Annotated in this window: 432 protein-coding genes, 19 pseudogenes, 1 riboswitch and 1 other annotated feature (2 of these 453 cut by a window edge); of the genes and pseudogenes, 69 read left to right on the top strand and 382 right to left on the bottom strand. The window is 44.7% G+C overall.

Annotated elements, in window-relative coordinates; translation table 11 throughout:
• The 4 genes in view from HT574_RS04850 to HT574_RS04835 are tightly spaced (at most 60 nt apart) and all read right to left on the bottom strand, a layout consistent with a single transcriptional unit that may run on beyond the window.
• Window positions 1-190, bottom strand: partial view of a fumarylacetoacetate hydrolase family protein gene (locus HT574_RS04850; protein WP_375154087.1) — the 5' end (the start) only. The gene continues 749 nt to the left of window position 1, outside the view; 190 of the gene's 939 nt are visible here — the first part of the coding sequence; it begins with the start codon at window positions 188-190; the stop codon falls past the left edge of the window.
• Window positions 187-618 (bottom strand): acyl-CoA thioesterase, encoded by a 432-nt coding sequence (locus HT574_RS04845; protein ID WP_175243654.1) that lies wholly within the window; start codon window positions 616-618, stop codon window positions 187-189. The genes HT574_RS04850 and HT574_RS04845 overlap by 4 nt, the downstream gene beginning before the upstream one ends.
• Window positions 619-632: 14 nt before the next feature.
• A complete protein-coding gene (locus tag HT574_RS04840) occupies window positions 633-1,859 on the bottom strand; it encodes an FAD-dependent monooxygenase (protein WP_175243801.1) in 1,227 nt (408 codons plus the stop codon).
• A gap of 60 nt (window positions 1,860-1,919) precedes the next feature.
• Window positions 1,920-3,197 (bottom strand): phenylacetate--CoA ligase family protein, encoded by a 1,278-nt coding sequence (locus HT574_RS04835; protein ID WP_175243653.1) that lies wholly within the window; start codon window positions 3,195-3,197, stop codon window positions 1,920-1,922.
• Between the two features lie 192 nt (window positions 3,198-3,389).
• Here HT574_RS04835 and HT574_RS04830 point away from each other — a divergent pair, with 192 nt between their 5' ends.
• Window positions 3,390-4,151 (top strand): IclR family transcriptional regulator, encoded by a 762-nt coding sequence (locus HT574_RS04830; protein WP_175243652.1) that lies wholly within the window; start codon window positions 3,390-3,392, stop codon window positions 4,149-4,151.
• Between the two features lie 19 nt (window positions 4,152-4,170).
• The gene (locus tag HT574_RS04825) at window positions 4,171-4,941 is read left to right on the top strand and encodes an IclR family transcriptional regulator (protein ID WP_217499372.1); all 771 of its coding nucleotides are present in this window, start codon (window positions 4,171-4,173) and stop codon (window positions 4,939-4,941) included.
• A gap of 391 nt (window positions 4,942-5,332) precedes the next feature.
• Here the strand turns inward: HT574_RS04825 and HT574_RS20430 are convergent, their stop codons facing one another.
• The 7 genes and pseudogenes from HT574_RS20430 to HT574_RS04790 all read right to left on the bottom strand — a co-directional run bounded on the left by HT574_RS20430 (window position 5,333) and on the right by HT574_RS04790 (window position 12,617).
• Window positions 5,333-5,614: an ATP-binding cassette domain-containing protein gene (locus HT574_RS20430; protein ID WP_375154083.1), complete on the bottom strand. Its 282-nt coding sequence runs from the start codon at window positions 5,612-5,614 to the stop codon at window positions 5,333-5,335.
• Window positions 5,575-6,042 (bottom strand): acyl-CoA thioesterase, encoded by a 468-nt coding sequence (locus HT574_RS04815; protein WP_175243799.1) that lies wholly within the window; start codon window positions 6,040-6,042, stop codon window positions 5,575-5,577. Before HT574_RS04815 ends, HT574_RS20430 begins: the two co-directional genes overlap by 40 nt.
• Window positions 6,043-6,069: 27 nt before the next feature.
• A pseudogene (locus HT574_RS04810) lies at window positions 6,070-7,307 on the bottom strand (FAD-dependent monooxygenase).
• On the bottom strand, window positions 7,303-8,754 hold the full coding sequence (locus tag HT574_RS04805; RefSeq protein WP_175243651.1) for an MFS transporter: 1,452 nt from the start codon (window positions 8,752-8,754) through the stop codon (window positions 7,303-7,305). Before HT574_RS04805 ends, HT574_RS04810 begins: the two are co-directional and overlap by 5 nt.
• A gap of 28 nt (window positions 8,755-8,782) precedes the next feature.
• Window positions 8,783-9,646, bottom strand: coding sequence for a fumarylacetoacetate hydrolase family protein (locus HT574_RS04800; protein WP_017437573.1), 864 nt, complete (start codon window positions 9,644-9,646; stop codon window positions 8,783-8,785).
• Between the two features lie 22 nt (window positions 9,647-9,668).
• Window positions 9,669-11,255, bottom strand: coding sequence for a class I adenylate-forming enzyme family protein (locus HT574_RS04795; RefSeq protein ID WP_254698561.1), 1,587 nt, complete (start codon window positions 11,253-11,255; stop codon window positions 9,669-9,671).
• Between the two features lie 273 nt (window positions 11,256-11,528).
• Window positions 11,529-12,617 (bottom strand): cupin domain-containing protein, encoded by a 1,089-nt coding sequence (locus HT574_RS04790; RefSeq protein WP_175243797.1) that lies wholly within the window; start codon window positions 12,615-12,617, stop codon window positions 11,529-11,531.
• 220 nt (window positions 12,618-12,837) lie between these two features.
• Between HT574_RS04790 and HT574_RS04785 the strand changes: the two genes are divergently transcribed.
• Window positions 12,838-13,617 carry an IclR family transcriptional regulator gene (locus tag HT574_RS04785; protein WP_175243650.1) on the top strand — a complete coding sequence of 260 codons (780 nt, stop codon included), beginning with the start codon at window positions 12,838-12,840 and terminating at the stop codon, window positions 13,615-13,617.
• 174 nt (window positions 13,618-13,791) lie between these two features.
• Here the strand turns inward: HT574_RS04785 and HT574_RS04780 are convergent, their stop codons facing one another.
• The 7 genes from HT574_RS04780 to HT574_RS04750 form a co-directional block, all read right to left on the bottom strand.
• The gene (locus tag HT574_RS04780) at window positions 13,792-14,970 is read right to left on the bottom strand and encodes an acetyl-CoA C-acetyltransferase (RefSeq protein ID WP_175243649.1); all 1,179 of its coding nucleotides are present in this window, start codon (window positions 14,968-14,970) and stop codon (window positions 13,792-13,794) included.
• A 20-nt stretch (window positions 14,971-14,990) separates the two neighbouring features.
• The gene (locus HT574_RS04775) at window positions 14,991-16,532 is read right to left on the bottom strand and encodes a class I adenylate-forming enzyme family protein (protein ID WP_175243648.1); all 1,542 of its coding nucleotides are present in this window, start codon (window positions 16,530-16,532) and stop codon (window positions 14,991-14,993) included.
• 221 nt (window positions 16,533-16,753) lie between these two features.
• On the bottom strand, window positions 16,754-18,106 hold the full coding sequence (locus tag HT574_RS04770; protein WP_175243647.1) for an MFS transporter: 1,353 nt from the start codon (window positions 18,104-18,106) through the stop codon (window positions 16,754-16,756).
• Between the two features lie 167 nt (window positions 18,107-18,273).
• The gene (locus HT574_RS04765; protein WP_175243796.1) at window positions 18,274-19,053 is read right to left on the bottom strand and encodes an enoyl-CoA hydratase/isomerase family protein; all 780 of its coding nucleotides are present in this window, start codon (window positions 19,051-19,053) and stop codon (window positions 18,274-18,276) included.
• Window positions 19,054-19,135: 82 nt separating this feature from the next.
• Window positions 19,136-19,996 carry a 3-hydroxyacyl-CoA dehydrogenase family protein gene (locus HT574_RS04760; RefSeq protein WP_175243646.1) on the bottom strand — a complete coding sequence of 287 codons (861 nt, stop codon included), beginning with the start codon at window positions 19,994-19,996 and terminating at the stop codon, window positions 19,136-19,138.
• Between the two features lie 101 nt (window positions 19,997-20,097).
• Window positions 20,098-22,320, bottom strand: a complete 2,223-nt coding sequence (locus HT574_RS04755) for a helix-turn-helix domain-containing protein (RefSeq protein ID WP_175243645.1) — start codon at window positions 22,318-22,320, stop codon at window positions 20,098-20,100.
• A gap of 124 nt (window positions 22,321-22,444) precedes the next feature.
• Window positions 22,445-24,433: an acetoacetate--CoA ligase gene (locus HT574_RS04750; protein ID WP_175243644.1), complete on the bottom strand. Its 1,989-nt coding sequence runs from the start codon at window positions 24,431-24,433 to the stop codon at window positions 22,445-22,447.
• Between the two features lie 278 nt (window positions 24,434-24,711).
• Between HT574_RS04750 and HT574_RS04745 the strand changes: the two genes are divergently transcribed.
• Genes HT574_RS04745 through HT574_RS04735 form a run of 3 tightly spaced genes read left to right on the top strand, consistent with a single transcriptional unit; the run spans window position 24,712 to window position 27,056 of the window.
• Complete coding sequence (locus HT574_RS04745; protein ID WP_175243643.1) at window positions 24,712-24,972, top strand: FeoA family protein; 261 nt, start codon at window positions 24,712-24,714, stop codon at window positions 24,970-24,972.
• On the top strand, window positions 24,959-25,693 hold the full coding sequence (locus tag HT574_RS04740) for a FeoB small GTPase domain-containing protein (RefSeq protein ID WP_175243795.1): 735 nt from the start codon (window positions 24,959-24,961) through the stop codon (window positions 25,691-25,693). The genes HT574_RS04745 and HT574_RS04740 overlap by 14 nt, the downstream gene beginning before the upstream one ends.
• Entirely contained in the window at window positions 25,662-27,056 is a 1,395-nt protein-coding gene (locus tag HT574_RS04735) for a ferrous iron transporter B (RefSeq protein WP_175243642.1), read from the top strand. The genes HT574_RS04740 and HT574_RS04735 overlap by 32 nt, the downstream gene beginning before the upstream one ends.
• 160 nt (window positions 27,057-27,216) lie before the next feature.
• On the opposite strand, the gene HT574_RS04730 is transcribed toward HT574_RS04735, so the two are convergent.
• The 12 genes and pseudogenes from HT574_RS04730 to HT574_RS04675 form a co-directional block, all read right to left on the bottom strand.
• Window positions 27,217-27,891 (bottom strand): sensor domain-containing diguanylate cyclase, encoded by a 675-nt coding sequence (locus HT574_RS04730; protein WP_254698560.1) that lies wholly within the window; start codon window positions 27,889-27,891, stop codon window positions 27,217-27,219.
• 130 nt (window positions 27,892-28,021) lie between these two features.
• Window positions 28,022-28,201 carry a hypothetical protein gene (locus HT574_RS04725; protein WP_175243641.1) on the bottom strand — a complete coding sequence of 60 codons (180 nt, stop codon included), beginning with the start codon at window positions 28,199-28,201 and terminating at the stop codon, window positions 28,022-28,024.
• A gap of 173 nt (window positions 28,202-28,374) precedes the next feature.
• Window positions 28,375-28,998: a histidine phosphatase family protein gene (locus tag HT574_RS04720; RefSeq protein WP_175243640.1), complete on the bottom strand. Its 624-nt coding sequence runs from the start codon at window positions 28,996-28,998 to the stop codon at window positions 28,375-28,377.
• A 202-nt stretch (window positions 28,999-29,200) separates the two neighbouring features.
• Window positions 29,201-29,296, bottom strand: a pseudogene (locus tag HT574_RS04715) (peptidase E); the annotation flags it as partial.
• Between the two features lies 1 nt (window position 29,297).
• Window positions 29,298-29,777, bottom strand: coding sequence for a GNAT family N-acetyltransferase (locus HT574_RS04710; protein WP_254698559.1), 480 nt, complete (start codon window positions 29,775-29,777; stop codon window positions 29,298-29,300).
• A gap of 99 nt (window positions 29,778-29,876) precedes the next feature.
• On the bottom strand, window positions 29,877-30,182 hold the full coding sequence (locus HT574_RS04705) for a DUF5634 family protein (protein WP_017437605.1): 306 nt from the start codon (window positions 30,180-30,182) through the stop codon (window positions 29,877-29,879).
• Between the two features lie 15 nt (window positions 30,183-30,197).
• Window positions 30,198-30,809: a sporulation-specific diadenylate cyclase CdaS gene (cdaS, locus tag HT574_RS04700; RefSeq protein WP_175243639.1), complete on the bottom strand. Its 612-nt coding sequence runs from the start codon at window positions 30,807-30,809 to the stop codon at window positions 30,198-30,200.
• Window positions 30,810-30,904: 95 nt separating this feature from the next.
• Window positions 30,905-32,917 (bottom strand): putative bifunctional diguanylate cyclase/phosphodiesterase, encoded by a 2,013-nt coding sequence (locus HT574_RS04695; RefSeq protein WP_175243638.1) that lies wholly within the window; start codon window positions 32,915-32,917, stop codon window positions 30,905-30,907.
• Window positions 32,918-33,060: 143 nt separating this feature from the next.
• Window positions 33,061-33,807, bottom strand: coding sequence for an IucA/IucC family C-terminal-domain containing protein (locus HT574_RS04690; RefSeq protein ID WP_175243637.1), 747 nt, complete (start codon window positions 33,805-33,807; stop codon window positions 33,061-33,063).
• Complete coding sequence (locus HT574_RS04685; RefSeq protein ID WP_042410469.1) at window positions 33,804-34,619, bottom strand: ABC transporter ATP-binding protein; 816 nt, start codon at window positions 34,617-34,619, stop codon at window positions 33,804-33,806. The genes HT574_RS04690 and HT574_RS04685 overlap by 4 nt, the downstream gene beginning before the upstream one ends.
• A 15-nt stretch (window positions 34,620-34,634) precedes the next feature.
• Entirely contained in the window at window positions 34,635-35,687 is a 1,053-nt protein-coding gene (locus tag HT574_RS04680; RefSeq protein WP_175243636.1) for a FecCD family ABC transporter permease, read from the bottom strand.
• On the bottom strand, window positions 35,684-36,685 hold the full coding sequence (locus HT574_RS04675) for a FecCD family ABC transporter permease (RefSeq protein ID WP_175243635.1): 1,002 nt from the start codon (window positions 36,683-36,685) through the stop codon (window positions 35,684-35,686). Before HT574_RS04675 ends, HT574_RS04680 begins: the two co-directional genes overlap by 4 nt.
• A 191-nt stretch (window positions 36,686-36,876) precedes the next feature.
• Between HT574_RS04675 and HT574_RS04670 the strand changes: the two genes are divergently transcribed.
• Both HT574_RS04670 and HT574_RS04665 read left to right on the top strand, forming a co-directional pair.
• Window positions 36,877-37,848 carry an ABC transporter substrate-binding protein gene (locus tag HT574_RS04670; protein WP_175243634.1) on the top strand — a complete coding sequence of 324 codons (972 nt, stop codon included), beginning with the start codon at window positions 36,877-36,879 and terminating at the stop codon, window positions 37,846-37,848.
• A gap of 145 nt (window positions 37,849-37,993) precedes the next feature.
• Window positions 37,994-38,488 carry a PCYCGC domain-containing protein gene (locus tag HT574_RS04665; protein WP_175243633.1) on the top strand — a complete coding sequence of 165 codons (495 nt, stop codon included), beginning with the start codon at window positions 37,994-37,996 and terminating at the stop codon, window positions 38,486-38,488.
• 35 nt (window positions 38,489-38,523) lie between these two features.
• On the opposite strand, the gene HT574_RS04660 is transcribed toward HT574_RS04665, so the two are convergent.
• The 6 genes from HT574_RS04660 to HT574_RS04635 form a co-directional block, all read right to left on the bottom strand.
• The gene (locus HT574_RS04660) at window positions 38,524-39,252 is read right to left on the bottom strand and encodes an exonuclease domain-containing protein (RefSeq protein ID WP_175243632.1); all 729 of its coding nucleotides are present in this window, start codon (window positions 39,250-39,252) and stop codon (window positions 38,524-38,526) included.
• A complete protein-coding gene (locus HT574_RS04655) occupies window positions 39,249-40,295 on the bottom strand; it encodes a DUF294 nucleotidyltransferase-like domain-containing protein (RefSeq protein ID WP_175243631.1) in 1,047 nt (348 codons plus the stop codon). The genes HT574_RS04660 and HT574_RS04655 overlap by 4 nt, the downstream gene beginning before the upstream one ends.
• Before the next feature lie 21 nt (window positions 40,296-40,316).
• Window positions 40,317-41,618 carry an ammonium transporter gene (locus HT574_RS04650; RefSeq protein WP_175243630.1) on the bottom strand — a complete coding sequence of 434 codons (1,302 nt, stop codon included), beginning with the start codon at window positions 41,616-41,618 and terminating at the stop codon, window positions 40,317-40,319.
• A gap of 187 nt (window positions 41,619-41,805) precedes the next feature.
• Window positions 41,806-42,213: a VWA-like domain-containing protein gene (locus HT574_RS04645; protein WP_026078681.1), complete on the bottom strand. Its 408-nt coding sequence runs from the start codon at window positions 42,211-42,213 to the stop codon at window positions 41,806-41,808.
• Window positions 42,214-42,307: 94 nt separating this feature from the next.
• Window positions 42,308-43,141, bottom strand: a complete 834-nt coding sequence (locus tag HT574_RS04640) for a DMT family transporter (RefSeq protein ID WP_175243629.1) — start codon at window positions 43,139-43,141, stop codon at window positions 42,308-42,310.
• 98 nt (window positions 43,142-43,239) lie between these two features.
• Window positions 43,240-43,437, bottom strand: a complete 198-nt coding sequence (locus tag HT574_RS04635) for a YozQ family protein (RefSeq protein WP_017437620.1) — start codon at window positions 43,435-43,437, stop codon at window positions 43,240-43,242.
• 152 nt (window positions 43,438-43,589) lie between these two features.
• On the opposite strand from HT574_RS04635, the gene HT574_RS20190 reads away from it, so the two are divergent.
• Window positions 43,590-43,718: a hypothetical protein gene (locus HT574_RS20190; protein ID WP_256410131.1), complete on the top strand. Its 129-nt coding sequence runs from the start codon at window positions 43,590-43,592 to the stop codon at window positions 43,716-43,718.
• Between the two features lie 27 nt (window positions 43,719-43,745).
• Window positions 43,746-44,207 carry a YndM family protein gene (locus HT574_RS04630; protein WP_175243628.1) on the top strand — a complete coding sequence of 154 codons (462 nt, stop codon included), beginning with the start codon at window positions 43,746-43,748 and terminating at the stop codon, window positions 44,205-44,207.
• Window positions 44,208-44,237: 30 nt separating this feature from the next.
• On the opposite strand, the gene HT574_RS04625 is transcribed toward HT574_RS04630, so the two are convergent.
• Together HT574_RS04625 and HT574_RS04620 are read right to left on the bottom strand one after the other, a co-directional pair.
• Window positions 44,238-45,428, bottom strand: coding sequence for a toxic anion resistance protein (locus tag HT574_RS04625; RefSeq protein ID WP_175243627.1), 1,191 nt, complete (start codon window positions 45,426-45,428; stop codon window positions 44,238-44,240).
• The gene (locus HT574_RS04620) at window positions 45,412-46,077 is read right to left on the bottom strand and encodes a 5-bromo-4-chloroindolyl phosphate hydrolysis family protein (RefSeq protein ID WP_175243626.1); all 666 of its coding nucleotides are present in this window, start codon (window positions 46,075-46,077) and stop codon (window positions 45,412-45,414) included. The genes HT574_RS04625 and HT574_RS04620 overlap by 17 nt, the downstream gene beginning before the upstream one ends.
• A 186-nt stretch (window positions 46,078-46,263) precedes the next feature.
• Between HT574_RS04620 and HT574_RS20185 the strand changes: the two genes are divergently transcribed.
• Window positions 46,264-46,395: a hypothetical protein gene (locus tag HT574_RS20185; RefSeq protein WP_017437625.1), complete on the top strand. Its 132-nt coding sequence runs from the start codon at window positions 46,264-46,266 to the stop codon at window positions 46,393-46,395.
• Between the two features lie 21 nt (window positions 46,396-46,416).
• Window positions 46,417-47,079 carry an SIMPL domain-containing protein gene (locus HT574_RS04615; protein ID WP_175243625.1) on the top strand — a complete coding sequence of 221 codons (663 nt, stop codon included), beginning with the start codon at window positions 46,417-46,419 and terminating at the stop codon, window positions 47,077-47,079.
• Window positions 47,080-47,109: 30 nt separating this feature from the next.
• Here the strand turns inward: HT574_RS04615 and HT574_RS04610 are convergent, their stop codons facing one another.
• The 7 genes from HT574_RS04610 to HT574_RS04580 form a co-directional block, all read right to left on the bottom strand.
• Window positions 47,110-47,880 (bottom strand): TcaA second domain-containing protein, encoded by a 771-nt coding sequence (locus HT574_RS04610; RefSeq protein ID WP_175243624.1) that lies wholly within the window; start codon window positions 47,878-47,880, stop codon window positions 47,110-47,112.
• Window positions 47,881-48,081: 201 nt separating this feature from the next.
• Window positions 48,082-49,362 (bottom strand): MDR family MFS transporter, encoded by a 1,281-nt coding sequence (locus HT574_RS04605; protein ID WP_175243623.1) that lies wholly within the window; start codon window positions 49,360-49,362, stop codon window positions 48,082-48,084.
• A gap of 468 nt (window positions 49,363-49,830) precedes the next feature.
• A complete protein-coding gene (gene mngB, locus HT574_RS04600) occupies window positions 49,831-52,467 on the bottom strand; it encodes a mannosylglycerate hydrolase (protein WP_309138271.1) in 2,637 nt (878 codons plus the stop codon).
• A gap of 4 nt (window positions 52,468-52,471) precedes the next feature.
• Window positions 52,472-54,379, bottom strand: coding sequence for a PTS 2-O-a-mannosyl-D-glycerate transporter subunit IIABC (gene mngA, locus HT574_RS04595; RefSeq protein ID WP_175243621.1), 1,908 nt, complete (start codon window positions 54,377-54,379; stop codon window positions 52,472-52,474).
• Between the two features lie 130 nt (window positions 54,380-54,509).
• Window positions 54,510-55,238 carry a MurR/RpiR family transcriptional regulator gene (locus HT574_RS04590; RefSeq protein ID WP_175243620.1) on the bottom strand — a complete coding sequence of 243 codons (729 nt, stop codon included), beginning with the start codon at window positions 55,236-55,238 and terminating at the stop codon, window positions 54,510-54,512.
• 413 nt (window positions 55,239-55,651) lie between these two features.
• Window positions 55,652-57,094, bottom strand: coding sequence for an NAD-dependent malic enzyme (locus HT574_RS04585; RefSeq protein WP_061579279.1), 1,443 nt, complete (start codon window positions 57,092-57,094; stop codon window positions 55,652-55,654).
• A 112-nt stretch (window positions 57,095-57,206) separates the two neighbouring features.
• On the bottom strand, window positions 57,207-57,857 hold the full coding sequence (locus tag HT574_RS04580) for a DsbA family oxidoreductase (RefSeq protein ID WP_175243619.1): 651 nt from the start codon (window positions 57,855-57,857) through the stop codon (window positions 57,207-57,209).
• A 258-nt stretch (window positions 57,858-58,115) separates the two neighbouring features.
• On the opposite strand from HT574_RS04580, the gene HT574_RS04575 reads away from it, so the two are divergent.
• Window positions 58,116-59,012 carry a DMT family transporter gene (locus HT574_RS04575; RefSeq protein WP_175243618.1) on the top strand — a complete coding sequence of 299 codons (897 nt, stop codon included), beginning with the start codon at window positions 58,116-58,118 and terminating at the stop codon, window positions 59,010-59,012.
• Window positions 59,013-59,051: 39 nt separating this feature from the next.
• On the opposite strand, the gene HT574_RS04570 is transcribed toward HT574_RS04575, so the two are convergent.
• Window positions 59,052-59,606, bottom strand: coding sequence for a DJ-1/PfpI family protein (locus HT574_RS04570; protein ID WP_042411903.1), 555 nt, complete (start codon window positions 59,604-59,606; stop codon window positions 59,052-59,054).
• 156 nt (window positions 59,607-59,762) lie between these two features.
• Here HT574_RS04570 and HT574_RS04565 point away from each other — a divergent pair, with 156 nt between their 5' ends.
• Both HT574_RS04565 and HT574_RS04560 read left to right on the top strand, forming a co-directional pair.
• Entirely contained in the window at window positions 59,763-60,491 is a 729-nt protein-coding gene (locus HT574_RS04565; RefSeq protein WP_061579281.1) for an NAD-dependent deacylase, read from the top strand.
• Complete coding sequence (locus tag HT574_RS04560) at window positions 60,467-61,360, top strand: fructosamine kinase family protein (protein WP_217499371.1); 894 nt, start codon at window positions 60,467-60,469, stop codon at window positions 61,358-61,360. Before HT574_RS04565 ends, HT574_RS04560 begins: the two co-directional genes overlap by 25 nt.
• Before the next feature lie 65 nt (window positions 61,361-61,425).
• Here HT574_RS04560 and HT574_RS04555 read toward each other — a convergent pair whose 3' ends face one another.
• From HT574_RS04555 to HT574_RS04515, 9 genes and pseudogenes are all read right to left on the bottom strand, one after another.
• Window positions 61,426-61,971 carry a DUF4871 domain-containing protein gene (locus tag HT574_RS04555; RefSeq protein WP_254698558.1) on the bottom strand — a complete coding sequence of 182 codons (546 nt, stop codon included), beginning with the start codon at window positions 61,969-61,971 and terminating at the stop codon, window positions 61,426-61,428.
• A gap of 138 nt (window positions 61,972-62,109) precedes the next feature.
• Window positions 62,110-62,622 (bottom strand): annotated as a pseudogene (locus tag HT574_RS04550) (penicillin acylase family protein); the annotation flags it as partial.
• A gap of 265 nt (window positions 62,623-62,887) precedes the next feature.
• Window positions 62,888-64,144 carry an exo-beta-N-acetylmuramidase NamZ family protein gene (locus tag HT574_RS04545; RefSeq protein ID WP_175243614.1) on the bottom strand — a complete coding sequence of 419 codons (1,257 nt, stop codon included), beginning with the start codon at window positions 64,142-64,144 and terminating at the stop codon, window positions 62,888-62,890.
• Between the two features lie 15 nt (window positions 64,145-64,159).
• Window positions 64,160-66,256: a beta-N-acetylhexosaminidase gene (gene nagZ / locus HT574_RS04540; protein ID WP_175243613.1), complete on the bottom strand. Its 2,097-nt coding sequence runs from the start codon at window positions 66,254-66,256 to the stop codon at window positions 64,160-64,162.
• 18 nt (window positions 66,257-66,274) lie between these two features.
• Complete coding sequence (locus HT574_RS04535; RefSeq protein WP_175243612.1) at window positions 66,275-67,993, bottom strand: serine hydrolase domain-containing protein; 1,719 nt, start codon at window positions 67,991-67,993, stop codon at window positions 66,275-66,277.
• 287 nt (window positions 67,994-68,280) lie between these two features.
• The gene (locus HT574_RS04530) at window positions 68,281-70,395 is read right to left on the bottom strand and encodes a GDYXXLXY domain-containing protein (protein WP_175243611.1); all 2,115 of its coding nucleotides are present in this window, start codon (window positions 70,393-70,395) and stop codon (window positions 68,281-68,283) included.
• Between the two features lie 409 nt (window positions 70,396-70,804).
• Entirely contained in the window at window positions 70,805-71,437 is a 633-nt protein-coding gene (locus HT574_RS04525; protein ID WP_175243610.1) for a phosphatase PAP2 family protein, read from the bottom strand.
• A 231-nt stretch (window positions 71,438-71,668) separates the two neighbouring features.
• Window positions 71,669-72,643: a carbon-nitrogen hydrolase family protein gene (locus HT574_RS04520; protein ID WP_175243609.1), complete on the bottom strand. Its 975-nt coding sequence runs from the start codon at window positions 72,641-72,643 to the stop codon at window positions 71,669-71,671.
• 795 nt (window positions 72,644-73,438) lie between these two features.
• Window positions 73,439-73,615, bottom strand: coding sequence for a hypothetical protein (locus tag HT574_RS04515; RefSeq protein WP_175243608.1), 177 nt, complete (start codon window positions 73,613-73,615; stop codon window positions 73,439-73,441).
• Window positions 73,616-73,772: 157 nt separating this feature from the next.
• Between HT574_RS04515 and HT574_RS04510 the strand changes: the two genes are divergently transcribed.
• Together HT574_RS04510 and HT574_RS20425 are read left to right on the top strand one after the other, a co-directional pair.
• Window positions 73,773-75,176 carry an amino acid permease gene (locus HT574_RS04510; protein ID WP_175243607.1) on the top strand — a complete coding sequence of 468 codons (1,404 nt, stop codon included), beginning with the start codon at window positions 73,773-73,775 and terminating at the stop codon, window positions 75,174-75,176.
• Window positions 75,177-75,197: 21 nt separating this feature from the next.
• Window positions 75,198-75,630 (top strand): annotated as a pseudogene (locus HT574_RS20425) (DDE-type integrase/transposase/recombinase); the annotation flags it as partial.
• A gap of 277 nt (window positions 75,631-75,907) precedes the next feature.
• Here HT574_RS20425 and HT574_RS04495 read toward each other — a convergent pair.
• Window positions 75,908-76,693 (bottom strand): enoyl-CoA hydratase-related protein, encoded by a 786-nt coding sequence (locus HT574_RS04495; RefSeq protein WP_175243605.1) that lies wholly within the window; start codon window positions 76,691-76,693, stop codon window positions 75,908-75,910.
• A 656-nt stretch (window positions 76,694-77,349) separates the two neighbouring features.
• On the opposite strand from HT574_RS04495, the pseudogene HT574_RS20325 reads away from it, so the two are divergent.
• Window positions 77,350-77,474 (top strand): annotated as a pseudogene (locus HT574_RS20325) (ISNCY family transposase); the annotation flags it as partial.
• Between the two features lie 48 nt (window positions 77,475-77,522).
• Here the strand turns inward: HT574_RS20325 and HT574_RS04490 are convergent.
• The 6 genes from HT574_RS04490 to HT574_RS04465 form a co-directional block, all read right to left on the bottom strand.
• Entirely contained in the window at window positions 77,523-78,797 is a 1,275-nt protein-coding gene (locus HT574_RS04490) for an MFS transporter (protein ID WP_175243604.1), read from the bottom strand.
• 143 nt (window positions 78,798-78,940) lie between these two features.
• Window positions 78,941-79,960 carry a 4-hydroxythreonine-4-phosphate dehydrogenase PdxA gene (gene pdxA, locus HT574_RS04485; RefSeq protein ID WP_017437669.1) on the bottom strand — a complete coding sequence of 340 codons (1,020 nt, stop codon included), beginning with the start codon at window positions 79,958-79,960 and terminating at the stop codon, window positions 78,941-78,943.
• The gene (locus HT574_RS04480) at window positions 79,944-81,266 is read right to left on the bottom strand and encodes a four-carbon acid sugar kinase family protein (RefSeq protein WP_175243603.1); all 1,323 of its coding nucleotides are present in this window, start codon (window positions 81,264-81,266) and stop codon (window positions 79,944-79,946) included. Before HT574_RS04480 ends, pdxA begins: the two co-directional genes overlap by 17 nt.
• Before the next feature lie 252 nt (window positions 81,267-81,518).
• A complete protein-coding gene (locus tag HT574_RS04475) occupies window positions 81,519-82,283 on the bottom strand; it encodes a DeoR/GlpR family DNA-binding transcription regulator (protein WP_017437671.1) in 765 nt (254 codons plus the stop codon).
• A 1,844-nt stretch (window positions 82,284-84,127) separates the two neighbouring features.
• Window positions 84,128-84,637: an FUSC family protein gene (locus HT574_RS04470; protein ID WP_175243602.1), complete on the bottom strand. Its 510-nt coding sequence runs from the start codon at window positions 84,635-84,637 to the stop codon at window positions 84,128-84,130.
• Between the two features lie 43 nt (window positions 84,638-84,680).
• Window positions 84,681-86,108, bottom strand: coding sequence for an NAD-dependent succinate-semialdehyde dehydrogenase (locus tag HT574_RS04465; RefSeq protein WP_175243601.1), 1,428 nt, complete (start codon window positions 86,106-86,108; stop codon window positions 84,681-84,683).
• Window positions 86,109-86,230: 122 nt separating this feature from the next.
• Between HT574_RS04465 and HT574_RS04460 the strand changes: the two genes are divergently transcribed.
• Entirely contained in the window at window positions 86,231-87,085 is an 855-nt protein-coding gene (locus HT574_RS04460) for a LysR family transcriptional regulator (protein WP_175243600.1), read from the top strand.
• 480 nt (window positions 87,086-87,565) lie between these two features.
• Here HT574_RS04460 and HT574_RS04455 read toward each other — a convergent pair.
• From HT574_RS04455 to HT574_RS04445, 3 genes and pseudogenes are all read right to left on the bottom strand, one after another.
• Window positions 87,566-87,706 (bottom strand): annotated as a pseudogene (locus HT574_RS04455) (MFS transporter); the annotation flags it as partial.
• Window positions 87,707-87,864: 158 nt separating this feature from the next.
• Window positions 87,865-88,635 (bottom strand): carbon-nitrogen family hydrolase, encoded by a 771-nt coding sequence (locus tag HT574_RS04450; protein ID WP_175243599.1) that lies wholly within the window; start codon window positions 88,633-88,635, stop codon window positions 87,865-87,867.
• Between the two features lie 248 nt (window positions 88,636-88,883).
• A complete protein-coding gene (locus HT574_RS04445; RefSeq protein ID WP_175243598.1) occupies window positions 88,884-89,546 on the bottom strand; it encodes a GntR family transcriptional regulator in 663 nt (220 codons plus the stop codon).
• A 573-nt stretch (window positions 89,547-90,119) separates the two neighbouring features.
• On the opposite strand from HT574_RS04445, the gene HT574_RS04440 reads away from it, so the two are divergent.
• Entirely contained in the window at window positions 90,120-90,902 is a 783-nt protein-coding gene (locus HT574_RS04440; RefSeq protein WP_175243597.1) for a putative hydro-lyase, read from the top strand.
• A gap of 286 nt (window positions 90,903-91,188) precedes the next feature.
• Here the strand turns inward: HT574_RS04440 and HT574_RS04435 are convergent, their stop codons facing one another.
• The 8 genes from HT574_RS04435 to HT574_RS04400 all read right to left on the bottom strand — a co-directional run bounded on the left by HT574_RS04435 (window position 91,189) and on the right by HT574_RS04400 (window position 97,777).
• Window positions 91,189-91,635 (bottom strand): hypothetical protein, encoded by a 447-nt coding sequence (locus HT574_RS04435; protein ID WP_254698557.1) that lies wholly within the window; start codon window positions 91,633-91,635, stop codon window positions 91,189-91,191.
• A 514-nt stretch (window positions 91,636-92,149) separates the two neighbouring features.
• Complete coding sequence (locus HT574_RS04430) at window positions 92,150-93,124, bottom strand: S8 family peptidase (RefSeq protein ID WP_175243596.1); 975 nt, start codon at window positions 93,122-93,124, stop codon at window positions 92,150-92,152.
• Window positions 93,125-93,610: 486 nt separating this feature from the next.
• Entirely contained in the window at window positions 93,611-93,844 is a 234-nt protein-coding gene (locus tag HT574_RS19650; RefSeq protein WP_217499369.1) for an ABC transporter permease subunit, read from the bottom strand.
• A gap of 199 nt (window positions 93,845-94,043) precedes the next feature.
• The gene (locus HT574_RS04420; protein WP_175243594.1) at window positions 94,044-94,346 is read right to left on the bottom strand and encodes a hypothetical protein; all 303 of its coding nucleotides are present in this window, start codon (window positions 94,344-94,346) and stop codon (window positions 94,044-94,046) included.
• Window positions 94,347-94,876: 530 nt separating this feature from the next.
• A complete protein-coding gene (locus tag HT574_RS04415; RefSeq protein ID WP_175243593.1) occupies window positions 94,877-95,278 on the bottom strand; it encodes a disulfide oxidoreductase in 402 nt (133 codons plus the stop codon).
• Window positions 95,271-95,984 (bottom strand): DsbA family protein, encoded by a 714-nt coding sequence (locus tag HT574_RS04410; RefSeq protein ID WP_175243592.1) that lies wholly within the window; start codon window positions 95,982-95,984, stop codon window positions 95,271-95,273. The genes HT574_RS04415 and HT574_RS04410 overlap by 8 nt, the downstream gene beginning before the upstream one ends.
• A 100-nt stretch (window positions 95,985-96,084) precedes the next feature.
• A complete protein-coding gene (locus HT574_RS04405) occupies window positions 96,085-96,429 on the bottom strand; it encodes a DoxX family protein (RefSeq protein WP_217499367.1) in 345 nt (114 codons plus the stop codon).
• Window positions 96,430-97,363: 934 nt separating this feature from the next.
• Window positions 97,364-97,777 (bottom strand): BlaI/MecI/CopY family transcriptional regulator, encoded by a 414-nt coding sequence (locus tag HT574_RS04400; protein ID WP_175243591.1) that lies wholly within the window; start codon window positions 97,775-97,777, stop codon window positions 97,364-97,366.
• Window positions 97,778-98,010: 233 nt separating this feature from the next.
• Between HT574_RS04400 and HT574_RS04395 the strand changes: the two are divergent.
• Window positions 98,011-98,890, top strand: a pseudogene (locus HT574_RS04395) (IS982 family transposase).
• 28 nt (window positions 98,891-98,918) lie between these two features.
• Here the strand turns inward: HT574_RS04395 and HT574_RS04390 are convergent.
• Together HT574_RS04390 and HT574_RS04385 are read right to left on the bottom strand one after the other, a co-directional pair.
• Window positions 98,919-99,536, bottom strand: a pseudogene (locus HT574_RS04390) (DUF2238 domain-containing protein).
• A 261-nt stretch (window positions 99,537-99,797) separates the two neighbouring features.
• Window positions 99,798-100,139, bottom strand: a complete 342-nt coding sequence (locus HT574_RS04385; RefSeq protein ID WP_052351449.1) for a hypothetical protein — start codon at window positions 100,137-100,139, stop codon at window positions 99,798-99,800.
• A gap of 632 nt (window positions 100,140-100,771) precedes the next feature.
• Here HT574_RS04385 and HT574_RS04380 point away from each other — a divergent pair.
• The gene (locus HT574_RS04380; RefSeq protein WP_175243590.1) at window positions 100,772-101,254 is read left to right on the top strand and encodes a hypothetical protein; all 483 of its coding nucleotides are present in this window, start codon (window positions 100,772-100,774) and stop codon (window positions 101,252-101,254) included.
• Window positions 101,255-101,541: 287 nt separating this feature from the next.
• Here HT574_RS04380 and HT574_RS04375 read toward each other — a convergent pair whose 3' ends face one another.
• Window positions 101,542-101,682: a hypothetical protein gene (locus tag HT574_RS04375; protein ID WP_160299171.1), complete on the bottom strand. Its 141-nt coding sequence runs from the start codon at window positions 101,680-101,682 to the stop codon at window positions 101,542-101,544.
• 244 nt (window positions 101,683-101,926) lie between these two features.
• Here HT574_RS04375 and HT574_RS20180 point away from each other — a divergent pair, with 244 nt between their 5' ends.
• The gene (locus HT574_RS20180; protein ID WP_256410093.1) at window positions 101,927-102,052 is read left to right on the top strand and encodes a hypothetical protein; all 126 of its coding nucleotides are present in this window, start codon (window positions 101,927-101,929) and stop codon (window positions 102,050-102,052) included.
• Between the two features lie 462 nt (window positions 102,053-102,514).
• On the opposite strand, the gene HT574_RS04370 is transcribed toward HT574_RS20180, so the two are convergent.
• The 7 genes from HT574_RS04370 to gltB form a co-directional block, all read right to left on the bottom strand.
• The gene (locus HT574_RS04370; RefSeq protein WP_175243589.1) at window positions 102,515-102,970 is read right to left on the bottom strand and encodes an OsmC family protein; all 456 of its coding nucleotides are present in this window, start codon (window positions 102,968-102,970) and stop codon (window positions 102,515-102,517) included.
• Window positions 102,971-103,304: 334 nt separating this feature from the next.
• Complete coding sequence (locus tag HT574_RS04365) at window positions 103,305-104,534, bottom strand: dihydrolipoamide acetyltransferase family protein (protein WP_175243588.1); 1,230 nt, start codon at window positions 104,532-104,534, stop codon at window positions 103,305-103,307.
• 91 nt (window positions 104,535-104,625) lie between these two features.
• Entirely contained in the window at window positions 104,626-105,660 is a 1,035-nt protein-coding gene (locus tag HT574_RS04360) for an alpha-ketoacid dehydrogenase subunit beta (RefSeq protein ID WP_175243587.1), read from the bottom strand.
• Window positions 105,661-105,689: 29 nt separating this feature from the next.
• Window positions 105,690-106,682 carry a thiamine pyrophosphate-dependent dehydrogenase E1 component subunit alpha gene (locus HT574_RS04355; RefSeq protein ID WP_175243586.1) on the bottom strand — a complete coding sequence of 331 codons (993 nt, stop codon included), beginning with the start codon at window positions 106,680-106,682 and terminating at the stop codon, window positions 105,690-105,692.
• A gap of 180 nt (window positions 106,683-106,862) precedes the next feature.
• Window positions 106,863-108,380, bottom strand: a complete 1,518-nt coding sequence (locus HT574_RS04350; RefSeq protein ID WP_375154082.1) for a sigma-54-dependent Fis family transcriptional regulator — start codon at window positions 108,378-108,380, stop codon at window positions 106,863-106,865.
• Window positions 108,381-108,807: 427 nt separating this feature from the next.
• Complete coding sequence (locus HT574_RS04345; RefSeq protein WP_175243584.1) at window positions 108,808-110,289, bottom strand: glutamate synthase subunit beta; 1,482 nt, start codon at window positions 110,287-110,289, stop codon at window positions 108,808-108,810.
• A 54-nt stretch (window positions 110,290-110,343) separates the two neighbouring features.
• Window positions 110,344-114,903, bottom strand: coding sequence for a glutamate synthase large subunit (gltB, locus tag HT574_RS04340; RefSeq protein WP_175243583.1), 4,560 nt, complete (start codon window positions 114,901-114,903; stop codon window positions 110,344-110,346).
• A 126-nt stretch (window positions 114,904-115,029) separates the two neighbouring features.
• Here gltB and gltC point away from each other — a divergent pair, with 126 nt between their 5' ends.
• Window positions 115,030-115,932, top strand: coding sequence for a glutamate biosynthesis transcriptional regulator GltC (gene gltC / locus HT574_RS04335; protein WP_175243582.1), 903 nt, complete (start codon window positions 115,030-115,032; stop codon window positions 115,930-115,932).
• A gap of 50 nt (window positions 115,933-115,982) precedes the next feature.
• Here gltC and HT574_RS04330 read toward each other — a convergent pair whose 3' ends face one another.
• The 7 genes from HT574_RS04330 to HT574_RS04300 all read right to left on the bottom strand — a co-directional run bounded on the left by HT574_RS04330 (window position 115,983) and on the right by HT574_RS04300 (window position 122,719).
• On the bottom strand, window positions 115,983-117,035 hold the full coding sequence (locus HT574_RS04330) for a galactitol-1-phosphate 5-dehydrogenase (RefSeq protein WP_175243581.1): 1,053 nt from the start codon (window positions 117,033-117,035) through the stop codon (window positions 115,983-115,985).
• Between the two features lie 26 nt (window positions 117,036-117,061).
• On the bottom strand, window positions 117,062-117,256 hold the full coding sequence (locus tag HT574_RS04325; protein ID WP_061580377.1) for a hypothetical protein: 195 nt from the start codon (window positions 117,254-117,256) through the stop codon (window positions 117,062-117,064).
• Window positions 117,257-117,388: 132 nt separating this feature from the next.
• Complete coding sequence (locus HT574_RS04320; RefSeq protein WP_175243580.1) at window positions 117,389-118,420, bottom strand: zinc-binding dehydrogenase; 1,032 nt, start codon at window positions 118,418-118,420, stop codon at window positions 117,389-117,391.
• Between the two features lie 63 nt (window positions 118,421-118,483).
• On the bottom strand, window positions 118,484-119,746 hold the full coding sequence (locus tag HT574_RS04315) for a PTS galactitol transporter subunit IIC (protein ID WP_175243579.1): 1,263 nt from the start codon (window positions 119,744-119,746) through the stop codon (window positions 118,484-118,486).
• A gap of 95 nt (window positions 119,747-119,841) precedes the next feature.
• Window positions 119,842-120,126, bottom strand: a complete 285-nt coding sequence (locus HT574_RS04310; RefSeq protein ID WP_175243578.1) for a PTS sugar transporter subunit IIB — start codon at window positions 120,124-120,126, stop codon at window positions 119,842-119,844.
• A gap of 14 nt (window positions 120,127-120,140) precedes the next feature.
• A complete protein-coding gene (locus HT574_RS04305; RefSeq protein ID WP_175243577.1) occupies window positions 120,141-120,608 on the bottom strand; it encodes a PTS sugar transporter subunit IIA in 468 nt (155 codons plus the stop codon).
• Between the two features lie 32 nt (window positions 120,609-120,640).
• A complete protein-coding gene (locus HT574_RS04300; RefSeq protein ID WP_175243576.1) occupies window positions 120,641-122,719 on the bottom strand; it encodes a BglG family transcription antiterminator in 2,079 nt (692 codons plus the stop codon).
• A 263-nt stretch (window positions 122,720-122,982) separates the two neighbouring features.
• Between HT574_RS04300 and HT574_RS20420 the strand changes: the two genes are divergently transcribed.
• The gene (locus tag HT574_RS20420; RefSeq protein WP_375154086.1) at window positions 122,983-123,189 is read left to right on the top strand and encodes a helix-turn-helix domain-containing protein; all 207 of its coding nucleotides are present in this window, start codon (window positions 122,983-122,985) and stop codon (window positions 123,187-123,189) included.
• A 157-nt stretch (window positions 123,190-123,346) separates the two neighbouring features.
• Window positions 123,347-123,586: a DDE-type integrase/transposase/recombinase gene (locus tag HT574_RS20415; RefSeq protein WP_375154085.1), complete on the top strand. Its 240-nt coding sequence runs from the start codon at window positions 123,347-123,349 to the stop codon at window positions 123,584-123,586.
• 88 nt (window positions 123,587-123,674) lie between these two features.
• On the opposite strand, the gene dhaM is transcribed toward HT574_RS20415, so the two are convergent.
• From dhaM to HT574_RS04260, 7 genes and pseudogenes are all read right to left on the bottom strand, one after another.
• A complete protein-coding gene (gene dhaM, locus HT574_RS04285) occupies window positions 123,675-124,079 on the bottom strand; it encodes a dihydroxyacetone kinase phosphoryl donor subunit DhaM (RefSeq protein WP_175243574.1) in 405 nt (134 codons plus the stop codon).
• A 15-nt stretch (window positions 124,080-124,094) separates the two neighbouring features.
• Window positions 124,095-124,709 (bottom strand): dihydroxyacetone kinase subunit DhaL, encoded by a 615-nt coding sequence (dhaL, locus tag HT574_RS04280; protein WP_175243573.1) that lies wholly within the window; start codon window positions 124,707-124,709, stop codon window positions 124,095-124,097.
• Between the two features lie 20 nt (window positions 124,710-124,729).
• Window positions 124,730-125,725 carry a dihydroxyacetone kinase subunit DhaK gene (dhaK, locus tag HT574_RS04275; protein WP_175243791.1) on the bottom strand — a complete coding sequence of 332 codons (996 nt, stop codon included), beginning with the start codon at window positions 125,723-125,725 and terminating at the stop codon, window positions 124,730-124,732.
• Window positions 125,726-126,101: 376 nt separating this feature from the next.
• Complete coding sequence (locus tag HT574_RS04270) at window positions 126,102-127,094, bottom strand: NADPH:quinone oxidoreductase family protein (protein WP_017437707.1); 993 nt, start codon at window positions 127,092-127,094, stop codon at window positions 126,102-126,104.
• Window positions 127,095-127,472: 378 nt separating this feature from the next.
• A pseudogene (locus tag HT574_RS04265) lies at window positions 127,473-128,336 on the bottom strand (amidase); the annotation flags it as partial.
• Entirely contained in the window at window positions 128,306-128,440 is a 135-nt protein-coding gene (locus tag HT574_RS20175) for a hypothetical protein (RefSeq protein ID WP_256410083.1), read from the bottom strand. The gene HT574_RS20175 and the pseudogene HT574_RS04265, both read right to left, overlap by 31 nt.
• Window positions 128,421-128,648, bottom strand: coding sequence for a hypothetical protein (locus tag HT574_RS04260; RefSeq protein ID WP_175243029.1), 228 nt, complete (start codon window positions 128,646-128,648; stop codon window positions 128,421-128,423). The genes HT574_RS20175 and HT574_RS04260 overlap by 20 nt, the downstream gene beginning before the upstream one ends.
• 185 nt (window positions 128,649-128,833) lie before the next feature.
• Here HT574_RS04260 and HT574_RS04255 point away from each other — a divergent pair, with 185 nt between their 5' ends.
• The gene (locus HT574_RS04255; RefSeq protein ID WP_175243572.1) at window positions 128,834-130,138 is read left to right on the top strand and encodes an acetamidase/formamidase family protein; all 1,305 of its coding nucleotides are present in this window, start codon (window positions 128,834-128,836) and stop codon (window positions 130,136-130,138) included.
• A 271-nt stretch (window positions 130,139-130,409) separates the two neighbouring features.
• Complete coding sequence (locus HT574_RS04250) at window positions 130,410-130,697, top strand: hypothetical protein (RefSeq protein ID WP_042411371.1); 288 nt, start codon at window positions 130,410-130,412, stop codon at window positions 130,695-130,697.
• 221 nt (window positions 130,698-130,918) lie between these two features.
• Here the strand turns inward: HT574_RS04250 and HT574_RS04245 are convergent, their stop codons facing one another.
• The 8 genes from HT574_RS04245 to HT574_RS19765 form a co-directional block, all read right to left on the bottom strand.
• Entirely contained in the window at window positions 130,919-132,124 is a 1,206-nt protein-coding gene (locus tag HT574_RS04245) for a trans-sulfuration enzyme family protein (RefSeq protein ID WP_175243571.1), read from the bottom strand.
• A 649-nt stretch (window positions 132,125-132,773) separates the two neighbouring features.
• The gene (locus tag HT574_RS04240) at window positions 132,774-134,126 is read right to left on the bottom strand and encodes an aspartate aminotransferase family protein (protein WP_081162663.1); all 1,353 of its coding nucleotides are present in this window, start codon (window positions 134,124-134,126) and stop codon (window positions 132,774-132,776) included.
• Window positions 134,127-134,252: 126 nt separating this feature from the next.
• Window positions 134,253-135,719, bottom strand: coding sequence for a CoA-acylating methylmalonate-semialdehyde dehydrogenase (locus tag HT574_RS04235; protein WP_175243790.1), 1,467 nt, complete (start codon window positions 135,717-135,719; stop codon window positions 134,253-134,255).
• Window positions 135,720-135,915: 196 nt separating this feature from the next.
• Complete coding sequence (locus HT574_RS04230) at window positions 135,916-137,526, bottom strand: PucR family transcriptional regulator (RefSeq protein ID WP_175243570.1); 1,611 nt, start codon at window positions 137,524-137,526, stop codon at window positions 135,916-135,918.
• Between the two features lie 401 nt (window positions 137,527-137,927).
• Window positions 137,928-138,353 carry an enoyl-CoA hydratase/isomerase family protein gene (locus HT574_RS20410; protein ID WP_254698556.1) on the bottom strand — a complete coding sequence of 142 codons (426 nt, stop codon included), beginning with the start codon at window positions 138,351-138,353 and terminating at the stop codon, window positions 137,928-137,930.
• Window positions 138,354-138,434: 81 nt separating this feature from the next.
• Window positions 138,435-140,009: an acyl-CoA synthetase gene (locus HT574_RS04220; RefSeq protein WP_175243569.1), complete on the bottom strand. Its 1,575-nt coding sequence runs from the start codon at window positions 140,007-140,009 to the stop codon at window positions 138,435-138,437.
• Window positions 140,010-140,656: 647 nt separating this feature from the next.
• The gene (locus HT574_RS20630; protein ID WP_175243567.1) at window positions 140,657-140,794 is read right to left on the bottom strand and encodes a hypothetical protein; all 138 of its coding nucleotides are present in this window, start codon (window positions 140,792-140,794) and stop codon (window positions 140,657-140,659) included.
• A 42-nt stretch (window positions 140,795-140,836) separates the two neighbouring features.
• Entirely contained in the window at window positions 140,837-141,163 is a 327-nt protein-coding gene (locus tag HT574_RS19765) for a hypothetical protein (RefSeq protein WP_175243566.1), read from the bottom strand.
• A gap of 39 nt (window positions 141,164-141,202) precedes the next feature.
• Here HT574_RS19765 and HT574_RS19760 point away from each other — a divergent pair, with 39 nt between their 5' ends.
• From HT574_RS19760 to HT574_RS04185, 4 genes and pseudogenes are all read left to right on the top strand, one after another.
• A complete protein-coding gene (locus HT574_RS19760; protein ID WP_175243565.1) occupies window positions 141,203-141,367 on the top strand; it encodes a hypothetical protein in 165 nt (54 codons plus the stop codon).
• Between the two features lie 444 nt (window positions 141,368-141,811).
• A complete protein-coding gene (helD, locus tag HT574_RS04195; protein ID WP_175243564.1) occupies window positions 141,812-144,142 on the top strand; it encodes an RNA polymerase recycling motor HelD in 2,331 nt (776 codons plus the stop codon).
• A gap of 366 nt (window positions 144,143-144,508) precedes the next feature.
• Window positions 144,509-144,824 (top strand): annotated as a pseudogene (locus HT574_RS04190) (tyrosine-type recombinase/integrase); the annotation flags it as partial.
• Between the two features lie 630 nt (window positions 144,825-145,454).
• A complete protein-coding gene (locus HT574_RS04185) occupies window positions 145,455-145,847 on the top strand; it encodes a phosphate-starvation-inducible PsiE family protein (RefSeq protein ID WP_175243563.1) in 393 nt (130 codons plus the stop codon).
• Between the two features lie 392 nt (window positions 145,848-146,239).
• Here the strand turns inward: HT574_RS04185 and HT574_RS04180 are convergent, their stop codons facing one another.
• Window positions 146,240-147,295, bottom strand: coding sequence for a zinc-dependent alcohol dehydrogenase family protein (locus tag HT574_RS04180; protein ID WP_175243562.1), 1,056 nt, complete (start codon window positions 147,293-147,295; stop codon window positions 146,240-146,242).
• Window positions 147,296-147,588: 293 nt separating this feature from the next.
• Here HT574_RS04180 and HT574_RS19755 point away from each other — a divergent pair, with 293 nt between their 5' ends.
• Complete coding sequence (locus HT574_RS19755) at window positions 147,589-147,828, top strand: Y-family DNA polymerase (protein WP_309138270.1); 240 nt, start codon at window positions 147,589-147,591, stop codon at window positions 147,826-147,828.
• Entirely contained in the window at window positions 147,791-148,363 is a 573-nt protein-coding gene (locus HT574_RS04175) for a Y-family DNA polymerase (protein WP_254698555.1), read from the top strand. The genes HT574_RS19755 and HT574_RS04175 overlap by 38 nt, the downstream gene beginning before the upstream one ends.
• 175 nt (window positions 148,364-148,538) lie before the next feature.
• Here HT574_RS04175 and HT574_RS04170 read toward each other — a convergent pair whose 3' ends face one another.
• From HT574_RS04170 to HT574_RS04145, 6 genes are all read right to left on the bottom strand, one after another.
• Complete coding sequence (locus tag HT574_RS04170) at window positions 148,539-148,772, bottom strand: hypothetical protein (RefSeq protein WP_017436163.1); 234 nt, start codon at window positions 148,770-148,772, stop codon at window positions 148,539-148,541.
• 93 nt (window positions 148,773-148,865) lie between these two features.
• The gene (locus tag HT574_RS04165; protein WP_081162288.1) at window positions 148,866-149,099 is read right to left on the bottom strand and encodes a hypothetical protein; all 234 of its coding nucleotides are present in this window, start codon (window positions 149,097-149,099) and stop codon (window positions 148,866-148,868) included.
• Window positions 149,100-149,295: 196 nt separating this feature from the next.
• Window positions 149,296-150,714 carry a dihydropyrimidinase gene (gene hydA, locus HT574_RS04160; RefSeq protein WP_175243561.1) on the bottom strand — a complete coding sequence of 473 codons (1,419 nt, stop codon included), beginning with the start codon at window positions 150,712-150,714 and terminating at the stop codon, window positions 149,296-149,298.
• Between the two features lie 27 nt (window positions 150,715-150,741).
• Window positions 150,742-152,025 carry an NAD-dependent dihydropyrimidine dehydrogenase subunit PreA gene (preA, locus tag HT574_RS04155; protein ID WP_175243560.1) on the bottom strand — a complete coding sequence of 428 codons (1,284 nt, stop codon included), beginning with the start codon at window positions 152,023-152,025 and terminating at the stop codon, window positions 150,742-150,744.
• A 32-nt stretch (window positions 152,026-152,057) separates the two neighbouring features.
• A complete protein-coding gene (locus tag HT574_RS04150; RefSeq protein WP_175243559.1) occupies window positions 152,058-153,413 on the bottom strand; it encodes an NAD(P)-dependent oxidoreductase in 1,356 nt (451 codons plus the stop codon).
• A 66-nt stretch (window positions 153,414-153,479) separates the two neighbouring features.
• On the bottom strand, window positions 153,480-154,370 hold the full coding sequence (locus tag HT574_RS04145) for a nitrilase-related carbon-nitrogen hydrolase (protein WP_175243558.1): 891 nt from the start codon (window positions 154,368-154,370) through the stop codon (window positions 153,480-153,482).
• Between the two features lie 631 nt (window positions 154,371-155,001).
• Here HT574_RS04145 and gabP point away from each other — a divergent pair.
• Both gabP and HT574_RS04135 read left to right on the top strand, forming a co-directional pair.
• A complete protein-coding gene (gene gabP / locus HT574_RS04140; protein WP_081162780.1) occupies window positions 155,002-156,399 on the top strand; it encodes a GABA permease in 1,398 nt (465 codons plus the stop codon).
• A gap of 225 nt (window positions 156,400-156,624) precedes the next feature.
• Window positions 156,625-156,759: pseudogene (locus HT574_RS04135) on the top strand (IS3 family transposase); the annotation flags it as partial.
• An 850-nt stretch (window positions 156,760-157,609) separates the two neighbouring features.
• Here the strand turns inward: HT574_RS04135 and HT574_RS04130 are convergent.
• The 18 genes from HT574_RS04130 to HT574_RS04045 all read right to left on the bottom strand — a co-directional run bounded on the left by HT574_RS04130 (window position 157,610) and on the right by HT574_RS04045 (window position 178,143).
• Window positions 157,610-159,055, bottom strand: coding sequence for an aldehyde dehydrogenase family protein (locus HT574_RS04130; RefSeq protein WP_175243557.1), 1,446 nt, complete (start codon window positions 159,053-159,055; stop codon window positions 157,610-157,612).
• A gap of 221 nt (window positions 159,056-159,276) precedes the next feature.
• Window positions 159,277-160,023, bottom strand: coding sequence for an SDR family NAD(P)-dependent oxidoreductase (locus HT574_RS04125; protein WP_175243789.1), 747 nt, complete (start codon window positions 160,021-160,023; stop codon window positions 159,277-159,279).
• Between the two features lie 26 nt (window positions 160,024-160,049).
• Window positions 160,050-161,123: a tartrate dehydrogenase gene (locus tag HT574_RS04120; protein WP_175243556.1), complete on the bottom strand. Its 1,074-nt coding sequence runs from the start codon at window positions 161,121-161,123 to the stop codon at window positions 160,050-160,052.
• A gap of 3 nt (window positions 161,124-161,126) precedes the next feature.
• Window positions 161,127-162,356 (bottom strand): M20 family metallopeptidase, encoded by a 1,230-nt coding sequence (locus HT574_RS04115; protein ID WP_175243555.1) that lies wholly within the window; start codon window positions 162,354-162,356, stop codon window positions 161,127-161,129.
• A 72-nt stretch (window positions 162,357-162,428) separates the two neighbouring features.
• Window positions 162,429-163,847, bottom strand: coding sequence for a sodium:solute symporter family protein (locus tag HT574_RS04110; protein ID WP_061579475.1), 1,419 nt, complete (start codon window positions 163,845-163,847; stop codon window positions 162,429-162,431).
• On the bottom strand, window positions 163,847-164,080 hold the full coding sequence (locus HT574_RS04105; protein WP_061579476.1) for a DUF3311 domain-containing protein: 234 nt from the start codon (window positions 164,078-164,080) through the stop codon (window positions 163,847-163,849). Before HT574_RS04105 ends, HT574_RS04110 begins: the two co-directional genes overlap by 1 nt.
• A gap of 1,121 nt (window positions 164,081-165,201) precedes the next feature.
• A complete protein-coding gene (locus tag HT574_RS04100) occupies window positions 165,202-165,720 on the bottom strand; it encodes a hypothetical protein (protein ID WP_175243554.1) in 519 nt (172 codons plus the stop codon).
• A gap of 396 nt (window positions 165,721-166,116) precedes the next feature.
• Window positions 166,117-168,051 (bottom strand): DUF2075 domain-containing protein, encoded by a 1,935-nt coding sequence (locus HT574_RS04095; protein WP_175243553.1) that lies wholly within the window; start codon window positions 168,049-168,051, stop codon window positions 166,117-166,119.
• Between the two features lie 71 nt (window positions 168,052-168,122).
• A complete protein-coding gene (locus tag HT574_RS04090; RefSeq protein WP_175243552.1) occupies window positions 168,123-168,452 on the bottom strand; it encodes a nucleotide pyrophosphohydrolase in 330 nt (109 codons plus the stop codon).
• Window positions 168,453-168,982: 530 nt separating this feature from the next.
• Window positions 168,983-170,176, bottom strand: a complete 1,194-nt coding sequence (locus HT574_RS04085) for a phosphopentomutase (protein WP_175243551.1) — start codon at window positions 170,174-170,176, stop codon at window positions 168,983-168,985.
• 4 nt (window positions 170,177-170,180) lie between these two features.
• A complete protein-coding gene (locus tag HT574_RS04080) occupies window positions 170,181-171,332 on the bottom strand; it encodes a YhfX family PLP-dependent enzyme (protein ID WP_309138269.1) in 1,152 nt (383 codons plus the stop codon).
• Window positions 171,333-171,334: 2 nt separating this feature from the next.
• The gene (locus HT574_RS04075) at window positions 171,335-172,465 is read right to left on the bottom strand and encodes an aminotransferase class V-fold PLP-dependent enzyme (protein ID WP_175243550.1); all 1,131 of its coding nucleotides are present in this window, start codon (window positions 172,463-172,465) and stop codon (window positions 171,335-171,337) included.
• 3 nt (window positions 172,466-172,468) lie between these two features.
• Complete coding sequence (locus tag HT574_RS04070) at window positions 172,469-173,389, bottom strand: phosphotriesterase family protein (RefSeq protein WP_175243549.1); 921 nt, start codon at window positions 173,387-173,389, stop codon at window positions 172,469-172,471.
• A 15-nt stretch (window positions 173,390-173,404) separates the two neighbouring features.
• The gene (locus tag HT574_RS04065; RefSeq protein WP_061578826.1) at window positions 173,405-174,703 is read right to left on the bottom strand and encodes a YhfT family protein; all 1,299 of its coding nucleotides are present in this window, start codon (window positions 174,701-174,703) and stop codon (window positions 173,405-173,407) included.
• Window positions 174,704-174,720: 17 nt separating this feature from the next.
• Entirely contained in the window at window positions 174,721-175,080 is a 360-nt protein-coding gene (locus HT574_RS04060; RefSeq protein ID WP_309138279.1) for a DUF2620 domain-containing protein, read from the bottom strand.
• A gap of 25 nt (window positions 175,081-175,105) precedes the next feature.
• Window positions 175,106-175,453, bottom strand: coding sequence for a PRD domain-containing protein (locus tag HT574_RS04055; RefSeq protein WP_042410274.1), 348 nt, complete (start codon window positions 175,451-175,453; stop codon window positions 175,106-175,108).
• Between the two features lie 53 nt (window positions 175,454-175,506).
• Complete coding sequence (gene yhfZ, locus HT574_RS04050; protein ID WP_175243548.1) at window positions 175,507-176,427, bottom strand: GntR family transcriptional regulator YhfZ; 921 nt, start codon at window positions 176,425-176,427, stop codon at window positions 175,507-175,509.
• A gap of 489 nt (window positions 176,428-176,916) precedes the next feature.
• Entirely contained in the window at window positions 176,917-178,143 is a 1,227-nt protein-coding gene (locus tag HT574_RS04045; protein WP_175243547.1) for a YeeE/YedE family protein, read from the bottom strand.
• 179 nt (window positions 178,144-178,322) lie between these two features.
• Here HT574_RS04045 and mscL point away from each other — a divergent pair, with 179 nt between their 5' ends.
• Entirely contained in the window at window positions 178,323-178,718 is a 396-nt protein-coding gene (mscL, locus tag HT574_RS04040) for a large conductance mechanosensitive channel protein MscL (RefSeq protein WP_017436170.1), read from the top strand.
• 52 nt (window positions 178,719-178,770) lie between these two features.
• Here the strand turns inward: mscL and HT574_RS04035 are convergent, their stop codons facing one another.
• From HT574_RS04035 to hutG, 5 genes and pseudogenes are all read right to left on the bottom strand, one after another.
• Entirely contained in the window at window positions 178,771-180,099 is a 1,329-nt protein-coding gene (locus tag HT574_RS04035; protein ID WP_175243546.1) for a YjiH family protein, read from the bottom strand.
• Between the two features lie 92 nt (window positions 180,100-180,191).
• Window positions 180,192-181,466: an imidazolonepropionase gene (gene hutI / locus HT574_RS04030; RefSeq protein WP_175243545.1), complete on the bottom strand. Its 1,275-nt coding sequence runs from the start codon at window positions 181,464-181,466 to the stop codon at window positions 180,192-180,194.
• Between the two features lie 18 nt (window positions 181,467-181,484).
• Window positions 181,485-183,143 (bottom strand): urocanate hydratase, encoded by a 1,659-nt coding sequence (gene hutU, locus HT574_RS04025; protein ID WP_175243544.1) that lies wholly within the window; start codon window positions 183,141-183,143, stop codon window positions 181,485-181,487.
• 261 nt (window positions 183,144-183,404) lie between these two features.
• Window positions 183,405-184,884 (bottom strand): annotated as a pseudogene (locus tag HT574_RS04020) (helix-turn-helix domain-containing protein).
• A gap of 5 nt (window positions 184,885-184,889) precedes the next feature.
• A complete protein-coding gene (gene hutG, locus HT574_RS04015; RefSeq protein ID WP_175243543.1) occupies window positions 184,890-185,867 on the bottom strand; it encodes a formimidoylglutamase in 978 nt (325 codons plus the stop codon).
• 373 nt (window positions 185,868-186,240) lie between these two features.
• Between hutG and HT574_RS04010 the strand changes: the two genes are divergently transcribed.
• Window positions 186,241-186,657 carry a PaaI family thioesterase gene (locus tag HT574_RS04010; RefSeq protein WP_175243542.1) on the top strand — a complete coding sequence of 139 codons (417 nt, stop codon included), beginning with the start codon at window positions 186,241-186,243 and terminating at the stop codon, window positions 186,655-186,657.
• A gap of 42 nt (window positions 186,658-186,699) precedes the next feature.
• Here HT574_RS04010 and HT574_RS04005 read toward each other — a convergent pair whose 3' ends face one another.
• Complete coding sequence (locus tag HT574_RS04005; protein WP_175243541.1) at window positions 186,700-187,182, bottom strand: PaaI family thioesterase; 483 nt, start codon at window positions 187,180-187,182, stop codon at window positions 186,700-186,702.
• 114 nt (window positions 187,183-187,296) lie between these two features.
• Here HT574_RS04005 and HT574_RS04000 point away from each other — a divergent pair, with 114 nt between their 5' ends.
• Window positions 187,297-188,340: an AbrB family transcriptional regulator gene (locus HT574_RS04000; protein WP_042410301.1), complete on the top strand. Its 1,044-nt coding sequence runs from the start codon at window positions 187,297-187,299 to the stop codon at window positions 188,338-188,340.
• A gap of 41 nt (window positions 188,341-188,381) precedes the next feature.
• Here HT574_RS04000 and HT574_RS03995 read toward each other — a convergent pair whose 3' ends face one another.
• From HT574_RS03995 to HT574_RS03965, 7 genes are all read right to left on the bottom strand, one after another.
• Window positions 188,382-188,765, bottom strand: a complete 384-nt coding sequence (locus HT574_RS03995) for a VOC family protein (protein ID WP_175243540.1) — start codon at window positions 188,763-188,765, stop codon at window positions 188,382-188,384.
• A gap of 28 nt (window positions 188,766-188,793) precedes the next feature.
• Window positions 188,794-189,126 carry a hypothetical protein gene (locus HT574_RS03990; RefSeq protein WP_042410306.1) on the bottom strand — a complete coding sequence of 111 codons (333 nt, stop codon included), beginning with the start codon at window positions 189,124-189,126 and terminating at the stop codon, window positions 188,794-188,796.
• Window positions 189,127-189,203: 77 nt separating this feature from the next.
• Window positions 189,204-189,308: riboswitch (SAM riboswitch) on the bottom strand.
• A gap of 110 nt (window positions 189,309-189,418) precedes the next feature.
• Complete coding sequence (gene opp4A, locus HT574_RS03985; protein ID WP_175243539.1) at window positions 189,419-191,206, bottom strand: oligopeptide ABC transporter substrate-binding protein; 1,788 nt, start codon at window positions 191,204-191,206, stop codon at window positions 189,419-189,421.
• Window positions 191,207-191,220: 14 nt separating this feature from the next.
• Window positions 191,221-192,129 (bottom strand): ABC transporter permease, encoded by a 909-nt coding sequence (locus tag HT574_RS03980; RefSeq protein ID WP_175243788.1) that lies wholly within the window; start codon window positions 192,127-192,129, stop codon window positions 191,221-191,223.
• A gap of 20 nt (window positions 192,130-192,149) precedes the next feature.
• Entirely contained in the window at window positions 192,150-193,118 is a 969-nt protein-coding gene (gene opp4B, locus HT574_RS03975; RefSeq protein ID WP_175243538.1) for an oligopeptide ABC transporter permease, read from the bottom strand.
• Window positions 193,119-193,136: 18 nt separating this feature from the next.
• On the bottom strand, window positions 193,137-194,063 hold the full coding sequence (locus tag HT574_RS03970) for an ABC transporter ATP-binding protein (RefSeq protein ID WP_017436184.1): 927 nt from the start codon (window positions 194,061-194,063) through the stop codon (window positions 193,137-193,139).
• A complete protein-coding gene (locus HT574_RS03965) occupies window positions 194,050-195,072 on the bottom strand; it encodes an ABC transporter ATP-binding protein (RefSeq protein WP_175243537.1) in 1,023 nt (340 codons plus the stop codon). The genes HT574_RS03970 and HT574_RS03965 overlap by 14 nt, the downstream gene beginning before the upstream one ends.
• 336 nt (window positions 195,073-195,408) lie before the next feature.
• On the opposite strand from HT574_RS03965, the gene HT574_RS03960 reads away from it, so the two are divergent.
• Window positions 195,409-197,976, top strand: a complete 2,568-nt coding sequence (locus HT574_RS03960; protein WP_175243536.1) for an EAL domain-containing protein — start codon at window positions 195,409-195,411, stop codon at window positions 197,974-197,976.
• 261 nt (window positions 197,977-198,237) lie between these two features.
• Here the strand turns inward: HT574_RS03960 and glpK are convergent, their stop codons facing one another.
• The 4 genes from glpK to HT574_RS03940 all read right to left on the bottom strand — a co-directional run bounded on the left by glpK (window position 198,238) and on the right by HT574_RS03940 (window position 201,685).
• Window positions 198,238-199,728, bottom strand: coding sequence for a glycerol kinase GlpK (glpK, locus tag HT574_RS03955; protein ID WP_175243535.1), 1,491 nt, complete (start codon window positions 199,726-199,728; stop codon window positions 198,238-198,240).
• 19 nt (window positions 199,729-199,747) lie between these two features.
• Complete coding sequence (locus tag HT574_RS03950; protein WP_175243534.1) at window positions 199,748-200,575, bottom strand: MIP/aquaporin family protein; 828 nt, start codon at window positions 200,573-200,575, stop codon at window positions 199,748-199,750.
• 233 nt (window positions 200,576-200,808) lie between these two features.
• Window positions 200,809-201,219, bottom strand: coding sequence for a sporulation protein (locus tag HT574_RS03945; protein ID WP_042410324.1), 411 nt, complete (start codon window positions 201,217-201,219; stop codon window positions 200,809-200,811).
• Window positions 201,220-201,433: 214 nt separating this feature from the next.
• On the bottom strand, window positions 201,434-201,685 hold the full coding sequence (locus HT574_RS03940; RefSeq protein ID WP_017436190.1) for a hypothetical protein: 252 nt from the start codon (window positions 201,683-201,685) through the stop codon (window positions 201,434-201,436).
• 330 nt (window positions 201,686-202,015) lie between these two features.
• On the opposite strand from HT574_RS03940, the gene cspD reads away from it, so the two are divergent.
• On the top strand, window positions 202,016-202,216 hold the full coding sequence (gene cspD, locus HT574_RS03935; protein ID WP_003251474.1) for a cold-shock protein CspD: 201 nt from the start codon (window positions 202,016-202,018) through the stop codon (window positions 202,214-202,216).
• Window positions 202,217-202,355: 139 nt separating this feature from the next.
• Window positions 202,356-202,622: a DUF2564 family protein gene (locus tag HT574_RS03930; protein WP_052510042.1), complete on the top strand. Its 267-nt coding sequence runs from the start codon at window positions 202,356-202,358 to the stop codon at window positions 202,620-202,622.
• A gap of 53 nt (window positions 202,623-202,675) precedes the next feature.
• Here HT574_RS03930 and HT574_RS03925 read toward each other — a convergent pair whose 3' ends face one another.
• On the bottom strand, window positions 202,676-202,894 hold the full coding sequence (locus HT574_RS03925) for a zinc-finger domain-containing protein (protein WP_175243533.1): 219 nt from the start codon (window positions 202,892-202,894) through the stop codon (window positions 202,676-202,678).
• A gap of 7 nt (window positions 202,895-202,901) precedes the next feature.
• On the bottom strand, window positions 202,902-203,567 hold the full coding sequence (locus HT574_RS03920; RefSeq protein ID WP_175243532.1) for a ribonuclease H family protein: 666 nt from the start codon (window positions 203,565-203,567) through the stop codon (window positions 202,902-202,904).
• A gap of 272 nt (window positions 203,568-203,839) precedes the next feature.
• Between HT574_RS03920 and HT574_RS03915 the strand changes: the two genes are divergently transcribed.
• Entirely contained in the window at window positions 203,840-204,769 is a 930-nt protein-coding gene (locus HT574_RS03915; RefSeq protein WP_175243531.1) for a DMT family transporter, read from the top strand.
• Between the two features lie 99 nt (window positions 204,770-204,868).
• The gene (gene sspL / locus HT574_RS03910; protein ID WP_175243530.1) at window positions 204,869-205,006 is read left to right on the top strand and encodes a small, acid-soluble spore protein L; all 138 of its coding nucleotides are present in this window, start codon (window positions 204,869-204,871) and stop codon (window positions 205,004-205,006) included.
• 42 nt (window positions 205,007-205,048) lie between these two features.
• On the opposite strand, the gene acnA is transcribed toward sspL, so the two are convergent.
• Complete coding sequence (acnA, locus tag HT574_RS03905; RefSeq protein ID WP_175243529.1) at window positions 205,049-207,769, bottom strand: aconitate hydratase AcnA; 2,721 nt, start codon at window positions 207,767-207,769, stop codon at window positions 205,049-205,051.
• Between the two features lie 219 nt (window positions 207,770-207,988).
• Between acnA and sspO the strand changes: the two genes are divergently transcribed.
• On the top strand, window positions 207,989-208,138 hold the full coding sequence (gene sspO, locus HT574_RS03900) for a small acid-soluble spore protein O (RefSeq protein WP_175243528.1): 150 nt from the start codon (window positions 207,989-207,991) through the stop codon (window positions 208,136-208,138).
• Between the two features lie 77 nt (window positions 208,139-208,215).
• Here the strand turns inward: sspO and HT574_RS03895 are convergent, their stop codons facing one another.
• Window positions 208,216-208,476, bottom strand: a complete 261-nt coding sequence (locus tag HT574_RS03895) for a hypothetical protein (protein ID WP_175243527.1) — start codon at window positions 208,474-208,476, stop codon at window positions 208,216-208,218.
• Between the two features lie 124 nt (window positions 208,477-208,600).
• Between HT574_RS03895 and HT574_RS03890 the strand changes: the two genes are divergently transcribed.
• Both HT574_RS03890 and HT574_RS03885 read left to right on the top strand, forming a co-directional pair.
• Complete coding sequence (locus HT574_RS03890; protein ID WP_017434999.1) at window positions 208,601-208,747, top strand: small acid-soluble spore protein P; 147 nt, start codon at window positions 208,601-208,603, stop codon at window positions 208,745-208,747.
• Between the two features lie 99 nt (window positions 208,748-208,846).
• Window positions 208,847-209,230 (top strand): Hsp20/alpha crystallin family protein, encoded by a 384-nt coding sequence (locus HT574_RS03885; RefSeq protein WP_309138268.1) that lies wholly within the window; start codon window positions 208,847-208,849, stop codon window positions 209,228-209,230.
• Window positions 209,231-209,340: 110 nt separating this feature from the next.
• Here HT574_RS03885 and HT574_RS03880 read toward each other — a convergent pair whose 3' ends face one another.
• From HT574_RS03880 to HT574_RS03840, 9 genes are all read right to left on the bottom strand, one after another.
• Window positions 209,341-210,678 (bottom strand): 6-phospho-beta-glucosidase, encoded by a 1,338-nt coding sequence (locus tag HT574_RS03880; protein WP_175243525.1) that lies wholly within the window; start codon window positions 210,676-210,678, stop codon window positions 209,341-209,343.
• On the bottom strand, window positions 210,675-211,004 hold the full coding sequence (locus HT574_RS03875) for a PTS sugar transporter subunit IIA (protein ID WP_175243524.1): 330 nt from the start codon (window positions 211,002-211,004) through the stop codon (window positions 210,675-210,677). Before HT574_RS03875 ends, HT574_RS03880 begins: the two co-directional genes overlap by 4 nt.
• A gap of 11 nt (window positions 211,005-211,015) precedes the next feature.
• Complete coding sequence (gene chbG, locus HT574_RS03870; protein ID WP_217499365.1) at window positions 211,016-211,756, bottom strand: chitin disaccharide deacetylase; 741 nt, start codon at window positions 211,754-211,756, stop codon at window positions 211,016-211,018.
• 10 nt (window positions 211,757-211,766) lie between these two features.
• On the bottom strand, window positions 211,767-213,122 hold the full coding sequence (celB, locus tag HT574_RS03865) for a PTS cellobiose transporter subunit IIC (RefSeq protein ID WP_175243523.1): 1,356 nt from the start codon (window positions 213,120-213,122) through the stop codon (window positions 211,767-211,769).
• Between the two features lie 15 nt (window positions 213,123-213,137).
• A complete protein-coding gene (locus tag HT574_RS03860) occupies window positions 213,138-213,473 on the bottom strand; it encodes a PTS sugar transporter subunit IIB (RefSeq protein ID WP_268801772.1) in 336 nt (111 codons plus the stop codon).
• Window positions 213,474-213,666: 193 nt separating this feature from the next.
• Window positions 213,667-214,989 (bottom strand): PTS cellobiose transporter subunit IIC, encoded by a 1,323-nt coding sequence (gene celB, locus HT574_RS03855; RefSeq protein WP_175243522.1) that lies wholly within the window; start codon window positions 214,987-214,989, stop codon window positions 213,667-213,669.
• Window positions 214,990-215,190: 201 nt separating this feature from the next.
• Window positions 215,191-216,627: a glycoside hydrolase family 1 protein gene (locus HT574_RS03850; protein ID WP_175243521.1), complete on the bottom strand. Its 1,437-nt coding sequence runs from the start codon at window positions 216,625-216,627 to the stop codon at window positions 215,191-215,193.
• Between the two features lie 14 nt (window positions 216,628-216,641).
• Window positions 216,642-216,980 (bottom strand): PTS sugar transporter subunit IIB, encoded by a 339-nt coding sequence (locus HT574_RS03845; RefSeq protein WP_256409990.1) that lies wholly within the window; start codon window positions 216,978-216,980, stop codon window positions 216,642-216,644.
• 531 nt (window positions 216,981-217,511) lie between these two features.
• Window positions 217,512-218,180: a cell wall hydrolase gene (locus tag HT574_RS03840; RefSeq protein ID WP_254698551.1), complete on the bottom strand. Its 669-nt coding sequence runs from the start codon at window positions 218,178-218,180 to the stop codon at window positions 217,512-217,514.
• Window positions 218,181-218,437: 257 nt separating this feature from the next.
• Between HT574_RS03840 and HT574_RS03835 the strand changes: the two genes are divergently transcribed.
• A complete protein-coding gene (locus HT574_RS03835; protein WP_175243519.1) occupies window positions 218,438-218,872 on the top strand; it encodes a DUF2621 domain-containing protein in 435 nt (144 codons plus the stop codon).
• A 78-nt stretch (window positions 218,873-218,950) separates the two neighbouring features.
• On the opposite strand, the gene HT574_RS03830 is transcribed toward HT574_RS03835, so the two are convergent.
• The 3 genes from HT574_RS03830 to HT574_RS03820 all read right to left on the bottom strand — a co-directional run bounded on the left by HT574_RS03830 (window position 218,951) and on the right by HT574_RS03820 (window position 220,613).
• Window positions 218,951-219,433: a CcdC family protein gene (locus HT574_RS03830; RefSeq protein WP_175243518.1), complete on the bottom strand. Its 483-nt coding sequence runs from the start codon at window positions 219,431-219,433 to the stop codon at window positions 218,951-218,953.
• Window positions 219,434-219,518: 85 nt separating this feature from the next.
• Complete coding sequence (locus HT574_RS03825) at window positions 219,519-219,875, bottom strand: response regulator (protein WP_175243517.1); 357 nt, start codon at window positions 219,873-219,875, stop codon at window positions 219,519-219,521.
• A gap of 30 nt (window positions 219,876-219,905) precedes the next feature.
• Window positions 219,906-220,613 carry a cytochrome c biogenesis CcdA family protein gene (locus HT574_RS03820; protein WP_042412050.1) on the bottom strand — a complete coding sequence of 236 codons (708 nt, stop codon included), beginning with the start codon at window positions 220,611-220,613 and terminating at the stop codon, window positions 219,906-219,908.
• Between the two features lie 180 nt (window positions 220,614-220,793).
• Here HT574_RS03820 and HT574_RS03815 point away from each other — a divergent pair, with 180 nt between their 5' ends.
• Window positions 220,794-220,967, top strand: a complete 174-nt coding sequence (locus HT574_RS03815) for an aspartyl-phosphate phosphatase Spo0E family protein (RefSeq protein ID WP_017435015.1) — start codon at window positions 220,794-220,796, stop codon at window positions 220,965-220,967.
• A 26-nt stretch (window positions 220,968-220,993) separates the two neighbouring features.
• On the opposite strand, the gene HT574_RS03810 is transcribed toward HT574_RS03815, so the two are convergent.
• On the bottom strand, window positions 220,994-222,778 hold the full coding sequence (locus HT574_RS03810) for an ABC transporter ATP-binding protein (RefSeq protein WP_175243516.1): 1,785 nt from the start codon (window positions 222,776-222,778) through the stop codon (window positions 220,994-220,996).
• Window positions 222,775-224,529, bottom strand: coding sequence for an ABC transporter transmembrane domain-containing protein (locus HT574_RS03805; RefSeq protein ID WP_175243515.1), 1,755 nt, complete (start codon window positions 224,527-224,529; stop codon window positions 222,775-222,777). The genes HT574_RS03810 and HT574_RS03805 overlap by 4 nt, the downstream gene beginning before the upstream one ends.
• A gap of 168 nt (window positions 224,530-224,697) precedes the next feature.
• On the opposite strand from HT574_RS03805, the gene HT574_RS03800 reads away from it, so the two are divergent.
• From HT574_RS03800 to HT574_RS03780, 5 genes and pseudogenes are all read left to right on the top strand, one after another.
• Complete coding sequence (locus tag HT574_RS03800; protein WP_175243514.1) at window positions 224,698-225,036, top strand: hypothetical protein; 339 nt, start codon at window positions 224,698-224,700, stop codon at window positions 225,034-225,036.
• A 192-nt stretch (window positions 225,037-225,228) separates the two neighbouring features.
• Window positions 225,229-225,594 (top strand): annotated as a pseudogene (locus tag HT574_RS03795) (ATP-binding protein); the annotation flags it as partial.
• Between the two features lie 531 nt (window positions 225,595-226,125).
• Window positions 226,126-226,542: a hypothetical protein gene (locus HT574_RS03790; protein WP_175243513.1), complete on the top strand. Its 417-nt coding sequence runs from the start codon at window positions 226,126-226,128 to the stop codon at window positions 226,540-226,542.
• Window positions 226,543-226,560: 18 nt separating this feature from the next.
• Window positions 226,561-226,752 carry a hypothetical protein gene (locus HT574_RS03785; RefSeq protein WP_175243512.1) on the top strand — a complete coding sequence of 64 codons (192 nt, stop codon included), beginning with the start codon at window positions 226,561-226,563 and terminating at the stop codon, window positions 226,750-226,752.
• A 443-nt stretch (window positions 226,753-227,195) separates the two neighbouring features.
• A pseudogene (locus HT574_RS03780) lies at window positions 227,196-228,067 on the top strand (transposase).
• On the opposite strand, the gene HT574_RS03775 reads toward HT574_RS03780, so the two are convergent.
• The 7 genes from HT574_RS03775 to yneA form a co-directional block, all read right to left on the bottom strand.
• The gene (locus HT574_RS03775) at window positions 228,064-228,321 is read right to left on the bottom strand and encodes a site-specific integrase (protein WP_175243511.1); all 258 of its coding nucleotides are present in this window, start codon (window positions 228,319-228,321) and stop codon (window positions 228,064-228,066) included. The pseudogene HT574_RS03780 and the gene HT574_RS03775 sit on opposite strands and share 4 nt — an antisense overlap.
• A gap of 183 nt (window positions 228,322-228,504) precedes the next feature.
• The gene (locus HT574_RS03770) at window positions 228,505-228,717 is read right to left on the bottom strand and encodes a YneF family protein (protein WP_017435018.1); all 213 of its coding nucleotides are present in this window, start codon (window positions 228,715-228,717) and stop codon (window positions 228,505-228,507) included.
• An 87-nt stretch (window positions 228,718-228,804) separates the two neighbouring features.
• Window positions 228,805-229,242 (bottom strand): sporulation inhibitor of replication protein SirA, encoded by a 438-nt coding sequence (gene sirA / locus HT574_RS03765; protein WP_017435019.1) that lies wholly within the window; start codon window positions 229,240-229,242, stop codon window positions 228,805-228,807.
• A gap of 156 nt (window positions 229,243-229,398) precedes the next feature.
• Window positions 229,399-231,405, bottom strand: coding sequence for a transketolase (gene tkt, locus HT574_RS03760; RefSeq protein WP_175243510.1), 2,007 nt, complete (start codon window positions 231,403-231,405; stop codon window positions 229,399-229,401).
• 134 nt (window positions 231,406-231,539) lie between these two features.
• Window positions 231,540-231,770 carry a DUF896 domain-containing protein gene (locus HT574_RS03755; protein WP_017435021.1) on the bottom strand — a complete coding sequence of 77 codons (231 nt, stop codon included), beginning with the start codon at window positions 231,768-231,770 and terminating at the stop codon, window positions 231,540-231,542.
• Window positions 231,771-231,943: 173 nt separating this feature from the next.
• A complete protein-coding gene (locus HT574_RS03750) occupies window positions 231,944-232,603 on the bottom strand; it encodes a YneB family resolvase-like protein (protein WP_175243509.1) in 660 nt (219 codons plus the stop codon).
• 22 nt (window positions 232,604-232,625) lie between these two features.
• Entirely contained in the window at window positions 232,626-232,931 is a 306-nt protein-coding gene (yneA, locus tag HT574_RS03745) for a cell division suppressor protein YneA (protein WP_175243508.1), read from the bottom strand.
• 151 nt (window positions 232,932-233,082) lie between these two features.
• Here yneA and lexA point away from each other — a divergent pair, with 151 nt between their 5' ends.
• Window positions 233,083-233,706 carry a transcriptional repressor LexA gene (gene lexA, locus HT574_RS03740; RefSeq protein ID WP_175243507.1) on the top strand — a complete coding sequence of 208 codons (624 nt, stop codon included), beginning with the start codon at window positions 233,083-233,085 and terminating at the stop codon, window positions 233,704-233,706.
• A gap of 92 nt (window positions 233,707-233,798) precedes the next feature.
• On the opposite strand, the gene glnA is transcribed toward lexA, so the two are convergent.
• The 4 genes from glnA to hflX form a co-directional block, all read right to left on the bottom strand.
• Window positions 233,799-235,133, bottom strand: a complete 1,335-nt coding sequence (gene glnA, locus HT574_RS03735; RefSeq protein ID WP_175243506.1) for a type I glutamate--ammonia ligase — start codon at window positions 235,131-235,133, stop codon at window positions 233,799-233,801.
• 45 nt (window positions 235,134-235,178) lie between these two features.
• Entirely contained in the window at window positions 235,179-235,580 is a 402-nt protein-coding gene (locus tag HT574_RS03730) for a MerR family transcriptional regulator (RefSeq protein WP_017435026.1), read from the bottom strand.
• A gap of 75 nt (window positions 235,581-235,655) precedes the next feature.
• The gene (locus HT574_RS03725) at window positions 235,656-236,924 is read right to left on the bottom strand and encodes a methionine gamma-lyase family protein (RefSeq protein WP_175243505.1); all 1,269 of its coding nucleotides are present in this window, start codon (window positions 236,922-236,924) and stop codon (window positions 235,656-235,658) included.
• Between the two features lie 13 nt (window positions 236,925-236,937).
• Window positions 236,938-238,188: a GTPase HflX gene (hflX, locus tag HT574_RS03720; protein WP_175243504.1), complete on the bottom strand. Its 1,251-nt coding sequence runs from the start codon at window positions 238,186-238,188 to the stop codon at window positions 236,938-236,940.
• A gap of 166 nt (window positions 238,189-238,354) precedes the next feature.
• Here hflX and HT574_RS03715 point away from each other — a divergent pair, with 166 nt between their 5' ends.
• A complete protein-coding gene (locus tag HT574_RS03715; RefSeq protein ID WP_175243503.1) occupies window positions 238,355-238,990 on the top strand; it encodes a trimeric intracellular cation channel family protein in 636 nt (211 codons plus the stop codon).
• Between the two features lie 18 nt (window positions 238,991-239,008).
• Here HT574_RS03715 and HT574_RS03710 read toward each other — a convergent pair whose 3' ends face one another.
• From HT574_RS03710 to HT574_RS03660, 11 genes and pseudogenes are all read right to left on the bottom strand, one after another.
• Window positions 239,009-240,157, bottom strand: coding sequence for a thiolase family protein (locus HT574_RS03710; RefSeq protein WP_042410813.1), 1,149 nt, complete (start codon window positions 240,155-240,157; stop codon window positions 239,009-239,011).
• Window positions 240,158-240,176: 19 nt separating this feature from the next.
• The gene (locus tag HT574_RS03705) at window positions 240,177-241,028 is read right to left on the bottom strand and encodes a 3-hydroxyacyl-CoA dehydrogenase family protein (protein ID WP_175243502.1); all 852 of its coding nucleotides are present in this window, start codon (window positions 241,026-241,028) and stop codon (window positions 240,177-240,179) included.
• A gap of 47 nt (window positions 241,029-241,075) precedes the next feature.
• Complete coding sequence (locus HT574_RS03700; RefSeq protein ID WP_175243501.1) at window positions 241,076-242,695, bottom strand: long-chain fatty acid--CoA ligase; 1,620 nt, start codon at window positions 242,693-242,695, stop codon at window positions 241,076-241,078.
• A complete protein-coding gene (locus HT574_RS03695; protein ID WP_175243500.1) occupies window positions 242,692-243,780 on the bottom strand; it encodes a CaiB/BaiF CoA transferase family protein in 1,089 nt (362 codons plus the stop codon). Before HT574_RS03695 ends, HT574_RS03700 begins: the two co-directional genes overlap by 4 nt.
• A gap of 15 nt (window positions 243,781-243,795) precedes the next feature.
• Window positions 243,796-244,941, bottom strand: a complete 1,146-nt coding sequence (locus HT574_RS03690; RefSeq protein ID WP_175243499.1) for an acyl-CoA dehydrogenase family protein — start codon at window positions 244,939-244,941, stop codon at window positions 243,796-243,798.
• 3 nt (window positions 244,942-244,944) lie between these two features.
• Window positions 244,945-246,553, bottom strand: a pseudogene (locus HT574_RS03685) (fatty acid--CoA ligase).
• Between the two features lie 196 nt (window positions 246,554-246,749).
• Entirely contained in the window at window positions 246,750-247,682 is a 933-nt protein-coding gene (gene spoVK, locus HT574_RS03680) for a stage V sporulation protein K (RefSeq protein WP_017435036.1), read from the bottom strand.
• Between the two features lie 244 nt (window positions 247,683-247,926).
• Complete coding sequence (hfq, locus tag HT574_RS03675) at window positions 247,927-248,151, bottom strand: RNA chaperone Hfq (protein WP_017435037.1); 225 nt, start codon at window positions 248,149-248,151, stop codon at window positions 247,927-247,929.
• 33 nt (window positions 248,152-248,184) lie between these two features.
• The gene (gene miaA / locus HT574_RS03670; RefSeq protein ID WP_175243498.1) at window positions 248,185-249,132 is read right to left on the bottom strand and encodes a tRNA (adenosine(37)-N6)-dimethylallyltransferase MiaA; all 948 of its coding nucleotides are present in this window, start codon (window positions 249,130-249,132) and stop codon (window positions 248,185-248,187) included.
• A 125-nt stretch (window positions 249,133-249,257) separates the two neighbouring features.
• The gene (locus HT574_RS03665; RefSeq protein WP_175243785.1) at window positions 249,258-250,949 is read right to left on the bottom strand and encodes a methyl-accepting chemotaxis protein; all 1,692 of its coding nucleotides are present in this window, start codon (window positions 250,947-250,949) and stop codon (window positions 249,258-249,260) included.
• Between the two features lie 105 nt (window positions 250,950-251,054).
• Window positions 251,055-252,407 carry an MDR family MFS transporter gene (locus tag HT574_RS03660; protein WP_175243784.1) on the bottom strand — a complete coding sequence of 451 codons (1,353 nt, stop codon included), beginning with the start codon at window positions 252,405-252,407 and terminating at the stop codon, window positions 251,055-251,057.
• Between the two features lie 228 nt (window positions 252,408-252,635).
• Here HT574_RS03660 and HT574_RS03655 point away from each other — a divergent pair, with 228 nt between their 5' ends.
• Window positions 252,636-254,147, top strand: a complete 1,512-nt coding sequence (locus HT574_RS03655; RefSeq protein WP_175243497.1) for a glycine betaine uptake BCCT transporter — start codon at window positions 252,636-252,638, stop codon at window positions 254,145-254,147.
• Between the two features lie 52 nt (window positions 254,148-254,199).
• On the opposite strand, the gene HT574_RS03650 is transcribed toward HT574_RS03655, so the two are convergent.
• From HT574_RS03650 to HT574_RS03630, 6 genes and pseudogenes are all read right to left on the bottom strand, one after another.
• Window positions 254,200-254,355: a hypothetical protein gene (locus HT574_RS03650; protein WP_175243496.1), complete on the bottom strand. Its 156-nt coding sequence runs from the start codon at window positions 254,353-254,355 to the stop codon at window positions 254,200-254,202.
• Window positions 254,312-254,545 (bottom strand): annotated as a pseudogene (locus HT574_RS19745) (MFS transporter); the annotation flags it as partial. The gene HT574_RS03650 and the pseudogene HT574_RS19745, both read right to left, overlap by 44 nt.
• A 13-nt stretch (window positions 254,546-254,558) precedes the next feature.
• Window positions 254,559-255,290, bottom strand: a complete 732-nt coding sequence (locus HT574_RS03645; RefSeq protein WP_175243495.1) for a bactofilin family protein — start codon at window positions 255,288-255,290, stop codon at window positions 254,559-254,561.
• A gap of 13 nt (window positions 255,291-255,303) precedes the next feature.
• On the bottom strand, window positions 255,304-256,008 hold the full coding sequence (locus tag HT574_RS03640) for a polymer-forming cytoskeletal protein (protein WP_175243494.1): 705 nt from the start codon (window positions 256,006-256,008) through the stop codon (window positions 255,304-255,306).
• Window positions 256,009-256,012: 4 nt separating this feature from the next.
• Window positions 256,013-256,642: a YhbD family protein gene (locus tag HT574_RS03635; RefSeq protein ID WP_061580189.1), complete on the bottom strand. Its 630-nt coding sequence runs from the start codon at window positions 256,640-256,642 to the stop codon at window positions 256,013-256,015.
• Window positions 256,643-256,654: 12 nt separating this feature from the next.
• The gene (locus tag HT574_RS03630) at window positions 256,655-256,924 is read right to left on the bottom strand and encodes a hypothetical protein (RefSeq protein WP_175243493.1); all 270 of its coding nucleotides are present in this window, start codon (window positions 256,922-256,924) and stop codon (window positions 256,655-256,657) included.
• A 415-nt stretch (window positions 256,925-257,339) separates the two neighbouring features.
• Between HT574_RS03630 and HT574_RS03625 the strand changes: the two genes are divergently transcribed.
• Window positions 257,340-259,061, top strand: a complete 1,722-nt coding sequence (locus HT574_RS03625) for a GMC family oxidoreductase (protein ID WP_175243492.1) — start codon at window positions 257,340-257,342, stop codon at window positions 259,059-259,061.
• A 247-nt stretch (window positions 259,062-259,308) separates the two neighbouring features.
• Here HT574_RS03625 and HT574_RS03620 read toward each other — a convergent pair whose 3' ends face one another.
• On the bottom strand, window positions 259,309-260,334 hold the full coding sequence (locus tag HT574_RS03620; RefSeq protein ID WP_175243491.1) for a C40 family peptidase: 1,026 nt from the start codon (window positions 260,332-260,334) through the stop codon (window positions 259,309-259,311).
• Between the two features lie 334 nt (window positions 260,335-260,668).
• Between HT574_RS03620 and HT574_RS03615 the strand changes: the two genes are divergently transcribed.
• Window positions 260,669-261,508, top strand: coding sequence for a zeta toxin family protein (locus tag HT574_RS03615; RefSeq protein ID WP_175243490.1), 840 nt, complete (start codon window positions 260,669-260,671; stop codon window positions 261,506-261,508).
• 21 nt (window positions 261,509-261,529) lie between these two features.
• Here HT574_RS03615 and HT574_RS03610 read toward each other — a convergent pair whose 3' ends face one another.
• Window positions 261,530-262,393 (bottom strand): DUF3990 domain-containing protein, encoded by an 864-nt coding sequence (locus HT574_RS03610; protein WP_175243489.1) that lies wholly within the window; start codon window positions 262,391-262,393, stop codon window positions 261,530-261,532.
• A 291-nt stretch (window positions 262,394-262,684) separates the two neighbouring features.
• Here HT574_RS03610 and HT574_RS03605 point away from each other — a divergent pair.
• Window positions 262,685-262,805: pseudogene (locus tag HT574_RS03605) on the top strand (DUF1572 family protein); the annotation flags it as partial.
• Between the two features lie 163 nt (window positions 262,806-262,968).
• On the opposite strand, the gene HT574_RS03600 reads toward HT574_RS03605, so the two are convergent.
• A complete protein-coding gene (locus tag HT574_RS03600) occupies window positions 262,969-264,792 on the bottom strand; it encodes an APC family permease (RefSeq protein ID WP_175243488.1) in 1,824 nt (607 codons plus the stop codon).
• 710 nt (window positions 264,793-265,502) lie between these two features.
• On the opposite strand from HT574_RS03600, the gene HT574_RS03595 reads away from it, so the two are divergent.
• Window positions 265,503-266,861 carry an arsenic transporter gene (locus tag HT574_RS03595; RefSeq protein WP_175243487.1) on the top strand — a complete coding sequence of 453 codons (1,359 nt, stop codon included), beginning with the start codon at window positions 265,503-265,505 and terminating at the stop codon, window positions 266,859-266,861.
• Window positions 266,862-267,394: 533 nt separating this feature from the next.
• Here the strand turns inward: HT574_RS03595 and HT574_RS03590 are convergent.
• Window positions 267,395-268,279 carry a YitT family protein gene (locus HT574_RS03590; RefSeq protein WP_175243486.1) on the bottom strand — a complete coding sequence of 295 codons (885 nt, stop codon included), beginning with the start codon at window positions 268,277-268,279 and terminating at the stop codon, window positions 267,395-267,397.
• Window positions 268,280-268,722: 443 nt separating this feature from the next.
• Here HT574_RS03590 and HT574_RS03585 point away from each other — a divergent pair, with 443 nt between their 5' ends.
• Together HT574_RS03585 and HT574_RS03580 are read left to right on the top strand one after the other, a co-directional pair.
• Window positions 268,723-268,860: a hypothetical protein gene (locus tag HT574_RS03585; protein ID WP_175243485.1), complete on the top strand. Its 138-nt coding sequence runs from the start codon at window positions 268,723-268,725 to the stop codon at window positions 268,858-268,860.
• Between the two features lie 419 nt (window positions 268,861-269,279).
• Window positions 269,280-269,423 (top strand): hypothetical protein, encoded by a 144-nt coding sequence (locus HT574_RS03580; protein ID WP_175243484.1) that lies wholly within the window; start codon window positions 269,280-269,282, stop codon window positions 269,421-269,423.
• Between the two features lie 30 nt (window positions 269,424-269,453).
• On the opposite strand, the gene HT574_RS03575 is transcribed toward HT574_RS03580, so the two are convergent.
• The 4 genes and pseudogenes from HT574_RS03575 to HT574_RS20400 all read right to left on the bottom strand — a co-directional run bounded on the left by HT574_RS03575 (window position 269,454) and on the right by HT574_RS20400 (window position 271,472).
• The gene (locus tag HT574_RS03575) at window positions 269,454-269,789 is read right to left on the bottom strand and encodes a hypothetical protein (RefSeq protein WP_175243483.1); all 336 of its coding nucleotides are present in this window, start codon (window positions 269,787-269,789) and stop codon (window positions 269,454-269,456) included.
• A gap of 472 nt (window positions 269,790-270,261) precedes the next feature.
• Window positions 270,262-270,462 carry a hypothetical protein gene (locus tag HT574_RS03570; protein WP_175243482.1) on the bottom strand — a complete coding sequence of 67 codons (201 nt, stop codon included), beginning with the start codon at window positions 270,460-270,462 and terminating at the stop codon, window positions 270,262-270,264.
• A 285-nt stretch (window positions 270,463-270,747) separates the two neighbouring features.
• Window positions 270,748-270,951, bottom strand: a pseudogene (locus HT574_RS03560) (YjcZ family sporulation protein).
• A gap of 299 nt (window positions 270,952-271,250) precedes the next feature.
• On the bottom strand, window positions 271,251-271,472 hold the full coding sequence (locus tag HT574_RS20400; protein ID WP_375154081.1) for an IS3 family transposase: 222 nt from the start codon (window positions 271,470-271,472) through the stop codon (window positions 271,251-271,253).
• 416 nt (window positions 271,473-271,888) lie between these two features.
• Between HT574_RS20400 and HT574_RS03550 the strand changes: the two genes are divergently transcribed.
• Together HT574_RS03550 and HT574_RS03545 are read left to right on the top strand one after the other, a co-directional pair.
• Window positions 271,889-272,686, top strand: a complete 798-nt coding sequence (locus HT574_RS03550) for an FTR1 family iron permease (RefSeq protein ID WP_175243480.1) — start codon at window positions 271,889-271,891, stop codon at window positions 272,684-272,686.
• A 1,377-nt stretch (window positions 272,687-274,063) separates the two neighbouring features.
• Window positions 274,064-274,720: a cupin domain-containing protein gene (locus HT574_RS03545; protein WP_175243479.1), complete on the top strand. Its 657-nt coding sequence runs from the start codon at window positions 274,064-274,066 to the stop codon at window positions 274,718-274,720.
• Between the two features lie 538 nt (window positions 274,721-275,258).
• Here the strand turns inward: HT574_RS03545 and HT574_RS03540 are convergent.
• Together HT574_RS03540 and HT574_RS03535 are read right to left on the bottom strand one after the other, a co-directional pair.
• Window positions 275,259-275,519: a metallophosphoesterase family protein gene (locus HT574_RS03540; RefSeq protein ID WP_175243478.1), complete on the bottom strand. Its 261-nt coding sequence runs from the start codon at window positions 275,517-275,519 to the stop codon at window positions 275,259-275,261.
• A 146-nt stretch (window positions 275,520-275,665) separates the two neighbouring features.
• On the bottom strand, window positions 275,666-276,100 hold the full coding sequence (locus tag HT574_RS03535) for a hypothetical protein (protein WP_175243477.1): 435 nt from the start codon (window positions 276,098-276,100) through the stop codon (window positions 275,666-275,668).
• 89 nt (window positions 276,101-276,189) lie between these two features.
• Between HT574_RS03535 and HT574_RS03530 the strand changes: the two genes are divergently transcribed.
• On the top strand, window positions 276,190-276,372 hold the full coding sequence (locus HT574_RS03530; protein WP_175243476.1) for a KTSC domain-containing protein: 183 nt from the start codon (window positions 276,190-276,192) through the stop codon (window positions 276,370-276,372).
• Here HT574_RS03530 and HT574_RS03525 read toward each other — a convergent pair.
• Window positions 276,297-276,464: a hypothetical protein gene (locus tag HT574_RS03525; protein ID WP_175243475.1), complete on the bottom strand. Its 168-nt coding sequence runs from the start codon at window positions 276,462-276,464 to the stop codon at window positions 276,297-276,299. The genes HT574_RS03530 and HT574_RS03525 overlap by 76 nt on opposite strands.
• Window positions 276,465-276,779: 315 nt before the next feature.
• On the opposite strand from HT574_RS03525, the gene HT574_RS20395 reads away from it, so the two are divergent.
• Window positions 276,780-277,082, top strand: coding sequence for a tyrosine-type recombinase/integrase (locus HT574_RS20395; protein WP_175243782.1), 303 nt, complete (start codon window positions 276,780-276,782; stop codon window positions 277,080-277,082).
• Here the strand turns inward: HT574_RS20395 and mutL are convergent.
• From mutL to HT574_RS02875, 129 genes and pseudogenes are all read right to left on the bottom strand, one after another.
• Complete coding sequence (gene mutL, locus HT574_RS03515; RefSeq protein ID WP_175243474.1) at window positions 277,066-278,916, bottom strand: DNA mismatch repair endonuclease MutL; 1,851 nt, start codon at window positions 278,914-278,916, stop codon at window positions 277,066-277,068. The two genes, HT574_RS20395 and mutL, sit on opposite strands and share 17 nt — an antisense overlap.
• Window positions 278,917-278,929: 13 nt before the next feature.
• Window positions 278,930-281,512 (bottom strand): DNA mismatch repair protein MutS, encoded by a 2,583-nt coding sequence (mutS, locus tag HT574_RS03510; protein WP_175243473.1) that lies wholly within the window; start codon window positions 281,510-281,512, stop codon window positions 278,930-278,932.
• A gap of 455 nt (window positions 281,513-281,967) precedes the next feature.
• On the bottom strand, window positions 281,968-282,477 hold the full coding sequence (locus tag HT574_RS03505) for an acetone carboxylase subunit gamma (protein WP_175243472.1): 510 nt from the start codon (window positions 282,475-282,477) through the stop codon (window positions 281,968-281,970).
• 9 nt (window positions 282,478-282,486) lie between these two features.
• Window positions 282,487-284,757 (bottom strand): hydantoinase B/oxoprolinase family protein, encoded by a 2,271-nt coding sequence (locus HT574_RS03500; RefSeq protein WP_175243471.1) that lies wholly within the window; start codon window positions 284,755-284,757, stop codon window positions 282,487-282,489.
• A gap of 17 nt (window positions 284,758-284,774) precedes the next feature.
• Complete coding sequence (locus HT574_RS03495; RefSeq protein ID WP_175243470.1) at window positions 284,775-286,922, bottom strand: hydantoinase/oxoprolinase family protein; 2,148 nt, start codon at window positions 286,920-286,922, stop codon at window positions 284,775-284,777.
• A gap of 1,118 nt (window positions 286,923-288,040) precedes the next feature.
• Window positions 288,041-288,592 carry an outer spore coat protein CotE gene (locus tag HT574_RS03490; RefSeq protein ID WP_017437005.1) on the bottom strand — a complete coding sequence of 184 codons (552 nt, stop codon included), beginning with the start codon at window positions 288,590-288,592 and terminating at the stop codon, window positions 288,041-288,043.
• Window positions 288,593-288,766: 174 nt separating this feature from the next.
• Entirely contained in the window at window positions 288,767-289,204 is a 438-nt protein-coding gene (locus HT574_RS03485; RefSeq protein ID WP_017437006.1) for a YlbF/YmcA family competence regulator, read from the bottom strand.
• A gap of 1 nt (window position 289,205) precedes the next feature.
• Entirely contained in the window at window positions 289,206-290,777 is a 1,572-nt protein-coding gene (gene miaB / locus HT574_RS03480) for a tRNA (N6-isopentenyl adenosine(37)-C2)-methylthiotransferase MiaB (RefSeq protein ID WP_017437007.1), read from the bottom strand.
• A gap of 188 nt (window positions 290,778-290,965) precedes the next feature.
• Window positions 290,966-291,832 (bottom strand): 2-oxoacid:ferredoxin oxidoreductase subunit beta, encoded by an 867-nt coding sequence (locus tag HT574_RS03475; protein WP_175243469.1) that lies wholly within the window; start codon window positions 291,830-291,832, stop codon window positions 290,966-290,968.
• A 2-nt stretch (window positions 291,833-291,834) separates the two neighbouring features.
• Window positions 291,835-293,571 (bottom strand): 2-oxoacid:acceptor oxidoreductase subunit alpha, encoded by a 1,737-nt coding sequence (locus HT574_RS03470; protein ID WP_175243468.1) that lies wholly within the window; start codon window positions 293,569-293,571, stop codon window positions 291,835-291,837.
• A gap of 231 nt (window positions 293,572-293,802) precedes the next feature.
• Window positions 293,803-294,720 carry a dipeptidase gene (locus tag HT574_RS03465; RefSeq protein WP_042411968.1) on the bottom strand — a complete coding sequence of 306 codons (918 nt, stop codon included), beginning with the start codon at window positions 294,718-294,720 and terminating at the stop codon, window positions 293,803-293,805.
• Between the two features lie 93 nt (window positions 294,721-294,813).
• Window positions 294,814-295,074 carry a stage V sporulation protein SpoVS gene (gene spoVS / locus HT574_RS03460; RefSeq protein ID WP_003251598.1) on the bottom strand — a complete coding sequence of 87 codons (261 nt, stop codon included), beginning with the start codon at window positions 295,072-295,074 and terminating at the stop codon, window positions 294,814-294,816.
• Window positions 295,075-295,203: 129 nt separating this feature from the next.
• The gene (locus HT574_RS03455; RefSeq protein ID WP_175243467.1) at window positions 295,204-295,998 is read right to left on the bottom strand and encodes a TIGR00282 family metallophosphoesterase; all 795 of its coding nucleotides are present in this window, start codon (window positions 295,996-295,998) and stop codon (window positions 295,204-295,206) included.
• A gap of 86 nt (window positions 295,999-296,084) precedes the next feature.
• Window positions 296,085-297,641, bottom strand: coding sequence for a ribonuclease Y (rny, locus tag HT574_RS03450; RefSeq protein ID WP_175243466.1), 1,557 nt, complete (start codon window positions 297,639-297,641; stop codon window positions 296,085-296,087).
• A 459-nt stretch (window positions 297,642-298,100) separates the two neighbouring features.
• Window positions 298,101-299,150 (bottom strand): recombinase RecA, encoded by a 1,050-nt coding sequence (recA, locus tag HT574_RS03445; protein WP_175243465.1) that lies wholly within the window; start codon window positions 299,148-299,150, stop codon window positions 298,101-298,103.
• A 164-nt stretch (window positions 299,151-299,314) separates the two neighbouring features.
• A pseudogene (locus HT574_RS03440) lies at window positions 299,315-300,559 on the bottom strand (competence/damage-inducible protein A).
• Between the two features lie 36 nt (window positions 300,560-300,595).
• Window positions 300,596-301,174, bottom strand: coding sequence for a CDP-diacylglycerol--glycerol-3-phosphate 3-phosphatidyltransferase (pgsA, locus tag HT574_RS03435; RefSeq protein ID WP_017437015.1), 579 nt, complete (start codon window positions 301,172-301,174; stop codon window positions 300,596-300,598).
• A 50-nt stretch (window positions 301,175-301,224) separates the two neighbouring features.
• Entirely contained in the window at window positions 301,225-302,103 is an 879-nt protein-coding gene (locus tag HT574_RS03430; protein ID WP_175243464.1) for a RodZ domain-containing protein, read from the bottom strand.
• 24 nt (window positions 302,104-302,127) lie between these two features.
• A complete protein-coding gene (locus HT574_RS03425; RefSeq protein ID WP_175243463.1) occupies window positions 302,128-302,919 on the bottom strand; it encodes a DUF3388 domain-containing protein in 792 nt (263 codons plus the stop codon).
• 142 nt (window positions 302,920-303,061) lie between these two features.
• The gene (locus tag HT574_RS03420) at window positions 303,062-303,313 is read right to left on the bottom strand and encodes a DUF3243 domain-containing protein (protein WP_017437018.1); all 252 of its coding nucleotides are present in this window, start codon (window positions 303,311-303,313) and stop codon (window positions 303,062-303,064) included.
• A 61-nt stretch (window positions 303,314-303,374) separates the two neighbouring features.
• Entirely contained in the window at window positions 303,375-304,091 is a 717-nt protein-coding gene (gene ymfI, locus HT574_RS03415) for an elongation factor P 5-aminopentanone reductase (RefSeq protein WP_175243462.1), read from the bottom strand.
• A gap of 38 nt (window positions 304,092-304,129) precedes the next feature.
• On the bottom strand, window positions 304,130-305,422 hold the full coding sequence (yfmH, locus tag HT574_RS03410) for an EF-P 5-aminopentanol modification-associated protein YfmH (protein ID WP_175243461.1): 1,293 nt from the start codon (window positions 305,420-305,422) through the stop codon (window positions 304,130-304,132).
• Window position 305,423: 1 nt separating this feature from the next.
• The gene (gene yfmF, locus HT574_RS03405) at window positions 305,424-306,704 is read right to left on the bottom strand and encodes an EF-P 5-aminopentanol modification-associated protein YfmF (protein WP_175243460.1); all 1,281 of its coding nucleotides are present in this window, start codon (window positions 306,702-306,704) and stop codon (window positions 305,424-305,426) included.
• A 143-nt stretch (window positions 306,705-306,847) separates the two neighbouring features.
• Complete coding sequence (locus HT574_RS03400; protein ID WP_017437022.1) at window positions 306,848-307,807, bottom strand: ABC transporter permease; 960 nt, start codon at window positions 307,805-307,807, stop codon at window positions 306,848-306,850.
• Window positions 307,808-308,854 carry an ABC transporter permease gene (locus HT574_RS03395; protein WP_175243459.1) on the bottom strand — a complete coding sequence of 349 codons (1,047 nt, stop codon included), beginning with the start codon at window positions 308,852-308,854 and terminating at the stop codon, window positions 307,808-307,810.
• Window positions 308,851-310,380 (bottom strand): ABC transporter ATP-binding protein, encoded by a 1,530-nt coding sequence (locus tag HT574_RS03390; RefSeq protein WP_175243458.1) that lies wholly within the window; start codon window positions 310,378-310,380, stop codon window positions 308,851-308,853. The genes HT574_RS03395 and HT574_RS03390 overlap by 4 nt, the downstream gene beginning before the upstream one ends.
• Before the next feature lie 128 nt (window positions 310,381-310,508).
• Entirely contained in the window at window positions 310,509-311,597 is a 1,089-nt protein-coding gene (locus tag HT574_RS03385) for a BMP family lipoprotein (RefSeq protein ID WP_175243457.1), read from the bottom strand.
• 92 nt (window positions 311,598-311,689) lie between these two features.
• On the bottom strand, window positions 311,690-312,421 hold the full coding sequence (locus HT574_RS03380) for a GntR family transcriptional regulator (protein ID WP_017437026.1): 732 nt from the start codon (window positions 312,419-312,421) through the stop codon (window positions 311,690-311,692).
• 211 nt (window positions 312,422-312,632) lie between these two features.
• Window positions 312,633-314,927, bottom strand: coding sequence for a DNA translocase FtsK (locus HT574_RS03375; protein WP_175243456.1), 2,295 nt, complete (start codon window positions 314,925-314,927; stop codon window positions 312,633-312,635).
• A gap of 107 nt (window positions 314,928-315,034) precedes the next feature.
• Window positions 315,035-315,259 (bottom strand): YlzJ-like family protein, encoded by a 225-nt coding sequence (locus tag HT574_RS03370; protein WP_175243455.1) that lies wholly within the window; start codon window positions 315,257-315,259, stop codon window positions 315,035-315,037.
• Window positions 315,256-315,993: a ClpP family protease gene (locus HT574_RS03365; RefSeq protein WP_017437029.1), complete on the bottom strand. Its 738-nt coding sequence runs from the start codon at window positions 315,991-315,993 to the stop codon at window positions 315,256-315,258. Before HT574_RS03365 ends, HT574_RS03370 begins: the two co-directional genes overlap by 4 nt.
• Before the next feature lie 115 nt (window positions 315,994-316,108).
• The gene (locus HT574_RS03360; protein ID WP_175243454.1) at window positions 316,109-317,773 is read right to left on the bottom strand and encodes a ribonuclease J; all 1,665 of its coding nucleotides are present in this window, start codon (window positions 317,771-317,773) and stop codon (window positions 316,109-316,111) included.
• A 146-nt stretch (window positions 317,774-317,919) separates the two neighbouring features.
• Window positions 317,920-318,792 carry a 4-hydroxy-tetrahydrodipicolinate synthase gene (dapA, locus tag HT574_RS03355; RefSeq protein WP_175243453.1) on the bottom strand — a complete coding sequence of 291 codons (873 nt, stop codon included), beginning with the start codon at window positions 318,790-318,792 and terminating at the stop codon, window positions 317,920-317,922.
• A gap of 5 nt (window positions 318,793-318,797) precedes the next feature.
• Entirely contained in the window at window positions 318,798-320,051 is a 1,254-nt protein-coding gene (dapG, locus tag HT574_RS03350; protein WP_175243452.1) for an aspartate kinase, read from the bottom strand.
• A gap of 33 nt (window positions 320,052-320,084) precedes the next feature.
• Entirely contained in the window at window positions 320,085-321,131 is a 1,047-nt protein-coding gene (asd, locus tag HT574_RS03345; RefSeq protein ID WP_175243451.1) for an aspartate-semialdehyde dehydrogenase, read from the bottom strand.
• A gap of 339 nt (window positions 321,132-321,470) precedes the next feature.
• Window positions 321,471-322,076 (bottom strand): dipicolinate synthase subunit B, encoded by a 606-nt coding sequence (locus tag HT574_RS03340; RefSeq protein ID WP_017437034.1) that lies wholly within the window; start codon window positions 322,074-322,076, stop codon window positions 321,471-321,473.
• Window positions 322,077-322,979: a dipicolinic acid synthetase subunit A gene (dpaA, locus tag HT574_RS03335; protein WP_175243450.1), complete on the bottom strand. Its 903-nt coding sequence runs from the start codon at window positions 322,977-322,979 to the stop codon at window positions 322,077-322,079.
• 142 nt (window positions 322,980-323,121) lie between these two features.
• The gene (locus tag HT574_RS03330; RefSeq protein WP_017437036.1) at window positions 323,122-323,361 is read right to left on the bottom strand and encodes a YlmC/YmxH family sporulation protein; all 240 of its coding nucleotides are present in this window, start codon (window positions 323,359-323,361) and stop codon (window positions 323,122-323,124) included.
• Window positions 323,362-323,444: 83 nt separating this feature from the next.
• Complete coding sequence (locus HT574_RS03325) at window positions 323,445-324,686, bottom strand: M16 family metallopeptidase (protein WP_017437037.1); 1,242 nt, start codon at window positions 324,684-324,686, stop codon at window positions 323,445-323,447.
• Window positions 324,687-324,699: 13 nt separating this feature from the next.
• On the bottom strand, window positions 324,700-325,662 hold the full coding sequence (locus HT574_RS03320; protein WP_309138267.1) for a polysaccharide deacetylase family protein: 963 nt from the start codon (window positions 325,660-325,662) through the stop codon (window positions 324,700-324,702).
• A gap of 94 nt (window positions 325,663-325,756) precedes the next feature.
• Window positions 325,757-327,898, bottom strand: a complete 2,142-nt coding sequence (gene pnp / locus HT574_RS03315) for a polyribonucleotide nucleotidyltransferase (protein ID WP_175243449.1) — start codon at window positions 327,896-327,898, stop codon at window positions 325,757-325,759.
• A 158-nt stretch (window positions 327,899-328,056) separates the two neighbouring features.
• Window positions 328,057-328,326 (bottom strand): 30S ribosomal protein S15, encoded by a 270-nt coding sequence (gene rpsO, locus HT574_RS03310; protein WP_017437040.1) that lies wholly within the window; start codon window positions 328,324-328,326, stop codon window positions 328,057-328,059.
• Between the two features lie 92 nt (window positions 328,327-328,418).
• Window positions 328,419-329,402 (bottom strand): bifunctional riboflavin kinase/FAD synthetase, encoded by a 984-nt coding sequence (gene ribF, locus HT574_RS03305; RefSeq protein WP_175243448.1) that lies wholly within the window; start codon window positions 329,400-329,402, stop codon window positions 328,419-328,421.
• A gap of 36 nt (window positions 329,403-329,438) precedes the next feature.
• The gene (truB, locus tag HT574_RS03300; protein WP_175243447.1) at window positions 329,439-330,347 is read right to left on the bottom strand and encodes a tRNA pseudouridine(55) synthase TruB; all 909 of its coding nucleotides are present in this window, start codon (window positions 330,345-330,347) and stop codon (window positions 329,439-329,441) included.
• Window positions 330,348-330,405: 58 nt separating this feature from the next.
• Window positions 330,406-330,786 carry a 30S ribosome-binding factor RbfA gene (gene rbfA / locus HT574_RS03295; RefSeq protein WP_017437043.1) on the bottom strand — a complete coding sequence of 127 codons (381 nt, stop codon included), beginning with the start codon at window positions 330,784-330,786 and terminating at the stop codon, window positions 330,406-330,408.
• Window positions 330,787-330,801: 15 nt separating this feature from the next.
• On the bottom strand, window positions 330,802-331,080 hold the full coding sequence (locus HT574_RS03290) for a DUF503 domain-containing protein (RefSeq protein ID WP_017437044.1): 279 nt from the start codon (window positions 331,078-331,080) through the stop codon (window positions 330,802-330,804).
• The gene (infB, locus tag HT574_RS03285; RefSeq protein ID WP_175243446.1) at window positions 331,077-333,275 is read right to left on the bottom strand and encodes a translation initiation factor IF-2; all 2,199 of its coding nucleotides are present in this window, start codon (window positions 333,273-333,275) and stop codon (window positions 331,077-331,079) included. Before infB ends, HT574_RS03290 begins: the two co-directional genes overlap by 4 nt.
• A 4-nt stretch (window positions 333,276-333,279) precedes the next feature.
• Window positions 333,280-333,597 (bottom strand): YlxQ family RNA-binding protein, encoded by a 318-nt coding sequence (locus tag HT574_RS03280; protein ID WP_175243445.1) that lies wholly within the window; start codon window positions 333,595-333,597, stop codon window positions 333,280-333,282.
• A complete protein-coding gene (gene rnpM, locus HT574_RS03275; protein ID WP_175243444.1) occupies window positions 333,587-333,877 on the bottom strand; it encodes an RNase P modulator RnpM in 291 nt (96 codons plus the stop codon). Before rnpM ends, HT574_RS03280 begins: the two co-directional genes overlap by 11 nt.
• Before the next feature lie 12 nt (window positions 333,878-333,889).
• Complete coding sequence (gene nusA, locus HT574_RS03270; RefSeq protein WP_017437048.1) at window positions 333,890-335,035, bottom strand: transcription termination factor NusA; 1,146 nt, start codon at window positions 335,033-335,035, stop codon at window positions 333,890-333,892.
• A 24-nt stretch (window positions 335,036-335,059) separates the two neighbouring features.
• Window positions 335,060-335,533 (bottom strand): ribosome maturation factor RimP, encoded by a 474-nt coding sequence (gene rimP / locus HT574_RS03265; RefSeq protein WP_175243443.1) that lies wholly within the window; start codon window positions 335,531-335,533, stop codon window positions 335,060-335,062.
• Between the two features lie 263 nt (window positions 335,534-335,796).
• Window positions 335,797-340,104: a PolC-type DNA polymerase III gene (locus HT574_RS03260; protein ID WP_175243780.1), complete on the bottom strand. Its 4,308-nt coding sequence runs from the start codon at window positions 340,102-340,104 to the stop codon at window positions 335,797-335,799.
• 122 nt (window positions 340,105-340,226) lie between these two features.
• On the bottom strand, window positions 340,227-341,927 hold the full coding sequence (locus tag HT574_RS03255) for a proline--tRNA ligase (protein WP_175243442.1): 1,701 nt from the start codon (window positions 341,925-341,927) through the stop codon (window positions 340,227-340,229).
• A gap of 77 nt (window positions 341,928-342,004) precedes the next feature.
• Window positions 342,005-343,264, bottom strand: coding sequence for an RIP metalloprotease RseP (gene rseP, locus HT574_RS03250; RefSeq protein WP_175243441.1), 1,260 nt, complete (start codon window positions 343,262-343,264; stop codon window positions 342,005-342,007).
• Window positions 343,265-343,281: 17 nt separating this feature from the next.
• Window positions 343,282-344,424, bottom strand: a complete 1,143-nt coding sequence (gene dxr, locus HT574_RS03245; protein WP_175243440.1) for a 1-deoxy-D-xylulose-5-phosphate reductoisomerase — start codon at window positions 344,422-344,424, stop codon at window positions 343,282-343,284.
• 20 nt (window positions 344,425-344,444) lie between these two features.
• A complete protein-coding gene (locus HT574_RS03240) occupies window positions 344,445-345,239 on the bottom strand; it encodes a phosphatidate cytidylyltransferase (protein ID WP_175243439.1) in 795 nt (264 codons plus the stop codon).
• A 5-nt stretch (window positions 345,240-345,244) separates the two neighbouring features.
• Complete coding sequence (locus HT574_RS03235) at window positions 345,245-346,021, bottom strand: undecaprenyl pyrophosphate synthase (protein WP_175243438.1); 777 nt, start codon at window positions 346,019-346,021, stop codon at window positions 345,245-345,247.
• A 156-nt stretch (window positions 346,022-346,177) separates the two neighbouring features.
• Window positions 346,178-346,735 (bottom strand): ribosome recycling factor, encoded by a 558-nt coding sequence (gene frr / locus HT574_RS03230; protein ID WP_017437056.1) that lies wholly within the window; start codon window positions 346,733-346,735, stop codon window positions 346,178-346,180.
• A 2-nt stretch (window positions 346,736-346,737) separates the two neighbouring features.
• Window positions 346,738-347,460 (bottom strand): UMP kinase, encoded by a 723-nt coding sequence (gene pyrH, locus HT574_RS03225; protein WP_017437057.1) that lies wholly within the window; start codon window positions 347,458-347,460, stop codon window positions 346,738-346,740.
• Between the two features lie 120 nt (window positions 347,461-347,580).
• A complete protein-coding gene (gene tsf / locus HT574_RS03220) occupies window positions 347,581-348,465 on the bottom strand; it encodes a translation elongation factor Ts (RefSeq protein WP_175243437.1) in 885 nt (294 codons plus the stop codon).
• Window positions 348,466-348,629: 164 nt separating this feature from the next.
• Window positions 348,630-349,337, bottom strand: a complete 708-nt coding sequence (gene rpsB, locus HT574_RS03215; protein WP_017437059.1) for a 30S ribosomal protein S2 — start codon at window positions 349,335-349,337, stop codon at window positions 348,630-348,632.
• Between the two features lie 163 nt (window positions 349,338-349,500).
• Window positions 349,501-350,004, bottom strand: a complete 504-nt coding sequence (locus HT574_RS03210; protein WP_175243436.1) for a hypothetical protein — start codon at window positions 350,002-350,004, stop codon at window positions 349,501-349,503.
• Between the two features lie 9 nt (window positions 350,005-350,013).
• Complete coding sequence (locus HT574_RS03205; protein ID WP_254698550.1) at window positions 350,014-350,277, bottom strand: hypothetical protein; 264 nt, start codon at window positions 350,275-350,277, stop codon at window positions 350,014-350,016.
• A 1-nt stretch (window position 350,278) separates the two neighbouring features.
• Entirely contained in the window at window positions 350,279-351,040 is a 762-nt protein-coding gene (locus HT574_RS03200; protein ID WP_175243435.1) for a FliA/WhiG family RNA polymerase sigma factor, read from the bottom strand.
• A gap of 43 nt (window positions 351,041-351,083) precedes the next feature.
• Complete coding sequence (locus tag HT574_RS03195; RefSeq protein ID WP_175243434.1) at window positions 351,084-351,584, bottom strand: chemotaxis protein CheD; 501 nt, start codon at window positions 351,582-351,584, stop codon at window positions 351,084-351,086.
• Complete coding sequence (locus HT574_RS03190; protein ID WP_175243433.1) at window positions 351,581-352,213, bottom strand: chemotaxis protein CheC; 633 nt, start codon at window positions 352,211-352,213, stop codon at window positions 351,581-351,583. The genes HT574_RS03195 and HT574_RS03190 overlap by 4 nt, the downstream gene beginning before the upstream one ends.
• 49 nt (window positions 352,214-352,262) lie before the next feature.
• Entirely contained in the window at window positions 352,263-352,700 is a 438-nt protein-coding gene (locus HT574_RS03185) for a chemotaxis protein CheW (RefSeq protein ID WP_175243432.1), read from the bottom strand.
• A 28-nt stretch (window positions 352,701-352,728) separates the two neighbouring features.
• Window positions 352,729-354,750, bottom strand: coding sequence for a chemotaxis protein CheA (locus HT574_RS03180; protein WP_175243431.1), 2,022 nt, complete (start codon window positions 354,748-354,750; stop codon window positions 352,729-352,731).
• A 13-nt stretch (window positions 354,751-354,763) separates the two neighbouring features.
• On the bottom strand, window positions 354,764-355,825 hold the full coding sequence (locus tag HT574_RS03175) for a protein-glutamate methylesterase/protein-glutamine glutaminase (RefSeq protein WP_175243430.1): 1,062 nt from the start codon (window positions 355,823-355,825) through the stop codon (window positions 354,764-354,766).
• An 8-nt stretch (window positions 355,826-355,833) separates the two neighbouring features.
• Window positions 355,834-356,706, bottom strand: coding sequence for a MinD/ParA family protein (locus tag HT574_RS03170; RefSeq protein ID WP_175243429.1), 873 nt, complete (start codon window positions 356,704-356,706; stop codon window positions 355,834-355,836).
• Complete coding sequence (flhF, locus tag HT574_RS03165) at window positions 356,703-357,833, bottom strand: flagellar biosynthesis GTPase FlhF (protein ID WP_175243428.1); 1,131 nt, start codon at window positions 357,831-357,833, stop codon at window positions 356,703-356,705. The genes HT574_RS03170 and flhF overlap by 4 nt, the downstream gene beginning before the upstream one ends.
• Entirely contained in the window at window positions 357,830-359,869 is a 2,040-nt protein-coding gene (gene flhA, locus HT574_RS03160) for a flagellar biosynthesis protein FlhA (protein ID WP_175243427.1), read from the bottom strand. Before flhA ends, flhF begins: the two co-directional genes overlap by 4 nt.
• Before the next feature lie 19 nt (window positions 359,870-359,888).
• Complete coding sequence (gene flhB / locus HT574_RS03155; RefSeq protein ID WP_175243426.1) at window positions 359,889-360,971, bottom strand: flagellar biosynthesis protein FlhB; 1,083 nt, start codon at window positions 360,969-360,971, stop codon at window positions 359,889-359,891.
• On the bottom strand, window positions 360,972-361,745 hold the full coding sequence (gene fliR, locus HT574_RS03150) for a flagellar biosynthetic protein FliR (RefSeq protein WP_175243425.1): 774 nt from the start codon (window positions 361,743-361,745) through the stop codon (window positions 360,972-360,974).
• A 6-nt stretch (window positions 361,746-361,751) separates the two neighbouring features.
• On the bottom strand, window positions 361,752-362,021 hold the full coding sequence (gene fliQ, locus HT574_RS03145; RefSeq protein WP_175243779.1) for a flagellar biosynthesis protein FliQ: 270 nt from the start codon (window positions 362,019-362,021) through the stop codon (window positions 361,752-361,754).
• A gap of 14 nt (window positions 362,022-362,035) precedes the next feature.
• Window positions 362,036-362,704 carry a flagellar type III secretion system pore protein FliP gene (fliP, locus tag HT574_RS03140; RefSeq protein WP_175243424.1) on the bottom strand — a complete coding sequence of 223 codons (669 nt, stop codon included), beginning with the start codon at window positions 362,702-362,704 and terminating at the stop codon, window positions 362,036-362,038.
• A complete protein-coding gene (gene fliZ, locus HT574_RS03135; RefSeq protein ID WP_175243423.1) occupies window positions 362,697-363,368 on the bottom strand; it encodes a flagella biosynthesis regulatory protein FliZ in 672 nt (223 codons plus the stop codon). The genes fliP and fliZ overlap by 8 nt, the downstream gene beginning before the upstream one ends.
• 19 nt (window positions 363,369-363,387) lie before the next feature.
• Window positions 363,388-363,747, bottom strand: a complete 360-nt coding sequence (locus HT574_RS03130) for a response regulator (protein ID WP_017437076.1) — start codon at window positions 363,745-363,747, stop codon at window positions 363,388-363,390.
• Between the two features lie 22 nt (window positions 363,748-363,769).
• A complete protein-coding gene (gene fliY / locus HT574_RS03125; protein ID WP_175243778.1) occupies window positions 363,770-364,987 on the bottom strand; it encodes a flagellar motor switch phosphatase FliY in 1,218 nt (405 codons plus the stop codon).
• Entirely contained in the window at window positions 364,977-365,981 is a 1,005-nt protein-coding gene (gene fliM / locus HT574_RS03120) for a flagellar motor switch protein FliM (RefSeq protein WP_175243422.1), read from the bottom strand. Before fliM ends, fliY begins: the two co-directional genes overlap by 11 nt.
• A gap of 28 nt (window positions 365,982-366,009) precedes the next feature.
• Window positions 366,010-366,438 carry a flagellar basal body-associated protein FliL gene (fliL, locus tag HT574_RS03115; protein WP_175243421.1) on the bottom strand — a complete coding sequence of 143 codons (429 nt, stop codon included), beginning with the start codon at window positions 366,436-366,438 and terminating at the stop codon, window positions 366,010-366,012.
• A complete protein-coding gene (locus HT574_RS03110; protein ID WP_017437080.1) occupies window positions 366,425-366,652 on the bottom strand; it encodes a flagellar FlbD family protein in 228 nt (75 codons plus the stop codon). The genes fliL and HT574_RS03110 overlap by 14 nt, the downstream gene beginning before the upstream one ends.
• Before the next feature lie 46 nt (window positions 366,653-366,698).
• A complete protein-coding gene (locus HT574_RS03105; protein WP_175243420.1) occupies window positions 366,699-367,748 on the bottom strand; it encodes a flagellar basal-body rod protein FlgG in 1,050 nt (349 codons plus the stop codon).
• 20 nt (window positions 367,749-367,768) lie between these two features.
• Window positions 367,769-368,194, bottom strand: a complete 426-nt coding sequence (flgD, locus tag HT574_RS03100; RefSeq protein ID WP_175243419.1) for a flagellar hook assembly protein FlgD — start codon at window positions 368,192-368,194, stop codon at window positions 367,769-367,771.
• 12 nt (window positions 368,195-368,206) lie between these two features.
• A complete protein-coding gene (locus HT574_RS20315; protein WP_175243418.1) occupies window positions 368,207-369,400 on the bottom strand; it encodes a flagellar hook-length control protein FliK in 1,194 nt (397 codons plus the stop codon).
• Window positions 369,397-370,014: a MotE family protein gene (locus tag HT574_RS03090; RefSeq protein ID WP_175243417.1), complete on the bottom strand. Its 618-nt coding sequence runs from the start codon at window positions 370,012-370,014 to the stop codon at window positions 369,397-369,399. The genes HT574_RS20315 and HT574_RS03090 overlap by 4 nt, the downstream gene beginning before the upstream one ends.
• A gap of 4 nt (window positions 370,015-370,018) precedes the next feature.
• Window positions 370,019-370,462: a flagellar export protein FliJ gene (fliJ, locus tag HT574_RS03085; RefSeq protein WP_175243416.1), complete on the bottom strand. Its 444-nt coding sequence runs from the start codon at window positions 370,460-370,462 to the stop codon at window positions 370,019-370,021.
• 5 nt (window positions 370,463-370,467) lie between these two features.
• Complete coding sequence (gene fliI, locus HT574_RS03080; RefSeq protein WP_175243777.1) at window positions 370,468-371,784, bottom strand: flagellar protein export ATPase FliI; 1,317 nt, start codon at window positions 371,782-371,784, stop codon at window positions 370,468-370,470.
• A complete protein-coding gene (fliH, locus tag HT574_RS03075; protein ID WP_175243415.1) occupies window positions 371,762-372,544 on the bottom strand; it encodes a flagellar assembly protein FliH in 783 nt (260 codons plus the stop codon). The genes fliI and fliH overlap by 23 nt, the downstream gene beginning before the upstream one ends.
• Window positions 372,528-373,547 (bottom strand): flagellar motor switch protein FliG, encoded by a 1,020-nt coding sequence (gene fliG / locus HT574_RS03070; RefSeq protein WP_175243414.1) that lies wholly within the window; start codon window positions 373,545-373,547, stop codon window positions 372,528-372,530. The genes fliH and fliG overlap by 17 nt, the downstream gene beginning before the upstream one ends.
• Window positions 373,548-373,559: 12 nt before the next feature.
• On the bottom strand, window positions 373,560-375,137 hold the full coding sequence (gene fliF / locus HT574_RS03065) for a flagellar basal-body MS-ring/collar protein FliF (RefSeq protein ID WP_175243413.1): 1,578 nt from the start codon (window positions 375,135-375,137) through the stop codon (window positions 373,560-373,562).
• Window positions 375,138-375,169: 32 nt separating this feature from the next.
• Window positions 375,170-375,466 carry a flagellar hook-basal body complex protein FliE gene (gene fliE, locus HT574_RS03060; protein ID WP_175243412.1) on the bottom strand — a complete coding sequence of 99 codons (297 nt, stop codon included), beginning with the start codon at window positions 375,464-375,466 and terminating at the stop codon, window positions 375,170-375,172.
• A 14-nt stretch (window positions 375,467-375,480) separates the two neighbouring features.
• On the bottom strand, window positions 375,481-375,939 hold the full coding sequence (gene flgC / locus HT574_RS03055) for a flagellar basal body rod protein FlgC (RefSeq protein ID WP_175243411.1): 459 nt from the start codon (window positions 375,937-375,939) through the stop codon (window positions 375,481-375,483).
• A 3-nt stretch (window positions 375,940-375,942) separates the two neighbouring features.
• The gene (gene flgB, locus HT574_RS03050) at window positions 375,943-376,335 is read right to left on the bottom strand and encodes a flagellar basal body rod protein FlgB (protein WP_175243410.1); all 393 of its coding nucleotides are present in this window, start codon (window positions 376,333-376,335) and stop codon (window positions 375,943-375,945) included.
• 203 nt (window positions 376,336-376,538) lie between these two features.
• Window positions 376,539-377,318, bottom strand: a complete 780-nt coding sequence (gene codY, locus HT574_RS03045; RefSeq protein ID WP_017437093.1) for a GTP-sensing pleiotropic transcriptional regulator CodY — start codon at window positions 377,316-377,318, stop codon at window positions 376,539-376,541.
• Between the two features lie 36 nt (window positions 377,319-377,354).
• On the bottom strand, window positions 377,355-378,752 hold the full coding sequence (hslU, locus tag HT574_RS03040) for an ATP-dependent protease ATPase subunit HslU (RefSeq protein WP_175243409.1): 1,398 nt from the start codon (window positions 378,750-378,752) through the stop codon (window positions 377,355-377,357).
• 19 nt (window positions 378,753-378,771) lie between these two features.
• Complete coding sequence (gene hslV, locus HT574_RS03035) at window positions 378,772-379,314, bottom strand: ATP-dependent protease subunit HslV (RefSeq protein WP_175243408.1); 543 nt, start codon at window positions 379,312-379,314, stop codon at window positions 378,772-378,774.
• 28 nt (window positions 379,315-379,342) lie between these two features.
• On the bottom strand, window positions 379,343-380,245 hold the full coding sequence (gene xerC, locus HT574_RS03030) for a tyrosine recombinase XerC (protein WP_017437096.1): 903 nt from the start codon (window positions 380,243-380,245) through the stop codon (window positions 379,343-379,345).
• A 39-nt stretch (window positions 380,246-380,284) separates the two neighbouring features.
• Window positions 380,285-381,604, bottom strand: a complete 1,320-nt coding sequence (gene trmFO, locus HT574_RS03025; RefSeq protein WP_017437097.1) for an FADH(2)-oxidizing methylenetetrahydrofolate--tRNA-(uracil(54)-C(5))-methyltransferase TrmFO — start codon at window positions 381,602-381,604, stop codon at window positions 380,285-380,287.
• Between the two features lie 21 nt (window positions 381,605-381,625).
• Window positions 381,626-383,701 carry a type I DNA topoisomerase gene (topA, locus tag HT574_RS03020; RefSeq protein ID WP_017437098.1) on the bottom strand — a complete coding sequence of 692 codons (2,076 nt, stop codon included), beginning with the start codon at window positions 383,699-383,701 and terminating at the stop codon, window positions 381,626-381,628.
• Between the two features lie 102 nt (window positions 383,702-383,803).
• Complete coding sequence (gene dprA / locus HT574_RS03015) at window positions 383,804-384,685, bottom strand: DNA-processing protein DprA (protein ID WP_175243407.1); 882 nt, start codon at window positions 384,683-384,685, stop codon at window positions 383,804-383,806.
• A gap of 76 nt (window positions 384,686-384,761) precedes the next feature.
• Window positions 384,762-385,664: a succinate--CoA ligase subunit alpha gene (gene sucD, locus HT574_RS03010; protein WP_017437100.1), complete on the bottom strand. Its 903-nt coding sequence runs from the start codon at window positions 385,662-385,664 to the stop codon at window positions 384,762-384,764.
• A gap of 17 nt (window positions 385,665-385,681) precedes the next feature.
• On the bottom strand, window positions 385,682-386,842 hold the full coding sequence (gene sucC, locus HT574_RS03005; protein ID WP_017437101.1) for an ADP-forming succinate--CoA ligase subunit beta: 1,161 nt from the start codon (window positions 386,840-386,842) through the stop codon (window positions 385,682-385,684).
• A 141-nt stretch (window positions 386,843-386,983) separates the two neighbouring features.
• On the bottom strand, window positions 386,984-387,256 hold the full coding sequence (locus HT574_RS03000; RefSeq protein ID WP_175243406.1) for an EscU/YscU/HrcU family type III secretion system export apparatus switch protein: 273 nt from the start codon (window positions 387,254-387,256) through the stop codon (window positions 386,984-386,986).
• Window positions 387,253-388,842, bottom strand: coding sequence for a hypothetical protein (locus HT574_RS02995; RefSeq protein ID WP_175243405.1), 1,590 nt, complete (start codon window positions 388,840-388,842; stop codon window positions 387,253-387,255). The genes HT574_RS03000 and HT574_RS02995 overlap by 4 nt, the downstream gene beginning before the upstream one ends.
• A gap of 18 nt (window positions 388,843-388,860) precedes the next feature.
• Window positions 388,861-389,643, bottom strand: a complete 783-nt coding sequence (locus HT574_RS02990) for a ribonuclease HII (protein WP_175243404.1) — start codon at window positions 389,641-389,643, stop codon at window positions 388,861-388,863.
• Between the two features lie 79 nt (window positions 389,644-389,722).
• Window positions 389,723-390,580 (bottom strand): ribosome biogenesis GTPase YlqF, encoded by an 858-nt coding sequence (gene ylqF, locus HT574_RS02985; RefSeq protein WP_375154080.1) that lies wholly within the window; start codon window positions 390,578-390,580, stop codon window positions 389,723-389,725.
• A gap of 15 nt (window positions 390,581-390,595) precedes the next feature.
• On the bottom strand, window positions 390,596-391,147 hold the full coding sequence (lepB, locus tag HT574_RS02980; protein ID WP_175243402.1) for a signal peptidase I: 552 nt from the start codon (window positions 391,145-391,147) through the stop codon (window positions 390,596-390,598).
• Between the two features lie 123 nt (window positions 391,148-391,270).
• The gene (gene rplS, locus HT574_RS02975) at window positions 391,271-391,618 is read right to left on the bottom strand and encodes a 50S ribosomal protein L19 (RefSeq protein WP_017437107.1); all 348 of its coding nucleotides are present in this window, start codon (window positions 391,616-391,618) and stop codon (window positions 391,271-391,273) included.
• A gap of 137 nt (window positions 391,619-391,755) precedes the next feature.
• Window positions 391,756-392,490 carry a tRNA (guanosine(37)-N1)-methyltransferase TrmD gene (gene trmD / locus HT574_RS02970; protein WP_026078627.1) on the bottom strand — a complete coding sequence of 245 codons (735 nt, stop codon included), beginning with the start codon at window positions 392,488-392,490 and terminating at the stop codon, window positions 391,756-391,758.
• Complete coding sequence (gene rimM, locus HT574_RS02965; protein ID WP_017437109.1) at window positions 392,490-393,008, bottom strand: ribosome maturation factor RimM; 519 nt, start codon at window positions 393,006-393,008, stop codon at window positions 392,490-392,492. Before rimM ends, trmD begins: the two co-directional genes overlap by 1 nt.
• Before the next feature lie 15 nt (window positions 393,009-393,023).
• A complete protein-coding gene (locus tag HT574_RS02960; RefSeq protein WP_017437110.1) occupies window positions 393,024-393,410 on the bottom strand; it encodes a YlqD family protein in 387 nt (128 codons plus the stop codon).
• Window positions 393,411-393,459: 49 nt separating this feature from the next.
• Window positions 393,460-393,696, bottom strand: a complete 237-nt coding sequence (locus tag HT574_RS02955; RefSeq protein WP_175243401.1) for a KH domain-containing protein — start codon at window positions 393,694-393,696, stop codon at window positions 393,460-393,462.
• Between the two features lie 14 nt (window positions 393,697-393,710).
• Window positions 393,711-393,983: a 30S ribosomal protein S16 gene (gene rpsP / locus HT574_RS02950; RefSeq protein WP_017437112.1), complete on the bottom strand. Its 273-nt coding sequence runs from the start codon at window positions 393,981-393,983 to the stop codon at window positions 393,711-393,713.
• Between the two features lie 95 nt (window positions 393,984-394,078).
• Entirely contained in the window at window positions 394,079-395,419 is a 1,341-nt protein-coding gene (gene ffh, locus HT574_RS02945) for a signal recognition particle protein (RefSeq protein ID WP_017437113.1), read from the bottom strand.
• 14 nt (window positions 395,420-395,433) lie between these two features.
• A complete protein-coding gene (locus tag HT574_RS02940; RefSeq protein WP_175243400.1) occupies window positions 395,434-395,766 on the bottom strand; it encodes a putative DNA-binding protein in 333 nt (110 codons plus the stop codon).
• Between the two features lie 167 nt (window positions 395,767-395,933).
• Entirely contained in the window at window positions 395,934-396,935 is a 1,002-nt protein-coding gene (gene ftsY / locus HT574_RS02935; protein ID WP_175243399.1) for a signal recognition particle-docking protein FtsY, read from the bottom strand.
• A gap of 20 nt (window positions 396,936-396,955) precedes the next feature.
• Window positions 396,956-400,519, bottom strand: a complete 3,564-nt coding sequence (gene smc / locus HT574_RS02930) for a chromosome segregation protein SMC (protein WP_175243398.1) — start codon at window positions 400,517-400,519, stop codon at window positions 396,956-396,958.
• Between the two features lie 81 nt (window positions 400,520-400,600).
• On the bottom strand, window positions 400,601-401,341 hold the full coding sequence (gene rnc, locus HT574_RS02925; protein ID WP_026078628.1) for a ribonuclease III: 741 nt from the start codon (window positions 401,339-401,341) through the stop codon (window positions 400,601-400,603).
• A 131-nt stretch (window positions 401,342-401,472) separates the two neighbouring features.
• On the bottom strand, window positions 401,473-401,706 hold the full coding sequence (locus tag HT574_RS02920; protein ID WP_003251806.1) for an acyl carrier protein: 234 nt from the start codon (window positions 401,704-401,706) through the stop codon (window positions 401,473-401,475).
• A 64-nt stretch (window positions 401,707-401,770) separates the two neighbouring features.
• Window positions 401,771-402,511, bottom strand: a complete 741-nt coding sequence (gene fabG / locus HT574_RS02915) for a 3-oxoacyl-[acyl-carrier-protein] reductase (protein ID WP_175243397.1) — start codon at window positions 402,509-402,511, stop codon at window positions 401,771-401,773.
• Between the two features lie 4 nt (window positions 402,512-402,515).
• Window positions 402,516-403,457, bottom strand: coding sequence for an ACP S-malonyltransferase (gene fabD / locus HT574_RS02910; RefSeq protein ID WP_017437119.1), 942 nt, complete (start codon window positions 403,455-403,457; stop codon window positions 402,516-402,518).
• 15 nt (window positions 403,458-403,472) lie between these two features.
• The gene (plsX, locus tag HT574_RS02905; RefSeq protein ID WP_175243396.1) at window positions 403,473-404,462 is read right to left on the bottom strand and encodes a phosphate acyltransferase PlsX; all 990 of its coding nucleotides are present in this window, start codon (window positions 404,460-404,462) and stop codon (window positions 403,473-403,475) included.
• Window positions 404,446-405,042 (bottom strand): transcription factor FapR, encoded by a 597-nt coding sequence (gene fapR / locus HT574_RS02900; protein ID WP_017437121.1) that lies wholly within the window; start codon window positions 405,040-405,042, stop codon window positions 404,446-404,448. The genes plsX and fapR overlap by 17 nt, the downstream gene beginning before the upstream one ends.
• A gap of 120 nt (window positions 405,043-405,162) precedes the next feature.
• A complete protein-coding gene (gene recG / locus HT574_RS02895) occupies window positions 405,163-407,211 on the bottom strand; it encodes an ATP-dependent DNA helicase RecG (protein ID WP_175243395.1) in 2,049 nt (682 codons plus the stop codon).
• Window positions 407,212-407,213: 2 nt separating this feature from the next.
• A complete protein-coding gene (sdaAA, locus tag HT574_RS02890) occupies window positions 407,214-408,092 on the bottom strand; it encodes an L-serine ammonia-lyase, iron-sulfur-dependent, subunit alpha (RefSeq protein WP_175243394.1) in 879 nt (292 codons plus the stop codon).
• 32 nt (window positions 408,093-408,124) lie between these two features.
• Window positions 408,125-408,787: an L-serine ammonia-lyase, iron-sulfur-dependent subunit beta gene (sdaAB, locus tag HT574_RS02885; protein WP_017437124.1), complete on the bottom strand. Its 663-nt coding sequence runs from the start codon at window positions 408,785-408,787 to the stop codon at window positions 408,125-408,127.
• Window positions 408,788-408,851: 64 nt separating this feature from the next.
• Window positions 408,852-410,528 carry a DAK2 domain-containing protein gene (locus tag HT574_RS02880; RefSeq protein WP_175243776.1) on the bottom strand — a complete coding sequence of 559 codons (1,677 nt, stop codon included), beginning with the start codon at window positions 410,526-410,528 and terminating at the stop codon, window positions 408,852-408,854.
• A gap of 17 nt (window positions 410,529-410,545) precedes the next feature.
• The gene (locus tag HT574_RS02875; protein ID WP_017437126.1) at window positions 410,546-410,908 is read right to left on the bottom strand and encodes an Asp23/Gls24 family envelope stress response protein; all 363 of its coding nucleotides are present in this window, start codon (window positions 410,906-410,908) and stop codon (window positions 410,546-410,548) included.
• Window positions 410,909-411,146: 238 nt separating this feature from the next.
• Here HT574_RS02875 and rpmB point away from each other — a divergent pair, with 238 nt between their 5' ends.
• On the top strand, window positions 411,147-411,332 hold the full coding sequence (gene rpmB, locus HT574_RS02870; RefSeq protein ID WP_015863405.1) for a 50S ribosomal protein L28: 186 nt from the start codon (window positions 411,147-411,149) through the stop codon (window positions 411,330-411,332).
• A gap of 45 nt (window positions 411,333-411,377) precedes the next feature.
• On the opposite strand, the gene spoVM is transcribed toward rpmB, so the two are convergent.
• The 17 genes from spoVM to HT574_RS02785 all read right to left on the bottom strand — a co-directional run bounded on the left by spoVM (window position 411,378) and on the right by HT574_RS02785 (window position 428,858).
• Window positions 411,378-411,458, bottom strand: a complete 81-nt coding sequence (gene spoVM, locus HT574_RS02865; RefSeq protein WP_017437127.1) for a stage V sporulation protein SpoVM — start codon at window positions 411,456-411,458, stop codon at window positions 411,378-411,380.
• A gap of 80 nt (window positions 411,459-411,538) precedes the next feature.
• Entirely contained in the window at window positions 411,539-412,189 is a 651-nt protein-coding gene (locus HT574_RS02860; RefSeq protein ID WP_175243393.1) for a thiamine diphosphokinase, read from the bottom strand.
• A 44-nt stretch (window positions 412,190-412,233) separates the two neighbouring features.
• Window positions 412,234-412,896 (bottom strand): ribulose-phosphate 3-epimerase, encoded by a 663-nt coding sequence (gene rpe, locus HT574_RS02855; RefSeq protein ID WP_017437129.1) that lies wholly within the window; start codon window positions 412,894-412,896, stop codon window positions 412,234-412,236.
• Window positions 412,893-413,780, bottom strand: a complete 888-nt coding sequence (gene rsgA / locus HT574_RS02850; RefSeq protein WP_175243392.1) for a ribosome small subunit-dependent GTPase A — start codon at window positions 413,778-413,780, stop codon at window positions 412,893-412,895. The genes rpe and rsgA overlap by 4 nt, the downstream gene beginning before the upstream one ends.
• A gap of 4 nt (window positions 413,781-413,784) precedes the next feature.
• Window positions 413,785-415,746, bottom strand: coding sequence for a Stk1 family PASTA domain-containing Ser/Thr kinase (pknB, locus tag HT574_RS02845; RefSeq protein ID WP_175243775.1), 1,962 nt, complete (start codon window positions 415,744-415,746; stop codon window positions 413,785-413,787).
• Window positions 415,747-415,751: 5 nt separating this feature from the next.
• Window positions 415,752-416,501, bottom strand: coding sequence for a Stp1/IreP family PP2C-type Ser/Thr phosphatase (locus tag HT574_RS02840; RefSeq protein ID WP_017437132.1), 750 nt, complete (start codon window positions 416,499-416,501; stop codon window positions 415,752-415,754).
• Between the two features lie 4 nt (window positions 416,502-416,505).
• Window positions 416,506-417,600: a dual-specificity RNA methyltransferase RlmN gene (gene rlmN, locus HT574_RS02835; protein ID WP_175243391.1), complete on the bottom strand. Its 1,095-nt coding sequence runs from the start codon at window positions 417,598-417,600 to the stop codon at window positions 416,506-416,508.
• A 5-nt stretch (window positions 417,601-417,605) separates the two neighbouring features.
• On the bottom strand, window positions 417,606-418,949 hold the full coding sequence (gene rsmB / locus HT574_RS02830) for a 16S rRNA (cytosine(967)-C(5))-methyltransferase RsmB (protein ID WP_175243390.1): 1,344 nt from the start codon (window positions 418,947-418,949) through the stop codon (window positions 417,606-417,608).
• Window positions 418,927-419,895 carry a methionyl-tRNA formyltransferase gene (gene fmt / locus HT574_RS02825; RefSeq protein ID WP_061580217.1) on the bottom strand — a complete coding sequence of 323 codons (969 nt, stop codon included), beginning with the start codon at window positions 419,893-419,895 and terminating at the stop codon, window positions 418,927-418,929. The genes rsmB and fmt overlap by 23 nt, the downstream gene beginning before the upstream one ends.
• A 10-nt stretch (window positions 419,896-419,905) precedes the next feature.
• On the bottom strand, window positions 419,906-420,379 hold the full coding sequence (gene def, locus HT574_RS02820) for a peptide deformylase (protein ID WP_061580218.1): 474 nt from the start codon (window positions 420,377-420,379) through the stop codon (window positions 419,906-419,908).
• Window positions 420,380-420,394: 15 nt separating this feature from the next.
• Window positions 420,395-422,809 carry a primosomal protein N' gene (gene priA, locus HT574_RS02815; protein WP_175243389.1) on the bottom strand — a complete coding sequence of 805 codons (2,415 nt, stop codon included), beginning with the start codon at window positions 422,807-422,809 and terminating at the stop codon, window positions 420,395-420,397.
• Window positions 422,806-424,011, bottom strand: a complete 1,206-nt coding sequence (coaBC, locus tag HT574_RS02810; protein WP_175243388.1) for a bifunctional phosphopantothenoylcysteine decarboxylase/phosphopantothenate--cysteine ligase CoaBC — start codon at window positions 424,009-424,011, stop codon at window positions 422,806-422,808. Before coaBC ends, priA begins: the two co-directional genes overlap by 4 nt.
• A 57-nt stretch (window positions 424,012-424,068) precedes the next feature.
• Complete coding sequence (gene rpoZ / locus HT574_RS02805) at window positions 424,069-424,269, bottom strand: DNA-directed RNA polymerase subunit omega (protein ID WP_017437139.1); 201 nt, start codon at window positions 424,267-424,269, stop codon at window positions 424,069-424,071.
• A gap of 3 nt (window positions 424,270-424,272) precedes the next feature.
• Window positions 424,273-424,887 carry a guanylate kinase gene (gmk, locus tag HT574_RS02800; RefSeq protein WP_017437140.1) on the bottom strand — a complete coding sequence of 205 codons (615 nt, stop codon included), beginning with the start codon at window positions 424,885-424,887 and terminating at the stop codon, window positions 424,273-424,275.
• Between the two features lie 14 nt (window positions 424,888-424,901).
• Window positions 424,902-425,165 (bottom strand): extracellular matrix/biofilm regulator RemA, encoded by a 264-nt coding sequence (remA, locus tag HT574_RS02795; protein WP_017437141.1) that lies wholly within the window; start codon window positions 425,163-425,165, stop codon window positions 424,902-424,904.
• A gap of 56 nt (window positions 425,166-425,221) precedes the next feature.
• A complete protein-coding gene (locus HT574_RS02790; protein WP_175243387.1) occupies window positions 425,222-426,097 on the bottom strand; it encodes a YicC/YloC family endoribonuclease in 876 nt (291 codons plus the stop codon).
• 88 nt (window positions 426,098-426,185) lie between these two features.
• Entirely contained in the window at window positions 426,186-428,858 is a 2,673-nt protein-coding gene (locus tag HT574_RS02785; RefSeq protein ID WP_175243386.1) for a cation-translocating P-type ATPase, read from the bottom strand.
• Window positions 428,859-428,970: 112 nt separating this feature from the next.
• Here HT574_RS02785 and HT574_RS02780 point away from each other — a divergent pair, with 112 nt between their 5' ends.
• Window positions 428,971-430,683 carry an Rqc2 family fibronectin-binding protein gene (locus HT574_RS02780; RefSeq protein WP_175243385.1) on the top strand — a complete coding sequence of 571 codons (1,713 nt, stop codon included), beginning with the start codon at window positions 428,971-428,973 and terminating at the stop codon, window positions 430,681-430,683.
• A gap of 133 nt (window positions 430,684-430,816) precedes the next feature.
• Here HT574_RS02780 and pyrE read toward each other — a convergent pair whose 3' ends face one another.
• From pyrE to murB, 32 genes are all read right to left on the bottom strand, one after another.
• Complete coding sequence (pyrE, locus tag HT574_RS02775; protein ID WP_175243384.1) at window positions 430,817-431,440, bottom strand: orotate phosphoribosyltransferase; 624 nt, start codon at window positions 431,438-431,440, stop codon at window positions 430,817-430,819.
• A complete protein-coding gene (gene pyrF, locus HT574_RS02770; protein WP_175243383.1) occupies window positions 431,437-432,156 on the bottom strand; it encodes an orotidine-5'-phosphate decarboxylase in 720 nt (239 codons plus the stop codon). Before pyrF ends, pyrE begins: the two co-directional genes overlap by 4 nt.
• Window positions 432,128-433,069 (bottom strand): dihydroorotate dehydrogenase, encoded by a 942-nt coding sequence (locus HT574_RS02765; protein WP_175243382.1) that lies wholly within the window; start codon window positions 433,067-433,069, stop codon window positions 432,128-432,130. Before HT574_RS02765 ends, pyrF begins: the two co-directional genes overlap by 29 nt.
• On the bottom strand, window positions 433,066-433,839 hold the full coding sequence (locus tag HT574_RS02760) for a dihydroorotate dehydrogenase electron transfer subunit (protein ID WP_175243381.1): 774 nt from the start codon (window positions 433,837-433,839) through the stop codon (window positions 433,066-433,068). Before HT574_RS02760 ends, HT574_RS02765 begins: the two co-directional genes overlap by 4 nt.
• A complete protein-coding gene (carB, locus tag HT574_RS02755; RefSeq protein ID WP_175243380.1) occupies window positions 433,836-437,033 on the bottom strand; it encodes a carbamoyl-phosphate synthase large subunit in 3,198 nt (1,065 codons plus the stop codon). The genes HT574_RS02760 and carB overlap by 4 nt, the downstream gene beginning before the upstream one ends.
• Complete coding sequence (locus HT574_RS02750) at window positions 437,026-438,120, bottom strand: carbamoyl phosphate synthase small subunit (RefSeq protein ID WP_175243379.1); 1,095 nt, start codon at window positions 438,118-438,120, stop codon at window positions 437,026-437,028. The genes carB and HT574_RS02750 overlap by 8 nt, the downstream gene beginning before the upstream one ends.
• Window positions 438,121-439,404 (bottom strand): dihydroorotase, encoded by a 1,284-nt coding sequence (locus HT574_RS02745; RefSeq protein ID WP_175243378.1) that lies wholly within the window; start codon window positions 439,402-439,404, stop codon window positions 438,121-438,123.
• Window positions 439,367-440,293, bottom strand: a complete 927-nt coding sequence (locus tag HT574_RS02740) for an aspartate carbamoyltransferase catalytic subunit (RefSeq protein ID WP_175243377.1) — start codon at window positions 440,291-440,293, stop codon at window positions 439,367-439,369. Before HT574_RS02740 ends, HT574_RS02745 begins: the two co-directional genes overlap by 38 nt.
• Window positions 440,294-440,471: 178 nt before the next feature.
• Window positions 440,472-441,779 (bottom strand): solute carrier family 23 protein, encoded by a 1,308-nt coding sequence (locus HT574_RS02735; RefSeq protein WP_305798064.1) that lies wholly within the window; start codon window positions 441,777-441,779, stop codon window positions 440,472-440,474.
• Window positions 441,780-441,916: 137 nt separating this feature from the next.
• Window positions 441,917-442,456, bottom strand: coding sequence for a bifunctional pyr operon transcriptional regulator/uracil phosphoribosyltransferase PyrR (gene pyrR / locus HT574_RS02730; RefSeq protein ID WP_175243375.1), 540 nt, complete (start codon window positions 442,454-442,456; stop codon window positions 441,917-441,919).
• 181 nt (window positions 442,457-442,637) lie between these two features.
• Window positions 442,638-443,552, bottom strand: a complete 915-nt coding sequence (locus HT574_RS02725) for an RluA family pseudouridine synthase (RefSeq protein WP_175243374.1) — start codon at window positions 443,550-443,552, stop codon at window positions 442,638-442,640.
• On the bottom strand, window positions 443,553-444,020 hold the full coding sequence (gene lspA / locus HT574_RS02720) for a signal peptidase II (RefSeq protein WP_175243373.1): 468 nt from the start codon (window positions 444,018-444,020) through the stop codon (window positions 443,553-443,555).
• A 330-nt stretch (window positions 444,021-444,350) separates the two neighbouring features.
• A complete protein-coding gene (locus HT574_RS20170) occupies window positions 444,351-444,479 on the bottom strand; it encodes a hypothetical protein (RefSeq protein ID WP_256409837.1) in 129 nt (42 codons plus the stop codon).
• 25 nt (window positions 444,480-444,504) lie between these two features.
• Window positions 444,505-444,834, bottom strand: a complete 330-nt coding sequence (locus tag HT574_RS19735) for an IS200/IS605 family accessory protein TnpB-related protein (RefSeq protein ID WP_254698549.1) — start codon at window positions 444,832-444,834, stop codon at window positions 444,505-444,507.
• A gap of 543 nt (window positions 444,835-445,377) precedes the next feature.
• Complete coding sequence (gene ileS, locus HT574_RS02710) at window positions 445,378-448,149, bottom strand: isoleucine--tRNA ligase (RefSeq protein WP_175243372.1); 2,772 nt, start codon at window positions 448,147-448,149, stop codon at window positions 445,378-445,380.
• Window positions 448,150-448,327: 178 nt separating this feature from the next.
• Window positions 448,328-448,548: a binding site (T-box leader), on the bottom strand.
• A gap of 46 nt (window positions 448,549-448,594) precedes the next feature.
• Window positions 448,595-449,107 carry a DivIVA domain-containing protein gene (locus HT574_RS02705; protein WP_174407472.1) on the bottom strand — a complete coding sequence of 171 codons (513 nt, stop codon included), beginning with the start codon at window positions 449,105-449,107 and terminating at the stop codon, window positions 448,595-448,597.
• A 74-nt stretch (window positions 449,108-449,181) separates the two neighbouring features.
• Window positions 449,182-449,955, bottom strand: coding sequence for a YlmH family RNA-binding protein (locus HT574_RS02700; protein ID WP_175243371.1), 774 nt, complete (start codon window positions 449,953-449,955; stop codon window positions 449,182-449,184).
• A gap of 50 nt (window positions 449,956-450,005) precedes the next feature.
• Window positions 450,006-450,275, bottom strand: coding sequence for a YggT family protein (locus tag HT574_RS02695; protein ID WP_017434718.1), 270 nt, complete (start codon window positions 450,273-450,275; stop codon window positions 450,006-450,008).
• Between the two features lie 6 nt (window positions 450,276-450,281).
• Window positions 450,282-450,719, bottom strand: coding sequence for a cell division protein SepF (locus HT574_RS02690; protein ID WP_017434717.1), 438 nt, complete (start codon window positions 450,717-450,719; stop codon window positions 450,282-450,284).
• A 12-nt stretch (window positions 450,720-450,731) separates the two neighbouring features.
• Window positions 450,732-451,409 carry a YggS family pyridoxal phosphate-dependent enzyme gene (locus tag HT574_RS02685; RefSeq protein ID WP_175243774.1) on the bottom strand — a complete coding sequence of 226 codons (678 nt, stop codon included), beginning with the start codon at window positions 451,407-451,409 and terminating at the stop codon, window positions 450,732-450,734.
• Window positions 451,409-452,233: a peptidoglycan editing factor PgeF gene (pgeF, locus tag HT574_RS02680; protein ID WP_175243370.1), complete on the bottom strand. Its 825-nt coding sequence runs from the start codon at window positions 452,231-452,233 to the stop codon at window positions 451,409-451,411. The genes HT574_RS02685 and pgeF overlap by 1 nt, the downstream gene beginning before the upstream one ends.
• Before the next feature lie 104 nt (window positions 452,234-452,337).
• The gene (locus tag HT574_RS02675; RefSeq protein WP_017434714.1) at window positions 452,338-452,580 is read right to left on the bottom strand and encodes a YlmC/YmxH family sporulation protein; all 243 of its coding nucleotides are present in this window, start codon (window positions 452,578-452,580) and stop codon (window positions 452,338-452,340) included.
• Window positions 452,581-452,671: 91 nt separating this feature from the next.
• Complete coding sequence (gene sigG / locus HT574_RS02670) at window positions 452,672-453,451, bottom strand: RNA polymerase sporulation sigma factor SigG (RefSeq protein WP_017434713.1); 780 nt, start codon at window positions 453,449-453,451, stop codon at window positions 452,672-452,674.
• Window positions 453,452-453,569: 118 nt separating this feature from the next.
• The gene (sigE, locus tag HT574_RS02665; protein WP_017434712.1) at window positions 453,570-454,289 is read right to left on the bottom strand and encodes an RNA polymerase sporulation sigma factor SigE; all 720 of its coding nucleotides are present in this window, start codon (window positions 454,287-454,289) and stop codon (window positions 453,570-453,572) included.
• Window positions 454,290-454,339: 50 nt separating this feature from the next.
• Complete coding sequence (gene spoIIGA / locus HT574_RS02660; RefSeq protein WP_175243369.1) at window positions 454,340-455,266, bottom strand: sigma-E processing peptidase SpoIIGA; 927 nt, start codon at window positions 455,264-455,266, stop codon at window positions 454,340-454,342.
• 338 nt (window positions 455,267-455,604) lie between these two features.
• Window positions 455,605-456,738, bottom strand: coding sequence for a cell division protein FtsZ (gene ftsZ / locus HT574_RS02655; RefSeq protein ID WP_017434709.1), 1,134 nt, complete (start codon window positions 456,736-456,738; stop codon window positions 455,605-455,607).
• A gap of 26 nt (window positions 456,739-456,764) precedes the next feature.
• Window positions 456,765-458,036: a cell division protein FtsA gene (gene ftsA, locus HT574_RS02650; RefSeq protein ID WP_175243368.1), complete on the bottom strand. Its 1,272-nt coding sequence runs from the start codon at window positions 458,034-458,036 to the stop codon at window positions 456,765-456,767.
• Between the two features lie 250 nt (window positions 458,037-458,286).
• Window positions 458,287-458,649, bottom strand: a complete 363-nt coding sequence (locus HT574_RS02645) for a small basic family protein (protein ID WP_017434707.1) — start codon at window positions 458,647-458,649, stop codon at window positions 458,287-458,289.
• 1 nt (window position 458,650) lies between these two features.
• Window positions 458,651-459,370 carry a DUF881 domain-containing protein gene (locus HT574_RS02640; protein WP_042407217.1) on the bottom strand — a complete coding sequence of 240 codons (720 nt, stop codon included), beginning with the start codon at window positions 459,368-459,370 and terminating at the stop codon, window positions 458,651-458,653.
• A 31-nt stretch (window positions 459,371-459,401) separates the two neighbouring features.
• Complete coding sequence (locus HT574_RS02635) at window positions 459,402-460,109, bottom strand: DUF881 domain-containing protein (RefSeq protein ID WP_175243367.1); 708 nt, start codon at window positions 460,107-460,109, stop codon at window positions 459,402-459,404.
• The gene (locus tag HT574_RS02630) at window positions 460,090-460,875 is read right to left on the bottom strand and encodes a cell division protein FtsQ/DivIB (protein ID WP_217499358.1); all 786 of its coding nucleotides are present in this window, start codon (window positions 460,873-460,875) and stop codon (window positions 460,090-460,092) included. Before HT574_RS02630 ends, HT574_RS02635 begins: the two co-directional genes overlap by 20 nt.
• 140 nt (window positions 460,876-461,015) lie before the next feature.
• Window positions 461,016-461,373: the end of a UDP-N-acetylmuramate dehydrogenase gene (gene murB / locus HT574_RS02625; RefSeq protein WP_175243366.1), read on the bottom strand. Its footprint extends 554 nt past the window's final position; only the last 358 of its 912 coding nucleotides appear in the window; its start codon lies beyond the right edge, outside the window; the stop codon is at window positions 461,016-461,018.

The following is a 461,373-nucleotide window of genomic DNA, read 5'->3' as shown; positions in this document are numbered from 1 at the left end:
AACTTTTTTCCCCGCCTTCAAGCAGCTCGATTGTATTGGTTGGGACAAGCGCAGCGGCCAGCTGTTCTGCCCGCAGATATCCTTTTGCTTTTAACCGTGCAAGATACGCTTGATGAAGATCGATGACTTGGTCTTCCACGATGCACCCGGCACGTATCGCGTCTCCTAACCGGTAGTTAATGATTTTCACCATGATCCCTCCTCACGTGTGATCGTCACGGCCTCCCGTTGCATTTTCTCGCGAAGTTCAGCAGGAATCGGAGCCGCTTTCGGCCTGTCGCCGCCAAACTTTGTCCAAACCCGCACCTCATATCCTTCCGCGACCAGCTGTTCCCCGCGGAAAAACTGGTGCTGAATGCGAAACGACTTTTCCCGCAGTTCGGCAATGGTCGACTTCACACATACTTGATCCTCAAAAAAGAGCGGGGAATGAAACTGGCATTTTGCTTCAACAATTGGCATTCCAATTTTCTCCTCTTGAAACAACCTCCACGTCGAATGCCCAATGGTGGCAAAAAAGTGATGGGAAGCTGCATCCATCCACTTATAAAAGTTCGGGTAAAAGACAATGCCGGCAGCGTCTGTATCTCCCCAATGGACTTGGAAGCTGTACTCCATCTATTTTCCTCCTATCAATATTTAGTCGACAGTTGCGGCGGCCCCGATTTCGGACCATATGGCCCTTCATCAAGCCATTTGCCTAGGCGTGGCAAAATCGGGGCCAGTGAAGCAGCCACTTCCCTCTTCATATTGATGGCTGGAGCGCTGCCTTGAATGTGCTCTAAGGCGATGCCAGCACAGTCGCGGTTGTATCTTGCCGCGATCAGCCGCTCGTTGGCAGCCGCGGCAATGGCTGCTTTCGCTTCTTCGCGATTGGCCGCATCAAGTGCTTCCCGAATCGCTTTCGCCGCCATGATCGCATCCGGCACACCGGAGTTCATGCCGCGCGCGCCGAACGGAGCAAATAAGTGCGCCGCTTCACCGGCTAACAACACGCGATGATGACGATCGGTCAACGACTCGGCAACGACTTGGAAAAAGCGGTACGTCGATACCCATGTGATGCGATCCGCATATTTTTCTGGCATCACTTTCGGCAGCCATTGTTTCACGCCTTCCACACTGCCGAATTGTTCCGGATCATCCCCGTCAAATAGCTGCAAATCAATTCTCCACCCTCCGGCAAACGGCACAAATAAGACGTTGCGTCCGTCTACGGCTGGGTGTTGATAATGAAACACCCGCTCTAGCGGCAGCGGATCTGTTTCATCTTCCTTTACATCGACAACAACAAAGTAATCTTTCGTCCGCGGCCCTTCCATGTCAATGCCGACCGACTTGCGTACGGTTGAACGCGCACCATCGGCTCCAATCATATAATCGCACGCCCACTGTTCACCGGATTCGGTAATCATGGTGACTCCTTCCTCATCGGTATGGACCTCACGAACCGGTGTCTCCCAGATAAATTCGACTCCTGCCTCAAGGCAGGCGTTATACAGAAATTTTTCCGCTTCCACTTGCGGCAAACTTGTAAATGGAGGAAGCTCCTTCGGATCAGGAGACGGATACCGTTTGACATACACTTCTTTGCCGCGGAATAACGTGCGCTTGACCGGCCAGACAACCCCATGTTTAGCAAACATCTCCCCTAACCCTGGATAAATGTCTTCCAAATGTTTTAATGTAGCTTTATGGAAATAAATCGCCCGGCTTCCTGGACGGAGACGGTCTTTTGATTCTGCTTCAATGACCGTCGCCGGAAGCCCAAAACGGCGCAATGCCAATGCCGCGGTTAACCCGATTGGTCCAGCTCCGACAACGAGGACCGGACGCCGCTTTACATTTGCTTGACCCATCATCAACTCTCTCCTTTCCATTTTCGATATCCATAGCTCGGTTCCCATCTATCCAGCACTCTACCCCACTTGCTTTTTGTGATTCCGTTGGTCAACAACCCGTTTCGCTTTCATTGAAAAACGGGGCAGTGATCCTTGGGCGACCCGTTCGACATCGATCCGGATGCCGATCCGTTCCCTTAAGCGATCAGCCAGCCGTCGTTCCACGTCCGTTTCTGACTCTACTTGCACTTTGACTTGGTCCATTTCATTTTCCGTATAATAAACGATGCGAAACTCTTTGATTTCCGCAAACTCTCTGACAATCGTCTCAATGGACGACGGAAAAATGTTGACACCGCGGACCACGACCATGTCGTCGACTCGTCCAATAATCCCGCCTGGCAAAAATCGATACGGATTGCCACAAGAACACGGCGTCGAAGAACAAAGCACGATATCTTTCGTACGGTAGCGAATGAGCGGATAGCCGTAACGGCTGAAATTGGTGAGCACTAGCTCGCCACGTTCCCCTTCCTTAACTGGCTGCAGCGTTTCCGGGTCGATAATTTCCGCCAAAAATTGCGTTTCGTTAACGTGAAGCCCGTTTCGTGCCGAACATGAGTAGCCGTACGCCCCCATTTCCGTCATCCCGGCATGATCGTACACGGCCGCTCCCCATCGCGTTTCAATCTGCTGCCGCGTTGACGGAACAGACCCGCCAGGTTCCCCTGCTGTAATGATGGCCCTAACAGGAGTCGAGGGCAAATCGATTCCCATTTCTTCCGCTACTTCAGCTAAGTGAAGGGCGTAGCTCGGCGTGCAAAGCAATACTGTCGCCCGGTTTTCCATCATGCTATATAGCCGCTCTTTTGACGATTGCCCACCCCCGGGGATCACGAGCGCTCCCATTTTTTTAGCTGCCTCATATGCGGACCAAAAACCGATAAACGGCCCGAACGAGAAGGCGAGGAACAAGCGGTCGCGGTTCGTCACCCCGCTCGATTTCAACACTTCAAACCAGCAATCTCGCCACCAGTTCCAGCTCTCCTCCGTATCCAAAATTTTAAGCGGTTTACCTGAAGTGCCTGACGTTTGATGGTAGCGAACATAACTCGTTTCCGGATAGCAATGGTTTCGACCAAACGGCGGGTATAGCTGCTGGTCTTGAACGAGCTCTTCTTTCGTCGTAAACGGCAATTTTCGGAATTCTTCCATCGACCGCAATGGCAAACAAAGGTGTCGAAATTTTTCCTTATAAAACTCGTTAAACTGTGTGACAAATACAAGCAGTTCATTAATTTTTTGCAGCTGGTATTGTTGCAGCTCCAACTCCATCTCCCGAATCGACAATGTCATCCTGCTTTCCCTCCCCTCTTCCCTACTCTTTTTTACTATATTTCAATTTTAAATATTTAAAACGTTCTGAATGTTATGTTATATTATAATTGTCCCGTATAAAAGTTTGATATTCCTCTATGTGAAACAAAAGCAAAAATTATGCTGTTTTTTGAAAGCGATTTCTTATCAAAACGAGGAGGGGAGGATGCAATGAAAGCACGCAAAGGACGAACGTCGTTTTCATCATTGGAAAACGCTTTACGGCTGCTCCATCTATTTTCAATGGATGAGACAGAGCTTAGCATCGCTGATATTGCGGAGAGGCTAAACATCGGCAAGAGCACCGCCCATCGGCTGCTGCAAACGTTAAAAAGCGAAGGCTTTGTCAAAAAAGATCCAAAGACAAACCTTTATTCTCTCGGTACTTCATTGCTGGCGATGAAAAAAATTATTCATTCCCGTTTTCCCATTTGTCAAATCGCGCTTCCTTTTTTGCAGGAACTCGTCGCTTTATCAGGAGAAAGTGCGCATATCGCCACGTTATATGGCGCTGACGTCATCTATTTATACAAAGTAGAATGCGATCATCCTGTTCGTCTTCTTTCTTACGTCGGCAAAAAAAATCCCGCATTTTGCACCAGCACAGGCCAAGCCATTCTTGCCTATCAGCCGAAAGAAACGATCGACCGCATCATCGCCCAAGGACTTCCCGCCTTCACACCAAGAACGATCACCACACCGTCAGCACTTCTGGAAAAACTAATGCAAGTGAAACAACAAGGGTATGCCATCAGCAGTGAAGAACTGCACGAAGGGGTAACATCCATCAGCGCCCCTATTCGAAACCGCAACGGAAACGTTCGCTACTCCGTCTCCATTGCCGGACCGATCCAACGCGTTAACAATCGTTCTCTTCCGTATTTAACACAGCTTGTCGTGCAAACGGCACAAGCCATTTCAGCGAAACTGTAAAAACAAAGGGGGCACAAAGATGGTGGAAAAAATAGAAAGCACTCTCTCGTCGGTGAAAAACGGACTACGCATTTTGCGCTTATTTTCTGTTGAGGCGCCAGAGTTAGGAATTACAGAAATATCAAAACAACTGGGATTACACAAGACAACGGTTCACCGGCTGCTCACTGTATTGGAAAAAGAGGGATTTGTGGAAAAAAACAAAAAAAACCGCAAATACCGTCTTGGCCTTTCCGTATTGCATTTGAGCGGAGTGGTTGACCTGCATACCGAAATATTTAAAGACGCCCTTCCCGTCTTGCATGCTCTGATGAACGAATCAGGGGAGGCGGTGCATTTATCGGTGCTAGAGGATAACCGGGTCGTTTATCTTTACAAAATCGAGTGCCCACACCCTGTGCGTCTTCTCTCTTACATCGGCCGGAGCAATCCATGCACCTGCACAAGTTCCGGAAAAGTGATGCTCGCCTTTCGCCCGAAAGCAACGGTCGAGAACATTCTTCGCCGCGGATTGCCAAAATACGGGCCGAACTCAGTCACCGATCCAAAAGAGTTTGTCAGCCAGTTAGCGGCTATCCGCCAAAAAGGCTATGCCGTTTGCATTGACGAACTGCACGAAGGGGCAACGAGCATTGCCGCCCCTATTCGCGACTATTCCGGAGAGGTTGTCGCTGCCGTAAGCATCGTCGGGCCGAATCAGCGAATCACTCCAGCGTCCATTCCTCGGCTCATCGCGCTTACTTGCCAAGCGGCGCACGAAATTTCGTCATTGCTCGGATATTGTGATTAAGCATCTTCTCCTTACTCGTTACTAAATGAATCTGAGGATCACTCAAAAGGTTGTCTACGTTCAAACAAAGCATAACATCGTTATAACAAAACCTATATAAATAAGGATGTCCCGCTCCGTTTGGGACATCCTCGCTCTTGGATACAGCGTAATTTTGCAACCCCCGGTCATGTTCCCCAAAACTTTCATGGACAAGCTCCAATACGGTGCTCATTGTCCTCGCGCCCGATTCAAGGCACTAAACATATTCATAATTTATTAAACACCTAAATATTTGTGTTGTATTTCTTCATTCGTCATTAATTGATCCGAGGCGCCGTGCCATACAATTTTGCCCTTGTTCATAATCAATACCTCATCTGCCACCTTGCAAGCAAGTGCGATATTTTGTTCAACCATCAATATGAGACAGTCCTGCCTCTTTTAATTTAATGACGATCTCACCCACTTGATCAATAATCACCGGGGCAAGTCCTTCGAATGATTCGTCCATCGGCAAAAACTCAGGATTCGTCATAAGTGCCCGACCAATCGCTAACATTTGCTGCTGTCCGCCGGATAACTGTGTGCCCAAGTTTTTTTCCTGTTCTTTTAATACAGGAAATGACTCATAAATTTTTTCCAAATCCCAATTTATGCTCCCGTCATTTGCTTTTCTTTTTCGCGCCGGCATCGCTCCGTCTGAAACGCCGCCGAACGGGACGGCTGCCGCTCGGCCAACACCCGTTTCACCTCCGCCGGAATCGGGACGGCCTTTGGCCTTTCATCGGCAAATGACGCCCATGCTTTCGTCTCATATCCGGCAGCGGCAACCGTTTCATGTTTATAAAACTCATGGACAATTTGAAACACTTTATCCCGCAATTCCGTGATTGTTGAGCAAACACGGACTTCATCGCCAAACAATAACGGAGAACGAAATTGGCATTCGGCTTCCAAAATCGGCAACCCTATCTTTTGTTCAAACAGCGCTGCTGTCGGGTAACCTAGTTCGGCAAAAAAGTGGTGTGTCGCTTCGTCCATCCATTTATAAAAATTTGGGTAAAAGACAATTCCCGCCGCATCTGTGTCTCCCCATTGCACTTGAAAACGGTACTCGATTTTTTCATCGCTTCTTCTCCTTCTTTCTCAATACTTGGTAGCTAATTGCGGCGGGCCGGATTTCGGTCCATATGATCCTTCATCCAGCCATTTTCCTAAGCTCGGTATGATCGAAGAAAGAGAGGCAGCCAGTTCCCGTTTCATACTCATCACCGGGGAGCGTCCTTGAATATGCTCTAACGCAAGGCTCGCACAGTCCCGATTGTATTGGGCCGCTGTTTTTCTCTCTTGTGCCGCTTCGGCAATGATCTGCTTTGCTTTCCCTGGAAGGCGGCATGAATCGCCTTGACCTCCACGATGGCATCTGCCACACCGGAATTCATTCCACGCGCTCCAAACGTGGCAAAAAGGTGGGCAGCCTCTCCCGCTAAAACAACGCGGCAATATTCATCTGTAAACGAGCGGGCCACAGCTTGATGGAACTGATACATCGACACCCATGTAATGCGATCAGCGTACTTTTTATCCATGACTTTTGAAATCCACTGCCTCACCCCTTCGATGCTCCCGTACTGCTGGGCGTCATCTTCGGCAAACAATTGCAAATCAACCCGCCATCCGCCGGCAAACGGCACAAACAATACATTTCTTCCTTCCATAGCCGGATGTTGATAATGAAACACCCTTTCTAACGGAAGCGGGGCGGACGGGTCTTCCTCGATATCAACAGCGATAAAACGGTCGCGGGAACGGGGACCCTCTAGCTCGATGCCTAGTGACTGCCGAACGACAGACCTGGCTCCATCGGCACCAATCACGTAATCGGCCTGCCATACTTCCCCGGACTCCGTTGTTACAATCACCCCATTTTCATTCGTCTCCACCTGCCGGACAGGCGAATTCCAAATAAACTCCACCCCTGCTTCTATGCACGCCTCATACAAAAATTTTTCCGCTTCCACTTGAGGCAAGCTCGTAAACGGCGGCAACTCATTACGATTCGGGGCCGGATAGCGCTTTATATATACTTCCTTGCCGCCGAACAGCGTCCGCTTGACAGGCCAGACAACCCCGTGCTTCGCAAAAGTAAAGACAAGCCCTGGATAAATGTCCTCCCAATGTTTCAGCGTCGCTTTATGGAAATAAATCGCGCGGCTCCCTGGACGAATGCGCTCCTTTGGCTCCGCTTCGATGATCGTCGCCGGAATCTCAAAACGGCGCAACGCTAATGCGGCAGTCAGTCCGATCGGGCCCGCCCCGATCACGAGGACGGGCCGTTGATTCGTTTTTCCTTCATGCGAATATCTCCTTTCGACAACTTTAATGGCTTACATCCGTTTCTTTAGCTTTTATTGCAGCAGTTAGTCCGCCTTCTAAAGCAGGTTTTACGGCGATGACAAGCAATAAGCTCGCTGCCATTAAAATGCCATCAAGCAACAACGCACTTCCCCAACTCCCTGAATGATCGCGCATGGCCCCCGAAATCACCGGCGCTAATAACGCTCCAATTTCGGAAAACAAATTCAGCATCCCAAACGCCGCTCCTTTATGCTTCGGCGGGGCAAAATCGGCTGTAATGGCATGGTTGACCGGCTGAAGCGCGAAAAAGAACACCCCGGAAGTAAACAAAATAAGAGACATGATTGCCGGATTGTTGCCCCCTGACATGACATAAAAAGCAAAGATGAAAATGAAGATTGTCAACAGCCCCGTCAACACCGCCAATACATTTCGTTTCCCATTGGCCGTGTTAGCAAATCGGTCGGCTAATCTTCCCCCAAGCGGAAAACCGATCAGACCCGCAACGGCATTAAATGAAGCGATGAGCGCCGCCGAAACGAGCGTGCCGCCCCCGAAGTCTTGAACAATGGCAACAGACCAGAAGCCGTAAAACCACAAATGCCATAAAACTGGAATAAACGAAAGATATAAAAGCAACAAGTTACGGCTTTTTAAGATCGGTCCGACTTCCTCACTCTTTGTTTTATAAATATAAATGATATACAAAACGGCCAATACTGTTAAAACCAAGCCGATCGCTGTCGGCGATAATTGCATGGCATTGGTAGCATAATACAAGGCCATGATGATGACCAAGAACAAAATGGAAGTTTGCATCAATTTGCCTACCGGTGGGCCATACGACTCCGATTGGGCCGTAAAACCGGCTGGTCTCATCCATTTGTACATCATCGTGCCAACGAGCAAAGTAATGATCCCCATGAACAAAAACGGTGCTTTCCATGCATGCGTCCCCATCGATGGCTGAAACAGTTGAATAACATATGGAGTAGCAATCGTCGCAATCGTTAACCCAAGCGTAAGGCCGGTCAGCACAACGCCCATTCCCAGCCCGACTTTTTCTGGCGGCGTCACTTGGGTAATCAAGGAACGATCGTTGGAATAAAAGACGCCTTCCCCTAATCCGGTAAGCACACGCAAGGCGATAAATACTGTCAATCCGCCGACCAAACCGGTCAATAACGTCGTCACGCCGGCCCACAAAATGCTAATGATGACAATCACTCGATAACTAAATTTGTCGCCAAAATACCCGCCGGGAAATTGCGTTAGCATGTAGCCGGCAAAGAACAGGCTGCCAAGCAATCCCCCAAGCGCGTGCGGGTTGGGCGATTCGGCCAAAAATTCGACCTTGTTTTCAATCATCCATGTGACGACAGGCCCTGTTAACGTCCTGTCAATATAAGAAACGACCCAGCCTAAAAAGAGCATCAACCATATTGTGTGATATCTCTTCCAGCCTTTCTCCATGAACCATTTCTCTCCTTCCCCTTCTCATTTACCGCAATACAGCCGCGTTAGGCGCTAAGGAAACTCGAACGGAATAGCTCCCGATCCCCTCGATTTCCATGCTGACAACATCCCCGTCATGAATCGGCCCGACGCCATCCGGCGTTCCTGTCGTAATGACATCACCCGGCTCAAGAGTCATAATATGGGAATAAATTTCCACGAGCTCAGCGACAGAACAGACCATTTCCTTTGTATTCACCCGTTGGCGGACTTCGCCATTTACTGTTAGCACCATGTTTATATTGTTTGGATCCGCAATCTCCTCTTTTGTCACGATCCATGGCCCCATCGGTGTAAACGTATCAAATGACTTGCGCAAACACCGTTCCTCGTGGTGCGTTTCATCCGGACGCAACGTCACATCCATAAGCCCGGTATAGCCGAATATATAATCATAAGCGTTTTCCGCCTTGACATTTTTCGCTGTTTTTCCAATGACAAAGGCCAACTCTAATTCATGATCAAAACGGCGGTTTGGATCAGGCAAAACAATTGTGTCGTTCGGCCCAATGATCGAAGATGGCGCCTTTAAGAAAAAACCTAGCCCCCTTGCCGTATGTTCCACTTTCATTTCTTTTTGGTGGGACACATAGTTAACAGGAGCGGCCACAATTTTCCCCGGCTTCTTCACCGGCTGGCGCAGCCGGACATCCGCTAAGGCATAAGCGGGATATTCATGCAGCCTCTTTTCAATTTCCGAGCGATATGCGTCAAATTCAGCAATAAGCTGAACCATCGGACAAAAGCCGATTCCTTGATGAAAGCGGCCAAATAAATGGCTCCCAATCTCATAAATGACATCGTCTACAATCACTCCGAGCTGAAAGTCGTTAAATAATGCCAGTTTCATCGGCTGTTCTCTCCCTTTCTCTTTATTTCACTTCTAACTGTACGTACTGTTTCCGCAAAACTCCCTTGCTCACTTTTCCTGACGCAGTAGTCGGCAATTCGTCCAATATTTTTAAATATTCAGGTAATTTGTATTTAGCCATCCCTGTTTCAAGCAAGTATTGTTGCATTTCTTCCAATGAAAACGTTGTTCCTTCTTTCAATGAGACAATCGCACAGCCGCGTTCCCCAAGCCGTTCATCTGGAATCCCAATAACAGCGGCCTGACGGATATGCGGATGCATAAGAAGCGCTTCCTCAATTTCCGCTGCGTGCACTTTCAATCCGCCGCGATTAATAATATCCTTTTTCCGGCTAACGTAGTGAATGTAACCATCGTCATCTTTCCACCCTAAATCTCCGGTGAGGAAAAACCCATCTTCCGTCATTGATTGCCGGGTGGCTGTTTCATTTTTATAATATCCTTTGAATAGCGACTGACCGCGGAAACCGATTTCTCCTACTTTTCCGTTTGGCAGCAGCTGATGGTTCTCATCAAAAATGCAAATTTCCCCCGTCGGGCACGCCCGGCCAACCGTATCTGAAGCAAGATGGGCTGCGTCATTCGGTCGCGTGAACGATCCCGCCCCAATTTCCGTCATTCCCCATTGGGCGGCAACGTCACAGCAGAAACGCTGCCGGAATGATTTCACCATCCAGGACGGAATTTTTGTTCCCCCGGTTAAGACAAGGCGCAGTTTTGACGGATATTCTTTTGTGTCATCCGTTCCTTTTAACATATCAATCAAATGGGCCGGCGCAGCTACGCAAAACGTCACTCTATGCTGGCTGAAAGCATCTAAAACACGTTCAACCGAAAATTGCGATAGCATCACTTGAGCAGCACCGCTATAAAGGCCCATTAAAATCATCGGCAAGGAAAACATATGGCTCATAGGCGTCAAGCAAAGCATGACATCGTCAGCCGTTAATCCGTATTCCTGCCCATTATGCAAATGGGCAGGAATAAATGTCCGATACGTATGGATCACCGCTTTAGGGTCGGACTCCGTTCCGGACGTAAACATAATCAACATCGGATCGTCCGGAGAAGGGAATGGCTTCTTCCCCTCTCTATCTACCGAATACAAGCCGCTATCGTTTAACAACGTTTGAAAACTATATTGACGCGGTCCTTTACTTTCCCCAACGACGATTATATAATCTAAAGTCGGGACAACCTGCTGGAGGGACTCCATCATCTCTGCATGGTTAAATCCTCTCCAGCGGTCGATGGTAACGACGGCTTTCACATTGGCAAACGAAAATATAAACAATAACTCTTTTTGCCGGTACATTAAGTTCACAGGCACCATTACGATTCCGAGACGGGCTAAAGCTAAATGGGTCACAACAAATTCCCAGCTGTTTGGCAATTGCACCGCCACTGCATCGCCTTTCCGAAGACCTAAACCGCTCAACCGCTCGGCGAGCCACAAAGATAGCTCGTTCACTTTCTCAAAAGACAGCATTTTCTCACCGTCAATAATCGCTGTTTTCTTTCCATAGCGGGCGACAGCATGATGAAGTACCTCTTGCGCCGTACTAGGCATTTTGTTATTCAACCGCATAACCCCCTCCTTCTTAACTAGTGCCTGCCAATAAGGAACGTTTACAAAAGAAAATCGCTGAAAGCCCCTTCTTTTAAGCATGGGGATGAAGGCGAAAAAACTTTCTATTTCGCTTTTGTAATGATAAAAGATACATGTAGTGTCTGGAACCGGGCGCACAGGACGATAAGCACCGTATCGGTGTTGGTCCATGAAAATCTTGGAGAACGTGATGAGTGCATTTAGCAAAATCATGCAGCATCCAAGAACCCAGCGACTCGAGTCGTGGGGGATTTAGAAGGCCGGCTGAAATACATCAATAATGGACTGATGACCGCCATTTTTTTTGTAAGCTTCTTCCCTTTCAAGATCAAGCAGCTCCATGATCGGCAAATCATTAATTGAGAACAGGTAGGCGTCGGCTTCCCCAGTGTTGACATGCTCATGCCAGCTCCAAGGCGGCAAAATAAAGAAATCGCCTTTCGACCATTCAAATTTGACCCCATCAATAACGGTGTATCCCTCTCCGTCAAGGATGTGGTACACTGCGCTATGGACATGGCGGTGCGCCTTTGTGTGCATACCAGGTGGTAATTTTTGCATCGTTGTTCCGATTCGCAAATCCGCCGATCCCCCTGTCAACGGGTTAATATAATCGACCGCATATCCGTCATACGGATCTGGATCGAGCTTGGACAAATTCTCCAACACTTGTTTGGTTGTTTTCCACTTATAAGCGATCAATGGAGAAGGATATCCTCTTCGCTTCCGGTCAGTGACCGGACGAAATGCGCCCGCTGAATATTTGAAAGTTGAACCGTTGTGAGGGCCGGTAACAGGGAATACATCTTCGGAATACGGCTCAAAGAACGAGCCAGCAAAGTTTCTCACCAATCCGACATCGAGGCCATCCATCCAAATGACTGGTTCAGTTCCTTCATGGCCGTGATCATGCCAAGTCCACGCTGGAGTCAAAATCAAATCTCCCCGCTCCATATACGTTCTTTCGCCATCGACTGACGTATAGGCTCCCTCGCCTTCAATAATAAACCGAATGGCCGATTGGCTATGGCGATGCGCAGGCGCTACTTCACCCGGCAACAACAGCTGCACCCCTACATAAAGCGTATTGGTCGAGTAGCCGATCAAGTCATGCTTCAACAGGGACGGATTTTGCAAATAAACAACCCGGCGCTCGCTTTCCCTTCCTAAACGAAGCAGTTCTCCGGCTTCCAGCAAATGTTTGCGGATCGTCTCCCATTTCCATAAATACGGAACAACTTCGTGGTCAGGCTCCGGCGTCACCATTTTTCCGAGCTTTTCCCATAATGGGCCTAAATACACTTTCTCTAAATCTTCGTTCAGCCTTTCAAGCGCTTTCATTTTTGTGTCCGCCAATGTTCTCTTCCCCCTCTAATTCATATAGTGAATTAATAATTCACTTTTACAACTTAAATATATAACAAACCTTATTATTTGTCAAAATTTTTTAAATATAACGAATTATATATCCCTTCCTTCATCAAACGTATACATTTGTTATCGCTTTATGCTACAATACTTTTAAAAAACGGAGACTAGAAAGTAACAGAGGGGCACAACAATGAGAAATGTAAATGTGGAAACGATTCGTTCAGTAGAAAGAGCGGTTCATATTTTAAACTGTTTTAGTTTCGAACGCCCAAGCCTCTCCATCGAGGAAATCGTCGCCAAAACGAAGCTGGCGAAAGCAACTGTCTACCGCCTGCTATGGACTTTAGAGACACAAGGGCTTATTCATTATGACCAAAAAGAGAATTTGTACCGCCTCGGCTATAAAATGCTCGAATATGGGGGAATTGTCCTCGAAAACTTAGACATGCGGCGCGAGGCGGAGCCGTTTTTGCACGAATTGCAAGCACAAACAGGATATACCGTTTTATTTGCCGTGCGCCAACAAGACAGTTTGCAATATTTAATTCGCCTCGATAGCGACGACAGTTTCCAGCCGCGCTCGTATATCGGCCGCCGGCGTGTATTGCATTACGGGGCGCTCGGGACGACGATCATGGCTTATTTGCCTGAAGAAGAAGTGAAAGCCATTATTGAGAAACATCCGCTAGAAGCCCACACCCCAAATACGATCGTTGACGAGCGCGAGTTTATGGAACGTTTGTACACGATTCGGAACGATGGATTTTTTGTCGATAAAGATGAGACATTTATCGGCTTTACGGCTGTCGCCGCCCCTGTTTTTGACCGAAACGGCATTATCGGCGCCATCGGACTCGCCGGCGCAACATTTAAGATGATGGAATCGCTGTCCGAACTCGTCCATCAAACGGTCAGCACCGCCCAACATATATCGAAACGGCTCGGACATATCGCGCACTATCCGTCATAAAATGACACGTGACCGAACCGTTGAGATGGAAATCTCCTACGCCTTCCTCGTTTTAGTACAGCAAATTTTACCCTTGAGACACCGGCCGTGCCGATTGTAGAAATAAAATAAGGCGGTTTTCCCTGCTAAACAGGAAAGACCGCCGCTATGCCCGTTTTCGACTCGTATGGAAGATTATAGTCTCTCCCAAATCGCAGCGATTCCTTGGCCGCCGCCTATGCATAAGGAGGAAACGCCGTATTTCTTGCCTCTTCTCGCCAGCTCATACACAAGTGTCAACGTAACCCGCGTTCCCGAGGCGGCCAATGGATGGCCAATAGCGACGGCGCCGCCGTTTACATTTCCTTTTTCATCGTCAAACCCTAACTCCTTCTGGCACGCTAAATATTGAGCCGAGAACGCCTCGTTAATTTCGATTAAATCTAAGTCATCCATAGACAGATTGGCTTTTTCCAACGCTTGGCGAATGGCCGGAACAGGGCCGATTCCCATGTACTGTGGTTCAACCCCGGCGATCCCCCAGGAAACAAGCCGGGCGAGCGGTTTCAACCCTCGTTTCGCCGCATACTCTCCTGAAGCGACGACCACCGCCGCCGCCCCGTCGTTCATCCCGCTTGCATTGCCGGCCGTCACGACACCGTTTTCAATGAATCGCGGTTTTAGGGCTCCTAACTGTTCCATGCTCGTTTGGCGCGGATGTTCATCCGTATCAATCACTTTTTCTCCTTTTTTCTCCTGAATGGTCACTGGGACAATTTCTTGTTGAAAATACCTCCGCTCAATCGCCGCCAAAGCCCGCTGATGGCTTCGGAGTGCATGGCGGTCGGCTTCCTCGCGGGTAATATGGTATTTTTTCGCCAAATTTTCCGCCGTCATCGCCATGCTGCAACCGCCGACGGTGTCGTACAGCCCATCCCACAGCCAGTCTTCCACGGTCGGGCTGCCTAACGCCGTTCCCCAGCGCATGCCGCGGATGACGTGCGGCACTTGGCTCATGTTTTCTGTCCCCCCTGCCAGCACAACTTCCGCTTCTCCGCTTAAAATGAATCTCGCGGCCATTAAAATGGCCTCTAATCCCGTCCCACATAAGCGGTTGACTGTCACAGCCGGCACATCGATCGGCACCCCCGCCTTCAAGCCAACATGACGGGCCAGCAAATGGGCGTCCCGGCTAGACTGTTGCACATTTCCAAACACCACATGATCAATTTCTTCCGGCTCCACTTTTGCCTTCTTCATCGCCTCCCGTGCTGCAATCACCCCCAAATCGGTCGCCGAAATATCCCGGAACGAACCGCAAAATTTAGCAAACGCCGTACGTGCTCCTTCAAGCAACACAATGTCTGTACGCATCTTCTTACCCCTCCCAATGTTCAAAAATCTTTTAACATATCTTTTAATTTTCCTTTTTGGATTTTCCCGCTTGCCGTCATGGGGAATTGTGTAACAAAAACAACCTTATTCGGAAGTTTGTAGTCGGCTAGCAACGGGCGCAAAAACTCAAGAATTTCTGTTTCAGTTACGTGAACTCCTCCCTTAGGCTGGATAACTGCACAAACAGATTCGCCTAAGACTGGGGCAGGCAAACCAATAACGGCAGATGTGAGAACGCTTGGGTGCTGCTGTAAAACGTTTTCGATTTCTTTTGGATATATATTGTATCCGCCGCGAATAATTAGCTCTTTCTTTCGTCCCACGAATTGAATATAACCGTGTTCATCCATGACCCCGAGATCCCCGGTATAATACCAGCCGTCTTGGTCAAGGACTTCGGCTGTCTGTTTAGGCATGTTATAATACCCTTTCATAACGCCAAACCCCCGGCAGGCAATTTCCCCAATTTGCCCTGGAGGAAGCACCTCTCTTTGGTCGTTGACAATTTTCACTTCGTTTCCTTCCAATGCTTTGCCGACCGTCTCAAAAATTCGGTCCTCTGTCGCTTCAAACGGCGTAATCGTGACAGATCCGGTTTCCGTTGTGCCAAACGATATACATAACACCATTCCCATTTTTTCGCGTATGGCTTTCACTGTATCTAACGGACAGACGTCAGCCCCTGTTATGCCCGCACGCAAGGAAGATAAATCAAATGATTCAAAATTCAGAATATTTAATTCCATCTTAAACATAGCCGGAACGGCGTGATGGATCGTCACCTTTTCTCTTTCGATCAATTGTAACGCTTCTTTTGGACTGTATCTTTCTTGCAGTACCATTTTCGCTCGGCTGTATACAGCCGACATTAAGTTGCACGCCATGCCAAATATATGGAAAATTGGTGTGCAAATGAGAAAAACATCGTTCGCATTACACTTTAAACTGTCCGCAATGGCAATACCGGATTGGACTACGCTGCGATGGGTGATCATTGCCCCTTTTGGAGAGCCGGTCGTGCCTGAAGTATATAAAATGCAAAATAAGTCACGATACGAATCGAGCGTAACAGCTGGCAACGGTTGTCCTGGTGAACGGGCGATGAGTTGCTCAAAGGAATCAATCCCCGCTTTTGTAAAACGAACTGTAATCACTTTGCCCACTCTCGCTTGAATTAGATCCAAATCGGTATTTTTCGCTAGCTCCTCGCATATAAAAACGACTTTCATCCCGGAATTTTTCATAATATGTTCTACTTCATGCTGTCGGTATTTTGGATTAAAAGGAACGACAATGGCTCCGATTGTGGCGATGGCAAAAAATAATTGGACCGTTTCAAGCCAATTCGGCAAACAAACCCCGACCCGATCCCCTTGTTTGATGCCAAGTGAAACTAACGCAGACGCTAAGCGTTGAACTTCTTTATGCAAATCGCCATATGTGATTCTGCGTCGAAGGTCATAAACCGCCTCTTTGTGCGGATTTTCCATTGCTGCTTTTTCTAACAGCTGAGGAACGGACAACACGCTAATAGCCTCCATATTTCCCATCCCTCCATCTCAAAACAAGTTAAAGAATCTGATAAAGTGTAACTTCTACTTTTGTCGGTTTTCTGACTCCTTCCCCAATAAACATCATTTTGTTAAGAAAGTCTATTGGTCTCCCTATTTCAATGTGAGCCGTAAATAAGTGTTCAAATTTTATGGTTGCTTCCCCTTGCAATTGAATTGGATACCCTACGGTGACGAAAAACAGCAAATATTTATGAAACAGTAATTCTCTCACTAGTTGATCCAACTTGTTCTTTATGATAAACAGCATATTTTTCTTGTACTAATAACATAGCCAAGCCGCCTAGTACAGCTGCGCTCGCAATCGCCGCAAAATTATACTGGGGTAATAAATTAAAGGATAATAAAATCCCTACAAATGTCGGAGCAACAATTCCGCCAATTCGTCCAAACGCCATCGTACTTCCTAAAGCAGTGGAGCGCATTATTTCCGGATAGTATTGGGAAACAAACGCATTCGCAATATTTTGAACGCCGACCGAGGCAGCACCAATAATCGCAATTAGAGCAAAAGCGACTAGCATACTGTTCATAAAGCCGATGAGCGACAAGGCGATCGCTCCGCAGAAGAATAAAGGAACAAGGACTTTCTTAAATCCCCATTTATTGACTAACGGACCGAAAACAACCGTACCGATGATCGCTCCCATTTGCATCACGGCGGTAAACGCAAGGCTAGAGCTCAAATCATAACCCGCTTTCATCATCAGGCGGGGAAGCCATGTATTCATCGAGTAAATCAATACAAATGCACTGAAACAAGAAATCCAAAACATGACTGTGCTAAAAGCTCTTTTCTCTTCGAATAATTTAACAATAGGCAAAGAGTCTTGAACTTTGCTTTCGGGCTTCACTAGTTCAACTGCGCCATCACTGCCGATATTAGGATCAAGCAACCAAAGAACTTTTCTTGCTTCTTCTTCCCTTCCCTTTTCTAAAAGAAACCCTATTGATTCTGGAACACCTTTCATTAGAAATGGGAGAAACAGCAGCGGAACACCCCCGATCCAGTAGACGGCTTCCCACCCAACCGTCGGCAAAAGCGCCCGGCTCGTCAATGCTGCAGCAATGGCTCCGACAGAATAACCGCAAAAAATAGAGGCGATGATCGCTGTACGAATTCGCTTTGGAAAAATTTCTGTCGCCAACGCGATGACATTGGGCATAACGCCGCCGAGGCCAATCCCAGCGATTATACGAGAGATGGTGAATAAAATCGGGGTTGGGGCAAAACCAGAGAGCAATGTGAAAAAACCAAATAAGAATGTCGTTAATAAAATAATTTTCTTACGCCCCATTTTATCAGCTAACATTCCAAACAATACCGCGCCAATGGCAGTTCCGATTACCGTATAGCTGCCAATGGCGCCTGCGGTAACGTCTGAAATTCCCCATTCTTGAATAAGCAAAGGAACAGAAGCGCCATAAATGACAACATCATACCCATCGAATGTGATAACAAGGAACAGCCAAAAAATGAGCCAAATATGAAAAGCATGGACTCGGCTATTGTCGATCACATCGATGGGATTAATTTGTTTCATACTAACTCCCTCCTCATATATTCACTTTTTGTCCTCGTCATACGCCACCTTTGGGTTGCTAGTTGTTAAGGACAAATCCACCTCCCAAAGGTAGTTAATCTATGTCCAAGTTGATAGGGCAGCGGACCTTCCTAACCATCTCTGATACCAACTGCATACCCTGATGTTTATTTTCCGCTAAACACCGGCTTTCTCTTTTCTGCAAAGGCACGCATTCCTTCTTTCCGGTCTTCTGTCGCAAAGGCGTTTCCGAAGCAGGCGCTTTCCACCGTGAGTCCGGACTGCAAGTCAATGTTGGCTCCTGCGTTGACCGCTTCTTTGAGCATGCGCATCGCAATTGCAGGTTTTTGCGCTAATTTTCCGGCCCATTCTTTCGCTGTCGGCAATAGCTGATCAGATGGGACAACTTTATTCACTAAATGAATGTCGAGCGCCCGTTGTGCATCGATCATCTCCCCGAAATACAGCAGCTCTTTTGCCACCCCTTGGCCGACGATGCGCTGCAGGCGCTGCGTCCCCCCGCCGCCTGGGATAATGCCGAGGTTGACTTCTGGAAAAGCAAACTTGGCTTTATCGGAACAAATGCGCAGATCGCACACGAGCGCCAATTCACATCCCCCACCAAGCGCAAGCCCATTAATGGCGGCGATGATCGGTTTGCAAGCGTTTTCAATTTTTGAAAAAGCAGCCCGTGAAACTTTGTTCATTTCCATCATTCCCACTAAATCCAAGTTCAGCATTTCATGAATATCGGCCCCGGCTACAAACGCTTTTTCCCCTTTTCCGGTAATTACAATGGCACCGACATTGCGGTTTGCTTCCAACTCATCGATGAGAGCGTATAGCTCATGAAACACTTTTGTATTCAATGGGTTTAATGGAGGGCGGTTAATGTATACGACCGCCACTTGATTTTCCACTTCACATTGTAAAAATTCGTAGTTCATCATAACTCCCTCCAAAAGTTTGCTAGTGTTATTCAAAACGAATGATAGACGTCACTGGCTGTGCACGTTCCGATTGTGATGTTTATTGGACATCGTCATAGTCATAAAAGCCGGCTCCCGTTTTTCTTCCTAACCTTCCTGCCCGAACAAGCTGTCTCAGCAGCAAGGGGGCGGCAAACCGGTCGTCCTTAAATTCTTGATAAAAATAATCCATGACGTGAAGGCCGATATCGACTCCGGCAAAATCTTGCAGCGTAAACGGCCCCATCGGATAGTTCAAACCGAGTGTCACTGCTTTATCAATGTCTTCCATCGAGGCAACTCCTTCTTCAACTAGGCGGATCGCTTCGATAAATTGTGGGATCATAATGCGGTTGACAATGAACCCTGGGGAGTCTTTCTTGACCTCAACCGGCTCTTTTTTCAGCTTTCGAGCTAATTCTTTCGCTTGTCCGACTGTTTCATCACTCGTTTTATATCCTCGAACAACTTCAACGAGTTTCATCAGTTGCGGGGGATTGAAAAAATGCATACCAACAACTTGGTTAGGACGATTGGTTGCGGAAGCTATCTCGGTGATGGACATCGATGAAGTATTCGTTGCTAGAATGGCGTGTTCAGGAGCAATTTGATCCAATTTTGAAAACACTTCTTTTTTCACGTCCATGTTTTCAATGACCGCTTCAATGACGACATCGGCATGTTTCATTTCACGCAAATCCGTAGATCCTCTCACCTTTTCCATCGCTTCGTGTTTTTGCTTGGGGGTTATTTTTCCTTTCGCGATACTCTTGTCCATAAATGATTCCATTCGCGATCGCGCCTTTTGTAGCACATGGTCTTCGACATCTACTAAAATGACATTAAACCCTGATAAAGCGGCTAAATTGGCGATGCCACTTCCCATTGTTCCAGCCCCAACAACTCCAATGGTCGAAATCATCGTGCAAATCCTCCTCTTTTTTGAATTTTCTTTTTATATTTGCTAATTATTATAAAAAAGGTGAATATAAAAAAATACCTGCATGATGCAGGAAAACAAGCTTATCTTTTCATCATTTTTGCGGAGTCAAGACCATATAAATCGTATAATTTTAACGCCATCATCAGGTTAAATCGTTGCTCCGACTCGCTTAAAGGAAAGCCAAGCATTTCTTCGATTTTTTCCATCCGATATTGAAGGGTGCTGCGGTGGATATACAGCTTTTCTGCAGCCTCTGTCAAATTGCCGTTGCAATGGAGGAAGACGCGGATCGTTTGCAGCAAATCAACGTGTCTTTCCGATGAATATCGAATCACCGGGCCAAGATATTTCTCCACAAACAGTTTTGCTGCCGAGATTTCTTTTAAATGGTGCAATACCGTATACGCCCCCAGCTCATCAAAAAATGCCAAACTCGTTCCTTGAAAATTATGGACAATGACTTGCAATGCTTGTACCGCCTGTCGGTAGCAAAAATAATAATCGCTGATCGATTTGGTAATTCCCCCGATGCCAAAAAACGCGCGGCAGGACACTCCTTCCGCCTCAATCCATCCATTGATCCGCCGATGCCACTCGTTCCAATATTTCGCTGGCTGTTTTTTTTCTTTGCTTGCCGGAACGATCAAAATATATTTATCTTCTATGGCGCCGTATAAAACAGCCGAATCCTCCATGGCAATCCGCGCTTTTAATTGGTCCCATAATGCGGATCTCTCCGCGTTCAGCTTTAACAAATCGGCATGTTGCTGCTCGAGGGCGGGAAATTGCAGATGCAATACAGCGATTCGATGCTCGTCAAAAATATTCCATTGAAATACATTGGCATACTGGATAATGCTCTCTTCATCCTGAATTTCTGCTGTCAACAATTTATGTAAAAAGCTATCTTTAAGCTGTTCCTTTGTATCAAAAACGAGCTTCTGTTTAATAAACTGGATAGAGAAAATATTGAGGGCTAATTCGACACTCAAGCGAAAAAAATCATCTATTTCTTGCGGATATGATTCAATGGCTAAATAGCCGACCACATCTCCCCCACTGTTAATTGGCCAAACAGCAACCGAAACATCTAGGGGGCAATCAAGTTGAAAATATCCGCCCATACTGCTCTGCCGCGTTACTTGACTTGACGCTTGTTTCACAATTTCCCGAAATTGTTGCTCGTTCAAGCGCCCCAATTCATACGCGATCGGCCGCATAAACCGGTCAAATAAAATGACGTCCTTGGCAAACATTTTACTCAATTTTTTTGTGATGCCGTGAAAATCCTCATGCCGAATCGTTTCCTTCATCAACGTTTGTTGATATTGAAGCAGAAAGCGTAAGCGATGGGTATGGTCCCGCTCCTGCTGGTATAGCCGGACATTTTCCAGCATCACGGCAACATAGTTCGCAAGCATGTCCAAAATCTCCAGGTCTTCTTTGGTGAATCTTCCTTCGTTTTTCCTCTCGACATGCAATACGCCGATCGTTTTGAAATTGACGACTAGCGGAACAGTTAATTGATCTCCGCCCGGTTTCTCTAAGAAAGGAAAATAGTCGCTTACCCGGTAGTTATTTTTCATTATAATTTGATCCGGGCTGTTCACTCTTCCGTATGAAGGGGGATGAAAAACAAAACTATTCTCCTCTTCCCGGTATAAATACATACAGGCACCGGCCGCATTTGTCCCTTTTCCTGCCCGTTCGACAATTTTTTCAACAAACTGCTCAATCGGCATATCTAAAGAAAAATGTTGTGCAATCCACTCGATGCCGACCATCTTTCTCTGCTGTATTTCTTTTTTCCTGGCCACCGTAATCGCAAGGGCGACATCTTCGCCAAAATCGTCAAAAAGCTGCTTTGCCTCAGCGAGCAAAGATACATGGCGTTGAAAACCAATCATGCAAATGCCATATTCGCTTTCCTCATCTTTAATTGGGACACTAAACCATGTCGTGATATCATTCCTTCTTAATAAATCAATTAATGGGCACGTGTCGTTGCCTTCCATCTCCTGAAACGTTACACTTCCTTCAAACAATCGGGGCGAGCAGCTGGCAATCTCAATAGGAGGATATGTCGTTCCGTATAGAAAGTCGCCTTGATACAATGTAGGGACTACATCATTTCCTTCTTTTAATACAATGGCAATTAAATCGCATTCGAGCTCCGCCCGAAACGAATTGACCAAGTATTGCAACGCTTCTCCTTCCGTATCAAACTTCACTAATTTTCTCGCCGTCGTCCGCAAATGGTTTTCAATTTTTTTCATTAGTTTTTGCCGCTTGCTTGGCTCCATGCCCCGTTTCTCCTTTATTTGTAATCAAATCTCATCGTCGACATGCATTGAGGTTGTTATTAAGCGATGGCACTTAATAACAACCTCTCGTTAATCCTCCCCATGAAGGAGGAGATCTGATCCGTCAGCTCGTATGCGCCTTCGTTTCGATCGTCTTTGCCAGCTCAATGAAGAAGTCAAGCGCCTCCGGATTCGCCATCGATCCTGGATTGACCGCTTTTTCGAGCGGGAAGCCGAGAAGCAGTTTGCGGATTGGGATTTCCATTTTCTTTCCGTTTAATGTTTTTGGAATTTGCTTCACTTCGTAAATTTCATCCGGGACAAAGCGCGGCGACACGTTTTGCCGGATGGCTTGCTTGATTTTCTCTTTCAACGCCTCATCGAGCACCGCTCCCGGCTTCAATACGACAAAAAGCGGCATAAACGAGGTTCTGCCCATCATTTCCAAATCGATGATCAGGCTTTCGAGCACTTCGTCGATCACTTCCACGGCGCGGTAAATCTCGCTTGTGCCCATGCGAACGCCAGCGCGGTTAATGGTGGAATCAGAGCGTCCGTAAATGACGCAGCCGCCTTCCTCATCGATTTTAATCCAGTCGCCATGCTTCCAAACCCCTGGATACGTATCGAAATAGCTGCTGATATAGCGCTCATGATTGCTGTCGTTCCAGAAAAACAGCGGCATCGATGGCATCGGTTCGGTAATCACGAGCTCCCCGACTTCATTAATTAATGGCTTGCCATTTTCATCAAATGCCTGCACATTTACTCCTAACGCGCGGCAGGAAATGATGCCGGCGCGAACCGGCAAAACCGGCGAGCCGCCGACAAAAGCGGTGCATACATCCGTCCCCCCGCTGCACGAGGCTAAATTAATATCTTCCTTGACGTTTTCGTATACCCAGGCAAATCCTTCAACAGTGAGTGGAGACCCGGTAGAAAGAACCGTTTGCAAATGGGACAAATCGTACGATTCTTTCGGCTTCAGTCCAAGTTTCATGCATATGTTGATAAACGCTGCGCTCGTTCCAAAATGGGTAATCTTCGCTTTTTCGGCTAGATCCCATAATACGTTTCCGTCCGGATAAGTTGGGCTGCCGTCATAAAGCACCACTGTTGTCCCGGCCAGCAAGCCGCCAATGAGAAAATTCCACATCATCCATCCCGTTGTCGTAAACCAGAAAAACGTGCTCTCCTTTGTCATATTTTCCGCAATCATGAACATCTTTAAATGCTCCAGCAAAATGCCGCCATGCCCTTGGACAATTGGTTTTGGCAGTCCGGTTGTGCCTGAAGAGTATAAAATCCAGAGCGGATGGTCAAACGGCACATATTCGTAGAAAAGCTCTCCTTTTTCCTGAATAATATCCTCCCATAATAACACGGAATCATCCGGTGCTTGCACCTGTTCGCGCCAATACGGAAGCAAAATCGTCTTTTTCAGCGATGGCAGTTTTTCGCGTAATTCATGGACAATCGGCATCTTATCAAATTCTTTGCCGTTATATTGGCAGCCGTCGATCGCAAACAGCACGGTCGGCTCGATTTGCCGGAAGCGGTCAATGACGCTGCCCGCGCCAAAATCCGGCGAACAGCACGACCAAATTGCGCCAATGCTGGCGCACGCCAAAAAGGCGATTACCGTTTCTGGAATGTTCGGCATATACCCAACAACACGGTCTCCCGGCTTGACGCCGATTTTTTTGAGAGCGTTTGCCACAGCCGCCGTTTTTTCCTTTAATTCCTGCCAAGATACTTCCCGATAAGGGATGCGCTCCGAACGGAAAATAAGCGCCGGGCGGTCATCGCGTACATGTCGGAATACATGCTCCGCATAATTTAACGTTGCCCCCGGGAACCATTTTGCGCCAGGCATTTTGTGTTCTTCTAGCACACATTGATATGGAGTCGCTGATTTGACGCCGCAATATTCCCACACTGTTTCCCAAAAGTCTTCTAGCTGCTCGACTGACCATGTCCATAATTGCCGATATGTTTCAAAAGAAAGCCCCTTTTTTTCTTTGAGCCAGTCCATATAACGTTGAATGTTGGATTTCCTTATTTGCTCTTTTGTTGGTTTCCAAAGCACTGTTCCTTCCGTAATCGCTTTCATGATGATCTGCGTTTCAAAACGCAGACGTCACCACCTTTCCTTAGACTTTTGGTGTTTATGATACAGAATTATTAGACTATTTATATAATACCATCTCTTCTTACTATTGAGAATATAATTTGTGAATGATAAGAAACTGATCTACATAGGGAAATTCGTCATAAAACGGCGAAACAAAATGATTGACAAAAATTCAAAGCAGGAATAAGATAAAACAAAAGTTGGTCTAGGCAAAAAAAATAATACAAAGGAAACTTATTAACAGGAGGGAAATTATTGTGGTACGAGCAAAAATTTCTCGCTTATCCGACTCTGAACCGGGAGAACGTTTCCGCATTGCGAAACTGGATATAAATGATGACATCATGAAGCGAAGATTGCTAGATTTAGGATTTGTGCCCGGCTGTGAAGTCGCAGTGCTGCAAAAAAGCCCGCTGGGAGACCCGACCGCATATCGTGTATGCAATACGACGATTGCGTTGCGGAAAGAAGAAAGTGACCATATTTATGGGGAGAGAATATATGATGGCAATAAATGAATATACCATTGCGCTTGCCGGAAATCCAAACACCGGAAAAAGCACATTGTTTAATGTTCTGACTGGATTGCGCCAGCATACCGGAAATTGGCCAGGAAAAACGGTCGTTCATGCGGAAGGATTTTTTACGTACAATAACAACCGCTACAGAATGATTGATTTGCCCGGAACTTATTCGCTTTATTCAAATTCAGCGGATGAAGAAGTGGCACGGGATTTTATTATTTTTGAAAAGCCCGATATTACGATAGTAGTACTCGATGCTACCGCTTTGGAACGGAATTTAAATCTCGCCTTGCAAGTGTTGGAGATGACAAGCAACGTCATCGTCTGTGTGAACTTAATGGACGAAGCCAAAAAGAAAGGGATCCGCATCGATACCAAGAAACTAGCGGCAACATTAGGAGTGCCGGTCATCCCGATTTCCGCGCGCAATAAAGAAGGAATCGACACGTTATTAAAGACAATCGATTCCATGGTGCGCAGAAAAATCAAAACAAACCCGATTACCGTCCGGTACAGTCCAGAAATTGAACAATGTATTGAAAAGCTCATTCCGCGCGTGAAAGAAGTCATTGGAGATGCGTACCCTGCCCGCTGGGTCGCGCTTCGATTGCTTGACGGAGATATGTCTTTGCTTCGCGCTTTCCAGCAGCAACCACTTCCATCTGTAAAGGAGGTGTCTATATATGCATGCCACGGTCCCGCAAAATCGATTTGAAGAGCTGATGAACGAAGCGCGAGCGCTAACGCCTGCGGATACGCGCGAACAAATCGTAGCGGCGATTTTTCGCACCTCCCAAGCAATCTGCAATGAAACGGTTACCTATACAAATCAAGCAAAACAATATGAAACGGAGAAGTTAGACCGCATTTTTACTTCAAAATTATGGGGATTTCCGATCATGCTCGTGATGCTGGCCATCGTCATCTATATCACCGTTGCCGGTGCGAATATTCCGTCGAGTATGTTAGCAAGCTTTTTCGGTTGGGTGGAAGGCTATTTAACGCTGTTCTTTCAAGCGATCCATGCGCCTGACTGGCTATATGGACTGCTTGTGTTAGGCTTATACCGGGGCACAGCCTGGGTGGTGAGTGTCATGCTGCCGCCGATGGCGATCTTCTTTCCAATTTTCGCGCTGCTTGAAAATTACGGCTATCTGCCGCGTGTCGCTTTCAATATGGACCGCTTGTTTAAAAAGGCAGGCGCACATGGAAAACAATCGCTCACGATGGCAATGGGATTCGGCTGCAACGCCGCTGCCGTTATGTCGACTCGCATCATCGAATCGCCGCGCGAGCGAATGCTGGCGATTTTAACGAACAATTTCGTCCCTTGCAACGGACGCTGGCCGACATTGATCCTACTATCTTCTCTATTTATGGCGGCAAGCTACACAGGCGGATGGAAAACATTCGTCACCGCTAGTGTTGTCGTCGCAATGGTGCTGTTTGGCATCGTCGTTACGCTGACGGTTTCATGGGTGTTGTCAAAAACGGCATTGCGCGGCATCCCGACCCATTACACATTAGAACTGCCGCCGTACCGGCGCCCGAAAATATGGGATACCATTCTTCGTGCTACATTGGACAAATCCATTTATGTGCTAAAACGAGCCATTGTAGTTGCCGCTCCGGCTGGGGTCATCACATGGGTGCTCGGAAATATTCATATCGGCGACACGACGATTCTCGCTTATTTGGCAAACTGGCTCGATCCTTTTGCCAAAGCGCTTGGACTTGATGGCTATATTTTAATGGCGTTTATTTTAGGGCTGCCTGCGAATGAAATCGTCCTGCCGATTTTATTAATGGGCTATTTATCCACCGGTTCCTTGACGGAAGTCGATGGCCTCCGCTCGCTCAAACAAATTTTCGTCGACAACGGCTGGACGTGGCTGACCGCGCTCAATATGATGCTGTTTTCCTTGCTTCATTATCCGTGCGGCACCACGCTCGTTAATATTTATAAAGAGACCAAAAGCAAAAAATGGACGTTTGTTGCGTTTGCCCTTCCGACAAGCGTCGCTATTGCTGTCACATTTTTCACAGCGCAACTTGCCAAATGGTTTGGCATTGTATGAAAAATCCCCGTTTCCTTGTTTTTAGGGAACGGGGGTTTTAGCGTGTTGCTGTCATTCCAGTTGATTTGCCCATCGTTCTGTCAAAAATGCCGGTAAAAACGGCCGGGTTATCTTCCCGCCATTTCCCTCGTGGGGCAACATATTCCGCAAAGCCAAAAAATCATTGTATATAAAATCTATAACTATTTCTTTCTATTTTCGCTTCATAAAGGGCTTGATCGGCACGCCGGAGTAATTCTTTCGGGGTAGTGCCGTCAGCCGGATAAACCGCAATCCCAATGCTTATGGTAACTTTAATTTCGTGCTCTTTAATTTTATAAGGTTCCTGAATGTTTTTATATAACCTCCTGACTAGCTTTTCAATATCCGCCCGTTTTTTTATATCTTTGAACAGCACTAAAAACTCATCTCCGCCAATGCGACAAGGAACGGCATTCGTGCCAATATTCTCCTTTAATCTTTTGGCGAAGCGTTTTAGAAGCTGGTCGCCAATATCGTGGCCGAGCGTATCATTCACATCCTTAAAATGATCCATATCTAAATACATAACGGCCAGTCCTTTTTTTGTCTGCTTCGCTTCTTCTATGGATTGGCTAACAATATCTAGAAATAATCTTCTATTTGGCAAACCTGTCAAAGGATCATGAAACGCTAAAAATTCCAGTTGCCTTTCATAATTAATTCTTTCCGTGACATCGCGAAAAATCCCTTGAATCGCCGGTTCTCCCCCATACTCAATGGAAGACAGCAAAACTTCTGAATAAATCATTTTCCCATCAAGTCTGAGAAGCTCTTCTATATAAAAGGGGACTGAACGCCTAACGCTTTCTGCCAACGTTGCCTCATTTTCTTCGGCGCTTGTGCTTGATTATACAAAAATTTCCATATAAAATTTCCAACAATATCTTTTTTCTGTTTTTATCTTTCTTTTGCTGGCCAAGGGCTCGATTAGCTTAATGCTTTCGTTAATGCATAAGCCAAATCCCTAAACCGATTGTCACTGTCCCTGCTAATATCCAACCTATTCTTTCTCTTTCGTTTTGCATAGCTCTCAACGATGCATGAAGAAATAGATAAGAAGAAACAACAGCAATGACAATGGAAAGGATTACTACCCTGAGATCATGGCATCCTGTAACTTCCATAATTTCCTCCTTATGATCATTTGATAAAGGACACCATAATCATATTAGAATTTATACAAGTAAACAATTTATACATTTTCACATAAGTTCCATCATCATAGACGCTTATGCATTATCTTCCACCTACGCCCTATTTAGAATTCGGAGGCTTCTTAAGAAATGGTTGCATCCATTTATCTCCTTATTACTTCTTTCAAATGCGCCACGTCTCCTTCGGCAACCACTTCAAACATTCCGCGGTCCGCCCGTACGATTGTGATGCTCGCTCCATGCATATATGGACCATCCCAAAGCTCTCGCAGCGAAGCATTTTTGAAACGAGCAAGAAGCGTTTTTAACACGACGCCGTGCGTTACAACCAAAATGTTTCCTTCCTGATGGCGCTTAACGATCTTCTCGATAGCGGCAAACGCCCGATTTTGGACATCCGTGAACCGCTCGCCGCGCCGCGGTGTGTATAAATGCGGATGATTCCAAAAGTGATCAAACGCAATAGGATCCAATTCTTTAATTTCCTCATGGGTCTTTCCTTCCCAATCGCCAAGATGAATCTCCCGAAGCTGTTCCGCTGTATAAATCGGAATCAGCCGCTCTCCTCGAATCAACTGGGCGGTTTCGAGCGCGCGTCCGCTCGTGCTGGTGTAAATCGCGTTCAAATCGACCGCTTCTAGCCGTTTTCCAAGCCGCATCGCGTCTTGCCGCCCCTTTTCCGTGAGCGGCGAGTCTTGCCACCCTTGCATCCGCTTTTCAACGTTCCACTCGGTTTCTCCGTGTCTTGTTAAATATAACGTTACCATTCTCATTCCCCCGTTCCTGTTGTTTCCTATTGTTCCACCGCCGGCTTCAGTTTTTGTTTTTTCATTATCAAATACTCACTCATACTAGTTCTCCTTCTCCTAAATACATCGTTCCCATTCGATTTCTTCCACTCCTTGTTCGTTTTGCGCAAGCGGTACGCTTTCGCATTGGTTCGAGAGCTAGAGCAGCTACATTGTTTGGCTTTCTTTTTTCTTGTCTCAAAATATACCAATCTAACAGCGGATTTTCCGGCTTCATGGAAAATCCGCCACCTCCAAGCACGATGATTTTCCTCATATCAGCTCAGCCATTTTACGAGCTTGATCATCCAAATCCCTTCTGGCATCCTTATTTGTTCGATTTCGCGGAAACCGTGGCGTTCATATAGGCGAAGCGCCGGCATATTCGTACTTCCTGTCATCACGATGATTTCGTTCGCATCTTGTTCTTTATCGCATACAAATTCGATCAAGGCGCTTGCGATCCCTTGCCGAAAAAAGTCGGGATCCACCATCAAGCGGCAAATGTGCACGGTCTCTTTTGTCCGCTCATAGGAAATCGCTCCTGCCAGTTGTCCCTGCTTCATATATCCAAAAAACCGTTCCCCGCACCGCTGTAACGTTGCGGCTGTATCTTGCAATGGCGGAAGGTCCGCAAATCCCATCAGCCGCGCCTCGACAGCGTAAGAGCGCAATTGAAGGCTCAGCACTGCTTCCGCCCATTCTCTGGCCGCTATGTCTATCTCCTGAATCATGCGTTTCTTTCCTTTCTGTTTCATGATGCGCTATCCATTTTTACTTCTCGATGATCGTTTCGTTTTCCTTTTTTCTTCACAAAAAAAGAAGACGATCTCGGCGGGAAGCATAAACCGTCTTCTTTATCGTCTATTCGTAATTTCGTCCATCGCTTCTTGCAGAAATTGGTACCCTTTTTGTTCCCGCCCATCTTTCCGAATCGTCCATTCTTGTTTTTCCAGCGCCAGCTCACCGCGTTCATTTTTGACAAATGGCATATGAAGAACAATCATTTCATCATCTTTATTGATTGTATAGCCGATGTAATACTTGTTCCCTTCGCCTTCTTCTTCGAAAATTCCGACTTGGTCCAAGTGATAAACATCCATCAACGGCTGCAGCGTGTCAATAAACTCATTGATAATCACGCTTCTTGGCGCAAATTCCATTTTTCTCCCTCCTCTTCATGGACGCAATACGTGTAATTGTCCGTTAATGGCAAACGAAATGGTACCGGTTTCTTCGGAGACGACGATCACCAGCGCATCACTTCGCTCCGTTAATCCAATCGCTGCGCGATGGCGGGTGCCTAATTTTTTCTTCGTCGTCACACGCTCCGCAAGCGGTAAAATATTGCCTGCGGAGACAATTTCGTCGTAACGGATGAGCGTCCCTCCGTCATGAAGCGGATTGCCTGGATAAAAAATCGCTTCTAGCAGCATATGGGACACTTTCGCGCCGACCGGAATGCCGTGATGCAATAAACCATCGAGCGGGTCGTTCCGCTCAATGACAATAAGCGCGCCATGACGGCGTTCCGCTAAATGCTTCGCGGCAAGAGATAAGTCAGTATAATGCGGTGTATATGCAGATAGATATGATTTCAAATAAAACGAAGCCGCCGTCGTTTGCACATCTAAAATGCGTTTTTGCAACACTTCTAACCGCGACAATATGCAACAGTCTTCCGTTGCTAACGCGTGGTGGATCGCCTCGACCTCTGCCGTGATCTCATATAAAGAGCGAAGAATTTGCTCCTTCATTGGTTGGTCAAGCGGTAATGACTCCTGAAACATGAAATTCCCCCATCACTATTGGTTACTTATTAGTGTGTGGCATTTCCGGGAAAAAACAAATGGAAATAAAAAGAAATCCCTTCTAATAGTAGGCATTAGAAGGGATCATCACGTTCACACACCGATCGGTTGTATTCTTCGAGCCATTGTTGCAGTTTTTCTGCCTCCAATGACTTGCTAAAGTAAAACCCTTGCGCAAAATCGCAGTGCATTTGCTCTAACAACGCTACTTGCGGATAAGTTTCCACTCCTTCCGCCAACACCTGAATGTCTAGGCTTTTGGCCAAATGGATAATCGTATCGACAATCGTCGTGTCTTTCGAGTTTTCTGCGATTCCTTGAATAAAACTGCGGTCAATTTTTAGTAATGACACTGGCAGGTTGCGAATATATGCTAGTGAAGAAAAGCCGGTGCCAAAATCATCGATAGCGACTTGAACCCCTATCTTTTCTAATTCTGTTAAAATATTCTTTCCTGTTTCAATATTTTCCATTAAACCGCTCTCGGTTACTTCCAAAATTAAATGTTCCGGGGCAAAATTTGTCACATGTAAAATATGTTTCACATGATGAATCAATTCCGGCCGATTTAACAAAAACGGTGATAAGTTGACCGCCAGCTTCAATCCTGGACATTTCATCTGCCATTCTTTTACTTGCCGGCAGGCATGCTCTAGCACCCATAACGTAATTTCAAAAATAAACCCGCTCGCTTCCGCCAGCGGAATAAACTCCAGCGGCGGAATCTCACCAAGAGACGGATGGCGCCAGCGCAGCAGTGTTTCCACTCCCATTGCCGCGCCGCTGCCAAGCTTAATCTTCGGCTGGTAACATAAATAAAATTGCTCGTACATAATCGCAAACGGCAAATCTTGCTCAATCACCGCCTTCCGATTTTCGGTCGGGCGATAAAATGCATAACCATTTCTTCCCTGCTCTTTGACGTTGTACAGCGCCTGGTCCGCATATTTCATCACTTGTTCGATGCGATCGCTGTCTTTTGGGAAAAACGCGATTCCCATCGACAGCGTCGACTGAATGAGCTGTTTTTCGTAGTAAAATGGCTGATGAAACGCGGTCACCAGTTTATCAGCGAATTTGGCCATTTCCTCTTTTGTCACATTAGGAAGCAACAAGACAAATTCGTCCCCGCCAATGCGGGCAAAAAAGTCTTCGGCTCTGAGCACGCTTTGCACGCGCTTTACCGCTTCTTGCAAAAAGTAATCGCCCGCCTGGTGGGAAAAATGATCATTGATCCATTTAAACTTGTCAAAATCCAAATAGCACAAGGCAAATGCGGTTTGGCTTTCGACCAGCTGTTTTATGTACCGTTCAAAATGGCTGCGGTTCGCAATTCCCGTCAATGAATCAAAATAAGCGAGCTGGCGCAGTTTTTCTTCGTATCGCTTCCGTTCGCCGATATTTTTGATCGTTACAATGACATAATCAAGCTCATTTTGTTCATTGACAATCGCTTTCCCATGAGCTTCCATCCATATCCAATTTCCTCTCCGGTCGCGCTTGCGAAACTCGGCGATTTGCGCCTTATATGTATGATACAGCTCATCGAACTTTTGCCTAATGATCGGCAAATCATCAGGATGGATAAACGGAAAAATATCTTCATATGAACAAGGATAACTTGCCATTTCTTCTTTCTTCCATAAAGAAGGTATGTATATGAGCTCACGCTGATTAGAAAAAATGAGAATATAATCGGTAGAATGCTCCACAACTAGTTGCAGGCGTTGCTGCGTTTCTTCCAACATCTGTTTGAGTTTCTTTTCTTTCGTCACATCGCGGCATACACATAAAAACGCATCGACTTCCCCCTGTTCGTTGACAATGGGCGAAAATGAAGCGCGAACTAGGATTATATCGTCAGCAGAGGTTCTGATCGTCCATTCAATATGATCAATTGATTCGCCGTTTTTGACTGCTTGCAGCAACGGTATTTCCGCCATCAATGCCAGTGCTTGATCATCATATTCATTGGCGCTAAACAGCGCCTGAAACACAGGGTTCCTATATAGCATATCCCCTTCAGTGCTAAAAATGGCCACTGCTTCGGCAAAATGGTGGAAATAAGCAGCATACTTACTGGTCATACAACAATTACCTCGCCATAATCATTTTTCAGCAAAGCTGCCTTCTATACTTTCATTTTCACGAAAATATCGATAAAAATCAACAAATTTCGCGAAAAAATTTGGTAAAAAAAAAGAAACGGCACCGTAAAATAGGTGCTGTTTCAACTCGTTTTCGGATAACGCTCGCGGAGGATGCACGGGCATGTCTGGCAGTGCATTCCTCCTTCTGTTTGGTAGTAAAGGCAGCATGTGGTCCGCTGCTTCACGCCCGCATTTCCTTTCCAAAACCGTTTTAACGGATTTTGTCGAAAAGTGCCGAATAACGCTCCATCAGCGTCGTGAACAAGGAAATGAAAGTCGTTGTAAAGTTGTTCGCGAATGTAGGCAAGCGAATCATCTTTGCCTAACGTCTCATACAACCAATAAATATAAATAGCAATATTTTCCCATAATATATGGACAGATATTTTCGTTATGCTTCGTAGCTTTTCTATTAATGGAGAGAAATGTCCAGCAAATAACTGGCGTACCGTCTCTTCTCGCCATTGGTCGCGGCAGCCTGTGCATATTTCTGCCTTGAGCTCTTCAAAACGAAAAGTCGGCAGCCACATATCATCATTATCATCCGTTTCCATCCAAATCCGCTCTGGTGACAGCACAAGCCGTTTATTCCAAACGGACATCGCATATAACGACATCGCTGCAAGAAAGCTATAACGTTTGATCAACATGGATGCCGCCACCACTTTATTGGCGGCACCTAGCTTTTGACGAACTTTTTCTAAATAATCGACAAGAACATTCTCCTTATGCAACTGATCAATGCGAATCGATAGCGGCGAGTCTATCCGCACCACTGAAAGCCGATACGTTTCTAATACCTTTATTTCCTCTGTGGAAAGAATCATGATGAAACGCCTTCTTTCTGCAAAATACATCTTCCTTTTCCATACGGAATGCAAAGCGGAGTGCCAAATAATGGATCATATGTCACTTGACAATCCATTTGAAATACGTCTTTCACCAGTTGGCAGGAAATGATTTCTTCTGGCTTTCCTTGCGCATATATTTTTTTATCGCGAATCGCAACAATATGATGTGCATAGCGGCACGCCAAGTTGAGGTCATGAAGCACCATGACAATCGTGCGCTTTTCTTTCTCATTTAGTTCAAACAATAAATCAAGAATTTCAATCTGGTGCGTCATATCCAAGTAGGTTGTCGGTTCGTCCAATAAAATAATGTCCGTATCTTGCGCTAATGTCATCGCGATCCAAGCGCGCTGCCGCTGTCCCCCTGAGAGCGAATCGACCGGACGCTCCGCCAATTCTGTCATTCTCGTCGCCTCGAGCGCACGCCGCACCGCTTGCTCGTCTTCGTCACTCCATTGCTTCAGCCATGTCTGATACGGATACCGCCCCTGTTTAACAAGCTGCAGTACCGTCAATCCTTCCGGTGCCGTCGGCGATTGCGGTAAAATCGCCAGTTTTTTCGCCACCTCTTTTGTCGGCAATTTTGCGATTTCTTTTCCTTCTAGTAAAACCAAACCGCCTTTCGGCTTCAAAAGCCGCGCCAAAGCGCGAAGCAGCGTCGATTTCCCGCAGCCGTTCCCCCCGATAAATACGGTAATTTCTCCTTTTGGAATCATTAAATCCAACTCATCAATAATAATCGTATTTCCATATGATAATGTTAGCTCTTTTGCTTGTAAGGCGTTCATATTCTTCCACCCCTTTTATGCATATCGGCTTTTATATAATAGGTAAATAAAATACGGCGCCCCAACTGCCGCTGTAAATACCCCGGCTGGAATTTCCATTGGGGCAAACAGCATGCGTCCGGCAAGGTCAGCCGCCATCACTAAAATGGCTCCTAATAACGCGGATGCAGGAATAAGTGCGCCAAATGAAGAACCGACAAGCCTTCTTGCCATATGCGGCGCCATCAACCCGACAAAGCCAATGCCTCCCGCAAAAGCGACCGCTCCTCCGGTTAAGGCAGTGCTTAATAAAAGAAGGAAAAAACGTTGCTTTTGCAAGGAAACTCCCGCTCCGATTGCCAATTCATCTCCTAATTCTTGAATGTTCATCTTCCGTGCTGATAGCCAGCTAGCCGCAAGCAAAATCAAAGCCCATGGCGCAAGCAGTGTGACATGCTTCCACGAAGCGCCGTAGACGCTTCCAGTAATCCAAACGTTCGCCTGGCTCGCCCGGTAAATCGGGCCGGTAATCATTAATAACATTGTGAGCGCCTGCATCAGTGCGGATATTGCAATCCCTATTAATACAAGCCTCAGCGGTGCCATGCCGTTTTTCCAAGCCAGCATATACACGAGCAAGGCAGTTACCGTCGCACCGACAAACGCGCCGAGCGGCAGCCAATGGATGCTGATGGTTAAGGAATTATTTTTGTCGCTAAACAACGTCAAAAACGTAACGACCGCTGCAGCGGATCCGCCCGTAATGCCGAGCACGTCCGGCGAGGCGAGCGGATTGCGGATCATTCCTTGCAAAATCGCCCCTGCTACGGCAAGCGACATCCCCGCTAACAATGCGACAAGAATGCGCGGCAAGCGAAACGTATAAATCACGATTTCGTTCATGGCCGAACCATTTCCAAACAGCGTTTTCGCCACTTCTAACGGGGAAATATACATTTCGCCGCTTCCCGCACTGACAAGAAATATGACCACGCTAACAGCTAATAAAATCAAACTAATGGTTATCGCTTTTTTATCGACCAAAAACGAGATCGATTTCCCGACTCGCAGCGATGCATACTTCTTCATTTTGCTAAAATCCCCCTACGGGCAATATAAATAAAAAACGGAACACCAAAAAACGCTGTCACAATTCCGACCGGAACTTCGCGCGGCATTAAAATATAGCGCGCCCCAATATCAGCCGCAATCAATAAAATCGCTCCGATCAAGGCACAATACGGCAAGACCCAGCGATGGTCCACGCCAACTAGCGCACGCGCAATATGTGGAACGATGATGCCGATAAATCCAATCGGTCCGGCAACGGCGACCGAACTGCCGGCAAGTAATACGACAAGAAGCGCTAATCCTACTTTCGCCGCATTCGTGCGCTGCCCTAAACCTTTCGCCACATCATCACCCATCATTAAAATGTTCACTTTTTGCGCGAGCAGCAGTGATCCAATCCAGCCAACGATAAAGTATGGAAGAACGGCTGTTAACATTTCCAGCTTCCGTCCGGCTATCGAACCGGCTAGCCAAAATAACACTTCTTCCAGCGCCTTTTCATTTGCGGCTAACATTCCTTGTGTTAACGAAGCAAACAAGGCGGCGACCGCCGTGCCGGCAAGCGTTAATTTCAAGGGGGTTGCTCCGTCTTTTCCGACTGCGCTAATGATAAACACGATTGCCGCTGCCAGCGCAGCACCGCTAAAAGCTAGCCATGTAAATATTTGCAGCGAATGTACTTGGAAAAAGGTCACAAATAGAACAATAAAAAAGCCAGCCCCCGCATTAATGCCAAAAATTCCTGGCGATGCAAGCGGGTTTTTCGTCAACGCCTGCATGAGCGCCCCCGCCATCGCTAAACTTGCCCCCACCGCTGCGGCAATCAACGCCCGCGGCAGGCGGACCGTTTCAATAATGATATGGGCATTCGAACCGTTATTGTTCGTGAACGCCTCTATCGCATTTTTCCAATTTGTATCGGTATAGCCGTAAATGATGCTCATCCAAATGGCTGTCATGAACAACAAGCATAGGATAAACAAACCAATCGATCTCTTCCGGTTTGTAGCTAACATCGTAAATCTCCCTTATATATCTATCTCTATCGATAAGTCTATTTGATAATGACTCTCAATGTCAATGGTTTTTTATTTTATTTTCAACCATTTCTCATCATTTTTTCATTTTATATTGACAATGATTATCGTCTTCATTTATCATTTCTCTTGTAAATGAAAATCATTATCAAAATTAAGGGGGATACATAATGTTCAAATCTAAGTTCTCTTTTCTCCTCGCCGCTGCTCTCTCCCTTCTTGTCATTCTCGCTGGCTGCAGTAAAAACGAGGAGGCAGAGCCAAAAAACAATGGAAATGAAAAACAAAAAGAAATAAGCTATACCGTTAGACACGCCATGGACACCACAGAAATAAAAGGAACTCCAAAACGCGTCGTCATTTTAACGAATGAAGGAACGGAAGCGCTATTAGCGTTAGGTGTTAAACCGGTCGGCGCCGTCAAATCATGGACGGGTGACCCTTGGTACGATCACATTAAAGATAAAATGAAGGGCGTCAAGGAGCTGGGAACGGAAGCAGAACCAAGCCTAGAAGCGATCGCCGCATTAAAACCGGATCTAATTATCGGCAATAAACTGCGCCATGAAAAAATTTACGAGCAGCTATCCAAAATCGCTCCTACTGTTTTTTCGGAAACGCTCCGTGGCAACTGGAAAGACAATTTTATGCTCTATGCCAAAGCAGTAAATAAAGAAGAAAAAGGAAAAGAAGTCATCGCCAAATATGACAAGCGTATTGAAGAATTAAAAGCAAAATTAGGCGACAAATTGAAGATGAAAGTATCCATCGTTCGCTTTATGCCGGGAGATGTCCGCATTTATCATAAAGACTCGTTCTCCGGCGTCATTTTAGACCAGCTAGGATTTGCCCGTCCGGAATCGCAAAATGTCAACGACTTTGCGGAAACGGGTGTAACGAAAGAACGCATCCCAGCGATGGACGGCGATATCCTCTTCTACTTCACCTATGAAACAGGAGACGGAGAAGCAAACAAACTAGAAAAAGAATGGATTAACGACCCGCTCTTTAAAAGCTTAAACGTTGCAAAACAAGGAAAAGTATACAAAGTAAGCGACACGATTTGGAACACGGCAGGCGGTGTGCTCGCTGCCCATTTAATGCTTGATGACATCGAAAAATATTTCGTGCAACAACCGTAAACGGAAAAAAGCTGCCCTCTTCTGCAGGGCAGCTTTTTTATGCAGGCACCTGCAATCGATAGCGCTGTCGATGAAAAAAGTTGTCGCTTCTACAATACTATGTTAAATTCAAAGTACAAACCTATATGGAAAGGATGACGATGGCATGAAGCGAACCGCCATCATGGCAGCATGTCTGCTTTCATTTGGCATCATCATGGGCGCTTGCTCCGATGACAAAGCAAGCGAAGCGAAGCATGACCATTCCATGACATATACAACCAATTCCGGCGATATCCGCGAAACGACGAAATCGATCGACCATCTTCCAACCTTTCTAAGCAATTTTGAAGAAGATATGGCCGTCCTGTATCAGCAAGCCGCCAAGCATAAAGACTTGCTCGAACATATTCCTTGCTACTGCGGCTGCGGTGAAGCGGCTGGACATAAAAATAACTACGATTGTTTCGTTTATGAGACGAGAAAAAACGGCTCCATTGTTTGGGATGACCATGCGACCAAATGCGGCGTCTGCCTCGATATTGCCGCTGAATCCATCGCCGCCTATAAACAAGGAAAATCCATCAAGGAAATTCGCCAAATGATTGATGAAAAATATAAAGAAGGCTACGCGGAACCGACGCCAACGAAATCATTATAATAGAAAGGCTATCTCTCTTACCGGAGATAGCCTATTTACCGCATACTTAACGCCGTATACAAATCACGCAACGTTTCAATGTTGCGTTGTTTTAATTCCTCCAATAACACCTTCCATAGCTTTGCCATCGCCTCAACATCGCCGTCAGCCGTATGCCGCTTTTGGCATAAAATTTCGTAATATTGCAGCGCTTCATCGAACGTAGGACACGAACAGCGCAAAATCATTTCCACCATTGGCTGCATATCGAAAAAGCGCGCGGCCCATTTGGTCCGATAATACTTCCAGAGAAAGTGGCGGAGAAACGATAAATCATGGCCAATATGATAGCCGATCATTACTTCGCCATGAATAAACGATAAAAATGAACGGAGCGCCTCCCGTAGGCGCGGGGCATGCAGGACGTCTTTCGTCTGAATTCCCGTCAACGCGGAAATATGCGGCGGAATCGTTTTTTCCGGACAAACGAGCGTAAAATATCTCTCTTTTACGATTCCGTTTAATGTTTTCGCCGCCGCCATCGCCAAAATTTCGTCGCCCTGCTGCGGAGAAAACCCCGTCGTTTCCATGTCAATAATTACAAAAGGCACTTCCGCTAAAGGAGTAGTTATATCGATTTGCTGCTTTTCTTTCCGCAGCGATCGCAGCCACATTTCCTGATGCAGCGAATGCTCCCCGTCTAGGAAGGCAGACAATGCTTCGCGCGGTATTTCCAGCGACAGCAAGCGAAGCGCCCGCTGCCAAAAACGATGCCGCTCCCTCACCTAATACCACCTGCCCGCCGTAGGACAAGCCGCTGCAGCTTTTTTACGGTCTTCATCGCTTTTTTCAGCCGTGTTCGTTCGTTTGTTTCCAGTGCGCGCCATAATACATAGTCCCGCTCGTTTGTCGCTTCCGTTGCATACTTTATCCGAATATAGTAATACGTCAAGAGCGCATCCCTCACTTTCTCCGCCAACGGCAGCGGAAGCAGCTTCTTGTTTGTGATCTCGCGCCACCGTTCCCATGTCGTCGCCGCGGAAATATTGGCAGCACACGCCAGCCACTTTAGCGCGTTGACGATTTGCACATACCCGCTATGCTTCATATGAATCGCTCCACTGTGGGGTCCCCACCGTTCCATTTGCACGTTGCCTATCCAGCCTAAAGGGACGCTAGGAAACATCACATGCTCCCCCATTTGCCGCAATAGCTGCGCCTTCTCGTTCGTCGAACGAAACAGCGTCCGCCTGCTGTCATCAACCAGCTCGCTATCCCCATAAATCGGCCGCATATCCATGGCGATAAACAAAAAGCGGATATCATTAGGAAGACAGCCGCTTATATACATCTTGATCTGTTGCTTCCAATCGCAAAGCGACTGCCCCCACCGTTTGTTTGTCGCCATTACGTAGCCGGAACAATACGGGTAGCCAATTTCGTGCAAATAATTCGTTCCTACAGCGGCCATATGGCGGATGAATTCATAACATTGTTGCTCTTCCTGCTCCGCGCAGGCAAACAAAATACCATGATCTTGGTCCGTCCATATCGTCGGCTCCCGCCTCCCGATGCTTCCCATCGCATACCAGCACCAGCTGCGCGGACGGACGCCGGCTATCGCGCGCAATGTTTCCTGTTCGGCCAAACAAAACACCCGTCTCATCATCGCATCATGCGCATCAGCGACGATTTCAGAAATCACCTCAAGTTCCTCCCAGCGCAGCTGATAACGCAACCGTCTGGCGAGCTCATCATGATACAGTCGGAGCTCCCCGATCGTTTGCGCCTCTTCCAATTGCTTCACCCATTCATATAACGATTCCATGATCGTTCACCTTAAACAAGATTACTGTTGCACCATCGGCTTCGGCTGATAGGCAGGATCCAACTGCTCCGGATAACCGTATGAACCGTGTTCGCTAATATCCAATCCAGAAATTTCTTGTTCTGCCGTCACGCGCAATCCAATCGTTTTCTTTAATACAAACAAGACGACAAAGGAGACGATCGCTACATAAACCGATGCGCCGAGCACGCCGGCCGTCTGCACGATCAATTGATGAAATCCGCCGCCATACATAAGGCCCGCTTTGCCGATCCCGGTTATTTCGACTAATCGCGGCGAAGCGAAAAATCCAGTCGAAATCGTACCGATGATGCCGGAAATGCCGTGCACGGAAAACGCGTAAATCGGGTCATCGATCCCTTTTCGCTCAAAATAAATCGACGTCCAAAATGTCAATGAGCCGGCAGCCGCGCCGATTACTACCGCCGCCCATGGCTCCACGAAAGCGCACGCCGCTGTAATCGCTACAAGCGCGGCAAGCACCCCGTTGACCATCGCTGGAATATCCGCTTTTCCAACCATGATTTTCGCCGTGATAAGCGAGGCAACCGCTCCCGCCGCAGCCGCTAAATTCGTCGTTAACGCCACATAACCGAAAAAGCCATCGCCTACCGCCATCGTGCTCCCCGCATTAAACCCAAACCAGCCGATCCATAAAATCAATCCGCCGATGACGGTATACACTTGGTTGTGTCCCGGAATGACGTTCGGCGTTTTATCTTTATTGAACTTGCCGATGCGCGGTCCAAGCAAAACCGTCGCGACCAACGCGGCGATCGCCCCTTGCAAATGAACGACCGTAGAGCCAGCAAAATCTTGCATGCCTATTTCACCAAGCCATCCGCCGCCCCATACCCAATGGCCAATGACCGGATATATGGCGATCGTAAAAATCGTTCCAAACAGAAAATAGACCGATAACTTGGCGCGCTCGGCAAATCCTCCCCAGGCAATCGCGAGCGACACCCCGACAAAACCGAGCTGAAACAAAAATTTCAACGCTAGCGGAACATTCGCCCATGACAACGAAGCAAACGTCTTTTCATCCCCTTTTAAAAACCATCCATCCGTTCCCATTAGGCGATTTCCCTCTCCAAACGCAACCGCGAAGCCAAATGCCCAAAACGCCAGCGAGGCGATCGCAAAGCTGAGAATCTGTTTTCCGGCGACATGCCCCGAATTTTTCATTCTCGTCGACCCCGCTTCTAAAAGCGCGAATCCAGCCTGCATTCCGATTACCAGCACCGCGCTCACCATTACCCATAATGCGTCAAGACCCGCAGCTAGCATTTTGCCATCCATTCACTTCTCCCCTTTAATGTAATTTTTTATAACTTTATATGTAATAATATATAACAAATAAAAAGCAAATTTCAATATTAACTTCCTTTTGCAACCGATTACTTAATAGATTTTGTTATGTTTTGTAACATATATTTTATCAATATCGCAAAGAAAAAACGGAATGCCTTAAGGCATTCCGTACATTTTACGCGACGCGAATCGGCTTTCCGAACGGCACGCGCGGCATATAGTCGTCCGGTACAAGCCAAAATACTTCATAGTCGACTTGCAATTCTTCATAAAAATAGCCAGTGACATCGGTGATGTAAAAAAGCGTATCGATTTTTTGCTCCGCTGCCCATTCCAACACTTCTGTATATGATGATTTTCCATGTTTAAAATACTTAATGGTGGCAACACCGACCGGAGATACGTCGCGAATTTTAAAATCCGCTTGCACGAGCAGCGTATCCGGCCGTACTTTTTCAAACAGCTTGACAATGTTTTGAATGAGCACGGGACGTGATGGGCGGGTGGACGTATCAATCGCCAAGGCAATGGAATGATCTTTCCGTTCTTTTAGTAATGCCAAAATTGCTCGTTGCCATTTCACAATCATCAGCCCCCCTAATATAGTATGGCAATGTACAGTACTAGTATGAACGGGAAGGAAGCTGAGTACGAACTGTTTTTCTTTCCTCTTTCTCCTACAATTTTGTCAAAATTAATCCGCATAAGGCAGTCGCAATGCCGATAAGCTGGTACGCTTTTAGTCTTTCCTTGAATAAGTAACAACCTAAAAAAACGACAATGAGGCAGTTTAAGCTGACAACAGGAAAAACGATGGATGCGATGCCTGTCGTAAGCGCATAAAAATAGCAGCTAAAGCCGATGACGCTGAAAAAAGCCACCGTCGCGCCCACCCGAAACTCCCGTTTATGGACAATCGTTTTGCGGCAGCTCCAATATAAATACAGCCCGCCGCCGCCATACATCGCCGTCAGCAAGTCGAGCGAACCGATGCCGATGACCGAACACCACTTCATTAAAATTCCTACTATTCCAAACGAAATGATCGCCATGGCGATATGAAACAGCCAAGGTATGTATTCATGATTTCCTTTCTCCACTTTCGGAGTATATTGAATAATCGCAGCGGAACATAACATACATAAAATGCCGATCCAGTGTAAAAGCGGAATATGTTCGCCAAAAACAACCCCCGCTGCCAGCACCGGAAAAATCGCATTTACTGCCACCAGCGGAGCCGTCAAACTGGCCGGCCCTTTCTCAAACGCCCCCGACATTTGCATGTTTCCCGTCGCATTGCAAATCCCGATCAACGCTCCGAGCATCATCGATGTCGCGCTTGGATGAAGCGATTTTGTCATCCATCCATACAACGCCATAATGCCAAACGCCACCATATAAAAATAAAACTGGATATGTTGTTTCGACATCGAATGGCGCGTGCTCCATTTAAACAGCGTATTGTTAATACCGAAACAAACCGCGGTCATCACAGCAGCAGCCAACCACACGTCTGTCCCTCTCCCTGTTGAATAAATTGTACAATCTCTATTATAAATCCAAAAAACGTAAAAACGTCAAGGCTTTTTCCTGCCTTGACGCTCCGCTGTTACTGTTTTCGTTCTCGGGAAAGAGGGATGTCTTTTCCCTCCACGTTATCGATGACGGCTTCCACTGTCCCTTCCGCATATACATCGCTTACCTGCTCATGCGTTTGTGCCAACGCGGAAGCGGAAAAAGACGACGCTTCCTCATCGGATGGCTCGTACTGTCTTCCCGCAATTTGCAGCTGTTCGTTCTTTTCCATGGATCAGATTCCTCCTTGTTCATTTCCGCTCACTATTAATGTGGAACAACAAGGCAAAATAAAAAGAGGAAGTTTATGGGTATTGCATGCATACATTCGCATCAAAACGGCAAACTAATGGTAAACCATTCATGGAAGAGAGGATGAACATCATGAAACAAACAAAGCAAAACAACAACGTCGAACAACAGCAAAAAAAACAACAACCGGAAAAAGATACCGAAAAACAGCCTGGATATGGAGACAAAAAATTGGAAGGACCAAATTTCCCGGCCGAATAATGTTCGGTTAAAGGATGGCGTTTAAAAATGAAACATTTAATCGCACTTGCATTAAAGTACGTGCTGCTGGCTACGGTCTTTTTTGCGATCGTCCCGCTATTTTTGCGCGTCTCCTCGGCGGAACTGTTATGGTTCAGCCTGTGGATGACCATCGTTGCTTATGCGCTCGGCGATTTGTACCTTCTCCCGCGCTTTGGGAATCTATCAGCGGCGATTGCGGACTTTGGCCTCGCTTTTGTCGGCGTCTGGATCGGCATCGGTGCTTTTTACGATGGCAACGGTACTGCGGTTTTAAACGCCGCGTTCTTTTCCGCGCTGCTTGTCGCGCTTGGCGAAGTGTTGTTCCATGCTTATGTCCAACGCTTCATCCTTCGCGGCCAAGAAGAAGAAGGTGTGCCTTTACTTGGACGTGAATGGCAAACGGAGATGGCGGAAGAATTCGACGTCCGCCGTGAAGCAGATCATGATGACCAAAAACAGAAAAGCTGACCTCATCTAGATGAGAGGTCAGCTTTTTCTTTATCGATCGTTGCGTTTCAATGACAATAACGTCTGTTTCAGCTGTTCTTCCATCGTCACGAGCTCCCGTTCGACCTGCTGCCGTTTGCGGCGGCCTTCTTCCTGAATTTTCAACGTTTCCTCTAAGGTAGCCACCAAATTTTCCTGCGTTTTTTTCAACGTTTCAATATCAATAAGCCCGCGCTCATTTTCCTTTGCGACTTCTATGCTGTTTGTTTTCAGCATTTCCGAATTGCGAAGCAGCAAGTTATTCGTCGTTTCCGCCACTTGCTTTTGCGCTTCAACCGCTTTTTGCTGGCGGAATAAGGTCAAGGCGATCACGACTTGGTTTTTCCATAGCGGGATCGCCGTTAAAATCGACGATTGAATGCGTTCGACAAGCGTTTGGTTCATATGCTGAATCATACGGATTTGCGGAGCTGTTTGAATCGTTACTTGCCGGCTTAATTTTAAATCATGGATCCGCTTTTCCAAACGATCGGCAAACTGCAGCAAATCGTTGACTTCCTGCATTTCCATTTGGTTTCCTGACCGTTCTGCCTGGGCGCGTTTTTCCGGAATCACTTTTGTCCGCAACTCTTCCAATTTATATTCCGCCGCGGCGATATAAATATTTAGCGCATCAAAGTATTCTTTATTTTTCTCATACAGCGTCTCTAGCATCATAATGTCGCGAAACAGCATCTGCCGATGTTTCTCGAGCTGATCAGCGATTTTATCAATTTCGACACCGATTTTTTGGTACTTGGCGACAAGTCCTTGCAGCGATTTCGACACCGTACCAAATAGCCGCGAAAGCAGCCCTTTTTTCGCCGGAAGCAAATCATCCGGATTTACCTCTTTAATTTTCGTCATTAACTCACTGATCACTTCGCCAACAGGACCCGCATCTTTTGTCTGCACATGATGAAGAATCGTATGAGAAAACTTGGACAGCTCCGCTTGCGCCGCGACCCCGTATTGAATGATTGCCTGCTGATTGCGCGGATCGATTTGTTTCGCCAGCTGAAGCGCTTTATCGCGATGTTCCGGCTTTAACGTATCAAGAAGCTTTGTCGGCTGCGGTTGCTCCACAGCCGTTTCATGTTGCTCGCTCGGCAAGGAAAACGGGTTTTCCAAGAGCGAGTCAAGCGAGCTTGTCCACTCTGGATATTGCAGATCGCCGCCTGGCGTCTTATCGGACGGTTTCATAGTCGTTCTCCTTTCTCCACTGCATCGTTTTCGAAAGCTTTTGCTGCTCTAGCGATTGCTCGAGCATTTTCGCCTCGACTTGTAAATCAAACACGTCATTTGAAAGTATTTCCAGAAGCCGTTTTTCTGCCGTCCCCGCCAGTTCATCGAGAAGCCGTTCCGTTTTCCAGAGCACTTCTTTCATCTCCTGGCTGCGCACAGGCTGATTGGTTAAATACACATATTTTTCGATCATTGTCGCTGCCATTGGCAATTCATTTAAGAAAAACGGCTGGGCGATGCGAAATTGATGTGGATGTTGCTCCACCGCACGAATCATTTTGTCGACGATCATGCACATACGCGAAATTTTTTGCCACATCACCAGCGAGCGGAGGCGGTAACGGGCGCGACGCATTTGTTTCCACTGTTTCCGCGCTTCATGGAGCTGGGAGCGAATATACGCTTTTTCCTCTTTGAACATCCCTTGCGCCGTAATGCGATGATCTCGTTTTTTCATCACCATGGATGTAACGAACATCGCTCCCATTCCCGATAAAAAGGAAGGAAGGACGTGAAAATCGGCGAGAAAAAACACGATGACGGCCACCACAACTCCTATATTCCATGAAACAAACCAGCGCCATAATGTCTTCAACAGCTGTTTCATCGTTCATCCCTTTCTCCCTGCACTTTATTACTTCCATTATAACATGTCCCCTTTCTTTCATACGTATAAATGACGATTTTGTTTCATCTCCATCTTGACTTTTTGTCTCGATGGAAGGCACCAAGCATAGGACAACGCCGCGGACGAATATGCTTTAACAAAAGGATTGGAAAAGGAGAGAAACGGATGAAACAGATTGATTGGCAAATGGTATATTTTGTCGGAGTGACATTATTAAAAGAATATTGGTGCTATATTGGGCTGCCGCGTGTCTACTACTGGCGCATCCATGATCATGATGACCGCAAGGCGGCATAACCGGGGAGGGAGAGAAAGGACATGCAAGAATGGTATATGCCGATGCAGCGAAACAAACTAATGGCGCAAACGATTACCGTGACAGGACGGGGAACGGTCACGGCAAAGCCCGATACGGTCATCATCACCCTTGGAGTGCGAACCGAACACGCCAACGTCCAAGAAGCGCTCGCGGAAAATGCGAAACGCGCCAATGCCGTTATCCATGCGCTAAAAGCAATTGGGGTCAGTGATGAGGACATCGACACCGCCTCGTTTTCTATTTATCCGAAATATAATTACTCTAATGGAACAAACACCTTGACCGGCTATGAAGTCGAGCATATTTTCGACATCATCGTCAAAGACACAAAAAAAGTCGGCAACATTTACGACACCGCCGTCACCAGCGGTGCAAACGTCGCCCGTCATATCCAATTCCGCCTTGCCAACGAACAACCTTATTACCAGCAGGCGCTGATGCTGGCGGTGAAAAACGCCAAAGAAAAAGCGATCGTCATCGCCCGCACCCTCGGCTTGCCAATGCAAGACATCCCCCTTCAAATCAGAGAAGAAAGCAGAGCTGCCTCTTTTCCGCCGGCACCTTATTCGATGACCACGCTAGCGGAATCATCAACCGCTCCGCCGATTCAGACGCAAGATATCACCATCACCGCCACCGTTCAGGCGGTCTTTTCCTACTAAAAAAAGATCCTTCCATTCGCTGAAGGATCTTTATTCTTTCGCTAAATCCACTTCATACACACGCGCACCGCCGAATAAATGCACTTGTTTTGTTTCTTTTTTTCGTTTTTCCCCATCTGCCTTTACGACCGTAACCGTATATACCCCAGGCAAATACGGACCGACTTTTTTCACAAATGGATCTTTTGTCGGTTCCCCTTCTACTTTCTCGCCGTTAATCATAATTCCATCATCTGGCTCGTTCAAACGAATGTTCATAGAGTATAAGGTTGGTTCAAACACATAGCGGTCCCCGAACACTTTGATGGTGAAAATGGGCGGTTTCGACGTTAATCCTTTTATATACACATGTTTCATGTCGTTCTGTCTGTCAAAATCACGTTCGAGCGTTTCATACGCATTTGGATGCTCGTCTAAGTATGAAAACAACGGCGCAAGCGTCTTTTCATTGACCGGGATCGTTTCGTCCGGCACACGAAGATACGTTTGCAGCGCGGCAACATCTTTATCTTTGAGCGCATCCTCAAGGCGCATCACAGCGATTTCCCTGCTGGCAGCGTTTTTCAACATGTTGTATCCTTTCCATAAAAGCGCGCCAATGATCCACACCGCCGCTACGGCCAAAGCCGTACGTAAGAAGATGCGATAGTACTTTTTCCGCCGCTCCCGCATAAAAAGACGCGCTTGCTTCCGCTGTTCATAGCGCGCCAACGCCGCCGCACCGCTTCCCACATCTTTTATTTCTCTTTCTTGGTGATTGTCCCCCTGTATCGTTTTCTCTAAAGACACACGCTGTTCCACCGAACTTCCCCTCTCCTGTCTGTATTCTAGTTCATCTTTATGCCAGAATCAGGGAATCTATGTTACAGAAACAACAGTGTGCTTTTATTATAAAACGGAGGTGGGAAGAGGGGGTAATGGTTTGCACATCACGATGCGGTTTAATTCTATCTTTTTCTCTCAATGTCGTTCCAATAAGACTTTTCTCCGGCTTTCATCGCCTTATGAAGAAGACGAAGCGACCATCTTCGTCCGCTTCTTTTCAAACTGTTGAAACACAAACATATATAAAACCGCGCTGATAAAGGAAAGTACACTCAGTAGGAAAAACGTCCATTGATAGCCAAGCCATATCGTTGCCGTGATCGAAAGCGGGGCAATCATCCGCCCGATCGTAAAGCGCAGGCTCGCAGCCGCAAAATATTGCCCGCGCATTTCTTCAGGAGCCAATTTAGAAATAAATGTTTGCTGAATTCCTGCTGTCATCAATTCACCAAACGTAAACAACGCCATCACAAAAATAAGCCCCCAAATCGATGTGGTTTGGCCGAATAGAAAAATTGCCACTCCATAAACAATGGAAGAGCCAATAAAAGCCGTGCGCTCATGATAGCGCGACATCCATTTCGTCACCAGTACCGTAAACAGCGCGACAAGAAAGCCGTTTTCAGAGATAAGAAGGCCAAACGCTTTCTCTCCGCTAAGAGTAAACGACCAATCGCCAAATGAAAATAGTGTTTGTCTCCCCACACTATCTTTCGTATACACAGGAATCAATAAATCCAACTGCATAAACGTTTGCCCGGCAAGAATGCCGGCAATGATAAACAATAGAAATATTCGGTCGCGTACAATCACACTATATTGCTGGACTTGTTGCCGTAAAAACTCATGCCACTTCCCGTGTGCCACCCCTGCATTTCCCTGTACCGGAACTGTTTCGCGGAGCCATTTGGAAAGGAGCATAGCGAGCAGCAAACACGAAAACGCTGTAGCGAGCAATAGTTCAAAGCGATAGTTTTCGTAAAAAATTCCGCCAATCATCGGACCGATCACCACCGCAATGTTGATGGACGTATAAAACACGGCAAATACGCTGCTTCGGTCCTTTTCCGGAACGACATCCGCCACCATCGCCTGGCTTGCTGGCCAATAAAATGATCCGCAAATTCCTGCGATCGTAAAACAAATAAAACCAACCAGTGGCGAAGTAAACCATGGCGAACTTGCAAGCGCAAAAAAGAAAAACGCTGCCCCTTGCCCATAGGCCGACAGCACCATCATTCGTTTACGTCCAAATGCATCCGCACAGTATCCTCCCATTAAATTAGCAATCACAGAAAAAAGCTGCGAGATGATTAACAACATTCCCGCCTTATCTTTCCCGAACGATTCAGTAAAATAAATGGACATAAACGGAAAAAACATCCAAAAAGTAATATTGATGAGCGCCTCACCAAATAGGCGCACTTTCAAATTCCGATCCCAGTCGCGTATCCTCATAAATAACCTCCGTTTATTTCTTTGTATACTGCAAAAACTATTATTGCAATTCCTCGGAAATTATACCATTATTTTACCTTTTTGTCTTTTTAGAAAAATATTTTCCCAATAAAAAACAGCCCCGCTACACACGGGACTATTTTTTCAAGAAATCGTTTGCTCTGCTGATGCACTTTCTGCTAAACTGCCGTCCGTCCAATACGTCAACAGAGAGAGACGAAATGTTGGAAACCATTCATCCAAATGTTGCGGAAGTTTTCTCTTTGCAGCAGATCCGGCCTCCAGCCGGCATGGTTAAAGCGGCTGAAAATATTCTTTTCAAATTAGTGTTTTCTAAATACAGGCGTTTCTCCTTGACCAACGAATTCAGGAATATGGAAAGATGGGTCAGATGATTCCTTATAAGACAAAAAGAATGCGGCCCAAAAGCCGAAACCAGCTATTGAACCGCCTTTTATATCGTTTAGATTATATGATCAAAACGGTTTGCACTTGATTTTGTTTTACTGTTACTTCAAACCGTCCGCGCGAATCATACGCAATGGCGTCGATCGGCTTTTCATTTAAATTGGTGCGGTGAATATGGGAGAGTGCATGATTCCACTGAAATTGCGCCATTTTCTCCCCTTGTGCAGGATTATAAAAACGAATGATAATGCCGCTGTTATCTTCACTTCGCTTTACTGTACTTAAAACGATGTCCGAATCCGTTTGCGCAAAAAGGCTGTAATGATATGGCACATGGAAATCAACTGGATTTAATTTCATCGCATCATACGGCATTTTATTATACGTATACAATGGTGTTAAAAATTGCTTAGCAATTTTTGCCACGTTCGCCTGTTCGGTCGTTCCTTTATGCGTTGTCAGTGCGATATGCACACGATTTGTTCCGATCATTTGTGAATCAGGAGTTTCCAGCTTAATTCCCGAAGGACGCCCCGGCCTTCTGACTAGCTCTTCTTTTCCAAGATATCCTACGCTTCGGAACAGCGTCACCGCAATCGTGTCATAGTGTTCTCCAACAATTTCATATTCTCTTGTGCTGTTGGTTAATACGGCTACGCCGCCATCCTCGTTGGATAACCCGACATAGGTTAACATTGGATAAATGGCATCCGGCCGCTCATCCCATTGCTCTTTCTCCCATACTTCTATGGCTGGATCGACGACCGGTCTTTTGATCGTGCCAAATTGGTTATCCGCGATAGAATGGGTCGATGGAATTCCGGTTGGAACGTACACTCTTACTCTATGATCTTTCGCCGCATTCTCTACTTCTATTTGAATATCAATACGCGGCTGGTTCATCGGAATCGTCAAATGGATCGCAACATCGATAAAGCTGTCGCAGCGTTTTGCCTTGCGGCTCTCGATGTCCGCCGGCACCGGCAGGCGGTATTCGATATCAGCGTAGGCGAAATATTGATTTTGTCTTAACGAGTACTTTGCTTTTACATCTTTGCTATACACGACGAAATCGTCTAATTCTAATAAAGGAGAATAATCGTATTCATCGCCGTCATCCACCATATCTTCTATTAACAACACGTCGCTGAAGGTTCGATGTAATTGTTTATCATAAATATTCAGCGTGCCGTTTTCGTTTACTGTGATCGTATAAAAATTCGTATCAATTTGCGGCACTGATTCAGGCTGTTTCTCTATCATGATGTGATCTGTTTCTTGAACGAAATACGCTTTATATCCCATTGCCGGAATGCGGTCTTGAAACTGAATGGTATAGCGGACAAACGGATCATAGTTTCCGTAATGGACAATTTGACGATCAATTAAGCCCGGATCCACTATTTTTTTATCCACTACTTCAAAATAAATTTCTTTTCCCGTTTCATCGACTAGCGTAAAGTTCTTCCATTTTGTCGTAATTTCTGCTTGAATTGGCTCATTTCTTTCATAAGGAAGCAAATTGTATACCACCAGCTTGTCAATTGATCGATCGGATGGCATCGCATCGGCGATTTTTCTCATATAGAAGGAAATCAAACGATCTGTCTTCTCCTCCGCGATGAAAAATCTCGCCATAATTTCGCGGTGGACTTTATCGGAACAGCAGCACCCGATGCTATCGTGCGCATGGTTTTTCATCATTTCCTTCCAAATGAGTTCGATCAATTGATGATGATAAGAAAACCCTAGCGTCGATGCGATCGCTGCCAACGGCTCTAAAATATTGGTTATCTTATTTTCTATTCTTGCGTTTGCTGCTTTAATATCCATACGTGTCGAGTAAATGCTGCGGTGTACGCGCATATATTTGCCATCTAAAAATTCTCCTTTAATTGTTGCGAGGCCTTCCTGTTTTTCTAGCTCCTCAAAAACATGCTCATAGCGGCTTAAGAAAAATTTTCTTTCCGGATACAACTTGCGCAGCTGTTCGATAACTTCGAAAATATTTTTTTGAATCGGCATTTGGTCGTGCCCGTTTGGAATAATAATATGGTCGGTTGTCGCTCTCTTATCTAATACGGAAAAATATTTATCCATCCGTTCCTTTAATGTTGCTTCATCAGTCGGGAGATACTTCCCAATGGCATAGCCTAATGGAAATACTTGCACAAGCACTTTGGAGCCGTCGTCACTCACCCAATAAAACTCCGTCCGGTCTGTGCCGTGTCGTTCGGAAATTCCCCGCCAGAAGATGGCCCGATGAATGCCAAAGCCGTTGAGTATTTGCGGGAGCTGGGCAGACTGCCCAAACGAATCCGGAAGATAGCCGATTTTCATCGGCTCACCGAACTCTTGGCAATCTTTCAATCCATATAACAAGTTACGGACAATCGACTCTCCGCCGACGACCATTTCATCCGTCTGCGTATACCAAGGACCGATGATTAGCTTTCCTTGCTGAACTAAACTGCGGATTCGTTCCTTATATTCCGGTTTTACCGCAAGATAATCTTCTAAAACCACTGTCTGCCCATCCAAAACGTAATACGGATAATCTGGATTCGTTTCGAGCATCTCTAATATTTCTTCCATGTTATTGACAAGCAGAATGCGCGACTCCTCTGTGGAAAAGTACCATTCGCGGTCCCAATGCATGTGAGGGACAATGTGAACATATTGTTTCAATCTATCCACCCCGCTAACTTAACCCTTGTTGCTTCTTTAATTTATGAATACGAGTAACCACTAAAAGTATCATGGAAATAAATGCGCCGATAAGCGCTGCGCCTAGCCAAATCATTCCGGCTTTCCATAAAGGTGCACCTTGCAGCACAAACAAGGAGAAAATTCCTGCTCCCGGAACGTTTAGACCGATATGAGACGCGGTTACGATCGCTCCTGTAACAGCAGAACCAATGCAAAGGGATGGGATCACCCGGATAGGATCGTTAATCATAAACGGAATGGCACCTTCGGTAATACCGGCCAAACCAAGAATCCAAGTTGATTTACCAACTTCGCGCTCGTACTCTTCAAAATAACGTTTAAATAACAATGTGGCTGCTGTTACGGAGAAAGCAGAAACCATTTTTACCGAGGCAAAAGCGGCGTACGGAATAAAATTGCCGCTGGCCATCGCACCGATGCAGAACGTATAGGCGGCCTTATTGACAGGCCCCCCTAAATCGAAGGAAACCATGATTCCTAAAATCGCGCCAAGAATAATGGCATTGCTTCCTGAAAGATTGTCTAGCCAATGCAGCAATAAATTGTTTAACCCCGCAACCGGTTTTCCAATCACAAACAGCATCAATATTCCAACAACAAGAGAGCCTACAACTGGATACACCCAAAAGCTGATAAATCCGGAAAACGCTCCTTTCGGCGGCAACTGTTTCTTCAACAGTTTCATAAAGTAACCTGCCAAAAATCCGCCGAGCATTCCTCCCAAAAATCCACTGTTAATCATACTTGCGGCAATCCCTGCGGCAAAACCTGGACCTAATGCCGGTTTATCGGCGATAGCGTAAGCCATGTACGCAGATAAGACAGGGATCATCAGCGTTCCAAGCATATTTCCGCCTAATTTCCGAAGCATCCATAACCATGAATTTTCTGTATCATACAACTGTTGCAAATGGAACGCCTGTGCTACCAAAACGGTAAAAGCTAAAATCATTCCTCCCGCCACAATGATCGGGATAATGTGAGAAATACCTGTTAAAATAGAATTTTTTACCTCGGTTTTCCATGATACAGTTTCCGATTGACGTTCTCTTTTTTGCGGCTTGTATTCTGTTTTCTCCTTCGTTTTTGCTGCTTCTAGCGCCCTTTGAATCACTTCTTTTGCATCTTTTAACGGTGCAGCCACCGTCGTGCGGTAGATTGGAAGATGGGAGAACCTCTCCTCATTTTTTACCGCTACATCCGCGGCGAAAATGACTGCATCCGCTTTTTGCAGCTGTTCATCCGTGTGGCGGTCTTCAATGCCATTTGCTCCCTGCTTTTCAACATAAACAGTAACACCAAGTTCTTGCCCCGCTTTTTGCAATGCCTCGGCTGCCATATACGTGTGGGCAATGCCTGCCGGACACGCCGTCACCGCAACGATGGTTTGGGCAGATGGCACCATTTCGTTCTCGTTTTTCTCCCCTACATCTAACGCATCATATAGTTCTTCGGCGCTTGCACAATTTTGTAACCGCTTTCGATATTCGGCATGAGAAAGCCTTTTTGCCAGCTCCGCAAGCAGCTCAATGTGGGTCGATCCCGCTTCTTCTTCTGGAATCGCTAACAAAAAGACAAGACTGACTTTATTGTGTTCAACGATGCTCTCCCAGTTTTCAATTGGCTTCTTCAACTTGGCAACAGCAAAGGAAGCGGATTTCACTGCACGCGACTTTCCGTGTGGAATCGCCAGTCCTGCTTCCAGTCCGGTTGGAGATAACGCTTCGCGTTTTAATACATCTTGGTAAAACTCTTCTGCAGAATGTAATTTCCCTTCCTGCGCTAACTTCTCAGTCAAATACCAAATTACTTCTTCCTTTGTCGATAACGCTACACCGACATCAATTAAATGAACATTCGTCAACTTCTTCAGTTCCATTCCCTTCACACCCCTTCCTAATCCCCCTTATTGGCTTTTATTATAAAATAAAAAAATAAGAAGACGGAAATCTTCTTACTTTTTCACAACATTGCCTACGGAAACCATACTGTTTGTGTATTTATACACATCATCCATACATTTGCCAATAACGTTCGCTTATTTTTCTTAACATAATCAATAATGAAGTTCGATCCGTAATATCATACTTATTCAAAAACTGTTTAGGAGCCCAACAATAAAGACGCAGATCGGCCAAATTGGCAAGCGAATTTTCGCTTAAATGCGTCATGCTGATGATAAAAACTCCTCTTTGTTTCGCAATTGTCACCGCTTCCAGCACTTGTTTTGTTTCTCCGGATAAACTAATAACAAAAAGAAGATCTTTCTGGTCGCAGCGGTCCGCACTATAAATCATGTCATGCCGCTGTGTAAAAAATTCCGCCTGTTTGCTGACACATCGTAAATTTTTTGCCATCATTTCACAAAAATATGCCGAGTCTCCTATTCCATAGAATAAAACTCGCTTAGATTCATGCATTTTCCGCACTGCCACATCTATCGTATCGATATCCATCATCTCATATGTTTTCAATATATGTAACGGCACTTCCGTCATCTGCACCATTTCCGCCTGATTTTCTAATACTAACGCCGCTTTTAATTCTGAAAACCCTTTATATCCTAGTTTTTTTGCCAAGCGGACAATCGTATTAGGGACCGTATACAAATTTTCTGCTAATTTCTGAATGGACATGTTAGTGACTTCGTGACGGTGTTGCAAAATATACTCGACAATTTGATCCTCTGTATCATTTAGCTTATCGGCATAAAATTGCACTTTTTCTTCAAACTTCATTATCCTTATCCCCCATTGCCATAATCTCTCCATTAACGTATTTAACAACAATATATGCAATATATGCAAAGAAAAATTAGAGATGGTTCCCTCATCACACAGCAAATGTCTAGAGATTACTTTTAAGAAAATTTCAAAGCGGCCAATATTCAATATTCCATAGCAAATTCCAGCTCTTCCCTCCTATTTTCACGTCGGAAGCGATCCGAATTTCCTTTCATAGTGACTTAACGTTAGCAACGGAAGTACGAACGTATTTCACCACATCAAGATGATTGCTCTTTAACCAATAGCTAATCCTTTTTACAATCATAATTGCTTTCAAGAAAAATGGAACGGCCTTTCCTCGATGGGAATATCGAGAAAAGGCCGCGAATAGATATACTCCTAAAAGGGAGTAATGCGCACGTATTTTATTTTTGCTCCCCTGTATATCCCCCTAAAGGAATATTATCTTTTCGCGCCACGCCGGTCCGGTACGCCGCTTCGATGACCGCTTGCCGCACTCGTTCGACTACTTTGCTGTTAAATACGCTTGGAATGATATAAGTTTCATTGAGTTCGTCTTCCGTGACGACGGAAGCGATCGCTTTTGCGGCGGCAAGCTTCATTGCTTCGTTGATTTCTTTGGCGCGGCAATCAAGCGCACCGCGGAAAATGCCAGGGAAGCATAGCACGTTATTAATTTGGTTCGGATAATCCGAGCGCCCTGTCGCCATCACGCGGACATACGGTTCGGCGAGTTCTGGATCGATTTCCGGCACTGGGTTGGCCATGGCAAACACAATTGGGTCGCGCGCCATTTTTTTCACGTCTTCCACCTTCAAAATGCCTGGAGCAGAAACACCGATAAACACGTCCGCACCGGCGATGACATCGGACAAGCTTCCTTTTTCGTTGTCCGGGTTAGTGATTTGCGCATATTCCTGCCAATACGGATTATCATATTTTTCGTCGCGATGGATGGCGCCGTGACGGTCGACACCGACGATATTGCGCACGCCAGCCGCCAGCAAGATTTTCGTGCAGGCAATTCCAGCGGCGCCGATTCCTGTCAATACAACTTTAATATCTTCTAATTTTTTGTCGACGATTTTGAGCGCGTTTAACAAACCAGCAAGCAGCACCACCGCTGTACCATGCTGGTCATCATGAAACACTGGGATATCAAGCTCTTCTTTTAACCGTTTTTCAATTTCAAAGCAGCGCGGTGCGGAAATATCCTCGAGGTTAATGCCGCCAAATGCTGGCGCAATCGCTTTGACAATTTGAATGATTTCTTCCGTATCTTTCGTATCCAAACAAATTGGAAACGCATCAACCCCGGCAAACTGTTTAAACAGCATCGCTTTTCCTTCCATCACCGGCATCGCCGCATAAGGGCCGATATCACCTAACCCCAATACCGCCGTGCCGTCCGAAACGACCGCGACGGTATTGCGCTTAATCGTCAGCGAATACGCTTTTCTCGGGTCTTCTGCAATCGCCGTGCACACCCGCGCCACTCCCGGCGTATAAACCCGCGATAAGTCATCGCGCGTTTTGACCGGGATTTTTGATTTCGTTTCAATTTTTCCGCCGATATGCATTAAAAACGTCCGGTCCGATACATTAATAATTTTAACACCTTGAATTTTTTTAAGCGCTTCAATAATAAGATCACATTGTTTTGTATCCAACGCACTGACGGTAATGTCGCGTACGGTATGTACTTTGCTTGAGGAAATGACGTCAATCCCAACGATGTCTCCGCCCGCTTTCCCGATCGCAGCGGCGATATCGCTAAACGGAACACGGTCCTTTTCAAATTGAAGACGAATCGTAATGTTCATCGTTGCGCCACTTGGTAATGCCATCACAATCTACCTTTCTTTTACATTTTTATCCATCCCAAAATCTTCTACGGTACACATGTTATCTCATGAAAGGAAAAAAGACAACCCTTATTCTTATTAAAAAAATAGAAAATTACTCACAGCCGTCGATTCCGCAAGCCATCCCTTCTCCAAAATCACGAAATGATTGTTTTCTCATTTCTTCTTTAATGATTTTTTCTAACGTTTCTTTCGAACGGACTCCGGTAAGAACCGTATCGCCGATGACAAACGTCGGAACAGCAGTGATGTTCGCTTCTTCATATGCATGCTTCAATGCACGCTGGTGTGCTTCTTTATATTTCCGAGTCACAAGCGCTTCGCGAAACTCTTTCTCGTCCAAGCCTACTTCCCCAGCCAGCTTTGTTAACACATCGATATCGCCGATGTCCTGTTCTTCTTGGAAAAAAGCAGTAAACATACGGTGGTTGTATTCATTGGCTTTCCCCTTTTCTTTTGCGTACTGATATCCTTCAAAAGCAAGATGAGTGTACGGCTGCGGGGAAACTCTCGGCAGTACGATTGGAATTCCCATTTGTTTCGCCATGGGATATACATACTGCTTCCACGTTTTTTGCAAATAGTCGCCTTCCGGGCGCAGCGTTTCATTTGGGTATGGACGCAGTTCAAACGGCATCCACTCAATTTGCACATCTTTTCCCGCAGTTGCTTCTTGTAACGGTTTTTCCGCTAAAAAACAGAATGGACATACATAATCCGAATAAACTTTTATCGTTAATGTCATCGTCATCACTTCCTTTATTTCATCTACTAAGGTACCGATTGCATTTATCTTATCACATCTGTTTTGTATTATTATATAAAAAAGCTCACATTACACACTTCTAAATCTTTTTTACCATTAATTCAGAAAAAAACAACCCAACTAGATATGCGTGCAGAAAAGAAAGAAACAGAATAAAGAAGCAACAAGAAGGATATTCAACACATTGTGAAGTAGATTTATAAGAGATGTCAAGAGAGGAGGCAGGAGCGAAGTTAGATGAGAGAAAAAATCTTTTTAGTGTTAGCCAACTTATTTTGGGCAGGTAATTACCTATTTGGAAAATATGTCGTCGCAGAAATCGGCCCTTTATGGCTTACGTTCATCCGCTGGATTGTTGCTTTTTTATTTCTTCTTCCCATCTCCTATTTTTTGGAACGGCCGCGCTACGGAGAAATCATGAAGCAATTTTGGCTGCCATTAAGCATCACTGGTATTTTGGGCATTATTGGTTATAACTTGCTTCTTTACGGAGCATTGGAATATACATCACCGATGAATGCAGCGATTGTGAACGCATTGAACCCAGCCATTATCGTGATTTTGTCGTATTTTCTTTTAAAAGAACGTATGGCGTTTGTCAATGTGATCGGTTTTATTATTTCGCTAGCCGGCGTATTGTTTATTTTAACCAACGGACATCTACAGTGGATTTTCCAAACGAGCTATAACCAAGGCGATTTGATGATGCTGCTGGCAGGCGTCGTGTGGGCGCTTTATTCGATCATCGGGAAAAAATTAGCCGTCCCTCCCATTACCGCGACTACTTGTTCTGTGTTTTACAGCATTCTTTTGTTGTTTCCGTTTCTGTTCTTGCAGCCATTTCCGCTCGCCGAGTTAAGTGGGAAACAATGGATTGGCATCAGCTATATTTGTTTGTTTCCATCCGTTTTTTCGTTCTTGTTTTGGAACCTGTCTGTAAAAAAGGTTGGACCAAGCTACGCAGGCATTTATTTAAACTTAATAGCGGTATTTACCGCAATGATCACGTTTTTGCTGGGAGAAAAAATTTCCGCGTCACAACTGATTGGCGGAGCTTTCGTGTTGATAGGAGTTCATTTGGCAACCAACGTTCGAAAAACGGAAGCATCTCTGGTAAAAGACACGAGCGTGTAAATAAAAATCCCCTCAAGGCAGCTTGAGGGGATTTTATCATTATTTTTGAAGCAAGCGGAGAAATTCGCGCATAAAGGCAGGCAAGTCCGGCCAAGCATGAGCAGAAACAAGGTTTTGATCGACATGGATGGTGCTGTCCGATACATACGTTGCCCCTAACGCTTCTACTCCTGGTTTGCAGGCGATGTAAGCCGTTAAGCTGCGGCCTTTCAATAAATCTGGCATTGTTTCAAAAATGAGCGACGCATGGCAAATCGCCGCAATCGGTTTATTCGCTTCAAAGAAATGTCTAACAATGCGTTGAAGGTCTGCGTCAAGACGAATGTACTCTGGCGCGCGCCCGCCTGGAATGACGATTCCGTCATATTGCGTTGGGTCAATATCAGCAAACGCTGCATGCGCGTCAATCAAATATCCTTGCTTTTCTACAAACGTATCCCAGTCTGCAAAATCATGGACAACGGTATGCAACTTCTTTTTCTTCGGCGCGGCAATCGTGACGTCATAACCTTCTTCAAGCAGGCGATAGTACGGATAATACACTTCCAACGCTTCTACCGCATCTCCCGTTACAATCAATACTTTTTTGCTCATGATCATGCCTCCTTACCTATTTTTACTTTCATCTCTATCATAGCGAAAATGGAAAAAAAGAGAAAGCAAAATGCTTGTCGAAAGATGAAGATAGGGGAATTTTTCAATTTTGTATAAAATAGAAGTACATACTTATGCACAAAGGAGAGAGGAAACATGATTGCGTCATGGTTAATGTCATCCCGTCATGCCGTGGTGCTGACCGGAGCAGGGATGTCGACGGAAAGCGGGCTTCCCGACTTTCGCTCGGAAAAAACGGGGCTATGGACGCGATTTAATCCGCAGCAGCTTGCTAGCACCTACGCGCTCGAACACCATCGGCAGGCGTTTATCGAGTTTTATCAATACCGCATTCGTACGCTGCAAGCGTGCCGGCCGCATGAAGGGCACATGATTTTAGCCGATTGGCAGCGGCACGGTCTTATTCAGGAAATTGTGACGCAAAACGTTGACGGATTTCACCAGCAGGCAGGTAGCCGTCATGTCATTGAACTGCATGGTTCATTACGGACGGTGCATTGCCAGCGGTGCGGCAACACGTTCAACAGCATCGTGTATCTGGAGCAACGATTTACGTGCGAATGCGGCGGCTTTTTGCGCCCGTCCGTCGTCCTGTTCGGCGAAATGCTGCCGGAACAGGCGCTCGAGCAAGCATGGCAAGCAGCGCAAACAACGGATGTGTTGATCGTGCTTGGCTCTTCCCTGCAAGTATCGCCTGCCAATCAGCTTCCGCTCGTTGCCAAACGAAACGGAGCAAAAATCGCAATCGTCAACTGGGAGCCGACCGAACTCGACGGCATCGCCGATGTTGTCATCCACAAGCGAAAAATCGGCGATGTGCTGCGCGAGATCAACAAGGAATGGAAAGCGAGGGATGGCCGGTGAAGGTGGAAGCGATCTTGCAAGAAGCGCTGCATTCTATCGGCGATTTCTCCCCAATCCAACGATATAGACGCGTGCACGGCGGGGACATCAATGACGCCTTTTACGTCCAAAGCGAAAAGCAGCTATATTTCATAAAAATGCGCCGCACCTTTCCGCACCGTTTTTTTGAATGCGAACAGACAGGACTAGAGACTATCCGAAACGCTGGCGCCATCCGCGTTCCGCTTGTTTACGGCATGAAAGAAACAAAGGAATACGGGTTTTTGGTTTTGGAATGGATTGAAGGAAAAGAAACGAACAAAACGGCTGAACAGCTCGGGCATGGAATCGCTCTTCTGCATCAATGCTATGGCTCAGCATTTGGGTTCGCGGAAGACAACTATATTGGACTATTGCGGCAAAAAAACGAATGGTACGACAATTGGATCGATTATTTCCGCGAATGCCGCCTGCTTCCGCAACTTCGGCTTGCGGAACAAAAAGGGCGCATGCCTACGCAGCGGCGAAATAAGCTCGAAAAGCTGCTTTCCTCTTTGGAACGCTGGCTGCCAAAAGATTGCTCACCATCCTTACTGCATGGCGACCTGTGGGGCGGAAACTGGATCGTCGGCGCAAACGGTGTTCCCTACTTGATTGATCCCGCTGTATTTTACGGACACTATGAATTCGAAATCGCCTTTACCGAACTGTTCGGCGGGTTCCCTAGCCGCTTTTACGAAGCGTACAATGAACTTATGCCGCTTTCTTCCGATTATCACGAACGGAAACAATTATATCAGCTTTTTTATTTGCTCGTGCATTTGAATTTATTCGGAGAATCGTACGGAAGCGCAGTCGATCGTGTGCTGCGGAGGTATGTCGGAGAATAATAGAAAATATAAGCACCCTTGCCCTGCTTTTAAGGAGAAGGGTAAGGGGGCCTATCTCAAATCCGTTATTTCACTTCCACCACCACATAATCCCAAAACGTATCCCCAATGTAGACAAGCAACGCCCATTTTCCTCGTTCGCCGAGCATCATATTCGACGGCAAATGGGCATCTGCTCCGTTATTCGGACCTCCTAGCTCGCCTGTTGTCCAAACACTTTTTCCATCCAATGTTAATGCAGGTGTGATAGCGCCGCTGCCTTTTTGTACTGCCACAATCGTCAGTTTTCCTTTCGGAATGGAATCGCCCCAGAAATGCCACATATATTTGCCGTTTTGATTGGCAACGAATGGAGCATCGATAAAGGCGACCTTGTTAGGCACGCCTCTCATTTGATAGCCGCCTGATGAGAAAACGGGGCTTACTCGCCAGTCAATATTGCGAATAACTTTCTTGTCCACATGAACCGGTGATGTTTCTGCCACGCTTGTTTCTTCCGCATGGGATTCTGTGTCCCGCGTTTGTCGCCTTGCTTCCTCGCTGCATGACGCTAAAGCAAAAACAATAACTGCTGCCAGCAAACAGTAAATTGATCTGATCTTCCTTTCCATCCCCCGCACATTCCTTTCCCCTTCCGTATACATCGTTTAGTTTATACATTCATTTAATACAGAAAAACTCCTGCCGCAAAACAAAGGAATAGAGTCTTTTTCCCTCTCTATTCTTTTTTGACAGCCATTCTTTTGGTACTAAAAAATATCCCCGCCTTCTACTTTTCCTAACGTGGTCACATGATACGTTCCTTTCACCCAGTCGTCGATTTGGTCGTGATACCAGCGGCTGCGTAAATGACCCGCCTGGCCAGGACTGACGATATGGTAGCCATGCTTCATATCGTTTACATCGATGACAAACCGCCAGGAAGCGCCATGGCTGACAATGCCTTCATCCGTAAAACTCGCCGCCTGCACCGTCACCTGGCTGCCGCCGACAGAAACCGTCTTTTCCCGATTGAAGAAAAACTGCAGCACCGGGAAGGAACTTGACATCGGATGGGCAAAGTAAAGCTGGTGGTAATCCCTCCACTTCCACTTCGACGGATCATCGCCGTATTTTCCCGCCAACTGATCGGTGACATGATACAGCGCTGTCGCAAACACATGGGCAAATCTGCCGTTTTCCGTAAACCACGGAGAGACATCTCCTATCTCTGCCCTCCGCAGCAACTCATCGACCACCATCTGTTTTCCTTCAAACAACTTATCCATATGCCGTTGTCATACAATATATTGTTAATGGAAAGCGAAATTCTATTTTTTGCATATTTGGTGACAGCCTTCCCATTATTCACTGGAATTTTCCGCTATTTAAGGTAATAATTATTAAAAATCATCAAAACACTCGATCCAAAAAGAATCCCGTTATTATTAGAATCGCTTTGAAACAAATGAGGGCGAGTCTATTGATTCGCCCTCATTGCATCTTTTGAAGCCTTCTCGCCAAAAAAGAGAGAGGGGGCCTCTCTCTTTAGTAAAGCAAGTATTTCTTTCTGATCTTCATAAATGCTTCTACATCTTTCTCCCATTTTTGTTTCATTTCGTCCACCGACATTCCGTCTTCTATGGCCTTACGCACCCAGCCATTGCCGATAAGTTGATCAAAATACGAAACGCCTTGGCTGTTTTCTTGGCTGAAGGCAAATTGACCTGGATATAAATCATGAATGGTTTTGACAATGGATAGACCGGTTTCTACTGGTTTAAACGCATGACGATCCGTCACATGAATTTGGATGCCGTGTGTTAATTTTCCGCTATATTTCGAAAAAGTCGGAGTGAAACTTGCCGGACGGAAAATAACCCCTGGCAGATTTAGTGCGTTTAGTTTCTCCGCTAATTTAATGCTGTCGATAAACGGAGCGCCAATCAGTTCAAACGGCTTTGTCGTTCCCCTTCCTTCCGATACGTTCGTTCCTTCAATAAGAGCCGCTCCGGGGTACACCATCGCGGTATCAAGCGTCGGCATATTCGGGGATGGCAATACCCATTGCAGCCCTGTATCATCGTAATACATGGAACGCTTCCAGCCTTTCATTTTCACAACCGTCACATCGGCTCCGATGCCGAACTCTTTGTTAAATAATAAGGCTAATTCGCCAACCGTCATCCCATGGCGCAGCGGAATCGGATACATGCCCACAAAGGAGGAATACTTCGGGTCCAATACGGGCCCTTCCGCTTTCGTGCCGCCTAACGGATTTGGCCTATCCAATACGATAAATGGGATATTGTTTTCTTTTGCCGCTTCCATCGCGTATGCCATTGTATAAATGTACGTATAGAACCGCGTTCCGACATCTTGGATATCAAAAAGAAGCACATCGACTCCCTTTAACATCTCCGGGGTTGGTTTTTTCGTCGGCCCATATAAACTGTATACAGGAAGGCCGGTTTTTTCATCGATATAAAAAGGAACGTATTCCCCAGCTTGCGCGCTGCCGCGCACCCCGTGTTCCGGGCCGTATAACGCGACAAGATGGACGTCAGGGTCATTGTAAAGAAGATCCACTACGCTGTTTAAGCGCTGGTCGACACCCGTTGGATTAGTGATAAGCCCAACCCGTTTTCCTTTAATTAAGTATTTTTTCTCCTTTAATAGGACTTCTACACCAAGCTCTAGTTTTTGGTTCCTTTTCTCTTTTGATGGGCCTTTTGCCCATACACCAGTAAACAGCGACAAACTCAAGATCACTGCCGAAAAAACAATCCACCATCGCTTTCTCATGAAATCTCCCCCTTTTTAGTAAGTGAAGCCATGGCCGTATTCGTACAGCACGCTGCCATCGTAACTTGGAATCGTTACCGGAAGTTTGCCAGTCGGTGTATTTACTCCGAAAATCGTATCTGCTGCCGCTTGGAAACTCGCCTGCTGAAAACCGTACTGCGCGAGGTAGGCATCTACATTCGGATAGGACATCACATCATACGGATTGCGAATTCCGATTGCAATGACAGGAGCATCCGTATTTGCGATAATTTGCTGCACCATTTTCATTTGCGGGCTAGACGGCAATCTTCCTGATACGTTTGATGTATACGTGCCGACAATGACCGCATCTGCTTCTTTCACTTTTTGTAGCTGCGCCTCATCCAAAGGAGCCGCCGCTTGGATGACAGTCGCATTTGGAACGTAGGTCCGTACTGCTTGCTCTAATGATTCCATCATCGTATTTCCTACAACAACAAGGTTGTTCAATTCGTTTGCCTGAAGCGGTAATACATGGTCATTTTTCACAAGCGTAATCGATTTTGCCGCTGCTTCGGCTTCAATTTGTTTATGCTCTTTCGAACCGACAACACGCAAAGCCTGGTTGACGATTTCTTGCGTGTCAGGCGGTGTTTCTTGTTTAAAAATGCCGCGTTTCACTTTTAGCGTTAAAATTCGTTTTACGGAGGCGTTGATGCGTTCTTGCGAAATGTCACCGTTTTGAACTGCCTTCTTCAATCCGTTTGCCACTTCTTCCAGTCCTACCGGCATGAGCACGATATCAGCACCGGCTTGAACCGCTCTTACCGCCGCATCCACCGGTCCAAAATGATCGCTAATCGCTTGCATATTCATTGCATCGGTAATAATGACACCATCAAAGCCCATTTCTTTACGCATTAACTCGGTTAGCACTTTATGCGACAAAGTGGCAGGAAGCGAAATTTCCGTTCCGTCCTTTTGCGAAATCACCTTCGTATCATCGATCTTCGGGAACGTGACATGAGCGGTCATAATCGCGTCCACTCCCGCTTCCATCGCTTTTTGAAACGGATACAGTTCGACTTTTTGGAGACGGTCGCGGTCGTGCGGCACTTCCGGCAACCCAAGATGGGAATCAACAGCGGTGTCTCCATGTCCTGGGAAATGCTTGGCGGTAGCGGCAATTCCGCTGTCTTGCAATCCTTTGATATAAGATACCCCAAGCTCCGCGACAAGCTCTGGATTTTCTCCAAACGAACGAACGCCGATCACCGGGTTGTCCGGATTATTATTGACATCCAAAACCGGAGCTAAATTCATGTTAATGCCTAGCGCATATAATTCTTCGCCAATCGCACGCCCTACTTTGTAAGCCAGTTCTTTCGACCGCGTCGCTCCTAACGCCATATTTCCTGGCATATTTGTCCCTGACTGCAGCCGCGTCACGATGCCGCCTTCCTGGTCTATCGACATAAGCAAACCGAACTTTTCAGCCGCCTGCTGATAGTCCGCGACAAGCTTTGCCGTCTGCTCTGTCGTCGCCACATTTTCACGGAATAAAATGACGCCGCCAATATGATATTTTTGTATCAGTTCCTTGATTTCCGGAAGCATGGCAGTGACAGGCTTCCCATTGAAATTGCGGAAATCCGGCATCAACATTTGCCCGATTTTTTCTTCCAACGTTAGACCATCTATCGCTTTTTGAATGATGTCATAGTGGCTTCCTTTTTCTTTGACAACAGTCACTTTCACGTTTTGTTTGCCGCTTTTTTTCGATGCAGGAGCGGATTTGACCTTAAAAGCGATGCGGTCTTTCCGCATTCCGTCTGTCACCGTGATAAACGTTTTTCCGCTTTTTCCGAAGAAAGTAACAACACCATGATCATCCACAGTAGCTACCTTTTTATTGGATGACTTCCACCTTAGCCCTTCTGTTACCTCGGTGAAATATCCTTCCCGATGAACATGAAGCGCCCGCAATAAAATCTTATTGCCATTGACTTTCACATCTACTTCCGGAATGTTTTGATAAATGATTAAGCCGGTCTTCGCTTTTTTCGTATGCGCCTGTGGTGAAGTCCATGGAACGAAGAGCATCATCGCTGTAACCAAAATAGCCGTTATTTTTTTATAAAATGACAACATCCTTTCTCCTCCCCTATATCAAAATGAACGTTGTTCCCACTCGCTGCTTTCCCATGTTGCCATAATCTTCTTACCTCTCTCATCCGTAAGACGAACATTCGTTACATACCAGCCACGCCCGTTGACGGAAGCATCGGTATGATATCGAAAACGAATCGAGACCGTATGAGCTGGAATTGTTACAGTCTTTGTCACCCAATTTCCGCTGCTGCCTGTCAATAATTCTCCGACCTGTGTCCAATGAATGCCGTCTGGTGATACTTCCACTACGCCAAAGTCAACGTTCGGTTCTATTCGATACCACGTATCAAACGTTAATATTGCTTGTTCGTTTAATGTTACATTTGTCGATAACACCGCGTTCAAACCGTCACCGTACCCTGCGAACCAGGCTCGTTTTTTCCCAGGCATTGCAACCGGAATGGCATCCGCCGTTAAACGGGCAACTTGTCTGCGCAACGGATTGGTAGACACGGTATTCCGCGTAGGATGCACACGATTTGTCAACAAAATAGCAATAACATGATTATTCGGGCTTACTACGATCGATGTACCGGTATATCCCGTATGCCCCAGTGTCGTGCTTTCCGACAACGCATCCATGTACCACCCTTGAGCAAGTTCCCATCCTAATCCATGATCGTCGCCAGGGAATTGCGGAATTTGGTTTTCCATTAACAGCCGAACCGTTTCCGGCTGCAGGATTCGCTTATCGCCATACTTTCCGTTTTGCAAAAACATCGAAGCAAAAATTGCTAAATCGTGAGCGGTTGAAAACACTCCCGCGTGGCCGGCCACCCCGTCCAGCGCCCACGCGTTTTCATCGTGGACTTCTCCCCAGACAAGCCCTCTTCCGGTCCACGGCTGGTATTCCGTAACGGCAATTCTCGTCTTTAATTGTGGAGGGGGATTATACATCGTATCGTTCATGCCAAGCGGTTTCGTAATGTATTTGTACACAAATTGATCAAGACGCAAACCGGACAGCCGCTCCACCAACGCCCCCAATGTAATCATGTTCAAATCACTGTATGTATACGTGGTTCCTGGCGGATGTTCAAGCGGCTGTGCAAACACCATTTGCAAACGGTCTTCGCGATTGGTTCCCATTTTATATAGAGGAATCCATGCCGCAAGTCCGGAAGTATGGGTCATTAATTGACGAATGGTTACTTTTTCTTTTCCGTTTTGCGCAAATTCCGGTATATACTTAGCGACAGGGTCATCTAAAGAAAACTTTCCTTGCTCATAAAGCTTCATCGCCGCGGCCGTCGTAAACAGCTTGCTGATGGAAGCTAAATCGAAAATAGTATCTTCCCGCATTGGTATCGGCTGTTTGGATTCGGTAAACAAATCATCCTCATATCGCTTTGCGTATCCATACGCCTCGTGTTTGACAATGATTCCTCTCCGAACAATATAAACAACTGCCCCTGGGATAACACGGTCACGCATCGCCTGTTCTATTACTTGATCGATTTCCCGTAAAGGTTCTTCCCACATGCCAGCCGCTTTAGGCGATCCCGGGTGTATAACCGGGGAAACGGGGCCGGGATGATCCCAGGAAAAAGGCGTTTGTATTTTGGACTGAGTTGTTTTGTACATTTTCTTTTCGATTTGCTCCATCGTGGGAGATGGGCGTTCATGGGATGTTGCTAAAATAGATGGAGGTGAAGAAAAGATGATGGATCCTAACATGACAGACGACAAAATGATAGAAATAGACCGATTGCTCATCAGCAGCCTCCTTTTCATCAAAATAACTAATAGAAAAAATAGAAAAAAGCGTATTTCTCCTGATGCATTGCCTTGGGGCAAAAAATGTTGAAGCAGAGGTATTGGAAGGGTTTTCATTTTAATAGAATAGCAATTTATGGTATAGTTGTATATACCACTTTACTCCTGATTTGATTAGGATATTTTCCCTAATTTTTCCTTTCTATGAAAAAGAAAAAGCTAATTCAAAGAACATCTCCTTTTTCGAATTAGCTTTACCAAACCTATTGCATGAGGAAATGGTTCCCTCATTCGCTGCTGATCTTTTCGAGCAGCGCATCTCCATCCTCACTAACGCGCACATAGACAAAGCGGGCCTTCTCCTGCCATTTTGTTCCTTCTCCTTCAGGAACAAAATACGATTCAATTCCATACACGACCGTATTGCCGTAAAACGTTCCATTGACGATTACATCGCCATCTTGCGGAACATACTCCTCTTGTTGCTGCCCGTTTATCGCATAGATATCCGCAAAGCGATGCACGCCGTCTTGATCCTTTCGCAGCACTACTTGTACTTTGCCGCTCCCGTCTAAAGACCGAATCGTCGAAATATCATAAAATAACCGTATATAATCTCCCTGTAAAAACGAACGGGGATCAACCGGCTGCAATTCCAGCTTCACTACTTCTCCATTTCGCAAATGCTGCTCCTTATCCCAAACCATGTATCCGGCAAACACGGCCTGCGCTACCATAATCGCTAATAACGGCGCCCATTTCCGATACAGTCCTTGTGCAGGACTAACAGGCAGCAGTCCTTTTCGTTTTTCCAATACCGCGGTTCCAATGAAAAACAAAAGCCCTGCAATAATCAAGCTAATCGACTTGTCAAGCAAGTTCCAGGCAAATTCATAATACTTGAGCACGAGATACAGCCAAAAATATGCCCAGGCAACAAGCTGCTCATATCGTTCATTTTGGAAAAGCGGTGCAAAAAGAAAAGCGAAAATGACAGCGATAAACAAAATGTTGGCAGCCACATACCAAGCACCCGCTGCGAAGACATCCATGCTCGTTAAGAGGAGAAGTGCGCCCATCCCTAAAACGAGCGGCAAGAAAAGGGATTCTTTCCTGCGCCTGCCCAGCCAATATAGACACCCGTTCAATGCGGCAACACCAAGCAGCACAAGACGCTCCTCATTCGTTACTTGATCGAGAATCACGGCCGAATATAGCGACACGGCCATGTTTGTCAATGCGCGGATGCCACCATCAGCCGACCGCACATAGCAAATAAGAAGTGCAGCCGTATAAACTGTAAGCAGCACAAGCGAGATTTTCCACGTTGTCATCAAACCAAGACCATATCCGACGGCAAGCAATGTATAGCGCACAGTCGGATTCCAGCGTCTCCCCAAAAACGCGGGAGCGACAAATCCCATGACCGATATCGCAAACAATACATACATCGAAAGCGACTCCATCCATATCATCAACAGCCCCATGACGCTCGCAGCCGCAATCAGCGAAGCGACAAACGTGACAATAGACTGGAAAATGATAAGAAAAATCCTTCCTTTTGTGCTCTCGCTCGAAATATGCTTTACCCGTTTTAATAAAAACACACTTCCATATACAATGACTGCCGCAAGCACAAGCCCCCCAAGCAAAAACCCCTCTTCAAAATGCTCGCCAATCACGCGGAAATATTGCGCAATCAGAAACGCCCCCGCAAATAAACTCGTCAGCAGCACATACGACCGTCTTTTCGCCACGGCGAAAAAGTAATAAAAGAACCCTATAAACAACAGAGCATACACATACGGCCACCACGCGTCACGGCCATATAAAAATCCCGTCACATCCGTCACAAACAGCCATCCGTGCATCGCCGCATACGCAAGATAAGCAACAATGGAAGAGCGGCTAAAAATCCATACAATGCCATTGATGACAGCAAACATCACAAGCAGAAAAAACGACTGCCATTCGCTCCACTCAATCCGGTATGAAGACGGAAAATAATAAAACCAACATGCCAGCTCCAGCAGCACGACACTGATGACCGAAAATACTTCATACTTCGTGATCCATGCAAACACAACCGTTGGAACGAGCCAAATGATAAACAGCCAATAGCTGTCGGCATGGGAGTTATAAATCTGTCCGATCAGAGCGATTGTAATGCCAAACGCCAACGTCCCGCAGACGAACAGCCACCTGCCTAAAAAATCATGGCGTTTCATGACATAGGCAAAAACCGCGCTCGCTCCGTAAAATAATCCCATTAAGCCGATGCTTAATCCTGCCTTTGTCAAATGATCCATTCCTTGCCAATTAGACGCAAAAAAATAAATAATGCCGGCCAATATCAACGCTATACCTAATAAATATCCGGTTCTTACTAAACGTATTGCCATCCTCTCCTCCCCTTGTAAAGGCGAATCATGCATCCTATTTCATCATATTTTATGCAAGAGGAAGAAAGTCTAGACGGAAAACAGCTAGACTTTTTTATCCTCCACGTACCAATCGAGAAAATTCTTTCGCGAAGAAAAAGCAGCGTGAGGAAATTTTATAATGGAAGATGATTTCTAATGTAGTACTTCTTTGCTTTTCATTTTAGCATGCAGAAACCAAACTTCCTAGACAAAAATACACGTTCTCACAACACTACGACCCCCTGCTTGCCTACTCATGCCGACGAAATAAGGCTTGATCGCTTTCCTCCCCCATCTGCCCTCGGCTTCGAGATGAGGGCTTCTTGATTAACCTTCCATTCACAAACGTGAACAACGGAAATCCACGGCTTTCGTTGTCGAATCAATGTTACCCATCCTTTGAATGTTCCCTTTGCTTCGCACGGATCCATTCTACTACAAAAAATTGGTAAACGGAAATGCAAGCGAAGAGATAAGCAATTCCTAACAAAAACCCTGCCAAAACGTCAGACGGATAGTGAACTTGAAGACTTAAGCGGCTAAGCCCTGTCAATAACGCAAAAAGGCCGAAAACGAAAAAAATCACCCGCCGTTGAGATGCTTTCTTTACCTCTTTGCTTAGAAAGTACGCGATTAACAACAAATAAATGCTGCCGACCATTGCATGGCCGCTCGGAAAGCTAAACCCATGCACCCCTTGCGCAAATGGCGGCCGCGCCCGTCCGACAAGGTCCTTGATGAACGTGTTCAACCCGTAACCGCCGCCGACAGCGGCCAACACAAGCACCATGCCATAATAATCGCGCTTGCGAAACCATAAAAACAACAAGAGAATGATGCTAAAAATGCCGATGGTGTAATTGTTGCCTAATACAGTAAAGCGGTCAAGCCAGCCCCACGCGCCAAATAATTGCAACAGTCGCTGATCTATCGCATTAGCCGCTCCAGCCGCCACCGCAGCCCATATGGCAAGAAACAGGAGAAAAACAACTGCAGATACGGATAGAAGACGTTTGTTCATATTCATGCTCCTTGCTTTTGTGATGATATTTATCTAAATTATACTCAACTCTGGTCATTTGTTAGGCAAAATCCTATAATCACTGTACTGGAAAAAATCATATAACATAAATTTAAAGTCGAATAAAATAAGATGACATGAACCCGATTGCTTGTTTAGAGTAGATGTGTCACCATGCCATCCTACAAGGAGGTTCATGTCTTACAAATAGACTACCACTTCACCTAAAATTTACGGTTGCGAAATAGAAGATTTTATCCATTTCACACTATCTTTCTTCTCTTCATTCACTAAAAGCTGGAATACATCAGGTCTTGCATAGTGCCCTACTACATCAAAATCAAATTGACTGTAGGCGATGTCACGCAAATCCAAATCGGCTATAAGAATGTCTTCCTTGCCATAGACAGGTTCCTTAATATAGTTTCCTAATGGGTCTACAATGGCGCTTCCTCCAGGGCACATCTCATGAGGAGATGACGCCAATTCTTCATAGCAAGCTAAATCAGTCGGGTACATATCCTTCGTGACATACTGATTGCAGGATAGTACGAAACATCTTCCTTCCGCTGCAATATGGCGAATTGTAGACTGCCACAGTTCTCTAGCATCTGCCGTCGGAGCGATATAAATTTGAACCCCTTTGGCGTACATTGCTACTCTCGCTAATGGCATATAGTTCTCCCAACAAATCAACGCCCCTATCCTTCCATATGGAGTATCGAAAACAGGCAAAGTGCTTCCGTCCCCCTCCCCCCAAATGATTCGTTCAGAGGCTGTAGGTTTTAGCTTTCTATGTTTTCCAAGCAAAGTGCCGTCTGGTCCAAAAAATAAAACACTGCAGTAAAGAGTGCCTCTACTAAACTCATTGTCTCTTTCAACTACACCGATAACGAGATAAACTCCAGCCTTACGGGCTGCTTCTCCCAACATTTCGGTTGTTTCACTTGGTACAGCTACGGAATTTTCCCAGTAACGAAGCCAGTCTCTTCGTCCTTCTGGAGAACGGCTTCCGACACTCGTTCCAAAAGTAAGCCCTCTTGGATAAGCTGGAATAAAAGCTTCCGGAAATACGACGATATTTGCGCCTTTTTCTGCAGCTTGTTGCGTTAGCGAAATCGCTTTTTCCGTACTTGCTTTTCGATCCATAATCACGGAAGCAGCTTGCACAACAGCTACTCGCACGTTAGATTGTTGGTTGGTCATTTCGAACCCCCTCTTATTCCTATTTTTATAAAATTTTCCTTTCAATCATTAGTTGCTTATGTATGGTTCAAAATGCTTGCAAGCGCCTTAATTCCAATTATTACCAATAAAGTCATGGTCCTTCTTCATCGTTTTTCCTGAACGCTAGTCTATTCATCTTTATCTTTTGATAAAAACAACTTTTGTTTTTAAAAATTTAGATAAATCTTATTATACTTATTTTAGCTGATTTTTAGAGAAAAATACCACTAAATAATGTAAATAAAAGAAAAAACAGAGAAGCAAAAAGCTTCTGTCCTTTGTAATAGCGCTCGATTGAAAAGGTATCTTGCTTGTTTCGGATGGAGACAAGTACATTTTTTCTGCCCAAGCAAATTGCCCCTTCTTTCCTAATCCACAAGGTAAAAAATCCTTCCCGAAAGCAAAAGCGCCATTCCCCTTGTTAAAAAAAGGGATCACGGCATTTTTTAAGTGAAAATAGTAATCCCCCAATCCATTAATTTTCTGAACTTCTGCGCGACCAAATTAGGCAGGTTCTGACGTGCTAGAGAGTTTTTCCTACACCAGCGTGCAGGCGCTCACTCCTGCCTCTGTTAAGTATCATGGGCAAACACCTCATTGGCGTTTAGCGAGCTGTCGGCTTGGTTCAAAACCGTTTTCCACTTCATCCCGATGACTCAAGTCTCGGACTTTCGGGGTTAGTTATCCTGTAACCTCACCCCGTCCTCTCTTTAGAATGCCTTATACAAAATAACGAACAAAATGATCCGTTCGATTTTCGGGCTAGGCGGCATGTCAGCTTTCAACAATATTCACGCTTTCATCATATCGCGAGTTGACCTTTTTCATTGTATCAGGTACAAACATGCTTAGTACCAAGGAGAGAGCGAGCCCGGCCATCATGAATCCGCCAAATGCCCATGGCGATGGACCAAATGTATAAGCCTTTTGCACAGCCGGACAGCGTAACAATCTCCTCCCACCTCACGTGATTAAACTCTTTTTATATTAATCACAGAAAATTAAAATTAAAGTTAAAATTGAAAAACACGCCACAAAAAGTAGAAATATGTTATAATACCGAATTGCTTGGCATTTTGAACTAATTGCATAAGAGAGAGGAGACGTCATGAATTTACTTCAAAAAAAGTCAATTACCTACTTGTTAAGTCAAAAGAAAACATTGCAGAAAACATTGGGTGCCTATGATTTAATATTGCTTGGTATCGGAGCGATTGTTGGGATCGGCATTCTTGTGTTGACAGGTGTCGCAGCAGCAAATGATGCGGGTCCTTCGATTATCTTTTCGTTCATGCTGGCAGCATTGGTGTGTGGATTTATAGCGCTTTGTTATGCAGAAATAGCATCGACTCTTCCGGTTTCCGGAGGTGTCTATACGTACGCGTATGTGACAATTGGGGAAGTAGTTGCACATTTAATAGGATGGACGCAACTTTTAATTTATGTTTTGTCCGTTGCACTAGTGGCAAATGGATGGTCTGCATATTTTCACTCATTGTTAGAAGGATTTCATTTGCATATCCCGAAAATGCTAAGTGCAGTACCTCAGCAAGGCGGAATAGTGAACTTGCCGGCTGTCTGCATTATTTTACTGATGACATGGGTGCTGTCAAAAGGTGTGCAAGAAAGTAAGAAAGTGAATAATGCGATGGTAGCCATCAAATTATCCATCATTTTGTTGTTTATTATTGTCGGAATATTCTATGTTCGGCCGGAAAATTGGGACCCATTCATGCCGTTTGGGTGGAAAGGAGTTCTCGCAGGAACTGCTACGGTGTTCTTTGCATTTTTAGGGTTTGATGCAGTTGCAACTGCGGCAGAAGAAGTGAAAAAACCGCAGCGTGATTTGCCAATCGGCATTATTGTTTCTTTAATTGTGTGCACGCTTTTATACGTTATTGTTTGCTTAGTCCTAACAGGAATGGTTCCATATCATTTATTAAATGTTTCCGACGCGATGGCATTTGCGCTTCATGCGGTCGGACAAAATTTTGCTGCAGGTGTCATATCAGTTGGAGCAATCGTCGGCATTACAACAGTTATATTTGTTTATCTTTACGCAACCGTGCGCGTTCTGTTCTCTATGAGCCGCGATCGTTTACTGCCAAAACCGTTCTCAGTGGTTCACTCACACTCTCAAGCACCTGTTTTTTCGACATGGATTGCAGGATTTACTGGAGCAGCAATTGCTGGATTTATTGATTTGAGAGTATTGTCCAACTTAGTCAATATTGGTGCTTTGTTAACATTTATGATGGTTGCCTTATCCGTTATTGTGCTGCGCAAAACCCATCCAAATCTGCAAAGAGGATTTAAGGCACCGCTTGTTCCATATCTTCCAATTTTGACGATTGCGTGTTGTGTCTTCTTAATGACTCGCCTTGCACTTGAAACATGGTTGTATTTCTGCATTTGGATGATGATAGGCTTAAGTATTTATTTTATCTATAGAACGAAGCGCAAAAAAGATTCATACCAAGAGCAAGCGCATATGATGAAAAAAGCAAACTAAAAAACAGTATCATCCTAAGTTATAAAAGGCCAATGGATATATTTGTATCGTGCAGTTGGTTCCGAAGGGAGTACCATTGATTTTTATTTAAGCAAAACAACAGAGCAAAAGACTGCAAAGCGCTCTTAAAGAAAGCTTTGCGGTCTGTTTTTGTTTCTTATCGTTGATAAACATTTAACGTATCGAGTAGCTATTCAACAACTAAAAAACAATCAAAAGATGTCCGAAGCTATTCAAATAAGACAGATTCGTCATCTAAACAACATCGTTGAACAGGATCGCCGTTGCAATTAATAAACGAGTACGCTCCATACTGGGATTCAAGTGATTTCAAACATCTACTTGCATATTAAGTGGTGCTAAAGCGATGCACACGATGAAAAAAGACCAGTTTATCAAGGGACAAAGTCAGCCTAAAGTAAAAAACTGTTTCACATCGCATCATAATCCGTAAGTTAGCAGGAAATTCATGTCCTATATTTTTTGTAATTGCTTTGCACCGGAACCAAATAAAAACAGCCTAAGTTTTGTCTTAGACTGTTTTTACTATTGCCTTATTCGCAATTAGTCTGTTTGGCAACATATTGCTTTTCTCAATGAAAGTTACATTTTTCCAAGAAAAGCTTTTGTCATTTCTAGACCAATTTTCCCCCATCAGCCACATCTGCATTTCTTATGGTAGATTTCAATAGAAAGGCCGTATTCATACTACGTTAAACGTTTTTTAAAAATTAAATTCTTGTTGTTAATTTGTCATTCCATACAGGGGTTCTTTTTTCAAAGAATGCCCGAATTCCTTCTACAGCATCAGGATGTTTGCTGTTTAAAGCAATGACTTCTGTTGCATAATTTAAAGCCTGGAAATCTTCCATATTAAGTTGTTGATAGAACATTCTTTTACCTATCTCAATAATATTTAAACTTTGTTTAGTAACGTCTTTGGCCAACTTTTCTGTTTCCTCATCTAACATGTTTGGAGGGACTACCTTATTTACCAAACCAAGTTCCAAAGCTTCTCTGGCAGAAATTAAATTTCCTGTAAACAACATTTCGGCTGCTTTTTTTCTACCTATATTCCGGCTTAAAAATACTGCTGGTGTACTACAAAATAAACCGCTGTTAATACCCGGTGTGCCAAATCTGGCATTTTCACTTGCGACAGCCATATCGCTTATAGCTACCAATTGACATCCAGCTGCAACAGCTGCCCCTTCAACCTTTGAAATAACAATTTGTGGTATTTCTCTAATTCTTCTCATCAGGAGTTGGCAAGTCTGGAAGAGTTTTAGTACTTCGTGTGCACTCATATTTTCTATTTCACGTAAACTATGGCCAGAACAAAATGCTTTTGTAGATCCTTCAATCACAACGACCTTTACTTCTCTTTTTTCAGCAACCTGTTGAAGAAAAGAGTCTAATTCTTGGAGCAATTTTAATGATAAAGCGTTAAACTCTCTTGGATTTTGTAATGTTACATAGGCAATATCCTCATTTTTCCGAACAGACAAAAATTCCATGTTTTCCCCTCCTGTTACTTGTTGTTATGCTTATAAATAACATAATTATTTTTCATTTGTCAATCAATAATCAAAATATAAATAATATTTATTATTTTAGGATGATTATTCCGAAAAAAGCGGAGTCTTATTGTTACTTTTAAAGCCGATGATAAAACGGTTCTTACACTAATCGAGGGAGATAACTTTCTATTAACTACATAGAAAATAGAGGAGGTTCGTAACAATAACAACGATTAACTTTTCTTGGCCCCCTCTGATTAAGCTATCGAGTTACTAGATATGTCTGATGCTGATGATCGTTTACGTTTAACGGTAAAAAGCTCGACGCTTGCACAGCGATTTGCGGGCAGTAAAAATTTGAATGCGACAAACTTATCTATTTGTAAAGGGATTCAGTATTTATCTAAAGGAAGAATATATGAGGAAATGGGGTCAACACCATGTGAACACTATGTAGACACGAGATCGACATTTTAAAGACTTTGCTCTTGGTAACAGTTTTTCTGTTACTATTCTATTATGTTCAAACTGTTGACTAAACGTGTTGCCAAACGCATAAATACACGTAAAAACCCACACCTTGGAAATCATATACATGAATCCAAAACTAAAACCAAGGGGTGGGCACGATCATAATTTTCAAATTGGAACGGATTCCTGTCTTTTTGAAAACAAGATTTAACCAATGGTTGTTTGGATTTCGTCGTGAGATTGAACGGGTATTTAATAATTAAAGACTGATGGGTTGGAACAGCCGTGACAATATGGATTTCATTGATATTTACATCATGTATTATGTTGCATACTTATCCATAATTTCGAATCTTTAATCTAATTTTACAACACTATCATTGTTGCTTGCTCCAATGGATGCCTCTTTTTTAGTCATAGATCTTCCCAAAATTAAGGTAACGATTGCTGCAAGGGCAAGCGATAATGCTAAGAAATAAACCCCAGCGTGAAAACTTCCGGTAGCATCTTTCAATACACCGAAGAATTTCGGCCCATTATACCCACCAAGGTTTCCGATAGCATTTTGTAAACCGAGAGCAGCACCAGCGATTCCAGCCGGAATAATTTCGGTTGGTATTGCCCATAGTGGACCGTATGGTGCATAAACGCCAATAGCAGTAATAGACAGGAGAATCATTTTCCATATAGGCGATTCAACAAACTGTCCTGCTACCATTGTACAAGCGGCAATCAGTAGTGGCACCACCACATGCTGTACACGGTTCATGCGTCGGTCAGACCAATAAGAATTGATAATCATTCCAATTAAAGCACTCGTAAAAGGAATAGCTGTTAACCATCCCATGGTGGCTGAATCTGCCGTGAATTCCCCAACAACGCTTGGCACCCATAATGTATAACCGTAAAATCCGGTCATCCATAAAAAATACATGATCACAAGTCCCCATACGGTTTTATTTTTAAATGCTGCAGTGTATCCTTCAGATTTGACAGCTTTGTCTTGCTCAGCCGCCAACTTACTTAATAGTTGCTTTTTTTCGTTCTCATCCATCCAAATTGCTTCTGATGGTCTATCTTTAATGATCATATACCACACAAATGCCCAAATAATTGGTGGTATACCTTCGAAAATCAATACCATTTTCCAGTTAAAATACTTTAATAAAATGCCTGTCAGTGGCGCCATAAGCATGGCTGAAACTGGCAAACATGCCATCCAAAATGCATTCGCCCGAGCCCTTTCTTGGATAGTAAACCAGTTAGCAAGAAGAACAAGAACTGCCGGCCAAACACCACCTTCCGCCACTCCTAACAGGAATCGTACGAGTTTAAGTTGTCCCTCGGTTTGAACAAGTCCAGAAGCCATTGCGGCTAATCCCCAAAGAATCATTAAGATAAAAATAAACTTTTTGGCAGACCACTTAGTAGCAAGGATACCGCCTGGGACTTGAAGAATTAAATATCCAACAAAAAATATGCCAGCTATATCACCTGCTGCGGAAGCCGAAATATTCAAGTCTTTTTGTATATAAGGCATTAAAACACCAATGTTGATACGGTCCATATAAGCAAGCATATACATAATAAATGCAACCGGAATAATTCTTAACCATTTTGATGATCTCATAAAAAGTGCCTCCTATATTAATGGGGGAATATTATGAATTTCTTGTATATAACTAGATTTTTGACCATAGAAGTAACCGCTTTCAATATTCGTAATGAGAAATAATCGGAAAAGAGTATATCTCCGATTATTTCTCCATAGGTTTATGCCTTTTGCGGAGCACGGAACTTTCCAGCATACCTAGCTGCAACTTTTATGCATTCTTCCATGCTGATTGATACCGCAATTCCTTTACCAGCTATGTCAAATGCCGTACCGTGATCAACGGATGTGCGAAGGAATGGCAGCCCATTTGTAATTGAAATTGTTCGTTCAAAATCAGTCATTTTAGCTGCAATATGCCCTTGGTCATGATAAAGTGAAAGCACAGCATCATATTTTCCAAGCAATGCTTGATGGAAAACAGAATCAGCAGGAACTGGTCCAACAGCATTGATCCCCTTTTCAACGGCCATTTGAATTCCTGGAATAATCTCGTCTATTTCTTCTCTTCCAAATAAACCATTTTCTCCACCATGTGGATTTAACGCCGCCACCGCAATTTTTGGATTTTCAACTCCCAGGCGTTGCAACGCTTTATCACAGCGAATAAGGTAATCATAAATACGTTCTTTTGTCATCGCAGCAATGGCATCTTTTAGTGAAAGATGTCTAGTTAAAAAGAAGATCCGCATATTTTTAACTTCAAACATTGTCAGTGGATCGTCAGAGTTTGTCAATGCCGCTAGTATTTCTGTATGCCCAATAAACGGTACATTTGCCGCTTTCAAGGACTCTTTGTTTATCGGCGCTGTAGCTATGGCTGACACTTTTCCATCAAGGGCCAATTGCACAGCAGTTTCAATGTATTCGTAAGCTGCCTTTCCACATTGGGCCTGGACTTTTCCGATTTCAAGAGACTCTACATCTAAATTATCTAATGAAATAACATCTATCGTTCCATATTCGTATTTTCCATCAGAAGGTTCATTAATTTCATTGATTTTTAGAGAAACACCGGAAAACTCCATAGCATTTTCCAACAATTTAGAATGACCGATTACAAGCGGAAAACAAACTTCGTATATTTCTGGATTATTTAGAGCTTTTACCGTAATTTCCGGACCAATCCCTGCGGCATCTCCCATTGGAATTGCAATAATGTGTTTAGTTTGCACTGACATTTCTTACACTCCCTTTATCAGTAATTTTCATTTGTAAAAATCTTAAACTTTTATAAATAGATCGCTGATCCCCAATCATTCCACCTTTTGTTACAACTGGCAGACCATCTAAATATCCTCCGGAAAAGTATCCAAATGATGTTAATGGCAGCACTTCATCTTCAAGCTCAATACCATTTGCTCTGCCTACAGCGCATAGAGAGGCTGTTACATCTCCGCCGCTTAAAAAGCATCCAGCAATTGGATATTTAGAGTTTTCGATAATTTTTCGGCTTATTACAGCAAGCCCATCTGTAATTCGTTTTGCTAAAGCATCCTCAGATACTTGTTCCATTTCCGATAACGCTTTCAAGTTAATTAATTTATTTCCTGGATGGTAAGTAGTAACAATTAAAATATTTTCTTTTTCTAACAGTTCTAATCCGGCAGATACTGCACGATCTACCTCTTCTCGCCAGCTATCCGTAAAGCTAGCTAACTTTTTCGGGTCTACATATACTGGATTGGCATTTGTTTTAGATAAGAGATAGTGAAGCTGACGTCCGGTTAAAGATGTCACACTTCCGATAACAGCTAATAGCTTTTTCGAATTAACCTCTTGATGTAAATATAGACGTGCATAATAAGCTGTTAAAGGTCCTGAATCAACTGGAATCATGTTTTTATCCCGAATCTTTGTCATAGCTAAAGCAATGGATTCAATATGCTCGTCATTTACCGCATCAATAACCACAATTCGATATCCTTGTTCTATTTTTTCCTTTAGTTTATTTGTAATCGTCTCTACTCCAGAAAGAACAATATCTAAACCTATCAAAGAGACGGGATAGTTACTTTGCTTTTTTATTACATCTGGAACAAATGATTTATCAACTGGCATCACTGGGTCTTTTGCCACATCCGTTTCTTGAACGGGGACGCCGTCAACAAGCAAATATCCACCTGTTGTGATTCTTCCTGAGTCTGGAAAAGAGGGAACAACTATGGCAATCGAATGTTCACCCAGTTCATTCAAAACAGTATCAATCTCTAAGCCAATATTTCCACGAATTGTACTGTCAATTCTCTTACAAAATACTTGAACGTTCCATTGTTTGAGAATCTGCACAGCCCTGCGAACACGATTTTCTGCGATCTCCTTTGGCGAATATCTGCTATCTGTATCAATGCAAATGGCATCATACTTATCAAAATTTGGAAAAGGAGCATGTTGAACAACTGTAGCTGTTTTGAACCCCTGTTTTGCTAATCTCACGCCAGTTGCATTAGCTCCTGTCAAATCATCTGCAATAACACCTACCCTCACTTTCCTGATCTCCCTTCTCCCCCGATTCATATATCTCTCTCCGCATACACTGAAGTCATTGTTAACACCTATTATTTACGTCAAATTACGGTCTCCTTCTTTACAAAAGCGTTTTCTCCCATATAAATTCATTTTCATTCTCTATAACATCTTCTATGTTCTCTTTTTTCAACGTCCATCATCGTTTTGATTCATCTTTTAGACTCCTTAATATTTCGTCAAATTAATTTGTTTTTATAAATTTTTTTGAAACTAATCCTCCTCCACACGGTAAATCGCTACATATTCTTCATAATTGTTTTTATCTTCTTCACTTAAACCAGAATCCGTAATAATCCCCTCTAATCTCGAAAGATCACAAACAAACGAAAAAGCTTTTTGATTGAATTTACTAGAATCTGCAAGTAGCCACGTAGTTTCAGCAGCTTGAATCATTAGCTTTTTAATCAGAGATTTTTCAAAGGTTGGAGCTGTCACTCCTGACTCAATATCAATAGCATGGGCACCTAGAAAAAAAACATCAGCATGAATGTTTTTTAAAAGCTCTTGAGTAGGCCACCCATATAAGGTACCAACCCTATTTTGAAGCTCTCCTCCCGTCACTATTACCTTCAGCTTACTTTCAGTCAATTCAGCTGCAATCTTGATATCGTTTGTAATAATAGTCAAGTCTTCCCTGCCTTTTAAAAGCTTCGCAACTTCCATCGTTGTAGTCCCTGAATCTAAAATGATATTTGCACGCTCCGGAATGAATTCAAGGGCTTTACGAGCAATTGCTTTCTTTTGCCGAATATTTTTTCCCTTCTTTGCTAAATATGGAGTTTCCTGAATTAAAGCTTTTGGATAAATGGCACCTCCATGGGTTCTTACAATCTTCCCCTCCTCCTCCAACTTGGCTAAATCCCTTCGAATTGTCATAGTGGAAACATTTAACTGTTTTGATAACTTCTCAATGTCAACTTTCCCTTGATTAATAATTTCTAATTCAATCCAACGACGACGTTCACTTGGTAACATCATAACCTTTCCTTTATAATTTTTTGTTCATTTTTAACATCCTTTGTATATAATTATGTTAATTTTGTTCAGATTTGTCAATATAAAATTTATATAAATCGAAATAGTCATACTATTCAAGCCATTGGTAGTGAATTTGATGGAAGATAACACAAAAAAGATGTTTTCTTTTCTAGAACCCCTGTTTATGTAAAAGGGGAAAATAAGCAAATACGATTTCCCTTCATAAGTTGTTAGAAGGATAATACATTTTTCTGCTTTTTAATCATGGAGATTACGTTGTGAATCAGACAAAACACATGGATGGACATCCTCTCCTCTATGAAAAGTACCCGAGATATATGTGTTGCTTCGTCTTTGCCAGACGTAATCCCGTTTGGATTCATTATTGTCAAATGGGACATCGGATTGCGAAGAAATCGGAGTACACAGAATTGGTAGGACTGAAGCCATTTCAATCATTTCGCAGCTTATCGTAGTTTGTGTTCGTTTTGCATTTTTTAGAAGAAAGGTTTAATAAGCAGTGCCATGAGAAAGCATACGTTCATACAACGTTTCCTGTTGATGGGCTCATTCTTCGTCCAAACGACTTCCCGCTTGTTCCATTTCGTATTTTATGTCGGTAAGCAGACCCTTCATGTATTTGCCCAACCATGTTCACAGATGTTCCGCATGCCTTGAGTTCCCGAAGATAATAGACATTACACAGCATATGGCGGGCATAGGAATACCGAAATGACGGTTTCCATGCACCGTGTAGACCATTGTTTTTAGATAGCTTCCTGACCTCGTTCTAAGCGATGGCAATGGGTGACTGATACTGGTAACATAAAACCACCGCCGTTTCTCTTGAACTTGAAATCCAGTTTCATACACATGAAAAATCAGCTCCGATAACCATTTGTCTATAAATGACAGACACCCGCTTTCGCCCGTGTACCAGTTGGTGTTCACCAAAATCCTTTACTGATGCAATGTCCAAACAAAATCATTCAGAAGTTTCAAGTTATCTAGTCCAAACAGGTGAAGCGAAAAAGAGACAAAGGAGTGTTTATACACAAAGTTCATTTTTATTTTTTTAATTATTTAATGAATAGTTACAAGAAAAGCAGCATAAAATATTAGTTTATATTAATTTGCATTTTGCACACACTAATATTGATGATGTATAATATATATAGAAAGTACATATAAAATAAATAAGACCGAAGGTGCGGCAACACCCTCGGTCGTGCAATAGACGGTTCCCTTCAAGGGGATCGGACAGTAGGCAGAAAATAATCCACCCAGTCGTCGTCAACTCAAGGGTGGATTACTTCTTTTGATGATATGACAGTATCGAAACGATCAGACCTGCGAAAGTTATCGCAAACATCAATGATTCGAATACTGTCAACGGCACCACCCCCTTTCTATAGGGGTAGAATGCCGACCACCCTTGAGTTTTCCGTACTATTGCGTTTTTATTATATCACATTTTAGAAAATTTTTCTATAAGGAACGAACGCTTGTTTCGGTTTTATTACATTGTTCATTAGAAAAAATGGTTTAACAGCAAACATAAGAATTATCTTTTGTTTTTAATAAATAGTTGTATTTTTCTCCGTGTAAAACAGAACAAGAACTCTATCCAAGTCATCAACAACCACATATAGTTTTATCATCACGAACGATTTCAGAAAAGCTCAACCATTGTGCTTCAGTGGAATACCGAAACACAATGGTTGCATAGTCTTTTTTATAACTGCCTGCTTGACAGGGGTAAAACCAAATAAATCGGTCTTTTTTGTATGTATTGTTCCACTAACGTTCCCTGTTAGTGGAACATTTGCACCAAGCCAAGATCAAGGGGTATCATAATTACCAGCTCTTCTGTTAGGTGGAAAAATAGTAACGAAAATGGCAACGACTGATCCTATGACTGTCTCCATTATGCGTGCCCATTCATAACCTCCCGAATGTAAAAAAGCCAAAACCATTACGACAGTTACGCCTATTTGTGAGATACTGTCTGGATGAAGTTTAAGAGCGTTCGCAATTGCCATCCCTACAAAAATACTCAGAAAGACTGCTATTCCTGACGGCATGATCCACTGAGAAATAAACAGACTGCATGCCACTCCACCTACAACCCCTAAAAAACGATTAATCGCTTTGGTTACAGCTTTTTCAAAAGTTGTATTAGTAATTAAAACGGCTGTTAACGGAGCAATAAAAGGATACAAATGGGGAGTAATGAAATTCGCTAGCCACCACGAAATTCCTGCTGCTAGTGATATTTTAAAAGTTTGTAAGGTGATTCCTACACGATTTAATCCTCTACTAAGATGTTTTATCAATACTTTGGTGTTCATAGGTATTTCCCCGTTATTATCTCTTTTGTTATTATTAGGTCAATTATTTCAATCCGAGTGAAATATACTTAATCTCTAGATAGTCTTCCATTCCATAATGGCTGCCTTCACGCCCCAACCCACTTTCTTTAAATCCACCGAATGGCGCTTGTGCAGCCGAAGGGGAACCATCATTTAAACCTATAATTCCATATTCTAATGCCTCTGTTATATAAACAGCCTCTTTAATATTCTCTGTAAATACGTAAGCAGCCAATCCATAAGGACTGTTATTAGCACGTTCAATAGCTTCTTCCACTGTTTTAAATGTTGTGATGGGAGCAAGTGGCCCAAATGTTTCCTCATTCATACAGTCCATATCGTCAGTAGCATTAATAATAACAGTTGGTTCCATAAAAAAGCCTTCTTCTTCTTTTATGGAGTTGCCTCCTACAAGGATTTTAGCTCCTTTTTGTTTAGCGTCTTCAATTTGTGCCTGTACTTTACGAACTGCTGCCTCGTTAATGAGTGGGCCTATATCTACGCCCTCTTCGAACCCATTACCCACTTTCAATGTTGCCGCTTTTTCTGCTAGTTTTTTAGAAAATTCTTCAGCAATCACTTCTTCTACAAAAATGCGGTTTGTGCATATACATGTTTGGCCGGCGTTTCTAAATTTAGAAGCTATAACGCCCTCTACAGCTTTCTCTATATCTGCATTGGCTGTTACAATAAACGGAGCATGCCCCCCTAATTCGAGGGATAATTTTTTCACAGTGTCAGCAGCCCCACGCATTAAAATTTTCCCCACACGTGTAGAGCCGGTAAAAGTGAGCTTGCGTACACGTTCATCCTTTTGCCATACATCTACAATCGGTTCAGGATCGCCTGTTACAATATTAATGACTCCCTTTGGAATCCCAGCTTGCTCAGCAAGTTCTACCAGTTTCAAAGCAGTGAAAGGTGTCTCTTCAGATGGTTTCAAAACTGTTGTACAACCAGCGGCAAGGGCTGGCGCAATTTTTCGTGTAATCATAGCTGCCGGAAAATTCCATGGAGTGATGGCTGCAATAACACCTACAGGCTGTTTTTTTACTATAATACGTTTATTAGGAGAAGATGCTGGAATAGTTTCTCCATAAATTCGTTTTGCTTCTTCAGCAAACCAAGAGATATAGCTATTGGCATAGGAAATTTCTGCTTTTGCTTCGGAAAGAGGTTTTCCTTGTTCAGTGGTTATGATTTCCGCTAGCTCATCCGTATGTTCTTCAATTAAGTAATACCATTTTAATAGAAGTTTACTACGCTCTTCGGCAGTCTTTTTAGACCACTCCTTGAAAGCAGTGTATGCTGCATCTACTGCCATTTTCGCTTCTTTCTTACCGCCGTTTGGAACGGCTCCGATGATCTCCTTTGTAGCTGGATTGATGACATCAATGGTTTCTTTTGCATCCATCCACTGTCCATTCACATACATTCTGTTTGGAAACATAGGATTGTCCTCCTTAATAAACTGCTGTTGTTTTGAACTCATTCACAGACTATCATGATTTTTGCATTAGGAGTACTTCCTTTATATACTAGGGGTATAACAAAAAGTTATGGGGGATAAAAATGAGAACAGAATGGCTAGAGGCTTTCTTGGTAACAGCGAAAACAAAAAGCTTAACAAAAGCTAGTGAGCAACTTCATATGACACAGCCAGCATTAAGCAAACAAATTAGAAAATTAGAAGAAGATCTGGGAGCCACTTTATTTACACGTTCTGCAAAAGGAGTAGAATTAACAGAAGCTGGGGATATATTATTTAAAGAAATTGAACCTGTTTTACATAAAATTCGCTCTATACAGAGAAAGATCCTATCTACACAAGAAACATCAGAAATTAAAATTGGAACGTGGCCAAGTATTGCCAGCTTTTATCTCCCATATAAATTAGCTACTGCTAAGGAGCATAACCGGGAAGTGAGTGTTAAAATTTCTTATGGCTTTTATGATATTTTAAATAACCTACATTCCGGAGACATCGATGCTGCACTATTAGATGATCGAGAAATTCAACATTCATATTGGTCTAAACCACTTTTTAAAGAACCTTTTTATTTGTTTGTCAATCATCTCCATCCACTGGCTAAGCATGAAGATATAATTTATTTTAAGGATTTCAAAAATGAACCCCTTGTCGTTCTCCCTTCTTCATGCGATGTTCGCATGTTAATAGAAGAAGCATATAGACTTCATCATTCTCAACTAAATATTGCTTCTGAAATTGACTTTGGTCAAAGTATTATAGGGTTTATCTCAGCAAATTTAGGCATATCTATTCTTCCAGAAATTTTTACCCATAATATAGATCGATCAATTATTAAGGTTCTTCCAATTGTAGATTTCAACGTAAAGAGACAGATCTCACTTATTGCACGAAATCCAGATATCGGAAAATTGTTATTTACCTTATTTTTTAATTAATACCTCCCTTTATAAATGTTGATATATCAACGATTGTAACCGTTTCAGAGGTGTTAAAAAATATTTTTCGACACGCTTTCTAACTTTATTTCTTAAACCTGTGTAATATAGGACAGTGGGGATACGCTTCTCGCTGCCCCATACTGGTTTCATTTCGTTGTAGTGGAGGGACGTGTATGTGATGCACATAGATCTCTGCATCGCTGATGATGACAACCCCTCCTGTGTTTCTTGGTATCATTGTGCCCACAATCTAGATTACTCGAAAATAGTGTATATTCCAGCATTGCAAGCGCCATTTTCCCATTGGAACAAAATTTTATTTTGCCAACAGTCTAAGAGTCTCCTTTTCTAACTGAAAGGAGACTCTAATTTTTAAAAAGCACAGAATGAAAAGAGTTTAAAACCCATACTTACTAAAAAATTCAAAAAAGCAAATCACTCTCATTATAGAAAATATAAAAGGCACGATTATTTAAGTGGAAATATAATTGCGGCCATTGTTCCGTAAAGGAAAAAATCATACCATTCTATAGTTGATCCTAATACACTAGAAATACCAGCAATTTTTTGTTGTTTCTTGTGATCAATTTGGACTGTCCTATCAGTAACTTTAACCATCAATGTTCCCCCAATCACATTTACGTATTGAAAAAATCGTTATTAAAATCTTAGCTCTTTGATTGACTTATCCATTTTTCTAATTCCATACTTGTCACCTCCATTTATGTAAGAAGATTTCATGAGTTGCAAAAATCTTATTTTTATGTGAAATGATGTTATAATACTCGATGTTTTAGTTGTGGGAACATCTCGCGTATATAATCAATCTGATCAAGATTGATTTCAGTTTTAACTATAGCTTCAAATTCACCTGCAGAAGCAATCACTGTACCCCAAGGATCAACAACTTGACTATGACCACCCATGAGGACATTCCTTGTTGTTCCTACACAATTGCTAGAAATCAAGAAACATTGATTTTCAAGCGCTCGAACTACATTAAATATTTTCCAATGCTCTAATCTCTGATGCGGCCAAGCAGATGTGACAAGAAAAATTTTCGCTCCTTGGTCTACTTGTGAACGATATAATTCAGGAAAACGCAAATCATAACAAGTTGAAAGTCCAACTTTTCCGAATTCTGTTTGAACCACAATTGGTTTTTCCCCGGGTGTTAATATTTCTCCTTCTGCCGAACCATAGCGAAATAAGTGAATTTTCCTACTTTTACCAATAAGCTTCCCTTCTCTGTTAAATAAAACACTTGTGTTATAATATTTGCTCCCTTCCTTCTCAACAAAACTCCCAGCATGCACATATGCACCTAGTTTTCTTGCTTTTTCGGAAAAAAACTGCACGAAAGAGCCATTGATTGTTTCAGCTTCTTTAATATAATTGTCAAATGAAAAATAACCTGTTGCCCAAATTTCAGGAAGAATAATCAGATCATAACCCTCAAGCTCATCTAATTTCTGACCTACTCGGATAATTCTCTCTTCTTTCGTTTCTCCATCTTTAATTTCAACTTGAATAGATGCTACTTTCATTTAAAAATCCCCCAATTCGAGTAATAGTTTCATATTCGGTAATGTTTTTCATCAGTTACAATCGTTTTTACTTTGTACATAAAAACATAGTTAAGGCTTTCCTTTTTGCTTAAAAACACTCACATGAAGATGGATTCCTCCAATAAACACATAAATCTGTGCATCTAATTTTTTATGTTTTCCCATTAACTAAAATTTTGAGCAGTATGATTTAATCCATAATCTGAAAGGAATCCCCTTTTCAATTACTACCTACATAATTTTAATGTTTCTTTAGTTTTACGTAGATGATCCAAAATAAATTTTGATGCTAGTCCTGAATCTCTATTCTCTATTGCTTTAATAATTTGATTGTGTTCCATTAATACATCCTTCATTCTTCCTTTTCGACTGACTGCCTTTAAGCCCATCAATTGAGTAAGATTATGAAGATTATTTAAAACTTGTTCCATTAGTTTATAGTTAGCCAATCTTGCTAATGAAAGATGAAATTCTTGGTCTAAATCAATGAATTTAATATTATCATCGTTTTCCATGGCTTTTTTTTGTTCCTGAACAATGTTTTTAAGTAACTGAAGTTTGGTTGGAGAAGGGTTGATTTCGATCAGTTTTTTGATTACTTCCACTTCAATTGCACTTCTTAATATAAAGATTTCCTCTTGTTCATCAGGTGTTATTTTTCTTATAGTCAATCCCTTTCGCGGGATAGGTACAAGCAGCCCTTCTTTGACTAAATTTTGTACAGCCCCTCTTACAGGGGTTCTTGATGTATTTAATAATTCTGCCAATTGAACTTCTGTAAAAATTTCTTCATTGCCAATATCACCATTTAATATAGCTTCCATAATTTGTCTATAAACCATTTCTTGTGTAGTTTTTTCTTTAATTGGCTCTAATTTAATACGCCCCATTACTTCATCATCCTTTACCGTTATAAAAGAGAATATAGAGTTATATTAAATGGTGTACTATGTATACATTATACATAATACAAGATGCATTAATCAATTGATGATTTATAATTTTCGAAATATTTTATATCCCTTTCTACTCAAAAGTCAGATTGTTGAATTTCTTCAAATTCCGATCAGCCCCTGGTCAACTTCCGAGGAAGCCACTTTTCTTATTCCTGGTTGGAAGGTATTTTACAGAAGAATGGGAATCACAACGACGATTAGTTATTATACTTTATACAAACAGTTTTTGGAAAAATAGCTAAAACGGTCTTTTTCCTCCGGTCAACAGAATCTGCCCGATGGATAGTTATATCATTTATTAACAAGCATATGAGATGACTTGAACATCATGGAGCGGTAAAATATTTTTGAATTTTCCGGAAAGTAGTATGGGAACGATGTATGATGTAGCCGGCTACGATTTTATTCGTTATTGCTAATGTTAACAATTTACTTAGACATCATTATATAACTTAAATCACGGATACATGGATTAATTAATCAATAATAGGATAAAGGTGGGGCGAAATGAAAGAACTTACTCCAAGAGAATTTCGTGAAATGGTAAAACAAAAAAAGTGGGATAAACCAACTTCCGGAATAGTTCCGGGATATACACAAGCAAATCTTGTTATACTTCCAAAAGAAGACGCTTTTGATTTTTTGTTATTTTGCCAACGTAATCCAAAACCCTGCCCGCTACTAGAGGTTACAGATGTAGGAGACCCTATACTAAAAACCATTGCTTCTCATGCAGATATCCGTACCGATTTACCAAAGTACAGAATTTATCAAAACGGGAGATTTATAAAGGAAGTAACAGATATAGTTGATATATGGCGAGACGATTTTGTAGCATTTCTTATTGGTTGTAGTTTTACATTTGAAAATGCTCTAATAAAGCATGGAATAAGTATACGACATATTGAAGAACAAAGAAATGTACCTATGTATAAAACAAACATTCCTTGTGTTCCTGCAGGACGCTTTCATGGAAATATGGTAGTAAGTATGAGACCAATGACTCCAAAAGATGCAATTAAATCTGTTCAAATCACATCTCGGTTTCCGGCTGTACATGGTGCGCCAGTTCATATAGGAAGACCAGAAGATATCGGCATATACAATTTAGATAAACCAGATTTTGGAGATCCTGTTACTATTAAAGAAGGAGAAGTACCTGTATTTTGGGCTTGTGGAGTGACGCCACAAGCCGTAGCAATCGAGAGTAATTGCAAATTTATGATCACTCATGCACCAGGACATATGTTTGTATCAGATTTAAAAGATGAGTTCTTTGCAATCCTATAACAATCAGTAACATAAAATTGATCTGCCTTGACATCATTACGTGTAAAAAAGACACAGAAAAATGTTTTGCGGCATTGTTGTAACATCCAAACTCCTCAAAGATAGAACGAACTCATCCCCCTTGATGTTTCAAGGGGGATGAGTTTAAATTGCGTATAATACAATTATAATGAATAGTTTACCATAGTTTTATTATCGTCAACTGATGCTACCAATGTGCCGTTTTCTTTTTCACTAACAATCTAACAACAGATGCAAATTAGTATGATAATTTGCACCAAATTCCTTAATACCAACTACTAATAGTGAAAGTCCCGTCGCAACCCGTTCCAATTGGAGCCCATCTAAATTCACATTGTGCCCAGATATAATAACTATGTCCTTCTTTAATTGGACCAACTCGTTTATTTACTATTTCTTCTTCATTGAGAAAATAACCCCAAACAGGGTCTTTTCGCCAAAATTGATTAGTAACGTCTGTTCCGTCATCTCTATAAACTCTAAAATATAACCACGTATGTCCTAGATCAGAATTGTTATTATGGCCATATACCCCTAGATACCCACCTTTAGGAACCCATACTTTTCTAGTTGTATAGACTTTACCATCAGGAGCACCATCAAAAATAATGGTACTTTTGTCTTTAAGGGTTACAGCATAAACATCAGAATGGAAATTCATTAAGAAGGAGAACAAAACGATAAAGGAAAAGAGGAATACCTTTTTCATCATATAACCCCTTTCTCCAAGTTATTTTTTACCCTTAAATATACTCGTTTTCATAAAAATGGAAACGGACTTTAGGAGCATTTTTCTCCCCTTTTTTCAGGTCAGTTACATTGGGTAGAAGTTTGGCTTGGCCCATTTTTAGGCCGTTACATGAAAAAATGTGTTTTATTCTTTTACCTCTGCTCCTTCTTCGCATCCCCCCATTATAACTTTTTGTTTGTTAGGCGCATAAAGGGATTGTGCTCTTCGGCTTGGGGAAAATCGACTAACTAAGCCTAAAGAGCGCAGTTTTTAAGACTTGCTAAGTTATTGGGCTTCCCGTAAACTGTCAACGAATCGCTTGATACTTCGTATGCTCCACTTCGTTCCGCACCCTTCTACCCGCCTTCACAAAAAAATTCCTTCCTTTTCAAACAAAGGAAGGAGGTTTAACAGATGAAAAAGTTGTTGTCATTACTTTCATCTTACTTACAGCAACACTCTTCTTTATGTGGATATCATAGTTCATTCAAATATTTTATATGCTTGAGACTTGTGGTTTTTTACCATGTTTGCCTAAAAGATTCGGTGCCGTTAAGTAAACGAGACCGTTTCCTTCCAATGCTTTTGAAAAGCCTAGAGGCATTGTACGTTTGATTAATTGAGCATAGAGTTCAGGTTCTGTAAGCTTTCGTCCAAATTCTTTTTCAGATAATTGCTTGATTAAAGCCAAAGCTCCCGAAACATGAGGAGTTGCCATCGATGTACCACTAAAAACGGCGAATTTTCCGCCCGGAATGGTGGAAAGAATTTTTTCCCCTGGTGCTACAACATCAATTTCCTTATTGGAATTGGTAAATCGAGATATTTGGCCATCGAGGCTGACGGCTCCAACTGAAATAACTTCATTGTAGGCTGCTGGATAGGAAAGCTCTTCCGTTCTTTCATCTCCGTCTCCTTCATTCCCTGCAGCACATACTACTAAAATATTGTTTTCAACAGCTCTTTTCACAGCTTGGTGTAATTCCGGCACATCGGAAGGACCACCTAATGACATGGAGATAATATCTACTTTTTGATCTACAGCGTAGTTAATTGCATTCACAATCCATTCATATTTACCAGTTGCTAACTCCGGATTGTTTGGATCATTTACCAACACTTTTAAAATTAATAGTTTTGCTTCAGGGGCAACACCAACTACACCTTGTCCATTTTCTGTTGCGGCGATCGTTCCAGCCACATGTGTTCCGTGACCGTTATAATCTGAATAATTATCATCATCACCGTTATCATCTGTGGTGAAGTTTCTACCGCCAATAATTCTATCTTTTAAATCAGGATGATTTTTATCACATCCAGTATCAATGACAGCAATCACAACGTCTTTGCCTTTTATACCTTCTTTCCAAATCTCAGGTGCTTGTACCATATTGACGCCTTCAGGGATTTCCTTTACATTATCAAGCTTTTCTTCAATCTTAAACGGAATCAAACGAACAGTATTTTCCATACTAATCCCTCCTAAAAATGAAATGGCTAAAACAGGTACAACTCCACCAAAAACCAAACTAACAATCTGAACTTTCTGTAAATTTTATCATAAACATGTCTCACCAAATAGATTCTTTAGTATGGTTTTTTGGCGATTTGATTTATAAACCAAAAGTTATATAAATTTACATATTTTAGGAAAATATATAAACCATGGAATGGAAATTCTTCCTCCGTAATCCAAACGAAAATGTCATCAAATTTTTCAGTCTATCAGTTATCTTTTCTTTGATTGGATCATGTCGATCAGGTATTCTCCCAAGTAAACAAGTTTTGCGTTTAAAACTTTATCTATGTCATATGACCTATTTTTTCCAATAAATAAATATTGCTGATTATTAATCTTGACAATGTCGCAAGGTTAAAAATCAATCATCGCCGGCACAGCGGCTAATTCCCTGAAAGCCTCCTCCCTCTACATCTCCCCATTCGTTATGTCTATCATCTAGACTAACATTAAACTGATGATTGGCAATGCTAAAAGAAATTCAATTTTAGTTAAAACTTGCCATTTTTTCATTCCCATGCCCGAAGCGGCCTCCAGCACAGCAGGATTGATGCATCGAAACCCAAGAAACGTGTTAATTAAAACAGGAGGACACGCCAATACGGTTAGCGCCACCAACGCTGGAGTAACTCCTGTTCCTAAAAATGGAATAGCGATTACGAGAATCGCCAAACTTGGGATCACTCGCAAAGAATTGACAATGTTCATCTCACGGATGTTTGGACTTTTGAATTTTTTACACATAATATTCCTAAGGGAACACAAAGCAGCATACTGAAAAGCAAAGCAAACGCGCTTAATTTGATATAAACCATCACTGCATCCAAAAAACGATCTCGATTTTCCACTACATACTGGAATACCTGATTGATCAGTTCCATCCGTTACCATTATCTCCATTGCGCCGTTTGTAGGTAGCAATCCGGGTTTTTAAGTCATGGAAATCCCAAATGATTGCTCTATTTCCGGGTATAAGATAGCGTCGCGAATGTTGGAGCTCAGAGGGATATATTTCTTTGCTAATCGATAAAACGGCAATCTCCATTCCTATCTGAATGTCTTCTACCCGCACGAGTTTACCCCTTTTCACAGACAAGGTGTAATTAGGGCGTTGTTCATAGGCATCATCCACAACTATGACTGCCGCTTTTACATCATCCATGATTAATCCCATATTTTTTCTTCTCCACGTCCGATCACCGTGTCCAACCCATTCGGCGTTCCGATAATCCTTGAAACGGTATATACTTATTTGCTAACCTAGCACTCTCGTTATCCGCAAATGGAGCTATCCCTCTTGCCGCCAGCCTTTACAACGAAGAGTATTTCCTCGTGCAGCACGGATCTATCCCATAGCTCCTCCTTGTTTATCAATATATGATAATTGATCATTTATAATGGTTATTTAGGGTAATAGTAATCGATCCACTCAACTAATCATATTGAATAATCCGAAAAGAATATCTATTACTATCAAAATATTTACTCCTACAAGATTTATGCACTTCATGGAATAAGTATGATTGTCTCCCTCAAAAAGAAGCAAAAAACCGGCACTCGTATTATCATCAACGTATTCATATAAGGTTTTAATTATCAAGTACCGGTTCAAAAAGAAAGGGGTTGACTCCAAAAGGCACATAAAGCGCTTTTGGTTCAGCCCCTTTTGCATTTGATTCGTTTTTTTATTGAACTATTTCCTAATTAAGATTGTTTCCGAAGTATTAGCATCATGATCGTAATAATGGTAAAAGCGATGAATGCCAACAACGGAATCGTAATAAATCCCAGCCAGTTAATATATTGTCCCGAACATGGAACTCCACTTGTACACATTTCAAATTTCTTTAGAAGAGGAATTTTTTGCAGGCCGTAATGGTAACTTGACACGATCATTCCTATGATAGAAAAGGGAAGCACATACTTATAAATGGCTGGATCGTTACGGTAGAGGGCGATTGCAAGCAAAATCGCCAACGGGTACATTAAAATTCGCTGGTACCAACAAAGAGTACAAGGGACAAAGTGCATAACCTCGCTAAAAAACAGGCTTCCTAATGTAGCTATGATGGCTGTAATCCAAGCAAAAATCAACGGCTTATTCATTGCTACGCTTCTCCTTTGCCGCTTCTTCTACCATCTCTTTAAAATCCTCAAATGTTTTTCCTTCAAACTGTTTTCCATTAATAAATAATGTTGGTGTCCCAGTAACCCCCAGTTTATTTGCATAAGACATATCTTTTTCCCAAGCGTCTTTAGACTGGTTTTCTTTGAAGGCTTTCACCACTTTTTCCGTTTCCTTATCGCTGGCAACTTCTTTTAAAGTGTCTTCAAGGAAGGATTCTGTAAAAATATCCATTTTTTCATATTTCGTATCTTCCGGCTGCTTGCTATATAAAAGTTCATGAAATTTCCAGAATGTATCGTTTCCAAGTTCTCGATAGACCGCTTCTGCAAATTGGGCGGCACGAATAGAGTCTACATTGATAAACGAATAGTTCATAAAATAAAATTTAGCTTTACCCGTTTCAATGAATTCCTTCTCAATCAGAGGAAAGAACGATTCGTTAAAGTTCTTACAAACTGGGCATTTATAATCGCCGAACTCAACAATTTTAACTGGAGCTGATTCCCTTCCTAAGTAAGGCTGACCTTCATAATCAATGGCTGTTTCTTTTTTAGATAAATTCCCCCAAAAAATGATACCGAGCACAACACATACACTAAATAAACCAACAACCCAGACAATCCATTTGGATAATGGATTGGATGTAGATATTGATTTTTTCTTGTTTTTCTTCGACTTTGACACGTATTTACCTCCTTCGGATACTTTTTCAAGACCATGCATAAAGTAATCACAAAACTTAAAAATTTATTCTGGAACAAACAATAATGAAAGATTGGTAAAATTACGTACTCTGATTTTCAGATTTGCGGCGCACGAATACATTATCCATCGCAAAGAACTGATTACCGCTAAACAAAAGGTGTAAAGACATAGCTAGCAAGGCCAATTCGAATTCATATCCTCCAACAAAACCACTCTTCAGTTTTACCGTAAAGATCGCTCCTACCATAATTGCGGCAAAGGCACCCGCAATGATTCGTGTTCCTAAACCAAGTATTAAAAGAATTCCGCCAATCAGTTCAACTTCCCCTACTAGATAAGCCAAAAATCCAGGTAATCCTATGCTACTAAAAAAGCCTGCCGTATTTTCGATACCGCCTTGAAATTTCGTAAATCCATGAACCAATAAAATTATACCTAGCACTAGACGGATAATGAAAGAGCCTAATCTAAGTTTTTAATCATTTTATTTCCACCTCTTTTTCTTTACTATAAACTACATTATGTAGTGCAATTCATTGAAAAATTTAAAATAAAGTAATGAGAAACAAAATACATAGATGGACGTAATGGTTAGCATAAACGGAAGCTTTAAAGGAATTTCAGTTTGAGGGTCAAGTATATATTTAATCCTGTAATTGGCTGATGCATCTGCAAACAAGACATATGAAAAAGGCATGTTTGCTCGATTAACTGTTTTCAACATCTTTAATAAGGCACTGCCTAAATCCATTGGAGTTCCCTGCCTATTGATGGCATAGTGTCAGCTAAAACTTCTCTTATAATTTTATACTTTTGGTGAAACCACTTTAAAATCGAAGCAAATAGGGACAATAAAAATAATTTTAAAGGGGCCCTATGTTTTTTATGATACAACTCGTGATAAATGGCCGCCTCTAACTCATTTTTATCCAGAAGATTGAACAGACCCTGTTGAAAGTATAATTTTGGGATTTAGAAATCCCATTGTAACCGCGATTGGAGCTAGGCAAGATATTACCGTAAAATCTTGATTTCCCTCGTTATATTTACGATTGATTTCCTGAGTCAGCTGTTCGTGTCGGTATACAGCAAACCTTTTTTGTTAGCTGCAAAAAGCTGCTTTCCAATCTCCCAGATAGATAAAAATACAGTATAAAAAACTAGAGCATCTAACATGTATTCCACTGAAGACAATCCAAGAGACCTTGCCACACTATGGCATACTTGAATAAGGTTAAACTTTGTGGGTCCCAGCCCAACAAAACATACAGTACGTACATTCCCATTTGAAAAAGAATGGTTCCCGCAATACATGTACACGTTATAAAAATCACTCTTGACCGATTTTTCGACATACATTATCTTTCCTTTTTTAATTCTTTTATTTTTTGCTCCAACTTTTCAATAAGCTCCTGATCCGCTTCTTCTAATGCATCCAACATATGATTCACAACGAGAGAACCGAATTCGTCAATGAGCTCATGAGCCAATTCTTTTGATTGTATGTCAAAAAACTCCTCTTTTGAAAGGACAGGTTGATATAAAGAGGTCCTGCCTTCTACTCTTTTTTGCAGAATTCCCTTTTCGACTAACCGATTCATTACTGTCATAACCGTATTAAAATTAATAGGCTTTTCTCTTTCTAGCACCCGTTGAACATCTTTAATACTCATTTCCGCCCCGTTCCACAAAACATCCATAATCTTTGCTTCAAGCGGACCAAAAAAGCGGTTCAAACCCCTCTCATTAAATTTGAAATTTTGTATTTTCATCGTAGAAACACCTCACACTAACCATTGTAGTGTAAGGTGTTTATGGAGTCAAGGATTCATTCTAGAAACAGCCCAACAGAAAAAGGGAACTGGTCAGAAAGATCCTTAAAAGTATAAGTATAGCATGTATAAACCCGTGGTGCTAGATAAAATCAGACAAGCATAAAAAATAGCCCTGCATGAGGATCTCCTTAAAATGAAAGTGCGACCAAACATCAAAAGGAGAAGTTCCTATGCAAGAGCACTTTCATTTTACAACAGATCGTGCCAAACTTCAAAAACAATATGCATCGATTTTGCTTTTTGTATCGGCTCAACTATCGAGTGTCCAGATTCATCTTCAACGCCGAAATCGTCATTTGTTGAAACAGAAAGACGAAGTCATTATCACCATCCATGTCCTTGGAAAGTTGTTAGGCTTCACTTCCGAACGGACTTGGCACCGGTTTGTGATCGGGAATTTGTTTCCCAAGGCCTTGTTCCCTGAACGTTCTCGGTACAACCGTCGCTGCCGAGCGCTTAGCTTTACGATCAAGTGGATTCGGCACCAGCTGGCCAAGCGCAGGCAACACCATGCGTATGCGGTTGTGGACAGCTTGCCGATCGAGCTGTGTCATTCAGCCCGAATGTATCGCGTCAAACGGTTTCGTGGAATCGCCGATATTGGCTATTGTGCTTCTAAAAGGATCACTTTTGATGGGTTGAAACTTCACCTGCAGGTCACCGATCAAGGGCTTTCGATGGGATATGTCGTTACTGAAGCGTCTTGTCACGATCGGGTGGCCGCTGAAACCGTCATGACGCAAATTCCACATCCATATAACCTCGGTGACAAAGGATACATCAGTCAAAAACTACAAAAGAAGCTGTACGAAGAGCATCGAGTCGCTTTTTGGACGCCCGTTCGAAAAAATCAGCGAATTCACCAATCCGACGCATGGAAACAGTGAGTGAAACGAAAATGCAAAGTGATGGAAACCGTGTTTTCGATTTTAGTCGATTCGTATCGGATCACCGAGATTCGAGCGAACTCGATTTCTGGATTTGAAACGGCACTGGATGATATTTTACTGGCCTACTCCCTTTGTTGTTCTTGGGCTAGTTGAGCGTTAAGACTCAACTAGCACCACGGGTTCTTTTATTATTTCTTTTTTAACAGCTTGTTATGTAGTTTAGAAAAGATGAGCAATGCAACAATCGAACCGATCAAGCAGCATAACATATCCCATTGTGTATCCCAAATATCACCTTGGATTTCTAAAAAGTTTTTGGACGCTTCTCCTCCCTTGCTTATTTTAAAAACTAACCATTCGATAATTTCGTACAAAGCAGCGATGGCTAGCGACATACTTAGGACAATGTTAACTAACCAAGACCCTTTTGTTAATGGAGTTTTTCGCAGTAAAATTTCTCTCAGCACAATCGCAAATAAGCCTTTAAGCAAATGCCCAAATCGGTCGTAATGATTTCGCTTTAAATCATAAGTGTCTTTGATCCAATCAAAAAGAGGGACTTTGGAATAGATATAATGACCACCGACGAACATACTTATGGCTAGAATAGCAATAATGACATAAGAGAGTGTGGTGAAACGGAATTTATTGTATGCTGCGATGACAATGATCAAACCGATAACGGCAGGACTAACCTCTAACGCCCATTTCAGGTAACTGGTCGGTTTAATTGCTGATCAAATAAAAACGGCAATAACAACCAATAGTAAAAATAGATGAATTTTTCTACTTCCACCGTTTCTCACGTTATTCACTCCTTTAGGGGAGGCGCTTTACTTACAGTATTTCACCAAAAACAATTTTCATGCAGTACATATATCGTCCTCGTTGCCCAAAGAATAAACGAATTTAGTTGTAAAAACTGGTTTAGTTAAACAAACAAAAAATGCCTGAATATCCTTCGTTAAAAATAGAAAAAGAAAAAGGACGGTAACGACCCACCTTCGACAATCCAATAGTTGTGGTCGCCCCGATCCCCTTACGGCATATCCACCTTAAACTTCACCTTAAACTTCATCCGTGTTTGTTTCGGTTCCAATTTTAGTTTTATTTTTTTCGACTAAATCATTCTCTCCGCCATTTTTCGCGATTTGTCCCTCTTGGTTTGCGTTCTGCCCGCCTTCTTTCGCGATCTGTCCGCCTTGATTTGCGTTCGGCCCTTTTCCATTGATCTGTCCGCCGGTCTCTGCTGCTTGTTTATTACCAGCTTTACCTCCTTGGTTTGCAAGATTATTATTGTTGTAAATGTTGATATAAATTGTAAGACCGTCTTTGTCGTGTTTAACAGAGATTGCTTCTTTTAATTCTTCCTGATCATCATGGTAATCTTCTTTATGGTGTTTCCCCATAAGGGTATTTCCTCCTTTTTTCTTTTGGTACCAGTAATATATGTTTCGCTTCCAAACGTGATTATGTACTTGTCCCCTGTTAATCATCTATTTTTAATAAATAGGGAGTTTGCTTGGGAAGCATTGAAAGCTAAAACCTACAGCCTCTGAACGAATCATTTAGAAAAAGTACCTGTTTTGATTTGGTTGCTTTTGTGCGAGTGGAACAATAGAGTTTAACTAGCACCATAGATTGTATAAATTTCATTCTATTTATTGACACAACTTAACATCTCATCCCTGTTTTGCATGTCATTTTTAAGTATCTTCTCCATCTTCGAACAGTGTCCGTGCAATGACACAATGTTATCTCGACAGCTAGAATGTATGGGTTAAGGGGGGAATAGCATATCATCATCAGAAAAAATTAAACTAGAAGCAATTCGATGAGTGCTAGAGAACGAGGGATCAGTCGTTGTAATGGCGGAGGAATTAGGCATTCGTCATCGAGATAATTATTTATCATGGATGAAGAAAGATAAACAATATGGAGAAGTCATCATTTTATTTCACACAAATTTACATTAACTTCGAGTTTTATTCATAAAAATGAGGATAGGGAGTTCTATTTTATCAAAAAGGAGTTGATTTTTTTGCATTTTAACTATTTGTATCGAGTTAATTCATGGACACAAATTTTAATTTTGTTACAGCGAAGTTTATACGCAGAAGAAATGGTATGTGCCATGAGTAGTCAGCTTTTTCATATCCCACAAACGAAAGACTTAAAAGGTAGTAGTGAGATGCATAACCATCTAGTTCCTGCTTCTTATCATCGTGTCACGGCAGTGGGTTCAGCTCAAAGACTAGCAAATGGTGAGCAACAACAATCTATTGTACAAACAATGACCGCCTGTATCATTAATGCAGAAAACCGGGATAAAAAAGTTCGTGAAGGATTAAAAATAATGGAGGATAATGCTACTCCAGATTTCAAGCCTTTTATTAAACTGATTATCCAATGGCAAAACCAAGCAGAATCTTATTTATCTCAAACTAAAGCAGCATTAAAATCGATGGGAATCTCGTTCCCTGCTGGAAGTGAGCAGCAAAGCGGGGAATACAATGCTTATTAATATTTAACAGGTTGGCGCTCTGATCCAACCTTTTTGTTTTGGATTTTCTTCTTCTAATGATCCCTGTTAAATGAACAAGTAAATTCATACCTTGATCCTTTTGTATAGAAGGACATGATGGTTGCCGTGTGAATGAATGTACGATTTTGGGCGCGAATGAGGAATGATAATGGGTAAAAACGTTGGTATATCACACCATTTTCCGGTGTCATTTCCGATTTACATATTAACAAAAACGTGAAAACCTCTTCAGCGCAACCCGAAGAGGTTTTTTCATGAAATTTCGCTCAATCACTTTTCTCTTCTTCCCGCCGTATCGCTTCTGCCAACTCCTGCGAAAGAGAATTTTTATAGGTCTCCGCTGATTCTTCTCCTTCGTCTTTAATATCGACAACACTACCTGGGAAATATTGCTCTTTTTCTTTCATCTTTTTCACCTCATAGGTAGTTTGCGCCATGAGATGGGTAATTTATGCGTTTAAAAGTTGTTCGTATACTTTTAAATTCGCGTAAATCGTATGGAAGATTGGTCTTTTTTCGCTATGCTGTATAAGCATCCTTGCAAATGATCGGCTTCTATCGGCAACCCTTTTTCCATATCCCTCTATTTTAACAATCCCTTTGCATAGCCCTCCCGAAATTAGAAAAAACTACAATTGCAAACAAGGAGGGATGATGATGGACAAAAAAACGAAAGAAGGCATGAAAAACCTTGAAGTCAAGGCTACTCCAGAAGACCTTGCCACGGAAAAAAGAATGAGCGACAACAAAGGCCAGCACCGTACACCGAAAGTATAACAACTTATCCAGCAATCAAAATCCGAGGACAACATTGCCTCGGGTTTTTTCGGCAAAATGGAAACTCTCATTTGCTCCCTAATAAATTTGGACACTCGATAAGGTTGTTTTTTATAATTATCTTCATTCATTGGCTTGCGTCAGGCGACAAACACTATAGGTGTTTGACAGCATGAGCAAAGCTGTACTGATAATGGATGCCCCGACTAGAATTTTCAATTCAGTCGTGGAGGCTCACAAGCAAGTTTCCAATGACAGGTTAAAAATTAATCATCGCCGGCACAGCGGTTAATTCCCTGAAAGCCTCCTTTTCCACACTTTCCCACTCGTTGTGTCTATCATACATCAAACAGCATCCCTAAGCTGAGCGCACGAAAAAACAAAGAGATGGCAAGGACCACCCCTTTTTCTCGCTCTATTCATTTTAAGATCCCACAATTGACCTTTTTTAGATGATCGTATTTATTTCTTGCTCCATTTTGTATCCACTTCAACCCCAGCATCATGCAAAAGATTGAACACAGGACATCTTCTTTCCACTTCATTTTTCAGTTGCTCGATTCTCTCTTCACTTTCTTCGGTTTGTATATTTACTTGGAAACGAACTTTTTGGAAATGTGTGCGAACGCCTTCTTCCCCCATTAGCCCCCGGGTATCAATAATGCCTGTCGCTTCAAACTCAATTCCCGAGAAAGTAAAGCCTAATTCTTTGGCAACTAACGGAATCATCACTCCATTACAACCGCACAGTGATGCAACTACATATTCCAGCGGAGTTGGCGCTGCATCAACCCCTCCTAATTCTGCTGGTTCATCCATAGAAAAAGCAGGAAAATTTCGTATAGAAATATTGGTTTTGACGCCCGATTCCCATTTACCTTTAGCAGAGACTTTAACCAATGTAGAAGCTTGAGCCATGTCCTTTCCCCCTTTAGTTAAGTAAATTTATCGGAATTAATAAAATTATAAAAAAATAACCGTAGAGTGTAAAGAAAAATTTTCAAATTCACATTTCCTTGTTTTCCGAATCCAGCAATGAAGGACATTTTATACATGGAAAGCGATTTAATTAAGAAAAATGATATGATTTATACTATGATACTATGCAATATGAACCACTTATTTCCTTTCTATCCACATCACCTTATCAAAAGAAAAAGAAAGCAATCCGAAACTAGATTACTTTCTTTCCCAAGCACCCATGATAAGAAACTCCTGTCTCTTTTTCTTTCTTTAAATTAAAATATAATACCTATAATAATATTTTATATGGATTTTCTAGATAGTTTTTAATGGTGGCAAGAAATTGACTAGCCGGGGCACCATCGATCACTTGATGATCAAACGTTAAACTTAACGGTAAAATCTTTCTCTTCTGAATGGCATCTCCTACAAAAACCGGAGTATCTGTGACCGTTCCTACCCCAAGAATTCCTATCTCCGGCGGATTTAACACTGGTGTAAAAAATTCGACGCCATAAGCACCGAGACTTGTAATGGTAAAAGTAGAGCCCCTCATTTCCTCGCTGCTTAATTTTCCTTCCCTTGCCCGTACGCTCAATTCCTTAATCTTTTTAGAAATTTCTTTTAAAGAAAGTTTCTCTGCATAAGGGATGACCGGAACGACTAGACCGTTCTCCAATGCGACTGCAATTCCTAAATGCACGGAATCATACGTATGAATATGCCCGTCTTGGTAAAGACTGTTCATTTGTTTATGGATACATAATGCTAAAATCGTTGCACGGGCGATAAAATCAGTAATCGTAAGCTTTACATCCGGTTCATCTTGTAAAGCCTCTTTAATCTGTCCCTGTAGCTTAAGTAATTCTGTCACATCCGCTTTCATATGAATCGTTAGCTGAGCCGTTTGCTGCAGGCTTGCAAACATTCTTGTCGCGATTACTTTTCGCATCCCCGTCACCGGTTTTACCTTGACACCTTTTTGTTCCGTTGTGATTGGACTCGTTTCTACGATCGTTTGCTTTTCATTTCCTAGCTGTAAAGATGTTTGTTTTAATCGAATGGCTTTTTCTACATCTGCCCGTGTAATTCTACCCTTGGGCCCCGAACCTGAAATATTACTTAAATCGATTCCCGCTTCACGGGCTAATTTTCTAGCGGCAGGAGAAACGCGCAACATATGTCTAGACGTTGCTTTTGCCTCGATGGTTCCAACGGAAACGGCTACTTCTTGTATTGCTTGTTGCGGTGTTTCATTAGACTGATCATCTGGCTGTTCTCCTTCCTGACCAATGTAACCAATTACCTTTCCTACTTCCACCGTTTCATCTTGTTCAACAAGAATATCTAATAACACCCCATCTTGCGGCGCTTCGATATCTGTTTCAATCTTATCGGAACTAATGACAACGATCGATTCCCCTCTTTTCACTTTATCTCCTTTTTTCTTTAACCACTCTACCACCGTTCCTTCTTTCATACTCATTCCTAACTTTGGCATGAAAATTTCAACCGCCATTCCTATCTCTCCCCTTTTCGATTGGTACAAGGAATGCGTGCTGCTAAATAAACCACATCGAAATCACTTTTAGCAACACGCTTGGATTTATTTAAACTGCTATAATCGTTTCATCTCCTATTATTTCAGCTGCTGCACGAAGTACTTTTTCTGGGGTTGGTAAGTAAAGATCTTCTAATGTTGGTGAAAAAGGAACAGGACAGTGCGGAGCAGTAACCATCTTAATCGGAGCATCTAAATAATCAAATCCTTTATCCGCCACAAGAGCCGAAATATCTGCCGCTACGCTACATCTCGGATTTGCTTCGTCAATCACAATTAATCGACCTGTCTTAGCTACCGAAGATAAAATGGTTTCTTCATCCAGCGGGGATAAAGTTCTTGGATCAATTACCTCTGTTTCCATTCCGCGTGCTTTTAACAGATCCGCTGCTTTTAAAGCCGTATGCACTTGTTTTCCTATCGCCACAATGGTCAAATCATTTCCTTCTCTTTTAATATCTGCTTTTCCAAGAGAGATGGTATAAAATCCTTCTTCCACTTCTCCTTTCATGTTATAAAGCGTTTTATCTTCAAAAAAGATAACAGGATCATCATCAAAAATCGAGGTAAGTAAAAGACCTTTCGCATCGGACGGGGTAGAAGGAACAACGACTTTTAGCCCTGGTATATGGGTGAAAATCGCGTACAGGCTTTGTGAATGTTGCGCAGCCGCGCGAAATCCGGCACCGTGCATCGTTCGTATGGTTAAAGGTACTTTCGCCTTTCCGCCAAACATATAGCGGAGTTTTGCCGCTTGGTTCATTACTTCATCTAAACAACTTCCGATAAAATCATTAAACATCAATTCTGCAATCGGCCTTAACCCCGTAGCCGCCGCAGTAACCGCTGCCCCAATATATCCAGCTTCCGCAATCGGCGTATCTAATACTCTTTCTCTCCCAAACTCTTGGACAAGACCTTTGGTGACGCCCATTACTCCTCCCCAAGCTTCCTCATCTTGCAAATGATCAACGGCTGCACCGCCAGCTACGTCTTCTCCCAACAAAATAACATTTTCATCTTTGCGCATCGCGAGCTTCATTGCCTCATTAATTGCTTCTGAGAAAGAAATGGTTCTTGTCATAATGGTTATTTGCCTCCTTACTTTTATGATTAATAGGATACATAAACATCTTTTAAAAGATCTTCTTCCGCCGGGAATGGGCTTTTTTCCGCAAAATCTACTGCTTTCTCAATCGTTTCCGCCACATTCCGTTCTATTTCAAGCAATTCTTGTTCTGATAATAGATGTTTGGAAAGAATATAGTTCCGGAATTTTACGATGGCATCTAATTCTTTTAAATGTTTTTCTTTTTCTTCCGCTGATTTATACGTTTGTGCATCTCCTTCAAAATGACCATAGTTTCGATAGGTCTTACATTCGATTAAAGTTGGCCCTTCCCCGTTGCGAGCTCTCGTTATTGCTCTTTCTGCCGCTTCGTATACGGCAATCACGTCTTTGCCATCCACCATCTCTCCTGGAATGTTGTAAGCGGCTGCCCGGTCTGCAATGTTTTTACAGCTGGATGCATATTCGAAAGGAGTTGCTTCAGCATAGCCATTGTTTTCCGCCACAAAAACAACTGGTAATTTCCAAATAGCCGCAAGATTGATTCCTTCATGAAATGTACCGTGATTATTCGCCCCATCGCCAAAGAAACAAACGGCAACAGCACCGGTTTTCTTCAGTTTCGCCGTCAAACCAGCTCCAACCGCTAAAGGAAATCCGCCACCGACTATGCCATTGGCACCAAGCATTCCCTTTTCCACATCGGCAATATGCATGGATCCCCCTTTTCCTTTGCATAATCCTGTAGCTTTTCCATAAATCTCCGCCATCATACCGTTCAAATCACAGCCTTTTGCAATACAGTGGCCGTGTCCGCGATGCGTACTCGTAATATAGTCTTTTTCATTCAAATGAGCACAAACCCCTACCGCTACTGCTTCCTCACCAGCATATAAATGAACAAATCCTGGCAAAATTCCTCTGCTGAAGATTTCATGAACTTTGTCCTCAAACTGACAAATTTCACACATTTTCTGATACATCCATTTTGCTTTTTCTCTCGTAAAACTCTTGGATTCCGGTTTTGTCACTGTCATCCTTCCATCCTCCTTATGAGTGTGATGAATGAAAATGAAATCTTCTCGCTTTATTAACCATGCAAGGAGTGTGCCAATAAAAAAAACGCTTACAAAAATATGGTTGTAAGCGTTTTTGAAAAGACAAATTCGGACTAATCTCATTTTTTCTCATTTTTTCTCATTCTTTCTCATTTTGTCTCATATCAAATGATATTTCTTTAATTTCCGGTAAAATGTACTGCGAGGAATATTTAACTCAGCGGCTGCTTGAGCAATATTGCCTTTTGTTTTCTGCAGGATATCCATCATATGATTTTTTTCAATCTGTTCACGATAAGATAAAGTTTCTTGACCTGACTCCATATTTTCTTCCTGACTTTCCCAGCCAATGAACATCGATCGGAGTTCTGGAATAGAAGGAATATGATCTCCGTATTCAATTCGAACTCGCTCCAACACGTTAAATAATTCGCGAATATTTCCTGGCCAATGATAGGTCATCAATAGTTGGATCACTTCATCAGGAAAGAAAACAGACCAATTCTTTTGCTGGCAATAATACTGAATCAAAAATGGTATATCCTCTTTTCGTTCTCTTAACGCCGGAACTTTGATTGGATATACATAAATGCGATAAAATAAATCTTCCCTTAGCTTTCCTTCTCTTACTAATTGATATAAATCGCAGTGTGTTGCCGTTATTACTCTTACGTCAATAGGAATTGGTTTTGTGCCGCCAATAGGAACGACTTCCCTTTCCTGCAAAACCCGTAAAAGCGCTATTTGCATTTCCAAAGAGATTTCGCCAATTTCATCGAGAAAAATGGTTCCGCCGTTTGCTTGAACAAATTTTCCTTTATGTCCTGTACGTTTTGCCCCCGTAAATGCCCCTTCCACATAACCAAACAGTTCGCTGCCAATCAGTTCCTTCGGTATTGCGCCGCAATTAATCGCAACAAATGGCCTGTTTTTTCTTTTGCTGTTTTGATGAATAGCGCGGGCGATTAATTCTTTTCCTGTTCCTGTTTCTCCGGTTATATGAACAGTAGCATCTGTTTTCGCTACCTTTTCACAGCTCTTTATTACATTTGCAAATGATATGCTCCTACCGGTTACTCCTTCAAAATGAAAAGTCGTTGAAACCAATTTGGAATCATTATTTTTCTTCTGAAGAGTAACTCGATAACCAATAACATCATGATGAATAGAAGAATAAATCGGAATCTTAGATTTTATCACCCAATGATCACCACAAACATCTTCTAGTGATCGATTAAGCATGTTTGAAAAGGAAGAGCGTAAACAATGATTAACCCAGACAATACTCCCTTTATGATTACATATAACTACGGGGGAATCGGTATTTTCCATATTGCAAGCATACTTAAACAACTCTAATTCATCTTCTTTCGCTTGCATGTGGAATCGTTGTTCGATGGTATATGCTGCGGCAACAACCGTGGCTAGGACATGGTCGTGAAACGGATAATGATTGATGGGGTATGAAACGTCGATAATTCCGACAAATTCTCTCTTTTCGTCATAAATAGGTGTTGCGGAACAAACCCATTGATGAGAAGCAACGGAATAATGTTCTAAGCCGACAATCGTAATTGGCTCGCAAATTCTCAAAGACGTGCCAATGGCATTTGTCCCAACCTCATCTTCTGTCCACTTTACTCCTTCCACAAATTTTATTCCTTCGGCCATTTTCATTGCTTGTTTATTTCCCTTTGCATATAAAACATATCCTTCTCGATCGACAAGGAGAAAAATAGATTTTGTTTCCTGTAAATATTTTTGCAGCTTTTCTAAAATAGGTACGGCAATCTGAAGCAATCTTTGATTCCGTTTTTTCCTTTCTGCTAGCAAATGAGGCTCTAAAATAATCTTTCCTTTTCCGTCATAAGGGTCCACATTTTTCTGGCGGCAGAGATACCATGATTCCGCAATTCTTTTGTTCATCCTTGCATGATCCAATGTTCCTTCACGCACAAAGCGCTGCCAAATTTCGCGTCTAGATGGATCTACGATATTCATATCCATCCTCCCAGCACTTAATATCGTTAGATAATGTTTACATTCGTTTTTTACATAAAAAATTCCTCTTGAAAACAACTTGTTTTCAAGAGGAATCCTACCATTATGGCAAATTCGTCGTTCCCATGAGGAAACGGTCGACTTCTCTCGCCGCTTCCCGGCCTTCGTGAATCGCCCAGACGATTAAGCTTTGGCCGCGGCGGGCATCTCCAGCGGCGAAAACTCCTTCGATGTTCGTTGTATATTTCCCGTACGGCGCTTTGACTTTGTTGTTGATCGTTTCGACGCCGAACTGTTTCAACACCGGCTGCTCCGGGCCTTCAAAGCCGATGGCGATGAAAACTAAATCGCACGGCCACACTTGTTCGGTGCCTGGAATTTCTTTAAATACTGCTTTGCCGTTTTCATCGATGATCTTTTCCATTTGGATCGTGTGCAGCTCTTTCACGCGGCCGTGTTCGTCGCCGACGATTTTTTTCGTTTGAATGCAATATTGCCGCGGATCGGCGCCGAACTTCGCTTTCGCTTCTTCATAGGCGTAATCGAGGGTAAAGACAAGCGGAAACTGCGGCCACGGGTTATCTTTCCGGCGTTCATGCGGCAGGGCCGGGTGCTTGCCAAACTGCACGACGCTTTTGCATCCTTGCCTTAATGCAGTCGCGACGCAGTCCGCTCCTGTATCACCGCCGCCGATGACAATGACGCGCTTGTCTTTCGCGTCGATAAAGTTGCCGTCGGCAAAGTTGGAATCAAGCAGGCTTTTTGTGACTCCGGTCAAATAATCCATCGCAAAATGGACGCCCTCAAGCTCTCTGCCTTCAATCGCAAGATCGCGCTGCTTTTGCGCGCCGACGCACAATACGACGGCGTCATATTGCGCGCGCAGCTCATCGGCGGTGATGTCTTTGCCGACTTCCGTGTTAGTGACAAACGTAATGCCTTCTGCTTCTAATAACCGAACGCGGCGCTCGACAATTTCTTTTTCCAGCTTCATATTTGGAATGCCATACATGAGCAGGCCGCCGATGCGATCCGCGCGTTCGTACACCGTTACCGAATGCCCCGCCTGATTGAGCTGGTCGGCGCAGGCGAGGCCGGCAGGGCCGGAGCCGACGATCGCCACCTTTTTCCCGGTGCGTTTTTGCGGAATGCGCGGCTGAATCCAGCCTTCGGCAAATCCTTTATCGATAATCGCCCGCTCAATGCCTTTGATTGCAACCGCGGGATCGGAAATCGCCACCGTACAAGAGCCTTCACATGGCGCCGGACAAACCCGTCCGGTAAATTCTGGGAAGTTGTTCGTTTTCAGTAGCCGCTCGAGCGCCTCTTTCCATCTGCCGCGGTAGACTAAATCGTTCCATTCCGGAATTAAATTATGAATCGGACATCCTGACGTCAGACCGTTTAATTCCAATCCCATATGACAAAACGGCGTCCCGCAGTCCATGCAACGGGCTCCTTGCCGTGCGAGCATTTCCTCGGAAAATGGAAACGTATATTCTTTCCAATCGCCAAGACGGGAAAGCGGGTCACGTTTCGTTTCTTCCTCGCGTGCATATTCCATAAAACCGGTTGCTTTTCCCATGATCGTGTCCCTCCTTTTCCGTACCATTCCAATAACGGTGGCGAAGCGATCGCATTACTTCGCGACCGCCTGCAAAACGTGTACTCCGCTTACCGCGGCTTTTTTTCGTTTCGCCACCGTTTCAAACGCAGCCATCATTGCTTCCTCTTGCGAAAGCCCGGATTGTTCGAGCGTGTGAATCGTTTCGATCATCAATTTGTAATTGCGCGGAATGACTTTTACAAATTTGCTGACATATGTTTCCCAATGGGCCAAAATATGAGACGCTTTACGGCTTCCCGTGTAGCGGTAATGTTTGATGATCATTTCACGCACTTCGTTGATTTCCCGTTCGCCCTCGAGCTGTTCAAACAGCACCAATTCTTTATTGGCCGTTTTTTGCCAGTCTTCTTCATCCGCCAATACGTAGGCGATGCCGCCGGACATTCCAGCCGCAAAGTTTTTCCCGACAGAACCAAGAATGACGACGCGTCCGCCTGTCATGTACTCGCAGCCATGGTCGCCGACACCTTCCACAACGGCGTGGACGCCGCTGTTTCGCACGCAGAACCGCTCGCCGGCGCGTCCGCGGATGTAGGCTTCGCCGCTCGTTGCCCCGTAGAAAGCAACGTTGCCGATAATGACGTTATCCGCAGAAGCAAACGGAGCGTCTTGCGGCGGACGAACGATTACTTTGCCACCGGATAGACCTTTTCCGACATAGTCGTTCGCATCGCCGACGAGCTCGAGCGTCATTCCTTTCGGCACGAAAGCGGCAAAGCTTTGTCCGGCCGAACCAGTGAAATGAAGGCGAATCGTATCTTCTGGAAGCCCTTCTTCCCCGTATCGTTTCGAAATTTCGCTTCCTGTCATCGCGCCGACCGTCCGGTGCACGTTGCGAATCGGCAAATGAAGCTCGACTTTTTCCTGCCGTTCAAGCGCCGGTCGGACTGCCGGCAAAATTTCCGTATAATCCAGCGTTTGTTCGAGACGATGATTTTGCGGACGGGCAAATGTCCGCGGTCCGTCGGCTTGATAAAGAAGGCGCGATAAATCTAAATGTTTCGCTTTCCAATGATTTTTCGCGCGTTCGCCGACTCTTAAGACGTCGACTCTTCCGACCATCTCATCGATGGTGCGGAATCCGAGCTGAGCCATGATTTCACGCACTTCTTGGGCGACAAAATACATAAAGTTGACGACATGTTCCGGTTTGCCCATAAACTTTTTGCGCAGCTCCGGATTTTGCGTCGCCACGCCGACCGGGCATGTATCGAGATGGCACGCTCGCATCATCACACAGCCTAAAACGACAAGCGGAGCAGTCGCAAAGCCGAATTCTTCGGCGCCAAACAAGGCAGCCATGACGACATCGCGGCCGGTCATTAATTTTCCGTCTGTTTCCAAGACGACGCGGTCGCGCAAGCCGTTTAACATCAACGTCTGATGCGTTTCGGCAAGACCGAGCTCCCACGGCAGCCCCGCGTGCTTAATGCTCGTTTTTGGCGATGCGCCGGTGCCGCCGTCATAGCCGCTGATGACAATCACGTCGGCGTTTCCTTTCGCGACGCCGGCGGCGATCGTTCCGACGCCTGCTTTCGCCACGAGTTTCACGCTGATGCGCGCGTCTTTATTGGCGTTCTTCAAATCGTAAATAAGCTGTGCCAAATCTTCGATCGAATAAATGTCATGGTGCGGCGGCGGCGAAATCAACTCGACTCCCGGCGTCGAGCCGCGCACCTTGCCAATCCACGGATATACTTTATTGGCCGGCAATTGTCCGCCTTCGCCAGGTTTTGCCCCTTGCGCCATTTTGATTTGCAATTCATCGGCGTTGACTAAATAATGGCTTTTGACGCCAAAGCGGCCCGATGCAACCTGCTTGATTGCGCTTCGGCGCCAGTCGCCGTTTGCATCCTTGACGTAGCGGTTTGGATCTTCGCCTCCCTCGCCGCTGTTGCTTTTTCCGCCAATGCGGTTCATCGCGATCGCCAGCGCTTCATGAGCTTCCTGGCTTAACGAACCGTAAGACATCGCACCGGTTTTAAAGCGGCGCACGATCGATTCAACCGGTTCGACCTCTTCGATTGGAACCGGGGTTCTTGTTTCATCAAATTCAAACAAATTCCGCAAAAACGTCATACATTCTTCATTTGCCAATTTTGAATATTGTTTGTACAACTCATAATCATTTTTCCGGCATGCCCATTGAAGCAGATGGATCGTTTTCGGGTTGAACGCATGATGTTCCCCGTTTCGCCGCCATTGCAGCTCGCTGCCCGTCTCTAGCGTGCCGTCTTGGTAAGATGTATAGAAGGCTGCTTCGTGTCGCATTTTCGCTTCCTTGGCGATTTCAGCAAGACCGATGCCGCCGATTTGCGATGCCGTACCGGTGAAGTATTGCTCGATCACTTCTTCGCCAATGCCGACCGCTTCAAAAATTTGCGCGCCGCGGTAGCTTTGCACCGTCGAAATGCCCATTTTCGACATCACTTTCACGACACCGTCGGTAGCGGCTTTGATATATTTACGCACCGCATCGCGATACGACAGCGCCACATTGCCTTTTTCCACTTCCTGGCGGATCGTCTCAAGCGCCAAATATGGATTTACCGCGTCAGCGCCATACCCGATTAAAGCCGCGAAGTGATGCACTTCCCGCGCTTCGCCGCTTTCAACAATGATGCTTACGTTCGTCCGTGTCCCTTTGCGGACGAGGTATTGATGAAGGGCGCTCGTGGCAAGCAATGTCGGAATCGCGACATGTTTTTCATTCACACCGCGGTCAGACAAGACAAGAAGCGTCGCACCGTTTTCCATTGCTTCGTCAGCTTTGGCAAACAGCTCATCAAGCGCCTGTTTTAAATCATCAGTAAATAGCGTTGGAAGCGTCACACAGGCAAATTCCGGATACGGATTGGATTTTAACGCTGCCAGTTCCTCATTGGAAAGAATCGGCGTCTCCAAACGAATGCGACGGGCTGCCGATGCATCTGGATGTAAAATATCCCCTTCTTTGCCGAGAAGCGTCATCGTCGATGTCACGATATATTCGCGAATCGCATCAATCGGTGGATTCGTCACTTGCGCAAACAGTTGTTTAAAGTAGTTAAACAAGCTTTGCGGACGGTCGGACAGAACAGCCAGCGGCGCATCCATCCCCATCGCGCCGGTCGGATCTTTCCCTTCCGTCACCATCGGGATGATCATTTTTTCGACATCTTCATACGTATAGCCGAACGCTTTTTGCAACGTCACAAGGTTGTCGACCGGTTTTACCGTTTCCGGAATGTCAAGGTCAGAAAGAGCAATCATTTGCTCGTCAAGCCATTGGCGGTATGGCTTCTCTTTGGCGATTTCTCCTTTGATTTCCTGATCGGAAATAATCCGCCCTTGTTCTAAATCGACTAACAGCATTTTCCCCGGGCTCAGCCGGTCTTTATAGAGGATATTGTTCGGATCGACATCGATGACGCCGACTTCCGACGAGAAAATAATATAGTCATCTTTCGTCACATAATAACGCGCTGGCCGCAGCCCGTTGCGGTCCAAAATCGCACCGATCTGCTTTCCGTCCGTGAACGAAATTGCTGTCGGCCCGTCCCATGGCTCCATCAGGCAGCTATGGTACTCGTAAAACGCTTTTTTCGCCTCATCCATTTCCTCATCCCAAAACCATGGCTCCGGAATCAGCATCATCGCCGCATGCGCCAACTTTTTCCCTGCTAGGACAAAAAATTCGAATGCATTGTCTAAAATCGACGAGTCGCTGCCGTTCGTATCCAAAATCGGCGTAATTTTTTGCAAATCATCGCCGAACAGCTCCGATACAAACTGCTTTTCGCGCGCCATCATCCAATTGACGTTGCCGCGCAGCGTATTGATTTCGCCGTTATGAATTAAATAGCGGTTTGGATGCGCTCTTTCCCAGCTAGGGAACGTGTTGGTGCTAAAGCGGGAGTGAACGAGGGCAAACGCCGAGCGGAACCGTTCATCTTGCAAATCGACGTAAAACTCATCCAATTGTTCCGGAGTAAGCAACCCTTTATAGACAATCGTCCGGCTCGAAAGACTTGCAAAATAGCATTCATTATTCTCAACGAGTTTTTCCGCTTGTTTGCGAATCACGTACAATTTCCGCTCAAACGCAAGTTCATCGGTAAGATCGTCGCTTGCTGCGATAAATACTTGGCGGATAAATGGCTTGCTTTGTTTTGCAAGTTTTCCAAGTTTTTCGATATTTACAGGCACAGTACGCCACCCTAACAGCGTCTGTCCCTCTTTTTCAACGATTTTATTAAACTCTGTTTCATAATACGCCCGTCTTTCCTCATCTTCCGGCAAAAACACCATGCCGACGCCGTAGCGCCCTTTTGGCGGAAGATTCATTTTTCCGCACGCCACTCGGAAATATTCATGCGGAATTTGTACCATAATTCCCGCGCCGTCGCCCGTTCGCGGATCGCTTCCTTGTCCGCCGCGGTGTTCAAGCTGGCGCAGCATATGCAGCGCTTTTTTGATAATGTCGTGAGACGGCTTCCCTTTTAAATGTGCATAAAAACCGATCCCGCACGCATCATGTTCAAATTCAGGGCGATAAAGCCCTTGTGCTTTTGGCAGTCCGTAATGTTTCATGCTGCTTCCCTCCCGTTCCGATTTCTCTGTAATAATCATTGTAATTTTCAAAAATAATATAAACAATATATAATTTAGATTAAATCCATCTCATTTTGCGATAAATGGCAGGGAGGGGAGAGAAAAATGGAACTGAGACAGCTGCAATATTTCGTGGAGGTAGCGAAGCGGGAACACGTTTCCGAAGCGGCGGAAGCGCTGCATGTCGCCCAATCCGCCATCAGCCGGCAAATTGCAAATTTGGAAGCAGAACTTGGCGTCCAATTGTTTGAGCGGGAAGGACGAAACGTCAAACTCACCCCTGTCGGCCGCCATTTTTTGCCGCATGTCGAGACGGCGCTCAAAGCGATCGAATACGCCAAGCAGCAAATCGAAGAATATTTGGATCCTGAGCGCGGAACAATCAAAATCGGCTTCCCGACGAGCCTTGCCAGCCATACGATGCCGATGGTCATCTCCGCCTTTAAAGAAGAGCATCCAAACGTGGCGTTTCACCTGCGGCAAGGGGCGTACCGGTATTTAATCGAAGCGGTGAAAAAAAGAGAAATCGATTTGGCGTTTCTCGGACCTGTTCCAACTGGCGAACAGGGCATTAAAGGGGAGATTTTGTTTTCAGAAACGTTTGCCGCTCTTCTTCCAAGCAATCATCCGCTCGCCAAGCGAAGCAGTTTAGTGCTAAACGAGCTACGCAACGATCCGTTCGTCACGTTTCCAGAAGGGTATGTGCTGCATCAAATTGTGCTTGATGCTTGCCATCAGGCCGGATTTTCCCCGGTCATCTCGTCAGAAGGAGAAGATTTGGATGCAATCAAAGGGCTTGTCTCGGCGGGAATCGGCGTCACCCTGCTTCCGGAAAGCGCCTTTTATGAAACGGTATTGCGCTTTGCCGTCAAAGTGCCGATCGAAATGCCGCAAGTCAAGCGAAACGTTGGCATCATTGTTTCCGATCATCACGAACTGGCGCCGTCGGTCAAAGTGTTTTATCGGTTTGTGAAAGACTTTTTCGCCCGGTTGGAGCGGTATCAGTAAAAAAGTCGGTACCCAAACTAATATGGGTACCGACTTTTTCATTGTTCATTTTATTGTATTTCAGGATAGAACAAAACTTTCCCAAAAAATCCGTTTTTATTTATTATTCTTTCAAAAATCTCTGGTCCCTGTGAAAGAGGAACACGGTGAGTTATTAATGGCCTTACATTAATCAATCCCTTACTCATACATTCGATTGTTGTGTTCCACTCTCTTCCAGGGAATGGAGCTGAGATAGCATTCCAAGATCCTAGCACAGTTAATTCATTTCTTACAATTTTTTCAAAATAAAATCGTTCGATGTTTACATCCGAGTATGGGATACCTAAAAACAAAACTTGTCCTCCTTTTTTGGCTAACGCAAACACTTGAGCAGATGTAATAGGAGAACCGGCTGATTCAATAACTAAATCAACCCCATTTCCATCAGTTAGTTCCATTAAATGTTCATAAGCTGATTTTTCAGCTGAATGAATAACAACATCCGCACCAACTTCTTTTGCAATATTTAATTTCTTACTATCAATATCGATCGCATAAACTTTACTAGCACCGAAAATTTTTGCCCACTGAACAGCTAATAAGCCAATACTCCCGCACCCCATTACTGCAACATCTGCGCCAGGATGTATTCTAGTTCGGTAAAATCCATGTGCCACTACAGCTGAAGGTTCTATAAATGCCGCAGAATCAAAGTCAATTGTTTCCGGTATAGAAATTACATTTTCTCCAGGAAGCTTTACATACTCTGCAAATGCTCCAGGATGTCTAGCTCCAATTACTGTTAATTCTTTACATTGTGATAGCAATCCTTTTTTACAGCTTTCACACTTTCCACAATAAAGTGCAGGGCATGCAGCCACACGGTCCCCGATTTTAACATGATGAACGTCAGAGCCGATTGCAACTACTTCACCGCTAAACTCATGTCCCCATACCATTCCTTCAATATATGGACCTAACTTAGCATATCTAGATAAGTCAGAGCCACAAATGCCTGCCACCTTTACTTTTATAATGACCTCATCATTTTTTTCAATAAACGGTTCCTCGGCTTCCTCGTATCGCAAATCTCTTTTTCCATATAACTTTAATGCCCTCATTCATTTTTACTTCCTTCCTACTCTGCTTATATTTCATTAGATTCCGCAGCCTCAACAGAAAGATTTGATTGGGTAGATGGCTTTCTTTGTTTTAAATAAAATTTAGAGGCTAACGCTATACCGACAACAATGGTGTTAATTAACAACTGATGCTCAACATAAAAATCTCCAACCATTCTCCCATATGATCCAAACACAAAATCAAGAATTTTTTCAATCATAAATTCCGACCGCCTTTTATTTTTAATTTAACTTCTGGGCAGTCACAGAAAGCGCTTTCTTATTTTTTGAATAGCTCTTTGGATTTTATATAAGTTACGCTTATCCAAGGAAACTGCTTCTTTATTTAAAGATCAATCAACAGGTGTTAACAGTACTTTGATGGCTTCTCCATTTTTAATTACCCTATACGCTTCGTCCCATTGATCAATTGTAAATTGATGCGTAACAAGTGCTTTGGCATTTACTTTCTTTTCATTCATCAAAGCTAATGCTGGCTCCCAATCAGCAGGTTTTTGGCTTCTAGATCCAATCATCGTAATTTCTTTTTGAATAATCTTTTCTGAATTAATAGGAATCTCAGATTTTGCAAAAATACCTACCTGTATAAACTGCCCTTTCTTTTTCAATAAATCTAGCCCCATATTCACCGCTGAAACAGCTCCTGCACATTCAAAGACAACATCAGCACCATATCCATCTGTTAAACTTTTTACGATATGGTTTATGTCTTCTTCTTGAATATTAACAGCATAATCAATTCCCAATTCTTCGGCTTTTTCCAGACGAAGTTTATCAGCAGATAAACCAGTAATAATAACAGTCGCTCCATAAGTTTTTACTACTTGAGCAACAAGTAACCCAATTGGGCCAGGTCCTAAAACGACAACAACATCTCCTTCCTTAATTGTTGCTTTAGTCACCGCATGATGCGCACAAGCAAGCGGTTCAGTCATAGCAGCAGATACATAATCTACTTGTTTAGGAAGCTTATGAACGCTTTCTTTTCTAGCAATTACATACTTAGCAAAGCTGCCATTTTGCTGCGTTCCTAACCCTTTTCTACTGCTACATAAATTGTAATCACCTGTTTTACAATAAATGCATTCTCCACAAATATAGAAAGTTGTTTCTGACGTTACTCTATCCCCTGGCTTAAATTCTGTTACGTTTTCACCGACCTCAACTATTTCCCCTGAAAATTCATGGCCCAAAATAACAGGTGCCTTTACTTTATAATTACCTTCGTACGTGTGAATGTCAGTACCACATATCCCACTATATTTCACTAATATTTTGACTTGATCTTTTCCTACTTCCGGCTCTTCAATATCTATAATTTCTAGGTTACCAAAACCTAATTCTTTTTTGACTAACGCTTTCATTTTTGTCCTCCTTATACTCTATGATAAGGAAACAGAAGGAGCCTAAAAATCTATTCAGTTTCATTAGTTTATGAGAGCAAAAAGTTTATAAATTATATAGTTAATTAAGTTACCACCTTGGTCGATACTGGATATTTTGCTTGCACCTTTAGGCATATGGAATTTAGCATCAGTTGCCATTTGTGTATGAAGTGTTGCAAGATCTGTTGCCATGTAAAGTGATAAAGCAATCATAACAGTACCGACAATCACGGAATGAACTATATTCCCTCGCGAAGCACCAACGATAAATGCGACAATAAAAGGAATCGTTGCTAAGTCACCGAAAGGAAGCACATTATTGCCCGGCAAGATTACAGCTAATGCCACTGTTATCGGAACAAGAATTAACGCTGTTGAAATGACTGCCGGATGACCAATCGCGACAGCGGCATCTAGCCCAATATAAATATTTTGAGCACCAAATTTCTTTTGAAGTAATTCACGTGCTGATTCTGAAATAGGCATGAGACCTTCCATTAAAATCTTCACCATTCTAGGCATAAGAACCATAACCGCTGCCATCGACATACCAATTTTAATCGTTTTGCCAACGGAATAACCGGCAAGTAAACCTAAAGCTAAACCAAGAATTAGTCCCATGAAAATTGGTTCTCCAAATATTCCGAATTTTTTTTGGATTGTTTCAGGATCTGCATTCAATTTTTTAACACCAGGAATTTTTTGCATCAATTTCACCATCGGAATCCCTAATACTGCATAAGAAACTGTGCTTCCAGTAGCAACGGAAATACCTGGTAACCCAAAGTAATTTTCCAACATTGGTGCTGTCCAATCGGCAATTTTTAAACACACAATTTGGAATAAAAGTGCAGCGATTAGTGCTTGGATCATGCTATCTGTTAAAACATATACAATAGCTCCCATAAATGTATAATGCCAAAAGTTCCAAATATCCACGTTCATCGTTTTAGTTGTTTTGGTAATAAGCATTAAGACATTTAATAATAGACCAAGTGGTATAATAAACGCTGCAATCGGAGAAGCCCATGAAATAGAAGCTGCCGCTGGCCAACCGACATCGATAACATTCAATTTAATTCCAAATCTTTCAACCATTCCTTGGGCAGCTGGGCCCAAATTACTTACAAGTAAATCGACTACTAAGAAAATTCCAACGAATGCCACTCCTATTGTTAGACCTGCTCTAAAAGCTTTTCCGGGTTTTTGACCAAATAACAAACCAAGCAGGAAAATAACAACTGGCAAGATAACAGTTGCACCCAAATCTAAAAACGCCTTCAATGCATCAACAAATTCCTTCATAATTTAATCCCCCATTTTAATACCTTCGAATATTAACTTTTGGATTCCATGCAGAAATCATGGAATCCGAATTTGTTATGTGAAATTTCTATTAGTTAATTTTTTAAATATTCCAAAATTTCTTTTTTCACTTCTTCTAATCCAATCCCCGTTAAAAACGCTCGTGCATTGATTACAGGGAATGGGTATTCATTTTGAACAATAGTTGTAGTAACTAACAGATCAGCTGTATCGACATACGAACCTACTTCAGTAATCTTAATTTGAACAATGTCACATTCAATATTGTTTTCTTTGCAAAGATCTTCTATCGCTTTATTCACAATTGTAGATGTCGCAATTCCTGTTCCACATGCTACTAATACTTGTTTTTTCTTCATGTTAATCTCTCCTTCTATAGTATTTGTAAATTATTAGCTAAGCGATTTTTTATATTTGTCCTGTTTTCTTCTGACATTAGAAACTGCAATTCCTCTTCATTTTGAAATATTCCCATTAGTTTTTGGAGAAGAACGAGATGAGAATCTTCCTTATTTATTGCAAGCATAAATACTATTTGAACAGGAGTTTCTGCGCTTCTTTCTCCCATAACCCCAAATTTCACCGGTTCCTTTAATATCGCCACACTTATGGCATTTTTATTTACATGCTCTGAATCTGTATGAGGAATAGCAACAGAAACGCCATTGGTAGGAAGACCAGTAGCAGAGTTTTTTTCTCTCTCAATAACAGCTTCAATAAAGCTTTCTTTTACTAATCCTTTTTCAAACAGATTTATGGCCATGATCTTTAATAATTCTTCTCTATTATTCACATTTACATCCTTCAAGATTAATGACTCATCAAAATATATTTCACACATTTATTTATCACCTCGATATTTCTAAACATACATTATTGATCGACTGCATATTTTTTGATGATTTCGTGTACCTCATAAACAGATCTTGCATTTATGATTTGTTGGCGGTCGTGATCATTTCTCACTAGTTTCATCAACTGCATTAGCGCCCGAAGATGGCGGTCTTTGTCCAATGCTGCGATAACAATCACTAGCTGAATTGAATAGTCAGTTGCAAAGGTTACACCCTTTCTTAACCGAAGTAAACTCATAGAAAGTTCATTAACTCCTTCATCTGGTGCTGCATGTGGAATAGCTGTATTCGGACCAACTACAATATATGGATCAGAATGACAGCGCTGAATCATAGATTCTATATATTGCTGTGTAATGCTGTTACTTTTTAGCAGAGGTCGTGAGGCAATTTTAATTGCTTCCTCCCAAGTATTAACAGAATGTCGCAAAGTAATCGTTGACGGTGTTATTAATTCACATAAATCCGGGTTTTTCGTACTAAATCCATAATTTAACTCTGGCGAACGGTCTTGACTAATGTACTCTAGTAACTGTTTTGATAAATTTTTTCTATCCTTAATCACACAATGTTTTTCGATAATTTCCAATATACCATCTACATTTAATTCATTTGGCACATATCCGTATAATTCGTGCATCACTTGTTTGCGTAGTCTTTTTTTCTCTTCGTATCCGAGAAAGGAGTTAACTAGAAAAAATTTTTTTGGTGTTTCCAAAAACACCGGTGCAAATACAATATCGTAGTCTATTGGATATTCTTGGAATTCTCTAATTGATAATGAGTCTAAAAATATAAACTCCGGAAACAATTCTCTTAGCGTGCTGAACATCAATCGAGAAATGGAAACACCTTTAGGGCAGACGACAACTGCTTTCATTCTTTTGCTTATATTTTCTCCTTGGCGTGTAAGCCATCCCCCAATTAACATCGTTAAATAAACAGTTTCGCTTTCTGGAATGTCACATCCAATTAAATCAACTAACGGTTGAATAGACTTTTTCACTAAATGATGAAGCTCTTTAAAATCACGGTTAACAATTTTAACAATTTCATACATATCATTAACTTCTGTTAAATTATACTTTATTCGGTAATACGCTGGCTTCATATGAAGAAGCAACTTTTGAAGCAACTGATCCCTATCTTTTAAAAAAATGCATGTATTTTTTTCAAAAAGTATCAGCATCTCATCCAACGCTGACACCAAATCAGGAATGGTTTCCTCAGTTAATCCTTTTGACCAATGCACATTGGTTGTGAGTAAATGAAGTGTGATAAAGAGGCGTTCCTCTTCTGGAACTTCTTTGAAATCACGGAGAATTTCTTCTGTTGCTAAGTATTCTTTTGTATCTGCAATTTCCTTATAATTTATATAAGGTGAGTCAATTTTCATCCCTTGACTAATCCTTCTTAGAACAAGGAGCAAAATATAAGGCATTACCTCGATTTTCTCATCGGTAAATTTTAAGTTTAACGATTTTTCCACCTTTTCAATTCTATTTCTAAATTCTGCTATTTCTTCATCAGATAACTGAGCAATTTGTCTTACTCTTTCGATTCCACGATCCATTTTCAAAATCTTGTATATTGTCGATATCAATAATTTTCGAATGTTGAACTCTTTTCCTTCTATTAGATAGCCGTATCTTCGTGAGTAACGAAGCTCAAGATCAAAGCCGTTAACAAGCTTCTTTACTTGTTTTAAGTCATCTATTGCAGTATTTTTGCTTACTCTTAATTCACTAGTAAAATGAACTAATGAAAGTTCTTCCGTTTTGCTTAATAACATAAGCAAAATTATGTTTACTCGTTGCATTTTGGATAATTCGTTTAAATTCTCATAACCAAACTCTTCGTCTAAATTAAGTTCTAGATTAAGCTTAGATTTTAAGGTTTTATCGATAAGAAAATAGCCGCTTTTCGTTCTTTCAATTTCATTCATATTTTTGCTTCTTAGCCACATATTTATTTTCTCAAAACTATACCCAATCTGCCTACGGCTTAACTGGTACTTCTTTTCTAATTCTTTGCTGCTAATATTCGGATTCCTAATCACCTCTCTTAAGAGATGGATGCTTCTTCCATCCAGTATCATTATATCCTCCTTTCTCTACACTTATTGTAGCGCTAGTAAACTAATTCATGGATACGCTTTCATTCCTTTTTTTGAATTTTTGTAATACAAAATTGTGATTTGCTATTAAAAAAGAAATATTCTAATAATTATCTTGTCAATCACTAATATCCTGCAAAATAAGGCGTTTCTGACAGAGATAGTTAATCAATTTATACCAATAATTCCTTCTAAAAGAGGGAACACCTCGTCAAACATTGCAATCGATAACCAAATTGGAAATTATGATCGTATCCCTCGTAATTGGGTTGATTCAAGAAATCTGTGTAAAGAATCATTATCATTACGGTCATCGCAAGGTAAAAGAAATTCTACGGCTTCAATATGGAACCAAATTCAATTGCAAAACTGTACAAAAAATCATGCAAAAACGGAAGCTTCAATGCCGTGTGAAGAAAAAAACGTCAAAACTGGATCAATGGAGAAAGTAAAATCATCGTACCGAGTTGTTTAAACCGTGATTTTACCGCTTCTCAACCAAATGGAAAGTGGGTAACGGATATTACTTATTTGCCGTTTGGTACTTCGATGTTTTACTTGTCAACTATCATTATGAATTTATACAATAATGAGATTATTGCCGATTAAATCAGTGACCGACAAGATGTTCAGTTAGTGTTAAAGGCACTAGAAATGGTCGAAAAAGAGCGACAACCGAAACAAGTGTTACTCCATAACGATCAAGGGACGGTGTATACGTCTTATGCTTTTCAGCATTTAGCCAAAGAAAAAGGCATTACCATAAGCATGTCCCTCAAAGGAAACTGCCATGATAATGCCGTGATAGAATCGTTTCATTCCTCATTAAAGGCTGAAACATTCTATTAACAAGAAAAGCAAAATCTTTCTAACTTTATTGTAAAACAAATGGTCCAGAATTACATCTATTATCGTTTTCCATTATGCCATGGTTCGCTCATTCAGCCTCTGAACGCACCACCTTCACCATTTGTTTCGCCTGTTCACACGCGCGGACGACTTCATCAAGCGATTTGCCCAATCCTGCTTCTACGGCGGCGATATACGCTCCTTCCACCAATGGAGCATCGGCGATAGCGATGTGATCCGTTTTCTCTAGCATCTCCATTGCTAGTTCCGCGTTCATCAAAGCGCTTCCAAGGTCAAACAGAATGACAACCCCTTTTTCCGAATAAACAGACTCAATCGCTTCTTTGATGCGGAAAGCGTTCGTTCCAATCTCTCCGTCATTCCCTCCTGCAACGGCGATGCTGACATCAGGCTGGACTTGATTTAATAGTTTCTTTAAACCGCTTACAATTTCCTCGCTATGCGAAATTAATACAAGGCTGACATACTTCATGAATCGCTCTCTCCTTTATCCTTCCAGCGCTTCCGCTAAAGCAGCAAACAATAAATGCGAAGAAGCCGAACCTGGATCGATATGGCCAACCGATCGCTTTCCTAAATAAGCGGCACGCCCTTTTTTCGCCTCGAGTTCTTTTGTATGTTCCATTTTTTCTTTCGCAAGCAGCGCCGCTTCTTTCGCTTGCAAGCTTTCTTTCTCCCGCAAAAATTCCATGACCGGCTCCCATACGTCCACCATCGTTTTCTCGCCGACCTTTGCTTTTCCACGCGCTTTGATTCCGCTTAACGCCGCTTCTAACGCGGCGATCAGTTCTTTATCATCCGCTTCCTTTTTTCCCGCTAGCACCAGCGACATTTTCAAAAAAGCAGTGCCGTATAGCGGTCCCGAAGCTCCGCCTACTTTCGCGATTAGCGTCATGCTTACGTCTTTAAAAAGCAAGCCGAGGTCTTCGTAATTGGCAGAAGCAATTTTTTCAACTACTTCTTGAAATCCCCGCGCCATGTTCAGCCCATGGTCGCCGTCACCGATCGCTTGATCGAGCTCCGTTAAATATTGTTTTTGTTGCTGAATGTGATCGTTTGCGATGCTCATCCATCGTTTTGCCTGTTCCACGCCAAACGCCATGCTGATTTCCCCTCTCCCTTTTATTTTTTCAACGCAATCGTATCCGCAGGCGCATCTAACAATTCGATCAAGGAATCATCCAATTTTAACAGCGATATCGAACAGCCGGCCATTTCCAGAGAGGTCATATATTCTCCGACAAATGTTTCATAGATGTGAATTTGTTTTTCTTCTAATATCTTCGAAACTTTCTTGTTGACAATATATAATTCCATTAACGGTGTCGCACCAAGCCCGTTAATCATCACTGCAACGCGATCGCCTTTTTCTAGTTTCATGTCATCCAAAATTTTGTCAAGCAGCGTTTCTGCAACTTCGTCCGCTGTTTTGATCGTGGTTTTTTCAATTCCTGGTTCACCGTGAATACCGATGCCGACTTCGATTTCGTTTTCTCCAAGTTCAAAGCCAGGTTTTCCCGCTGCCGGCACGGTGCACGGAGTAAGCGCCATTCCCATGGAACGAACGTTTTGCACCACCTTTTTCGCCGCCGCCTCGACTTCTTCAAGCGATGCGCCGCGCTCCGCCAGCGCTCCTGCAATTTTATGCACGAACACCGTTCCCGCGATGCCGCGCCGTCCTGTCGTAAACGTGCTGTCTTCCACCGCGACATCGTCATTCACAATCACCTTCGCGACGTTAATGCCTTCTGCTTCGGCCAACTCCGCAGCCATTTCGAAATTCATCACGTCTCCCGTGTAATTTTTAATGATAAGCAATACACCTTTCCCGCTATCGGCCGCTTTGATCGCCTCTAGCACTTGGTCAGGTGTCGGCGAGGTGAATACTTCCCCGCATACCCCCGCGTCTAACATTCCTTTGCCAACATAGCCCGCATGCGCTGGTTCATGTCCGCTGCCGCCGCCGCTTACAACACCAACTTTCCCTTTTACTGGAGCGTCATTTCTCACAATCACATTCGTACCCGGCAGCCGTCTCAGCCGATTTGGATAAGCTGCGACCATTCCTTCTAGCATATCGTTGACGACTCGATTTGGATCGTTAATTAGTTTTTTCATCATTCTCTCCCCCTGTATGATTGGATCGCTTTTCTCTTCTTACATTCTACCATAAATAGCGACCATTCTTTCTAAATTTTGTATGTCAAACTAAAAAACGTTAATTTCTTTGCTACCTGAAAACTAGAAGAATCTTAGCAAACACCGAATAATAAAAATATTTTTTACTGTTATGTTAAATACAGAAAATGGAGGACACGACATCATTTATGAGGACAGCTTAAAAAAGACAAATACATTGCGCTAAAACTTTGGCTGAATAAGAAAGAGCAGATAATATGTATCGATCACATTTCCACACAAAAAATCCCCTATCTGTATTCTCGAGATAGGGGAAACAAAAACATGCTTGTCATAATGAATTTTTCCGATTGCATTATGACAGTTTTACCACCGTTCTGCCGCGCAGTTTACCCTTTAAAATATTCGATAAGGCTTCAGGAAGCTGTTCAAGAGTAACTTCCTGCGCAATCGATTCTAATAGTTTATCAGGTTTTAAATCGCTGGCCATTCGTTCCCAAATTTGTTTTCGCAACTCCATCGGGCAATAAACGGAATCAATGCCTAGTAAACTAACGCCGCGAAGAATAAATGGGAAAACGGTGGTTGGAACGTCCGTGCCGCCTGTCAGCCCACTGACTGCTACAGCACCGCCATATTGAATACGGCTTAGCACTGTCGCCAACGTTCTGCCGCCGACAGGGTCAACGGCCGCTGCCCAATGTTGTTTATCTAACGGACGGATCTTTTCGGCACATACATCTTCACGGGAAAGAATTTCTTTCGCGCCAAGCTCACGCAAATATTCGTGTTCTGTTTCTTTGCCTGTGCTCGCGACTACTTCATAGCCCCGTTTTGCCAGCATCGAAACTGCCAAACTGCCCACACCGCCGGTTGCCCCAGTAACAAGCACCTTTCCTTTTTCCGGAGACAGACCGTTTTCCTCCAAACGGTGAATCGACAATGCCGCAGTAAACCCTGCCGTTCCCAGCGCCATTGCTTCTTTTAATGTCAATCCTTTTGGAAGCGGGACGAGCCAATCCCCAGGAATACGGGCGTATTCACTGTACCCTCCGTAATGCGTCACCCCAATTTCATAACCAGTCGCAATGACTTCGTCCCCTTCTTTAAAACGCGGATCGCTCGAAGAAGCAACAATACCTGCTAAATCAATCCCCGGGATAAACGGATACGTCTTTACAATTTTGCCATCGGGAATGCACGCCAATCCGTCTTTATAGTTGACGCTGGAATATTGGACTTTTATTAGGACATCTCCTTCTGGAAGGTCATCCATGGAAACAGCTTGTACATTGACGGTAAAATCTGTTTCCGTTTTATTTACCACTAACGCCTTGAATTCGCTCACAAAACATCCCCCTCAAAATTTTTCCATATCCTTGACTTTACGATAGCAAAATTATTCCGGCTGGTCAAAACATTTTGTTGTCCAAAGCGTTTTGTATCACATCGTTTGAATCTCAATAGTTTGGCCAAGAAGATTACGTCTAAACAAGAACCTCGCCGTTCCGCCAACAAAATTATGCGTTTTTTCAATGAATGTAACGTGTACAAGCGGAAAATATCACGCGAGCGGTCTAGCCATACCTCACATTTCGCTAACGTATCGATATAAGACTGAACAAATTACAAAAATATTGAACATGCCAATTTCCTGCTTCACGTTATTCGGAGATATCCGTCCATCCAAAACCTTCCCTCTCCGATCGGAAAGGGAAGGCCGTTTTTACTGTCTCAGGGCAATCGGGTTTTGTTTTAGCTCTGGATGCAATTTCTCAAATACATCGGCAACGTTTAATATTTTCACTTCCCCGAAAGCCGGGCCGACTATTTGCATGCCTACAGGAAGACCTTGAGCAAAACCGCACGGCACCGTTACCGCCGGCAAGCCTGTCAAGTTGAACAGTCCTGTAAAACGGATAATATGGTCAAGAAAATTCACTTCTTTCCCGTTTAACAATACCGTATCTTGCCCGATTTTCGGAGGCAGTAACGGAAGTGTTGGGGTAATGAGAACGTCTACCTTATTGAATGTCTCCACCAATTCGCGACCCAGCTTTAAGCGGATTTGCTGTGCTTGCAAGTAGTCCACAGCGGATGGTATTTCTCCAAGCTTCAATAGAAAGCGGACATCGTCACCAAAATCCTCTTCTCTTTCTACTAAATTTTGGTGATGAATAGCGCTAGCTTCCGAGATAATCGTAATCATTTCCGCGTATTGCGCATACCGCAATGTTGGAATTCGTACCGTTTCAACGACAGCACCTTCCCGCTCCAGCGATGAAATGGCATTTTTCACCGCCTTTTCCACTTCCACGTCCACACTGTCAAAGAAATATGGTTCTATACCGATTTTTACACCTTTTATGGACTCTGTTAATTGCGAGGAATATCTGGCTGTAGGGGCATCGATAGAGGTCGGGTCTTTTGGGTCATATCCTGCAATCGCTTCCAAAATATAAGCAGCATCTTCCACCGTTTTCGTCATCGGACCGATGTGATCCAACGGCCACGCGAGCGGAAAACAACCGTATTTGCTCACTAATCCATGGGTAGGCTTTAAGCCGACAATGCCGCAAAAAGAGGAAGGATTTGTTCCAGTACGTCGTTAACGATCTCCACAGGAGAAATTTCCTTATTTTTTACAAGCGGCGCAAGTTCGGAGATCGTTTTCTCATTTAACCACTTTCCCACGATACACACCTCCTGGATGATGAGTAATGCCAATATCGGCATCATTTAATTTTAGTGTCTCGATTCCTTTTTTTAATTGTTGAAGCGCTTTCCATTGATGTTCTAGCAACACTAGTTCCCATTCAGACACTTTAATCCCTTTTTCTTGTAATACCATTTTTATACTTTTTTCATTTATTTTCCCCACTCCTAAAATTAAATTATACACTACTATTCACAAAATTAACAACATTCGTAATATTATATTTTTATTAATATCCGATTAGCTCAGTTATTAAGTTAAATTTTCAAGAATTATCAGTCTATTTCTTTGAAACCGTTTACTATTATCTCTTATAATTTTTAATAGAATTTAATAGAAAGATATTTTAGCATGAAAGGAAAGGGAAGCTTATGGAAGCGAAACAAACCGTATTTGTCAACGAATTTACGAACGGGATTTTAGATCCTAACGGCGAAATGCTCGGTCCTGTGCAAGATGGCGGGTATATTGTCGCCAATACAACTCCTGGATGCTGGGGACCGATGATCACTCCTTGTATTCGCGGCGGCCATGAAGTCACAAAACCTGTTTTCGTGGAAGGGGCAGAAGTGGGAGATGCGATCGCCATTAAAATTAAATCGATTCGCGTCACTTCCATCGCTACATCCTCCGGAAATGATAAGCCAATGCAAGGAAGATTTGTTGGAGATCCTTTTGTCGCCGTGAAATGCCCACAATGCGGAACGATGTATCCAGAAACAAAAATAGAAGGAATAGGCCCGGAAGCAATTCGTTGCGCCAATTGCGGCGCGGACGTCACCCCATTTGTGTTTACGAGCGGCTATACGATGGCGTTTGATTCCAATAAAAGAGTCGGCATCACGCTGCATAAAGAAGCGGCAGAACATATTGCCCAACAAGGGCGCTATTACATGACAACGCCTGACAACTCGGTGCAAAACCCGATCGTCACTTTTGCGCCTCACGATTTAGTCGGAACCGTCGCCAGACTTCGTCCTTTCCTTGGACAGCTTGGCACAACGCCTGCGCAGCCGTTTCCGGACTCGCACAACGCAGGCGACTTCGGGCAGTTTCTGATCGACGCCCCGCATGAATACGGAATTACAAAAGTGCAGCTTGAAAACCGTACAGACGGACATATGGATATTAACCGCGTTCGGGAAGGCGCCGTTTTAATCTGCCCTGTGAAAGTGCGTGGCGGCGGCGTTTATCTCGGTGATATGCACGCCATGCAAGGAGACGGGGAAATTGCGGGACATACTACCGATGTTGCCGGCATCGTAACCCTTCAAGTCAAAGTCATCAAAGGACTGACGATCGATGGTCCAATTCTTTTGCCTGTCGCAGAAGACCTTCCATATTTAGCAAAACCAATAACGAAAAAAGAAAAAGAGATCGCACTTGATCTCGCGCAAACATGGGGCGTGAGAAAGCTGGAGGAATCCCTTCCGATTTCCTTTATCGGAACAGGCGCAAACCTGAATGAAGCAACGGAAAACGGTCTGCAGCGAGCAGCAAAAGTGCTAGGCATTTCCGTTCCTGAAGTGATGAACCGTGCAACGATCACGGGAGCGATCGAAATTGGCAGACATCCAGGGGTTGTAACCGTCACCTTTTTATGCCCTGTCCATTATTTGGACGAGATTGGCCTTACAACGTTAGTGCGCGATCAATATCGCGATGTTTTGGAATGAACGATATGATGAAATAGATATGTAGCGGAAAGCGATGCCCTTTGGCACAAAAACATGGCTATCGACAAAATCTTGTCGAGATCATCATTCACGCTATAAAACAGCCGGCTCTCTACAGAAAGAGAGCTGGCCTAATTTTTCCAATATTGTGCCCAAAAAGCGCCTTTAAACGTGACAACTTTTCGAATATGAATCCAAACCGATTACAATTGCCGCGGTTTTGTAGTATAGTGAGATTGAGAAGTATTTCACAAGACAGGAGGCGCGGGCAATGATCGTGCATGAATTGATTGGCACGGAAACCTTGTTTGCCGAGCAACTGAAGGAAGGATACTATGTGATTCGGGAAAAATACAACAAGTTGGACGTTCAGCCGCAGGACATCGATACGTTTCAGCAAATCGACTGTGGGACGGAAGAAATCGTCACCGTTGTTTTTGACCCGGGCGACGACTATTCGCTCATTTGTTTAGACACATATACATTCAAGACGAAAACCCCTTCCCTTTCCGAACTGCGGCAAACACTTGAAATAAAACATAAAGATCTTTTTCAATAAATCCATTACTTAGGTCGTAATACGGCCTTTACTTTATATGGCAAGTACCATGAAAATCCCCTTTACTTGCCATTTTACTCCCTCAAAAATGGCGAACAGTAATGTGTACTGTTCGCCATTTTTCGTGAAAACACATATTCTTTTATCGTCACAATGCACATTATCATTTCATTTCCATTCTTCACTGCCGATCGTGATCCAATACTCACTTCAAGAAGCCCTTAAACTACCTGCAACGCCTGCCATACATCTGCTTTCAGATCATCGATATGTTCTATTCCGACCGAGAATCTCACGAAATTAGACGGAATCCCAGCGGTCCGCATTTGCTCCTCGGTCATCACTCCTTCCCACATCGCCGCTGTGTGTACCACAAGGGAGTCGACCCCGCCCAGACTCACCGCGTTTGGCGGCAGTTTCAATGCAGAAACGAACCGCTGAGTTTCTTCATAACCGCCTTTAATGGCAAAGGCAATGACTGCTCCGAACCCCCGCATCTGACGTTTTGCCAACTCATGTTGCGGATGGCTAGGAAGGCCAGGATAATATACACGCTCTACCTGTGGCTGCTGCTCCAAAAACTCAGCCAAAGCTAAGGCGTTGGCATTAATGCGTTCCATCCGTATCGGAAGCGTACGCAGACCGCGCAATAATAGCCATGCATCCATCGGCGAGAGGACAGAGCCGATGGAAATATGCGTGTGCCAAATACGCTCGGCCAACTCCTCGCTGGTGCAGATGACACCAGCTGTCAAATCATGGTGCCCACCCAAATATTTTGTTGCGCTGTGAATGACGATATCGACACCCAGATCGTGAGGACGCTGATTGATCGGCGATGCAAACGTGTTATCGGCCGCAACGATAATTCCATGCGGGCGCGCCAGGTCCGCCACAGCAGCCAAGTCCGTCAACACCAAAGTTGGATTAGCTGGCGTCTCCACCATGATGAGCTTTGTGTTAGGCCGTATCGCTTCCGCAAAAGCGTTGATGTCCGCTTGTTCGACCAGAGTCACTTCCACGCCAAATCGCGGCAGCATCTCATCCATGATCTTGGCGGTACTCATATAATGCCGCGTCTGTGCAATCACATGATCTCCTGCACTGACTAGAGCTAGAATGGTCGTAGCAATTGCCCCCATCCCGGAGCCCGTTACCATTGCGGTTTCTGTTCCTTCCAGCTCAGCCATAATCTTCGCTACGCGCTCATGCACCGGATTCCCGTAACGTGTGTAATACCGGGCATGACGGGGTGTTCCCGCCATTTCCGCAAATTCACTGGAGTTATGCGCACGAAACGTAGCTGTGTAATAAATTGCCGGAGCCACCGTTCTATCATTGGTTACCCAATCATCGCCATGCACAACCAATGTTTCGGTTCGGAGCTCTTCAAGATTCAGCTCTTCACGGTTATCACGTTTGTCCATCTACTCTCTCTCCTTTGCTTTTCTAGATACTCGGCTAGACAAGTGCTCTTGATAAAAACAAGTTGGTGCCGATCATAAAAATCAATCTCTATGGCAAAGAATTTAGCCTCATCCTGATTGTCCTGATTTCCAAAAGATTCTTACACTTCTCTCAACGATTACATGATGAAATGATCGATGAAAAAATTTATGTATGCTAGCTTGTCTATAAACCTCTTTTTTCTCTTTGCTTTTGATTTGTATGGATTTATTTTTGTAACAGACAGAACTTTTGTTTATTTCAGAACTTAATAGATATTATATATAATTTTTTTAAAAAAAGTAAACCTATCGCTTTAATAGAGTTACTAACTATAAAAGTTACTTCTCTTTTTAAATTTATATGATTTTACAAAAAATTCATAACTAAATATAAAAGAGAAGGGTTTTCTGTGTTAGAACTCATACAGGTTTAAAAACGTCATATACTTTAAACTTTAAAATGATCAGAGGAGTTCCTTTCCTTCAATCAGACTGATTAAATAGGAAAAGGAACTCCCCTTATTTTCTGCCTGCATTTTTTGTTATTTGTAATTTAGTTTTCTTCCCATGTTTACCGTAAAATTGTTAATGCCAAAAATGAATCGGCCTTGACATCATCCGTATTTCCTTATTTAATTTTCCATAATGCGTCGGTTAACGTATTTACCAGGAACGAGAGATCGCTGTCTTCTATATTCAATGGTGGCGATAATGTTAGCACATTGTTGTATCCCGCAACAGTCGTGCCGTTTTTCCCAATAATCAGGCCGTTTTCTTTGCAAATGCCAATCACTTTATTAACAAGCGAAACATCTAGAGGCTCTTTCGTGTCTTTGTCAGCTACTAGTTCAATTCCAATGAGCAAGCCTTTTCCGCGCACATCGCCAACATAAGGGTGGTCTTGCAGTTTATTTTTTAATTCATTTAACAGTCGGTCGCCTGCTTCCTTCGAACGCGCAAATAAATTTTCCCTTTCCATAATTTCAATATTTTTTAATGCCAAAGCGCATGCTGCAGGATGGCCGCCAAACGTGTTAACATGACGGAAATAGTCATATTCTTCCGTTCCTTTAAACGCCTCATAAATCTCCTTTCTAACAGCGGTCGCCGATAACGGCAAGTACGCGCTTGTAATTCCTTTTGCCATCGTAATAATATCTGGCTTTACCCCATAGTTCATGAATCCAAACGGTTTGCCTGTCCGGCCAAATCCACAAATCACTTCATCGACAATTAACAAGGCGCCGTGTTTTTCGCACACTTCTTTTACGGCTTTCATATATCCTTCCGGCGGTATTAGCACTCCCCCTCCAGTGATAATCGGTTCCATGATTACCGCCGCAATAGTTTCGCTCAACTCCCATGTCATCACATCGTCGATTACCTTAACGGACCGTAAATCTCGCGGATTTTCCGCTTGATCATTGTCACGATAGCTGTCTGGAGGTGGCACATGAATAAACCCTGGCGCAAGCGGTTCATATTTATATTTCCGTTGTGCCTGTCCCGTTGCGGCAAGAGCTCCCATCGAATTGCCATGGTATGCCCGATAGCGGGAAATAATTTTATATCGGTTATACTCTCCTCTTTGTTGATGATATTGCCTTGCGATTTTAAAGGCGGTTTCATTGGCTTCAGAGCCGCTGTTGGAAAAGAAAATAACATATTCGTCCCCAAGCAGCTCATTTAATTTCTCACCAAGCTGAATGGCCGGCACATGACTTTGAGTAAGCGGAAAGTACGCAAGTTTTTTTAGCTGTTCGTAAGCTGCTTCCGCTAATTCCTCACGTCCATATCCTACATTCACACACCATAATCCCGCCATCGCATCTAAATATTTTTTTCCTGTATGGTCGGTAACCCAACATCCTTTCGCTTCTGTCACCACTAGTGTCGCATCCGGATTATACGGCTTCATCGAATGCCATATATATTGACTATCTTTCGCAAGCCATTGCTCGCTTTGATGAACCTGAACCATTTCTCTTCCCTTCTTTCTATGGTAAAGTAAACTCCCTTCCGCCTAGACTTCGTTTCAAAACGGAGGGGTTCCCGAGTAAGTAAACCTGTTCTTGCTCAGCTTAATAAAACTTCGTACAAAATGTTGTTAAAAATCGAATCGAGAAGTAATCATTTTTTTGCGTGTATAGAAGTTCACTCCATCTTTTCCGTTTACATGGAGATCCCCATAAAATGAATCCTTCCAGCCGGAGAACGGGAAGAATGCCATCGTTGCCGGTACACCCACATTGATTCCCAACATTCCCGCATCCGCTTCTTCTCGGAATTTCCGGACAGCCTTCGCATCTTTCGTATAAATGGTCGCACCGTTTCCGTACCGGGATTTGCGAATATATTCAAGCGCTTCGTCCAAATCTTTGGCACGCAGCAAGCTAAGAACAGGAGCAAAAATCTCTTCTTTGGCAATCGTCATATCTGGTGTGACATGATCAAAAATCGTTGGTCCAAGGAAGTTGCCTTCTGGCATTTCATCCATTTCTTTGCGTCCATCCCGAATCAGTACTGCTCCTTCTTCAATCCCTTTTTGAATGTAGCCTAATACTTTTTCGCGGTGGGATTGACGAATAACTGGGGTTAAAAGTACTTCTGGATCCATGCCATTTCCGATAATAAGCTCATCTGCCTTTTGCTTTAGCAATTTTACAAACTGTTCATTGTCGCCGACCACGACAACTGCGCTGCATGCCATACAACGCTGCCCTGCACTTCCAAAAGCGGAACTGATCACGTGCTGCACCGCTGTCTCTATATCCGCATCAGGCATGACGATATGATGGTTTTTCGCTCCGGAAAGCGCTTGTACACGTTTGCCTTGTGCAGCGGCACGCTCATATACATACTTGGCAACAGGTTGTGAACCAACAAAAGAAATGGCTCTAATATCCTCGTGGTCGATGAGGGCATTAACGACATCATGCGCCCCATGAACGATATTAAGCACTCCTTCTGGCGCCCCAGCCTGTGTAAACAACTCAGCTAGTTTATTGGCTAAAATCGGTGTTCTTTCAGATGGCTTTAATACGAACGTATTCCCGCAAGCAATCGCCAACGGAAACATCCAAAGAGGCACCATCATCGGAAAATTAAATGGTGTAATTCCAGCGACTACTCCTAAAGGATAACGGAACATTTCGGAATCGATACCTTCCGCAATCCCCGATAGTGACTCTCCCATCATTAATGTTGGAGCGCCCGCGGCAAATTCCACGCACTCAATGCCCCTTTGAATCTCCCCATGCGCTTCTTTATAGGCCTTTCCGTTCTCTTGAACGACAAGCTTTGCTAATTCTTCGCGATGCTCGTTCAATAAATGATGAAAGGTAAACATAATCCGCGCCCGCTTAGGAACCGGTGTGTTTTTCCATGTTTCAAATGCTTTTTTGGCCGCTTGAACGGCTCTGTCTACATCTTCTTTCGTCGAAATCGGAACCCGCGCCAATACTTCCCCTGTCGCCGGATTCGGCACTTCCAATGTTTCTGTCCCGCTTGATTCTACCCATTGTCCATTAATAAAGTTTTTCAAAATCGTTGTTTCGTTCTTTGTCACCGTCATCATAAAACCTCCTTTTTTATGTCGGGCTATTTCGAATTATTTAACTTTAAGAAAATTATCTCTTAATTTCCAATCTCCTTCATTAGACAAAATGTAAAAAATATAAATGCGTTCATTCCACAATATGACTAGGCTCCTTTGTTGAACAGCAACAAATACATAAGAAATAAAGCTCCTCTACTTCTGTAGAAGAGCCTTATTTGTCATTTTGTACATATTGCGCTTTGTTATTTGGCATTAAATATTCGTATGCTTTGATCATAAATTCAATAGCTAACCGTTTCTCCGGATTCATAAAATCGTCACCCAATAATTTTTCTAGTTTTTGGATACGGTGATAAAGCGTTTGTCTAACGACAAACAATCTTTTGGCCGTTTCTTTTTTCGAACCGTTGCACGCCAAATACACCTTTAATGTTTCCATCAGCTTTCCATTGTATTTTTTATCATATTGAATAACAGGTTCTAAATATTCCTTTACCACCTCTTGCAAATCGCTATATTTATGAATAAGCGAAATAATTCGATATATATGTAAATCCTCGTAAAAATAGCTATTTGCTTTTTCTCCAAGTTGGTTTCGAATTTTAATGGTTTCTAAAGCCGTGCGATAACTTTTGTCCATATGGGAGAGGTTTTCCGCAAATTTCCCGACTCCGATGAGAAAGTTCGGTATTCTTTTCTTATTCGCAAAATCGGATTCCATCAAATATTTAATTCCTATCTTCATACGATTTTTCCATGTTTTTATGTCACGCTTATTCACCATAATAAACACAACGCTATTGCGAAAATCAACGGGAAACGTGGAGAATCCCTGTTGCTCAAAAATAGTCCGGCACAATAATTTGAAATAAGTAATATCTAAGTTGGAGTATTGTTTGGATGATTTGAATCTAAAAATACTTACAAATCCGCCTTTTGGTTTTAATTCTGCTTCATGGTCTGTTAAATAGTCGACAATAGCTTCACTCGTATGCTCTCCTTCTAACCAGCTCTTTAACCATTCATTTTCTTGCACCCGCTTTTTTTCCTCTACATATAAATCCCGCAATAAATGTTGGGCAAGGGCCGTAGCCGTTCGATCCAAAATGAGAAGATCCAATTCGCTAATTTCTTTATCGATGGAAACAATGGATAATTCCGCATATTCATTCCCGAAGATTCGGATGGACTGTGAGGCTGTCTTTTGCTGTGGATGAAGCGTAGGATCAAACCATTGCTGTTCTTCTTTAGATTGTTGCACATATTTCGGTACTAACTCTACCTCTTTTCCATTGATCCGAAAAATGACTTGATGACCTAAATAATCATGTAGAAATTTTAAAATCTCATCATAATGATCAATCGATAACAATTTCTTGTTTAATTCTTGTGAATACGACTCTAGGGTGGAAATGATCTGATAGTGCTGGTTAATTAAATAGGTGTGGATATCTTGGGTGATTTCGACGAATGGAACTTCTTTGAGAAAGAGAATGATGGGAAAGTGGTGTTCGTTTGCTAAGTTAATAATCTCTTGTGGAATGGAAGAAGCATAAGTTCCCATTTCAATACATAATCCGGACGCATCACATTCAATGAGTTGTTGCACAAAAGATAGAAACAACGATTTATTTTCCTTCCATCCTACTCCAGTGGATAGGATCAGTTCTTTTCCCTTCAATAGCTTATTAATTTTTGTCACTTCCACAACGTGCACCCATTTCACCGTGCGATTCAAACCTTGATGCCCTGCTGCAATTTGAATATGTTCAAAATGTTTCCTTTTCAAAATATCGGAAACGGTTAATTTGGAAGTTTTCATACACTTCTCTTTTCCTCCTTTGTGCAACAGATAATTTGAATATAATAATAATATTCAGTATATTGTTCTTTTTTCCTTCTTAAAGCAAAAAAAGGAGTGGTTCATCACTTCACTTCATTAGAAGTTGAATCTGATAATTTCGACGATGAAGTAGATAACCAGTATTGCTGTGATGATTCCGTAGATTAAGTTTTTTCGGGATGAAATGTGACGTCCAAAAGAGGAAGATGGCTGCTGCGATTAGGATAAAAGCGATGACAACGCCTTCTCTTTCATCTTCTAGACCTCCTTCCCTTGTTTGAGAAGGAGGGAATTTTTGTGCGAAGGTGGGTAGAAAGGTGTGGAACGCAGTATCAACCGTCCGAAAGAGCGCAGACCCTTACGCGCCTAACAAGCAAAAATTATAATGAGGTGAGGCAAAGGAAGGAGCGTAATTGGGAAGGAGGCAAAAATAAAACGCATTTTTGGCCTGTTGCATTTTTTAAAATGCAACGGCCTAAAAATGCGCCAAGACACATTGTCGACTTTCGTGGCAATGGTAAGCCCTCGCTTTGCCGGTAAAGGGCGAGAACCTCTTCGATCTCTTGCCTGCCAGATCCGATGGAAACGGAGCCTATTCCAACGCAGCGAGCGCCATTTTTCCGAAAGAAGGAGCTTGAGGCCATAACGATTTTTTGTTTTGCTTCTTCGATTCCTTTTCCCATCCAGTCAGGAAACGATTTAATATCCCCACCGGCGACAAAAACTTTCTCACCTGCACCTGTAAGGATAACCGTTTTCACAGCAGCATTAGCTTTTATTTCATCGACTGCATGAGACAATTGCATCCATTACATTGACAGGAGGATTGTCGATGGTGATTGCAGCAATACTATTCAATATTGACCAAAAAACGGCTTGTTTATTTTTCATCGGCTTCTCTCCTCAAGTTCATTCCTGCGGCCGTACTGGTTTCGCAAAATATACTTTTGGACCTTTCCGGATGGAGTGCGCGGTAATTCTTCAACAAAAACGACTTTTTTCGGTTTCTTATAGCTGGCAAGATACTTTTTGCAATACTCTATCACTTCCTCCTCCGTCAACTTGGCCCCTTCTTTCCTTACAATGACCGCACATACGGCTTCAATGTATTTCGGGTCGGGAATGCCGATGATTGCCACTTCCTTAACTGCCTCATGCCGGTAAAGTACATCTTCAATTTCAGCTGCGTATATATTTTCACCGCCGCTACGGATCATATCTTTTTTCCGGCCGGCAATCGATAAATACCCATCATGGTCAAACTTCCCCAAATCCCCTGTTTTGCACCAACCATTTACGAACGTTTTTTTCGTTTCATCTGGCTTCCTCCAATATCCGACGGAAACCGCCGGGCTTTTGATCGCGATTTCCCCGATTTCTCCAGTTGGTAAAGGTGTTCCGTCGTCATCGATGATCATTATTTCAGTCAGCGGCATCGGTTTTCCAACGGTATGTCCTTTCAAAAGTGCATCTTCTGGGTCAAGGGCAGCGGCAATTGGGGTTCCCTCTGTCAACCCATACACTTGGACAACGCCGAGATGCGGAAATTTTTGTTTTAGTGTCTCTAAAGCCCATGGCATGAGCGGGTCGCCTCCGGTGTAGATTGTTCTTAAGTGTTTCAACTGATACTGATCAAGTGCGGGTGAGTTGAGCATTTCATAAATCATAAAAGGGAATAAAAAGCAGTCGGTCACTTTTTCTTTTTCGATAACAGAAAGAATTCTCTCAATCTTAAAACCTTTGCTTTTCGTTATGATAACCGTTCCGCCCATCATCAAAATAGGAAGAGCGAGATCTTCCATCGCTCCGACATGATAGAGCGGCCCTGTCGTCATCCCAATTTCCTGTCCTGTAAATTTCCACTTCATCGACTGCATGGCACAAAACCAAAACGTCGTTTCATGCGTCCAGATGGCTCCTTTAGGTCTTCCCGTTGTCCCCGAAGTATACATAAGCATGAGTGGGTCGCTTAATTCAATATGATCGGTCTTTACCTCGTCTGGATCACCGCTATTTAAAATAGCCCAACTTTCCGCCCAAGGTGGAATGTCTGCTTCGTTATTTGATAGACATATGTAGCGTTCAACCTGAACTTGATCCTTAACTTCTTTAACATGAGTTGCCAAAGTTGAATGGAAGCATAATATTTTCGTCCCCGAATCATTTAGAGCATATTCCAATTCAGCACTTGCAAGGCGAAAGTTTAGACGAACAGCTATTGCTCCAAGTTTGGCTGCGGCAAAATAAAGACCAAAATATTCAAGACAGTTGTAAAGTAAAATCCCTATCCGATCACCTTTTTGTATTCCCAGTTCACGAAGCTTATTTGCATAGGCATTCGAAACCAGATGGAGTTCCTTATATGTCCATGACCTTCCGGATTCTTCTTTTATAGCTATTTTTTCATTATTACTCACATTAACGTCATTGGCCATTCGTCTTGTCAGAAAACCCAAATCCAATAGAACCCCTCCTTTAAATATAAAACGTATTCAAAATATATGCGATCCTTCTCATTTGACATCACAAAAATGTGTTCATTCAATACATCTTCTATTTTCATCTCCTTTCTTGGTACTGGCACTTACATAAAAAGCAAGATTTGCGCCAACCATTATTTTATTTAATAATTCTGAATATATTGTATATTAAAGAGGGGGAGTTTCTAGATTTTCAGAAAGATACCATCAAAAAGTCCTAAACACTCATAAAAAATTGCCTTGGAAGCTTATCACAATGAAAATTCGAAATAAAGATTTTGAGTTTCTTCTATTTTTATCCATAACGAGTGTTTTTTAATCCACTTTTTTTGCATTCACGATGTTCGAAAAACGAGACGAGATGTTTCCTCCTCTTATATGTATGAATGAACCTCTCCCACCTACACTCCGTCAAGAGGTGGAAGTTTCTTACCACCCGTCCGAAGAAAGTTGTCTTCTTTGGCTCGATTCATGCATCGGAAGTCTTCCCAGTCGATTCGGTAAGCAACATTGGCTTTTCGACCGATGGGGCAGTCCAACCCTTCTACTACTTCTTGCTTACGCAATCTGTAGATACGTCAGCTTCGTTTGTACGTTCCAGTGTTTGAAGGCGCCGCGCAGCGCCTTGCCTAAGATATTTCGCGCTCCATGAACGTCCGGATGCTCCTTGTACCCACACCGGCACACAAACTGTCGGGAAGATGCTTTTTTCTCTTTTGGCAGACAGGACAGGTCTGGCTGGTATATGACTCTTTGATTTCATGCAAGCGAGTGCCATGTTGGACCAGCTTATAAGCGTAGATACTGCTTCACTTTCCCGAATGACCAATTCGAGAGTTTCTGTGCTTGTTTCCGGCTGGCTCGTTTTCACAAAACGCGCCGATGGTGTGCACTTCTCCAAGATCGACTCCGACCGATGAACCCGGTTTGTACGCTGTTGCCTTTTGCCCATCCTCATGCATCACAGCCAAATAAAGACCTTGATCAAAGCAGCATTCGATTTCTTTGATCGTTCCCTTTGGCAGATGCGACGCATACACGATAATCGGCTTTTCCCGTTTTCCATGATGAATACCCATGGAGAGTTCAATTTTTCCGTTTTCGTAAACCTTGGAACCGTCTTTCGCCCATTTCATTGGGAAGTACTTCTTTTTCTTGTAGGGATAACGGACAGCATGTCCTTGTTGGATCGCGTGATGTGCGGCTTGTCTTGCGAAGAGGTATTGGTGGCAGACGGCTTGAATCGATTGGCTGTGAAGATGGAACTTTCTTTTCGTTTGTTTTTACAGCTTGCTTTTGGTGATCCAGCCCCCATGCTGGAGGAAGTGTTCTTTGGCTAAGCGGAAGCATTCATTCCAAACACGGGCGGATTCCCGATTGCAGGCGTACAAGCGATCCAAATCCGCTTTCATTGCCTGAAAGAACACTTTTTACCCACGAAGCATGAGCATTTCCTTTTTCTTTGTTTGATAGATGGCCTGGTTATAGCACGTATGTTTGTTTTTAGGAATCAAAAATTTCCCGATTCATCTCCCTCCTTCACTCCGTTTAGGGGAAGGGAGACTTCTCGGGAAAACTGTTAAATTTGCAACAAGTACGATCCATCATAACAGCTGTAGTATTAAATACATTGATAAAATTATTGATAAAATAGAGAAACTATGATAAATTAGTGTAGAAACACGTTTTTATTATCTATATAATATAATATCCCTATTTTAATTATACAACATAATCCCCCTTCAGTCAACCCCAATTTTTATTTTTTTAAAGGAGTGATTGAAATGACAGAACTTCGGCAAGAGCAAGAACGATTAAACAGCATAATGGAGATTATTGCGGAGCAAATCCGCATGTTGGAAGACGAAACCCTCCGGCGTCGGAAAGAAGTGATTGATATCCGCAAACACTTTTGGGATGACATCAAGGTTAATATAGATACTTTCGACGATTTTCTTGAGACGATCATCAGCTTGAGACAACAGGCTCAGCTCCTGTCCGTAAGCCAAAGCACCCACAGGCACGCCTTCAAGAGGTTGTCTACGCTGCGCCGCATGCGGGAGGTGCCTTATTTCGGCCGAATCGATTTCACTGAAGAAGGAACTTCAACTGCTGAACGAATCTATATCGGCATCTCCACGCTCACAGATACAAGCGGAGAGAACATCCTTATCTACGACTGGCGGGCGTCGATCTCGAGTATCTACTACGATTACTCTCCCGGTCCGGCCGAATATGTTACGCCCGAAGGCGTAATCCGTGGCATGCTGGAGAAAAAGTGGCAATATATCATCCGCGACGGCGTTATCAAATCGATGTTCGATACCAGTCTCACCATTGGAGACGAGATTTTAAAGCAGGTGCTTGGCAAAGTCTCAGACAAACATATGCACAACATAGTGGCCACCATTCAACGGGAACAAAACCGGATCATCCGGCACGATCGCGGGCGGCTGCTCATTGTTCAAGGCCCCGCTGGCAGCGGCAAGACATCGGCCGCCCTGCAGCGGATCGCTTACTTGCTCTACAAGTATCGGGATAGGCTGACAGCCGATCAAATTATTCTATTTTCACCTAATTCGATGTTTAACAGCTACGTATCCAATGTGTTGCCCGAACTCGGCGAAGAGAATATGCTGCAGGTCACATTTCAAGAATACTTGGACCATCGGCTAGGCAACGAATTTCAAGTAGAGAGTCCTTACGAGCAATTGGAATATGTGTTGACTGCATCGGATGACCCTTCATATCGGACTAGGACTGCGAGTATCCGATTCAAGGCATCGACCCGTTTTTTTGAGGCGATCAAAAAATACAGCCAGTCGCTAGAATTATCCGGCATGCTATTCAAAGATATTATTTTTAGAGGAAAGCCGATCATCACCGCCAAACAAATCGAGGAAAGGTTTTATAGTAGCGACACCTCGCTCCGCTTTCACAACAGACTTAAGAAGTTGAGAGATTGGCTAAACAGGCAATTAGATGAAGCCGAGAAGCTTGAACGGACCAAGCCATGGGTACAGGAAGAAATCGAGCTGCTTAGCAACGAGGATTACCAAAAGGTTTATACCCACTTACGGAAAAAACGCGGCTTTAAAGGAGAATCATTTGGTGATTATGAGAAAGCGCTCGTTCGATTGATCGTTCGCCAGAAGATGAAGCCGTTGCGCAAACAGATCCGGGCGCTTCGTTTCATCGACATGAAGGGAATATACAAGCAACTTTTCGCCGATCCAACGCGGATCAAACAGTGGATGGAGGTGGAAACACCCGAAGAGTGGGAGGATATTTGCCGATTGACTGTGAAAATGCTAGACGAAGGCAAACTGTTTTACGAGGATGCTACTCCGTTTTTATTTTTGAAAGAGCTGATTCAAGGCTTTCAGACGAATAGCTCGATCAAACACGTGCTTGTAGACGAAGCGCAAGATTATTCTCCATTTCAATTCGAGTTTTTGAAACGTTTGTTCCCTTCGGCAAGGATGACCGTGCTCGGTGACTTTAACCAGGCGATATTCACCCATGCCAGCGAAACGGTCGATTTTCACACACTTACTAGCTTATACGGGCCTGATGAAACGGATGTGATAACCTTGACCCGCAGCTACAGATCCACAAGACAGATCGTCGAATTTACGCGCAGACTCGTGCCCGGCGGCGAACGGATTACCGCTTTTGAACGCGACGGCGATAGGCCTGTGCTGACAAGAGTGTCCAATCAAGCCGAACTGCACCGCTGCATTGCTTCCAAAGTCGCTGACTTGCGGAATCGGGGGTATAATACGATCGCGATTATATGCAAATCTGCTGCAGAAAGTACCGCCGCATACGAAGCACTGAGCAACGTCGAAGAAATTAAGCTCGTGAAGAGCGGATCTACCGAATATGAACAAGGTGTTGTCGTCATACCGGCGTATTTGGCCAAGGGCATCGAATTCGACGCCGTCATCATTTATAACGCATCGGCGCAAGTATATGGCGATGAGAGCCTGCGTAGATTGTTCTACACCGCCTGCACCCGAGCTATGCATTACTTGCAGCTTTACAGTGTAGGCGAACCGAGCCCCTTTTTGCGCAGCGTTGAGCCGGGGAGTTTACTTCTGATCCAGAGTTAACACGGGACTGGTCTGGAGTCTTAATTGTGCGAAGACAGGTAGAAGGGTGCGGAACGAAGTGGAGCATACGAAGTATCAAGCGATTCGCTGACGGCTTGCAGAAAGCCCAATGACTTAGCAAGCTTTAAAAGCTGTACTTTTTTAGGCTTGGTTAGCCGACTTGGCTTCCCCAAGCCGTCCCTTTACGCACCTAACAAGCAAAAATGATAATGGGGGAGGCAAAGGAAGGAGCGTCCCCGGGAAGAAGGTCAAAAATAAGATACCTTAAAAAACGGCTTCTCAGATTGGCGTACTATTATACACAATTCAAAATGACGTTTTTATATATACTCGTCCCCCTGATATTTCAAGGGGGACGATTTCACTGAGAAGTTTGAAATGTTCCGCGCAGAAATGGCGAAAAAGAAACCGCATGTGGCCGCATCGCCATACGTCTTTTATAGCCAGCGCTCGCCGAATTTTTCGGTCCGGGGCATTCAGCGAATAATTGAAAGCTACAGCTTACCAAACAAAAAGCTCACGCCCCATATGTTTTGGAAGTGGATGTTAAAGGCGACGAACAACGATATCGAGAAAGTACGGAGACTTGCGGGCCACAGCAATATCGCCACAACCTCCAGATACTTAAAAAGACAGCTATAGCGATCTGGCGGATGCCGTGAAGGCGTTGCCAAAGTTTTGAGAGTTATGAATGAAAAAATCTTAACACCATTGAAGACAATATTATTTTTAGGCGAAGAAAACAACCATCAATATAAGATTGATGACAAAAATATAACCACACTTTTATATAACAATAGTTGCGTATATATATCTGTTATAATACAATACTAACAAGGATAAATATTCGGAAAATCCTTTTGAAGGTTCGTTCGACTTGAATGAGCGTCTTGTATCCGGTTACCACGTCGACTGAGGTCAAGTCGGTATTCGTCTTAATCAGGAACTTCCCATCCCGTAACACCTCCTTGGCTAATGCTGCTTCATTGCGATGAAACGTTAAGGTTTGCCCATCATAATCGACCTCGAAATGGGCTTGCATGTTCTTTTTGGGCCAGGATTTCCGCGACCTTTACGATGGTATTTTCGGATCGGGTTTTCTCCCCCGTTTACCAGGTTTGACGAGACGTTCAGCATAGTGCTCTTTTAAATTTTAGAGACGCGGTTTGTGACCCCAAAAATGGTCCTTAACTTCCAAAGGTGAGTTATAATCCTCATTTCAAATCCTCATTTCTCACTTTTTGAATTCGTTGATATACTCTTATAATTCCTATATAAAAATTAAGGAATTAAAGAAAGCGAGGTAATGGAGATGAATGTAAAATCCCTCGAACAAGTATTTACCCAGACGGTAAAATTTTTCGAATGGCTGCTAGCGGGAATCATTATTGTAGCGGTAATTGCAGAAGGAACAATGCTCGTCCATGACCTATTCAGCTACATCATGGAAGGAGAAATCATGGAGAAATTTCAAGATTTTTTAGCTCATGCACTCTTGTATATTATTGGATTAGAGGTCGCACTTATGCTCATCAAGCACGATATGACACTCGTCATGGATATAATCATTTTTGCCATTGCCCGTAAGATGATCATCTTGAATGTGCATATGTGGGAGATTCTAGTCGGAATCTTAGCCATCTTTATCCTCTACTACCTTAAATGTTACGGACTGAGTTGCCGCTTTTTCCCCAACCGATCTTAATTTTTAACAATGTGAGAGTCAATTTCATAATTTAATTTTTTCACAGCGTAAACGTTCCGAATTCATGGGGTCCAATTTTTTTGACATAAGCTATGGGTTTTCTCGCTCACTTTTTATAAGATTGATTGTAAAAAACAAAAGGGGCTGACCCATAAATGTCTGACACACGCGCGTTTCACATGCTTATGTACTATATATTGCGTGTAGGGTCAGACATTTTGCTTTTGATTCAGCCTCTTTTTGAACAAATGGATTTATTCATTTTTCTGAAGCTCTATCGGCCTGTCTCTTTCTTGAGGTGATTGTATTATTTCTTGCTTCATTTTGTAACCGCTTTAATCCTAGCATCTAGAAAAACGTTTCTTCTCTCTGCCTTCATTTTTCAGTTGCTGTTAGAAACGGTTAATCACAATGGATCCCAACGTACCATATTGAGACATCGATTCAAGCACTCCGCCTGCTTCTTCAAGAGAAATCGTTTTGGATATCAATTTTTCTGGATGCAGCTTCCCACTTTCCACCATTGCTAATAAATCATTATATCGATGCGCTTGCATACCAAGCGATCCTCTAATTTGCAGCTCTTTTGCTACAATTAAATCCGTCGGAAGGGCGATCATTCCACCCTCTTCTTGCGTCGTCAATCCAACTTGCACATGTGTTCCACGGTTTCGCAAGCTAAGAATCGCATTTCGGCATGTTTCGGCAATACCAAGTGCATCCAACGTAATGTCGCTGCCGCCTTTAGTAATTTCCATGACTGCTTCGACAGGATTGTCCCTTCTTGAGTTTACCGTTGCAAAAGCACCTAGTTCTTTCGCTTTTTCCAGTTTGGCATCATCAATATCAACGGCGATGACCCTGGCTCCAAGCGCATTGGCGATTTGAATCGCGGCTAAACCAACGCCGCCTGCACCGTAAACAGTAAAGAAATCACCTGCTTGCACCCCTGATTGATCGGCAACCGCATGAAAACTCGTCATAAACCGGCACCCGAGGGAGGCAGCTGTGGTAAAGTCGATAGAATCAGGCAAATGAACTAGATTTTGATCTGCGAACGGCACCTTCGTATATTGGGCATAAGACCCTTTACAAGAAAATCCGAAGACTACCAAGTTTTCACATACGTTTTGGTGCCCTGTTTGGCAATACTCGCAGCTTCCACACCCTAGGCTAAAAGGAACTACAACGCGATCTCCTTTTTTGAAGCGCTTAACATCTTTTCCGACTTCTTCAATAACGCCCGCAAACTCATGCCCGAGAATATGAGGAAGTTCAGGCTTCAATCCGATCCATTCCCAATCTCCGACCCATGCATGCCAGTCGCTTCGGCAGACCCCGTTTGCCTCCACCTTTACAATGACATCATTTGGACCACAATCTGGATCTTGAAAGTTTTCATGAATGACTAGTGGTTTGTTAAAGTCTTCCATAACTGCTGCTTTCATCAACTATCTCTCCCTTGTCAGTTTTGTAAGTTAAGTTAAATACAGTATTATGTTATATTTAAAATTCTAGGAATATTGTGATGTATATCACTACAGTTCAGATTTTCATCTTTCCATCAAAGTCAACAAGCTGTAAAGACCGGAACAATCTGGTCTTTTTATTTTTGTCTAACAACTCCTTTTCCTTATTTATCTCCCTACTTTTCCCAGTTTACGCTTGACTTTTTTAATCAAAATAAAAACATATATTCGCGAATAGGACGTATGTTCTTAAAAAGGAGCCCTTCGCGTCGATGCCGCTTGATATTTCTTGTCTGCCTTTATGTATCGATATGAAGAGTTTCTACGCCAGTTGCGAATGTGTCGATCATGGACTGGATCCTCTCGAGGATTATGTCGTCGTTGTCTCTGATAAAAATCGAAGCGGGAGCGTGGTTCTGGCCGCATCTCCAAAAATGAAGCAAGATTACGGAATCAGAACAGGAAGCCGTCTATATGGAAGTGCCTTGCCGTCGCCATATCCATATTTTTAACGCCCGCATGAAGCGATATTTAGAAATCAGTGTGCAAATGACAGAACTGTTTTCCACCTTCGTCCCTTTTGAAGCGATTCTCACGTACAGCGTTGATGAGAGCTGGCTAACCCTAGACGGTACGGAAAAACTACATGGATCTCCCGTGGAAGCAGCCCAAAAAATACGCAGCGCAATCTGGAATCAATTCGGTCTGCCATCTTGCATTGGCATCGGCCCGAACCGTTTCAACAGCAAAGTCGTACTGGATGTATACGCCAAAAAGCAAGGTATCGCGGAATGTACACCAAACAAGTTATGGCTGGTTCCGTTACGGGAAGTCTGGGGCATTGGCAGCCGAATGGAGAAACATCTGAACAATATGGAAATGTATACGCTTGGAGGCGTGGCAAACAGTTCCCTGGATCGTTTATGGAAGCGTTTTGGCGTAATAGGAGAACAGCTTTACTATCCCGCTTTGGGAATTGACTTAAGTTCTCCTTTTATCGACGCAAGGAACTTCCTTCAAAAAAGTTTATCAAGACCCAAATTATAAAAAGTTATGAACCTCTTCCGCCTACACTCCGTTAAGAGGTGGGAGACTTCTCGGTAAATATGTTAAAAAAATAAAGGAGAACACATTTTAGTCATGTATTAATATGTGTCCTCCTTTATTTTTAGAGATTTTTTATGATTTAGATCTTGATAAGACGAACTCACTCCCTTTTTAATTATTCATTAACCGGAATATATACTTGAATTTCTTTTATCATTTGTTGAAATTGTTCCTCATCTTGGAAATAGTCACTGCGCCAATTATCCATAATCCATTTCACAAGCTCTTGTGGAGTATCAAAAAATTCCCCGCTCGTATCCGCTTTTCGGATCGTGTATCGGCCGTTGTCTTCATCGATGGTCACTTCACACGGAAAAGCACCATCTTTCGCTTTTAAATAAAATTCCACAGTAATTCTTCCTTCCTGTTTTTGTTGATATTTTTTAATATTCATAAATTTATGCTCATACCTTGGGGCAATTGCTCTTATTTATCGATAAAACTACTTTGCTTGTTTCATTTGACGGATTAATAGGGATGAAAAATACTTGCGGGCATCCGCATTTTGAATATGCAATATTTGTGTCGTGTCCTTTTTTCCTGAAGAGTCTGGCATTTTTAATTCGAATTCGACGAAAGCCCCGCTTAAATTTTCTCTCACATTTTTGATATAGTATCCTTGTTGAATCAAATAGTCAATTTTATCCCTTTCTGCCAAAAATTCTTGATAGGACATCTGATTACCACCTCCTAATAAAAATGAACCGTTTTCTTCCAAACATTTGCTTGCCTTTTTTCTCCTAAATATTGTGAATAAGATTCCAAACGATAGTGATTTTTGAAGATCTACTATCGCTTAGAACGGGATAAGGCTAAGCTAAAAAAATTGGGGTGATATATGTTACATTTTTGAAGCCGTTTTAGAAGGCAAGTTAAATGGTTAATTCCTCGCTCTGTTTGGAAATAGTCGAGGTTCCGTATTTTGCACGTTTTAAATATTGTCCGTACCCTGGTTTCCCGACAAATTGTTTATCACGAACGACAAATTCGCCTCTACATAAAACCGATACCGGTTCACCCGTTACTTTCATTCCTTCGAATGCATTGTAATCAACGGCCATATGGTGTGTTTCGACCGAAATCACCCGTTCGATATTCGGGTCAAAAATGACTAAATCCGCGTCTGAGCCTACCGCAATGGTTCCTTTTTTCGGGAATAACCCGAACAATTTGGCAATTCTTGTCGACACAATGTCGACAAATTGATTTAACGTGATTCTTCCTTTCTTTACTCCTTCACTGAAGAGAATGCTAACCCGATCCTCAATGATCGGTCCGCCATTTGGAATTTTCGTAAAATCTCCTCTGCCAAGTTCTTTTTGGCCTTTAAAGTCAAACGAACATTGGTCAGATCCCAGCGTTTGCAGCTGGCCGTTTTTCAATGCATTCCACAATACCTCTTGATGCCATTTTTCACGAAGCGGTGGAGACCAAACATATTTCGCGCCTTCAAAATTAGGCTTTTCTAAATACGATTGGTCGAGAACAAGATATTGCGGACACGTTTCTCCCCATACATCCAATCCTTTATCGCGCGCCTCAGCAATTTTTTCAACCGCTTGCGCACACGTCACGTGAACGACGTAAAGCTGTGAACCGGCAAGCTCGGTTAATTGACATGCGCGCCCTGTCGCTTCTCCTTCCAATTCTGGAGGTCTTGTTAATGCATGGTAAATCGGATCCGTATTCCCCTCCGCAAGCGCTTTCTTCGTTAAATAATCAATCACATCACCATTTTCCGCATGCACCATCACGAGCGCTCCAAGTTCTTTGGCGGCCACCAGCGTACGGTATAACGTTCCATCATCTGCCTGAAATACGTTTTTATACGCCATAAACACTTTAAATGATGTAATTCCTTCTTCTTCAATGACTTTCGGCAGCTCTTCCAATACTTCATCCGTAATTTCACTAATCATTAAATGAAAGCCGTAATCAATAACCGCTTTTCCCCTCGCTTTGTTATGCCAAGTTTCAATCGCTTTTTTCAGTGGTTCCCCTTTGTTCGTTAAACAAAAGTCGATGATGGTCGTTGTCCCGCCAAATGCCGCCGCAATCGTCCCGGATTCGAAATCATCCTTTGTCACCGTACCCCCAAACGGCATATCCAAATGCGTATGTGGATCAATGCCGCCTGGAAATACGTAACAACCTTTTGCATCAATCACTTCGGCGCCTTTTTCCTCTAAATTTTGGCCAATCATCGCAATTTTCCCGTCTTTAATCAGCAAGTCCGCTTCATACGTATCCGTTGCGGTAACAATTGTTCCGTTTTTTATAATTTTTGTCATTTCTACGTCCTCCTTTGATTGAAAAGATTATTTTACGTCAACATTACAGCTGCTAAGTCCGCTAATGGCTGCTTGTCGCTCATTCCATGTCATCGGTGGATGTTCGCTTGGTATTTCGACCATGTCAATCGCGCCATCCACCGGACAGACGATCGAACATAAATTGCATCCTACGCAATCTTCTTCGCGCACTTTTAAATACTCTTTTCCATTTTCATCCGTTAAACGATCGATGCATTGATGAGAAGCATCTTCACACGAGATATAACATTTATTACAATTAATGCAAACATCGGTATTAATGCGGGCAACCACTTTATAATTAAGGTCGAGGTCCCCCCAATTGGAGTATTTATGAACCGACTTCCCAACAATATCCATAACGGAAGCAATTCCCTTTTCATCCAAGTAATGGTTCAGTCCTTCAATCATATCTTCAATAATACGGAAGCCGTGATGCATGACAGCCGTACATACTTGCACCCCGGTTGCCCCCATAAGCATAAATTCCACTGCGTCCTTCCAGCTGGATATGCCGCCTATGCCGGAAATCGGCACATGAATACGCGGATGCCGGGCGCATTCTGCAACCATGTTCAAAGCGATTGGTTTCACCGCCGGGCCGCAATAGCCTCCATGCGCTCCCTTCCCCGCTACATGCGGAATGGTATTCCACGTGTCCAGGTCAACTCCCATTAAGCTATTGATGGTATTGATCATGCTGATGGCATCGGCTCCGCCCTGAACAGCCGCTTCAGCTGTCGCCGTGATATCTGTAATATTAGGAGTCAGCTTAACGATGACAGGCGTCTGAGCCACCTCTTTCACCCAATAGGTTTGCTTTTCCACGAGCTCAGGCACTTGCCCGGAAGCCGACCCCATTCCCCGTTCGGCCATTCCGTGCGGGCAGCCAAAATTCAGTTCAAGCCCGTCTACGCCCACATCTTCCACTCTTTTCACAATTTCATGCCATTTTTCCCTTTTTGGTTCGACCATAAGGGATGCCACCACGGCTCGATCTGGAAAACGCTTTTTGGTTTCATAGATTTCTTTTAAATTCACTTCAAGGGGACGGTCCGTAATCAACTCGATATTGTTAAAGCCCATCACACGCTGTCCATTAAAGCTTACAGCCGCAAACCGGGATGATACGTTTAAAATCGGTTCACCGAGCGTTTTCCAAACCGCTCCGCCCCAACCAGCCTCAAACGCTCTTTGCACTTGATAACCGGAGTTGGTTGGAGGCGCAGAAGCGAGCCAAAATGGATTGGGAGACTTTATTCCCGCTAAATTAATGCTTAAATCTGCCATTTTCTTGCCCTCCTCCGTTAAAAATGACAATATCAGGCAGTTTCACTTACTGCTTTTGTTAAATATTCATGTATCGCGTAGGCTGCCTCTTTTCCTTGCTGCGCAGCAGTGACAACCATCGCTTCGCCTTGTCCTTTCGCAAAAATGACATCACCACAAGCAAAAACTTTTTGATTGGATGTTTGATAGTTTTCCGGATTGACTTTTACCACACCATCATCATGCTCTAATCCAAATTCCTGAATGAGATCAAGGTGCCGCGTCTGGCCGATTGCTTTAATAACTACATCGACTCGCATCGTAAACTCGGATCCCTCAATGGGAACAGGACGACGGCGTCCATCTGCATCCGATTCTCCTAACTTCATACGAACACATTCGATATGGGTCACTTTTCCGTTTTCATCACCAATAATCCGCTTCGGTGCAGTTAACCAGCGAAACTCGACGCCGTCTTGCTTCGCAAACTCGTATTCAAAATCGTACGCGGTCATTTCCTCTTTTGTACGGCGATATAAAATTTTTACATTTTCCGCTCCTAAACGCACCGAACAAGTTGCGCCGTCAATCGCAGTGTTTCCAGCACCGATGACGACCACTCTTTTCCCCACTAGCTTGTCAGTCAATGGGTTTGTTTTCGTTTCTTTAATAAATTCAATGGCATCATACACTCCGTCCAAGTCTTCTCCTTCAATCCCTAACATTGGAACTTTCCCCATGCCGACAGCCAACACGACTACATCGTAATGATCTAAAAGCTCCTTAGCGGAAATATCTTTTCCTACCTTCGTATTGGTGCGAATTTGTACCCCTAAACTTTTGACTTGATTCACTTCCCAAAACGATATTTTTTGCGGAAGCCGGAAGGAAACGATGCCATAGGTATTCAGTCCCCCTGCTTCTTTTTCCGCTTCAAAAATGGTGACCGTATATCCTATTCGGGCCAATTCTCTAGCGGCAGATAATCCAGCTGGACCGCCGCCGACAACAGCCACTGTTTTTCCGTTTTTCTTTCCAGCCTGAAACAATACTTCTTCATTCCAAATGGCCCAGTCTGTCGCATATCGTTGCAGTTTTCCAATCATGATAGGCTTGGTGGAATGATTCAGAACACAAGCACCTTCACATAACTCCTCCGTCGGGCATACCCTTGCACAGCTGGCGCCAACAGGATTGGACAACATAATGGTTTTTGCCGATCCTTTTAAGTTTCCCGACGCAATTTTCTTGATAAAAGTCGGAATATCAATCCCTGTAGGACAAGCTTTTATACAGGGCGCATCATAACAATATAAACATCGGTTGGCTTCTTCTATCGCTTCTCGATCGGTTAACCCCGGTTCTACTTCTTGGAAGTTCTTCTCCAAATCAGAGAGAGATAGGTTCATCGCGAACAACCTCCTTTTTCATTTTAAAAAAGGGAATAGAGTAAAACCCTAATCCCTTTTTACGCTTTATGGCAGTAATGCTGTCATTTCGTTGTAAGTTTCCGGACGGCGGTCTCTATAAAACTGCCACGTATCACGAACTTCGCGAATCATCTTTTTGTCCATCACACCGATGACGACTTCATCTTTGTCACGGCTTCCCATCGCAACAAAGTTGCCTCTTGGATCGACTAAATAAGACTGACCATAAAATTCTCCCATGTTCCATGGGGCTTCATATCCGACCCGGTTGATGGCAGCGACATAATATCCGTTTGCCACTGCATGGGCAGGTTGCTCCAGCTTCCATAAGTATTCGGAAAGACCAGCTACCGTCGCTGAAGGGTTAAAAACAATTTCAGCACCTTTTAAGCCTAAAATTCTTGCCCCTTCTGGGAAGTGGCGGTCATAACAAATGTAAACGCCTACTTTGGCAAATGCCGTATCAAATACCGGGTATCCTAAATTCCCTGGTTTGAAATAAAATTTTTCCCAAAATCCACATCCTTCGTTGCCTACGCCAACATGCGGAATATGCTGTTTTCGATATTTTCCTAAGTATGTGCCGTCTGCATCAATGACAGCGGCTGTATTATAATAAGTAGCGATTCCCTCTCTTTCATAAATTGGCAGAATAATGACCACACCTAATTGTTTTGCCAGTTCTTGAAATCTTTTCGTCGTTGGTCCATTCGGAATTTCTTCCGCAGCATCATACCATTTTGTATTTTGCTCCGCACAAAAATATGGACCGTAGAAAATTTCTTGCAAACAGATGATTTGCGCTCCCCGGTCTTTTGCCTCTTGCACCAATTTTATATGTTTTTCAATCGCCTTTTCTTTATGGACTTCCACCGGCTCATCCCCATGGACATCATGTGACGCTTGAATAAGACCGATTGTTACTTGATCAGCCACCTCTCCATCCCTCGCTTTTCTATATTTTCAAACCTACTAAAAGCAAGCATTTTCCATAGTATAAAACACCAAAAAGACAACACCTCCCTATCCTGATTGATATAAGACCCAAGAATCCGAACTTTAAGAATATTTTATCTATAGTAAATAAGCTTTTCATTATACACTTTGTTAAATAAGTAGAGGGGTTTGTTTTTCATTATGTAAAAATATACTATGAACATAATTGACATTACCGCATTCGTTTGCGATCAATATGTAGAGTCTTGAGGAAAGGAAATAAAAGACAAGAGAACACGTTATCCTATTTAAATAACTCTGTTGATTTTGAATAAATCTAACAGTTGTTTTGTAATAAACTATTTCAAGGTAATAACAAAGCTATGCAAATTTTGATTTGTCGTGAAGTTGATGAAACCATTAAGATACACAGGCTCATACAAAGCACGGCTATTCCAGTTCTAGACCAAAAAGCATTGAGTATTTTACAAATCGTCAAATGGATGGCCTGTTTTTGTTTACACTTTGCCTAATGATATGTAATCACTTTCTAACATAAACTAAGTATAAAAACATTTATCTAATTATTCAGATAATTTTTAACAAACCATTTTCCAAGGAGGGGATTTTCTTGGCAAAACAGGATACAGGGCTACAAAAAGGGTTAAAGGAACGCCACATGACAATGATCGCAATAGCTGGGGTTATAGGGGCCGGACTTTTTGTGGGAAGCGGCGCAGTCATTCATTCTACAGGCCCTGGGGCCATTGTTTCCTATGCATTAGCCGGCTGCTTAGTAGTTCTTGTGATGAGAATGTTAGGAGAAATGGCTGCAGCTAATCCTACTAGCGGCTCTTTTTCGGCATATGCACACGATGCCATTGGGCCTTGGGCCGGATTTACCATCGGATGGTTATATTGGTTCTTCTGGGTAATCGTTATTGCTATCGAAGCAAATGCCGGTGCTGCTATCATTCAATATTGGTTTAATAGTATTCCAATATGGCTGTTAAGTTTAATTCTCACCATATTGTTAACGCTTACAAATATTTGGTCGGTTAAATCATATGGGGAATTTGAATACTGGTTTGCGTTAATTAAAGTAGCGAGCATCATTTTGTTTTTAATGATCGGGGTCGCTTTCATATTTGGACTTTATCCAAACAGCAGCCCAATTGGGTTGAAAAATCTAATCGGTAATGGCGGATTTATGCCGCATGGCATCAGTTCCATCCTTTTAGGAATTGTCGTTGTTATTTTTTCCTTTGTTGGAACAGAAATCGTTACGATTGCCGCCGGAGAATCCCCTGAACCGCAGAAAGCAGTAACTAGAGCGATTAAGTCCGTCCTATGGAGAATCCTAGTTTTTTATATTGGCTCGATCGCTGTAGTAGTAACTTTATTGCCTTGGAACTCAGCAAACGTTTTAAAAAGCCCCTTTGTTGCGGTGCTAGAGCACGTTGGCATACCAGCCGCCGCACAAATCATGAATTTTATTGTATTAACAGCCGTTTTATCTTGTCTAAATTCAGGGCTATATACCACCTCAAGAATGCTTTATTCCCTAGCGGAAAAAGGAGAAGCGCCAAGACGATTCCTCAAACTAAACAAAAACGGTGTACCCGCTCAAGCCGTTATTGCCAGCACATTCTTTGGGTACATAGCGGTGATCATGAATTACATTTCCCCAGATAAAGTGTTTTTATTTCTCGTTAACTCCTCAGGCGCTATTGCCCTGCTTGTATATTTAGTTATTGCGGTTTCACAATTGCGTATGCGAAAAAAACTTGAACAAAGCAATCCTGAAGCATTAAAGATAAAAATGTGGTTATTCCCGTATCTAACTTATTTGACTATCTTGGCTTTATTAGTAATCCTTATCTCCATGTTATTTATCAAAACGATGGTTTCCCAATTACTGTTGACACTCTTAATCACGGCCGTAGTGATGATTTCTTATTTCGCATTTGCCAAAAAACGCTTAAAAAGCGGCTATAACAAACAAATAGCACCGCTAGCGAAAGACTAATATAGCACTGACTAAGCCATTCACCTGATGAGAAGAGCATAGTAATATCGAAAAGAATCCGTAATCTATATTATTAGGACCGTTTATTTCCTTAAAAATCACTATTTCACCATTTTCCCAAGGCAATATATCCTCTACAAGCAGGCAGCGAAAAAAGAGGACATTCGATATGATGTCCTCAACAGTCTGCTTGGGAGGGGTTTTTTATGGCGAAGAAAGAACAAACTAGTGCGCCCAAAAACGATCGAACAGGCATATCAGGCGATGGAAGAGTATATTCGTTTTTATAATCACAGCCGTTTCCAAGAAAAGCGGAACGGCCTTTCCCCGGTTGAATATCGGGAAAAGGCCGCAGCTTGATATACTCTTTTTTCCTTGTCTACTTGACAGGGATATGTGCAAATCCGCATGGATGGCTCTCTTTTTTCAAACCTCTTTATTCCCCCATCGTTTCCACACTGGAAACAGGGCAAGGACACATCTTCATAAGCTCTTGTTTTTCACCAACATGAGTACAAAGTTTTTCAAGCTACATTGTCGTTTATTTCCATGATGGTCCAAAAGGCAGATTTTAATCCTCTAAGCGAGGTCGGTCTTTTAAAAGAATACGTTGACGGGCAGGATAACATTGCGGAGGGGTCGTAGTTTTAATCCTCTAAACGAGGTCAGTCTTTTAAAAGAACACCTTCATTTTACCGTTGATTCTCTAGGGAGGCAAGGGGCGGTTTTGCACACCCCCAAGAACCCTGCAAAAAATAAATTGTTGTTATGTAAACTAGAATGTTTGAACGAAATAGTCAAACGTCCAATCCCTTGATATATCAACATCACGCTTTACTCTACGAAGGCAAAATGGCGCTGCACACTTATGTCCTTTTTTGGTCGTTTTTGGACCGTGCAGAAGTGATGTTGATGCAGTTTTTAAGAATGGCAGTAGCCGTATTGGAGAAAATGTTCTTTCGCCAACCGAAGACGTTCGTTCCAAAGACGGGCAAGATTCCCGATTGCAAGCGTACAAGCGGTCCAAATCCATCTTCAATGCCTGAAAGAACACTTTTTGGCCACGAAGTATGAGTATTTCCTTGCCAGTTTCGATAGTCTCAAATGGTACTAGACCGAATTTTCTTGATGATACACTTGTGGTTATTGGTACGTTTAAACAATAGGAGTTAATCAGCTCCACAGATACAAAAATATTTAGTGAGTAAACCTAGTCATAGTATTTTAAAGCTACATTTTTTAACTGTGTATAATTTTTTAACGCCTCTAGGCCTTTTTCTCTCCCAAACCCACTTCTTTTATATCCACCGAAAGGCATTTGAATGCCTCCTCCTGCCCCATAATTATTGATAAAGACCTGCCCAGATTGAATTCTTTCTGCGATGCGATGGGCTCTCTTCACATCTGATGTCCAAATGCCTGTAACAAGACCAAATTTGGTCCCGTTAGCAATTTGAATGGCCTCCTCTTCCGATTCGAAAGTAAGGACCGTTAACACAGGTCCAAAAATTTCTTCCTGAGCTAATGGACTATTCGGATCCACTTCATCAACAATGGTAGGCTGTACATAATATCCTTTCTCATTACCTGGAATAATTACTTGTTGTCCCCCTACAAGTATCTTCCCTTCTCTCTCTGCCATTAAAAGAAATTTCTGTATTTTATCAAACTGTTTTTTTGAAATAATAGGTCCGATATCAAAGTCCTCTATACCTGGACCAATTGTAATGTTTTTAAACCTTTCTATTAAAGCTTCTATAAATGAATCTTTGATCGATTTTTCGATAATTAACCTAGAACCAGCAGAGCAAGTTTGGCCAGCATTTTGTACAATTGACTTGACTATCCAATGCAAAGCTTCCTCTTTGTCACAATCTGAAAATACGATATTTGGAGATTTCCCGCCTAGTTCCAACGTAACAGGAATGACGTTTTTGGCCGCTGCTTGCATAACAGATACTCCTGTTTCCACTGATCCAGTAAATGTCACATGGTCAATATTTGGATGGGATACCAAGGCTGCTCCTGCTTCATGTCCAAATCCCGTTACAACGTTAAATATTCCTTTTGGAAGATTTACTTCGTCAAAAAGCTCTGCTAGCTTTAACGCTGTTAGAGGAGCGTCCTCAGCTGGTTTCATGACAACAGTATTGCCTGCCGCAATTGCTGCTGCGGCACTTCTTGAGGAAATTTGAATAGGATAATTCCATGGAATAATATGTACTGTAACACCAAGCGGTTCGCGAATGGTATAATCTAATATTCCTGGTTCAACTGGAATGGTTTCACCCATTATTTTATCGGCAACCCCTCCATAAAACTCAAAATATCGTGCTGCTGCTTCCACATCTGCATATGACTGAGACAAAGGCTTTCCAACATCTAATGTTTCTAATAGTGCCAATTCATCTTTACACTCACGTATTCTTTTAGCCATCTCAAGTAAAATATAACCCCGTTCATACGGTTTAATGTTCCTCCATTGCTGAGACTCAAACGCTTTTCGCGCAGCTTCAACTGCTTGATTTACGTCTTCATTATTGCCACGGGGAACTTGAGCAATTGGCTCATAGTTTGCAGGATTGAAAATGGTTATTATCTCTTTCGATTTACTGTCGACCCATTTTCCGTCTATATACATTTTTAGTTTTCTCATGTCCATCCCCCTTCTTACTGTAACAATGATCATTTCAATCCCCTATAATCATGTCAAAATACAGTGCAACTGCTAGTGAAGTAATCATTTCAACACATCAATAGAGTATTTCCCCCTCTATATGAAACATTTTCCATGAATATCTATTTGCTTATATGCAATAGTTTTATATGTTGCCACGATACTAAACTAATAGACATAAATTGCCGCAATGTTGTTAATTATATACCGCGTCCACCATCGACATGAATAACGCTCCCCGTAATCATATGTGCCTCATCTGAACAAAGATATAAAGCTGTACTCGCTACATCCTCTGGTTGGATTAATTCCCCTAACGGAATACTATTTCTAAATGTTTCCTCTTTTATCAAATTAACATCAGATCCAAAAGCTACAAATTCTCCTAACATATCAGTATCACACGGTCCTGGATGAATCACATTGACTCTAATTTGATAAGGAGCGAGTTCAAGAGCTAAAGCTTTAGAAAAAGATACAACTGCACCTTTAGAAGCTATGTAGGATTGCAATCCTGGTCTTGGTCGGACGACAGAAATGGAGGCAACATTAACAATTGATCCTTTGGCTCGTGTATCTTTCATAATCTGAACAGCTTCTTTACAAAGCAAAAATAAGGAAGTAGAATTTGTATTCAAAATCTTCAGCCATTTATTTAAAGAAACTTGTTCGATTGGTTCAGCTTTTTGTGCTATCCCTACAAAGTTTACAAGTGCGTCTATTTTGCCAAATCGATTTCGAATCTCTTTAAATACTTCCTTTACTTTTTCTTCATTTGTTACGTCTACAGCAAATGGATAAAAGTGATCCGCTGTCTCTGGTACACCTTTAGGATAAAGATCGAGAGCCACAACGTGAGCTCCCTCATCTAAAAAGCGTTTCACAGCAGCTTTCCCCATACCTCCTGCTGCACCTGTAACAATGACTACTTTGTTCAGAAAGCGCATATACAATCGATCTCACCTCACCGTCTCTAGCTCATTATTTTGACCATTTGTCGAACAATTTCTTCTCCCATTTCAATTGTCGTTGAATTACCGCCAAGATCAGGTGTCAATTTTTCTCCGTGTTCTGTTACCTTTTCAATTGCTTTTAAGATAATTCTAGCTAAATCTCCTCTGCCAAAAGATTGAAGCATTAGTGCTGTTGACCAAATCTGGGCAATCGGATTCGCTTTTCCTTTCCCTGCAATGTCAGGTGCCGACCCATGTACTGGCTCAAACATCGATGGAAATACACCTTCAGGATTTATATTAGCGGAAGGTGATATACCTAGTCCTCCTACTAAAGCAGAACCTAAATCTGAAAGGATATCCCCAAATAAATTAGAGGCAACAATAACTTGCAGGGTATCGGGTCTTTGAACAAAATATGCAGCTAAAGCATCAATATAGTACTTTTCTAATTGAATATCTGGATATTGGTTGGCAACATGCTCGATAACCTCGTCCCATAATTTCATCGAGTGAACTACCGCATTCGATTTGGTTGCATTTATGACTTTTTGATAACCATGTTTTTTAGCATATTGAAATGCATATCTCGCTATTCGCTCTGTTCCTTTTCTCGTGATAATTGTATTTTGAACAGCTATTTCTTGTTCGGTACCCTGATATATTCTTCCTCCACTATTAGAATATTCTCCCTCTGCATTTTCTCTTACTATTACAAAATCGATAGGTCGATCTTGATTCATAAATGGCCCAGGAATTCCCTTAAGTTTTTTCACAGGCCGAAGATTCACATATTGGCAAAACCTTTTGCGTATTGGCATAATTAATTCCCAGACAGATATATCATCAGGTACACGTGGGTCTCCGATAGCTCCGAACAAGATTGCGTCATAATTCTTTAATATATCTAGACCGTTTTCTGGCATCATTCTTCCATGCTCTAAGTAATACTCTGAATTCCATAAAAAAATATCTGCATGAAATTGAAATGTAGAATCTTTATCTTTGAGTATCCGTAAAACTTTTAATGCCTCGTTCATTACTTCAGGACCGATTCCATCACCTGGAAGAACGGCTATTCGAAACTCCCTCATCCTTTAAACCTCTTCGTTTAAGAACAGCAAAGCCGCTGTTCTATAGATTTCAGTTGTTTCAGCAAGTTCGTCAATATCTACGTACTCATCAATTTGATGCGGAATTTCACGGTCCCCTGCTCCAATAGTTACAATAGGTATGCCTTCCAGGTGTAAAAAGGTACCATCAGTCGCTCCGGGTACACCATTGTAATAAGGTTTTTTCTTAGTTACTCTTTTCACTGCTTCTGCCACTGCCTTTACAATTGGATCATCTTTACTCGTTTTCGTCCATGGTCTATTTTCAATTACTTCAAATTCCCCTTTAAAATCTGGATCTTCCTTAGCTAATCTTTCAAAGATGTGCTGAATTTCTTTACAGAGCTCTTCATGATCCTGTCCCGGGATCGTTCGTATATCAAGCGTTGTCATACATTGATCAGGAATTACATTAATTTGAGCATCGCCACAGACAGGTGCTTTCAAAATTGTTGGAGTAATACTTGGCCAACCAAGCAATGGATGTTTTCCCAATCTTTCTTTTTCTCGTTTCTCCAGTTGTTCTAACTCACATATTAATCTCGCCATTCTTGTATTTGGATTTATACCACTTAAAGGAATTGCTCCATGTGCCATCTTTCCATATACACGAATAACAATCCTCATCGCTCCTTTTTGCGCAATACATACTTGATTTTCTTCCGGTTCACAAATAATCGCTCCATCAACTCCTTTTGCCCAGCCCCTTCGGATAAAGTGTTTAATCCCTATCATCATTCCTTCTTCATCACAAGGAATGCAAAGTATAATTTTTCCTTTCCATTGTTCTTTATCCCTCAATAAAGAATGAACAGCAGTGATCATGCAAGCTAAATTTCCTTTTGTGTCATTTGTGCCTCTTCCGTATATTCTCCCATTAACAACTTCGGCTCCGAAAGGATCGTAAGTCCATGCACTTCTGTCTCCTTCTGTTACTACATCCGTATGTCCTTCAAAAAGGAGAGTTTTCCCAGGTTTCCCAGAGTCGACAATACCGATAACGTTAGGACGTCCCGGTTCTACTTCCTCTATATGCACCTCAACTCCCATCTGTTTTAAATAATTCGCTACATATTGGGCAACTTTTTGTTCATTCCCATTAGGGTCTCCCGGCCGATAAACACTTGGAATTCGCACAAGTGCTTGTGTAAGCTTAACTACTTCCTCCCTATCGCGAAGAAGACGAAGTTTAGAATCTGTAACGTAGTTATTCATGAATTAAACCTCCTTTGTGATATGATTTAACTTAATAACCTACTTGTGTATTTGTTCTGATTCTCCTTATTTTTATGCTCTGACATGTCGTGTGATGATTGGTATAATATTTTGAGAGCGATTTTTAACTAAAATACTAACTGTATATGTTGTTGCAAAGTTTAAAATTAGAGCTAACAAACCGATATTGATGTTATATATATTGACATGTAAAATGTGCATACTAATAGCCGCTATATCCCCAACTAATAGACCTGTGGTGATTCCGATAGGAGTTATTTTTCGCGAGAAAAGTAAAGCTAAGATCCCTGGTAAGAATTGACCATATCCATAATAAGCCATATTTATTATATTTACCATTAAATTAGGAGCTAATAGAGTCAAACCCATTGAAATCAAAAGGTACAGAAAGACAGTTATTTGGACAGACTTTCGTTGCAATTTTTCAGGGACATTAGGAAGTAGATTCCGAGACACCATTCCTCCAATACTTAAACTACTAACTGCTAGCACCAAAATTCCTGACAGTGCCGCACCAGCAGCTACTAAACCTACTAACCATGAGGGTAGAAGGGCACTCACCGACGCTACGAATGATTGGTTTGGGTTTTTTAAATTAGGAATTGCGACTAAAGCATAGTAAGAAGTGAAAATAAGAAACGGAAACATAAACATATATAAAGGCATAAATCTTTGTGATTTTTTTATGGTGGCTTCCGATCGGCTAGTAAATATCATCGGTATACTTAGAGGAGTGACATAAAAAGCTAACGATTGAAAAAGAATAGTAGTTAAGACAAAGACCATCACTTCTGGTTGATCAATTGTTACAGAAGTACCATGTTGTTTTGCAAAAGTAAACAAGTTCGATACGCCTTCCATTTTAATAAGAACTGCAATACCAGCAATTAATATTCCAAGAAACATTAAAATATCTTTTAAAATGGAAACAAGCGCTGGAGCTTTTACACCAGATACAGAAATATATAGAAATGCTATACAACCCGCAATAATTACTGCCATTACAGGTGACAAATCAAATCCAAGAGCACTGAGAGCAACTATTAATCCTTCAAACTGCAATTGTCCCAACGGTATCATAAAAATTAATGCAGAGATGGTAACTACTAGTTCAAGCCCTCTATGCGAATAGTGCTTTTTAAAAAGATCTGGACTAGTCATGGCACCGTATTTCTTTCCTGCTCTCCATAGTAGTGGAGCTAGAAAGTATCCCACTGGATAGGCTAGGAGAATATAACCTACAAACCATATTCCGTAGCTAGCTCCCTTTGCATAAATTCCTCCCGGAAAACCAATCATAGTACCAATAGTGTAAATTTCCCCCACCGCTAAAAAGAAAAATAATATTCCACTAAACGAACGTCCTCCTACTAAGTATTGTTCAACATTTAACACATCTTTACCACGACGCGCATACAATGCAATTGCAATAGACAAACACATAATAGTTCCAAATACAAATGCCGCCATTATTTAGCATCCTTTCTACTTTGGTTTATTTGATACTCATATCGATCAAAACAAGACCAAGAAATAGCCAAACAAAGAGAAGTCAAAGGAAGCCATAAAAAGATCCAAAAATAAAGAATTGGTATACCAAAAATAGGAGTGTCATACTTGCCGATAAAAGCAATTCCTCCAAGCACTGACAAGTATGGTATAACTAATCCTGTCAATAGACTAGTTACTTTACGAAAGGCCATAATAATTTCCCCCATCCTAACTAAGTTTAAAAACTACATTAAAATCCCTATCAACATTTATTTTATGTGTTTACTAATTTAAATCATTTTAAAAAATTAATTTAATTCAGAATTTTTTGGTTTGAGTTGGTAGCCTTTGTTGGATCCTCCGAAAGAATAGCAAAGTCAGCTTGTTTTCCCACTTCTATACTACCGGTATGTTGTTCATCAAAATTAGGTTTTGCACTATAAAGTAATCATAGATCGTAGATCCGTTTCGACATCACAACGTTGTTCCGGACCTAAAATATTTCCTTCTCGTGTTATATGGTTAACAGCTACTCAAATAAAAAAGGGGAAATGAGAGTAATGGACAGTCCGAATGCAAAGTAAATAATATATTACGTTCAATCACATCTATCAAAGGATTAATTCTAGAAGCACGTTCTGGTCCCAAAAATGTCTTTTGATTCCGATCTCCTCAATAATAAACATGATTAATAAAAAAAGATGCCGCTACTCCAATTCTTTTTATTCGATCCAAGTCCTTCAGAAGTAGCTGTTGGCACATGCTCTATACGATGATTATGTCTATTTAAAGCATATCCCATAGACATCATCCAAAATCGAGCTAATGGCACGTGAATCATAATAATATAAATATTGTTTGACTTCTTCTATCGCTTCTCGATCTGTTAAATCATATCCTATTTTTTGGAAGTCATTCTCCAAACCAGAGAGTGAAATGTTCATCTCACCACCATTAGTTACCGTTATAAGTTATTATTTCCAATTATGTTAAAACGCTAAAAAGATTACACCTTCCTATCCTAGTCGATAACAGACCAAAAGGTATAATTTTAGGAATATTCTACCTATTGTGAACAAACATTTCATTATACACTTTGTTAAATAAATGGAGATATTTGTTTTTCATTATGTAAAAATGTACCGTTAAATAACATCGGCATTACTACATAGTGAGCGACCAATCGTACTAGGCAGTTTTCTACAATACGAATCCTGGCAGTCTGCCCTTTCTCCACTTCTCCACTGATCTAATTCCTCTGAGCGAAACGTTACGATTTGAAGGGGTATATTGATTTTCACTCCCACGTGACTTTCCTCCACATCATATGATGCTACAAATCCGCTAACCGGTCTCGTTCAATCTTAATCATGTTATCTTTCCCGTCCAACATATCGGCACGCTTGCTGCCATAAATGCGCAGCCATGGGGAGCCTTTGACCGCTTTCACTGACAGCCGTGCTGTTCCGCGAATCTGCTCTTTTTCGATATCCACACATTCCAGAAATTCGTCCCAGTAGACAATGGCAATCACTTGGTTGTAGCCACTTAATTGCTTCTGGCCGCAAATGAAGGCAAAGATAAATTCTTTTTTCTTGTTGTTTTCATGATAAATCTTGATAATCTCTTCAAGCTCATTGTCGCTAAACGGAAAGGACCAAGTGAAATCTTTTGAGCCGGTTGGTGACGTATTGTACTTTGTATAGATGATATAGCTGTTTTGATTTGTCGTTACTTCGTATATTTGGCGATTGTCGCTTGGCTTTTCGAACAAAGCCGGCGTCAGACCGCCATTTACCAATGCAAAAAGGAGCGCACCATAAAAATAATCCCTTTTGTAAATCGTTGCCATCTTATTTCCCTCCCTCTGTCATAGATAGAAAGACTTAGTTAATCTAATTCTATCAACTTTTGTAAAAATATGGTTCCGAATATTGTCAAACACACAAAAAAAGCAGAAGCGCTTTATGGCTTCCGCCTGAAACATTAATAGCTGATGGTCCACAGCATAAACGCATCGACGCCATTTTCCGGACCGACCAACTCAATATCCGCGCCAATTGCTTCAAAGTGCTTGTAGGAAATTTTTACTTTTTACTTTAACTAACACACAAGTTCTTCAATATGTTGGTTGATCTTTATTTCAGACAAGAAATATATGTTTTTTCTTAATCTTGATTAGTGAAAAAAGCAGTAAAAGTTATATAAGTTAGTTACTAATGTTAAACCTTTCGACAACATGAGCTAGTCAGTATTCTCCCTGCTTCTCTGCTACCATCGAATTTAAATCAGGATAAGATGTATATTGAACCTCATTTAATCGTTTTCTCAAATAATTTTCTAACTCTTTATTCGTGCAATAGACAAAGCATCCTTTCTGGCCCCGTGTCAATAAAGTTCTGTATGTATTTCGAATAATCTCATCCGCAAGTTTTAAAGCCCCTTCTGGTTTTTCCTTTAACATTTTTCTTAAGCCTTTCAATGATTGGTCAGTTTTTGCGCGCTTCGTATAATCTGTTTGAACTTGCCCATCTTTATAGATTAAATCATCCCCAATAATAACACCTACATAGTCAAACTCTAGTCCCTGGCACGTATGGATGCAGCCTACTTGGTGAACAGAATTTTCATCAATTGCCCATGTTTCGGAATTGGCAAGATTCCAACTCATGCTAAAGTTATATTCGGGAATAATAATATCGTGAATATTTGGGTTGTTTTTTCCTTCTTTTATCCAATCCCAACAATATCCAGCTACTATGCGGGATTTATTGTTCACCTTATTTAGTCTTTCGATTTCTTCACGCAATTCATTCGGGTTTGAGTAAATACGAAAATCATAATTGCTGTCGAAGTAATTGTAGTTTGCTGTTTTACGAATTTGCAACACATCATCAATCCAAGCTAAATAGCCATCGGAGCCGTTGCAGCGAAATTGGGATTCGAGTTTCATTTTAGTTATGCCTGCTTTATATTCGTTCGCAAATTTTTGAATCATTTCTATACTTCCAATATCCTTTAATGTAACACGCTGTCGTTCATCGATGAAAAAAATGGCCAGTTTTGATGCATGGATAATTTCTTTTATTTGGTTTTCTCCAAGATTCTGAAACATCCCCGATTTCTCATTAAGACGGTGTGCTTCATCAACAATAAGAACGTCAAATTCATTCGGAAGGGCATTAACATAGCTTCCAGAACTAGTAAACAAATTATCAATATGACTCTTTCGAAAATCGCCTTTTAGCTTTTGGGCATATACTTTTCTCGGTGCAGCGTTTTTCGTAACATATTGGCAAACTAGATTGCGGTTGGTCAATTCGACAAGCAGATTAATCGCCAAGACGGACTTCCCTGTGCCTGGACCACCTTCGACAATCAGCACTTGTTTTTGATTTGTATTAACTGCTTTAGCTGCTAATTGAAGCGCTTCTTCGTATACAACCTTTTGGTCATCGATCATGATAAACTCTTGATTACCTTTTAGCATACTATTCAATGAATCTTGAAGAGATTTTGATGGACGAATGCGTCCGTTTTCAATTTTATAAAGATTCTCCTTGTTATCTCCGTATTTTATATGTCGTTTTATAAAGGAACGTAACTTAGCAGCATCTCCTTTTAGAAATAAAGGGGCCCTATTAATATAAAATTGATAGATCCCATCAGTCACGGGGTCACTTTTCCCTAAATGGATATAATTATGTAAATAGGCGCACGAATAAAGCTGAATATCATCATTTTGGACAGTTTCGTTATAATCTTTAATTAAAGACGCATAAGACCATGCTTGATAGGATGGGTGAGTTGTCTCTACAAAATGACGATTAATCACCGTTCTTACTATCGCCTCTTTACCATCTACTTTTTCTACGTTTTCCCATTGTTTTAATTCGACAATGACGACAGAATGGTTATTACGTTCATCGATCCCAGAAATAAGAAAGTCCACTCTTTTAGAAGTATGAGGAATTTTAAATTCAATCGCTATTCCTGTGTTACTTGGAATTTCATAATCGCTCAATACGCGATACATATATTGCATCGAATTATACCATGCTCGAATCTCACGCTCGTTTATTCCGCCAATTTTGGCTTTAAAATTTTCGCAAATATTTTGTACAAGCCTATCCTCAAATACATCATTTAAAAATTCATCTTTCGTTGCTTCATACACAATCATCTCTATCACCTTTTTATGGCATGATTCACGCTCTTTCTACATCTGTCAAATCAACCAATACTCTTTCAATTTTATAATTCAGTATATTTCTTTTTTGACCCAAACGACTTCTCAATCGGATACTTTTGTTCATTTTTCTTGATTTTATCTATAATTGCTTTTTCGACGTCAATTCCTAATTCATGCGATAGCAGGAGTGCATAAATGACTACATCGGCAATTTCGTCTTTTATATTTTCCAAATTTGTTTTTACAGCCTCTTCGCTGCTTTTCCATTGGAAATTTTCCAGCAACTCTCCTGCTTCTAGGCATAATGAAATTGCTAAGTCTTTTGGGGTATGAAACTGTTTCCAATCACGCGCATCGCGAAATTCAATAATTTTTTGCTGCAAATGTTTCATGATTATTACCTCCGTTAGTGCTATTTTTCTTTAAATGTCATCGCTATCCATCAATCTTACAATTCCTTAAACACCATCGACGGCTGTCTGAGCAAAGTGTCAATCGGAAGTGTTTTGCGTTCGGCTCCTCTGGTGATGACTATCTACCTTCCTTCAAGCTTTATGACAATGTCTTTGCTGCGGTACGCCTTAATTTTAGACGCTTTATCAAAGCCGCCATTGGAAATTCTCCTTTAAAAGCTGTTTCTGCCAATATGATAAACTAGTAATTTTTACCTTATATTTTACAAAAATAAAGACGAAACGTCTAATAATTCTTGAAAAAGTGTGATGCAAAAAGCCTATTGGATACATCCATACACAAAAAAAACACCATCCCAGCAGCACAACAAACATGCATGGGATGGCGGATGCAATCTTGATAACAAGCTCTTAAACTTCAAACTTGCACATCTTCCACCTTCAATAGTTCCCACTTTCTCCATGTAACAGGTGAATTCTAATAAAAACTAAAGTGATCACATCCTATGCTATTCCATGATTATATCCCGCAAGAAACTCACCCCGTATTCAGGGGGATCAATGTTCATATATTGTGCCATGGTTGCGGCAATATCCGCCATCGTATTGCGGATGCCAATCGATACAGGTCTTACTTTTGGACCGACTACTAGAATTGGTGTTTGCTCACGTGTATGATTAGAGTGCCCAATAGTAGGGTCATTCCCGTGATCGGCAGTGACGATGAGAAGATCATCGTCCTTCAGTTCACTAATAAAAGTTGACAAAAAGCCGTCTACTTCTTCTAATACTTCCTTATACCAGGCACAATCTTGCTTATGCCCCGCCAAATCCGTTTCTTGAACATTGACAAGAAAAACGGAATCCCCCTTACTTTCTCTGAATAAGGCACGATATGTTTCAAGGACACTTCGCGTGTTGACAACTGGATCTTTAAATCCAGTTGCTTGAATCACATCTGCTGTTTTTCCAATTCGGTAAACCGGTATCTGATTCAACTCCGCAATATGGGCAAACTGCCTGTCGTAATTTATACCATATCCTAAATGAAGCACTTGATAGCCGTCGCCGTATACATTTGCCTTCGGGCTGTCCACTCCCCACTGTCCTGGCGATTTTTCTTTTACCGCGTTAAGAATCGTTTTAATGTTTGTGTTTTTATTTCCAAACGCAATAACCCTGCTTGTATCTACACATTTTCTAACAATTTTAGCGATTTTACTCAATTCATCAAAAGAAACTAGATTTAAGTCGCCGACTACATTAATAATATTGCCTTTTTCCGCTTCCAGATTATCCCCAATGACAACCGCACCATTTACTAAGATAATCGAGGCTTTTTTTATTGGATATTCGACATGATATCCATGGCTTTCTAGGGCGGTTTTTATATTTGCTCCCACATCTTTCATTAGCCGTTTTTTCGGAATTCCCGGCTTGCTTCCCATTAGTTCCTGATGCCCCATAAATGTATCCGCGCCATAATGGGCCAAATTGCTTTTACCATACGCTGCCTTCGGCTCGCCGATATTGTCAACGATTTTTCCCAATCCTAATTCATACAAAGTAGGAATGTGTAAATCGACGGCCTCTCGAAGATGTTTATACGTGTTTGCCCCGACGTCCTCTGGCTTCACCTCTGTACAATCATCCATGAAACCAATTCCAAATCCGTCCAATACTAATAAAGTAACCCGTTTCAAATTGCTACTGCCCCCTTCTTTGGAAATAAACGAGCTCAGGAGCTTTTTGGCGAGCGCCACGGATATAAGCGACATGAGACCTTGTTATAAAAATTTGTGTGCGAAACGCGTAAATAACCGTATCACCGACTTTCATCTCTTCTTTTCGCTTCAGACAGCCATAATAGTCAATATTCGTCGCCGACCAGCGATCAATTTCTGCTTTTTGTTGGATAATTCTCTCTTCAGTTCCCCCAAACAACGCGTATTTCATATTTGAACGGGCATAGAAACCTCCCCCGATCGTATATGCAAATTCATCGTCCATGTGCGAGATTTCCGATACATATACAATGCTAGGAACCTCCGGCAAGTCCGGTTTATAGGCGTGAAGCGGTGTAGTTCCCGTCATTGCATGCCCTGGCTCGCCGTGAGTAACACCTGCTTCTTTTAATTTAGGGATGGTATAGCAGCTCGTCGCACCAGGCGCGTTGACCTGCGTTACTTTTATCCCTTTTCTTTCCAAAATATTTCTTGCTTTTTGCAGTGTTTCTATATTGGGAGTAAAAGAAAAGTCTTGTTGTTCCTGATGGAAACGGAAAATCGGAAAACTTGTGACCCCCACAACATTAATTCCTTTTAGTGTCAATATGTCATCCAATTGTCCTTCTAAATCGTCTAAAAGAAATCCACCAAATTGCCCTGGAAAAATCACATCGTTTGGCCGAATCACCCGCAATAGAACATCTTGTTTTTTTCCTAATTTTTCAGCCGCGTCCGATAATTGTTTCGCTCTTTCATACGAAAAAAGAGTTACTACTTCCGGACGGAGAAAGGTTAGCACGTAATGCCACTGAGACTTGCTCGGCTGGACAAGATGCCCGATATTGCCAATGGAGCACCCTTCTTTTTTTAATTCGATTGCCTCATCAATATCGACGGCAACCGCCCGCTCGATTCCGTTGTTCTGAATGATTTGCCCGACAAACCCGCTTCTGCCGATTTGCTTTGTCATATAGTAAAGTTTTAGATCATGATCTTTTGCGGTTTGGCTAATCCGTTGTACATTTCTTTCCAAAGAGTCTAGATCAATCACATAGGTATTCGCAGGTATTTTTCCATCCTGATGTAATTTGGCCGCAGCCCGAATCAGTTCTTCATTTCGTTGTAACATCATATTTAAAAACATGTGCCATCAGTCCTTGAAGCCTCTTGCAATGCATTTTTTAAAATCCTAATCACCGTGCTGGCAGAGGCTTTCATAGGGTTGATTCGAAGCCCATAATCCCTTAATTCCGGACGGCTTTCTAAAAAACTGCCAGAAACGCGGTAAATCATCGGTATTAATTCATATCGTGATTCCGCGCCGACAGGATAGGTCGCAGCGCCAAATTTGGCGGCAGTCTGAATAATTTTCTGCGCAATAGGCTCTTTTAGTTCGACAATGACATTTTTGGACTGTGAGTTGGTAATATATGCCTCTTTGATGCCGTCAATTTCCCCTCTATTTAAACGGTCGCATAATTCATCCACTTGCTCATTTTGAATGGCAAACATAACCGGAGCGAAAATCATACTTCGAATCAGTTCATGCGCCTCGAATCCTTGTACTTGACCGCCGCCCGAATAATTACGTTCATGGATTTTCTCGATAATATGTTTTCTGCCCAAAATGATGCCGATCCCTTCCGGACCAAGGAGTTTGAAACCGGAAAACGCCGAGAAATCTGCTCCATATTCCACTCCGATTCCTTTCATTTTCATGGCGCAATAATTATCGTCTACAACGACCGGCAAGTCCGGTCTGTGTTCCTTTACCATAGCAATTAGTTCTTTTAAATCATACGTGTCCACCGGCTGCTGGCGCGCGTGCTGTACATAAAATACTTTGGCTTCTGCAGCCTGTTCGAGTGCTTTCAACACTGCATTTTTGTCATTAAAATTAACTTCATGTTTCCTCAATCCCATAATGCGGAAAGTTTCTTTCGTTGTTTCGTACATTGGTGCATCATGTACAATACATATGTCCCCGGGACGCACTAACATGCTCAGTACCGTACGAATCGCTCCCGTTCCACTTCCTCGTACTAGCGCACATGCTTCCGCGTGGAATGTTCTTGCTAGAACCTTCTCCATTCTAGCCGTCATGAGGGGACGATGATACTCTGGATGAAGCCCAACATCGCCTAATTGAAAAAACTCGTTATTGGAAAACTCCTTTGTGATTTCGTCAATTAACCGAAACTGCAGCAACTTTGCTTCTTCCAATGTCATATTTTGTAATACAGATTGTTCATATTTTTTTGCCATAAATTAACCTTCTTTCCGTATGCTAAATGCTTTTTGCGGATTTTTCACAAGCAACTTTTCGATCGTTGTCTCTAGTACCCCCATTTCCCTTAAAGAAGGAATAAATTTTCGCAATACCACGCTATATCCCTGTCCGCCGCGAGAAAGTAAATGTGATTGACGCGTTACATCGCTAGAAAGCAAGATTTGATCTTCATATCCTCTTTCAAGAAAATATAGCAACGATTTCATTCGGCTCATGTCACTGCGATAATTCTCTTTTCCTATCGTATCTAGCGCGATGTATACGCCTGACGATAAAACTTCCAATACGACTTCGTCATCTTCATTCAAGTCTTGATGCCCGATGACCACCTGATGTAAAGGCAAATTCTCGCGGATAAATAATTCGACCTGCTCCAGCGCGAGTGTGCCTAGCGTAGTATGTGTCGATAAAGGCAGTTTGGTTGTTTTGGCAGCTTCAATTGCTCCATAAAACAGTTCCAGCTCAACCGGTTTAAACTCATTGAAACTGCTTCCTATCTCACCAATAACTCCCGGTTTTATATTCGTCCCATCAATGCCATTCTCGATTTCATCTATCATCCACTTCGCGAATTCATCCCGATCCCAATTTATCTTTTCTTGAGGAATGAAAGGATCTTTATAGCAACCAGTACTAGCGATAATGTGTAAATCAAGCAATTTACTGATTTCTACCAGCTTTTTTACATTACGTCCCATTCCATCGTTTGTCATTTCAACAATCGCTTTGCCGCCGTATTGAAGAAAAACTTTTAAATCTTCTACTACAAGATCCAGATTTTGTAGACACGTATCGGTATTTTTTTTAACACGACTTAAATCGATGTAAAGATGTTCGTGACAAGCACAAACACCTAGTTCCTCCGGCTGAATTCTCCCAAGGACAGTCTGAATGTACATTCGTCATGCATCCCCTTACTGTGTTGGCGGTGTATAAAGTCCTAACAGGGCGAATAGGTTCCCGACAATCCCCACCGCGATGGCGCCAATAGGCCCTACAGCCATTCGAACGATTGGCCGCCCCGCAACTTCATTTAAGAGATAGAATCCTACAATAGCAAAAAATCCAAAGCCAGGCACAATGGTGTTGGCTGCGTTTGCACCACCCACGAGCAAAGCAACTTCTAGTACTCTCGTCATCGCTGTACGGATGTTCTCACCGGAGGCTCGTATGCCAGGAAAACGGTCAAGAACAGCAGCTAATTTGGTTAATAAGAAAATTTCTGCTAAAATAATGATGGTACCGAGAATCGCTGCAACAACTGGATTTGGAGAAAAAATACCCGCAGCAAACACAAACGTAAATCCCACTGGTCCGTAGACACCGGTGGCAATAGCTGTACTGGCAATCAATGGAACAAATCCGAATGCTTTTGCTAACGAGGCAATTCCACCTTCGGAAATTTTTCCGTCGGAAAGCAGATTTAATGAAATTGGGTCACCAGCAATTAATAAAAGGTTAGTCGCAGCGGCAATAAGGCCCCCACTAATCATTAACACCCAAGCGTGTTTTTTAATTCTTGTGACACGATCCGTAAATAGTGTTGCTAATGTGGAAAGATTCTTTTCCGTTGATTTTTCACGCATCGCATAAACCAATAAAAATATCATTCCGACAATGAGAGCAATTCCCTCAGGGCTAAGGGTGATAGGCGAACCACCCATTTTAATAATCTTTTCTGTATTCATAAAAACAATGATTTGACGGGATAGAGCTGCAACTAGAAAAGCAATAATTCCTTTTTTCATTCCAAATTGCAAAACAATTGCAATTGCCGGGAATACCATAAAAGAAACAACAACTGGTTCTCCTACCTTGTTAAACCCATCAACAAAGTTAAGCGGCAGAAGCTTGAACGCATCGACTACTGCTTTTAGACCGTAGTAAATGCCTGCGCCATACAGCGCTCCAAGTATCCCGGCAATCGGTGTAGTGAATTTACCACGTTTGAAAATTAACCCAATAATATCCGTTCCAAGCAAAATACTGTGAATTAAAATAATGCTTCCGGCAATCGAGATCGGAATACCAAAGCCGATGACCAATCCGAAACTCATGGCAAAAGCAGTTACACCGAGCTCTCTCCGGCTCATTCGGCCTTCTAGATTTTCTGGCACAATTGGGCGCAACCCATCATTAAATACAGCAATTCCCATATTCGCCATGACCGCTGCTAACGCACCAATACACATCATTAAAATAACTTCTAACATTTTATTTCCCCCTTAACTTACCTCTTTAACAGTGCTTCTATTAAATATTGCACTGCTTTTTCTTTGTGATCTCCTGTGAAACCGAAAGCTTTTGCACCTTGTGCAACTGCTTCCTCCACTTTGTCTTTTGTCGGAGGCTGCCCCGGCATAGAGATAGTTGCACATCGCTGTTTTCCCAACAATGCAATAGCCATTGCCAACGCCCCGCCACCACCAGTATGGCAAGCGCCAAAATAATAATCTGCTTCTCCTGACTTTATTGCCATTGCTGCTTCTAAATCGGATTTAATCATTGTCTGAACCTGCCCACCACTAAACTTCTTTACTAATGCTTCAATTTCCACTTTTTCTACTTGCCCGCCAATGACAATCCTTATCATAATAAACGCCATCCTTTCCTCATTAAGGTTTTGATAAAACGTTAACAAAGTGCATATATAAAAATTTCCTTTCTTCTTCTGGAAAATTTCCATTCATCCACTTTTCAATCATAGCTACCTTCTCTACTGCTGCAGGGAAATGGGAAGATAAATAAACTTCATTCATGATGATATCTGGAGGTGAATAAACGGTTTCATTTCTCTCTATTCTTGTGACAGCCATTGCGAGGTGAGTAATTAACATGGAATATCTGCTTGCATTCTCTTCATCCACAAATTGTTCTATTACTTTACTACAAATGGCTTTTGCATTTTCTGTAATCACGTTTGACTTTTCTAGTATTTCCAGGCGTTCCAATAGAGTGTCCATTCTCACACCTCAATGTACAATTTTTTGTATATTGATAATAAGAAAGAAACAAGTTAGTATTTAGGCATAACATCCCCCCTTTCAACTCCTCTTTGAATTTCGACTATTTTTTCTTTCGAAAGATGCTTTAAGATGTACTCCACTTTTCTATTGCTTTTCCGAATCACACAAACGGCTTCGCTCATCTCCTTTTCATATTGAATAGCTTTTTTAGAAGTTAATGGCTCGACGTGATAGAGCGTCGTATCAATTTCATCCATATTCCATATCGTTGCATCAATTGTATTCGCTTTCAAATGTTGCAATAGATGCATATAGTTCATCTCAACGTATTCAACATTTTTTCCTTCTGTTTCTGCGTAGGTTAAGAATTTTTGATCATTTGAAAAGGTATCGATGCCGATTTTAAACCCGTTTTCAATTCGTTTCTTCGTTGGATCAGAGAAAATTACAGCATGCTTTGAAACATAGGTCTGTTTGCCAAAGGAAAGAGCAATCATAAGACCATCATCGTTTTTCATTTCTTCCAATGCTGAAAACCTTGAAACTATTGCAAAATCATATCTCCCTTCTTTTACCCCTTCGAGACGAGGCTTTGCTCCTCTCATAAAAGCAATATTAAAGGCGAGATTTAAACGGCTGAATTCAGAAGCCAGCCCTGATGCAAGCCCTTCATATTTTTTGGAATATGGCAAAGGCATTACGGCCAATACTCGGTCAACCCCTGAAAATTTCAAAAGATTTGATACACATTTCTCTCTCAAAAACGTTCCAAGGTGCCCCCGCGACTCTAATCGAATACTCTGAGTTTCTTCTAGAATCTTTAATGCAGATTGAACCGTTCCCCTGCCGACTTGAAACTTTTCGGCTAAGTCGCTTATTCTAGGTATTCGCTCATTTGGTTCGTAAAAGAGTAATTCCTCTGCAACTTGTTTTAAAGTAAGCCCGCTTTTCGAATAAAAATTCTCCATCATATCATATAACACCACGTTTAACAAGATACAATATTCTGTATATTGTTATTATAAATAATAATAAAATTAACCGCAATATTATTTAGTCAAAAAACTATGCCAATACAGATAAAAAGCGCATAATGAAATAAATTTCATAAATACAAAAAAGTCCACCCCCCTGTAGATCCAGCAAAACCTCCAAGGTGTGGATATACATTAAGCAACGACTTTTACCATTTTCCAAACAATACACTTTTTATCACCACCACAAACCTGCATATGACACGTAAACCATCGTTACTCAGTTGCATGATGACATGACATCCTTTATATCTTGTCTCATCATAAACAGATGGGTTATATCTAGACAAGCCTGTATATTCGCTTCATCTAGCAACGATTCCCACTCCGCAAAATGGATCGCAAAATCTCCATCCATGCATGAAAATAACTTCTCTGACAAATAGAAAAAGGGAAAGCACTATCGCTTTCCCTTTTTCGCTTTCTTCAATTCTTATACGCACAATACGGACGTAATTTCACGCCGATAAGGCTGCCAAGGAAGGCGAACACGAACCAAATCCAGCCGTGGACGCTGAAGGAGGCGATGCCGCTGAAGTACGCGCCGATGTTGCAGCCAAAGGCAAGGCGGGCGCCGTACCCCATCATCAGGCCACCGATGAGGGCGCCGATCGTCATGCGCGACGGGCGTCTCCACTGGATCGGTTTGGCGTAGCGGCCGGCAAACGCTGCCGCCAGCAAGGCTCCGAACATTAAGCTGATGTCCATGACCGTTGTCGTATCTTGATACAATGGGCTTTTCAGCGCATTTAGCTTCGCCGGATCCTGCCAATATGCCCACTCGGTTGGATCAACGCCAAACAACTGCACGAATTTCGCTCCCCAAAGCGCGAAAGCGGAAGTGATGCCCCACGGTTTGCCGTTGAACATTAATACTAGAGCGTTCATAACGGCAAGCAAGAGCGCGCCGACAAGAAGCGACCATGGACCTTTATAAATCACTTTCCAGCCGTTTTTATTTTCGATTTTCGCCGAAATCAGTTTGCCGTGGCGGCGTTTTTCGATGACGGTCACGATGTAATAAACGAGCGCCAACAGCGCGAGCTGAAACAGAAAACCGCCGAACGCGCCAAACTGGTGGATCAGCGAAATCGGCGCCAGATGCGGCGTGTTCATCCAAAAATCAAAATGGGTCGTCGCAATGACCGATCCGGCGATAAACCCGATTAAGGTGACGATGCCGTTCGTATCGCCTCCGCCGATATGGTACAGCGTACCGGACGCGCAGCCATCGCCAAGCTGCATGCCAATGCCGAAAATAAACGCGCCGACGATGACGGAAATCCCGACATCATGCACATTGCCCGCCACGGCATGGCCGAATATGGTTCCTTTCAACAATAGCGGCAAGAAGAAAATGCTTGCCACTAGCATCAGGATCATTTGCGCGCGAATGCCTTCGCCTTGGCGGTATAAAATAAATTTGCGCCATGCAGACGTAAAGCCAAAGTGCGCTTGGTACAAGACAAATCCCCCGAACGCTCCTAACACGTAAAGGAGCGCTTGCTGCCAGGAAACACGGCTATATAAAAACAACGCGCCTCCGATTAACACGATGGATGCAATGGCGATGATCCACGACGTTGGATTTTTCGGAGCGTTTGCTGCTTGCTTGACACCGACGTCCGTTTGTTTTTTTACTGCAATATCCAAGTTGTCTCCCCCCTTTACTAAAATTAAGCACATTATATAATACTATAAATCTGATTGATTTTCTATGTTTTTGCTTCACCGTTTAATGTTAAGTTATACCAACCGCATGGAGCTGGCATTTTTGAACCACCCTATGTTATATTTTTTTGTACCAATATTGTAAAAACAGGGTGAGAATTATGTGGAAAGAATTTAAAGAATTTGCCATGCGCGGAAATGTCGTCGACTTGGCTGTCGGGGTCATTATCGGCGGAGCATTCGGCAAAATCGTTTCTTCACTCGTCAATGACATCCTGATGCCGCTGATCGGCTTATTGCTTGGCGGCATTGATTTTAGCGGGCTGTCATGGAAATTCGGCAAGGCCGTCGTGAAATACGGCATGTTTATCCAAACGGTCGTTGATTTTTTCATTATCTCCTTTTCGGTCTTCGTTTTCGTCAAGGTGTTGAATAAGCTGTACCGGCTCAATAAAAAGGAAGAAGAAGTCAAAGATACAGCGCCGACTTTAACGAAGGAAGAAGAACTGTTGATGGAAATCCGCGATTTGTTGAAACAACAGCGGGAAATGCAATAGGCGAATAAAACGAAAGAGCCTGACCGAGATGAATGGACAGGCTCTTTTATCTTCATAGCAGCACATACGCTATCGGCGTGGCGATTATAAGCGCCAAAATCGTCCGCTCGGCCCAAATGACTAATAGCTTTGGAATGCTGATCGGGATTTCCGTTGCCAAAATACAAGGAATAACAGCGGAAAAGAACAAAATGGCGGAAATCGAAACGACCGCGATGATGAATTTAGTGACGAGAGGTGCTTCCGTTACAAGCAAGGCAGGCAAAAACATTTCCGCAATCTCAATCGCTGATGCTTTGGCAGCAAGCAATGGCTCCGGAATTTGCAGTAGCAGGGTAAACGGATAGAAAAGATAGCCAAACCAGTCAAACAGAGGCGTATATTCGGCAAGAAGCAGCCCAATCAGCCCGACCGACATAATCGACGGCAAAATACTCATCGTCATGATAAAACCATCTCTTAAGTTTTCCCATACATTCTCCCAAAGCCCTTTCGAGTACTGCACCGCTTTCATCGCTTCCGACCATGCTTCTTTCATGTAGTTTCCCGTAACTTTTTCCTCAGGGTCACCTTTGCCATCATAATAATCATCGCTCATTTTGCTTAGCGGCCATAACCGGACGGTAATAGCCGTAACCACAAAAGTTACAAAAAACGTCACCCAAAAATACGTATTCCAGATGTTCATCAGCCCCAATGTTTTCGCCACAACGACCATGAACGTCACCGATACGGTCGAAAAACCCGTGGCAATTATGGCCGCTTCTTTAATCGTGTATTTTCCTTCTCTAAATACTTTGTTGGTAATGAGCAGCCCAATCGAATAACTTCCGACGAACGATGCGACAGCATCAACCGCCGAGCGTCCCGGCGTTTTCCAAATTGGCCGCATCACCGGCTGCATCCACACTCCGACAAATTCCAAAAGCCCGTATCCGACTAAAAGGGCGAGGAAAACGGAACCGATCGGCACTAACAGACCAACAGAGATGACGAGTTTATCGTACAAAAACGGTCCCATGTCCGGTTTGAACAGCCACGACGGTCCGGTTTTAAACATTAACATTACCGCTACCATTAGTCCTAATAGTTTTAACAAGGAAAAAAAGATCGCAACCACATCTTTGTTCCACGTTTTAGTGTAAAACGGATACACAGCGCCTAAAGCAATCACGATGAGCGCGTAATACGGTACAAGCGCCGGAAACTGCATACGTATCCATGAGACGATATGGTCGAGCATAATCGAGGACGTCTTCCCGATTTGCACGGGAACGAAAAACATGAAAATGCCAATCGCGCTGTAAACAAAAAACTTCCAAGCCTGACCAGTGGAAGTTTGTACCGGCAGCGAAGGCTGTTTGCTTGTATTTACTTTCATTTTCCCCACCACCTCGCTTTCATTTGTTTAAAAATTCAGTTTTCTATGGTTAAAAAGCACGCGCGCTAACACGTGCTTTTGATTGCCAACGCCTAGTAGCAAAGCCTCCCGCTTTTCACCACCACCCGGCCGTTTTTCACGACTGTATCGGTATGGTTCATGCCGTAATGGTAGATGAGCTGCATATAATTCGGGACGTCAAAAAGGACCAAATCGGCTTTTTTCCCGGCTTCAATGCTTCCGATTTCGTGGCCGCGGTTGATCGCGTGAGCGGCGTTGATCGTAACTGCCGCCAGCGCTTCGGCAGGGGTCATGCCCATCTGCAGGCAGCCGAGGTTCATGATCAGCGGGAGCGATACGGTTGGCGAGGAGCCGGGATTGCAGTCGGTGGAAAGCGCGACCGCCGCGCCGGCGTCGATGATCTTGCGGGCGTTGGCGGCCTTGGTCATCAGGAAAAACGCTGTGCCCGGCAGCAACACCGCAATTACCCCTTTTTCTGCCATGAGGCGAATGCCTTCGTCCGAAGCGCGCAGGAGATGGTCGGCGGAAACCGCCCCGACTTCCGCGGCCAGCTCGGCGCCGCCGTACGGCTCGATTTCATCGGCGTGAATTTTCGGCATCAGCCCGTACGCTTTTCCCGCTTCCAAAATGGTTCTTGCTTGTTCCGGAGTGAACACGCCTCGTTCGCAAAAGACGTCATTGAATTCGGCAAGTCCGAGCTCGCTCACTTTTGGAATCATCTCTTCGACGATGACGCGGACAAAACCGTCGGGATTGTCTATCCACTCGGCGGGCACGGCATGCGCTCCCATAAACGTGCGCACGACATCGACGGGATGGGTTTCATCGAGCTTTTTCGCCACCGTCAGCTGTTTGATTTCGTGCTCGAGACTCAAGCCATAGCCGCTTTTCGCCTCCACGGTCGTGACGCCGTGAAGCAAAAACTGATCGAGCCGCCGCTTGCTTTCTTCATACAATGTTTCTTCCGATGCTTCCCGCGTCGCTTTTGTCGTCGCGTGAATGCCGCCGCCGGCGTTCATAATTTCCATGTACGTCGCTCCGCTAAGACGCATCGCGAATTCGCTTTCGCGGCTTCCCGCGTATACGAAATGCGTGTGCGGATCAACAAGCCCCGGCGTCACTGTTTTCCCTGTCGCATCGATGATCTCCGCTTCCGCGATCCGCTCTTGAAATCGTCGCGAAAGCTCCTCATCCGTTCCGACAGCGGCAATTTTTCCGCCTTCTACCCAGACGCTGCCGTTTTCAATGATAGAAAGTTCGTTCATTTTCTCCTTCAAGAGTGGGGCTGTGGAGCTTCCAGACAGCGTCACGAGCTGGTTGGCGTTGCGTATAAACAACGGGCGCATGCACCTTCCTCCTTTCGTTTATTTCAGCATCGGCATATGGATGCCTTTTTCCTTCGCCGTTTGGATGGCGAGTTCATAGCCGGCATCGGCATGGCGGACAACGCCAAGGCCCGGGTCGGTCGTCAAGACGCGTTCGAGTCGTTTTTCCGCTTCTTTCGTGCCATCGGCGACAATGACCATTCCCGCATGAATCGAATAGCCCATACCAACGCCGCCTCCATGGTGCACCGATACCCAGCTTGCACCGCCGACTGCGTTAAGAAGCGCGTTTAAAATCGGCCAGTCGGCGATCGCGTCGCTGCCATCTTTCATTCCTTCCGTTTCGCGGTTTGGCGAGGCGACGGAACCGGAATCCAAATGATCGCGGCCGATGACGATCGGTGCTTTCAGCTCGCCTTTCGCCACCATGTCGTTAATGATTTTGCCAAATTTCGCCCGTTCGCCGTAGCCGAGCCAGCAGATGCGCGCCGGCAGCCCTTGAAACTGGATTTTCTCCCGCGCCATGCGGATCCAGTTGCACAAATGTTGGTTGTCGCTGAATTCGCGCAAAATGACTTCATCGGTTTTGTAAATGTCTTCCGGATCCCCTGACAGCGCCACCCAGCGGAACGGCCCTTTCCCTTCGCAAAAGAGCGGACGGATGTAGGCAGGCACAAAGCCCGGGAACGAAAATGCATCCTCTACCCCTTCATCTTTGGCCACTTGACGGATATTGTTGCCGTAATCAAATGTCACCGCGCCTTGTTTCTGCATGGCGAGCATCGCTTTGACATGTTCGGCGATCGATTGTTTGGCGCGGCGGATATACTGCTTCGGATCGCGCCGGCGCAGCTCAGCCGCTTCCTCGAGCGTCACGCCTGCCGGAATGTAGCCGTTAAGCGGATCGTGGGCGGACGTCTGGTCTGTCAACACGTCCGGAATAAAGCCGATTTCGATCATTTTCGGCAGCACTTCCGCCGCGTTGCCAAGCAGGCCGATCGATAGCGCCTTTCCTTCTTCCTTCGCCTTTTTCGCCATCTGGATCGCCGCATCGAGTCTGTCGGTCATCGTGTCTAAATATTTCGTGTCAATGCGGCGCTGGATGCGGGCTCGGTCCACTTCGACGGCAATGCAGACACCGCCGTTTAACGTGACGGCGAGCGGCTGCGCCCCACCCATGCCGCCAAGACCTGCCGTCACCGTAATCGTGCCTTTTAGCGTGCCGCCATAGTGCTGGCGCGCCACCTCGGCAAACGTTTCGTACGTGCCTTGCACGATGCCTTGGCTGCCAATGTAAATCCAGCTTCCTGCCGTCATTTGTCCGTACATAATCAATCCTTTTTTATCGAGCTCATGGAAATGGTCCCACGTCGCCCAAGCAGGCACAAGGTTCGAGTTGGCAATTAACACCCTTGGCGCATCGGCGTGCGTTTTAAACACCGCGACCGGTTTTCCTGACTGAATGAGCAGCGTTTCATCGTTTTCTAAGTTTAATAGCGTTTCGACAATCGCCTCGTAGCACTCCCAGTTGCGCGCCGCTTTGCCGATGCCGCCGTAGACGACCAAATCTTCCGGGCGCTCGGCCACCTCTGGATTTAGGTTGTTGTTTAGCATTCGCAGCGCGGCCTCTTGAATCCAGCCTTTCGCATGCAAAGTCGAGCCGGTGTATGCTTGCACCGGCCGGCGTTTCGTTGCCATCGCGATCCCCTCCGTTTTTTCCTTTTTTAAGCAAGAAAACTGGCAGCTTGCCATCAGAATGACTATAGTCCGACTTAGCCATTCTCCTTTTTATTTATCAAAAATTATAAAATGAAACCGGTTGCAAATATATGCATCCCATTTTTAAAATCGTATATAAATTTTTGAATTTTATACCCAATAGTGAAATGAAATGGCCATTTTGCATCATTTTCTTTAGATTTTTTTTATTTTTTTCGATTTACAAAAAAGAACCGCTCGTCATTGCGGTTCTTTGCGCTGTTCATCGCGGTATTCGGTTGGCGTCCTCTTCATTTCTTCTTTGAACACACGGATAAAATAGTGCGAGGTGCGAAAGCCGGTTTGATGGGCAATCTCTTTTATGGACAGCTCCGTCTGGGCAAGCAGGCGCTTTGCCTCTTTTATTCTTGTTTGCGTCAGCAGCTTGCGAAACGAAATGCCGCGTTTTTTCATTAACAAATGACTGTAATACGCCGGGCTTCTTCCGACAGCCGCGGCCACTTTCCCAAGCGTTAAATCGGGATTACGAAAATGTTCTTCTATATAGCGGATTCCTTTTTCGATGACATCGGTACGCGCCTGCTCTTCCGCCTGTTTCGCGCGATCGAGCAACCTATAGAGAAAAAGAAGCATTTCCTGCACAATGCGGTATAAGACGCGGTTGTATAAAATTTCATGAAAAAATGCGCATATAGCCGCGTTCCGTCACGCCGCGGTCAAGTTGATACGTTTTCATAAAGCGGCGGATTTGTGCCAATATGCTCGTCAGCCTTGTCCGCACCATTTCCGGGTTAGGAAACGGCGTCAGCATACGCAAAAATTCGCGGTGCATCCACGTTTTGATGGCCTGCTTGTCAAACCGGTTCAGCATGTCAATCCATTTCCGCTGCTCTTCCGGCGTTAAAAACGGGTCGAGCTCCTTCCAGCGTTCATATTCAGGAGCGGGGGCAATCACCTGCCGGTACCCGATAAAAAACGTCGTTTCCAATAAGCGAAGCGCCGTTTGATATTGAGTGCGCACCGTTTGACCGCCATCAGGCGGCAGCACGACAACTGCCAACGGCTCCGTGTGCTCCGCCTCCCAGTCGCGCAGCAGTTTCCTTGCTTCTTCTTTCATATCGCCCGATACACCGGAAAGCAAACAGACGACCACATTTGATAGCGGCAGCACGCGAGATGGATAACGAAACGGGTATTGCGTTAAAAAGGAAACAATGTCCCGCAATTGATTTGGATTTTCTGTTTGCAGGAGCAGCAGCGCCACATCTGCCGCTTCCACTTCTTCAGAAAAGAGCGAACGGTACGAATAGCGTTCCGCATCGTTGGAATGGATCGGATCGAGGCGTTCTTGGCGGACAAAGGAAGAAGCCGCTTTTTGAAGGCACTGCTTCAGCTTGACTGGCTCGAGCGGTTTGACGAATAAATCGACACATTGCCATTCAATCGCCTGTTTCGCTCGAGCAAACGTTGCCTCGGCCGTAACGGCAATCACTTTTTGGCAAAACATCCGCACATATTTCGTCATTTCCTCCCAATCATCATGGGGAACCATGTCCAATTCGGTATATAACAGCTCTGGTGTTTCCTTTTCTAATATCCTCATTGTCTGCTCAACGGTATTGGCGGTATAAACGCGATGAATAGGCAGCGAATAGGCGGAAACAAGCCAGCGGATCGCCGCGCTCTCGTTTTCATCCCGCTCCGCAATCAATAGCTTCATCGGCTTCACCGGCCTGTCGCCGCCGACTGGCGGCGGTGGAAATGAACGAGCGCTTCCATGCAGAAGGCAGCCGCTAACGCGATCGTTTTTCGATTTTCATCGACCAACGGATTCACTTCACAAATATCGAAACTGATCGTTTGCGGTTTGGAAATAATATAACGAAGCAGGGCGCGGACGATTTTTGGATCAAGCCCGAACGGCGAAGGCGCGCTCACTCCCGGCGCCGCGCTTGCACTCAACACATCCATGCAAAGCGTCAGCACCAACACATCATAGTTTTTGCTAAAATCATCGATGATTCCGTACGCGCGCTCTAGCGCTGCCAATGTCAATTCTTCCTCGAGCATGTACGCACATCCGTATCGCTTCGCGGTTTCAAATAACGCCGCCGTGTTGCCTAGCGTTTGAATGCCAAGGCAGCAGTATCCCGCGTTTTCATCTTCATCTAATATTTGCCGAAACATTGTTCCCGATGACGGTCCTTGTTCATATGGGCGCATGTCAAAATGAGCGTCGATGTTAATAATGCCAAGCTTCGTTTCCAGGCCGACCGCCTGCCGAACGCCGAGATAATGCCCGTACGCGGTTTCATGTCCGCCGCCGATGACAACCGGCGTGACGCGATGGCGGATAAGGCGCTCTACCGCCTGGCCCAAATGTTTCTGGCAGTTTTCCAACTCTCTCCCGCCACAAACAATTTCACCCGCATCGTAAAGTGTTGCGTCAGACGGCAGGTGCCACGGCAAGTTCGCCAGCGCTTTTTTCACTTCCACCGGCGCGTGATACGCTCCTTGGCGCCCTTGGTTGCGGCGGACCCCTTCATCGCATTGGAAGCCTAATAAAGCAAAGGCGTTTTCTGCCTGCGCCTGTATTTGCCTCATATCAAGCAGACGAATCTTTTGATGGACGCGAAAACTTTTTTCCTCGCTTTCGCTGTCGATCCGACCCGTCCATCTCTCCTTGTCCGGCTGTTTGTACATAAAACGCGAACCTCCCTGCTATATGCTCTGTACGACTCATCTATATCGGAATATGACCCTTTACCATGTAAATGATGTCCCTTCTTCCTCTTTCTCTCCTGCTTCCTTTATTTCCTCCTCGTTTTGCCGCCTATTTTTAATGTGCTTCATACAAAAATACAGGAGCTTTTTTCACTGGCGATCTCCATCCCTTTCCGTTATGCCATTTGTCGAAATCGGACCACGCCATTCTGCAATGAAAACGGGATGAAGGCGCATAAATTGGTTATTCATGAATATTGCGCAGCCCCTTCCCTATAAAAAAGGAAATCTTCTCATTTCCGCGAATAAGGTAATATGAGATCTTACCATTTTTAATGAAAGGGTTGTAGTTATGTCAAAAACCGTCAACTTGCATGAAGTCATTGCGGGAAAAAGCGCACCGCCAGCCTGTGATACGTCGCTTGGCGTTCAATTGGTGAAAACTGGCGAAGGATATGCGAAAGGAAAATGGACGATTGGGGAGCATTTGCTAAACGGCAACGGCGTCGTTATGGGGGGATTTGTCAGTGCGGCGGCCGATATTATGATGGCGTATGCGATTACGACGTTGCTACATGAGGACCAAACATTTGCCTCGATCAATCTACATACGACGTTCCATCGCCCGACTGTTGTCGGCGAAGTGGAAGTCGAAGCGAAAGTGGAAAAGTTTGGACGCACCGTTTCCTATCTGACCGCCGTCTTAACGCAAAACGGCAAAGAAGTGGCAAGCGCCGTCTCCTCGGTGATGATCATGCCAAAACGGTAAAAAAGCAGGATGACCTCCTGCTTTTTGTTTGCGATGGATGCGTTATTTTTGCCCAAACGTCTTTGGCATCACGACCGCCACGACTTCCCCGTGCGCGCAAAGTTCTCCGCCGGCGAATACTTCCGTATCTACTTTCCACTTTTTCGGATGGATTTCTTCGACCGTGCCGATTGCTTTTAACGGAACTCCGTGCGGCGTCGGCTTGACAAACTCCACCTTCAGCGAAGCGGTGACAAAACGCGGCGGAGCCTCGCCGTCACCAGGTTCATGACCGTTTTTGCGATGCAGCGCCAGCGCGGCCGAACCCGTTCCGTGGCAGTCGATCAGCGAGGCGATCAATCCGCCATACACGAAGCCGGGAATGGCGATATGCTCAGGACGCGGCGTATAAATCGTGACCGTTTTCTCCCCTTGCCACCCAGTGCGGAAATGGTGGCCGTGCTCATTCATCCGCCCGCATCCGTAGCACCAGGCAAATTCCTCTGGGTATTCGTCTTGAATCGCATGTTTTACTTGTTCTTCCATGGTTTCTCCCACCCCTTTCCTTTTTAGTATATCACATGAGCATATCGCTTCCTTTTCCTTTTATTTTCCTTTACAATAGTAATAGTTTTACAGAGAATGGAAGTGATTACAGCAATGAAAGTGCTTGAAACATATATCGTCGCAGGACTGACCGGTTTGCTGTTTTATCATCTCCATTCCCCAATTCCGTGGATGCTCGGGGCCATTACCGGAATGCTTGTTTGGAAAACGGTCATCAAGCGCCAAGTAGCGGCGCCAAAGGCGTTGTCCAATAGCGGATTGATTGTATTAGGCACCTACTTTGGACTATCGTTTACAAAAGAGACGCTGTTAACAATTGCCCCATATATTGTTCCGTTTCTAGCCGTCGCTGTATTGTTGATTGTGATCAATATTATGAACAGCATTGCAGTGACAAAATGGACACATATTGATAAAGTGACAAGCGTGTTTGCATCGGTTCCGGGCGGGTTGTCGGAAATGGTGGCTGCCAGTGAATCGTTAAACGCCAATACTGCTTTAGTGACGATTTTTCAAACGATTCGTTTGTTAACGGTCGTTTTTCTTGTGCCAACGGTCGTTGTCCATTGGTTGAGCGGAGATGCGTCGTCAGGGAGCACAACCGCTCAGGCGGCAGCTGCTTCTTTCGATGGTCATTACGCTTGGTTTTTGTTAAGCATTTTCGGTGCTCTTCTTTTACGAAACATCATTCCGGCGGCATACGTCGTTGGACCGCTTGCCGTAACAGCAGTGATGCATGTGGCCGGGGTGAACTTACCGTCACTGCCTGCATGGTTGATTATTTTGGCGCAAATTAGCGTCGGAATGAACATGGGGGACCGCATTACGTTAGAAGATATTAAGCTTGGCGGAAAATTTAGCTGGGTGTATTTCTTGCTTGCGCTGGTATTAATTGCTCTATCGTTCGGATGTGGCTATGTATTTGCGAAATTAACGGATCTTCCGCTGTCGACTGCGCTGCTGAGCCTCGCCCCAGGCGGACTTGTGGAAATGGTATTAACGGCGCAAACGGTCGGAGGGGATCCCGCAATTGTCAGCTCCTTACAATTTATGCGCCTTCTTCTTGTCATTATCGTCGTACCGAACGTGTTGAAATGGGTATTTCGAAAATTCCCATATATCGCCGAAACGTCATGAAAAAACCGCTCTGTTCGAAGCTAAAACAGAGCGGTTCATTTTTACTTGGCTGGTTCGTAAAATTCGATCCATTCTCCATCTGGTCCAAGGAAAAACAAATATTTTGCCCCGTTTGGCAGCGTCGTAATTTCTTCCCATACAAGCGAAACTCCGATGGATTGCAGCCGTTCTTTTTCTTGTTCAATTCCTTCAACGGTAAAGGCGACGTGATGCACTTTTCCTTCCGTCGGCAAATTCGGATTATATCCCTCGATCAATTCGACAATGACCGAGCCATTCAATCCTAAAAACGACAGCTTCATCGAACCGTTTGTATGGGTCATTTCGCTTAGCAATTCCAAACCGACTACCTCTTGATAAAATTTTTTCGATGCTTCGATGTCTTTTACTTGAATGCCGACATGTTCAAATTTTTTTACTGCCATTTTTGTTCTCTCCCTTTCTATCACCTTTTTAAACTTGCGAAAATACGGCCCGCAAATATGGGGTCATATGTACCAATGAAATTCCTTTTGCCGCCAGTTGGCCAAAAATATAGCGGTCAAGCGCATAAGGACCAGCGGCTTTCCATTCTTCCACTTCTGCAAGCGTCAGAAGAAGCGAAAACATCTTCCCTTGCGTGTATCCGTATAGATGGAAAACATTTTGGCTGCAATCAAAATGAATCGCTGCCTGTCGGTCAAACTGCAAAAGCTGTTTTTGGACACAACGGGCGACATGGGAAGCAAACGACGTTGCCGTTAAGTGAGCCGCCATATAGCTGCGAAGCGAATCTTCTTCCCTCACTCGACATTCCCTACCTCCTTCTTTGTTTTGTACATAAAAACCCCTTTCGCTATGAATGATGCGAAAGGGGTCAGCCGCTCTTATCATCCAAAGCGAAACCGCTTTGCGGGTAGGAGCACCTTGCAAAACGCAGGTTGCTGTGGAGTCATCGAGCCCGGTCTCTCGTCCACTCTTGATAAGACTGTATGTAATTTTCCTCTATCTTACCACGGTATCTTAATGATGACAATCATTTTTTGTTTTTTTACAAGGGAAAGAAGGAGAGCAAAGGAATCTCCTTCTTTCCGATTTATTATTGCGCTACTTCCGGCTGTTCCGAAGTAACAGCGACGTCTTTCCATGTCAATTTCGAACTAGGGTCAACCGTAAAGTTTTTCACACGATTGTTTACCGCATAAATAATTGAGCGGTACAGCGTCGGGATGACAGGTACTTCTTCATTCATTAACGCTTGCCATTCGTTGTAAATTTTCTTGCGGTATTCTTTATCAAACGCTTGCTCGGAATGGCCTTTTTCTAATAATTCATCATTTTTCTCGTTTACCCAACGAGAGTAGTTGAACATGACGTTGCGGCCATATAATCCATACGGGTCCACATCGGTTCCTGTGTACCATGCCGCGGCGAACACATCGACTTTCGGGTTATCTTTTTCAACCATGTCATAGAACGAGTTGAATTCCGCCAAGCGGCCATCAACCAGTTGCACATTCAAACCGACGTCTTTCCAGCATTGCATGTAAAATTTCGCCAGCGGTTCGGCAATATCCCCGCCGCTCATTGACAGGAAGTTAATCGTAAACTTCTTGCCGTTTGGATCTTCACGGAAGCCGTCGCCGTCGACATCTTTATATCCGGCTTCATCCAGCAATTTTTTCGCCTTTTCTGGATCATACGTGTACCCTTTTGCGTTTTTGTCATGATATCCAGGGAAAGATGGTGGAATTAACGTTGTCGCCGGGAAGCGCAAGCCGTGATATAGTCTGTCTGCCACTTCCTTGTTATTAATCGCATACGCCATCGCCTGGCGAAGCTTTTTGTTTTGGAACTTCGGATTATCCATCACGTTTTCTTGCTTTTTCGCATCCCAATGGCCAAGTTTAAACCCAATGTAATTGTAAGCTAAATCAATTTTACCAACAAATTGAATGTTTTTTGTCCCTTTCGCGCTGACATATTGATCTGTCGGGAATTCGGCAATGTCAATTTCTCCTTTTTTAAGCGCCTGCAGCACAACTTGCGGGCTGACTACCTTCAAGATAACACCTTTTAAGTTCGGCCTTCCGGCCCAGTAATCGTCGTTGCGAACAAATTCAACCGATTCGCCTGGAACGATCTTTTTCACTTTAAATGGACCAAAGCCAATTGGATGTTTGCGGATCTTATCCGATTTCGCCAAATCTTTAATCGGCACATCTTTTAAATAATGTTTCGGAAGCGGATATGCCCAAATGCCTGTTAGTACAGATGGATTGGCATGTTTCCATGTAATGGTTAATGTTTTATCGTCAATGACTTTAATTCCGGAAATTTTGTCCGCTTTCCCGCTATGGTATTCGTCCATGCCGACGATATCCTGGATGAGCGCATCTCCGTAGCGGACGCCCGTATAATCTTTATTGCCGATGACTAAGTAGGCATATTCTAAATCTTCCGCTTTGACCGGTTCGCCATCATGCCATCTGACATTATCTTTAATTTTGATCGTCATCGTTTTTTTGTCAGCAGAAAGTTGGTATGTCGCCGCACCGTCGTTCGTAATTTCATAGTCTCCGTTTGTACGGAAGAGTGATTCATCGAAAAATTGCAAAATTTCCGAATCGTATGTTCCTGTATATAACGCGTAGTTCAACGTTCCTTCAAATGGTGTATCGGATACTAATCCGTATTTTAATACACCATCTACGATTTTCCCATCATTTTTGACGGTCATTGGGAATTTGTTAATGTCTTCCTTTTGTGCCGTTGGTTTATTCTTGTTGTCTTTGTTGTTGCTTGTGGAGTTGCTGCTGCACGCCGTTAATCCTAGCAAAAGAACGACGAGCACCACCAAAAACCTCCATTGCCATGTTTTTCTCACTTTTTTCTCCCCCTTTATCCTAATCGTTGTCTTGCATCCGCCGCGCGTTTTAACGCTTGGCCGATAAAGTTTATACACAACATCATTACTAAAATAAGCAATGATGCTGGTAACCATACCCACCATTTGTTTTGCAAAACATCCGGATTCATCGCATAGCTGACAAGCGTTCCCAAACTTGGCGTGCTTTCCGGCAGTCCAAATCCTAAATAGCTTAAGCCTGATTCAATTCCAATATTCCCGGCAAGGTTTAATGTTAAGTTTACGATAATGATCGAACTTAAGTTAGGTAAAATTTGAAAGACAATAATTTTCCAATCCGGCGTACCGAGCGTTTTCGATGCACTGACGTAGTCCAATTCCCTCTCTGCCAGCGTTTTCGCCCGAATCAGCCGCGCCTTCCCTGTCCATAAAAAGGCACTCATAATAAGAATAAACGTGAAAATATTATATTTAGGCACAATCGCCACAAATACAATCACTAGCATTAAAAATGGCAACACCAAGATAAAATCGATAATACGCATGATAATATTATCAATAACTCCTCCAAAATATCCGGCAATCAAGCCAACGGTAAGCCCAATCAAACCGGTGATCAGCGTAATCGCCAAACCAATGGTAAATGAGTTTCTTGCACCGATGATAAGCTGCCCAAAAATATCCCTGCCCCCATAATCCGTACCAAGCCAATGCTCTGCTGACGGTGGAGAGTAAATGGATAATAGGTCCACTTTGACAATTTCATCTTGGTCTAATAATACCGAAGCACCATATACAACAATCAAAATCAAGGAAAGAAGAATGAGAGAACCGAGAGCTAACTTATCCTTCACCAATTCACGCCACATAATCGAGAGGCTTGAAGGGCTTTTTTCATTTGGCGTATGAATAGATTGTGGATCGCCTAGTTCTGCTTTCATCATTGTGTCCCCCCATTCCATTACTCAATGCGAATACGTGGATCAACAGCGCTTAAAATAATGTCGGACAAAAGCGTCCCAATTAAGGTTGCAAGACCAGAAATCATCACAAGCGCGGTAACAACACTGTAATCCCGCTGCAAAATCGATTGCAAAAACAATTGTCCAATCCCTGGATAACTAAAAATAGATTCGAGAAAGATCGATCCACCGATTAATCCTGTAATCTCATATCCTAAGAAAGCAGCAATTGGCAAAAATGAATTTCGCAAAATATGACGCCAATAAATGCTTGATTCTGGCACTCCTTTTGCACGCGCGGTTTTAACAAAGTCCTTCACCTTTGTATCGATAATTTCACTGCGCAAATATTGAATCGTCCCAACGGTATTGATCAGCGCTCCAGACAAAGCCGGAAGCAGAAGATGGTTCAGCTTGCTTAAATAATAGGCAAACGTTCCTTTTTCCACTTGAATATCAACGCTTCCTCCCGTCGGAAACCACCCTAATTTAAACCCGAAAATAAACAACATGATTAACGCAAAAATAAATAACGGTGTGGCAAAGCTGACGTAGCTGTATCCAACGATTAACTTATCCGCCCAAGAGTCGGTCCATCTTCCCGAAACAATTCCCAAGGGAATCGCGATCATATACGTTAATATTAAAATCGCAGCCGATAGCAAAATTGTATTCCAAATTCGCCCAGCTAATAAATCGTTGACAGGCTGCTGATGAGTATAGGAAATACCAAGATCTCCATGCAACAAGTTTTTCATCCAACGCATATATTGAACATGTACCGGATCATTAAGTCCGAGCTTTTCTTTCATTTCCGCTAACGTTTGCGCGTCTATTTTTGGATTGCTCGCCAACTGTCCTGTCAGTGCATCCCCTGGCATCGCCTTTGCCAGCAAAAATACGAGAACACTTAAAATAAATAGTTGCGGAATCATCATCATGATTCGCCGCAATATAAATTTCAGCATCGTGTCGCCTTCCTCTCTTTACGGAATCGCAACGGAATGCGTCTCAGAGATTTTCTTTAACGGGTACACCCTGCCCTCATCATCAAAGTAGCGATGGTACGACTGTTTATACTCCCTTTCAACTTCTTCGCGAAGCTGAAACTGCTGTCTTCTTTGCCGCGGGTCCGCGTTTGGAATTGCCGAAAGGAGACGCTTTGTATAAATGTGCTGCGGATGATGGAAAATTTCTTCGCACGTTCCTTCTTCGACAAATCTGCCGCGGTACATAATACCGATGCGGTCACACATATGGCGGATAATGCCTAAGTCATGGCTAATAAATAAATATGTAAGCTGAAACTCTTTTTGAATCTCTTTCATAAAATTCAACACTTGCGCCTGCACCGATACATCCAATGCGGACACTGGCTCATCAGCAATGATGAGCTTTGGATTGAGTGTAAGCGCTCGTGCAATGCCAATACGTTGCCGCTGTCCTCCGGAAAACTCATGTGGATATTTATAAATCGACTCTGGATTCAATCCTACTCTCTCGATAAAATATTGCACTTTCCGTTTTTCTTCTTGCGGCGACAATTTTTCAAAATTGCGAATCGGTTCAGCAATAATATCGAGCACACGTTTGCGCGGATTGAGCGAGGAATACGGGTCTTGAAAGATCATTTGAATGTCTTTTCGGTACGGGTAAAACTGCCGTCGGCTTAGTTTCGTTAAATCGGTGCCTTCCAGTAAAATTTCACCTGCTGTTGCTTTAATGAGCCCGATAATCGTACGCCCCGTCGTCGTTTTTCCGCAGCCTGACTCTCCGACAAGTCCATACGTTTCTCCTTGCCTGAGCTCAAAGCTGATATCATCTACCGCCTTCACATAATCAACGATGCGGCGGAAAAAACCTCCACGTACTGGATAATACACTTTTAAATGATTTACTTTAAGAAATGCCATAGCCCACGTCCCCTATATGATCATGTGGAAAGTAGAAATGTTGATAACATGTACAGCGAACCCAATGTCCCGGTTCGACTTCCCGCAAAATCGGATTCGGTTCATGTTTTGACTCGTCAATCCAGCTGATTCGTGATTGGAATCGACAGCCTGTCCGTGGCATCTTTTGTAAGGAAGGAACGATTCCTTGAATGACGTGAAGTTTTTCTTTACGGGTTTGTGCGGACGGAATCGATTGTAATAACGAGCGTGTATACGGATGGAGAGGATGGTGGAATAACGTTTCCACATCTGCTAGTTCAACAATTTCCCCAGCGTACATGACAGCTACGCGATCGGCCATTTCCGCAACTACTCCTAAATCATGAGTAATTAAAATAATGCCGGTTTTCATTTGTTGCTGCAGTTCTTTTAACAGTCCCATAATTTGTGCTTGGATCGTCACATCCAAGGCAGTTGTCGGCTCATCTGCAATAATAAGCGACGGTTCGCAAGCGATTGCGATCGCAATCACCACCCGCTGTCTCATTCCTCCTGAAAGCTCATGAGGATAACGATGATATGTTTTTTCCGGATTCGGAATGCCGACACGTTTTAACAATTCTAACGTGCGCTGCCGTTTTTCCATCGAAGATAATTTCATATGATAGTCCATGCTCTCTTCAATTTGTCGTCCTATCGTCATTAATGGATTAAGTGCTGTTAACGGGTCCTGGAAAATCATTCCGATATCTTTGCCGCGAATTTTATTCAACTGTGGAGTAGATAACGATAATAAATTCGTTCCTTTAAATATAATGCTTCCTTCTAATTTTGTCTTTTGTGGCGGATGCAATCCCATAACTGCCAGTGCCAGCGCGCTTTTTCCGCACCCCGACTCTCCAACAATCGCCACCACTTCATCTTCATTCACCGTAAGGGAAACATCATCAACCGCAGCATAATATTGATCTTGAATTCGAAACGAAACACGTAAATGGTCTATTTCTAAAATTGGTTTTCCGGTCAATGTATTCTCCCCTTTGTTTTTTATTCTAAAAATTGTTACTATATACAATTTTATGATAATATTTTATTACATATTTTTTACAGATTCAATATTTTTTATTGTTTCTTCTTTTTTGTTTTCTTTGATTATTTAGCACATAGTTTTATTTTATAATTACATAGTTACTTGAGGATTTATTGCAAAATAATGGAATATTTCCGTTCATACGTATGATTCGTTTTTTATCCTTTTTCGCCACTATTTCTATTTTTTCGACAAAAGTAGAATGAAACGTGATAATATAGATTATATGATATAGAAAAAACTATCTCGTTCATGATTGGAGAGTTGCTTTATATGTGGAAAGATCAGACGCAAACTCCTTACATTCCGCTTTATTTTTTTATGCCTGCCGTGCAATTTATTTTCGATCCGGACGGTTATATCGTTGATATAAATGATTTTGCCATATCGGCGCTCGGATACAAACGCGACGAGTTAATTGGCGCGTCCCTTTCGATCATCGTTCATCAAGAAGACCAACTCCGCCTGAAACAACAAGTTCGGCTTATCCTTACACATCCAACAGATACGGCCCATACGTTGGAATTGCGAATGGTGACAAAGTCTGGAGACGTATTATTTATGCAAATGAGAATTGGCAAGAGACTGTCTGATCACGGAAATATGCTTTTCCTTGCATCATGCTACAACATGGCGGAGGAAACGTACGCAAAACAGCTGTTAGCGAAACAGAAGCATATTTTAGAGCTGGTCGCCGAATATACACCACTTGAGGAAATTTTAACGGAACTCGTTCAATCGTTGGAAGAAATTTGCCCGTATATCGCCTGTTCGATTTTATTGGCCAATGAAGATGATAACCGGCTTTACCATGGCACCGCTCCCAGTTTGCCGCACGCGTATGTGGACGCGATCAACGGGCTCGAAATCGGCCCGTGCGCCGGGTCGTGCGGTACGGCGGCTTATCGAAAAGAGCTTGTCATCGTCAACGATATCGAGCATGACCCGTTATGGGAAAATTATCGACATCTCGCCCTGCCTCACGGCCTGCGCGCCTGCTGGTCGATTCCGATTTTTTCTTCCAATGGAAACGTCTTGGGAACATTTGCCATCTATCATGACCAGCCGTGTGAACCGCAAGACGAAGACATTGATCTCATTTATACGTTTTCTTCATTGGCCGGAATCGCGATCGAGCATGAGAAAATGAAACAGGCGCTGCAAAAAAATAGGCAAATATATGAGTCGTTATTTCATTATAATCCAGACGCCGTTTTCTCCTTGTATCTTGATGGCTCTTTTTTTGCAGCCAATGAAGCGTGTTCCGTCATCTCCGGATATAGCCGCGACACACTGCTGGCAATGAAAATCTACGATTTGATTGTCGAAGAAGATGTGCCAAAAGCGATAAAGGCATTCCGTGATACAGTGAAAGGGCATTCATGCCATATCGAACTTCGCATTCGCCACCAGTCGGGGAGCCGGCGTTATGTCAGCGTCACGTCTATTCCTATTTTCGTCAATAAAAAAATTATCGGCATTTCTTGCATTGCGAAAGATGTGACAGAACGGACCGAACAAAATGAACAAATTCGGTATATGGCATATTACGACTCGTTGACAGGCCTTCCAAACCGGCGTCGGCTGCAAGAGCTTGTTGGTGATGTGCTTCTCAAAGCGAAAGAAAAGAAAAATCTCGGTGCGATTTTATATATGGATTTAGACGGGTTTAAATATATTAACGATTCGCTCGGGCATCGTACCGGCGATCAAGTGTTGAAAAAAGTAGCAGAGCGATTGCAGGAAAAGGTGAATCAGCGCGGCACCGTCGCTTATATGAGCGGCGACGAATTTATCATTTTATTATCCCCCATCGCTAGAAATGAAGAGGCAGTGCGGACCGCGGAAGAAGTATTGGCGGCCTTTACGGAGCCGTTTCGCGTTGGCCCGCGTGAACTATTTCTTACCTGCAGCATCGGCATCGCTTTTTTCCCAGATCAAAACGCTGATGTAGATACGATCATTAGCTATGCGGATATAGCGACAAACGAAGCGAAGCGAAAAGGAAAAAACGGCTACTATATTTACGATGAGTCGCTTTTGCGGCAGCGGCTGCCCAACATCTTTTTGCTTAACGACCTGCATTATGCGGTGAAGCGGAAAATGAAGCAATTGCACGTTGTATATCAGCCGATTGTCGATATACAACAAAAAAAGCTCTCCGCGATGGAAACGCTCATCCGCTGGCGTCATCTAAACAAAGGAATGATTGCACCAAACAAATTTATTCCGCTCGCTGAGGAAACTGGGCTGATTGTCCCCATCGGCGAATGGACGGTAAGACAGGCATGCAGACAACACGAACGCTGGCGGAAGCAAGGGCTGCCGCCGATTCGCATTGCGGTAAACGTTTCCGTAAAAGAGTTGCACGATCAGCGTTTCGCCGCCCGCATTGAAGAAATTCTAGCAGAAACGAATATGGATCCAGCATGGCTTGAGCTCGAAATTACAGAAAACATTGCTATTTACAACGAAGTGACGATTTTAAATAATTTGCGCCGCCTCAAAGAAATCGGGGTCCGCCTTGCCATCGACGATTTCGGCACCGGATATTCTTCGCTTGCTTATTTAAAACGGCTTGCGATTGATACGGTGAAAATTGATCGTTCGTTTATCGCCGACTGTCCCCACTCCTATTACGGAAGCGTGATTACGAACACGATTATTTCGCTCGCACATCATCTTGGCATGAATGTAGTGGCCGAAGGGGTCGAGCGGACCGAGCAGCTTTCCTATTTGTGCGAGAAAGGCTGCCAAGAAGCGCAGGGTTATTTGTTCCGCCCGCCGGTGTCCGCCGCGGAGGCGACCGATCTGCTTCGCAACGGAATGGTCCATATATGAAAAACGCTTATTATATGAAGAAGAGGGGATCCCAAAAGTAATTGGGATCCCCTCTTCCGAATATAGGCGGTATTAGTATATCTAGGTACAAAACATCTTAGGACGATGTCTTCGTCTACGGGATATTCATGATGCCAACAAATAATGCAGTCTATTTCTTCGAAAATTTTATTTGATTATAATACAAATATGCAGGGAAGAAAGGAAAAACAAAGAAGAGCAACTGCAAAAGATTGATTCCATAGTCTTTTGCATCCTCTCTTATTTAAACGCCATTGCCGCTTTGACTGCTTTTTTCCAGCCCGCATACAATGCTTCTTGTTTCTCTTTTGCCATTTGCGGTTCAAATTGACGTTCTAATTGCCATTGAGATGCAATTTCTTCCCGATCTTTCCAATAGCCGACGGCAAGCCCGGCCAAATAGGCGGCGCCAAGCGCTGTCGTTTCGTTAATGACTGGTCGCTCTACCGGCACGCCGAGTATATCGCTTTGGAACTGCATAAGAAAGTTGTTTTTTACCGCTCCGCCGTCGACGCGCAGTGTTTTCAAGGCAATGCCGGAATCCGCTTCCATCGCCGCCAGCACGTCTTTCGTCTGGTAAGCGAGCGATTCCAATGTCGCGCGAATAAAATGTTCTTTTGTCGTGCCGCGCGTCAACCCAAATACCGCGCCGCGGACATCGCTATCCCAATACGGGGTGCCAAGGCCGACAAATGCCGGTACAACATAAACGCCATCCGTCGAATCGACTTTCTCCGCATACGTTTCACTGTCTGCCGCCTGCTTAATCATGCGGAGCCCATCGCGCAGCCACTGAATCGCTGAGCCGGCGACGAAAATACTGCCTTCAAGCGCATATTCGACTTTTCCATCAATTCCCCAGGCAATTGTGGTTAACAAGCCGTGCTGCGATTGCACCGCTTTTCCGCCTGTATTCATCAACATAAAGCATCCGGTGCCGTACGTGTTTTTCGCCATTCCTTCGGCAAAGCACGCCTGCCCGAACAGCGCCGCCTGCTGGTCGCCCGCCGCCCCGGCAATCGGCACTTCGACGCCGAAGAAATGATATGGAACCGTTTTGGCATACACTTCGGAAGATGGACGCACTTCTGGAAGCATCGACTTTGGAATGCCTAAAATCGTTAAAATTTCTTCATCCCATTGCAACGTGTGAATGTTAAATAACAATGTGCGCGACGCGTTGGAGTAGTCGGTGACGTGGGCGCGGCCGCCAGAAAGCTTCCAAATGAGCCACGTGTCGATCGTACCGAACAATAAATCGCCTTTTTCTGCTTTCTCCCGCGCCCCTTCCACATTGTCTAAAATCCATTTTACTTTTGTTCCGGAAAAATAAGGGTCAATTAATAAACCAGTTTTTTTGCGGAATAAGTCATTATATCCTTGCTGTTTGAGCTGTTCGCAAATGCCAGCCGTCTGCCGCGATTGCCAAACAATGGCATTATAAATCGGCAGCCCCGTATGTTTATCCCATACGACGGTCGTCTCCCGCTGGTTCGTAATGCCGATCGCTGCTACTTGTTCCGGCTTAACTTCCGCCTCAGAAAGGACGCTGGCAATGACGGCTAACACCGAGCCCCAAATTTCATTGGCGTTGTGCTCGACCCAGCCCGGCTTTGGGAAATATTGTGTGAATTCCTTTTGTGCAATATGGACGATTTCTCCTTTTTGATTGAACAATATTGCACGTGAGCTTGTTGTTCCTTGGTCTAGCGACAAAATGTATTGTTCCATCACCAATTCCTCCCCCTGATCACATGAAAGCATTTTTTGGTTTATCATAGCTGCTTGGCGCTTTTCCTTGGCTAATGAATGTAAATGTGAGTACTGCTGCAATAGCAATAAGCACATACCAAAATGCTGCTGTCATTTTTCCTAGAAAGATAGCTTTGTAAAATAAACCGCCAAACGAACCGCCAAGAACCGGTCCAACCACCGGAACCCATGCGTAAGACCAATTGGATGATCCTTTTCCTGGTATCGGAAGCAAAAAATGGGCAATACGCGGTCCTAAATCACGCGCCGGGTTAATGGCATATCCTGTCGTTCCACCAAGTGAAAGACCAATGGCGACAATAAGAAACCCGACGATAAATGGATTTAGTCCATCGGCAAATTTATTGGCGCCGATTGCTAAAATGCCAAGCACTAGTACAAAAGTGCCAATCATTTCGCTTATTAAGTTCGCAAAATAGCTTGGAACAGCTGGACTTGTCGCAAATACGCCAAGTTTTACGCCAGGATCGTCTGTTTCTTTCCAATGAGGCAAATAATGAAGATAAACAATGGCAGCTCCAATCATTGCACCAAGCATTTGTGCAACAATGTATTTTGGCACATCTGCCCATGGAAAGTCGCCGTTAAACGCTAATGCAAGCGTTAGCGCCGGATTTAAATGCGCGCCGCTAAATTGACCAACCGCATAGGCTGCAATTGCAACCCCAAGTCCCCATCCCATTGTAATAACGATCCAACCAGAGTTTTGCGCAAATGACTTTTTTAAGTTTACCCCTGCGCAAACCCCGCCGCCAAAAATAATAAGCAGCGCAGTTCCAACAAGTTCAGCAACAAAGGATGTCATTTGGTTTCCCCCTTGTCTTTTGTTTTTTGTAACTGCCTATCATTCCCATCCCTCCGGAGGAAAACACCAGCTTTTTTGAAAGCAGCTACATTTTTTGGAAACGGATAAGACAAAAACCCACACACTTCCCCTATGAAACGAGGAATATGCGTGGGTCTCCGATTTCTCCGCCACAAACTATTAACTTACTTATAAGATTAATCAGTTTTGTAAGCGTTGTCAATAAATTTGGATTATTTTTCTTTTATTTTTGGCAAAATTTGAATATAGTCGAAATCGAGCGTATCGACCGCATCTTCAATATCAAGGCGGGTGATAAACCGATAAGACAGTCCCGGCTGTGAAGGCGGAAGCGAATCAGGAATGTGATACGAAAACGGGATCTCCTTTCTCTGCCCCGGTTCGATGATAAACGTTTTCGCCACCGGTATCGTCGCAATGACAGCGTCCACTTCCTTGCCGTTATGCAACGTTTTTTGCACTAGCTCCACATCGAGCCTTGTAATCTTTTGTTCCACCGTTCCGCCGTAAATATGCAGCACCCCGTCAATGTATTCCCCAGGCTGCAGCACCGTTTTATTTAAAATCAAATCGACATACGCCGATCCGACTCCTATTCTTGACATCATTTTGCGCAATAGCATCTGTCACACCTCTTGTCCATTTCTCTTTTTCTTTCTCCATATATTACGAAGCAAAGGGAAAGTTTGTTTCGTCTATTTGCCCATAAAAAATAAACAGACTTGTGCCTCATACAGCAAAAGTCTGTTCTAAGAGCGAACAGGCAAAACAAGCTGTCATTACATTATTGATACCGCTTACAGTGAGAATATAACATGATCTTTTGTTTGTCAACCGTTATTCGTACACATTTTCGTTTTCAATAATATAATCAATACGAATAACTGGAATGTCGTTTCTTTCCACCTCGGCGACGATGAGGCCGATGCGGTCATTGTAAATGCAAAACGTTTCTTGCCCTTTACGGAACGCCGTCTCCCCATAAGAAAGCACCATGTTGTAAATTTTATTGTCAGAAAAATAACGCCTACTGACTCGATTTCCTAAACGAACAATCACATCCTTCCCCGCGATTTTTCCGCGGTACATCCGATCCATCCCCCTTTTCGTTCCTACTATTCCAATGTATGGCACTTTTCTTTCATCCATTCTTACTTTTTTCCTTTTATCAAATAATTTTGACAATGCCACAAAAAATCCCTGCTTTTTTTCCTTTTATAACTTTTTTCGGAAATTTCCTTTCTTTTTCTTGACGATGCCTTCCCATTAGTGTATAGTAAAGTCATCACATAACAGAATATATTTCAGGCAGTCAGCATGATTATACACCTTAGATTGCTGTGGGGTATATTTTGTTATTTGATAAAAAATCTTGAAGTTAGCCTGACCGGCTAAAGGTATTAGGAGGAATTCAGTATTATGCAACGTGGTAAAGTAAAATGGTTTAACAATGAAAAAGGTTACGGTTTTATTGAAGTGGAAGGCGGTTCTGACGTATTCGTACACTTCACAGCGATCCAAGGTGAAGGGTTCAAAACGTTGGAAGAAGGTCAAGAAGTTTCTTTTGAAATCGTTCAAGGAAACCGTGGACCTCAAGCTGCTAACGTTGTCAAATTATAAGGCGTTCGTTAATATAAACGAAAGAACGTACGTAATCGAAACCAGTGAGTGCTGAAAGACCGGCGTGGCGCCGGTCTTTTTTGTGTGCGCGCATATTTTCTCTTCTTTCGCGAACACTATCCGCTAGGAGGTGTTGCAAGTGGAACGGGATATCGATATTCATACCGGCTATAACGATATAAAACAGGTAGAAATGTTTGTCGAAACGGCCGAAAAAATGGTCGGGCAAGCAACGATGAGCTTGGACAAGGAGATGCTCGAAGGGGCAAAACAAGCGGTCGAAAATGCCTACGCCCAGCTTTCTCGCGCCCGCGCGCAAGCGACTGGCGTGGATGAAGAGTTTTTCAAACAATGTGAACAGAAACTAGAAAGAGCAGAACATCAATTAAATGAAGCGCTGCGTTAAGCTGCCGGCCATACGAAAAAAAGGGCTTCCGTTTTGTGAAGTCCTTTTTTGTGCTATTTTGTTGAACGCGAAGAAACAGCTAAAAGCATTGCACCGTACTGCCGCATTTTCTCGCCAACCGTGCATTGGTTGATGCAAAACGATTGCGCATAAGTTTTTCCGTATTCTTTGCGAAAGGTGCTTTTTAAAAAACAGCCTTCACAATACGTTTGCTGCAATTCCGTAATTTTGTCTAATATTTCTTTTCGCTTGTTTAGCCTTTTCTCTCTCATTTTCTGTCTACCCTTTCTCCGTAAGTTCCATCATGCTTGTGATCATCTGCCCAGCGAGCGCCTGGCGGGCAAGCTGATCGGCTTCTTTATTTTGCTTTCGCGAAATCGGTTCATAAATCGGTTCAATCCCCAATTCGCTCATCTTTTCTTCGATGCGGTCGAGCCATGCGTTATAATCGTCTTCAAAACACGGCCAATCGCCGGACAGCTGCTTCAAAACAACGTGCGAATCCCCGCGGAAAGTGACTGGCAAATGGTGGACACCGAGCTCCTCAAGCATTTGCATTAAAAACCAAAATGCGGCGTATTCCGCTTCATTGTTGGACCTTAACTCATCAAGCTGGAGGTTGGCGCGCAAACGATATTGCTCATTGTTTTGCTTATAGTAAACGACGACACCGGCCCCACCTTTTGCGGTCGCATGATCAAAGCCACCGTCAAAGTAAGCAATCACATCATGTGGTTCACTTTCCATTTCTTTTAAAAGCTTATTTAACTCTTTTTTCGACCATATCCCACCATGATGGTCGATAAAATGAATTGCTTTCGCCCGTCCGGTTTTTTCGAAATCTTCAGCTAATGCCAGCGCCTCTTCCGCACGGATAAAATCGGAAGTCAGCACCACTTCGCGTTTTTTTGACGCTATATATGTCCACTGGATCCTAACGTCCAAACCATCGTCACCCTTCCATCGTCCATTCCGTACCGTATTTCCTATTTTTATTATACAATGATAGTCAAGAAAACATGTAAAGCAATCAATTCCCTTCTCATTACCTATTATTATGCAACATTTGCTTCAATATCAACATTCGATTTCATTGCACATATTTTTTCAAAAAATTGTGTTCTTTTTCATCGATTTATGATACACTATCGCTCGACTATGTTTATTTTTTGAAAAATACGCATCCGTTAAGAAGAAAACAGAACGGGGGAATGGGGTTGAAAAAACGCTGGATCGCTGATATCAGCCTGCTGGCGGTGACATTCGTCTGGGGAACGACGTTTGTCGTCGTGCAAAATGCGATTTCATTTCTTGAACCGCTTTCGTTTAATGCCATCCGCTTCAGCTTGGCGGGAGTATTTTTGCTGCTATGGCTGGCAATTTTTCATCGTTCTCTTTTTCAGCATTATACGTGGCCGCTCATTCGCTCCGGCATATGGATGGGGCTGTGGCTGTTTAGCGGCTACGCTTTTCAGACGATCGGCCTGCTGTATACGACCTCGTCGAAAGCCGGATTCATTACCGGGCTCAGCGTCGTGCTTGTGCCGCTATTTTCGTTTCTCTTTCTTAAACAAAGGCCGTCGCTTAACGCAGGAATCGGGGCGATCATCGCCGCTGTCGGCCTTTATTTGTTGACGATTGGCAACGGAAAAATGGTGCCAAATCGCGGCGATGTATTCGTATTTTTTTGCGCTGTTTCATTTGCGATGCACATTATTGTCACTGGAAAGTATTCGTCCCGCTATTCAACGCTGTTATTAACGATGACGCAAATTTTTGTGGTAGCCGTCATGTGCGCCATATTTGCGTTTTTGTTTGAAGACGCGACACAAATGTGGAATATCGCGGTGCTGCGGAAACAGGAAGTATGGAGCGCGCTGCTCATTACATCTTTGTTTGCCACCACCGCCGCCTTTTTAATTCAGACAAACTTTCAGAAATATACGACAGCCGCCCGCGTCGCCCTCATTTTTGCGATGGAGCCCGTTTTTGCCGCCCTGACCGCCTACATTTGGGCAGGAGAGCGGCTTACCGCTTCCGGAGTCATTGGCTGCATTGGTATTTTGGGCGGCATGATTCTTGCTGAACTTCCGCTGACGTGGATCCTTGGAAAACGGTGGCGGACAAAACGGCATTTTACTTCATGAACCTCTTCAGAAGCAGTGTTATGGTGGCCGCTTCGTTCAGCCGTTTTTTCTCATATTTTTTCACGTAAGGGTGATACTATGCCCGTGGAGGTGAGGGTGATGGCAAAAAACGGCGGCAAAAACCGTGGAACAAAGGCGCCCGGCGTCAACCCGCAAGGCTTTGGCCAAGATGCAGTATTTACTCCAGACCCGAAAAGCAAGCTAGAAGATGCGGCAAAACGGTCGAACACAAAATAAAAGCAGGCTTCCGCGATTGGAAGCCTGCTTTTGTTATGCTGTTTACTGTTTCACTTTCGCCAATTTTTCACGCAATACCATTGGCAAAATTCCGCCGTGGCGGTAATAATCGATTTCCACTTCGCTGTCAAAGCGGACGATGACTTCAAATTCTTTTTTCTCGCCCGTATCTGGATTTGTCGCAGTCACTTTGACAAGATCGCGCGGTTTGATGCTTTCATCAATATGCACTTCAAATACTTCTTTGCCAGTTAAGCCGAGCGTTTCCGCGTTTTCCCCTGCTTTAAATTGCAGCGGCAGCACGCCCATGAGCACCAGGTTGGAGCGATGGATGCGCTCAAAGCTTTCCGCAATGACCGTTTTAATGCCAAGCAAGAACGTTCCTTTTGCCGCCCAGTCGCGGGAGCTTCCCATTCCATAATCTTTGCCGGCAATAACCACAAGCCCTGTGCCGTCTTGTTTGTATTTCATGCATGCATCGTAAATCGACATGACTTCGCCTGTCGGCCAGTAAGTCGTATAACCGCCTTCTGTGCCAGGAGCGATTTGGTTACGGATGCGGATGTTTGCAAATGTACCACGCATCATCACTTCATGGTTGCCGCGGCGAGACCCGTAAGAGTTGAAATCTTTCGGCTCGACGCCTTTCGAGATGAGATATTGACCAGCAGGTGTATTTTTGCCGATCGCCCCGGCTGGCGAAATATGGTCGGTTGTGACGGAGTCGCCGAATTTGCCGACGACACGCAAGCCTTTAAGCGGTTCCACTTTGCGCACGTCTGGCGACAAGCCTTCAAAGAACGGCGGATTTTGAATGTATGTCGAGTTTTCATCCCATTGATAAAGCGGTTCATCCGTCGTTTCGATCGCATTCCAGCGCGGGTTGCCGTCGAACACGCGCTCATATTCTTTGCGGAACAATTCTGGGTCGACCACTTGTTTGACGACTGCTTTGACTTCTTCCATCGATGGCCAAATATCGCTGAAGTATACGTCATTGCCATCTTTATCTTTGCCGATTGGTTCGTTTAGCAAGTCGATATCGACCGTACCTGCGAGCGCATAAGCGACAACGAGCGGCGGCGATGCCAAATAGTTTCCTTTCACTAACGGATGGATCCGGCCTTCAAAGTTGCGGTTGCCGGAAAGGACGCTTGTCACGAGCAAGTCGTTTTCGGCAATCGCTTTTTCCAGCTCTGGCGCGAGCGGCCCGGAGTTGCCGATACATGTCGTACAACCATAGCCGACAATGTTAAAGCCAAGTTGTTCGAGATATGGAAGCAATCCCGAATCACGCAAATAGCCAGTTACGACTTTCGAACCTGGTGCGAGCGATGTTTTTACATATTTCGGAACTTGCAATCCTTTTTCCACCGCTTTTTTCGCCACTAAGCCAGCGGCAACAAGCACGTATGGGTTCGAAGTGTTCGTACAGCTTGTAATCGCGGCAATGACAACGGCGCCTGTTTTCATTTTCACTTCTTCGCCGTTTAACGTTACCGTAATTTCTTTGTCGAGGTCCGCTTCCGTCAATCCGAAGCCTTGGTTGCCTTGCGGCGCTTTCACCGCATCTCGGAACGCTTGTTTCATTTTCGAAAGCGGAATCAAATCTTGCGGACGTTTTGGTCCGGACAAATTGGTTTCGATTTCGGACAAGTTAATTTCGACAACATCCGTAAACACTGGCTCTGGCGCATCCGGAGTGTAGAATAAGCCGTTTGCTTTGCAGTAAGCTTCGACGACCTGAACGTGATGTTCATCGCGGCCGGTTAGGCGCAAATAGTCAAGCGCTTCGGCGTCGACCGGGAAGAAACCGCATGTCGCACCGTATTCTGGAGCCATATTTGCAATCGTTGCACGGTCTGCAAGCGGCAATGTCGCTACGCCTGGGCCAAAGAATTCAACAAATTTGCCGACCACACCTTTTTGGCGAAGCACCTGCGTCACTTTTAGGGCAAGGTCTGTCGCTGTGGAACCGTCCGGCAATTTTCCTGTTAAACGGACACCGATGACTTCCGGTACCGGGAAGTAAGAAGGTTGTCCAAGCATGCCGGCTTCCGCTTCAATTCCACCGACCCCCCAGCCAAGAACGCCAAGACCGTTGATCATCGTCGTGTGGGAGTCCGTGCCGACCAACGTATCTGGAAACGCTTCATATTCGCCGTTTTCCCCTTCTACGGTATGAACGACGTTAGCGAGATACTCTAAGTTGACCTGGTGGACAATCCCCGTTGCCGGCGGAACAGCACGATAGTTGTTAAACGCTTTCTGCGCCCATTTTAAAAACTTATAGCGCTCAGCGTTGCGCGCGAACTCTAAGTTCATGTTGTACTCTAACGCATCGTCCGTTCCAGCGCGGTCTACTTGCACAGAGTGGTCGATGACAAGGTCGACTGGAATTTCCGGGTTGATTTCATACGGGTCGCCGCCTAAATCCGCCATCGCTTTGCGCATCGATGCCAAGTCCACGACGGCTGGCACACCAGTGAAGTCTTGCAAAATAACGCGCGACGGCTTAAACGGAACATCAATGTCTTTCATTTCCGGTGTTCCCCATTTGGCAAGGTTTTCGACGTGCTCTTTTGTGATCACACGTCCATCTACCTGCCGAAGCACCGATTCTAATAACACTTTGATTGAGTACGGCAAACGGGAAATGTTGCCGATCCCTGCTTCTTCAAGCGCTTGCAAACGGTAATAGTTATATTTTTTACCGTTTACTTCAAATGAAGAGCGGGCGTTAAAAACGTCTTGTTTCGCCATATGTATTACCCCCTCACTTCAATACTATACTATTTTTTCGACGCAAAGTCGAAAAAATAGAACAAATTCTCCCAACACCCATAAAATTGGTACGTTTTTATCTTATTATAAGGACGATAAGTTGTAAATAGAATTTCGAAGGTTTTGTCATATTATCCCTTTTTTTAGAGGAGCATAAAGTTATCTTTCAGTCGCAAACTAGTACCGGAGGTGAAGAGGATGGGCAAACGAAAAGCCAATCACGTCATTCCGGGCATGAACGCGGCAAGCGCGCAAGGAATGGGAGCCGGCTATAATGAAGAATTTTCGAACGAACCATTGACAGAAGCGCAGCGCCAAAACAATAAGAGAAGAAAAAAGAATCAATAACTTTGCGTCCGTTTCGTCATCCCGGCCTTCCGTAAACGGTCGCAAACAAAAGGGAATGTCAGATGGTGACATTCCCTTTATTTCATTTCATTAACTTCATCGACAATCGCCTGCAAGTCGTTGCGAAACTTTTCGAGCTGCATCCGCTGTTTTTCCGAGGCGACTTCAAGCGCGTTGTTAATTTGTTCGAACGCCTCGTTCACCTCTTGCTTTAAATGGCTTAATTGATGGCCGTAATCGGCTTGGTCGCGCACCAAGTGGTCGTGCCATTCTTTTGCTTCCATCGTTGCCTTTTGCGCCGCTTGAAACGCTTCTTGTTTCGTTTTATGATAAGCCATGATTGCTTCCTCCTTTGCTAGTGGCGGTCATTCATTACTTATCGTTTCAAACGTGGCACAAATTATACCGCGAATAATAAAAGAGGACTGCCGGCATGCTAATAAACAAAGGAGGAGGATGGACATGACCAATAAAAACACGGGCACAGACATGCGCAAAAACGCGCCAAAGGGCGATAATCCAGGGCAGCCGGAGCCGCTGGATGGTTCGAAAAAAGTAAAAAACAGAAACCATACGCGGCAAAAACATAATTCTAGCCACGACATGTAATAAAGAATGATTTTTCGCTCCCGCCGCGAACCTTTTCGGGGATGCTGCATACGATAAACAACAGCGATACAGTTTAACATGCGGAGGGAGCTTTTCATCGTGCATAAAAATGGCGAAGAGCAAAATGAGCTGCGGCAGTGGCTTGACTTGTTATGCAATGATCCGCTTGCGCCTTTGTTGGATGAAATGATATTTCGTGTCGAAGTGCTCGAGACAGAGGAAGACTATATTATCGAAGCAGAGCTTTGCCATTGTCAAAAAGAACATATTATCGTACTTCGCGAAAACCGTTCCCTTTCCATTCAAATCCAGCAAAACGGTGGCATGGAAAAACAACGAACGATTTTACTGCCGTTTTCGCTTGCAGACAAATATATTTCCGCACATTTTTCCGCGCCCATTTTAGAAATTCGCATCAGCAAAAGCGCACGGCAAAGCGATGCGCAATCACAAGACAACACGGTCATCCATATAAACGAGTAGGCTCTTACCAACAGGGCTTTCTTTGTTTACATAAAATATTTATCGAAAAATCACATCTAACGTAAAAAACCCAGCTTCGGTTTCCCTTGCTGGGCTCTACTATATTATCATTATCGTGCAGCTGTTCGTTTAAAAAATTGTGGCAAATACTCTTTATGCGCCTCTAGCATTTCGTCTAAGATTTGTTTGGCGATCGTATCCGACGGCACGAGCGGGTTGATCGTCATCGCCACCAGCGCCGTGTAGTAATCACCGGTGACCGCTGCCTCTGCTGCGACGCGTTCAAACGATTTGATTTGCTGCACCAATCCGCGTACCGCAACTGGCAAATCACCAACAGCGATCGGTTTTGGGCCTTCTTTCGTGATGATGCAGTTTACTTCAACGGCAGACTCGCCTGGAATGCTGGCGATTGCACCGTTATTTCGCGTATTGACCGTCTGGATGTCCCGCTTGTCATTATAAATGGAGCAAATCAGACTGCACGCTGCATCGCTGTAATAAGCGCCGCCTCGTTTTTCCAGCTGAGGAGGCTTCACGTTTAAATTCGGATCTTTATAGAGCTCAAACAGCTCTTTCTCCAATTTTTGAACCACTTCGGCGCGCGTTCCGACTTTTTTGGCAGCCTCTAATTCTTCCGCGAGCATTTTGCTCGTTTGGAAATAGTAACGATGGTATGGACATGGCAGCAGTTTCAACCCTTTTAGAAAATCGGGCTCCCAGCCAAGATCGGCGATGTTGCGCATCGTCATTCCTGCTTTGTCACTGCTTGTCAATCGATCGATGAGCTGATCCATAATATTGTTGCCGTCCAAGTAAACGTTAAGTCCAAACACCATATGGTTCAGCCCGGCAAAATCAATGTGCACACGGCTAGCATCGACATTGAAAAGCTTTGCCACTCCCATGCGCATGCCAATCGGCACGTTACATAAACCGACTGCTTTTTTATGATCGCTATAACGCAGCACTGCTTCTGTTACCATGCCCGCCGGATTGGTGAAATTAATGAGCCAAGCATCTGGACAAAGCTCCTTCATGTCACGAATAATATCGAGGATGACCGGGATGGTTCTCAATCCTTTAAACAGCCCGCCCGGTCCGTTTGTTTCTTGGCCAATGACGCCGTATTTCAGCGGAATTCGTTCATCTTTCGCCCGCGCTTGCAGCCCGCCGACACGAATTTGCGTTGTCACAAAGTCGGCACCCTCGAGCGCCCGGCGGCGGTCTAGCGTCAAATGAATGTCAATCGGTACTCCTGCTTTTTTTACCATTCGCCTCGCCAATTCACCGACGATCTTCAGCTTTTCCTCCCCTTCAGGAATATCAACAAGCCATAATTCACGGACAGGAAGCTCATGATACCGCTTAATAAATCCTTCGATTAATTCCGGCGTATAGCTCGATCCGCCACCAATCGTAACAATTTTTACTCCTTTGAAACTCATATTTCTTCCCCTTCCTTATGTTGCAATGTTCCATACAGTTCGACAAACTCGTTGGCTAATTCTTTCACGGTAATCGCATTCATTAAATGGTCTTGCGCATGCACCATTAGTAGCGTAACACTCTCTTTCTGTCCTCTTGCCTCGTTTTGAATCAGCTTTGTCTGAATATGATGGGCGGCTTGTAATTCCTCCGCCGCCTTTTGCAGTTGCTTTCTTGCTTCGGCAAAGTTTCCTCTTTTCGCAGCAGCAATCGCCTCCATGGCATGACTTCTTCCGTTTCCTCCATGGAGAATGATTTGAAATACGATTTCCTCATATGTTTGCATATCGTTCTCTCCTACATTTGTTTTAATTCGCGATACGTGATCAATCTAACTCCGCGGTTTTCCAGTGCTTTCCGCACATACGGATCGGTTAAAATCGACAACTCGTTAATACGCTCGCTGCAATACGAACTGCCAGTAAACAAAGGAACATCAATGTAAGCTGGATGGCACATCACTTCAACCGTTTGCCCATCATTCACTTCATCAAACAGCGACAAAAAATATTCTTTTGTTAAACCACGGCCATAAAACTGAGAAATAAATACATCAACTGTCCGCAAACGATGTGGTTTTTCAGAGTGTACCGGCCGAATCGGAAGATCATATTGCTCAGCCAGCTTCTGCACAATCGGGAATACACATGGATGTTCATGAACATGATGATGGCTGTCTATATGTGTCGGTGTTAATCCAAACGACAAAAACGTTTCCAGCTGCGCCGTAAGCTCCCGTTCGATATCATCCGGATCGGCGTAAAGCAGCTGCACATCACGCTTGCGAAACTCACCGTCTTCGTTGACTAACGAAGGGACATCCGCTAAAATCGGTTTCCCGCACGTTAAGACGAAGTGAATGCCTACCCCAAGCTCCGGATTCTCCTTTGCCAGACGGGCGGCATGTTCCGTTCCTGGCATGTTCACCATCATCGTTGCCGATGTGACAACGCCGTGTTGAAAAGCTTCTAAAATACCGTAGTTAACCCCTTTGGAATAGCCGAAATCGTCCGCATTGATAATGCAATAAATCACCATTTTCTTCGCCTCACATTTGCTTCGCCGTGTTCGAATCGGTTGGAATATCCGCCGTTCCTCTTTCTTCCGTCGCCTTCTGCCTATCCCACATCACAAAAAACGGATAGTAAATGGCTAATGCAATGAAAAAGTTAATGATTTGCAAAATACTTCCGGAAATTTTTCCACCTGTCGCCAAATAACCGCTAATAATGATTGGAGTGGTCCATGGCACGGCGACGCCGCTCGGTTTGGCCACAAGTCCCGCCGCCATCGCCACATAGGAAACGATTGTCAACACAATCGGCACCAAAATAAATGGAATAATGAGAAGCGGGTTCATGACAATCGGCATGCCAAATGTAATCGGCTCGTTGATATTGAAAATGCCCGGGGCAATCGCCAATCTTCCCAAGCTTTTTAACTGCTGGCTTCGCGCTCTCAGCAGCATGGCGATCGCCAACGCTAGCGTTGCTCCCGATCCGCCGATATAAATCCAAAGGTCAAAAAATTGCTGGGTAATGACGTTCGGTAACTCGGCATGAGGGTTTTGCTGGAACACCATGCGGTTTTCATCCATCAGCGACAGCCAGATCGGTCCCATCACTCCCCCGACAATGGCCGCACCGTGCAAACCGGTTGACCAGAGCAACTGCACCAGCAACACCGCTACAATGGCGCCAAATAAGCTGCCGCCTAACGCGCTTAGCGGCTTATTTAACAGCACCGTTACGATATTATGAAAGCTTTCAAATGGCGTAACCTCTAAAATTAAACGGGCAATCCAAATCACACAAAGCACGGCAAAACCCGGAATAAGCGCCACAAATGACCGCGATACGGCCGGCGGTACGCCGTCTGGAAGTTTAATCACAATATTTTTTTGGATAATTTTTCGATAAATTTCGGTGGAAACGATCGCTAGAATCATCGCGACAAACAGCCCTTTGCTGCCGACCCATTGCACCGGAATGCCGCCGCTGACCATAATCGCTTCTTTCGCGCCGTCCGAAACAAACGGCACTTTATAAGGGGTCGCCAATAAAAATGCCGCAAGCGAAATGGCGCCGGCTGACAGCGCGTCCACTTTATACTTTTCCGCCAGCCGATAGGCAACTCCGAAGCTGACCACCAGCGCCATAATGTCGAATGTCGCTCCGACTGGATACAGCAGCTTTTCTAACCAGTGATCGCCGAACCAATTCGCCATAAATTCGTTATAGCCTGGAATGGGAAGATACCCAAGAATTAAAAATAAAGATCCGATAATTAACAATGGCATCGATAAAATAATTCCGTCACGAATGGCTTGAAGATGTCTTTGTTCGGCAATCCTTCCCGCTACCGGCATGATGTTCTTCTCTAACACACTGATAAACCGATTCATCCGTAGCGCCCCCTCTTATCGTTTTAGTCGCAAAGCAAAATCCAGCACACCAGCGCCATTGACACGCCCATAGTCGGCAGGATTAATTACATCAACCGGTATCCCGCGCGCCTCTCCTTCTTTTTTAAAATGCGACAGCTTATAACGAATTTGTGGCCCAAGCAGCACGACATCCGCCCGGTCTAAATGATCCTTTGCCTCATCGGCGGATACGGCCCAAATGTTTGCATCAAGCCCTTTTTCTTTCGCGGCTTGCTGCATTTTCGTCACCAATAAGCTGGTCGACATTCCTGCCGCACAGATAAGTAAAATATTCATTTTCTCATTCCTCCTTTTTTTGCTGTCACCGATTACATACGCAATATTCGTGTCAATGTAGAAAAACTTGGGAAAATAAGCCGACAGCATCAGTATGTTAAAGATAGCTAGAGTGTGTTTTGGTAACGTTTACAAACAAGTTGTAAAATGGAGTGGAAATTTACGTTTGCATGTTATTTCTTTCGCTGCCGTAATGGAAAAACTCCATCATATAACACAGTTCATCTTAACTAACTTCTTTTTTCATTTGATGTTCTTCTTTATATTTTTGGTTGTCCCAAATTCTAAAGAACGGATAATAAAGAGCCGCTGATAAAGCCACATTAAATAATTGCAATATAGCCCCTGAAATCTTGCCTCCAGTAGCAAGGAATCCTCCAATTCCAACCGGAGTAGTCCACGGTACCATTACCCCAGCCGTTTTCGCGACTAAACCTAAATCCATTGCAAAGTATGATACACTGACAATGACAACAGGAACAAGAATAAATGGTATCATCATTATTGGGTTCATCACCATTGGCAATCCGAAAATAATTGGTTCGTTTATGTTAAAAAGCCCCGGAGCAATAGCTAGCCTGCCAAGTTGCTTTAATTGCTGACTACGTGATTTTAAAACAAGTAAAAGTGCTAATCCAAGTGTTGTACCAGATCCTCCTATGGAATAAAAGATATCCATAAACTGAACATTCACAATATTTGGAATTTCCTTTCCAGAAGTAAAGGCAATTCTATTCTCATCTACAAGGGCTAACCAAATTGGAGACATAATTCCCCATACTATTGCTTGCCCATGAATACCAGTTACCCACAGCATTTGAGCGACCATAACCGCAATAATTGCTCCTGCTAATGAACCACCGAGCAATGAGAGTGGTTTACCTAATAGCGTTGAAACAATATTATGCATGTTTTCAAACGGTGTTACTTGAAACAACAGTCTTAACAACCAAACAGTTAATATAACCGCAAAGCCCGGAAGCAATGCAGCAAACGATTTAGCTACTGACGGCGGAACGCCATCTGGCATTTTAATAACTATATTTCTTTTTACAACAAATCGATAAATTTCTGTTGTAAGAATCGCAATAATAATGGCCACAAACATTCCTTTACTTCCTGTTAACGCAAGAGGAATGCCAGTCACTTCATATGTTTTGTCCGCCCCTTCTGGAGTAAACGAAATTTTATAAGGTGTAACTAGCAGAAAACATGCAACTGAAATTATCGCTATCGATAATGGATCTAATTGGTATCTTTCAGCAAGGCGGTACGCGACGCCAAAAGCAACAAAGATGGCAAGCAAATCAAACGTTGCACCTACAGGATAAAGAAGATTATTTTGCCACGATTTTCCGAATATGTTTGCCATAAACGATTCGTATCCTTTAATTGGGAAAAAACCGAGAATCAAAAATATCGAACCGATAATAACCAAAGGTACTGTCATAATAATTCCATCTCTGATGGCTTGAAGATGCCTCTGCTCCCCGACTTTCGCAGCAACCGGCATAAACTTTTCTTCTAGAAATCTCATGAATTGATTCATCCTTTTGTTCCCTCCCCCATAAAATGATTCGATTCCCCCCATTTTTCTGCGAATTTCTCTGATTTTCATGGATGATAAATGGCTTGGATTATCCGATTGCAGGAAAGAGTCCTAAACATCCCTGCTTTGCTATAACATGGCAGGAAACAGACACATCCTTTTATCGTTACAGAATAGCTTATCTTCAAGCTTTCCATCCAGTCAGTCATCAAAGCCATTATTTTTCGAAACTTCTTTCATCCAATACGCGCTTTTTTTCATTGTGCGATTACGCGTTTCCAAATCTAGCGAAATAAATCCATAACGGTTTTTATAGGCGTTTGTCCACGACCAATTATCAATAAAAGTCCATAAATGATATCCTTTCACATTGCATCCTTCCATGATTGCCTTATGAACCCACTTCAAATGACCTTTAATAAACTCGATTCTATAATCATCTTGAATTACTCCGTTTTGCAAAAATCTTTCTTCATCTTGCACACCCATTCCGTTTTCCGATACAAAACACGTAATATTTCCGTATTCATCTTTAAGTCTTTTTAGGAGATCATATATTCCTTTCTCATAAATCTCCCAGCCGCGATAAATATTCATGCGTCTACCAGGCATTTCATAATAATCAAAAAACCACTCAGGCATAATAGGCGAATAAGGATTTGGCAAATGCTCTTTCGCTTTTACCCTTTTTGGCTGATAATAATTGACGCCAAGAATATCAACTTTATTATCCCTAATAAGTTCTTTATCTTCCTCTTCCATATATGGCAAAAGATTGTATTCTCTCAACAAATCTACTAGTTCGCGAGGAAATTTTCCCCTTACTGAAGGATCTAAAAAGCTTCTATTAAAGAATAAATCAGCGATTTTGGCAGCTTTCACATCAGCTGGATGATCACTTCTTGGATAAACAGGGGATAAATTTAAAATGACTCCAATTTTACCGTTTTTAATTTGAAGTTCTTTAAACACTTTAATAGCTTTTGCTTGTGCAACGATGGTATTATAAGCAACTTGAATCGCCCTCTTGAAATCGACAATATTAGGATAATGAACTCCATATAAATATCCTGCCTCGGCTGGTACGATTGGTTCATTATATGTAAACCACATTTTCACTTTATCGCCGAATAATTCAAAACATGTTTTAGCGTAGTTTACATAAGCATCAACAACTTCTCGATTTTCCCAACCGCCTATTTTCTGCAATTCAAACGGCATATCAAAATGAAACAAATTAATAAAAGGTTCAATTCCATTTGCAATCATTTCATCGATCATATCTCTATAAAAATCTACTGCTTTACTGTTAATTTCCCCCACGCCATTAGGTATTAATCTTGACCAAGAAATGGAAGTTCTAAATGAATTATGTCCAATTTCTTTCATCATCCGAATATCTTCTTTATATCGATGATAAAAATCAGTCGCAATGTCTGGACCAATACCATTAAAGAAACGTTCAGGCTCTTTTTCATACCAATAATCCCATATACTCATTCCCTTACCATCTTCTCTAGAAGCACCTTCCATTTGTGGTGCAGAAGACGCACTGCCCCACCAAAAATCTTTTGGAAACTCATATTTCACCTTTTTATTTGTTTTTTCATCTCGAGCTAATGTTTTCTGGCTTTCCATCTCATAACACCCCATTATTTCTTACTATTAAAACTTAAAGCAAATTCAAGTACTTTTTTACCGTTGACCATTCCATAGTCAACTGGATTAATTACATCGACTGGAATACCGTACATTTCCCCCTCTTTTTTAAACTCTGCCAATTTGTAACGTACTTGTGGACCAAGCAAAAGCACATCTGCCTTGTCAATGTGTGCTTTTGCTTCATCAATAGAAACTGCCCAGATATTCGCATCAATCCCTTTTTCCTTAGCAGCTTGTTGCATTTTAGTGACAAGCAAACTAGTTGACATTCCGGCTGCACAAACTAATAAAATATTCATATTTTCTGACTCCTCCTTTTTTGTTTTCATTATATTTTTGATGCAATATTCATATTCATGTCAAAATAGGAAAAGTTCATGAATTAAGATGGTTATTTTAGTGTGTTATACACATAAAAATCGTTTTATAGAAAGCGGTTACAATTGTATTAACAAAAGATACGGTTGTGTGTTATTGCTTTTGTTTATAGTAGTCAAAAAACTCAGTTACATAACACAGTTCATCATCTAATGTATAATATTGTATGCTCTCTCTAGTTCCAGCATTTGATACATAGTTTTAGTTTAGTTAACATATTTAACATATTGGCGCGGTCGAAACGCTAATTTCTTCGCGTTGCCCCACCGATTTTCCCCTGCTGTCCATTCTTTTAATTTTTCATAGATCAGGTCGATCCGCTTCATGACGTGCTTTCCCCTATAATTATGTTACGAGACAGAAAGAGGAAAATACTTGTTTTTACCAAAGCAGCCGTAGCCCCACGTATAACAACGTTTGGACTGCTGGCTGTTTTCATGCAAAAAAGAGGATATCCCCTTTTTCGCAGGGGATATCCTCACTTATTTTGCGAACACATGATGCCCGATGCGGATCGTGACTGGTCTTGACAGCATCCATTTATCTTTTGTGATTTTTGGATTATAAAAGTAGAGCGAACCGCGGCGGTCGTTCGGGAATAGCGATAGTGCTTTATCTACCGCAGCATAATCTTGTTTTGTTGGCTGAATGCGTGTTAGTTTTCCTGTTTTTACAGGAGCAAACGCATAGCCCGATTTTGTTTTTTGGTAAATGACGCCTTTAATGCTGTTTGGAAAACCAGGATGTTTCACGCGGTTTAAAATAACGAGCGCAACTTCCACCTTTCCGGCAAACGGCTCGCTAAAGCCGGTTTCCGCGTGGACAAGCTGTGCCATTAGTTTTCGTTCTTCTGCACGAATAGAAAATTTCGGCTTTTTTGCGACAGGCTCCGCTGCTTGCTTCACAGCTTGAGTTTTGGCCAGCCGCGGAACTTTGATTGTTTCGCCTGCAACAAGAACATCGCTTTTTCGATGATTTAAAGATTTTAACGCAGAAATGGTTGTTTTATATGTTTTAGCAAGTTTGTAAAAGGAGTCGCCTTTCTTCACCTTATAGTATGTATAAGTTGTTGCTGCATCTGTCGAATGAGAGGTAAAGCCGACGACCATACAGCAAACTACTACGAGTGTTGCAAGAATTTTTTTCATCATCCTATTCCCCTCATAGTTTCTTTTTGGTTTGTCGTCTGCGTGTAATAGAGTACCATTTTTATAGATACATATCACTGGTTTACATTTCCATTTCACTATGATGACAATCGCTTACCCATTGATACATAGAGGATTGCGGTGTTTCTTTACATTTACATTACATTTTGGTAACAGAACGTAAAAACGGGCTAATCTTGCCAAAACCCGCTTTTTTCGCAATAATGGTTGATAGATTGAAATTCGATGAGGTGGGAAGGATGCTGACAGGCTGGTTTCTTTGGTTTATTTTGTTTTGGAGCGTATTTTTGCTTGTCACGATGTCGATCGGCGGCTTTTTTATGTTTCGCAAGTTTTTAAAGCGGCTGCCGAAAGAAGACGGAAAATCGGAATTAGACTGGCAGGAATATTACATTGAACGGACGCGGCATTTATGGGGAGAAGAAGAGAAGGCGCTTTTAGAGGAGCTCGTCAGGCCGGTTCCTGAGCTGTTTCGCGATGTCGCCCGGCAAAAAATCGCCGGAAAAATCGGGGAGCTGGCGCTAGAGGAAAACGCCTCCCGAATCACAAAAGATTTGATTATCCGCGGCTATATTATCGCCACCCCAAAACGCGACCATAAGTTTTTAATCCGTACGTTAAAAGAAAAACAAATTAATATTGCTCCTTACGAGCATTTGCTGCAAAGCAAATAGGCGAAACATGCTGGCATGTCCGTGAAGCGGCTGTCTGAAATAATAAAAAGCGGGGGTTCTTCCCCGCTTTTTACTCATTTATGTCGTTAAAATCGGCGGCCGATGTTTTAAGTTCCGCTCCAGTTTTTTATAAGAAATATACATGGCGATGCGCCATGGCACGATCATCGAAAAAGCAAGCAAATAAAACATGCCGCTTAACTGGCGGTAATCGATCGTGCGGCCCAAATAGGATTTCAATGCGAGGCGAATGAGGATCAAGCCGACTAAAATAAGCGCAAATGCTTTCGAGCGTTTCAAATAAATTTCGCCATCTCTAATTTCAAATTTCGACGTTTTAATAAGAAAAATGGAAAAAAACGCTCCGAGCACAATCGCCTCGATCAGCTCGCCTTTCGTCACGCGGAATACAGGGTCCAAAAACATAAGCGCGCCAGTGCTCATAAATATCGGCGGCAAAATAATCTTTTTCGCGTTTGCCGGTTTTTGCGATGCTTTCATGCGCACGAAGAATATAAAAAATGCCATGAATACCGCAATGAGCGATGTTATGATAGCCAAACGCATCATCCTCTTCTTTCAAGTTTATGATAATAGACAATGTTATTATAGCAAAAACCCACAAATTGTGCATATATCTATATGGTTATAGCAGACGGTTGATTGCCTCAAGCACGCGGTTTTCTTCAAACGGCTTTACAATAAAGTCAGCTGCGCCGGCCTCAATCGCCTCGACGACCAAGCGCTGCTGCCCTATGGCCGAACAGATAATGATTTTCGTGTTTCGATCCACTTGCTTGATCGCGCGCACCGCCTCAATCCCATTCATCACCGGCATGGTAATATCAAGGATGACAACGTCTGGATGTAAACTCTGATATAACTCCACTGCCTCTTTTCCGTTTTCCGCTTCGCCGATGATCGTATGATTTGCTTTTTGCAAAATTTTTGTCAAGGTAATTCTCATAAACTTCGCATCATCCACAATAAGAATCCTTGCCATAGTATCCGCAATTCCCCCTAACCAACCAATTTAGAAGCCGGTAAATCCTCCAAAAATGCTTGTCGTGTACGCAATAATTTTCGTCATCCAATCGAAAAAGAGGATGACTCCCATCGCAATCATCACATATCCGCCGACTTTCACCATTTTTTCACTATGGCTGCGAATCCATTGCATTTTTCCAATAAAGAAAGAAAGGATAAAAAACGGCACGGCAAAGCCTAGCGAATAAGCGAGCATATACAGCATTCCCGATCCAGGATTGGTCGCTGCCAGCGCAATGACCGATACTAAAATTGGGCCTGTGCACGGCGTCCATCCCGCTGCAAACGCCATGCCAATGACGAGCGAGCCGATGAAGCCGGAAGGGCGTTCTTGAAAGGAAAGACGGCGGTCTTTCATTAAAAAGGACGGCTTCCATATTCCGACAATCATTAGTCCGAAAATCACAATAAGAATGGCGCCGATTTGCCGGATGAAATCCTGATATTCGCTAAACCATCGACCGACCAGCGAAGTGCCAAAGCCGATCGAAATAAAAATGAGCGAAAAACCAAGGAGGAAAAACAGCGTATGTAATAAACTGCGCCGCTGCATCATCCCTTTCTCTGTTTTCAGTTCACTTACCGATACACCGGTAATATAGGATAAAAACGCCGGATACAAAGGCAGGCAGCACGGAGAGATAAACGATAAAAAGCCGGCGCCAAACGCCAAAAATACATTGACATCTGTCATTGTTTTATTCAACCCCTACCCATTTTTTATTTTTATTGTAGCAAAAATAGGCTTATTAGTAACGTATTTGCCTAGCATCATGAGTATATTTCTATTTTCTCTTTTTGCATTAACTTGCAAAATAGTATACAATACAATCACCTACAATAAATTTTGGATCATGAAAGGAACTGTTTTTCCGTGATTAAAAACGAGATTTTAACATTAATTGAGCAAAAACGGATGGAACTTGTAGAAATTGTCGCGAAAAACGGATTGAACTCGGCCGCCGCCATTCAAATAAGCAAAGAACTGGATTCGCTTCTGAACGCTTATAACCGACAGAAGCGCAAGCAAAAAAGCGCTGCCCAATAATCAAGCGGGAACAGCGCTTTTTCTTTTTATACGTACTCTTGTGCATCTACTAAGCCATTTTGCAATAAATACATTTTATAATACAGCCCTTTTTGCGCCAGCAGCTCTTGGTGCGTCCCCCGTTCGACAATTTCGCCGCGATGGAGCACGAGAATTTGGTCGGCGTCTTGGATCGTGGACAGACGGTGGGCAATCGCAATCGTCGTCCGGCCTTTTCGCATTTTTGCAAGCGCCTCTTGAATTGCTCCTTCCGTTTCGGTATCAATATTGGCCGTTGCTTCGTCCAGCACCAATATTTTCGGATTTGCCGCAATCGTGCGTGCAAAAGAGACTAGCTGCCGCTGTCCGCTTGAGAAAGTAGCTCCTCTTTCCACCACTTGATGGTCGTATTTGTCCGGCAGCTTTTCAATAAACGTATCCGCCTGCACATAACGGGCGGCTTTGACGATTTGCTCATCGGTTAATGAATGGTTGTACATACGGATGTTGTCTTTAATCGTTCCATAAAAGAGAAACGGGTCCTGCAGCACAAGGCCGATATGTTTGCGCAGCTCCTCGCGTGAATAATCGCGAATCGATATGCCGTCAATGAGAATATCGCCGCGGTCAAATTCGTAAAAGCGCATTAACAAATTAATAATTGAACTTTTTCCGCTCCCGGTATGCCCGACAAGGGCGACCGTTTCTCCCGGTTTGACGGCAAAGGAAATATGTTTCAGCACATCACGTTTTCCGTCATAGGAAAAACTGACATCGCGAAACTCAATTTTTCCTTCTTGAATGACAGCCTTGGATGTTTCCTCGTTTTGCGGCGCCAATTCTTCATGATCCAAAAGGGCAAAGACGCGTGCGCCGGAAACAATCGCCTGCTGGTACAGCGACAGGCGCATCATCATTTGCGTCACCGGTTCGAAAAAGCGCTCCAAATAGTTGACAAACGCGTACAGCACCCCGATTTCCACCGGGCTTTCTTGCGCGGAAATGCCGAAAAAGCTTAACACAACGATAATCGATGCAATATAGACGAAATCGATCGCCGGACGCAATAATAGCCCGTCGATTTTAATGTTTTTCATTCCCGCCGCATAATGTTTGTCGTTGATTTGCGCAAATTCTTGGTAAAGACGTTTTTGCTGGCGGAACACTTGAATGATCGCCATTCCTTGCAGCGACTCGTTTAATTTTGCGTTCAACTCGCTGAGGCGCTCGCGCATGTCTTTATAAAAAATCGAACTATAATGGCGATATAATTTCATAATCCAAATAATAACCGGCAAAATAAACAAACAATAAAGAGCGAGGCGCACGTTGAGCGAAAACATGGCGATAAATACGCCGATGACAAATACGCCGTTTTGAATAAAAGCAGCAAGGACGCTGATGAACATGTCTTTGATCGCTTCCGTGTCATTTGTCACGCGCGAAACAATGCTTCCGCCCGGCGTACGGTCAAAATAGCTCATACCAAGCTGATGTACTTTTGTAAACACGTCCATCCGCAGCGCTTGAATCACTTCAAGCGCCAGCTTTTGAAACTTGACGAGCTGAAAGTATGAAATCACCGTTTTCAAGAGCAGCACGGCGGTATAGATCGCCGCCAGCCAAAGCAATGGAGCAAAATCCAAGCGCCGCGGCGTTAAATAGTCGTCGATAAATATTTTGACTAAATACGGCCCGACAAGCTCCCCTGCGGTCGCAAGCACCAGCAGGGCAAAGGCGAGCGCCGTGTCTTTCCTGTACCGGCGCATATAAGCAAGCAGTCTCCATAACACTTGCCGTTGTTCTTTTGGGGCTAACGGTTTATCGTTCATATTTCTCCTCCCTGTTCGACTAACGATTCGAGCTGTTGCCGCTCGTACATGTCGCGATACCATCCGCGTTCTTGCATCAATTGTTCATGCGTTCCCATTTGCACAATCCGTCCCCCATCGAGCACAATAATGAAGTCGGCGTGCTGAATTGCGCTCAAACGGTGGGCGGTAATGATCGTCGTTTTTCCGGCACGGTTTTCTTTTAAAGCGGATAAAATCCGTTCCTCCGTCTTGGCATCCACCGCTGACAGCGAATCATCCAAAATAAGCACTTCCGGATTCATTAGCAGCGCACGGGCAATCGAGATTCGTTGCTTTTGGCCGCCCGAGAGGGAAACGCCTCTTTCGCCGACAATCGTGTCGTAACCATCAGCAAACTGCATAATATCGCCATGGATATTGGCCAGCTTCGCCGCCTCCACCACTTCTTCTTCGCTCGCTTCCGGCTTGGCAAATGCAATATTTTCCCTTACCGTTGCCGAAAACAGAAAATGGTCTTGCGGCACGTAGCCGATCGCCGCACGCAGCGCATCTAATGTATATTCGCTAATTTCGTGGCCGCCAAAGCGGATTTCTCCTTCATACTGGTCAAATTCGCGCAGCAACAGCTTCAGCAGCGTCGTTTTCCCCGCCCCTGTTTTTCCAACAATGCCAAGCGTTTGGCCGCGCCGCAGACAAAAACGGATATTTTCCAAGGAGGGACGGGATTCATTTGGATAGGTAAATTGTCGAATGTCATAAACGATATCGCCGGTCGGAGGCGCAGTAATCGCGTTTTCCGCCTCTTGAATTTCTTCTTTCTCGGCAAGAAGCGCACGGACGCGGTCGTAGGAGGCCCGCCCTCGCTCGACAATGTTAAACAGCCAGCCAAACGCCAGCATCGGCCATATGAGCAGGCCGAGATACGTCGTAAACGACACAAGCTCCCCGATCGTTAATTCTCCCGCAATGACCATTTTGGCTCCGAACGTAACTGCTAAAAAAAACGAAATGCCAACGATCAATGAAATCGTCGGGTCAAACAAGGCGTCGATTTTCGCAACCGCCACGTTTTTCACAACCACCTCTTCCGACTGCTTGCGAAACGATTCGACGTCCTCTTGTTCATAGCCAAACGATTTAATGACACGAATGCCGCTGATGCTCTCTTGCACTTTATCGTTTAAAGAGGAAAACGCTTCTTGCGCCTTTAAAAAGCGCTTATGCAAAATCGTTCCGTAACGGCTTGTGGCAACCGCCATGATCGGCATTGGCAGCAAACTGATGATCGTTAATTTCCAGCTGATGGTCAGCGCCATCGTCGCCAGCACGAAGCTGCCGAGTGTCAAGGAGTCGACAAGCGTCAAAATTCCGCTTCCCGCCGTCTGCTGGATCGCCTGCAAATCATTGGTCGCATGCGCCATTAAGTCGCCGATTCGTTTCCGCTGATAAAAAGACTGCGACATTTTCGTAAAGTGGGCATACAGCTCGTTGCGAAGCTGGCGCGCCAGTTTCACCGCAGAACCAAAAATTAAAATCCGCCACCAATAGCGCAATATATACAACACAACCGCTACAGACAGCAAAACGGCCATCCAGCAGACAAGTACCGTTTTTGCCATCATTCCTTCCTTAATATGATCGATGACGATTCCGATTACTTTCGGCGGAATCGTTTCTAAAAACGCCACGACAATAAGAATAAAAATCCCCGTAAGATAAGCTTTTTTCTCCTGGCGGAAAAACCAGAATAAATCGCGAAAGATTGTCATTCCAACCTCTCCCATCCTTCTCATCGAAGTCGCTATATTATTGTAGCAAAAATAGGAAAATTCCGAAAGATCATTTTTTGAGTGAAGTTTATAGAGATTTTCTTTATCTAGATCAAAATAGGGTTGATTCTATAATCGCTCAATTTAAATAGAGGTTATATAAAAGAAATGATGGAAGGTAAGGTTAATGAAAAAAGTATTAATACTAAAATGGCAAAATGGCTCGAAACAATTGGCTTCCCTTTTGGAGTAGAAGGAGGATATAAGCACACCTCAAATAAATCAACAAATAAGATTCTCCATGATTATTCTTATGATTATGCTTTAGATTTGTTAGAGGATAATGATAAGTTAATACAAGTATCTAATTTATTTGAAGAAGATAATTATGTTTGTGAAGGTTGTTTTATTTTGGTATCAGGTGAAGCAAAATTATTAGATTATGCAGAATTAAAGAATTTGAGCCAAAAAGGAGACGAAATTGATTTAATGTTAAAAACTGGTTAAATTAGAAAACCTTCGGCAAAATATAGAAGAACTAGTGTTTTTAATCAAATACATCTTTTAACAGATGTGTTCTATCCAGATTTATTACAAGTTAAAATGACAGTATGTCATGAAGGAAACTCTATTGAGTTAATCGGTTCATTAAACAGACAATATCTTAGAGAAAATATGAAAGAAACATTTAAGAAAAAGGGAAAGAAGTTGAAGTTTTACACTGCAGCTGCGCTAGTGAATGCGTTATTAGAAACAAATGACAAGGGATCACTAGGCAAATTTTTCAAACAAATCGAGAAATTAGACCTCTTGGTTATAGACGAATTGGGCTACATCCCATTGCATAAACAAGGAGCAGAATTGTTATTTCAAATCATTTCCATGTGTTATGAAGCTGAAAGTATCATCGTAACGACAAATTTACAATTTGGGCAATGGAATAATGTATTTGGTGATCCAATATTAACAGAAGCAGTGATTGATCGATTGATACATCACTCCCATTTAATCATTTTTAAAGGCGATAGTCATCGCTATAAAGATTCAATCTCACTCAACCAATGAAGGAATTTGGCAAGTGGCACTTTTAATTGCCATTTCATGCATTTTTTACTTGCCAAAAACAAATAAAAAGGCGTAGATTAGCTCTACGTCTTTTTACTTTCTATTCTTTTTTCTTTTAGTGAAGCACCAAATTAAAAAGGCGATGAATCCAATCCAAAAGATCAATGGAATAGCCAATAGTAAATTTTCCACTTCAAACCTCCTGAAGCAGTAATTTTTCCTTATTTTGCCATATTATGGTTTACATTATCATCCACTTAAGGATATAATAACAATGACCTAAAATTGCTTAAAAATATCTAAAAATTTATAAAAATTAGTCAAGAATCATTAAAATTTATTTAAAAAGACTTAAAAGTAGATAAAATTGACAAAAAACTCAGTAAAATAATACTATTTTAACATCGGTATAAAACGACTAAGAAAAAAGGTATCAATAGTCAAGAAATTAGTAAATATTCCACATTTTGCTATTCCCGTTGTTATGGTAGCATTGTTGTAAAATAATACCATAATAAAGGAGTGTTTGGCATGAATAGGAAAATTTTTAAGACTTTGATTTCTTTTGTGCTTATTTTTGGTTTATTTGGTGGTATAATAGGAGCAAAAGAAACTTATGCCTGTTATCCTGCATATAAATGTATGAGTAACAGTGTCATTCCGAAAAGCTATAAGTTAATTTATCAGAACAAAGACAGAAGAAAAGGGATCGTGGTTAGTGGCGTGACTCTTGGAGGGCTTAGTTTTCTTGGGACACCTGCATCGGTTATTTCTTTTGTTGTAGGGACGGCTTCACTTTATAAAGAAACGTATAAGTCTTACCTTTCCTACAAGGTGTACGTTAAGAAAAGCGATAAAAAGGGATATAGGTTCAAGGTTAAGACAGTTTTTTATAAGAATATAAATTTTAAAGGAGCGACTAAGACAGTTTACAGCTATGAGAATTAAGGGTAAGGGGTGAACGTGATGTCAAAATATTATTTGTTTCATATTCTAATCGCATCGATACTTGTGATTTTACTGGTATATGGTTTTGTTGTTAGAACTCCGCAAGGATTTGCTGTTACTGTTATTGGAGGAGCGATTTGCATTGTGTTAATGTTGTTTAATTACAGCAAAAACAAGCGTCCCAAAAAAGGGGAAATAGAGGTAAAATAAGTGTGTTTATAGAGTATTATAGGTTATGATTAGCTCAATAATTACCTATATTATAGGTCGTATCGTCATGGAAAGAGAAAAAAGGGGAATCCATTTTTGGAGACCCCAATTTTTGTTGAAAAACAGCCCCATTAGAATAGGGGATAGGGTAGGATTTTATTGATGTTTTTCGATTGAGGTTTCGATAAGGGAAAAATGCGATTTTGGGTAGGGTTTAAGAAAATGATCGGGTAAAATTGGTGGTGTGTGATTGAGGGTACATAGGTGTTTGCGGCAATCTATTAATGTAGTGTACGGCAATTAATTTATGTAGGCCCCAGCGGCCATACATAAATGAACGTGTTGCAAAACGCATAATGGATGCATAAATGCACATAAAAAATCCACCGCCTTGGAAATCATATACAGTGACCAAAACCAACTACCAAGGGGTGGACACTATCATGATTTCCAATTTGAACAGTGAACATGCATGGTCTTATGAAATCGATCCAATTTTAGAAGCATTATTTCGATATATCGACTCGCTGTCGTTGCCGGAAACACCGTATGTGACAGGAAGACCGCCGGTGTCGAAAAAATCGTTGTTGAAATGTTTCTTTTTGAAAACTTATTTTGCTATTGATTCCTTACGAAAGTTAGTGCGCATCTTGCATCGTTTTCGCTGTTTTCAACGGGCTTGGTGAAGTCCTTCATCTGTCTACATTTTCCCGCGCGGCGAAGTGGTTTAGGGAACAGGGATTTCCCGTCTTCCATGCACAGCTGCTCAAAGATCTAGAAGTACGGTATCCCCAAATCGTGCTGATCGACAACACGGCCCTTCGAAGCAGTCTTTACGATTCACAGGCAAAGTGGGGAGTGTCCACCCGATACCACTGGTTTAAAGGATATAAACTCCATCTCTGCACCACTGCCGAGGGAATCATTTTATCTCATGTGTTGACTACAGCGAATCGGAATGATGCGGCAGTGGCACCAGCATTACTCGCTTCTTTAGGGCAATGGGAGATTGAGTTCGTGTTAGGAGATGACGCGTATGACAGCGAAAAGGTTCGCCAAACAGCTGAGCAGTCAGGAATCCTATTCATTTCCCCTATCAACCGCCGCAATAGCGAGGAACGGAAGCCGGGTTCTTCCTGTTTTGTTGAAAACGAGATTTGTCCAATGGCTGTTTGGGCTTCGCCGCGAGATTGAACGGGTATTTAACGAGTTAAAGAGCGATGGGGTGGAACAACCTCGATGGTATGGATTTCATCGATATGTACTGCATGTATTATGTTGCATCCTTATGCATAACTTCGAGTTTTTACTCTAGTTTTGCAACACCATCCAAGAAAAAAACGCTCGAATCATTTTAGATTGCGGTTTTAAGCCCGATTTCTGCTTGTATCGCATGTACGCTTTAATATCGTGTGTAGTGATACTTTCTAGTTCAACAATTCCACGCTTTTCAGTCATGAACCGCTTAAACTGTTTCAACTCTTGACGCTTGTTAATGAGTGTTTTTCTTGTGAATCCTTTTGAAATGCAATAATAGTCATATTCTTCTAAAATGTCCTCAAGCAACAAAAAAAATCATCCCCTTTCGTTGATTAATCTTTCAACGAATAGGATGATTTTTTAGAAAGATTCACCTTTTAACAATGAAATCAAAACGGAGAAAAATTCACCATTCAACACTTTTTTTGATTTCATTATTTGTGGTGATTCTGTTTCAAATATATGAAACCCCTTATCAAATCAACGTTTCATTTATTTAAGATGATTGTTCATCATTTTCATCATCTGGTTGATTTTCTTCTGTGATGGCGTCATCCCCATTTGCATCATCATCATGCGGATCATTTGCTCATTAATTGGCGGATTCTTTTTTAAATAGTTCATCATCGTTTTGCGAGCAATGAAAAATCCTAGCGCCGTTCCGGCAATAAGCGCTAGAATGCCAACGAGAATCGTTGTCAACATACATCTATTTCCTCCTTCATGTTGTCTATCTAACAGTGTACTAAACCATGTGGTATTATACAATATTTCCTGACAAAAATCTTTTATTTACGCAAATTTTCTTCTGTCCGCTAGTTGAGTCAGCCAACCGTAGTCACCAAAATCGGCGTCGACCGCTAAAAAAGAAGGGGAAACTTGCGCAAGAGCGTGGCAAATGTCGTCAGCGGCTGATGGACTGTCAGTGACAAGAAGCAGGCGTCGCTTTTGCACGATAAGCAGTGCTTCATCCCCGATTTCATTTTTCAATATAAACATATTACGCTCTAAATTTTTGCCAACGCTGCCGGCAAAATATTGTTTCAATCCTAATTCCAATCGGGAAAACGATAACCGTTCGGTAATAAATTCGACTTGTTTTCGGCAAATGCTTTTTAGCGGCGCTTTTGCGACTTGGTGCTCACGCAATAATTCGACAATCTTTTCTGTACGATCACGGTAATAGCTTGCCACCTCTTCATTTAGCAAATAAATCCAATAGCGCACCATTTCCCATCCCCCGTTTCTATTTATTCGTTTATTTCTATTATAAAAAAACAAAAGAGAAAAATATGTCTATTAACGAAAAATTTTTCCACTAACATTGTCGATTTTTTGCATAACAAAAGCTGTCTCCGTCCCAAAGGCGAAGACAGCTTTCTTTTGCTATTTGCCAAGCAATGCTTTGACCCGTTTTACAACATTCTCGACCGTAAATCCGTACTCTTCCATAATTTTCTCCCCTGGTGCTGAAGCGCCGAAGCGGTCAATCGCTAAAATATCGCCTTCCTCGCCGACGTAGCGCTCCCAGCCGAGCGACGCGGCCATTTCGATCGCCAACCGTTTTTTCACCGCGCGCGGCAGCACTTGTTCTTTATAATCGGCAGACTGCTTTTCAAAGCGATCCCAGGAAGGCATGCTGATGACGGAAACGTGAATGCCTTCTTCGGCCAGTGCTGCTTGCGCTTTGACGGCAAGGCTTACTTCCGATCCGGATGCGAGCAGCAGCGCTTCCGGCTGGCCGTTTTTCGCCTCCGCTACCACATATGCCCCTTTTTTCACGCCTTCATACGCCCGCTCTGCCGTATTCGGCAGCGTCGGCACGTTTTGCCGCGTCAATACCAGTGCGGTAGGATGATCGGTTGCTTCCAGCGCCAGCCGCCATGCCGCCGCCGTTTCATTCGCGTCAGCCGGACGAATAACCGATAAATTCGGCATTGCTCTTAATGACGCCAAATGTTCGACCGGCTCGTGTGTCGGGCCATCTTCGCCAACGGCAATGCTGTCATGCGTCAGCACGTACGTAACCGGCAAGCCCATTAAGGCAGCGAGGCGGATGGCAGGACGCAAGTAATCGGAGAACACAAAGAACGTACCGCCGAATACTTTCAGACCGCCGTGCAGCGCCATTCCGTTTAAAGCAGCGCCCATCGCAAATTCGCGCACACCAAACCAAATGTTGCGGCCGTCATAGCTTTCCGGCAAAAAGTTGCCCGCGCCTTTCATTAATGTTTTGTTGGAGCTAGCCAAGTCAGCCGAACCGCCAAATAGTTGCGGAACCGCTTTTGCAATCGCATTGATCACTTCCCCGGAAGCGGCGCGCGTTGCCAAGCTTTTTCCTTCTTCATACACTGGAAGCGATTTTTCCCATTCTTCTGGAAGTTCGCCATTGATCGCCAATTTCAATTGGTTCGCTAAATCCGGATATGCTTTCTCATACGCAGCAAACAGCTCATTCCATTCCGCTTCTTTTTTCTCGCCTGCTTCCTTGACCACTTCGCGGAAATGGTCGTATACTTCTTGCGGCACATAAAAATCTTCGGCAAAGGTCCATTGATATGCTTCTTTTGTCAGTTTTGCCTCTTCGGCTCCAAGCGGTGCGCCGTGCACATTGGAAGTTCCTGCTTTATTTGGCGCGCCGTAACCGATCGTCGTTTTCACTTCAATCAGCGTCGGACGGGTTGTATCTGCTCTCGCTTCTTCCAGCGCTTTTGCAATTTCTTCGATATCATTGCCGTCTTCGACGCGCAAATATTGCCAGCCATATGCTTGAAAGCGCTGCTGTACATTTTCGGAGAAGGAAAGACGTAATTCACCATCAAGCGAAATATCGTTCGAATCGTACAGAACAATCAAGCGGCCAAGTTTTAAATGTCCCGCTAATGACGCTGCTTCGGAAGCGACCCCTTCCATTAGATCGCCGTCGCCGCAAATTGCATATGTGTAGTGGTTAACAATTTCAAAACCTTCGCGGTTATATGTAGCTGCCAAATGACGCTCCGCCATCGCCATGCCAACGGCCATCGCAATCCCTTGGCCAAGCGGACCAGTCGTTGCCTCCACTCCCGGCGTATGTCCGTATTCCGGATGTCCCGGCGTTTTACTGCCCCATTGGCGGAATTGTTGAATATCTTCCATAGAAACGTCGTAACCGCTTAAATGAAGCAAGCTGTATAGCAGCATCGAGCCATGGCCCGCCGATAAAACAAAACGGTCGCGGTTAAACCATTTCGGGTTGCTCGGATTATGATTCATAAATTTCGTCCACAGCGTATACGCCATCGGGGCGGCACCCATCGGCATTCCCGGATGCCCGGATTTTGCCTTTTCGATCGCGTCGATGGACAAAGTACGGATCGTTGTAATCGCTAGTTCCTCGATCGTATGCGGCATATCTTTCCATCCTTTCATCAACATAGTTTCAATTCTATCATATAGAAAATTGCTCCAGATGTACAATATTAAGTGGCGCATAAAACAGAAAAAGAAAGCATCTTTTTATAGCATGCTTTCTTTTTCCAACAATATTAATTCATCCGCTTCTTTTGGCTTTCTTTTAACTTTTTCGGCGTGACATCATTGCCGTTAGGGTCGATGACCGTGACCGAATGAAGCATATGAACCATCGTTTCACGAAACACCTGAATATATTCTTGGCGAAGCTGCTGCTGTTCCAACGCTTCGTCTGCCGTCAAACCAGCCGTTTTTGCCTTTTTCGCCAATTCATTAATTCGCGCGATTTTTTGTTTCGATAACATGACTGCCTCCACCTACGTTTCCTATTGTTGTTACGCTCCCATCTTATAGGACAAAAAGAAAAATTGCAACGGTCCTGCTTTTTCGTCCGCAAGCTGTAAAAGGCGCCTGCACTATATGGCAAAATGAAAGAGGTAATAGCCGCGTATACCGTTCCGCCCACAACAGGGCAAAGCTATCTTTTATGCGGCGAAGCATGCTCATCGACATATTCCCGATAGCGGCGATGGACGGTCGCTTTTGATACGTGATAGCCAAAGCCGCGCAACGTGGCGGCGATTTCGGCAAACGTCAAACCGCTGTGGCGCAAGCGGACGATTTCTTCGACAGGAAGATCTATTCGTTCCCGTCCAGCGTTTTCTCCCATATGTTTTAAATTTCGTTCGGGACGGTAGCCTCGCTCCACCGCCCGCTTCATCCCGCGCTTAATTTTTAAATTATGTATTTTCCGTTGATATTCTTCAACAATGCTAATAATGTTCAGCACCATCTCATCCGCTTCCGACAGCTGCATTTCACCGTTATGGGCGATGGTATATATTTTTACCCCTTCTTTTTGGATGCAATGAAGCAGGGCTATTCGCGCATGGCCGCGCCCCAGCCTTGTTTCATCTTGAACTAAAAGAGCATCAATCTCTTGTTCTTTTAATGCTGAAAACAGCTCAAACACGCCTTCTCTGTCCACTTCATAGCCGCTCGCCTGCTCCATAATCACTTTCGCTACTTCAAAGCCGTGCTTCTTCGCAAGCTGTTCAAGCTCTTCCTTCTGCCGTTCGAGCGACGTTTCCTGCTCTTCTTTTTCGGTGCTGACGCGGCAGTAAATAATCGCTTTCATGCGATACCATCCTCTTTTCATATTATTGGTTGACAGCCAGCTGTCTATCTTCCTCTGATTTTAACACAGGAATGACAATTTTTTCACCGGCAATAATCCGCTGGCCGGATAGGTGGTTAACGTCGACAACCCAGTTGATGAATTCCTCGGTGGAAAGCCGATGTTGATCTTCATATTCTTTCGCCAGTTTCCAAAGCGTGTCTCCAGAAGCAACGGTGATTTCCATATATTGATCTTTTTCCACCGGTTTGTTTGCGTAAAACAGCGCTCCAACCACCATAAACAGCATCGAAGAAAAGAGGAGATAATGCACCATCATCCGCTTCATATTTCCCACCCCTTGAGAATGTTTGTTCGTATTTGTCCTCATTATAATAAAGAACATTTGTTTGTGTCAATATAAATCTCGAACTTATGTTTGTTTTTTCCCTATCGCCGTGTTATAATGTAAGCAAATGATGTGGCAAGAGGTGTATAGGATGACGAAACTATCAAAACGGCAGCAGCAAATTTTAGATTTCATTAAAAAAGAGGTAAAAACAAAAGGATATCCTCCTTCCGTCCGGGAAATTGGCGAAGCGGTCGGGCTTGCTTCGAGCTCTACCGTCCATGGGCATCTAGCGCGGCTCGAAAGCAAAGGATACATTCGCCGCGACCCAACGAAACCGCGCGCGATTGAAATATTGGATGCCGATTTCACCGCGTCGAAGGAAAAAGAAGATGTCGTCTCCGTGCCTATGATCGGAAAAGTGACGGCCGGACAGCCAATTACCGCGGTTGAAAACATCGAAGATTATTTTCCGCTGCCAAAACGGCTCGTTTCCTCGGAAGATCAAGTTTTTATGCTTGAAGTGATGGGCGACAGCATGATTGAGGCTGGGATTTTGGATGGCGACTACGTGATTGTGCGCCAGCAGTCTTCCGCCGATAATGGGGATATCGTCGTGGCGATGACTGAGGATAATGAGGCAACCGTCAAGCGCTTTTTTAAAGAAAAAGACCATATTCGCCTGCAGCCGGAAAATTCGAATTTAGAGCCAATTATCGTCCGCAATTGCACCATTCTCGGCAAAGTGATCGGCGTCTATCGCATTATTCATTGAAATAGAATAGAAAACGAAGCCAGATGGAGAGTTCTCTGCTTGAACACATGATAAAAAGGCTGTCTCATCCTCATGAGACAGCCTCTTCGTTTTTAATACAGTTCCATATATTGATCGCGTTCCCACTGATGGACCGCGGTGCGGAACATATCCCATTCGATTTCTTTCGCTTCGACGAAATGTTCGAATAAATGTTTTCCGAGCGCTTGTACAATGACTTCATCCGACTTTAAGTTTTCGAGCGCTTCCGCCAATGTCGCTGGCAGGTCGACGATTCCTTCTTCTAAGCGCTCTTCTTTCGTCATGACGTAAATGTTGCGATCGACCGGAGCCGGTGGAGTCAGCTTGTTTTTGATTCCATCTAAGCCCGCTGCCAATAATACGGCCATCGCCAAATACGGATTGGCTGCCGGGTCGACGCTGCGCACCTCAATGCGCGTGCTCATGCCGCGTGAAGCTGGAATGCGGATGAGCGGGCTGCGGTTGCGGGCGGACCAGGCTACATAACATGGCGCTTCATAGCCAGGAACGAGACGTTTGTAGGAGTTGACAGTCGGGTTCGTTACCGCCGTAAAGCTTGGTGCGTGTTTCAGCACGCCGGCAATAAATTGCAGCGCTGTTTCGCTTAATTGCAAATCCGCATTTGGATCAAAGAACGCATTTTCATTATTTCTAAACAAGGATAGATTGCAATGCATCCCAGACCCGTTAATGCCGAAGATCGGTTTTGGCATAAATGTGGCGTGAAGGCCGTGTTTACGGGCGATCGTTTTGACAACAAGCTTAAATGTTTGAATGTCGTCGCACGCTTTCACCGCATGGGCGTATTTGAAATCAATTTCATGCTGGCCAGGCGCCACTTCATGGTGGGAAGCTTCAATTTCAAATCCCATTTCCTCAAGTTCAAGCACGATATCGCGCCGGCAGTTTTCCCCTAAGTCCGTCGGCGCTAAATCGAAATAGCCGCCTTGGTCATTTAATTCCAACGTAGGGCGCCCATTTTCATCTAATTTAAATAGGAAAAACTCCGGCTCTGCGCCCAGGTTGAACGAAGTAAAGCCGAGCGCTTCCATTTCTTTTAACACCCGCTTTAAGTTATAGCGCGGACATCCTTCAAACGGTGTGCCGTCTGCATTATAAATGTCGCAAATAAAGCGGGCTACTTTTCCTTTTTCCGCCGTCCACGGGAAAATGACAAACGTATCCAAATCAGGGTATAAATACATATCCGATTCTTCGATGCGGACAAATCCTTCAATCGAAGAACCATCGAACATCATTTTATTGTCTAGCGCTTTCTCTAGCTGGCTGATTGGAATTTCGACATTTTTAATCGTGCCAAGAATATCGGTAAATTGCAGGCGGATATACTTGACGTTTTCTTCCTTGACAATGCGCATAATGTCTTCTCTTGTATATTTTGCCATTTTGAAACTCCTCCCCGGCTCCCAATTTTTTACTGACAACGATCATTAATGAAAGAAGCGAGCGAGATCTCCTTGGCGAAGTGATGCACGTTGGAAACGTCCCGCCTGCAGCAGCTCCGTTCGTAAAATTTCGCGCAGCTCCTCGTCCGATAGCTTCTGTTTCACGACTTTTTCCACTTTTTCTGGCTGCTCTTTGCGATCGGCCTGCCGCGACGCAAAAATTTGCTTAATGCCGGCCAAGTTAACTCCTTGATCAATCAAATCTTTGATTTCAAGAAGGCGATCGATATCGTTGAGGGAAAACAAGCGGCGGTTTCCCTCGGTTCGTGCTGGAGAAACGAGGCCATGCTCTTCATAATAACGGATTTGGCGGGCGGACAATTCGGTCAATTGCATCACAATCCCAATCGGAAACAATGGCATGGAACGACGGATGTTGCTATTCATGCCAATTCCTCCTCGCTTATGATAGTTTCATTTTACAACCTGTCAGAAAATGTGTCAACAAAATGTTAGATTTCCTTACAAACGAATTAATTGCTTTTCGATTAATTGGTCAATCGCCGAACAAATCGCGATTTTTACATGGGAATATGTTAATCCTCCTTGTACGTAAGCCACATACGGCGGGCGGATCGGCCCGTCCGCCGTTAATTCAATGCTCGCTCCTTGGACAAAGGTTCCTGCTGCCATAATCACATCATCCTCGTAGCCAGGCATATAGCTTGGGTACGGGGTGAAGTGGGCATTAACCGGAGAGGAAAATTGAATCGCCTGGCAAAAAGCGATCATTTGCTCTGGATCGTCAAACTGGACAGATTGCACTAAATCGGTGCGCTCCGCATCCCAGGAAGGATCCGTGTTTAGACCGATCCGTTCTAACATCGCAGCCGTGAAAACCGCCCCTTTTAGCGCCTGGCCGACGATATGCGGCGCTAGGAAAAAGCCTTGATACATTTCATGCAGGCTATATAACGCCGGTCCCGCCTCCGCACCGATCCCCGGTGAAGTCATGCGGTACGAACAGGCCTCTACATATTGTTTTTTCCCGACAATATAACCACCTGTTTTCGCAAGCCCCCCGCCGGGATTTTTAATGAGAGAGCCGGCGATTAAATCGGCGCCGACATGGCACGGTTCTTTTTCTTCGACAAATTCTCCGTAGCAATTGTCAACGAAAACGACGACATCGGGCTTCACGGTTTTGACAAAAGAAATCATTTCGCGAATTTCTTCAATCGTAAAGGATGGTCTTGTCGCATAGCCTCTTGAACGCTGAATGCCGATCATTTTTGTCCGCTCATGGATGGCCGCTTTGACGGCAGCGAAATCCACCTTCCCTTCCGGGGTGAGCGGCACGCTTTGGTAACTGATCTGAAATTCTTTTAGCGAGCCGCTGCCGCTGCCGCGGATGCCGGTGATTTCTTCGAGCGTATCATATGGGTTTCCAGTAATGTACAATAACTCATCTCCCGGACGCAAAATGCCAAATAATGCGATTGTAATCGCATGCGTCCCAGAGATGATTTGCGGGCGGACAATGCCTGCTTCGCCGCCGAATACATCGGCATAAATTTGCCCCAGTGTATCGCGGCCGATGTCATCATAACCATATCCGGTAGACGGAATAAAATGGCTGTCGCTGACCTGATGGCGGCGAAAGCTGTCTAACACGCGATATTGATTCACATCAATGCGTTCGTCAATTTTTTGATGAATCGGAGCAATTTGCGCTTCCACTTCTTTTACTAGTGCAGCAATTTTTTCTCCATGTCGCAGCTGTGTAAACATACGATGACCCTTTCTATTTTTGAAATTGACGCAACTGTCCGTATAGCGGATGTTTTGGCATGACATACCCTTTGCATTCATACATGCCGCTTTCTTCATTATAGTGCAATTCGTGCAAAATCGTTTCTGATTTCAACTGAGCCAGCAATTTTCCTTCATCATCCGGGATCGATACGTAATAGCCGACCATCTGTTTCTTGACCATCTCTTCGATAAACTGCCGCAGGCGCCGAATATCATCGGCGCAAAATGCGCTCACCATCATCGCTTCCGTTTCCGTGCTTGGCACAAAATGAGGATGGCGGATATCCTGCTTATTATAAATAGTCACAATAGGAATAGACGCCACACCAAGCTCATCGAGCAGATTGTAAACCGTCTGTTCATGATGATAATAATCCGGGTTGGAGGAATCAACGATATGCAAAATTAGATCCGCTTCTTTTACTTCTTCCAGCGTCGAACGAAACGCCGCGACTAACGTCGTCGGCAAATCTTGAATAAAACCGACCGTATCGGTTAAGAGCACCGTATAGCCGCTCGGAAGAATGAGCCTGCGCGTCAGCGGATCAAGGGTGGCAAACAATAAATTTTCTTCGAACGAATCGGCAGCGGTCAAACGATTAAACAACGTTGATTTTCCTGCATTCGTATAACCGACAAGAGAAATTTGAAAAGCGCGATTTTTTTTGCGGCGCTCCCGATAGCGCTCGCGATGTTCGGCTACCAGTTTCAATTGTGTTTTAATCTCATCGATGCGCCGGTAAATATGGCGGCGATCCGTTTCTAGCTTCGTTTCCCCCGGCCCCCTCGTGCCGATTCCGCCGCCAAGGCGGGACAACGCTGTCCCTTGTCCGCCTAAACGCGGCAATAAATATTGCAATTGCGCCAGCTCTACTTGCAGTTTTCCTTCTTTCGACCGGGCGCGCTGGGCGAATATATCTAAAATAAGCTGGGTCCGGTCAATAATGCGCACCGCCAGCTGTCTCGCCAAGTTGCGGTTTTGGCTTGGCGACAGTTCATCGTTAAAAATAACGAGATCCGCTTCCGTTTGCTCGACAAGATGTACAAGTTCTTCTACTTTTCCTTTTCCGATATAGGTGGCCGGATGGATCGCTTCCCGTTTCTGCGTCACCGTCGCAACCACTTCTCCGTTTGCCGTATGCACGAGCGATGCCAATTCTTCCATCGAATAAAAAAACCGCTCATCATCGATATGAGGAAGCTGGCATCCGACTAAAATCGCTTTCTCCCGTTCGCTCAATTAGGCACCTTCTTTCCAGCAGCATGACTGAGTCTGTCTCCATCATAGCAAATCTGCGGTAAAATCGCTACGGCCTTTGCAACAAACATTCTTGTTCCAGCTATTGATTTTCCGCTCCCTTCGCCATACAATGTTACCGTATGACAGGAAGGAAAGGGATGCATAGATGACATGGGAAGTGTTAAGCATCATCGGCACGATTGCGTTTGCGATCAGCGGCGCGATTGTTGCAATGGAAGAAGAATATGATATACTTGGCGTTTATATTTTAGGCATTGTCACCGCGTTTGGCGGCGGCGCGATCCGCAATTTGCTCATCGGCGTTCCCGTCTCTGCTTTATGGGAACAAGGATTTTTATTTGTCATCGCCTTGATCGCCATGACAGTCGTTTATTTATTTCCGCAAAAAACATTGCTCCATTGGAAACGGTGGGGAAACTTTTTTGATGCGCTCGGCCTTTCCGCATTTGCCATTCAAGGCGCGCTGTACGCTGTTAAAATGAATCACCCGTTAAGTGCGGTCATTGTTGCCGCCGTGCTGACCGGAAGCGGCGGCGGCATTGTCCGCGACATTCTTGCCGGCCGAAAGCCGCTTGTGCTGCGCGCGGAAATCTATGCGGTATGGGCGATTGTCGCCGGCGTCGCGGTTGGCACAAAATTGGTGTCCACCCCTTTTGGGCTTTATCTATTGTTTGCTGTCGTCGCGCTATTAAGGATTTTATCGTATACGTACCATTGGCAACTGCCGCACCGTTCGCTAAGGAATCAGGCTGTCGATCAACCTCAAAAAACCGGCGTATGATGCACGCCGGTTTTTTCGTTACAGCCGTTCGATAATCGTCGCCGTCGCCATCCCATGGCCGATGCAAATCGTCAATAGTCCATATCGGCCATTGCGCCGCGCCAGTTCGTAAACGAGCGAAGTCATTAATTTTGCCCCTGTCGCCCCTAGCGGATGGCCGAGCGCAATGGCGCCGCCATTGACGTTTACTTTAGAGAGTGGCGCGCCGATTTCTTTTTGCCATGCCAATACAACAGGGGCAAATGCTTCGTTAATTTCAATTAAATCGATATCCTCAATCGTTAATCCTGCCTTTTCAAGCACCTTTTTTGTCGCCGGAATCACGCCGTCAAGCATATAGGTCGGGTCGGAGCCGACGACCGTCTGCACGACGATGCGCGCTTTTGGCGTTACACCAAGCTTTTGAGCCACCTCCTTTTCCATCAATAACACCGCTGCCGCTCCGTCACTCATTTGGCTCGCATTGCCGGCGGTAATTTTGCCGTTTTCCCGGAAAACGGGCTTCAAGGAAGCAAGCGCTTCCGGGGATGTATCCGGACGCGGCCCTTCATCTTTGGTGACGATGATTTCGTTTCCTTCCTTATCGAGTCCTTTTACCGGCACGATTTCTTTGTCAAATATTCCATCCTGCTGGGCGCGAAGGGCGCGCTGATGGCTTTCGTACGCGTAGGCGTCAAGCTGTTCGCGCGTTAAACCATACTTTTCCGCGATTAGCTCGGCAGAAACGCCCTGATGGACAAATTCGTATTTTTCATGGAGCGATGGCGGAATCGTATGTTCGTTGCCGTCGCTTAAAATCGGCACCTTCGTCATGCTTTCGACTCCGGCGGCAATCGTAATGTCCATGTCGCCCGAGCGAATTTCCTGAGCAGCGAAATGAATGGCCTGCTGTCCTGATCCGCACATCCGATTGATTTGCACCGCCGGCACTTCGACGGGAAATCCTGCCTCGAGCGCAGCGAGCCGGCCGATGTTGTAGCCTTGCTCGGCAATCGGCGTCACACAGCCCATGACGATGTCTTCGACTAACCGTTTTTCTACTCCTGCTCTTTTCACTACTTCATCGAGTACCGTCGCCGCTAAATGGACAGGATGGACGTTGCGGAACACGCCGTTGCGTTTGCCGACCGGCGTGCGCACCGCTTCGACAATCACCACTTCTCTCATCGTCTTTCCCCCCTCGCGTCTATTCATTGTACGTATAAAATCCTCTTCCTGTTTTCCTTCCTAAATATCCTGCTTCAACTAGCTTGCGCAGCAGCTGTGGCGCCCGGAAACGGTCCCCGTATGCTTCCGTTAAGTTTTCGCTGACAAACAGCATCGTGTCCAGTCCGACCATATCAGCAAGCTCTAACGGCCCCATCGGATAATTCAAACCGAGGCGGACCGCTTTGTCGATATCTTCAGCAGAAGCGATCCCTTCCTCATACATGCGGATGCATTCGATCATATGCGCGGCAATCGCCCTTGTCGTGACAAATCCTTGCCGGTCTTTGACGATGACCGTTTCTTTGCCAATTTCTTCGGACAGGCGCTGAATCGCCGCCACCGTATCATCGGATGTCGTCTCGCCTTTGACGATTTCAATGAGCTTCATTACCGGCGCAGGGTTAAACCAATGCATGCCGATCACTTTATCCGGCCTTGCCGTCGCCACAGCAAGCGCCGTAACGCTTAGCTCGGACGTGTTCGTCGCCAAAATCGCTTCCTGTTTCGTATAACGGTCTAACTGTTGAAAAACATCTTTCTTTAACGTTAAATCTTCCGGCACCGCTTCAATGACGACATCCACATCTTGCACCGCTTCTTGCAAACCGGTAGCGGTACGAATGCGCTGCAGCGTTTGCTTTGCATCCTGTTCCGATAATTTTCCCGCTTTTACAAACCGGGAAAGGCTTTTTTGTATCGAAGCAAGCCCTTTGTCAAGGGCCACCTCGGAAATATCATATAAACGGACCTCTTTGCCCGCCATCGCGAGCGACTGGGCGATGCCGCTTCCCATTAATCCAGCTCCAACAACAGCAATCGTCTTTGCCATAATATCTCCCCCATTCAAAGTCAAGTCTATCGCTCGTTTATAGCACATTATTGAGCATTCGTACTAGAATAATAGTTTTGCAGCTCTTCACGCAGTTTCCGTTTTAAAAATTTTCCGACGCTCGTTTTCGGTATTTCTTTCATAAAGACGATATCGTCCGGCAGCCACCATTTCGTAAACTGCGGCCGCAAAAAGTCATACAGCTCTTCTTTCGTGACTGTTTTTCCTTCTTTCAGCACGACGCAGGCAATCGGGCGCTCCTGCCATTTCGGATGCGGAACGGCGACGACCGCCGCTTCAAACACCGCTTCATGGGCCATAAGCGCGTTTTCCAAATCGACGGAAGAAATCCATTCCCCGCCGCTTTTGATCACATCTTTTGTCCGATCGACGATTTTGACAAACCCTTCTTCATCGACGGTGACAACATCGCCTGTGTGCAGCCATCCGTCACGAAACGCTTCTTTCGTACGCTCGTCATTGTAATATTCAGCAGCAATCCACGGGCCGCGCAAGCATAGTTCGCCCATTTCTTTTCCGTCCCAGTTTACCTCGCCGTCTTTGCCGACGATTTTCATTTCGAGACCTGGAACGAGAATGCCTTGTTTTGCACGTAATTCTAATTGTTCCTCATAAGATAAGTCTTGCTGATAGCTTTTCAGGCGCGATACTAATACGAGCGGGCTTGTCTCGGTCATGCCGTAGGCGTGAATAAACGGAATATGATATTTCTCTTCAAACGCGCGGATGATGCCTTTCGGAGCCGCCGCTCCGCCGCAAATGACGCGCGTCAAGCTGCTTACATCGTAATTGCCTTTCTCTAACTCTTGCAGAAGGCCGAGCCAAATTGTCGGCACTCCCGCCGCAATGGTTACTTTTTCACTTTCAATTAATTCTGCCAATACTTTGGGAGTAAAAGCCGGTCCAGGCATAACTAATGTAGTACCAAACCAAGTCGCCGCAAACGGCAAGCCCCATGCATTGGCATGGAACATCGGTACGACCGGCATCGCGACATCGCGCTCGCAAAGCCCCTGCGTATCGGCAAGCCCGAGCGCCATGCTATGCAAGACGGTGCTGCGGTGTGTATATACGACGCCTTTTGGATTTCCCGTTGTCGCCGACGTATAGCACATTCCCGCCGGCTGATATTCATCCAAATCTTTTTTAAACGGGAAGGACGGGTCTCCTTGCTCCAATAGTTTTTCATAATGATAGACAGGGGAAAGCTTCGTTTCCGGAAGCTCTTCTTTGTCGGTCATCAGGATAAACGCGCGCACGTTCGGAATCTCGTCTTTCACCGCCTCAATTGCCGGAAGCAAATCATCATCAATAAGCAGCACGCGGTCGTCGGCGTGGTTAATAATATAGGCGATATGCTGAGGCGAGAGGCGGATGTTAATCGTATGCAGCACCGCGCCGATGCCCGGGATGGCAAAATACGCTTCCAAATGGCGGTGATGGTTCCAGGCAAAAGTTCCGACGCGGTCGCCGACGGAAACGCCGAAATCGGCCAAGACGCTGGCAAGCCGTCTTGTCCGTTCGCCAATTTCCTTATATGTATGGCGGACGATGCCGTGCTTCAGTCGGGAAACGACTTGTTTTGTCGGAAAGAACGTTTCCGCTCTTTCCAACATCGTTGAAATATTCAATTGCGTCTTCATCATTTCCTCATCACTCCTTCATTTCGCAATGGATTTGCATGTTCATTCAATAATGGCGCTCTTTTCCGTTTTTGCAATGTGTTTGGCTCGTAGCGGGTGGCCACTTCGATGCGCCCGTCTGTAATGTGGACCATCTTGCGGTAACGGTCATCCGCAAACAGTTTTTTCGCCTCATCCGTTTCGAGTACGGGCGCAAGGCAGCAATCAACCGTTTGGCTAAACTCCAGCCATTCTTGCAACGTTTTCGACCGGAACAGGTTTACGATTTCTTGATAAACACGGTTGTCTTCGTCCGCCGGCGAATAATGATGCGCAATCCATTCCGGCTTGCCGACGGCGCGGCAAAAGTTTTCCCAAAAGTGCTTTTCCAAGGCGGCGATGCTGACGTAGCGGCCGTCCTTTGTCTCATACAGCTGGTAAGACACGATCGTGCCGGCAAGCTCGTTGATGCCGTTTTTTCTGCCGGTGTGATGCTCGATGGCAAAATGGTTAGCCATCATCGACAGCAAGCCATCGACTAAGGACAGATCGATGTACGTTCCTTTCCCGGTTCGCTCGCGGTAAAACAAGGCGGCGAGAATTTGTTCGGCAGCATGGATGCTCCCGATTAAATCAGCAAGCGTAATCGTCGGATGGACAGGACGGCCCTGTCTATCTTTTAACTGCGCCAACACGCCGGTAAGCGCCATATAATTTAGATCGTGGCTGCCGAAAGATGCATACCGGCTATGCTGGCCGAAGCCGCTGATCGAGCAGTAAATGATTGTGTCATTCCACTCGCGCACATTGTCATATCCCAGTCCGAGCCGCTCCATGACCCCCGGGCGGAAGCTTTCGATAAGAACATCGGCTTTAGAAACCAGACTTTTTGCTGTTTGCAGATCCCGTTCATTTTTTAAATTTAATGCGATGCTTTTTTTGCCTGCGTTATTGGCGTGAAACACGCACTCATCGGCAAGCGAGCGCAGTCTGTCGCCGGCAGGCGGTTCGATTTTAATGACTTCAGCGCCTAAATCAGCAAGGCGAAGGCTGGCAAATGGGCCGGGCAGGTAGTGGGAAAAATCGATGACTGTAATTCCGTTTAACACAAAGCCACCTTCTTTCTATAAATCCAAGTTTCTTGCAATGATGGTTTTCATCATTTCATTCGTTCCGGCATAAATCGCGCTGACCGGAATGTCGCGGTAACGTCTGGCAATCTCGTATTCTTCCATATAGCCGTAGCCACCGTGCAGCTGCATGCTCTCGGCGGCGACTCGCTTCGCCATTTCCGTAATCCACCATTTCGCCATCGACACGTGTGTGACGACATTTTTTCCTTGCATATGTTCTTCAATGACACGGTCGACAAACGTCCGTCCGAGAGCAATTTCCGTCGCCATTTCGGCAAGGCGGAATTGAACGGTTTGAAACTCGCTAATGCGTTTTCCAAACGCCGACCGCTGCATGACATATTGCTTCGTCAGCTCAAACATCGCTTCCGCCGCCGTCTGTGCGGCGATTGCCACCACCAGCCGCTCTTGCTGGAGCTTTTCCATTAAGTAGTAAAAGCCTTTTCCTTCTTCACCAAGCAAGTTTTCTTTTGGCACTTTTGCATCATTAAAAAACAATTCAGCCGTATCTTGCGCGCGCAGCCCGACTTTTTCAAGCTTGCGGCCGCGCGTAAACCCCGGTGTATCGCGCTCGACGACAAGCAGGCTGATGCCCCGGTGCGGCGGTTTGGCATTCGGATCGGTTTTGCAGGCAACGATGATTAAATCGGCGTGGATGCCGTTGGTAATAAATGTTTTTTGCCCGTTGACGATATAGTAATCACCGTCTTTGACCGCCGTTGTTGAAATGCCGGCCAAGTCCGATCCCGCTCCCGGCTCGGTCATCGCGATTGCGGTAATGATTTCACCGGATACGCATTTTGGCAGCCACTTTCGTTTTTGCTCTTCCGTTCCGTAAGAGGCAAGGTATGGAACGACGATATCGTTATGCAAGCCGATGCCGACCATGCTAGATCCAACTTTTTCTAGCTCTTCATTGATCACGACCGAATAGGCGAAATCGGCGTTAAAGCCGCCGTACTGTTCATCGACCCATGGACACAGAAAGCCGTTTTCGCCCATTTTCGCCCAAAAGGAGCGGGGGATGATCCCGCGTTTCTCCCATTCTTCATAGTATGGATATGCCTCTTTTTCCAAAAACTTTCGAAAGGCGTCCCGGAAAATCTGATGCTCTTCGCGTAAGTAGCGAGCTGTCATTGGTCATCCCTCTTTTCCGCTTTTCGCCGCGTTTTTCATTTGTCTGCGAAGCAAAAATTTTTGAATTTTCCCGCTTGCATTGCGCGGAAGGGTATCGACAAAGTAATAGGCGCGTGGCCGTTTATAAGGAGCGAGGCGGTCGCTGTTTTTGCAAAATTGCTCCAGCTCCTCTGCGGTAACATCCGGGTCTTTTTTGACAACAAACGCCACGACTTTTTCGCCCCACTTTTCATCCGGCTCGCCGACAACAGCGACATCAAGCACGCCGCGGTGTTCGTACAGCACATCTTCCACTTCGCGCGGGTAGATGTTTTCGCCGCCGCTAATAATCATGTCATCGACGCGATCTGCGACATACAGGTAGCCGTCTTCATCGATATAGCCTAAGTCGCCGGAATGATACCATCCTTTATACATCGCCTTTGCCGTCGCTTCTTCGCGGTTGTAATAGCCGACCATCATGCACGGACCACGCATAATGATCTCGCCGACTTCCCCTGGCGGCAGCACTTCATCTGGATCGGACGGACCGTCTTCCTGCGGCCTGACGACGCGAATTTCATGATTCAGGCAGGCGCGGCCGGCCGAACCGGCTTTTGTCAATTGTTCATCTTCTAGCAAAAACGTCACCGCCGGCCCCATTTCCGTCATGCCGTACGCTTGAATAAGCTGGATGCCCAGCCTCTCTTGACATTCTTTCACAAGAACCGGAGCCATCGGGGCGGCGCCGTACAATCCGAGACGGAGCGAGGATAAATCGTAATCGCTTACATTTTCCTGCAACAGCATATTCCACATCGTTGGCGCGGCAAACAATAACGTAATTCGTTCCTGCTCGATCGTTTTTAAGACAAGCTTCGGGTCAAAATGATGAAGAATGACATTCGTCGCACCGGCATGCACGCGCGGCAAAAAGCAGCAATGCAGCTCTGCGCAATGAAACATTGGAGCGCTGACAAGCCCGCGGTCCGTATCGCGAATGCTCATGACCGCATTGCAAATCATGCTCTGTTCAATCATTCATGACCGCATTGCAAATCATGCTCTGTTCAATCATATCGCGATGACGGTGCATCACCCCTTTTGGCCATCCGGTCGTGCCGCTGGTGTACATCATCGCATAAATGTCATTTTCTGATACATCCATCGAAGGAGCGGTTGCTTGCGCATTGCTGACAAGCACGTGGTAATTGGCAGCATATGATGGTGTATCGTCGTCAATGTACCAAAACGAAATGTGCGGGAATTGACCATGAATACCCGTCATTTGCGGTTCCACTGCCTTCTCGAACAAGACGACTTTTGGCATCGCATCTTCAAGAATGTAAGCGGTTTCTTTCGACTTCAAACGAAAATTAATCGGGTTGAACACGGCGCCGATTTTTGCACAGGCGAAAAACGCCGTCCCAAGTTCAAGCGTATTGTACAAAACGGTGGATACCCGGTCTCCTTTTTGCACTCCTGCTTCAAGCAGCGCGTTGGCGAGGCGGTTTACTTCCTGTTCCCATTGCTCATACGTATAGCGGCGCCCTTTCATGATATCGACGACCGCTTCTTTTTTCGGAAATTTCCGCACCGTCTGGGAAAATACTTCCCCGATCGTCATGTACAAGCGCCATACCCCCTTTATCTCTTTAAAGTATCATTACTATAACATATCAAGAAGCGGACGGTAATATGCAAAAATGATAAAATATACAAATTATTCAAAATATTACGCTTCCGTTCCCCCTTGCTTATTTATTCGGCATATGCTCGCAAAATCCTTTATGTTGCACAAAAAAAAGAAAGGGATTTCCCCTTCCTTTTTAGGAACTGATGACGAGATCACGGTCACGGATCAGCATCAGTTCCTTTCTATCATATCTCCCTTCGCGCAGAAGGCGTACCGCCTGTTTGCGGATTGCCTTTTCAATTAAGTTGCGGACGTAGCGTCCGTTGCTGAACTTGCCGCGCTGGTTTGTTTCAAGCACTTCTTCAATATGGCCATATAATTTCCGTTCCGCTTCCGGCGTAAACTCATATTCCCGTTCACGCAGCATTTGTTTTGCAATTTTCACCAGCTCATCGACCGTATAATCTGGAAACTCGATCGTTAACGGAAAACGGGACGGCAAGCCTGGATTTAATGATAAAAAATAGTCCATCTCTTTCGGATAGCCCGCCAAAATGACAACCAAATCATCGCAATAGTCTTCCATTCCTTTAACAAGCGTATCAATCGCCTCTTTGCCGAAATCTTTTTCCCCGCCGCGGGCAAGCGAGTATGCTTCATCAATAAACAAAATCCCGCCGCGCGCTTTTTTGATTAAGTCCCTCGTTTTATTCGCAGTATGTCCGATATATTCACCGACTAAATCGGCTCGTTCCGCTTCAATAAAATGCCCTTTGGAAAGCACGTTCATTTCAAAAAACAATTTTCCTAAAAGCCGCGCCACCGTCGTTTTTCCTGTGCCAGGATTGCCTTTAAAAATCATATGGAGCGCTTGTTTATTCGATTTTAAGCCGTTTTCTTTGCGGACTTTGTTAATATAAAGCCACGCGTAAATTTCTTTAATGATTTTTTTTACATGATCGAGCCCGATCAGCTGATCGAGTTCTTTTTGAATATTTTTTAACGCTTGATGCTCTTCATAATTAATGAAATCATGTCGGTCCTCTTTTACTAGATGATTAATATTTTTCGAATTGAGAACAATGTTAATTTGTCCTTTTGCCTTGTTCATTGTTAATTCCGACAATGGGGTGTCACCTCACTTCACCATTTTCGTGGCTGCCTTTTTCACCGCTTCGTTCTTTATCAGTATACGTCTTTCACCGCCGATTCGTGACAATCGCCCAAGTAAAAGAAACAAGCAAGCAGCATAGTTTGGCAAGGAATACAAGTTTGTATATTTTATTCAGCATAACCGATTTTTACGCGTAAAAAAGTGCCCGCCTGTTCAGACGGGCACTTTTGGTTTCCATTCGTTATATAAAACGCATTTATTCTGTTTCAAACTGAATGTTTTTTTCCGGGGCAAATGTCGAAATCGCATGTTTATAAATGAGCTGCTGCTTTCCTTGGACTTCCAGCAAAACGGTAAAATTGTCAAACCCTTTGACGTAACCGCGCAGCTGAAAGCCATTTAGTAAATATACGGTGACTTGTGTTCCATCTTTGCGCAACTGATTTAAAAACTGGTCTTGAATGTTAATGGAATTTTTCATAAAACGTCCTCCTCTTTTTCTCTCTAGCTAATTTTATATATTCGCTTCTAATTGAAGCTTTCCTGCTATGTATTGAAAAATTTCCTCTGTTTTCTCATCGAACTTCGATACATCAGTCATATCGAACCATTGAACAGGCATTTGGTTACGAAACCATGTCAACTGCCGTTTCGCATAGCGGCGTGAGTTTTGCTTCAACTGTTCGATTGCTTCTTTTAAGGAAACGCGCCCATCAAAATAGTCATACAGTTCTTTATAGCCGATCGCCTGCACAGATTGGCAATCGCGAATGCCGCGGTCATATAATGCCTTTGCTTCTTCCAGCAGCCCTTCGGCAAGCATTTGCTCGACCCGTTCGTTGATGCGTCGGTACAATTGTTCCCGTTCCATCGTCAGCCCGACGATGGCGGCATCATAAACAAGTTGTTTCGTTTGTCCGCGCTGCCATTCCGTCATCGTCTTGCCTGTGCAATGATATATTTCCAGTGCGCGGATGACGCGGCGGATATTGTGCGGATGAATGCGTGCGGCGCTTTCCGGATCAACGGCTTTCAATTTTTCATACAATGCTTGTTCTCCCTTCTCCTCGGCAATCTTTCGCAACTGACGGCGATATGCTTCATCGGAAGGAGCGGCAGAAAATTGGTAATCATAAATGACCGATTGAATATATAGCCCGGTGCCGCCGACGATCATCGGCAGGCGCCCGCGCGCGGAAATTTCATGAATAAGCGAGCGGGCAAGCCGCTGGAATTCCACGACGGAAAACGATTCCCACGGTTCTTTAATGTCAAGCAAATGATGTGGAATCCCTTCCATCTCCTCCGGTTTAATTTTTGCCGTTCCGACATCCATTCCTTTGTAAATTTGCATCGAATCCCCGCTGATGATTTCCCCATTTAACCGCTTTGCTAAAGCGATGCTTAATTTCGTTTTCCCGACGGCGGTCGGTCCAATGATGACGACAAGCTTCTCTCCCATCAGCAGCTCCACTACTTTCTTTTTAGCAATATGTACATTTATTTATTATATCCAAATACACAAAAATTTTGCATGTATTTTTCGTTGCAAAAGCATGAAAAAACGAACGTCGTCATGGACGTTCGCTACATATTGAATCGTTTTAAAAGTGATTGTACGTCTTCCGCCATTTTCGATAAGGAAGCAGCGGAAGCTGAAATTTCCTCCATGGAAGCGAGCTGTTCTTCCGTTGCTGCGGACACTTCTTGCGTTCCCGAAGCGGCGGATTCAGCAATCTGCGTTACTTGTTGCATCGACTGTACTACTTGTTCCGCAGCCGCTGACATTTGTTGAACAGAAGCGGAAACATCTTGAATTTGCGCCGCGACTTCATGGACAGCCGTCTGGATTTGTTGAAAAGCTTCTCCAGATGTGCAGATGGCTCCGGTACCAGTTTCTACTTCTTTTAGCACCGCCTCCATTGATTGAACAGCCTCGTTTGTTTCCTTTTGAATCGTCGCAATTAACGAAGCAATTTGTCGCGCTGATTGCGCCGACTGCTCGGCCAATTTCCGTACTTCATCAGCCACCACAGCAAATCCTCGTCCATGTTCGCCCGCTCGCGCCGCTTCAATCGCCGCGTTCAACGCCAAAAGGTTCGTCTGCTCCGCAATTCCACTGATCACTTCAATAATTTTGCCGATTTGTTCGGAGCGGTCTCCTAATCCTTTTACAATCCCAGCAAGGCGCTCCACCGTATGATTTACTGTATTCATTTGCGCGACAGCCGTTTGAATCGTCTTTCCGCCTTCTGATGCTTTTTCCGACGTTTGCAGCGCAATCACCGACACGTTTTGGGCACGTTCGGAAATTTTCTGAATTCCCTCAGACATTTGATCGATCGTCTCTGCTGTTTTTTCTACGCTTTGCACTTGCTTTTCCACACCCGAAGCAACATTTTGAATCGTGAACGCAATTTGTTCCGTCGCCTTGCTCGTCTGTTCCGCACTTGCTGTCAATTGTTCGGAAGACGCTGCGACTTGTTCGGCACTCACCGCTACTTTTTCTAATACATCGCGCAAATTTTTCGCCATTTGGTTAAAAGACGCTGCCAGTTCGCCGATTTCATCGCGGTTATGAATCACAATTTCCTCCCCAGTCAAATCGCCATCGGCAATTCGTTTTGCAGCTTCGGAAAGGGTGAAGAGCGGGCGAGAAAGAATGCGGCTGATATAAATGGTAATGATGTTGCCGATAGCGAGCGCCATGACTCCGATCATAATCATCCATACTTTAAGAGATGCCGCTTCTGACGTGGTATCCTTGTTGGCCTGATTCATATCTGTTTGCTGAATTTCCGTCAGCTGCCGTGCCACTTCATCAAATTGTAAAGTAATATTCCTTCCTGTCGTTGTCATTAACTGTGTATAAGCCGCCACATTATTTTCCTCTTTTAATTGAAACATTTGTTGCCCTAGTTCGTAAAACTGCTGTTCCAGCTCATCCAACTGCGCGAGCAACTTTTTTGTTTCCGTCTTTGTCAACGTTTTCGCGAGTTCATTGCTTAGCTTTTCATATTCATTGTGCGCTTTCGTAAAGTTTGTCAATGATGTTTGATCGCCGCTAAGCAAATAGCCGCGCATGCTCCCCTGCTCGCGTCGGATCAAAATTTCTAACTGTTTGACATTGACAAGTTTTGGAACCTTGTCATTTAAAAGGTGCGTATAACTAGCATTAATAGTGGAAATCTCGTAATAAGCAATGCCAATGATCGTGATTAACAGCATATATACGGCGGCAAATACTGCATACAATTTTTTTCGGACTGTGATTTTCATCATCTAATCCCCCCGTTCATTCACATCGTGCAGCGCTCTGTCTGTAAAAAAAAAAGAGAAGGGAATCACCTTCCCTTCTTTATATCGGTATATAATGCCAAATATTTAGGCCATTTCCCCGGAACGAAGCAAATTATTTTTTCCCCGTTCCGACTCATCCCAAATGAGAAACGACGTTAGTAGGGCCACAATGCTGCCGATAAAACCAAATAAAAAGAGATGATGGATGCCTGTCATAAAATCGGCCGCTTTCGTTAAAAAGGCGCCCATAATCGTGACGCCAATGGCTGTACCGATGTTGCGGCAAAACATAAAAAACGAAGTTGCGATTCCCTTTTCATGCGCATCGGCAAGCTGCTGCGAGCCGATGATGCCGACGGTAGACGTCAATCCGAACGATAGTCCTTGAATGAACATGGCAAAAAAGACATATAAAAATCCATTGCTTTCATTTAAAAGTGCAAGCAATATTCCAGAAAGCACAAGGAGAACGTTTCCGATAATCAATAAAATGCGATAGCCATAGCGTAAAATCCATTTTCCTGCCGGCACAGCGGCAATCATCCAGCCAATTGACATGCCTAAAAGAGCGAGGCCGCTCACAAACACTGTTTTATGCGCGATATTTTGCAAAAATAACGGAATATAGCTAGACGTGCCAAATAAAGCGACACAGCTGACAAATCCGTTTATGTTCATCCATTTTAACGTTTTATGCTGCACAAGCGTCAATGGAACAAGCGGAGACGTTTGCTTTTTTTCATATAAATAAAAAACAACTAATAACACAGCGCCAATGGCGCCATACATCCACTGGTTGCTTTCGGCCACCGTTATCAATAGAAGCAGGCTGATCGCGGCCGCAAATAATCCCGCTCCAATATAGTCAATCGACGTCCGCTTCGGTTCGTACACTTCTTTATATGGCAATAGCGTGAGTAAGGAAAGCAAGCAAATCGGGATATTAACATAAAAAATCCAGCGCCATGATGCATACTCGACAAATAACGCTCCTAAAAGCGGGGCGATAACGGCAGAAATTCCCCACATCGCCGTAAAAAACGCCTGGATGACGCCACGTTTTTCCACTGGAAATAAATCTCCAGCAATGATGGCCGGAAACGGCATCATAAAGCCAGCGCCAATTCCTTGAACAGCGCGAAATAGGACAAGCTGAACCATATTTTGCGACATCCCGCAAAGAAGAGAACCGATGAGAAATAAAATAATGCCGAAGCTAAACACTTTCTTTCTCCCAAAAATATCGGAAAGTCTCCCGGCGATTGGAGAAAGAACGGTCGTTGTGATCATATAGGAAGCAAACGCCCAAGCATAAAGAGAAAACCCTCCGAGTTCTTTCGCAATAATCGGCATCGTCGTATTCATGATCGTCGTATCCATCGATGCCACGAGCATCGCGAGCACAATGCTTATCATTACGAATATTCTGCTATTCACCATGCCTACCCCCTTTTTTATTTACCATGAGTAATTTATTTTACACGATATCATCGTTTTCCTACAAAAAAAATGCTTGTTTTCATATCAAAGCAAATCCATTGCCATTTCTATATTTTTTCTTTACCATAGAAATGAAAAACTTTTTTCTTTCCTTCTCCGACACCCGAAAACGCTAACACGATCCTCATCGGCACCCATTAAACAAAGATTACAAGGAGGGATAAGATGAGGAAAGTATCGACCGTGTTCTACATTTCTATTATAATTGCTATTTTATTTATTATTTGGGGAGTAATACCCGCAAGTAAACTGCCTGATTATAACTTAGGCGCTGTCAGTACGGCAGTACATTCCTTTTTAATTGATCGATTTGGCTGGTTTTATTTATTGGCAGCGACAACATTTCTTGTTTTTTGTTTATTTTTAATCTTTTCGAAGTACGGCAACATTCGTCTTGGTGAGGACGATGAGAAGCCGGAATATAGCAGCGCAACATGGTTTGCGATGTTATTTAGTGCCGGTATGGGAATCGGGTTAGTGTTTTGGGGGGTGGCTGAACCTATTTCTCACTACCATACGCCGCCTGCCGGAGAAGGAGGAACGCCGGAAGCGGCGCGCCTAGCGATGCGGTACGCCTTTTTCCATTGGGGGCTGCATCCATGGGCAATTTACGGTGTAATTGCGCTGGCACTTGCGTATTTCCAATTTCGCAAAAAAGAACCGGGTGTCATTAGCCGCGTATTGCGGCCAATATTTGGCGATAAAGTGAATGGCGCTGTCGGCATCACCATTGATACGCTTTCTGTATATGCGACGATATTTGGCGTTGCTACTTCACTAGGGCTCGGAGCGATTCAGATTGGCGGAGGATTATCGCGTTTATTTCCAGCCATACCGAATAATTTTATGACACAACTCATCATTATTATTGTTGTTACATTTTTGTTTATGACTTCTGCGCAAACGGGATTAAATAAAGGAATCAAAATATTGAGCGACACGAATATCGCTCTTGCGGTTTGGCTTATGCTGTTTTTGTTGTTTGTCGGTCCAACGAGCTTTATTATGGAAGTGTTTACTACAACGATTGGAACTTATTTACAAAACTTGCCGTCCATGAGTTTTCGGTTGACACCGTTTGAGCAAAGCGACTGGCCAAAATCGTGGACGATTTTTTATTGGGCATGGTGGATCGCGTGGGCACCGTTTGTCGGAACGTTCATTGCCCGCATCTCAAGAGGTCGTACTATACGTGAATTTATGATCGGTGTGTTAGCCGTTCCAACCGTATTTAGTACCTTATGGTTTTCCGTCTTTGGCGGCTCGGCGTTATATTTAGAACGGTTTCAACATATCAGCATCATCGATGTCATGAATGACAAAGGGATGGAAACCGCATTGTTTTTCATGCTGCAACAATTTCCGTTTGGCACGATTTTATCGGGATTAGCGATTTTATTAATTTGTACGTTCTTTGTCACGTCAGCGGATTCGGCTACGTTCGTTCTCGGTATGCAAACAACAAACGGGATGTTGAACCCGCCAAATTCCGTCAAATTTATTTGGGGAATCACGCAGTCAGCCGCAGCCGTGATCCTGCTTTGGACAGGAGGTTTACAGGCGCTGCAAACCGCATCGATTGTTGCGGCATTTCCATTTGCGATCATTATGATTTTGATCGTCATCTCATTAATTCGTTCGTTTCAAAAAGAACCGATTGCCAAAAAACGAATATAAAAAAAGCGAATGCTGCGTATTGCCGGCATTCGCTTTTTCTTTTGCGAGATACTTATTCCTTCCTGACTTGCACCTTGCCTTGCTGTGCGGCATGCATCGATGCGAGCCGATCGTTTGTCATGAAAAAGACGAACAGAAGCGTCAGCGCTGCTGGGATTAAGCTAGATAAAAAACCGCTTCCGTCCGTACGTGTCGGAAAGTTTCCCAAAAATCGGCATCCCTGCCATTTCGGTCACCATATACGCGGACGTCACCCAAACAAACTTATCAAGTCCTCCTCAATCCGCGACAATCGTCGCCATCGCTGTCGCAACGATCGTATTGTCCATCGATGCAACAAAAATGCCAATGAGCAGTCCCAATGCCACCCATTTAATGCTTGTTTCGTTTCTCCTCATTTTTCTCCCTCTCTTATGATCGTTTTCTTTTTTCTTTCACGATCGCTTTTTCGTCTTGCTGAAAGCTTGTGTGATATTCAACAAGATCAATGTTACAGCCTGGACCAATGATGATGCGGTCTCCTCGAACAACTTTGGCGTCGGTGTGTTCCAAATAAATGTCATCCCCTTCAATCGTTTCCGCTTTTAACTTTGAATCGTAAGCAAATCGTTTCAAAAAATGAAGAAGATTCATTGCTTTACTTCGTTTGACGCGAATCGTTTTTCCGCCAATTTCGAAGATGCGGCTGTCGGCAAAATAAAGATATAATTCGACCTGATCTGCGTTTAGGATGTTCCCAATCTCCACTGCGCCTTTGACCGAAAAAACGTCCGCTTCGCAATCGCGGGATACTTTCATTTCTCCGTAACCATGAATCGTTCCTCCTGTTACATCGCCATCCGCATGGACGGCGCCGCGGAGATGAAAATCGTATGCTGCGGCGGCATTTCCGCGTAGATTCATTTCCCCAAATAGCTTGATCGTTTCCCCTTGAACATTTCCTCGTATATTCGCTTGACCAAAGATGTGAAACGATTTCGCCTCGATGTTGCCGCTCACATCGGCATTGCCAAACACTTTGCAGCGGTCACACCATAAATCGCCGTTAATCGTTGCATCCCCGCGAATCGTCACTTTATGAAACGTTCCTCCCGAAGTGAGAGCAGATCCATTTACGGTTAAATGGCGCACATTATTTCCCACATTTCTCCCTCCTTCATACTTTTTTATAAGTACCGACTTTCGCGCCCGAATCACATTGAAATTCATCTTGATATTCCACAACCTCAATGTCGCATCCAGGGCCGATCGTCACCCGATTGCCTCTGACTGCTTTCGCGCTTGTATACTCTAAATAAATTTCATCCCCTTCGATGCTTTCGGCAGTCAGACCAAAATGAAATAACAGTTTTTTCAAAAATGTTATTCCTTGCAGTTTTACCTCGATGCGCTCTCCGCCTATTTCTTTTGCTTGGCAATGTCCGAAAGGCTTTATTTGAATTGTCTCCGCATTTAATAAGCCGCCAATAGAAAACTCTCCTCTCGCTTTAAATTGTTCCGCATCACAGCCTCCTTTAATGGCTGCCTCTCCATGAATATGCACTTCGTCCGCCGATAAATTCCCGCCTACATTTGCGCTCCCGTGGCAATCAAATTGTTTGCATTGCACATCGCCGCCCATCCGGGCGCTTCCATGAATTTTTACATGTTCCGTTTTTAATGATCCCGTAATCCGGGCTTTTCCGGATATATGCGCCGCCTTTGCTTTCACGTTTCCTTCCATTGTCGCCGTCCCGTAAATCGCCATATCGTTGCAGTCGATATCTCCATGCACCTTTCCGGTTCCAGAAATTTTGACCAAATCGTATAGACCGCCCGAAGCACTTCCAGTACCAGATATAACTAAATCCTTCCTTTCCATCTGTTTATCCCTCCGACACCATCAGTTTTAATTGCTCTACGCAAGTCGGCACATGAAGGCGAACAATGATCTTCGCCTTTTCTTCGACATAGACGTCATTTCCACTTGCTACTAATAGACATATTGCCACTCCCATTTTTCGCAGGAAAAGCAATTCGCAACTCCGGCCTTGGAAGGCGGCATAATATTTCTCGAATACATCGAATACGCTTTTTCCTTCTTCCAAACTAATTTCCCCTGTTTGCAGCAATTGATCAAGAATATAGAGCTGCAGCAGTTCAGTAAAGGAAAAAGTGTGCTGCTCCCCTTTTTGTTCCATATAGAATTGCAGCGACATTTTCGAAACAATATTACGTTTTATAATTTCATCCTTATGGAGAGTAATCGCGGCAGGGTTCGGAGAAAACATATTTGCCAGTTCATCGAGCGACAGATCATCTTTCATCTGTTTAATTTTTTCAATTCTCGCTAGTATTTTTTCTTTTGGAAAAAACGTTTCTTGCCCCGTAAATGTCGATTTGCGAATAAACCATTCTTCTGGAATTAATTTTTTCCGTTTCCACCGATACAGCTGTCCATAAGAGATCCCTGTTCGTTCCAGCAATTCTTTTTTCGAGATTAATTCCTCCTCCACCATCGACACCTCCTACGCTATATAATGTAACATAACAATGTTACGTTGTAAATAAGAAAATGCTGCTGCCAATGAACGTATTGGCAAACAGTTAGCATGTTTGACCTTTTTCCAATGTTGATTCCCATCAAACACCCGCAAAATAAACTCGCGCGCTGGAATGTTTTTCTTTTCAAAAGCAAGCAGAAAATGATGCGAGTCATACGGCACTTGGCGAAGCGTTACATAAATAGCCATATTATCGATATGCAAAACCGCATACGGAGCGAACGGTTTTGCCATGGCATCCTCCATTTTTATTGCCTTGCAAGCTTAAGGAAAATCTGTTCTCAAGCTTTAAATTTTTAACGTCACTATTCCACTACGCACCCGTTCACTCAAGAAAAAGGCCCTACTTCCAGGTAGTATATTCATTGCACCAATTTGGGTTCTTAACCATAAATATGAATATACCAGTTCAAATTTTCTAAAAAATGAGTTCATTTTTTATCCTTATTATTTTTATCGAGTTGACAGCTGGCAACATATTTTAAATTTGTTACAGCAAAGTTTATATGCTGAAGAAAATGGTATGTGCGATGAGCACTGAACTTTTCCATAAGTCAACAAGTGAACAGTCCGATCCGATCATTTCAGCACAGAAAGGATAAAGGATAGAATTGGTTATTCTAAATCCTATATTGAAAGGAATGATAGCATGTCAACCAAAAAACCTTTTGATTATATCGTGATTGGTGCTGGAACTGCCGGAGGGGTAATTGCCAAAGAATTAACGGATGACAAACGTACTTCTGTGCTTGTCCTTGAAGCAGGAACGAATCTGACGAACGAGCTAAGTAGTCCTTCTCGTGCAACATCAAGTGCTTTATCTACTGATAACAGATTTTCATTTAATATTCTTTCTAAAACGCAGCCAACCATTAGCAGTCAGCTTAGATTAGCAAGCGGCAGAGCAATTGGGGGAAGCTCAGAACATAATGCAATGTATGCAGTACGTGGAAGTAGAAACCTTTATGATGAGTGGGCAAATCTCATCGGATCTCAATGGAGTTACAGCAATATTCGTTCTTTATTCAAAAAAAATGAAACCTATACAGGAAAGACACAAGATCCAAACGAACGGGGAACAAAAGGTCCTATTTTCGTTAGACAACAAATCATTCCTAAGAATGGACTTACAACTATTTTAGCTAAAGCAACATCAGATGTTTTGGATATCCCAATTGTTGAAGATTATAATACGGGCATAAGAGATTGTACATTTTTCAAATCACAATTTCTGAACAAAGAGGTAGATGGAAAGTTTGTCCGTTCATCTACTGCAACTGGATATTTAAATAAAAATATTGTCACACAAGGAGATGAGTTCGATCCAGATGAATTTGGGGTTAATGGGAGAAAGTTGGTCATTTTAACAAAAACAACCGTCAATAAAATTCTATTTAGACAAAAAAGAGGAATTAACATTGCTATTGGCGTTGAGTTTGTCAGGAACGGGAGATCACAAAGAGCTTTTGCAAGAAAAGGAATCATTGTCTCTGCAGGCAATTTTTCTTCGGTCATTCTACAACGTTCGGGAATTGGGAGACCAGCTGATTTGGGTAAAGCAGGCATACGAACATTAGTAAAGAGTCCAAATGTTGGTTACAATTTCCAAACGCATTATGCTGTTGGAATGGGTGTAGAAGTAGAAACAACACGACTCCTAAAGGTAATGTCCGCTGATCCTGATCAGCCATTTACACTCGGTGCTTTTAAAGGGGAAGACGGAGGAGGGGGGCGCCGCCTTCAATTATTTGGACTCCCAACACCATCGTTTGTCCCTATTCAAGATGTAATGATTAATAATTGGGATTTTGATCCGAAAAAATCAAGTAATATAATGAGTATTGGAATTTTCGACATTAACCCTAAAAGCAGGGGCACGATTATGGTCGCCCATAGCGATCCTGAGGCTTATCCATCCGTTGACCTTAATCCGCTGGGAAATCCTGATGACTTAGATTTTATGGTGGATCAGTATATTCAGGTTTTCAATATTATGAAAAGAGCTCGCAAACTAGATCCGGACGGCATTTATAAGGTTGTATACCCTCCTGAAAATATATTCCATTTAACTAATGAGGTAGAAAAGCGAAACCTGCTTGCTAATTATGTCAAGGCCTCTTATCATAATCTCGCTCATTTTGGTGGGCAATGTAGAATGGGTAGAAATATTCAAGAAGGAGTTGTTGATGGATTCCTGAATGTCTTTGGTACCAAAAACCTTAAAGTCGCTGATCTTTCCATCTGCCCTATTTTACCAGATGGTAACACTTCCATGCCTGCTCAGATGATCGGTTTAAATGCGGTACGATTTATTCAAGAGGATCCTTCCCCATATGTGGTGGATGATGAGGAATTTGAAGATGTTGAATGATAAGAATGAAGATGATAATAGAAAAGAAGCCCTTTTTGTTTTGGAAAGAGCTTCTTTTCAGGCCGTTGAGAAAAACTATCTCAACGGCTGTTGACATAAGACTTGTTAGAAGAAATCAGTATCACAAAAAACCTCTTAGCGCCCAAGGGGGATCGACTTGTCCGATTTTACTGTTTATACATTGTTGATACATCAAAAAATCGAGTGTAAAACCTAGGCGATTTTACACTCGATTGCTTTTCACAGATTAATTGATTACACGTACTGCTTTCACAAACCGTTCTTTCCAATAAGAAGAATTGATTGATACATAAGAGACGCCTTTAGAAACTGTAGCATTTAACATTTGGCCGTTACCTGCATAAATTCCAACGTGATTGATCGCACCATTGAAATCTGTATCAAAGAAGAGCAAATCTCCTTTTTGAATCTGATTGAGAGAAACTGTCGTGCCAGCTTGTGATTGTGCTGCCGAACTGCGAGGCAAAGAAATTCCAGCTTCACCAAATACCCGCATAGTAAAGGATGAGCAATCAAATGCATCTGTGCGAGATGGACTAGCACCATATAAATATTTGGCACCTAAATATTTTTCGCCAATTTGAATGACTCGATCAGCCAAAGAAGAATTCACAGTTTTTGTGCTATTGGAAGGAGTGGTAGATATCGAACCCGGGGAAGGTTTAGAAATTTTTTGATTGGAAGATTGAGCAAGAGCTTTTTCTCCAGTAACTTTAATAGATTGTCCCACTCGAATAAAATTAGGATTCTTAATTTCCGGATTTAAAGCGAGCAATGAACTAACTGTTGTATGAAACATTTTAGCGATGCTAGAAAGAGTATCTCTTTCTTTAACGATGTAATAACCATTAGCACTTGATTCCTTAGTAGCAGATTTAATAGAAGATGGAGCCGCCCCAGACAAGCGAATCGTTTGACCGGCCTTAATAAAATTTGGATTAGAAATTTCGGGATTCATCTTTAATAACGCAGCAACAGTCGTATTAAATTGCTTTGCAATTTTGCTTAAGGTATCGCCAGGCTTCACTACATATGTATCATTTTTTTCGTTAACTTTTAATATTTGTCCAGGGAAAATAAAATCAGAAGTTAAATGATTCATTTGTTTTAATGCTTCTACAGTAGTGTTGTATTTTTTGGATATTTCCCAAAGCGTATCGCCTTTTTGGACAGTATAACTACTAGCGAAAGCAGTTTGGCCTGCTAATAAAGAACTTATAATTGTACCTGTAAGAATAAATGATTTTTTCATGTTGTACCCCCCAAGATGTACTTTGGACATTACATTTCTATTAACGTCAATCATTATATTTAAAAAAAATTTCTAATCTATAACAAAAACAATAAGAAGTGGTTACAAATCTATTACATTTCCATTACAGATGAAAAATACTATCTTTTTTATGTAAAGCGGCATATTACATAAAAAGGGCTCAGATCTAAACCAGATCTGAGCCCAAGTTGTCGGCTTGGTCGATAAAACTGAAAAAACAGTCGGCTTGAAACCAGATGTTTTTTATTTATTAAATATCTTTTACCGAACCTTCATCTCTTTTGTGCATACATTGATATGGGTGATTAAAACAATGAAAATCATAAAGACATTATGCAATTTAAAAAATATCATCTCTCGTAGCGAAACAGGCATACGAGAGGTTTGGGTTCGTCGTATATTAGGAAAAGGATTCAAAAGGAATAACCCCAAAATAAAAGACACGAAGGAAATATATTCAGTTAAAGGCTATAAATACAGCCAAAAGCGACATGCCATGCATATGAACATTGTGAATAAAATGATAAAGCAAGCGTCTTCCCCCAAAAAAGGGGAAAAGTCAATAGCTATTCTCATTGGCGGAGGGACCGCCTCAGGAAAGACGACCATGCGAAAATCCGTTATTGAGAAAAAGCTGGCTGAAATAGGTATACAGGCAGTTGCAGTAGACCCTGATGAAATAAAAGAATACATCCCTGAATATAAATTATTGCAAAAAACCCATCCGAATGACGCTGCTCGCCTCGTCCATAAAGAATCCCTTGATATTAGCGATCTATTGTTGAAACAACTTATTCATCATCGGAAACATTTTATTTACGAAGGAACCATGGCAAGAACCCGAAAATACAAAAATTTAATTAAAAAACTAAAAAAAGCCCGGTATGAGGTGCATGTCTATATAGTGGATGTTCCGCTAGAATTAGCCAAACAGCGGGCGGACGAAAGGGCAAAGGTTACAGGAAGAAAAATTCCACCTCATATTATCGAAAACACGCACAAGCTTGTATCGAAAACTTTTGAAGCCATCAAGGATTGGGTGGATAGCTATTATGTATACGATAATCGAGATCGATTGAAGCTCATTGCTTCTAAGAATTATATCGAACCTGCATTATACAATGAGTTTTTAAAAAAGGGAAAAGCGAAGTAAGGGGATTCTTTGAAAGTCTTGTTATTTACGAACTTGATTCTTCTTTCTCATATACATTTCGTATTCTTTGTGCCATAACTTATGCGTTCCATACAAAATGGAGAAGGACCAATAGGCTGCTGGTTCGTGCATCATGATTGGGTTAAGCTGCAAGGATGCTAAAGATTTTCGCAGTACTTTATCCGCCTGTTGGCTGGTTAAGTTGCCAATGGCCATCAATTCATCACGTATTTCGAGTAAAAACATGTTATTATCGATTACGCTTTCTAGACTTCGGACATGATTAAGCAGTTGTTTTATTATAGATTTTTTCGTATGTGTTCCTTCAGGTTTGCAAGCCACAATTTTTAATTTGGATAAACACCTTGTGGCCTTCATGCTATTTAAAGACAGTTGATCTTTAGTATAGGAAACCTTTATTTTGTCGGGATCGGTTAAATGACTTCCTCCAACTGGTCCATACACGTAGTCATAATGGTGCTTCTTTCCTGCGCGACACTCTTTGACAAACCGTTCCCACGATCGCTGATGGTGCGGCCACTCTGGCTCATGAGGCAAGGGAAACTCTTTTCCCTTTAATTGACGCAGCTCCTTTAAATTAAGCTCATATGCTAAATAAGCCGGAATTTTTGTATCCGGATGATTAAAATACTGAGATTTGCTGATATTTAATTGGTCTAATATTTCAGGAGAAATTTGTGGATGCATCGCTCTGATTTGTGCCCAGCTTTTTGCTTGCTGGAGATTCAAGGTAACGTAAAAACCCTTTCCGAAATCAGTAAGGTCTCTCTGCGCGTCCAACCGTATTCCAATATCGCGAATAATTTTTGCTGCAAATAAATTTGTTCCATGATAAACCGTACATACATCATTAACAGGAAGCATAAGGGGGACCTTCCTTTCCTTTTAGGGTGCAAGGTGCAATCGTTATATAGTATGAAAGAGGACATATACATATGTTTTATCATTATTTACATGAAAATGGAGAAGGATGCCATTCGGAAAGATAGACTAGACTGCCGTCAGCGTATGGCCTGAACCAAAAAATTTTCATAATACTAATATGGTAATTGTTCCCAACAACACTTGCTCCTGCTATTTTTTTTGCCAAGACCGGTTTTATCATCAACTTTAACAAGTTAAAGAAGAAAACCAGCACCCCTTTATCATTGACCTGTTCCAACCAAAAGTGAGCCTCATATGGTTATCAAAGCTATTGAAAGACAAATGTATCATTATTCTTATCATATTTGGGCAAATCGTTTACATCGCGAAACAACTTAAATCTGATAACTAGAAAAACTTAACAACCCCAAAAAAAAGAAATAAATAATTGGCTTTGTTTCGCTAATGAGAGCGATAGTGAAAGAAGACAGACAAAAAAGACCGATTTATTCGGTCTTTATAGACAGGGGATGATCGTTCGGCAATCATCCCCGCTTGCAATCGAATATGAACTTCTACTTATGAAGTCGATAAGGAACTGTTGAGACAATCACATTTTTCTTATATAGGAGGCACAATCTCAACAAAACGCTGGATTGGTTATGTAAAAAGTTATGCCAGCCTTTTTTTGGTATAAATTGAGGAATCAAAACCGTTACTGTATAATTTCTTTCCTCTGCCTTGCTTTCAATCGTATCCACCAATTTGGAAATTGGTGTGATAAGATCGCGATAATAAGAAATTAGTGTAACCAGGCGAACATCCGGCCTCCATCTCTTCCATTTCTCTTCCATTCGGAGCATGCTTTCCCGGTCAAATGCCACATATACAGCCAATACATAATCTCCAATGGCTTGGGCGTAATTTAAGGATTGCTCCACTACCTTTGTGATTCCCGCAATAGGTACAATCACGACATTTCCCTCGATTTTGTCCGGAATCTTATTTGGATTGACCCGCAGTTGTTCCGCCACAGCATCATAGTGTTTATGGATTTGATGAAAAATAAATACGATTATCGGAAGAAATACAAGCACAGACCATACTTGAGCAAATTTTGTGATAAAGAAAATGCACAGTACAGTTAGTGTAATGATCGCACCTAGCAAGTTTGCCAGCAGCTTCGGTATCCACCCCGCCGGTTTTTCGCGCACCCATTTTACAATCATGCCTGTTTGTGACAAAGTGAAAGGAATGAATACGCCCACCGCATACAAAGGAATTAACTGTTCCGTTTGCCCTTTAAAAGCGATAATCAGCAAAATAGAAGCAAAGCCAAGCGTGATGATTCCATTTGAATATCCTAAACGGTCACCGCGTATAAGATACATTCTTGGCATGTATTTATCGGATGCCAGATTATATGCCAGCAAAGGAAATGCAGAAAATCCCGTATTTGCAGCCAAGACTAAAATAAGGGCAGTCGTTCCTTGGATAAAGTAATACATCACGCCTCTTCCAAACACTTTGGAGGTGAGCTGGGAAACAACCGTCTCTTCTGCTTTCGGTGCAATTCCATACCAGTATGCCAAAAATGTGACTCCCACAAATAGAAAGGCGAGAATACCCCCCATCATCACTAACGTTTTGGCAGCATTTTTTGCCGCCGGTTCCTTAAAATTTGGAACGGCGTTTGAGATCGCTTCTACCCCTGTCAACGCAGAACAACCAGATGCAAATGCCCGCAGCAGCAAGAATAAGGTAATTCCGGGCACTGCAGTACCGATAGGTGTATGTAAAGTAGACGGTGCTTGTCCATTGATAATACGAAAAATCCCAACAATAATGAGAATAACGAGCGCCAGCACAAACAAATAAACGGGATAGGCCAAAACGGAAGCGGATTCGGTTACGCCTCTGAGATTAAGAATAGTGATAAACACAACCAGTGCGATAGCAATTCCAACTGTGTATGGATGTAAAGCTGGAAACGCGGATGTAATGGCATCCGTTCCTGCAGACACGCTTACTGCCACGGTCAGAATATAGTCGACCAGTAAAGAGCCTCCGGCAATAAGACCTGGATTTACACCCAAGTTCGTTTTGGAAACGACGTAAGCTCCGCCTCCATGCGGATAAGAATAAATGATTTGGCGATACGATAAAATAAGTGCCACCAATAGGACAAGAACCCCAATCGCAATGGGAATGGAATACCAAAATGCAATAAATCCAATCGTCGAGAGAACAAGTAAAATCTGTTCCGTACCGTACGCAACCGAGGATAAAGCATCAGAAGATAAAACGGCTAATGCCTTTAATTTGCCCAACTTTTGCTCTCCCAGTTCGGTTGATTTCAACGGCCTTCCGATTAAGAATCGTTTTAACGATGAAAACATATGTACACCACCAATATGCAGAATTTCAATAAAAAATATTATCATTTTTCTCAGGAAATGAATAGCCTTCGTTTAATGATAATTTCACCGGTTTTTAACTTTAAGATGTCGGAATGCGAAGACTTGTGTTGATACCAATGAAAAACAACAAATAATTTCGCTCATTTTGTTCTTTTCGTCAATATTGCTTCATCGCCTCAGCCTTTTCTGGATCATGAATGGACTGCATAACATTCATGATCATCAACTGACCTTCGATTTTGAGAGCAAAAGCGTACTTTTACTATTATAACTATAACGCCTGTGATTTAATACAATAATACTTTCTCTCGCTTATACGAAGTTTATGGAAAATTTTGTAACCATACGATATCTTCTGTCATATAACGTCGAATACGAATTGCTCGTTCGTCATATTCTAAACGATTGATGGCCATCGCTACCCACCGCTTAATATTTCTCCGCCATCCCCATTCTTAAACACAACCATCTATATTTATTTCGATCATCTATAGTCATTAGTCTCTACTATACATTCATCTATAGTTATTACTCTCTACCGTACATTTTTACTAACGAGATAAGAGTACATATTGGAAAAATTAGGTCTATTATCCAAATCCCTCTTGATAGGGGTGAATATAAATATAGTAAATCAAGCTGATAGGGTCAAATGACTTAAGACCCGTAAAAAAACAGGGGGAAGAATAATGAGTTTCGAAATTCAAATGACAATTTTCGTGTTCATCATGACGATGTCCGTCATCTTTTGGAGGCCAGGAGGCTTAAACGAAGCGTGGCCAGCGTCGATTGGCGCAGGGATTATTTTACTAACAGGTATTGTATCCCGCGGAGATATTTTCGATATTATCGATAAAATCGCTGGCGCATCCATTACCATTATCGCAACGATTGTCATGGCTGTCATATTAGAAAGTTTCGGCTTTTTCCATTGGGCAGCCGCACGACTTGCAAGTTTGGCCAAGGGTTCAGGCTATCGCCTATATTGGTACATTCAACTGCTATGCTTTTTGATGACCCTTTTATTCAATAACGATGGCAGCATCATGATTACAACCCCGATTTTAATTTTACTTCTAAAAAACCTCCGGCTAAAACCACATGAGCAGATTCCGTATCTCTTAAGCGGAGCACTGATTGCAACAGCTTCCAGCGCACCTATTGGGGTAAGTAATATCGTCAATTTAATCGCATTAAAAATTGTTCACATGACACTTTATATGCATACCGCCATGATGTTTATACCAGCGACGTTAGGACTGTTGTTTATGTCTTGGTTGATATACGTAGTGGTAAAGAATAAATTGCCAAAAACATTGCCAGATTTCTCATATGATATAGAGGAAATCTTTTTTACCAAACATTTCCACCCATTAAAGAAAACCATTTCTGTTGAAACAAAGCGGAAACGCACCCAATTTATGTTGAGGATCTTGTTATTTGTCTTTGTGATCCGTTGCCTGCTCTTTGTTGCATCTTATCTCTCGATTCCAATTGAAATCGTTGCAGTGCTTGGATCAGTCGTCCTGCTTGTATGGAGATGGTATCATTTGCGCACCAATCCCGTTGATATCTTGAAAAAGACTCCTTGGCACATTCTTATTTTTGCGTTTTCTATGTATGTCATTATTTACGGGCTCCATAATGCAGGACTAACAGCGATGCTTGTGAAAATATGTGAACCGATTGTAAAGCAAGGATTGTTTTATGCGAGCTTTATCATGGGGGGATTAGTGTCCATTCTGTCTAACTTTTTTAATAATCATCCTGCTTTAATGATTGGAACCATTACCTTGACAGAAATGGGGCTTGATCCTATCACATTAAAGACCATCTATCTCGCGAATATTATTGGCAGTGACATGGGATCCTTGCTATTGCCTATTGGAACACTTGCCTCCCTTATTTGGATGCATATCCTAAAACAAAATAAGATTAAGGTAACATGGAAAGATTATTTAAGCGTATCGTTGATTGTAATCCCATTAACAACCATTGTCACGTTGTTTTTATTATTCTATTGGGTACAAATGGTTTTTGCCCAATGAAAACACCATTCTGCATTCATCATGACTGTGTAAATGTTATCACTTTCTACTTGACGAGGAGGGGGTGCCCGCCGCATTTCTACATCTTGTATCTTTATAGAGATTTATCCAGGGATTCGCCGCGGCGAAATCCCTGGATCATTTTTGACGAAAAAGAAAAAAGGACACCAATCATACGGAAATAGCGATGCTACTCCGCACAATCAGTATCCTCACGCTGGACATATTTAAACCAGGTCAAACTTATCGATATACACAATATTTTTGAGATTCTCATACTACTGCGAGAAAATGAACCAGTTCCTTTAAACTTGACTCAGAGAATTTAAAGCCTTTCTAAACTCTTTTCATCATCCTTGGCATATCTATAGAAAAGTTCGCTATAGAATGTACTTTGAGCGGTCTATCCGGAACGAAGATACTCGGATGAAAAAATTTTGAAGGGTTTTTTAAGAATAGGTTCATAAAACTACGAATGCCAAGATTAGGAGCTTGTTGTTTTATTGGTGGGTTTGTCATTAATTGGGGATTCATTAATGAATATCTCTTTTCTTAAAACGCCCACCGCGTACTTCAGCTATATCTGCTATAGCCAAAAAAGCATTTGGGTCATTTTCTTCGACAATTTCTTTAAGTTTTGCTTCCTCAAGACGGGTAATCACACAAAATATCACTTTTTTATCGTCACCAGTAAATGCTCCTTCACCGCTCAAGTACGTAACGCCGCGACCTAATCGATTCATGATAGCATCCCCAATGGCTTTCGAATTATCACTGATAATCCATGCCGACTTCGATTCATCTAATCCTTTAATGACAACATCAATCGTTTTAAACGCAATCGTATAGGCTAAAATTGAATACATCGCTCTATCCCAGGTAAAAACAAATCCGGCAGCACCTAGAATGAAGATATTAAAAAACATGATGATCTCGCCAACGGAGAAAGGAAGTTTTTTGTTCATGAGTATAGCAAGTATTTCCGTGCCATCCAAAGCTCCACCATAACGAATGACAAGACCTACTCCTGTACCGAGAATCATTCCACCAAAAATGGTAGCCAGCAAAATGTCTTCGGTAAAGGCGGGAACAGGATGAAAAAGGAAGGTAAAAATCGATAAAACGGTAATCCCAAACAACGTGGAAATAGCAAAGGTTTTTCCAATTTGCTTATAGCCCATAAAAAAGAACGGAAGGTTTAAAAGAAAAATAAAAATTCCAAGACGAAAACCCGTAATGTGCGAAAGCATAATGGAAATACCTGTTATGCCTCCATCAATAACGTTATTAGGGACTAAAAAGATTTCAAGTCCTACTGCCATTAAAACAGCCCCGATGAAAATAGCACTTGTCCTTTTAATGATTTTAGCTTTAGATAACCGTTGATGTTGAATCTGTGCCTTGCTCAATTCAGTCAATTATTTTCCTCCTTTTCTACAGAATGGCTTTGTTTATTTTATTATAACAAAAACGTATGAATAATGTTATGGTAGACGAATCAAATATATTCTGCCGCTATTTTGCTTCTATCACCATGGCCATGCCGCTTTAATATTTCAAGTGCCTCTTGTGCGTATGGTTCATCCGTATTGATAACGTGATTTACCATCTTTTCTTCGTCCATAGCATTAACCATAAATCCCAGTGCATAGTTTGTGTCTTCATCTTTAAAACGGTAAATTTCATTTTCTCCTTTCCCCCTTCTCGTTTGGCAACAGAATGCTTATTTCGTTTCCTTATTCATCTACTCGTCTATTCTTGTGATTGTAAAATTTACACCCATCTAATAACGGGCAAGAAAATGGGCAAGCATGTCGGCATATCTTTTACATAACACTAAAGAGAAGGAGGTCAGAAGGTAATGGCGCCAATTGAAATTTTCACATGGACATTATCAGCCATCTTAGGGATTGGCTTTATTATCTCTTTGGTGGCAGTATCAAAAAAACCGAAATACATTACTGAAATGGAACGTAAAAAACCTCATCTCCCTGAATAAAGGAGAGATAACCATGATAAAGGAAATACACATGCTAGCTGTACACGAATCACTTTTCCGTCTTTCCAACGAAACTAAGTTGCTAAACTTTTTCATGATCTGTACATTCGTTTTATTCCCCAAGTGTTCTTTTCCTTATCAGTTGTATCTTCTTTCTGTTCGGTTGTCTTTTCTTGTGTTACCATTGTTTTTGAAAAAAATAAGCCCTTCCGTTGGGGAAGGGCTTTGTGATAAGCGGCAGATAAGAAAGTATGCCTTCGCTTTCGTATCAAACATCAACAGAGTGCACGTTTCATTACTAAGCCCACAGCTTTTATGCACTCCGAAAATCTATTGTGTTCATTTCCCTACGTTATTTCAAGTGTTTTGCCAATTCTGCCTATTTCTCTTCATATCCCGGTATGCCAAGGAGGGCGAACATGTTAACCTCGTCTGTTTCCGTTACATTAAATTATCAGCGATGTTTCTACAAAGAAAAATCTTTCCTGTTTGGCAACATCGATATGTTTACTGCTATCTACACAAAAGAGATCGCATCGGAAGCATTTATGTTATGGCCATAAAATATCCGGAAAGTGACAAACCGCACCAGGTTATTTTTGTTGTTGGTAATAACTATGGTTCATTGGAGTGCTTTTCGGCTTTTCCGCTATTTCTTTAGAAAATTCCATAGTCGCTAAGCTCGGTGTTCTCATTGGTTGATTCATCAAGCTGGTTATGCCACGCATCGCACGCTGAATCGGTTTTGGCATCATATACCGAGCGTTGCGTCCTCTTCTCATACTGAAAACGGCTGTCGCAGCAATTCCCAAGCCTAAACTTAATATAGTCCATACGATATTGTTATTGTTTCGGCGTCCCGTTAAGCGCAACAATTGGTTCCACATTCCTCTATTACGCCCAAAATTAAATAGACGTAAACGATTCACGACCTTTACACACTCCTCTTTTGGAAATTCCCTTGCGTTCGAAAAAAGAATGATTCTTTTTTCGAACATTATTAACGTGTGTTTAGAGAAACAAGATCATACATGGAAAACATTTACTTAATGACAATGCATATTCTTATTCCAATGAGAAATGTTAATAATTGAAGGTGATTACGATTCAACATGCGAGGTTTTCTCCATGTCTATGCCAATGGAGGAAAAATGAGGTTTTCGGACTTGTTTTTGTTTGAAATTTGAACGATGAACATGCATGCATCATAGCCAATAAAAAATTCCCGCCAAATGGCAGGGTTCTAGCTTGCCGGCAAAATTGGCAAACTAAAAAGAACCTATATAGGTTCTTTGAAGATGATGTTGATGAAACCATCAATTAAAATTAATGATTTATTCCGTTTGCGAATCGAGGAAAGGAGACCCAAATGATGAACCAAAGATTTTTTGTTTTCGTTTTTTAGAAAACGCGCCGTCTCCCGAATCTTAATAGAAAAAGAGCAGCGATTAAGAAAAATGGAATAAATCTTCTTCTAAAGCCGGTGCGAAGAAACATTCCTCCCCGTACTGGATCGACCCATTCTATTACTCCTCTATGAACCCATCCATTACGATCGATAACCTCAACCGGCTCTCCCTGATATCTTCTTAAATATTCCATTTTATCCCCTCCTTTCTTACACAAGAGATTTTGGAATAGGAGATACATGAACCATTCTCATTCATTTTTTTGAATAAGTCACCCGATAGGAGGCGCAGAATACAGTGACTTTACGTTCATCGGTATGCTAGATGATGGGCTTGCTTTCCATCCATGTTTGTCCAAGCGGATATTTTGAAAAAGGACAGACCATGAACAATCTGTCCTTTTCCATACAATACACGAAACCACCTATTCCGTTTAAATGAGGAATGAAAAAGGATGTTTAATGTCGCCTTGCGGGGATTAATAACCGCCTAGACCCGTACAAGAACATCCTACAATGATAAGCAAGACAAACAGGACAACAATTTGTTAATATTGGCTCCAAATAGAAGCTCCTACAATAATTAATAAAATGAACAATACAACAATCAACGCAAAATTGAAGCCACCGTAGCCGCCATATCCATATCCTGCACCACCATAACTTCCATATCCCCAACACATAATGTTTCACCTCCTATGGAGTATGAAGGGATTGCTAAATATCCAATCCCTGCTTTTAAGGTATGTTCTTAAAAAAGAGTCAGCTTGTATAAATTCATCATCTGATAAGAAAAATCCACTTTTATCTAATAGGTGCTATTGAGTTTTTTCTAAAATCGTTTGTGATGATAAAACCATATGTAGTTGTTCATTGTTATACAAGTCCTGAATAGCCGATAAGTAAAAAAATCGAGAACCAAGAGGGGTATAAGTAATACATATAATTAGGCTTGCTTGCTGTAAATTCTCGATTCAGTCGATTAGGGTGAATCGCAGACAATTGCTATCGAAATATCGTCGTTTTTTCGAATCACAGACTGAATATTCAGCCCTTTCATCAGTCTGTAGACTCCATTATGATTCGCATGGAATCCCTCTTTTCTCAAAGCGGCTTGTATTTTCGGATAGCCGTAAAAAAGACGAGAACGATGAACCGCCAATAGGTGCCCCTTTAGAATCTGATCTCTTTGTTGAAACGCCACCGTCGATCGGAGTGACGCCCTGCTTCAACCAAATATCCATGATACCATCATGGCATGTCCGAAGCACAAAATACTCTGTCGTCTTTCTGTCATCTTTCTGTCATTTCTTCTTCATTTTTTGACATAACATGCGTGTGAGGAAGTAAAAAGCTTAGATCCAAGTGAGAGTTTGGACTTTTAACCTCCTTGTTTATCAAGGAGGTTCGCTTGTTTTATAGGGTTCCAGTGAATATAACATAATACCAATACCTATTATTCTAAAAATGTACTATTGATAATGGTAGTTTGTCCGTTTCCATGTCGAATTTTTTTCATACTATAAACCAAAGCTACAGCAACCATTTCATAACGAAACATAATCCATCATGGTCTGTAGCTAAATTCCTATAATCCATAAAAAAGGTGGTGGCGAGGAAGTGGCAGCTTTTCTCATGCTCTTCCGTGAAGCTTTTGAAGCTTCGATGCTATGTTCGATTTTGGCTACCTATCTCATTCTAATCGGACAGCGGGATCGTATCCGGAATGTTTGGACAGGTATATTTGCAGCAATCATTGCATCACTCATCGCTGGTGTTGCAATTTACTCGACGGTTCAAAATTACGAAGGTACCTCCTTGGAATTACAAATTGAAGGTATATCCTATTTGCTTGCGTTTGGTATATTAACGTACATGGCCACCTCGATGCAAAAGAACGAAAATCTAAAAGAAGGACTCGAATCAAGGATAGATTCAGCAATCAAAACGGGATCGAAGTTTGCTATTACAGGCTTTACCTTTTTGACAGTGTTCCGAGAAGGGCTTGAGATGGTCGTGTTTATGATTCCGTTAACGTCAATAACCAACCCGATCCTAAATATAGTACTTGGTGTATTAGGGATTATAGCCGGAAGTGTAACTGGATATTTAATCTATGCTCTTGGGAAAAAGATCAATGTAAAATACTTTTTCAATCTTTCAACTTTTTTGCTTGTCATATTTGCTGCAGGATTTTTAGTAAGCGGAATCGGGGAATTTCAGCAACTTGGATGGCTATCATTCGGCAATGAAACGTTATGGGATACAAGTTCCATCTTGAGCAGTGACAGTGCTGCGGGGCATCTGTTGCACGCATTAGTAGGCTATACCGATAAGCCAACAAGTTTACAAGTGATCGGTTATGTTGTTTATTTAGCTTTAATTGGAATTTTGGCAATAGCTCGGAAACGTTCATAACAATAACTTGACCGTCCGACTACTCTTTCTGTTCCTAGCTAATTTATCCATATGGAAGGAAGATGATAAGAGGAATGGAAAAAGCCAATTTTTCCCTTGTTGAGGGAAAAATTGGCTTGTATTATTAATTTTAGCCATTGTTATTCACCATCTACACCATTTATGGTATAATTATCCAAAAACTTGAGAGGTCTAACATGGAAGCTGCCCATTCTTATTTGGTTTTGCCATGTTTGTTTGACTGTCTTTGGTGTGTAGTTTGCAGTAAGCTTAATAAAAAACATTAAAAAGAGAAAAAACAAATTTTAAAAGAGATTTCTAAAAACTTGGAGAATAGGGAGCAAGGAAGAAATATAAAATTTGTCTAGAACCACTTTTTTAAGGAGTTGACGGACTTGGACAATAAAGTACGTTTATTTTTAGTACTCTTGAGTAGTTTGTTCATCTTTGCCTTGAGTACATATAGAATCTTGACTAAAGATTTATCAGGTATTCCTTTATTCGTTGCATACATTTTCTCAATTATTGGACTTATAGGAATGACAGCAAATGCTGTTAAGTTAATTAGAATGATTAGCAATTAGCGTTGCTTTATTGGGCAACGCTATTTTTACTAATAACAACATTTTTGCTGCACAGTATGTGTCTACTATGAAACACCATGCTTATTTTGTTTCCTAAACCTTAACTGTACTCATCACAACTTGATGAACTGGCTGACTAAAATCGGTAATATAGGTCAACAAATTATTTTTTTATTAACTTGTGATATCTGTCCGTTTCCAAAAGACCCACTAATACATTTAATGTTTATAGATATTTATAGGGGGGTGATTTTCCATGTTTTGTCCTAGACCAGTTATATGTCCGCCTAGATTTGTGGTGCGGGACTGTTTCATTCCTCGTGTAGTCCCTTTTATTCATCCAGTTGTACACATTAATCGTCACAATATCGTCAATGTCCCTAGACATATTTTTAGACCTATTACAAGAAACGTAGTGGTTGACCCTGGATACCCTACTCATTGCTGCTAATCAACGCGAATGCCCTACTTTTATTAAGTAGGGCATTTATATGGAACAAGGGTATTGCGCTTTTGTGTTTACATCACCCGTTTGATTAACAATGTTCGTATTTTCACAGATTAATTCATTTTCCGTTGATTTCAAGCAATTTACCTAACTCAAACATTGTACAAAACCTTACATCTTCATTATTTTTTATAATATTCGTGGTCATTTTGGTGATCATGTGGTCAAGAATGCAAGAGCCTTACTCGTCCTTCTTCTTTTATGATGAATAAAAAAGAGCCTACTCAAAGCGAGTAGCTGATGCTGATGACAATCTTGCCTTACATAGCAGGTCAGTAGCCTTTTTTGATTGAAATAAAATATAAAAAAGCCCAGTCGATTATTACTCTTTCCATGTCAGAGGTGAGAAATATGAGGAGCTTTCTTCTTTCGAATCCCCCGACTGTTTACAAAAACGAACTGCTCTATTCCAGCAAAGGGAAAAACACCAGCCTGTACGAAATCATCTTCCCGTATAATCAAGGGTTGGGAGCGCACATTCACACTTCCGGCGAGGATTGCGCATTGGTGTTATCTGGAACATTGACTTATTTTGTGGGCAATCGCGAAACGATCGTAGCCGAGCCGGGCAGTATCGTGTTTGGTTGGCAAAATGTCCTGCACGGGTACCTAAACCGAGAAAAAGAACCGGTGCACCTGCTTGTTTTTGTCACTCCCGGCAAAATCGGATTGGCCTATCCCGATGATAATGACCCGATCGTGCGAAAAGTCCCGGTGGAATGTCGCAAAGTTCACGCCGAAGAAGAGGTAAGCGCCTCTTCTGAATATTCATCGTTTCAGACCGTTCTCATTCACGGCCGATACGAAGAATCTGTGGAACCGGACACATTCAAAGTCTTCATTGATTGGAAAAAGAAGCAACTCTTTATTTTTGATGGAGAAAAAGTGGAACTAACAAGCGATGAGCCCATTCGTCTGCTCAAATATGTGGCCAAGAGTTAAGCACTATTAAAAAATATACCCCATTGTTGAAGGAGTAAAAGGAGCAGCGTTTTGGCTGCTTTTGAGGCTGTTAACAAAGAAGGTCAATATCCTTACGGCGGAAATCATGCTCCTCCCTTTTTATTCTTCTCAAAATTCCTGCTTACACAACACCTCATACGGAACTTCATATTGCCTGCACCACTTTCCTGAGATACCATGTACCAAAAAAGAGAGGCTGTCTCAAAAGGTTGTTAAACCGACCTTTTGGGGGCAGCCACTGTCTCTTTTCTTTACTATTTAGTTATTTATTCCTTTTCTGAAGCAGGAATTTCTCCTTATTTCTGAATTTTTTTTGGATTGTTGAACCTGTTGAATCATCGGAATCACTTCTTTTTCGGGAGTATGAATGCGAATGGCTTCGTCTTCGCTGCGCGGAGAACCATGTACGAATAAAACTTCACTCTATCCGTCGATCTGGAGTACGCAAGATTCCGGCCATTCATTAAGCTCTATAAGTTGTTCTTTGGATAGTTGCTCGATACACCAGCGATTGACGTCATCGATCATCGGATTTGCAGTAAAAACCCACTTGCGAATATTCATATACTTCCCGATCGGCATTTCCCCTGATAAAATAAACTTTAATTGTTTCCTGGAGGGTTTGAAGGCGATCCATTACGGCTCTTGGCTGTGATCCCCAAACCACATCTCCTCCGATAACAACTGTGTCAACGGATCGTTTTTCTAATTCTTCGATTACCGCTTGCAATGCAAAACCATTTCCGTGAATGTCATAAAGAGCGGCAACTCGTTTCAATTGGTTCATCTCCTAAATTGATATATTCCTACTTTCATTTTTTGCATCTATTTTTAAAAATACATATGTTTTAGAATTCGATCACGTACAGTTTCGATAATAATTATCTTATAGCATAAAACACCTTCAAAAAAAGGCGTTTGTTTTTACGATTCTAATTTACCTGGGATTATCCCTGCTATTTGATCCGTAAACAATACAAAATATTCTGTATTTAAAATTGTGTTGCTGCTTAGTTCTTTAATTGTTACATCCTCCAAAATAATGATTTTATCATGGTCGTAAGTTTCAATTTTTTCTTTCTCATATTGTTTTCTTTTTATTTTATTTATTGCGAGAGCCAAAGAAAATACGTTAACACCATGAGACGACAGTTTTTCTTTTAAATCTTTATACAACTCTTCTCGGCTTTCAACATTAATTTTTTCTAACCTGCTAAATTTACCTGACACTAGAAAAGTTCCAGTTAAATAAGTCATATAAATATCACTTTTATCAACTTCTGAAAATCCATTTGCCGCCAACTCAAACGCCTTATCCAAGCAATTAATGAATTCTGTTTTCATATTAATTTTTTTCAAAATTTAAGCCCCTCCTTTGTATTTTTTCATTCAACAAAAGGATATTCTTAATTTATTGAATAAATGCAAAATAAGGGAGGTGAAATGTCATGATTATGCATCCTGTAGTTGCATCAAATTTAAGATCTGTTGGATACGATCCGATATCACAAACATTAAGAATCGAATTCCATAACGGCACTTATAAGTTTTTCGATTATTTTGACATATCTTTCCGCTTCCGACTTTTCAACCGGCGCCAATCAACCAACCGGCGATTGTCATGGTCGTAATATTTTGACCGAGGCCGTTTTCGGTAAGCTTCCAATTCCTCCAGTGTCAGATAACTAATCGTGACTGGACTGTGTAATGATTTACAGCTCATGTTACCTCCTCCAATTGACATTTGATTTCATTGCGTACCAGCTGCCTGTAGCAAGCAGTGCAGTCTTCATAGCGTAGAATGGTTACTAGTTATTTGAGCGTTTTGGTTACATGAAACCGGAACAAATCAAACCTATGATGATTACGAAATTCATTCGCTCATTAATAAAGGATTATCTGAAGAATATGTTGAGTATATCCACTCCATTTTGAAAACGGCTTTTGATACAGCTGTCAATTGGGAATATGTTAAAAACAATATCATTCATAAAGTGGACAAGCCAAAACGAAAAAGAAAACAGGTAATACTTGGACGATTGAAGAATGCAATCGCTTTTTAGAATATGCAGAAAAGGATAGCAAACCACATTTCTATATCTTGTATCTTTTAGCGATTTATACGGGGATGCGCCGCGGCGAAATCCTTGGATTAAAATGGACCGATGTGAATTTCGAGCAGAAGAAAATTAGTGTAAGTAAAGCGCTTTATTATACGAAAGAAAACGAGATTTTTGAACAATCCACTAGGTCAAAATATGTGGTCAAATGGCAAAAAATACAGCGCAACTCCTTGATAGAACAAGGATGTTGCGCTTTTGTGTTTACATCACGCGTTTAAACATCTTCTCTAGTTCATACGTGGAAAAATGGATGATGATTGGGCGGCCATGAGGGCATGTAAACGGATCAGTCGTTTTGCGCAACGCTTCTAGGAGAGCAAAAATTTCGTCGTCGCGCAAGTGCTGGTTCGCTTTAATCGACTGCTTGCAGCTCATGAGAATCGCCGCCTTTTCACGAAGCTGCTTAATGTCAGCCTTTTTCATGTCAAGGACTTGCTGGATCATTTCTTCGATAATCTCCGTTTCTTGTCCCTTTGGAAACCATGTCGGATGGGAACGGACAATAAACGTATGATGTCCAAACGGCTCAAGGAATACGCCGCATTTCGCAAGTTCCTCGCGATGGGAGTCAATCCATACATATTCATCAGCCGGGTACTGCAGCGTCAGCGGGACAAGCAACTCTTGGACTTCGTTTGTCACTTCGCCGACTTTTTCGCGAAAATATTCATACTTAATCCGCTCTTGGGCGGCGTGCTGGTCAATAATGTAAAGCCCTTGCTCGTTTTGCGCCAAAATGTAGGTGCCATGCATTTGTCCGATCGGGTAAAGCGGCGGAATGCGGTCGTTTTTGTGCTCCTGCCCGTTCCCCCCCGCTTGCTCCTCATGTTCCTTGGCTTCCATCGACCCGTCATATTCGTTCGTCTGTTCCCGTTCGTCTTTTTCCGGCAACATCCGCGTGCTTTCTTCTTTTTCTTCCCGCCAAGAAGTTGTTGGTTGCGGCTTTGCCATCTGTACGAGATCTGGCACAGATGGCTCTTTTACCACATGCTCAAACGTCCATGCCGCTTGTTCTGCTTTCGGTTTTGCCGCTTCCTGGCGGCTTATGGACATCGTTGGAATAAGCGTGCGCGTCCGGAACGCTTGGCGAACCGCCTCGGTCACAAGCTCGTTTAATTCCGTCTCTTTGCTAAAACGTACTTCCAATTTCGCAGGGTGCACGTTGACATCAACTAAAACCGGATCCATCGCAATCGACAGCAGGACAATCGGATAACGGCCGATCGGCAGCAGCGTATGATATCCCGCTTCGATCGCTTTCATGAGCGGAATATTGCGCACATACCGTCCATTGACAATGGTAGAAATGTAGTTGCGCGAGGCGCGCGTCACTTCGGGAAGGGAAATGTAGCCTTTAATCGTAAAATCGAGCGATTCTGCCTCGATAGGGATCATCTTTTTCGCGACATCCATACCGTAAATCGCGGCCAGCACATGGCGCACATCGCCGTTGCCGCTCGTGTAAAGCAGCTGTTTTCCGTGATGGCGGAGGCGGAACGAAATATTAGGATGCGCCATGGCAAGCCGATTGACGACATCAGTGACATGGCCGAGCTCGGTATGAATCGTTTTCATATACTTTAAACGGGCTGGGGTGTTGAAAAACAAGTTAGAGACGGTAATTTCGGTTCCCTTGCGGCTTGCCGTCCGTTCGTGTTTGACAAGTTCTCCGCCTTTTAGGACCACTTTTGTCCCCGGACCGTTTCCCGTGCTTGTTTTCATCTCAACTTTCGAAACGGAGGCAATGCTCGGCAGCGCTTCGCCGCGGAAGCCGAGCGTGCGGATGCGGAATAAATCGTGCTCGTCTTTAATTTTACTTGTCGCATGCCTTTCAAAAGCAACAAGGCAATCGTCTTCTTCCATGCCGTCTCCATTATCGATGACGCGAATTTTCGCCAACCCCGCTTCTTCGAGCTCAATTTCAATGGCCGTGCTGTTGGCATCAATCGCGTTTTCCACCAGTTCTTTCACGACGGAGGCAGGGCGCTCAACGACCTCCCCTGCGGCGATTTTGTTGGATAACTGGTCATCGAGCTTGCGAATTTTTCCCATTGCGTCGCCTCCTTTACTTTAATAGTTTTTGAATTTCATATAATTTGTTTAACGCTTCAAGCGGCGTTGTTTCCAATAAGTTGACCGACTTTAACGCCTCAAGTGCCTTTTTTTCTTTTTTGGAAAGGCGCGTTTCTTCTTTCGCCGGCAGCTCTTCAGCGAACATGCTGAGCTGTTCGAACACCGCTTCGTTCTTGCCGTTTGGCTGTTCTTTCCGCTGTTCTTGCTGCTCAAGCTCCGTCAAAATTTCTTTGGCGCGCTGAATGAGGGAAGCTGGAAGCTCGGCAAGCTCGGCGACATGAATACCATAGCTTTGGTCGGCCGGACCTTCTTCGATTTTATGAAGAAAGACGACTTTTCCGTTTTCCTCGACGGCGCTGACATGAACGTTTTTCAATTTTGGAAGCGACTGCTCTAAATCGGTTAATTCGTGATAATGCGTGCTGAACAACGTTTTGGCGCCAATATGATCGTGAATGTACTCGATGATCGCCTGGGCCAGCGCCATCCCATCATACGTCGATGTGCCGCGCCCAATTTCATCAAACAAAATGAGGCTGTTTTGCGTCGCGTGCACGATCGCGTTGCGCGCTTCGAGCATTTCGACCATAAACGTGCTTTGTCCGGACACTAAATCATCTGCCGCCCCGATCCTTGTAAACACTTGGTCAAAAATCGGAAGCACTGCTTTTTCCGCAGGGACAAAACAGCCGATTTGCGCCATAATCGCCGTCAGCGCGATTTGCCGCATGTACGTGCTTTTTCCGGACATATTCGGCCCGGTAATAAGCAATAATTCCCGCTCTTTGTTCATATAGCAATCGTTCGGTACGTATGTTTGCGCTCCGAGCACTTTTTCGACGACAGGGTGGCGTCCTCCTTGAATATAGAGGACGCGGTCATCGGAAAATTGCGGTCTTACATAGCGCCGCTCTTCGCTGACGGTGGCTAACGACTGCAGGACATCGAGCTCGCTCACCGCTTTCGCCAGCGATTGCAAACGGGGAATATATTGTTTGACGCGTTCACGGATATCGACAAACAGTTCGTATTCGAGTTCCATGCTTTTTTCTTCCGCCTCTAAAATAAGTGCTTCTTTTTCTTTCAATTCCTGGGTAATAAAGCGCTCGGCGTTGGCAAGCGTCTGTTTTCGCTCATAACGCCCTTTTGGCAGCAGATGAAGGTTCGGCTTTGTTACTTCAATATAATAGCCAAATACGCGGTTATAGCCGACTTTTAACGATTTGATTCCCGTCCGCTCCCGCTCTTTGCTCTCAAGCTGGGCAATCCATGATTTACCGTTGCGGCTCGCGTCGCGGTAGCGGTCAAGAGTTTCATTGTACCCGTCTTTAATGATGTTCCCTTCTTTCACCGATAGCGGCGGATTGTCCTGAATCGACCGCTCTAACAGCTCGACAAGCTCCGCGCATGGATCCAGCTTGTCGGCCAGCTGTTGTGTCTGATCATCGGAAAGGTTAGCGACGATATTTTTTAGCTCGGGAATTTGTTGGAGCGATTTTTTCAGCTGGATTAAATCGCGGGCATTAACATTTCCATAGGCGACGCGGCCGGCGAGGCGCTCGATGTCATATACTTCGCGAAGGCGCTCGCGCAGCTCCTGGCGCTCAAAATAGTGATGGATAAGCGTTTCTACCATATGTAAGCGCCGTTCGATTTGCCGGCGGTCTAAAAGCGGGCGGTCGAGCCATTGTTTCAGCAATCTTCCGCCCATCGCCGTCACCGTCTCATCAAGCAGCCACAGCAGCGAACCTTTCCGGCCTTTGGCGCGGATCGTTTCCGTCAATTCCAGATTCCGCTTCGAGTACAAATCGATTTTCATGTACTGATCAACTTGGTATACTTGAACGGCCTGCATATGATCAAGACGGCGCTTTTGCGTACGGATAATGTAATGAAGAAGACGGGCAAACGTGGTTCGCAGCTTGTCCTGCGCAAGTCCGCTGGCGATCGCCCCAAACCCTTCTGGCATCTCCGTCTCGTCTTCGTACGAGATCGTCACTCCATATCGTTCTTTCAACAGCTGCTGCTCATGGCTCGGGAAATCACTGGCAAGAACAATTTCTTTCGTTCCGATCGCATACAATTCGTTCATCACGTCTTCAAAAGAAGCAAGGAGCGTGATGCGATTTTCCCCTGTCGATAAATCTGTATAGGCAAAGCCGTATGTATCGTCGGCAAACAGCGTCACCGTCGCCAAGTAGTTGTTTTCTTTCTCTAAAAGCCCTTTTCCTTCCATCACCGTGCCGGGAGTGATGAGCTGGACGACTTCGCGGCGGACGACGCCTTTGGCTGTTTTCGGGTCTTCAACTTGTTCGCAAATTGCGACTTTATACCCTTTGGAGATCAACTGCTCGATATATCCTTGCGCCGAGTGGTACGGAACGCCGCACATCGGCACCCGTTCCTCGCCGCCGCCATCACGGCTTGTCAGAGTAATTTCCAGTTCCTGGGACGCTTTGATCGCATCGTCAAAAAACATTTCGTAAAAATCGCCAAGACGGAAAAATAAAAAGGCATCTTGGTATTGCGACTTGATGTCTAGATATTGCTGAATCATTGGCGTATATTTAGCCATTGTTTTCCTCCAACCTTGCAAATTTACGTTTCTTTTTTCCCAATAAAAAGTTCTTTATCAATGAAATTAGCGGCCACCTTGTCATTTATGGCGTTTCATCCGTATATCGCCATAAAAATAAAGCCGCTAAAAAATATCTTCGCGATTCGTTGTATCCGTGAAATCTTGTTTTCATCTATGGTATCTAGTTTCGAACCAATATCGACATTTTTGAAGTACATTTATGCATCGATGATTCGTTTCAACACGTTTCATTATAACATATTTAATAAAGAAAGAAGAAAAAAGAAAGTTCAGATTCTGACATCGCCTAAAGCGGTAAGCAGTTTGGTGGTTCCTATAATTCGCCTTATAATGAGCCTCTCCCTCTTACATTCCTTGGAGATGGAAGATTCATGTTAAAATGCGATGCATAAAAACAAAGACGGCGGTCAAAAACCACCGTCTTTGTTTTTTTATTTCACCTGCGGAAGCGGGCGCTTTAGCCATTCTTTATAAAACGTGTCAATATCAGGCTCGAAATCTTTGATGACCGGATACCAAGGCGTCACCGCTTCTACCTCAAGCTGGGTTGCACAGCTAGGACAGTAATACTCGCGAAGCACCTGCCATTCCGGATCTGGCGCCATCAATTTCGGATACAGTTCCGCCATTTTTTCCACTGTGTCACGAACATAGATGAGCGCATGAAGCTTCCAGTTGTCGCTTGCCTCGCAAAATTCATATCCGCAATCGCACTTTACGATGCGTCGGCCATCCGGCTTTTGCACAATATAAAGATGAAGCCCGGCCGGAAGCAAAATCGGATCATCCCACGGCACTCTTTCTTGAAGGATGCTAATATATTTGTCAAATCGGTCAACGTCTTTATAATTGGAGAGCATTTCTTTTAACTTGAAAAAATCTATCGTGCCGTCGATTAATTCCTCTATCGTCTTGCGATCGTATTTATCGTACTTTTCCATGTTTTCACCTCATTTCAACTTATTGATTTTTGTACCAAATACCGGGATTTCCAATTCCTCTTCTGTCAATTTCCAATCTTCCGGCAAGTTCCAGAACGACTTAAACTCATTATAAAACTTTTCACTTAACGCGAAAGAGCTCGCATACATATGACGTACTTGTATCGCTGCTTCTTTGTTGATAATTTTCTTTCTTTCCTTTTGCATCCATTGTTTTGTCGGCACCCCTCGCTTCAGCCGCTCTTTTCTCATTTCCTCACGGCGTTTCATCGTTGCTTCTTCATCAACGATATATCGCCCTTTTTCATCTTGAGTGAAGACTGCTCCATAAACACTTTCAGCAAAACGAGGAAGAATATGGCCTTCGTTCAAATCATCTTCGATCATTTTCGGTTTCCGCTCTAGTGGATCGCCAAATCCTGGACCCCCACGCAAATAGTTCAAATATAGATCATAGTTTTCAAAAATCGTTTCCGTCGTAATTGCCTGCTTATCACGGATAATTTCTTTTGCTTCCATCAGTTTTTCATATTGCGGGTTATCCGGATCAGGATCACCGCCAGTCGGAATCGGCAGTCTCTTTTCGATCCGTTCTTTTAAGTTCGTGCCATGAGCCTCAAAACGGTATCCCGCTGCAGCCGGATAACCGCCCATCAATCCGCAATCACTCGAAATGTAACCGTTGCCCATGAAGAACATCGTCCAGTCTTTTGCCCCATACACCATTCTCAACGATTCATAGCCGTTTCCACCTCGGTATTTCCCGTGGCCGCCTGTATTCGGTTTAATGCTTCTTCCAAGATAAATGAGCGGTTCTGCCAGCTCCCAGATTTCCATGTCGCCCATATCGCCTTCCGGATTCCAAATCGCCGCGGCGTGGCTGATCCCGTCTCTTACCGCGCTTGCGCCAACACCTTCAGCGGCTGACTCGAAGCTGTTGACGGCATGGTTTTCATTGAACTGGTTGTATCCTCCGCCCTGCAGCCAGTTGGATGTATTGGCGTTTCCTGCGTTGACTTCTTCAAGGTAGCCGCGGGCGAAATAGTTGCGGCTAAGCCCACGCCATAACGGGCTCCACGCAGATACAAGGAAATGCCATGCATAGCTGTGCGCGGTGCGAATATCGTCTGGGTTTAGCCATGAACCGTATGGCAGATCAAACTTGCTCGCATAATATGCTCCATCGTTGACCCGGTCGTTCGGGATAAGCGTTTGCGACATCATAACCCAGATTCCGCTCGTAATGGAAACCGGCGTCGCGTTGTAACTATGCCAGCCCCATCGATTAACCCCTTCAAAATCGATTTCAAACTTGCCGTCCTTATGAACGATGATCTCCGTCGGCGCGTGCATGATCGTGTTCACACGGGCATAAGGAGGTACATCAAGATTTTTGTACGGTACGTCTACAAAGGAAACTTGACGGTATCTGCCTGGAATAAGCAGCGTTTTTACTTGATTGATAAAGCCGCGGCGCCCTTCTTCGATCACTTCGCGGATAAATTGTTTGTACGTATCAATTCCTTCTTCTTTTACAATATCAAGAACAAGATCGCGAATCATGTGGCATCCGGCTATGCGCGTCCGTTCATCAAGCAGCCAGTACTTTGTAGTGCGGACCGAACGCTGGCTTTCAATTAACCAGTCTTTTAGAAGCGTATCGTTTTTCCCGATTTTGCGGCAGGCCACTTGATAACCGTCATCGTAACGGGTGACCGGACCAACAGTCATGCTTCCAGGAGCTGTTGCGCCAACATCGATAACGTGAGTAACTCCGCCAACCCAGCCGATGAGTTCTCCTTCGTAGAAAATTGGCACGATCGTATGAACGTCACACGGATGGACGTTTCCGATCTGGCAGTCATTGTTGCAGAAAATATCGCCATCTTCGATGCCTGGGTTCTCTTCATAATCATTTTTAATCATAAATTTGATGGCGGCCCCCATCGTGCCAACGTGAATGATGATGCCGGTGGAAGTAACGATAGAATCGCCTTCAGGAGTGTAAAGTGTGAAACATAGTTCGCCTTCCTGCTCGACAATCGGCGATGCGGCAACTCTTTTCGCTGTTTCCCGCGCGTGCACCACACCGCCGCGCAGTTTGGAAAAGATCTTTTCATAACGGATCGGATCGCTTTCTTTCAGCGGAAGTTCTTTCAATCCTGCGTAATGTCCAGTCAGCTGGCTAAGCCGATCGATTTCCTCCCGCATTTCTTTAAGTGTTTTTCCATCCCATCCGATCGTTTTGCGCTTTTTCACCTCTTTTACGTTCATCGCCATGATCGATCAACCTCCTTTTAAATTTCTCTCAAATGGAAGATGCGGTGTTGGTCAAGATATGTTTCAAATCCCGGCGGAATGACAAATGTCGTAGCCGGAGACTCAATGATGGAAAACGCTTTAATTTTGTTGCCCGGCTTCAGTTTTTCCATTTCCCAAATATCCGCTTCGACCCATTTGCCTTTCCAATACACTCTGCGCTTGCCAAGAAACGCTTCTTTCGGTGGCGCTTCACCCGTAAACGGTTCCATAGGGATTTTCGGTTTCGGCACTTCAACGATTCCCCGAACAATGGCGCCTGTGATGCTGTAGCCGAGCTCCGGCGATTTCGCCGCTTTGGCGTAAACTCTCGTGTACGTGTCTTCGAACGCGTTCACAAGCACATCCCAGTGATCCACGTTCTCGAAAGCTTCGATCGGCGCTTCAATTTCCAAGTCGTTTAATTGTCCTTGGTACTGCATGCGGAAATAGAGACGGAACTCAACGTCTTCTTTGCTAAACTTGCTCTTCTCAAATTCGGCTGCCACTTTCTCCTTCAGTTCATCCCACGCATCCTGCAGTTCTTTTCCTGCTTTCAGTTTTTCATCGTCACTGGCACCGTCATTGACGTTAATATCGAGCGTCTTATCATAACGGTATTCGAAATCCGCAGCACCACAGCCGAACGCGGAAAATCCTGCCGCCCACGCCGGTACGAGCACATCTTCAAAACCAAGTCCTTTCGTATAACCGGCGGTATGTAACGGTCCGCCTCCTCCGTATGAGAAACATACATACTGGGACGGTGAATACCCTTTTCCTAAAATCATCGATTCAAGGTAGTTGCGAAGCTGTGATTCAAGCAGGTCAATCACTCCGTACGCCGCGTCTTCGACGGATAATCCAAGCGGATCAGCGATCTGCTTCTTAATCGCTTCGTATGCCCGCTCTGGATAGAGCTTAACTTCCCCACCAAGGAAGTTATCCGGGTTGATCAGTCCGAGAACAACGTGGCAGTCCGTTACCGTTACCGTGTCCACGCCGCCTTCCGGATAGCACACACCGACTCTCGATCCGGCACTGTCCGGGCCAAGTGTCAATGTTTTATAGTTTGGATCGATTCGGACATAGCTTCCAGCTCCCGCACCGACGGTATCCATAGCAACAAGCGGCAGTGAAAGGACAAGGCGAGCCATATCCGGACTTGTGTTGATGCTCAAATCTCCTTGGGTGATGAGCGCTATATCAAAGCTCGTTCCTCCAATATCCGAGCAGGCAATATTACGAATGCCAAGCTTCTCTCCAAGGTATTTCGCGCCAATGACGCCGCCGATCGGACCAGAGACAAGCGTTCTTGCCAATTCGTTTGCCCGTGTGCTGATCGTTCCTCCATGGCTTGCCATTACACGCAAATCAAAATTAGCTCCATGCGCTTTTAGCATGTTGTTAATTTTCGTCAACGTTTCGCGCGAAGGATCGGCCGCATACGCTTCAATAATCGTCGTATTGGTGCGGTGCGATTCTTTTCTGACTGGATAATAATCGACCGACGCAAATACAGGAACTTCTTTGCCGACTTTCTTCATGACTTCTTTGGCTATATCTCTCACTCTTCGCTCATGATGTGGATACTTGTAGGAATGAAACAAGCTGATGACAATTGCTTCCACATCTAATTCCAGAAGTTCCCTTACAGCTGGTTCCACTTCATGTTCGTAAAGCGGAATGACAACGTTTCCAAATAAGTCAACCCTTTCGGTTACACCTCTTGTCAACTCCCTCGGTACAAGTGGAGGATCATAACGGTGAGTGTTTAAGTGCAAACGATCAGAATAAGAATAACCAAGGTATGATTGGATCGCCCGGCCCATTCGATGGAAATCTTCCATACCCTTGTTGACGATCAGCCCGACTCGGCGTCCCTTTCTTGAAACAAGCCGGTTCAGCATCGCTGTTCCCGAATAGACTCCGGCAAGCAGTTGCGGAAATTGCTCTTCAACGGTGGTTTCCCAGTAAGCAAGCGCATCCTTCGCGGAATTTAAGAGGCCTACCGATTCGTCTTCCGGTGTGGATTGCGCCTTCCCGACGACAAACTCTCCGTTTTCATCGATGATAAACGTGTCTGTCATCGTCCCCCCGGCATCAATGGCAAGAATTTGCGCCTTTCTTTTTACCGCTGTTTTCATTTTTTCATCCCCTTCCTACATGTTACTTTGATAGTATCGTGATATTTTATAAGAGTGGTTGTAAACGATGGGTCTAAAAGTATACTAGAATATCATTCAACCCAAACTAGGAAGCATAGGAGTAGAACATTTTGCGTGCAAGGCCTTTTCGTGCCCCCCACATCTTCCGTTGTCACAGAGCAATCTAGAAAAGGTCATTCGCAAGTGATCTTATCCTATAACTAAACAGCATCACCTCCTTCAATGGATAGAAAAAGGGATGACCGTAAGCCACAGCATTAAAACATAATAAAAGCAATGCATTTATTGCTACTATGCTTGCAGACGGAAAATAGAGATAGTGATTCCAAAACGTGGCGGGTAATATGTATTTAACAATAAATCAAAAATATTACTTTAAATAAATTTAAATACATTAATGTAAATAAATGGTTTAATAACCAAAAAAACATCAAGGAAAAGACTATGCGCTTTTCGAAAGAAACGAATAGTTAAAAAGTGAAATTATGTAAAAACATTGCTTTAGTGAGCGAAATAACCGAAAATCGTTGCAAGATAACATTGGAACATAAAAGAGATTTCAATGTGCAGAGCTTTTGCTTCGTTAAGTGGAACAACAGGAGAATAATTATTTGTTTGGCGTTAAATGATGAAGGGGTGATTGTGGCAGTTCAATGAGTGGAAACGTTGCTTCCATGGCTAAGACAACTGAAGTACATCAGCGCATGCTTCATTAAAAGCGCTTTTTGCCTTTCCAATTTCTAGCTTTTGCTAGAAAACAGAGGATAAATTTAACATACTTCAAAAATCTCTAATATTTTATTTGTATGTGTTTTTATGCTATTAATTCACAATTAGTATAGTTCTGTTGTTAAACAGAATAACTAATATGTTCCTGTTATTAAACAGGATAACATAAACAAACGTATTTGTCTATAAAAATTTTTATTTTTTATAATTTTTTATTTTTTAGTATTATCTGTATAATAGAACTAAGCATGATGCAAATTTTGATACGACACTGAAATGAAAAAATTTCTCCTCAAGGCATGCTGAACAATGATAAGTTATATCCCTTTTCAACCTAAAAAAAAACTAGGAAGATCTTCTTCCTAGTTTTACTCTTCATCGCCAAGCAATAAATCTGGGCTTAAATCTTCTAATTCTTCATCAAGGTTGTCATATTCAAAATCATCGTCGTCGCTGTGGCCTTCTGGGTTGATCACCACGCATACTTTCGTTTCTCCAATGACTTCGGCGACAAACTCCCGCTCTACATCAACGACAATTTTATTTCCATTTGGCGAAATGGTGCATTCTAAGCAGTTTGGCTGCTGAATGACACGAACGATAATGTCTGTATCATCGCTAATAATATCATCATCGTCGCGGTATCTTAATTTCACTACATCCGTATAGGATACTGTTTCTGTGACAACTTCTGTTTTTGTATTGTTGTTGTACGAATACCAAACGTTAACATCATAGTGCCCATGGATTTCTACGGTCTTATCACATTTTTTCGCATCGTAGCGATGGTTAATAATCCAGCAGCCTAAAATGCTTGATGGACGGTTTGGCGCCGTAATTGTATGCGTGGATTGCGTAAATCTGCGACCTTTCCCGACGACCGCTTTTGTAATAATTTCTCTGTATTTGTATTCAGACATATAAGAAACCCTCCTCAAATGAATCTTCATTTCATCCTATGCATGATTTCGCCTAATGTGAACATAAGTTTATCAACCATTACGTATAGTTCATTGTATGCGTGGTTTCTGCCGGATGTGACTACTTTTTGGGCTATAAAAAAGACGCCCTTCCTTATGAAGGACGTCTCGTCTTTAATGGCAGCCGCAGCCGCCGTTTCCGCTATAGCGCATTTGTGCACCTGTCTCGCCGCGCAATACGTCGCCGCCCGTTGAAGCGATAATCTCATCGGTCACCGTATTGGAGATGGTAGAAGCGACGAGTTGCAGCAAGTCGTTCACTTCCGTTTGCGACTGTTGAAATTCGCTAACAATCGGAATTTGTGAAAGCTCTTCGTAAATCGCATCGATTTGTGCTTCCACTTTTTTCAGTGCTTCGTATTTTCCATAGTGTTTTAAATTGACAGCCTGTTTTTGCAGTGATTTAATTTGCTCGATCATCGCACGCACTTTTTCATTTTGATGGATTTTTTCCTCGGCGCGCTTGAAAAAGTCGACTTCTTCGGTTTCAGCAATCATTTTCGCCAATTGCTTCGCCTGCGCTAAAATCTCATCCCGTGTATATTTTGCCATCTTATTTCACCTCGATCGCTTCTTCTACCATTTCCCCGTTTAATGTCCATGTTTTCGCTTCGGTAATCCGCACTTGAACAAGTTTGCCAATCGCCGATTTCGGGCCGATGAAGTTGACAAGCTTGTTTTTCCTCGTATATCCGGCGAGGACATTCGGGTTGTTTTTGCTTTCGCCTTCAACTAATACTTCAACAATTTTTCCTTCATACTCTTTCATTTTCCGCGCCGAAATTTCATTGACCAGCGCGTTTAGCCGTTGCAGCCGCTCTTTTTTCACTTCCATCGGCACGTTGTCAACCATTTTCGCTGCCGGTGTGCCTTCGCGCGGCGAATAAATAAATGTGTAGGCAGAATCAAATTCGACTTCACGGTAGAGCGACAGCGTTTCTTCAAACTGTTCTTCCGTCTCGTTCGGGAAACCGACGATAATATCGGTTGTTAACGCCACATCTGGAATCGCTGCTTTAATTTTGCGAACAAGCTCTAAATATTCTTCGCGCGTATATTTCCGGCCCATTAATTTCAATATTTCCGTGCTTCCTGATTGCACCGGCAAATGAATATGTTCGACTAAATTGCCGCGTTTGGCGAGCACTTCGATCAAACGGTCGTCAAAATCGCGCGGATGGCTTGTAGTAAAGCGAATGCGCGCAATATCGATTTTGCGAAGCTCATCCATTAAATCGCCAAGGCCGTATTTCATATCGGTGAAATCTTTGCCGTAAGCGTTGACGTTTTGGCCGAGAAGGGTGATTTCCTTATAGCCTTGGGCGGCAAGATGGCGCACTTCTTGAATGATATCTTCCGGACGGCGGCTTCGTTCTTTTCCGCGCGTATATGGAACAATGCAGTACGTGCAGAACTTATCACAGCCGTACATAATGTTCACCCATGCTTTAATGTTGCCTTTGCGCGCTTTCGGAAGATTTTCGATGACATCGCCTTCTTTCGACCATACTTCGACAACCATTTCTTTCGACATGTAGGCTTCATGCAAAATATATGGCAGGCGGTGAATGTTATGCGTACCGAAAATCATATCAACATATTGATATTGTTTTAAAATTTTATTGACGACCGATTCTTCTTGCGACATGCAGCCGCATACGCCAAGAAGCAAATCCGGATTGTTTTGCTTGAGCGGCTTTAAGTGGCCGATCTCGCCAAACACTTTGTTTTCCGCGTTTTCGCGAATCGCGCACGTATTCAATAAAATGACATTTGCATCTTCTGGACGGTCGGTCGGCTCATATCCGAGCGCCATAAAAATGCCTGCCATGACTTCGGTATCATGTTCATTCATTTGGCAGCCGTACGTGCGAATATAAAACTTGCGGCCGTTGCCCATGCCGCGGAATTGTTCCGGTATGGTGAAGTCTTTAACATATTTTACTTCTTCTTTTCCACGTTTTTTTGCTTCTTTTAGATTTGGCGGAATAAATACGCTCGTAAAATATTTTTCATAATCCTTACTCGTTTTCTTCTTTAACGCATCCAATGCGGATTTTTTGTCCGTTGGATGATCAGCTGTTTGAATTTGTCCTGTTTGTTCTAAACGCTGTTTTTCGTTCATAATGATCTCCTTTCTATTAAGAACTGCAAAAAAAGATGTTTTTCCCCACATCATACACATTATCATAGTATATAATTGCGAACAAATTTAAACAATACTTTTCTTGTTCCGTTTTATACGGAACATGCTATCATAACAAAATGACTCCCAACTAGGCAATACCTAATTGGGAGTGAATGATTTCCAAGTTACATAAATTCAGAAACTAATTCATCGAATTTTTCTTTGCTTAGTTTTAAGTCTGCCTCAGCCAGTGGCGTTTCGCTGTAGCCGTGAAGCAGTTCTTGATAAGATTTTTGCTCTTTGTTTTGGTAAATAAGCCCCGTTACTAGTCCTTTATATTTCATCACCGTTTGCATCGCCATGGTGCGGTCAGATGGATCATATCCTTCGATGTCGCTTACTTTCACCAGATTTTCTTTAAACCAGTCGTATGTGTTTACCTTGTTATACGTTACACACGGACTGAATACATTAATAAGCGAGAATCCTTTATGCTTGATTCCTTCTTCAATTAAGCTTGTCAGTTCTTTTAAATCGCTAGAGAAACTTTGCGCTACAAAGGTTGCGCCGGCGCTTAATGCGATTTCCATAATCGAAAGGGCTGGTTCGACCGAACCTTGCGGAGTGCTTTTCGTTTTAAAGCCGACATCGCTACGCGGCGATGTTTGCCCTTTCGTTAAGCCGTAAATTTGGTTGTCCATGATAATGTAGGTGATGTCGATATTGCGGCGGATCGCATGAATCGTATGTCCCATGCCAATCGCAAATCCGTCGCCGTCACCGCCGGCGGCAATGACTGTTAAATCGCGGTTGGCCATTTTCACTCCTTGGGCAAGCGGCAACGCACGGCCGTGGGTACCGTGAAAGCCGTACGAATGAATGTATCCGGAAATGCGTCCCGAGCAGCCGATTCCGGAAATAACGGCGAGCTGGTGCGGCTCAAGCCCAATGTTTGCCGCGGCGCGCTGAATGGCGGCTTGTACGGAAAAATCGCCACAGCCTGGACACCAGTTTGGTTTGACATCGTTACGAAAATCTTTAAACGTCGCCATGTTTATAACAACTCCTTGCATTTTGTATAAACTTCATTCGGCAAAAACGGATTTCCGTCATATTTCAAGACGCTCACAATTTTCTCCGCTTGTCCGACGTTCATTTTGAGAATGTTGGCAAGCTGGCCTGTTGCATTTTGCTCGACGACAACGACTTTTTTCGCTGCTTCGACAAGCGGCAGCACTTCCTCTGTCGGGAACGGATGCAACAAGCGAATATGCGCGTGATTGACTTTCACGCCGTCCTGTTCAAGACGCTCGATTGCTTCCTCGATCGCACCGCGCGTTGAGATAAAACCGACGATTAATAAATCGGCTTCATCGTGTTTGACGTTTTTATGCACCGGCGTTTTGAACCGGATATGTTGCAGTTTACGTAAACGTTTCTCCATCTGTGCCTTGCGGTTTCCTGCTACCTCGGACGGTCTTCCTGATTCCGCGTGCTCGACGCCGGTGACATGGTGGATGCCGTTTGGCACTCCCGGAAGCACGCGCGGCGAAATGCCATCTTCGGTGATTTCATATCGTTTAAAATCATCTTTTTTCTCTAACGGCGGCAGTTCACCGGTAACGAGTTTACCGCGGCGGATTTCAATTTTATCATATTCTAAAGGCTCAACTGTCTGTTTGCCAAGCGACAGCTGCAAATCCGACAAGAAGATGACTGGGCATTGGTATTCTTCGGCAAGGTTGAACGCTTCGATCATATCATAAAACGCTTCCTCGACCGTGCTTGGCGCCATGACGATTTTTGGAATTTCACCGTGTGTGCCATAAATCATCGCCAATAAGTCCGATTGCTCCTGCTTTGTCGGCAATCCTGTGCTTGGGCCGCCGCGCTGCGTATCAACGATGACAAGCGGCGTTTCGGTCATTCCGGCCAGCCCGATCGACTCCATCATCAAGGAAAGACCAGGGCCTGCGGATGCTGTAAACGCCCGCGCGCCGGCATAGTTTGCCCCAATCGCCATCGTACATGCGGCGATTTCATCTTCCGTTTGAATGACCGCCCCGCCTAAATCCGGAAGTTTTTTAATTAAATATTCCATAATTTCCGATGCCGGCGTAATCGGATAAGCCGCCATAAACCGCGCACCGCCCGCGATAGCTCCTAAGGCAATCGCATCATTGCCGATCATAAACATCCGCTTTTTGCCATCTGCCTCTGCTAGTTTCATTGTTTGCATGCGATCACCAAGCTGCTCTTTCATATATTGGGCCCCGGCGCGGATCGCTTCCATGTTCTTTTCTACGACTTGCTGACCTTTTCTTCCAAAAATTTCTTGAACCACTTCTCCATACACGTCAATATCAATGCCGAGCACTGCGCTGGAAGCGCCGACAGCGACCATGTTTTTCATCAGCGATGTTCCTAAATTCGTCGCAATATCAGTAAACGGGACGGCATACAGCGTGATACCTTCGCGTTCCGGAATCGTCGGGTTAAACTTCGCATCAGCGATGACAATTCCACCGTCGCGGAGCTCATGAAAGTTAAAGTCAATCGATTCCTGATCAAACGCTACTAATATATCAAGATCATCGGCAATCGAGCGAACTGGTGTCGTACTGACACGAATCTTGTTGTTCGTATGCCCCCCTTTAATTCGTGAAGAAAAATGACGATATCCATATAAATAATAACCAAGACGGTTTAGCGCAATGGAGAAGATTTCCCCAGTGCTTTCAATCCCTTCACCCTGTTGTCCTCCAACTTTCCATGAAAGCTGATGAATCATTTCTTACACCCCTTTAAATTCGGTCAAAAAATTACAATTATAAGTTTAGCACTTCTCCGGCAAAATCACTAGACTTTTCAGATAAATGTTTTTCATTTTAAGGAATATTTTTTACGAATATGTAATATCGTTAATTAATTCTAGAATTATAGAAAAAAAACGGAAACTAAACTTATAAAAAATTAGACTTATCCATGCGTTCCATGTTTCAGCCATTTGCGCCGCAATCGATTACTGCGGCAAATGGTCATAAAAATTGCGGAATAAAAACCGTTCTACTTCCTCTTCGGAATAATGTTTCTGCAACTCATTGACCAGATTCGCGTAATCGCGCACCGTGTCGAGCCCGCTGACCGTCTCCTCGATTCCGTCAAAATCCGAGCCAAATCCAACGTTTCTTGCCCCGCCGAGCGAACACACATGTTCTAAATGGCGAAGCACATCGGTGATCGAGGCTTTTTCTTTTGTTAAAAAATACGGCACAAAGTTAAGACCGATCATGCCATCTTTTGCAATAAGCGCTTTAATTTGTTCATCACGCAAGTTGCGCGGATGCGGGCAAAAGCGATATGTATTCGAATGTGAGGCAATCGGAAACTGTGCGATTTCCAGCACATCCCAAAATGCTTTTTCCGATAAATGGGACACATCTACCCAGCGTTTTGCGTCATTCAGCTGCTCAACGACCTGTTTCCCGAATTTGGTAAGCCCTGCGCCACGTCGTTCCCAGGCCCCGTCCGCTACAGCATTAGACCAGTTCCACGTCAGTCCGACGGATGAAACACCGAGGCGCAGCAATGTTTTTAATTTAACAAGGCTTGTCCCAATTGCGTCGCATCCTTCAAGCGTTAGCATCGCCCCGATTTCATTTTCTTCCAACGCGTCAATGTCGCGTTTCGAACGGACAAATTTCATCGCTGGAAACCGACCGATAACTTGTTCAAAAAAAATATCGATCATTTCCAGCGCAACGGTAAACCTCGCTTCTTCCGAAACCGTTTCCGGTATGTAAATGGCAAAACACTGCACCTTGACCTTGGCCTCTTTCAGCGCCGGTAAGGTGACGTGAAGCGATTTTCCGTCTTGGAACGATAACGAGCGATCCATCCACAATTTCATTAGCGCATCGCAATGAGCATCGAAAATCATATATATCCTCCTTTATAAAGTAAAAATAACCTGCCTGCCCTCGAAAACGAAGGCACCAACAGGTTATGTTTCTATCATCAAAGCTCTGCACTATTAACGAGGTTCTACAATTAATTTAATCGCCGTGCGCTCTTCTCCGTCAATAATGATATCGGTAAACGCAGGAATACAGATGAGATCCATGCCGCTTGGTGCCACGAATCCTCGTGCAATAGCTACTGCCTTAACGGCTTGGTTTAATGCACCTGCACCGATCGCCTGGATTTCCGCCGCTCCGCGCTCACGCAATACCCCGGCAAGTGCACCAGCTACAGAGTTAGGATTCGACTTTGCTGAAACTTTTAATATCTCCATTTCTAGCTCCTCCCTCGTTTCCTTCTAAAATTTATCGAGAAAAATGATTTCATTGTTACTTATATTCACTGTTTTGACAAGTATTCCTGCCTAGACGAAAAAAATTTTAAAAAATTTCTAAAAAGTCTATTATTCAAAATAAGGGTGGTCATCATTAATGATGATTCGCTCAATCTTATTCGCCCGCCCTGTTTTTATGTCCACATCGATGAGCACGGCGTTCAGCTGGCTTCTTCCCTCTTTTATTTGGAAACGGACAGGTAATGATGTCAAAAACTTTCTCAGTACTACTTCGCGATCTACACCTAAAATCCCGTCATATGGACCGGTCATTCCAACGTCGGTAATATAGGCAGTTCCTTTTGGTAAAATACGAGCATCAGCCGTTTGCACATGCGTATGGGTGCCGACAACGGCAGAAACCCGTCCATCCAAATACCAGCCCATCGCCTGCTTTTCGCTCGTTGCTTCCGCGTGAAAATCAACGAAAATAATCGGCGTGCGCTGCGCCGCCTCAGCGATCAGTTCGTCGGCTTTTTTGAACGGACAATCGATGGCCGGCAAAAATATTCTTCCTTGCAGATTAATGACCGCCACTTCCATATGCTCGATTTGTATATAGACAATCCCCTTGCCCGGAACACCTTCTGGAAAATTTGCCGGCCGCACTAATGCATTGGCATCATCAATAAATTCAAATATATCGCGCTGGTCCCATGCGTGGTTGCCAAGCGTGACGACATGGGCTCCTTGCTCAAGAAAAGAGCGGTATATTTTTTCCGTAATTCCTTTTCCGCCCGCGGCATTTTCCCCATTGATAATAATGATGTTCGGTCTATGCTTCTCCTTTAGCTTTGGCAAATATTGCTCTACCATTTTTCGTCCTGGCGAACCGACCACATCGCCGATAAATAATAACCTCATTTATATATCCCTTTCTAAGCTAAAGTGTAACTAGTTCAAGTGTGGCACAAAATATAAAAAAAATAAAGTGGCAATATTTCGCCACTTTATTTTGCATACTCTACCGCCCTTGTTTCGCGAATCACAGTAACTTTAATATGTCCTGGATAATCAAGCTCTTCTTCAATCCGCTTGCGGATTTCCCGCGCTAACCGATGCGCTTCTAAATCATCGATCACATCTGGCTTCACCATAATGCGCACTTCGCGTCCCGCCTGGATGGCGTATGATTTTTCTACTCCTTCATACGATTCCGCAATTTCTTCTAATTTTTCGAGGCGGCGAATGTAGTTTTCAAGCGTTTCGCTGCGCGCTCCCGGTCTTGCCGCAGACAACGCGTCTGCTGCGGCAACAAGCACGGCGATGACAGAAGTTGGTTCGGTATCGCCATGGTGGGAAGCAATGCTGTTAATGACGACTGGATGTTCTCTATATTTCGTCGCCAGTTCGACGCCAATTTCGACATGGCTTCCTTCCACTTCATGGTCAATCGCTTTACCAATATCGTGTAGAAGACCGGCACGTCTTGCCAGCATTTCATCTTCGCCGAGCTCCGCCGCCATCAGTCCCGCTAAGAACGCCACTTCGATCGAATGCTTCAATACGTTTTGCCCGTAGCTTGTCCGGAACTTCAACCGTCCTAAAATTTTGATTAGATCCGGATGCAAGCCATGAACACCAACTTCGAATGTCGTTTGTTCACCGACCTCGCGAATGTGTTCGTCGACTTCCCGTCTCGCTTTTTCTACCATTTCTTCAATTCGCGCCGGATGGATCCGTCCATCTTGAACGAGTTTGTCCAAAGCGATGCGCGCCGTTTCGCGGCGGATCGGGTCAAACCCTGATAAAATAACAGCTTCCGGCGTGTCATCAATAATTAAATCTATGCCGGTGAGCGTTTCGAGCGTGCGAATATTGCGCCCTTCGCGTCCGATGATCCGCCCTTTCATTTCATCGTTTGGCAAATTAACGACGGATACGGTTGTTTCCGCGACATGGTCCGCAGCGCAACGCTGAATAGCGAGAGATAAAATCGCTTTTGCCTTCTTATCCGCCTCTTCTTTCGCACGCGTTTCAGCCTCTTTCACCATCACGGCAATTTCATGGGATAATTCTTTTTCAACGCGTTCTAAAATAATTTGCCGCGCTTCTTCGCGGGTCAAGCCGGAAATTCGTTCTAATTCCGTTTGTTGCTGCTGCACGAGTTCTTCCACTTTGCTTTCCATCTGTTCAATATGCTGTTGTCTTTCATTCAGTGCTTCGTCTTTCGCCTCTAAAAGCGCTTCGCGTTTATTGAGGGCTTCATCTTTGCGATCGAGATTTTCTTCTTTTTGCAGCAATCGGTTTTCTTGTTTTTGCAGCTCACTTCTGCGGTCGCGAATTTCACGTTCCACTTCGGTGCGAAGCTTGTGGATTTCATCTTTTGCTTCAAGAAGCGCTTCTTTTTTCAACGCATCCGCTTCCCGTTTTGCTTCTTCCACAATTTGCTCTGCGGCTGCTTGTGCACCGCCAATTTTCGCCTCTGCGATCGATTTGCGAACAAAAAAGCCAACAACGGCACCGACAACTAAGGCAAGCAAAGCGGAGATGATGATTGAACCCATGGTTTCACCTCCTCTTGCTATCATTCAGATGCGTTTGATGTAACTGTTGGCATGTACATTGTTATCAACGTTTCAACATACAGCACAATTTTTGCAAACATCCGAGTTTTCAAGCACCGGCAACCCGTTGATTCATGAAGCGTACATAGATCGAACGGTTCAATGGATGGGAGCTGTGGATTTACGCGAACGCAGTCTAGCTTTCCACAAATGCTTACCGCACTCCCTTGCATGATCGTCCATCATTTCAGAGAGTTGGTCCAGTGCAAAACGATTCCTTCACCAATCTTTGCACGGACCGCCTCCATCAGCCGGAGTCACGGGCTTCTATCGTTTATTTTTTTTGAAAAATATACATGTTAATTTTAAAGGCGGCAAAAATGATTGTCAAGATATAGGAAGTGCACCCCTGCAATAAATGGAAAATAAAAAAAGAGAGGAATCGCTTTCCTCCCTCGTTTAGTCTTCCAAAAGCCCAAACTCGTCTTGCTGCAATTCGCCGACACTGTTAGCACTAGAAGATTCAATGCCGTAATGTTTGCGGATTTCTTGGGCAATTTCTTCGGCAATATGCGGATTTTCTTTTAAAAACTGTTTCGCATTTTCCCGCCCTTGGCCAAGGCGCTCGTCTTTATAGGAGTACCACGAACCGCTTTTTTGCACGATATCAAGTGCCGATGCCATATCGATAATTTCGCCTTCGCGGGAAATGCCTTCTCCGTACATAATATCTACGTCCGCTGTTTTAAATGGCGGAGCCACTTTATTTTTCACAACTTTAATTTTCGTTTTATTTCCCACCATATCGTTACCTTGCTTGATTTGCTCAGCACGGCGCACTTCTAGGCGGACGGAAGCATAAAATTTTAACGCGCGGCCGCCTGGCGTTGTCTCCGGATTGCCAAACATGACTCCGACTTTTTCGCGAATTTGGTTGATGAAAATGGCGATCGCTTTTGATTTATTAATCGCTCCTGATAATTTGCGCAACGCTTGCGACATCAAGCGCGCCTGCAAACCAACGTGGGCGTCGCCCATTTCCCCTTCAATTTCTGCTTTTGGCACCAACGCCGCAACGGAGTCAATGACAATAATGTCAACCGCACCGCTTCTCACTAACGCTTCCGCGATTTCGAGCGCCTGCTCGCCCGTATCTGGCTGAGACAGCAGCAACTCATCGATATTGACGCCTAATTTTTGCGCATAAACCGGATCAAGCGCATGCTCTGCGTCAATAAATGCCGCTTGTCCCCCTTGCTTCTGCACTTCGGCGATCGCATGAAGGGCAACGGTCGTTTTCCCCGAAGATTCAGGTCCATATATTTCAACAATGCGCCCGCGCGGATAGCCGCCCACTCCTAAAGCGATATCAAGCGCCAGCGATCCACTGGAGACAGTGGAAATTTTGCGATCTGTCTGCTCACCAAGCCTCATAATCGAGCCTTTGCCAAACTGCTTTTCAATCTGTTTCAACGCCTGCTCTAAGGCGGCTTGACGGTCTTGATTCACTAACAAACTCCTCCTTTTTCTCAACTACTTATACTATACCGTTTTTTACGTCTGTTGCCAAGCAAAAAATCGAACGTTCATTCGTTTTCTTGTGGTGAAAATAGAAACAATCTCCATCAGAAGGGGGAAAAACAGGGAATAACGTGGGGAAAGGCGGCTACGCTTCATCGGTAGCCGTCCAATGCCTTTAATAGGAAGGAGCAGCCATACTTTGCGGTGCGGACGCGAATTGCGTCGCGCTGGCCGGATAAGGTGAGCGGATAAACATCCGTCCTATTATCGGAAGTGGAAATGCCGATATATACGGTGCCAACCGGCTTCCCTTCAAGCGGGGCTGGCCCTGCTACACCGGTAAAGCTGATGCCAATATCCGCCTGGCAGAGCGTGCGGACGTTTTCCGCCAACAGGCGCGCGCAACGTTCGCTTACCGCGCCGTCGGCTGTTAAAACGGCATGGGGGACGCCAAGCACTTTTTCTTTTACATCATTCGTATAGCAGACGACGCCGCCGCGAACCACTTGGGAAGCACCAGGAACAGCTGTCAGTTGCTCTAGGAAAAGCCCGCCTGTTAAGCTTTCAGCCGCTGCCACTGTTTTCTTTTGTGCTTTTAGCGTCTGAATCGCCTTTTCAAATAATGTTTCTTCATTATAGCCATAAAGATAAGCGCCGACGCGTTCAACAATTTTCTTTTCCGTCTCATCAAGCATTTTTTTCGCCTCTGCTTCCGAGCGGTGCTTCGCGGTCAAACGCAACGTCACTTCCCCGTCGCCGGCAAGCGGGGCAATCGTCGGATTGGACTGCTGATCAATCAAGTCTTGAATTCTTGTTTCCAACTCTGACTCGCCAATGCCAAAAAAACGCAATACGCGCGATTCAATGCGTTCCTGCTGTCCAAGCTTCTCTAGCAAAAAAGCGCGGCCGTATTTTAGAAACATCGGCTACATTTCTTTTGGCGGTCCGGGCAAGAGCATATAGGTAATGGAATCTATTGTAATTGCCATCCCCGGCGCCATGCCGTGCTCATTTTTTAATATGACAGAGCCTTGCAACACCAATGCCTGCTTTTTATTATTTTCCGTCATAATCCGGTTTGTGCGGGCAAAATACGCTTCAATGGAACGCAGCGCTTCCTCATCCGTCACCAGCTTCCGCTGCAGCAGACGAGCGATCGTTTCTTTCGTTAAATCGTCTTTCGTCGGACCGAGCCCGCCGGTAAAAATAATCAGGTCGGCCCTTGTTCGCGCCACTTTTACCGCCTGCTCGAGCCTAGCGGCATTATCACCGACAACGGTATGAAAATAAACGTTAATGCCAAGCCCGGCAAGCTGCTGCGACAAAAACTGCGCATTGGTGTTGGCGATTTGTCCGAGCAACAGCTCAGAGCCAACAGCAATAATCTCTGCGTTCAATCAAGGCGCCCCCTTTATTGGTCTGCATGTATATTTCTATTTGGAATGCAAGAAAGCATGTTTATTTTTTGAAAAATAATCCCAGCCGGACCATATCGTAAAAATGACGGCCACCCACAGCGCCAAATCGGCAAACGGAAACGATAGAAGCGAAAACGGAAAGTTATGCAAAAGAAGAGCGGAAATCGCTATAATTTGCGTCCACGTTTTAATTTTGCCGAGCATATTGGCAGCCATTACCTCCCCTTCGCCGGCCAGCACGAGCCGCAGCCCTGTCACGGCAAACTCGCGGCTAATAATGACAATCACCATCCAAGACGGCGCATAATGAAGATCAACAAGCACAATAAGCGCCGCCGAGACAAGCAATTTATCGGCAAGCGGGTCCAAAAACTTCCCTAAGTTGGTGACAAGTTGATATTTACGGGCATAATAGCCGTCAATCCAATCCGTCGTCGAAGCGATAATAAAAATCAACGCCCCGATCAGATGGGAAACCGGCAGCGTGACCGCGCCGATTTTCACGCTGCCCCACCCAAACGGAACAAGCATAACAATTAAAAATAACGGTATGAGCATAATGCGCGCTACTGTTATTTTATTAGGCAGATTCACTCCAAATACCTCCGCTAGTCAGCATGTGAAAAGACCATCCATCGATGATGCTATGATTTTTTAAAGATAAATTTCATTTTCTGGAATACTTCATCTTTTGGATCGATTGGATAGGTGAAAGGTTTCCCGTTTACTTTCATGTCCACATCAAGCGTGCGGCCGATTTTCACAAATACTTCCGTCTCGGCGGACAAATCAAATGTTTGTGTTTGTCCGTTTGTTAAACTACCTTTAAAGAAAGAATGCCCCTTTGTATTGTATACTTCTACCCACGAGTTGCCTTTCGATGTCAACTCAATAACAAATTGATCCGTATTGGTCAGCTCAATCGTCGATAAGTTGCCGCGTGTTTCTACGACGTTAAGCGTTGCTTTTGGTGCAGTCGCTTTTTTTGTTTGTTGGCTGGCTTTTTCCCGTTTGTTGTGGCTTGCCTGTTTTCCCGCTTTTTCTTTCGCTTTCTCAAGCGGCGAGTTTTCCGAACTTTCAACCTCTGTTGTCGTCTCTTTTTTCACTTGGCTTTCCGGTTTGTTTCCGGCATTATTTTGCAGAAGCAGCCAAATGATGACGGCAATGCCGACAACGACGGCAGCAATAAGCAGCTTCGGAAGCAAATTGAGCCATTTCGTGCTTTCCGGCGAGAGCTGCTGCCGCGTTTTCACCCGCGATAGCGGTTGAGGAATCTCATCTTGGTAAGATTGTGGAATGTCTTGTTTGTACTCTTCAAATATTTGTTCTGGGTCAAGTCCAACTGCCTCCGCATATTGCCTAATAAACGCGCGGACATAGAAATTTCCCGGCATGATGGCGTAATTTCCTTCTTCAATGCCGATTAAATAGCGCTTTTGAATTTTTGTCATATCTTGTAGCTCGTCCAAACTAATGTTTTTCGCCTCTCTCGCTTCCTTTAAACGTTTACCTAATTCTGTCAACGATAAACACCTTCCACTTTTTGATTAAAAATCAAATTCTGAAAAGCCATCGTTTCCAAACAGAGACGGCTGATCAATGACATCGTACGTAATCTCTTCATTTGGATCATGACGCAGCTCAATAATGTAGTCAAAGTCATCTAGCGTATATTCGGTATGGCGGACAAAAATATCCGGGTGCTCCACTACTTTCGTCGCCTCCAAACGCATCAGTTCGCGAATCAGCTGCCAATGCCGCTCATTCGCCCGCCTAGTTGACACAATACCGTCAATAATAAAAATATTGTCTTCGCTATATTCATCCTTGATCAGCTGGCTGCGCACCGTCTGTTTAATGAGGGTCGATGAGACGAAAAGCCAGCGCTTATTGGCACAAACGCTAGCCGCGACGATCGACTCCGTTTTGCCGACGCGCGGCATGCCGCGGATGCCGATCAGCTTATGACCTTTCTCTTTAAAAATTTCCGCCATAAAATCGACAAGCAGTCCGAGCTCGTCACGGACAAAGCGGAACGTTTTTTTATCATCGGCATCCCGCTGAATGTAACGGCCGTGGCGGACGGCAAGGCGGTCAAGTAGTTTCGGCTGGCGCAGCTTCGTTACGGTAATATTATCCATCGTTTGCAAAATGGTAGAGAGACGTTCAATTTGTTCATTATTATCGCAAAGCAGCAACATGCCGCGGCGTGAATCGCGCACGCCGTTAATCGTCACGATATTGATCGACAGCATCCCTAATAAGGAAGCAACATCTCCTAACAGCCCCGGACGGTTAATATGTATTTCGTACTCCAAATACCACTCTTGCTTTCCCATCCCGTCTCCTCCCTCATTCGCAAATGCCCGCACAAACTACCTATGATAAGTTCATACTACTATAATATCGAATGGAAAAGCAACCGAAAAGGGATAGGAATGAAAAAAAGAGAGGTGGACCCTCTCTTGCACATATTTTTTGTTATGATTCTTGCTGTACTAATTTTACCATCATGTTCGCAATGGCATGCTGCTCTTGTTCATCGGCGACTCTCCAAAGATCAGCAAGCAGCCGCTCTTCCGGGTTTTTTGGATCTACTTGTCTTGCTAGGTAGTCACCGATTTGATAAGCGACATCCGAGATCACTTGTTGGCTCAGTCCTTGCTGCTGCGCTTGTTCAAGACGCTCTGCGAGGAAGTCCTTCCATTGTTCAAAGTTATCTAATACAGACATATGTGTAACCTCCTTATTTTTCGTTTCAAGGATAGTTTGCCTGTTTTTTCATAAAATATACTTAACAGTACCATCCGCCATTGACGGAAATAATTTGCCCGGTTATGTAAGAAGCTGCATCGGAAATCAAAAAGGACACTGTTTTGGCGACCTCATCGGCCGTGCCGAGACGCCCGATCGGAATATCGTCCGCAATCGCCTGCAAATCCTCTTGCGAAAATATGCGCAACATATCCGTATCAATCGCTCCGGGAGCGACGGCGTTGACGCGAATGCCGCTTGGTGCTAATTCTTTCGCAAGTGCCTTCACAAACGCATTTTGTCCGCCTTTGACCATCGAATAGACGACTTCGCATGCAGCGCCGGTTAATCCCCAAATGGAAGAAACGATGACGATGTTTCCTTGCTTTTTGGCAATCATTGAGGGCAGCAGTTTTTTTATTAATAAAATCGGGCTTGTCACATGAAGCTGCACCATGCTTTGTACCAGTTCGTCGCTCATATCTGTAATAAGGCCGTAATAGCTATTTCCACTGTTGTACACAATGACATCAACCGGGCGATTTATTTGCGAAAGAAGCACATCCACGCCATCTTCCGCTGCAAGATCGGCCTGAATCGGCACTACATGCGTGGCTGCCAACTCCTTTTTCAGCTTTTCGACTGGCTCCCGGCGACGATTGTAATGCAATAAAAGCCCATAGCCATCAGCAGCGAGCTGGCGGGCGATGCTTGTCCCGATTCCGCCGCTTGCCCCGGTAATCAGTGCGTATCTCATAGCGATCCCCCTAAAAAAGCATCCTTCATGGAAGGATGCTACTTTTTCTCTTTTGGAACTACTTGACAGACAGCGATTTGCGATTCACAGAAACACTGCTTGGCAATTTCCCCAATTTGTTCCGTTGTTAATGATTGCAAGACGGAAACAACATCGAACAAACTGCTCCCATTAAACGCGTAGCGCGTAAACTGGTTGGCGATATATTCCGGAGAATTCAGCGAACGCAAAAACGCGCCGATTTTCTTCTTTTTCACCCGCTCTAGTTCCTCGCCTTTCACTGTATCAATGGAAAAGGAAAACAAAATTTGTTTCACTTCTTCGCTAAGCCGATCGGCATCGCTTGTATCGCCGCCGACCATGGCGAAGCCGAACTCGCGCTCTTCGGTATAATCATACATAAACGTTTCATCAATAAGCCCAAGCCGGTACAATCGCTCGTAATGCGGCGAACTTTTGCCAAACAAATAGTCCAGCAAAACATTGAACGCCAGCTCATGAACCAGTTTTTCTTTGCCGGCTGGAGGAACAGATGGGGCTTTAATTCCGACAAAGCATTTGTTCGTTTGTACATGCATCGGGATGACTTTCTTTTTCTCGGCAACCTCGCTTGGCTCCTTATATATAAACCTTTCGACTTTCTGTGCTTTCGGGAACGATTTTTTCGCTTGATTATCGCGAATTTGCTGCATTATTTTCTGCTCATCGACCGGTCCGACGACAAAAAGCAGCATATTGCTCGGGTGATAAAATGTTTCATAACATTCATATAAAAGATCTTTCGTAATTTGCGCAATAGACTCGACCGTACCAGCAATATCGATTTTTACCGGGTGGTTTTGATACATGCTTTCAATGACGCCAAAGTAAACGCGCCAGTCAGGATTATCATCATACATGCGAATTTCCTGGCCGATGATTCCCTTTTCTTTTTCCACCGTTTTGTCGGAAAAGTAAGGGCTTTGCACAAAGTCAAGAAGCGTTTCTAAATTTTTTTCGACGTTGGCGGTGCTAGAAAATAAATAAGCGGTGCGCGTAAAGGACGTAAATGCATTCGCCGATGCCCCCTGTTTGCTGAACTGTTGGAACACGTCGCCGTCTTCTTTTTCAAACAGCTTATGCTCCAAAAAGTGGGCAATGCCATCGGGAACCCGCTTCATCTCCGTTTTGCCGAGCGGGACGAATTGATTGTCGACCGATCCGTAGTTGGTCGTAAACGTAGCATACGTTTTGTTAAATCCTTTTTTCGGCAAAATATATACATCCAAACCGTTTTCCATTTTTTCATAAAACAGCTGTTCCTGCAGCTGTTTGTATACCATTTTTTCCATACTATTCCACCCCTTCCATTCCGGTCAGGAAGTAAATCGTATCGAGTTCGACTTTGCCCGCGACGCGCACGATATCTTCGCGGGTAACGCGGTCGGTGCCCGAGAGCCATTCCTCCATCGGCCGCTTCCGCTTGGAAACGACATTATGATAGAGCACTTCCACTAATCCACGCGGAGTGTCGATCGTTTCAAGCAGCTGATTGCGAATGACCGCTTTTGTCTGCGTGATTTCTTCATCGGTGAAATCTCCATTTTTCATCGCTTCCATTTGCTTTTCGATAATTTGCCGCGCTTTTTCGTAATTCGACGGCTCAATGCCCGACATGACCATTAATAACCCTTTATGGCTTTCCAAACGCGAAGCGGCATAATACGCTAAACTCGCTTTCTCGCGCACGTTGATAAACAATTTGGAATGGGAGAAACCGCCGAAAATGCCGTTAAACATTTGCAGCGCGTAATAGTCATCATCATTGTAAGTGACGTTCGTGCGGTAGCCGATATTTAATTTTCCTTGTTTGACATCTTGTTTTTCCACCACTTCGTTCACTTTCTCCGGCGCTTTATGCGCTACTTGTGTTCCGCCTGATGAACGGACGTTGCGGGTTGGCATGGAAAAATGGGATGTCACCGCTTGCAGGACCGCGTCTTCCTGGACGTCGCCAATGACGTACAAATCGATTTCATCCTCGGAAAGCGTTTTTTGATAATATTGAAACAGCTGTTCCGCGGTAATGCCGTCAACATCTTCCAGCTCGCCATTGGCATGTAAAGCGTACGGCTCCCCTTTGCACATTTCTTGGATGAGCCGCAAGCTGGCGTAACGCATTTTATCATCATAAACAGCTTGAATGCGCTGCTTTAGCGCCCGCTTTTCCTGAGCGACAATCTCTTCGACAAATCGCCCGTTTTCCATGGCAGGACGAAGCACAATATCTGCCAGCAATTGAAGCGCTTTCTCTAAAAGCGGCGTTTTCTCTTGCAAAAACACCTCATTCGCTACGTCGATGCGAATCGTAATAATATGATTTTCACCCTTCTTCGCTAAATCTACATTTAATGTCGCTCCATACAGTTCATCTAAATACGTCCGCAGCTGCTTGACACTTGGATATTTCGCCGTGCCGCTTTGCAATACATAAGGCAAGAGGGCGCGCAACGTAACCGTTTCCCTGGAAAGAGGCGCTTTCATTTTCCATACAAGTGTATTGGTTTTATATTTATTGGTCGGAACCGTATGGACGTTAATTTGTTGAACCGTCGTTATTTTTTCATTGACCAATCGAACTCCTCCTTTGCAATAAATCTCATAGATATTTTTATTGTTGTGTTCGCCTTATCAACAATATACCTTTCCCAAACCAAAAAATGCAAATAAAAGCAAAAAGAACCCGACGAGTTGGTTCGGGTTCTTTTTCTGTTCGGTTACCGTTTTCCCTTAATGTAAGGAGTGCCTAGAGATTTTGGCGCTTCCGCGCGTCCGATAAAGCCGGCCAGCGCTAAAATGGTCAACACGTATGGGGCAATGAGCAAATAAACGGTTGGGACATTTTTTAAAAATGGAATCGTCTGACCGACAATGCTCAAGCTTTGTGCTAACCCAAAAAACAGCGCCGCTCCCATCGCGCCGATCGGATGCCACTTTCCGAAAATCATCGCCGCAAGGGCCATAAAACCGTGCCCAGAAATGGTGGCATGGCTGAAATCACGTGAAATAATCGTCGCATACACCCCTCCGCCAATACCGCCTAACGCACCGCTAATCATCACAGCGATATAACGCATTTTCGTCACATTGATCCCCATCGTATCCGCTGCCATCGGGTGTTCGCCGACAGCGCGAAGACGAAGGCCAAATGGCGTTTTGTAAATAATATACCAGGCAACAAACGCCAAAATAATCGCCAAATATGACGGAATGTACGCATTTGAGAAAAAGAGCGGCCCGATAACCGGAATGTGGCTTAATACAGGAACGTCAATTTTATCAAATCCGACTTGAATTTGATCGGTTTGTCCTTTTCCATACATTTTTTTGACTAAAAAGAGCGTCAAGCCAAGCGCCAAAAAGTTGATTGCCACGCCGCTGACGACTTGGTCAGCGCGGAAAGAGACTGAGGCAACGGCGTGAAGCAGGGAGAAAACCGCACCGACAATCATCGCAGCCAGCAGGGCGAGCCATGGAGTAAGCGCCCCAAACTGATCAGCAAACGTTAAGTTAAAAACAACGCTAACGAACGCGCCGATAATCATTAACCCTTCTAAACCGATGTTTACAACGCCGGAACGCTCGCTAAATACACCGCCAAGCGCCGTAAAAATTAGGGGAGCAGCAAAGAAAATCGCAGATGGAACGATGATTTGCAGAACTTCATAAATGCTCACTTATTCCGCCCCCTTTTGCAAACGAGATAGTAATAAGCGAATAATGTAACTAGATGCGACAAAGAAAATGATAAGTGCAATAATAATATCCACTAATTCGGTTGGCACGCCAGCACTCGACGGCATTTCCAGCGCTCCGACTTTCAGCGCACCGAATAATAATGCCGAGAGCAAAATTCCAAAAGCATTGTTGCCGCCAATCAACGCCACCGCAATTCCGTCAAATCCGATGCCGGTAAATCCTGCTTTCGTAGAAATGTTGCCGAATGTGCCAAGGCCCTCCATGGCGCCAGCAACACCGGCAAAAGCTCCGGAAATGACCATTGCTAAAACAATATTCGTTCTTACATTCATTCCCGCATATTGCGAAGCGTGCTGGTTAAATCCGACCGCCCGCAGCTCAAATCCTTTTGTTGTTTTTTCAAGAAGAAACCACATGATAACGGCACCAATAACGGCGATAATAATGCCGTAATGCATCGTAGAATGGTACGTAATCGCATCGAGAAAATCCGAACGAAGCGATGCGCTTTCGTGGATAGGTTGGGATTTAAAGCCTTCATCTGATAAAACAGAACGGATAATGGCATTGGTGACATGAAGAGCAATATAGTTCATCATAATCGTAATGATTACTTCGTGCACTTTTAAATAAGCTTTTAAAATGCCTGGAATTAACGCCCATAGCGCTCCCGCCAGCGCCGCCGCCAAAATGGCGAGCGGCAAGTGAATCACCTTTGGCAAATCGAACGATACGCCGACCCATACCGCTGCGAGCCAGCCGACAATAAGCTGCCCTTCGACACCAATGTTAAACAAACCCGTGCGAAAGGCAAAGGCAACGGCAAGTCCCGATAAAATATAAGGCGTCGTCTGACGAATCGTTTCGCCGATGTAATACGGATCGCCGAACGCCCCATAAATCAGCGCGGAATATCCCGCAATTGGATTATACCCGCTGACGATCATGACGATCGAGCCGACGATCATCCCTAACAACACCGCCAACACTGGAACGAAGAATTGATTAAGCCGATTTGAATTCATGAGGACACACCTGCTTCCTTCCGTTTACTCCCTGCCATTAGCAATCCGAGCTCCTGTTCCGTTGTTTCTTTCGGATCAACGATGGCGACAATTTTTCCTTCATAAATCACGGCAATGCGGTCGCTTACATTCATCACTTCATCGAGCTCAAAAGAAACAAGAAGAACCGCTTTGCCTTGATCACGCTGTTCAATAAGCCGTTTATGGATAAATTCAATGGCTCCAACATCCAACCCGCGCGTTGGCTGCACCGCAATCAGCAAGTCTGGATTCCGATCCACCTCGCGGCCGATGATCGCTTTTTGCTGATTCCCCCCAGAAAGAGCGCGCGCTTTCGTATACTCATCAGGAGTGCGTACGTCAAATTCGGCGATCAGCTGGCGCGCTTTTTCGTAAATCGCTTTAAAGTTTAAAATGCCGTGTTTCGAATATGGACGTTTATAATACGTTTGAAGCGCCATATTTTCACCGATTGGAAAATCGAGAACAAGTCCATGTTTATGACGATCCTGCGGGATATGGCCGACACCGGCTTCAATAATTTTCCGCGGCGGAAGATTGGTAATATCGCGGCCGTTGAGCAAAATCGTTCCCGATTCCGCCTTAATCAGCCCTGTCAACGCCTCGATCAGTTCTGTCTGTCCGTTGCCGTCCACCCCGGCAATGCCGACGATTTCTCCGGCATGCACCGTTAAATCTAAATGGTTCACGGTCGTCACGCCGCGTGCATCTTTCACGACTAAATCTTTAATTTCCAATACCGGTTTGCCTGACTGCGCCGGTTTTTTCTCCGTTTTAAACTGCACTTCGCGACCGACCATCAGTGCGGCGAGCTCATTGGGGTTCGTCTCTGAAACGTTTAAAGTAGCGATTCCTTTTCCCCGGCGAATGACTGTTACGCGGTCGCACACTTCCATAATTTCTTTTAATTTATGCGTAATTAAAATAATCGATTTTCCTTCCTTGACAAGCTTTTTCATAATTTGTATCAGCTCACGGATTTCTTGTGGCGTCAGTACGGCGGTCGGTTCATCAAAAATCAAAATGTCCGCCCCGCGGTATAATGTTTTTAAAATTTCCACACGCTGCTGCATACCCACGGAAATATCAGAAATTTTCGCCGTCGGATCGACAGCAAGACCATAGCGTTCCGACAGCTCGCGCACTTCCCTTTCCGCCCGCTTTATATCGATCGTACCACCCTTTGTCGGTTCACTGCCTAAAATAATGTTTTCCGTTACCGTAAACGTATCGACAAGCATAAAATGCTGGTGCACCATGCCGATCCCAAGATCGTTGGCTACGTTCGGATCGGTAATGTTGACTTTTTGGCCTTTTACGCGAATCTCGCCGCCATCCGGCTGGTAGAGACCAAACAACACGTTCATTAGCGTCGACTTTCCCGCCCCGTTTTCGCCAAGGAGCGCGTGAATCTCCCCCTTTTTTACTTGCAATGTAATGTTGTCATTTGCGACAAAATTGCCAAATACTTTGCGGATGTTCAACATCTCAATCACATATTCCAAACTATTCACTCCTTACTTCAGCAAGGTAAAATCACAAAATGGAAGGATGCAATCAACTATTGCAGCCTTTCATTTTATGATTTTGACGGATAAAAAGGCTAGCGGGACACACTAGCCTTTTTATTTAGTTATTTTTTTAACGACGCTTCAAACTGTTGAAGTTCTTTTCGGTTTGTTGGAACTTTTACTTCGCCTTTGATAATTTTTTGCTTCCATTGGTCTACCGCTTTTAACACATCTGGCTTGATGTTATCTTGTGTTGGCGCAATGCCTACCCCATTTTCCTGAAGCCCGTATTCGAGCGTTTTGCCGCCAGGGAAATCACCGGCTTTTGCTCGTTTTGCTACGTCGTAAACAGCAACATCGACCCGTTTTACCATCGATGTCAACGTAACGTTATACGTTTTTCCATTTACTTTCACTATGCCTTCCGGTGCTTGGTCTTTATCAACACCGATAACCCAAATTTCACGATTCGGATCTTTCTTTTTCAAGTCTTTCGCTTCCGAGAACAAGCCGTTTCCTGTTGCCCCAGCGGCATGATAGATGACATCGATGCCAGAAGCATACATACTTGATGCGATCGCTTTTCCTTTATCGGCTTGGTCAAAAGCGCCGGCATATTGCACTTCCACTTTTGCTTTCGGATTGACGGCTTTGACACCGGCAAGGAATCCGCTTTCAAATTTTTCAATTAATGGAATTTCCATTCCGCCAATAAAGCCGATTTTGTTCGTTTTTGTCGTTAAACCAGCAACAACACCGACAAGGAACGAACCTTCATTTTCTTTAAAGGTAATGCTTGCCACGTTTGGTTCATTAACCACGGTGTCGACAATGGCAAAATTTTTTTTCGGATTTTGTTTTGCAACCTCTTTCATTGCATCTCCCATTAAGTAGCCAATTCCGTAAATCAAATCAAAATCGCTGCGCACTAGTTTATTTAAGTTCGTCGCATAATCCGCATCGCTAGACGATTGCAAATAATCATAGCCGCCGCGGCCTTTTTTCAGGTCATTGTCTTTTCCAAATTTTTGCAGACCTTCCCAAGCGGATTGGTTAAACGATTTGTCGTCAATACCACCGACGTCCGTTACCATCGCAACGCTAAACGTATCTTTGTTGCCGGCATTATTGCCTCCTTGTCCACCACAGCCGCCTAGTAAAGTGCCTGCTGCTAACATAAGAGACAGTGCAATTCCAAACCTTTTCTTCATTGTCCATTACCCCCTAATTCCAAAAAAATTGTCATTCTTCGTTAGTATGGAAACATCCTCGCCCTTCTATTCTATGTATCGGTTTCACCTCCTTAGAAGCTAATGCGTCTGCGCATGACATGGAAGCTAAATTTATCGGAGCGGAAATAGTTAATCGAATAAAAGATCGGTTCATCGTTTTTATCAAAATGCATTTGCTTTAATACAAGAAGCGCTGTTTCCGGCTCACATTGCAAAATCGGCGACACTTTCTCATGATAGCCGAGCGGCTCAATACGGGCTACCGCATATGCGATGTCCCGGTTGGTTTGATGATGTAAATTTTCAAATAGCGACTCTTGTTCATAAGAAATTCCTTTCGGCAAATATTTGCATAAAATTTTATCAATGCAATAGACAACAGGCTCCCCGTCCGCCGTGCGAACCCGTTCAATGTGCAAAATGGCATCGTCTGGCGAACATTGAAATCTTCGCACATCATCTTCGGTTGGCTGCTGAATGGAAGAAGATAAAAAAATCGTTCCCGGCTTGCGTCCCGCTTGGCGAATCATATCGGTCACGCTGCTCAGCTGCTCGATGCCGGAGGTAAACAGCGGTCTTGCGTTGACAAACGTTCCGACGCCGTGGCGGCGGATGATAACATTTTCTTCTTCTAGCACCCGCAACGCTTCGCGCAAGGTGGCGCGGCTGACGCCGAGCTGCTTTGCCAGTTCAAATTCCGAAGGAAGCTTTTGCTTTTCTTTATATACGCCGGTTTCGATATCATGTTTAATGCGATCAATCACCTGCAAATATAGATGGCGATTGTCCGATTTGATCGACATCAGAAAATCCTCCACTTTCTTCATTTTTAGATATCAGACCTCTGACATTAGACATGTAACCTATTTGACATTACTATAGCATTTTTTTTTTCATAAATAAATAGTTAATAAAAATTTTGTCGAAAAAAAGAAAAAGAATTATTGGTAGCGCTTCCAATGTGACATATTTTTTAGCGGAAAACAGGCGATTGCAGACCTGTTCTCCGCTTTTCTATGACGTTTTTTTTATATCTTCTTTCGAGAGCAGCACGGCACGCGGTTTACTTCCTTCATATGGTCCGACGACTCCGCGCGCTTCCATCGCGTCGATGAGGCGGGCCGCACGGTTATAGCCGATGCGAAAACGCCGCTGCAACATGGAAACGGAAGCACTTTGCATCTCTACGACAAGACGTACCGCTTCCTCATATAATTCATCGTCAAATGACGTATCTTCGCTTTCCTCGCTAATCATCATCTCTTCATAGTATTGAGCTTTTTGCTGGGAAATAACAAAGCCGACCACTTCTTCGACTTCTTGATCGGAAACAAACGCTCCTTGGACGCGCACCGGTTTGGAAGCGCCCATCGGCAAAAACAGCATATCGCCGCGGCCTAGCAGTTTTTCCGCGCCGCCCATGTCCAAAATTGTGCGCGAATCCGTTTGCGAGGAAACGCTAAACGCGATCCGCGACGGAATATTGGCTTTAATAACGCCGGTAATGACATCCACCGACGGCCGCTGGGTAGCGATAATTAAATGAATGCCGGCCGCGCGCGCCATTTGCGCGAGCCGTGTAATCGAATCTTCCACATCGGAGGAAGCGACCATCATTAAATCGGCCAGCTCGTCAATAATGACGACAATGTATGGAAGAAGCGGCTGTTTTTCGTTGGTTTCTTGATTATGACGCTGTATATGTTCATTGTACCCTTCGATGTTGCGCGTGCCGGTGTGCGAGAACAATTCATAGCGCCGCTCCATTTCTTGCACTACTTTTTTCAGTGCTTGCGACGCTTTTTTCGGATCGGTCACGACCGGCGTCAGCAAATGTGGAATGCCATTATAGACGCTTAATTCTACCATTTTCGGGTCGATCATCATTAGTTTTACTTCATGCGGTTTTGTCCGCATCAGCAAGCTGATGACAATGCCGTTGATGCATACACTTTTGCCGCTGCCGGTCGCCCCGGCGATTAACAAATGCGGCATTTTGTTCAGCTCTGCGACCACGACTTCGCCGGAAATGTCCCGCCCTAACGGAATTAACAGTTTTGCTTCCTGTTTGTAGTGATCAATCGCTTCTAACACTTCCCGCAGCGAAACGGTGGCAATTTCTTCATTTGGAACTTCAATGCCGATAGCAGATTTTCCAGGAATCGGAGCTTCAATGCGGATGTCCTTCGCTGCTAAGGCAAGCGCAAGGTCATCGCTTAAACTGACGATTTTGCTTACTTTCACGCCGACATCCGGGTATACTTCATATTTCGTCACCGCCGGGCCAAGGTGAACTTGCGTTACTTTCGCTTTAACACCAAAGCTTTGAAATGTTTTTTCCAGCTTGCGCGCATTCGCATAGATATTGGCATGATCCTTCACCTGACCGGTTTGCTTTGGCAAATGCAGCAGCTCAAGCGGCGGCAGCTGGTAATCCGTATTTTCCATCTCCGAGAATGCCAGCGGCGGAGACTCTTCTTCTGCATTTTCCCTGCTCTCTTCAGGTGGTCCGTATTCGGTTTCACTCGAGCGGGCAGCAGTAAAATCAGAAATAATCGGCGGCGAGAAAACTTCCCCTTCCTGTGCGGCCGGCTCCTCGTCGATGCTGTCGCTATGTGGAGAAGACGGCGTTACACTTGGTTTCCGCCGTTTGCGCTCCTTTTTTTGATGGTTCAACTGTTTCATATCGGCAATGAACGCCAGCCATTGCTGCTTCAGAAATGTAAGAAACAACATCACCGCTTTTCCGATGGTTTCCCGCAGCGATTTTCCCGTCAGAAAGACGATGCCGGCGAGAAAAAGAAAAAAACAGATCCACTTTGTGCCAAGTTCATCAAATAGTTGATAGCTTGCGGCAAACAGAAAAGCTCCGACCATTCCCCCTCCCAAGTCCGCACTCGCGGTTTTGCCGCTTGCTTCATTCCAAAACAATTCCCACGTCGTCCGGATCACGCTAGGATCAAATTGTCCCCGGCGCGACAACAAATCAAACAGCTTTTCATGACTTAAAAGCAAAAGAGCGGAAATGATAATATAGGAACCGAGAAAAATACGGTTGACAAACGAAGGCCAAGCGCGCTTCCAAATGAGATAAAACGACAGGCTAAACATGCCTACCAACAGCAGCATATACCATTCGCCAAAGAAAAAACGCGCCACAAGCACAAGCGCTTTTCCCACCAGCCCAAGGTGGGCCATTGCAATCACGGAAATCGCCAACATAGCAAGCCCGAGCAATTCGAAGCGAAACGCCTCTTTCCATTGCTTTTTGGACTGTTTTGTTTTTTTCTTTCGCTTCCGTTTTGCCACAATGATTCACTCCAATGAACGAATTCGAAGACTGGAAAAAAGCAGCCAACAATGGCTGCTTTTTTCCGTTTGCTTATTTATTATACCATGAATGGACATAGAATTCATTACGATGTTGCGGCAGACATCGGAAATCGCGACCCAGGTGCATATTTTGGATTTAAAAAATGAAACGGATTGGTGCTTAAATTTTGTACAATTTCATATTCATCGGTATCTGTTTTTTGCACGAGAAACGGAATGCCGTCATAATAGACCATCTTTTGTTTTTCATATGCTGCGGTGTCCGTTGGGAAAATTAAATGCTCCGGCATGATCGTATATAAAATCATTGAATCATCTTCCTTTCACCGGATTTTTTCATTTCAATTAATTCCCGCAATTTGTTCATCGCCTGCGAAACTCCGCCGACTTCATCAATCAGCCCATATTTAACCGCATCGGGACCGACGACGTTCGTGCCGATATCGCGCGTTAAATTTCCTTTCGAAAACATCAGTTCCTTAAACTTTTCTTCACTAATATTTGAATGTTTCGTAACAAAGCGAACGACCCGTTCCTGCATTTTATCTAAATACTCAAATGTTTGCGGAACGCCGATCACGAGCCCCGTCAGGCGAACCGGGTGGATCGTCATCGTCGCTGTTTCGGTAATGAACGAATAGTCGCAGGAAACGGCAATCGGCACACCGATCGAGTGTCCCCCTCCCAGCACGATCGAAACGGTCGGTTTAGATAAAGATGCCAGCATTTCTGCGATCGCCAATCCTGCTTCCACATCACCGCCTACCGTGTTTAAAATAACAAGCAACCCTTCAATATTTTGATTTTGCTCGATTGCTACAATTTGCGGAATGACATGTTCGTATTTTGTCGCTTTGTTTTGCGGTGGCAGCTGAATATGGCCTTCGATTTGCCCGACGATCGTCAAACAATGGATATTCGTATCCGGCGTCATTTGCGGAATGTTCGTTTGTCCTAATTGCTGAATCGCCTCTGCCGCTTGCTCCGTCTTTGTTTCCGGTTTTTCGTCTGCTTCTTGCTGTATGTAACGCTCTGTTTCCATATACATTCTCCTTTCTCTCCGTCATATGTTTAGTATGCTCGAGTTGGAAAAGAAAAATGCTGAATAGGGTAAAATCCCTACCAGCATTTTCCCGTGGACTTTGAGCATGATCGCACTATACTTCCATAATAATTGGCAAAATCATCGGCTTGCGTTTTGTTTTTTCAAATAAAAATTGGCCTAACGCTTCGCGAATATTGGATTTTAAAGAAGACCATTCCATCATATATGTCTGCAAACATTGGTTGATGATGGCAGCAACGATTTTGGTTGCTTCCTCTAGCAATGTTTCCGATTCTCTCACATACACAAAGCCGCGTGAAATAATTTCCGGTCCAGCGACAATATTTTTTGCATCTTTGCTTAATGTCACCACGACGATCAAAATACCATCTTGCGATAACAGACGCCGGTCTCTTAACACGATATTCCCGACATCGCCGATGCCAAGACCGTCAATTAAAATGTTTCCGTACGGAACTTTTCCGCCGGGACGCGCCACACCGTTGCGAAATTCAATCACTTCGCCTTTGTCAATCAAAAACGTCCGATCTTCGGAAATGCCGACCGCTTTGGCAAGATTGGCGTGCGCTTTTTGCATGCGGTATTCCCCATGAACAGGAATAAAGTACTTTGGCTTCATCAAATTAAGCATGAGCTTTAGCTCTTCTTGGCATCCGTGTCCTGATACGTGCACTTTTCGCTCGCGGTAAATGACATCCGCTCCGGCTCGGTATAACGCATCAATCGTTTTCGCAAATCCCAGCTCATATCCCGGCATGACGGAAGCTGCAACAATAACGGTATCTCCTTCTTTTATGTTCACCTGCTTATGCGCCTGTTTTGCCATGCGCGCCAATGCACTCATCGGTTCGCCATGGCCGCCTGTCGTTAAAATAATTAATTCTTTATCATCGTAGCGGTCAATATCATAAATGGAAATCGTCACTTTGTCCGGAAGATGCAAATAGCCGAGGCGCACTGCAATATCCATCACTTTATGCAATGTTTTTCCTACGACCGCCACCTTTCGTCCGTATGTTTTGGCCGCATGCAGCACTTGCTGGATTCTTGTAATATTGGACGCATAGCAGGCAATAAAAACACGGCCCTTCGCATTGTAAATCACGTCGGCGATTTCCTGAGCGACAACCGTATCGGAACCGGTATATCCCGGCCGTTCTGCGTTGGTGCTATCGGACAGTAAACAAAGCACCCCTTGTTCGCCAATTTGTGCCATCTTTCCTAAATCGGCTCGATTTTTGCCGTATGGAGTCTGGTCAAATTTAAAATCGCTCGTGTACACAATCGCTCCTTGCGATGTATGAATGCTAATTCCGACAGAATCGGGGATGCTGTGAATCGTCCGGAAAAACGTTACTTTCGCTTTGTCGAACAACAATTCGGAATTGGAGCGAATTTCATGCAGTTTGGCATTCGTAATTCCCTGCTCCTTTAAAATCGCTTCCGCCAACCCTAACGTTAATTTCGTTCCATACACCGGCACGGAAATTTTTTTGAGCACATACGCAATCGCCCCGATATGCTCTTCATGTCCATGGGTCAGGAAAATCGCTTTAATACGGTCTTGACGTTCCACAAGATAGCTAATGTCAGGGATCACTTTATCAATTCCGAGCATCTCATCTTCAGGAAACATAACCCCGGCGTCAATGACAAAAATGTCGTCATCAAGCTCCACAACATACATGTTTTTGCCGATTTCCCCAACTCCCCCAAGGGCAAAAATCCTTATTTTCTCTACTGGTTTCGTTCTCAATGCTACGTCCTCCTATGATGATACTAACCCGCTCAAAGTCACTTGCTTTTATTATAACTGATGGTCGATTTTAAACACAAGATAGTTTATAAAGCGCTTGATTTCACAAAAAAACCAACCCGCATAAAGAAGCGGATTGGTTTGCATTATAACATATTTAATAGGCGCATCAGTTCGCTGCGTTCTTGTTCGGTGAGCGGAACAAGCGGGAGGCGCACCGAGCCGACGTCTAATCCTTTTAGCTGCAATGCGGTTTTTACCGGCACAGGGCTTGGCGCGGCAAACAGGCCTTTCATAACCGGCAGCAGTTTTTGATGAAGCTTGGCCGCTTTCTTATTGTCGCCGGCTTCAAAAGCCGCGATCATTTGCTGCATTTCATTGCCGATAATATGCGATGCGACCGAAACGACGCCGGCTCCGCCGATCGCTAATACCGGAAGCGTAATGCTGTCATCGCCGCTATAAAGCTGAAAATCTTCCCGCGTGCGGGTGATGATTTCCGTCATCGCATCCAAATTGCCGCTCGCGTCTTTTACGGCAACAATATTAGGAATTTCCGATAAGCGGACAACCGTGTCGACCGCAATGTTGACAACCGAACGGCCCGGGATGTTATACAGCATAACCGGAAGCGATGTGCTCTCGGCAATCGCTTTAAAATGCTGGTACAGCCCTTCCTGATTCGGCTTATTATAATACGGCGCAACTAACATCACGGCATCGACGCCGATTTCTTCCGCCTTTTTCGTCAGCTCGATTGAGGCGCGCGTATTATTTGTTCCTGTTCCGGCAATCACTGGAACTCTTCCGTTGACAACGGAAACGACATGGCGGAATAACGCCACTTTTTCTTCGGTCGTCAAGGTCGGCGATTCGCCGGTCGTGCCGGCAATAACGAGCGAATCGGTTCCGTTTTCCAACAAGTAGTTGATAAGACTTGTCGTTTTCGCAAAGTCAATGTTTCCTTTATGGTCAAACGGCGTAACCATCGCTGTTACGATTTTCCCGAATTGAACCAATGTTTTCACCCCTTATTCCAATTTACCTCGTACTCATCCCATGATAGTTCGGAAAGATGAAACGCATCATGCAACGCGTTGACAGCTTTTTTCATGTCTTCTTCTTTGACTAATACCCAAATGGTCGTATGGCTATCAGCCGATTGTAAAATTTGAATTCCTTGTTCGGAAAGGGCGGTGACAATTTTCGCTGTAACTCCAGGAACACCGGCAATTCCAGCGCCAACAACAGACACTTTTGCACATCCTGTCACTACGGCCGGTTCATACCCGATGCGGCGCAATGCAGCAACCGCTTTTTCCGTCATTTCCCCAGCAACCGTATACACCACTCCATGTGGCGAAATATTAATAAAGTCTACGCTGATCCCTTCATTAGCCATCGCTTTAAACACATCGGACTGCAGTTCATAATGCCCTTCTCTCGCCTGCACTTTAATTTGCGTAACATTGGAAACGTACGTAATTCCCGTTACTAACCGCTCTTTAACATCGCTTCCTTTTTTGCCGCGAATGACAGATGTTACGAGCGTTCCTAATGAATCGGAATACGTGGAGCGTACGCGCAGCGGCACTTTTGCCTGCATCGCGATTTCGACTGCGCGCGGATGGATCACTTTTGCCCCTTGGTACGCCATGTTGCAAATTTCGGTATACGTGACGACATCGAGTGGACGGGCGTTTTCGACAATGCGCGGGTCGGCAGTCATAACCCCTTCGACATCGGTAAAAATATCGACCCATTCGGCGTTTAGCGCCGCGCCAAGCGCTGCCGCGGACGTATCGCTTCCGCCGCGTCCAAGTGTCGTTATATCGCCGTTTTCCGCCACTCCTTGGAAGCCCGCGACGACAACGACGTCATATTCATTTAGCGCCGCAAGAACGCGGTCGCAGCGCATTTCTATAATTTTTGCATTCGTATGATCGTCATTGGTGCGGAAACCCGCTTGGGCACCAGTGAACGCCGTCGCTTTAATGCCGTGTTTATTTAAAAGGTTGGCGAACACGACGCTGGAAATAATTTCGCCGCACGCCATCAGCATATCTTGTTCACGTTTGCTGACGTAATTGTTCGCCCCGCCAATCAGGCTAAGAAGCGTATCGGTCGCGTATGGATCCCCTTTCCGCCCCATCGCTGAGACAACGACGACGACTTTATAGCCATCTTCCAGCGCTCTTTCAATATGTTTGCGCGCAAAATCCCGTCCGCGTTCATCGCGGACGGATGTGCCCCCAAATTTTTGCACAATGATTTTCATGTTAACACCTCGATGTGAGACTGTCTCTATTTTTTATTTTATAAGCCCTAATTTCAGCAGGCTTTCGGCAATTTGCACTGAATTTGACGCCGCGCCTTTTAATAAATTGTCCGCTACGATCCATAGATGAAAAGCGCGGTCATCGTCTAAATCTTTGCGAATGCGGCCGACGAACACATCATATTTGCCGACGCAATCGACCGGCATCGGATATACTTGTTCGCTTGGGTCATCTTGTAAAACAACGCCTGGCGCCTCTTTTAATACCGCTTTAATGTCGTCTGCGCTGACGCCGTCTTTTTCAATTTCAATATATACCGACTCCGAATGGCCGCAGACAACCGGGATGCGCACACATGTCGCCGCTACTTGCAGCTCTGGCATATGCATAATTTTCTTCGTTTCATTAATCATTTTCATTTCTTCAAATGTAAAGCCGTTCTCTTGGAATTTATCAATCTGCGGAATGGCGTTAAACGCGATTTGGTAATGTTTGCGGTCCGATTTTACCGGTAAAATTTCCGGCGTCACCGGCTCGCCGTTTAACAACGCTTTTGATTGCTCTTTGAGCTCTTCAATCGCCTGCGCACCGGCGCCCGACACGGCCTGATACGTAGAGACAATCACCCGTTTTAGCCCAAACGCCTGGCGGATCGGTTCGAGCGCCACCACCATCTGAATGGTGGAACAGTTTGGATTGGCGATAATGCCGTTATGCCATGTTAAATCCTGTTCATTCACTTCTGGAACGACAAGCGGCACGTTTTCGTCCATACGGAATGCGCTCGTATTATCGATGACAATCGCCCCACGTTTTACCGCTTCCGGCGCCAGCACTTTGGAAACCGCCCCGCCCGCGCTAAATAGGGCGATATCTACGCCGGCAAAGCTTTCCGGCGCTGCTGCTTGCACTTCAATTTCTTCGCCGCGAAAGCGCATTTTTTTGCCTGCGGAACGCTCCGATGATAATAAAGTCAGTTTTCCGACTGGAAAGTTTCTATTTTCGAGTGTTTGTACCATTTGCTGACCAACTGCACCTGTTGCACCAACCACTGCAACGTGAAAGCGTCTTTCTTCCATGAACCATTCTCCTTCCACATCATCACTCAATCATATTACTAAACTTGTGCACGATGGAAATCGACAGGTTCTGGCGTACAGAAGAGCCTTTTCTACACCTTCGTGTAGACGCTCGCTCTTATTTCGCCAGAATTTCATGGATAAACACCTCGCTGGTGCTTCGCGTCCTGTCGGCACGGTTCAAAACCGCTCCCCACTTTATTCCAATGATTCCAACCACGGGCTTTCGTGGTCAATCAATTGTAAATTCATAGTTTTTATTTTATCATATTCTACTTTAAAAGAGGGAAAATTTTTATACATAGGCATGAATTTTCTACCGGTTCGTTTTCGGAGCGGTTAAGATGGGTCGTTGTCGCGGAATTTCTCGATAATAACCGGCTGCAGCTGTTTCCCTTCCAACGCAGCGAGAACGGTATCGCGAAGCAGCGACATTTTTGCGACCATCGAATTTGGTTTCGTGTGCGGAGCGTCTTGGCCAAACGGAATAAAATAAATATTTTTCGCCGCCATTAAGCGCATTAAGTTAACTCCGTTCAAGCCTAATGCATCGTTCGTGGAAATGCCAAGCACGACCGGACGGTGATTGCGCATCGTCGCTTTTGCCGCCATCAATACCGGAGAATCGGTCATTGCGTTGGCCAGTTTGCTCATCGAGTTTCCCGTCAACGGTGCAATAACCATGCAATCGAGCGGAATTTTCGGACCGAGCGGCTCTGCTTTCACAATCGTATCGATCACTTCGTTTCCTGTTATTTCTTCTAGTTTTTTTACCCATTCTTCTCCTTCACCAAAGCGGGTATTGGTCGTTTTCACCGTATACGTCACAATCGGCAGCACTTCCGCCCCTTCTTTCACCAATTTCTCTATTTCTGGCATGACCGCATCATACGTACAATGAGACCCCGTCAATCCAAACCCAATCCGCTTTCCTTTTAAACTCATTTACGCATTCCCCTTTCTTTTTTGTAAATCCGCATATAATAGTTGCGAAAGAACATTCGCGATAATTTGTCCTGCTGTTTTCGGCGCCACCACTCCCGGCAGCCCCGGTGCGAGAATCGCTTTTACGCCGCGCTTTTCGGCATAGCGGAAATCGGTGCCGCCCGGTTTGGATGCCAAATCGACAATGAGCGTATGCGCCGGCATTTTGGCGATCACACTTGCCGTTACGATTAAATGTGGAATGGTATTAATACAAATATCGATATCTTGCACTTCCTTTTCTAGATCATTGAGATGAAACGGCGTAAGGCCCATTTCCGTAATGCGAGCAAGATGCTCGGAACGGCGCGCCCCTACTTTCACCTTTGCACCAAGAGCAGCAAATGTACGAGCGACTGTCATGCCGATGCGTCCAAACCCAAGGACCGCTACGCGAGACCCATGAATCGTAAAATCAGTATGCTGAATGACAATCATGATTGTTCCCTCTGCTGTTGGGATCGAGTTATAAATCGCTACATCATCGCGTTCAAACAATTGAACATATTTGCGTCCGGCCTTTTTCATCAAGTTGTCTAAATAGCTATTGCTAATCCCGGAATAGACGGTGCAATGTTTTGGCGTTTTCACCAGCATTTCTTCCGTAAAAGGAATTTGCTCATGCGAAAATACCGTATTCACTTTTCCTTCTAGCGTCGTCCCATGAACTGGTAAAATGATCGCATCTAAATCGGCAAAGTCGACTTCATCGATTTGCAGTTTCGTTGCTCCTGTAAAATGGTGGGCTAATTGATCAAAACCGACTAAAGACAATTTCGCATCCAGCTCTACTAATTTACGAATTACTTCTAATTGCCGGGCATCCCCGCCGATAATGGCAACATGCATACCTGTCAGCATCATCCGTACACTCACCTTCTTTATATGTGAAAACTTAATATGCCTCTGCCTTATTTCCTTTCACATCTTATGTAAAATAAAGAACATAGGTGAATATCCCATCAAAGAAAAATGACCGCCATTGTGGCGGTCACTGCGTTTTTTCTTATTCATCGGGAAAATCAATAATCACCATATCGGCCCCAATTTTTTTAATGTATTTCCACGGAACGCGAATTTCGCTTCCCTCTTTGCGAAATCCAAACCATTTTCCGGTCGGAATCAATAGCGCCTGAATTTGCCCTGTCTGCTCATTGATTTCCAAATCTGTCTGCCCCAGTACACCGAGCCGCTCCGCCCGTCTTACATCGACAATTTCCTTTCCGCTTAATTCGCTCAGCCTCACCGCTTTTCCCCCTTCCTTTTCCTTTTTATTATTGTAAGAGGACAGAAACAAAAAAATGCCTGCATTTCGCAGGCTTTTTGACGTTACGGAAGGATTGGCTCCGGCAATTGGCCGCTTGGGCTAATTAAAGCAAGCGCGTAATCTTCATTGAAAATGGTGCGGGCGAGTTCATTGACTTTTTCCACTGTTACGCTATTAATTTCTTCAATCATTTCATCAAGGGAACGATGACGTCCGAGCAACAATTCGTTTTTGCCGTTGCGGCTCATGCGGCTGTTCGTGCTTTCTAAACCGAGCATTAAGCTTCCTTTCATCTGTTCTTTGCTATTCGTTAGCTCTTTTTCTGTAATTCCGTCTTCTTTTAATCGCTCGATCGTCTCTTGAATCGTTTCAAACAACATATCAAGCTGGTTGCTGCCCGTTCCGGCGTAAATCGCTAGTAGTCCGCTATCTTGGTAAGAGGAGTGATACGAGAAGACCGAGTACGCCAATCCGCGCTGTTCACGGACTTCTTGGAACAGCCGGCTGCTCATGCTGCCGCCTAAAATGTTGTTTAAAATAATTAATGTGTAAATATCTGGGTGGCCGACAGGAAGGCCGTTAAAACCGATGCATAAATGCGCTTGTTCCGTATCTTTTTTCCGCGCCAGCTTTTGCGGTTGAAAGGAAGGGGCTTTCGTCTCGCTTGCTTTCCGTTTCGCCGTAAAGGAGCCAAAATAGTTTTCCACCTGGTGGATAAAGCTTTCATCGACGTTGCCGGCAACGGAAATAACGATGCGATCCGGTGTATAATAATCGGCCATATATCCGCGCAGCGACTCGCCCGTAAACGTGCGCAACGTTTCTTCCGTCCCTAAAATCGGGTAGCCAAGCGGATGATTGGCGTAACAAGCCTTGCTTAGCAAGTCATGGACAATATCATCGGGCGTATCTTCGTACATTTTAATTTCCTCAAGCACGACATTCCGTTCTTTTTGCAATTCCTCCTCGACGAAGGTAGAATGGAAAAACATATCGGCAAGCATTTCGAGAGCAAATGGCGCATGCTCATCTAGCACTTTCGCATAATAGCACGTATATTCTTTTGATGTAAATGCATTCACTTGCCCGCCGATGCTGTCAAATGCTTCGGCGATCTCACGCGCTGTACGCGTTTTTGTGCCTTTAAAAAACATATGCTCTAAAAAATGAGAAATGCCGTTGTTTTGCTCCGTTTCATTACGCGAACCTGTACCGATCCAAACTCCGATCGCAACAGAACGCACAGTTGGGATTTGTTCTAGCACTATCCGTACACCATTTTTGCAAGTATATTTGTTAATCAACTCCACGTTCCTCCTATTTTTTAACAATTCTCTTTTCATCTAACAACGCAGATATGCTGCCGATTTCATATTTCTGCCGCTGAATCGAAACAATCAGCGATTCCAACGCCTCGGCGGTCGATAGCGTCGGATGCATTAAAATCATGGCACCGGGATGGACTTTAGACATTACCCGTTTCACTATAACAGATGGCGACGGTTTTTGCCAATCAATTGTATCGACGCTCCACATAATCGTTTTCATTCCTAAAGCATCGGCAATGTCGACGACATCATCGCGGTAGCTGCCGCTAGGCGGAGCGAACCATTTGCATTTCACCCCAGTTGTCGCTTCAATCACTTCATTCGTTTTCACCAGTTCCTGGCGAATTTTTGTATTGCTTAACAACTTGAAGTCAGGATGGCTATAGGAATGATTACCTATCTCGTGTCCGGCATCTACAATCATTTTTGCCATCTCAGGATGATTTTTTACCCAGCGCCCTTCCAAAAAAAAAGTTGCTTTCACATGATGTTTTTTTAAAACTTCCAGCATTTTCGGGATATATTCCTCTCCCCATGCCACATTAATAAGAAACGCAACCATCGGCTTATCGGGATGGCCGCGGTAAATCGGCGCCGGGGGCAGGTCATCCAAATGGACGCGCGGAGGGACTTGTTGATATACAAGCTTTTGTTCGTCAAATTTTCCGTCCTTTTTCATGTTTTCATACGAAGCTTGTACATCGACTTTCAGTCCGTTATAACCAGGGATGGCCTTCCACACCCTATCGATTACCGCATCTTGCGGGGGAATGTTATACTGCTTCGCCTTTTCAACGATCGCAGTATACAGCTTATCGTTTCCTTTCATTACCATAATGCTTTGCGCTTGCAAATCAGAGATGTATTGGCTTACCGGCGGCTGATGAATCAAGGCCCATACAATGAAAAACATAATGGCAACCGCTAAATAGCGAACATAATCTCTATTCACACCTGTCCCCTCCTTTTTAATACTACAAATATGTGGGGAAGGGACAAGATAGAACATTCACCCCAATAACAAAAGAGCCTTAAGGAATGAAATCCTAAGGCTTCATTTTATGACGCTCTGGCCGTCTTCCCTTTTTCTCCCTTTGCTGCTCCCGCAAAACGGCCTTTCTTGATAAATTCACGCGTCCTTGTTTATCAATTTCCATCACTTTTACCAAAATTTCATCGCCGATCGAAACGACATCCTCCACTTTTCCGACTCGCTCTTCCGCCAATTCGGAAATATGAACAAGACCGTCTTTGCCATTGAACAGCTCAACAAACGCCCCGAATTTCTCGATGCGCTTCACTTTGCCTAAATAAATTTGTCCGACTTCGACTTCGCGAACGATATCTTCAATAATCTGTTTTGCTTTTTGGTTCATCGCCTCGTTGACAGACGAGATGAAAATCGTTCCATCTTGCTCGATATCGATTTTGACGCCGGTTTCGTCAATAATTTTATTAATTTGTTTGCCGCTCGGTCCAATAACTTCGCGAATTTTGTCTGGATTAATTTGCATCGTTAAAATTTTCGGCGCATATTTCGACAGCTCTTTGCGCGGCTCGCGAATCGTTTGCATCATGTGGTCTAAGATTTCCATCCGGCCTTTTCTGGCTTGCATCAGCGCTTCTTCTAAAATTTCGCGGGTCAAGCCTTTAATTTTGATATCCATTTGCAAAGCGGTAACGCCTTTTCTCGTGCCGGCTACCTTAAAGTCCATGTCGCCTAGGTGGTCTTCGATGCCTTGGATGTCGGTTAAAATCGTATAATGATCGTCATTTTTCACGAGCCCCATTGCAATTCCCGCTACCGGCGCTTTAATCGGCACACCTGCGTCCATCATCGCCAGCGTGCTTGCGCAAATGCTTGCTTGTGAGGTGGAACCGTTCGATTCAAGCACTTCCGACACGAGGCGGATCGTATAAGGAAACTCTTTCTCCGACGGAACAACCGGCTCTAGCGCCCGTTCTCCAAGAGCGCCGTGTCCGATCTCGCGGCGGCCCGGACCGCGCATCGGCCCCGTTTCGCCAACGGAAAACGGCGGGAAATTGTAATGGTGCATAAACCGTTTCGTTTCTTCAATGCCGAGCCCGTCCAATATTTGCACATCGCCAAGTGCTCCTAACGTACAGACGCTGAGCACTTGTGTTTGCCCGCGCGTAAATAAGCCCGAACCATGCGTGCGCGGCAGGACGCCGACTGCCGAGGAGAGCGGACGGATTTCATCCACCTTGCGGCCATCCGGACGGATTTTTTCTTCGGTAATAAGCCGTCTTACTTCTTCCTTGACAAGCTTATGTAAAATTTCATGCACTTGTTTTAACGTTTCTTCGTCCGCTTCCTGCTCTTCGTATTTCGCGACGACACCCGCTTTTACTTCCTCAATCGCCGCATCGCGCGCTAATTTTTCCGGCACTTGCACCGCCCGTTTAATATCCGCTTCGGCAAGCTGACGGATTTCCGCCTCCAGCTGCGGATCGAGCTCATACAAAACAACTTCCATTTTTTCTTTGCCGACTTGGGTGGCAATTTCCTCTTGAAAAGCGATCAACCGTTTTACTTCTTCGTGGCCGAACATGATCGCTTCTAACATGATTTCTTCCGGCACCTCATCTGCGCCGGCCTCCACCATGTTAATCGCATCTTTCGTGCCAGCGACAACGAGATGCATATCGCTTTTTTCCGCTTGTTCGACTGTCGGGTTAATGACAAACTGCCCATCGACACGGCCGACTGTCACGCCGGCAATTGGCCCTTCAAACGGAATGTCAGAAATCGTTAAAGCAAGAGATGAACCGAGTAATGCCGCCATTTCCGGCGAACAGTCCTGATCGACGCTCATAACCATCGAAACGATTTGCACCTCGTTGCGAAATCCTTCAGCAAAAAGCGGGCGAATTGGACGGTCGATCAAACGGCTCGCCAAAATCGCTTTTTCGCTTGGCCGTCCTTCCCGCTTAATAAATCCGCCTGGAATTTTTCCGACCGCGTAAAGACGTTCCTCATAGTTAACGGTTAAAGGGAAAAAATCGACGTTTTTTGCTTCTTTCGACGCTGTTGCAGTACTTAATACAACGGTGTCACCATATCGGACCAGCACCGCTCCGTTTGCTTGTTTGGCTAACTCACCGATTTCGACAACGAGCGGACGTCCAGCCCAGTCTATGGAAAAAACGCGCTTTTCTTGCTCCATATAAATAAGTACTCCTCTCTATGTACAAATCGGAAATAAACGAATAGGTTATATTATTAGTATGGACGAATAATCGGCAATGAATCAATTCCCACTATTCATCATAGCGGAAAATCGCTTATATAACTAGCAAAAAAGCGGGAATGCTCCCGCTTTTTTTATCGACGTAATCCAAGTTTGTTAATCAGTTCACGATAGCGTGTAACGTCTTTATTGCGCAGATAAGTCAATAAATTCCGACGTTTCCCAACCATTTTCAGCAATCCGCGACGTGAATGATGGTCTTTTTTATGAACACGCAAATGTTCATTTAAATTGTTAATTTGCTCAGTAAGGATAGCAATTTGCACTTCTGGAGAACCTGTATCATTCTCGTGGATTTTAAATTGCTCGATAATTTCGCGTTTGCGCTCTTGGGATAATGCCATCCTTCATTCACCTCCTCATCATCGAAACCCCAATTACCTAGCAAGCGGCGGTGACTCGACTTGCCAAGCAATGGTTATTTTGCATACATTCATTAGAATACCTTTTTTTCCGGCAAAATGCAAGTGTTTTCGTTGAGACTGTTGAAATATCTTTGCGCTTCTTCCTTGTCGCGCTGGATTTGCGCAACTAATTCATCGACGCTGGCAAACTTTTGCTCGCTTCTTAAGCGCCGATGCCATTCGACCGTCACCGTTTCCCCGTAAATATCTTTTTCGAAATGGAAAATATGCACTTCAATACTCGGCATTCCTTCTTGGCTCGAATGAAACGTCGGTTTATAGCCGACGTTGCATACTCCCGGAAATACATCGGAACCGATTTTTGCCCGTACCGCATATACGCCAAGCGCCGGCAATAAATAATCGTCATTTAGCGCGATATTCGCCGTCGGAAACCCGATCGTTCTTCCACGGCGCTCACCGCCTATAACCGTCCCCTCGATTTCATAAAAACGGCCGAGCAAGCGCGGCAGCTGTTCTACCTCTCCGTTTTGCAGCAATTTCCGTACATATGTCGAGCTTATTTTTTCCCCGCCAATCGTCAGCTTCGGAATCACCGTTTGCGTAAAATGGCCGCGCGAATGAAGCGGCAGCGTTTCCATCGTTCCTTTTCCGAAACGGCCGTAAGTAAAATCAAAGCCGGCAACGACATGTTTCACATGAAACCCGATAAGATATTGGTCGACAAACTGCTCCGGCGACAGCTGGGCGAATGTCGGCGTAAACTCGACCACATATAAATAATCGACGCCAAGCGCGGCGACGAGCTGTTCTTTTTTCTTTAACGGCGTAATTAAGCGAATGTGCTGTTTCTGTTTTCCGAGCACTACGGAAGGATGGGGATGAAACGTCATCACTGCGCTTTTATATCCTCTTTCTGCCGCAATATCGACCGCCGTCCTAATCACTTCCTGGTGGCCTAAATGAATGCCATCAAAATAGCCAAGCGCCATCACCGTAGGGGGGAGCGCTTCTTTTTGCAAATGGTGCGGATGCGAAATAAATAACGTTTCCATTGTCCTTACTCACCTTCTATGTTTCCACTTTTTTGATCAGCGAAGTACCTTCAGCGGCTTCATCAAGTGAGGTTTCGACGGGTGCTTTATATAAAGGGCAAGCGCCTCTCTTTCCTTCGTCACCATTAATACCGGCCCTTCTAAGGAGCGCAAAAAAGCCGGCAGCGGCAATAGCGCCCCGTTTTTTACTTTCTCTGCTACTTTATCATTTATTTCATATTTCGGCAAATGAAAAAGCGCTTTTTCAATCGGCAGCAAAAGCGACTGCAACTCGCCACGCTCCGCGCACTGTTCGATTTGCGTAAATGTGACGCAGTCCTGTAGCGAAAACGGCCCCGCCGCTGTGCGGACAAGATGGGACATATGCGCCGGATAACCAAGCCGCTCGCCGATCATCACTGCCAACGTGCGGATATAGGTGCCTTTGCTGCAAGTGACGCGAAAGCGAAACGAAACCGTGTTTCCGCTAAATTCGTTTCTTTCATCGAGCAACGTCAGTTCATGGATCGTCACGATGCGGGTCGGCCGTTCGATTTCTATGCCGGCGCGCGCATATTCGTATAGTTTTTTTCCTTTCACTTTAATGGCGGAATACATTGGCGGCGTTTGCGCAATTTCTCCCGTCAACTGCTGGAATACCGCTTCAATTTCGCTCCGGGAAATCACCCGGTCTACTTTTTGTGAAGCGATAATTTCTCCGCCGCTGTCTTCGGTTGTCGTGGCAATTCCAAGCGTAACCTCGCCTTCATATGTTTTCGTCGTCCCCGTTAAAAACTCGGCGATGCGCGTCGCTTTGCCAATGCAAATCGGCAATACTCCCGATACGTTTGGATCAAGTGTCCCTGTATGTCCTGCTTTTTTGATTTTGAACAGGCGGCGAATCCGCGCAACACAATCATGTGAAGTCATTCCCACAGGTTTGTCTAATAATAATACTCCGTCCATCAGCGCACCCTTTCTCCTATGTACATAATGGAAATGGATAGACAAATTGTCTATCCATCTATTCCTCTTTGCTTGCTTCTTCTTTTTTCTCGTGTTCTTGCTCCGTAGAAATTTGCCGGATTAATTGTTCAATGCGGTTACCATATTCGATCGATTCATCGATTTCAAAAAATATTTCCGGCGTTTTCCGCAAGCGAATCCGCTGGCCGATTTCCGAGCGGATAAACCCTTTTGCTTTCTCCAATCCTTTCAGCGTGTTCTGTCGTTGTTCTTCATCGCCTAACACGCTGATATATACTTTTGCTTGCTGCAAGTCGCCTGTGACACGCACATCGGTAACTGTAACAAAGCCAATTCGCGGGTCTTTCAATTTGCGGCCAATGATATCGCTTAATTCTTTTTTCATTTGTTCGCCAACACGAGTAGCCCGTAAATTCATCGCCTATCACCTCGATTAAAACCACTCAAATGTCGTGACCGTCCTTTCCAATTCTGGAAAGGAGTCGATCAAAGCAAGCGCCCGCTGCAGCTCGCGCTCGGTTGTCGCCCGACTCGACGTAATCGCGACCATTCCGAGCGTCGTCCGCTGCCAGACGTTTTGGTGATCGATTTCGGCCACGGATATATTATATTTTTGTTTTAGCCGTGTTATTATTCGCTGCAGGACGGCCCGCTTTTCTTTTAATGACTGTGCGTTATAAATAACGCATTCACAGGCGACAAAGCCGATCACTGTCTTTTCACTTCCTGCATAATGTAGGCTTCAATAATGTCCCCTTCTTTAATATCGTTAAAGTTTTTAATCGTCAAACCGCATTCATATCCTTGCATGACTTCTTTCACATCGTCTTTAAAGCGTTTCAAGGAATCGATTTCTCCTTCGTAAATGACAATGCCTTGGCGGATCAGGCGGACTTTGCTGTCGCGCGTAATTTTTCCATCGGTTACATAGCATCCGGCAATCGTTCCAACTTTCGATACTTTAAACGTTTGCCGCACTTCAGCTTGGCCGATGACTTTTTCTTCATATTCCGGATCGAGCATTCCTTTCATCGCCGCTTCAATTTCTTCAATGACCTTATAGATGATGCGATGCAGACGAATGTCAACTTTTTCGGATTCAGCAACGCGTTTCGCATTGGAGTCCGGACGGACATTAAAGCCGATGACAATAGCGTTGGAAGTCGTTGCCAAAAGAATATCCGATTCAGTAATCGCGCCAACAGCGGCATGGATGATTTTGACGCGCACTCCTTCGACATCAATCTTTTGCAGCGCGGCAACAAGCGCTTCTACCGACCCTTGCACATCCGCTTTGACAATAATATTTAATTCTTTCATTTCGCCTTGCTTAATTTGTTCAAAGAGGTCATCTAGGCTAACGCGCGCTTTCATGCTGCGTTGTTCCATTAATTGTTTTTGTGCACGCGCTTCTGCGATTTGCCGTGCTTTCTTCTCATCTTCAAACACCATGAAGCGGTCTCCAGCCTGCGGCACTTCATGAAGGCCGGTGATTTCGACAGGGGTGGAAGGACCTGCTTCTTTCACACGACGTCCTGTATCGTTTACCATTGCGCGTACACGACCGTATGTGCAGCCGACGACAATCGGATCGCCGACATGCAACGTTCCTGCTTGAATAAGGAGCGTCGCCACTGGACCACGGCCTTTATCGAGTTTCGCCTCAATGACCGTTCCTGTGGCACGGCGATTTGGATTTGCTTTTAGTTCTTCCATTTCGCTGACAAGCAAAATCATTTCTAATAAATTGTCGATTCCTTCTCCTGTTTTGGCTGAAAGTTTGCAGTAGATCGTGTCGCCGCCCCATTCTTCCGGAACGAGATTATACTCCATTAATTCTTGCATCACGCGATCTGGATTGGCATCCGGCTTGTCGATTTTGTTAATGGCCACAATAATAGGGACATTAGCCGCTTTCGCATGGTTAATCGCTTCTACCGTTTGCGGCATGACGCCGTCATCAGCAGCGACGACAAGCACAACGATGTCCGTTACTTGCGCACCTCTTGCCCGCATCGTCGTAAACGCTTCGTGTCCTGGCGTATCAAGGAACGTAATTTTTTTGCCGTTGACTGTAACTTGATAAGCGCCGATATGCTGCGTAATGCCGCCTGCTTCTTGCTCTGTCACTTTCGAATGGCGAATGGAATCAAGCAACGTCGTTTTTCCATGATCGACGTGGCCCATAATCGTAACCACCGGCGGCCGCTCCACTAAATCTTCAGGGGCGTCAACAATTTCAATCGACTCAAAGTTCGTTTCATCAATGACTACTTTTTCTTCTACTTCCACTCCGTAATCAGAACAAATGAGTTCGATCGCATCTTTATCCAAATCTTGGTTAATCGTCGCCATCACGCCGAGCATAAACAGCTTTTTAATAATTTCCGATGGCTCGCGGCCAAGCTTTTTCGCCAGCTCGGCAACGGTCAGCGATCCTTCAAACGTAATTTTTTTCGGAAGCTCTTTTTCTTTTTTCGCCGGCTGTTCTTGTTGCACTGGCTGCGGCTGACGGACTTTTGCTTTTACTTTGCCTTTATGTTTCTTCTTATGCTGATGGAAAATTTTCTTTTCTTGCTGCTGCAACTGCAAATCGTGTTTTTTTCCTTCCTTGCTTTTATTTGCTCCTTTTTTCTTCGCAACTTTTGCTTTGACTACTTCTTCATCGTCAAAATCATCCACATAGGTTTTCGTTTTTGCCGGAGCCGGACGTTTTTCCTTTGGAGCAGAAGCTTGCGGCTGTTCGCTTTTTTTATTGTACGTATGGTCCAGCTTCTCCACCACTTCCGGCTCTAATGTTGACATATGATTCGTTACCTCAATATTCATTTCTTTCAATTTATGAATCACATCTTTACTCGGTACATTATTTTTTTTCGCGTACTCATATACACGCATTTTAGACATAGATTCACCCCCATAAAGATCCATCGAGCATTGTCCTTAGTTTGTTTGCAAACCCTTCATCCATAACGGCGACAACGACGCGGGCGTCTTTGCCGATCGCATGCCCAAGCGTATAACGGTCTGAAACTTTCCGGAGCGGAACGCCATAGGAAGAGCATTTATCGGTAATTTTTTTGGCCGTATTTTCCGATGCATCTTCCGCCAAAAGAACGAGTTTCGCCTTGCCGCTACGAATTTCCTTGACCGTTAGCTCCTCGCCTGAAATGACTTTTCCTGCTCGATTCGCTAACCCTAATAACGATGCCCAGCGTTCATCGCCCATTTTCGGCTTTTGTCTCCTTCTCCGCTAGCTGAAGCAGCTCATCATAGAGCGTATCGGCAATGTCCGCTTTTAAATGATGGGCTAAAATATTTTTCTTTTTCGCCAATAAAATGCACTCTTTGTCTAGCGTAATGTACGCACCGCGCCCCGCCTTTTTCCCGGTCGGATCGATCGAAACTTCCCCGTCTTTCGAGCGGACGATGCGCACCATTTCTTTTTTTGGCTTCATTTCACCAGTCACGACGCATTTTCGCAACGGAATTTTCTTTTGGCTCGCCACACGGATCCCCCCTCACTCGATTTCCTCTTGTAAATCGAATGATTGGTCGCTGTCATTTTCATTATCAACCGGCATCTCTTCCGAATCAAGCAAAGTGGATTGCGCATATGGATCAATTCCCATCTCGCGCGCTTCCGTTTCGCTTTTAATATCAATTTTCCAATTTGTCAGCTTCGCCGCCAGCCGCGCGTTTTGCCCCCGCTTGCCGATCGCTAATGACAGCTGATAATCCGGTACGATCACCGTCGTCGCTTTTTGCGCTTCGTTGACAATGACGCGCAGCACTTTTGCCGGGCTCAATGCGTTGGCGACAAATTCGACTGGATCGGCCGACCAGCGGACGATATCAATTTTTTCTCCATGCAGCTCTTCGACAATCGCTTGCACGCGTTGTCCTTTTGGACCGACACATGCCCCGACCGGATCTACTTCCGGATTGTCGGAATGAACGGAAATTTTCGAGCGGTCTCCCGCTTCGCGGGCAATGGATTTAATTTCGACCGTGCCATCGTAAATTTCTGGAACTTCCAGTTCAAAAAGACGTTTCAGCAATCCCGGGTGCGTGCGCGATACAAAAATTTGCGGCCCTTTTGTCGTTTTTTCTACTTTTGTAATATACACTTTGATGCGATCATGCGGTTTGTATGTTTCATTTGGCATTTGTTCGCTTGCCGGCAGCAATGCTTCCGTTTTCCCGAGGCTGACGTAAACAAAACGTGGATCGACGCGCTGGACAATCCCGGTCATAATATCTTCTTCGCGGTCAAGAAATTCGGCGTAAATCACGCTTCGTTCCGCTTCGCGCACACGCTGGGTGACTACTTGTTTCGCCGTTTGCGCCGCAATGCGTCCAAAATCTTTCGGCGTCACTTCTATCTCCACCACATCGCCGACTTGATAATTCGGATTGATCCGTTGCGCCTCCTCTAAAGAAATTTCCAGACGGGGATCATTGACTTCTTCAACTACATCTTTGCGAGCGAGGACACGGATCGTACCCGTCTCCATATTTAAATCGACCCGCACGTTTTGCGCCTGCCCGAAATTGCGCTTGTAGGCGGAAATAATCGCTGCTTCAATCGCTTCTATTACCACTTCTTTGCTAATGCCTTTTTCACGGATAATATCCGCTAAGGCATCGAGTAATTGCGTATTCATGAAACGAAAATCCCCCTTTTACCATTAAAAAAAGATAACAGCAAGTCTAGCGCTCGCCACTTTTTCATACGGAATGACGACCGTTTTTTTACGAGCTCTGTCTTTTACCGTAATCGATACGGTAGTTCCATCAAAATCGGTTAGTTGGCCTTCGAACTCTTTTTCTCCTTCAATTGGCTCATACGTTTTTATATATACATTTTTCCCAATCGCTCTCGTAAAATCTTTTGCATTTTTTAATGGTCGTTCCGCTCCAGGCGAAGAAACTTCAAGGAAATAGTTATGCGGAATCGGATCGATTTCATCTAATTTTTCACTCAGTTTTTCGCTGACGATGCCGCATTGTTCGATGTCGACCCCGTCTTCGGAGTCAATGAAGACGCGCAAAAACCAATTTTTCCCTTCTTTTACATATTCGATATCCACTAGCTCTAAATTCATGTCGGCAAGAATTGGCGTGACTAGCTCTTCGACGATCTCCGTCACTTTTTTGCTCATTCTTTTCCTCCTAACGTAGAGAAACTGCATCGCTTCGTTATAACGAGAAAATCCCCTGCACATTTGCGGGGAATGAAAAATAATCGGCATCCAATTCAAGACGAAAGAGTGGGTTTCCCCACTCTTTGCCTACCCATTATCTTTACCAATTCCACTAAAACTATAACATATTGGAAAATATATTGCAATGGGCAAACAGCATAACACACTGCTTGCGGCCGGTTTTTCGCCCCGCCAAAGCTACGGACGACGGCGGACCAAATTTAAAATAAGGAAAGCTGATTATGATCTGGCAGCGAATCGAGGCAGCCGCGGCTCTCTAAGTATTCCATCAACGTTTTGGAAAGTTTTCCGCGCTGCTGCAAATCTTCTTTCGATAAAAACTCTCCTTCTTCGCGAGCGCGCACGATGTTGAGCGCTACGTTCGTGCCGAGGCCCGGGATCGCGTTAAACGGCGGAATAAGCGAATTGCCGTCAATGACAAATTCGGTGGCCTGCGAACGATAAAGATCAATATTTTTAAAGGAGAAGCCGCGTTCACACATTTCTAGGGCGACTTCTAATACCGTCAGTAAGCTTTTTTCTTTGGCCGTTGCATTGAGCCCTTTCGCATGGATTTCTTCAATGCGCTTGCGAATGGCGGCAGAACCTTTGATCATCGCGTCCAAATCAAAGTCTTCCGCGCGTACCGTAAAGTACGTCGCATAGTACAAAAGCGGATGGTGCACTTTAAAGTAGGCGATGCGGACCGCCATTAATACATACGCGGTAGCGTGTGCTTTCGGGAACATATACTTAATTTTTTTGCATGATTCAATATACCACTCCGGCACGTTGTGTTTGCGCATTTCTTCCTCGAATTCCGGCGTCAGCCCTTTTCCTTTCCGCACCGATTCCATAATTTTAAAGGCAAGCGAAGGCTCGAGTCCGCGGTAAATCAAATAAACCATAATGTCGTCGCGGCAGCCGATCACCTCGGAAAGCGTGCACGTGCCGTTTTGGATCAACTCTTGCGCATTGCCAAGCCAGACATCTGTCCCGTGCGAAAGACCGGAAATTTGCACAAGCTCGGAAAATGTTTTCGGCTTCGTTTCTTCAAGCATCTGGCGGACAAAGCGCGTTCCGAACTCCGGAATGCCTATCGTGCCGACGTTGCACATAATTTGTTCCGGCGTGACACCAAGCGATTCGGTGCTGCTGAAAATTTTCATCACTTCAGGGTCATCGGTCGGAATCGTTTTTGGATCGATGCCGCTTAAATCTTGAAGCATGCGGATGACCGTCGGATCGTCGTGCCCAAGAATATCCAGCTTCAAAAGATTGTCATGAATGGAGTGGAAATCAAAATGTGTCGTGCGCCATTCGGAACTCGTATCATCGGCTGGATATTGAATCGGCGTGAAATCGTAAATTTCCATATAGTCGGGAACAACGATAATACCGCCCGGATGCTGTCCTGTCGTCCGTTTTACCCCGGTGCATCCCGCGGCAAGGCGGTCGATTTCCGCTCCGCGCAGCTGCAAGTTTAAATCGTTCGCATATCCTTTGACAAAACCGTACGCCGTTTTATCGGCGACGGTGCCGATCGTCCCTGCGCGGTATACGTTATCTTCCCCGAACAGCACTTTCGTATAGTTATGGGCGCGCGGCTGGTATTCGCCGGAAAAATTCAAGTCGATATCTGGGACTTTGTCGCCTTTAAAGCCAAGGAACGTCTCAAACGGAATATCATGCCCGTCTTTCTTATACTTTGTTCCGCATTGCGGACAGTTTTTATCCGGCAAATCAAATCCGGAGCCGACCGACCCGTCATTGAAAAATTCCGAGTGCTTGCAATTCGGGCAGACGTAGTGCGGCGGCAACGGGTTGACTTCAGTAATTTCCGTCATCGTCGCCACAAACGAAGAACCGACCGAACCGCGCGAACCGACGAGGTAGCCGTCATCGAGCGACTTTTTTACGAGTTTATGGGAAATTAAATAAATAACGGCAAACCCGTGTCCGATGATGCTTTTCAATTCTTTTTCCAGACGCTCTTCGACAATTTTCGGCAATGGATCGCCGTAAATTTCTTTGGCACGGCGGTAGCTCATTTCGCGGATTTCCTCTTCCGCTCCTTCGATACGCGGCGTATACAGCTTATCTTTAATCGGCTTTACTTCGCCGATCAGGTCAGCGATTTTTTGCGTATTGGTCACAACGATTTCTTTCGCCTTTTCTTCTCCTAAAAAGGAGAAACACTCAAGCATCTCATCGGTCGTGCGGAAATAGACGTCCGGCAGCTCATAACGGTTGAGCGGATTGGCCCCGCCTTGGGAATGAATTAAAATTTTACGGTAAATTTTATCTTCTGGATTTAAATAATGAACATTTCCGGTTGCAACGACAGGGATGTTTAATTTTTCGCCAAGCATGACGATTTTCCGGATAATTTCTTTAATCATGCTTTCGTCTTTGACGTAATCCATTTCAATCAACGGTTTGTACACTTCCGGCGGATGCACTTCAAGAAAATCGTAAAATTTGGCGATTTCCTCGACCTCTTCCGGCGCTTTTTGGATCATGTTGTCAAACACTTCGCCTTTATCGCAGCCCGAGCCGACTAAAATGCCTTCGCGGTGCTGCTGCAGCACCGAACGCGGAATGCGGGGAACGCGATAGAAATATTTGACATGCGATAACGAAACGAGCTTAAATAAATTTTTCAAGCCAACGTCATTTTGAGCAAGAAGCGTGACATGGAACGGCCGCGACAGACGATACGATACTTCTTCTTTCGAACGCTCGTTTAACTCGTCATGGTATAAAATGCCGCGCTCCTCGGCGTCTTTCAACAGCCGCATCAGCAAATATCCGGTTGCTTCTGCGTCATAAATGGCGCGATGGTGTTGGGTTAATTCAATATCGAACTTTTTACAAAGCGTGTTTAGACGGTGGTTTTTCAAGTCCGGATATAAAAAGCGCGCTAATTCGAGCGTATCGATCACTGGATTGGTCACTTTGCCAAGGCCGATTTTCGCAAAACCGACATTCAAAAAGCCGATGTCAAAACTAGCGTTATGAGCGACAAGGATGCTATCACCAATCCAATCGTAAAATTGGCGCAGTACTTCTTCCGCATCTGGTGCATCTTTCAACATGTCATCGGTGATGCCTGTCAGTTCAATCGTTGTAATAGACAGCGGATGATGCGGATTGGCGAAAGAAGTAAACCGATCGATGATTTCACCATCTCTTACTTTCACAGCGGCAAGCTCGATGATCGTATTATAGACGGCCGACAGCCCCGTCGTTTCCACGTCAAAAACGACGTACGTGTCCTCCGAAAGCAAGCGGTGCGCCTCATTGTAAGCGATCGGCACGCCGTCATCGACAATGTTTGCCTCCACGCCGTATAACACTTTCATATTGTATTTTTTTGCGGCGCTATATGCTTCTGGAAATGATTGGACAACAGCGTGATCGGTCACGGCGATTGCCGGATGGCCCCATTTTTTGGCCTGTTCAATCAGCTTTGTCACGGACGTGACGGCATCCATTTGGCTCATCGGCGTATGCAAGTGAAGCTCTACCCGTTTTTCTCCCTCCGGCGCCGTATCTTGCCGCTCTTTTGCTTTTATTTCGTTAATATCGTTGGCGATAATTACAAGATCGCGGACAAACGTATCGTTTTGCACGCTTCCCCTTACTTTCACCCACATGCCTTTTTTAATATCGGCCATCAGTTCGGCATCTTCTTTATCACGGGAAAACATTTTTACTAATATGGAGTTTGTGTAATCGGTAATTTTTAGTGTTAATAACGTCCGACCGCTTTTTAGTTCGCTCATTTCTACGTCAAAGACATAACCTTGCACGACGACGCGCCGCTCTTCTTCGACGATGCTGTCTAGCGTGCGGACTTCCTCGTCCTCTCTAATTGGATAACCGATCACAATCGGACCTGTCGGCGTATCCGCCGCCCGCTCTTTATTCGCCTCTTTCGTCATCTCTGAGAGCGCCGCTAAAGCGCGTTCGGCATCTTCTTGCTGTTTTTGCGCTAGAAATTGCTCCATTTCTTTTTCCGGCTGCTTGACTTCCGTTTCGAGCTGCAACTGCGGAAAACCAAACGACTGATACACTTCCGCTATTTTTCTCGAAAAACGGCGTTTTACCGCGAGCGCTTCGGCTTCATTGCGGACGGTAACGAATAGTTTATTTCCCTTTACTGTTGGAATTTGATTATGAAGCCACGATAAAAGCGGGGAAATTCCTTCTTGCAATTCCTTTAAGCAGAGCTGCCAATAGCCGCGGACATCCGCTTCCGTAAAGTGCGGATCTGCCGTTTGGATCGTATATTTGACGTTTGCGATATGATGAAACGCCTGAACTAATTTCTCCGTAAACAGCTCATACACTTGGCACGGCAAAATTTTCGGAAGCTGGAAATAAAAATGCCAGCATTTTTGTTCCTTCTCCACTACTAGTTTAAGAATGCCTGCTTCACGGAAATAAGGCGCGAATTCGTCAGACGTCAACTGCAGCTGCTGCAACAATACTTGAAATCGTTCTTTTTGCTCGTTCGTTAACATGACGGCGATCCTTTCTCCTCTCAACGAAAATTCCTCTCTTTTTCTATCATAACAAAAGGGCTGTCGGAAAAGTATCTTTTCTACTTTTCATCAGCACAGCCCTTGTCCATTTCTCTCGTTTGTCATTGCAGCAGACGGCGAATCGTATCAATGAGTTCATTCACCGATACTTCCATCGTTTCGCCCGTTTGCCGCACTTTTACTTCAACGATTCCTTCACTTGCCCGTTTTCCAACCGTCACGCGAATCGGAATACCAATTAAATCGCTGTCGGCAAATTTGACGCCGGCGCGTTCCGGACGGTCATCATATAACACTTCCAAACCGGCTTGTCCGAGCTTTTCATACCATTCATCAGCAAGCTGGCGCTGCTCGTCGTTTTTCGCGTTGACGGAAATAAGGTGAACGTCAAACGGCGCTACCGCCGCTGGCCAAACAAGACCATTTTCATCGGCAAACTGTTCGGCAATCGCCGCCACAAGACGCGAGACGCCAATGCCATAGCAGCCCATAATCATCGTTTGCGAACGGCCGTTTTCGTCCAAGTAAACCGCATTCATCGCTTCACTATATTTTGTCCCTAATTTAAAGACATGGCCGACCTCAATTCCGCGGGCAAAGCGGATCGTTCCTTTTCCATCCGGAGACGGGTCCCCTTCCTGAATAAAGCGCAAATCAGCATATTGCGCTACAGTGAAATCGCGTTCAGGGTTTACCCCGATATAATGATATCCTTCCTCATTTGCCCCGCATACGCCGTTGACGATCGCTTTTACCGCATGATCGGCAACAACGGTAACCGTTTCTCCCACGCCGATTGGGCCAAGGGAACCGATTTCACAGTTCATCACTTGCTTCGTTTCCTCCGGTGTTGCCAACTCTACGATCGAGGCGTCAAATAAATTTTTCACTTTGACGTCATTCGCCTCATGGTCGCCGCGGACAAGCACGAGTACGTAGCGGTCATCAACTTTGAAGAGCAGCGATTTGATGCATTTTTCCGGCATCACTTGTAAATAGGAAGCGACTTGTTCAATCGTTTTTTGTCCCGGTGTGTGCACTTTTTCCAAATCACGAAGCGGCTCATCGCTTTTTTCATAAGTCGTAATGACCGGCGCCATTTCGATGTTGGCGGCATAATCGGACGCATCAGAGTAAGCGATTGTATCTTCGCCGATATCCGACAATACCATAAATTCATGTGTATCTTTTCCGCCGATCGCTCCCGAGTCAGCAATGACGGCGCGGAAATTTAAGCCGCATCTCCGGAAAATATTGGAATAAGCTTCATACATTTTTTTGTACGTTTCATCTAAGCTTTCTTGCGATGTATGGAACGAATAGGCATCTTTCATAATAAATTCGCGGCCGCGCAGCAGCCCAAAGCGCGGACGTTTTTCATCACGGAATTTTACCTGAATTTGATAAAGCGTCAGCGGCAGGCGCTTATATGTTTTCACTTCATCGCGCACGAGCACCGTAATCATTTCCTCATGTGTCGGCCCGAGCGCAAAATCGCGTTCATGGCGATCCTTCAGGCGCATCAGCTCCGGACCGTATGAATACCAGCGTCCAGACTGCTGCCATAATTCCGCCGGCTGCAGCGCCGGCATGAGCAATTCGATCGCTCCGGCGCGGCTCATTTCTTCGCGGATAATCGCTTCTACTTTTTGCAGCACGCGCTGTCCTAGCGGCAAAAATGTATATACACCGCTGGCGCTTTGCCGGATAAATCCGGCGCGCAAAAGAAGCTGATGGCTTTTTACTTCCGCATCTGCCGGAACTTCTCGCAAAGTTGGAATAAACGACTGGCTTTGTCTCATCTTCTCGCACCTCTTTTTTCTCTATCTCTTTTGTTTTTAGGAAAGAAGGGAGAACATGCCCCTTCTTTCACACCATTTTATAGGAAAAATTTTTGAATATCGTTCCATGTAACGACAAGCATTAACAGCATGAGGAGCGCAAAACCGATAAAGTGAACCATTCCTTCTTTTTGGCGGTCAATCGGCTCGCCCCGCAGCGCTTCAATGGCGAAAAAGAGCAGGCGGCCGCCATCAAGGGCAGGAAGCGGCAGCAGGTTGACGATGCCAAGGTTGATGCTTAAAATCGCTCCCCATTTCATTAAATAATAAATTCCCGACTCCGCGACCTTTCCAGTCGAAACAGCAATGCCGACCGGTCCTGACAGCATATCGAGCTTAAATTGGCCGGTGATTAGCTGTCCGAGGCCGCCAAGAATTTCTTTCGTCCAATAGTACGTTTCCAGCATGCCTTGTTTTAATGAACCGAGCACCGATTTTTCCATCGGTCCGTACACACCGATTAAGCCAATGGTTTCTCCCTGTACCGTTTTGGCTTCAGGGGTTACCGCAATATCCATTACTTTTCCATCCCTCTGTATTTTAAACAACAGTTCCTCTTCCGGATGGGCGCGGATAATATTGACAATTTGCGTCCACGTTTTGACCGGCTCGCCGTCAATCGAAAGGACGACATCTCCTTGCCGGAGGCCAGCTTCCTTCGCAGCTCCTTTTTCTGTCAGTTCCCCGATGATCGGTTTGTCAACCGGATATCCTTGCAACAAACCAATGATTAAAAACACGGCGAAAGCAAGCACAAAGTTCATCAGCGGTCCTGCGAAAATCGTCATCGTCCGCTGCCCTAACGTCTTTGCCACAAATTGGCGGTGATAAGGAGCGATTTGAATTTCTTGATGATCAACGACAAAGAAAGCAGGCTCGTTCACTGTAAATCGTTCCAACCGCTCCTCGTTTCCGTCTACATAGCCGGTAATATACATGCGGTGCTCTAAATCCGCATCCTCTACTTCAATAATTCTCGCATTTGGATAGTCGTCCTTATGATTGATAATAATTTTATCGACGTTGCCATTACGGTCGAGCTCCAAGCCAACCACTTGCCCTGGCCTTACTTCCACCGTTTCCGGGTCTTCGCCGGCCATGCGGACAAAACCGCCTAACGGAAGCAGACGAATGGTATAGACCGTTTCGTTTTTCTTAAAGGAAAATACTTTTGGGCCAAAGCCGATGGCAAACTCCCGGCATAAAATTCCGGCTCTCTTCGCGAAAAGCAAATGGCCAAGTTCATGGAAAAAGACAAGCGCACCGAAAATAACAACAAATGCAATAATTGGTTCCAATGTTTCAACCACCTTTTTTATAGTAGTGACTGAACGTATTTGCGCGTTTCCGCATCTATGCGGCGAATTTCCTCAAGTGATGGCTCTTTGATCATTTCATGCCACTCAAGGGCGCGTTCGATATATTCTTCGATGTCAAGAAATGCGATGCGGCCGGCAAGGAAAGCGGCGACTGCCTCTTCATTGGCTGCATTTAATACTGTCGGCAGCGATCCGCCCGCCTTTCCTGCTTCATACGCAAACCGCAAACAACGGTAACGCTCCAAATCCATCCGTTTGAAGTTTAAAGTGCCAATCTGCGCCAAATCAAGCGGTTTGACGCTTAGCGGCAAGCGTTCCGGATAAGACAGCGCGTATTGAATCGGCACGTGCATATCCGGTGTTCCAAGCTGGGCAATGACGCTTGTATCGCGAAATTGAACAAGCGAATGAATGACGCTTTCACGATGCAATAATACATCGATCTGCTCATAAGACAGTTCAAAAAGCCAATGCGCTTCAATGACTTCCAGTCCCTTATTCATCATCGTTGCCGAGTCAATCGTAACTTTTGCGCCCATCGACCAGTTAGGATGGCGGAGCGCTTCTTCTACCGTTACGTGCTTCAGCTCTTCTCTCGTTTTATCGCGAAAGCTGCCGCCGGACGCGGTTAAAATAATTTTTTCCACCTGTTCTCGTTTTTCCCCTTGCAAACATTGAAAAATAGCGGAATGTTCGCTGTCAACCGGTAACAGAGAAACTCCCCGTTTTTTTGCCTCTTCCGTCACAATATGTCCTGCTGTTACAAGCGTTTCTTTATTTGCGAGCGCAATTGTTTTGCCTGCTTCAATCGCCTTTAGCGTCGGCACAAGGCCAACGCTGCCGACAACAGCCGTTACAACGATATCCGTTTCCGGAAAAACGGCCGCTTCTATTAATCCTTCCTCCCCATAAATGATTTTTACTTTGCCTGCATATTCGCTCCGCAGTTTATCATACGCATCCCGATCGGCGACGGCAACGAGACGGGGGGCAAACTCTTCAATCATCGCCCGCGCCATATCGACATTTTTTCCAATCGAAACAGCCGCTAGCCGAAATTCATCGGGATGGGAACGAATGATATCGAGCGTCTGCGTACCGATCGAACCGCTCGCCCCTAATATACTAATATATTTCAATGTCTTCACTCCTAACTCCCTTATAGCGCCATGCTAATGAAAAAGTATAAAATAGGCAAAATAAATAATAAACTATCAAAGCGATCTAAAATCCCGCCGTGACCCGGCAAAATATTCCCGGAATCTTTTACGCCGTAATGCCGCTTAAATGCTGATTCGACTAAATCTCCCAATTGTCCGAAGATGGAAAGAACAATCGTCATCACCAATACAAAACCGATGCTGTGAAAAAGATTTGTTGTCCATTGATAAACTACGGCGACGGCGACGGCGCAAATGATTCCGCCAATGGAACCTTCCACAGTCTTATTTGGGCTGATTTCCGGCCATAATTTTCGCTTTCCAAAGGCACGCCCGATAAAATATGCCCCGATATCGGTTGCCCATATAATAAACAGAGCATAAACCATATACGCTAAACCAATGGAGCGAATTTCGCTAAAACAATAAAATCCGAAACCTACGTAAAGAATGGATAAAAGAATAAACCCCGCTTCATCAAAGGTAAAGGCGTTTTTCGTCACCACTGTATACGCAAGCAATAAGAAGGCGCCTAACAGCAGCAGCCCAAGTTTGGTTGCGTGGAAAGACGCAAGCCCGCTTTCATATTGCTGGGGAAGAAGCAGCAGCCATAAAACGACAAAGCTGATCGCCCCTTCAGGAGAAACGACGCGCAGGCGCTTCATGCGAAATAATTCAAACAGCCCGACCGTCGCTAATATATATGTTACTATTATAAACGGAAATCCGCCAAAAATAACAATCGGCAGAAATAAAGCGGCCGCAATCACTCCAGTAATGACTCGCTGTTTCATCGCGTTTATACTCCTCCAAACCGGCGATCACGCTGTTGAAAGACGGCGATCGCTTCTAATAAATGTTGCTCGGTAAAGTCCGGCCATAGGACATCAGTAAACCAAAATTCCGTATAGGCGAGCTGCCATAGCATAAAATTGCTTAACCTGATTTCGCCGCTTGTGCGAATGAGTAAATCCGGGTCAGGCAGCTCTTTTGTCATTAAGTAAGAGGATATTATTTTTTCTGTAATTGCTTCCGGTGCCAATGTCCCTTTTTGCACTTCTTTGGCAATTCTCTGCACCGCGTATGTAATTTCCGCCCGGCTTCCGTAGTTTAAAGCAAAGTTAAGAATTAACCCGGTATTTTTTTCTGTTTCGCGAATCGCTTTTTCCACCGCTCTGCGGGTATGGTCGGGAAGCTGCTCCGTATGACCCATGACCCGCACCTTTACGTTCTCCTCTATTAATTCAGGCAGAAATGTCGTTAAAAACTGTTCCGGAAGCTTCATTAAATAATCCACTTCACTTTTCGGTCGCTTCCAATTCTCTGTTGAAAAGGCATATAGCGATAATATTTGAATGCCGAGTTCGTTGGCAAAACGAGTGATTTTACGAACAACCTGCATCCCTTCGTAGTGGCCCGCTGCCCGCGGCAACGCCCGTTTTTTCGCCCATCTCCCGTTTCCGTCCATAATGATGGCCACATGTTTCGGGATCGGGTTTTGCAGTATTTCTTCTTTTGTGTAGCTAGTGGGAGAAAAAGATTCCTCCACTTTATTTTTCCAAATTTTATTAAACATACTAGTCCTCCGTATGAAAATATTTTTCCATTCATGTACTATGCGACTAGTGCGTACCCCAACGCAATTTTTGCATTATTTTTCTCCTGTCCTATTTTTGCCTCTTCATTATAACAAAAAAACCCTCCATAAATATAGAGGGTTTTCCTTGTTCGATTATACTTCCATTACTTCTTTTTCTTTTTCTTTGGTAATCGCATCAATTTTGGCGATATGATCATCGGTAAGTTTTTGAACATCTTCCGTGTAGCCACGCAATTCATCTTCGGTAATTTCGCCATTTTTCTCAAGTTTTTTCAATTCATCGTTCGCATCACGACGAATGTTGCGCACCGCGACTTTGGCGTCTTCTGAATATTTTTTCACCAGCTTCACCAGCTCACGGCGCCGTTCTTCCGTCAATGGCGGAATGACAATGCGAATAACCGATCCGTCGTTCGATGGCGTCAGCCCTAAATCGGAAGCTAAAATCGCTTTTTCCATTTCTTTAATCACCGATTTGTCATAAGGCTGAATGACAAGCAAACGGGCTTCCGGCACGCTGATGCTTGCTAATTGATTAATTGGCGTCGCCACACCATAGTAATCGACCGTGACTTTTTCAAGCAAACTTGGATTCGCTCTTCCGGCGCGAATCGTCGCCAGTTCACGGCTGAACGCCTGCACCGCTTTATCCATTTTTTCTTTCGCGTTATTGATCACTTGTTGAGCCATCCTTACTTCCCCCTTACGATTGTTCCGATATTTTCACCTAAAACAGCACGCTTGATATTTCCTTCTTCTGTAATCGAAAAAACGATTAACGGAATATCGTTGTCCATGCATAACGACGAAGCGGTAGAATCCATGACGCCCAATCCTTGTTTAATGACATCCAAATACGATAGTTCGTCATATTTTACGGCATTGGCATCCACTTTCGGATCTGCGCTATATACGCCGTCCACATTGTTTTTCGCCATTAAAATGACATCGGCTTCAATTTCCGCCGCGCGCAATGCAGCCGTCGTATCTGTTGAAAAATACGGATTTCCAGTGCCGGCCGCAAAAATAACAACGCGTTTTTTCTCGAGATGTCGGATCGCTCTTCTTCGTATGTAAGGTTCAGCTACTTGGCGCATCTCGATCGATGTTTGCACCCGCGTTTCCACTCCGAGATTTTCAAGGCTATCTTGAAGTGCCAGCGAATTCATGACCGTCGCCAGCATTCCCATATAGTCTGCAGTGGCGCGATCCATTCCCATTTCGCTTCCGGTTTTTCCGCGCCATATATTGCCGCCGCCGACAACAATAGCGACTTCCACGCCGAGTTCGGCCACTTCTTTTACTTGTTTTGCAATCGACTGAATGACCGCAGGGTTAATGCCAAATCCTTGTTCGCCAGCAAGCGCTTCACCGCTTAACTTTAAAACAATACGCTTGTATTTTGGTTTTTCCATGTCAAACCTCCATGCAGCTAATTAGGAAAAACAGTGATCACTGAAAACGATGTTCTGGCAGGATTACAACATGCCATTTTAAAAATAGGGAACACGGCGTGTGTTCCCTGTTGCTTTGCTTCATTGCTTTCTTACCTGGTTCATGACTTCTTCAGCAAAGTTATCTTGGCGTTTTTCAATGCCTTCGCCGACTTCATAGCGGACGAATTGTTTTACCGTCGCACCGTTCGATTCAACATACTGGCGCACTTTTACATCCGGATTTTTTACAAACGCTTGTTCTAGCAAGCAAACATCTTCATAAAATTTATTTAAACGGCCTTCCACCATTTTTTCGACAATATGTTCCGGTTTTCCTTCATTTAGTGCTTGCTGTTTCAACACTTCGCGTTCATGTTCAACTTCTTGCTGTGGCACTTGGTCGCGGGAAACGTATTTCGGATGCAATGCCGCAATGTGCATAGCCACATCTTTCGCCACTTCTTGGTTTGTCGTACCTGCTAATAATGTTAATACGCCGATGCGGCCGCCCATGTGCAAGTACGCACCGAAAACGTCATTGTCACCTTTTTCAAGAATTTCAAAGCGGCGCAGCGTGATTTTTTCGCCAATTTTAGCAATCGCTTCGTTAATATGATCTTGAACGGTAGATCCGTTATCCATTGTTTGCCCAAGCGCTTCTTCCAGCGTAGCCGGCTTATGTTTTAGCAAGTGGGCGGCAAGCTCTTTTACTAACGTTTGGAACGCTTCGTTTTTCGCCACAAAATCTGTTTCCGAATTCACTTCTAAAATAACGGCGGTATTGCCGGCTGTTTCAATAAGCGTTGTTCCTTCTGCTGCAATGCGGTCCGCTTTTTTCGCCGCTTTGGCGATTCCTTTTTCGCGAAGCCAATCGATCGCTTTGTCCATATCACCATTTGTTTCCATCAATGCTTTTTTGCAGTCCATCATTCCCGCGCCTGTTTTTTCGCGCAGTTCTTTTACCATTTGTGCTGTAATCGCCATCAAATAAATCCTCCTTTAAAATCGCATGTATGTATCGTTTAAACAAAATTCGCAAAGCAAATTTTGTTTTCTGCCGTATTCGTAGTATAGCCAAGAAGAGCGATTTTCTGTCTCAAAAAAAGGTGATAAAAGGCTTCCCCCTCTTATCACCTTTCTAAACCAAATTACTCGGCAGCAACGACTGCTTCTTCGCCTTGTTTTGCTTCTAATACTGCATCGGCAATTTTCGAAGTAAGAAGTTTTACCGCGCGAATCGCGTCGTCGTTTGCTGGAATGACATAGTCGATTTCATCCGGATCGCAGTTTGTATCCACGATACCGATGATCGGAATGTTTAATTTGCGCGCTTCCGCAACTGCGATGCGCTCTTTGCGCGGGTCGATGACAAACAGAGCGTCCGGCAATTCTTTCATTTCTTTAATGCCGCCTAAAAATTTCTCTAAACGTTCTTGCTCTTTCTTTAAGCGGATGACTTCTTTTTTCGGAAGCACGTCAAAAATGCCGTCTTCCTCCATTTTTTCAATTTCTCTTAAACGCTTAATGCGTTTTTGAATCGTCGCGAAGTTCGTTAGCGTACCGCCTAGCCAGCGTTGGTTGACATAGAACATGCCGCAGCGTTCTGCTTCTTCTTTCACCGATTCTTGCGCTTGTTTTTTCGTACCGACAAACAAGATTTTGCCGCCGTTTGCCGCTAATTCTTTGACGAAGTTGTATGCTTCTTCTACTTTTTTGACGGTTTTTTGCAAGTCGATAATATAAATGCCGTTGCGTTCCGTGAAAATATATTTTTTCATTTTTGGATTCCAACGGCGAGTTTGATGTCCGAAATGAACACCAGCTTCAAGCAATTGTTTCATCGAAATGACCGACATGTTGGTTCCTCCTATATTTTGGTTTTTATTCCTCCGCCCATGTCATCTTTAAGCAAGACTGACGATGTTACGTCAGCACCGTTGCTTAAATCGATGGACGTGTGTATTCACACCATATAAAAATATATCATAACTGCCTGTGACAAATCAAGCAATTATTTGCCTACTTTTGGCGGAATTTTAACAATAACTCCACTTCTGTTTTTCCTTTCTTTAGGATTTTCGCGATTTCTTCTGCTGTTTTTCCTTGTTCGTAAAGCTGCCGAACGCGAGCGGCGGCGAAAGAAGCCGGCCGTTGACGTATATCTACAACATCTTTTATCTCATCAATGTTTGGAAAATAGCTAGGGAGCGCTTCCGTTTCCGTCTCTTCGCTTGTCGCCGTTGTTTCGTTGCCTTCCGCCTGCGGCTCGGCGCTGTCTTTTGGCGGTGAATGGTCCGTCTGAGTGCGGTTTGGCAATATTGCCGCCAGCTCTGCTAAGAAGCGTTCGTTTTCTTCCTTCCACTCTAATAAATAGGCAGAAAATGTTTGTTCCATCTCTTCCGTCATTTGCTGCTGCTGCTTTTCGATTTCTTTTACCTTGGCTAACCGCAAATAAAGCAAAATAATGATCCATAAGGAAAGCGCATGAAGAAGAAAACTAATCGTGAGCAAAAATGCAAGCATGGTTTTCCACTATCCTTTAATGTCAATTTTTTCTTTATATGGATGAATATTGCCGCCATGTCGCTTGCGGCCGATATTCGCGCTTGTGCGCTTTTCGGTTGTTTGCTTACGCGTGCGGGCATCTTGTTTTTTGCCGCTTCTACAAGCTGCGATTGCACGATTTATGAATGCTGGTGCAGCACATTTTGCATATTCCCGGCGCCATATGTCTTCGGGGAAGCGATTTGCAGCTCCGCTAGCTTCATATCCAATGCCATCTACCTTCCTTTCCATCTTAAAGCGCCGCTTCTAAAATTTTGCGCAACTTAAAAATCGCTTTAGAATGAAGTTGGGAAATTCTTGAGGTGGAAAGCCCTAAAATTTCGCCGATTTCTGTAAATGTCAATTCTTCTTTATAAAATAAACTAATCACAAGCTGCTCTTTTTCGCTCAGCTGTTCAATTACTTCCGCTAATTTTTCGTACAACTCCCGTTTGATCACTTCTTCTTCCGGAGATGGCGTTTTTTCATCGCGAACGGCTAAAGGCGCCGTTTCTTCTTCCTCCTCTGTCACAACTTGTTGGAAAGATAACACGTTGGCGAAAAAGTTCTCGTTGGCTACCGTATACACTTCCTCTTCTGCCATCCCTAATTCAGCGGCGACTTCCTTTGCTGTCACGGAGCGCATATACCGCTGTTCCAGCCTTTCGATCGTTTCCTCAATTTTTTTCGCCTTTTCTCTTATGCTGCGCGGGAGCCAATCTTCCTTGCGCAGCCCGTCCAAAATGGCACCACGGATGCGAAAAGACGCATATGTATCAAATTTTAAGTCGCGCGAAGGATCAAATTTTTCCAGCGCATCATAAAGACCAATCAGCCCGAGGCTGACTAATTCCTGTTTGTGAATATTTTTCGGCAGCGACACCGCAATTCGCTGCACATGATAATGAACGAGCGGCATATATATCTGTACGAGCTTATCTCCGGCTTGCGGATCGCGGTGCTCTACCCAGCTATCCCAATATTTCCGTTCTTCGTCCGCTAACACATATGCCATATTGTTCCACCCCGTTTATTTGAAAATGCCGCTGTTTCCTTTGTTATATTTCCTTGACTCCTTGATTAACCGTGCGAATCAATAAAACGCCCGTCTGCGGGTTAAACTCAATCGTTCTTCCGCTGCTGCCACCGACGTCTTCGGCAACGATCGGGATACGAAAACGCTTTAACTGCCATTTTACCGCTTCGACATTTCTCGCCCCAATCCGCATCATGTCGCTACTTTGCGAAGGGAAGGAAAACATTTGCGCCCCGCCAGCTATTTTTGCCTTTAACATTTCTTTTCTTCCCCCTGCCTCGAGAACAAGCTCGATGAGCGCCGCCACCGCTGTATCAGCATATTTGGCCGCATTGATCGTTTCCGATCTTGCCATCGCGGAATCGGGAAGCATCACATGGGCCATTCCAGCCACCTCTTTCATCAGATCAAAAATCACAACACCGACACACGACCCTAATCCAGTCGTACGAATGACATTTGGTGCACGCACAACATTCATATCAGCAATGCCAACTTTTATGATATGGATCGTTTCACTCATGGAAGCTCCACACCCAACGCCCGAAAGATAGAGGCAAACGAATCTGGATCAGGGAGCAAAAAGAAGTGGCCATTGACACTGTCTTCTGGACTCCGTTCATCATATACTGCAGTATCAATCAAAATGGCATAATCGCCGGCGCGGGACAATTCGAGCAGCCCATACTGCAAAATAGCGCCAATCATATCGACGGTAAGCATCGGGACGGACGGATAAAGCACTAAATGAGTAAAGTCGGCCAAAGCGGAAAGATAGGAACCGGCAAGGATGTTTCCTAGTTCTTGCAATGCGGATTGTCCTAGTTCAGTCGAATGTTCACGAAACGAAAACGTTTCATCACCGGTCATCTGCCGGATAAAACGCTCCGCCTGCTCGAGTGACAAGACGAAAAACATATTTCCCGGCGCATCACCTTCAATGCGCAAATACACACATGCTACGACTTGCTCGGCCCCGCCGATCAGCTCCATCATTTCATCAAATGCAACAATTTGCACATGCGGAACCGCCATTTCAATTTTTTTGTTTAATAGCTTGGACAGCGCCGTCGCCGCATTTCCCGCCCCGATATTGCCCATTTCTTTTAAAATATCAATATGGGTGCCGGTAAGTTTGCGAATATGATCCATAAAGCAGCAGCTCCTCTCCAGTAATGCGAAAAATCAACGGGAAACCGACTTATTTTTCCAGTACTTTTTCTAAATTTAACAAAATTAATAGCCTTTTTCCGGATCTGGCAACCCCGTGAATATAATCGGCTGCCACCGTTCCAATCGCTTCCGGCGGCGGCTCCATGCTTGATGACGGGATGTCGAGCACATCATTGGCCGCATCGACGATCAATCCGACCTCGAAATCTTTGATGGAGACGATAATAATGCGCGTTTGTTCAGAGTACGGCACGGAAGGAAAGCCAAACCGCTCCCGCAAGTCAATAATCGGCGTAACGACACCGCGTAAATTGATTACTCCTTTGACATAATGCGCCGTGCGCGGCACGCGGGTAATATGCTGAATTTTTTCAATAGAGCGGACATATTGAACTGGGATGGCATATTCTTCATCTTTTAACCGGAAAGCAATTACTTTCCATTCGACTCCTTGAATCGCCGTCATTTTTCGTTTCCCCTCCCAATCAAACAAATTATTTAATTAGCGCATTGCAGTCGATAATAAGCGCTACTTGGCCGTCACCTAATATCGTTGCACCGGAAATCGCAAAGACGGATGTTAAATAGTTTCCTAATGATTTTAATACGACTTCCTGCTGCCCGATAAACGAATCGACAACAAGTCCTGCCATTTTTTCCCCCTTGCGAACGATCACCACGGAAACCACTTCCTCTTCCGCCACTGCCGCTGGCACTTCAAAAATGTCTTTCAAAAATACAAGCGGAACTACTTTTCCACGGAAATCAATCATCTGCTGATTATGCGCATGTAAAATATCTTCTTTTTTAATAATGGCTGTTTCAATAATCGATGATAAGGGAATCGCGTATTTTTCCTGCTGAATCTCTACAAGTAATACAGAAATAATCGATAACGTCAATGGCAATTGAATAGAAAAAATCGACCCTTTCCCTTCTTCCGAATCTACCGTCACCGTTCCGCCAAGCGATTCAATCGTGCTTTTGACAACATCAAGCCCCACCCCGCGCCCAGAAATATCGGAAATATGATCAGCGGTGGAAAAGCCTGGCGCAAAAATTAGTTCATATACTTGCTTGTCCGTTAAATTAGCAATGTTTTGCTGGGAGACGATTCCACGATCGAGCGCTTTTTGCAGCACTTTTTCCCGCTTAATGCCGGCTCCGTCATCTTCAATTTCAATAAACACATGATTGCCGCTATGGTATGCTTTTAACTTCACGGTTCCTTCTTCCGGCTTACCGCTTGCCCTGCGTACATCAGGCGTTTCAATGCCGTGGTCGATCGCATTGCGGAGAAGATGGACGAGCGGGTCGCCGATTTCATCAATGACAGTACGGTCGAGCTCAGTTTCCGCGCCGATGATTTCCAAGTTTACTTTTTTCCCTAATTCGCGCGCCAATTGCCGGACCATACGTGGAAAACGGTTAAACACGGTTTCTACCGGAACCATGCGCATGTTTAAAATAATCGTTTGCAAATCACTAGAAATACGCGACATCCGTTCCACCGTTTCATTCAATTCCGGATGATTCAATTCACGGGCAATTTGTTCTAACCGCCCACGGTCAATGACGAGCTCCTCAAACAAATTCATTAAAACATCGAGTCGTTCAATATTGACGCGAATCGTTTTATTCGGCGGCACCGATTGTCTTGCCGCCACATTTTTCTCCGTCGTTTTCCCCTTTTCCTCTTGAACGGCCGCCGCTTGCTGCCTAAGCATGGTTTCATGTTCTTCTCCCGCACTGCCCGTTTCTTTCCGTCTATCGATATCGAGCGGTACAACTTCTACCTCTTCTACTTCAGAAACTTTCATCAGTCGCTCATATAATTGTTCCGCTGATTGCTTTGTCACTACCGTTAGCAAAAACTCTTGATCAAATTGCTCCTCTTCAAGCATCTCGGCAGGGGGAGTTGATTTAATCACTTCGCCCGCCTCGTTTAATGCTTCAAAAATCATATAGACACGCGCCGATTTTAACAAGCAGTCTGCCCGCAATTTCACGCGGATTTCATAGGCGGAAAAGCCTTGCTCTTTGGACTGCTGCAGCACATTATACTCAAATTCCCCGTATGTTTGCCTAAGCGGTACCGAAAAAGTATTGGACGGTCGCTCCGCTAGGGAGGGGACTTCTCCTTGTTCAATCCGCTTTAATTGCTCCACCACTTCTTTTACGTCGCGTTTGCCGTCGCCACCTGCAGCAATCGCCATAATCATCGCTTCTAAGTGATCGACTGCTTGAAATACAACATCCAATATTTCCGGGATAACGGCAATTTTATGATTGCGAATGCCATCCAGCACATTTTCCATTTGATGGGTTAAATTGGCTAAATCATCAAACCCCATCGTCGCTGACATTCCTTTTAACGTATGGGCGGAACGAAAAATTTCATTGACGATTGCCATATCTTCCGGCGCTTTTTCTAATTCTAGCAACTGTTCATTGATGGCCTGTAAATGCTCTTTGCTTTCGTCAATGAATATCTCTAAATATTGGCTCATATCCATTTTCTTTTCCCCCTTACCCTTCCACATATTTGATAATGGCCCCGGCAATTTCTTCTAAAGGTACAATGTCATCGACGACGTTCGCCTGAATCGCTGCTTTCGGCATTCCAAACACCACTGCCGTCTCCTGCGCTTCGGCGATCACTTTCGTGGCGGCGTTTTCTTTCAGCTTTTTTAATCCCGCTGTTCCGTCCGATCCCATCCCCGTCATAATGACAGCTATTTTTTCGTAATCCGTTACGGTACTGAGCGATTCAAACAGCACATCGACGGAAGGACGGTGACCGTTTCGCGGCGGTGACTGTTCGAGGCGGGCCGTCAGCATTCCTTTTGCTTCATGAACTAATAAATGATAGCCCCCAGGCGCAATATATGCCGTACCATTTTGCAACGTTTCCCCATCCTCTGCCTCTTTCACCGTTATAGACGAAAGCGCATCAAGCCGTTGCGCTAACGATTTGGTAAAGCCTTTCGGCATGTGCTGGACGATGACGATGGGCGCAGGGAAATTTTCCGGAAATTTAGTCAGTACAAGCTGCAATGCGCGCGGCCCTCCTGTGGATGTGCCGATGCCGATCACTTTTTTGCGCTGAGACGCCTGATGCGAAAATGGCTTTATCCAATGATTGACGGCAATTTTACCAAATTTGCTGTTTCTGGAAATGATCCGGACATTGGCACGGCTCGCCAGCAGCACTTTACTAGTCAGCTCTCCCTTTACTTTATATAAATCGAGCGAAATGAAGCCAGATGGTTTCGCGACAAAATCAACGGCACCATATTGCATAGCGGTGATCGTATTTTCCGCCCCTTCCGTCGTCGTGCTCGATACCATGACAACCGGAAGCGGATGTTCCTGCATGATCTGCTTGAGCGCCTCCAGTCCGTTCATGATCGGCATTTCCACATCCATCGTCACGACGTCGGGATGTGATTGTAAAATCTTTTCTAACGCTTCCTTCCCGTTTCTCGCCGTTCCTACCACTTCGATGTGCGGGTTTTCCGAAAGAAAGTCGACAATCATTTTCCGCATAAAAACCGAATCATCGACGACAAGCACTTTCACTTTATCCATGGGTGGCCTCACCTTTCTAGTAAAAAGTGACGCAGTCTGGCAAAAAAATGAAATGGATCCCTCTCTTTCTCTTGCGCCACTGCGCCGGCCGATAAATAACGGTCCGCTAGCGTATGCATAGCACGGCTTACTTTAGCAGTGGGATCAAACAACAAAAACGGTGTTTGCCGTACTACCGCTTTCGCAACGGTGCGGTCTTCCGGCAGCATGCCCAGCGGAATCACCTCTTTGTCCAAAAATTGTTTCGCTACCTGTTTCAGACGCTCTAACGTCTCACGGCCTTCTTTGTCCGTCCGCACGCGGTTCGCAATGACGTACAGCGGAATCTCCCTTTCCTGCGTATACATATATTTCATCATCGCATACGCATCAGTGATGGCTGTCGGTTCCGGCGTGGTGACAATAAAAATGTCATGGACAGCCTTTAATAGATAGAGCCGATCTTCGGAAATGCCAGCTCCCATATCGAAAATAAGATAGTCATATTGCGCTGATACCGATTGCAGCTCTGTTAGAAAATAGTCGACTTTTTCCTCGTCCATCGTAAAAATGTTGGTCAATCCCGTTCCGCCGGCAATAAACGATATGTTGTCCGGACCTGTTTTAATCAGTTCTTGCAACGGAAGCTGCTTCGCAAACAAGTCAACAATCGTTAACGGTGAAGATTGCCCAAGCAAAATATCAATATTTCCCATTCCAATATCCATATCCAGCAATAATACCCGAAAACCGCGTCGCGACAACATGATAGAAAAATTGAGAGAGACGTTGGATTTGCCAACCCCTCCTTTTCCGCTCGTAATAGCGATCGTTTTCGTGATTCGTTTTTGCCCGTTTTGCCTGCCTAAACGCAACCGCAAGTTTTCTGCCTGATCTTTCATCTTCCTTCGACCCCAAACAGCATGTTTATCAGTTGTTCCGGCGACGCCTCGCTAATGTCGTCCGGTACATTTTGTCCGTTAGTAAAGTAAGCCGCTCCTACGTTATATTCCATCATTAAATTAAACATCGCCCCATACGAAGTAGTTTCGTCTAATTTCGTAAAGATAAAGCGATCGATCGGAACAAGGGAAAACCGTTCATAGATTGTTTTCATATCTTCGTATTTTGCCGTAAGGGCAAATACGAGAAACGTCTCCATTTCTTCGTCAAAATCGATGATGTTTCGCAACTCTTTAACATATTGCGGATTGCGGAAATTCCGCCCTGTCGTATCAATAAAGACGATATCGCGGTCGGACAATTTTTTCTTCGCCTCTTGAAAATCTTGCAAATTATAACAGACTTCCAGCGGTACGTTTAAAATTTGCGCGTACGTTTTTAATTGTTCGATAGCCGCAATCCGATAAGTATCGGTCGTAATAAACGCGATGTTTTTCCTTTGCTCCAATACGCAGCGGGCTGCGATTTTCGCCAGCGTCGTCGTTTTGCCTACGCCGGTCGGTCCAACGACATTAATATATTTTTTTCGCAACGAAATGCCCCCAAACGGAACGGATGCCAATTTTTCTTTCATTATTTCTTTAGCCCAGGCAATCACCTGTTTTTCCGGCGCTTTTCCGCCGTCTACGTACCATTTTTCCAATAAGGCAGCTACAATGTCCTGGACTAATGAAGCGGAAATGCCTTGGCTTTCAAGCCGGCATTGAACTTTGCTAAGCGGGGCTGGATAAGAAGGAATGCCGGTCATGGCATTGGCGGAAAGCTGCTTTATCATCGCCTTCAGCTCTTGTAATTCATAAAGCAGCTTTCCATCTTCTCTCCCTTTTTTTTCATTCAGAAACGAGGAGGAAAATGAAACTTCTTCTTTTTTCCCCACCGCTTTCGAACGGATCGGCTGCGGGTCAACAGCGGCGATCACTTCGATATTTTTTTTCGTAAACAGCCCAAAAAGCCCGCCTTTATGAACGACTTTGGAATTTAAAATCACCGCATCGCTTCCAAGTTCAGCACGAATCATTTTCATTGCTTCCGACATCGACGGCGCAACAAATTTTTTTACTTTCATTCGATCTCCACCATCCCAACGCTTTGGACTTCCACATTTGTCTCCAGCTCATTGTAGGATAAAACAGGTAAGTTTGGAAAATAGCGTTCCGTCAATTGCCGCACATACATGCGAACGGCTGGAGAACATAGCAAAATTGGTGTTTGGTTTGCAAATACATGCTTCTCAAGCTGTGCAGCAATTGCTTCGATAATCGATTGAGACAGCGTCGGATCCAGAGACAAGTAACTGCCATGTTCCGTCTGCTGCACCGCCTCCGCCACCGTTTTTTCCACTTTTCCGGATAAGGTAATGACTTTTAATGGCTCGCCTGGAATCGCATACTGGCTTGTAATTTGCCGTGCCAGCGCCTGCCGCACGTATTCCGCTAATATATCGGTATCCGTCGTCATGCGGGCAAAGTCGGCCAACGTCTCAAAAATGAGAGGCAAATTGCGGATTGATACTTTTTCTTTCAGGAGTTTAGCCAGCACTTTTTGCACTTCCCCGACGGAAAGCGGATTCGGTGTCACTTCTTCCACCAATACCGGATACGATTCTTTTAAATGGTCGATAAGCTGTTTCGTTTCTTGGCGTCCTAGCAATTCATGTGCATGAGTTTTCAACACTTCCGTAATATGGGTAGATACAACCGACGGCGGATCGACGACCGTATAACCCAGCATTTCCGCTCTCTCTTTCATCTGCTCGGAAATCCATTTCGCGGGAAGGCCAAATGCCGGTTCCACCGTGTCAATCCCCTCTACCGAATCATCTTCGATTCCCGGACTCATCGCTAAATAATGATCCAAGAGCAATTCGCCGCGCGCTACTTCATCCCCTTTGATTTTCAGCCGGTACTCATTCGGTTGCAGCTGAATATTGTCGCGGATGCGGACAACCGGAATCACCAGCCCGAGCTCGAGCGCCAGCTGGCGGCGGATCATAACGATGCGGTCGAGCAAATCGCCGCCTTGGTTGGCGTCAGCAAGCGGAATGAGCGCATAGCCAAACTCAAATTCAATCGGATCGACATGAAGCAGGTTAATGACGCTTTCCGGGCTTTTTAATTCATCCATTTCCGTTTCTTCTGCTTCATCTTGCATAGCGGCTGTTTCCGGATGGGTCTCCCGCACGGAAAAGCGGTATCCGCCAAGCGCAAGCAAGCCCGCAATCGGAATCGTCAGCACATCGCTAATCGGCGTAAACAGGCCGAGCAAGAAAATCGTTCCTGCTGTGACATATAACATTTTTGGAAAGGCAAACAACTGTTTCATAATGTCGCCGCCAAGGTTGCTGTCAGATGCCGCTCTTGTCACAACAATACCGGTAGCGGTCGAAATTAACAGCGCCGGAATTTGGCTGACGATTCCATCGCCAACCGTTAATAATGTGTAGCGTTGCGCCGCTTCGGAAATGTCAAGCCCCTGCTGGACAACGCCGATGACCATACCAAAAAGCAAGTTAATCACAACAATAATCAATCCGGCGATCGCATCGCCTTTAACGAATTTGCTCGCTCCATCCATCGCCCCGTAGAAGTCCGCTTCCCGTGCCACTTTTTCCCGGCGTTGCCGCGCCTCTTGTTCGGAAATCATTCCGGCGTTTAAATCGGCATCAATGCTCATCTGTTTTCCTGGCATCGCATCAAGCGTAAAGCGGGCCGCCACTTCTGATACCCGTTCCGCTCCTTTCGTAATAACGACAAACTGGATGATAATTAAAATCAAGAATACGACAAAGCCGACGACAACATTCCCCCCGACAACAAATGTCCCAAATGTTTCCACAACACCGCCTGCTTCCCCTTTGCTTAAAATCGAACGGGTGGTGGAAACGTTCAGTCCTAAACGAAATAGCGTGAGCAGCAGCAAAAGCGAAGGAAAAATGGAAAATTGCAGCGGCTCTTTCATATTCATCGACGTAAGGAGAACTAACAGCGCAAGCGAAATATTGATGATGATCAATACGCTTAAAAGCCAGGACGGCAGCGGAATAATTAGCATTGCTACAATTAAGACGACCATCAATAATACGGATAAATCTTTTGCTTGCATACATGTTCTCTCCTTACTGCTAAACTTTTCGCTTCAAGCGGTACACGTATGCTAAAATTTCCGCTACCGCTTTGAAAAATTCTTGCGGAATCATGTCGCCAATTTCCGTTTGCCGATACAACGCTTGGGCAAGCGGACGATTTTCTACGGTCACGACATCATGCTCTTTTGCTAGTTGTTTGATTTTTAGCGCCACATAATCCGCCCCTTTCGCTACGACCATCGGCGCATCCATTTTTCCGTCTTCATACTTCAACGCGACGGCGTAATGGGTCGGGTTGGTGATGACTACATCGGCCCTCGGCACTTCCTGCATCATTCTTTTCATCGCCATTTCCCGCTGTTTTTGCTTCATTTTTGATTTAATTAGCGGGTCTCCTTCTGTCTTTTTGTATTCATCTCTAATATCCTGCTTGGACATGCGAATATTTTTCTCAAAGTCAAAACGTTGGTACAAGTAATCGAAGATAGCAAGAAACAACAGCGCCACAGAGGCATAAAGCCCCATTTTTACCGTTAAACTAGCTAACGAGCTTAATGTCGCGCTTAACGATTTCGTGGTCAACGACAAAATATGATCGAGCTGAAGCCATAACAAAGCAAATGTCACCATTCCAACAATGCCAATTTTTAGAAACGATTTTAACAGCTCTACTACTGCACGCAATGAGATAATCCTCTTCAGACCTTGGATCGGATTAAGCCTGTTCCAGTCCATTTTTAAAGGCTCCGTCGTAAATAAAAACCCTACTTGCAAAAAATTAGCTAAACAGGCGGCAACAACCGCTGCGCAAAAAACAGGAGCGATGATCAATGCCGTGTTTTTTAACCAGTTGATAAAAAGAAGATGAACCGAATCGATCGTTAAATCAGCACGGGCGTATTGCTTAAATGATTGGGACAACAAATGCAGCATTTTTTCTTTATAGTACGTTCCGGAAAAGAATAAAACGAGAAATACAACAAGCATGACCATCGCGGTATTGATGTCGGCGCTTTTCGCCACTTGCCCTTTTTCCCGCACTTCCTGCCGTTTCCGCGGTGTCGCTTTTTCCGTTTTTTCCTCGGCAAAAAACTGCAAATCAAGGCGCAATCCGTTCATTTATGTGCCTCCTAAAAGCCGCATCAGCTCGCGCATCGATACAAACATCACATCAAACAAATGGCGGACGGCGATAAACAACGCCGCCATTGTTGCGACGAATAAAATCAATGCCACAACGATTTTTACCGGAAACCCGACGACGAAAATATTCAGTTGCGGCACGGTGCGGGCAACGATGCCGAGCGCCACATCGACTAAAAATAAACAGCCGACGAGCGGAACAGACATTTGAAAAGCGATGGCAAACATCATGCCAAACGATTTAACGATGTATGGAACGACATGGCTATCAGCAAACCGCGGCCACTGGTCAAGCGGAATAAATTGATAACTGTAAAAGATGCCATCGAGCAGAAGATGATGTCCGTTGACGGAAAGCAATAACAGTAAGGCAAACGTATACAAATATTGCCCCATTAGCGGACTTTGCGCTCCTGTCTGCGGGTCGATGACATTGGCAATCGCAAATCCCATTTGAAAATCAATCAATCCGCCGACAATCTGAACCACCGCCATAATCATATAAGCAAACAAGCCAATCCCGAGACCAACGAGCACTTCTTTTAGCACTAACAATACATACATTTCGTCTATAGCAACCGTTGGCTGCGAAATGGCAAAAAATATGATCCAGCTAAAGAAAAAAGATAATCCAATTTTATGTACGTTCGGAATCGTTCGATACGAAAACAGCGGCAAGGTAGCAAAAAAGGAAGCAACGCGCGCAAACACCAGCAAAAACGCCGGAAAATGCAACAGTAATGGTTCCATCGTGCATCAGCCTATAAATTGTGTTAAATTGTTTAAAATATCATGGGCGTAAGACACCATTTTTGACAGCATCCACGGCCCGAAAAAAACAAGCCCAACAAGGACAGCGACAATTTTCGGAACAAACGCCAACGTCTGCTCCTGAATTTGCGTCGTTGCCTGAAAAATGCTAATGATCAGCCCAACCGCCAATGATAATAAAAGCAGCGGCCCGCAGACAATTAAAATCATGTACACTCCTTGTTCGGCAATCCGAATCACAAAATCGGTACTCATCATTGCCACCCACTTTACTGAAAGCTTTCTAGCAGTGATTTCACAACTAAATACCAGCCATCAACAAGCACAAACAATAAAATTTTAAACGGCAACGATATCATGACAGGAGGGAGCATCATCATCCCCATCGACATCAGGACGCTAGCGACTATCATATCGATGACGAGAAATGGTATAAAAATCATAAATCCCATTTGAAATCCCGTTTTCAATTCGCTGATCGCAAATGCTGGAACAAGCGTCGTCAGCGGAATATCTTGCACCGTTTTCGGCTTTTTGGCGCCGCTATACGATAAAAACAGCGCCAAATCCTTTTGCCGGGTATGCTTGCTCATAAACTCCTTCATCGGCACAGACGCTCGTTCGTACGCCTGTTCCAAATTAATCTTTTCAGAGAATAACGGCTGCAGTGCTTGATCATTGATTTCTTTAAACGTCGGCGCCATGATAAAAAACGTCAAAAACAGCGCTAAGCCAACGAGTACTTGATTAGGCGGCATTTGCTGCGTTCCGAGCGATGTGCGGACGAACGACAACACGATCACAATGCGTATAAAACATGTCATCATGATTAAAATGCCAGGAGCAATAGACAATACGGTTAACAGCAGCAGCAGCTTAACCGATATGGATACATGTTCAGGAGCAACCTCATTAAACATGCTCATTAATTCATTCATCCAATGTCGATCCCTTCTGTTTCATCTGCTCCAACAATTGTTTTCGTTTCACGGATAGCTCCTGCATTTCTTTTAGCAGCATGTTGCGAAACCGATCATTAGCCCCGTTTGACTGCTTCCGTTTATCCGCTAAATAATCGCGCAGCCGTGCTCCTCCCCATTTGCCCGGTTCGAGCATGTGCTCGAGCCGCTCGTTATGCAGCGCTAAAATTTCTTTCATTTCGTCCTCTTCGGCAATCTCGCACAATAGCTGAATCGATTCGCCGACGCCAATGACAAGAATGCGGTTTCCGACCTTGATTAGCTGGACAGAGCGGTTCGCGCCGACGCTTGTCCCGCCAAGATGCTCAATCACTCCCTTTTTTCCAGGAAGCAGCTGGCCGCGGTGGTAAAGAAATTTTAGCAGCCCGCAAATTAAGGCAATCACCAGCAGCGTTGCTCCGATTAAGCGGACAATGTCCCAAATGGAAAAAGGCGATGGCTGTGCTTGTTCAGTCGGCGCCGCTTTGCTTTTCGGCGAATTTGCCGGTTGGTCGCATAAGCTAGGACGCTGCAGACATTCTTTTACCGTCGGCGGCTGCTGCGCGAAAGCAGGAAAACCTGTTTGCGCAGCGGCCGCGATGATAAGGCATAGACATAATAAAATGACCCGTGACGGAAACAAATGTATTCCACCTCTTACATCAGCCGAGTGTTTTATTGATTGCTTCGATAACGCGGTCGGCTTGGAACGGCTTGACGACAAAATCTTTCGCCCCCGCTTGAATCGCGTCAATAACCATTGCCTGCTGCCCCATTGCCGAACACATAATCACTTTGGCGTTGCTGTCAATTTTTTTAATCTCTCGTAAGGCGGTAATGCCATCCATCTCTGGCATCGTAATATCCATCGTGACGATATCCGGACGGGTTTCCTTGTATTTTTCAATCGCCTGCCGTCCATCCGCCGCTTCCGCTACTACTTCGTGCCCATTTTTCGTTAAAATGTCTTTAATCATCATTCTCATAAATGCTGCGTCATCTACCACTAATATTCTGGCCATTTCCTATAAACCTCCTAAACGACTATTTTAATCTTTTTAAACGATCGCTTGGGCTAATGATATCGGTCACGCGAACACCAAAATTTTCGTCAATCACGACCACTTCTCCTTTAGCGATTAACTTATTATTGACCAATATATCGACGGGTTCCCCAGCCAGTTTATCCAATTCAATAATCGATCCGGCCGATAAATGCAAAATTTCCTGGACGGAGCGCTTCGTCCGCCCTAATTCGACCGTTACTTGCAACGGAACATCGAGAAGCAGCGATAAATTTTTCACCTCTGCTTCCGCTGGCGGGGAAGGTTCAAATTCGGCAAAATCGGCTGTTTGAATGTTCCGCACCGTTGTTTTCCCGCTTCCGGCAAAACGGCTGGAATGCGATGCAATGGACCGTTCCGCATCATGATGGGAATAAGAAGCCGCTGTGCCGTCAGCATAATGGACCGAAGGGACTGGCTGCGTGCGGCCTGTCTCTTCCGTTTTCCATTGCGGTGCTTTTTCTTCCCCTGCGTTATCCTTTTGCACTGCATATAAGACGCCCTCGGAAGGATCTTTTTCATGGCCGTCAGGCTGAAGGAGCTGTTGTACAATCTCTTTTGCGAAATCGACAGGCAATAGCTGCATAATGTTCGAATCTACTAAGCTGCCAATTTTCAAGCGAAACGAAACTTTAATCAATATCTCTTCATCCGGTAAATACTCAAGCCCTTCCCCTTCCTTTATGTCCAGCAAATGAATAGTCGGGGGAGAAATATCGACTCGTTTTCCAAAAACGGTCGACATCGATGTTGCTGCCGAACCCATCATTTGGTTCATTGCTTCCTGCACCGCGCTTAACTGGATTTCTCCTAAAGAGACGCTTGTGCTTTTCCCGTCCCCGCCTAGCATCAAATCGGCAATGATCGCCGCATCATCCTGTTTGATAACCAGCAGGTTCGTCCCCAAAAACCCCTCCGTATAATTCACTTGAATCGCTACATACGGCATTGGAAATTCATCGGCTACATTTTTCCGTTCAATAATGGAGACGCTTGGCGTCGTAATTTCCACCTTTTGATTTAACAGCATCGACAGCGCTGTCGCCGAGCTTCCAAACGAAATGTTGCCAATTTCCCCGAGCGCATCTTGTTCTAATGGGGACAATATGTCCGCTAATGCTGGAAGGCTGTCGGTTTCGCCTACTCCGCGCAGCAGCGCATCGATTTCATCTTGCGATAGCATGCCATCATTCATCATCGTCATTTTCGTCCCCCTTAACCGTACCTAAAATTTGAACCGCCAGCTTTTTATTTCTCTTCCCCGGCTGTCCAATAAATTTTGGAATATCACCGACTTTCACTAAAAGCGGCTGGTGAATCGACTGCGCAAGCTCAATGACATCGCCGACTTCGAGCTGCAAAAATTCTTCAATCGTAATCGCTGCCGTGCCAAGCTCGACAATAATCGGCAGCTTCGCCAAACGAATCCGCTCCTCAAGCGCTTTTTCTTCCTCCGGAGAACTTTCTTTTTTTTGCGTTTGCATCCAATAATGAACCGATAATCTTGGCATAATCGGCTCGAGCACGACGTGCGGTATGCAAATATTCATCATCCCGCTCGCTTCGCCGATTTGTGTGTTTAACGAAATAACGACCACCGTATCATTCGGCGATATCATTTGTAAAAACTGCGGGTTTACTTCGAAATCGGCTAAAACGGGATTGATGTCGGCCACCGATTCCCAGGCATCGCGCAAATTGGCAAACGCTTTATCAAACAGATTGGACATGATCCGCGTTTCAATTTCCGTCAAGTTATCTACTTTATTCATGCTTGTTCCTCTGCCGCCCATCACGCGGTCAAGCATGGCATACGCGATATTTGGATTTACTTCCATCAAGATATGCCCGTTCAGCGGCGGAACTTCAAAAACGTTGATGATCGTCATTTTTGGAATGGAGCGGATAAACTCCTCATACGGAATTTGATCGGCAGATGCCACTGATATTTGCACATACGTGCGCAACTGGGCGGAGAAAAACGTTGTTAATAATCTAGCAAAATTTTCGTGAATGCGCGTCAAACTGCGAATTTGGTCTTTCGAAAAACGAAGCGCCCGCTTAAAATCATAGACTTTGACACGTCTGCCTTCTTCTTCTTTTTTTAATTCTTCCGCGCTCATTTCCCCAGTGGACAACGCCGCTAAAAGCGCGTCTATTTCGCTTTGCGACAATACTTCCCCATTCGTCATTATGATCGTTCCCCCCTTGCGGTACAGGCTATTGGAGGATAAAGGAGGTAATATATACTTGCTCTACTTTTCCTTCTTGCATGACTTGGTTAATTTGCTGTTTTAACCGCTCCTCTAACGCGATCATTCCTTTTTTTCCTTTAAAGTTTTCCGCCTTCATTTCGGCAAGTTCTTCGATAATGATGTTTTTAATTTGAAAATCGCGTTTTTCTGCTTCTTCCTTGCCATCTTTGCTGTCGGTTTGAATTTTAAAGGAAACTTTTACATAGCTTCCGTCTGCCAGATTGGTTGTAATGTCCGGAATATCGAATGAACTTTTGACAATTTCATCCACACTTGGTGCTCCTGTTTCTTTTTGACCGGTCAGTTTCATCACCGCGATTAGCGCTACTGTACCGATGAGAGCAATCACCACAAGGATAGTGACCATCGTTTTAACTAATTTATTGCTTTTCACTGTCGGATCCTCCTAAATCTCGCGGTAAACGAAACACCGCGGCTTGCCGATAAAAATCGCTGACTAAATCAACAACCTCCTGTACGGATTCGCGGACAACAAATCTTTTTCCATTCGTTAGTGTAACTGTCGTATCCGGAAATGCCTCGACTTGTTCAATATAAAGCGCATTTAGCACAAACTTTTTGCCATTGAGCCTAGTCAGTGTAATCATGTATGTATTAGGGTACTAGATGGCAGCTAGTACCCTCCCCCCTTCGCTATTTCTTCAAGTTGACAAGCTCCTGCAAAATTTCATCCGATGTCGTAATAATGCGGGCATTTGCCTGGAAGCCGCGCTGGGCGACAATCATTTCCGTGAATTCTTCAGAAAGGTCGACGTTGGACATTTCCAGAGCGCCTGATTGGATAGTACCAATACCAGAAGCGCCGGCAAAGTTTAATATTGGCGTGCCGGAGTTCGGAGTATCTTTGTATAGATTTGCTCCATTTTTTTCTAATCCACCGTTGTTAGGAAACTTAGCCAAAACAAGCTGCCCAGCCCATCTTAATGTTCCAAACTGGTCAACATATGTGATCGTACCGTCTTGGCCAATGCTTACGCTTTGAGCGTCAGTCGGGATTTTAATTGGCTTGTATTCAATATTAATTTTAGGTTTGTTAGTGCTAGTAGAATTGTTAGTACCATTAAAAGTCGCGCTTCCTGGAAGGGTAATTTCAACACTTTTACCATTTGTTGTTGCATCCGTATAGGTAGGCGGATTTTGGCTAAAATCAAACTGACCTTTGATGTCTGATGGTGTAGGACTTAGCGTAACATTACTAATTGAATTAGCAGATCCTGAACCGTCTGGATCATAAGTGCCTGTTTCATAGGCTGCAAACCCAACTACATAATAACCGTCACTTGTTACTAAATATCCGTCTTTATCTAAATAAAAATTCCCAGCCCTCGTATAACGTACGTTAGTAAAATTAGCTTTATCAGCGGATTCAGCAACTTGAAAAAACCCATCTCCGGAAATTGCTAAATCGAGTACACGGCCTGTTGTTTGCGTGCTGCCGGTTGTATGAACCGTATCAATCGCGGCTAATTGCGAGCCTAATCCCACTTGACGAGGGTTTGTCCCCCCTCGTCCCTCACTTGGCCCGCTTGCTCCGGAGAGCGTTTGACTAATTAAATCCTGGAAAATCGTTCTTCCCTTTTTAAATCCATATGTATTGACATTTGCAATGTTGTTGCCAATGACATCTAATTTCGTTTGGAAATTTCTCATGGCACCAATTCCGGAATACATCGAACGAAGCATCGCAATCCTCTCCCTTTCATTTATTTAGATTCTACTTTCACGACAAGGCTTGCTTCGACTGTTGCGCCATTATCCAACTCTAGAAAAATTTGACTATCTTTTTGCGACACCGATTTCACGATCCCGCTTTTCATGTTTCCATCTTCTTGCCAATATACATTTTTGCCAATCCATTCACTGTAGCGAAGCAGCGCTTGATTATTTTGCGTCTGCATAAACCGTTCGAACATGCTTGAAATATTGATCATTTGTTCAAGCGACGAAAACGTCGCCATTTGCGCAATAAAGTCTTTATCTTCCATCGGGTTTAGCGGATCTTGGTTTTGCAATTGGGCAAGCAATATTTTTAAAAAATCATCTTTTCCTAATATTTGATTTCCCGTCTTTCGTTCGGGAGGCTTATAGCTATCTAGCAGCAAGCTGGCATCAATGCCATTTGTCTCCATCTTTCTCCCCTCCTATGCTTCCGCATCCAACATTTCCACAGTGAAATGGGAAAGCGGCTGTCTTTTCAGTTTCTCTTCTTTTCGCTGCTGTTGTTGTTTTTGTCCTTGTTCCTGCCCTCCTTGATAAAATCTAGGGGTATAGTGGTGTTCCGTCCATACGTTCCATTTCTCGACCGTTATATGCTGGGTGTCCAATATTTGATAGAGCTGCGGCAAATTGGCGTTCAGCAGCGCTTTGGCGGAATCGGTCGATACGATAAGCTTGGCGGTCAATGCTCCTTGTTCCCGCACCATCTTTACCGTCAATGTTCCTAAATGCTCCGGATGAAGGTGAATGACTAGCTGCGCATTTCCATTTTGAAAGCGGGTAAAGCGGCCTGACTGAAGCACATTCGCCAGTCGCTGGAGAAACGGTTCGCTTGCCTTTTGTTCCGGCAGTGTTTGCTCCACTGTAATTACCGGAATGTTGTCCTTCGACGTTCCCATCGTTCCATTCGGCGGCAACATCGGAAACAGCGGTGTAAAGTCCTGCCTTTCTACATTGCGCACAGCCGTTATTGAAGAAGAAATATCTCTATTGAAATGAGACGAAAAGGAAAATGGATGCTGGAACAGCGATCTTTCTAGTTTTCTGCCGTTATAGGAAGCTCCTTCCCCTTTCTTTTCCTGCGCCAAAAATTTTTTCAGCCATTCTTGCCAAACTGCTTGTCCATCTTTCGCTCCTGTGCTTTCTGACATGATGCCGTTTTGCAATAATGGCTGGACCAAATCTTTTATCCGTTCATCTGCTGTCATGCTGTGGATTTGTTCCATTAGCTTGTTTTGATCCTTGCCGTTATTGATTTGCCGAATGAGTGACGCAATCATTTCTTTATTTCTGATAAGATGATGGGCATCGCCGGGAAAAGACGGCAAAGGGGTCGCTTTCTCGTCTCCTGTCATGCCGTTAAGCAGAAAAAGAAGATATACCGCCCATTCTTCCATCCCGCTTTGGCGGACTGCACCTTTTTCACCTTCAGCCGATGGAGAACGTTTTTCTGACAGAGCTGCATTTTCCACTTTATCTTTTGCATCCGCTTTGACTGTGGCAAGCAGCTGCTGAAACAGGCTCCATTCCCCTTTTTTTTCCGCCAGTTTTGCAGCGGATTTTTCCGCTGATCCTGTCATGGATTGTCCTAATGGTGGAAGGTTCGCTGCAATTTTCACCGGGCCGCCCCCTCTGCTAGTTGATTTTCTTCCGCGCGTCTTGTCAGCATAGACGTATATTTGGCTGCCTGATCAAGCGGCATTTTTTCTAAAATTGCCGCCGCTTTGTCGCTGTCTAATGCTGACAAAATCGTGAGCACGTCGCTTTCCGACATCGTAGCCAAAATTGATGCAGCGTTTTTCTCTGACATGGTGCTATATATATTTACAACGTCTTCCATTGTGACTGTTTCGCCCTCGGCCGCTGCCTCTTCCTCAAATGGCTTTGCCTGTTGTTGCTGTAAATATTCCAGCTCTTGTTTCAATTGATCCACTTCTTGCTGTTTCGCCGACAATTTATTTTCCAGGCTGCGGATTCGTTTCTTTTGTTGGGCAATCATTTCGTTTTGCTTCTCAATCGTCGCTCCTAATTTCTTTTGCGTCTTTTGCACATCAATATATTGCGAGATGATCGGGATGTTGTTGCTGTATGTCTTTACCGCGTCCATCACATTTACACCGGCAATCGCCATGATGACAACCGCTAATGTGATCGCAAACAATGCCGGGATGACAACGATGAATAAAAACCATTGCAGTCTGCTCTCTTTCTCTATTTCCTGGTTTCTTTTCATCTTCTTAATCTCCCCGATATGTAAAGCGTTGAACAGAAATTTCGTCCATCCATTTGATTTCTGCCATCTTTTCCGCATGCTGAACGGCCTGTATATATTTTTCTTTCATTTTTTCGTACTTTTTTACTTCCATATTAAGCTCGGTCAGTTTTATTTGTTTGCGCTGCATTTGTTCTCTAGCCTGCATCACTAAAACTTGATAATGATGAATCGTTCGCTCTAGACTGGCAATATACTGTTGAAAATGGCGGATGTCTTGAACGGACAGCCCTAATTGCAGTTTTTGCTTATGTATTTCTTCGTGTTCCTCTTTTTGTTTCAGCAGCTCATATAATTTTTCCGCCGCTTCCTCAAAGCGCCGTACTGCTTCGTCGTATTCCCTCATCGCCAAATTTTTTTCGTTTTCTTTGATCGCCAGCACTTTTTGCAGCTTAAACGCATATCCCATGTTCTTCACCCTGTTTGCACGAGATGAAGCAGCATTTGAATGCTTTCATCCCTCGTCATTTTTTCATGCACATCTTGTTTGCAAAACGACATGATTTTCGGATAAAACCGAATCGCCTCATCAATTTCTTTTGAAGATCCGCGCTTGTACGCCCCTATATTGATTAAGTCCTCCGAATCTATATAAGTGGACAGGAGCTGGCGCAGTTTATCTGCCGCTTGCCGGTGCTCCGGAGCAACAATATGGTTCATCACGCGGCTTACGCTTTTTAATACGTTAATCGCCGGGTACTGCCCTTTATTGGCTAAGTTGCGCTCAAGGACGAAATGACCGTCTAAAATGCCGCGGACCGTATCGGCTATCGGTTCATTCATATCATCACCGTCGACAAGCACCGTATAAAAGGCGGTGATCGTGCCGTACGCGTTTGTCCCTGTGCGCTCCAATAGTTTTGGCAAAACCGCAAATACGGACGGCGTATAGCCTTTTGTTGTCGGCGGTTCGCCGATCGCCAGCCCGATTTCCCTCTGTGCCATCGCCACGCGCGTCACCGAGTCCATCATAAACATGACATCCATTCCTTGGTCGCGGAAATATTCGGCGATTGCGGTAGCGGTATACGCTCCTTTTACGCGCATCAGCGCAGGCTGATCAGAGGTGGCGACAACGACAATCGAGCGCGCCAATCCTTCCGGGCCAAGATCGCGTTCAAGAAATTCACGCACTTCACGCCCGCGTTCGCCAATTAACGCGATCACATTGATATCGGCGTTCGTATGGCGGGCGATCATTCCCATCAGCGTGCTTTTGCCGACGCCAGAACCGGCAAAAATGCCAACGCGCTGCCCTTTGCCGACGGCAAGCAAACTATCAATGAGACGCACTCCAACTTCAATCGGTTCCGTGATCGGCGGCCTTGTAAGCGGATTGGGTGGATTGCGCTCGATGGAAATCGGCTGCAATCCCTGCGGCAATGGGCTGCCGTCAAGAGGAAGCCCAAGCGGGTCAAGCACTTGACCAATTAACGAAGGGCCCACATATACCTGCAGCGGCTTTCCTGTTGCTTCTACCATACACCCCGGTGAAATATGCTGAATGGTCGAAAACGGCATGAGCAATACATGCTGCTCTTTAAACCCGACCACTTCGGCCGCGATCTTTTGTTTTTGTCTGCCACCGCCGACATGAATATAGCAGAGATCGCCAACCGAACTTTCCGGTCCTTTTGCTTCAATCATTAAGCCAATGACGCGCGACACTTTACCAAACCGTTTATACGAATCAAGCTTGTCAATCTCATCAAGGAGAGCTTGCCAGTTCAGTGGACATCCCTTCCTTTATCCGCTCGAACAGCTTCTCTTTTATTTGCGCAAGCTGTGTATCGACACTTGCATCGATGCGCCCGAACGGCGTTTCGACAAGACAGCCATACTCTTGAAGCTCATCGTCTGGATGGATAAATAAATCGACTTCATGTGGAAATAACGATTTTAACTCTTCCTTTTGCCTTGCCACTATTTCATAAGAAAACGGATGGACGTAAATCGTCACTTCCGTTTGCTCGCGGACTTCTTTGAGCACCCGTTTTACAAGCGATAAAAAATAATTAGGATCTTTTTCTAACACCTCACCGATAATGCGCTCCGCCACTTTCATGCCAATACGGAGAATCGTTTCTGCCGATGCGTTGATTTGTTCATAAAATTGCACATTCGCCAATTCGGTAATATGACGGGCTTTTGCGATCAGCTCGTCATAGTTCTGCAGTGCTTCTTGACAGCCTTTTTCGAATCCGTCGTGATATCCTTCCTTCCGCGCTAATTGGACAAGCTGCTCCTTTTCAATGCGCCACTCCTCTTTTTCTTTCAGCACTTGCTGACGCATTGTTTCATAATATTGCTCTGCTTCCTGCCTGATTTGCACTGCTTCCCGTTTCGCTTGCTCCATGACCGCTTCGTGGTCTTCTGGCGGTTCTGCCGTTTCATGCGGTGGTTCATGGAAAATGTGCTTAATTTCAATCGTTTTTTTGCCCATTCGGTTTTGCAGTGACAGCGCCTTAATGACGTTAGACAATGATATCATCCCCTCCTCCGCGGGCAATGACAATCTCTCCTGCTTCTTCGAGGCGGCGGATTACAGCGACAATCCGCGACTGAGCTTCTTCGACATCTCGCAGACGGACAGGACCCATATACTGCATTTCCTCCTTAAACGTTTCGGCCATGCGCGTCGACATATTGCGGAACACAACTTCTTTTACTTCGTCACTCGCTACTTTCAGCGCCAACATTAAATCATTGTTGTCCACTTCGCGAATGACGCGCTGGATCGCGCGATTATCAAGAGTGACAATATCTTCGAAGACAAACATCCGCTTTTTAATTTCTTCGGCCAGTTTCGGATCTTGAATTTCCAGAGCATCGAGAATCGTACGCTCCGTGCTGCGGTCGACTTGATTCAATACTTCAACGACTGCTTCGATGCCGCCTGCCTGCGTATAGTCCTGCACTACGGTTGTCGATAGCCTTCGCTCTAAAATTTGCTCCACTTCGTTAATAATGTCCGGCGAAGTGCTATCCATTAAGGCGATGCGCCGCGCCACGTCAGCCTGCATTTCTTGCGGCAAGGCGGACAAAATCTGCCCGGCCTGTGTAGGTTCCAGATATGAAAGAATAAGTGCAATGGTTTGCGGGTGTTCGTCTTGAATAAAATTTAAAATTTGCATCGGGTCGGCTTTGCGCGCAAAATCGAACGGTCGCACCGTCAAAGCGGATGTGAGCCGGTTGATGATGTTCATCGCTTTCTCCGGACCGAGCGCTTTTTCTAACACTTCTTTCGCATAAGCGATTCCACCTTGGGCAATATAATCCTGTGCCAGTACAATTTGATGAAACTCCTCTAGCACTTCTTCTTTCTCATCCGCTGCTACTTGACGAACATTAGAGATTTCTAACGTCAGCTTCTCAATTTCTTCTTCCGATAAATGTTTATAAACGGAGGCGGAAACATCGGGGCCAAGGGAAATGAGCAGAATCGCTGCCTTTTGTCTGCCCGTCAGCCCCCCTTTTTTGTCACGCTTTGCCATCTGCCGTTCCTCCTACTCTTCCGATAACCACGCTCTTAGCAGCTTTGCAAATTCATCCGGCTTTTCTTTAGCCAGCCGTTCTAACTGTTTGCGACGCATCGTTGCTTCTGTCTCATGCTCTTCATGAATGTCCGGAATTTGCTGCACAACCGGCTGCTCGAACGTTTCTTCTTCCTCTTCTTCCCGGCGCTGGCGCCACAATAAAACGGCCAGAACAATAAGCAGAACAAGCGCTGCGCCACCAGTAATATAGACCCACATCGGAATCGTCTGTTTTGGTTCGGTAAACGTCGGTTTTCCATTGAATTTTTGTACCGAAACAACAACACGGTTATTAATATCTTGATCGGTTAATGTTTGTCCGTACCCTTTATCAATAGAGGTTCTGACAACCGTTCCTAATATTTTTTGAATGTCATTGATCGTCTGCAGCGGCAGCGAATTTGGATTTTTCGGGTCAGGCGGCTCTACCATCACCTGAATGCCTAGATCGCGAATTTTATAGGGACTTTCGACAATATGTTTTTTAATTTTATTCACTTCGTTGTTGATCGTCTCTTCCGTCCGTTCATAATCGCCGTTTGTTTCGCCTGTACCGGCCTGATAGCTCGGCACCTCGTTTTGGCCTGTGCCGGCGATGCCGCCAGGACGGGTACCATTGCCGGAATACGTTTCTTTAATGCGCTGCACGCTTACGGCAATGCCTTCATTATTTTTTTCATCGACAGGGGCGACAAGGTCTTCTTCCCGCTTTTCCTGGGTAAAGTCGACATCCGCCGTTACCGATACGACGACCTTATCCTGTCCCATCATCGTTCCTAACATTTGCTGAACTTGCCGCTGGATATCGCGTTCAATTTGTTTTTTTATTTCTTGCTGGGCGGCAAATGTTGTACCTGTCGAAAATTTTTCATCATTTTTTAAGTCGAAGTACTCAAAAAACTGATTCATAATGACGATATTATCTGTAGGAAGATTAGGGACGCTTTTGGCAACAAGATGGTACAATGCTTTAATTTGCTGATCGCTAAACCGGTATCCCGGTTTTGTTTTCAATACAATCGAAGCGGACGCTTCCCCTTTATCATCGGAAACAAACACGCTCGGCTGCGGAAGATTAATCATTACTTTCGCATCTTCAACGCCGTCAATGCTTTTTATTAAATTGGCGAGCTCATTTTGCATCGCTTTCAGCTTAACCATGTTAAATTCGTTATCCGTCATGCCAAAGCTGGCATTCTTTCCGAAAAAAGAATAATCAATGACGCCGCTGTTTGGTATTCCTTCTGCCGCTAATTCTACTTTTAGCGAGTCGGCCTGCTCTTTTGGCACTTCGATCGTCGTACCGTTATTAGTCACTTGCGATTTAACGCCGCGCTGGTCCAGCGTCGCTTTAATTTGTCCCGCCTCCTGCGGGGTTAAATTGCTGTATAACGGCACAAACTCGGTTCTCGTCGTGAAAAAGACGACGGCGCCGACAGCCGCGATGAAAAGAATAAGGCCGGAAACAGCCATCCATTTTTGTTTTTTTGTTCTCTCTTTCCAAAATAAAGTAAAGCGATTGGTCCATTCCTTTAATTTATTGCTCATATTATTCCCCCGGTTATGTCACAATCGATTCGCTATATTTGCATCCGCATCATTTCTTGATATGCTTCAACCACTTTATTGCGGATTTCTAATGCAAGCTGCAAGGAAATACTTGCTTTTTGCGAAGCGATCATCACTTGGTGCAAATCGACATTTTCGCCTCTCACTAACTTTTCGGTCAGCCGGTCCGCCTGCACTTGCTCCTTATTGACTTCATGGAGCGCTTCTTTTAAAAAGGCGGAAAACTGTTTTTGCGCCTCTATCGGCCTTGTCTGCTTAGCAGCATTCGCTGCATGCGAAAACAACGCGCCTCCGATTCCTTGTATCATCTTGTCTATCCCCTTTATGATGATTTGCCAATCTCTAACGCCTTCATTAACATTCCCTTCGAGGCATTAAAAACGGTGACGTTCGCTTCATAGGACCTTGTTGCACCGATCAAATCGACCATTTCTTTCAGCGGGTCGACATTAGGCAGACGGACATAGCCGTCGGGTTCTGCATCCGGATGGGAAGGGTCGTAAGTAAGTTTAAAAGGAGTCGAATCCTCTATAATTTTTGTTACCTTTACCCCATTTCCTACCGATCCCGAGCGATTCATTGCTGCTTGCAAATATGTATTAAAATCTTCCTGACGCGGTTCCATCACCACTAGTTTGCGGCGATATGGCTCCCACTTCCCATTGATGAGACGCGCCCGCGTCGTATCTATGTTAGCCATATTGGAAGAAATCACATCCATGCGCAGCCGCTGGGCCGCTAGCGCCGAGGCGGTAATATTTAAACTTTGGAAAATAGACATGGATTATTTTCCACCCCTAATGACGGTTTTTAACGTTGTCAAATTTCCGCTCAGCCGTTCGATTAGCGCATTGTAATAAATTTGATTTTCTGCTAAATTTGACATTTCACGATCAATGTCGACATCGTTTCCATTATGATTGTAAACTAAATTTCCTTTTGTCGCTACGACAAATTTCTCATTCATTGAATGGGAAAACGGCAAATGTTTTGGATTCGTCCGTTTTGCCTCCAGCGAATGCATCGCACGAACTAGTTCCGCCTTAAACTGAACGTCTTTCGCTTTATAATTCGGTGTGTCTGCATTGGCAATATTGTTCGCAATCACTTTTTCCCGTAATGCCGCATAATCGAGCCCTTGTTCTAACATCTTGATTGTGTGCGAAAACAATGACAAAGGTATCCCCTCTTTTATCCTAGTTTTTCGACAATATATGCTATTATTCATTTTACGAGAGTGAAAAAATATTGTATAGAAGGAATATTGTACTATTTTTCATCACAATAATAGGGGGATTGTCGAAATTTGTTTTTTAATCATTATAACTCAGAAATAAAAAGGGTCTAAAGGCATATACCGCCTTTAGACCCTTTTTGCTATCAGCTGGATTTTAGTTTTTCTAATTCCGTCAAAAATTTATCATTTAAGACTTTAATATAGGTTCCTTTCATGCCAAGCGAACGTGATTCAATAACGCCGGCGCTTTCTAGTTTGCGGAGGGCGTTGACGATGACCGAGCGGGTGATGCCGACGCGGTCGGCAATTTTACTTGCGACAAGCAGCCCTTCCGTACCTTCTAATTCTTCAAAAATATGCTCAATCGCTTCTAGCTCGCTATAGGATAAGGAGCTGATCGCCATTTGCACAACTGCTTTGCTGCGCGCTTCTTCTTCAATTTCTTCCGCTTTTTCCCTTAAAATTTCCATTCCAACAACCGTTGCACCGTACTCCGCCAAAATAAGGTCGTCATCGTTAAATTCGCGATCTAACCGCGATAAAATAAGCGTTCCAAGGCGTTCGCCGCCGCCGTTGATCGGCACGATCGTCGTCAATCCCGTTTTAAATAAGTCACGATTTTCCACTGGAAATGCGGTATATTCGCTATTAATATCGATATTAGGGGATGTTTCCGTAATGTTAAATAAGTTTTTCGTATATTCTTCCGGGAATTGACGCTCTTCGAGCATTCTTTTCATTCGTTCATTTTCAATCGATTGTTTGATGGCAAAGCCAAGCAGCTTGCCGCGGCGGCTGACGACGAATACGTTTGCTTCGATGACTTCGCAGAGCGTTTCCGCCATTTCTTTAAAGTTTACTGGTCTTCCAGCTGCTTTTTGCAGCATTGCGTTAATTTTTCTTGTCTTTTCTAATAAATTCATTGATTGATTCTCCTCCTTATTTTTTTGTTACATTTGTTACAAAATAAATTCGCTTAAATCTTTGTTTTTGACAATGTTTCCTAATTTTTGCTCGACATACTGCGGTGTAATCACCACTTTGTCTAGCGTAATATCCGGAGCTTCAAACAATAAATCTTCGAGCAGTTTTTCCATGATCGTGTGTAGGCGTCTCGCCCCGATATTATCGGTCGTCTGATTCACTTCAAAGGCAACTTCGGCTATCTTACGAATAGCATCGTCAGAAAATTCAAGATTTATACCTTCTGTTGCCAAAAGCGCCTTATATTGTTTAATCAGCGCGTTATGAGGCTCTACCAATATTCTTACGAAATCGTCCACCGAAAGTTTCGTTAACTCGACACGAATCGGGAAACGCCCCTGCAGCTCGGGGATTAAATCGGACGGTTTCGCCATATGAAACGCCCCGGCAGCGATAAACAAAATATGATCGGTCTTTACCGGGCCGTATTTGGTCATGACTGTTGAACCTTCGACGATCGGCAAAATATCGCGCTGAACTCCTTCCCTTGACACATCGGCGGAAGACGTCGATGGCCCGCTGCGGGCAATTTTATCGATTTCGTCGATGAAAATGATGCCGGATTGTTCGGCGAGGCGCACTGCCTCTTGCGTGACTTCGTCCATATCAATGAGCTTTTGCGCTTCCTCATTCGTCAACACTTTGCGCGCCTCGCTCACTTTTAGTCTTCTTTTTTTGCGGCGCTTTGGAATAAGGCTGCTAAGCGCATCCTGCATGTTCATTCCCATTTGCTCGATTCCTGCTCCCTGCAGGAAATCAAACAGCATCGGCTGCTGCTCCTCCACTTCGATAGTCACCATTTCATCCTCTAACTGACCGTTGGCAAGCTGCCAGGCGACCTGTTTCCGCTTTTGTTCAATATGCTCGTCTTCGTGTCCGTGATTCGTCTCTTGCTGATACGATTGCCCGCCGCCAAATAATAATTCAAGAGGGTTTTTGATCGTTTGCTTTTGTCTCCCTGGCACTAACAGTTCGACAAGCCGCTTATTGGCCTGTTGTTCGGCTCGATCTTTCACTTCGTTCATTTTCTGCTCTTTCACAAGCCGCACGGAGGTTTCGACAAGATCGCGCACCATCGATTCGACGTCTCGGCCGACATATCCGACTTCGGTAAACTTCGTTGCTTCCACTTTCACAAACGGCGCCCCGACCAGCTTTGCCAGCCGTCTCGCAATTTCCGTTTTGCCGACCCCTGTCGGACCGATCATCAAAATGTTTTTCGGGACTACCTCATCGCGCAATTTTTCGTCAAGCAAACTGCGGCGGTATCGGTTTCTTAACGCAATCGCCACCGCTTTTTTCGCTTCTTTTTGCCCGACGATGAATTGATCGAGCTTCTCGACGATTTGCCGAGGTGTAAGTGTTTCCGACATCGCTGTCCCTCCTCCCGTTTTACAATTCCTCCACAATAATGTGCTCGTTCGTATACACACAAATATTGGCCGCTATTTCTAGGGCCGCTTTGGCAATCTCTTTTGCCGACAATTGTTCTCCCGCGTATTGCTTCAACGCCCGCCCTGCCGCCAGTGCATAGTTTCCGCCGGAGCCGATCGCTAGAATGTCATCATCCGGCTCGATAACTTCGCCCGTTCCCGATATGAGCAGCAAATGGCGATCATCCATGACAATCAGCATCGCTTCCAGGCGGCGCAACACTTTATCGCTGCGCCATTCTTTCGCCAGCTCCACAGCAGCGCGCGGCAGGTTGCCATTAAACTCTTCCAGCTTTCCTTCGAACATTTCAAACAATGTAAAGGCGTCGGCTACAGAACCAGCAAATCCGGCCAACACTCTTCCTTGAAATAACCGGCGCACTTTTTTTGCCGTATGTTTCATGACCACCGCGTTTCCAAATGTAACCTGGCCGTCCCCTGCCATCGCCGCTTTTCCATTATGGCGGATCGCAAAAATCGTCGTCGCGTGAAACTGTTCCATTCCCTTTCCCTCCTTGCCGGCGGCAAAGTTATGCCCGCGGATGCGTATGTAAATAAATGTGTCGGAGTCTGTCTTTCGTGACATGGGTATACACTTGCGTCGATGAAAGGTGCGCATGTCCGAGCAATTCCTGGACGGTGCGCATATCCGCTCCTTCATTTAATAAATGAGTCGCAAACGTGTGCCTTAATACGTGCGGGCTAATATGCTGTGTAAGCGCCGCCTTTTTGACGATTTCATCCAAAATATAACGTGCCCCCCGAGGTGTTAACGGATTGCCGCGGGCGTTGACAAACAAATACGCATGCTCGGTTTTCGCGTTTTCAAGAAGCTCTCGCCGCCCCTGACGGATGTAGCGTTCTAACGCCTCTTTCGCAAAACGGCCGAACGGAACATAGCGTTGTTTACTGCCTTTACCATGAATTAAAATCGTTGAAACAGAAAAATCGATGTCGGAAAGCTGAATGTGACAACATTCACTAATACGGACGCCGGTTGCGTAAAGAAGCTCGAGCAACGCTTGGTTGCGCTGCCCGATTGCCGTATTTACATCATTGACATGAAAAAGGCATTCTAATTCCTGCGGGTATAAAAAATTAGGAATTTTTTGTTCTTTTTTCGGCAGCGCTGCAAGTGCGAACGGATTTTCCTTCACTTTCCGCTCCCGCAGCAAAAACTTATAAAAACTGCGCAGACTGGACATTTTCCGTGAAATGGAGCGGCTTGACTGCTTTTGGCCGTAGAGTTTTGTTAAATAAAGACGAACATCGCTATATGTTACTTCATGTAAGTGCTGAATCCCCTGCTCATTCATAAATTCGAAAAACTGTTCGATATCTTGTCGGTAACACACAATAGTATATTGTGAATAATTTTTTTCGATTTGTAAATATTCTATGAACAATTGTAACGCAATTTTCGAATTTTCCATTTTCCACACCTCACAAGGGCTACTAAATAGTAACATATATTAGTAGCCCTTGCAATCATTTTTTATAAAATTCTGAATTGTGTCCAATGCACGCTGTGCGTAACGTTCGTTGCGCCGCTGTTTATCTTTGATCTTTTCCCCAAGCGGGGCAAATAAGCCGAAATTGGCATTCATCGGCTGAAAATGCTTTGGATCTGCCGACGTAATATAATGGGCCATGCTGCCGATGGCTGTTTCCGGTGGAAAGACGACAAGCTCTTGCCCCAATACAAGCCGCGCCGCATTGATGCCGGCGACAAGTCCGGATGCCGCCGATTCGACATATCCTTCCACACCGGTCATTTGCCCGGCGAAAAATAAATCATCGCGTCCCTTATACTGGTACGTCGGCCGTAATAATTTTGGAGAGTTGATAAATGTATTGCGGTGCATCACGCCGTAGCGGACAATTTCCGCATTTTCCAGCCCCGGAATCAGGCGGATTACTTCTTTTTGCGGCCCCCATTTCAAGTGGGTTTGGAAACCGACGATATTATACAGTGTGCCCGCCGCATTATCCTGACGCAGCTGAACAACCGCGTATGGCCGTTTTCCAGTCCGCGGGTCTTCTAAGCCGACCGGTTTCATCGGTCCAAAAAGAAGCGTCTGTTTTCCGCGCCGCGCCATCACTTCAATCGGCATGCATCCTTCAAAATAAATTTCCTTTTCAAATTCTTTTAGCGGCACTGTTTCCGCCGAAATAAGCGCTTCGTAAAAGCGGTTGAACTCTTCCTCTGTCATCGGGCAGTTGATGTAGGCCGCTTCCCCTTTATCATAGCGTGATTTCACATACACTTTTTCCATATTAATGCTGTCTTTTTCAATAATTGGAGCAGCGGCATCGTAAAAGTACAAATACTCTTCGCCTGTCAGCTCTTTAAGCCGCTCCGATAATGCTTGCGATGTTAACGGTCCGGTGGCGATAATCGTCGGGCCGTTTGGAATGTCGGTCACTTCTTCGCGAATAACCGTTACGTTGGGATGGCCTTGCACAAGATTGGTGACGCGTTCGGCAAACTCGTGACGGTCGACGGCCAAAGCGCTTCCCGCCGGGACGGCGCAGGCATCCGCCGCCTGGATAATGACGGAGTTCAGGCGGCGCATTTCTTCCTTCAGTACGCCGACCGCATTCGTCAACGAATTCGCACGCAATGAGTTGCTGCAAACTAATTCGGCAAATTTATCGGTATGATGGGCAGGCGTTTGTTTCACCGGCCGCATTTCATAAAGACGAACATGGACGCCCCGGTTGGCAAGCTGCCATGCCGCTTCGCTGCCGGCCAGCCCTGCACCTACCACATTTACTGTTTTTTCGTTCACGTCATATTCCTCCTTATTCGCTTACGATTGCGGTTCTTCCTCGTAGTCACATGCCGTGCATTGCACTTGCACGCCTTTTTTCAGTTTCTTTTCCACCAATAGTCCGCCGCACTTCGGACAAGGACGGGCGAGCGGCTTATCCCATGAAACGAAGTCGCATTGCGGAAAGCGGTCGCAGCCGTAAAAAATCCGCTTTTTCTTGCTGCTGCGTTCGACAATATTACCTTCGTGGCATTTCGGACATTTGACGCCGATTTCCTTAACAATTGGCTTTGTATTGCGACATTCCGGAAAATTCGAGCAGGCGACAAACTTGCCGAAACGTCCCATTTTATATACCATTGGGCTTCCGCACACTTCGCAGTCGATTCCCGCCGGCTCGTCTTTAATCTCGACTTCTTTCATTTCTTTTTCCGCGATTTGCAGCCGTTTTTCAAATTCGCGGTAAAATTCGTCGACCACTTTGACCCATTCTACTTTTCCTTCTTCAATTTCATCCAAATTTTTCTCCATTTTTGCCGTAAACTCGACATCAATAATTTCCGGGAAAAACTCTAAAATAAGCTCCAGCACGATTTCTCCGAGTTCGGTCGGAACAAAGCGCTTATTTTCTAGCACGACGTAGTTTCGCTTTTGAATCGTATCAAGCGTCGGCGCATACGTAGACGGCCGGCCGATACCAAGTTCCTCTAGCGTCTTGACAAGCCGCGCTTCCGTATAACGAGGAGGCGGCTGAGTAAAATGCTGCTTCGGTTCAATCTTTTTGCCGACCACCTTCTCCCCTTCCTGTAAATCGGGAAGAAACCGGTCTTGTTCTTCCGTCTGATCGTCCGTTCCTTCTACGTACACTTTCATAAACCCCGGAAATTTGACTTTGGAGCCGCTGGCGCGAAAGACGACCCCCTCATTTTCGAGCTCGACGCTCATCGTATCCAATACGGCAGCAGCCATTTGGCTGGCGATAAAACGTTCCCAAATCAGCTTATACAGCCGAAACTGGTCACGCGTTAAATACGGTTTTACCTTTTCCGGATCGCGAAACGCAGATGTCGGACGGATCGCTTCATGAGCGTCCTGCGCATTCGCACTTTTCTTTTCTTTTCGTTTTTCTTGTGTGACAAATTCCTTGCCAAATACCGATTCAATATACGTTATTGCTTCTTGCTGGGCGCTTTCGGAAATTCTTGTTGAGTCCGTGCGCATGTACGTAATTAACCCGACCGTTCCCTCGCTGCCGAGGTCAATTCCCTCATACAGCTGCTGGGCGATCATCATCGTTTTCTTCGCCCGAAAATTCAATTTGCGCGCTGCTTCTTGCTGCAAGGAGGAGGTAGTAAACGGCGGCACAGGATTTCGCTTTCTCTCCTTTTTCGTTACCGTCTTGACGGTGAAATCATTGCCATTTATTCGCTCGAGCACAGAAGAAACGTCCGCTTCCTTTTTTAAGTCCATCTTTTCCCCGTCGACACCGTAAAAAGAAGCGGTAAATGTTTCGTTTCCTTTCACAAACTCCGCTTGAATCGTCCAATATTCTTCCGGCTGAAACTGTTTAATTTCTTTTTCGCGGTCGATAATGAGGCGCAAGGCAACAGACTGAACGCGTCCCGCGCTTAATCCTTTCTTGACTTTTTTCCAAAGCAGCGGGCTGATGTTGTACCCGACAAGGCGATCTAAAACGCGCCGCGCCTGCTGCGCGTCAACAAGATTCATATTGATCGCACGCGGATGCTGAAACGACTCTTTAATGGCATCCTTTGTAATTTCATGAAAGACAACGCGGCAATCGGAATGTATGTCAAGATCAAGCATGTTCGCTAAATGCCAGGCGATCGCTTCCCCTTCGCGATCCGGGTCGGCGGCGAGAAACACTTTTTTCGCTTTTTTTGCCGCTGTTTTTAATTCTTTAATAATCTGGCCTTTTCCGCGAATCGTAATGTATTTTGGCTCATAGCCGTTATTTATATCAACGCCCATTTGGCTTTTTGGCAAATCTCGAACATGTCCCATGGAAGCTTTTACTTTATATTTTTTGCCTAGATATCGCTCAATCGTCTTCGCTTTCGCTGGCGATTCCACGATGACAAGGTAATCTGACATCCAACTTCCTCCCCTAAGAGGTAAATTTAAATCTTCATTATTATTAATGATTCTTATGACATTTGTCAAACGTGATATGAAAAAAATTGTTGTTGATTTGTCTCAAAGGTAAGGGAATTCCGCCGCTATATCGGCCGCACACTGAACTAATTTTGCTCCTTGCTGGATGAGCATATTCGGTCCTTTCGCTTGCTCTAAAAAAATCGGTCCGGGCACGGCAAAGACCTCTCTCCCTTGCTCCAGGGCAAAGAGAGCGGTGATTAACGAGCCGCTTCTCGCTTTCGCTTGGACAACAACCGTTCCAAGCGATAGTCCGCTAATAATCCGGTTGCGTGATGGAAAATGCCATTTTTGCGGCCGAATATGCGGAGGATGCTCCGCTAAAACGAGATGTTCCTCCATTAATTGTTTTGCTAGTTTTTCATTTTGCCGCGGATATATATGATCCAATCCTCCGCCAATTACAGCGATCGTCTTTCCGCCGCTTTCGACCGCCATTTCATGGGCCATCGTATCGATTCCTACGGCCAGGCCGCTGACAATGACCCAGCCATCAGCCGCCAGCGGCGGAACTAATTGGCGCAGCGATTCGGCCCCCTCTTTTGTCGGCCGCCTTGTGCCAACGATGCTAATCATTTTTAAATTAGACAAAAGCTTCGTATTTCCTTTTGCATACAGCACCCATGGTGGCTCGTATATATGTTTTAACAAAGGAGGATAGTCTAAGTCAAAAATAGTGATGATGTGAATATTTTTGTCCCTATATGTTTTTATCATACTTTCAATCTGAGGGGAATATAAATCTTGGAAAAAGACGGTGCTCTGCTGCGGGGATAAAGACAGGTATGTTTGTAAAACATCAGGGGATAAGGTGAAGAGGGAGGAAAAGGTTGGATCCATGTCAAATAAACGGCGTATCGTTTTCCATCCCGCTCCGCGGCAATGATGCAGGTGAATGAGCCGTTCGCGAACAGAATCGTACATCTTATTCTCCTTTCTATCAATATTTTATATAAAATATCGTCCCGCATGAAAAGCGATGCGGGACGATGAATATTTATTAATGGGTTTTGCATTTTTCGTAAAGTCCGCGTTCTTTTAAGACGGAAATTAGCGTTTCACCGATGACGGCCGGCGTTTCTGCCACTTTAATGCCGCATTCGTTCATTTTCTTAATTTTTTCCGCCGCTGTTCCTTTACCGCCGGAAATGATCGCACCGGCATGGCCCATCCGTTTTCCTGGAGGCGCTGTTTGACCGCCGATAAAGCCAACGACCGGTTTAGTCATGTTCGCTTTTACCCATTCTGCCGCTTCTTCTTCTGCCGTACCGCCGATTTCGCCAATCATGATGACGGCATATGTTTCTTCATCTTCGTTAAACGCTTTTAACACGTCGATAAAGTTCGTGCCGTTGACCGGGTCGCCGCCGATGCCGACTGCTGTCGATTGGCCGATGCCGGCTTGTGTCAATTGATGAACTGCTTCGTACGTTAGCGTACCAGAGCGGGAAACGATGCCGACGTGGCCTTTTTTATGAATGTAGCCAGGCATGATGCCGATTTTGCATTCTTCCGGCGTGATGACGCCCGGGCAGTTAGGACCGATGAGGCGCGTTTTTTTGCCTTCCATATACCGTTTTACTTTTACCATATCCAAGACCGGAATGCCTTCGGTAATACAAACGACAAGGTCTAATTCCGCATCGACCGCTTCCATAATCGCGTCAGCGGCAAATGGGGCTGGAACATAAATAATAGACGCGTTTGCTCCTGTGGCCTTTACCGCTTCTTCAACGGTGTTAAATACAGGAACGCCTTCAATTTCCGTTCCGCCTTTGCCAGGTGAAGTGCCGCCTACAATTTTTGTTCCGTACTCGAGCATTTGTTTCGTATGGAATAACCCTGACGAACCTGTAATCCCCTGAACGATGACTTTTGTGTCTTTGTTAACAAAAATACTCACGTTTCTCCCTCACTTTCTTAACGTACTAGCTCGACAATTTTTTGCGCGCCGTCTGCCATCGATTCAGCAGCGGTAATGTTTAGACCCGATTCTCGCAAAATCTTTTTCCCCAGTTCGACGTTCGTTCCTTCGAGACGGACGACAAGCGGAAGATTGAGACCGACTTGTTTCGTTGCTTCAACAATGCCGCTGGCGATCACGTCGCATTTCATGATACCGCCAAAAATATTGACGAAAATGCCTTTGACGTTTGGGTCAGAAAGAATAATTTTAAACGCTTCCGTTACTTTTTCCGCGGTCGCGCCGCCGCCGACATCCAAGAAGTTGGCTGGCTCGCCGCCGTAATATTTGATAATGTCCATCGTCGCCATCGCCAAGCCGGCGCCGTTGACCATGCAGCCGATATTGCCGTCAAGCGCGATATAGTTTAAATCATATTTCGACGCTTCGACTTCTTTCGGATCTTCTTCATCTAAGTCGCGGTATTCTAAAATGTCTTTATGGCGGTACAGTGCGTTCGAATCAAAGTTCAGTTTGGCATCCAACGCCATTACTTTGCCGTCGCCGGTGACAACAAGCGGGTTGATTTCGGCGATCGAGCAGTCTTTGTCAACAAACACTTGGTAAAGCCCCATCATAAATTTGACCGCCTGATTGACAAGTTCTTTTGGAATATTGATGTTGAACGCTAAACGACGCGCTTGAAACGCTTGCAATCCTACGGCCGGGTCGATATATTCTTTAAAAATTTTCTCCGGCGTTTTCGCCGCTACTTCTTCGATTTCGGTCCCGCCTTCTTCCGAACCCATTAAAACAACGCGGGAAGTTGCGCGGTCGACGACTAAGCCGATGTAATATTCTTTTTTAATGTCGCACCCTTCTTCAATGAGCAAGCGTTTTACTTCTTTCCCTTCCGGACCTGTTTGATGGGTGACAAGCACTTTTCCCAACAGTTCGTTCGCATATGTACGAACTTCATCCAAGCTTTTCGCTACTTTTACCCCTCCGGCTTTTCCGCGTCCGCCGGCATGAATTTGCGCTTTAACGACGCAGACAGGAGTCCCTAATTCTTTTGCCGCTTCTACCGCTTCCTCAACAGTGAACGCTACGCGGCCGTTTGGCACGCTAACGCCGTAGCTTCTGAGGATTTCTTTTGCTTGATATTCATGAATATTCATGCGCCAACCTCCTATGTATAAACTAAAAAAATTCTAGCGCTTTCATTTTATAATGACACTTTCCATATTGTCCACCATTTCGACACAAAATTGCAAAATTTAAAAACAGTAAAATCTCCCAATCCCTTGCTGGAAGCAGGTTTATTCCATTTTTGCCTGCCGGTCTAGACGATAAATAAAGGCAAACAATTCGGCAACAAGGGCATATAAATCTTCGGGAATCATTTCATTTACTTCCAATTCGCTTAATAATTGGACAAGGGACGGATCTTCCTGGATCGGAATGCCGTGCTGTCTGGCCGCGGCAATGATTGCTTCCGCTACGTATCCTTTTCCTTTCGCCACTACGATCGGCGCCTCCTGCACGTTCGCGTCATAGGAAAGAGCTACCGCCTGCTTTTTTTCGTTTTTCATATGCGGTAATCCACCTCGCTATAGCGCTTGTCAAACGCTGCATCGATAGGCATAGGCGTTTTTTTTGCTGCCACCGCTTCCACTTTCAAAGCCGACAGCGTATAGCCATGCGCGGCAAGCCGCTCTTTCAGCATCGGCTGCAAGGTGTTTGCCAGCTCGGGCAAGCGCGGGGCAGGATTGAAAACGGAAATATGAACGATCCGCTGCTGAACGCGCACGTCGACAACGGTTTCTTTTAAGTGATCAAGAAATACGCAAAACACAATATGGCAGTAATCGGGGTCGATTTTTCCATCATTTTGTCTTTTTCCTTGCCAATAAATCGTTGCATCCGTGTGCCGCCGGCCGAGCTGAAACGGAATTTGCACAAATAGATGCCGGATGGGTCCTTCAATGTCCGATAGCAGCTGTTGGCCATTAATATGGTGCAGAAGTGTTTGCAGCCTTTCTTTTAATGCCGGATCATTCACATCTTCCAACGCTTGCAAAAGGAGCGTTTTTAACGATGAAAACTCCGCTTCATGGAAAGTGTTTGTTTTTAATGCGCGGCGGATCTTCGCTTCATCACCAACCCCAAGCTTTGGCAACAATTGTTTTAGCAGATGAAACATTGATAACGCAATATCTGCGTCAGCCAACACCGCAGAAAAAAGCCGCTGCTGCTCATCCGGAAGCAAACCGGCCCGATAGGAAGCGAAAACGGTTTGAAAGCGTTCTAGAAACGTTTGTTCATCAAATGGAGAGAATAATAGCTGCAACTGCTGCTTGACTTGCGGGAAATCTCTTTTTTCCATTGCTGCTTGCAGTTTGGCCAGCTTATCTGCGGCAATTTCCGGCACGGACACCCCCAGCCTGTTCAACAGTTGCTGCGCCGCGTTTGGCTCCGGCTGCTGTAGGGATTGCAGCAATTTGACAAGGCTTTCATAGGCGTGAGCCGGCGTGTGGAACATTTGTTGAATGTAGCGGCGCAGCGCCTCGACCGGCTCCGGCTGATGCGGCGGCAGCGAAGCGAGGCGGCTTTCAACGTGTTGCAGCTGATAAAAAAGCGGTGGATTCGTTTTCACCGCAAGCAGCGAAAAGAAAATATCTTTTGTCATTGGGAGACGCCGGGCCAACATATATCCCAAAACAGACAGTCCCTCTTTTTTATGTTCGACCTTCTCTACTAACGAAGCGATATAAAACAGTTCTTCTTTCGTAATCGGTATTTTTTCCGCCAACGCAAAACGTAATAGCGGATATAAATCTTTTGGCAACTTCCATTTTTGCAGCAAATATTGCGCCGCTTCATCGTTTTGGATGGAAGACGTCAGATGGTGCTTCGGCTGTTTGGCGATCGGCTTCCAATAAATTTCGCCATTTTCATGTCTTACCTCAAACAAATAAGAATTCCCAGCTTGTAACGACGTTTGCAGGCGTGCGGTAACGAGCTGCTCGCCGACGCGTACAAGCGCTGTTTTTCCTTTCTGCGTTTCTTCTTGTATGCTTTCAATTTTTCCGACAATCACCTGTCCGTGGCGAAAACGGTGATAGGTGGCATCAGGGGCAGGAGAAACGGAAAAAGCTTTGTCGATGCGCTCCATCATTTTTCTTGCTCCCCCGCTTTATTTGTTCGTCTCTTCAAGCATCTCTTTTACCGGCGAGAAAGAGCGGCGATGCTCCTCAATGGCGCCGTACGTACGAATGGCTTCCAAATGCTGTCGCGTGCCATACCCCATATTTTTATCAAATCCGTATTGCGGATAGCGCTTTGCCAGCTGCTTCATAAAGTGGTCGCGCGTCACTTTGGCAATAATGGAGGCAGCAGCGATCGAAACACTGTTGGCATCGCCTTTAATAATGCTTTGCTGCGGCGTCGGGATCGGAAGTGCCATCGCATCAATGAATAAATAGTGCGGTTGCGGAGAAAGCTGCTGCACCGCCTTGACCATTGCTTTTTTTGTCGCTTCATAAATGTTGATTTCATCGATTTCTGCCGCAGTGACCACGCCGATGCCGATCGAAACAGCGCATGATTGAATCGTATGAAACAGGGTTTCCCGCTTTGCTGCTGAAAGCTTTTTTGAATCATTTAAGCCGGGAATATAGGCGTCTTTTGGCAAAATGACCGCCGCCGCCACGACCGGGCCGGCAAGCGGGCCCCGCCCCGCTTCATCAATGCCGGCAATCCACTCGATTCCTTTCTCATGCAATTGCCTTTCATAGCGGGTCATTTCTTCCCACTGCCTTTTTGCTTGTTCTTCCTGTTTTTTTTGTTTCCGCCAGCGCGCCACCAGCTGCTGCACGCTTTTCCGCTCATCTTGCATGATCGCTTCAAGCAGCGGGTCATGTTCGTCATCAATTTGCTGCAACAATGCCTGTATCTCTTTGACCGTATATTGTTCCATGCTGCTTGCCCTCTCTCCTTTTTCTATCATTTATATCGGCATTACTACATAAAAAATAAAGCCCGGGTCAAGCGGGCTTTCATGTAGCTGGAGATTCAAAGCTAATTCTTCCTAGTTTTTCGGTGCGAATGTCATGAAGCACAATTTCCGCTACCTTGTCGTAATCAACCGTCCCGCCGCTTACAAGACAACCGCGCCGCTTGCCGATCGCGTCGAACAAGGCCACAATTTCCTCAGGAATGTCGTCGAGCGAATACCGTTCTTTCAACCGCTCCGGATAATGTTCCTTCAAAAAGTTTAGCGCGTATACCGCCACATCCTGCAAATTTAAAATTGTATCTTTAATCGCACCCGTCGTAGCCAGCTTCAATCCGACTTCCTCATCTTCAAATTTTGGCCATAAAATTCCCGGCGTATCTAAAAGCTCCATCTCCTTGCCGACTTTAATCCATTGCTGCGCTTTTGTCACTCCCGGCTTATCGCCTGTTTTCGCGATATTTTTGCCGGCAAGCCGATTGATAAGCGTTGATTTCCCCACATTGGGTATACCGACGATCAGCGCACGCATCGGCCGCGGGTTTTTGATTCCTTTTGCCGCCATTTTCGCAAACTTGTCTTTCAACATTTCCTTTGCTGCCGATACAATTTGCCTAATTCCCGTGCCTGTTTGCGCATCGATCGCCAGCGCACGCAACTGCTGCCGTTCGAAATAGGCAATCCATTGCTCTGTCACCGTCTCATCGGCCATATCCGCCTTATTTAGTAAAACGATGCGCGGCTTGTTGCCAAGAATTTCATGAATCATCGGATTTCTCGATGACAGCGGAATGCGGGCATCGAGCAATTCGAACACGATATCGATTAATTTTAATTTTTCTTGCACTTCTCGTTTCGCTTTGGCCATATGGCCGGGAAACCATTGAATCGTCATGTGCATCACCCATTTATCGCGTTATTTCACAATCCGTGCGTCAGACAGCGGCCAATAGATGATGCTGGCCTTGCCGACAACTTTTTCCATTGGAATAAACCCGATATGACGGCTATCTTTGCTAAAACGGCGGTTATCCCCCATCACAAACAGATAGCCTTCCGGTACAGTTTTCCGGCCGGTAATTTCTTCTAAAGTAAACGGTTCAGTCAACGGGCCATCCATCACTTGCTTTTTATATTCTTCCAGGTACGGTTCCTCGTACGGCTTGCCGTTTACATATAACGTATCATTTTTGTATTCAATATGGTCGCCCGGCAAGCCGATGACCCGCTTAATATAGTCTTTTCCCTCTTCGGCATGAAAAACAATAATGTCAAAACGGTGAGGTGTACCAATTTTATAAGAGAGCTTATTGACAATCATACGGTCGTGATCGTGAAGGGTCGGCATCATCGACTGGCCGTCAACAATAATCGGAGCAAAAATAAAATAGCGAATGCCTCCCGCCAGCAACACGGCAACCACGATTGCCTTCATCCATTCCCGCAGTTCACTTTTTTTCTGTTCCATCTTTTTCTCCCACCTAAACGTTTTTTTGTTTTTAATATGTATTATGACATATGATACATATGTGAAAAAAGGAGCTTGCCATCAAGCTCCTTTTCCGTAACGAAGACTAACCCACTGCATCCATTATTGAACCGTTTCTTTAATGCGTGCTGCTTTACCGCGAAGTTGCCGCAAGTAGTACAATTTCGCACGGCGTACTTTACCGCGACGAACAACTTCTAACTTCGCGATTTTCGGCGTATGCACTGGGAACGTGCGTTCTACGCCAACCCCGTAAGACACTTTGCGGACCGTAAATGTTTCGCTGATGCCAGCACCGCGGCGTTTAATCACTACTCCTTCAAATACTTGGATACGTTCACGGTTTCCTTCAACAACTTTCACGTGAACGCGCACCGTATCACCAGGACGGAAGTCTGGCAAATCTGTCCGCAATTGCTCTTTCGTGATTTCTTGGATTAAATGATGCATCATTTTCCACTCCTTCCAACAGATGTTCATGACAATGCTTATCCATCATTGCAGCGGAACATCGTTTTCCTGCCTTAAGCGAACTGCTTAAGTCACACAAAAAATATACTAACATAAACTTGCATCGTGCGCAATAGTTACCGTTTCTCTTTTTTCCACTGTTCAAGCCATCGCTTTTGTTTTTCCGTTAACGGGTAGTTTTCCAGTAAATCAGGGCGGCGCAAAAACGTGCGCTTTAACGACTGCTGCTCCCGCCATTCCTCGATCAAGCGATGATTGCCCGACAAAAGTACATCAGGAACTTTCATGCCACGAAAATCGGCAGGACGCGTATACTGCGGATATTCCAAAAGTCCCGAACTGAACGAATCATGTACTGGGGAAGACGCATTGCCAAGCACACCTGGGAGAAGCCGGACCACGCTATCGACAATGACCATTGCTCCCAGTTCCCCGCCCGTTAGCACGTAGTCTCCAATGGAAATTTCATCTGTCACTAAATATTCGCGAATCCGTTCATCATAGCCTTCATAATGACCGCAAATGAGCACTAAGTGCTCCTCTTTTGCAAGCTCTTCCGCTTTTTTTTGCGTGTAGCGCTCTCCTTGCGGGCAAAGCAAAATAATGCGTGGATGCGGGGAATCTTTTGTGACATGATGGACAGCGTCAAAAATCGGCTGCGGTTTCAACACCATTCCGGCCCCGCCGCCGTACGGGTAATCGTCGACTGTTTTATGTTTATTGTCAGCGAAGTCGCGAAAATTGACAACATGGATGGAAACAGCTTTCTTTTCTTGCGCCTTTTTCAAAATCGACTCATTCAACACGCCTGTAAACATATTTGGAAATAACGTTAATATATCGATTCTCATCATTCCAGCAGCCCTTCCATCGGGCGGATCGTAATCGTTTTCTTGTCTACATCCACCGCTTTTACGACATCTTCAATATACGGAATCAGCACTTCTTTGCCGTCGTTTCGCTTTACGACCCATACATCGTTGGCTCCCGGAGTTAAAATTTCTTTCACCGTGCCAACTACTTCGCCTTCTTCTGTCACAACCGTACAGCCAATGATTTCGTGAAAATAATACTCTCCCTCATTCAACTCGCCAAGTTGGCTTTCCGGTACTTTCAACATTGCCCCTTTAAACTTCTCGACAAGATTGATGTTGTCATATCCTTCAAAAGAAAGTAAATCAAACGATTTATGAACGCGGTGGCTTTTGACCGTCACTGCGATCGGCTTTTCAGATTGTTCGGTAAAAATATAAAGCGTATTGCCTTTTTTATAGCGTTGTTCTGGAAAATCGGTCCGTGAAATGACGCGCACTTCGCCACGGATTCCATGCGTGTTGACAATTTTGCCGACGTTAAACCATCTTTCCATCTCATCCATCCCTTCTTAACGAATTTCTTTGACAATACCGTCTTCAATAATAATCGCACGTTTGGACATGACGCTTTCCCAATTGTCACCGACCTGTACGTCGATGAGCGCCTGCACTTCGCGCTCTTTTAATTCGCTTCCTAACGGTAGGATATGTAATTGTTCAAGCTGAAAATCAAGAAGTTTGATCTTCTCCAGCCTCGCATCCATTTCTTTCGCAAAGTATTGCTTTAGAAGAGAAGAAGAATATTTTCCGGTTTTTTCAAGCCGTTTCTGCTCAAACCGCAATTGGTCACATTCGCGCATAAGCTGCTGTTTTTGTGCCATAAACGCTTTCTCGAGCGCCTGTTTGCTTTTTTCGGTGACGATTTGCCGCACTTCAATCGTTTGAATAATTTTCATAGCGTCACTCCTAACAAAAAGGATATAGAAAAAGGGAGAGGAAATGACCTCACCCTTTTTCTTTCACTTGCACAATTACTCTTTTCGGCTGCTTCGCTGCAGCAGCGTAAACGACCGTGCGGATGGCATGAATCGTGCGACCTTGTTTGCCAATCACTTTTCCGATATCTTCTTTGTGCACCGATAATTCATACGTGATGGACTGTTCATCTTCGCTGTTTGTTACTGATACCTCTTCCGGATGATCGACAAGCGCTTGAACGATCGTTTCAATTAATTGTTTCATGCGCATCCCAAACTTTATTTACCGTATTTTAAGTTATGGAATTTCTCTAAAATCCCTTGTTTGGATAGAAGATTGCGTACCGTATCGGATGGTTTTGCGCCGTTTTGCAGCCATTTCAGCGCAAGTTCTTCGTCAATTTTAATTTCCGCTGGTTCTGCAAGCGGATTATACGTACCGATCGTTTCGATGAAACGGCCGTCGCGTGGAGAACGAGAGTCCGCAACCACGATACGGTAGAAAGGTTTTTTCTTTGCACCCATGCGTTTTAAACGAATTTTTACTGCCATGTTAATTTCGCACCTCCGTAAATAGTTCACACAAGATAGTATATTAACAATAATTGTGTAGTTTGTAAAGTGTTTTTTCTTAACACATCACTTCCCTACATAAATGGGAATTTAAACCCTCTTTTCTTTCCTTTTGGCATATTGGTCATCATTTTCATCATCTTTTTCATTTCGTCAAACTGCTTTAACAGCCGGTTGACTTCCTGTACGGACGTGCCGCTTCCTTTGGCAATCCGCTTTTTCCGGCTGCCGTTAATAATTTCCGGATGCATTTTTTCTTCTTTCGTCATCGAGCGAATAATCGCCTCGACGCGGCTAATTTGTTTCTCATCGATTTGGATGTTGTTCAATCCTTTGATTTTATTGGCACCCGGCAGCATTTTTAAAATTTCATCGAGCGGCCCAAGTTTGCGCACTTGCCCGAGCTGCTCTAAGAAATCATCGAGCGTAAATGTCGCCGTGCGCATTTTTTGCTCGAGCTCTTTCGCTTTTTCTTCGTCGACAGCGGCTTGCGCTTTTTCAATCAGCGTGAGCACATCGCCCATTCCTAAAATGCGCGAAGCCATGCGCTCCGGATGAAACGGCTCGAGGGCGTCTAACTTTTCGCCCATCCCGACGAATTTGATCGGCGTGTTTGTAACCGCCCGAATCGACAGCGCCGCCCCGCCGCGCGTATCGCCGTCCAGCTTCGTTAAAATGACGCCGGTAATGCCGAGCTGTTCATGAAAGCTTTGCGCGACGTTTACCGCGTCTTGCCCGGTCATTGCATCGACAACAAGGAAAATTTCATCCGGCTTTGCTACTTCTTTCATCTGTTTTAATTCATCCATTAACGCCTCATCAACATGAAGGCGGCCGGCGGTGTCAATGAGCACGTAATCGTAATGTTCTTCCTTGGCTTTTTCGAGCGCCTGTTTGGCGATTTCCACCGGACTGACTTGGTCGCCTAAAGAGAAAACCGGCATATTGAGCTGTTTTCCAAGCGTTTCAAGCTGTTTAATCGCCGCCGGACGGTAAATGTCGGCCGCAACTAAAAGCGGCTTGCGATTGTACCGTTTCCGCAGTAAATTCGCTAATTTCCCTGTTGTCGTCGTCTTTCCGGCGCCTTGTAACCCAACCATCATCACAACGGTCGGCGGCCGGCTGGCGACGGCAATTTTGCTTTGTTCGCCGCCCATCAGCTCGGTCAGCTCTTCCTTGACAACTTTAATGACTTGCTGCCCTGGAGTCAGGCTTTTTAACACTTCCTGCCCCACCGCGCGTTCGCTGACCCGCTTGACAAAGTCTTTAACGACTTTAAAGTTTACGTCCGCTTCGAGAAGGGCAAGGCGAACTTCGCGCATCATTTCCTTTACATCCGCTTCTGTTACTTTTCCTTTGCCGCGGATTTTGTTCATCACGTTTTGCAAACGTTCCGATAACCCTTCAAACGGCATCTGTTTTCACCTCCTTACTCTAATTCTTCTAATTGATTAATAAAAGCAAAAAGCTGCTGATCTTTCCCGTATTTTTGTAAAATATATTCTTTTAATTGATTGATAAGCTGTTTTCGTTTTTGAAACTTCTGAAAGAGCGCCAATTTTTTTTCGTATTCTTCCAGCATTGCTTCTGTTCTTTTGATATTATCGTAAACAGCCTGGCGGCTGACTTCATACTGCTCTGCAATTTCTCCGAGGGAGTAATCATCTAAGTAGTAAAGCGACATATAGCTGCGCTGTTTTGGCGTCAGCAGCGCCTGATAAAAGTCATACAAATAATTCATTCGCGTCGTTTTTTCGAGCATGAAACTCCCTCCCCTTTTGTTAAGTGAAACACCTTTACAGTTGATTAGTGTAGCTTTTTTTCTTACTTCTGTCAAGATTTTATCTTTACAAAAACAAGGCCGGCTAAAAAGGCGCCATCTCGCCTTTCCGCCAGCCTATCGCATTTTTTCGCCAATCTAAACGCCCTTTATTGCTCGCTTTTCCCCTCAAATAAATCGGCAAACAGCCCGTATACATATTTTTCTGGATCAAACGGCTGCAGGTCATCCATTTTTTCGCCAAGGCCGACAAACTTCACCGGAATATGAAGCTCATTGCGGATCGCCAGCACGATGCCGCCTTTTGCTGTACCGTCGAGCTTCGTTAGCACAATGCCGGTGACGTTCGTCGCCTCTTTAAAAATTTTCGCCTGGCTCATTGCGTTTTGTCCGGTTGTCGCGTCAAGCACGAGCAATACTTCATGCGGCGCCCCCGGAACTTCCCGTTCAATGACGCGTTTTACTTTTTCAAGCTCTTTCATTAAATTGACCTTGTTTTGCAAGCGTCCGGCTGTATCGCATAAAAGCACGTCAACCCGGCGCGCTTTCGCCGCCTGGATGGCGTCATAAACGACCGCTGCCGGATCAGAGCCGGCCGATTGCTTGATCACTTCGGCGCCGACGCGCTCGCCCCAAACTTCGAGCTGTTCAATCGCACCGGCGCGGAACGTATCGCCGGCCGCGAACATCACCGTTTTCCCTTCCGTTTTCAGCTTATGGGCAAGCTTGCCGATCGTCGTTGTTTTTCCGACGCCGTTCACTCCGACAAACAATATGACCGTCAAACCGTCTTTCTGGATATTTAACGCCGCTGACTTTTCATATTCTTCGTCATCGCCGCGGTAAATCTCGACAAGCTTTTCGGAAATCACTTCTTGCATTTCTTTCGGGTCTTGTATATTGCGGCGTTTCACTTCCATTTTCAACTCATCAATTAAATCCATGACCGTCGTCACACCGACATCGGCGCTAATTAAAATTTCTTCCAGTTCTTCAAAAAACTCTTCATCGACTTTGCGATAGCGGGCGATTAAGTCGTTGACGCGCCCTGCAAACGAATCACGTGTTTTCGTAAGACCTTGCTTAAACTTTTCGGTAACCGAATCGGCTTGCTGTGTAATTTTTTCTTTCAGTTTTTTGAAAAAACTCATATCGACGCCATCCTTTCTTGTCATGACTTAACAAGTTGTTTCGAATCTTCCAAACGGACAGAAACGAGCTTCGACACGCCCGATTCCTGCATCGTCACCCCATACAGCACATCCGCCTCTTCCATCGTGCCTTTTCGATGGGTGATGACGATAAATTGCGTCTGGCTGCTAAACTGTTTTAAATATTGCGCATAGCGATACACGTTCGCCTCATCGAGCGCCGCTTCAACCTCATCGAGCACGCAGAACGGCACCGGGCGCACTTTTAAAATGGAAAACAATAAGGCGATAGCTGTCAGCGCCCGTTCCCCGCCGGAAAGCAGGCTTAAATGCTGCAGCTTTTTTCCCGGCGGCTGTGCGACAATATCAATGCCAGTCTCAAGCAAATTGTTTGGATCGGTCAGGCGCAAATCGGCATTGCCGCCGCCAAACAGCTGACAGAAGACGTCGCCAAAATGGGCGCGAATTTGTTCAAACGTCGATAAAAACCGTTTTTTCATCTCTTGGTCCATCTCGTCGATCACTTGATGGAGCGTTTCTTTTGCCTGCTGCAAATCGGCTTTTTGTTCGGTTAAAAACTGATAGCGCTCCGATACCCGTTCATATTCATCAATCGCGCCTAAATTTACCGTGCCGAGCTCTTCGATCGCCCGCTTGATTAATTTTACTCGTTTGCGCGCCTCTTGGACATCGACCGTCAATGGATAGGCTGCTTTCGCCGCTTCGAACGAAAGAGTATATTCTTCGCGAAGGCGGGATAATAAATTTTCCAGTTCGACATCGAGGCGGTTTAGCTTTACTTCCTCATCTTTCACGATATCGGCGAGCTGTTTATGCTGCCGCTTCTTTTCCTTCCATTCCCGCTCTAGATGTTCTAGCTGTGCTTGGTACTGAAGCCGCTGTTCGCGGCGGCTTGCGATGAGGTCGACCGTTTTTTGCTTATCCTCTAGCTTTTTGTTCCGCAATTCTTCTAACTCTTCTTCACTAGAATGGCTGGAATTCATCTCCTCTATTAAAACGGCATGTTCTTGTTTGGCCGTCTGCAGCTGCTTTTTCGTATCGGCAAGCTCATTGGCAAGCTGCTCTACTTTTTCTTGCGCGTTTTTCAACCGTTGCTGCGTTTCGGCAAGGGCGATTTTTTGCTCGGTCATCTCCGTCTGCAACGCTTCTTTTGATGTTTGTTCCGTTTGCTTTTTCGTTTGCAGCTTATTGATTTCTTCATCCATTTCCCGCAGTTTCTTTTCCAGATGGTCGAGCTGCTGTGCGATGGCGGCGAGCCGCTCTGTCATTTGTCTTGCTTCCTGCTCGTCATTTGCTTTTTCATGGTCATAAAGGGCGAGGCGTTCGTTCATATTTTTTTCCTGCAATTGCAGTTCGCGCAATTCGCCTTTTACTTCCTGAAGCGAAAAACGCTGCTCCTCTATTTGTTCACGGAGCGCAGCCAAATTCGTTTCTTCCTGTTGAATTTGTTTCTTTTTCGCTTGCACAAGTTGCTCGAGCTTCCCCGTTTTTTCTTCCATTTCTCGCAGTTTCGCTGCAATCGTCTCCAGCTCGCGATTTCGGCTTAACAGCGAATTCGCTTTTTTCGCAATGCCGCCGCCAGTCATCGCGCCGCCAGGACTGACGACATCGCCATCAAGCGTGACAAGACGATAGCGATAGTGAAGCAGGCGAGCCAATTCATTCGCTCCTTTTAAGTCGGTTGTGATGATGACATTCCCAAGCAAATTAGCGATGGCAGAATGGTAGATGTTTTCATAATGAATCAGCTCGCTGGCGATTCCGACAAATGCCGGATGGCCTTTTATCAAGGCAAGCTGTTCGGCGGGAATCGTTTTCGCCTGTATGACATTCATCGGCAAAAAAGTCGCACGGCCGTACGCATTGGTTTTTAAATAGTGAATGGCCTTGCGCGCCACTTCTTCATTTTCGACGACAATATGCTGCATCGCGCCGCCGAGCGCAATTTCGATCGCTGTTTCATAGCGGTCGGGAACTTGAATCAGCTCCACAACTGCACCATGAACGCCCGAAAACTGCGCACGCGCTTTTAACACTTCTTTTACCCCTTGGAAAAATCCCGCGTAGTCTTGCTGCATTTCCTCAAGCAGTTCTTTGCGCGATTTCGTCTGCTGCAAATATTGGTATGCTTGGTAAAGCATCGCTTCTTTCTTTTCCAAATCTGTTTTCAGCACAGAAACTTCCTCTGTTTTTTGCCGCAACAGCGCTTCCGCCTGCTCGAGCGTTTTCTCAAGCTGTACCCGTTTTTCGTCTAACGCTGCATATTGTTGCCGCAGCTTTTGGCGTTCCTCCAAATATTTGTGGTTTGCTTCCGCAAGCGCTGCTTGTTTGGCCTGCAGCTTTTCTAGCAATGTTTGCAGATGGGCGCGCTCGTTTTTTAAGGTAGCTTGTTCATGGACTAATTCAATATAATCGCTTTTTAATTGTTCAATTTTTTCTTCAATATTCACATCATAGGCCGAAAGGGAGGCTTGCTTTTCCTTTAATTCGGCTTGCAGCGTGGCCACCGCCGTTTGCAGCTCGGCAAGCTGCGTTTGTTCACGGCTTAATACTTGTTCGATGCGCTCTTTTTTCTCGGCAAGGGAGGCAATCGCCTCTTCGAGCTGTCTCTGATATTGGGCCGCATTTTTCTTGCGTTCCTTTAATACTTCTTTCTTTCCTTCGAGTTTTTCTAATTCTTCGCTCGCGACAAGCAGCACTTGCTGCAGCCCGTCAATCGATTCATCGAGCGCGGTAATGTGATCGCGGAGCTGTTCGATGTCCGCTTCCGCTTTTTGCAGCGTGCTAGAGAGCTCGATTTCTTCGTTTTGATGCTGCTCAAGCTGCTGTTTTAGCGATGTCCACTGCTCATAAAGCTGTTCAATGTCATGCACCATCAGTGCGACTTCAAACCGCTCCAGCTCATCGCGCTTTTCCAAATAGTCTTTCGCGATCGATGCCTGCATTTTCAACGGCTCTAGCTGTTGCTCAAGCTCGTGTAAAATGTCGCTGACACGATGCAAGTTTTCCTGTGTTTCAGCAAGCTTTGCTTCTGCCTTTTTCTTGCGGATTTTATACTTTAGCACGCCGGCTGCCTCTTCGAAAATCGTGCGCCGTTCTTCCGGCTTGCTGCTTAAAATTTCCTCGACGCGACCTTGGCCGATAATCGAAAACGCTTCTTTTCCAAGTCCGGAATCCATCAATAAATCGACAATATCTTTTAAACGGCAAGGCTGCTTATTAATAAAAAATTCGCTTTCCCCTGAGCGATACACCCGGCGCGTAATGCTTACTTCTTGATAATCAAGCGGCAGAAACTGGTCTTCATTATCAAGGGTAATCGTTACTTCCGCGACATTAAGCGGTTTGCGGGAATCGCTGCCGGCAAAAATAATATCTTCCATCTTCGCCCCGCGCAATGATTTTGCGGACTGCTCGCCGAGCACCCAGCGGATCGCATCGGTAATGTTGCTTTTTCCGCTCCCGTTTGGACCGACAACCGCCGTCACTCCGGGAACAAATTCGATCGATACGCGGTCGGCAAACGATTTAAATCCAATAATATCTAAACGTTTGAGGAACATTCATACCACGCCTCACAATCTTTCCTATGTTGTGCGATAAATAGCCGCAAAAAGGGCTGACTATTTTTAAGAGCCAACCCTTTATTGTTTCTCCAGTGTTCTTAATGTTTCGAGCGCCATCTGCGCCGCATGCTGCTCCGCTTCTTTTTTCGACTTGCCAACGCCGATGCCAAGCTCTTTTCCGTTTAGCGAAACGCGCGAAACAAATTCTTTATTATGCGCTGGACCTTTTTCCTCTAAAATCGTATATTCCAGCACACCGATACCATCGCGCTGCACAAGCTCCTGCAATTGGCTTTTAAAATCCATCACATGAGAAAAAGCACCTTCATCAACTTTTGGGAAAATCGTTTGTCCCAAAAATTGGACGACCGCATCCATTCCTTGATCTAAATAGAGCGCGCCGATAAACGCCTCGAATACATCTGCTAACAGCGCCGGTCTCGTCCGTCCGCCTGTCAGTTCTTCTCCTTTTCCTAGCAGGACGAGCTCGCCGAACGACAAAGCGTTGGCAAACTTGACAAGCGAAGGCTCGCAAACAATCGCGGCCCGCAACTTCGTTAATTCCCCTTCGCTCATATGCGGAAACTTTTTAAACAAATATTGCGAAACGGTAAGCTCTAGCACCGCATCGCCCAAAAATTCGAGCCGTTCGTTGTCTTCCTGCAGCCGTCTCCGATGCTCATTCACATACGATGAATGAGTAAAAGCCTGAATGAGAAGCTTTTCGTTCGTAAAAAAAATGCCGATTTTTTCCTGCAGTTCTTTAAATTTCGCTCTTCTTTTTTCATGAATGCGCTCTTTATCTTTTTGTTTTGACATATAGAATTGCCCTCCGACTTCATTCGACGCAAAAATCAATCGTATACTTCTTTATTATATCCGTTCATCCGTGCGTTACACAGATAAAAAGCAGAGAAAGCCCCGTTTGGGCAACGGGACTTTTCTAGATATTACATGTGGCTTTTTATGTAGTTCACAGCGTCTCCTACTGTGACAATTTTTTCCGCCTCTTCATCGGAAATTTCCATATTAAATTCATCTTCTAATTCCATTACGAGTTCAACGATATCTAGGGAGTCAGCGCCAAGATCATCTTTGAAAGAAGCATCCAGCGTTACTTGCGATTCTTCGACACCTAGACGGTCTACGATGATTTTCGTTACGCGTTCTAATACGTCTGCCATTCGATTCACCTCCCTTCATGATTATAGTAGATTCGGTTAGAAAATACTAGCGGCTATTTGAAATTTACATCACCATTCCGCCGTCGACATGAAGCGTTTGTCCAGTCATGTAGCTGGCTGCGTCCGATACAAGAAAGGCTACGACTTTGGCGACGTCTTCCGGCTCGCCGAAGCGGGCGAGCGGAATTTGTTTTAACATGTCCGCTTTTAATTCGTCGCTAAGACTGTCGGTCATATCCGTCGTGATGAACCCTGGGGCGACGGCATTAACCGTAATGTTGCGGCTGGCGAGTTCCCGAGCCGCCGTTTTCGTCAATCCGATGACCCCTGCTTTAGCGGCGACATAGTTTGCTTGTCCCGGATTGCCGCTAATGCCGACGATGGAGGCGATGTTGACGATGCGGCCATAGCGTTGTTTCATCATCGGCCGCGTCACCGCCTTTATGCAATGAAATACCCCTTTTAAGTTCGTATTAATCACCTGATCCCATTCTTCCTCTTTCATGCGCATCAATAAATTATCGCGGGTAATGCCGGCATTGTTCACTAAAATATCGATGCGGCCAAACTGCTCTAGCACCGTTTTTACCATGCGCTCGACAGCTTCGGCGCTGGAAACGTCCGCTTGGATCGCCACCGCTTCTTGGCCCATCTTTTTGATTTCTTCGACCACTTCATTCGCTTTTGCTTCGCTGCCGGCGTAATTGACGGCTACTGTTGCCCCTTGGTGGGCAAGTTCGAGCGCAATCGCCCGACCGATGCCGCGCGACGCTCCCGTGACAAGCGCTACTTTCTTTTGCAACATTCTTTTATTCTCCTTTCACTGCCGCAACGGTTAATTCCAGTGTTTCTAGATCATTGACAGCGTGCACGCGCACGTTGCGGTCAATTTTTTTCACCAGCCCGGATAGCACCTTCCCTGGGCCGATTTCAATAAACGTATCCACTCCTAAAGCGATCATCGTTTGCACTGATTCTTCCCAGCGCACTGGGGAATATAACTGCTCAATTAATAGGCGCGAAATCTCTTCTTTTTTCACAACCGGCTTCGCAGTCACGTTGGCGATGACCGGAATTTTTGCATCGTGGGTAGCAATATCGTTTAGCACTTCTTGCAATTTGCCGGCCGCCGGTTTCATTAAGGACGAATGAAACGGTCCGCTTACCTCGAGCGGAATCACCCGTTTGGCGCCGCGCTCTTTCGCCAGCTGACCAGCTTTTTCCACGCCTGCTTTCGAACCGGAGATAACGATCTGACCCGGGCAGTTTAAATTGGCCAACTGTACTGGGTCGCCTTGCGCTGATACTTCATTTGTCACCGCTTCAAGCGCCGCGGCGTCCATTCCTAATACGGCCGCCATCGTTCCTTCGCCGGCTGGCACCGCTTCTTCCATAAACTCGCCGCGTTTTCGCACCGCATATACCGCATCAGCAAACGAAAGCGCACCTGCCGCCACCAGTGCTGTATATTCTCCTAAACTATGACCGGCAACATAATCGGCTGTAATCCCTGCCTCTTTTACTTTTTCAAGCAGGGCGATGCTTGTCGTCAATAAAGCCGGCTGGGCGTTGTACGTTAACGTCAGCGTCTCCTGCGGACCTTCGAAAATAAGCGAGGAAAGCGAAAAGCCTAAACGTTCATCAGCGGCTTGAAACAGAGCCCGCGCATTGGCATCACTTTCGGCAATATCTTTTCCCATGCCTACCGTCTGCGATCCTTGTCCCGGAAAAATAAAAGCGATTTTCCCCATACGTTTTCCCTTCCTTTACGAACGATTTTGTTCGAGCGACTCTTTGATGGTAGCGATGATGTCGTTGGCCACCATTTCCCGCGCCTGGCGTACCGCGTGAAAGATCGCGTTGGCATCAGACGAACCGTGCGCTTTAATCACCGGAGCGTTTAAGCCAAACAGCGCCGCTCCGCCATATTCGGAATAATCCATCATCTTTTTTAATTCAACGAGCCTCGGCTTTAACACGGCTGCCGCTAATTTGCTTGATAAACTGCTTGTCATCGCCTGCTTTAACATCGAAAATACAGACATCGCCGTACCTTCGATCGTTTTGAGCGCGACATTGCCGGTAAACCCGTCGGTGACGACGACATCAGCAACACCTTGCAATAAATCGCGCGCTTCGACGTTGCCGATAAAATGAAGGTTCGTTTCTTTTAGGAGCTGAAACGCGCGTTTGGCGACATCGTTTCCTTTTTGATCTTCTGTTCCCACGTTTAACAAGCCAATGCGCGGACGGGAGATGCCTCTTATTTTTTGGGCGTACACATGTCCCATTAACGCATACTGCAATATATGTTCCGGACGGGCATCGACGTTGGCGCCGACATCTAAAAATAAAAATCCTTCGCCGCCGACGGTCGGAAGCGTCGGCGCCAGCGCCGGCCGGTCAATTCCGGCGATCCGTCCGACGACAAACAGTCCGGCCGCCATTAATGCCCCCGTATTGCCAGCCGAGATGCACGCGTCGGCTCGTCCTTCTTTCACTTCTTGCGCCATCAGCACCATCGACGCGTTCTTCTTTCTTCTCACCGCCCGCACCGGTTCATCGGTCGCCTCAATCACTTCATCGGTGTGAATGATTGTAATTCGTTCTTCCTTCGTAAGGTGCGAGCGAATTTGTGCTTCATCGCCAAACAGCGTAATATGTACATCGGTAAAATGCTGCACCGCTTTCATTGCCCCGAGCACAATTTCTTTCGGAGCGTGGTCTCCTCCCATTGCATCAATCGCGATCTTCATAGCTGTCTCCATCCTTTTTCTCATTGTTGGACCGATACATTTCAAATGTTCCGGAAAAAACAAGCTCCTGTCCGACATAGCTGTTGACTTCAACAATCGTCCGGCCGTTAGCCTTTTTCCCAACCACTTTTGCTTTTGCAACCACCCGTTCGTTTTCTTTTACTTGTCTTGTAAAACGGATGTTTGCTTTGGCCGTCAAGGCAAGCTCATCGTTGATGACGGCAACGGCAAGGGAATTCGCTTGGGCAAACAAATGGTGGCCGCGCGCAATGCGGTTGCGCCTAAACACATGTTCCGCTTTCACATCGAAAATGGAAATCGCGCTATGATCCGGCTCGATATCGATAATTTCGCCGATCACTTCTTCAATCGGCAACGCCCTTACTTTATCGGCCAGCGACTGCTCGGCAACATGCTTGATCCGCTCACGCAGCTCCGGTATCGACAGCTCCAGCCGGTCTAGGCGGATCGTCTGGACGCTGACTGAAAATTTTTCCGCTAATTCTTCATCAGTAATAAACGGATTTTCACGAATCGTCTCTTGCAAAAGCCGTTGTCGCTCTCGTTTGCTTTTTCTCATCTATATTTACACCGTCCAGTTTTATGACTAGGTACTAAAAGTAATATATAATATCAAAAAAAAGAATGCAAGCAAAAAAGCGGTCTGCCGCATAAAAGACAGACCGCGTATCTTTTTCTATCAATCTAATTTTTCGCCGTCCAATACGCCTGACTCTTGCAAATAAAGGCGCAGGCATTGATACGGCTCATCGTGCCAAAACGCTTTCGATTCAATCAGTTTCGCCGCATCGTTGCGGGCGACTTCTAAAATGCGATAATCATGCACGATATCCCCAAATTGAAATTCCGGCATGCCGCTTTGTTTGGTGCCGAAAAAATCGCCTGGACCGCGCAGCTCTAAATCTTTCTCCGATAGCACAAATCCGTCCGTCGTTTCCGTCATGATGCGCATACGTTCTTTTCCGACTTCCGATTTCGGATCGGCGATTAAAATGCAATACGACTGCTCGTCGCCGCGGCCGACCCGGCCCCGCAATTGGTGGAGCTGCGCCAGGCCAAACCGTTCGGCATCATAAATGACCATCACGGTGGCGTTCGGCACGTTGACCCCTACTTCGACGACCGTAGTGGAAACTAGCACTTGCACGCGGTTTTCGCTAAACGCCTTCATCACTGCTTCTTTTTCTTCCGCAGAAAGCCGCCCGTGCATCAGCCCGATGTTGTATTTTCCTCTGTAATAATGCGTAAGCATGCTATGGACGTCAATCGCATTTTGCACATCCAACTTTTCCGATTCTTCAATCAGCGGACAAATGACATAAGCCTGCCTTCCCTTTTGAATTTCCTTTTCGATAAAATCAAGCACCCGCTCGAACATATGATGTTTGACCCAATACGTCTGCACCTTTTTTCTTCCTGCCGGCATTTCATCAATCACCGACACATCCATTTCTCCAAACGCAGTGATGGCGAGGGTGCGCGGAATCGGAGTAGCTGTCATCATCAATACATCTGGCGACTGCCCCTTTTCGCGCAAAATGCGGCGCTGTTCCACACCGAAGCGATGCTGTTCATCCGTAATGACTAAACCAAGTCTCTTAAAATTCACTTCTTCTTGAATGAGTGCATGGGTGCCGATCATAATATCAATGTCGCCGGCGGCTAGCTGCTCTAAAATTTCTCTTCGTTTCTTTCCTTTCACCGAACTCGTTAAGAGCGCAACCGTGACGTCGGTGGCAGCAAACAACTGCTGCAGCGAGCGGGCGTGCTGTTCCGCCAAAATTTCCGTAGGCACCATCAGCGCTCCTTGGTAGCCGGAAAGAACAGTGGCGTATAAGGCGACGGCCGCTACGACCGTTTTCCCTGAACCGACATCCCCTTGAAGCAGACGATTCATGCGGTATGGCGAGCGCATATCGGCGAGTATTTCTGCGATGACGCGCCGCTGTGCATTCGTTAGCGAAAATGGCAGCTGCCCTATAAAAGCGTCCAGCTTCTTTTTGGAAAACGAATGGGTGATTCCTTGCGAATATTCGCGTGCTACTTTGCGCAGCGCATGAATTTTTAATTGAAACAGCAAAAATTCTTCATATACCAACCGCCGCCTTGCCTGTCTCAACTCTTCATGAGAACGCGGGAAGTGGATGGCGCGAATCGCTTCTTGCTTCGAAATGAGCCGGTAGGCGCGCCTTATAGAGAGCGGAAGCGGGTCAACGATCGACGCGCCGTATTGCGTAAGCGCCAGCTTGATGAAACGCCGCATTCCTTTCACCGTAAGCGAGCCGCGCACAGAGTAAACGGGCTCTATTTCTTTTGCTTGCGGGAGCGGACCGAACTTTATTTCATAAGCGGTAATCGTTTGGCGGTGCTGATCCCACTTGCCGATGACCGTTATCGTATCGCCCATCGCGATTTTTTCTTTTAAATAAGGACGGTTGAAACAAACGACCGTGATTAAATACCTTCCAGCAAGAAGACGAAAAGCCAGGCGCGATTTTTTTTTCGTATAATACGTAAGAGAAGGCTCGCTATGAACCTTCCCTTCGACTGTTACTTTTTCATCATGTTTGACCTCTGCCAAATCTTTTCGTTCATAATCTTCATAACGATACGGAGCATGCATGAGCAGTTGCTCGATCGTCGTAATTCCCATTTCCTCGAGCGCCGCACCTGTCTCTTCGCCAATTCCTTTAATCGCTGTTACAGGCTGTTGCAACTCACGATTCACTGTTATTTCGCGGAAACGCCGAAAATTTTCGCCGCTAAAGCGCGGCCTGTCGGCGTTGCTGCTAACCCCCCTTGTGCAGTTTCCTTTAATGCAGTCGGCATCGTTTCGCCGATTCGGTACATCGCTTCAATTACTTCGTCGCACGGAATGCGGCTTTTAATGCCGGCAAGGGCCATATCGGCCGCCACCATCGCATTTGCCGCTCCCATGGCGTTTCGCTTCACACATGGTACTTCCACCAAGCCAGCGACAGGGTCACATACTAATCCTAACATATTCTTTAAGGCAATCGCCATCGCTTCTGCCGCCTGGCTCGGCGTTCCGCCGGCCAGTTCAACGAGCGCGGCCGCCGCCATTCCCGCAGCGGAACCGACTTCCGCCTGACAGCCTCCGGCAGCGCCGGAAATCGAAGCGTTATTAGCCACTACATAGCCGAACGCGCCAGCGGTAAACAAAAATTCGATCATTTCCTCACGCGTCGGTTTTAATTTCTCTTTTACGGCAAAAAGTGTGCCAGGAACAACTCCGGCCGACCCCGCCGTCGGTGTCGCGCAAATGACCCCCATCGCCGCGTTCACTTCGTTCGTAGCCATCGCTTTGCTGACGGCATCTAAAATCGTTTCTCCCGATAAAAAGTTTCCTTGGCTAATATATTGTCGCAATAATACCGAATTTCCGCCGGTCAGCCCCGACCGCGAAACGACGCCGGCTAATCCTTTTTCCACCGCCTGCTCCATTACTTGTAAGTTTTTATCCATTTGTGCAAAAATGTCCTCGCGGCTTCTTCCCGTCACCTCGATTTCTTGGCGAATCATCACCTCGGCAATTTTAATGTTTTGGCTTTCCGCCAATTCCACCAGTTCTGCCACATTGCGAAACATCCGATGTCCTCCTTTTTTTGCAAACGCTTTCGTTAGTCGACAAGCTTTGTTACTTGAATAATATGCGGCAATGTTTCTAGCTCGCTGATTACATGTTCGTCAAGCGGTTGGTCAACCTCGATCGTCATCAGCGCCTCTTTTCCTTTTTCTTTCCGCGACACTTCCATATGTCCGATATTAATCGCATATTTTGCCAGCACGTTGGCTACCGCGGCGATCGTTCCGTACCGGTCATTATGCATAATCAAAAGTGCCGGGTGATGGCCCGATAATTTCAGTTCAAATCCATTGAGTTCGGTAATTTCAATTTTTCCGCCGCCGATCGAAATGCCGACAAGCTCTAGTTCTCCCTGTTCATCCCCAATCTGCACCCGTGCGGTGTTTGGGTGATTCGGAATTGCATCTTCTTCGTGAAAAACAACTTCCATTCCTTCTTCTTTAGCAATTTCAAGTGAACGCGGAATTCGTTCATCAAATGTATCGAAATCAAGGAGGCCGCCGACAATGGCGACATCCGTCCCATGTCCTTTATACGTTTGCGCAAACGAGCCATAAAACGAAATATGCGCCCACTTTGGTTTTCTGCCAAATAAACTGCGCGCCACCCGCCCGATGCGCGCTGCTCCCGCTGTATGGGAGCTCGACGGCCCGATCATAACCGGTCCAATAATATCGAAAACGCTTTTATATTTCATGTTTCTCTACTCCTTCGCTTCACAATAAAATAGAAGGGAGAACCCCTTCTATTATTCTAACATATTATTCAACGGAAAAGATAAACGGATATAGCGGCTGTTTTCCGGCGTGCACTTCCACTTCTACATCCGGATACGCTCCCTCAATATAGGAAACGATCGCTTCCACTTCCTCTTCCGCCGCATCTTCCCCATAGATTATCGTAACGATTTCGCTTTCTTCATCGATTAACGCATCAAGCAATTGCTTCGTTACGGAAAGCTTGTCTTTTTCTGCGACAATAATTTTATTGTCCGCCAACCCCATGTAATCGTCTTTTTCAATTTCTACTCCGTCGATGGTGGTATCGCGTATGGCAAACGTTACTTGCCCTGTTTTTACGCGCGCTAAAGCAGCGGTCATCGCTTTTTGATTTTGCTCTTCGGAAAGTGATGGATTAAACGCCAGCAGTGCCGCCATGCCTTGCGGAATGGTTTTCGACGGAATGACGATCACTTTTTGGCTGACGACCGTCGCTGCTTGCTCTGCTGTCATAATAATGTTTTTATTATTTGGCAGCACAAATACAATTTCCGCGTTGATGCTTTCAATGGCTTTTACGATCTCCTCCGTGCTTGGGTTCATCGTTTGCCCGCCTTCAATGACGGCGTGAGCGCCGATGCTTTTAAACAACTCGGCAACGCCGGATCCCATTGCGATGGTCACAATTCCGTATTTTTCTGTCTGTTTCATCTTTTCTATACTGGAAGCGGTCTGGCGGTCTTGGTTTATAATATTGGCGTGCTGCTGACGCATATTTTCAATTTTGATGTTAATTAAACTGCCGTATTGCTGTCCGTATGTCAATACTTCCCCAGGCTGTTCGGAATGGATGTGGACTTTAACAAGCTCATCATCTGCTATGACGAGCAATGAATCGCCGAATCGGCTTAAATCTTGGCGAAAGGCGTCTTCCGAGAACGGATGTTTCTGCAGTTTATCCGGCTCAAACCGCACCATAAATTCCGTGCAGTAGCCAAACTCAATTTCATCGGTATGAATATGGCTTTGCGCGCTTTTATGATGTTCTGCTTTCACTAATTCTTCCATGGAAACTTCCGCCGGTTTCTGTTTAGCAACGTTTTCTCCTTTTAGTCCGCCCAAAAACCCTTCATAGACGTAAACGAGGCCTTGGCCGCCACTGTCAACAACGCCGACCTCTTTTAATACCGGCAGCAACTCCGGCGTGCGCCGCAAAGACGCTTTCGCTTCCTTCACGACTTCCTCCATGACAACAGCAATATCTCGTTCTTTTTTTGCCACTTCGACCGCCCGTCTTGCTGCATCTTTCGCCACGGTCAAAATCGTTCCTTCAACCGGCTTCATCACCGCCTTATAAGCCGTATTGACACCTGCTTCAAGCGCCGCAGCGAATTCGACGCTGTTAATTTCCTTTTTCGTTTCCACCGCTTTGGCGAACCCGCGGAACAATTGCGATAAAATGACGCCCGAGTTTCCACGAGCGCCCATCAGCAATCCTTTCGCCAGCGCGCCTGCGACTTTGCCTATATGGTCGGAAAGATTATTTTTTACCTCCTTCGCACCGGAAGTCATCGACAAGTTCATATTTGTGCCCGTATCACCGTCTGGAACTGGAAAGACGTTCAGCGCGTCGACGGCCTTTGCATTATTCGATAAATGCGCCGCTCCTTGAAAAACCATTTCGGCAAAACGTCTTCCATCAAGTGCCGTAATTATCACCAACTAACTCCTCCTTACTACGGATTCGTCACCCGAACCCCTTGAACGTAAATATTGATCGATTGGACAGAAAGACCCAACGTTTGATCAAGCGTATATTTTACTTTTGTTTGCACATTATGGGCCACCTCTGAAATTTTCGTGCCATAGCTGACAATAATATACATGTCGATATGTACTTCGCCGTTTTCCTCGCGGACGATTACACCTTTGGAAAAGTTTTCTCTCCGTAAAATTTCCGAAATTCCATCTCTAATTTGGTTTTTCGACGCCATCCCAACAATTCCATAGCAATCGACCGCAGCACCGCCGGCTATCATCGCAATGACATCATTGGATATTTCAATTCGTCCGTATTTCGTTTGCAATTCGATGGACATGCTCGTTCCCCCTTTGCAATAGTTCGCATAGCTATCAACATTGTACTATAATGCTTTCCGTTTTAAAAGTTCCCCCATCGCCCACTAGTATTATTTAGCCGAAAATAATATTATATGTCAAGGATATTTTCTTGAAAGAGAAAAAGGCATCTATTGCAATCTAATCGTTTGTATGATAAATTATAATAGTGTTTTTAGACGCACAATGGAAAGCAGGACGAGTAAGGAGGGAAAAAAGATGGCAAAATGCTTTGTAACGGGAAAGAAAAAATCTTTCGGCAATTCGCGTTCTCATGCGATGAATGCAAATAAACGCACATGGAAAGTCAACTTGCAAAAAGTTCGTATTTTAGTCGACGGAAAACCGAAACGTGTTTGGGTTTCTGCGCGCGCATTAAAATCGGGAAAAGTACAACGCGTGTAATAAATCCCTTAAAACAAAAAAGCACCAAAGAATGGTGCTTTTTTCTTATCCTTTTTTAAAAGCGTTTAACATGGCACGCACAATCCCGCCGAGAAATTTCGGCAGTTTAATCGTATAAAATTTCATTCCGATTCCCTCCTCACAGCCGTCGTAACGAACTTTCCCTCACTCTTTATTAAGTATATTCTTCAGGCTGCAAATCGTACCTACAAGCAGCGGTGAAAATCGCTGCTTCTTATCATCATTAATATGCCTTCAGAAAAGGAAAAAGTACCGGAAGATTGGATAAGTTCATTACTAATACATAATGTCGAACCGCGAAAAATATGACAATTTGTTAGCGGATATTTAAATCCGGTTAACGTCAAACCCTTAATATCGTGGGAAATCGGAATGTAAGAAACGTAGCGATACCGTTCGTCATAAGAAACGGTGTACGTGCCGGGAAGATGGACGGTCAGCACATTTTGCCGGTCAATGATTTCAATGTCTCGATTGGCATATTTGATCAGCAATTGCACATTGCCAAATAAATGGTCAAGCCTGCCGCCGGTCGCTCCGAAGATCCGGATTTGATCCGCTCCTTGCTCGACCGCCCATTCAAGAGCGATTTCCATATCGGTTTTATCTTTTTCCGCCGGCCATATATCCATATCGTTCAATGTTTTTTGCAGCGATGCAATTTCTTCCTCGGTCAACGAGTCAAAGTCGCCAAACGCTTTGACAGGCCGGATGCCTGCCTCAAGCAGCGTCTTTGTCCCGCGGTCCACCCCCAGCCATCGCACCTGCTTGCCGTCATATTGATGCAGAGAAGGAAGCTGTTCGCTTGGCCCGCCGCCGACAATGTGAATCCACATATATTTCTCTCCCCTCCTTCAACAGAAAGAAAAGCAGAAGGCGTCTACCCTTCCGCTTTATATGACCCGCGAAGCGCGCGGATCGCCGCAGCGCGGTCCTGTTCGTTATAAATGGCCGATCCGGCCACAAGAACATTCGCTCCCGCTTCTACGCACAGGCGCGCCGTTTCTGCATTAATCCCGCCGTCTACTTCAATTTCCACCGATAAGTTCCGCTCTTTTATAAACTCTGCTACTTGGCGAATTTTCGGCAATACGGATGGAATAAACTTCTGTCCGCCAAATCCGGGATTGACGGTCATCAGTAACACTAAATCCACATCCGCGATAATATGTTGAATCATTTCCACCGGCGTGTGCGGATTTAACACGACCCCCGCTTTGACTCCATGTTCTTTAATGAGATGGATCGTTCGATGCAAATGTGGGCACGCCTCTACATGAACGGATAAGTAGTCGGCTCCTGCTTTGGCAAAAGCAGGGATGTAGCGATCTGGCTGCTCGATCATTAAATGAACGTCAAGCGGCAATTTCGTAACCGGGCGTATCGCCTCGACAACAAGCGGGCCGATCGTGATATTCGGAACAAAATGGCCGTCCATCACATCAACATGAATATAATCGGCTCCGCCTTGTTCGACATCGCGGATTTCCTCTCCCAAATAAGCAAAATTCGCAGATAAAATGGATGGTGCAATTTTGATCATCGTTCATACCTCGGCTTTCGCTCTTTCATTTCTTCAACAAAACTTAGATAATTCTCGTACCGGTAAGAAGGGATTTCTCCCGCTTCCACCGCCTCTCTTACAGCGCATTTCGGCTCGGCGACATGCAGGCAGCCGCGAAATTTGCATTTGTCGCTGCGCTCGCGAAACTCTGGAAAATAAAGCGGCAGTTCCTCGATTTCGATATCATCGAGCTCGAGTGCACTAAAGCCGGGCGTATCGGCGATAAGGCCGCCGCCAATTTCCAACAGTTCGACATGGCGGGTCGTATGCTTGCCGCGCCCTAAATGTGTGGAAATATCGTTTGTTTTTAATTGCAAATCAGGACGAAGCGCATTTAGCAGCGACGATTTGCCAACGCCGGATTGCCCGGCAACCACAGAAATTCGTCCTTCCAAATAGGAAAGCAGCCGCTCTATCCCTTCCTTGGTGACGGTAGAAGTTTCAATAACGTCATAGCCTATGCGCTGATAATCACGGACATATTGTTCGATCGACTGCTTTGTTTGGCTATCCATTAAATCAATTTTATTTACAACAATAATTGGTGCAATTTGCTTCGATTCAACAAGAACGAGAAAACGATCAAGGAGTTTCGGACTAAAATCCGGTTCCACGGCGGAAAACACTAAAATTGCCTGCTCGACATTGGCGATCGGCGGACGGATGAGCGTGTTTTTCCGCTCGCATATTTCCAAAATATACCCCTCGCTCTCGCCCGTCGCCTGAAAGACAACATAATCGCCGACAAGAGGGGTGATTTTCTGTTTGCGAAATACCCCCCTGCCTCGACATTGAAACACTTTCCCTTCTGACAATACATAATAAAATCCGCTTAATGCCTTAATAATCTTTCCTTCTGCCATAGCCTCACTCCTTTGCGCGATCGTCTGGATATGGAATCGTCCCCTCGTCTGTGACGACATTGTTGACGATGACGCGATAGTATGCCGTCTCCTTATACGGAATTTTAAATTCTACCGTTTCCGTAACCGGCTTCGTTAAACGGTACGTTTTATACGGCATTGTCATATTGCGATTCGCATCTTGAATATACAACTGTGCTTCCACCACCTGCCCCGCTTCTGCGGGCTCATACGGAATGACAATATCTTTGATCACCGTTTTTGTCGGAAGCGGCTCTTTGCCGCGGGAAATCACAACCGCAATCGTGTCCCCTTTCTCGACTTTTTCATTCGCTGCCGGCGTCTGCGAAATCACAAGCCCTTCCGGCACTTTGTCGGAATATTCGTATTTTACCTCCACCTGCAGCTGTTGATCTTCCGCGTAGTCGCGTACGCTTTTTTCCGTATATCCTGTCAAATCTTTTAACACAATTTGTTCCGGACCTAGACTGACGGTAAAAATGACTTCTGTTTCATCAGGCACTACTTTGTCCCCAGCATACGGGAATTGATCGATAATCGTGCCAGATGGTTTATCGCTATAACGTTCATTGCGCTTAATGTTCGTAAAACCTTCGTTGCGCAACTGCTCTTCGGCTGTATCGATATCTTCGTCGATAAAGTTGCCAAATTCGATTTTCTTTTTGCCGATGCTTTTATAAATGATCACCCCTGAGCCTTGCTTGACGGTCATGCCCGCTTCCGGTTTCGTACGTACAACCTTTCCTTCTTCTATTTTATTATCCTCAACATCAATCGTATCTTTAATCTCTAACCCTAACGATGACAACTGCTCGACCGCTTCATCGTAATCTTTGTTGACGACGTTCGGCATCGTCACTTCTTTTGGAAAAACCAGATCTGGAATCCACGTAACTGCACTCACTCCAGCCGCCGCGAGAAATAAAAAGACAACCGTAAACCAGACGATCCACTTCCGTTTTGTTTTCGGCTTTTCCGCTTCTGGCTTTTCTTCCTTTTTTTCTTCGTACACGATCGTTTCCGTCTCAAGCCCGGCACTAACGGGGGCGTCTCTCATAATCGGAATCGCTTTCGTTGTTTCCTCATCATCAGCAGGAATGGTGAATTTCTCCTCATTCGCCCGTTCCGGATCTAAAGCGGTGCGGATATCTTCATTCATTTCCCGTGCCGAACGGTAGCGATAAAACGGATCTTTCGCCGTCGCTTTTAAAATAATATTCTCGACGCTTTGCGGAATGCTAGGGTTCCAGGCTTTAGGGGAGGGCGTTTCCGCCTGCAAATGTTTAAGCACAATCGACACGGCGGACTCTCCAGAGAATGGAAGCCGGCCAGTGACAAGCTCAAACATGACAATGCCGAGAGAATAGATGTCCGATTTTTCCGTTGTCACTCCGCCGCGCGCTTGTTCCGGGGACAAATAATGAACCGAGCCAAGCACGGAATTCGTTTGCGTAATGGTTGTCGAACTAAGGGCCACGGCAATACCGAAGTCGGTTACTTTCACATCGCCGTTTTCATCAATCAAAATATTTTGCGGCTTAATATCGCGATGAATAACACCATTTTCATGAGCATGGGCAATCGCAGAAGTCAATTGCTCCATAATATGAAGCGCTTTTGGAACTGGCAAAGGGGCGTGCTGATGAATATACTGCTTTAATGTACACCCGCGCACATACTCCATAACAATGTAATAAACACCCTCATCTTCGCCGACATCATAAATGGAGACGATGTTTTCATGATTCAAGCTTGTTGCCGCTTGCGCTTCGCGGCGGAACCGTTTAATAAACTGTTCATCATTGGCAAAATCAAAGCGCAATACCTTTACAGCGACATCCCGCTCCAATATCATATCTCTGGCCAAATAGACGTTGGCCATGCCGCCGCCGCCGATTAAGCTAATAATTTTATAGCGATCGTTTAATCGTTTGCCGATGAGCACACGGATCACCTACTTTCACGTTCCAATGAAAAATCGATAATCACCAGCGTAATATTATCTTCTCCTCCCCGTTCATTAGCTAGATCAATTAACGCCTGTGCTTTATGCTCGAGCGGGTCGCCGGAATTTAAAATATGTAGCATCATTTGCTCGGAAACTTTGTTTGATAAACCGTCCGAACACAACAGCAGCATATCATGCTCATCGATGCTGACCGTTTTGACATCCAGCTTCACGTCTCTTTCCGTGCCAAGCGCGCGCAACAACACATTTTTCCGCGGATGGTGCTCTGCATCCTCCTTGGAAATTTGCCCTGTTTTTACCAATTCATTAACAAGTGAATGGTCTTCAGTAATTTGTTGAAACCCATTTTTATTGAAAAGATAGCAGCGGCTGTCGCCAATATGACCGACGGTAACAAATTGATCTGTACAGATCGCGCTGACAATCGTCGTTCCCATCCCTTGGCATTCTTCATGCTGCAAGGAGTGTTCAAACAAAATGCGGTTGACTGCCGCCACATGATCTTTCAGCCATTGTTCGGCGGCAGCAGGCGATGAAATATGTTCGGACTGCTCCCATTGTTGTTTTAAATACGAAATCGTCATTTCGCTTGCAACGTCGCCAGCGAGATGCCCCCCCATTCCATCGGCAACAACCGCTAAATAATGACCATCTTTATTTTGAAAAACACCGCCGCTGTCTTCATTGTGAGCACGAATTTTACCAATATCGGTTTGAAAAACGGCTCTCATTCTTTCACCTCGTCTCTTCTTTTCGCTCCTTCGCGCGAAGCTGCCCACATGCCGCGTCGATGTCATGTCCTTGTTCGCGACGAATAGTCACATTAATTCCATGTTTTTTTAACGCCCGTTCAAAAGCAAAAATTTGATCGCGCGGCGTGCGCACATAATTCCGCTCTGGTACGTAATTCACCGGAATCAGGTTGACGTGGCACTTTAATCCTTTAATCAGCTCCGCGAGCTGCTCGGCGTGTTCAATTTGGTCATTGACCCCGCCAAACAGTCCGTATTCAAACGTAACGCGGCGCCCCGTTTTTTCAATGTAATAGCGGACCGCCTCCATCAGCTTCGGCAGCGGATACGCCTTGTTGATCGGCATGAGCTTCGTGCGCAGCTCAGTCGTCGGGGCGTGCAATGAAATGGCAAAATTGACTTGCATTCCTTCCTCGGCAAATTGATAAATTTTCGGGATAATTCCGCTCGTTGACACGGTGATATGGCGGGCGCCAATATTCAACCCTTTTGAATGGTTAACGATTTTCAAAAACTTAATCAGTTCATCATAGTTGTCAAACGGCTCGCCGATTCCCATTACGACGATGCTGCTTACCCGCTCGCCGTGCTCATCGAGCGCTTTTTGCACTTGGACGACTTGCGCCACAATTTCTCCCGCTTCTAAATGGCGCTTCAATCCGCCGAGCGTTGAAGCGCAAAACGTGCAGCCAATGCGGCAGCCGACTTGTGTCGTCACACAAATCGAATTTCCGTAATGATGACGCATGAGCACCGTCTCGATCGAATACCCGTCGTGCAGTTCAAACAAAAACTTGATCGTGCCGTCTTTCGAAGTTTGTTTCACAATCGTTTTTAATGTCGTGATGGCAAAATGCTCGCCTAATTGTTCACGCAGCGCTTTTGGCAAGTTCGTCATTTCCGAGAAATCGGTTACTCGTTTTTGGTAGAGCCATTCATATATTTGCGTCGCGCGAAACGGCTTTTCGCCGCGCTCAACAAGCCAATTTTTCAGCTCCTCTAACGTCAGCGAATAAATCGATGGCAAATGCGGCGTTGTTTCCTTTTGTTTGTGTACGGTCGTCTTTATTGTTTCCAATGGAGCTACACCTTCTTTCGTAATGATGCGATAAAAAATCCGTCCGAGCCAAAATAGTGAGGAAGGAGATGCAGCTGCCCGTTGCGGACGTATGGCTGCACTTTTTCCGGCAGCCGCTCCTGCATCGTTTCATCCGGGACAAATTCCGGATGATGCTTTAAAAACTGGGCGATGACTTCCTCATTTTCTTCCCGGTCAATCGTACAAGTGCTATATACAAGCGTTCCTCCTCGTTTTAATAGCGGCGCCACCGCCCGCAAAATTTCTTGCTGCAATTCGATGAGGGAAGGAATATCTTCTTCCGTTTTGGCGTATTTAATATCCGGCTTGCGGCGGATGACGCCAAATCCGGAACACGGCGCATCGACTAAAATTTTATCAAACGATTCTTTTTCAAACCGCTCGCCTAAACGCCTGCTGTCAAGCACATAGGTGGAAATGTTCGTCAACTGCAGGCGCTTTGCCTGCTCTTCAATCAGCTTCACCTTATGGTCATGAATGTCTACCGATACCACTTGACCCGTGCTATCCATTAATTCAGCGATATGGGTCGACTTCCCGCCCGGCGCCGCACAGCTGTCAAGCACGCGCTCCCCTTCTTTCGGGCCTAGCGCTCTTGCCACTAGCATCGAACTCTCATCTTGAATCGTGATGAGTCCTTCGCGAAACACTGCAGTGTGGGCGAGATTTCCTTTTTCCGCCCGAATCGCCTCCGCGGCAACTTCGCCGCGCGCAACTTCCATTCCTTCCTGGCGAAGCCGCTCCATCGCTTCCTCTACCGTGATTCGCGCTGTATTCACTCTTGCCGTTTGCTTTGGTGGAAGCAGGTTTGTTTCACACATCCGTTTTGTTTCAGCAAAACCGTATTGCCCGACCCAACGCTTGACAAGCCAGTATGGATGGCTTGTCGCAACAGCCAGCCGCTTGACTTCATCTTTAATGTCCTCCAGCGGCGGCACCCCTTGGCGCTGGATCGAGCGCATCACTCCGTTTACAAGCGAAGCCGTTCCTTTATGCCCGCGTTTTTTCGCAATTTCCACTGCTTCGAAAATCGCCGCACGGTCGGGAACTCGGTCTAAATATAATACTTGATAAAGGGTCAAGCGAAGCAGAATGCGGACCCACCGCTCCAGCTTGCGCGCTTTTGCCAAAAAAGGGGTTAAATAATAATCGAGTGTGTCGCGCCGCTGCACCGTCCCATATACGATTTCTGTCAGCAGCCCGACATCTCTTGCAGACAGATGATGTTCCTCAATGACTTTATTTAGTTGCAAATTGCTGTACGCTTCTTTCTCTTCGATCGCCAACAGGGTTTCTAACGCAATTTCACGCACGTTTTTCGTTTTCATGTTCCTCTCCTAGCTTCATTCCGATGGTAAGATGAGCGCCGGCACCACGCAAAAACTGCGCCGCCTCCATCCGCTTTTTGCCGGCCGGCTGCAGCTCCGTAATTTTTATTGCTGTTTCATTGCCAGTCGCCACAACGATCCCGTCATCGATAATATCGATGATCGTCCCTGGCTCTGCTTTTTTCGGTGCAGGAAGTTTTTCTCCCCACCATATTTTCCATATATTACCTTCCAACGTCGTATAAGCCACCGGCCATGGGTTTAAGCCGCGGATATGGTTATAAATCTCTTCTCCCGATTTTGTCCAATCAATTTTTTCTTGTTCGCGCTTAATATTATAAGCAAACGTCGCTTTTTCCTCGTCCTGCTTGACCGGAGTCAGCTTCCCGGCAAGCAGCTGCGGAATTGTCTCCGATAACAGTTTTGCCCCGGCGATGCTTAATTTATCATGCAGGGTGCCGACCGTATCGGTTTCCGTAATCGGCACTTCTACCTGAGTTAAAATATCGCCGGCATCGAGTTTCTCTACCATATACATAATCGTGACACCTGTTTTTGTTTTTCCCTGCAAAATCGCATAATGAATCGGCGCGCCGCCGCGCAATTCCGGAAGCAAGGAGGCATGGACATTAATGCAGCCGTATTTCGGGGCCTCTAGCAACGCTTTTGGTAAAATTTGTCCAAACGCCGCCGTCACAATTAAATCTGGTTTTAGCGCCAGAACTTGTTCGTATTGCTCTTTTTCACGGATTTTTGTCGGCTGCAGCACTGGAATTCCATGCTTTTGTGCCTCCACTTTCACCGGCGGCGGCGTCAGCTCTTGTTTTCTTCCTTTTGGTTTGTCGGGCTGGGTGACGACGCCGACAACATCATATCCATCGTCAATGAGTTGTCTTAATATCGGGACGGCAAAATCTGGGGTTCCCATAAATACCATTCTTGTCATTCTTGATCATCTACCCTTCTAATTCTTCGGGATCATAATAACGGATTACTTTCGAGGTAAATAATATTCCATGCAAATGATCAATTTCGTGCTGGAGCGCACGTGCCAAAAATCCTGTCGCTTCAAGCGTAAACGGCCGACCGCGGCGGTCTTGGGCGCGGACTTTGACATAATCGGCCCGCTTCACTTCACCAAACAGCCCCGGAAAGCTTAAGCAGCCTTCCGGCCCTGTTTGTTCGCCGCGTGCTTCGAGAATAACCGGATTGATCAGTTCAATGCGGCCATGCTCATCACCGACATCGACGACAGCGATTTGCTTGGCAATGCCGACTTGCGGGGCGGCTAAGCCGACCCCATCGGCTTCCACCATTGTATCATACATATCATTCAACAGCTTAATAAGCTGGCGATCAAACCGTTTTACCAGCTCGCACTCTTTTTCTAAAATGTCCGCTGGATACGTCACAATCGGTAAAATAGCCAATGATATTTCCTCCATTTACATCATCATATATGGATTTGTATCAATCGTAATCGATAAATCGCCTTGCGCAGCATCATGCTGATAGCGATCAATGATCGTCTTTAACGCGCTCGTCATGTTCGCCTCCCGCTTGTATTTTATCATGCATTGGTAGCGATATCTATCATGAAGGCGGGCAATCGGGGAGGCGACAGGACCGAGAATAATCGCTTCCTTCGACAGCTGCGCCCGCAAGTACGCGGCGATTTTTTCCGTAACCGCCGCCGCTTTCGTAATTTCCTGATGCGATACGGTAATTAACGTCAAATAGTAAAACGGCGGGTAACCATACATTTTACGAAGCATCATTTCCCGCTGATAAAAAGCATCGTAGTCGTGTTTGGCGGCAAGGGCGATGCTGTAATGTTCCGGCGTATACGATTGAATCACCACTTCCCCGGGCAGCTCATGACGTCCGGCACGCCCGCTTACTTGCGTCAGAAGTTGGAACGTTTTTTCCGAAGCGCGGAAATCGGGAAGATGGAGCATCGTATCCGCCGCCAGTACGCCAACAAGCGTCACGTTTGGAAAATCCAGCCCCTTGGCGATCATTTGCGTGCCAAGCAAAATATCGGCCTTTCCTTCTCCGAATTTTGAAAGCAGCTGTTCATGGGCGCCTTTTCGGCTTGTCGTGTCGACATCCATGCGAATGACGCGCGCCTCGGGAAGCAATTTTGTTAATTCTTCTTCCACTTTTTGCGTTCCCGTTCCAAAAAAGCGGATATGTTCGCTGCCGCATGACGGACAGCGGTACATTATCGGTTCTTCATGCCCGCAGTAATGGCATTTCAGCTGTTGTCCGGCACGATGGTAGGTCAGCGAAATGTCGCAATGCGGACAACGAATGACATGGCCGCAGTCCCGGCACATGACAAATGTCGAATAGCCGCGCCGGTTTAAAAACAAAACAGACTGCTCCCCTTTATGGAGGCGTTCCTTCAGCTTTTCAAACAACATCCGCGAAAACATGGAGCGATTGCCACTCCGTAATTCTTCGCGCATGTCCACAATATGGACATCCGGCATTCCGTTGTCGCTGATTCGTTTCGGCAACGTCAATAGTTCGTATACCCCTTTTTTCGCACGAGCAAACGTTTCAAGCGAAGGAGTAGCGCTGCCGAGCACAACCGGACAGCCGTGAAGGCGGGCGCGGTAAATTGCCACATCGCGGGCATGATAGCGCGGATTTTCTTCCTGCTTGTAACTTGCTTCATGTTCTTCATCGATAATAATCATGCCTAAGTTTTCAAACGGAGCAAAAATCGCTGAGCGGGCGCCAACGACGAGCCGCACCTCTTTGCGATGAATTTTCCGCCACTCATCATATTTTTCACCGACAGACAGCCCGCTGTGAAGCACCGCAACTTGCGAGCCGAAACGGCCTTTAAACCGCTCGACCATTTGCGGTGTCAGCGAAATTTCCGGAACGAGAACGATCGCTTCTTTTCCTTGGCGCAATACTTCTTCCATCGCCTGCATATACACTTCCGTTTTCCCGCTTCCCGTCACGCCATACAGCAAAAATACCCTGTGCTCATTGGCGCGCACGCGCTTCACGATCGCAGAAAGCGCCTTTTCCTGCTCGACAGTAAGCGGCAGCGGCTTCGTTTTCGCAAATGTGCGATGTTCATACGGGTCGCGGTACACTTCGATTTCTTTTTCTACAATAAGCCCCTTTTCGACTAACGATTTCACCGAAGCATACGAAGCGGATGTCTGTTCAACCAGCTCTGGCATCGGAACCGCCTCGTTTTTGGAAAGAAGAAACGTTAACACTTGCTTTTGCTTCACCGCCCGCGCCGGCATCGCCTCGATGGCTTGTCTGATTTGTTGCGGCGGCATGGCTAATTGAATATGTTTGACTACTTTTTTTCCTGCCTTCTCTTTGATTTGGTACACAACTTCCAAATATCCTTGCTGAATCGCTTTTTGCACCGCCCGCCATAATTTAGCCTGCTCAACTTCCTTCCATGCGATGGCGGAACGGCCGGCAAACAGCGCCTGTATTTCTTGCGGCAAAAGCGGCCGGTATTCTTCACGAATGAGGTGGATTTCCTTCTCATATTTAGCCTTCATCGCCGCCGGCAGCATCGCCTGGTAAGCGGAAATGGCAAAGCAAAGCGTCGTTTCCGTTAAATATTTTCCGAGCTCGAGCAGCTCTTCGTTTAATACCGGAGTCACATCCAAAACAGCCTCGATTGGCTTCAGCCTCTCTACTTCCGAGTGTGATTTAATCCCCACCACAAATCCTTGTAAACGCCGCGGACCGAACGGAACGGTGACGCGCATGCCCGGCTTGAGAATATCTTCCCATTGTTCCGGGATTATATAATCAAACGGACGATCGGTTTGTCTGGAAGGAACATCGACGATAACAGACGCTATTTTCATCGAATCCCCTCGATATATTGATGAATTTCTTTTAAAATCTCTTCTGCCACTTGTTTTTTGGACATCAGCGGCAAGGAACGAACGGAGCCGTCGCGTTTAAAAATGGTGACAACATTTGTGTCGCCGGCAAATCCTGCTCCTTCTTGCGTGACATTGTTGGCCACGACCATATCAAGTCGTTTGCTTTCTAATTTTTGCCGGGCATATTCCTCGACATGATCCGTTTCCGCCGCAAATCCGACTAAAATTTGCGACGTTTTTCGTTCACCGAGCGTTTTTAAAATGTCGATCGTTCTCTCCATTTCTACGATATAGTCGCCTGGCTGTTTTTTTATCTTTTTCGCAAACACATGCTTTGGCCGGTAATCGGCCACCGCTGCCGATTTAATGACGATATCAACATCTGGAAACCGTTCCATCACGGCTTCATACATGTCCTGCGCTGACTCGACGCGAATGGTTTTGACATTGGCCGGCGCCTCCAATTCCGTCGGGCCGGAAATAAGCGTCACTTCCGCTCCAAAGCGCGCCGCTGCTTCCGCAATCGCATAGCCCATTTTTCCCGTCGAACGATTGGAAAAAAAGCGGACAGGATCGAGCTTTTCTCTTGTTGGACCGGCTGTAACAAGCACCTTTTTCCCTTTTAAAAGCGGATTGGCAGAGGAAAAGTAGTTCTCGATATTTTTAATGATTTTTTCCGGTTCCTCGAGCCTCCCTTTTCCAACATATCCGCACGCTAAATATCCTTCCGACGGCTCAATAAAGCGATAGCCGAAGCGGTATAGCGTTTCGATATTCGCTTGCACCGCCGGATGTTCATACATATGAACATTCATGGCCGGCGCGATCCATACCGGCGCTTTTGTCGCCAAAAGCGTTGTCGTAATCATGTTGTCAGCGATGCCATTCGCCAGCTTCCCAATCGTGTTGGCCGTCGCCGGGGCAACGAGGACAAGGTCAGCCCAATCTGCTAAATCAATATGGGCAATCACCGCCGGATTTTTTTCCGCAAACGTATCAACGTAAACTTCATTGCGCGATAGCGCCTGAAATGTCAACGGGGTGATAAACTGACAGGCGCCTTCGCTCATTATTACTTTCACATTGGCGCCGCGTTGGGTTAATTGGCTCGTCAACGCAGCCGCTTTGTAAGCAGCAATTCCCCCGGTCACACATAATAAAATGTTTTTTCCATATACCATGTTTGAAACACCTCGATTATACTTTTGTAAAAAAATAACAACCTAACAGCTAGGTTGTTATTTTTCTTCTTCTACTAATTCGATATGATCGGCCGCAATTTCCTCCAACGCTTGCCCGACAAATTTTTTCGATACCGGGTTTTTAATCGTTAATTCGGCATTGTCTTGAAGCTGGCGCGCCCGTTTTGCAACAACAGTCACTAGTTTATATTTCGAATCCACTTTTTGCATTAATAAGTCGATGGAAGGATATAACATGCTTTATTCCACCCCCAACATTTTCTTATAACGTTTTGCAACACGTTCCCGCCGGCAATGCTCGGCGATCACGATCGCCTTAATTCGCTCGCAAGCGAGCTCAACTTTATCGTTTTCGACGACATAATCATATGCATCCATCATCTCGAGCTCTTCTTTTGCCGCCTTTAAGCGGTTGCGGACGAGCTCTTCCGACTCGGTCCCGCGCGAAATAATCCGTTTTTCCAGTTCACTTAAGCTCGGTGGGGCGAGAAAAATAAACAAACCTTCCGGAAACACTTTGCGCACTTGCATCGCGCCTTGCACTTCAATTTCCAGAAATACATCTTTTCCTTCTGCGAGCGTCTTTTCTACGTAGTCAATCGGCGTTCCATAATAATTGCCGACGTACTCTGCCCACTCGAGCAGTTTGTTTTCCCGAATCATTTGCTCAAACTCTTCGCGCGTTTTAAAGAAATAGTCGACGCCGTCGACTTCGCCTTCGCGCGGTTTCCGCGTCGTGACAGAGACGGAATAATGCAAATTAATATCCGGCTGGGAAAACAACGCTTTTCGCACCGTTCCTTTGCCGACACCAGATGGTCCTGATAAGACAATCAACAATCCTCTTTCGTTCATAAATGTCTAAAACCCTACCCTTCCTCCGATAAATCGTCACTTCCATATAAACGATTGGCTACCGTTTCCGGCTGTACCGAAGATAGTATGACATGATCGCTGTCCATAATAATGACAGCGCGCGTTCTTCTTCCATGAGTGGCATCGACTAGCTTTCCATTTTCCCTTGCATCTTGAATAATCCGTTTAATCGGTGCCGAATCAGGGCTGACGATCGTAATAATCCGAGCGGCGGATACCATATTTCCATATCCGATATTAATAAACTTAATTCCCACGAAGCGTCCACCTGCCATAAATATTATTGTTGCCGCAATGAAACCGTTCTAAACGGCTACTCGATATTTTGCACTTGTTCTTTTATTTTTTCGAGCGCACTTTTCATCTCGACGACTTGCGTGGCGATGCGGCTGTCATTCGCCTTTGCGCCAATCGTGTTTATTTCGCGGTTTAACTCTTGTACTAAAAAGTCAAGCTTCCGACCGATTGATTCGTCTGTTTGCAACGTTGCGGCAACTTGCTGAAGGTGGCTGCGAATCCGCTTCAGTTCCTCATTAATATCCGCTTTTTCCGCAAAAATCGCCACCTCCGTTAAAATGCGTGACTCATCGGCAGGAAGTGGAACAAGCTCATGGATCCGTTTCAGCAACCGCTCGCGATAATGTTCAATCACATCTGGCGCCCATTTTTCAATCGCCTGCACCCCTTTTTCAATCTGAGAAAGCTGCGCCTTGATATCAGCAAGGAGCGCCTCGCCTTCCTGTTTACGCATCAGTACAAGTTGCTCAGCAGCCTCTTTCACTGCGGCAAGCAAAAGCTGCTCCATTTCCTCATTGACGTTTTCTTCTTCCATAATTTCCGTTACGCCTTCAAGCTGAAACAAGTGAGCAAGCGTCACGCGGTCGTGCAGGGCAAATTGCTCATTCGCCTTTTGCAGGCTATGATAATAATCCTTCATTAATTCCCAATCAATATGTAGTTTCCGCTTGACCAAACCATCGCCTTCGATATTGACAAAAACTTCCACTTTCCCTCGTTTGACGTACGGCAAAATGGCTTTTTTTATTTTATCCTCAAAAGCCATCCATTGTCTAGGGATACGGATGGAAATTTCACAAAAGCGATGGTTTACCGACTTCATCTCCACTGTAATGGCAAGCTGTTCATTTTTTTTCATGCTGCGTCCAAAACCTGTCATGCTATAAACCACGTTATCACATCCATTTATATGAGATGCCAAAAAGAAAAGGTCATAGAGTCACCCTCTATCACCTTGGATATTATACCATATCTCCTTTTTATTTTCTCGCCAAAAACGAACCGGAAAACAAAAATGTCGGAAGCGCTGCTAAACCAATAATGAGCAGCCAATCAAACGGAGCGATCGGCATCGTATGGAAAATTCCTTGCAGCGGCGGGTAGTAAATGACGACGAGCAACAACAATACGGATATAATAACTGCACCGAAGAGATATATATTTTCGAACGGGTTGCGGTCAAAAATGGAGCGCTCGCAGCGGCAGTCAAACACATGAATGAGCTGGGCCATCACTAACGTCGCAAACGCCACCGTCTGCGCATAAACAAGGTCGTTTCCGCTTCGTTCATACGCTGTCATAAATGCCGCCAGCGTCACCACCCCGATGATAAAGCCGCGGCTGATGATTTTCCAGCCAAGTCCGCGCGCGAACACTCCCTCTTTCGGATGACGAGGCGGACGCTTCATTACGTTTTCTTCCGCGCGGTCAATTCCGAGTGCCATCGCCGGAAGACCATCGGTCACAAGGTTCACCCATAAAATTTGGATCGGCACAAGCGGAAGTGGGAGAGCCAGCAGCATCGCAAACAACATGACTAAAATCTCACCGACATTCGATGCTAACAAATAGCGGATAAATTTGCGAATGTTTTCGTAAATATTTCTTCCTTCTTGAATCGCCGCTTGAATCGTCGCAAAGTTATCATCCAATAATACGAGCGCGGCTGCCTCTTTCGCCACATCCGTTCCCGACTGCCCCATCGCCACGCCGATGTCGGCCGCTTTAATGGCCGGCGCGTCGTTTACACCGTCTCCCGTCATCGCGACAATATGTCCCCGTCGTTGCAACGCTTTCACAATCTTTAATTTATGCTCCGGCGAAACGCGGGCAAATACATAAACATCATCGACCACTTCTTCGAGTTCATCTACCGAAAGCCGCGACAATGTCGGGCCGTCCATTACTTTTCCGTTCGGCGGCAGCACTCCGAGCTGCTTTGCGATCGCTTTAGCGGTAAGCACATGATCGCCTGTAATCATTATCGTTTTAATCCCCGCTTCCCTGCACTGCTGTACTGCTTTTTTCACTTCCGGCCGCGGCGGGTCGATCATTCCTTGAATTCCAATAAACACGAGATTTTTCTCCGCCTCTTTTTCTGAAGTGATTCGCTCATGAGCTTGAAGCGGGCGATAAGCGAGCGCAATCGTACGGAGTGCTTGGTTTGCCATTTGTTGAATAATGTCTTGTATCGTTTTTCCCCACTCTGCTGTCATCGTTTGCTCGCGTCCGTTCCACCAAATTTGCTTACTCACTTGCAACAATACGTCTGGTGCTCCTTTTGTCACAATGAATCGTCTTCCTGCTTTATCTTTCACAATGACCGTCATCATTTTCCGTTCGGAATCAAACGGAAATTCTTGCTCCACGATAAATTCGTTTTCGATGCGTTCTCTCGTCAATCCCGCCTTCATCGCAGCGACAAGTAAAGCGCCTTCGGTCGGATCGCCGTCAATATAGCGCCGTCCCTTTTTTTCTTTCAGCTGTGAACTATTGCAAAGCACTCCAAACATCAGCAGCTGTTGCAATACCGCCTCTTTTGTGATGTCGATTGGGCGCCCGTTTTCATAGAACTGCCCCGATGTCTCCAAACCGGCGCCGCTTATCGTCCACGTTTTTCCGTTTGCCCAAATATGCGTGACGGTCATCATATTTTCCGTCATCGTTCCCGTTTTGTCGGAACAAATGACAGAAGCACAGCCTAACGTTTCCACGGCCGGAAGCTTGCGGACGATCGCATTTTTCTTGATCATCCGCTGCACGCCAAGCGCAAGCGCAATGGTCACAATCGCCGGCAGCCCTTCCGGAATCGCGGCGACCGCTAACGAAACACCGGCTAAAAACATTTCGTATAAACCGTGTCCTTGAATGACGCCAACCACGACGACAAGAACGGTAAGAAAGAGCGCAACGACAATTAAAATTTTCCCCAGCTGCTCCAGACGGCGCTGCAGCGGAGTCATCACTGTTTCCGCTTCTTGAAGCAGATTCGCGATTTGTCCCATTGCCGTTTTCATTCCCGTTGCAATCACAATGCCAATGCCGCTTCCTCTTGTTACAAGGGTGCCCATGAAAGCCATATTATGCAAATCACCGAGCGCAGCATTTTCATTCATAAGCGGAACCGCCGATTTTGCTGTCGGCACCGACTCGCCTGTCAGCGCCGATTCTTCGATTTCCAGCCCTTTTGCATCAATTAAGCGGACATCGGCGCCGATTCTATCCCCGCTTGAAAACTTGATAATATCGCCGACAACAAGCTCCCGAGCCGGAATTTTCACCCATTCCCCGTCGCGCAATACCGTTGCCTGCGGTGCCGATAATTGCTTGAGCGCTTCAAGCGATTTCTCGGCGCGCCGCTCCTGGAAAAATCCTAAAAGTCCATTCATGATGACGATAACGATAATGGCAATGGCATCGACATACTCCCCAAGCAATCCGGAAATGATCGTCGCCGCAAGAAGCACAAGCACCATAAAATCTTTAAACTGATTCAAAAACAATAAAAACGCCGACTGTTTTTTTGCTTCTTTTAATTCGTTATATCCGAACCGCTTTAGACGCTTTTTCGCTTCTTCCATTGTTAAGCCCTTCGTAAGATTGGTGTTTGTTTCCTTCGCCACTTCATTTGTCGCAAGCGTATGCCACTGCATTGTCGCTTCTCCTCCCTCTTTGCTTTTCTATGAAAGCTTATTCAGACATGTCCGAAAAAATGATATGATATGTTATTGATGAAGCAACAAAACAAACAGAAAGGTGTTTTTTATGTCATTCGATGGAGTGTTTACCTATGCGGTTGTAAAAGAATTACAGGAAGCGCTCGTGGGAGGACGCATCACGAAAATCCACCAGCCGGCTGTCCATGAATTGGTTCTGCAAATCCGCTCGCACGGGCGAAATTATAAATTGCTGCTGTCCGCGCATCCGAGCTATGCGCGCGTTCATTTGACGAACGAAACGTATGACAATCCGTCGGAACCGCCGATGTTTTGCATGCTGTTGCGCAAGCATTTGGAAGGAAGCATCATTGAAACGATCCGCCAAGTTGATTTTGACCGGATTATCATCATGGAAACAAAAGGACGGAACGAGATTGGCGATATTCATACAAAACAATTAATGATTGAAATCATGGGGCGGCACAGCAACATCATCTTGGTTGACAAAGAAACGAACACGATTATCGACAGCATTAAACATCTCTCTCCTGCCGTCAACCGCTATCGTACCGTGCTCCCTGGCCATGAATATATCGCGCCACCGTCGCATGGAAAAATTAACCCGCTCGAGGCGACCGAAGAAACGATCGTAAAAAAAATTGATTTTCATGCCGGTAAACTAGCGGACCAGCTTGTCGCCACATTTTCCGGCATCTCGCCACTGTTTGCGAAAGAAGCGGTGTTTCGCGCCGGGCTCGCGAACCGTGCAACATTGCCAAAAAGTTTTATCGCGTTGATGGACGAAGTGCGCGCCCATCGCTTCGCGCCGGCGATGTACACGAATGGCGAAAAAGAATGGTTTTACGTGCTCCCGCTTACCCATCTACAGGCGGAGGCGAAACCGTTCGCCGCGCCAAGCGAACTGTTAGACCGCTTTTACTTCGGCAAAGCCGAGCGCGACCGCGTGAAACAGCAGGCACATGACCTTGAGCGGCTGATTGCGAACGAAAAAGCAAAAAACGAGAAAAAGCTGATCAAGCTTAAGCAAACATTAGAGGAAGCAAAACATGCGGAGCAATATCGGCTTTATGGGGAGCTGCTAACCGCTAACCTATACGCCGTTGAGCGGGGAATGAAAGAAATCGAAGTGATCAACTATTACGACGAAAACGGCGCGACCGTAACGATTCCGCTCGATCCGCAAAAATCGCCGTCGGAAAACGCGCAAAGTTATTTTCAAAAGTACCAAAAAGCGAAAAACTCGCTAAACATCGTCCAAGAGCAAATCGAACGCACAAATGAAGAGATTGCTTATTTCGATACGCTTCTCCAGCAGCTCGAAACCGCCGCGCCGAAAGATGTCGAGGAAATTCGCGAGGAGTTAATCGAACAAGGCTACTTGCGGGCGCGCGCTGCAAAACAAACGAAAAAACAAAAACAGCGGGCGATTGAACTTGAACGCTATATCGCGAGCGACGGCACGGAAATTCTCGTCGGGAAAAACAATAAACAAAACGACTATTTAACCAACAAACTTGCACGGAAAGATGAAATTTGGCTGCACACAAAAGACATTCCCGGCTCTCATGTCGTTATCCGCAGCAAAAACCCATCGGAACAAACGATTTTAGAGGCCGCCAACCTCGCCGCCTACTTCAGCAAAGCGCGCCAATCGAGCTCCGTTCCTGTCGATTACACGCGCATCCGCTATGTGAAAAAACCGAGCGGAGCCAAACCGGGCTTTGTCATTTACGAAAACCAGCAGACGGTTTACGTAACGCCGGATGAGGATTTGGTGATTCGGATGAAAAAGCAATAGCAACGCGAAATCCCTCCCGCTATAAAGTACGGGAGGGCATTTTTTATGAACTTCCATTCCAGGAGCAAAGGAACGGAGAGGGATAATGAAAAAAGAGCGCATTCAGTGTGCGCTCTCCCTAACCACATCCGTTTTATTTCCCCCACTCCTCCGGGTTTTCCCGCCACTTGCGCAACGTTGCCAGATCTTGTCCGGTAACGAAACCTAACGCAACGGCGGTCTCGATCAGCGTGTCATAATCGGTCAACGTATAGATCGAAACGTTTTCTTCCGCAAACGCTTGTTTTGCTTTTTCCAGTCCGTACGTAAAGATAGCGACGACACCAAACACATTGCAGCCCGCTTCTTTTAGGGAGCGAACAGCCTTTAATGAGCTGCCCCCGGTAGAAATCAAATCTTCGACAACCACAACCTTTTGTCCTTTTTCCACTTTTCCTTCAATCTGCTTTCCTTTTCCGTGGCCTTTGGCTTGGCTGCGCACGTAGCACATTGGCAAGTTAAGACGCTCGCTCACCCAAGCGGCATGAGGAATTCCCGCCGTTGCCGTTCCGGCGATCACTTCGGCATCTGGAAAATGGGTGTGAATGAGTGCAGCGAGCCCGTCAGCAATTGCGCTTCGCACGTTTGGATACGCAAGTGTAAGACGGTTATCGCAATAAATCGGCGATTTCAACCCAGACGACCAGGTGAACGGTTCATTTGGCTCTAGCGATACCGCACCGATTTCGAGTAAATGTGTGGCGATTTCTTTTTTCATTCCTTCTCTTCTCCCTTCCACTCCTGCTGCAAGCGCTTGTAAGCCGCAACTGGATTTTCTGCACGGGTAATGCTTCGGCCAACCACGATAAAGCTTGCGCCAAGCTTTCTTGCTTCATATGGGGTGACGACGCGGACTTGGTCATTTTTCTCGTCATCGGCAAAACGAACGCCCGGGGCAACGGTCAAAAAGGCTTCTCCGCAATGCTTGCGAATAAGCGGCACTTCCTTTGCCGAGCAGACGACGCCGTCAAGCCCGCTTTGTTTTGCCAGCGCCGCGTAATGAAGCACCGTTTCTTCCATTGTTCGGTCAATCCACAGTTCGCGATGCAGCATTTGCTCGCTTGTGCTTGTCAGCTGCGTGACCGCAATGCAATATGGACGGCGCGCTCCACTTGGCGTTCCCGCCTCTAGCCCTTCCAGCGCCGCTTCCATCATCCGCGTTCCCCCAGCGGCGTGAACGTTGACAATGTCGACTCCGAAACGGGCTAATCCTTTCATCGCGCGCTTAACCGTGTTCGGGATGTCGTGCAGCTTTAAATCAAGGAAAATACGGTGTCCTTGCTCTTTTAAGTAATGGATGATCGCAGGACCTTCTTGATAGTATAATTCCATGCCGACCTTTAGAAATAACGATTTATTCGGAAACGATTGTAAAAACGTTTTTGCCTCCTCTAATGTCGGAAAATCAAGCGCCACAATAAATGGATCGTTCACCTTTTTTCCAGCTCCTTCCCGTGCATTCGGAAATATGGCCGATTCCCAGCTTATCCAGCAATACCGGCAGTTCAGCGATAATGTTTGGGCAGACAAACGGGTCGATAAAATTCGCCGTCCCAATCGCGACGGCGCTGGCACCGGCGTAGAAAAATTCAATGACATCTTCGGCCGACTGAATGCCGCCCATGCCGATAATCGGGATCGAAACAGCTTGGCTGACTTCGTAAATCATGCGAACCGCGATTGGCTTAATCGCCGGTCCCGATAAACCTCCGGTTCGGTTCGCTAAAATCGGCTTGGCGGTTTTCACATCGATACGCATGCCAAGAAGCGTATTAATCATCGTCAACCCATCCGCGCCCGCCGCTTCGATCGCTTTCGCCATCTCGACAATGTTGGCGACGTTTGGCGAGAGCTTGACATAGACAGGTACTTCGGAAACTTCTTTTACGAGCTTCGTCAATTCCGCGGCAATTTCCGGAACGGTGCCAAACGCAATCCCGCCTTTTTTGACGTTCGGGCAGGAAATATTGAGCTCGAGCGCGCAAACGTTTGGCGCTTTGGAGATATGTTTGGCAACCTCTACATATTCCTCCATCGTCGAGCCGGCAATGTTCGCAATAATCGGCACGTCAAACTGCGCAAGCCACGGTAGCTCTTCTTCCATCACTTTTTCCAAGCCGGGGTTTTGCAGGCCGATCGCGTTCAACATCCCGCTTGGCGTCTCCGCCACCCTTGGCGTTGGGTTGCCAAAGCGAGGTTCTTTTGTTGTCGCTTTGATCATAATCGCGCCAAGCTTGCTTAAATCATAAAATTGTGCGTATTCGCGGCCAAATCCGAAACAGCCTGACGCTGGCATCACCGGATTTTTCAGCGAAAGTCCCGGCAGTTCAACCGCCAAACGGTTCATAATACCACCTCCCCAGCTTTAAACACGGGACCGTCGCTGCATACTTTTTTATACGCCGTTTCACTGGCAGGGACGCGGCAGACGCAGGCAAAGCACGCGCCGATGCCGCAGCCCATCCGCTCCTCCAGCGAAAGATATACTTCTTTGTGCGGAAACGCTTGTTCCAGCGCCTTTAACATTGGTTTTGGCCCGCACGCGTACAGCACGTCAAATGAAATGTCTCGCTGATCGATCACATCGGTGACAAACCCTTTTATTCCGTACGAACCATCCACCGTCGCCACATATGTTTCGCCAAACATAGAAAATTCCTGTTCGTAAAAGACGGCGTCTTTTGTTTGGAATCCAAGCACATTCGTGACGATAACTCCTTTTTCAACAAGCTGTTTCGCTAATTCGTAAAGCGGCGGAATGCCGACGCCTCCGCCGACAAGGAGCGCACGCTGTCCTTTTTCTACAGCGTCAAGCGGAAATCCGTTTCCGAGCGGGCCGAGCACATCGACTGTTTCCCCCGGCCGTTTTTCCGAAAGCAAGGTGGTTCCGATGCCTTCTTTTCGATAAATAAGCGTGCATTCACACGCCTTCTTGTCGATACGGCAAAGGCTAAGCGGACGTCGCAACAGCGGAGCCGTCTGCGAAGTTACTTTCACATGGACAAATTGGCCCGGTGCATTCATTTCCTCGACTAAATGGCCGCTTAACGTGATCTCGTAAATGTTTTTCGCAATCTGTTCGTGACGGACAACCGTCATGTGTTCACGTTTCATCACACATGCACCAGCCCTTGCGTCATCGCCGTTGTCGAAAATGTCATCGATTCGATGACTTGCAGCATCGCCCGCGCCGTATCGAGCGAAGTTAAACATGGAATGCCGTTTTCGACCGCTTCGCGGCGGATGCGGAAGCCGTCGCTTTCCGGCTGCTTTCCTTTCGTCAGCGTGTTGATGACGACTTGCGCTTTCCCTTGGCGAATGACATCTAAAATGTTTGGTGATGCCAAATGGATTTTATTGACGACGGTTACCGGAATGTCCGCCGCTTTTAACGCTTCTGCCGTACCGTTTGTCGCCAGCAGCTGATAGCCAATTTGATGGAAACGTCTTGCAATTTCCACCGCGTCTTCTTTATCTTTATCTGCAACAGTCAATAAGACAGCACCGTATGGACGAATATGGATTCCCGAAGCGACTAACCCTTTATATAACGCTTTTTCAAAGGTGACGTCTTTGCCGATCACTTCGCCGGTTGATTTCATTTCTGGACCGAGCGAAATATCGACGTTGCGCAGTTTGGCAAACGAGAAGACCGGCGCTTTCACGTATACGCCTTCGCTTTCTTGTTTCAAACCCGTTTCATAGCCCAGTTCCGCGAGCTTCGCGCCTAAAATGACTTTCGTCGCGATGTTTGCCATCGGCACGCCGGTAATTTTGCTTAAAAACGGCACCGTGCGGCTTGAACGCGGATTGACTTCAAGAACATATATCTCTCCTTGGTACATGACAAACTGAATGTTTAACAGTCCGACAATGCGCAGTCCCCGCGCCAATTTGACCGTGCAATCGACGATTTTTTGCTTGATGTCCTTCGTTAACGTTTGCGGCGGATAAACGGCGATCGAATCTCCCGAGTGAACGCCGGCCCGCTCGATATGTTCCATAATTCCCGGGACCAACACCGTTTCTCCGTCGGAAACCGCGTCCACTTCGATTTCCTTTCCGATTAAATAGCGGTCAATGAGCACCGGGTGTTGCGGGTTGACTCTGACGGCGTTTTCCATGTAATGCAATAGTTCCTCTTCTTGATAGACGATTTCCATTGCGCGGCCGCCAAGCACGTACGATGGACGAACGAGCACCGGATAGCCGATTTCTTCAGCAATCCGCACCGCCTCTTCAACGGAAAAGGCCGTTTTCCCTTCCGGCTTTGGAATCCCTAGCTCTGATAACATTTGTTCAAATTTGTCACGGTCTTCGGCACGGTCTAAATCCTCCAGCGACGTTCCTAAAATGCGGACGCCGCGCGCCGCTAATTCCGCCGCTAGGTTAATCGCCGTCTGGCCGCCGAATTGGACGATGACTCCAACTGGCTTCTCTAAGTCAATGACATGCATGACATCTTCAATCGTAAGCGGCTCAAAATATAACTTGTCGGAGATGCTGAAATCTGTCGACACCGTTTCCGGGTTGTTGTTAATAATAATCGCTTCATAGCCCGCTTCTTTAATCGCCCAGACAGAATGAACGGTTGCATAATCGAATTCAATGCCTTGTCCGATGCGAATCGGTCCCGATCCCAGCACCACGACGCTTTCGCGGGTGGTGACGGTCGATTCGTTTTCATCTTCGTACGTGCTATAGTAATACGGTGTTTCTGATTCAAATTCCGCCGCGCACGTATCCACCATCTTATATACAGGAAGGATTCCTGCTTGTTTACGCATCTCATACACGCCGCGCTCGCTTATGTTCCAGAGCTTGGCGATGGCTACATCGGAAAAGCCCATTTCTTTTGCTTTCCGCAGCACTTCGATATCCCCTGCATGGTCACGGATGACCGTTTCGTAACGGATGATGTTTTCGATTTTGGTTAAGAAAAAGTGGTCGATTTGGCTCCATTCGCGAATTTGCTCGACAGTAAAGCCGCGGCGAAGCGCTTCGGCGATATAGAAGAGACGTTCGTCTCCAGCTTTGCGAATCCGCTTTTCCATTACTTCATCCGGGATGTTTTCCGCATCCTTGAGTTCCAGGTGGTAAACGCCTATCTCTAAAGAACGCACCGCTTTTAACAGCGATTCCTCGAACGTCCGGCCGATCGCCATTACTTCGCCTGTCGCTTTCATTTGCGTACCAAGATGACGATTCGCCGATTCAAATTTATCGAACGGAAAGCGTGGAATTTTCGTCACGACATAATCGAGCGCCGGTTCAAAGCAAGCGTACGTTTTACCCGTAACCGGGTTGATAATTTCATCTAACGTTAAACCGACGGCAATTTTCGCGGCGAGCTTGGCGATCGGGTAGCCGGTCGCTTTCGATGCGAGCGCCGATGAGCGGCTGACGCGCGGATTCACTTCAATGACGTAATAATGGAAGCTATGCGGGTCCAGTGCCAGCTGCACGTTGCAGCCTCCTTCGATGCCAAGGGCGCGAATAATGCGGAGCGATGCGTTGCGCAGCAATTGATATTCGCGGTCGCTTAACGTCTGGCTTGGGGCGACGACAATCGAATCACCCGTATGGATGCCGACCGGATCAATATTTTCCATGTTGCAGACGACGATCGCGTTATCGTTTGCGTCGCGCATCACTTCATACTCGATTTCTTTATAGCCGGCGATGCTTTTTTCCAACAAACATTGATGCACCGGGCTTAGTTTTAATCCAGTCGAAACGATATCGATCAATTCTTCCTCGTTCGCGCAGATGCCCCCGCCGGTGCCGCCGAGCGTAAACGCTGGGCGGACAATGACGGGATAGCCGACTTTTTCAACAAAAGCGTACGCTTCTTCTAAACTATGAATAATTTCGCTTTCTGGAACCGGTTCGCCGAGTTCGTTCATGAGTGCGCGGAATTGCTCGCGATCTTCCGCTTTTTCAATCGCATCGAGTTTTGTTCCCAATATTTCGACACCGCATTCTGCAAGCACTCCCGCTTTGGCAAGCTCGACTGCTAAGTTCAATCCCGTCTGTCCGCCAAGCGTCGGCAAAATCGCGTCCGGGCGTTCTTTGCGAATAATGCGGGATACAAACTCAAACGTAAGCGGCTCCATATACACTTTGTCGGCAATTTCCGTATCGGTCATGATTGTGGCCGGATTGGAATTGACTAAAATGACTTTATACCCTTCTTCCTTTAGCGCAAGGCACGCCTGCGTTCCCGCATAATCAAACTCTGCCGCTTGGCCGATGACAATCGGTCCGGAACCGATCACTAAAATCGTTTCGATATCTTGGCGTTTAGGCATGGACGATTTCCCCTTTCTTTTTAAACTCGCGAATCATCACGATAAACTCATCAAATAACGAGTTGGAGTCCTCAGGACCAGGTGATGCTTCCGGATGATACTGCACCGTAAACGCCGGATAATCAAGATGGCGCAATCCTTCAATCGTGCCGTCGTTTAAAGCGATGTGCGTTACTTCTAATCTTGTGTGCGGCAATGATTCTTTTTTTACGGTATAGCCGTGGTTTTGCGAAGTGATCGCCACTTTTCCCGTCGTCAAATGCTTCACCGGATGGTTCGAACCGCGATGGCCGAATTTCATTTTTTCCGTGTCGGCTCCGCAGGCGAGCGCGAACAGCTGATGGCCGAGGCAGATGCCGAAAATCGGCACTTTTCCAAGAATTCCTCGAATCATTTCAATCGCTTCCGGCACATCTTTCGGATCGCCAGGGCCGTTTGAGAGCATCACCCCATCTGGATGCAAACAAAGGACTTGTTCCGCGGTTGCGTTGTATGGCAAGACGATGACGTCGCAATTCCGTTTGTTCAGCTCGCGCAAAATGCCGTGTTTCATGCCGAAGTCAACGAGGACGACGCGGTAGCCCCGTCCTGGGCTCGGATACGCGCTTTTCGTTGAGACGCGTTTGACCTGGTCGCGCGGCAGCGCCGTTGTTTTCAAGTATTCGACAATCTCTTGCACGCTGACATCCAAGTCGCAAATCATCCCTTTCAACGTCCCGTACTGGCGGATGATGCGCGTCAATTTACGCGTATCAATCCCTGCTAAACCAGGAATCTTTTTTTCTTTTAAATATTGGTCAAGCGTCATCTCGTTTCGCCAGTTCGATGGCACATCGCATACTTCCTTGACGATCAGCCCGTGAATATGCGGTTCAATCGATTCAAAATCATCGCGGTTAATGCCGTAGTTGCCGATGAGCGGATAAGTCATCGTCACGATTTGCCCGCAATACGAAGGATCTGTTAAAATTTCCTGATACCCGGTCATTCCCGTATTAAACACTACTTCGCCGATCGTTTTTTCCGTACTGCCGAACGCCTCCCCGATAAAGAACGAACCATCTTCCAGTACAAGTTGTCGTTTCATTTACTCTCTTCCTTTCCGCCAAACTAGTTTTCCATCGACAAACGTCATCACCGGCCAGCCTTTGCACGTCCAGCCGGCAAATGGCGTATTTTTTCCTTTCGATGCAAACGTTTGTGGATCAATCGTTTCTTCGGCCTCTAAATCGATTACTGTAATATCCGCCCGCTCGCCAACGGCAAGTTTTCCAAGCGGCAGGCCGAAGCATTCAGCCGGCTTCACCGTCAGCAAATCGATGAGCTGTTTTAGCGTTAACATATTCGTTTCGACCAAATGAGTGTAAAGAAGCGGAAACGCCGTTTCCAAGCCGACAATGCCAAATGGGGCAGCGTGGATTCCTTTTTGTTTTTCCGCTTCCGTATGCGGTGCGTGGTCGGTAGCGATAAAATCGATCGTTCCATCAAGCAATCCCTCGATTAATGCCGCGCGGTCTTCTTTGCTGCGCAGCGGCGGATTCATCTTATAATTTGCGTCAGGACCTGGAATATCTTCATCGCATAAAAGAAGATGGTGCGGCGTTACTTCCGCGGTGACGCGAATGCCCGCCCGCTTCGCATCGCGGACGATGCGCACCGATTCTTTTGTGCTGATGTGGCACACATGATAGTGACAGCCTGTTGCTTCCGCCAACAGCACGTCGCGCGCGATATGTACCGACTCGCACACGGACGGAATGCCGTTAAGTTTGTAGCGGCGCGCAAATTCGCCATCATGAACAATCCCGTGATTGATTAATGTATTATCTTCGCAATGGGCGACAATCGCCATATCTAGCATAGCGGCGCGCTTCATCGCTTCATACATCATGCCGGCCGACTGCACGCCGACGCCGTCGTCGGTAAAGGCGAACGCGCCTGCTTCTTTTAATGCGGCGAAATCAGTCAGTTCTTCACCTTGCTGGCGCACAGTAATCGCTGCATATGGAAGTACATTGACATAGGCGGCATCGCGAATCCGGCCGCAAAGCCATTCCATTTGTTCTTTCGTATCGGGCACCGGATTGGTGTTTGGCATCGCCGCCACCGTCGTAAAACCGCCTTTCGCCGCCGCCAGCGTTCCGGTTGCAATCGTTTCTTTCGCTTCACCGCCTGGTTCGCGCAAATGAACATGCAAATCGATCAATCCTGCAGAAATGAGCTTGCCTTGCACATCGATGACTTCATCCGTTCTTTCGCTCTGTATCTCACGGTCCATCGCGGCAATGACGCCGTTTTCGATTTTCAGCTCGATCCGCTCGAGTACGCCATCGTTATTGAACGACATGCCATTTTTTAATATAATCGCCATTTTTCATTCTCCCTTCTATTGCTCGTTTTAGCACCGCCATCCGTACATAAACGCCGTTTTCCATTTGCTTAAAAATGCGGGAACGTTCCGATTCCACAAGACTGCTTTCGATTTCAACATCGCGATTGACCGGCGCGGGGTGGAGAATCACACTCGTACGTTTCATGCGTTTAGCCCGCTCTACCGTTAATCCGTACCGTTTGTGATACTGTTCTTTCGTCAGCCCCATTTTTTCCGCGTGACGTTCATGCTGGATGCGCAGCAGCATGACAACGTCCGCCGCTTCCACCGCCTTATCAATATCGACATACATTCCATATGGATTTGCCTCGTCTTTCCATGCTTCTGGGCTTGAAAACAGCACTTTTGCCCCCAATCTTGTCAACACTTCCGCGTTCGAGCGAGCGACGCGGCTGTGGCGGATATCACCAATAATGGCCACCGTTAACCCGGAAAACGTGCCAAACTCTTGTCGTATAGTAAGCAAATCTAAAAGCGATTGCGTCGGATGATGCCCGCAGCCATCCCCGGCGTTAATGATTGGGATGCGAATCGAATGGCGGAGAGATTCAAAATACGCGTCTTCCCAATGGCGAATGACAACGGCGTTCACCCCGATGGACTCAAGCGTGCGGACCGTATCGTACAGCGTTTCCCCTTTTTGCACGCTCGACATATCCGCATCAAACGGAATGACGTGAAGCCCTAGTTTCCGCTCCGCCATTTCAAAGCTGCATTTTGTCCGTGTGCTTGGTTCGAAAAACAAGTTGGCGATAAACATTGGTTCAGATGGACGCCAAAAACGGCCTTTTCTAAATTGCTCCGCATCCTCTAATAATCGCATAATTTCCGTGACGGACAGTTCGGATAATGTAAACAAATGCGTCATGGCTTTCGCTCCTTTGCTTGATTTCTCATAAAAAACACCCTGCCTAGAGACAGGGTGTTACACCGTTCGCAAAAAGGGGACAGAAAACAGCCATCGGCTTTCCAGACAACGGCCTACCCTTTTTCCTTCTCGTCGTAACACCCTTTTAGGTCTCTCTGGACTTAATTAAAAGGTGTCATTATGCAACATGGTCATTGTTTTCTTCCATTTCCACTTCAAACATGTTTTCTTGTACTTCCGGTCGTCCTGGCAAAATAAGGTTTAAGATGACACCGCAAATCGCCGCCAGCGCCATTCCTTGGATTTGAAACCCATCGGTTATTTTTAAGACGGCTCCGCCGATTCCAATGACCAAGATAACAGAAGAAATGACTAAGTTGCGTTTATCCCCGAAATCGATGCGGCTATCGACAAGCATGCGCAAACCGGAGGAGGCGATAATTCCGAACAACAAGATCGACACGCCGCCCATGACCGGAGTTGGGATCGAACTGATCAGCGCGGTGACTTTGCCGACAAAGCCGAAGATAATTGCAATCACCGCCGCTCCGGCGAGCACGTAGACGCTGTATACGCGCGTGATCGCCAGCACTCCGATGTTTTCGCCGTACGTTGTTTTCGGCGGACCGCCGAGCAGCGCGGAAATCATCGTTGCCGTTCCGTCTCCTAAAATCGAGCGATGCAATCCCGGTTTTTGAATAAGATCGCGCCCGACGACTTTACTTAAGACAAACTGGTGTCCGATATGTTCCGATAGCGTCACGACCGCTACCGGCACCATCAGCATGACAATATCCCATGTGATGTGAACTGGATAATCGATAAATGGCAGGAGGAAATCCGGCACTTCAAACCATTTTGCTTGCGTAACTTTCGTGAAGTCGACCACCCCGATGATAAGAGCATATATATAGCCGACGATAATTCCGGCTAATACCGGAACTAGGCTGAGCACGCCGCGCAAAAACACGGAGCAGACGATCGTTGCCGCCAGTGTGACAAGCGCGACCGAAAAGTACGTGAAGCTGTATTTGCCGTCAGGATTGTTCATTGCCATGCCCACTGCCGTGTTTGCCAGCCCGAGGCCGATTACGATAATCACCGGCCCGACGACAATCGGCGGCAACAGCTTCATAATCCAGCGGTAGCCTGCTTTTTTAATGACAAGAGCAACGATGCCGTACACGAGTCCGGCTAGAAAGCTACCGATCATTGCTTTTCCCGGTCCGCCTGCCGTTTTCGCCGCGATAATCGGTGAAATAAAGGCGAAGGAAGAGCCAAGATAGGCAGGTACTTGCCATTTTGTAATGATTAGGAAGGCAAGCGTCCCCAACCCGCTCGTAATAAGGGCGATCGACGGGCTTAATCCTACTAAATAAGGTACTAAAATCGTCGCCCCGAACATGGCGAATAAATGCTGCAGACTAAGCGTAAGCCATTGCATGGTCGATGGCCGATCTTGAATATCCAATACCGGTTTGTTCATCATTCGCAAACTCCTTTCTCGTTTTGCATAAAAAAACCCTCTTTGCCCATGAAGGTGCAAAGAGGGTACAGAGATAGTCCAAGCCCCTATTCTGCCCTTTTGCAGCCTCACGGGACTGCGCTTAAAAGGGATGACATTTACTTTTCATGAATGCTCACTTGGTCCAGCTCATCAACTTCCGTTAGCTCAACGACAATCATTTCCGAACTCGAAGTCGGCACATTTTTGCCGACGAAATCAGCGCGAATCGGCAGTTCGCGATGGCCGCGGTCCACCAACACCGCAAGCTGAATTCGTGCAGGACGTCCGAGGTCCATCACCGCATCCATCGCCGCGCGCACTGTTCGTCCTGTAAACAGCACATCATCGACTAAGATAACTTTTTTATCGGTCACCTCAAACGGTACATTCGTTCCTTTCACCAGCGGCTCGTGATCTGCTGTTTTGACCGTTAAATCATCGCGATACAAGGTGATATCCAATTCGCCGACTGGAATGGAACTACCCTCAATTTGTTCAATCCGTTCCGCCAGCCGTCTCGCTAAATAGATGCCGCGCGTTTTAATGCCGATTAACACACAATCGTCAATCCCTTTGTTGCGTTCGATAATTTCATGAGCAATGCGCGTCAGTGCGCGGCGGATCGCCTGTTCATCCATCACGACAGCCTTTTGCACGTCGATTCACCTCCACAAAAAAATCCTCCCGCCTGAGAAGCGAGAGGAACCGTTCGTACACGCACAACAAGGACATGCCACGATTTTTATTTCCTTCATCCGACCCCTTCTCAGCCTCACAGGACTGAATTTAAAGGTTCTTATTCACCTGAGTTCATTGTATGTGTTCGCGCTGAAGTTGTCAATCATTTTTTTGCAGCCATTGTAAAATTGCTTCAAATTCGGGTGGAAGCGGCGCCTCAAATTCCAAATATTCGCCGGTGCGCGGATGAGTAAATCCGAGCACGCCGGCATGCAGCGCCTGCCCGTCGATCGGCAGCGTCTTTTTCGGTCCGTATTGCGGGTCGCCGGCAAGCGGATAGCCGATATATTTCATATGGACGCGAATTTGGTGCGTTCTGCCTGTTTCCAGCTGGCATTCGATAAACGTATAGTGTCGAAAGCGTTCGAGCACACGAAAATGAGTGACTGCTTCTTTTCCGTTTTCTTCGGTGACCGCCATTTTTTTACGGTCTCGTTTATCGCGGCCGATCGGCGCGTCGATTGTACCATAGTCGTGCGGAATGACGCCATGGACAATCGCCTTATATTTGCGCGTCACCGTTTTTTTCACGAGCTGGTCAACAAGCGACTGATGCGCAACGTCATTTTTCGCCACCATCAACAAACCGGATGTATCTTTATCAATACGATGAACAATGCCTGGACGAAGCACGCCGTTAATGCCGGACAAATCGGTGCAATGAGCAAGCAAAGCATTGACGAGCGTGCCGCGCATATGCCCGGGAGCCGGATGGACGACCATGCCGCGCGGTTTATTCACCACCAGCACATCCGCGTCCTCATAATAAATATCAAGCGGAATCGGCTCCGGCTCGACATGAAGCGGCTCCGGCTCCGGCAGGCGGATGACGACCACATCCCCTGCTTCGCATTTATAATTGGCTTTCACAGACCGATCATTGACGGTGACAAGCCCGTTTTTGATCCACTGCTGTACTTTCGAACGCGACCATTCTTCATTTAACGCGGCAATGACCTTGTCAATGCGTTCGTTGTCGTATTCTTCGTCAATGTGAAACTGTACGACTTCCATTTACTGATTCTCCTTTTCCGATGTCGTAAAGAAAAACATTTTGATAAAAAGAAGAGCAACGCCAATCGTCAGCGCTGAATCGGCAATATTAAATACAGGAAAGCTATATGTACCAATATACGCATGGATAAAATCGACCACTTCCTTGCGGAAAAGACGGTCAATAAAATTGCCGATCGCCCCGCCGAGCATCAAGCCAAGGGCAACGCCAAACAATCTTTCTCCGCGCGGCAAGCGTTGGATATACACAATGAGTCCGATGACAACAATAACGGTGATCAAATAAAACAGCCAAAACTGTCCTTGCAAAATTCCCCACGCTGCGCCCCGGTTGCGATGGGAGGTAATGTAAAGCACGTTTGGAATAATGGGGATGCTTTCCCCAAGCCTCATATACTTTACTACAAGCCATTTTGTCCATTGGTCGATGGCGATGACCGCCAGTGCAATGATATAGTATATCACCATATTACCTGGTTACTAAAATCTATAAAAAAAACCGACACATCGCGATGGAACCAGCAAAACTGCTTGCCGCTCAGGAAACACCTGAGTTCCATCGGGAAGGGAAATCCCTTGTCATTCACCTATTGTGAAAGACAACCCGTGGCTCGCTGTCAGCGACATCGCCTGTCGCGCACCATTCCTTCCATCGGTCCGTACACGACAACGATTTTAGCAACCAGGTCTACACCTCCTTCAGTTGAATTTGGTACTGGTTCAGCCAGCAGAATTTGCGCAGGATATTCCATAACGACCATTCATGTTCCTCTTTGAAGTTCTCGATTTTGCGTAACATCATCGCGATATATTGGCGTTGTTTCGTTCCGCTTTTTGATTGCTTGTAGATTCTTCCATCGACCCTAAAACGGCAACCAAATGGCGTTTCACTTTCGTTTTTATGGTGTACACGAGTTCTTTTGGCAACCGTTCACGATACCCTAATCCCCGTTTACCAATCGAAGCGGCGCTTCATGGACGGATAACCCATACTTTTCCTATATTGGAAACGTCCGATGACGCTGGTGTACGCCAGATTTACTTTTTTGACGCGAAACCCAAGCCTTAAGCCCCGACGAAGGATCATTTCCGTCAGTTTTTTCTTGTTGAAATGATGGGTCAAGCGATGGAATCGTTTGTTTGTATCGTGCCGCTGTCTTAGTTGGATGTTTTCGATGACCACTGACCCAACATTCTCTTGAAGCAGCCAGTCATACACGTCTCGTACGGTTTCTCCAACGATGTCGTTTCGTTTATTCGCCCGCACATCCTCTAGTCGCATTGGAAGCAGTTCACGTTGGGAAGAAATCAGTGATTGAGCAAGCAGGACCGCATCTTCGGCAAACCGTTTGTTGAGCCGAAATTGGCGCGGAAGGTGCTTAATGATGTCTTTGGCGTTTCATCCATCCAGTAAACAATTGAACGCGTATCGCTTCGCGGAACCAAAGACGCGCATCAGCTCATCTAATAAACGAAGTTGTGGTTCATCATAGGAAACGATTTCATCCCTCGAACCGTTTTCATCCCCTTGCCTTCCCCCTTGTTTGGATCCTTAAGAACATATATTCGCTAAATCTTCTTCCTTTCCTTTTTCCATGAGGAAGGAGGAGATGATTTTTTATCAAAAGACAGGAGACGATGGAAAAGATGGAGAACATCCACCTCTCCACACCGAATAACAGGAGATATTTAATTTATAGATGTTTAACAAACTGCTTATACCTCCTCATACCTAATGCATTGTAGCATAATCAGGCAATGATAGACAATTGGATGATGCGATAAAAAACAGCGGAGCCGCCGCAATTCGGCAGCTCCGCCAGCTTTAGGCGGAATAATGTTCTTTCACAATATGGGCGCAGCGCGGACATAAAGTCGGGTGATCCGCATCTTTTCCTACTTCCGGCGTCACCACCCAGCAGCGCTCACATGTTTCTCCTTCCGCCGGTTTGACGATGACGGCCACATTGGTCAATTTTTGCGCATCTTCCGGAGCGTTTTCATAATCTTCTGCAATCGCAAACTTGGATACAATAAACAGCTGTTTTAAATCTTCTTCAATCGATTGTAAAAGCTGGCGCGCTTCTTTTTTCGGATACACGACGACGCTTGCGGTCAGCGATTTGCCAATCACTTTTTCATTGCGCGCCACCTCGAGCGCTTTAAGCACATCATCGCGCAAGTTCATAAACGCATCCCATTTGGCGATCAACTCGTCTTCGCCATCGAGCGCCACCGGCTCCGGCATATCGACAAGCTGAACGCTTTCCACTTTTTCTTTCCGGTTTGGAATGTGCTCCCATACTTCATCAGCCGTATGCGGCAAAATCGGCGCAACCAGCTTCGTCAACGCGACAACCGTTTCGTATAAGACCGTTTGAATCGAACGGCGGGCGCGGTCATTGGCTGCTTCAATATATAAAATATCCTTGGCAAAATCTAAATAAAACGCGCTTAAATCGACAGTGCAGAAGTGGTTCACATCATGGTAAATCGCCGCAAAATCATACGTTTCGTATGAATGTTTTACTTTTTCAATCAACCGGTTTAATTTAGCGAGCATATAGCGGTCGACTTCGCGCAATTCGTTCACCGAAACGGCATCGGTTTCCGGGTTAAAGTCAAACAAGTTGCCGAGCATAAAGCGGAATGTATTGCGAATTTTGCGATACACTTCGGAAACTTGTTTTAAAATGCTGTCAGAAATACGAACGTCAGCTTGATAATCGACGGAAGCGACCCAAAGCCGCAAAATGTCGGCGCCAAGCTGTTCCATTACTTTCGCCGGCACGACCACGTTGCCAAGCGACTTGCTCATTTTCCGACCTTCGCCGTCAAGAACAAAACCATGGCTTAACACCGCTTTATACGGTGCTTTTCCGGTAACAGCAACCGCCGTGGACAGCGACGAGTTAAACCAGCCCCGGTATTGGTCCGAACCTTCTAAGTATAAATCGGCCGGGCGCTGCAAATCCTCACGTTCTACAAGAACCGCTTGATGCGAAGAACCGGAATCAAACCATACGTCCATAATGTCTGTTTCTTTCGTAAAGATGCCGTTCGGGCTGGACGGATGGGTAAATCCTTCCGGCAGCAAGTCTTTTGCTTCGCGTTCAAACCAAACATTCGAACCATATTGGCGGAATAAATTCGATACGTGCTCGATCGTTTCATCGGTAATGATCGGCTCGCCGTTTTCTCCGTAAAAGACCGGAATCGGCACGCCCCATGCACGCTGACGGGAAATGCACCAGTCGCCGCGATCGCGGATCATATTATGGATGCGGATTTCACCCCATTCCGGAATCCATTTTGTTTCTTTAATGGCTTGGAGCAATTCACCGCGGATTTTATCAATGGATGCAAACCACTGTGTTGTCGCTCGGAAAATCGTCGGTTGTTTCGTACGCCAGTCGTGCGGATACGAGTGCGTAATAAACCCAAGCTTTAACAGCGCACCGACTTCCTCTAATTTTTGTGTAATCGCTTTGTTTGCCTCATCGTAAAACATTCCTTCAAAGCCTGGCGCTTCGCTCGTCATATAGCCGCGCTCATCAACCGGGCAGAGCACGCCGAGACCGTATTTTTGCCCAACGATAAAGTCGTCTTCCCCATGTCCAGGCGCGGTGTGGACGCAGCCCGTACCGGCGTCTGTCGTTACATGTTCCCCGCAGACGATTAAAGAATCGCGGTCATAAAACGGATGTTTGGCCACGACGTACTCTAAATCTTTGCCTTTGATCGTTTTTACCACATTCCACTCATCCCAGCCGATTTCTTTGGCAACTGCCTCTAGCAATGCGGCGGCAACAACGTATTTTTGGCCGTTCGTTTCCACGACTTGATAGGCCAAATCCGGATGAACCGCGATCGCCAAGTTGGCTGGGATCGTCCATGGCGTCGTCGTCCAGATCACAATTTTTTCGTCTCCATCCAATACGCCTTTTCCATCTTTGACCGGAAACGCGACATAAATCGATGGTGAACGTTTGTCCTTATACTCAATTTCTGCTTCCGCCAATGCCGATTCGCTTGACGGAGACCAATAAACCGGCTTTAAGCCCTTATAAATCAGCCCTTTTTTCGCCATTTCGCCAAACACTTTAATTTGCTGTGCTTCATATTCCGGTTTCAGCGTAATATATGGGTTTTCCCAGTCGCCGCGCACGCCAAGGCGCTTAAATTGCTTGCGCTGGTTATCGATTTGTTCGTAGGCGTATTGCTCGCAAAGCTTGCGGAATTCCGCAACGCTCATCGATTTGCGGTCGACGCCTTTTTTCGCAAGCGCCGTTTCAATCGGCAGGCCATGCGTATCCCAGCCCGGAACATATGGTGCACAATAGCCGCTCATTGATTTATAGCGGACGATAATATCTTTTAAAATTTTATTTAAAGCATGCCCCATATGAATATCGCCGTTGGCATACGGCGGGCCGTCATGAAGCACAAACAGCGGTCGGCCTTTTGTCCGCTCCTGCACTTTGCGGTAAATGTCCATTTCTTCCCATTTCTTTTGCATTTCCGGCTCTCGTTTTGGCAAATTGCCGCGCATCGGAAAGTCGGTCTGCGGCATTAACAGCGTTTCTTTATAATCCATATTCATTCCTCCTTGTATCGTATGATCTATCATCCATGTCGAAAAGGCATTGCCATATGTTCGTGACAGAAGCAGATAATGACGCTTTTTCCACGGCTCCCCGCCATGGCGGTAAAAGAGCGCCTTTTTTATCAGAAAAGCGGTCGTATCGCAAAATAGAAAAAACCGCCCTCTCCCAAAAAGGGACGAGAACGGTCTCGCGGTACCACCCTTATTGACTATGTATCACATAGCCCACTTTGCATTCGTAACGTGAATGACGCGCCATGGCCTACTTCTTTTCCGTTCGGCATGGAACTCCAGGGTGATCTTCACTCTTTCGCTTATGCCGGGCTTCCACCATCCCCAGCTCGCTGTAATAAGCGGTGAAAGAGCTACTGTCCCTTTCATCGTCAGTACATATGTCCGTTTTATTGGATATTATATGCGAAAAAATCAGCTGCCGTCAAGATTGCGACAGCTCTTCTTTTTTTTCTGCATCCACTTCCGGTACTTTAAATTCCATTAAATCGTCCCAGTCGCTGCTATTTAGCATTTCAAGCTGTGCTTCGACCAGCATGCGGAAACGGGTGCGAAGCACTCTCGACTGCCGCTTTAAATCTTCAATTTCCATCACGATTTTCCGCGACTTCGCCAGCGCCTCGCTAATGATGCGCTCCGCGTTTTTCTCCGCCTCTTTAATGATGAGCTTCGCTTCTCTTTCCGCGTTGCGCTTTATTTCTTCCGCCGTTTCTTGGGCGACGAGAATCGATTTGTTCAATGTTTCCTCTATATTTGTGAAGTGATTGAGCTTTTCCGTCAATTCCGTTACCTTTTCTTCCAGCTGCTTTTTTTCGCGAATCACCATTTCGTAGTCTTTAATCACTTGATCAAGAAACTCATTAACTTCATCTTCATTATAGCCGCGAAACCCACGGCTAAATTCTTTATTATGAATATCTAATGGCGTTAAAGGCACAATGGCCACCTCCGTTTGCATAGTTCCTTTCCTTATCATTCGACATTGCTCTATAAATTCCTGCCATTATTCGATTATTTTTGCAGGCCGATGCGGATAAGCCACTTTTCTTTTTTTGTCTTTCCCTCAATGTCCATGATTTTACAGCGGCCAAATCCGCGCGCCGAAAGAACATCTCCTTGCCTGCATTCAAAATGCGACTGCTCGATTACTTTCCAATTGACTTTGACAAGCCCGTTTTCAATAGCGGATTGCATTTTCTGCCGCGAGACGTGAAAAGCTTGGGACAAGATCGCGTCTAACCGCAATGACGAAACGGTAATCAGCGCCTCTTGCCACGTTTCTTCCAGCATCAGGATGTCTGAAAGAGGTTTTTGTTCTAACGAAACTGTCGCATTGCCGATTGCATGCAAATGAAGACGGACATACTCCGCTACCTCGTTTGCCGCAAGAAATTGTATTTGTTCCTCTTTGCACAAAATATCGCCAAATTTTCCACGCCTTAAACCAAGCGACATCAGCGCCCCTAACACTTGCCGATGCTCCAAGCTGACAAATTTGCTCGGATAATGGACTTCAAATAAGGCAATTTCATAATCTTCTTCTCTCGGCTGAAAATACGGCGGGTACAGAAGCGCCCGCTTCCGCTCCACCAACGGGGCGCCGCCGAAAAAGGAAACGCGGACTTCGTCATCGCGGCCGATGACGCTTTCGACAATCTGCTGCTCGCGCGGATCTAAAAAATCGGTGAGCTTAGGAGCGTACTGCCGTTTGACCGCTTCTTGCCACTCAAGCACCTGGTCAATAAAATGATGCTCCTCCTTGCGAAAATGCTGATATATTTCCATTGGTTCACTCCTTAATTTTCATGAAGAAAGGAACCCGCTTATGGATTCCCCTACACTAAATTTAACATATAAAACAAGGCATGCAGCCCCCTTGTCGCAAATTCCAGCACCAAAAAAGCGACGATCGGCGACACATCAATCATCCCAATCGGCGGGATAATACGGCGAAACGGCTCTAAATACGGCTCGCAAATCACCGCTAGCATCTGCCCGATTTTCGTGTCGCGGGCGTTTGGAAACCACGACATCAAAATATAAATAATAAGCGCATACGAATAAATTTGAATCAATGTTGTCAAAAACCAAAGCAAGCTGTCCATAAACGGCTACCACCTCTTTATTGTTCTATCGTCCTCGCTATCAATCGAAATCGAGCCGCTGACATCGACGTTGTCTGGCGTGCATAAAAAAATTTTCGTGCCGACTTGCTGAATATCGCCGCCAATCGCGTATACCGTGCCGCTTAAAAAGTCGACGATTCGTTTCGCCTGCTCGTGCTGAATCCGCTGTAAATTGACAATCACCGCGCGCCGGTTTTTTAAATGATCGGCGATTTCCTGCGCCTCCGCGTATGCCCGCGGCTCAATTAATATGACTTTCGATGACTTTTGCACGCTTTGCAAGCTTACGACATTCGCTTTTGCATTTCCCTTTGCAGGCGGATGCGCTTCTTCCACTTCCCCATATTCCTCTTCATATTCTTCTTCATACTCCTCATAGTCTTCCTCTAAAAAATAATCTTTGAATTTTTTTATTAAACCCATCGGTTTCACCTCCTAAAATTGTTTGCCGACTAGCGCTGTGCCAAGCCGAATGAATGTTGCCCCTTCCTCGATGGCAATCACATAATCATTGGACATTCCCATCGACAATTCCGTGCATGGTACATTGGCAATCTGTAATGCTTGTACATTTTCTTGCAACAATTTTAATCGACGGAAACACGCCCGCAATACCGCTTCGTCATCGGTATAAGGCGCCATCGTCATTAAGCCAACCACTTGAATATGGGAAAAATCGTGCAGCTGCTCAATAAAAGGAATGACTTCGTCCACGGCTAGTCCATGTTTCGTTGCTTCGCCGGAAACATTTACTTGCACAAAGCATTTTACCGGCTTTGTCGCCCGCTTTTCAATTTCTTTCGCCAGCGACATGCGATCCAGCGAATGAATATAGTCGACTTTATCAATGATATTTTTTACTTTTCGCGACTGCAGGGTGCCGATAAAATGCCATGTCGCTTTGTCTCCCAACACGCTATATTTTTGCAGCAGTCCATCGTCGCGGTTTTCGCCTAAATCGGTAATGCCGGCTTCTAGCGCCTCGCGCGCCCGCTCTACACTTACATATTTCGTCACAGCGACGATGCGAATGTCGGCAGGGTCGCGTCCGGCGCGCTGGCATGCTGCTTCAATATTTTCGCGAATTATGGCTAAATTGTCGCGAACCGTCATCATTTTTCCTCCTTCCTGCCGATAAACGCCATCATCCTCCCCGTTTTGCCTTGATCGCGGCGATGGGAGAAAAACAAATGATCGGCACAGCTTGTGCAGTATGAAGAAACGTAAATATGGTCTTTACGGATGCCTGCCTTCATTAGCAGCATTTGATTCAATGCTTTTAAATCAAGCGCATATTGACCAGGGCTTACTTGCCGATACGGAAGCGGCTGTTCTCCCTGTAAAACGCGATCCACATGCACAATTACGCGGTCATCGACTACATAGCAGCAAGCACCAATCGAAGGACCGATCGCCACATAGACGTCAGCAAGCGGAATATGCTCTCGCTCCTGCCAAAGCCGGACCATTTCTCCAGCAATATTCTTTACCGTTCCTTTCCATCCGGCATGAGCAAGCCCGATCATGCCATGTTTTGGCGCAATAAAATAAAGCGGTACGCAGTCGGCAAAGCATAAAGCAATCAGCACTCCTGCTTCGTCTGTATATAAACCATCCGTACCCGCTATGGCGGATGAATAATCTGCCGCTCCTCTTCCGTTTTGGCTAGCTTTAACCTTTTCAATGCGGGCGCCATGTATTTGCTCGCAACAGATCCATCGCTCAAGCGGAAATTGCAACAAATCCGCCAAACGCTGGCGGTTGCGGACAACGACAGCACGGTCGTCGCCGACATGCAGTCCTAAATTGAATGTCGCAAACGCACCGCTGCTCATCCCACCGTGTTTTGTCGTAAAGCCAGCCGTTACTTCGGTGAACGGATACGACGGCTGCAGTAACAGCAGCTCCTTGTCTACTTGTTGAAAAATGTCAGACATATTCGCCAACCTCATGCTTTTTTTGTTGATTTTTATCACTTTTTTTCCTATTTTATCATAGTTTGCTTAAACGTGATAACCATTATTTATCATTTAATCCGTTTCTACTCGCTGTCGTTCAAACGGACTAAAATAACGTCCGCACCAATTTTTACGATATTTTGCCACGGGATGACAACTGCTTCTTCGCGTCCGAATAACCCGAGCACTTTTCCTGCCCCTAAAATGATTAATGAGCGTATTTTTCCTGTCTCTAAATCGATATCGATATCACCAATATTTCCCAACTTTTTGCCGTTTGCCACATTGACAATGTCTTTCGATTGAAATTCGGAAATTCTCATCATTGTAAAATCCCCCGCTTTCTCCTCTTATTCATAACTATATGAATGTATATAGCGGCTTATGTAAAAAAGAAAAGAGCTGAACGAACAGCTCTTATACTTGAATGTTTTTATTCATTTGTCGAATCGCCGCTTTTTCTAACCGCGAAACTTGTGCCTGGGAAATTCCGATTTCTTCAGCAACTTCCATTTGCGTTTTTCCTTGAAAAAAGCGTTTGCGAATAATCATTTTTTCTCTTTCGTTAAGGCGCCGCAGCCCTTCTTTTAGCGCAATTTCTTCGATCCATTGGCTGTCGCGGTTACGTTCGTCGCTTAATTGGTCCATTACGTAAATCGGGTCGCCGCCATCATTATAAATCGGTTCAAATAAGGAAACAGGGTCTTGAATTGCATCGAGCGCAAACACCACTTCTTCATGTGGAACACCAAGTTCTTTGGCAATTTCTTCTGTCGTCGGTTCTTTCGCCGTCTCACTCATCAGCCTTTCGCGCACTTGCAGTGCTTTATAGGCGATATCACGAAGCGAGCGGGAGACGCGGATCGGATTGTTATCGCGTAAATATCGGCGAATCTCGCCGATGATCATCGGCACTGCATAGGTGGAAAATTTTACATTTTGGCTTAAATCAAAGTTATCAATCGATTTCATAAGTCCGATGCAACCGACTTGGAATAAATCGTCGACAAACTCCCCACGGTTATTAAACCGCTGAATAACGCTTAACACCAGCCGCAAATTACCATTCACTAATTTTTCCCTTGCCTCCAAATCCCCTTCATGCATCCGTTTAAACAGTTCACGCATTTCTTCGTTTTTTAGTACTGGTAGCTTTGATGTATCTACTCCGCAAATCTCAACTTTGTTTCTTGCCAAGTTGTTCCCTCCTATCAGGAGATGCTAAGTCGTCAGTTTTCAGTATCTCCTGTGGAAGGAAAAATATGCACGCCTGTCCATACGTAAAAAAGCGGCGATCAAACGAATCGCCGCCGTTTTACATCATCTTGTTGAATTCTTTGCGAAGCCGCTTAATAATCCGCTTTTCTAACCGCGATATGTAAGATTGGGATATGCCAAGCAAATCGGCAACGTCCTTTTGCGTTTTTTCTTCTCCGCCTGAAAGTCCAAAACGAAGTTCCATAATCTGCTTTTCGCGATCGCTAAGCTGACGCAGTGCATTAAATAAAAGACGCCGATCCACATCTGCTTCCAAATCTTTTGTAATTACATCGTCTTCCGTGCCGAGCACATCCGACAACAGCAATTCATTGCCATCCCAATCGATGTTTAACGGTTCATCAAATGATACTTCGGCGCGGACTTTATTATTGCGCCGCAAATACATTAATATCTCATTTTCAATGCAGCGGGACGCATAGGTGGCCAATTTAATTTTTTTCTCCGGATTAAATGTATTTACCGCTTTAATCAGTCCGATCGTCCCGATGCTAATTAAATCTTCAATATTAATTCCTGTATTTTCAAACTTACGCGCAATATAGACAACAAGACGTAAATTGCGCTCAATAAGGAGCGATCTTGCCGTTTCGTCTCCGGCAGAAAGCTTTTCGATCAACCTTTCTTCCTCTTCTTTTGTCAATGGCGGCGGAAGCGCCTCACTGCCGCCGATATAATATATTTCATCCGTTTTAATTCCTAACTTCGCCAATAGCTTATAGAAAAAATACGTGATGCGAAGTTTCCACGTTTTCATGAAAATCCCCCTTCTAAATTAATAAAAAGTGAGTATGATATAGTAACGAATTATGAAGCAGTAAGCTTCCTTCCTGTTTGCACCATTTTCGGATGAATAATGCACTCATATTCCCCATCTGTGGACAATTTTGTTTCGTTTAATCCAACGAGCCCTTTTTCGACTTCAAGCCATTGCCTTTCATAGAAAATCATAATGCGGTCCGGTTTCACTGCAATTAAAAATTGCTGTTCGCTTCCGACAACCCGGTACGGGATGATGCGCAGCCGATGCATCCACTTTTCAAATACGGGATGATGGTACCAATCCATCGATGTTTCCAGCCGAAGCTGCTGCACTAATTCCTCTGGCAACACTTCCTTGATTTTCTCCTTCTCCACGATCATAACCGGTATTTTCGATATAGGATCGTATAGCTGATTGCCGCTATCAATCAATCCTTTTACTGAAAGCGGCTTGCCGTCAAACACAATAACGACGTCCACAATATGTTCGAAGCGCAGCTTCTTTTCGCGAATTCCATCGATGCGGGCGCGGGAAAACAACCACAATACCGGGAATCCAACTAAAACAAACATCCAGCTGACCGGATCACCGACACCGAGTGAATAGGTTGTCAGCATGCCGCGGTGAATATCAATTTCCCGTTGTAAAAAATAATGCACAGCTACCATACCGCCGCCGACAGTAAAGGTGGCAAAGTAAAACGCAAATAAATTTTCCAAAAAATACCTCATGCGCTTAAATCCAAAAGCAGCGAAAACGATCAAAAACGAAACGAATACCTTTATGACAGGATGCTGGGCATATACAGAAAACGGAGTAAACATGATGACGACGAGCAAGGAGCCAATAAACGCCCCGGCAAGCACCCGCCACCACACGACATCCCGTTTTAGCATAATTGCCGTCAGCCAAAGCAGCAGACTGTCAAAGCACAAATTTAGCAGCCAGATGACATCTAAATAAACGGCCAACCAAATAGCCTCCTTCTTCTTTTACCAAAACAATCAGTTTCTGAAAATAGTATATAGTACATCTTATTGGAAAGTCTGTCAATTTATGATGATGAAAAACAGGAATTTTTGTCAAAGAACCGAGAAAAAAGATGCTTCCATATGAACAGGAACACATGCATCCGTGGCGGCAGAATCGCAGTGCCGCAAACCAGCCAAACGCAACCGCATCGATGACAAAGGAAACAGTTTTTGCGGTGAACTTGCTTGGAGAAGGATTATTTTTGCAAAAAAATAGACAAGCGACAATGCAGAAAAAAAGAAACGAGCATGAACGTTTAGTTCATGCTCGTTCCCGTTTAACGGCGGCGATTGCGATTGCGCAGAAACGCAGGAATATCCAGCGGATCTTCGACTTGCGCCGAGCGCAATGCCGCATAATCTTGCGTCGCTTCTTCGCGTTTTTCCCGTTTCGGCACAGGGGTTACTTTCGGAATGGTGCCGATTCCAACCCGCGATGGACGCGGCTGCGAAGCGACATTTTCATTAAATCCGGTCGCAATGACCGTTACGATAATTTCATCTTTTAAGTTTTCATTAATGACCGAACCGAAAATCATATTCACCTCTTGATCGGCTGCCGTTGCAACGATATCAGCGGCTTCTTGCACTTCATAAAGGCTTAAATTCGTTCCGCCAGTAATGTTCATCAATACGCCTTGGGCGCCGTCAATCGATGTCTCTAACAGCGGGCTCGAAATCGCTTTTTTCGCCGCTTCCGCCGCCCGGTTTTCGCCGCTGGCAATCCCGATGCCCATCAGCGCCGAGCCTTTATTGGACATTATCGTTTTTACATCAGCAAAGTCCAAGTTAATCAGGCCCGGCACGGCGATTAAATCAGAGATGCCCTGCACCCCTTGGCGCAGAACGTTATCGGCTTCGCGGAATGCCTCCAACATCGGCGTGTTTTTATCAACGATTTCTAAGAGGCGGTCGTTCGGAATGACAATCAGCGTATCGACAGCTTCCTTCATCGCTGCGATTCCGCTGGCTGCCTGTGTCGCCCGCTTCCGTCCCTCGAATGTAAACGGACGGGTAACCACCCCAACGGTCAGTGCGCCTAATTCACGAGCGATTTGGGCAATGACCGGGGCAGCTCCGGTTCCTGTTCCTCCGCCCATTCCGGCTGTCACAAACACCATATCGGCGCCTTTCAGCGCTTCTTCAATTTGCTCCTTGCTTTCTTCCGCTGCTTTTTTCCCTACCTCCGGGTTTGCACCTGCGCCTAAACCTCGCGTTAATTTCGCTCCAATTTGCAGCTTTGTTGGTGCTTTCGATAAATTTAACGCCTGTGCGTCTGTATTGACCGCAATAAACTCCACACCTTGTACACCATGTTCAATCATCCGATTGACGGCGTTGTTGCCGCCACCGCCAACCCCAATCACCTTAATCGTTGCCATCTGATCAATCGTAGTGTCAAACTCCAACATGACTAAATCCTCCCAAATTTCAATCTCTATTCAAAGAAAGATCCGAAAAACTTCTTCACTTTTTTCCCAAAGTTTTCTTCCCTCTTTTTTGGCTTCGGCTGCTGCTTTTGCGGATGTCGCTCTATCGGCTCCGCCACCGTGGCGGCAACCGGAACCGATTTTCCTTGCAGCATCGCCTGCCGATAAGCATACTTAATTAATCCGACTCCTGTCGTATATTGTGGGTCGCGCACGCCTATATAATCAGGCATGGCAATGCGCACGCTGGTTTCTAACACGACATGAGCCAATTCCAATATACCCGGCATGTTGGCGACGCCGCCTGTAAGCACATAGCCGCCAGGCAGGTCGCGAAATCCAAGCTTACGAATTTCATGCTGAACCATTTGAAAAATTTCTTCCAATCTTGCCTCGATGATATCGGCAACTTCCAATTGGCTAAACTGCTGATGCTGATCAGTCCCGATAATCGGTACACTAAACACTTCTTCTTCCGAAGCATGGTTATAAAAAGCATGTCCATGCTTTAATTTAATCCTTTCTGCATCTTCCGTCGATATTCGGAGTCCGATCGCCAAATCTTTTGTAATATGATCGCCTCCTACTGGCAAAACGGAAGTGGCTTGCAAAAATCCTTGTTCAAAAACGGCGATTGTCGTGGAACCACCGCCGATATCAACCAATGCGACTCCCAGATTTTTTTCATCATTGGACAAAGCAAGGGAACCAGCAGCCAGCGATTGCAAGCAAATATCGCTTATTTCTAAACCAGCTCGTTCCACACAGCGGAGTAAGTTATGTAAAATCGTTTTCGCTCCGGTAATAATCGTTCCTTCCATTTCGAGACGGACGCCGAGCATGCCGCGCGGATCATTGATTCCATCCAATCCGTCAACGATAAACTGCCTCGGAATAACGCCAATAATTTCCCGATCTGGAGGAATCGATACGACTTGCGCGGCATCCATCACGCGAGCAACATCTTCATCAGTAATTTCGCGGTTTTCGCTGGAAACGGCAACGATGCCATGGCAGTCTTGCAGCTGAACATGATTGCCTGTCACGCCGACAATCACGCGGTGAATCGTTAAACCAACCATCCGTTCCGCTTGCTCTACCGCGCGTTTGATCGATTGTACCGTTTTATCTATATCAACAATAGATCCTTTTTTGAGCCCTTCCGATTTTACATTCCCTACCCCAATAATGTTAATGGAATCGTTCAGCATTTCTCCAATGATAACTTTCACGCTCGATGTACCAATGTCAATGCTAACGACGATCTCATTGCTGCTCATCTTTTGGTACCTGCCTACTAAAATCGTATATATACCGCCTTGCCGTCTTTTCTTCCTGTTTTCGCGGTCAATTACGTATTTTAGTAAGCAGTGACACCTCCTTTTAAGCTGAATTTATGCGCCCCAATAGCTATGAATCTTTCAATCTATAACAGTTCCATTATGAACCATTGGCAGTGATGAAAAGGCAATGACATGATTTTTTACTCCATATAATTCAACATGTTAAGAAACTTTCCCTTTTTTCTAATCAACTTTTTTCACGGTTTTGCCGTCTTTCCATCCATTCGGTAAGCAAGAGGCGGCGGATGACGGCGATATTTTGAAAAAGACGCACTCCAAATGCAAATACGGCTGCTAAATACAAGTCTACACCAAGATGAACACCAAGGAAAGTTAAAGTTGTTGCTAAAATAATATTAAAAAAGAACCCTGTTATAAATACTATTTCGTCATATGTTTGCTGTAAATGGGCGCGAAGCCCACCAATTAATGTATCAAATGCAGCCAAAATTGCAATGGACAAATAATTGGAATATTCGTCGGGAACACGCAAATCCGCTAAAAATCCAACGGTGAAACCAACCAATAAGCCGATGAGCGGAAGCCACATGCTATTTCTCCTCCTTTTCGGCTTTTACCGTTTCCATATATTTCGCATTCCATTTTTCATCAGACGGCGGGATGACGACCGATGTCAATGGCTTCGAGATCGTAAGCTGCAAATTTTCCACAATAAAATCGTCGCGGATGGTCGATACGGTTAGACGGTTGTACAACATGTCGGCATCATCGGCGATCACCTTTACTTCAATGGGAAGCGAAGAAATTTTGCGGTCTCCGATTTGCGTCACGCCGTTGACATCGCGAACCGCCGTTGTGTTGGTAATCCGCTCGTCGGCAATGGCAATTTCTTTCGCACCGTACTTATTTAGTTCATTTATCAGCCGCTGTAACAGTTCGGGCGATACCATTTCCGTAATTGGGCCGACATAATGGTCGGGATAAAACGATTCAATCGTCAGCACGACGCCTGGCCCTTTCGCTTCCGTCAAACCGGCTTCCTGTTCCAATTCCCTTACCGTTTCATGCAAAACCGCTTCTCGATTTGAGCGTTGCTTTTGCTTATAGTCCCGTAATTTGTTCTCATAGTCTTCCAACTCAAGCAGAAGCTGCTGTTGCAGCTGTTGTTCTTTTTTTAAATCGGCGCGCAATTCCCAAATATCGCGCGTATCGCGAACTTTCGGATGCGATGTTGTCTGCAGCCCAGCAGCGAGCATCAAGCCAAAAATCGTCGTAATACAAGTGAAATAGATCGTTTTCTTGCGCTCCAATCACCTTCACCATTCTTTCTATACAGGCAATTTATGGACGATGAACCGGAAAAATAGGATCAAGTACAATTTCTTCTTTCCTATCAATCTTCACCGTGATGTTATCTTGCACAAGCTGGTCTGTTATCCCACCGGCAATATTCAAAGCGGAAATAAGGACGTCTGGATTGCCGATCGCCGAAATAATAAAAGGCGCTGCATGCTGCGTGCCGTCCACTTCAATGACAGGACCGTTGCAAACAATATACGAACGATGGGAAATCCGCTGCCCATTAATGGCGATGGCTTCTGCCCCAGAAATAAGAAGCTCGTGAATCACTTTAAAAACATGCTGTTCATGAACGATGTAGTCAGTCGCACTTTGCTCCGAAGGGATATAGGATGCATCCGATAGTGTGACTTCAATTCCCTTTCCTTTTACTTTCGACTCTCCAACATACATGCGCAGCTTTTCCGCCTGTTTGGCCAAATTCGTATGCGCTTTTTGTTGATTGGCCAACGCATTTTCCATTTCGGTAACTTCGTTTTGTTTTTGCACTAACTCGTTTTTTAGTTTTCGGTTTTCCTTTTGAATTTGGATCAGCTGCTGACGATACTCATATTCTTTTTGCCATTGTCGGTCCGTGACGTTTCGCTTCGCCGCTTCCTTTTTTGCATACTGATACGAAAACGCGAGCATCATCCCAAATATAAAACAGATAAAAGAAAGGATGACACGATTATTTTTCGGTTTCTTCATTGTCATCCTCCTTTTTCGGTGGTTCATAAGGGGTAAAATAATTGCTTACTTCTAGATGGATAACCCCTTTTACTTTAGGATCCAATTGTTGCACGATAGCTGGGTATAACGACATTTTCTTGGCAAAATTGTGGATGCTCGCGCTCACTTCATAACCGTCGTTCATATAAACGGTAACATGATCACGATGATCGTCATTTGGCGTATAATGAATTTCCGAAATGGCGTTTAATACTGATGGGGAAAGTTGCGCCAATTGCCCTGTCATTTCTTGTATATCTTCTCCTTTTCTCCAGTTCACTAAAATTGGCGCATCACTTGGCGCAGTTTTCGATGTGTGTTTTTTTAAGATGTAACCATTTTCTAAAATAGGGAAAAATTTTTGCCTATCATAAATATAAGCGACTCTCCGTCGTTCATTCACGCGAATGATGATGGTATTCGGAAAACGTTTTTCCAACGAGGCGTTCTTCACTTCCGGGTGCTTCTCAACGTTTTGTTTTATTTCGTCCTCTTTTACTTTCCAAAAGCTTGTCCGCTTCGTTATACCGCTTAAGGCAATGATTTGCTCCGCCGGGAGATGATCGTTTCCCTTTACTTCAATATGCTGGACATTGCTTAATGGAGACTGGAAATAAAGCACGCATAAGATGAAAAGAAAAAAGAAAGAGATATACATGATTAAACGGCGATTAGCTTTTTGCCGCCGCCGCTCTTTTAGCTTCGGTACCCGTTCCTCAAGAACAACCACTTTCCCTTTTTCCAAAATGATTCACCGCTTTCCGACATAAGCTTGAAAGCACAGTTGTTATAAAAACAAACGGCATACACGGATGCCGTTTTTGCACACAAAGGAAAAACTCGCTTTCATTATATCATAATATCTTAAAATAGAGAGCTAGATTTTTACAATTTTCGTCCAATAATCTCCACCTCTGTTTGCAAATGAATCCCATATCGTTCATAAACGACTGTTTTCACAAATTGAATTAAGTCGAGCACATCTTTTGCTGTTGCTGCCCCTGTATTGACAATAAAGTTGGCATGCTGCTCGGAAATTTTCGCTCCGCCGATTGCATATCCTTTTAAGCCGGCTTCCTCGATCAGTTTTCCAGCATACTGCGGCAGCGGGTTGCGGAAAATGCTGCCGGCACACGGCTTATCCCAAGGCTGTGTTTCTCGGCGGTAATCTTTATTTTTCCGCATTTTCTCCATAATTTCTTCGCGATTTCCAGATGTAAGCTGAAGCTCGACGGCAAGACAA

The sequence above is a fragment of the Parageobacillus sp. VR-IP genome (genome assembly GCF_013357975.1).
GTDB lineage: Bacteria > Bacillota > Bacilli > Bacillales > Anoxybacillaceae > Saccharococcus > Saccharococcus caldoxylosilyticus.
The sequence above is the reverse complement of the archived record's forward strand: the minus strand, read 5'-3'. Positions and strand labels throughout refer to the sequence as shown.

What these genes read in the sequence shown, in the direction of transcription:
- HT574_RS19735 (WP_254698549.1), bottom strand. Translation starts at nt 444,834, where the DNA reads ATGCGACTAGAGGATGTGCGGGCGAATAAACGAAACGACATCGTTGGA.
- fliF (WP_175243413.1), bottom strand. Translation starts at nt 375,137, where the DNA reads ATGAGCAATAAATTAAAGGAATGGACCAATCGCTTTACTTTATTTTGG.
- dhaL (WP_175243573.1), bottom strand. Translation starts at nt 124,709, where the DNA reads ATGGCGTTTGGCGTGGAACAGGCAAAACGATGGATGAGCATCGCAAAC.
- HT574_RS03810 (WP_175243516.1), bottom strand. Translation starts at nt 222,778, where the DNA reads ATGAACGATAAACCGTTAGCCCCAAAAGAACAACGGCAAGTGTTATGG.
- glpK (WP_175243535.1), bottom strand. Translation starts at nt 199,728, where the DNA reads ATGGAACAATACATTTTGTCGCTAGACCAAGGAACAACAAGCTCACGT.
- HT574_RS03625 (WP_175243492.1), top strand. Translation starts at nt 257,340, where the DNA reads ATGTCAACCAAAAAACCTTTTGATTATATCGTGATTGGTGCTGGAACT.
- plsX (WP_175243396.1), bottom strand. Translation starts at nt 404,462, where the DNA reads ATGAAGATCGCGATTGATGCAATGGGAGGAGACCACGCTCCGAAAGAA.
- preA (WP_175243560.1), bottom strand. Translation starts at nt 152,025, where the DNA reads ATGGCAGATTTAAGCATTAATTTAGCGGGAATAAAGTCTCCCAATCCA.
- ffh (WP_017437113.1), bottom strand. Translation starts at nt 395,419, where the DNA reads ATGCCGTTTGAAGGGTTATCGGAACGTTTGCAAAACGTGATGAACAAA.
- lexA (WP_175243507.1), top strand. Translation starts at nt 233,083, where the DNA reads ATGACGAAACTATCAAAACGGCAGCAGCAAATTTTAGATTTCATTAAA.
- HT574_RS03580 (WP_175243484.1), top strand. Translation starts at nt 269,280, where the DNA reads ATGTTAACCTCGTCTGTTTCCGTTACATTAAATTATCAGCGATGTTTC.
- HT574_RS03570 (WP_175243482.1), bottom strand. Translation starts at nt 270,462, where the DNA reads ATGGAATATTTAAGAAGATATCAGGGAGAGCCGGTTGAGGTTATCGAT.
- HT574_RS03825 (WP_175243517.1), bottom strand. Translation starts at nt 219,875, where the DNA reads ATGGCAAGGATTCTTATTGTGGATGATGCGAAGTTTATGAGAATTACC.
- HT574_RS04350 (WP_375154082.1), bottom strand. Translation starts at nt 108,380, where the DNA reads ATGAAAATGGCCGAAGGAATAAAATTTGTGGAAGGAGTAAAGTGGACA.
- HT574_RS03185 (WP_175243432.1), bottom strand. Translation starts at nt 352,700, where the DNA reads ATGACGGCGATTCAAGGAGTCGAATGGAAAGTAATTGCTTTCCGGTTA.
- HT574_RS04005 (WP_175243541.1), bottom strand. Translation starts at nt 187,182, where the DNA reads ATGGAAGAACAAGTAAAACATGCGATTCAAGACGAATACCCAGAGGAA.
- gltB (WP_175243583.1), bottom strand. Translation starts at nt 114,903, where the DNA reads ATGAAACATTACGGACTGCCAAAAGCACAAGGGCTTTATCGCCCTGAA.
- HT574_RS04065 (WP_061578826.1), bottom strand. Translation starts at nt 174,703, where the DNA reads ATGTTAGAAGTTATTTTAATGATGTGTATTGGTGCGTTAGCAGCGGTC.
- HT574_RS02745 (WP_175243378.1), bottom strand. Translation starts at nt 439,404, where the DNA reads ATGGCGATTATATTAAAAAATGGCATGTCGTTCAATAACGATGGCGTA.
- HT574_RS04240 (WP_081162663.1), bottom strand. Translation starts at nt 134,126, where the DNA reads ATGGTTCAGGTTCATCAAAGCGAGCAATGGCTTGCGAAAGATAGTCAA.
- HT574_RS03495 (WP_175243470.1), bottom strand. Translation starts at nt 286,922, where the DNA reads ATGAAAACAGCGGTAAAAAGAAAGGCGCAAATTCTTGCCATTGATGCC.
- HT574_RS20185 (WP_017437625.1), top strand. Translation starts at nt 46,264, where the DNA reads ATGAAACAGATTGATTGGCAAATGGTATATTTTGTCGGAGTGACATTA.
- HT574_RS02685 (WP_175243774.1), bottom strand. Translation starts at nt 451,409, where the DNA reads ATGACGGTTCGCGACAATTTAGCCATAATTCGCGAAAATATTGAAGCA.
- rplS (WP_017437107.1), bottom strand. Translation starts at nt 391,618, where the DNA reads ATGCATCATTTAATCCAAGAAATCACGAAAGAGCAATTGCGGACAGAT.
- fabG (WP_175243397.1), bottom strand. Translation starts at nt 402,511, where the DNA reads ATGTTGCAAAAGAAAGTAGCGCTTGTCACGGGAGCGTCGCGCGGCATC.
- dhaM (WP_175243574.1), bottom strand. Translation starts at nt 124,079, where the DNA reads ATGAAGTATGTCAGCCTTGTATTAATTTCGCATAGCGAGGAAATTGTA.
- HT574_RS04110 (WP_061579475.1), bottom strand. Translation starts at nt 163,847, where the DNA reads ATGGCGGCATTTGTATTTGGAACTATTATGTGTTTGTCTATTGCAATT.
- HT574_RS04375 (WP_160299171.1), bottom strand. Translation starts at nt 101,682, where the DNA reads ATGAAAGAAAAAGAGCAATATTTCCCAGGTAGTGTTGTCGATATTAAA.
- asd (WP_175243451.1), bottom strand. Translation starts at nt 321,131, where the DNA reads ATGGAAGAAAGACGCTTTCACGTTGCAGTGGTTGGTGCAACAGGTGCA.
- acnA (WP_175243529.1), bottom strand. Translation starts at nt 207,769, where the DNA reads ATGGCGAAACAAGACGTTTTTAACGCCCGCTCTTCATTTGAAGTAAAC.
- HT574_RS04310 (WP_175243578.1), bottom strand. Translation starts at nt 120,126, where the DNA reads ATGAAGAAAAAACAAGTATTAGTAGCATGTGGAACAGGAATTGCGACA.
- HT574_RS03380 (WP_017437026.1), bottom strand. Translation starts at nt 312,421, where the DNA reads ATGTCGATCAAATCGGACAATCGCCATCTATATTTGCAGGTGATTGAT.
- HT574_RS02995 (WP_175243405.1), bottom strand. Translation starts at nt 388,842, where the DNA reads ATGATGGAGCGCATCGACAAAGCTTTTTCCGTTTCTCCTGCCCCTGAT.
- HT574_RS02940 (WP_175243400.1), bottom strand. Translation starts at nt 395,766, where the DNA reads ATGCTCGAAAAAACGACGCGAATGAATTATTTGTATGACTTTTATCAG.
- HT574_RS04615 (WP_175243625.1), top strand. Translation starts at nt 46,417, where the DNA reads ATGCAAGAATGGTATATGCCGATGCAGCGAAACAAACTAATGGCGCAA.
- HT574_RS04555 (WP_254698558.1), bottom strand. Translation starts at nt 61,971, where the DNA reads ATGGAAAGGAAGATCAGATCAATTTACTGTTTGCTGGCAGCAGTTATT.
- rbfA (WP_017437043.1), bottom strand. Translation starts at nt 330,786, where the DNA reads ATGAATTTACGGGCTACTCGTGTTGGCGAACAAATGAAAAAAGAATTA.
- HT574_RS03700 (WP_175243501.1), bottom strand. Translation starts at nt 242,695, where the DNA reads ATGATGAAGACGCAATTGAATATTTCAACGATGTTGGAAAGAGCGGAA.
- HT574_RS03170 (WP_175243429.1), bottom strand. Translation starts at nt 356,706, where the DNA reads ATGAAAGATCAGGCAGAAAACTTGCGGTTGCGTTTAGGCAGGCAAAAC.
- rimP (WP_175243443.1), bottom strand. Translation starts at nt 335,533, where the DNA reads ATGAGCAAAAAAGTGACGGAGATCGTCGAAGAGCTAGTCACGCCAATT.
- HT574_RS03620 (WP_175243491.1), bottom strand. Translation starts at nt 260,334, where the DNA reads ATGAAAAAATCATTTATTCTTACAGGTACAATTATAAGTTCTTTATTA.
- rpsO (WP_017437040.1), bottom strand. Translation starts at nt 328,326, where the DNA reads ATGGCATTATCCCAAGAGCGCAAACGCGAAATTATCGAGCAATTTAAA.
- HT574_RS04430 (WP_175243596.1), bottom strand. Translation starts at nt 93,124, where the DNA reads ATGGAAAATACTGTTCGTTTGATTCCGTTTAAGATTGAAGAAAAGCTT.
- HT574_RS04680 (WP_175243636.1), bottom strand. Translation starts at nt 35,687, where the DNA reads ATGAAGAAGTATGCATCGCTGCGAGTCGGGAAATCGATCTCGTTTTTG.
- HT574_RS03420 (WP_017437018.1), bottom strand. Translation starts at nt 303,313, where the DNA reads ATGTCTGTATTAGATAACTTTGAACAATGGAAGGACTTCCTCGCAGAG.
- frr (WP_017437056.1), bottom strand. Translation starts at nt 346,735, where the DNA reads ATGGCTCAACAAGTGATCAATAACGCGAAAGAAAAAATGGATAAAGCG.
- HT574_RS04590 (WP_175243620.1), bottom strand. Translation starts at nt 55,238, where the DNA reads ATGAAGTTTGAAGAAAAAGTGCAATTTTATGCCGATAAGCTAAATGAT.
- hydA (WP_175243561.1), bottom strand. Translation starts at nt 150,714, where the DNA reads ATGACAAAAATTATAAAAAACGGAACAATTGTTACCGCAACGGATACG.
- HT574_RS04345 (WP_175243584.1), bottom strand. Translation starts at nt 110,289, where the DNA reads ATGGGAAAAGCAACCGGTTTTATGGAATATGCACGCGAGGAAGAAACG.
- HT574_RS03790 (WP_175243513.1), top strand. Translation starts at nt 226,126, where the DNA reads ATGAATAGGAAAATTTTTAAGACTTTGATTTCTTTTGTGCTTATTTTT.
- HT574_RS04720 (WP_175243640.1), bottom strand. Translation starts at nt 28,998, where the DNA reads ATGGTAACGTTATATTTAACAAGACACGGAGAAACCGAGTGGAACGTT.
- mscL (WP_017436170.1), top strand. Translation starts at nt 178,323, where the DNA reads ATGTGGAAAGAATTTAAAGAATTTGCCATGCGCGGAAATGTCGTCGAC.
- HT574_RS03840 (WP_254698551.1), bottom strand. Translation starts at nt 218,180, where the DNA reads ATGATGAAAAAAATTCTTGCAACACTCGTAGTAGTTTGCTGTATGGTC.
- HT574_RS02785 (WP_175243386.1), bottom strand. Translation starts at nt 428,858, where the DNA reads ATGCAGTGGCATACGCTTGCGACAAATGAAGTGGCGAAGGAAACAAAC.
- ymfI (WP_175243462.1), bottom strand. Translation starts at nt 304,091, where the DNA reads ATGAGATACGCACTGATTACCGGGGCAAGCGGCGGAATCGGGACAAGC.
- rsgA (WP_175243392.1), bottom strand. Translation starts at nt 413,780, where the DNA reads ATGGCAGAAGGAAAGATTATTAAGGCATTAAGCGGATTTTATTATGTA.
- HT574_RS04460 (WP_175243600.1), top strand. Translation starts at nt 86,231, where the DNA reads ATGAGAACAGAATGGCTAGAGGCTTTCTTGGTAACAGCGAAAACAAAA.
- lspA (WP_175243373.1), bottom strand. Translation starts at nt 444,020, where the DNA reads ATGGTGATATACTATATCATTGCACTGGCGGTCATCGCCATCGACCAA.
- HT574_RS03505 (WP_175243472.1), bottom strand. Translation starts at nt 282,477, where the DNA reads ATGGAAAAGTACGATAAATACGATCGCAAGACGATAGAGGAATTAATC.
- HT574_RS04385 (WP_052351449.1), bottom strand. Translation starts at nt 100,139, where the DNA reads ATGGGGAAACACCATAAAGAAGATTACCATGATGATCAGGAAGAATTA.
- HT574_RS03805 (WP_175243515.1), bottom strand. Translation starts at nt 224,529, where the DNA reads ATGACAATCTTTCGCGATTTATTCTGGTTTTTCCGCCAGGAGAAAAAA.
- HT574_RS02920 (WP_003251806.1), bottom strand. Translation starts at nt 401,706, where the DNA reads ATGGCAGACGTATTAGAACGCGTAACGAAAATCATCGTAGACCGTCTA.
- spoVM (WP_017437127.1), bottom strand. Translation starts at nt 411,458, where the DNA reads ATGAAATTTTATACGATTAAACTGCCGAAATTTCTCGGCGGGATTGTG.
- tkt (WP_175243510.1), bottom strand. Translation starts at nt 231,405, where the DNA reads ATGCCGCATACGATCGAGGAACTAGCGATTACAACGATCCGTACTTTG.
- HT574_RS03485 (WP_017437006.1), bottom strand. Translation starts at nt 289,204, where the DNA reads ATGGCAAAATATACACGGGATGAGATTTTAGCGCAGGCGAAGCAATTG.
- HT574_RS04120 (WP_175243556.1), bottom strand. Translation starts at nt 161,123, where the DNA reads ATGAGGGAGTTTCGAATAGCCGTTCTTCCAGGTGATGGAATCGGTCCT.
- HT574_RS03705 (WP_175243502.1), bottom strand. Translation starts at nt 241,028, where the DNA reads ATGGCAAAGACGATTGCTGTTGTTGGAGCTGGATTAATGGGAAGCGGC.
- HT574_RS03175 (WP_175243430.1), bottom strand. Translation starts at nt 355,825, where the DNA reads ATGGATAAAGTGAAAGTGCTTGTCGTCGATGATTCGGTTTTTATGCGG.
- mutL (WP_175243474.1), bottom strand. Translation starts at nt 278,916, where the DNA reads ATGGGAAAAATTCGCAAGCTCGATGACCAGTTATCCAACAAAATCGCC.
- yhfZ (WP_175243548.1), bottom strand. Translation starts at nt 176,427, where the DNA reads ATGATGGAGAATTTTTATTCGAAAAGCGGGCTTACTTTAAAACAAGTT.
- helD (WP_175243564.1), top strand. Translation starts at nt 141,812, where the DNA reads ATGACAGAACTTCGGCAAGAGCAAGAACGATTAAACAGCATAATGGAG.
- HT574_RS03610 (WP_175243489.1), bottom strand. Translation starts at nt 262,393, where the DNA reads ATGCTTCCTGTTAATGATGTATGTACGGTTTATCATGGAACAAATTTA.
- HT574_RS04845 (WP_175243654.1), bottom strand. Translation starts at nt 618, where the DNA reads ATGGAGTACAGCTTCCAAGTCCATTGGGGAGATACAGACGCTGCCGGC.
- HT574_RS02725 (WP_175243374.1), bottom strand. Translation starts at nt 443,552, where the DNA reads ATGGAAGTCGTACAGTTTCACATTGACGAAGAATACGACAACGAACGC.
- HT574_RS04175 (WP_254698555.1), top strand. Translation starts at nt 147,791, where the DNA reads ATGGAAGTGCCTTGCCGTCGCCATATCCATATTTTTAACGCCCGCATG.
- HT574_RS04825 (WP_217499372.1), top strand. Translation starts at nt 4,171, where the DNA reads ATGGTGGAAAAAATAGAAAGCACTCTCTCGTCGGTGAAAAACGGACTA.
- HT574_RS03500 (WP_175243471.1), bottom strand. Translation starts at nt 284,757, where the DNA reads ATGGCGATGAACGTAAAAGAGGTGAAAAAGCGCAAAACGATCGGATGG.
- HT574_RS02645 (WP_017434707.1), bottom strand. Translation starts at nt 458,649, where the DNA reads ATGTGGCTTCCGCTCATCGGCTTATTGGTTGGTTTCACCGTTGGATTT.
- HT574_RS03880 (WP_175243525.1), bottom strand. Translation starts at nt 210,678, where the DNA reads ATGAGTTTCAAAGGAGTAAAAATTGTTACGATTGGTGGCGGATCGAGC.
- HT574_RS04830 (WP_175243652.1), top strand. Translation starts at nt 3,390, where the DNA reads ATGAAAGCACGCAAAGGACGAACGTCGTTTTCATCATTGGAAAACGCT.
- flhA (WP_175243427.1), bottom strand. Translation starts at nt 359,869, where the DNA reads ATGCAAGCAAAAGATTTATCCGTATTATTGATGGTCGTCTTAATTGTA.
- HT574_RS03475 (WP_175243469.1), bottom strand. Translation starts at nt 291,832, where the DNA reads ATGGCGACGTTTAAAGATTTTCGTAACGATGTCAAACCAAACTGGTGT.
- ribF (WP_175243448.1), bottom strand. Translation starts at nt 329,402, where the DNA reads ATGGAAACGTTATTTATTTCGCATCCGCACCATTTGCAAAAAGAAGCG.
- yfmH (WP_175243461.1), bottom strand. Translation starts at nt 305,422, where the DNA reads ATGGAAAAAATGGTATACAAACAGCTGCAGGAACAGCTGTTTTATGAA.
- flhF (WP_175243428.1), bottom strand. Translation starts at nt 357,833, where the DNA reads ATGAAAGTAAAAAAATTTGTTGCGCCGTCGATGTCGGAAGCAATGAAA.
- HT574_RS04675 (WP_175243635.1), bottom strand. Translation starts at nt 36,685, where the DNA reads ATGTTAGCTACAAACCGGAAGAGATCGATTGGTTTGTTTATCCTATGC.
- smc (WP_175243398.1), bottom strand. Translation starts at nt 400,519, where the DNA reads ATGTTCCTCAAACGTTTAGATATTATTGGATTTAAATCGTTTGCCGAC.
- fliR (WP_175243425.1), bottom strand. Translation starts at nt 361,745, where the DNA reads ATGGAACCATTACTGTTGCATTTTCCGGCGTTTTTGCTGGTGTTTGCG.
- HT574_RS03000 (WP_175243406.1), bottom strand. Translation starts at nt 387,256, where the DNA reads ATGAAAAACGAAAAAAAGCAGGCGGTAGCTCTTTCCTATGACGCGAAC.
- HT574_RS03210 (WP_175243436.1), bottom strand. Translation starts at nt 350,004, where the DNA reads ATGCTTGCATTTTTGCTCACGATTAGTTTTCTTCTTCATGCGCTTTCC.
- HT574_RS02735 (WP_305798064.1), bottom strand. Translation starts at nt 441,779, where the DNA reads ATGAACAAACCGGTATTGGATATTCAAGATCGGCCATCGACCATGCAA.
- HT574_RS03455 (WP_175243467.1), bottom strand. Translation starts at nt 295,998, where the DNA reads ATGAGGTTATTATTTATCGGCGATGTGGTCGGTTCGCCAGGACGAAAA.
- HT574_RS04840 (WP_175243801.1), bottom strand. Translation starts at nt 1,859, where the DNA reads ATGGGTCAAGCAAATGTAAAGCGGCGTCCGGTCCTCGTTGTCGGAGCT.
- HT574_RS03630 (WP_175243493.1), bottom strand. Translation starts at nt 256,924, where the DNA reads ATGGCAAAACCGTTCGCTCCGTATGCGGTTTTGCATATCGATAATATG.
- HT574_RS04080 (WP_309138269.1), bottom strand. Translation starts at nt 171,332, where the DNA reads ATGATGTTACAACGAAATGAAGAACTGATTCGGGCTGCGGCCAAATTA.
- fliM (WP_175243422.1), bottom strand. Translation starts at nt 365,981, where the DNA reads ATGACGAATGGGGAAGTATTGTCGCAAAGCGAAATAGACGCGCTTTTA.
- fliQ (WP_175243779.1), bottom strand. Translation starts at nt 362,021, where the DNA reads ATGAGTACCGATTTTGTGATTCGGATTGCCGAACAAGGAGTGTACATG.
- HT574_RS03750 (WP_175243509.1), bottom strand. Translation starts at nt 232,603, where the DNA reads ATGAAAGCGATTATTTACTGCCGCGTCAGCACCGAAAAAGAAGAGCAG.
- HT574_RS04775 (WP_175243648.1), bottom strand. Translation starts at nt 16,532, where the DNA reads ATGGAGGCTATTAGCGTGTTGTCCGTTCCTCAGCTGTTAGAAAAAGCA.
- HT574_RS04490 (WP_175243604.1), bottom strand. Translation starts at nt 78,797, where the DNA reads ATGAGATCATCAAAATGGTTAAGAATTATTCCGGTTGCATTTATTATG.
- HT574_RS04750 (WP_175243644.1), bottom strand. Translation starts at nt 24,433, where the DNA reads ATGAAAGCGATTACGGAAGGAACAGTGCTTTGGAAACCAACAAAAGAG.
- HT574_RS03385 (WP_175243457.1), bottom strand. Translation starts at nt 311,597, where the DNA reads ATGAAGAAAAGGTTTGGAATTGCACTGTCTCTTATGTTAGCAGCAGGC.
- pgeF (WP_175243370.1), bottom strand. Translation starts at nt 452,233, where the DNA reads ATGTCTGACATTTTTCAACAAGTAGACAAGGAGCTGCTGTTACTGCAG.
- fliG (WP_175243414.1), bottom strand. Translation starts at nt 373,547, where the DNA reads ATGGCAAAGCGTGACAAAAAAGGGGGGCTGACGGGCAGACAAAAGGCA.
- HT574_RS04320 (WP_175243580.1), bottom strand. Translation starts at nt 118,420, where the DNA reads ATGAAAGCGTTAGTCAAAAAAGAATTAGGTTTTGGTAACCTAGAAATT.
- cdaS (WP_175243639.1), bottom strand. Translation starts at nt 30,809, where the DNA reads ATGTTTCAGGAGTCATTACCGCTTGACCAACCAATGAAGGAGCAAATT.
- fliP (WP_175243424.1), bottom strand. Translation starts at nt 362,704, where the DNA reads ATGAATGAATTAATGAGCATGTTTAATGAGGTTGCTCCTGAACATGTA.
- HT574_RS03960 (WP_175243536.1), top strand. Translation starts at nt 195,409, where the DNA reads ATGTGGAAAGATCAGACGCAAACTCCTTACATTCCGCTTTATTTTTTT.
- glnA (WP_175243506.1), bottom strand. Translation starts at nt 235,133, where the DNA reads ATGGCAAAATATACAAGAGAAGACATTATGCGCATTGTCAAGGAAGAA.
- HT574_RS04465 (WP_175243601.1), bottom strand. Translation starts at nt 86,108, where the DNA reads ATGTTTCCAAACAGAATGTATGTGAATGGACAGTGGATGGATGCAAAA.
- HT574_RS04185 (WP_175243563.1), top strand. Translation starts at nt 145,455, where the DNA reads ATGAATGTAAAATCCCTCGAACAAGTATTTACCCAGACGGTAAAATTT.
- HT574_RS04695 (WP_175243638.1), bottom strand. Translation starts at nt 32,917, where the DNA reads ATGACCAGTAAGTATGCTGCTTATTTCCACCATTTTGCCGAAGCAGTG.
- HT574_RS04690 (WP_175243637.1), bottom strand. Translation starts at nt 33,807, where the DNA reads ATGATTCTTTCCACAGAGGAAATAAAGGTATTAGAAACGTATCGGCTT.
- HT574_RS04420 (WP_175243594.1), bottom strand. Translation starts at nt 94,346, where the DNA reads ATGGGATTAATCATGGATGATGTAAAAGCGGCAGTCATAGTTGTGGAT.
- HT574_RS04765 (WP_175243796.1), bottom strand. Translation starts at nt 19,053, where the DNA reads ATGAACTACGAATTTTTACAATGTGAAGTGGAAAATCAAGTGGCGGTC.
- HT574_RS03370 (WP_175243455.1), bottom strand. Translation starts at nt 315,259, where the DNA reads ATGATTTTATATACGATCATGCCGGAGCATTTAATTTTCCCAACGGAC.
- HT574_RS03425 (WP_175243463.1), bottom strand. Translation starts at nt 302,919, where the DNA reads ATGGGAAAGCAAGAGTGGTATTTGGAGTACGAAATACATATTAACCGT.
- HT574_RS03785 (WP_175243512.1), top strand. Translation starts at nt 226,561, where the DNA reads ATGTCAAAATATTATTTGTTTCATATTCTAATCGCATCGATACTTGTG.
- HT574_RS04605 (WP_175243623.1), bottom strand. Translation starts at nt 49,362, where the DNA reads ATGAGGATACGCGACTGGGATCGGAATTTGAAAGTGCGCCTATTTGGT.
- HT574_RS04125 (WP_175243789.1), bottom strand. Translation starts at nt 160,023, where the DNA reads ATGCGCTTTCTGAACAAAGTAGTCATTGTTACAGGTGCAGCAGGAGGT.
- HT574_RS20180 (WP_256410093.1), top strand. Translation starts at nt 101,927, where the DNA reads ATGATGATGGACAAAAAAACGAAAGAAGGCATGAAAAACCTTGAAGTC.
- HT574_RS03925 (WP_175243533.1), bottom strand. Translation starts at nt 202,894, where the DNA reads ATGAGAGAGAAAAGGCTAAACAAGCGAAAAGAAATATTAGACAAAATT.
- sdaAA (WP_175243394.1), bottom strand. Translation starts at nt 408,092, where the DNA reads ATGTTTCGCAATGTGGCAGAACTGGTGGAATTGGCGGAAAGCCAAAAC.
- HT574_RS04760 (WP_175243646.1), bottom strand. Translation starts at nt 19,996, where the DNA reads ATGATTTCGACCATTGGAGTTGTTGGGGCTGGAACAATGGGAAGTGGC.
- ftsA (WP_175243368.1), bottom strand. Translation starts at nt 458,036, where the DNA reads ATGAGCAGCAATGAGATCGTCGTTAGCATTGACATTGGTACATCGAGC.
- chbG (WP_217499365.1), bottom strand. Translation starts at nt 211,756, where the DNA reads ATGGTGATTTATTGCATTATCAATGCGGACGATTTCGGCTATTCCAAA.
- HT574_RS03260 (WP_175243780.1), bottom strand. Translation starts at nt 340,104, where the DNA reads ATGTTAACGAACGAGCAAAAAGAACGATTTCAAGTATTGTTGCAGCAG.
- pnp (WP_175243449.1), bottom strand. Translation starts at nt 327,898, where the DNA reads ATGGAGCAAGAAAAGCGCGTTTTTTCCATAGACTGGGCTGGACGTCCG.
- HT574_RS04115 (WP_175243555.1), bottom strand. Translation starts at nt 162,356, where the DNA reads ATGAATAACTACGTTACAGATTCTAAACTTCGTCTTCTTCGCGATAGG.
- ftsZ (WP_017434709.1), bottom strand. Translation starts at nt 456,738, where the DNA reads ATGTTGGAGTTTGACACTACGATTGATCAGATGGCAACGATTAAGGTG.
- HT574_RS04685 (WP_042410469.1), bottom strand. Translation starts at nt 34,619, where the DNA reads ATGAACGCCTTACAAGCAAAAGAGCTAACATTATCATATGGAAATACG.
- truB (WP_175243447.1), bottom strand. Translation starts at nt 330,347, where the DNA reads ATGGACGGAGTATTATTATTAGACAAACCTGTGGGAATGACTTCACAT.
- HT574_RS04670 (WP_175243634.1), top strand. Translation starts at nt 36,877, where the DNA reads ATGTTCAAATCTAAGTTCTCTTTTCTCCTCGCCGCTGCTCTCTCCCTT.
- HT574_RS04100 (WP_175243554.1), bottom strand. Translation starts at nt 165,720, where the DNA reads ATGGCAACGATTTACAAAAGGGATTATTTTTATGGTGCGCTCCTTTTT.
- fliJ (WP_175243416.1), bottom strand. Translation starts at nt 370,462, where the DNA reads ATGGGATATGCGTTTAAGCTGCAAAAAGTGCTGGCGATCAAAGAAAAC.
- HT574_RS02765 (WP_175243382.1), bottom strand. Translation starts at nt 433,069, where the DNA reads ATGAACCGTTTGGCGGTTGAACTGCCGGGACTTTCGCTGAAAAATCCG.
- HT574_RS04150 (WP_175243559.1), bottom strand. Translation starts at nt 153,413, where the DNA reads ATGAACCTATCTCTCTCTGATTTGGAGAAGAACTTCCAAGAAGTAGAA.
- HT574_RS02780 (WP_175243385.1), top strand. Translation starts at nt 428,971, where the DNA reads ATGTCATTCGATGGAGTGTTTACCTATGCGGTTGTAAAAGAATTACAG.
- HT574_RS04305 (WP_175243577.1), bottom strand. Translation starts at nt 120,608, where the DNA reads ATGTGTGAAATATATTTTGATGAGTCATTAATCTTGAAGGATGTAAAT.
- HT574_RS04255 (WP_175243572.1), top strand. Translation starts at nt 128,834, where the DNA reads ATGGAAGCGAAACAAACCGTATTTGTCAACGAATTTACGAACGGGATT.
- HT574_RS04090 (WP_175243552.1), bottom strand. Translation starts at nt 168,452, where the DNA reads ATGAAACATTTGCAGCAAAAAATTATTGAATTTCGCGATGCGCGTGAT.
- dprA (WP_175243407.1), bottom strand. Translation starts at nt 384,685, where the DNA reads ATGTACGATTCTGTTCGCGAACGGCTCATTCACCTGCATCATTGCCGC.
- HT574_RS04130 (WP_175243557.1), bottom strand. Translation starts at nt 159,055, where the DNA reads ATGAGAAAACTAAAAATGTATATAGACGGAAAATGGGTCGACAGTAAA.
- HT574_RS04635 (WP_017437620.1), bottom strand. Translation starts at nt 43,437, where the DNA reads ATGGAAAAGAACGAACAGCTGCAAATTGCGGGAAGACAGTACGAGCCA.
- HT574_RS20190 (WP_256410131.1), top strand. Translation starts at nt 43,590, where the DNA reads ATGAAACAAACAAAGCAAAACAACAACGTCGAACAACAGCAAAAAAAA.
- HT574_RS03850 (WP_175243521.1), bottom strand. Translation starts at nt 216,627, where the DNA reads ATGGAAAGCCAGAAAACATTAGCTCGAGATGAAAAAACAAATAAAAAG.
- rpoZ (WP_017437139.1), bottom strand. Translation starts at nt 424,269, where the DNA reads ATGTTATATCCTTCCATCGACTTATTAATGCAAAAAGTGGATTCGAAA.
- HT574_RS02875 (WP_017437126.1), bottom strand. Translation starts at nt 410,908, where the DNA reads ATGTCCATCGAATTGCAAACGAAATACGGACGAATTGAAATATCCAAT.
- HT574_RS03240 (WP_175243439.1), bottom strand. Translation starts at nt 345,239, where the DNA reads ATGAAACAGCGAGTCATTACTGGAGTGATTGCGGCCGCTTTATTTCTG.
- rpmB (WP_015863405.1), top strand. Translation starts at nt 411,147, where the DNA reads ATGGCAAAATGCTTTGTAACGGGAAAGAAAAAATCTTTCGGCAATTCG.
- HT574_RS03105 (WP_175243420.1), bottom strand. Translation starts at nt 367,748, where the DNA reads ATGCTTCGTTCGATGTATTCCGGAATTGGTGCCATGAGAAATTTCCAA.
- HT574_RS03875 (WP_175243524.1), bottom strand. Translation starts at nt 211,004, where the DNA reads ATGCAAACATATGAGGAAATCGTATTTCAAATCATTCTCCATGGAGGA.
- HT574_RS03280 (WP_175243445.1), bottom strand. Translation starts at nt 333,597, where the DNA reads ATGGGCGATGAACGCTGGGCATCGTTATTAGGGTTAGCGAATCGAGCA.
- ylqF (WP_375154080.1), bottom strand. Translation starts at nt 390,580, where the DNA reads ATGCACATGACGATTCAATGGTTTCCCGGCCATATGGCCAAAGCGAAA.
- HT574_RS04525 (WP_175243610.1), bottom strand. Translation starts at nt 71,437, where the DNA reads ATGAACAAACGTCTTCTATCCGTATCTGCAGTTGTTTTTCTCCTGTTT.
- fliY (WP_175243778.1), bottom strand. Translation starts at nt 364,987, where the DNA reads ATGATGAATGATGGCATGCTATCGCAAGATGAAATCGATGCGCTGCTG.
- carB (WP_175243380.1), bottom strand. Translation starts at nt 437,033, where the DNA reads ATGCCTAAACGCCAAGATATCGAAACGATTTTAGTGATCGGTTCCGGA.
- HT574_RS04495 (WP_175243605.1), bottom strand. Translation starts at nt 76,693, where the DNA reads ATGGAATTTTTGTCTGTTCGGAAAAATGAGGATATTGCCTATGTAACA.
- HT574_RS03845 (WP_256409990.1), bottom strand. Translation starts at nt 216,980, where the DNA reads ATGAAAACAAAAAAGGAGGAGTCAGAAAATATGAATATTTTATTAGTT.
- HT574_RS04580 (WP_175243619.1), bottom strand. Translation starts at nt 57,857, where the DNA reads ATGACATTAACGATAAAAGTTTATTCGGATTATGTATGTCCATTCTGT.
- HT574_RS03200 (WP_175243435.1), bottom strand. Translation starts at nt 351,040, where the DNA reads ATGGCATATGTGTTAGCGGACGAAGAACGGAAATATTGGGATAGCTGG.
- HT574_RS03340 (WP_017437034.1), bottom strand. Translation starts at nt 322,076, where the DNA reads ATGAGTTTAAAAGGAAAGCGGATTGGGTTTGGATTGACGGGGTCTCAT.
- HT574_RS04055 (WP_042410274.1), bottom strand. Translation starts at nt 175,453, where the DNA reads ATGGACACTCTATTGGAACGCCTGGAAATACTAGAAAAGTCAAACGTG.
- HT574_RS03730 (WP_017435026.1), bottom strand. Translation starts at nt 235,580, where the DNA reads ATGAATAGCAACATCCGTCGTTCCATGCCATTGTTTCCGATTGGGATT.
- HT574_RS03195 (WP_175243434.1), bottom strand. Translation starts at nt 351,584, where the DNA reads ATGAGTGAAACGATCCATATCATAAAAGTTGGCATTGCTGATATGAAT.
- HT574_RS03130 (WP_017437076.1), bottom strand. Translation starts at nt 363,747, where the DNA reads ATGGCCAGAATATTAGTGGTAGATGACGCAGCATTTATGAGAATGATG.
- nagZ (WP_175243613.1), bottom strand. Translation starts at nt 66,256, where the DNA reads ATGTTGTCATTTTATAAAAAAATAACGGCTATTTTGGTTACAGCGATG.
- flgC (WP_175243411.1), bottom strand. Translation starts at nt 375,939, where the DNA reads ATGTCTATTTTCCAAAGTTTAAATATTACCGCCTCGGCGCTAGCGGCC.
- HT574_RS04365 (WP_175243588.1), bottom strand. Translation starts at nt 104,534, where the DNA reads ATGGCGGTTGAAATTTTCATGCCAAAGTTAGGAATGAGTATGAAAGAA.
- HT574_RS02635 (WP_175243367.1), bottom strand. Translation starts at nt 460,109, where the DNA reads ATGAAGAAACCGAAAAATAATCGTGTCATCCTTTCTTTTATCTGTTTT.
- HT574_RS04315 (WP_175243579.1), bottom strand. Translation starts at nt 119,746, where the DNA reads ATGAAGGAATTTGTTGATGCATTGAAGGCGTTTTTAGATTTGGGTGCA.
- HT574_RS04530 (WP_175243611.1), bottom strand. Translation starts at nt 70,395, where the DNA reads ATGGCAATACGTTTAGTAAGAACCGGATATTTATTAGGTATAGCGTTG.
- flgD (WP_175243419.1), bottom strand. Translation starts at nt 368,194, where the DNA reads ATGGAGACAAATGGCATTGATGCCAGCTTGCTGCTAGATAGCTATAAG.
- fabD (WP_017437119.1), bottom strand. Translation starts at nt 403,457, where the DNA reads ATGGGGAAAATCGCTTTTATTTTTCCGGGACAAGGATCGCAGACGGTA.
- HT574_RS04520 (WP_175243609.1), bottom strand. Translation starts at nt 72,643, where the DNA reads ATGACCAACCAACAATCTAACGTGCGAGTAGCTGTTGTGCAAGCTGCT.
- ftsY (WP_175243399.1), bottom strand. Translation starts at nt 396,935, where the DNA reads ATGAGTTTTTTCAAAAAACTGAAAGAAAAAATTACACAGCAAGCCGAT.
- HT574_RS04535 (WP_175243612.1), bottom strand. Translation starts at nt 67,993, where the DNA reads ATGAGCAATCGGTCTATTTCTATCATTTTGTCGTCTGTCATGTTAGGA.
- HT574_RS04835 (WP_175243653.1), bottom strand. Translation starts at nt 3,197, where the DNA reads ATGACATTGTCGATTCGGGAGATGGAGTTGGAGCTGCAACAATACCAG.
- HT574_RS02740 (WP_175243377.1), bottom strand. Translation starts at nt 440,293, where the DNA reads ATGACGCATTTGTTTACATTATCCGAACTGTCCGTCACGGAAATTATG.
- sspO (WP_175243528.1), top strand. Translation starts at nt 207,989, where the DNA reads ATGGGCAAACGAAAAGCCAATCACGTCATTCCGGGCATGAACGCGGCA.
- HT574_RS02700 (WP_175243371.1), bottom strand. Translation starts at nt 449,955, where the DNA reads ATGGAAATATATCAGCATTTTCGCAAGGAGGAGCATCATTTTATTGAC.
- HT574_RS04735 (WP_175243642.1), top strand. Translation starts at nt 25,662, where the DNA reads ATGCATGCCACGGTCCCGCAAAATCGATTTGAAGAGCTGATGAACGAA.
- sirA (WP_017435019.1), bottom strand. Translation starts at nt 229,242, where the DNA reads ATGGTGCGCTATTGGATTTATTTGCTAAATGAAGAGGTGGCAAGCTAT.
- HT574_RS04710 (WP_254698559.1), bottom strand. Translation starts at nt 29,777, where the DNA reads ATGAAACAGAAAGGAAAGAAACGCATGATTCAGGAGATAGACATAGCG.
- HT574_RS04545 (WP_175243614.1), bottom strand. Translation starts at nt 64,144, where the DNA reads ATGAGAAAGCGATGGTGGATTGTTTTTTCGGCAGTGATCTTGAGTTTG.
- fmt (WP_061580217.1), bottom strand. Translation starts at nt 419,895, where the DNA reads ATGACAAGAATGGTATTTATGGGAACCCCAGATTTTGCCGTCCCGATA.
- HT574_RS04250 (WP_042411371.1), top strand. Translation starts at nt 130,410, where the DNA reads ATGATCGTGCATGAATTGATTGGCACGGAAACCTTGTTTGCCGAGCAA.
- infB (WP_175243446.1), bottom strand. Translation starts at nt 333,275, where the DNA reads ATGTCTAAAATGCGTGTATATGAGTACGCGAAAAAAAATAATGTACCG.
- HT574_RS04105 (WP_061579476.1), bottom strand. Translation starts at nt 164,080, where the DNA reads ATGGCCTTTCGTAAAGTAACTAGTCTATTGACAGGATTAGTTATACCA.
- HT574_RS20430 (WP_375154083.1), bottom strand. Translation starts at nt 5,614, where the DNA reads ATGCCGGCGCGAAAAAGAAAAGCAAATGACGGGAGCATAAATTGGGAT.
- HT574_RS04370 (WP_175243589.1), bottom strand. Translation starts at nt 102,970, where the DNA reads ATGGCTCAAGCTTCTACATTGGTTAAAGTCTCTGCTAAAGGTAAATGG.
- HT574_RS04035 (WP_175243546.1), bottom strand. Translation starts at nt 180,099, where the DNA reads ATGAAAGTAAATACAAGCAAACAGCCTTCGCTGCCGGTACAAACTTCC.
- HT574_RS02840 (WP_017437132.1), bottom strand. Translation starts at nt 416,501, where the DNA reads ATGAGAGCCGTTTTTCAAACCGATATTGGTAAAATTCGTGCTCACAAT.
- HT574_RS04795 (WP_254698561.1), bottom strand. Translation starts at nt 11,255, where the DNA reads ATGCGGTTGAATAACAAAATGCCTAGTACGGCGCAAGAGGTACTTCAT.
- HT574_RS04440 (WP_175243597.1), top strand. Translation starts at nt 90,120, where the DNA reads ATGAAAGAACTTACTCCAAGAGAATTTCGTGAAATGGTAAAACAAAAA.
- HT574_RS03710 (WP_042410813.1), bottom strand. Translation starts at nt 240,157, where the DNA reads ATGAGAGAAGTGGTGATTGTCGAAGCGGTGCGCACGCCGGTCGGCAAA.
- HT574_RS02955 (WP_175243401.1), bottom strand. Translation starts at nt 393,696, where the DNA reads ATGAAACAATTAATTGAAACGATCGTTCAAGCGCTTGTCGATCATCCG.
- HT574_RS03970 (WP_017436184.1), bottom strand. Translation starts at nt 194,063, where the DNA reads ATGGCATTTCTTAAAGTAAATCATTTAAAAGTGTATTATCCAGTACGT.
- HT574_RS04755 (WP_175243645.1), bottom strand. Translation starts at nt 22,320, where the DNA reads ATGGAGCCAAGCAAGCGGCAAAAACTAATGAAAAAAATTGAAAACCAT.
- dapG (WP_175243452.1), bottom strand. Translation starts at nt 320,051, where the DNA reads ATGAAAATCATTGTGCAAAAATTTGGGGGCACATCCGTCCGCGATGAA.
- HT574_RS04355 (WP_175243586.1), bottom strand. Translation starts at nt 106,682, where the DNA reads ATGACAGTGACAAAACCGGAATCCAAGAGTTTTACGAGAGAAAAAGCA.
- HT574_RS02675 (WP_017434714.1), bottom strand. Translation starts at nt 452,580, where the DNA reads ATGATGAGAATTTCCGAATTTCAATCGAAAGACATTGTCAATGTGGCA.
- HT574_RS04400 (WP_175243591.1), bottom strand. Translation starts at nt 97,777, where the DNA reads ATGAAAATACAAAATTTCAAATTTAATGAGAGGGGTTTGAACCGCTTT.
- HT574_RS03890 (WP_017434999.1), top strand. Translation starts at nt 208,601, where the DNA reads ATGACCAATAAAAACACGGGCACAGACATGCGCAAAAACGCGCCAAAG.
- HT574_RS04245 (WP_175243571.1), bottom strand. Translation starts at nt 132,124, where the DNA reads ATGGACAAACGTGATAACCGTGAAGAGCTGAATCTTGAAGAGCTCCGA.
- HT574_RS04010 (WP_175243542.1), top strand. Translation starts at nt 186,241, where the DNA reads ATGTCAAAAACCGTCAACTTGCATGAAGTCATTGCGGGAAAAAGCGCA.
- ileS (WP_175243372.1), bottom strand. Translation starts at nt 448,149, where the DNA reads ATGGATTATAAAGAAACGCTGTTAATGCCGCAGACCGACTTTCCGATG.
- gmk (WP_017437140.1), bottom strand. Translation starts at nt 424,887, where the DNA reads ATGAACGAAAGAGGATTGTTGATTGTCTTATCAGGACCATCTGGTGTC.
- HT574_RS03800 (WP_175243514.1), top strand. Translation starts at nt 224,698, where the DNA reads ATGATGGAAGGTAAGGTTAATGAAAAAAGTATTAATACTAAAATGGCA.
- priA (WP_175243389.1), bottom strand. Translation starts at nt 422,809, where the DNA reads ATGAAAATAGCGTCTGTTATCGTCGATGTTCCTTCCAGACAAACCGAT.
- nusA (WP_017437048.1), bottom strand. Translation starts at nt 335,035, where the DNA reads ATGAATACGCAATTACTCGATGCCTTAGCGGATATTATCCGTGAAAAA.
- pyrE (WP_175243384.1), bottom strand. Translation starts at nt 431,440, where the DNA reads ATGAAAAAAGAAATCGCCACACATTTACTCGAAATCGGTGCGGTATCG.
- rnc (WP_026078628.1), bottom strand. Translation starts at nt 401,341, where the DNA reads ATGTCAAAACAAAAAGATAAAGAGCGCATTCATGAAAAAAGAAGAGCG.
- HT574_RS03180 (WP_175243431.1), bottom strand. Translation starts at nt 354,750, where the DNA reads ATGGATATGAGCCAATATTTAGAGATATTCATTGACGAAAGCAAAGAG.
- HT574_RS03615 (WP_175243490.1), top strand. Translation starts at nt 260,669, where the DNA reads ATGAAAATCATAAAGACATTATGCAATTTAAAAAATATCATCTCTCGT.
- sspL (WP_175243530.1), top strand. Translation starts at nt 204,869, where the DNA reads ATGGCAAAAAACGGCGGCAAAAACCGTGGAACAAAGGCGCCCGGCGTC.
- HT574_RS03470 (WP_175243468.1), bottom strand. Translation starts at nt 293,571, where the DNA reads ATGATTCATCAGCTTTCATGGAAAGTTGGAGGACAACAGGGTGAAGGG.
- fliH (WP_175243415.1), bottom strand. Translation starts at nt 372,544, where the DNA reads ATGATATCATTGTCTAACGTCATTAAGGCGCTGTCACTGCAAAACCGA.
- celB (WP_175243522.1), bottom strand. Translation starts at nt 214,989, where the DNA reads ATGAATCAATTCATGAGATTTCTAGAAGAAAAGTTTATGCCGGTTGCT.
- trmD (WP_026078627.1), bottom strand. Translation starts at nt 392,490, where the DNA reads ATGAGAATCGATATATTAACGTTATTTCCAAATATGTTTACAGGCGTG.
- mngA (WP_175243621.1), bottom strand. Translation starts at nt 54,379, where the DNA reads ATGGAACTGAAGAAGTTGACGAATGTTCATTTAATTGATGTCGGTGTA.
- hslU (WP_175243409.1), bottom strand. Translation starts at nt 378,752, where the DNA reads ATGTCGGAAACACTTACACCTCGGCAAATCGTCGAGAAGCTCGATCAA.
- hslV (WP_175243408.1), bottom strand. Translation starts at nt 379,314, where the DNA reads ATGGAACAGTTTCACGCGACGACGATTTTTGCGATCCGCCATAATGGA.
- HT574_RS04000 (WP_042410301.1), top strand. Translation starts at nt 187,297, where the DNA reads ATGAAAGTGCTTGAAACATATATCGTCGCAGGACTGACCGGTTTGCTG.
- HT574_RS03600 (WP_175243488.1), bottom strand. Translation starts at nt 264,792, where the DNA reads ATGTTTTCATCGTTAAAACGATTCTTAATCGGAAGGCCGTTGAAATCA.
- fliE (WP_175243412.1), bottom strand. Translation starts at nt 375,466, where the DNA reads ATGATACAAGGAATCGGAGGCGCGTTGTTTTCGCATGCAGCGAATGCT.
- HT574_RS03530 (WP_175243476.1), top strand. Translation starts at nt 276,190, where the DNA reads ATGATTATGCATCCTGTAGTTGCATCAAATTTAAGATCTGTTGGATAC.
- gltC (WP_175243582.1), top strand. Translation starts at nt 115,030, where the DNA reads ATGGAACTGAGACAGCTGCAATATTTCGTGGAGGTAGCGAAGCGGGAA.
- rsmB (WP_175243390.1), bottom strand. Translation starts at nt 418,949, where the DNA reads ATGAAAACGAAAAACGTGCGTGAAATTGCGTTAGAAACCCTGTTGGCG.
- HT574_RS03770 (WP_017435018.1), bottom strand. Translation starts at nt 228,717, where the DNA reads ATGTTGACAACGATTCTCGTTGGCATTCTAGCGCTTATTGCCGGAACG.
- hutI (WP_175243545.1), bottom strand. Translation starts at nt 181,466, where the DNA reads ATGCGCCCGTTGTTTATACGCAACGCCAACCAGCTCGTGACGCTGTCT.
- coaBC (WP_175243388.1), bottom strand. Translation starts at nt 424,011, where the DNA reads ATGGTATATGGAAAAAACATTTTATTATGTGTGACCGGGGGAATTGCT.
- HT574_RS03585 (WP_175243485.1), top strand. Translation starts at nt 268,723, where the DNA reads ATGGCGCCAATTGAAATTTTCACATGGACATTATCAGCCATCTTAGGG.
- miaB (WP_017437007.1), bottom strand. Translation starts at nt 290,777, where the DNA reads ATGAACGAAAAACAGCGTTTAGAACAAACAGGACAAATTCAAACAGCT.
- dpaA (WP_175243450.1), bottom strand. Translation starts at nt 322,979, where the DNA reads ATGATGCTGACAGGTATGCATGTTGCCATTATCGGCGGGGATGCCCGG.
- sucC (WP_017437101.1), bottom strand. Translation starts at nt 386,842, where the DNA reads ATGAATATTCATGAATATCAAGCAAAAGAAATCCTCAGAAGCTACGGC.
- pdxA (WP_017437669.1), bottom strand. Translation starts at nt 79,960, where the DNA reads ATGTCAGTGCAAACTAAACACATTATTGCAATTCCAATGGGAGATGCC.
- HT574_RS03090 (WP_175243417.1), bottom strand. Translation starts at nt 370,014, where the DNA reads ATGAAAAGAAACCAGGAAATAGAGAAAGAGAGCAGACTGCAATGGTTT.
- HT574_RS04445 (WP_175243598.1), bottom strand. Translation starts at nt 89,546, where the DNA reads ATGGGGCGTATTAAATTAGAGCCAATTAAAGAAAAAACTACACAAGAA.
- HT574_RS03995 (WP_175243540.1), bottom strand. Translation starts at nt 188,765, where the DNA reads ATGGCAGTAAAAAAATTTGAACATGTCGGCATTCAAGTAAAAGACATC.
- HT574_RS03940 (WP_017436190.1), bottom strand. Translation starts at nt 201,685, where the DNA reads ATGTACCGCGGAAAAATCGCGGGGAAGGATGTGATTGTTCGTTTAGGA.
- HT574_RS03690 (WP_175243499.1), bottom strand. Translation starts at nt 244,941, where the DNA reads ATGACAGCTCGCTACTTACGCGAAGAGCATCAGATTTTCCGGGACGCC.
- HT574_RS04450 (WP_175243599.1), bottom strand. Translation starts at nt 88,635, where the DNA reads ATGAAAGTAGCATCTATTCAAGTTGAAATTAAAGATGGAGAAACGAAA.
- HT574_RS19765 (WP_175243566.1), bottom strand. Translation starts at nt 141,163, where the DNA reads ATGAAATGGGCGAAAGACGGTTCCAAGGTTTACGAAAACGGAAAAATT.
- HT574_RS03525 (WP_175243475.1), bottom strand. Translation starts at nt 276,464, where the DNA reads ATGAGCTGTAAATCATTACACAGTCCAGTCACGATTAGTTATCTGACA.
- HT574_RS03640 (WP_175243494.1), bottom strand. Translation starts at nt 256,008, where the DNA reads ATGGAAAGGAAGGATTTAGTTATATCTGGTACTGGAAGTGCTTCGGGC.
- fapR (WP_017437121.1), bottom strand. Translation starts at nt 405,042, where the DNA reads ATGAGAAAAAGCAAACGAGAGCGACAACGGCTTTTGCAAGAGACGATT.
- cspD (WP_003251474.1), top strand. Translation starts at nt 202,016, where the DNA reads ATGCAACGTGGTAAAGTAAAATGGTTTAACAATGAAAAAGGTTACGGT.
- HT574_RS02960 (WP_017437110.1), bottom strand. Translation starts at nt 393,410, where the DNA reads ATGAAAATTATTCAAACGATTGAAGTGCGGCAAATCGTCACCGAAAAA.
- HT574_RS04630 (WP_175243628.1), top strand. Translation starts at nt 43,746, where the DNA reads ATGAAACATTTAATCGCACTTGCATTAAAGTACGTGCTGCTGGCTACG.
- HT574_RS04575 (WP_175243618.1), top strand. Translation starts at nt 58,116, where the DNA reads ATGAGAGAAAAAATCTTTTTAGTGTTAGCCAACTTATTTTGGGCAGGT.
- HT574_RS04230 (WP_175243570.1), bottom strand. Translation starts at nt 137,526, where the DNA reads ATGAAAACTTCCAAATTAACCGTTTCCGATATTTTGAAAAGGAAACAT.
- HT574_RS04785 (WP_175243650.1), top strand. Translation starts at nt 12,838, where the DNA reads ATGAGAAATGTAAATGTGGAAACGATTCGTTCAGTAGAAAGAGCGGTT.
- rny (WP_175243466.1), bottom strand. Translation starts at nt 297,641, where the DNA reads ATGGGTTCAATCATCATCTCCGCTTTGCTTGCCTTAGTTGTCGGTGCC.
- rpe (WP_017437129.1), bottom strand. Translation starts at nt 412,896, where the DNA reads ATGATCAAAATTGCACCATCCATTTTATCTGCGAATTTTGCTTATTTG.
- HT574_RS03595 (WP_175243487.1), top strand. Translation starts at nt 265,503, where the DNA reads ATGAGTTTCGAAATTCAAATGACAATTTTCGTGTTCATCATGACGATG.
- HT574_RS04620 (WP_175243626.1), bottom strand. Translation starts at nt 46,077, where the DNA reads ATGAAACAGCTGTTGAAGACATTATGGCGCTGGTTTGTTTCATGGAAT.
- HT574_RS04790 (WP_175243797.1), bottom strand. Translation starts at nt 12,617, where the DNA reads ATGAAAGCGCTTGAAAGGCTGAACGAAGATTTAGAGAAAGTGTATTTA.
- HT574_RS03835 (WP_175243519.1), top strand. Translation starts at nt 218,438, where the DNA reads ATGCTGACAGGCTGGTTTCTTTGGTTTATTTTGTTTTGGAGCGTATTT.
- HT574_RS03110 (WP_017437080.1), bottom strand. Translation starts at nt 366,652, where the DNA reads ATGATTACACTGACTAGGCTCAATGGCAAAAAGTTTGTGCTAAATGCG.
- HT574_RS04770 (WP_175243647.1), bottom strand. Translation starts at nt 18,106, where the DNA reads ATGAAACAAATTAATCCCATCGATGTGATCGACAATAGCCGAGTCCAT.
- HT574_RS04325 (WP_061580377.1), bottom strand. Translation starts at nt 117,256, where the DNA reads ATGATTGAAAAAATTCTTGATTTTGTGTTTGGATCATATGGGAGAATG.
- celB (WP_175243523.1), bottom strand. Translation starts at nt 213,122, where the DNA reads ATGAATCGGTTTATCAGTGTGTTAGAGAAGAACATCATGCCGGTAGCG.
- rimM (WP_017437109.1), bottom strand. Translation starts at nt 393,008, where the DNA reads ATGGAAAGATGGTTTAACGTCGGCAAAATTGTCAACACGCATGGAATC.
- HT574_RS04300 (WP_175243576.1), bottom strand. Translation starts at nt 122,719, where the DNA reads ATGATACTGGATGGAAGAAGCATCCATCTCTTAAGAGAGGTGATTAGG.
- HT574_RS19755 (WP_309138270.1), top strand. Translation starts at nt 147,589, where the DNA reads ATGCCGCTTGATATTTCTTGTCTGCCTTTATGTATCGATATGAAGAGT.
- HT574_RS03945 (WP_042410324.1), bottom strand. Translation starts at nt 201,219, where the DNA reads ATGCTATTGCGCAAAATGATGTCAAGAATAGGAGTCGGATCGGCGTAT.
- rpsB (WP_017437059.1), bottom strand. Translation starts at nt 349,337, where the DNA reads ATGTCGGTCATTTCGATGAAACAATTGCTTGAAGCTGGTGTTCATTTC.
- HT574_RS04360 (WP_175243587.1), bottom strand. Translation starts at nt 105,660, where the DNA reads ATGACAAGAACCATTTCTTTCTCAGAAGCAATTAATGAGGCAATGAAG.
- HT574_RS02695 (WP_017434718.1), bottom strand. Translation starts at nt 450,275, where the DNA reads ATGGACAGCTTGCTTTGGTTTTTGACAACATTGATTCAAATTTATTCG.
- HT574_RS04095 (WP_175243553.1), bottom strand. Translation starts at nt 168,051, where the DNA reads ATGATTGTGTATGAAGCAACGAAAGATGAATTTTTAAATGATGTATTT.
- HT574_RS03190 (WP_175243433.1), bottom strand. Translation starts at nt 352,213, where the DNA reads ATGGATCATATTCGCAAACTTACCGGCACCCATATTGATATTTTAAAA.
- HT574_RS03715 (WP_175243503.1), top strand. Translation starts at nt 238,355, where the DNA reads ATGACATGGGAAGTGTTAAGCATCATCGGCACGATTGCGTTTGCGATC.
- opp4B (WP_175243538.1), bottom strand. Translation starts at nt 193,118, where the DNA reads ATGCTGAAATTTATATTGCGGCGAATCATGATGATGATTCCGCAACTA.
- lepB (WP_175243402.1), bottom strand. Translation starts at nt 391,147, where the DNA reads ATGGAACAGAAAAAAAGTGAACTGCGGGAATGGATGAAGGCAATCGTG.
- HT574_RS04705 (WP_017437605.1), bottom strand. Translation starts at nt 30,182, where the DNA reads ATGGAATTTGCGCCAAGAAGCGTGATTATCAATGAGTTTATTGACACG.
- hutU (WP_175243544.1), bottom strand. Translation starts at nt 183,143, where the DNA reads ATGGCAACGAAACGCCGGCCGGTGCAAGCATACACCGGCTCGACTTTG.
- yneA (WP_175243508.1), bottom strand. Translation starts at nt 232,931, where the DNA reads ATGAAGCGGATGATGGTGCATTATCTCCTCTTTTCTTCGATGCTGTTT.
- HT574_RS04625 (WP_175243627.1), bottom strand. Translation starts at nt 45,428, where the DNA reads ATGAAACCGTCCGATAAGACGCCAGGCGGCGATCTGCAATATCCAGAG.
- HT574_RS04585 (WP_061579279.1), bottom strand. Translation starts at nt 57,094, where the DNA reads ATGGCATTACCAAGTGGCGCAACGATGAACATTACGATTCGTCTTCAA.
- HT574_RS03365 (WP_017437029.1), bottom strand. Translation starts at nt 315,993, where the DNA reads ATGGAAACAGAGCGTTACATACAGCAAGAAGCAGACGAAAAACCGGAA.
- HT574_RS20420 (WP_375154086.1), top strand. Translation starts at nt 122,983, where the DNA reads ATGATCGTATCCCTCGTAATTGGGTTGATTCAAGAAATCTGTGTAAAG.
- sigE (WP_017434712.1), bottom strand. Translation starts at nt 454,289, where the DNA reads ATGAAAACGTGGAAACTTCGCATCACGTATTTTTTCTATAAGCTATTG.
- spoVS (WP_003251598.1), bottom strand. Translation starts at nt 295,074, where the DNA reads ATGGAGATATTAAAAGTTTCAGCAAAGTCGAATCCTAACTCTGTAGCT.
- HT574_RS02690 (WP_017434717.1), bottom strand. Translation starts at nt 450,719, where the DNA reads ATGGGTTTAATAAAAAAATTCAAAGATTATTTTTTAGAGGAAGACTAT.
- HT574_RS03205 (WP_254698550.1), bottom strand. Translation starts at nt 350,277, where the DNA reads ATGGAAAGGAAGGTAGATGGCATTGGATATGAAGCTAGCGGAGCTGCA.
- tsf (WP_175243437.1), bottom strand. Translation starts at nt 348,465, where the DNA reads ATGGCGATTACAGCACAAATGGTAAAAGAACTGCGCGAAAAAACAGGC.
- mutS (WP_175243473.1), bottom strand. Translation starts at nt 281,512, where the DNA reads ATGGCTAAATATACGCCAATGATTCAGCAATATCTAGACATCAAGTCG.
- HT574_RS04560 (WP_217499371.1), top strand. Translation starts at nt 60,467, where the DNA reads ATGGAAAGCGAGGGATGGCCGGTGAAGGTGGAAGCGATCTTGCAAGAA.
- xerC (WP_017437096.1), bottom strand. Translation starts at nt 380,245, where the DNA reads ATGGAAAATTCGAAAATTGCGTTACAATTGTTCATAGAATATTTACAA.
- HT574_RS03665 (WP_175243785.1), bottom strand. Translation starts at nt 250,949, where the DNA reads ATGAAAATCACAGTCCGAAAAAAATTGTATGCAGTATTTGCCGCCGTA.
- HT574_RS04655 (WP_175243631.1), bottom strand. Translation starts at nt 40,295, where the DNA reads ATGGAATCGTTATATGAATGGGTGAAGCAATTGGAAGAGGCGCAAACG.
- hutG (WP_175243543.1), bottom strand. Translation starts at nt 185,867, where the DNA reads ATGTACAAACAGCCGGACAAGGAGAGATGGACGGGTCGGATCGACAGC.
- HT574_RS04570 (WP_042411903.1), bottom strand. Translation starts at nt 59,606, where the DNA reads ATGAGCAAAAAAGTATTGATTGTAACGGGAGATGCGGTAGAAGCGTTG.
- HT574_RS04435 (WP_254698557.1), bottom strand. Translation starts at nt 91,635, where the DNA reads ATGATGAAAAAGGTATTCCTCTTTTCCTTTATCGTTTTGTTCTCCTTC.
- HT574_RS04510 (WP_175243607.1), top strand. Translation starts at nt 73,773, where the DNA reads ATGAATTTACTTCAAAAAAAGTCAATTACCTACTTGTTAAGTCAAAAG.
- HT574_RS04565 (WP_061579281.1), top strand. Translation starts at nt 59,763, where the DNA reads ATGATTGCGTCATGGTTAATGTCATCCCGTCATGCCGTGGTGCTGACC.
- HT574_RS03255 (WP_175243442.1), bottom strand. Translation starts at nt 341,927, where the DNA reads ATGAGACAAAGCCAGTCGTTTATTCCAACTTTGCGAGAAGTTCCGGCA.
- HT574_RS03490 (WP_017437005.1), bottom strand. Translation starts at nt 288,592, where the DNA reads ATGTCTGAATACAAATACAGAGAAATTATTACAAAAGCGGTCGTCGGG.
- hfq (WP_017435037.1), bottom strand. Translation starts at nt 248,151, where the DNA reads ATGAAAAATTCCATTAACATTCAAGACCAGTTTTTAAATCAGTTGCGC.
- HT574_RS04800 (WP_017437573.1), bottom strand. Translation starts at nt 9,646, where the DNA reads ATGAAACTGGCATTATTTAACGACTTTCAGCTCGGAGTGATTGTAGAC.
- dhaK (WP_175243791.1), bottom strand. Translation starts at nt 125,725, where the DNA reads ATGAAAAAACTAATTAACGATCCAAATCGAGTCGTCAACGATATGCTA.
- HT574_RS04470 (WP_175243602.1), bottom strand. Translation starts at nt 84,637, where the DNA reads ATGAACACCAAAGTATTGATAAAACATCTTAGTAGAGGATTAAATCGT.
- HT574_RS02750 (WP_175243379.1), bottom strand. Translation starts at nt 438,120, where the DNA reads ATGAAACGACAACTTGTACTGGAAGATGGTTCGTTCTTTATCGGGGAG.
- HT574_RS03820 (WP_042412050.1), bottom strand. Translation starts at nt 220,613, where the DNA reads ATGACAGATGTCAATGTATTTTTGGCGTTTGGCGCCGGCTTTTTATCG.
- HT574_RS02990 (WP_175243404.1), bottom strand. Translation starts at nt 389,643, where the DNA reads ATGGAACAATATACGGTCAAAGAGATACAGGCATTGTTGCAGCAAATT.
- HT574_RS03235 (WP_175243438.1), bottom strand. Translation starts at nt 346,021, where the DNA reads ATGTTTAATAAAATTTGGAAAAATAAAGTGGAGGAATCTTTTTCTCCC.
- flhB (WP_175243426.1), bottom strand. Translation starts at nt 360,971, where the DNA reads ATGAACGGATTGCGCCTTGATTTGCAGTTTTTTGCCGAGGAAAAAACG.
- HT574_RS04330 (WP_175243581.1), bottom strand. Translation starts at nt 117,035, where the DNA reads ATGAGGGCATTAAAGTTATATGGAAAAAGAGATTTGCGATACGAGGAA.
- HT574_RS03980 (WP_175243788.1), bottom strand. Translation starts at nt 192,129, where the DNA reads ATGAAAGCAGAACTAGGCGATCCACAATCTATTCATACGCCAAATGAA.
- codY (WP_017437093.1), bottom strand. Translation starts at nt 377,318, where the DNA reads ATGAATTTATTAGAAAAGACAAGAAAAATTAACGCAATGCTGCAAAAA.
- HT574_RS03395 (WP_175243459.1), bottom strand. Translation starts at nt 308,854, where the DNA reads ATGAATTCAAATCGGCTTAATCAATTCTTCGTTCCAGTGTTGGCGGTG.
- topA (WP_017437098.1), bottom strand. Translation starts at nt 383,701, where the DNA reads ATGTCAGATTACCTTGTCATCGTGGAATCGCCAGCGAAAGCGAAGACG.
- HT574_RS04070 (WP_175243549.1), bottom strand. Translation starts at nt 173,389, where the DNA reads ATGTACATTCAGACTGTCCTTGGGAGAATTCAGCCGGAGGAACTAGGT.
- HT574_RS04650 (WP_175243630.1), bottom strand. Translation starts at nt 41,618, where the DNA reads ATGGATGGCAAAATGCTAGCTGCGGGTCTTGACGCATTATGGGTAATG.
- miaA (WP_175243498.1), bottom strand. Translation starts at nt 249,132, where the DNA reads ATGGGAGAGAAGCTTGTCGTCATCATTGGACCGACCGCCGTCGGGAAA.
- HT574_RS04725 (WP_175243641.1), bottom strand. Translation starts at nt 28,201, where the DNA reads ATGGAAGTTACAGGATGCCATGATCTCAGGGTAGTAATCCTTTCCATT.
- HT574_RS04075 (WP_175243550.1), bottom strand. Translation starts at nt 172,465, where the DNA reads ATGGCAAAAAAATATGAACAATCTGTATTACAAAATATGACATTGGAA.
- HT574_RS19760 (WP_175243565.1), top strand. Translation starts at nt 141,203, where the DNA reads ATGTCCTTGTTGGATCGCGTGATGTGCGGCTTGTCTTGCGAAGAGGTA.
- HT574_RS04165 (WP_081162288.1), bottom strand. Translation starts at nt 149,099, where the DNA reads ATGTCCTATCAAGAATTTTTGGCAGAAAGGGATAAAATTGACTATTTG.
- HT574_RS04235 (WP_175243790.1), bottom strand. Translation starts at nt 135,719, where the DNA reads ATGACGGTGACAAAGAACGAAACAACGATTTTGAAAAACTTTATTAAT.
- HT574_RS04665 (WP_175243633.1), top strand. Translation starts at nt 37,994, where the DNA reads ATGAAGCGAACCGCCATCATGGCAGCATGTCTGCTTTCATTTGGCATC.
- HT574_RS03755 (WP_017435021.1), bottom strand. Translation starts at nt 231,770, where the DNA reads ATGTTATCGAAACAAAAAATCGCGCGAATTAATGAATTGGCGAAAAAG.
- HT574_RS04740 (WP_175243795.1), top strand. Translation starts at nt 24,959, where the DNA reads ATGGCAATAAATGAATATACCATTGCGCTTGCCGGAAATCCAAACACC.
- HT574_RS04805 (WP_175243651.1), bottom strand. Translation starts at nt 8,754, where the DNA reads ATGGAGAAAGGCTGGAAGAGATATCACACAATATGGTTGATGCTCTTT.
- HT574_RS03725 (WP_175243505.1), bottom strand. Translation starts at nt 236,924, where the DNA reads ATGTTTACACAGCTGCGACATGGAGAAAAAATTGCTGCACTAGTAAAA.
- pyrH (WP_017437057.1), bottom strand. Translation starts at nt 347,460, where the DNA reads ATGGAAAAACCAAAATACAAGCGTATTGTTTTAAAGTTAAGCGGTGAA.
- HT574_RS20410 (WP_254698556.1), bottom strand. Translation starts at nt 138,353, where the DNA reads ATGCAATTGTCTCATGCAGTCGATGAAATAAAAGCTAATGCTGCTGTG.
- HT574_RS04415 (WP_175243593.1), bottom strand. Translation starts at nt 95,278, where the DNA reads ATGAATAAGCCGTTGATTTTTGCTTGGATTACAGCCATCATAGCTACA.
- HT574_RS03655 (WP_175243497.1), top strand. Translation starts at nt 252,636, where the DNA reads ATGAGGAAAGTATCGACCGTGTTCTACATTTCTATTATAATTGCTATT.
- HT574_RS04475 (WP_017437671.1), bottom strand. Translation starts at nt 82,283, where the DNA reads ATGTTACCAAGTGAACGTCGTCGTTGGATTGAATTAGAAATTATTAAT.
- sdaAB (WP_017437124.1), bottom strand. Translation starts at nt 408,787, where the DNA reads ATGAAATATAAAAGCGTTTTCGATATTATTGGACCGGTTATGATCGGG.
- HT574_RS03950 (WP_175243534.1), bottom strand. Translation starts at nt 200,575, where the DNA reads ATGACATCCTTTGTTGCTGAACTTGTTGGAACTGCGCTGCTTATTATT.
- HT574_RS04180 (WP_175243562.1), bottom strand. Translation starts at nt 147,295, where the DNA reads ATGAAAGCAGCAGTTATGGAAGACTTTAACAAACCACTAGTCATTCAT.
- rpsP (WP_017437112.1), bottom strand. Translation starts at nt 393,983, where the DNA reads ATGGCAGTAAAAATTCGTTTAAAACGCATGGGTGCAAAGAAAAAACCT.
- HT574_RS03895 (WP_175243527.1), bottom strand. Translation starts at nt 208,476, where the DNA reads ATGGCTTATCATAAAACGAAACAAGAAGCGTTTCAAGCGGCGCAAAAG.
- HT574_RS03465 (WP_042411968.1), bottom strand. Translation starts at nt 294,720, where the DNA reads ATGATTTTCGATGCTCATTGCGATGCGCTAATGAAATTGTGGATGGAT.
- HT574_RS04780 (WP_175243649.1), bottom strand. Translation starts at nt 14,970, where the DNA reads ATGCGTACAGACATTGTGTTGCTTGAAGGAGCACGTACGGCGTTTGCT.
- HT574_RS02860 (WP_175243393.1), bottom strand. Translation starts at nt 412,189, where the DNA reads ATGTGGATTCACATTGTCGGCGGCGGGCCAAGCGAACAGCTTCCTTCT.